The organism is Chryseobacterium nakagawai (genome assembly GCF_900637665.1).
Taxonomy (GTDB): Bacteria; Bacteroidota; Bacteroidia; order Flavobacteriales; family Weeksellaceae; genus Chryseobacterium; species Chryseobacterium nakagawai.
The window spans coordinates 4786285-5247657 of record NZ_LR134386.1 but is presented as its reverse complement, the minus strand read 5'-3'; the positions used below and the strand labels follow the sequence as shown (position 1 = coordinate 5247657).

Genomic DNA, 461373 nt, shown 5'->3' with positions numbered 1-461373 from the left:
TTCAAACCAAAGTTTGTAAGTATCTTCAAGTTCTTTTCTGGAGTATTTACTGCTGTCGAAATATCCTTTATTGTCACATAGTTCCGTTCCAAAATTAAATACTTCCTGCTTAGGCTGAATGGCTGTTACGGTATCAGTTTTTGGAGATGATACCTGAACTGTATCATTTAGAATACTAGAAGTAGACGGGTTATCCTTTTTACAGCTTAAAAATGAAAGCAGAAGGAGGGTCGTAATAGCAATTTTCATGGTTTTACAATACTAATTTTTTAGGCAGATTATGCAGAAGTTCCGTATTAATGATTTCGGCACAGATGCCTGCTTTTTCCCAATGGCCGTTGTGACCGCAGTCTAATATATAAGATTTGATATTCGTTCTGTCCGGAAGATTTTTGATCGTAATATCTGTTTTTACAGCATTATCATGTTTGCCGGCCAAAACCAGAATTTTGGCTTCCAGATTTTGCATAATATGTTTTTTATCCGTTCTTTCTACCATACCTTTTACGCAGGCAAGAGCTCCCATATTGTTTGTGGAAAGTGCTGTTTCCAATGCAATCTCAATTTTACCTTCGAGAATGTCTCTTTCATTGGGGTTGAATAGATTGGGAATTCCAGCTCTTACATAATGGGGAAAAGCATCTTTAATGATTCTATAGCTTTTGATACGCTGTTGTTTCTTCTCTTCATCATCTGCAAAATAAGTAGAGAAGAAAAGAGTTAAGCTCTTCAATGTTTCAGGATATTTTTCTGCAAAAGCCAAAGAGGTATATCCGCCCATAGAATGTCCCAATAGATGCACTTTTTCCAGGTTCTGGTAATCCAAGACTTTTTTTACTTCCTCAGCCATCAATTCCATAGTGTGAATTTCTCCCAGAATCTCAGATTTGCCATGGCCTGGAAGATCAATTTTTAACAATGAGAAATCTTTAGAAAGGTGAGGCTCCATATCACTCCAAATGGATAGATTTTCCATAAAGCCGTGAAGAAGTACTAACGTTTCTTTTCCATTTCCTTTTCTTTCAAAATTCACCATGATTCCAAAATTGTATAGATTAAAATAGTACAGCATTTTGTTGGCTGTAGTTTAGTTTTCCTTTCAAATGTAAACAAAAAAGAGCATTTTAAAAATGCCCTTTCTTTTTTATTGAGTTAATTCTTTGTAAACCTTTGTTTCCCAAGGTTTGATATCTGTTACTCCATAACGTTCTTTTTTAGCAATAGCCAAATTATCCAGCATGTCTACAAAATTTTTGTAGTTGGCTTCATCAGTAGGCTTGATAATTACTGTGAAGTTTTCCTGATTAGGAGCATTTTTGTAGGCTTCAGAAATAATTTTTGAAACATTTACCCCGTTGAAGTTGGTTTCTTTAAGGTTAGTAACATTTAAATCTGTTGCATTACTTTGGTGATAAAATACTCTGTTGTCTTTTCCAAGAATAAATGTGACCTGGTTTTTTTGATTCACTACAGGGCTGGTTGGTGGATTTCCTTTTGCGGGAAGTCCAAGATCCATCACATTCGGTTTTGTGAAGTTTGTGGTAAACATGAAAAACATCAATAGTAAGAAGTTGAGGTCTACCATGGGAGTCATGTCTATTTTTATGAATTTCTTTTTTTGCTTGCCGCCTTGTTTTTCTTGTGCGATTACTTCAGCCATAATTAATATTTTAAAATGTTAAACGGTATTTGATGAAAACGTTGAAAATCCGATCGTGATTTTGAAAAATGGATACAAAGTTCATACCTAAAATTTAAAATATTTAATAATCTTTCATTTTTATTGTTGATTTGGAATTAAGTTTTGTTAAAAACTGTCGTTAATGTTATTGAAGACGAATGGTTTATTGAGGGTTTAGCAATAAAAAAACTCACACTGAAAAGTGTGAGTTGAAAATTGTATATAAATAATTTATTTGCTTTTCTTGAAGTAATTAACTCCGCATTCCAGGAACTTCTTGAAGTCTTCCTTTGGCATATATCCGGAAACAGGAGTGTTGATTACTTTTCCGTCAGGAGTAATTAAAACATAATGAGGCTGAGAGTTGTTGTTGAAGTTAACCTGTTGGAATAGGCTCCATCTGTCCCCAATCGTTTTAACTTTTTTGATTTGTCCGTCCCCAAGATCAATCTTTGTTTTTTGATCTTCAGGAAGCTCTTCTTTATCATCTACATATAAAGAAGCTAAGACAATATCATTTTGAAGGATCGGTAAAATATCCGGCTCGCTCCATACAAATTCTTCCATTTTTCTACAGTTTTCACAACCATATCCCGTGAAATCGATTAAGATAGGCTTGTTTTCCTTTTTAGCAACTTCTATTGCTTTAAAGAAATCGTGTTCAGGATGCATTCCTAGAATACCATCTTTTTCATCGTGGAAATAACTTACATTCAATGGAGGCAGAATCCCACTTAATAATTGAAGTTTTGGACGGTCAGATGGAATTAATCCCTGAATAAGGTAGATCACAAAGCCGAATCCTAATACTCCTAATATTTTTCTAGTGATTGAAATTTTAGGTTTTTTATCATCATGCGGAAACTTGATTAATCCGAATAGATATAAAGCCAATCCTAAAGCAATAATGATCCAGATCGCAATAAAAAGTTCTCTTTTTAAGAAGAATGTTTTAGATACAAGGTCTGCTTTTGATAAGAATTTTAAAGCTAAGGCTAGTTCAACAAAACCTAAAACAACTTTTACAGTATTCATCCATCCTCCTGATTTTGGAAGACTTTGTAATGCCTGTGGGAATAAAGCCAGTAATCCGAAAATAATTGCCCAGGCTAATCCAAATCCAGCTAATGCAAATGTTAATAACATGGGAACATTAGAAGAACCTGTTACGGCACTTCCTAATAAACTTCCCAGAATAGGTCCTGTACAAGAGAAAGAAACAATTACCAGCGTTAATGCCATAAAGAAAATACCGATGATCCCACCAGCTTCCTCAGCTTTTGAAGACTTGTTGGCAATAGAACTAGGCAATGTAATATCATAATACCCGAAGAAACTTCCGGCAAAGAAGATAAATATAATAAAGAAGGCAATATTAAGCCATACACTGGTAGAAATCTCATTGAAGATATTTCCTGCAATCCCGTCGATAATATGGAAAGGAATACTCAATAAAACGAAAATAAGAAGAATGAAAAATCCATAGATCAAAGCATCTCTTTTACCTTTTGCTTTATCCTTATTTCCTTTCGTAAAGAATGAAACTGTTAAAGGAATCATCGGGAATACACATGGTGTTAGTAAAGCAATTAGCCCTCCAATGAATCCTAAGAATAAATAGGTCCAATAGTTCTCATCTACTTTTGTAGCAGCAGTTCCGCAATCTGTTAATGGTTTTTTGAAATCCAGTGTTTCAATTTTTAGCTGCTTAGGATCCAGTGTTGAAGTTTCAGTAATAGTCATCTCCGTTTTAGCTGGATTTTCAGTAACAGTTTCAACAGCTTTTACAGAATCTTTTGAAGGTACCACGGTCTCTTTAGTAACAGCTTCCTCTGTAACTCCTTTTGGTGTTATTTTTTGATTGAATTCTAAAGTGTTTGGAGCAAGGCAAACTCTGTCATCACAAGTCTGATAAGTGATTTCAGAAGTAACATCAGCTGGTTTAGTAGGATCCTTCAGCTTGAATTTTTGCTTAAATCCAGCAGTGTTAGAATAAAAAACAATAGTTCCTCCAAAAGCTTCAGAGAATTCTTCATGTTTTTTACCTACTTCAGTAAACTTGCCGATCAGCTCAATATTCTTTCCCGAAACTTTATATTCTGTAGGAATCCCTGTGTCTTCAGGAAGATCTTTAGAATAAATATGCCAGCCTTTTTCCATGGTAGCATTCAATACCGCTTCATACTGGTTGTTGCCCAGATCGTTAACGGTGAATTTAAATTTTACAGGATTTTTTATCTGCGCATTAATCCCTGTTGCTAAAAACAGTAGAATTAATAAAAACCAATTTCTAAATTTCATTGTTCATTTCATTAAAAATTTTAAGACTTCATTCAGTCTTCTCATTCTTTGTATATCTTCTATCCTGTCTGAAAGGAATGATCCCAAGTATAGAATCATTGCTGTCAGCCATTATCCAGATTTTTTTGCCTCGCTAAAATAGATAATTTTTCGTCCTTAAAAAACTTAGAAACTTTCTTTTTAACCCAAATGGGTAAAATATTCAGTCTTCTAATGGATTTGTAATAGGGGTATTACTTTTCTCTTATTTCTAAATCATTATTAATTTTGTTAATAAATAACTCTATTTCAGTATGAAATACTTGCAAAAAATTAATTTAAGTTTTTTAAAATATCCTCTACAGAAGCCCTTTTCTTATAGTCTGGGTCAAAATGTCTCCATGTAATTTCTTTAGCCTCATTAAGTATAAATGTTGCAGAAACAGGAAGTCTTCCCGAATTATCTGACCTGCTTTTAGTAAAATCATCTTTCAGTTTTGAGTTATAGAAATTCAGAGTTTCACTGTCAGGAGTATAAAGAACGTCAAAGGCCTCTGCAATTTTATAACCTTCATCATATAAAACAGTGTACTCAGTTTTTGTTTTGTTAATTGTTTTTTCTATGAACTCTGGTTTTTCTGGAGATATAATAATGAGTTTGGCGTTTTTGGATTGTAGTTCGGGTGCGATATTCTGTAATGTTTCGATATATTGATTACAAAACGGGCACCATTGCCCTCTGATAAAAACAACAACCATTTTTTTGTTTTCTTTTGATGAAGAAAATGTATTACCCAAATGATCTTTAGCATTGAAATTATCAATCTTATCTCCAATCATTTTTCCTTTTACCTGATCAGGAGTTTTGCTGGAGGAAGGTGTTCTTTTTCTTAAGACAGATGCTCCAACTTCTAAAAACTGTTCTGGATTATAGTAACCAAAATCATATTGAACCAGTTTCCCCTTTGGGTCTAAGAATAAAAAAGAGGGATAGTTTACAACTTTAAACTCTTTTACCAGTTTTACGCCTTCTTTCTCAGCGTCTATAGCAATATTTACAAAGTTTTTGTTGAACATCTCTCCAATTCGGGGATCAGTGAAAGTATTCTTTGCCATAAGTTTACAAGGCCCACACCAGGTAGTATACAAATCAATGAAAATAAGCTTATTTTCTTTGGCTGCGATTTTTTTCGCTGCCTCTAAATCAATTTTTTGAAAATTGATACCCGTGTTTTGCGCATTAAATAAAACTCCTGCTAATATGAGGAGACTCAATACTATTTTTTTGAACATAATGTTTCTTTTTTTATATGTTCCATTAAAAAGGGAAAATCACCCGTTAATTTGATTATTTTGTGTAATGTATTGGTTTTCAGGTTGAAAAAATACTGTTATTTCTTATTTTTTTGATTTGTTCAACACATTTGTATTTTTGGTTCTGGGCATTATGCCTGCTGGAATATTGGTATTTGTTCTGGATTTCCTCAATACTTTTATTTTCAATAAAAATATCATGGATCAGATTCTGACAATGCAGAGAGATAGACTTAACATAACCAACCAGCTTTTCCCAATAATATTTTTCATTTTCGATAGCAGAATTAATTTCCTGATAGTTTTCTGTAAAATAATTTTCACGAGATTCTACATAAAAATTTCTATTTCTTAATCTTTTTAACCACAAATTTTTAGAAATTCCAATGAGATAATTTCCCAAGCAGGTTTGGATTTTGAAATTGTCAGCATGCAATTTTTCATAGAGGATGAGTAATGCATCTTGGAAGATATCTTCTGCATCTTCCAGGTTACCTTTATTTTTAAGAATAAATTTTTTTGTATACCCGAAATACTGTTGGTACAAAACACCAAAAGCTATATTGCTGTCTTTTTTAAAATCATCAACAGCTAATGAATTAGTTGTTCTTCTGTCCATACTACAGTTATCTTTTTTTGAGTATTTCTATCTGTCTGATACCTGCGGTCCTGTCTTAGAGGAATTACTCCCAGAATATGGTTTCTTGAATCACACAATAACCAACTCTTTTCCTTGCTCAGAACAGATAGTTTTTCGTCTCTAAAAAATTTAGAAACTTTCTTTTTACCCGAAAAACCTATTGGATAAAACTCATCTCCATCCTGCTGTTTTCTCAAATAGAGTGGAAAGTGAAGCTTTTCAGCATCAAAATCCCATTCAAATCTTTTATTGATTTCATTAATGTTTTCAATATGATTTACGAGATTGATGAGGACTTGGTTTTCGGAAAAATCAAAATGATGAATCAGTATTATTTCCTCTTCGATTTCCGATACATTATTTTTCTCCGTAAAAATCAGTTCATCACGATTGATGATCAACTGATATTCCTTTGAAAAAAAAGAACGGTTATTTTCTGCTTTAAAAATTTTAGGGATTTCTTCCTCTTGGTTGAAGCCGTATTTTTTTAAAATTTCAAATTTCACGAAATCGCTTTCCTGATCCAGCTTTTCCTTTGATAAGATTTTATGGTCTGGGTTAAATATCGTAAGGCGATTTTCTATTTCCTGAATCTGTTTCTGGACAAAATCTTTGGTTTGATTGAGGTATAAAGAACTTTTTTTGAAGTTTTCCAGAAAGTGATCATTGGTTTCCAGTAATTTCGGAACAATTTCATTTCTGATCTTGTTTCTCAGATAATCACTCTTTTTATTGGAAAGATCTTCCCGGAACTCAATATTGTTTTCTTCTGTAAACTGATAAATTTCCTGCTTTGAAAATGGTAAAAGCGGACGGAGGATATAATTGTCATTGGAGGGAATCCCACTTAGCCCATTGATTCCAGCAGCTTTGGAAAGATTGATGATAAAAGTTTCCAACTGATCGTTGAGGTGATGAGCGGTAACCAGATATTCCAGTTTTTGCTTTTCCTGAATTTTCTTAAAAAAAGCATATCTAAGTTCTCTGGCCCAAAGTTGGATAGAATTATCCGGTTTTTGATCCTTTTCCGAAACTTCATACAGATGGAACCTGATGTGATTTTTCTCACAAAAATCCTGCACTACTTTTTCATCCCTATCCGAATCTTCTCCCCGAAGTTTGTAATTGATATGAGCCACCTGAAATGAATATTCCAAATTCTGCTTTTCATCTCTCAAATCGCGGAATAATGAGACCAGAGCCATAGAGTCAGCCCCTCCGCTTACTGCTAAAAGATAGGAGTGGTTTTCCGGTTGGTGAATAAGGTTTTCTAATTGTTTTCTGAAGCTTGATTTTTTCAACATAGGTGTTGAGAATTTCTTTTATACAAAGATAATCCATATAATTCAATTGAATTTTCCTAACTTTGAGTAGTCTAAAAATGATTACTTATGAAGATTTTAAAAAATTTAGCGGTTTCTGCAATGGCGTTGGGGATGACCTCTTGTGTAAGCAAGAAGCAGTATGATGCCTTAAGCACAAACTATAAGCAATGTATTGAAAATATCGGAGAAAGACAGAGAGAAATTCAAGATTTGAAATCTCAAAACTCTGCATTAACAGGTGAAAATAATTTATTAAAAAGCCAGCATGATGCTTTAAAATCATCATTGGATGCATGTCTTTCCAATACAGGAAAAAGCTCTGCTAATATTGATAAGCTTGTGGGCGAAATCAACGCTTCCAACTCATATATCAAGCAGCTGATTTCAAGTAATGCTAAAAATGATAGCTTAAACCTTGCTTTGTCTAACAAGCTGAAGAGATCTTTAGATAATGTATCAGATGAAGATGTACAGGTGAAAGTGTTAAAGGGTGTGGTGATGATCTCCCTTTCAGATAAAATGCTATACAAAACAGGAGATTACACGATCTTACCGGCAGCTCAGGAAGTGCTAGGTAAAGTAGCTAAGGTAATCAATGATTATGATAAATATTCAGTATTGATTGAAGGTAATACAGATAATGCTCCACTAAATTCAGTAAACTTACCAAGAGACAACTGGGATCTTTCTGCATTAAGAGGTACTTCTGTTGCTAAGGTTCTTCAGACTCAGTTTGGAGTAGACCCTGCAAGAATTACAGCAGGAGGTCGTTCCGAATACAACCCGAAAGCAACCAATATGAGTGTTTCGGGAAGAGCAGAAAACAGAAGAACAGAAATCATCATTATGCCTAAGTTGGATGAGTTCATGAAACTGATGGATATTGCTCCAAAGAAATAATGAAACTATAATAAAAAATAAATCCCGAAGAAATTCGGGATTTATTTTTTTAATCAAATTAATTCTTCTTTTTTCAAAAGGGAAATAATTCTTCGTAAAAAATGATTGGATATTTCAGTCTTGTCTTTTTTTGCAGAAGACTGTGTACTTCCTTTTGGAGGTACTTTTTTTTGATTCTCATGGTTAGTTTGTGGTTGATCTTCTGCAATCATTTTGTTTTCTAGTGTTTTTACCCCTTCGTTCTCTTTGCAAACTTATCATTAATACTACAGAAAAAACATCCGTATTTTCACGGTATTTTGTATGGGATTTTTCCCAAAAGTTTCATTGCTGAATTCTCTAAGATATTTTAATTTAAATATAATTATTTGATTAATAAAAGAATGTGTATATTTAAATCTCCATAAAAGGAAATAAAAATAGAGGTATCCGAAAATCTTAAAGAGTAGGAAATTAATACTAAACAAAATAATTATGAAAAATTCAAAAAAACTTTCAAGAGGAGAAATGAAAACTGTAAAAGGTGCTATTACAGGGTGCAATCCACAGATATTTTGTAGCAGTCCACAGACAAAGTGTTGCCCAGGATGGGTATGTGCTGGTATAAGACAATATTGTATCGCTATATAATGATTTTTTACATAAAAGCTAGATACACTTAAGAAAAAAGAGAGGAATTAATTCCTCTCTTTTTTGTATCTTATACTGAACAGAGATGGTTTGTTTAAAAAGAAGTTTAAAATCCTTAAATTTGTTTAAATTAAAATGGTATGAGTTTTTTTGAAGAAAAGAATCCTGAAATGGATAGATATTTGGAAGCACATGCTTCCTCAGAATCCGAAATTCTGAAAAAACTGAGAAGAGAAACTTATCAGAAAACCACACAGCCTCATATGATTTCGGGTTATCAGCAGGGAAGATTACTTACGATAATATCCCAAATGCTACGGCCTACAAACATTCTTGAAATCGGGACATTTACCGGATATGCCACACTGTGCCTGGCTTCAGGATTAGCAAAAGAGGGTAAAATTACTACGTTGGATGTGAATGAGGATCTTGCTTATCTTCCGAAAAAATATTTTGAATCCAGCGAATATGCTACTCAGATTGATTTCAAACTTCAGGATGCGAAAGAATTCCTAAAAGAAACAGATGAGTTTTTTGATTTAATTTTTGTAGATGCCGATAAAGAAAATTATGCAGACTATTTCAGACTGATAAAACCTCATACAAAGTCAGGATCAGTAGTGATGTTTGATAACGTTCTATGGTATGGAAAAGTACTGGAAGAAAATCCGAAACTGAAGTCTACACAGTCTATTCAGGAATTGAATGATTTAGCAGCAAAAGATGAAGATTTTGAAAATCTTATTTTACCTTTGCGTGATGGAGTCAACTTCCTTCGCAGGAAGTAATTAAATGAAAAGAGTAAGAGATTTGGATGATGTAATTTCTAACTCTCTTAACTTCCTAATTTCTAAAAGAATAAAATGAATAAAGGAATTTGTATTGTAACAGTAGCACCCGTGAGAGCAGAAGGTTCTGACAAGGCAGAAATAGTTACGGAAATATTGTTTGGGGAAAGTGTGGATATTTTAGAAGTGAATAAAAACTGGACTAAAATAAAAATGCATTATGATAACTATGAAGGATGGATGGATACCAAACAGTTAAAAACAGTAACGGATGAAGACCTGGCGAATAGAAAAGTGACTGTAGTTACGGAAGATTTTTCCTCTGTTATAATGAATGATGGTAAAACTTTGTTATCAATGGGCTCTGAAGTAGAATTTCCTGTGGTAGCGTCAAGAAGAAGCCATGATGTAAGAGAAAGTGTTGCTCTTACTGCTAAAGAATTCCTTAATGTACCATATTTATGGGGAGGTAAAAGCTTTTTTGCAGTAGATTGTTCCGGATTTACTCAATTGGTATATAAAGTTCACGGTATTAAGATTCCAAGAGATGCTTCGCAGCAGGCAGAAATAGGAGAAGATCTAACTTTTGTAGAAGAAACGAAGCCCGGAGATTTAGCTTTCTTTGAAAATGCCGAAGGAAAGATTATCCACGTAGGTATTATGCTGGAGAACCAGAAGATTATTCATGCTTCAGGGAAAGTGAGAATTGATACCCTGGATTCTACAGGAATCTTTAATAAAGAAATGAATAAGCATACTCATAAATTGAGAGTACTTAAAAGCATTATTTAAAACATGAAAGCTTCCAGCATATTATTAATTGTGAATACTCTTTTACTGGTTGTAATCTGGGTTTTTACAGGAGTTAAATATGCTGATTTGCCTGATGTAATTCCTACACATTTTGATTTTCAGGGGAATGTTGATGGAGAATCTGGGAAGGTAACAATTTGGGCGTTACCATGTATTGCTACTTTTATTCATCTTCTTTTTATTGGAATAAAAGATCCAAACTCACGGCTTTTAAATATTCCTAAAAGTTTTCGTAATGAAAGAACGCTGAAACTGTACCTGTTTTCTCTGGAACTTCCTGTAATGGTTTTGTTTTTGGACATTATTGTTGAAAGTATTCGTGTTGCGGAAGGAAAGCAGACAGTGCTTAGCGATGCTGTTTTCTTTATTTTAGGAGGAATATTAGCAGTAGTGGGAGTAGGACTTATAAAATCATTTCGGGAAGGTAAAACAAAGTCTAACGACTAGATCTATTAAAATTGAATTTACTTTATAACATATTTATCAACATTCTCATTTTTGGAATGAAAGTTTTCTCATTATTTGATGATAAAACTAAAAAAGGAGTTGAAGGAAGGAGTCAATCTTTAGATAGGGTGAAGTCTGCTTTTTCAAAAACAGATAAGGTAATCTGGATGCATGCTGCCAGTTTAGGAGAATATGAGCAGGGTTTACCTGTGCTGGAAAGGCTTAAAGATCAATTCCCAAATTATAAGATTTTGGTAACATTCTTTTCTCCGTCAGGATATGAAAATGTAATTAAAAAGCAACATATTGCAGATGTAATCTGCTATCTTCCATTTGATAAAAAAAGTACTGTAAAAGAATTTATAGCACAATTTGATGCTGAACTATTTTTTACGGTGAAGTATGATTATTGGTATAATTTGCTTGAAGCACTGAAAGATAAAAATACAAAGATCTATGTGATTTCTGCCTTGTTCTACGAGACGCAATCTTTCTTTACCTCCTATGGAAAATGGTTTGTCAAGCAGCTTAAACAAAATGTAGACTGGTTCTTTCATCAGACCCAGTTCTCATTGGCTTTAGCTAAAAGTGTAGGACTGATGAAGTCGTCTGTAACAGGAGATACAAGATTTGATAGGGTAAAACAACTTCGAAACCGTGATAATCAGGTTGAATATATTGCAGACTTTATAGCTGGTCAAAAAGCTGTTGTTTTTGGGAGTTCGTGGCAGGCAGAGGAGAAAATGACAGAAATGATTTCCCGTAAAAATAACACGATTAAAATACTCATTGCACCTCATGATCTGAAGCGGGTAGGACACCTGAAAAATATCTTTCCAGATGCTTTATTGTATAGTGAAATCAAGGATTCTAAGACCTTAATTTTTAATTCTCAAATCTTAATTATAGACTGTATAGGTCTTCTATCAAAGCTTTATTCCTATGCTGATATAGCTGTGGTGGGCGGAGGTTTTCATGATGCAGGACTTCATAATATTCTGGAGGCTGCCACATTTGGTGTTCCGGTTATTTTCGGAAATCATTATAAAAAGAATCCTGAAGCAGATGAACTTATTTCTAAGAATGGAGGAAAGTCTTTTGCAGACGAATCCACAGCTGCAGAATTCGTTTTATTTCTTGCTAATGAGGGTCATGAAGAAGAACTTGCAAGTATGGCTGAAAATGCAAAGAATTTCGTTGATGAAAAGCCCAATTCTACAGAAATGATTCTACAAAAGATTCTATCTTAAGAATCCCTGGCCCTTTATGTCCTTCATGATTTGATCAATATTGTCAGGAATACGGTCACACTCAAACCAGTTGAAATCAAGACCATTGTTAATGCATAGTTTTTGGAGATAATGATTTTCAGATATTTTTTGCTGTATGGGTCTTAAAATTTCATCAAATTCCATCCAATAATCTTCATCCAGTTTTTTAATTATAGTGAGAGACTTGAATACTTTATTGATGATATAAATGTAAAGTTTGTAAACATTATCAAACCGTTGTCTACTCAGATCATTATTGTGATCTAATATTTTATCAATCATCAGAAGGTTCAGGGATACTTCCCCGAATTTATCTGTTGTTATTTTGATGTGTTCAGTAATTTCGGCACTGATTTTTCTGATGATAGTCAGGAAATATTTAGTGTTACCAATATATTTTGACGCCAAAATAATTTTTTCCTCTACATTTTGTTCCATAGCATTTCTCTTATCGTCGGTAGTTTCCGGATCAATAAGTTCGAAATATAGCTTTTTAGATAATAATTTATCCTTTCTCAGAAGCCTGAAAATAAGTTTATCCTTCTCTGTACTTGAAAAAGCACTCAATGCCGCTTTAAACTCTTTTGAATACTCCATTAGTTGAATATTTTTGAATATTTCATGAATCCGTTTACTGCCCAGTTTGCGGTATAATACAATGATTTTAAAGTGGAGAATCCCATAAAGTCCTTATATACTAGATACTGGTCTTTAATGATATTTTTTTTATTTCTGGAAACACTATTCTCACGCATTCTGTATTTTGCCATTGTTTTATTGATAGGCATTCCTTCCGGAATTACTTTCAGCAGATTTAACCACATAACATGATCTTCACGCTTACTTTTTACAGGAAATAGAAACTTTCCGACTCGTTTAGTATCATACATCGTAGAAACTGGAGCTAGCCTGCAAGTTTTCAATAGATTGGAGAAATTGACAATTTTATCCGCAAGAAAATCTTTTAATATGGGTTGAAGCTGCTCATCACATCTTGAATAATTACAGTAGACAAGTTCTGCATTGTGCTCCTGCATGTAATCCGTCATGGTCTCAAGATACTCAGGATACCAGAAGTCATCAGAATCCAGAAAGGCAATATATCGGCCCTCAGCTCTCTCAAGGCTGTTGTTTCTTGCATTCCCTGCACCGCCGTTTTTTTCCAGAACCTGAAGTTTGATTCTTGGATCATTGTATTTTCTGATTATTTCAACCGTGTTATCTTTAGAAAGGTCATCAGTAATCAGCCATTCCCAGTTTTCATAGGTTTGGTTAAGAACAGACTGTATCGTTTCTTCTATAAAATCAGCAGCATTGTAACTGGGAGTGATAATGGAGACCAGGTCTTTCATTCGTGTTGTAAATATCGGTAAAATTATAAAAATCTTTTTTCATAAAGGTGCCATGAAGCGATTCCTATTCCAATAACTACAAACATACATAGAATACTCATGAGATATGGGTTGTAATTAGCAAAAAGTCCTAAAGTAGCAAATACCCTGATGATAGGGAAGTGGAAGATATAGATTCCGTATGTAAAATCCCCGTATTTTCCAAAATTATTTAGGAACTTAAAAGAATAAGCAATGTACAGAACAATAATACTAATCATCATAGGCGAGAATAGTTTTATTTTAAAAATAAGATCAATCCAAACCGTAAGGATAGCAACAATGAATAGGGTATTTTTATGCTGAATAAACTTATCAAAATGAAAATACAGAAGCATTCCGCCAATAAAATAGCATAATGAACCTGGAAGCTGTCTTGAAAGCGCTGCTTTTCCAGCCATTTCAAAATAATTGAGGTAAACCAGAGATAGGAAATATAGAACAATCAGACTGGTGGTGCGGTATTTATTATTTTTTCCAAAAAGTAAAAACATCAGGGGAACGGCTATGTAAAAACACATTTCTATCTTAAGTGTCCACAAAGCCCCGTTTACGGCCTGATTTCCAAATACACCTGGAAGCCATGGAGCTTTAAAGTTGAGGAATATTGAATTCCAGAACAGATATTTGTACACCTGTGTATTGCTGAAATATTCAGAGAAAGGTAAAGTACTTACCAGACTTAGCAATATAGCGCAAAGGAATACAACAAGTAAATAAGCGGGGACAATCCTGTTGAATCTCTTTTTAGCGTAGCTTTTTAGGCTGGAAGACCTTTCGTAGCTTCTTGCAATTAAGAAACCACTCACAATGAAAAACGAAAAAACGGCAACTTCAACAGGGCTGTGTGTTAAAAATAAAAGCTTTTCAGAGGCGCTAAGCGCACCCAAATGTCCAACAAAGACAATGAAAGCGAGGAGAACACGGATGAAGTCAAAATTGTTTTTCGTTATAGCCTGCATTTTTTTTCTTTCCTACAAAAATAACTTTTTTAATAAAACGGAGATGTTTTCGTATGTTCAAAATTTGTTAAATAAAGGCAATATGGCCTCTTACTGTTTTAAAATATGTATAAATAAAAGCCGATGAAATAATTTTTCACAAAAAATAGTAATATAAATCAAAAAAATTATAATTTTAGCGCTTGAAAAAATTGATCTATGAAGAAATTAGCACTACTATTTTTTGGTTTATCATTATTGGTAACTACCGGCTGTAATAATAGCAATGATATTGTTATAGATGAACCTGTTATTGGACTCTGGCAACCGCTAAAAGAGGTGGTTACTACCGTTGAGGTAGGGGAGCAGCCAATTTCAGATGTGATTACATATACCGACTGTCAGAAACAATCCAGATGGTGGTTCAGTACGGAAATAACCGGGAAAAGAATAGATGTGGAGGATCCTACTACAGGAACAGCCTGTAATATTTTACCTGATAAAAACTTTACATACTCATATGATAAAAGCGGTAAAACCCTTCAGATCAAATATCAGGGAGTGGTAGCACCTGTGAATACGAAAGTTATGACACTGGATGCAACAACGCTCAATTTATCAATAAGAGAAGAAACCGAAGATCCTACGATATACAAAACAAGAACTATTACTTTTAAAAGAGTGAACCCTCAATCTTAATAGTGTCCTTCAAGATATAATAAAGGTCTCATCTTCGGGTGAGACCTTCTGTTTTACAGGGAATGGTAATTCATCATAAATTAAATTTCTATTTCCTTTAAAATCATTATTTTTGTGAATCTTGTTTTGCAAGAAAAACAATTCGATATTAAAGTCTAACATATAAACATCTATATAAAGTGTTTTACGATCATCAGCAGATAGAAAAAAAGTGGCAGAAATACTGGGAGGATAATCAAACGTATAAAACTTCCAACAATACCGATAAACCTAAATTTTATGTACTCGATATGTTTCCGTACCCATCCGGAGCAGGACTTCACGTAGGACATCCGCTAGGATATATTGCGTCAGATATCTATGCGAGATATAAAAGACACCAGGGGTTTAACGTTCTCCACCCGGTAGGTTATGATAGCTTCGGGCTTCCTGCTGAGCAGTATGCAATCCAGACAGGACAGCATCCGGCTATTACTACAGAACAAAATATTAACAGATACGAAGAACAGTTAAAAAAGATCGGATTCTCATTTGATTGGAGCAGAGAAGTAAGAACATCTGATGCCTCTTATTATAAATGGACCCAGTGGATCTTTATTGAGCTGTATCACTCTTGGTATAATAAAAATACAGATAAGGCAGAATCTATTGAGACCTTAATCAAACATTTTCAGGAAAAAGGAACAGAAGGATTAATTGCCAATCAAAATGATGAATTGAATTTCACCGCAGAAGAATGGGCAAATGCTTCCGATATAGATAAAGAAGATATCTTATTAAACTATCGTCTTGCTTACAGAGCAGAGACGACGGTAAACTGGTGCCCTGCTTTGGGAACTGTTTTAGCAAATGATGAGATAAAAGACGGAAAATCCGAAAGAGGAGGATTTCCTGTATTCCAAAAGAAAATGATGCAGTGGAGTATGAGAATCTCTGCTTATTCTGAAAGACTGTTACAAGGTCTTTCTACATTAGACTGGCCACAGCCGTTGAAAGATGCTCAGGAATACTGGATCGGGAAATCTCAGGGAGCACAGGTTCAGTTTCAGGTAGAAGGTCATAATGAAATTGTAGAGGTTTTCACTACAAGGCCTGATACCATCTTTGGAGCAACCTTTATGGTGTTGGCTCCGGAAAATCCTTTAGTGGATACTATTACTACAGAGGCTCAAAAAGCAGAAGTAGATACTTATATAGAAGAAACTTCCAAGAAAACCGAAAGAGACAGAATGTCTGACGTGAAAAACGTGAGCGGAGCTTTCACGGGAAGTTATGCAATCAATCCGTTCAGCGGAGAAAAAATGCCAATCTATATTTCAGATTATGTATTGATGGGATATGGAACAGGAGCTGTAATGGCAGTTCCTGCCCATGACGAACGCGACCACAGATTTGCAAAGAAATTTAATTTAGAAATTAAAAAAGTAGTTGAAACAGAAGAAGATGTTCAGGAAAATTCTTTTGACTCTAAAGACTCTGTTTGTGTAAACTCAGATTTCTTAAACGGATTACATTATGCTGATGCCAAGTCCAAAATAATTTCTGAAATTGAAACGAAAGGTATCGGTCACGGAACGACGAACTACAGACAACGTGATGCTATTTTCTCCAGACAACGGTATTGGGGAGAACCGGTTCCTATATATTATAAGGATGGAATGCCATACACATTACCCGTTTCTGCATTACCATTAGAACTTCCTGAAGTTGAAAAATATTTACCAACCGAAGATGGAGATCCACCACTAGGAAATGCTAAAACATTTGCATGGGATGAGGTGAATAAGAAAGTCGTTTCTACAGATTTAATTGATGACCAAACAATATTCCCATTAGAATTATCTACTATGCCAGGTTGGGCTGGAAGCTCTTGGTATTTCCTTAGATATATGGATCCGCAAAATGATGGAGAATTCAGTGCAAAGAACCTTTCAGATTATTGGGGACAGGTAGACTTATATATAGGAGGTAGTGAGCACGCAACGGGTCACTTATTGTATTCCCGTTTCTGGAATATGTTCTTAAAAGACAGAGGATATATCAATCATGATGAACCTTTTCAGAAATTAATCAATCAGGGGATGATCCTTGGGATGAGTGCATTCGTATATAGAATTGACGGTACTAATCAATATGTGTCTAAAAATTTAGCAAACCAATATCAGACTCAGCAGATCCATGTTGATGTAGCTTTATTAAAAGGAACATCTGATGAATTGGATACTGAAGCATTCAAAGCATGGAGACCAGACTATGCTCATGCAGAATTTATTTTGGAAGATGGAAAATACATCACAGACCGCGAAGTAGAAAAAATGTCCAAGTCAAAATACAATGTAGTAAACCCTGATGATATCTGTGAAGAATATGGAGCAGACGGGTTAAGATTATATGAAATGTTCTTAGGACCATTAGAGCAATCCAAGCCTTGGAATACACAAGGACTAAGCGGAGTATATGGTTTCCTTAAAAAATTCTGGAATCTTTATTTCAATGGAGATGTATTTGAAGTTTCTGATGAAGAGCCTACAAAAGCTGAGTATAAAGTTTTACATACCTTAATAAAGAAAGTTGTTTATGATATTGAAAACTTCTCATTCAATACCTCAGTATCATCATTTATGATTGCTGTAAATGAACTTCAGAAATTAAAATGTAACAAACGCAATATTTTAGAGCCGTTAGCCGTTATCATCTCTCCATATGCACCCCACATCTGTGAAGAATTGTGGAGTTTATTGGGACATGGTACCTCTATCGAATTCGAGAAGTTTCCGGCATTAAACGAAGATTATCTAATCGAGGATGAAATTGAGTATCCGGTAAGTGTAAATGGTAAAATGAAGTTCAAAATTTCTCTTTCAGCTCAATTATCTGCTAAGGAGGTAGAAGATTTGGTGATTTCAAATGAGAAAATGCAACAGATTTTGGAGGGCAAAACCCCTAAAAAAATCATTGTAGTCCCTCACCGTATTGTGAATATCGTAATTTAAAAAAAAATTAACATTGGGAAATTAAAAAAAATGGGTGTCTTATTTTTTTGATTTTTTAATCCAAATGTTAATTTTAAGAAAAATAAATAAAATTTTTACGAATAATTATAATATCAAAATCGTATTAAAATTTCTTTATGAAAAAAAAGCAAAATGTTTAATTAAGACTCTTGCATTTTAATTAATTTTGCCTTTAATTTACACCCTGTAAAATTTTAAAACAATATAATTTAGTTAAATATGGAAATGAATGTTTCAAAAAATGATGAGCAAGTAGTTGCTAGAAAGGCGGGAGGTTTAAATCCGGCTATTATTATTCCTATCCTATTAGTTATAGGGATTTGTATTTGGTTATTCGTTTTAGGTAATCCAGGTAATTTTAAAGCTGATCCAAGATTAGCAGGAGCATCAGTTGCTTTTTCTGATGTAGAAGGTAAAGAGATGCACCCAGAAGGATTCTTAGGGATGATCTATATGGGAGGTATTATTGTACCATTACTTGTAACATTCATGATTACTGTAATTGTTTTCTCATTTGAAAGATACTTTGTATTAAACAAAGCTTCAGGTACAGGTAGCGTAGACAACTTTGTAGTAAAAGTAAGAAGCTTACTAAACGGAAACAAGATTGACGAAGCTTTAGAAGAATGCGACAGACAACAAGGTTCTGTAGGAAATGTTGTAAAAGAAGGTCTTACGACTTACAAAGCACTTGCTCACGATACTACTTTAAATAAAGAGCAGAAGATGGTAGCACTTAACAAAGCTATCGAAGAAGCTACAACTCTTGAGATGCCAATGCTTGAGAAAAACATGATGATCCTTTCCACTTTAGGTACTGTTGCAACGTTAGTAGCACTACTAGGAACGGTAATCGGGATGATTAGAGCATTCTTCGCATTAGGTGCTGGAGGAGGTACTCCAGATGCAGCAGCTCTATCAATCGGTATCTCTGAAGCCTTGATCAACACGGCATTAGGTATTGGTACTTCTGCAGTAGCAATTATTCTTTATAACTTCTTTACTTCTAAAATTGACGGATTAACTTATAAGATCGACGAGATCGCTATGAGCATCCAACAGTCTTTTGCTGAATTCCACTAAGATGGAACTGTGTTTTGCACAATAAAAGAAGTTTAAAAAATAATTATATAAAAAATAATGGCGAGAATTAAACCAAAAAGACATGGAGTAGTTACGGACATGACCGCGATGTGCGACGTTACGTTCCTATTACTTACATTCTTTATTATGACCACGCAGTTTAAAAAACCTGATGTGGAGCAGATCAAACCGCCATCTTCAATTTCGGAAAAATTACTTCCTGATGCTAGTTTAATGACTATCAATGCTACACCGGACGGGAAATTTTATTTCCAGCCAGTAGAAAATGCATCAGAAAGACTTGCACTTTTAGATAAAATGGGTCAGAAGTATGGCGTTACTTTTGATAATAATCAAAAAGCAGCTTTCCAGAAAGTTCAGGCTATTGGAGTTCCAATGAACCAATTAAAAGGGTATTTGGATTTGCCTGAAGATGAGCAGAAAAATTACAAGAGTCCTTCAGGGATTCCTATGGATAGTACAAATAAGCAATTAATTGATTGGGTAAAAGAAAGTTTAAGCGTTAACCCTGACTACAAGTTAGCCATTAAAGGTGACGTTACAACAAAGTACCCTAAAGTTAAAAGCCTATTTGAGGGTTTAAGAGATATTGATTTTCTTAAATTTTGGTTGATTACATCACAAGAAGGTAAACCTAATGAATAATTAATAAGAAATGGCAGAAGTACAAGTACAGGATAAGAGTGCCAAGGGTGGCAAGGTTCGATCCAAGAAAAACAACCCCAGAGTCGATATGACTCCGATGGTTGACCTTAATTTCTTACTATTGATGTTCTTTATGTTTACGTCAACGTTTAGTAAACCGAATGTGATGGATTTGGGTCTTCCGGCTAAGCCGAAAGATGATAAACAAAAACCACCTCCAACAGAAATTAAACTTTCAAATTCAATTTCTATATTACTAGGAAAAGACAATAAAGTATTTTGGCACCAGCAGGATCAAACTTCCTTGAATGACCAAACTCTTATGGAAACTAGTTTTGACAGAGAAGGAATTAGAAAAGTAATTGAGCAGGCAAAATCTAGAGCTGCAGATCAAAGTAAATTTACGGTGATCATTAAGCCAACTGACGATGCTGTATATAAGAACTTTGTTGATATTCTTGATGAAATGGCAATTACCAAAAGTGAGCAGTACGGTGTTACTGATATCAAGCCTTGGGAAAAAGCTGTTTATGAGAAGAAAGTAGGTGGTGCTGCTGCACCGGCTGCTACAAAGTAATTTAACCATAAAATTGTTATTTTATCTATGGCAGATGAAAATGTATACAATCAGAATCTTACTTTAGACGAGATTGTATTTGAAAATAGAAACAAGGAATATGGTGCCTATGATCTTAGACATCAGTATCCTAGACTTCTGACAAAATCTTTTATTGTCGGAACATCTATATTCCTTTTGGTAGCTTTGTCTCCGTTCATCTATCTTACAATTAAGAATCTTACAGCTCCGCCTAAGACAGAAGTTAAGGCAGATCTTTTGAATATTGAGGAAGAGGACCCGATTATTGAGCAACCTAAAGAAGAAGAACCACCTCCACCACCTCCACCTCCAAAAGAGGAACCAAAAATTGAGGTAATCCAGAACGTGGTTCCTGAGCCTGTAAAAGCTCCGAAAATTGAAACTCCACCTCCACCAATTTCTAAGCAGTTGGAAACTACAACTGGTTTGAATAATCAGGAGGGAGTAAAAGCTCCGGCTTATACACCACCACCACCACCACCATCTACAGGAACAAAAACTGCTACTGTAGAAGTGAAATCGAATAACCCTAATGAAATCTACAAAGATGTAGACCAGTCTGCAGAATATCCTGGAGGTATGGGTGCATTAAGAAAGTTCTTAGGAGAAAACTTCGATACTTCATTAATGGAAGGAGGTGAAGGTACACTTAAAGCTAAGCTTAAGTTCGTTGTAGAAAAAGATGGAACTGTTTCTGCAGTTACTATTGAAGAGAAATCTCCAAATAGCGACTTCAACAATGAAGCAATTCGTGTAGTTAAGAAACTTAAAAAATGGACTCCTGCGAAAAGAAACGGGGAGAGCGTTAGATCTTACTATAGCGTACCATTTACTATGAACTTTGAATAATTAAACTTATTCATTCAGAATATAAATAAAAAGAGAGGCTTATGCTTCTCTTTTTATTTTTTTTGTATTTTTGTTACATGATGTTCAAATGGTTATCCCTCATCGCGGGATTGTTTTATATTGTTTTAGGAATTGTAGTCATGATCTACAGATTCTTTTTTACTATTTTAGACCCTATTGTTGCCTATGCTTTAGGTGGGGTATTCGCACTTTACGGTGTATTCAGAATCTATAGAGCCGTTTCACAAATCAAAAAATCCAGAGATGAAGAATAGTTTTTTTAAAACTGCAGCGGTTGTTGCTTTAAGTTTGATGATCGCTGGCTGCAAAAAAAAAGACGATAATGCTCCTTCTTATAATAAAGGTAATCTAACAATTTTTACGGACGGTTCTTTTCAAAGTGTTACAGAAGCATTGGCTGATGGTTATATGATCAGCTATCCTGAAACAAAGATTAAGGTCGAAACAAAAAAAGAAGATTTAGGTTTTATTGACTTATTAAATGATAAGGCAAAGATTATTGTAATGTCTCGAAACCTTAATGCAGAAGAGATCAAAACTTACGAAGAAAGAACTCAATTAAAATTTACTCCTGCAAAATTTGCAGCAGATGCAGTAGTTTTTGTGGTTCCAAAAGATTCTCCAAAAGAAAGTATCTCTATGGATGAGATCAGTAACGGGATGCTTTCAGAAAAGAAAGACTTTATTTTTGACGGAACGAATTCCAGTAATCTGAACTTTGTTGCTGAGAAACTAAAAAAACAACCTAAAGACCTTAAATTTTCCATTATTCCAGGAAATCAGAAGGTCATAGAGGAATTAGGAAAATATCCTGATAAAATAGGCGTTATAGGACTTAACACATTCAGCCGTCCTTACGATAATACCTCAGAGAAACTGAGAGAAATGGTTAAAGTTCTTCCGGTAGTAGATAAGGGCGTGATATATAATGCTGATCCTGAAGGGATTCGTTCGATGAAATATCCATTCACAAGAGTTCTTTATTTCATTAATAACGAAAGTGGATTCAATATTGCCAATGGATTTATAAGGTTTTCATGTACCCATTTGGGACAAAAAATTGTTCAAAAAGAAGGCTTACAGCCTTATAACCTCTACAAAAGAGAGGTACAGATGCGTTAAAAAATATAATTTCACAATTTAGCTACAATAAACAAAGTATTTTGGTCTGAAAATTGTGTAGAATATAACTCAATTATTAGAAAATATAAAATGAAAGATATAATGAATATGAATGTAAAGAAGATTGCTTTTGGAGCAGCCGTGGTATTTTTTACCGGTTTTGCCTCTGCACAGACATTGCAGGATGGTATTAACAGTATAGATAGTGATAAATTTGCTCAGGCAAAAACAAATTTCACTGATATGATCGCTAAAGAACCTACTGCTGAAAACTACTTCTATTTAGGAAATACTTTCTTAAAGCAAGGAGAGCCAGATTATGCAAAGGCTACTGAAAACTTTAATAAAGGATTAGCTGCAGATGCTAAAAGCTTTGTTAACAAAATCGGTTTAGCTACCGTAAAATTAGGAAAAGGCGATAAGAGTGCTGTTGCTGAAATTCAGAAAATAGTAACTGATTCTAAAGAAAAGGATGCTGAAGTATTATTTAGAGCTGCAGAAGCTTTAACTTTATTTGAAAAGAACAGTTCTCCGGATCTTGCGATCCAATACCTGACTAAGGCAATTGAAAAAGCTGAGAAAAAAGGAGTTCCTGCACATTACTATTATACATTAGGAGATGCTTACAGATTAAAAAGAGCTCCAGGTGAAGCAATGTCTGCTTATGACAAAGCATTGCCATTAGCTAAAAACAAGGCTTCCGTTTATACAAGAATGGCAACTTTATGGATGGCTGCACAAATATGGCAAAAAGCAAAAGAAAGTGTGGATAAAGCAATCGCTGTAGATCCTACCTATGCTCCTGCATATAAAGCATTAGCTGGATATGATATCAGATACCAGCAAAATGCAAAGGCTACACAAGACCTTATCAACTATACAAAATATGCTGACGAAGATCCATATACTCTGTTAGAGATTTCAAAACTTTATTTTACTAATGAAGATTATGCGAACTCTAAAAGTGTATTAGATAAAATTTTTGATAAAATCGAAGATCCTATCAAGTTCAAATTAAGAGCTTATCAGGATTATGCAGATAAGAACTACGAAGGTGCTAAGCAAAATATGGATACTTTCGTTTCTCAAGCAGAGAAAACCAGAGTATTGCCTGCTGACCAAGGTCTACAAGGACTTATCGCTGCAGGATTAGCAAAAGATGAAAAAGATGCTGCTAAGAAATCTGCTTTGACTACAGAATCTCAGCAGAAGATTGCTATTGCTAAAGCGGCAAAAGATGAGACGATGAAGTGGGATTTAGAATTGGCAAACATCGCTGGAGGTGGTGGTGCTTCTCAGGCTGAAGCTGATAAAGGACCTACAAACCCTGCCATTGAAGCGTTGAAGAAGCAAGTAGCTGCTAACAGCCAGGATTCTGATGCTTTATTTAAATTAGCAACCGCTTACCAGGATGTTAAAAACTGGAACGGAGCTATCCTTACATGGCAGAAAATGTCAGCGCTTCTTCCTGATTGGGCTCCGGCTTACTACAGCCAGGGGTATTCTTACCAACAGGCAGGAAACAACGATGCTGCTAAAATTGCTTACGAAAAGTTCATCAGTACTGTAAAACCTGCTGATCAGGAAGCTAATAAGCAGACGCTTGCATATGCTTACTTTGCGGTAGCTTATATGAGCAAAGATTCTGATATAGCAAAAGCAAAAGATTATGTTGCTAAATCTTTACAGTTAGATCCTACTTATCAGGATGCTGTAAAACTAAATGCAGAGATCAACAAGTAATTTAAAATTTAAATTATAGATATTAAAACTTCCCATTCGTAATGTTTGGGAAGTTTTTATTTTAAACCTTATCTTTGATCATATGAAAATCGATATACTTGCTTTTGGAGCACACCCTGATGATGTAGAATTAGGATGTGGGGGTACTATTGCCAAAATGGTTTCTGAAGGAAAAAAATGTGTTGTAGTAGATTTGACCAGAGGAGAACTCGGGACAAGAGGTACAGATGAAACAAGAAAGGCAGAAGCTGCAGATGCAGCAAAAATTCTTGGACTCTCCGCAAGAGAAAATCTAGGAATGAAAGATGGCTTTTTGGTGAATTCCGAAGAATACCAAATGAGGATTGTAAAAATGATCCGCAAATACAGACCGGAAATCGTCTTAGCGAATGCAATTGATGATAGACATCCAGATCATGCAAAAGGAGCGAAATTAGTGTCTGATGCGTGCTTTTTGTCTGGACTAAGAAAAATTGAGACCGTATTAGATGGAGAAGCTCAGGAAGTCTGGAGGCCTAAACATGTTTTTCATTATATCCAGTGGAAAGACATCAAGCCGGAGTTCGTTATTGACATTTCAGAATTCCTGGATAAAAAGATTGCATCATGTATGGCATATAAAACTCAGTTTTATGATCCAACCTCTAAAGAACCTGAGACTCCAATTACCACCAAAGACTTTTTTGAGAGCTTAACATACCGAGCACAGGATTTAGGCCGATTATCGGGAGTTACTTATGCTGAGGGTTTTACGTCGGAAAGATTAATTTCTTTGAAAAATTTTGATGGAATTGTTTGGTAGTTGAGGAAATTGTCCTATATTTGCACTCAGAAAACGGTGATTGTAGCTCAGTTGGTTAGAGCGTCGGATTGTGGTTCCGAAGGTCGGGGGTTCGAGACCCCTCATTCACCCAAAGAAAGTACACTTTTTGAAAGTGTACTTTTTTATTTTGCACCTATTTTGATGGTGAAATAATTCTTATTTTTTATCTTTTTCCTATAAGCTTTTCCCCACTATCTATTCATACTCCTCACGTCAGTACCTAAAAATGGCATTACTTGTTAGGTGCAATCGTTTTTTATCGGAGCTAAATTCATGAGTAATGACAATAAATAATGAGTTATAAGCATTAGCCTTTCTTTTTATCTGTATTTACAATTCATCTTTTATTTCCTTTTTCTTGATATTCGTCATGAAATCTCAAATTGATCCAATAGCGCTGAAAAATTTCATTATCTTTAGTCCACACTAAGTTCAAATATGGATATAAAAGTCACTGTAAAGCAGTTGGGCAGGAAGCATCCTGTTCTTTCGGAACAAAAAATTGAAATCGATTACGAAGATTCAGTTATCTCCTTAGAAAATTTATTAAAGCTCGTCGTTCATCAACAGGTAGTAGAGTTTAATGCTCAGTCATTTGAGCTTGAAGATGAAGATTATACCAAAATTCCAACGGACAATTATCTGAATATCCTTACAGATACCGGTAAGGTAGGTTTTGGAAGTATTTATAATCTTAAAAAAGCAGATGTGCAAAAAGCTCAGGATAATGCCATTCAGGCATTTGAAGACGGTATGTTTGCTGTTTTTTATAATGATGAACAACTTGAAAACCTTGACCAATCTATAGATCTAAGTCTACGACATCCATTTACCTTTATCAGGCTTGCATTTCTGGCAGGGAGTTATTGGTAAGCAAACTATACTAACAAACAAAATACATGGAAATCACAAAAAAATTAGAATCGAAAAAACTAATTAAAAACTTTTATGAAAAGCAGCGAAAAGACCTATTGGAACATTCGGAACAAGGGACTGCTTCTTCTCTTTTTCCAGACAGGCCGATTCTTACAAAAGAAGTAGGGGAACTAGGCAAATTGCTGAAAGGTAAACCTAATTATTTCGAGAGAGTAAATTTAGGTTCAAAAGAATTTGAAAAGCTTAAAGAATTTGTCAAACCTGATATCTGGGAAGACCAGGAGTATTATAACCTATTGATTTATCTTTTTGGAGACAATGCAAACCTGGTAAAATATGCATGGAATAAAATGCCTTACAAAATGTATCAGAGCAGTTATTTCAGACGTTCGTTCAGGGCTCCCCATAGTGAACATTATGTATTGCTTAATCAGATCAATTTAATCCGGGAACTGATGATATTCCCTTGTGTTTATTCTTATAATGGTGATGAAAATTTTAATTTGTCTTTAGAAGAACAAATTATTTACGATAATGAATTCGTTCATAATTCAAGCCGCTTTTATGTTTGGTCTGCCGCAATAGATACTGGAAATACAGCCATCTATCAACTGATTGAGGATATTATTTTCAATAAACATTCTGAAGGAAAAATCTCCCAGAATATTATTAAGGCTTTACTCAATAGCGAGCAGAAGAAGTGCTGGGAATTGGTAGAAAAACTTTTGCTGGCTGCTCAAAGACAAGAAGGTCTGCGTCAGACGATTCTGGAAGCTTTGGATGAAACAAGCATCGGGGCTTTGGAATATATGACGAATGTAATTATTGAGCAAAAACTTACCCGATTTTCATCTGTTGTAAGAGCTATAGATACCTGGACCGGTTTAGGCTGGGAAGCAGAAAAAGAATCTGTAATAAAGAATATTCTGTCATTGGCAGATTATTATTTTAAAAACCCGACAGAAATTTCATCAGCGGTAAAAAGTAAGAATAATAACGAAGTCTATATGGCCCTTTGGGTACAGGCAGTATGGGATGTTGAAAAAACAGTTCCTTATCTGCATGAACTATTTGATAAAGGTGATACGGAAAAGAAATGCCTGGCGGTTAAATTTGCTACAGAAACAGCTGATCCTTACATTCAGATGCCATTGTATTATAAAGCGGTATTGGATGGCAACTTAGAAGTATTGGCTTTTGCCGGTGATCCTATGTCCACATTACTGGGCGCTAATACAGAGACAAAATTTTTTATCAATAATGGAGATTATCCGGACTTCTTTGAAAAACTCCATGAACTGACGCAAAAGATTGAGGTAAAGGAAAAGAAGTTTGAAGGAAAGATATTTTCGTGGCTGAATGCTACTTTCAAAAAAAGTGATCTGTATGCTTCTATGTTTTATTTGGTAGGAGAGGATACCAATAAGCTGGATTTGCTACTTTCTTATTTCGAGCAATTTGACCTTTCATTACGTGAATTATTGGCCCGCAATATATTACGCGAGTTTTACTGTTATTCCCTGTCATATGCAACAGGAAAAAAGAAGCTGAAAGTAACGGCTTCCCAAAAAGAATTTGCTTTTAAAATTTTAAAAGACAGAGGAGAAGCACTGGTGGCCTCCGGAATTAATGTATTGTTGCAGGACCCTTTAAATAAGGAAGAAATCATGGTTTTCTTTGATTTGTTTAAAAGAAAAGGTGGAGTACTTCGTAAAAAGCTTATAGAATTAGTCCTTCAGCAGGAAGATGGTGTTATTACTCCATTGGTTGAGGAATTGTTGAACAAAGGAGACCTAGAACAACGTGCAGCTTCATTGGATATTATGCTTCAGCTTCAAAAGGAAAAAAGAGTATCCACCCAGATTACCAACTGGACTCAACAATATGTTGAAAGGTCAAAAGTAACAGAAAGAGAGCAAGGTTTATTGGATCAGATTAATCCATCCGGAGATCACACGGTTCTTTCTGAAGATAATGGATATGGTTTTTATGATCCTAATATAGTCTCAACGTTTGCGTTGCCAAAGGTAGAGTCAAATTCGGTATATGCACTGGCTACTGAAAAAGATAAATATGGGTTTACAAAATCTTTGGATGATATAAAAGCAGCAATAAAGCAGCTTAATGATTTATTCCTTCAACATAAAGACCATGAATATGAAGCTGATGAATGGGATGGCTCTGTAACAACTTTATTGATGGGGAATACTTTCCGTCAAATCAAACGAAATACAGATGGTTTTACTTCTGAACAATTGGCAGAAAATTATCCTCTGCATGAGATTTGGGAGCAATGGTATCTGGATTCAGGTTTACGGCCGAGAGATTTATTTTTATTGACATTGGCTGAGAGTTGTGACAGAAAAATTTTCAGGGATTTTATGGAGAATTATGTATTCTACTACAAGGATGTTTTAATAAATCCTCTGAAAGGAAGATATGCATGGGAAAATCCAATCATCATGATTCTGCAGTCGTTAAAGGATAAATTCGTATTCGAAGAGCGCGTAGATTTTGCATTAGATGCTGCCAGTACTGTTTTTGCTAATCTTCCTGAAAGCATTATCAACTATAAAGGAAAAGATAGTAATGATTATTACTATCAGGATCAGGGAAATGGTTGGCAGAAGCTTGATTTTTTCATGCCTTTCTTATGGGCTGTTCCACAGATGAACCTTACTGATGAACAGCACATCAAGCAATGGAATTTATACCGATGGATGCAGTATAACGGTTTGAAAGAAAATATTAAAAAATCTGTGCCTAATTTCTATTTCTTCTGTAAAGCATATGAATTAAAACTCATCACAAAGGAAGAACTGTATGAAGGGATTCTGACGGCTGATTCAGCAATAAGAGAACTTACAACGGTGAAAATTAATCATTATAACAAAGAAAAATATCTTGAGCGATTTCCTTTCCTGAAGCCTATGATTGCAGAAATTCAGGAAAAATTCCTTGATATTGAACTTATCCGTGGGGATGCGAATACAGCTGTATCTCACTTTGTACAGGATTTTCAGACGATATATGGTGCTCAGCGTTTTGCTCAGATTCTGAAAGGGCTTGGTAAATCAGGATTATATGCTAATTATATATACAGTTATGGTCATGAAAGTATGACCAAGCAAAAGCTCTTCTCTAAATTAATTTCGAATTCTTATCCTTTAGAAACTGACACTCAGAAGGCTTTTGATGAAGTCATGAAGAAAGAGAAAATTTCCGAGCTTCGTTTGATTCAGGCAGCGGTTTATGCGCCGCAATGGCAATCGCTAGTCAGTAATTATTTAGGATGGAAAGGCTTGGATTCTGCGATTTGGTGGATGCATGCTCATACCAAAACCGGAGCTTATGAAGAACAGAATGCAAAACTGGAAAGTGAGGTGGCTAAATATTCATCTGTAGATATTCAGGAGTTCAAAGATGGAGCTGTGGACAAAGATTGGTTTACAAAAGCCTATAAAGAATTAGGAAAAGCCCGGTGGGAAATGTTGTATGAATCTGCAAAATATATATCAGACGGAAACGGACACCGAAGAGCAAGGCTGTATTCCGATACTTTGTCCGGAAGTTTAAAAATCAAAGAAGTTACGGCTAAAGTTAAAGATAAACGTGACCAGGATTATCTTCGCGTATATGGTTTGGTCCCATTAAGCAAAACAAATCCGGAAAAAGATGTATTGGGCAGATATGAATATATTCAACAGTTCAAGAAAGAGAGTAGGGAGTTTGGTTCAATGAAGCAGGCTAGTGAAGGTTTGGCAATTCGTGTAGCTTTAGAGAATTTGGCTAGAAATGCCGGCTATCCTGACCCAATAAGATTGACGTGGGCTATGGAAACCAAACAAATTCAATCACTTCTCTCAAAAGAAACTCAAGTGACCATTGATGGAGTGACCGTAGGTTTAATCATAGAAGATAATGGAAAAGCAGAACTGGTGGTATTCAAGGATGATAAACAGCTGAAATCTATTCCTCCGAAAATTAAGAAAGATAAAACCATTGTAGAATTAACCAATAACCGTAAGATCATGCGTGAGCAATGGACCCGTTCCAGAAAAGGATTGGAAGAAGCGATGATAAGAGGGGATGAATTCTTCTTAAAAGAAATTAAAACCCTTTTTGAACATCCGGTTATTGTAAAGCACTTAGAAAAGCTTATATTCATTTCCAATGACCATAAAATAGGTTTTTATCATGATGGAAGTCTTGTTAATGCTCATGGTGAGATTCAGGAGTTAAATGAAGAAAACACTTTACGTATTGCCCATTGTGTAGATCTGCATGAACATTCAGTTTGGAGTGATTACCAACATTATTGTTTTAAAGAAAAACTAATTCAGCCATTCAAACAGATTTTCAGAGAGCTATATGTTCCTACCCCTGATGAATTGAAAGAGAAATCTATTTCCCGTAGATATGCAGGACATCAGATTCAGCCTAAACAGACTTTGGCATTGCTTAAAACAAGAGGATGGAAGGTAGATTATGAGGAAGGACTACAGAAAGTATATCACAAAGAAGGCTTCCAGGTGAAATTATATGCTATGGCAGACTGGTTCTCACCAGCAGATATAGAAAGCCCAACTCTGGAAACCATAGAATTTCATTCATTAAAGGATTATAAGAATATTCCTTTTGAAAAAATTAATCCAAGACTATTTTCTGAAGTAATGAGGGATGTGGATTTGGTAGTATCAGTGGCACATGTAGGAGGTGTAGATCCGGAAGCCAGTCATTCATCCATCGAAATGAGAGCGGTATTGATGAAAGAAACAGCACGTCTATTTAAATTAGATAATGTGAGAATTGAAGGATCGCATGTATTGGTAAAAGGTCAGATGGCTGAATATAGTGTACATTTAGGAAGTGCGGTTGTTCATCAGACTCCAGGCAGATATTTATCTATTCTTCCGGTACATTCTCAGCATAGAGGAAGATTATTTCTGCCTTTTGCAGATGATGACCCAAAATCTGCTGAAGTATTGTCTAAAGTTTTATTATTAGCCAAGGACAATGAAATACAGGATCCAACCATATTATCACAGATCAAGCAAGAGTATGTATAAATGAAAACAAAAAGGTATGCTTTTTAAAGTGTACCTTTTTTTGCCATAAACCAATTTCAGGGCATAAAAAAAGCATCTTTTTCAGATGCTTGTGTTTTTAGATATTCTTTTTTTAAACTTCGTCGTCAGAATCTATTGTGAATGATCTGCTTTTGAAATCTTTGTCATGTTTTTCTGAAATTACATCCTCACCCTTTTCATTAATGATGAAATCTGTGGACTCATTAAACATCTCCTGAAAACTCTTAAAATCTTCCTTATAAAGGTAAATTTTATGCTTCTCGAATGTAGCTTCCCCATTCTCTCCGAAATTTTTCTTACTCTCAGTGATTGTAAGATAATAATCTCCTGCTTTCGTCTCGCGCACATCAAAGAAATAAGTTCTTCTCCCTGCTTTTAACACCTTAGTGAAAATCTCATTTTCATGGCGTTCCTTGTATTCACTCATTGTTAGATATTTTTTAATCTTGTTAAGAACAAATATAAAAGAATTCTTTTAATCACAAAATTTTTTTTATGATTTATTTAACAATTAGGAATGAAACCGCTATGCGGTTACAGAATTAGCAATTTCGGTAAGGTTGATAATCTGGTGGGCTTTTTGAGCGCTAGACTCTCTGTGTGTGATAATTATGGAGGTCGCATTACTGATTTTTCGATCAATATTTTCAAGAATATTCTGCTCTGTTTCGGTGTCTAAAGCAGACAGAGAATCATCAAAAATAATGATATTTGGGTCTTTAATTAAGGCTCTGGCAATACAAATTCTTTGCTTTTGCCCCCCTGAAAGCATTACCCCGCGTTCACCCACAAGTGTTTTATATTGCTCCTTAAACTCAACAATATTTTTGTGAACATCTGCAATCTGAGCATACTCAATTACCTTTTCATGTGATGGATGATCAATAGCAAATCCGATATTATTTTCAATAGAATCAGAGAATAAGTAGCTCTCCTGCGGAATATATCCGATGAAGTTTCTGTAATTCTCGAGATTATGTTCTTTCAGATTTTTACCGTCAATCAGGATTTCCCCTTCAGTAGGATCAATTAATCTGCATAAAAGCAAGGCAATAGTAGACTTTCCGCTTCCGGTTTTTCCCATAATAGCAAGGGATTCTCCGGCTTTAATTTTAAAGCTCAAATTCTCCAATGCTTTAATACCAGTGTTAGGATACACATAAGATACATTTCTGAATTCTATATCTCCATTAATAGGATAAGTCTCAAAGTTGGTGTTAATGATCTCAGATTTTTTATCCATGAATTCATTGATCCTTTGCATAGAAGCCTCAGCTCTCTGATTTACGGATGTTACCCATCCTACCATAGAGAATGGAAAGATCAAAGTGTTAATATACATGAAGAAATCAGCAATTTTACCAATACTTAATTCTCCCGCAATGTATTTTGTTCCTCCAATCCAGATAACAGCAACATTTAATAAACCGATGACAAATAGAATAATGGTAAAGAAATAAGCTTCTGTTTTAGCAAGATCAAGTGCCTTATTTTGGTAATCGGTGACTTTTATTCCATAGTTTTTTTGAATATATTTTTCTCGTGCGAAAAACTTCACCACTCGGATCCCTGAAAAACTGTCCTGTACAAAAGTTGAAATGGCAGATTGGCTTTTCTGCATGATCTTCGACTTTTTATTGATGATCGAACTTACTTTATAAATAGCAAAAGATAAAATAGGAAGCGGAAGCAAGGTCCATAAAGTCATGGAAGCATCCGTTTTTACCATATAGATTGCCGTAATCAGGACGAGGACAATAAGGTTGGCTACGTACATTACACCTGGTCCAAGGTACATTCTTACTGCCACTACATCTTCACTTAATCTGTTCATTAAATCTCCGATGGTAGTCTGTTTATAATCCGTTAAAGATAAATCCTGATAATGTCTGTAGATTTTATTCTTCAGTTCATATTCAATTCTTCTGGAGGCAACAATGATGGTTTGTCGCATCATAAAAGTAAAGAATCCAGTTAAAAATGAACATCCTACAATGATTCCCACATAAATAAGTACCTGTTGATTGAAACCAAGATTTCCACTTTTGGTAAGTTCATCAACAGATTTTCCTACAAACTGAACTTTATATATATTGAAAAAATTACTGGCAATGATAAATAGTACCCCCCAAAACAAAAGTATTTTGTGTTTCCAAAAATAGGGGTTTAAGGTTTTTAGCGCTTTCATATAGTTTCACAAAATTACAAAAATGTCGTCAGACTACGAATTCAATCAATTTTAAATTTTGTATCTTTGCAGTCATTAAAAAGCTCTTTGAATGTTAGGAAGACGACAAATTCGTGAAAAAGTAGTACAGGCGGTGTATTCATACTATCAGAACCCTGTAAAATTTGATGTTTTAGAGAAAAACATGTTCGCTGGAATAGAGAAAATCTATTATCTCTATATCTATCAGCTTAATTTTTTAGTAGGTCTAAAAGAATTAGCTGAGCATCAAATTGAAATCGGTAAGAACAAATACCTTAAAACCGATGCTGATATTAATCCTAACCAAAAATTCATCAATAACCAGATATTGCTTAAACTGGAAGAAAATCCAGAAAGATTATTCTTCACAGGTCAGCACAAGCAGCTGAAGTGGGATATGCATGATGATTTATTGGTAAAGACTTTCCAAAGAATTACTGCTGGAAAACGTTATCAGGATTTCATGAAAGAAGAAGGATTTTCTTTTGAAGAAGATCAGAAGTTTATCGGGAAATTATTTTTAAGATACATTGCTGAAAATGATGATTTCCATGATTACTTGGGAGATAAGGAACTTTCATGGTATGACGATATCCATATTGCCAATTCAATGGTTCAAAAAACAATCGGATTCCTAAGAGAAGATGAAGAGAGCAGAACTTTAATCAAGATGATTAAAGATGAAGACGACAAGAGCTTCGCGGCTAAATTATTGAAAGACACTCTGAATAACTGGGAAAACAATGAAAAAAAGCTAGAAGAAAGATTGGAAAACTGGGATCTTGAAAGAGTATCCCTGATGGACAAAGTGATCTTGTCAACGGCTATTTCAGAGCTTGACAATTTCGCCTTAACGCCTTCAAGAGTTATTATTAATGAATATATCGAAATTGCTAAAGTATTTGCTACAGACCGTTCGAATATCTTCATTAATGGTATTTTAGATAAATATTGTAAAGATCAAAATAGAATATAAAATGAAAAAGACGTTATCAATTATCGCCTTGTCAATTATAGGCTTTGGATTAGTTTCTTGTAAAAAAGAAAACAAAGAAACTCAAAGCCCTGAAGCTGTAGCTACTGATTCTACAGCTGCAGGAACTCCGGTAACAGCTGACTCTGCTACATCTGTAACAGGAGAAGCTCCTGCTGCTGCAGTTTCTAATGCTCCTTCTACTTCTGTAGCTTTATCTGAAAGCGCTTTCGATTTTGGAAAGATCAAAAAAGGAGACAAAGTAGAGCACGTATATGAAATTACCAATACAGGAAAAAATCCATTGATTATTTCCGAAGTAAAGCCTGGATGCGGATGTACTGTTCCTGATTTTACAAAAGAGCCTATCATGCCAGGTAAAAAAGGAAAAATTACATTGCACTTTGATTCTTCAAGCTTTGATGGAAACGTTCAGAAATCTGCTGATGTTTTTGCTAACGTAGAAAAGTCCCCAATTCAATTAACGTTCACTGCGAACATTCAACCATAATTTTTAAAATATGTTGACATTATTTTTACAGGCACAGCCACAAGGTTCTTCATCTATGATGCTGATTATGATGGGTGTGATGTTTGTAGGGTTTTATTTCCTGATGATCAGACCTCAGATGAAAAAGCAAAAACAGGAAAAAAACTTTCAGGAAGAACTTAAAGTAGGAACTAGAGTAGTACTTACATCTGGTCTTCACGGAAGAATTGCTCAAGTTCAGGATGACGGTTTCATTATTGAAACATTATCCGGAAAGCTAAAGTTTGAAAAAGCTGCAGTTTCCAGAGAAATGACACAAAGCCGTTTCGGAGATAAGGCAAAAACTGCTGAAAAATCTGCAGACAACAAAGAAACAGTAACTGAAGAAAAGAAATAATTTAATTCAGTCTGAAAATATTTAGCTGCGGCGGGTGAACGAAGTTCATCCGCCGCAATTTTTTATATAATGTTATTTCATATATAATATTGTATGTTCTCATTCGTAGGAGAAGATAAGGATCTATTATTCAATAGTAATATTGTCATTCTGAACGAAGCAAAGCGTAGTGAAAAATCTCATACAATATATTCCTTTTCTCACAGTTTAAAATACTTGTGTTCATTTGTAAAAACATTACCAGAATTAGTGTTCAATAAAAAATTATCTTTGCTCCATGAATCACAACACCAGCAAGACTGTTCTCATTTTAGGAGCTAATTCAGACGTAGCAAAGCAATGCATCATTCAATACCTTAAAAAAGGATTTTCAGTAATAGCAGCCTCCAGAAATACAAAATCGTTGGAAGATTTCATCACTGCCAATGCTTTGGATCAGACTAAAGTTATGGTGTTGTATTTTGATGCTGCAGACTTCGATTCTCATCAACAATTTTACCATGAACTTCCTGTAAAACCTCATATTGCAGTATATTCCGCAGGTTTTCTTGTGGATAACCAAAAGGCTTTGAGAGATTTTAAAGGAACAAAACAAATGATGGAAGTCAACTATATGGGTGGAGTTTCCATTCTGAACGTTATTGCTATGGATAAAAGCAATAAAAACCTGGAAAGAATCATTGGATTGTCTTCATTATCGGGAGTAAGAGGAAGAAAAAGTAATTTTGTTTACGGAAGTACGAAAGCTGCATTTACTCAATATCTGGCTGGATTAAGACAGGAATTAGCTTCCAGAAAAATAACAGTAAATGTTTTAGTGATAGGGTATATTAGGACAAAAATCAATGAAGGATTAGAATTGAATGAGTCCTTAATCATGGAGCCTGATTATGTAGCGAAATTTATTGTGAATGCCGGAAATACTTTTACTATTGTTCCCAATTTTAAATGGAAAATTATTTATCATATCCTGCGACTTTTACCAGAAAGCCTGGCTGCAAAATTACCATAACCTGTTAGTTTTTACTGGGCAAAATTTATTTTATATAAAGATTTTCTCCCCGAAAAGGCAGTTCGGTATTTTTTTTGTAATGATAGCCTCGAATTATTTATTCTTCCAGGCAAGATTCAAATTATAAAATAATCATTGAGTAAGCAGAGAAAATCTGTTCTGCTGTCAACCCGTTGCAATGCATATAATCATTGATTTTAACTTCCAAAGAGTTAAAGGCAGTTTCTGATTTCTATTTGTTTTAAGATCTTGCTGTTATAGGAATGAATATCTGTAATGACATATAAAAATAAGTAGTATAAAAATGGACGATTTACAATTGAATAACATTCAAAAACATTGGGATACCTTAATATCTTCAGCCATTTCATGGGCACCGAGAATCTTTACTGCAATTATTTCTGCATTATTGATTTATCTGATCGGATCATGGATGATAAGAATGATTAAGAAGCTTGTTGCGAAAGGTTTCAAGAAACGTAATATGGAAGCCTCTTTGCAGCACTTCCTACTTAATATTATCAATTGGGGACTTAATATTCTTCTCTTTATTGTAGTGGTTACTCAATTAGGAGTGCAAACTTCTGCCTTTGTAGCCATGATTGGTGCTGCAGGTTTAGCCGTAGGTTTGGCTTTGCAGGGATCTTTAACGAACTTTGCTGGTGGAATCCTTATTCTGCTGTTAAAACCATTTAAAATAGGAGACTTTATTTCTACCAATTCCGGGGTTTCCGGGACGGTAGATGCCATTGATATTTTTCATACAAAACTGATTACCCCACAAAATCAATTAATCATTATTCCTAATGGAGTTGTTTCTAATAACAGTATTACAAATTTTACCCAGCTTGGAACAAGAAGAACATCTCTGGATATCGGAGTTGCTTATGATGCAGATCTTAGACAGACAAAGAGGGTATTAATGGAAATGATCGTAAAGAATCAATATGCTCTTGCAGAGCCTGCACCACAGGTAGTTGTAACAACACTAGGTGATAGTGCAATCAACTTATCGATCAGAGTGAGTGCTTCTACCGAAAACTTTTGGAAAATGAATGAAGAACTTATTATTGATTGTAAAGAAGCTCTGGACAGGGCAGAAATCGGAATTCCTTTTCCACAAAGAGACGTACACGTTTATAATAAGTAATCAGATAATATTATTTACAACAATCATAAAAAATCCTGCGTTATTGAATGCAGGATTTTTTATGTAAGAAGTTATTGTTTTGGTAAAAACAAAATTAAGATGATTAAGAATATTTAGAATCAGGTATTTGGATAGTTTTTGCAGGTAAAAATATATAAATTATTCAATATTCTGCAGTAACTCTAATGCCTTCATCATATCAATACCTTTTCCCAGAACAGGTTTAAATAAATCCCCTTTATTTAGAATTCTTTCCAAAGCATTTTCGATGGTATAATCTGTGGGTAATAATCCAGGTTTCAGCTCATCCCAATCCAAAGGCATAGAAACAGAAGCACCTTGTTTAGGTCGAAGACTATAAGCACTTGCTAAAGTCTGACCTGTTCGGTTCTGTAAATAATCCAAATATATTTTTTTACGATCTCTTTTTTGAAGGCTTCTTTCTAATGTTGTAATTTCAGGAAGTTTTTCATGAACCTGTTTCATCAGGATATGGGCAAAGTCTTTTACCTGTTCGAAATCATATTGTGCACCCATCGGAATATAAATATGAATACCTGTACTTCCGGAAGTCTTACAATACCCTTTAATTTTGATTGATTGTAAAATTTCATTGACTTGAAGAGCTGTTTCAATAACCTCATCAAAGCTGTTTTTCTTTGACGGATCAAGATCCAAAACCAAATAATCAGGATGTTCAAGATCAGGAAGTGAACTGTTCCAAGGATTGAAATCAATACATCCGAGGTTATTCAGATACGCTAAGGTTGCCTTGTCATTACAGTAGATGTAATCAATGTATTTGTCATTAGATTCTGAGTAAACCTGAGTTGTTTTTATCCAGTCAGGGATGTGATCTCCCGCATCTTTCTGATAAAAACCCTGTTCTTCTATGCCATTAGGAAAACGATTGAGGGATAAAGGACGGTTTTTTAAATGAGGCAGGATATATTTTGCTACAGACTGATAATAATCTATGACATCACCTTTGCTAATTCCATCCTTTGGAAAATATATTTTATCCTGATTCGTGAGCTTCACAATGTGTTTGTTTAAGGTGATGTCTTTTTCCTTTTCCGAAGGTTCTGTTTTTTTTGATGATGCTTTAGCTTTCATAGTTTTTGACTTTTTAGGGTGAATTGTGTAATCAGTTGAACCTTTTACTTCTTCTGGCTCCTTATCTTCCCGAATCCCCATAAAAACAGGATGGCGGAAAATACCATCTTTGGTAATTTCTGAATATTTGATTTCGCAGACCAATTCGGGTTGTACCCATGTTACAGGCATATTTGTTTTGGGGATGGATTCAAATGGAGAAGATTTTATAATGATCTTTTCAAGTCTTTGATGAAGCTCTTTTAGGGAAATATGATTAAATCCAGTTCCCGTATGCCCACAATAGACCAGCTCATTATTTACATATTTTCCAAGAATTAAAGCTCCGAAATTTTCCCGAGAGCCTCTGGGTTCTGTAAATCCACAGATAATAGCTTCTTCAGTATTTGAAAATTTAATCTTAAGCCAGTCTGTGGTTCGGGAACTTTCTACATATTGACTGCCTGCCCGTTTAGCAATCATACCTTCAAGCTTCATTTTTTTCATCTGTTCAAAAAATGCAACCCCTTTTTCAGGAAAATGATCACAGTATTTAAGAGTATCAGTTTCAATTAATGCATCTTTTAAAAGTTCTTTCCGTTGTACGAGTGGAAGTTCTTCCGTAGAATGACCATTCAGCCATAGAAGGTCAAAGACCTGATAAACCAAAGCAAGATTGGGATGATCATCGATTTGCTGTAAAAGCTGAAAACTTGGTTTTCCCTGATTATCGTATGCAACAATTTCACCATCCAGGATCATTTTATATTTCTGCTGATCAAAATCCTGGGCTATTTTATCAAATTTTGATAAAAATGAAATTCCGTTTCTGGAATAAAAAAGGGGGGCATCATGACTAAGATCAGCGATAGCCCTATAGCCATCCCATTTTATTTCAAAAAGCCAGTCTTTATCATCAAATGCCTTATCAAAAGATTTGGCAAGCATGGGTTTTATAAAAGACTTAAGCTTTTTTTCGGCGGCTAAAGAATTAAAACTTCGGAATCTGTTTTCCGAAGTTATGATTTCTTTTTTTCGTTTGTTTTTAGGCTTTTTTTTTCCTCAAGGAATTTGGTGACTAAAGATTTTGGAGAGATATTTTCTTCAGCATTATAAGGGCTTTCTGCAAATTCATCTTTATGCTTAATAAGCAACCATGCGTTGTCTTCAGAATTTTTCATTTTAACCAAAGCAAATTCACCCTTCAATTTTTTTCCATGTAAGGTAAATTTTAAGGAGCCAGCATGCAGTTCTTTCAACAATTCTTTTTCATCAGAAACATTGCTGTTTTCTTCCAAAGGTTCGTAAATTCCACTATCCCACACTTCCACTTGTCCTGCTCCGTAATTTCCTTCAGGAATATTCCCTTCAAAATCCTTGTAATCATAAGGATGATCTTCCACCATCATAGCCAGGCGTTTATCCTGAGGGTCTAAAGAGGGCCCTTTTGGAACAGCCCAACTCTTTAAGACACCTTCCATTTCCAGACGGAAATCATAGTGAAGTCGGGTAGCAGCATGTCTTTGAACAACGAAGATCAGTTTGTTTTCACTCTTTTTCGTTTTTCCTTTAGGTTCACTTGTTTCATTGAACTTACGCTTTTGTTGATAATCTTTGAGTGCCATTACGATGCTGATTTAGATTTAGAGGTATTTAAACTGGCTTTTAACTGGGCCATAAGATCAATCACTTTACCTTCTTTTGCAGCCGGTGCTTTTTGGACTTTACTATTTTTACCTTTTGCTTTCTGCTTGATGATTTTCATTAGATCATCAGAATAGGTATCTTTATACATTGCCGGATCAAAATCCTGAGAAAGCTGCTTGATAAGACTTACTGCCATTTTCAATTCTGCTGGTTTTGGGGCCTTGCGGGCCGGGATTTTTAGATCAGCATACTCTCTTATTTCCTGATTAAATCTTAGCTTATTCAAGATCAGTATATGATCATTGTAAGGGCGTATCATTCCTATAGCTTCACTGTCACGGAGTACAAACGTTCCGATTCCTACCATTTTGGTTTCTTCAAGAGCTTTTAGCAAAAGCCTGTATGCATTTTCACCATTTTTCTGAGGTTCCAGATAATAGGGCGTTTCAAAATAAATACTGTCTACTTCTTCCTCTTTGACAAACTGATCAATGGATAGAATCTTTGTTTTTTCAGGGCTTGCAGCTTCGTAATCCTGCTCATCAAGAACGATATATTTATCATCCATGAGATAGCCTTTAACGATATTTTCCCATTTTACTTCTTTTCCTGTATTTTCATTGACTCTCTTAAACCGGATATTGGAAAAATCGGATTTATCGAGCATATCAAGGTCGAGTTTGCTGGTCTCCGTTGCTGAGTAAATTTTAATAGGAATATTTACTAAACCGAAGCCAATGGCGCCATTCCAGATTGCTTTCATTGTCTTACGTTTTTAAAAATCAAGCAATTAGCGTGCCGTCAGAAGGGTGCGTGGTATGTATTATAAAGCTTTTTGCCAAATGACAATTGTTTTTAGCTTCTACTTTTATACCTTTATCTTTCCGCAATCTGTGGATAAATAACATGGAAGAACTTTTTAACTATATCAAAAAATTTGGATTACTGAATACGCAGGATGAGCTTCTGATTACGGAAGGAATCCAGGAGATTTCCGTGAAGAAAGGAGAAATTTTCGTAGAGGCAGGGAAAGTAAGTCAAAAGATTGCTTTTGTAAAGGAAGGGGTATTCCGATCTTTGTATTATAACAAAGAAGGAGATGATTTTACCCGTTATTTTATTTATGAAGGCCGTTTTATTGGAGACTTTCAGGGATTTACCGATCAGCTTCCTGCCCATGAATACATAGAAGCGATTACAGATGCTGTTTTACTTGTAATTGACCTCAATCATTTTAAAATATTAGAAGAGAAAATTGCAATATGGCCAGTTTTATTTGCCCGGATTCATGGTTTTGTTGCCGAAAATAAGCTTAAAGTAGCAAGCATTATGCTCAATCAGGATGCAAAATCAAGATATATTCATTTTCTCAATCATTATCCTGGGCTGGCGAATAGAGTTCCACAGTCTATGTTGGCTTCTTATCTTGGGGTGACGCCTTCGTCGCTGAGCAGGATTAGGAGAACTATCAATGAGTAATGTGGTCTCTTCATTGTAAAATATAAATGTAAAGGTCAAAATATAATGTCTATCGATCTTATTATTTATAAATTAAACATACGAATTGTCAATATTCAATAGGAACGGGCTAAAGCCCGTTCTATCATTTTATAAAAATTCCATTGGCTTTAGCCAAAACCTATAACAAGAACACTGTTACAAAAATAAATATGAAGTTAAATCCCGACTTCGGATTCATAAATATTCATACCCTGTATTGATAAAAATACGTTTTTGTCAAATGGCAATGGTCTCCCTTTCAAACTGCCATAGCTTTGCACCATAAAAATAATTATATGGATATTGTATTAGGACTTCAGTGGGGAGATGAAGGTAAAGGAAAGTTTATTGACCTTATCAGTGAAAATTATGATATTGCAGCCCGCTTTAATGGGGGCTCAAATGCTGGACATAGCATTGAAAGAAATGGGAAAAGAATTACGCTTAAAATGATTCCTTCAGGAATTTTTATGCAAGGGGTACAGAATGTTATTGGGACTGGAACTGTTCTTGATCCTGTAAGCTTTAAAAATGAAATTCTGAATTTAAAAAAGTTTGATGAAACGCTTCATCCGGAGAAAAATTTGATTATTTCTAAAAAGGCTCATTTTGTATTGCCTACGTATAAGCTGATGGATGTTTTCATGGAAGAAAGCCCAGCCTATACAACAATAGGAACAACAAAGAATGGAATTGCCCAGGCGTATTCCAATAAAATTTTAAGACAGAATGTAAGAATCGGGGATATGTATGCTCCGGATTTTAAAGAGAGAGTAGAACGTATTTTAGAGAGAGATTATCAATTTCTTGCTGATGGAGGAATGGAATTGCCCGATTTTGAATCAGTAAGCAAAGAATTTTTTGAAGCCGTAGAATTTTTAAAACAATTCAATTGTACAGAAACTGAATTATTTCTCAATAAAGCTTTAACTGAAGGAAAAACTGTCTTGGGTGAAGGGTCTCAGGCAACATTGTTAGATATTGACCATGGTACTTACCCTTACGTAACTTCTTCTTCTACTATTGCATCAGGAGCTTGCAGCGGATTGGGTATTTCTCCTAAAAAGATCGGTGAGATTTACGGTATTGCCAAAGCATATTGTACAAGAGTAGGAAATGGAATATTTCCAACGGAGCTTTTTGACGAAATGGGTGAAGAAATAAGAATAAAAGGAAATGAGTTTGGTTCCAATACAGGACGTCCGAGAAGAACAGGCTGGCTGGATCTTCCTGCGTTACGATATGCAGTAATGATTAATGGAGTTACTCAATTGGTTCTGACAAAAGCAGACGTTTTAAGTGGATTAAAATCTGTTGCAGTTTGTACTCATTATGAGTTGGAAGACGGAACTATTGAAACCACTGCCGGAACCCTCCCTGAAAATGCTAAACCAGTATTCAAATGGCTGGATGGCTGGAATGCGGATTTCTCAGTAATTAAAAATTCTTCTGCTCTTCCGCAGGAATTGATGAACTTCCTTTCTTTCTTGGAGGAAGAAGTGGGAGTTCCGGTAACGTATCTTTCTATAGGGCCGGGAAGAGAAGAGATGTTGAAAATGAAATAATTTTCCCGACAACTATTGTTGATCTGTAAAAGGAATTTTATTTTTTATATAATTGAATTTCGAAGTCGTTATGATTCCAATCGTAGTTGATACATACATAATTAAAGAAAGGAGCTGAATAAGGGTTTTCATAGTATAAAAAAGCGGGGCATTTGCCCCGCTTTAAATTTATGCTTTTAAATCTAATTTTAACTCTAATTCATCGAGCTGTGCATCAGCAATAGAAGCTGGCGCATCAATCATCACGTCACGCCCAGAATTGTTCTTAGGGAATGCAATATAATCTCTGATTACCTCGTTTCCATCCAGAATAGCTACTAAACGGTCAAATCCGAATGCCAGACCACCGTGTGGTGGTGCTCCGTATTTAAATGCATTCATTAAGAATCCAAACTGAGCTTCTGCTTCTTCTTTTGAGAATCCTAACAGGTCAAACATTTTAGATTGAAGATCTCTGTCGAAAATTCTGATAGATCCACCTCCGATTTCGTTACCGTTAAGTACCATATCGTAAGCGTTGGCTCTTGCTTTTCCGGGATCAGTTTCCAATAAGTGAATATCTTCAGGTTTTGGAGAGGTGAAAGGGTGGTGCATGGCATGGAATCTTTCAGTATCCTCATCCCATTCCAATAGAGGGAAGTCAACCACCCAAAGTGGTGCAAATACATTTCCTTTTCTTAATCCTAAGCGGTTTCCAAGCTCCATTCTCAAAGCAGAAAGCTGAGCTCTTACTTTGTTTTCGTTTCCGGAAAGAATCAACATTAAGTCACCTTCTTTCGCTCCGAATTTCTCAATGATTTTTGCTAAGTCCTCTTCGTTGTAGAATTTGTTTACTGATGAGGTTTTTACTCCATCATGCTGGAATTTTGCCCAAACCATTCCTGAAGCTCCAACCTGTGGACGCTTCACCCAATCTACAAGTTCATCAATCTGCTTTCTTGTATAGTCTGCACATCCTTCTACATTGATTCCGACAACCAATTCAGCTTCATCAAATATCTTAAAGTCTTTTCCTTTTACAAGTTCGTTAAGCTCTACGAATTCCATTCCGAAACGGATGTCCGGTTTGTCATTTCCATATTTCTGCATCGCTTCTGCGAATGTCATTCTTGGGAAATCACCGAATTCCTGACCTGTAATGTCTTTGATAAGCGTTTTGGTCATTCCTTCGAAAACATTCATTACATCTTCCTGTTCTACAAAAGCCATCTCGCAGTCGATCTGTGTAAATTCCGGCTGTCTGTCTGCTCTTAAATCCTCATCACGGAAACATTTTACAATCTGGAAGTATTTATCCATTCCACCTACCATCAAAAGCTGTTTGAAAGTCTGTGGAGACTGTGGCAATGCATAAAACTGTCCCGGGTTCATTCTGCTTGGAACAACGAAGTCTCTTGCTCCTTCCGGAGTAGATTTAATCAAAACAGGAGTTTCCACTTCGATGAAACCTTCATCAGATAAATAATTTCTTACTTTCTGAGCCATCTTGTGACGGAAGATCAATTTATCTTTTACCGGATTTCTTCTGATATCCAGATAACGGTATTTCATTCTTAATTCCTCTCCACCGTCAGTTTCATCTTCAATAGTGAAAGGAGGAAGCTGAGAATCGTTCAGAATCGTTAGTTTTTCAACTAAAATTTCAATTTCCCCTGTAGGAATATTAGGATTTTTACTTACTCTCTCAATTACTTTTCCGGTAGCCTGAATAACGAATTCACGGCCTAATTTTTTAGCTTCTTCCATCAATTGTGCAGAAGAACGCTCCTGGTCAAATACCAGCTGGGTAATTCCGTAACGATCTCGAAGATCTACCCAAATCATAAATCCTTTATCACGGATAGTCTGTACCCATCCTGATAGTGTAACTTCTTCATTCAGATTTTTCAGAGATAGCTCTCCGTTGGTGTGTGATCGAAACATAATTATTTGTTTAAAGTTCAATGTTTAGAGACCGTCTCAAAAGTTGTTGAAATTGATTTTTGTTATTCTGAGCTTGCTGAATAATCTCTAAGAATCAAATGCTTAAGATTCTTTACTGTATTTCATTTCGTTCAGAATGAAACTTTTGATATAACCTCTTTTTTTTCGTTGGCAAAGATAAGATTTTTGCAGGTTTTATAAATAAAAAAACTTCTTATTAATTTTTATTGTCAATTGCTAAGACTTACTCCGATACAGATTTGTATTTTTGAGGATAATAAAATTATAACCAAAGAAATGACCAGATATATTGACTTTTTCAAGAAAGCCTTTAGAGGAGAAGAAACCGATTTTACGAAGGTAAACATCAGGAGTGCCGTTTTGCTTCTGGCTATACCGATGATGCTAGAAATGGCGATGGAGTCAGTATTTGCACTGGTTGACCTCTATTTTGTGGGACATTTGAAAGAGAGTGGCTTTGCGATTCAGACCGTAGGACTTACGGAGTCTGTGCTTTCCATTATGTACTCTATTGCCATTGGAATGAGTATGGCGGCAACGGCAATGGTAGCGAGAAGAATTGGTGAGAAAAATCCGGAACAAGCTTCCCGGAGTGCCGCACAGGTATTGTTGGTCTCATTCGTAATAACTCTTGTTTTAAGTATTTTAGGTGTTGTGTACGCCGAAGAAATTCTGATCCTGATGGGATCAAGACCGGAGGCAGCTGCCTATGGAAAAGATTTTACGAGAATTATGATGGGAAGCAGTACCATTATTATGCTTTTATTCCTTATCAATGGGATTTTTAGAGGAGCAGGTAATGCCATGATAGCAATGAAAAGCTTATGGATTGCTAATATTGCCAACATCATTCTTTGCCCTATTTTGATTAAAGGCTTTGGACCTATTCCTGCTATGGGCCTTACAGGAGCTGCGTTGGCAACGACTATTGGAAGAAGTATTGGAGTACTCTATCAATTGTATCATCTTTTAGTAGCAGATACACAAATCCGGATTAAGCTTCCTTATTTTAAAGCAGATTATGGGTTAATTAAATCGATCATAAAAATAGCCACTCCGGGAATCTTCCAATTTGTGATTGCATCATGCAGCTGGATCTTCCTTGCAGAGCTGGTAGCCACTACAGGAGGTGAAAATGCCTCTGCAGGTTATCAGACTGCCTTACGATTAATGATGTTCTTTATGCTTCCGGCCTGGGGGCTTAGTAATGCGGCATCCACGTTAGTGGGACAGAATATGGGGGCGAATGAAATGTTGAGGGCAGAACAGTCTGTGATGAAAACGGTAAAATATAATGTGATTTTCATGGTGATCGTAAGTTTAATATTTGTTCTTTTCGGTAATTTCTTAGTGAGCTTTTTTACCCAGGATGTTGAGATTAAGAATTTTGCTAAAAATGCACTTCATATCATGAGTATAGGTTTTATATTCTACGGAATTGGAATGGTGATGATTAATGCCTTCAATGGAGCAGGAGATACATGGACGCCAACATGGGTGAATCTTTTCGGGTTTTGGCTGTTTCAGATTCCCTTAGCTTATTTTCTTTCCAAGTATCTGGAAATGGGACCGAAAGGAGTATTTATTTCAATTCCTGCAGCAGAGGCTCTGATTACGGTTGTCGCTTTTATCTTGTTTAGAAAAGGAAAATGGAAGACAATCAAGGTGTAATTTATGAAAGTTAAATATCGATAAACACAGTCTTTATGGTAATAAATTTATCGTTGTAATGTGGAATTAACGACTGGCAGAACTTCCATCTTACAGTCTCAATATTGCCTTCTTATAAAAACTTTAACAGCTTTTATAATTGGATATTAATCAGGTATTTCCTAAATTCGTAATAACAACAAATATTTATTACTATGGGAAAAGGAGACAAAAAATCAAGACGAGGTAAGATCAATTCTGGAAACTATGGAAAAAGAAGGCCTAGAAAAGCTTCAAAATCTTTTGTAGCCTCTGAAGAGAAATCTAAAAAGTAATGATACAAAAAGGGCGGAGAAATTTTTCTCCGCCCTTTTTTATTAAAAATTAAATTAATTATTTTCCGAAAATATTTCCAAGGATGCTTCCTAATCCGCCGCCGCCTTGCTGTTGCTGATTTCCACCACCAAGTACGCTTCCTAAGATATCATTCAATGGATTTCCTGATGACTGAGCTTGTCCATTATTCCCCAAAACACTTCCAAGAATGTCATTTAATGGGTTAGATTGTTGAGCTTGTGCCTGATTAGAAGCGCTTCCTAAGATTCCGCCCAAAAGGTCTCCTAAACCTCCTGCTCCAACGTTGCTTTGTTGTTTTTGTTGACCAATATATCCCATTACAACAGGTGCCAACATGGCAAGAATAGGCCCTATCTTATCTATTGAAATTCCTGTATTTTGTGATAGCTGGTTTTCTACTGTACTCTTTTGTCCACCGAAGATGTGGTCAAGGATAGATCCACCCTCAGCCTGTCTGGCTTCAATTTGTGAAGGATCATTTAAGATACTTCCATTGTGGTCTTTGTCTAAAGCACTGTTTAATGCTTCCGCTTCTTTAGCATCCTGAGATTTATTTCTTAAATAAGAAATGATGAGAGGAGTAGCTACTGCCAATAAAGCAATTACCTGGTTTCTATTGATTCCGAATTTGTTTTCAGCCTGTTCAGCAACCTGGTTGCTAGTGTTCCCTGTAAGTAGGTCTAATAAGCTCATTGTTTGTGTTTGTTAAAGTATTAATTGACTCAAAGTTATCAAAAAATGTGCCTGATAAAATACTCCGGATTCATAATTATTGTTAAAGTTTTTCTGATCTCCCATTTGAAATAGTCTATGGATTTTTCTCGAAAAGATAAACCCTCAGCAAAACAAAATAGAAGAGAGGAAATTTATAACAATAAAGTATAAAATTTCTGTCTGAGTCTTAGTTCTTTATGATAGGAACATTAGAGCACGCTTCTCCAAACATCAGAGATTTTACAATAGGTTTCAGCTGCTCTACCAACTCAATATAAGCGTTTTCAGGAATTTCTTTATCTGAACATCCTTTTACCAGAACCCTTTTGCCTCTCATGTCTTCAAAATCATAGGTCTGGATCGCATTATGCATCAAAATAACTTCCAAATCTTCACGGTTTCCAAATACGATTTTTTTGGATACATCCGTAAGCTTAGCCGTTAATACAAAATAAGCCCAAAGCGGAATAATAGTATCTACAGAATTATATATATAAAGGTAGCAGTCTCTATATTCTTCAACGTTGATGGCCTCCACTTTTTCACGGAAATCTTTTTCCTTCAAAATCATTTCCTGGAAAAGAAAATCTTTAAGGTCAATACCCTTTCTTTCCCCCTTTGGAAGCAAAGTGGTAAGGTCAAAATTCACAAGGCCGCTTTCAGCAACTTTATTTCGGATTTCAAATTCTTCTGACATTTTTATCATTATCTTTGAACAAATTTACGAATTAAGATCAATATACATTTTAATTTGTTCTCTATTCTTACCATAGAAACTGCCCATGATTTAAAGTAAATGGTTGTTTTTATTGGTTGTTAAAACAATTAAAGATTTCGGAAGAAATGAAATATTACATTATTGCAGGAGAGGCTTCCGGTGATCTTCATGGAAGTAATTTGATGAAAGCTCTTAAACAAAAGGATTCAAATGCGGAGTTCAGATTTTGGGGCGGCGATCTGATGAAAGATCAAGGCGGAACATTGGTAAAACATTATCGTGATCTTGCATTCATGGGATTTTTGGAAGTAGTCATGAACCTGAGAACGATTTTAAATAATATTAAATTCTGTAAAGAAGATATTCAGAACAACAGACCTGATGTCTTAATTCTGGTGGATTATCCGGGGTTTAATCTTAGGATTGCCAGGTTTGCCAAAGAATTGGGTATTAAGGTGGTTTATTATATTTCACCACAACTTTGGGCCTGGAAAGAAGGTAGAGTAGAGACTGTTAAAAAATATGTGGATGAAATGATGGTAATTCTTCCGTTTGAGGAAGAATTTTACAGAAAACATGGTGTACATTCACACTTTGTTGGGCACCCTTTGCTGGATGCAATCTCTGATTTAGAGGAAATCAATATTGATGGTTTTAAGAAAGAAAATGGATTGAACGAAAAAGAAATCATAGCACTTTTACCAGGCTCCAGAAAACAGGAGGTTGAAAAAATGCTTGAAATCATGCTTTCTGTAAGGCCACATTTTAAAAACTATCAGTTTGTTATTGCCGGAGCTCCTAGTCTTCCTAAAGAATTTTATGAGAAATATGTGGATGATAATGTACACTTTGTTTCAAATAGAACGTATGATCTGCTGAGATGCTCAAAGGCCGCTCTCGTAACTTCCGGAACAGCCACATTAGAAACGGCTTTGCTGAATATTCCTGAAGTGGTTTGTTATCGCGGAAGTGCCGTTTCCTATGCTATTGCCAAAAGATTGGTTAAAAATATCAACTATATTTCATTAGTGAACCTTATCATGGATCGGGAAGTAGTGAAAGAGCTTATTCAAAGTGATCTTAATACAAAAAATCTGGTAGCAGAACTCAACAAAATTTTAGAAGGAGGAAAAAGAGAGCAGGTTCTGAACGACTATAGCCTTTTGAGAGAAAAGCTTGGGGGGAGCGGAGCCAGTGATCATGCAGCTGAGGTCATTTTAAAAGTCTGAGAATAAGCTACGAAAATATAATTCCTCTATTACAATGAAACATGTAAAGAATTTTCTATTATTAATTGCCTGTGTAATTTTTTCAATAAGTTTTGCTCAAAAAGAAGCTTCATCTAAAGATAAAGTGCAGATTTTCTATTATGGCTGGTATGGAAACCAAAAAACTGATGGCAGTCTTCAGCATTGGAATCATGAAATTATTCCGCACTGGAGCAATCCTAAATGGAATAATCTTGAGAATCACAAAGGTGGGGATGATATTGGTGCCAACTTTTATCCGGCATTAGGTAATTATAGCTCCAATGATAAAGCAATCATAGAGAAGCACATGAAGATGATTAAAGATTCTGGTGTAGGGGTTGTGGTGGTGAGTTGGTTGGGAAAAGATTCTTTTACTGATAAAAGCTTGATGAAGTATCTGGACATTGCAGACCGTTTTAATTTGAAAATAGCATTTCATATAGAGCCTTTCTATAAATCAATTACAGAGTTTAGAGAGCAGCTTTCTTATCTTGTTAAAACATATGGCCATCATCATGCTTTTTATAAAAAAAACGGAAAACCTCTGTATTACGTGTATGACAGTTATAAAATAGCTCCGGAAGAATGGTCAAAGTTGCTTTCTGAAAATGGAGAGAAGACGGTACGCAATACGGAACTGGATGCATTATATATTGGATTATGGGTAGAAGAAAAAGATTCTGCATTTTTCAATACAACCGGATTTGATGGTTTTTACACTTATTTTGCCAGTGAAGGTTTTGTGTATGGAAGCACAACTTCCAATTGGAATTTTATGGCTCAATATGCAAAAGATCATCATCTTATTTTTATTCCATGTGTTGGTCCTGGCTATTCAGATACAAGAATCAGACCTTGGAATGAAGCTAATTTTAAAAGTAGGGATAATGGTAAGTATTATGAAAGAATGTTTGATGCTGCCATTAAAGTTAATCCTGAATTTATAGCAATTACATCATTTAATGAATGGCACGAAGGAACCCAAATAGAACCTGCAATTCCTAAAAAGATAGGAGACTTCATCTACGAAGATTATGGAAAAGATCCATGGATGTACATTAAAGAAACAAAACGTTTGACAGACAAGTTTTTGAAAGGAAAGTAAAACTTTTAGTGTAAACGTAATTTCATAGCAAAAAAATAAGCGCCCTGTTAATCTCTCTGAAGGTTACAGGGTGTTTTATTTAGTAATTGCAGTGGTAGCAATTCAATATTAAATCTCCTATATTGGTGATATAATTGATTGGATTTGAATAAGGAACCTCTAGTGATCTTAGTTATATGCTTTATTCTTGGAATTTTTTTTCAGGATAAGTTTTTATTGGGGAAAGGATGGATTTATGGTGCCGCTATTATTAATATTGGGATTTTAATTTCGCTGTTTTTCAATACTTATTTTCTGCATAAAGTCAAAAGTATTCTGCTTGGGATATTGTTCTTCGGAATAGGTATGGTTTTTCATTCCTTTAATTCTTTGTCTCAAAAGGTGAAAATTCCTGTGAATAAAAGTGAGACCATTATTTTTAAAATTTCCCAGAAATTAAATTCGACAGAAAAGTATAAAAAATATGAAGGGATTGCCCAATTAGGAGAAGAGAGTTTTAATTCGATGATTTACATTGCGAAAAAACATGAAGAATTAGATTATCAACACTATTACAAAGCTGAAGCTTACATTGCCGAAGCTCAACAGCCTCAATATGATTTTCAGTTTAACTATGCCCAATATCTGAAACGAAAGAACATTGATTATCAAACTTATATTTCAACAGATCTTTCTTCTATAGAGCGAAATGATTTGAGTTTTATAGAGCAGATTAAACAATACAGAGCCTATGTTCTAAAGAAAATTGGCAAAACGGAAATGTCTGGGAATACCAAAGAATTTTTAAAAGGAATTATCCTGGCAGACCGGACAGAAATGGATGTGGTTACTGTACAGGATTTTAATAAATCTGGCCTGGTTCACCTATTAGCTATTTCAGGAACTCATATCGTAATTATTTTTGGACTCTTTTATTTTTTGATGGCTCGTTGTATACCTTTAAAACTCAGAAAATATTCGATTATTTTCAGTTTAGTTTTTATTTGGCTATTTGCTTTGTTTATCGGATTTGGAAACTCAGTGCTGAGGTCCTGTATCATGTTGAGTGTGTATTTTATGTTTGTTTTATTACAGAGAAAGCCTGATCTCTTGCACTCATTGGCGTTGTCGGCATTTATTATTCTGATGTTGGATACTCAGCAGCTTTTTGACGTAGGGTTTCAGCTTAGTTTTGTGGCGGTATTAGGGATCTTTTGGTTGAATCAACCCCTTTTGAAATATTTTCCGAGAGCTGATAACTATTTTAAAAAATTGATCTTTAATACGATTACAATATCCTTATCCGCACAGTTGGCCACAATTCCGTTGGTACTGTATTACTTCCATCAATTTTCATTTATCTCAATTATAGCCAACTTTATCATTGTTCCTTTTTCTGAAGTGATTATTGTATTTTCATTTATGATGACGCTTCTTATTGCCTTTGGTCTTGATCTTGGCTTTGTTGATAAAGTTTATGATATTGTTATACAGGTGCTTCTGAAGATTATTCACGGGTTTGCCGGAGCAGATATGGTATTGATTAAAAACATTTCCATGAACCTGATTGAAGTGTTGTCCATATCATTAGCGGTATATTTGCTAAGAGGATTGATTTTAAAATTAAACTTTAAAAACACCATGAACTTTATCATTGCTGTTTTAACATTTTTTATGATAAGGACTGGAAGTAATATTATTGAAAATCAGAGAGAAGAAGTGCTTATTCATTCCATTAGCAAAAATGAAGTTCTTTCAGTAAAGAAAGGAAATAAAGTATGTTTTTGGATTTCGGATAAGGCAAACAGAGAAAAGGTTTTACAATTTATCATCGAACCTTATTGTTCTTCCAGAAGAATAGAATATTTTGAAATGAAACAGATTCCTTCCTCAACTAAAAAAATAGTTTTTGGCGATTATGTTTATGATATAAAATCAAAAAAATAGTTTTTTTTGATTTATAACGTACAAGGCTCTTATTTAGAAAGATTACAAACTGTCTAATTGTGAGATTTCTCACTTTTCGATCTTGTTAACATTTCTTAATTTTGTGGGAAATTCAAATTTAAACTTATATGGCAGGTTTAACGAGTTCTACGATAGGTAGAAAATACGCTATGGCATTATCAGCTATGTTTTTGCTGATTTTTCTTATACTGCATTTGACAACCAATTTGTTATCAGTTCTAAACAGGGATGCATTCAATACAGCATCTGAGTTTATGGGCTATAATCCTTTTGTGCAGTTCTTAATGCAGCCTATTCTTGGTTTTGCAGTAATTTTCCATTTTGCGATGGGATTTGTATTGGAGATCAAGAATAATAAAGCGCGTCCAGTAAAGTATGCATCAAACGATGCTGCTGTAAATTCTTCATGGATGTCCAGAAATATGATTATTTCAGGGGCAGTTGTGTTGGCTTTCCTGGCGCTTCACTTATATGATTTCTGGCTACATGAAATCAATTATAAGTATGTAGAGGGAATAGCTCCTGATTCAGAACGTTTCTGGCCAGAGCTTCATGAGAAGTTTGCTGACCTTTGGAGAGTTGCTTTATACGTGATCTCTTTTGTACTATTGGGCTTACACTTAGCTCACGGATTCCAGTCTTCATTCCAATCTATTGGAGCAAGACATCCAAAATATACGCCCGTGATTAAGGCTTTCGGAACATGGTACTCTATCCTTATTCCGGCAGGATTTATCATTGTGGCAGTTTATCATTTTATAACTCAATAATATCAGTATACTAGTATGAGTAAATTAGATTCAAGAATTCCAGCGGGTCCTCTTAAAGACAAGTGGAAAAATCATAAAGATCATATGAACCTTGTTGCACCAAACAACAGAGATAAGATTGATATTATTGTTGTAGGGACAGGTTTAGCAGGAGGTTCTGCGGCAGCTACTTTAGCTGAGCAAGGATACAATGTGAAAGCATTCTGCTACCAGGATTCTCCAAGAAGGGCTCACTCTATTGCAGCTCAGGGAGGGATCAATGCAGCTAAGAATTACCAGGGAGATGGTGACTCTACCTACAGATTATTCTATGATACCATTAAAGGGGGTGACTATAGAGCAAGAGAAGCTAACGTTTACAGATTAGCAGAAGTTTCTGCAAATATTATTGACCAATGTGTTTCCCAAGGGGTTCCTTTTGGTAGAGATTACGGTGGCCAGTTAGATAACCGTTCATTTGGTGGGGTTCAGGTAAAAAGAACATTCTACGCAAAAGGACAAACAGGACAGCAGTTATTATTAGGAGCATATTCTTCAATGAGCCGTCAAATCGGTAAAGGAAGAATCAAGATGTACAACCGTCATGAAATGCTTGACCTGGTAATTGTTGATGGAAAAGCAAGAGGAATTATTGCAAGAAACCTCGTAACAGGTGAAATCGAAAGACACTCTGCTCACGCAGTAGTAATTGCTTCAGGAGGATACGGAAATGTATATTTCCTTTCTACCAACGCAATGGGATCTAACGTTTCCGCAGCTTGGAAGATCCACAAAAAAGGAGCTTACTTCGCAAACCCTTGTTACGTACAGATTCACCCGACTTGTATTCCGGTTCACGGGACTCAGCAGTCTAAATTAACTTTGATGTCTGAATCATTAAGAAACTCAGGAAGAATCTGGGTTCCTAAAAAGATTGAAGACTCTGTAGCCATCAGAGAGGGTAAATTAAGACCTGAAAATATTAAAGAAGAAGATAGAGATTATTATTTAGAAAGAAGATATCCTGCATTCGGTAACCTTGTACCTAGAGACGTTGCGTCAAGAGCTGCTAAGGAAAGATGTGATGCTGGATTCGGAATCGAAAATAATGATACTCAAGAAGGTGTTTACCTTGATTTCTCTACAGAGATCATGAAAAAAGGTAAAGAAGCTGCTATCGAAAAACATATTCATAATCCTACAGATCAGCAGATCTATGATCTTGGTAAGAGTTGGGTTGAGGAGAAATATGGTAACTTATTCGTAATGTACGAAAAAATTACTGCTGATGATCCTTACAAAACGCCAATGAAAATCTATCCTGCAGTTCACTATACAATGGGAGGTGTATGGGTTGATTATAACCTTCAGTCTACCATCCCAGGATGTTTCGTAATTGGTGAAGCCAACTTCTCAGATCACGGAGCTAACAGATTGGGAGCATCAGCATTGATGCAAGGTCTTGCAGACGGATATTTCGTACTTCCTTACACAATCGCAGATTACCTTTCTGCAGACATCAGAACAGGAGCTATTCCTACTAATTCAGCAGCGTTTGACGAAGCTGAGAAAGGAATTAAAGATAAAGTTGATTTCTTCATTAATAATAAGGGAACTCACTCAGTAGATCATTTCCACAAGAAACTAGGACACATTATGTGGAATAAAGTGGGAATGGGTAGAACTCCTGAAGGATTAAAAGAAGCAATCAAAGAAATTGAAGAAGTAAGAAACGACTTCTGGAAGAACGTAAAAGTACCTGGAGAAGGTGATGGGATGAACACTGAGCTTGAAAAAGCATTCAGAGTGGCAGACTTCCTTGAACTAGGACAGCTAATGGCTATCGATGCGTTAAACAGAGAAGAATCTTGTGGTGGTCATTTCCGTTGGGATCACGCTACTCCGGATGGAGAAGCGGAAAGAGACGACGTAAATTTCAAATACGTCGGAGCTTGGGAATATCAGGGAGAAAATATCAATGCGGAAGTATTGCATAAAGAAGAACTGATATATGACAACATCGAGGTTAAAACAAGAAGTTATAAATAATCTCCAACCTATAAATATAACATTATGAGTGCAAAAAAAGGCTTACATCTTACGCTGAAAATTTGGAGACAAAAAAATAGTAAAACTAAAGGTCAGTTTGAGACCTATAAAATATCAGATGTATCTACAGATTCTTCATTCCTGGAGATGTTGGATATTCTGAACGAAAATTTAATTAACGAAGGTAAAGAACCTATCGCTTTTGATCACGACTGTCGTGAAGGTATTTGCGGTATGTGTTCTCTTTATATCAATGGTAGAGCTCATGGTCCTGATACAGGTATTACTACTTGTCAGCTTCACATGAGAATGTTCAAAGATGGTGAGACAATCGTTATTGAACCTTGGAGAAGTGCAGCTTTCCCTGTTATCAAAGACTTAATGGTAGACAGAAGCGCATTCGATAGAGTAATGGCTGCAGGTGGTTTTATTTCGGTAAATACTTCAGGTAATACACTGGATGCTAACGCTATTCCTGTTCCTAAAGAAGATGCAGATAAAGCAATGGATGCAGCAGCTTGTATCGGATGTGGAGCTTGTGTAGCAACATGTAAGAACGGATCAGCAATGCTATTCGTTGGAGCTAAAGTTTCTCAGTATGCATTACTTCCTCAAGGTAGAGTAGAAGCTAAGAGAAGAGTTCTGAACATGGTGAAAGCTATGGATGAAGAAGGATTCGGAAACTGTTCAAATACGGGTGCTTGTGAAGTTGAATGCCCTAAAGGTATTTCTCTTGAGAATATCGCAAGAATGAACAGAGAATACATGTCTGCTCTTGTAGATCAAGGATAGAATTGATTCAAAATATTTAAAAATCGCTCTCGTTTCGGGGGCGATTTTTTTTTAATAGATGTTTTAGCTGTTAAAGTTTGTTAACTTATCAGTAAAATATAGGTTTACTTTGCTGAATAAGTATATATTTGGAGGGCAGTTAGATGATGAAAAAACACATCATTTTCATTGTTTTTTACCGGTAAAAAATTGATAGATAGCATAATTCAAATGTCCTTTTTTATTGGTAATAATAAAATTTTTAAAAAAAATTATCAGTGTTAATTAACATGCCCTAAAAAGCGTATTTTTGTGTAATATTAAAAATTGAAATGAAAAAATATCTTTTATTGTTTATCATCGCGATTTTCGTGATGTCTTGTTCAAAAAAAGTAGAAGTAAAAGGAAAAATTACAGGAAGTTCACCATTAGAAAGAATCGAATTTGTAGAAGCTTCCGGAGTAGGAACATTGCCTTTAATTAATATCGGTCTGGATAAAGATGGTAACTTTTCTGGAAGCTTTGAAGCACCTAAAGACGGAATGTATGTTATCAATTATGCCAACAAACAAAACCTGATCTACCTTGAAGGAGGACAAAAAGTAAATATTTCAGGAAATGCAATGACATTCCCGAATGAATATGTGATTACCGGTGATGCTAAGAAGAATAATGATTTTCTTACAGCAAGCCAGAAGTTCTTAGGCGACTATGGAAATAAAATTGATTTAAGACAATTAATGGCCGGTGATGAAGCAGCATTCGTTAAAGGCATGCAAAAAGTAGAAGCAGATATCAATAAAAATGTTGATGATCTTGCGGCTAAAAATAATCCTAGTAAAGCTCTTTTGAATTGGAAGAAAAACGATGTTAAAGTAACCATTCTTAACCTTCTTGCCAATTATGAAATGTCTCATGGAACAATGGCTGGAAACCCATCTTATAAAGCTTCTAAGGCTTTAACAGATTATGAGGCCAAATTAGATAATGATAAAGAGGCAATGGTAAAAACTATTCCACTTTACAGACAATATCTTCTTGTAAAAATGACTCCTGATTTCCAAAAATATGCAGAGGCAAACAGTAAAAACAAAACGGGAATTACCACTTCAGAAATGTTTGCTAAATATTTGGGAACTAAAAAAGATATCTCTCAAACAGCAAAAGATTATCTTTTAGCATTTGTAATGGCTCAGGCTGATATTCATCCAACAACAACTACTGCTAATATTGATAAAATCAAAAAACTTATTGATACAGATATCAAAGATGCTACCATTAAAAGTGACCTGTTGAAAATGCAAATGGCAATTACAGGACTTAAGATTGGAGAAGCAGCTCCGGAAGCAGCATTAGTAAAACAGGATGGAAAAGCATACAAACTTTCTGAAAACAAAGGAAAACCTTATATGTTGTTTTTCTACGCTTCATGGAATCCATATATTGGTGAGGCTACAGTACCGGTTTTAAAAGAAGTTGTTAATTTCTACAAATCTAAAATGAACTTTGTTTTTGTGAATGTAGATGATACAAAAGATCAGTTTATCAAAACAAGCAATTCATTATTAAAAGGTATTCCGGGAGTAAATGTTTACGGAGAAAAAGGAATGGAGTCTGAGATTGCTAAAAAATATGGAGTATACGGATTTAAATTGCCTTGCTTTGTAATCGTTGATAAAGACGGGAAAATTGCCAGCAGATCATTTGTAAACCTTGGTGAACAGGAATTTGTAACCATTCTAGATAAACTAACAGGGCTTGCCGCTCCAAAAGTAGATCCGAATGCACAAATGCAGCAACAGTTACAGATTGACCCTACTGCACCACAGTCTGCAAATCCACAACCAGTACCTACAAAATAATAAACTTTAATATAGATCAGAACCTTATCCTCGGATAAGGTTTTTTTTATTGTATTTTTGCAAAATGAAACTTTTAAAGTTTCAATTAGGAAAATAGAAAATTTTAGAATGAGCAGAAAGAATAAGAAAAATTTAGTTCTTGAAAATATAAAGCTGTTAACTGCCGGAGCAAAAGGAGTGGCTATCGGAAAAACAGAAGACGGAAAAACAGTATTGGTTTCAGGAGCAATTCCGGGAGATATTGTGAATGTAAGAGTGAAAAAAGCCAAATCCAAATATTATGAAGGAGAAGCAGTAGATGTTTTGGAAAAATCTCCTTTCAGAACAGAACCAAAATGTGTTCACTTTGGAACTTGCGGTGGGTGTAAGTGGCAAAATATGAGCTATGAAAAACAACTTGATTTTAAACAGGAAGAAGTATATAACAATATCAAAAGAATTGGAGGGATCGAAGATTTCGAAACTGTATCCATTCTAGGTTCACAAGAACAGTATTTTTATAGAAATAAAATGGAGTTTTCTTTCTCCAATGCAAGATGGCTTACTCAGTATGAGATCAGTTCTGAAGAGAATTTCGGAAGTAAAGACGCTTTAGGATTCCATATTCCGGGAATGTGGAGTAAGATTTTAGACCTAAAAGAATGTTTCCTGCAGGAAGATCCATCCAATGCAATAAGATTGGCTGTAAAAGGATATGCTGTTGAAAACGGACTAGATTTCTTTGATGTAAGAAACCATGAAGGATTCCTTAGAACCTTAATGATGAGACAAAACTCTAAAGGAGAATGGATGGTATTATTCCAGCTATTTAGAGAAGAAAAAGAAAACAGAGAGAAACTTTTCGCCTTCATTCTGGAGAAGTTTCCACAGATCAAAACATTAGTATATGCTATTAATCCAAAAGCCAATGACTCAATCTATGATCTGGATATTAATGTATATTTTGGTGAGGGATATTTAATGGAAGAAATGGACGGGCTGAAGTTTAAAATCGGACCAAAATCATTCTTCCAGACCAACTATAAGCAGGCTTTGGAGTTATACAGAAAAACCCTTGAGTTTGCAGATCTAAAAGGAGATGAAGTGGTATATGACTTATATACCGGAACAGGAACCATTGCTCAGTATGTGGCAAGAAATGCAAAACAGGTAATTGGGATAGAATCTGTTCAGGAAGCCATTAATGCAGCCATTGAGCATGCTGAATTAAATGGTCTTACCAATACAACTTTCTATTGTGGAGATATGAAAAATGTCTTTAACGACGAATTTATGGAGAATCATCCTAAAGCAGATGTCCTGATTACGGATCCTCCAAGAGATGGAATGCACCAAAAAGTAGTAGAGCAAATCTTGAAATTAGCTCCGGAGAAAGTAGTGTATGTAAGTTGTAATTCAGCAACTCAGGCGAGAGATCTGGCATTGATGAAAGAACACTATACTGTAGTAAAGATATTACCGGTTGATATGTTCCCACAAACGCATCATGTGGAAAATATAGCATTGCTGATTAAAAAATAAATTAATTAAATTTGAGTTCAAATCTTTAGTATGAAGTATTTTAAATTTCTCATAATGCTTTGCTTGGTTGGAATGTTCTTTTCATGTGGCAGCGATGATGACATCTGTGAAAGCGGTGAAGGTACACCAAGAATGAAGGTTGCTTTTAAAACAGCAGATTCGGGAAAGGAGAGAACGCTGGATTCATTATCTGTGGCTGTAGATTATGGCTCAGGGAAGGTAGATCTGGGATGGCTGAAAAATATTGATTCAAGGCTTATTCCTTTGAGAGTGGATGATTCTCCTTATACGGATATTTATTTTAAAACATCTACTAAAAGTAAAGAATCAAAAGTAAGAGTAACATACACTACAAAGGCTACCTATGTCTCTCCCGGATGTGGTGCTAAAAAAACATATGAGAATGTAAGCTCAGCATTAATAACTGCTGATCCGGTTCAAAATGTGGAAAATGGACAAAATCAAATATTGAATGAAGACAAGACTAATCTTTACCTTATTTTTTAGCCTGTTAGGAATCTTAATCTGTGCGCAGGAGGAAAAGAAAGAAGAAATAAAAAAGCCTCATTGGAAGTATGAACCGAATTTTATGGTTGGGTTTGATGTTTTGAATGCAGGTGTTGGATTTTTTTCAGACAGAAAACTGTATCAGGGATTTATTTCCTCAAAAATTAATGGAAATGTTCACGCTATTGCAGAAGCTGGTTTCGAGAAAAATATATATCAGAAAAATGGCTATGATGCTAAAGTAAATGGCCCGTTTGTTAAACTTGGAGCATTTTATATGCTGGCTACGGATAAAGAAAATGAATTCAATGGGTTCTATGCAGGTGGAAAAGTAGGCGGATCATTTTATAACCAGGAATATATGGCTATCCCTGTTAGAGGATATGGAGGAAGTAACTCTTCTGTGGCTTTTCCTGCGTCATCACAATCTTCTTTCTGGCTGGAAGGTACTTTAGGAGGAAGAGTACAACTATTCGACTCTAATTTTTATATAGATGTAAATCTGCAACCTCGTTATTTAGTTTACACTTCCAAACAGGACGATATCTCTCCAATGATTATTCCAGGATTTGGAAAAAGCTCTTCAAAATTTAATATGGGTTTCGCATGGAATATTGCCTATAAATTCTAATCAACATTCATTAAATAAATTGTTTATCATATCAATAAGCCTTGGGAATTTCCCAAGGCTTATTTGTTTTTATGAGGATTACCATTAAGGAAAAGGTACTGGTTAGAAAACATTTTTAAATTAACATTTGGAGTTTCACCATGAAGTAAAGTCATAAAAGATCGCAATCTCAGAATTTATTTTAATCTCATAAACGGTATCGTAAATATTGTAAAGTTTTATCGTGAAAAATGTTTGTAATATATGATGTGGTAGATTAAATCGTAAAAATAATGGATTAGTAATAATAATATAAATGAGTATTAAACGTTAAAATTAAAACGAACTATTGCTATAAAAAATAATAATATTTTAGAAGATATAAAATTCATTAAAGATTAATAATGATGCTAAATGATGGTGAATATGTGTTATTTTGATTTATTTTTTATTTTCAATTATATAGGATAATGTTGCTTAACTTTTTCAAAAAAACATTTTAATAGATATATTATAATGAAAAAATCATTAGATTTGTGTAAATAATAAAATATTAGCTTATGAGATAAAATTATTCTTTTTACTACAGATTTTCTGTAAATAATGAGGTTTCAGAATTGTGAATCAACCTCATAAAATGCGAAATACTATAATTCTTAATTATCGTTATCATTATTAAATTTAAAAAATATGAGTGGACTTTTACTCTGTAAAATGAGCCGACCTTTTAAGGTGCTCATTGCATTGCTCTGTATGGTCATCGGATTGTCCATACAGGCTCAAACCATTACAATTGGTACCGGAACGTCTACCCAAAAGTATCCTTTAGGAGCTACTTGGGGGTTTGAACGTTCTGCATCTATTTACACGGCAGCTGAAATTGGAACTACAGGAAGTATTCTATCCCTGGGATGGAATTCTACCGGAGTTTCCAATATTGGAATGCCGGTAAAGGTTTATATAAAACCGGTAGGAACTACAACCACTATGACAGCGCAAAGCTGGAATACTTTAACTACCGGAGCTACATTGTTATATAGTGGAAGTGTAGGCCTTATACCTATAGGATGGTATACTGTTCCGTTACAGCTTCCTTATACTTATAATGGAATAGACAACCTAATGGTACTTGTTGAAACCAATTATGGTGGTTCTGGATCATTTAGTACAGGAGCAAAGATTGCTTACTCTAGTGTTACATCAGGACACATGTATATTGAGCAGGATAGTACGCCTCCTACGACTAAAACCGGAACAGTTACCAGTAACAGACCAAATATTCAGATGACTTTCGGTACACCACCCGCATGTTTACCTATGCCTCCGGGAGGATCAATAAGTACAGGAGCGGTTACCGCAACAAATGCTGTAATCAATTGGACTGCGTACGTACCTGCTCCGGCAGCGGGATATGACGTATTTTATAATACAACGAATGTACCGCCAGTAGCAGGATCAACACCTAATTTAACTGTTCCACCAGGTGCGCCAACTGCGACTATCGGACCATTAACTCCATTGACAACCTATTATGTTTGGGTAAGAGCGAAATGTAGTGCAACAGAACAAAGTGAATGGTCTACACCATTATCATTTGCTACACCGGCAACATGCCCGGCGATGCCTACTTCTGGAACAATCACAACGGGAACGATTACACCAACAACTGGGGTGATTAACTGGACTTCATTTGGTTATACCCCGGCGGAAGGATATGATATTTATTACAATACCACAGGTGCTGCACCTAATGGTACTACTTTGCCATCGCAAAATGTTCCAACAGGAACAACGGCAACATTAAGTCCTTTACTTCCTGATACAACTTATTATGTATGGGTAAGAGCAAGATGTAGTGCAACAGATCAAAGTACTTGGAATATTATTCCAAAATCTTTTGCAACACCACCTACATGTCTGCCAGTTCCTCTTGCAGCAGGTGCAACAACAGCCGGTTCAATAATGTCAATGACATCTAACAGTGCCGTTGTTACCTGGCCAGCATCACCTTCTGCCCCTGCAGGAGGATATGAAGTGTATTACAATACCACTGGTATAGCTCCTACAAATAATCCTACTACACAAGGTGCTATTACTTCAGGAACCTCTATACCGTTATCTCCACTAGTTGCGGGAACTACTTATTATTGGTGGGTAAGAGCGGTTTGTACTTCTACAGATAGAAGTGCTTGGACTCCAGGACCTCAATTTCAATTAGGGCAAATAGGATCTGGTAGTGGTAAGAGTACTCAACTTCCAGTAAATTCAAACTGGGGATATAATTATTCTCAGCAAATTTATAAAGCTTCCGAAGTGTCAGCAGCTGTTGGGCAAAATAAATTCATTACTGAACTTAAATTCTATGTAGATAATCCTGCTCCTGATCAGAGTAAATACAATGAGTGGGTAGTTTATATGGGGAATACTACACAGAATAATTTTGCAACAACCTCAAGCTGGGTACCAATCTCTTCATTGAAACCGGTTTGGTCAGGAATTTTACCTACAATGACGGCAGGGACTTGGGTAACTATACCATTAACAACTCCTTTGCTTTGGGACGGAACAAGTAATATTGTAGTGGCGGTAGATGAAAATGCACCAGCCTATTCTTCAACTCCATATGCTAATTGGGGAGCTTTTGCCGGAGGAACGCCTGAAAGAGGATTACAATATATTAGTGATGGTACTAATCCTGATCCTGCTTCTCCGCCATCGGGTACTAAGCAGGCCAACATTCCACAGATTGTTCTGAAAGGTATAGAATTAGTAGCCTGTACAACTGCACCTCCTACTAATATTAAAGTAAATAGTATTACAGCAAGTACAGCTATCGTTTCATGGACGCCTGCAATAGGAGCTACTTATAAATTACAATACAGACCAGCAGCAGGTGGAGCTTGGAAAGTAATTGATATTACAGCTCCATTAACAAGCAGTTGGCCATTATATAATTTGATAGATGGAACTCTGTATGAAGTTCAGATTGCAACAATCTGTAGCGGTACTCAGGGAGCATATTCTACAAGTACTCAGTTTACAACGTTAGCTCTGACTTACTGTCCTAACGTACCTCCTACAGGTACGCCAAGTGGATATATTGGTAAAGTGACTGTTACTCCTACAAATGGACCTTTAATGGTAAGTAGTTCAGGATATGATGGATATAAAGATTATTCTACTGATCCTACAAGATTAGTTACTCTGATTAGAGGTACATCAGGTAATAAAATTAGTATTACAAAATTCTGGCCTGGAAGTACATCTAGTTATGGAGTGGGAGTATGGATTGACCTAAATAGAAATGGAATTTTTGAACCAACTGAAAGAGTAGTGAACGCTACTAGCAGTACTACAAACCCTGTGGGAACTGTAGCAGCTGGTTTCAAAATAGAACTTCCACCTAATATTGCTACTTATGATGGTACTCTTCTTACTCGTATGCGCGTCGTAATGATGGATGGTACTGTTAATGCTCCATGTTCATCATTTGGAACATATAATGTAGGGGAAGTAGAAGACTATGCTGTAAGACTAATTGACGAGCCAGTATGTACAACGAATCCGCCAACAAACATAACGGTTTCAAATATTACAGATACGAGTGCTACGTTCTCATGGTTAGCTTCTACAGGTGCTACATATCAATTAAGATATAGAGAGGTTGGAACTCCTACTTGGACAACCGTTGCTGCTGTTCCTGCACCAGGGAATATATACACTACACCTGCAACTCCTCCTTTGAAAGAGCAAACCAAATATGAAGTACAGGTATCAACGAAATGTACTACTACTTTTGGAGCTTTCTCAAGCTCAGTACAATTTACGACATTACCACTGCAATATTGTCCTGTAACAGGTAGTGGAGATAACGATCATATTTCAAATGTTACCGTTACATCTGCTAATTCAGGAGTGCCGCCTATGAGCAATACTACTGTTCAGAATTCATATACAAGCTATACAACCCCGGCAACTCTTATTACTTTAGATGCAGGGTCTATCGACAATAAAATTCTTGTTGCAAAAGGATGGACAGGATCAACAGGTAATGACGCAGTGGCCGTTTGGATTGACTTTGACAGAAACGGACAGTTTGATACTTCTGAAAGAATTCTTGCTTCTGCAGCTAGTACTACTACACCGGTTACCAGCCTGTTTAATGTTCCTAATGCACCTCCTGCTTATATAGGACCGTATACAACTACGATGAGAGTCGTATTGAAACGTTCAACAGGTACAACTATTCCTACAGCATGTGCCAATGCTATTGATGGGGAAGTTGAAGATTATGCAGTAAGAATCAGACCGTGTAGTAATGCGATGCCAAATGCACCGACCTTTACTATGATAACCCATACAACAGCTATTGTTAATTTAGCTGGTGGTGCTAATACGGTAACTTACCTTGTAAGATACAGAGTAGCAGGAACTGGTACATGGACGCAAGTATATGCTTCTGCAGTATTAGGTAACGTTCCACTTACACTTACTGGATTAAGCCCGGCAACAACTTATGAAGTGGAAGTGGCTGCTGTTTGTGGAGGTACTACAGGTACAGCTACTGCAATTAAGACATTCTCAACGAGATGTGATCCTACACCTCCAACAGTAACCGTAAGCAATATTACTCCAACAAGTGCTTTGATTACTTGGAATCCAGTAGTAATAAGTGCAACATATAAAATGAGATGGAGAAAAGTAGGGGCCACAGCTTGGGAACCAGAAATTCCTCTTTCAAGTTCACCTAATACATATGTGTTAAATAATCTTGATTCGTTTGTTACTTACGAGGTTCAGATTGCTAATCAGTGTGCTGGTGAAACCACTTGGAATAATTTCTCAAATTCTAAAGTGTTTACAACGGTGAGAATATGTGAAATTCCACCTCCAGGATTGACAATTACTCAACTATTACCTACTACTGCAGAAATTACATGGGATGCATATCCAGGAGCAACATATCTTCTTAGATACAGAAAAGTAGGAATTCCAAGTTGGACAGAAGTTCCTACAGCGGTTAACACGGTTATATTGAATGGCCTTGTAGAAATGACGAAGTATGAAATGCAGGTAGTCAATATTTGTAGTGGTAAACCAGGAAATTATACTCCTCCTTACTATTTTACAACACCTACAGTAATTTACTGTAAGATGAAGTCAGAAAGCTCAACTGGAGAATATATTTCCAAGGTAACTGTTATTCCAAATGGAAAAGATAAAATGGAGAATGAGTCAAAAGGATCAACCTATACAGATTATACAGGAGTTCCTAAAGCGTTTATCGAGTTAATTCAGGGATCGACAGATAATGAAATTATCATCGAGAAAAAATGGTTAGGAAAAACTTATAATGAAGGAATTGCAGTTTGGATCGACTTCGATAGAAATGGTGAATTTGATATTTATGAAAAAATATTCACTTCATCTCCAAACACAACAACTCCTGTATCAGGTAAATTTAATGTACCGGCAGATGCTTTTGTAAGTACAACAGATTACAAATATGTTGTGATGAGAGTGGCAATGGAAAGAGATGGTGTTCCTGTAAGCTGTATGAATGTTAAGAATGGAGAAGTTGAGGACTATACGGTAAGAATTTCTAAACCGGGAGTAGCTAATCCAATTAACCAGAAAGATATCTTGATCTATCCTAACCCAGTAAGTTCAATATTGTATGTGAAGAATATTAGCAAAAGAGCTAAATATAAAATTTACAATGCTGCAGGGCAGATCATAGTAGAAGGTATTCTATTAAATAACGAAATTAATGTAACGAAATTGATTAATGGAGTGTACGTAATAGATATTGATGACAATGGTAATACTGCTCAAAAGAAATTTATTAAAGAATAAATAATTTAAATTTCAAATAGAATAAGCCTTCAGAAATGAAGGCTTATTTTTTTTGTTCAGTGATCCACTTTACAATATTTGGATTTGTTATTTATCCATTGTAAGATGATATATAATGGATATTGAAAAAGCCCTCAGAAATGAGGGCTTTTTATATTTAAAAAGGAGTAAAAGTTCTAAGCGTTTTTTATTCAATAGCAAAGATGACTTTTTCAGTCTGTTCTTTTAATTCTTCCAGATTGGTATTATTATAAATGATGCAATCTGCCATTTTAATTTTATCCCTTTCAGGCATTTGCTTTTCCATAACTGCCTCCACTTCACGATAGGTTTTGTTATCTCTGTCCATTACTCTTTTAATTCGGATATTATCCTCTGCTGTTACCAAAAGAGACTTATAACATTGTCTGTTAAGCCTTAGCTCAAATAATAACGCTGTTTCTTTAAAAACCAGATATTTGGTCTGCTGCTTTACCCATTGCTCAAAATCAATACGTACTGCAGGATGAATAATCTCATTTAGGTGCTGAAGAAGGTCTTTATTATTGAAAACCTTATCTGCTACAAACTTTCTGTCATATAACCCATTTTCATCATAAGATTCTTCGCCTAGAAGTTCCTTGATTTTAATTTTCAGCTCTTCACTGTCATTGACAATATCTTTTGCCCGGTCATCAGAATAATAAACCGGAAAACCAAATTCTTCAATAAACTTAGCAACTGTAGTTTTTCCTGAACCAATTCCCCCGGTTAAACCAATGATCTTGGGTGCGGGTGGCTCGGCCTGTTGGCCCTCTGAATGTAATTCTTCCATAATTAAAAATTAATACCCAAAAACATCATTAAAGCTGAACGTTTCACCAAGTCTTACGCCTTTTTCAGTCATTGTAAGACTAGCCAGCTCATTGTGAGCATCATGTTCAAAGAATAATAAATACTCATTATCAACACATTGTTTAAGGAATTTTCCTTTTTCCTCAAGTGTTAAAAGAGGTCTGGTATCATATCCCATTACATATACCTGATTAATGTGCCCAGCAGTAGGGATAAGATCAGCAGCAAAAACAATCGTTTTTTCCTGATATTGAATGACTGGAAGCATTTGTTTTTCCGTATGTCCGTCTACAAAGATAACATCCATTTTCAAGTCTGGTGCAAACCCATAATTTCCTGTAGTAGGGAGAGGTAAAAAGTTCAGCTGCCCGCTTTCCTGCATAGGCATGATATTTTCCTTCAGAAAGCTTGCTTTTTCCCTTGCGTTAGGCTCAGTTGCCCATTGCCAGTGGTTTTCATTCGTCCAGAAGTGTGCATTTTTAAAAGCAGGTCTGTATCCTGTTTTGTCATCATTCCACTCTATAGCGCCACCACAGTGGTCAAAGTGAAGGTGGGTAAGGAATACATCTGTAATATCTTCCTTTACAAAACCATATTTTTTTAAATTTTTATCCAAAGTATCATCTCCCCAAAGAGAATAGTGTCCAAAAAATTTATCATCCTGTTTATTGCCTAGGCCACAGTCTACAAGGATTAGTTTTTTTCCATCTTCTATAAGCAGGGAGCGGGTTCCCAGTTCAATTAAGTTTTTTTCGTCTGCTGGGTTAGTTTTTTCCCACAGACTCTTTGGGACGACACCAAACATAGCACCGCCGTCCAATTTAAATTTTCCACATTGTATTGGATATAACTTCATATATATTTTGATTTATTTCTTTATTAATTTCATTTTCTCAGCAATTTTCCGGGCATCTTTATCCGATTGTTCCAGATGCGAAATGATCGTGTTAAAATCATTCTCTTTTCTGTTCTGAGATAGTTTTTGTTTGATAAATATTTCTGTTGGAATTACTTTAATTCCAAAAGCTCCCTTCATTTCCTTTTCTACAAATTCTCTTCCCATATCTTTTACCATCATAGGACATTGCTGAAACTGCTCATATTTTGAGGTTAATTTATCCAAATGTATATACAGTTCATCCGGATTCATTAATGCCACTTTTCCATAGATCTGTACCGCTTCATAGTTCCAGGTGGAAACGTTGGTATGGTCATACCAGCTGCTGGAAATATAAGTATGAGCCCCTAAGAAATCACACAACACGTCATCGCCGTTTTTCAGGATTTTTGCCTGCGGATTAGCTCTGGAAATATGAGTTTCAATATAAGAATTTTCCGGATCATTTTCATTCAGCATCATCATGGAATGTGTTGCACGGATCTTATCAACAGAAGAGATGAGTAACGCAAAGGAATTTTCTTTGATAATTTCTTTCATCACATCCATATCTTCACTTCTGTACAATTTAGGAACAAACATAAATTAGCAATTATTCTTTTAAATTTTAAACAAAAACGTTGAACTTTAAACTAAAAAAGCTCTCCCGGATTTTTAGGTCTTGAAATGCTTAAATGCTGATACGCTTTATCAGTAACCTCTCTACCTCTGGGTGTTCTGATGATAAAACCTTCCTGAATTAAAAATGGTTCATAAACCTCTTCCAAGGTTTCAGGATTTTCTCCAATAGAGGTTGCTAAAGCAGAAATTCCCACAGGTTTTCCCTTAAAGTTTTCAATCATGACACGCATGATTTTATTATCCATTTCATCCAATCCAAACTCATCTACATTTAAAGAATTTAGAGCATATTTGGTAATGTTGATCTCGATTTCACCGTTTCCTTTAATTTCAGCAAAATCACGAACTCTTCTTAATAATGCGTTCGCAATTCTTGGAGTTCCACGGCTTCTTCTGGCAATTTCAATAGCGGCGTCTTCATAGATCACTACACCCAACACTCTTGCACTTCTCTGAATAATCATAGATAAAAGTTCAATAGAGTAGTATTCCAACCTGCTTTGAATACCAAATCTAGCAAGCATAGGTTTAGTCAGCATTCCGCTTCTGGTGGTTGCTCCCACAAGAGTAAAAGGATTCAGCCCGATTTGTACACTTCTTGCGTTGGGGCCAGTTTCCAACATGATATCAATTTTGTAATCCTCCATTGCAGAATATAAGTATTCTTCTACAACAGGAGAAAGACGGTGAATTTCATCAATGAAAAGAACATCATTTTCTTCTAGATTAGTCAGTAATCCGGCTAAACTTCCCGGTTTATCCAATACAGGACCGGAAGTAATCTTACAGTTTACCCCAAGTTCATTAGCAATAATATTAGCTAAAGTTGTTTTTCCCAACCCTGGCGGACCATGCAAAAGCACATGATCTAGTGCACCGCCACGTCTCTTGGCAGCAGTCACAAAAACCTCAAGATTTTCCAGCGTTTTTCTCTGTCCCGCAAAATCTTTAAAGCTTTGGGGGCGAATTTGTTCTTCCTGCATTAACTCCTCTCGTGAGTAGTTTTCCTTATCTGGATGTAAAAAATCTGGCATTAATTCATTTCATTTACCTCAAAGATAACAAATTTAGACTAAGATTGAAATGAAGATTGAGAAAAGGTGAATTTGAAACTGAGATTGAGATTAAGGCTGAGGTTTAGACAAAGACTAAGAACAGAATTGATATATTTTAAGTATTTTTGAGAGGAAAATTAAAATTTGATTGATTTTATTGGACATGTAGTTTGCGCAGATAAAGATCATTCATTTTCTAACCTTTAACCTAAATAAATGAAATTAATAGGCCCATTTAAGCAGGTTGTAACACTTGCCAATCTTCCATTAAGAGGAAAACTTACTGACGAACAATTAGAAATTATTGTGAATGGAGGAATAATCGTTGAAAATGAGACCATTCAGAGAATTGGTGATTTTGAGACGTTAAAAAATGAAAATCCAACAATAGAAATAGAAATCATTGAAGGAGAACAGGTGGTTCTTCCAGCCTTTGTAGATTCGCATACTCATATCTGCTTCGGAGGAAACCGTGCCAATGACTTTGCCATGCGTAACGCGGGAAAAACTTACCTGGAGATCGCGGAAAGTGGTGGCGGAATCTGGAGCTCCGTACAGCATACAAGAAATGCTTCAGAAGAAGAATTACTAAAAACATTATTAGAAAGAATCAAGTTCCTTGTTGATCTTGGAATTACAACCATTGAGATTAAAAGCGGTTATGGATTGGATGTAGCCAACGAGCTGAAGATGCTTCGAATGATTAAAAAGGCACAGGAATCTACAAAAGCAACATTGGTTCCTACCTGTCTTTCGGCTCATTTAAAGCCAAGGGATTTCGAAGGAAGCAATCCGGAATATCTGGACTATATCCTTACTGAGATTCTTCCAAAAGTAAAAGAAGAGAATTTGGCAAATCGTGTTGATATCTTTATTGAAAAATCAGCGTTCCAGCCTGAAGAAAGTAAAGAATTTTTACTTAAAACTAAAGATTTAGGTTTTGAAATTACGGTTCATGCCGACCAGTTTACACCAGGAAGTTCAAGAATTGCAGTAGAAGTGGGAGCAAAATCAGCAGATCATTTGGAGGCAACCATTGATGAAGATATAGACTTCCTTGCACAATCTGATACTGTTGCAACAGCCCTTCCGGGAGCAAGCTTAGGCTTGGGGGAAAAATTCACACCGGCAAGAAAATTATTGGATGCAGGAGCCATAGTAGCGATCGCAAGTGACTGGAATCCGGGATCAGCCCCAATGGGGAACTTAATCACGCAAGCATCTATTTTAGCGACTTTCCAAAAGCTGACAACAGCTGAGGTATTAGCCGGAATGACTTATCGGGCTGCTTATGCCCTTAATTTGGAAGATAGAGGAAAACTTGAAACAGGTAAAAAAGCCGATTTTGTGACTTTTAAAACCAATAATTTCCAGAATGTTCTTTATAATCAGGGAAGCCTGAGCGCTGAACACGTTTATATTGATGGAGAGCTAGTTGACTAGAATATAAAAGATTAATTCAAATGGAAGAAAAGCAATTGGAAAAAGAGCTTAATTATAAAGGCTTTTGGGATTGGTTTTTAACAAAAGAAAAAGACTTTTATGAAGTCGTTAAAAGCCATAGTCGGGAAACTATTGAAAAAGATTTTTTTGACCTTATTGCTCCCATGCTCAGTCAAATCAATGAAGGATATTATTTTCTGACCGGAATGAGTGATGATTCTACGGCAGAATTAGTTCTTACAGCAGATGGAGAGATCATGAATATTGTTTTTATTGAAGAACTTATTAATGCTGCCCCTCAGCTCAATCATTGGAAGTTTACTGCTTTAAAACCGGCAATGGATATAAAGAGTGTAAATGTCACAATGGGAGATTACAAATTTACAAAGGATAATATTTTTTTCTATTCCAATGAACAGGAAGAATATCCTGATGAGATTGATCTTGTCTTTATTTACGATGGGAATGTTGAAAACAAAGAGGCTATCACAACAGGAGTCTGTATTTTTTTAGATAATTTTTTAGGGGAATTAAATTTTGCCACACAGATTGATACATTTACTGTTGTAGGAAAAGATAAGGCCACAAAAGAACTTGTTCCTATAGAAAAATTGAAAGATTTTTTGTCGTGGAGAGAAAGAGAATTTACAGAAAAGTATAAGAGCGTAAAGAGAGCTGATATGGAGGAAGAATTTTCTGTTCTCAGAGCTGCTTTAGACAATGAGAAACCTCTTATCGCCTGTATGAATCTTCCTTTACTGAATTATGATGCAAAAGCTTCCTATCCATGGATTTCAGTTCTTAAATTTTATTATAACGGAGAGAATAATGATGGGCTTCCTGAAAAAGGAGATTTTGAAAAATTAAGTGATATTGAAGATAAAACCATTCAAGATCTAAAAGAAAAAGGATACTTGTATATAGGAAGAGAAACAGCGGATAATAATAAGGAAAGCTTTTTTGCCGGTAAAGATTTTAGAGAAATTTCTAAAGTTTTTAAAACCATAAAAGATACCAACCCCGAATATAAAATCTCATTCAGAATCTTTAAAGATAAATATTGGCAGTATTTTAAATACTATAATAATGCTGTTTAAAATTAGAATGTGGAAGAATTTTTTTTTCCACATTTTTTATGGATAAAATTATCTCTCCCCTTCCTTAAAATCATAGAACCCTAAGTTAAAAACTATGTGTTTTAAAAGCATGGTAGTCTAATGTTTACAATGATCTGTGTAACCTGTGAAACCTGCGGGAAATCATATACTTTTTAAATACATAACAAAGTGAAGTTCTTTTGGTCAACGACCTTAAAAAGCAATATGATTAAATCATAAAATCTTCTATATTTTTCATATTTTCTATAAGTTTTCTTATCTTGCACTGCAATTAGCGTTGATTTTTAGATAAATAACGCTTTTTTTCTATAGTTCTTAAGTGCACCGGAAAAACTGGATATTTTATTATTTCTCAGTACTTTTTTACCAGCTATATCCCGTACAAGGAAAACTTGTCAATATTATAAACGAACATAAAAATGATGAATTTTAAAAATATTAGATCTACTTTTAACAAAGGGGTTACTATTCCGAGTTTGATATTTATTATAGGAACCTGTTTTCTTTCAGCGGTGTATCCAAAACCGACTGAAAGCATCCTGAATGAGATTAAACAATTTATATTTGTCAACTTAAACTGGGTGTATGTATGGTCTGTAACGTTATTCGTTATTTTTCTGGTATACCTGTTATTCAGTAAATATGCCAATATAAAGCTTGGGGCTAATGACAGTAAACCGGAATATTCTTTCTTTTCCTGGATTTCCATGTTGTTTGCAGCTGGAATGGGGATCGGATTGATTTATTTCAGTGTGGCAGAACCTATGCAGCACTATTCCTCAGAAGTTTTCGCAGACAATCATTATGTAAGCCGGGCTAAGCAGGCGCAGCTCTATACTTTTTTCCATTGGGGAATTCATGCATGGGCAATTTATGGAGTAGTAGGACTTTCTTTGTCTTATTTTGCATACCGTTACAGATTACCTCTTTCATTAAGAAGCTGTTTTTATCCACTGTTAAAAGATAAAATTAACGGAAAATGGGGAAATGCCATTGACGTTTTTGCTTTATGTTGTACTTTCTTCGGAATTACAACAACCTTAGGTTTTGGAGTAGTACAGATTAGTTCAGGATTAAATATTCTTCACGTTACTCCGGAGAATAGTTTTACGTATCAGATTATCATTGTAGTTACTCTTGTCACTCTTTCCGTTATATCCGCCATTTCAGGAGTAGGGAAGGGGGTGAAAATTTTAAGTAATATCAATGTAGTCAGTGTAATTGGTCTTTTACTTTTTGTTTTAATATTAGGTCCTACGGTTTATCTGATTGGTAGCTTTACTGAAGGGCTGGGAAATTATATCAATAACTTCTTCAACCTTACCTTTAATACCCATGTTTATGAGAAAAATGCATTACCATGGTTTTATGACTGGACTATTTTATACTGGGCATGGTGGATTTCATGGTCCCCTTACGTAGGTTTATTTATTGCAAGAATTTCTAAAGGAAGAACTATCAAAGAGTTTATTCTGGCAGTTTTAATACTTCCTACATTATTCAATTTTATATGGATGTCCGTATTTGGAAACAGTGCTATTTGGTTCGATTTAAATGTTGCCAATGGGCAATTAAGCCAATTTGCAACAGATCCGGATGCCTTAATGTTCCGTTTCCTGGATTATTTACCCTTATCAGAGTTTACAGGATTCTTCGTCATCCTTATCATTCTTATCTTTTTTGTAACATCAGCAGATTCTGGGATATTTGTGATGAACAGTATTGCCACTAAAAATGCTAGTAAATCTCCAAAATGGCAAATCGTTTTCTGGGGTGTATTGCTTGCTGTTCTTTCTCTCTTATTGTTGAATGTTGGGGGCTTGAAAGCACTTCAAAGTATGACCTTAATTACCGCATTGCCGTTTTCTATCGTTGTGATTTTATTCATTGTGAGCTTGATGAAAGGGTTAGCGATTGACCAGAAATATTATGATACAAATTTTTCAGCCTCCACAGTACCATGGTCTGGTGAATTCTGGAAGGAACGTTTAAAAAATATTGTTTCCTTTAAAGATAATGCTTCTGTAGACCGCTTTATTAATGTGAAAGTGAAAGAAGCTTTTATTGATCTTCAACAGGAATTTGCAGCTAATGGAATTGAAGCTAAAATAAATCATCATGAAAGCCCTGTCAGAATAGAGATCGAAATCCATCAGGGTGTTGTTAATAACTTCGTGTATGGTGTGGAAAATAAAATAAAAACAGTTTCTGAATATATCATGAATGAAGAGAACCTTCCAGATCTTGACGATAATAAAACACATTATCCAAGATCCTATTTTGGAGATGGTAGAGAAGGTTATGATGTTCAGTATTTTACCAAAAATGAACTGATTTCTGATGTACTGAAGCATTACGAACGGTTTTTAGAAATTATTTCAGAAGAACGAAATGAAATGTTTATCAGCAGCAATGCCAATCAGAATAAAGATTAAAAAATAAGCTATTTATCTTACAATAAATTCTTTAGGTAATATATGAAAGGCGTTTTTATATGTAAACAATATTAATTAGCTTTACTGAATAGAATGATGTGACTAAAATTGAATTTTAAAGGATTATGCTTCAAAATATTTGGCAGGGTAGATTAGATGGGGAAGAGCTTCTTTTCCACAGACTATTTCAGAGAGTAAAGGAAGAACAGAATTACGACAATATTGTAACGAATGATTTTGCATTGCATGGTTTTGCCGTGGATGAAGGAGTCAGGAGGAATAAAGGCCGTCAGGGTGCTAAAGATGCTCCCAACGTGATCCGAAAAAATATGTCTAATTTTCCGGTGATTCTTCCCAATTTCTCTATGCTGGATTTTGGAAACGTTACCTGTGAAGACGGTAATCTGGAGAGTGCTCAGAATAATTTGGCTAAAAATGTTTCAAAAGTACTTTTAAAAGGAGGAAAATCGCTTGTTCTGGGTGGTGGACATGAAGTGACCTATGCTCATTATTTAGGGATTAAAACAGCCTTTCCGGAGCAAAAAATAGGAATTATCAATATTGATGCCCACTTTGATAACAGACAGCCGGAAAAAGAAGTAGGGCCAAGCTCAGGAACAGGATTCTGGCAAATTGCTCAGGAAGGCCCTATCAATTCTCTTCACATTGGGATTCAAAGAAACTCAAACACCTTGAAACTCTTTGATACCGCACATCAATATGGAATGAAGTATATTCTTTCCGATGAAGTGTTCTTTGAAAACCTTCCTTCTATTTATCAACGCATCGATGATGTACTGGAGAACGTGGATTATGCCTATCTCACCATTTGTATGGATGTTTTTAACGCATCTATCGCTCCGGGGGTTTCAGCTTCAGCATATAATGGTATCTTTGCAGATGCAACCTTTATGCATTTTTACAGGCATATCTTAAAAAACAAAAAACTGGTTGCACTGGACGTGGCAGAGGTCAATCCGTCGTTCGATATTCAGGACAGGACGGCAAGGCTGGCAGCTTGTCTGGTGAATGAATGGCTAATGATTTAAGATAAAGCTATATTCTTCCGATAGAGAAAATCATTCTTTTATTGACCCTTAAGGAATAGAATTTGCTGACTTTATCGTGCTTTTAAAATAAAAGCACTCATAAATTCATTAGCTGAATTTAAAACAGAAATTATATTATGGAACAATTTATTGAAAACAAGCTTATTAAAGCAGATGACGTGTTTTCAGTGTGGCGCAAAGTGCCGTTTGAAGAAAAGCAGAAGCTAATTGCAAAAGCGGCAGAAATACTAAAAAATAATTCAGAGAAATTTGGAAGGATCATTACTACTGAAATGAATAAACCTATTTCGGAATCCATTGCTGAGGTAGAAAAATGTGCTTTAATGATGCATTATTATGCTGATGCAGAAAACATTTTGAAACCTGAAAAAATAGAATCCGAATTTACCTATTCTGAAGTTCATTATGCTCCGAAAGGAGTTATCCTGGGAGTAATGCCTTGGAATTTTCCGTTCTGGCAAGTGTTGAGGTTTGCGATCCCTGCAATCTTAGCAGGAAATACAGTGGTTCTAAAACATGCTTCAATTTGTTTCGGAAGTGGAAATGCAATAGAAGAAGTTCTTTTAGAAGCAGGTTTTCCGGAAGGTGTATTCCAAAATCTTGAAGTAGGTCACAAAGCGGTAAAAGAAATCCTTGAGCATGATGCCGTAAAAGGAGTAAGTCTTACCGGTAGTGGTAAAGCTGGAGGTGAAGTAGCCTCTATTGCAGGTTTAAACATCAAAAAATCTTTACTTGAATTAGGAGGAAGTGATGCATTCATCATTTTTGAAGATGGAGATCTTGAGTCAGCGTCAAAAGCTGGTGCAAAATCAAGACTGCAGAACTGTGGACAAACCTGTACTGCAGCTAAAAGATTTATTATTGATGAAAAGATTGAAGATCAGTTTCTACCCATTTTCATTGAGGAATATAAGAAGTATGAAATTGGAGATCCTTTGAATAAAGAAACAAAATTAGCTGGGATGGCAAGACCTGACTTAGCTGATGAGTTGGAAGCTCAATTTAACAGAGCATTGGAAAATGGCGCAGAAATTATCCTTCCTCTGGAAAGAGTTTCTGATAATGAATTTAAACCTGGTTTAATCAGAGTTCAGGAAGGAAATCCAATCTTAAAAGAAGAACTTTTTGGGCCTCTTGGGATGGTGATGATTGCTAAAAACGCTGATGAAGCTTTACAAATTGCTAACGATATTCCTTTCGGACTTTCCAATTCGGTTTGGACCAAAGATAAAGACCGCCAGTTATTCTTTATTGAAAACCTTGAGTCAGGAACGGTTAATATCAACAGAATGACCAGTTCTGACCCGCGTTTCCCTTTTGGTGGGTCAAAGGCTTCAGGATACGGAACAGAGCTTTCTTTACATGCTTTAAAAGAGTTTGTAACAGCGAAGACTATTGTAGGTAATAATTGATATATGAAGAAATCACTCTTATTATCTTTTCTGTTTGGATTTATTTTAAGCTTTGCCCAAAAGCAGCTTACTATAGATAGATTGGGAGTGGTTACAGATTCTGTGGAGATTAAATATCTAAAGAAAGAATATAAAATTATAGGCGTATTTCACGAGGTCTCTCCAAAGTCTGAAGTGAAATATGCTCGTATTTTAAAAGAAGATGGCAGTGGGATTCCTTATTGGGGGTATATTAATCTAAAGAAGGAAGAAATAATCCCACCAAAATATATATCTGTTTCACCTTTTGAGAACGGATATATATTAGTCAAAGATAACGTTGAAATCAGTACAGAATACAAATGCGGCAGCCAGAAACCTTGTGTTAGACAGGAGAGAAAAGCATATTATTACTTTGTTGACAGTCAAAATAAAAAAGTTTCTGATTATTTTGATGAGGTGAAAAAAGATAAAAGTGGTGATTTTTATGACTGTCGTATAAATAACATTCAAAAGATACTTGATGCGTCTTCTTTAAAGGTTGTAGCAGATTCAAAAGGAGAATATAGAATATTGATTTTAAATAGAGGGAATGATTATCGATTAAAGGCTTATACAAATAATAGAGAGGACTTTTTAGATAAGGAAGGCAAGCCTTTAACCGGTTTTAAATACAAATCAATAGATTCTCGTAATGGATTCCTTTTTGTGGGATTATATATTAACAGTGAAGTAACAAAGTATAGCCTCCTTAACCCTTATACCAAAATCCCTTTTAATAATAATCTTTTAATAGATTATATTTCTGAGAGTATTAAAGGTAGTAATACCGTTATTGTAAGAAATGAAGAAAAATACTTTCTGATTAATAATAATGGTTTTGTAAAGTCTAAACAATATGACTATCTTAAACAATATGGCAGTTCAATTTTATTTTTGGATAAAGAAAATATTGGATTATTAAATTTGAAGGGGAAAGAGGTTTTAAAATCTCCGAATATTTACATTGAAAGTCATGCATTAAGAGATACTGTTGATTCTCCGGTTTATGTTTTTGAAAAAAAAGATGGAACCTTGAATTTTATTGATATAAAAAAGGTGAAATTTAAAAAAACCGATGCTATATACTTAAATAATTTGTCAGAAACAGTTTCTTTTACTGATAAAAAGTCAATTCTGGAAAATAAATATTTTGTAGCAATAGGTAAGAATAAGAAGAAAGGCATTCTTGATTTTAATGGAAAATTATTAGTTCCTTATATTTATGAGGATATTAATCCTGTTGATAATACAGGTTACTTTCTCGCTACTAATTTAGGTCTTAAGACAGGTCTGATTAGTACTAATAATACAACTATTCTTCCTTTTACCAACGAATATTCTGCTTCAAGGGATATCTATTACATTAAAGATACGACTCAGATTAATAATATAAAATCTTATTTTTTTATTTGGAAAATAAATGATAAAGTGGGGACTATTGATTATACTAATAAGACAATAGATCCTTTTGAATTTGATTTTCAGGAGCCTTATGAGAATTTTATTGCCTACGGTAAGAATTCTAAAATGGGGATTATGACAAAGAATGGGAAAGTAATTCCTGCAGAATATAATAAAAGTTATGCTTTGCTTGAAAACGGTATTTATTATTTGTTTAAAGATAAAAACCTTGTTGGTATTGATGAAAATAATAATATGGTTTTTAAAACAGATTTTATTCTTAGCTATCCGAAATTTGCAGAACCAATTGTTCTTGATGAGCGGTTAATATATTTAAGAGATCAGGATACTTCTTATATATTGAATCTTAATGGAAGCCAATTCTTGAAGTTTTACAATAAAGTTTGGTCTTATTCTAACGGAATAGGAATTTCTACTGATGGGATTTTATTTGATCTCTACAAAAACAACTATGAATATTATTACAAAGATAGATTTATCAGTAATGATTTTAAGTAAAAAACTCCCGGAAATTAATTTCCGGGAGTTTTTTGTATGCTTTGGCAAAAAGTAACTTTGCTTATTGCTTTTAAACTGTCGTTAATCTCAACGTATTCGTTTTTCCACCTTCATATGATGGAGTTGCATTGATGTTGATAACGAAGTCACCAGTTTCAATATAACCGTAGTTATGGGTTAACATATTTACCTGGATAATCGTTTCGTCAGTAGACTTTTTCATATCATAGTAATAAGCATGAACACCCCAAAGAAGGTTGAGCATAGCAATTACTCTTCTGTTACCACTGTACACAATGATATGAGAGTTTGGTCTGTGTGCTGCCAGTTGGAAAGCAGTATAACCAGAATGTGTAAGCGTTACGATTGCAGAAACATTCGTTGTTTTAGCAATTCTTACTGCTGCAAGACATACTCTGTTGGTAATGAATCTCTCATCGATACAGTTATAGTCTTTTTCAATCGGTTCATTCTTGTGTTGGTAGAAGTGAGTGGTTTCAATGTTTTTCACAATTTTAGCCATATTTTCTACCACCTGTACCGGATATCTTCCTACAGAAGTTTCTCCTGAAAGCATTACTGCATCAGCACCATCTAGCACAGAGTTCGCAACGTCATTTACTTCCGCTCTGGTTGGCGTTAAGCTGTTGATCATTGTTTCCATCATCTGTGTTGCGATGATTACCGGCTTAGAGTAGAATCTTGCCTTCTCTACCAGGTTTTTCTGAATGGCAGGAACCTCTTCCATTGGAACTTCAACTCCTAAGTCACCACGGGCAACCATTAATCCGTCACATTCCAATAAGATTTCTTCAATATTTTTAACCCCTTCAGGCTTTTCAATCTTCGCAATAATCGGAGTTTTGAATTTACCGTTTGGATGTTTTGCAATTAATTCTTTCAAGTCGATGATATCCTGCGCATGACGTACAAAAGATAGAGCGATCCAATCTACCTCCATGTCAAGCATGAAATTAGCATCCTGAATATCCTTCTCTGTTAATGCAGGAAGAGATACCAATGTATTAGGAAGATTAACTCCTTTTTTAGAGCTTAAAGGTCCCCCTTGAATCGTTTTAGCCTTTACAGTATCTACTTCGTTAGTTTCAGTAACCTCTAATACGAGTTTACCATCATCAATTAAGATTCGTTCGCCTACTTTCACATCCTGTGGAAACTGTTGGTAAGTCATGTATACCTTAGTAGAATCCCCCTCGATCTTTTCATTAGTGAAGGTAAGAATATCCCCAGGATTCAAGTAAGACCCTTCCTTTACGACACCTACTCTTAGCTTAGGTCCTTGAAGGTCTCCTAAGATTCCCACGGAATACCCGTATTCGCTATTTAGTTCTCTAATTATTTCAATATTGTTTCGAACTAAGTCGTAATCTGCATGGGAAAAATTTATTCTGAAAATATCAACACCCGCTTTCATCAGATCTAACATTACCTCCTTCGATGAAGAAGCAGGGCCTAGTGTTGCGATAATTTTTGTCTTCTTTAAATACTTATTCATAATACTGGATAATTTGATAAAGTTCCTCATCAGAACTCAGTGTATAGTCTTGAATTGGAAACACAAGATTTTCAGGGAGCAAAATTACGGAAAAATCAGGAAACTGATCCGAACTATGCAGAATATATTCCACATCTACCTGATTATTTAATAAAAATTTAATGTTTTCTTCTTCTGTAAAGAGCTCGGTTTGAACTTTTTTTTGTTTACTTTCAGAAGATTTATTTGAAATAAAGGTGAAACAGGTCTTAGAAAACTTGTGGTAGGCCTCAAACCTAGGAAAAAGATAATCATAATAACCCCCATGAAAGACAAGATCTTTTTTTCTTGAAAAACTGAGATTGTTAAGTTGATTTATTTTGTAGAAAAACTCATGAGCGGGTATATCTTTTGCTAATCTTACCAATCCTATGGCAATATCTTCAAATTCTATATCATCAAGATCATAAAGTTTTTGAATTTCCAAGTATGTTTTCTTTTTTATTTAAAATATAAAAAGCCCTCTGTGCTGCCTTTTCCTCAGCCTTTTTCTTGGAGGTATCTGTAGCATTAGCAATCTTTTCATCTCCCAGCCATACATGACAACGGAACATGACTGCCTTATTAGCCTGTATTTCCTCGCAAGTTTCGTACTTTATATTTACCTTCTTTTTCTGGCTCCATTCGAGAAGGAGACCTTTGTAGCTGACAATTTTATTTTCAAGTTTGTTAATCTCGGAAGGCGTCAGAAGTTTTTCCATTATAATCTTTCTGCAAAAATCATAATGGAAATCCAAATAAATGGCCCCTATTAAAGCTTCAAATAAATTCCCGGAGATATTTTCACCTAAAGCCGCAGAGTTATTCTGCTTCTGCAGAAGATCTGTAAGCCTAAGGTCTTCCCCTAATTTATTAAGATTTTTCCTATTAACAATCTTAGATTTCATTTGTGTCAGATATCCTTCGTTAGCCTGAGGATAGGTCTGGAACAAATGACAAGAAATAATTGTACCCAAAACAGAATCTCCCAAAAATTCAAGCCTTTCGTAGTTGATGTCTTGATTTTTAGAAGAATTTTTTAAAGAAAAAGCTTCGCGGTAAAGAGCAATATTTTGTACCTCTGCACCCAAAACTTTTTTAAGTTCAGTGCTGAGAAAATAATCTCTTTCCGTTAACTGTCTTTTTCTTTTTTTGAGAAGGAATTTAGAAAAGTATTTCTGTAACTCCATTCATTGAATTTAGATTTTCTTAAATAGAACGCAAGCGTTATGCCCGCCAAATCCAAAAGTATTGCTCATGGCTACTTTTACATCTTTCTTAACGGCAGTATTAAACGTAAAGTTTAATCTGCTGTCAATCTTTTCATCATCAGTGAAATGGTTGATGGTAGGAGGAACAATACCATGAATAATCGTTCCTAACGCAGCGATAGCCTCAATAACACCGGCTGCCCCCAAAAGGTGACCTGTCATTGACTTTGTAGAATTGATCTGAATGTCAAAAGCATGCTCGCCTAATAACTTCGAAATTGCGTTGGATTCTGCGATGTCTCCTAATGGAGTAGAGGTACCATGCATGTTGATATGATCTACTTCATCAGCAGTTAAACCTGCATCTTCCAAACAGTTTTTCATTACTAGATAAGCACCAAGGCCTTCAGGATGAGGAGCCGTCATATGATATGCATCAGCACTCATACCACCTCCTAATAATTCTGCATAAATTGTAGCACCACGTTTTACCGCGTGCTCGTATTCTTCAAGAATAATACATCCAGCACCTTCACCTAATACAAATCCATCTCTGTCTTTGTCAAAAGGTCTTGAAGCTGTTGTAGGATCATCATTTCTTGTAGAAAGTGCCATCATTGCATTAAATCCACCGACACCACTTGCTGTAACGGCTGCTTCAGAGCCTCCGCACACAATCACGTCTGCTTTTCCTAATTGGATAAGCATTTTGGAATCAATTATAGCATTTGCTGAAGATGCACATGCAGATACCGTTGTATAATTTGGTCCGTGGAAACCATATTCAATTGAGATCTGACCAGGAGTCATATCAGCAATCATTTTAGGAATAAAGAATGGATTAAATCTAGGAATTTCGGTATTAGCCCATCCTAAAACTTCCGTTTCAAATGTTTCCAGACCTCCGATTCCGGAGCCCCAAATTACACCAACTCTGTTTTTATCTACATTATCTTCAATAATACCAGAATGTTCTACTGCTTCTTTAGCAGCAACAAGTCCCAATTGAGTATTTCGGTCCATTTTTTTAGACTCTTTCTTATCGAAATGCTGTAATGGATCGAAATTTTTTACCTCGCAAGCAAACTTAGTTTTAAAGTTTGTGGCATCAAAAAGAGTAATCGGAGCGGCTCCGCTCTCACCTTTCACAAGATTTTCCCAGTATTCTTTTGCATTATTTCCGATTGGTGTTATTGCTCCAAAACCTGTTACAACTACTCTTTTTAATTCCATAAACTTTGTTTAATTTCTTTTTTGTTGAAGAATATTATTTATTTACTACTTCTTCGATGTAAGCGATAGCGTGCCCTACAGTAGTAATTTTTTCAGCTTGGTCATCAGGGATCTGAATATTAAATTCTTTTTCGAATTCCATGATTAACTCAACTGTATCTAGTGAATCTGCTCCTAAATCGTTAGTGAAGCTAGCTTCAGGAGTTACTTCTGTTTCTTCAACGTCAAGCTTATCAGCGATGATAGCTTTTACTCTTGATGCAATGTCTGACATAGTAAATTATTTTTTTAATTGTTAGATGCTGCAAATATATAAAATTCTTTACGATAAAACATTTTTTTAGTCTTTTTTGTGGACAGAGACTTTTCATTTTAGATATGCTAGGTTTAGTGTTTTAGTTTTCAGCTATTTATATTTAGCTGTAGTAGAAGTGTTTAATTTTTATTTTCAAATGAATCGAAAAATTTTCTAAACAAAAAGGTTGAAAAAGGTCAAATTTTGACTTTTTCGGAATAAAAAAGAATGAAAAGTCTATGCTTTTTTACCTATATTTGTGTGTTATGAAATTAACACATTAGCTTTTTTGAATTAACAAATTCGTTTTCCATAAAGAATGGCTTATAGCTGTTCTCTTTCCTCTATTGTTATATTTAAAAAGCTAAAAAATGAAAAATTTCTTTGAAAGTCCTTTTAAAGGCAAAATCATAAAAGACCATATTCAAAACCCCAATATTATTGCCGGTAAATATTCCTATTACTCCGGATATTACCATGGGCACTCTTTTGATGACTGTGCTCGATATCTGCTTCCTGACAGAAATGATGTAGATAAATTAATTATTGGTTCCTATTGTTCTATTGGAAGTGGTGCCAGTTTTATCATGTGTGGAAATCAAGGACACCGTTATGATTGGATTTCAAGTTTCCCTTTCTATTATATGTCAGAAGTAGAGTGTTTCCAAAATAGTAAGAATGCTTTCGAATTGGCAGGGGATACTGTTATTGGAAATGATGTTTGGATTGGTACGGAGGCTATGGTAATGGCTGGAATTAAAATCGGAGATGGGGCTGTTATTGGCAGCCGTGCATTGGTGACAAAAGATGTAGAACCTTATACTATCGTAGGAGGAAATCCTGCAAAGCCTATCAGAAAAAGATTCAGTGAACAACATATCGTGCTACTTCTTGAAATGAAATGGTGGGATTGGGATGAAAATGTTCTTGAAAAAGCTGTTCCAATACTTTGCTCAGCAGATATTGGTGCTCTCTACGAATTTTATAAAAAAATGAAATAATTTTAAGGTTCCATTTGGGATCTTTTATTAACGGTATACTTCATATCATTTAATGTTTCGCATTGTTTTTGCTATTTCAATAATGTCAATCACCTAAATTTTATCATATGAATACAGTAATCGGACTTATAGCAGGAAGTTTGCGCAAAGAGTCTTTCTCTAAAAAGATAGCGAAGGCATTACTTCCTATGACTCCTCAGGGTTTTGAATTTAAAATTATTTCAATTGACAATTTACCTATATACAATCAGGATTTTGATGATTATAATAATGTCCCGGAATCCTATGCGAAATTTAGACATGAAATAAAAAATATTGGCGGAGTTATTTTTATTACTCCGGAATATAACAGATCAGTTCCTGCGGTATTGAAAAATGCTATTGATGTTGGTTCTAGGCCGGCAGGTAAAAATGGTTGGGATGGAAAACCAGGGGCAGTATTTAGTAATTCGCCAGGGAATCTCTCTGCTTTCGGGGCTAATCATCACTTAAGACAGAGTTTGGTGTTTCTTAATATTCCGGCGATGCAGCAACCTGAAGTTTATCTTCCTCATATTGATAAAGCATGGGATGAGAACGGAAACTTAAATGATGATATGAAAGGTTTTCTTCAGAAGGCTGTAGATGCTTATATTGAATGGTTTAAGAAGAATAGTAGCTCGTAATATGTAGAGTTTAAAATAGAAAAACCACTGAATCAATCAGTGGTTTTTTTATATTTCTGTGGAGTTGGAGGGATTCGGCACACGTTAAAAAACGTCTGTTTTATCATGTTTAGAGCCATATTTTATGATAAAATTTATCAAATCCTTTACTCTTTTTTTACTCTTTTTACTCAAGCATTCTGATTAATATTTCCTTTATTCTTCAGGGTTTGACTCAGTATTTAAGCGCATTGGGCCTTCGCCAGTTATTAACCAATGTGCAGAAAATCCATAATGTATTACTAATATAGATAGATGCTGAGGATTAAATTTCATTGTTGGAGTTTTTATGATGCGGCTGAGGTTGCCTGTGTCTAGCCCGTGCTTCTCACAAAAAGTTCTGAAGCCGTGCATGCGCTCCACAGCGATTACAAAAAAAACACCTATGTAAAATCTTTTCAGTACTCCGAATTCATCCGGAATATTTTCTACGTCTATTTCTCTTTGTGTCTTTTTCTTTTCGTAGGCCATTTTATTTTATAAAATTTTAAAAATTTTTTAAAGGATTATCTGATGAAATTTTAACAGAAAAAGAATTTCTAAAAAGAGAAAAACTATAATATAACATATCTTTTTTATAGCATATTTCAGTTAATACATCGTTAGAAATGCCAATTTCTCTGACCTTCTTAATCAATTCATTATAATTAATTGTTTTGTCAAAGAAAGAGTCTTTTTCATTTTTAATAAAAGCTTTTACAAAAAAGTAATTATGATTTGAATTTGTTTCCTTAATATTCTGATACCAAATTTCACTGTTGTTTTTTGAACTAATAGGTGTCAAATTAATTTCACCAATCAGATTATTATCTTCAATTTCAGAAATAATGATTGCAAAGCTTTTATATTTATAAACCTTACTATCAATTCCAAATTCAGTTCCACTTTCTGATGCAGAAAGTTTATAATCATTTTGAATTGAATTAAAGTCTTTTCCTATATATTTAGAAAATTCCTCAATATCAGAAAAATTCTGACAATACAAAAAAGTGCTTGAAGTAATCAGAAATAAAAAGAGTAGATTTTTCATGTTACCAATCATTATTAGTTTCGTGTTTTTTATTCATTAATTCATTTAATGATTTTATTAGATCTTCCATGTGTTTATTAACCACTTCTTTAACTTCTCTCCAACCCTTATTTGATTCAGTTTTATGTTCTTTATCTGAAGTTAGAAGACCAAAGGAAACGAGTCCTCCTCCGCCTGGACATCTTGTGCCTTCATGTATGAAAGTATGGAAATTATATTTATAACGACCTTCCTTTATATAAATATTTATCTTATACATTATCCATCCTCTTGCACACATAGAACCAAAATAAAATGTTTTTGGTTCAAATCTTATAGCTCCATTTCCTGAAATTTCCCCAAGATCTTTATCTGTAATACTCATTACATCTTTTTCACTTTTATAAGTATCAGCAAACCAGCTACGAGCTCGGTTATAAAGTTCTTCTTTTGTTGTTAACGAATCAACTTTAACAACTCCTTCATATTGGAGCTCCTGACCATAAAAAAATGTACTTAAAACGAAGAGTAAAAATATTAATATTTGTTTCATTTTACCAATTAGAATTAGATTGATTTACTTTAATCAAAGTTTCATTTAAACTTTTGACTAATGAATTAATAAGTTCTGAAGTTTTTTCTTTTACATCATACCAAGCATAATCATCTGCAATCATTTTCCCTTTTAAAGGAGCATGATCAGAGACTGTTAATGGCCCATAATCAACACGTCCGCATCCTGGACCTCTAGAACCGTTATGTACAAATGAATAAAAGGAATATTTGTACTTTCCGTCTTTAAAAAATAAACTAAACTTATAACTTATCGGACCTTCTACGCAAGATGAACCCATGTATTTCTTAGAAGCTCTATAGTCATAATTTCCAATTCCACTGATTTCTCCAAGTTCTGGATCTTCTGTTGTAACTTTATTATTAGTATTGAAGTTTTGAGATGCCCAAGTTCTTGCAATATTATAAAGAGAAGTTTTTGTTATAGTAGAGTCTACATTAACAAAAACTTCATATTGGAGTTCTTGAGAATAGCAAAGAAGACAAGAAATTGTAAATAATAATATGTATAATTGTTTCATGAATCTATTTTTATTCTATTTCTTCAAAACCTATTGCAAGGTCATTATTAAAGTATATTCTGACTCCTTCTTTTAGATAAATAAAACATTCTGTAGATTTTCCACCAAACAATGACTGTTTTATTTCATTTGGATTGCCTAATGTTTCAAGTAAAAAGTTTTTGTCTAATGTTTTTTTTTCTATAAATTTTTTGATATCTGCTTTTACACCAAAGTGATTGCGGCCAAAGTAATATACATCATCTTCACTTGCCATTTTAATTAACTCTTGAATTCTATCTGAAGAATAATTTTTATCACCATCAATTAAAACAAAAAGAGGGATTTTTGTAAAGGACTTAAATACAACATCAATAAGGTCGTCTGTTACTATCTTAGACCAAACTCTTCCTTTTTTTTCAAAATTAGTTTTGAACTCACCATATGTCATTTTTGAAGTTGCATATTCTCTAGGGCATTTTTCTCCATTTGGAAGATAACAATGGTCTGAAAAAGTTTTAGACTTATTTTGTCCATTTACAATGATTATAACTAGAAAAAAAAACAAAAATATTTGTTTCATTGGTTAATTGTTTTAATCAACAAATATAACTAAAAAATATATTTTAGTGAATTATGGGAAACCGTAATGAATAGTTGTTTTTATACATTATAAAAAACCTTAATGTTAATAAATATTTCATCTTTGTATGAATAAATATTATATATTAGCAAACTGAATATAAGTAATGCGCTGATACATAAGTCTATTAATTTAGTATTTTTACGGACAATTTAAAATTTGTCAAAATGAAAAAACTATTTTTATTAGCAGCTGTTTCTACAGTATTATTACATTCATGTTCAGGTGAAAGAGAAGAAGAAGACATAACTCCAAAACCTGAATCCAAGACCTTGAAAACAGAAATTAATTATAACAGAAACTTAGATGAGTTAAATTCGGAAGTTAATGGTGGTAGCAACCCTATTAATTCCATTGATACTCTTAAAATTAACGGTGATCGTGATGAGTCAGAAATCATTCCTCCAGGAGATGTTAAGCCTCCAAAAGGAAACTAAAGTAAAGTATTCTACAATATCAACACTAGGAAGTGTCTTAGTGTTGATATCAGCAACATTTCCTTTTATAAACAATATTATATCTGTATTTTTTCCGAGTATTAATACGACTTGGGTAACTGCAGCAAATAATAACCTAGCTGCTGTCTTATGGTCATTAGCTATTTGTTTCCAATCCTCAGTTATTATTCTAACAAAAGATATGGAACCATACCTTCTATGTTATGTTCCTGTTCTATTTTCTTCACTTTATTCTTCAGCTTTTTATTTTTTACCACTTTTAAATTATACTCCTAATGAGAATATATGGTTCTTCGGTGCGATAATAGGCATAATTATATTTATGATTGGCACAATGTACTATACAAGACTTTATGTTAAGGTATTGAAATTAAGAGAATCCAGGATTAAAAGATCAATTGAGGAAATTATTAAAGAAAACTAATTACTATATAGTAAAATGAAGAAAGACATTGATATGATTGAGTCTTTAATAAATAGGAATGAATATTTCTATAAGATTGGTAAGATTCAAAAGAATGAATATCTTATTAATAATTTTTTTCTAATAGATAAGTTAGAAGATATTTTGAGTAGGAGTCAAAGAGAAAAAATAATTGAATTCTTAACTGATGAATTTAGTTTGCCTAAATTTAACTTAAGTATATCAATTTTAAAAGCAGTACCAAATTAGGTTACTGCTTTTTTATTTCAAGTTTTTCTTCGATATTTTCAGCCTCACTTATTTCTTTTGGCTTAATGTCAAAATGTGTAATTATGCTACGTAAATAAGTTCTATCAATTATACTAGAGGCTCTTTCTTGATCTGAAAGTTTATCAATTTTTTCAATTATTTGAGTTTTAAGATCAGAAATTAAATTGTTCAAATAATCATGATTAATTTCTACTTCTTTTTCTTCGTTAATTACCACATAATTAATTTCATTTGCCGAAAGTCTTACAAGATAATCAGTTTCTAATAAAATGTGAAGAAGTTTCGCTATCGGGGCTGGAATACTTTCTCCTTTTTCATAACTAATAATACTTCTTCTATCAACACCCACTAACTCAGCAAGTTCTTGTTGAGTCAATTTAGCATTCTTACGTAATTCTTTTAATTTTTTATCGTTCATTTTCAAGTGGTTACAGTAAAATGTGAAAATTATTCACAAAAAACATTGTATGTGAAATATTTTCACATTACATTTGTTGTTAGAAACATGGTGACAAAGATATACAAAAATTAAAAAGTATTGATATATCTCATCAGGTTTAGAATAAAAATTTATTGTTATGACTATATCATCTGAAATTATAGAGTGTATCAAAAAACACACAAGCGAGCTAGACGTAACTGATGTGGCCAGAGCTACAGGAGCGGGGTTTCACACAGTAAGAAGACTTCGATTAGGAGAATTAAAAATCAATAACAATGAAAGAGTTGAATCGACTTTACTATTGATGGAAAAGGCTCTTGAAAACTCTAAAGATTCCCAAAATGAAATATCTCAAGAACAAGCAATTCTTGACCAAACTATAAAAACCTTTAAAAATGAAAAATCCATCGAAAACATTCAGAAACTGCAAGGTGCTCAATAAGAGTCAGGACGCAATAGGAGCAATGTTCTTAAGCACTATGAAAGAAGCTACCTGCATTGAGACAGGAAACGATCTTCTTCTGGCAGCTTACATGCTAAAGTTGAACAACTACTTTGAGATTGAAGACGAGTTTAACAGAAAATTTCCAATCAAATTTATTAAAGAATGAGTGTAGAACTTGATTTTAAAATAGCAAAAGATTATCTGGCAAAGCTTCCGGTAGAAAAAAGAAATGAGTTAATAACCGGAACACTTGGGCAAAAAGTTGATAAAGCGGAAAAAACCAGAATCCGGAAGTTTTGTTCAGATTATATAAAGAATAAAATAAAATCAGGGAAAATATAAAAACCGCCTGTTGGCGCAGACGGTCCTGATTACTTGTAATAATACAAATAACTAAAAAGTATGACAAAAGTACCATTTATTTCTCCAATACAGCAAATCCTGGTTCAGAACCTTGTTGTTGATATTGATACTGAGGAAAAAAAGTTTTGTGAAACTGAGCTTACAATCTGTGAAGACGAGAAAATCAGTTTAGACCTATCACTTGAGATCTCAATCGATTATCACCCTGAGTATGGCAGATCAGCAAAGAAAACGAAGGTTCATTACCTGGGAGGCTATGATAGTCGAGAAAATGAAGAGCTTGATTTAAGCAGGTCTGAGATCAAGTACATCGAAAAATACCTTTCTGAAAACTTAACCATTAATATTTAAATCATGGACCAATCAAATTTTAAAATAGGACAAATAGTGTATCAAGTGGGAGTAAATATACTATCACAGCTTCCAGAAGTACAAGAACATAAAGTACTATGTGTAGGAACAAAATCTATTTACACTACAGGCAAAGACGTTCATTTCCATTATAATAGTGAGTCAACATTCTTCTTTTCATTTATGGATGTGTTTAATCCGGATGAATTGTTAAATGCATTTGCTCACACTGTATGGACAGATGATAGAGAAAAAGCAGAAAAGTATTGTTCAAAAATGCTTGAGATAGTTCAATATAAGAATAACCTTAAAAAAGCAGGATAATGAAAGCATTATATAAATCATTAGCTGCTTTTCAGCAAGAGGTTCCTGTAATACATAAAGACACTCAGGGTTATGGTTATTCATATGCAGATCTTCCTGCAATATTTGAAATAATAAATCCATTATTAAAAATTAACGGTTTAGGTTTTACGCAGCCAATAAATGGAAAAGAAATCAAAACTATAATCTTTCATACGGAGACAGGAGAGTCTATTGAAAGCACAATCGAAATTCCTGAAGGGGTACAGTTAAAGGGGATGAACGATTATCAAGTTTTAGGATCTGCAATAACTTATTTACGAAGATATGCTCTAGCTTCTATACTGGGGTTAGTAACAGATAAAGATACAGATGGAAATGGTGTTGAGAAAAAGCAAAATAATGCAGTACAAAAACCACCTGTAAATCAAAAGCCAGCTGATCCAAAACCTTTGAATATTCTAAAAGTAGGTTCTAAAGCATGGAATAGCTTGACAGAAAAAGTCTCCAAAGGTGAAACAGTCACTAAAGAAGAGTTAAAAAAATACTTCGATATCAAAGAAGTTGAAAAAGATCTTGAAACCTTAAACATATTCTAATCATGAGTTTATCATCACAAATTTTCGAACAGTATCAGCAAGAGTTCATTAATAGATGTCAAGAGGTTGAAGACGGTAATGTTTCTCCACTTGATGCTGCTGTTTCATTTAAGCAAGAAATGGATTATTTAAATCAATTAGCTGAAGAAAGAAAGGTATGGTTAAATGAAAATGTAGATAGTATCACTGATGAAGCTGCAGCATATGGTAAAGAAGGATATAAGGGATTTATCTTTTCAAAAATGTACAAAGAAACCCCTTCTTTTAAGCATATTCCTGCATGGGTAACACTAGAAAACCAGAAGAAAGCATTGGAACAAAAGTCAAAGTTAGCCTTTAAAATGGTTCAGAATGGTGGGTTAAATGTTGATGAAAACGGCGAAGAAATTCCATTGCCTATTGTTAATACCACCTCCTATATAAAAGGTGAAAAGGTAAGAAAATGAAATCCATTGAGATTGACACCAGAATTTCAGAAGGTCAATTCAGAATGAATAAGGACCTCATCAGAAATGCAATATTGCAATTTGAAGGCAAGGAAATCAAAATAGTTTTCAAAAGAAAATACAAGAAAAGGAGTAATAATGAGAACGCTTTTTACTGGGGTGTTTGGATTCCTATCCTTCAAAGAGCAATACTTGATACCTGGGGCGAAATACGAGACGCCAACGATGTCCACGAAATAATTAAGCTTAACTGTAATTACGAAGAAAAAATAAATGAGGATACCGGTTCTTTTATCCGGGTTCCTAAGTCTTCTACTGAGCTTAATACATATGAGTGGGAGTTTGAATTTAAACAAAAGATCCGGCAGTTTGCTTTAGAGTTTTTCAATGTGACCTTACCTGAACCCAACGAACAATTAAAAATTGAATTATGAAAATCGGTGATTCAATGATTCTGAATAAAGATGCTGGCTACGGAAAAGCTTTATGGGCATCAAAAGGTGAAAAAGTAACAATAATCAGTATTAGTGGGAACGCTGTAACCTGTGAAAGATACAACGGTTTGAGATTCCCTTGTAACATTAAAGACTTAGAATAAAATCATGGAAAAACATTTTGAATTAACACAAGAATATAAGATCAATTTTTTAGGAATTAAGCTATTCAGAATTAAAGCTACTAAAAAATCAAAATATGTAAATGAAGGAGAAGTAGGTGGATGGGTTGAAAAAGAAGAGTGTCTGTCCGGTAATGCTTGGGTGTTCGGTGATGCTGAGGTGTTCGGTAATGCTAGGGTGTTCGGTGATGCTGAGGTGTTCGGTGATGCTAGGGTGTTCGGTAATGCTAGGGTGTTCGGTAATGCTTGGGTGTTCGGTAATGCTTGGGTGTTCGGTGATGCTGAGGTGTTCGGTGATGCTAGGGTGTTCGGTAATGCTAGGGTGTCCGGTAATGCTAGGGTGTCCGGTAATGCTTGGGTGTTCGGTGATGCTGAGGCAAAATCAAACAATGATTATTGCTGTTTCCAAAACTTCGGATCTGAAAATAGAACTACTACTTTTTTCAAAGAAAAAGACAATAAAATTAAAGTCAGTTGCGGTTGCTTTTCCGGCTCTATTGAAGAGTTTGAGAAAGAAGTTAGGAAAACACATGGTGAAGGTAAAAATGCGAAGGAATACATTTCAATCATTGAGGTAGTTAAAATAAAATTTGGATTGCAACCATGAAAAAAGATCAATTAAAAACCAACATAGAAAAAGCTGCTGAAGCTCACGCCAAGGAAACCCTGGGAGAAAAGCAGGAAAGCGAATTTAAAACAGCATCTAAAGCCATAAAAGACGACTTCAAAACAGGTGCTATCTGGATGTATAACTTCTTAAAATATAATACAAATCATGGGTAAAGTAATCGAAATCAATTCTGACCAATTAGAAAATATGGCAGTGTTATCTGAATTCGCTGATGAAAAGCAAATCGAAATTAAATCAGCTGCTTTAAAAGATATGTCATGTACTTACACTTATGAGCTATTACATGGTCTTACTAAAGGTGATCAGCTTACACATAAAGGAATGCACATTGTACATGATGATATGTTTGAAGCTTTTAAACAGCTTGATGTTTTCTTAGCCCATATTGATGGGGTATTCCATTGGGCGAATAATCAAACTCATATTGACGATTTAGAAGAACATGAGGATCTTGAAAAGTTCAACGTTTATTCCTTTAAAATTACTGGAACTGATGAAAACAAATCAGTGATTCTTTCCGGTAGTAAAGAATCAAGTATTGGAACAATCACATTCAGTACTCCTAAAGTTAAGATTGGTGACAATGGTACATACTTGTACATACAGGAGCTTAAAGATAGGTTAGATGTAGTAATTGAACAGGTAGAAGCTTATATGAACGGTAAAACCGCTCCACAATATGAACAGCTTTCTATGGACTTTGATGCTTCTGGAAATGATGAAGACTTTGAAAACGCAAAAGTAGAGTAGTATGGCAGTAGCAGAAATCGTAAAAGAAAATGCTCCCAACCTATTTACTATTGACAAACCAAAGTTCACCTTAAGACCTTATCAAAAAGAAGCTGTTGATTCTGGAGTTGACTTTTTTAAAAGCGACTCAAATAAAAATAAAATCTTAATTCTTCCTACCGGAGCAGGTAAATCTGTAGTAATTGCAAACATACTTGCTCCCCTGGAAGGGAAAACAATCATTTTACAGCCTTCAAAGGAAATCCTGGAACAGAACTTTGCAAAGTACATCAGTAGTGGATATCGGGCTTCTATTTACTCAGCATCAGCAGGTCAAAAGAAAGTTGATACAATAACATTCTGTACGATTGGAAGTATTATCAATAAGAAACATTTATTCCAGGGCCTTGAGTATATTATAATTGACGAATGCCATGCAGTTAACCCCAAAGGAGGAATGTATGAGGAATTCATAAGTGCTTTCCCAAAAGCTAAAGTACTTGGATTAACAGCAACGCCTTACAGACTTTCAAATGATAGTTTTGGCGCACAACTTAAGTTCTTGACGAGAACAAGACCTAAAATATTTGATGAGGTACTTTATTACGTCCAGAATTCAGAATTGTTTGATAATGGTTACCTCTCTAAACTTGAGTATTTCGCCTTCAATGTTGTTGATAGATCAATGCTTCAGGTTAATAGTACTGGAACTGACTTTACAGAGCAATCCTTAAGACGGTATTACAAAGTAATAGATATGCCTTCAAAGATAGTTGAATACTCTATGAGGCTTTTAGCAAAAAGAAAAAACTTATTGATTTTCTGCTCTCTCATTGAAGAAGCTGAGACTGTGTCAAAGAGAATTCCCGGATCTGTAGTTCTAACTGGACAAACAAGGAAAGAAGACAGGGAAAAGATTCTAACTCAATTCAAATCTGGAAAGATAAGATGTGTAGTTAATGTGGGGGTGCTCACAACGGGATTCGATTATCCGGAGTTAGAATGCGTTTTAATAGCCAGATCAACTATGTCACTTGCCTTATACTACCAGATTGTTGGAAGAGCAATGAGGATCTCACAAAAAAAAGAAAATGCCTGGATAGTTGACCTTGGAGGGAATATCAACTTTTTCGGCAAAATAGAAACAATGAAAATAGAGCAGACGCCAAACGGATTGTTTTTTATATCCAACAACGGCAGACAGCTTACGAATGTACCATTTCAAAAGTAAAACTAAACATGAGTAAAAAGGATTCATACTATTTCAGTCATGACAGTAACGCTCGTAATGATGAGAAACTTCTCGCCGTGCGAATGAAACTAGGAGCTGAAGGATATGGCATTTACTTTATGATTCTTGAAAGATTACGCGATGAAAGAGATAATATGAGCGTCAAAGATTATAACATTTTAGCCTTTGACTTTCGTGTAAGCTCTGAAAAAGTAAAATCAGTAATCGAAGATTTTGGCCTATTTGAATTTACAGACGATAAGAAATCATTCTTCTCTAAACGTATGGTTGAGAACATGAACTTCAAAAATGAAAAGTCTGAAAAAGCTCGAAAATCGGCAGAAATGAGATGGAATAAAAGCGAAAAAAATGCGAACGCATTGCCAACGCAAAACGAAGGGAATGCTTTAAAGGAAAGGAAAGTAAAGGAAAGTAAAGTAAAGGAAAGTAATACTGTTATAGATATTCCTTTTTCGCCTTCCGGCGATTCAACCCCTGTTAAATCTTTTAAACAATTTTCTAAACAGGAATTCTATGAATCGTTAAAAATCTTTGTCAAAGAATTTGGTAAGGATACCGTAAGAGACTTTTTCGATTATTGGACTGAGCCGTCAGCTTCTGGTAAAATGAGATTTCAACTCGAAAAGACCTGGAGTGCTAAAGGCAGACTAGGAACGTGGAAGAGAAATGAGCCAAAGTTTGGAGGAAGTAATCTGGTAAACAACAAAATTGAACAACAAAATATTCCGGGACCATGGCATTCGTAGACTTGTTAGGACAGACGCAGAGAAAAATGCGTCATATTCGAGAGAACGGAGAATTAATTCCTATTCATTTTGGATTTCACACATGGAATCAGTTTGACAAAGGTAAGTATCTGATGGGATCAAGGAAGTGCACTTTGTTGTTAGGGGGTGAGCCGAACCATGGGAAGTCACAGGTGACAAAAGAGCTTGTAATGCAATTAGTTGAAAAGCATAATCACAAAGTTGCTCTTTTTTGTACTGAAGATGGAGATGTGGAAAAGTTATTTTCAATTTATTGCCACATGTATCAGGGGAAACCGTACACAAAAGTCCGTCCAGATGGGAGTGTAAATCCTTATGCAATGACAGATGCTGAAGCAGATGAAGCAGAACATTACTTACTGGATAAAATATACATTTTCAAGCAAAACCGTAAAGAAACTAGTTATCAGACTTTAGACAACATCTACAAACAACTTGAAAAAGCGGAACTGCATTACGGGATTAAGTTTGACACTCTTGTTGTTGACCCCATCTACGACGTTGATGACTTTGAGCCTAAAGCAGATGAGGTACTGAGGTGCTTAAACCGAATTAACCTGGAAGCAGAAGAGAACAACCGGTTTGATATTATTGTTAACCACGTTGCAGAGACACACAAGACATTTGATCCAAAGACCGGTAAAAGAAAAAAGCATCTTGCTTTAGCTGATGAATTCTACGGAGGAAAGAATAACAACCGTAAAGCAATGCTGCAGATTCTTGTTCACCGTCCAGAGCCGAATGTTGATGAAAATGGAAAATGGCTTGAAGGACATGAGAATGATAGTATTGTAATAAGACCTAATCAGACTAACATTCACATACTTAAGGTAAAACCAGAAGGGATAGCAAAGTGGGGAGTGTATGATATATACTTCGATTTTAAAAGCAGAAGGTATTACGAAGACTATATCGAAAATGAAACGACAAAATTTGCTTTCGCCAGTTGCACAAAATTCTATGATAGAAGCCCAGTAAGTACACCTGTAAACATTAATCAATTCAGATTTACACCAGAAGAAGCATTTGGAAATGAAACAAGATCAACACAACCAATCTCACAGCCCGTATACACCGGAGACGATGACGATGATTTCCCATTTTAAGGGATGGCTTGCAAAATGGGATCGAAATATTGTCACCCAGGATGATGTGGAAACTCAACAAATTGTGACGGAAAAGATCATGAATGCATTTTCCGGAATAGAAGATATTCTACACAAGAGTGACCAAAAAGCAATGATAAAGGCTAGAGGAAATCTTTCACTTGGAACAAATGAGGCCAACGAAAAAGAAGTATTGGCTATGTTTGAAAATCAAAAAAAGTCATGGTACAAAGGTCTTAAGACCATTAGCCGAGACATGACTTACATAAAATCAATCTTAGAGAACATCTATGAAATTAAAAACAGAAGAAGTAGAGAATGTTTCCAGCTACGAGCCGAGAACTCAAAGCTCCGAGCCGAAATTGAGCAACTTAAACAAAGCCGAAGCAATGGGAGCTTTTAAAAGCCTCTACCAACAGAATAGAGAAAATAAATCACGAACATATTTAAAATCAGCTTATAATGAAAATCGCTCTAAAAATATTGGGTATACCCCAACCTAAGCAATCAACACGATTTAAGATTCAAAATTTTGGTAGTAAGCAATTCGCTAAAGCATATCAACCTGATAAGGTGGTTCAGAACGAAAGGAATATAGCTTTTGATGTCAAGTCACAGCTGCCAAATGGATTCGTTCCAATGACGGGAGCAATTCATGTTAAAAGGCTTTTATACGTTTTTCCTCCACTGAGTAGTTTTTCCAAAAAGAAACTCAAAGAAATAGAAGAGGGAAAAATTTTCTACAAAACAACTAAGCCTGACCTTACTGATAACCTCAACAAGCCGCTGTTTGACGCTTTACAAGGAATAGTTTACTTAAACGACTCTCAGGTATGTAAGTTCTCAGAGGTTGACAAAATATACGGCACAGTACCAAGAATTGAAATCGAATTTGAAGAATTATAATCATGGAAAGTAATACACAATTTAATTTTTACCAGTTTTTACTGGATAACGGCTACGAAAAAGAAGTAATCAGAGAAAGATCCGGTAAAACATTTGCTACAGTTTACCAAAAAGAAATTGAGGAAAAGACTTGGAATGCCCTTACAATACACCAAGACAAGAGCTTTACAGCCTCTTCCATATCCGGAAATCTAGAGTTTAAAGAGCAAGAACAGCCGACCTGTATCGAAGCCGCTCAAACAATTTTAGAAATAATAGAAAAAAAAGAATAAAATTAGAGTCAATGTGACTCTAATTTAAAAATTAATTCCTATATTTGTCATGTAAGTCATTGATTGATGAGTGACAAGAGCAGCGTTCTTAAAAAAGTTAAAAAAATAGTCTCAACCGAAGTTGGAATAACAGGGGCGGAATTAGTTTCCCAGTGTAGAAAACAAGAATTTGTTTATGCAAGAATGATATTCACATGTATCTGCAACAAACGATTTGGAATAACACAAAGGGAAATAGCAGCTTATCTGAAGTTAAAGCAACCCATGATAAGCTTGTATCTCTCCAATACTATAAAGGACCTTGAATTCAATGAAAGGTTCATAAAAAAGTACAACTCATGCTATGAGAGATTAAAAAAGCTTGATGAGGTTTACAATAAGCTAGAGACTAGGAATAGAATATTATCAAAATAAAAGCACTTACGAAAGGGAGCATTATTTTTCTTCAATTAATCGTTTTCAAAAGCATTCCCAATCAGCGTAGAAGATCATAAGTGCTTTTATTTTTATTTAAGGCAAACTTTTTTTCATATAAATATTTGGTGCTCCGGTCCTTTCGCCATATTTAGGGACCGGTTTTTAAAGGGAAAGTAGCTCAGCTGGTAGAGCAAGTAACTATTTAGTTGCTGAAGGTCGGTGGTTCAAGTCCATCCTTTTCCACAAACATTGAAAGAGCGTTATTCCCAATTGAAAACAGACTGATCATCTGGAGAATTGTACAAGCTTAGAGATTGGGAATAGCCATAGCGGGGTGGCTCCGGTAGGAAGAGAAATAATAATCTTTATAGGTTCGAATCCTTACCACCCACAAAATCCTGATATGCATGTCCCAAAGGTAGCAACGGCGAAACGGTAATTGCAGAGAGGTGAAAAGGAAAGTAACGCATAAGCAAGGTGGTTCGAAACGCTGTAGTTTATATAGGAGAAAGCCCGTCCTTTTTTTGACATCTTCGTCTAATTGGTTAGGACAGCATTCTTTCAAGATGCTAACACGGGTTCGAATCCCGTAGATGTTACGATTCTCATGTTTAATTTGAGTTTTCATGGTTATTAGTTTTTAGCCCGGCTAGCAAAATGCTGGTCGGGTTTTTTAATAGTCACGAATAGAAAATACGTACACACTGTTTGTTGAAGTCTATCATAACCCTTGTGCCTCAACTCGAAGGCTGGGAAAAACACAGAGAGATTGCCTCCGTTGGCTTCGTAAAAATTGAAGCGGATAAATTTCTCACGAGCGAGTATCAATGCGAGAGTTTGATTTTAAAATACAAAGTATGACGCCAAAAGAATTTCCAGAACAAAATATACTATTCGGAGCTGATCAGCCTGAATACTTGCCATTACCAGCACACAGAAATGAACAAGGTGATGTGATCACATGCTGGGAGCTGTCAGATGAGGAAGTAGAAATGCTAGTTGAAACCAAATGTCTTTTCCTTTCTCTGAAAACATTTAACCAACCATTACAGCCTGTATTCATTACAGCAGATCGATCAGAGTTATTTACAGAATAAAATGCATCACCTATGACTGACAAGGAAAAGAAAGACTACATAATTTCAAAAGGATGGTATACCATGTGGCATGAGAACTACTGGGTTCATAACAGTATAATGGCAGGTGCAAACCTTGATTGGTGTGGCATAGATCTGCACTCAGCATATGCTTGTCAATTAAAACACGATTCTAAAGAATAAATATATGGGAAAAGATTTTAAGATAGCATTGTATGGACGTTTTGCTGCAATAGATATCTGCCCTCCCAATCTTCTTACTAAGAAAGAAGAAGATTGTTTTGAGAAATGTGAAAGCTGTGAAAAAGAAACAGATATTAAAAGCATGTTTCAAGATGACGATTCAAATTGGTTTTGTCCCAAATGCTGGAATGAACTTGAACCTGTTATGAAAGCAGACTTTGAAGAACTCAAAAGAAATGGAGAAATAGATGCAGAAGAAACCCACAAATAAAACCTCAACAACAAAGAAGCCAGCCACTCCGAAAAAAAGAGTGGCTAAAACCGTTAAGCCTCTACCGGAAAAGCCAGAGGAAATTCCAGTTAATAAAATGTTTGGAAATCAATTCTGGAAGATGAGGTCAAAACATGGAAGAGAAAAGCTTTTTGAAACTCCCGAGGAATTGTGGGCTGCTGCATGTGAGTACTTCCAGTGGGTAGAAGATAATCCGCTACAAGAAACGAAGGTATTCCAACACCAAGGTGCAATCGTAACAGAAAAGGTGCCGATCATGCGAGCTATGACGTTAAGAGCCCTTTGTTTTTACCTTAATTGTGATGAGTCTTACTTCCGGAAATTTAAGTCAACTATCACTGAAGATAAGAAAGACTTTTTCACGGTCATTGCCAATATTGAGACTGTAATTTACAATCAGAAGTTCGAAGGTGCTGCTGGAAACCTGCTAAACGCAAACATTATTTCCCGTGACCTTGGCCTTGCCGACAAGAAAGAAGTCAGCGCCTCCGTGTCGTTTTTAGACTATCTAATGCAAAGCTCAGACGATGAAGAAAAAGACGATTAAAATACCTATTTACTTCGGTGATTTCATAATCATTCTTGATCCAGACGAGTGGAAAAACGTAAATGAAATGTATCAGCACCGTTTGGGATGGACCCGTCCAGCGGATAAGAGTGATGAAGCTTTCGTTTTTGAGGATAATCACAATGGGTATTCAAAATAATTGTCTGCTTTAAAAGACACTCTAAAAACAGTGTTATTGCTCATGAATGTGTACACCTTGTTAATAAGTTATTCAAAGACCGTGGTCAGCAATTGGATATCGAAAATGACGAGGCTCAAGCATACATGACGGGCTGGTTCTTTGAGCAAATAGAAAACTTCTTTAAAAATCAAAAATAACATATTCATGACAGTAGAAGAATTAAAAAAGTTATGGGGCAAAGACTTATTTGAAGCTTTCGCAGACCATTTTACAAATGATGGTTGGTTAACAACAGATTGGGGTCAGATTATTGAAAATGAAATTCCTCAGTTTGACAACGATTGGAATGATAATCCAAGATATAAAGATACTTACCAAAGAATGTATCTATTGGATCATGTAGAAAGTGATTGCGGAAAGTTTATCAAACCGATTGACTAAAATAAATAATTATGCAAACAAACGATTTAAACATTCTTTCAACAGCGAATTGGAGCGAGGAAGATTTTGCAAATCCTGAATCTTTATTGAGTAGAATCAGATTGAGTTCTGTTCAAACCTTAGGACGTATTGTGACAGAAGAGGATATACTGTCTTTGAGGGCAGGGCAAATGATCAATGAATCTGAAACGTTCGACTGGGCTGATGTAAAAATACCACCATCTAAGGAAATGCTTGCTGAGGTTAAAAGAACCGTTTCCTACTACGAAACATTAGGCAAGTCCAGAAGATGGATACGTAGATACATTAAAAGGAAATTCAACATTACTGAATACTAAAATTATGGAAAACTTTGATAAACGACTGGAAAATATTGCATTAGGCTTATCTGTGCCTGTAGAGCGTTTAAAGCTTATAGTAGACCAAATTAAAGTAAAAGACAGAATGAATGGTGATGACTTGTGTAAACTAACCGAAACTGGAATTCCTTTCATCAATACTTTTGCTGAATTGACTTTTGAAAATCCTCAAATCGTCAATGATATGGTCAAAGAAGGAAAAATAAACTTCTTTCATCTTAAGATGGTTATTAAATATCTAACAAACAAAGGAGGGATGTTCCACAATCTAAAAGAAAAGCAATCTCAAACTTGGGCTGCTCAGTATGAAAGATTGTTAAAGAAGGCAATCGATGCCCCATTTAATCCAGTCATTATGATATCTGAATCAGGAGCTATTGATTTAAAACACGTTGAAATACCGCTATTATTTAAACGTGTTCTTGTCATGTATTTAAATCAATACTTTCATTATAGAAAAATAAAGCATAAGCTTTGGGATATTATTTCAATTCAAATTGTATCACAATCAGAAATTACAATTGTGCTCAGGAATATTGGTCTATTAATCGGGAAAAACGGCAGTAGAATTAAAGATCTTGAATTGTTCTTGTCTGAAAGATTTAAAAGAGATGTAAAGGTGAATGCGTCCAAGCATTTAGAGTGGTTTGAAAATGACGTAAAACCTATTTCTTAAATGTCAAACACGGCAGTACAACAAAAGGCAATGCTCAAATTCGGTGAGTGGAGGGCGGACTGGAACAAGTTCGCCTATGACGTTTTAAAGGCACGCCTGGACCGGGAACAACAGGCAATCATCGATTCTGTACAGTACAACCCCCGTACTTCTGTAATGTCAGGTACTTCCCGCGGAAAAGACTTTGTTTCCGCTGTTGCTGCCATGTGCTTTATGTATCTGACTCCGAAATGGTCTAAAGGTAACCTCATCCATAATACTAAAGTGGCAATGACTGCTCCCACGGGTAGACAGGTAGAGAACATCATGCAACCAGAGATATCCCGACTTTACAACAACGCCTTAAGTCAAGGGATACAGCTCCCGGGGCGTTTAGTTGGTAATGATATCCGTACAGATTGGGATGAATGGTTTTTGACTGGATTTAAAGCTGATGATAACATGACCGAAGCCTGGACCGGATTCCACGCAGTTAACACCATGTTCATTGTGACTGAGGCTACCGGTATTACAGAGGGCACATTTCACGCTATAGAAGGTAACCTGCAGGGAAATTCTCGGATGCTGATCGTATTCAACCCGAATGTGTCTACTGGATATGCAGCGGAATCGCAACGAGAGAAAAGATGGAAATGTTTTAGCCTGAATTCACTAAATGCTGTCAACGTTGTAGAAAAGAAAATGATCATCCCCGGACAGGTTGACTATGAGTGGATCAATGATAAGTTACAAACGTGGTGTACTGTGATATCCGAGAACGATGTACTTGTTGAAGAGGATGACTTTCAGTTTGAGGGTGTATGGTATCGTCCGAATGACCTTTGTAGAGCTAAAATCCTTGGAAAGTTCCCTAAAGTGTCTGAAGATGCGCTAATACCTCAGCAGTGGATAGAACTTGCCAACAAACGCTGGTTAGACTATCAACAACAGTCAGTAAAACCACACAAGAAGAATCATAACCTGATATTAGGATCTGATATTGCCGGTATGGGGCGTGACAATACCGTTGACTGTCACCGCTATGGAAACTATGTGGATAAGTTCGATATAAAACACTCAGCAGGGAAAGCTAATCACATGGAAGAAGCTGGGAAAATAGCAAATCTCCTGCGCTCAAACCCGAAGGCGGTAGCCTCAATTGATACAATAGGTGAAGGAGCGGGTGTTTACTCCCGTTTGGTTGAGCTTGGTCTTGAGGATCGAGTGATTTCCTGTAAGTATTCAGCAAAACCAGAATTTGAAAGTTATGAGCTTAAAGATAGCACTGAGCAGTATTCATTCGTTAACATGCGTGCATATCTGTTCTGGTGTGTTCGTGAGTGGCTGGATCCTAAAAACGAACATAATGCAATGCTACCGCCTTCACCAACATTTATGAAGGAAGCGACAGCAATAAAATACTTCTTCCAATCGAACGGGAAAATATTAATTGAAAAGAAAGAAGATATAAAGAAACGAATTAAACGCTCTACGGATGAATTTGACGCACTGGCAAACACATTCCATCCATACGAACCACCATTTGTTTCAGGAGCCTTAGAAGGGGTCCTTTGGTAAATAAAATCAGTTTGAAAATGGCAGAAATAAAAGTATACAAAGTAAGCACTGATGATGGGATGGGTGGAGCAAATCACCTGGGTTATGTGTCCGGTAATATCGAAGACATAAAAAAGTTTTTCGAGCCTAAAAAGGTAAATGAGATTTATCTTGATGAAATATCTGTAAAAGAAATTACGTCTGAACTAGCAATTGCTACTGAAAGCCTTAATCAGGAAAAGAAAACGCTTGAAATTCGAATAAAAGAGATCAACGAAATATTGAATAGTTAATATGGAAAAGCCGTCATTGGGAGTAATCCCTGAAAAAATTTGGAAAGAAAAAAGGATTGAAGATTTATCAAATGCTATTCAGTTGAGGGTAAAAATGTGTACTTCACATCCTGTACCTGCTGAATGGATTGAAGAGCTGAATAAACTAAGGCGTGAAATTTATGGACCTCCAACAAAAATTTGTTTTGGAAAGCCTGGTCAAGAAAACGAACTCAATACTTTCTCTATTATTAAAATACAACTATGAACATAGCAGAAATCACACTAAAAACAACACCGGAAGATCAGATAAAAGTACTGATGGTTGATAGGGGAGACAAGCCAAAGCTGGAAGACTTAAAAAAGGATTGGAAAGTATCCGAACACCGAACTATTACTGACACCTCATTTCTTCCGAATAAAGAGATTAAAGATCCTGAGGGCAAAGTCATAAAGACGAAGATGGTTAATCGAATAGCTATGCCAGTGCAAAAGTATATTGTAAATAGTGCCGTGTCTTTTGGTTTTGGTAATCCCGTTACAATTCAGAGCAATGCTGAGGTAGGTTCTCAAGAGGAAACGGTAGAAAAAGCTATCCAGAAGATATTATTACAGAATAAGGCTGATATTAAGAACAGACAAGCCGCTAGGGAATTATACAGGTCTACAGAAATTGCTGAGTATTGGTATTATCAGAAATCAGAACCGCATGAGGATTATGGCTTTCCTTGTAATTTCCGGATTAAGCTAAAGCTATTCATTCCTTGGAAAAATGACACTTTGTATCCAATGTTCAACGAATATGATGATATGGTGGCGTTTTCACGTGGTTTTACGCTTCTAAATGCTGAAAAAAAGGCTATTGAGTACTTTGAAACATTCACGGATACTGAGATTGTGCGTTTCATGAAAGGAGAAAACGGGTGGGAGATTGTTCCAATTGAAGAAGCTGGGAAAAATCCTATAGAGAAAATCCCTGTTGTGTATGGCACTCAGGAGGAAACGGAATATGAAGATGTGAAGTATGATATAGAGCGTTTAGAGCTTCTTTTATCCCGTCATGCTGAAATTAACGACTACCACGCAGCACCGACAACATTCATCAAAGGGAAAGTGACAGGTTTACCGCAAGCCGGTGAGTCCAATAAGGCAATTCAAGGGGGGCCGGAGTCTGATATGAAAGTATTATCATGGGATGCAGCTCCGGAGTCTGTGAAGCTTGAGATTGAAACAAGGCTTGAGAATATCCATAAATTCACCAAAACACCCGATCTTTTCCGTCAGGTCAAAGGATTGAATCAAGTGTCTGGAATCATGCTTAAAATGCTATTCATGGACGCTCACTTGAAGGTGCAAGAGAAAGCGGAGATCTGGGAAGAGTATTTTACTCGCAGATACAACATTTTGAAAGCTTATGTAGGTAAACTTCTCAATACTTCACTTCTGGAAGCTTCCAACAAACTTGAGCTCGAACCAGTAATCAAGCCTTACATGATTCAGGATACGAAAGAGTGGGTAGAAACTCTTATGACAGCCAACGGTAACAAGCCATTGATTTCTCAACAGCTTTCGGCTGAATTGTCTGCTCTCGCACCGGCTGAGGATTGGATTGTACTTCAAGCAGAACAGGAAGCTGAAAAGACAGAAAACGTATTTGGTAATCCAACAGATTTATAACTATGACAAAGAAGAAAGCTAAAGAAAAAGGATTTACTCATATTGGGTACACTTACGGTTGCGTGAAGATTTATGCTAAAGACGTAGATTCTTATATGCCAGAACTTACTGGGGTAAATTGGTTTTATAATGGGCTTCTGGAAATTGCAACCTGGTTAGACGTAAATCTTCAGATAAATGACGGGTTTTACATGGAAGTAGCAGAAATGAAGTAAAATAAAACCCCTGAATTAACAGGGGTATTTTATGCTATCTATTACAATACTCAAAAAGCATTGATAAAGCCCATTTTGGCAATGGTTTGCTTTGCTGGGTTTGATTCTTTACACTATCAGCGGTAATGCCAATAATTTTAGCTATATCATCATTGGTCAAATTCTTTTCTTTTTTATATTTTCGCCAGTCGTCATGGTTGGCCTCTCCCCAACACCACAGAACATCAGGTAAATAACTGAAATATTGAGCTGATGCCAAAACTTTTTTACATTGAGGACATTTAATAATGAAAGTCGCGTCATTTGGCTTTTCAATAACACCTTTTTCTTTTTCTAGTTCTAAAAATTTATGTATCATAATATATTATTTTAAAAAGAATTCTATTCTATCTTTAATGAAATTAATATCATTAGCGTATTTATCTTCATCATCAAAATAAATATAATCTACAGAAATATTTAATTCATCTTCTAACTCAGCTACATTGTTTTGCATTTCTTTTTCAGAAAGATTCGCATTAACATAAACTAAAAGCAATTCTTCAATACCTTCATTATTTTCTTCAATGTTATAGTGTTTTGCGTTATGATCAGCAAATCTTACCAGCTTATTACCTTGACGATGGTAAAAAGACTTACCCAACAAATTAGAAGAGTTACCGAAAGTGTAATTGTAAATGTCGTGAATGAAAGTCATAACTGTTTGTTTTTGTTATACAAATGTAATAATAATATTACACATATACAATACTTAAGTAATAATATTATTACAATTTATTTCAATTCTAAATAAGTTAGAGGAATCTATTGTATTTAATTAGATTATTGTAACTTTGAACTAGAAGTTCTTTAAATCAATATCATGGCAGATCTGCACGACGATAATTTTGACGCTAAACACTTTCAGCGGGGTGAGTACAACGTAAGGAGAATTAACAATCTTTATCGAAAGCTTATTGAGGAGGTTGTGAAGCTTATCACATTAGGTCGTATTGACACTTCTAAACTATTTTCATTCTCTGACTATCCGGACCTAAATAAATCAGCAAACAAGCTTTTTGAACAATTCACAAAGAACGTTATTGCTGAGCTTTACACACAGATTGACAATAGTTGGTCTACTGCTGAGGATAAGCAAGCTAAATTAGTATCGAAAATAGCCCAAAAACTGAATCTTTCAAAAGAGCAGGTTCAAGAATACCTAAATCCGAATAAAGAGGCTTTAAATGCATTTAAAAAGCTTAAAGAAAATGGTGTAGGTTTATCTGATCGTGTGTGGAAGCTTTCAGATCAGTTCCGGAATGAAATAGAATTAGGTTTGGATATCGGAATTGGCGAGGGAAAGTCAGCTGCTAAACTTGCCAGAGAGCTGAGGTCAAACCTGAATGATCCTGACAGGCTTTTCCGTAGAGTACGTGATAAGCATGGGAACCTTGTGCTTTCGAAAGCTGCTAAAGCCTTTAATCCGGGGCAAGGCGTTTACCGATCGTCAGCGAAAAACGCTCAGAGGCTAACAAGGACCATTAATAATATGGCTTATCATCAGGCCAATCATGAGAAGTATCAACAGTTTGATTTCGTAGTAGGTATTCAGATTAAGCTTTCAAATAATCCAAATCATTGCCCATTTTGCGAGGCAATGGCGGGAAATTATCCTAAAGATTTTGTATTTGTCGGTTGGCATCCGCAATGCCGATGCACTACGATTGCAATTCTAAAGACGTGGGAAGAGATGGAAAGAGATAATGATCTTATTTGGCAGGGGAAGGAGCCTAAAGGCAGCGTTAATGAAGTGGATGAGGTTCCAGATGTGTTTGTCAATTGGCTAGTGGATAATAGTAATAAAATAAAGAAATCGAAGTCAAAGCCGTACTTTATCAATAACAATAAGAAGCTTCTGGAACAGTATGTATGATAAACAATACTTATTTTAAATAGGCTTTTTGTTATATTTGTTGAAACCACTCCTGAAATTAGATTCAGGAGTGAGTTTTGAAAATTCTTAGCTTGATTTAAAGATAATTATTCAAAATATCTTTATAGGCTTTATTTAGATCGTTTATCTGTTCTTTTGTAAGGCCACCAGATAGTAAGTTGTTAATAGTAAACTTGGTTGCTAATTGAAATTTTTTCATTAAGCTTTCAGGATTAATTACTCGATTGTTTTTTTTAGTTAAGTTGTTCTTTCTGATAAACAGATCTAAATTTGTTTTGGTTTCTTTTTTCATTTCTTTAAAATTAATTATTGTCAAAATTACCCTATCCAAGTCATGGTCTTTATGGGTATAAATTTATTTATCCAAAATTACTTAGTCGTCTTTGTGGTGTTTATGAATATAAATTTTTTTAACATTAATTGTTTGAGATTTACGTTAATGAGAGTTTAACAATAATTTTTAGTATTTTAGAGAAAGTAACTCAAATGTTACCATAAATTATGAACTTAATTTTTAAAACACTAAATAAACCTGCAACTAATACGCAAGCTAGTAAAGTGGTATATGACGGATATGAGACCGCCTTTCAGAAATCAATAAAAGAAGATCTAAGTAAGGTTAAAGACAAGCTGGAAGGATTAGAAATTACAGTAACCCTTGATTTTGAAAAGGGGATAGGAAGTTTTTCAGGAGATATACCTGATGATAAAATGGAGATTATTAAAGAAGCAACAAAACAAAAATAAAAACGGCCCCTTAATTGGGGCTTTATTGTATAATGGAGAATTCAGTTTTTGGAGCAAAATATTCACGTCCATCATCTGTTTTAATAACCCACGTTACCCACGGAAAAAACTGACGGCTGGGAATTTCTCTCAGATAAGTTCCTGTAACTCCAGAAATATGCTTTAACTTAGTCATATTGTTTTATTTCAAAGATAATTTATTTTTTCTCCAATAAACTTCCTTACATTTTTTACACTTGTATTGTGTGTACTCACTACCTCCAACACCTGAAGGAAATGACCATCCACCACAATTTTTGTGTTTTCTATGTAAAAATAATATTGGAATTACTAAAAGAAGAACAGCGCCTAAAAATACTGTAATAGTTTCAAAAATACTTGCATAATTCATAACAATCAATTATTTCAAAGTTAGCTCTTTTCCTTTAAGTGCGAAGAAAAGGTTTTGCAGTTCGTGGACATATTTAATTAGACCTTTAATTTATTTTAATTTGGCAAAACTATAGTCATTTTTAGAAATTTCAATGATTGTACTTAAGAATTTCTCATTTGTTACCAATCCTTCAACTATTTCATTCTGCGGAACGTAAAATCCAAAAGGGATACCAATTACTTTATGTAGTTGATGAAAGTCATCGTAGTCCATTCTGTCTTTTTTTTCTATTTTCTCAGCTACTGTTAGAATTTCAGATAAATAGACATTGTGTTTAATAGCAATTATTTCTACTGCTTTCAAAAAATCTTTGTTTCTTTCGAAATTAAAATTACTCATAACTTAGTTTTACTTAATAATTCGACTTTTTTAATTACACAATACTTAGTTCGTAGTTCGTCTCCAAGCTTCATTGCGTGTTTATAAATATATTGTTGGGAGTATCCGACCTGTTGAGGTGTGAAAAGCTCATATATAGCCGAAATAGTCCCGAAATAGTAATCCGTCTTATCTTTTATTGGATCAAAGAATCTAACGTGGTATATGGACTTTATTTTCATTTATTTCTTTATGTTATTTTGGAAGAGTAATTCTTCGGGCGTTCAAGGTATTTATGAAAGTGATTTTCTTTTCTTTAACCATTTTAGCAAGCAGTTCATTTCTATCTGAAATTGAAAGCTTAATAATTTCGTCAATCTCATTAATGTCAGAGCCGTTTGCTCCTCCGCAATTTTTATAATCTTCTCTTAATTTTATCAGAATTTTAGCTTCTATTTCTTCCATGTTTTCCATGGAGTAAAGATACTACTTATCATAGTCTCTTCCTATGAGATGTCCGAACATAAAAAAATCAATAGGATTAATGTATTTGCCATCTTTTCTCGTGAATTGAATGCATGAGTCATAGTGTCCACGTTCAATTTTAATATCATGAAGCTTCCTTAAACCTTTGCCTAGAACGCTTGTTTTCAAAGCGTCTATAATAGCCAGGATAATAAAGTTTTGCTGCTTAATCCTCAATCGTTTCATATTTCTAATTTACTTTTGTTGTTTGGTTTTATGTTGTGGGTTTCCGTAATTACTCTTCAATCTCATGTCCTGGACAGCCGCCTCCGAATGGATCAAAGCCAATACATTTATCAGGACTACATGACATTAATTTATGCCCTTTTGCTTGTAATTCAGCAATTATCTTTCGAACTTCTTTATCAGCCATTGTTTTACCGTTTTCATCGTCGAAAATATTTATTTTCTTTCCTTTATAATTTCTGAGTATTCCTTCAAGGTTAATACTCATATGGTGTATTACTTTCATCTTTACACTATTTCAAAAATTATACATTTCTCAGGGTTGAAGGTCCGGGATTCGGATTCTTCGTAATTCCTAGTTCTTTTAGCAATTGTAAACATATCAGTATATTCATTGCATCTGTCCAATTCTTTTTTAAATGGATTCTCTTCCCAATACCATCCATTAGACTCAATGGCGGAAATGAAGGATTGTAAGGCATTATTAGTCCAGCCAAATGTTTTTATATCAACTCCTTTATAATCGTATAATTTAAAAACAACTTGACCAAACATATGAGCTGTCTGTAATTCGCCTTCAACTAATCCCTTCGCGATCTCTTCAGTAAGATCCGAGCCTTTGCAGATAAGTTTGAAATGCCCTTCAATAAGATCTGATACATGGCTATTTTTATCCTTGTAAATTATTCCCTCCTTTCCCAATTTTATTTCGCTGGACTCCACAATAAAGAGTCTTTTATTTAAATTCAATTCTAAACTATTCATGATTGTTCTTTTATTGTTAGTTCTTCCCCACAAAGCGAGTGAAAAAGGTTTTGAAGTTGGTGTACGTGTTTAATTTTGACAGAGGGAGGAGATTCCATGTAATTACAGATAATAAATCTTATCTCATCTTTAGGCATTGATACACTGTAATCACCTAATTTGTAATACTTATGGACTAATTTCTCAAACCCCATTTTCAGCAGCCAGTCTTCTGTTAGCTCTATGGGCTCGTATTGGTCCGGATATTTTTCAATATCCCAAAATGTTTGGTTATCTACATTGACAACAATTCCGTTGCGTAAAACTTTATTTCCTAAACGCAGTTCTTGTAGTGCTATCATGAGTTCTTGTTTTTGTATTTAAAATAATAAAGTGCAAGTGTTAAAGGCTCCCATCCGAATTCTTTTCCAAGGTCAATCCAAATATTTCTATCATAAAGAATCCAACCATCCTTTAAAACTTCTTTATCTTCTTCAGTTCTTGTGTTATCCCAATACTTTATTACCTCCTCAATTCTCTCAATCTGTTTAGGCTGAATACCAAATGTAATTTTGATTTTTTGATATTCCATAATTCTTGTTTTAAAGTGCCACCCTAAGATGGCACGGGGTTAATCAATAAGACCAAGTAAGGCGCCTTTTTTATAAATAACAGGCTCGCCAGAAATATCTTCACCTTCATAAGTACTTACAGGTTCAATTCCTTCACCAGATGGATTGATTTGATCTTCTTCCGCTTCCAAAACTTCCTGAATTGAATGACCTGATATTTCAGCGTTTTCATCATCAATTTTCCAAAAGAATGCACGAACGTTAAGATCTTCATCATTTTTAGTGTTCAGAATTTCTTTTAATTCTTTCCATGTTAATCCTTTCTCGTTACTTTTTAGTGTTTTAAATTTTTCCATTGCTTTATTATTTATTGGTTAAAGTTGCTTTGTTGATAAACTGGTCTTCCGGCAATTGGAAGATATTTAAATGCCATTCTAAGAGCTTTATGATTAAATAGTATGGTAATTCAGTTATGCATGTATTTCCTTCCAATATGCTACTTAACATATGTTCAAAAACACCTCTATTTACGCCAAAATTAGATGCATAATTCATCAGTCTTTCAGTCGGTACAAATGTTTCCCCCTCATGCTCTATCTCCTTGGTTAAATAGGATAGATCGTAGAGAATGGGCTTAACTTCTTCAATCTTAAAACCGTTTCCAATTCCTCCAGACGGTTTTAAGTTTATTTCAGGCTCATATTTGAGCGTTTCTTCATTCCATTCTGTTGATGCCCACAATGGATAATCAGAGACTGTTTTCACGTCTGTTAATAAATGTCGTTCATTATCTTTTGAGGATATGAATTCCAATCCATACGGTATATAAGCCGAGTAAATTTTTAAAAGTTCTTCTTTTGTCATTGTATTGTTTTTTAGTGATTAAAAACCCATTCAATCGGGGTGTTTCTGCATTTAATCGACGGTTTGTCAGTATTGGCTCCTTTCCCTTACCGAATTATGATTAGCCAGGCGTTGAGCTTTGCTACCCGCTGCAGTATTAAGCTACCTTCTTACCTTGTTTTTGAATGGGATTATGGTTATCGTTATTTTTTAATCAATCCATGTAGGAATTTTATTAGTTCTGGGGATTGGTCTTTGAGGTAAGGTTTGGATAGGTCCCATTTTATCATCTCGCTATTTTCATCATAGTATAGTCCATTTAACACATGCGAAAAAACACCATCTGTATACATTGATACTTCATCATTATCAATAAATTCCAGAACATCATTAAGCATTGGGTCTTTGCCTATTACTTTTGAAAAAAGACTCATTTCGTCCTTAAAGTAAGTAACAATTCCTCCTGAATTTTTCCATAGTATGTGCAGAGGATTTCCATCATTAAGTACTGTTCCAGACCAGTTATCCCACTCAACGATACATCCTACTTCTAATTCCATTAGCCTCGGAAGCTTCTCCCGTATATCGGCTGTTAGTTCTTCTAATAGTTTCATAAATTATATTTGAAATAATAAAGCTAATTCAGGATTAAAAGACTCTACATTGCAGTAAATACTATCTAAGTCAGTATTACGAACATCTTTCATAAAAGCTAAATATTCATCATCTGTAAGATTAAGTTCCGATTTTATATTCTCGCCTTTACACATATAACTTACTTCATAATCATTGTAGTTAATATACTCTTCTCTTTCATCAGGTGAGTCAAACTGCCATAGTAAGTATTCAACATTCTTAATTTTGATATGCTCTTGTTTCATTGTATTTTATTTTCAGGATTAGTGATTGAGTCTTCCATTTTTTCAAAGTCACCGACAAAAATGTCGCCAACCTGATCGCTATATGCAAGCGTTTTAAATCTCTCCGCTATTCTCTTCTGCTGTTCGGTTTGTACGAGATCGCAGGCAGCGAAAACAAGGTCTGTTATTTCTCCAATAGCTTTCCTTTTTGAAATTTCTCCGTTTTCAACTTCAAACAATGTGTACATTAAAAACTCTTCAAATTTTTCTTTGTAATTTTCTTTAGAAAACCGATCAAATATCTCTTGTTTCTCTTGGTGACTCATGGTTATATATTTTCTTGTATAAAAATTTGACCATCAATAAAAATTCTTCGTTTTGTTACCTGCCATTGATGATTTTCGGTAAAATGTTCTATTGGCTCGTTAGTTTTACAATCTTTCCAAATACCATCGAAATAAGCTGATTCTTTTAAAACACATCCAATATTTTGCTTCTCCCAAATATTTACTTTTCGTCCTATTGGTGGGAATTCGTTTAGACATGAATAATGCTCCCATTTTGTACTCAATTCTATTAAAGATACTTGTGTAATGGTTTGAAAATCTTTGACTGTTTTAAGATCTGATCCTTCGAAAATATCATCAAGATCCATCCCTGAATCTCGAATACTTCTAAGTTTTTGCGATTCTGACTGAATTATGCCATTTTGTATTCTGTAGAATCTTCCTGTTCGCTTACCACTACTATTAATCACTTCAATAGTATTTCGTCTTACAATCTCACCGAACAGTTCTTCTGTATAAATTTCAGTTATCCATTTGTTTAATTGTGGCTCGACATCCCACTTATCGGTTGCCCATCCAGAATCATCTGTGACAACATTAAATTTGACTAAACTTCCTATTTTATATTCCATTGTGATTATTTTTTAAATTTGACGTAAAGTGTGTGCGTTCGCTGTTTTTTACGAACTGTTTTTTGTCTTTAAAGTGTTGTTGTTTTGCCGGATACTACGGTCCAGGTTTCGTTTATTTTAGCTCTGTGGCTTCTTTTCCTGTTTGATTTAGGAAATTATAATACGCCGAGTATGCCAAATAGCAAGCGTGAATTTGTTTGAATTCTTTAGAATCTCTTTTTGTTGAATATTCTTCTGATCCAGAAAACCAAGTTTTCCACTCTTCAAAGGTTTTTTCCTTACATCCAATTTTCAATTTATTGCCCTTAATAGCTATTCCCCATTTCATGAATATCGGCAAATAAGCTAATTCTTTATTGTTCGCGCCTTCAAGGTTCGCGCCTTCAAGGTTCGCGCTTCTAAGGTTCGCGCTTCTAAGGTCCGCGCTTCTAAGGTTCGCGCCTTCAAGGTTCGCGCTTCTAAGGTCCGCGCTTCTAAGGTTCGCGCCTTCAAGGTCCGCGCTTCTAAGGTTCGCGCTTCTAAGGTTCGCGCCTTCAAGGTTCGCGCCTTCAAGGTCCGCGCCTTCAAGGTTCGCGCTTCTAAGGTCCGCGCAATAAAGGTTCGCGCCTTCAAGGTTCGCGCTTCTAAGGTTCGCGCTTCTAAGGTCCGCGCAATAAAGGTTCGCGCTTCTAAGGTCCGCGCCTTCAAGGTCCGCGCCTTCTTTAATCGCTTGTAGTAAAGTATCCTTTACTGTATTGTTTTCTTTTTCGTATTCAAATAAAATACCGCCAATTATTGACTTGATTTTGATTTTAATTTTCATGATTATTTTTCTTTTAGTATGGTTAGTAATTTTTCTATTTCTTTTCTTGTATCAGTACTTATTTGAGTTTTTTGAGCCTTTTCCAATTCTAATTTCTTCATTCTGACTTCGTGTTCAATTGATTTAAGCTCATTTTGTTTACTTATAATCCGCTTATTCAAATCAACTATTTCAGCTTCAACAAATACTTGGAAGCCTGATTTTGTGTATTTATACATAATATTTTTGATTTTTCGATTTTATAAAACCCCGACCCGAAAGCCGGGGAAACTCAACCATGAGTCCGTTAAAGGTGGACAGCCTTATTTATTTTAGTTTTTAATCCATCTTTTTAAACAACTGCTTTTTTCATAGGCATTAACCACATGCACTAATGTTTCTGACTCTTTTTGTGTGATCAGGATGTATGCAGCCTCATGTTGAGTGATTACTTTGAGATAATAGAAAAGAGCGTTTTTGCCTCCACTACCTTGACAAAGTATTTCAACTTTACAACCTTCTGGGAGATTTTCGTTTTTAAGAAATTTAATACAGATTTCTCGTATTTCAGGACTTGCCGCTTCTAAAATATTTCCACCTTCTTTAACCTGTCCCGTTTTAAAATCTATTTCAATCAGATATTTCGGATCATAATCGAATGTGTCAATTTCTGACGAGCATGATGAAAAAATCAGTGCAATGCTCAATGTGATTAATATTTTCTTCATAGTTATTAATGTTTTTTAGAGTAGAAATTAGCTTTAAATACAGATAAAAAAGAAGTTTATTATTCATTTATCAATCAATCTACTTTGCAAATATAAGTAAAAATTAGAGTCAATGTGACTCTAATTTAAATATTTTTGATAAAAAATTTATGATTAACCCAACTGTAAAAAAGTTTTTCCTTAAGAATGGGCTTTCTGCAAAGGCTTTACAGGCATTATCAGATTCTGTTATGGGTTCTCTAGAAGAAAACGCAACAGAAGAAGAAATTACTGACAAGTGTAAACTGTTTGAACCGTTAGCTAAGACTTTCCAGTCTGAAGCTGATTCTAGAGTTCAAGCAGCTCTTAAAAAGAAAGAACAAGAAGGAAATGACGACGATGAGGAAGAAGGGGCTGGTGATCCAGAACCTAAACCAGGTAAATCTCCAAAAAAAGTGACAACAGATCCATTATTAGCTGCAATTGAAACTTTGACTAAAACAGTACAAGGAATGCAGACCGAACAAGTCGTTAAGACTAACAATCAAAAAGTTATTGAGGGCTTAAAAGAACTCAAAATGTCTGAAAAAGAGATTGAATCTGTAATGTATGGTAGAAGCTTCGAAAAAGAAGAAGATATCGAGGATTTTGTCACAAAACAAGGTGAATACTACTCTGAAATTACACAAGGAAGAGCGGAAGCAGCCGCTGGAGACGGCTATAAGCCTGTTACTTCTGTTGGAAATCAAACTGCCGCTCAAAAGCAAGCTGATATGGAGTCATTCAATAAGGCTTTCTAGAGCATTAATCACTTAACAAAAACAAAATGGGATATTTAGAGCCAACTTCAACTCAGGGATCAAGAACGATTCCTATTTTCCAGAAGGTACTGGAAATGGCTAGAGGTGGATTTTCTCTCGATGCTACCGGATTAACTGTGGGAGAAACAATCCCAGCGGGTACACCGATGGTTTTCGATGAAGCCACCCGAAAAGCTAAAAAAGCAACTTTGACAGGTACTGCTCCGGATCAGACTTCTGATGCAAAAGGTCTTTTGTATACAGATGTTAAGATTGGATCCAATGAACCTGTCGATGTAGTCCTCAGAGGAACTGTATATGCACGTAGAGTAACTCCAGCAATTAATGCGGCTCACAAAAAAGCATTGCCATTAATCTTATTCTCTGAATCTCGATAATCCTTAATACTTAAAAAATGGCAAAAGAAACAACCGTTTTCGGTAGTGTAGCAGACGCTGACACACTACAAATGATGATCGATACGAGGCTCGAGAAATTCAATACTCCTTGGTATACTCAGTATTTTGATTTCGCACTTCCGCAAATCTCTTTAACATATAGCTCAGTTCTTGGTAATTCTGTAATTACTCCTGCTGCATCTTATGTAACTAGAGATAGTGAAACACCTTTGAGAAGTCGTGAGACACTTGAAGCAATGAGTGGTAAAATCCCACCAATCAAGGTAATGAGAGATCTGGATGAAGAACAGTATAGAAATTACAAGGTTCTTCAGGAAATGAAAGGGATTAAAGACCAGGAGAAAAAGAATCAAGCCTTAAAGCTTATTTGGGATGACATGAAATATGTTACCGAAGCTGTAGATAAGAGACTTGATTTAACAGTAGCACAGGCTATTTCAACAGGTAAAATTGCAATAACGGCAGATAATAACCCTGATGGTATTGTTGTCGCAGATATCGACTTAAAAATGCCTTCAGAAAACAAGGTAAATGCTTCTGAAGATTGGAGTGATGCTGTAAACTCAAAGCCACTTACTGATATAGTGAATTTGGTAAACGAGGCTTCAGACAGAGGATTGACTTTCTCAAAAATACTTATCGATGGACGTACTTTACTTCAGTTCATGAAGTCTAAAGAAATTAAAGAGACTGTAGGAACATTCTTCGGACTTTCAGCAGCAGCTAGAAACTCACAAACAGCACCATTAACTATGGATCGTATCAACGAATACATGCTAGCCGCAAAGCTTCCAGTATTCGAGGTTACCGATATCAGAGTTCCTGTTGAAAAAGACGGAACGCCGACAATTATCAGACCTTTCGAAGGAAGTAACCTTGTATTTATTCCTGAAGGAAAATTAGGAGAGATTAAGAACGCTCTTGCAATGGAGGAAATGGAGCCTGTGAAAAATGTGATCTACGCTAAGAAGGGGAGAACATTGATTTCTAAGTGGAATCAAAACGAACCTTTCAAAGAATGGACAAAAGCTGAGCTTAATGCCTTCCCGGTAGTGAATACTATCAAGTATATCTACTTGCTGTCAACTACTAAAGCATTCTAATATATGGCAATAGTAACGAATAAGGATTATTTCAAGAGTAAATTGAACCGTTTGTCCATCACTATGAGTGATGCAGATCTTACCATATTCTTTGCCTCAAAGCAGATCAATGAATTAGAAGCTCTCGATAAACCGGACGAAATGGATGTCATTTTTACAGAAATAGTCCTTGAGTTACTTGCAAAGCCAGATGTATCAGAGGATAGCTATTCAGTAAAGTGGGATAGGAAAGCCTTAGAAAGATGGTACTCCATTGAGTGTAGTAAGTTAGGTATTCCAGACTTGTTGAAAGATTCAGATTTAGGTGTAAAAGACATTAGTTACTTAGCATGACACAATATCCATATTCACTTTATGTGCTTGAAGTTTCAGGTGGTGGGGTAGATCCAGATACGGGATTTCCTACAGAACCAACTGAGCAGTGGAAATATCATTCCAATTGTAGAGATGAGGTTGCAGTTCAGCAGGGTATTGTTACCCTTGAAAGTGGTGAGAATACCAATTATTCTTCAAAAGTATTAATGCCCTTAGGAACTCCGATAATAGAGGCTAATACACAGATTGAAGTAAGAAGTGGCAATCAAATCCGAAGCAAGGGAAAAGTACTACGATTTACTCCAACACAATTACACTGTAGGTTATGGGTATAGAACCAAGATTTAACATGAATCAGATTAATTCTTATCTGCAAGAAAGGATTAATACACTGGATGAACTCATGATCAGGAACCTGAATTATCTGGGTGTAGAATGTGTAAATCTCGCTAAGAACCTAGACACTTATCAGGTCCAAACGGGTAATCTTAAAAACTCTATTGGGTATATCATAGTAAAACATGGCAATATTCTTAACTCTGTTTTTGAAGTTAAAGAAAGAGGTCCAAAATATGACTCAAATGAGACACCAGGTGAAGTAGTAGGGGAAAATTTTGCAAAGGAGATAGCAATAAGATATCCACAAGGGTACTGTTTAATAGTTGTTGCCGGAATGGAGTATGCAAGTTATGTTGAAGATGTACATAAACAACCTGTTTTACAACCATCCCAAGTTTTAGCAAAAACCCGAATCAATCAGATCGCTCAGAGTATAGTTAACACAATGAGAAAAAGAGAATGATAACAACATTTGAATTAAAATCAATCGCTTTTAATATTGTCAAAAACAGCACAATTAAAAGCATCATTAATGGAGAGGTTTGTATAGATCAACGCCCTTTTAATTCAACGAAAAATGATGTTGTCATAGGTTCACTTTCAGTTGCTACTGATCCGCTTCATTCATCAGTTGTCTTAGTAAATATTTATGCACAAGATATTCAGTCTGGCACAAGCTATTTGCCTAATCTCGCACTTTTGAATAACGCTACAAAGCTTTTGATGCCTCTATTCGATGAGGTCTATCTGGAAGATAAAAAAACATACCTCGAGATTGAATATCAACGAGATTATAAAGTAGACGGAAAAAATGAATGGGTTTCCGTCATTCGATTACAAACCCGAACAATCAATTAAACTAAAAATAAATGGCATTTACATTTGGTATAAAAAGACTTCTTTCCGGAGATAAAGCTGCGGATGGAGGCATGGGTACTGCCTTGACTGAGCATGATGAAACGCTTAAAGGGACCGCAGTACTTGAAACTACAGACGAAACGATTAACTGGATTGAAACCGAAGAAAAAGGGAAGAGAATTGCTATCGGTCAAAACGATGCAGAAACTACTTTAACCTTTGAAATTGCTAATCCTTCATTAGAAACTCAAGCTTACTATGCTGGTGGTGAAGTTATCACTTCAGGAACTCCTGCTAAGAAAAGCTATTCCCCTCCTATGGTGAAAGAAGTGATTGAGAAATCATTTACTGTTGAAACAAAAGCTGGGTACGATATTGATATCGTGAACGGAAAAGTTTTGGCAACTCCACTTGGTGGAACAATCGGGACTGAAAACGTCCTTACAATGAAAGTTGTAGTTACTGTTCAAGCACCTACTAAGGTAGGCGTTGAAGCGATGACCTACAGAGAGAAATAATACTTTTTCTAACATTCATATACTTTGGCCACCTGCAGTTGTGGGTGGCTTTTTATCTAAAACATGGAAAGCACAGAAGATCTTTTTGACGATTTCGTCAGCCAAAATATTTCCAAAGAAGAAGCCGAAAAAAACGAAGCAGAATTGCTTATTGAAAAAGGCTTTGTCTTCGATATTGGAAAAAGAAAATTTCAAATTAAACCTCTTGTTTTTGGGACAATTACATATGCTAATAAGCACGCTGTTGATCTCAAAATCAATCTTACATCTGAGGATAATGCTTCTGTCTTCAACGAAGTTGGAAAAAACGTAACACCATTGATGAAATTCATTGCTGTGTGCATCTTACACAAACGTTGGAAAATCCTATTATTCACAAACTTTCTATCCTGGTATCTAAAATGGAAATTGAATCCAGAGAAAGCTCTTAAAATCTCTATGGTCATACTTCAGATGTATGATATCAAAAATTTTATCACCTCTATCAGAATGATCGGACAGCTGACAGTAACAAGTCCAAAAAGTCCAACGGAGACGACTCTGGTAGATGGGAATCAACCGGTCTCCAATCTATCTACGGAACCTTAGGGTTCGCAATGAAAACCTTGAAAATCCCTTACAAAGAATTGATGTGGAGTATTCCATGGCCAATAGTATTAAGAATGCTGTATGACCTGCCTAATCAGAAATACATTGAAAAAGATGATAATAACAGTAACAATTCTAATGATGAGGTGAAAGAGCTTACGCCACAAACTTCCAATGACTTCAAAAAGTATCTGGACAAAATTAATCAGCAAAATAAAAAATGACACAAGGAGCTTTACATTTCGATGCTTTACTTTCAGTAAACAACTTTGACCAAGGGATTACCAGGATTAAAAACGGCATTCGTGAAGCTTCCGGATTAGCTGTAAAAGAAGCACAGGTAATGGATTCTGCATTTAAGAATCTGGGAACAGCTATTGGAGGATATCTTTCTGCTCAAACTTTGATTTCATTTACTAAAGAGATAATCAATGTCCGTGGGGAGTTCCAGAAAACGGAAATTGCTTTTTCTACAATGTTAGGTAATGCTGATAAGGCAAAGATCCTAATGGGGCAAATGGTTGATCTTGCAGCAAAGACTCCTTTCTCCCTTCAAGATGTTTCTGCTGGAGCAAAACAATTACTTGCTTTTCAAGTACCAGCGAATGAAGTTGTAGAAACCCTAACAAGGATGGGGAATATTGCTGCTGGATTAGGTGTGCCACTTGAAAGAATTAACTTGATTTACGGTCAGGTGAAAGCTAAAAATAAGCTGATGGGGCAGGAGCTACTTCAGTTTACGGAGGCTGGTATTCCTATGTTAGCAGAGCTTGCTAAAAAATTCAACAAGACCGAATCAGAAATTAGCGACATGGTTTCTTCCGGAAAAGTTGGATTTAAGGATGTTCAGGATGTTTTATTTAAGATGACCAATGAAGGAGGAATGTTTTTCGAGTTAATGGAAAAGCAATCTGCATCGCTTTCTGGACAGGTAGCCAACCTTGGTGATACTTGGGATCAAATGTTGAACAAAATAGGAGAAGGTAGTGAGGGTGTACTTTACAAAGGTATTGAGGGATTAACTTTCCTTGTAGAAAATTACCAGAAGGTTCTTGATATCATTGAAGGATTAGTTGTTGCTTATGGTGCCTACAAAGCTGCTGTAATAGTTACTTCAACCGCCCAGAATATGGGAAATAGAACAATTCAGTCCGAGATCGCATTGCTTGGTATTTCTGAGAAAATGAAGCTAGGGCGTGCATTGGTAACACAAAGACAAGCAGAAGCGACAGCACGTGAAGCTGCAGCTGAATTAGCGAGTACTAAAGCTAAATACTCATCACTTCAAGCGGATGTGTCAGGTTTGGCTGTTAAAAAACAAGCAGCAATTCAAGCAGGTATAACAGCCGCAGCAAAAGCGCAAGAGGCAAGAGTACAATTGTCTTTGGCTAGAATGGAATTATCTTCTATTCAGGCTGTGGGAACTGCAAGACAAATAGAACTTGCTCAAAAAAGAGTTGAGTCTGCTCAAAATACTGTACTTGCTACCCAGGAATCGGCTTCTATAGCAGGGAAGAGAGCATTGGCGGTTGCTACTGAATTCAATGCTGCAAAGCAATCTCTTGAAAATACCGCAAAAGCTGTTGGAACTGCACAGGGGGCGTTGGCGGTAGCTACCGAAACTGCTCAAACAGCTGCTAAAAATGCGAACTCTATTGCTACTGCTAGGTTGACATTATTAACTTCACTTAGAACTGCAGCAACTAGATTAGCTACTCAGGCTCAGGCATTACTGAATGCTACAATGCTCAATAATCCTATTGTATTATTGATTGCAGGAGCCGTTGCTTTGACTTATGCATATTTAAAATTAAGAGATACTTCGACGGCGGCATCTATAGCAGAAAAACAGCTAAATGATGAGAGACAGAGATCTAGTAAGCTAATAGAAGAACTTAAGAATAAGACACAGGAATTAACCTCTGTGATAAACTCAGATACTTCTACCAAACTTCAACAGCTTGAGGCGTATAAGCAGATGCAAAAAATGTATCCTACACTACTAAACAGTATGGATTTGGAAACATTTAAGAAGATGGGTTCTACTGAGGCTCAGAAGAAGCTTAATGCAGAGATGGATAAGTTTAGTACCCAGAATATCCAAGCTAATATTGAAAAGGCTAAAAAAAGCATTGAGGGGTATACTGCAAAGATTGAAGAGTTAAACAAAATTCTTTCAAAGAGGAATGGGGATAGTGGAATCTATCTTGAACAACTAGAAATTGCAAAAAAGAACCTGGAAGCTCAAAGAATTAATCTTGAAAAATATAATGATGAGTACAGACAAAGATTAGAAAACGAGAAGCTTTCTTCCATGTCTTTATCTGAGCAGAAAAGATACTGGGAAGATCAGGTGAAATTAATCAATAAAGAAATTTCTTCTTTAGAGAAAAGTAACGTTAAAAAGGCTGAGGCACTTGATAAGGTCAATAACATTCACTCTCTTGTTAAGTCTACTTCAATAGGTCTTATTAACTGGAATATTAATCCATTACTATCACAACTTACAAGAGCTCAAACAGAGATAAATAAAATAAATAATGCACAAAATGGGGCTTCTGTAGATAAAAACAAGGCATATTGGGAAGCTCAGAAAAAAGCAGCCGAAGATCTCGTGGCTTCAATGCCAACATCCCAAAAAGGAAGCCCTGCATGGACTGAGGCTGAAAGAAAATATCGTGAAGCAGAGGCGGCATTAAAAAAGTATGATTTATCGGACAAACAGTTGCTTAAAGATCAAAAAGAGCGAGCGCGGGAACGCCTGAAATTAGAAAAAGGAGCCGAAAAAAGCTTTTTAAAAGGTTCTCTGGCTAGAATCAATCAAGAAATTAGCCTTCGTGAAGAAGCATTAGAAAGGTCTTCTGGTGATACTGTTCAAATGAGGTACATTGACAAGTATGGAAAGGAAAGATATAGTAATGAAGTTAAGAGTGTAAAGGCTGTTCAGGATGAACTTTATGAATTAAGGAAAAACCGAGCAGAACGTGAAAAACTCATTGAGGTTAAAAGCTTTCAAGAAAGTATTGATGAAACAAAACGTCAAATTGAAGTTCGAGATAAGCTTCTTCAATTAGGTTACAGTAAGGAAACTGTTGATGGTATGTTTCCAGAAGTTAAGGATAAAGCTTTTCTTCAATATTTAAAAGATACTAATACAACTTTAGAGAAAACATCTGGAAATGAAGCGGCTGAAAATTTAATCAAAATAAAAAAAATAATTTCAGAATACATTGGTGAAGAGACGTTTCTTGAAGTTGTTAATAAGGAAATAGATCAAATTAAGGCAAAATTCGAAGGTAATGAATTAATAGATAAGCTAGAAAAGTTCAAAAAAGTCTATGCCGATGAAATGACTGGTGAGAATAGGAATGTAAAAGATTTAGCTATTGATAAAGCTTTAAAGGATGAAAGACAAAAACAACAAGATTATTACAACTCTTTCCTCAAAGACAAAGAAACTTTCGAGCAAAGAAAACTCATTATTGAAGCTAGATATAATGACATTAGAAAACGTATTCAAGAGTCCAATGTTTCAGATGCAGAAAAAGTTCGTCAAACAGAAGAAGCCAACAAATCAGAATCAAAAGATATTTCTTCCATGTCTTGGGAAATGTTCCAGAAGACAGATGCATATGTTAAAGTGTTTGGAGATCTTGAAAAGATAGGACCACGTACACTGAAAAAAATCCGAGATCAGTTTAAAGCTTTCATTGATTCAGAAGCTGGCAACGCTTTAAATCCGGAAGATCTCAAACTATATAATGATGCTTTAAAAAAACTTGATGACCAACTGTCAAAAAATCCTTTTAAAACAATTACTGTCTCTCTAAAAAAATATTCTGACGAAAAAAAGAAACTCGCTGATATTGAGAGAAAACACGGTAAATCAAGCGAAGAATATAACAGTCAGCTGCAAGCAACAAATTTAGCTTTAACTGGAATATTCGAGACTTCTGGGCAAGCAATTAATGGTGTACTTGGCTTTTCTTCTTCTCTTAGTGGAGCCTTAAGTATGATTTCAGAAGAATCACAACAGACTCTCAAAGACGTAGAGCAATTGGTTGATGGAATTTCCAATGCTGTCGCTGGATATTTCTCAGGGAATTATGGGCAAATGGCTGGAGGTATTGTTCAGATGGTTATGTCAATTTCTAGCTTGGTAAGTGGAGACAATGCAAGGGAAAGAAATATCCGTGAATGGCAGCGAGCTGTAGAAGAGCTTAAAACTTCTTACAGAGAACTTCAAAGAGTTATTGAAAATACAGCAGGAGAAAAAGCATTATCTGATCAAAGAAAGCTTATTACCAATCTTGCAGAACAGCAACAGCGACTTAGATCAATGCGAGAAGAAGAGTCAAACAAGAAAAAATCAGATAAGGATAAAGTTTCTAGTTATGATCAGCAAATAAGGGATATTGACATGCAGATTGCTGATCTAATTGATAATTTCAAAAAGAGTGTAACTACAACAGAATTCAAAGATCTTTCACAGAGAATTGCAGATGCTATTGTTGATGGATTTGCACAGGGAGAAGATGCTGCGAAATCATTTGACAAAGTAGTTGATGATGTAATGCGAAATGCAGTCAAAAATGCTTTGCAAATAAAGATACTTCAACCTGCAATGGAAAAGTTTGTTGATGATTTCTATTCAGCAATGGGTTATGGAAAGACAGATAATAAAGCAAATGAGGCTATCAAGAATCAAATATCAAACCTTCAGAATGAGTTGGGTTCTACAGAGGATAGAATAAAATATATAGCAAATTTAGATTTTAATGAAAGACAATGGTTATTGGGGGAATTAAAAGAACTGAATAATAAGAAGCAGGAATTGTTAATGAAAATAGCTAACCTTCAATCTCAATTTACTTCAGACCCCTTAGGAGGTGCTTTTGACGGGCTTACTCCAGAAGAAATTGCAAAACTAAAAGAAGGGCCTCAATCGGCAATTAAAGAATTCGCTTATGTGTGGAAAGCTTTTCAAGATAGTATTCCTGCATTAAATGAAACTGCAAATGGTCTCAAGGGGGATATAAAAGGTATTACCGAAAAAACAGCCGGAGCTTTGGAAGGGCAGATTAATGCAATGAGAATTAACGTTGCTGAAGGGCTTAAAATACATAAAGCAAGCCAAGAAATTTTCAGAAATCAATTACAGGTTCAAAGTCAAATCGAAAAAAATACCAGACCTATTGAAGCGATGTATAAGGAGATTAAAGAAATGAACTCAAAAATAAAATACGGTGCAGCCGGAATTCCATAATGAATACGAAAGAAATATATAAAATAGCCAAAAAGGTTGGAATGTCACAAATCTGTAAAGAGAAGATGATATCCGATTTGTCAGTTGAAAACTTATGTAATATGTTTTTCAATGAAGATAATTGGTCTATGGAGAATGATTTTCCTTCACTTGAGATTCTTCGGGAATTCAAAGGGCAATCTGAGCAACATGGACTTTTTACAGATTTTACAGGAAAAAATGTAAACGAGTTGCAATCTGCTTATTTCGGATCGTCTGAAGTCCTGCTTGGATACAATATGTTCAATGTGGGAAAAGTGATTTTAAGACACAATACAAAGGCTAAAATCATTGCAAAAGATCACGCAATTGTAATTGTTAATCTCCTGGATAATGCAGATTTAGAAATTGAGTGCTATGATAAGGCTTCTGTGATGGTTTTCTGTTATGATAATCATCAAGTGAAGAGTATAGGAAATGTAAAAGTACAAACATCAACATTTAAGAAATGAATGAGGTAAAGTATGTTTTGAATGGGCATTCATTCAAGGACTTTAATGTCTTTGTTACAGATTCTCCTGGCATAACGGATGGACTGGAAAGAAAACCAGTACAAACTTACGACTGGGCTGAGTATCATGGTACATCTCCGGATCTCAGAAAGCCAAAATATAAAGAGCGAAAGTTTACATTGAAATGTTTTATTGATGCTGATAACTGGGAAAATCTGTTTGAAGTATTTAAGGATTTTATAAGAGAGCAATTTTCTAAGCCTGGAACTCAAAGATTGCATATTACCCCATTTGATGAAGAAACGCTTCCTTATGAAGTGTATGTTCAGGAGGATATCAAATTGGACAAGAAATTCAGACAGGGAAGAATGGTGGGTACTTTTGATTTAGTGCTTATCGAGCCTAATCCAATTAAGAGAGTTCTTAAAACTACTCTTGACACTTTCAAACTTTCATATGAAATTAATTCTGAAACAGAGATATTCTTTGGAGACGGAACTAAACAAACCGGCCGCGGGAATGTAAGCCTTACAAAGGATTATTCAAAACCGTCTTATGAGAATTCTGGGGTATCTATTATAGGCCCAAGTGGTGTAAATGATCAGATTTACGAAGTGTATTCTGTTCCATCAGTCTCGAGTGATTTTCAGTTTTCGGTTGAAATAACCCTGTCCGCTGCTATAGATGTTATTCTATACGTGATTGGAAGAAACCTTGACAATACCTATGAATTAGCTGCAAAAAGCGTAATTCATAATGCTTCAACAGGCAAAAACATTATAACAACTGTTCAGGAACTCAATATGGATGATTATGGAAAATTCATATTTAAAATTCTTGATTCTTCAGGAGATGAGATCCCCGGAAGAATATTGAGTAATCCACGAATAGAAACAGCTGAGGTAGTTGGAGAATGGCAAAACATGTTAGGAAAAGAAAAGATAATAATTATAGCTGGAAACATTGAGGATGTTAATAACATTCAAACTCCGGCAGAAACAATTTGGGAAAAAATATAAAAATGACAGAGCAGATTAATATAACAGTAACAGACTTAATTCCACCAGCAAATATTGCAACAGTGGATAAAAACGCATTGCTAGGAAATGCTTATGATAAGATTCAGACAGATGCAAAAATAAGTACTGTAACGACTGATTATAACGCAAAAATAGCAGAAGTTCGCGAACAAGTTAAAACTGATTTTAAAGGGACTTTAAAGCCGTCAACACCTGCCCCAACAGAAGACGGTGCTTATAGACCTGAAATATCTTCTGAACTTGATAAACCATCTGATCCTAATAGTACAGAAGACTGGGGGACTATTTATCCTAACAATGGAAACCTTCGCGCAAAGACTGGATATGATACTATGTTCTACAAAAAGGGTTCAGTTTGGACGAGAGTAGAAACAAAGATGCCAACCGCGGCTGTTTCGGGGACATTTGACCCATCCAATACAAAAGATCCGGCTGGCCAGAAAGCCACGGTAGATTGGATTTATAGCGTTGATTCAAATGATACATATGGATTCACTACAACTAATTATCCACCATTAGAAAATCCCTTATCATCATATTTGTCTGACAATGTAGAGGTAATGGACTATTGGGGTTCATACGAATTTCACAAGGCTGGAAAAACGGGGATTATTAAGAATATTACCATTAGAGCTAAGGAATTGTCTTCTTGTGACTTTGTTGTTGGAGATTTAACAGATGTTGGATTCAGAGAGGTTCACAGAGTGTCTGTTTTTCTTCAGAAGGATTTTAGTAACATCCCGGTGAACATTCTTATTGAAAAAGACCAATTTTTAGCAATAAGTAACATAAAAGGAAAGATCGATTTTGAACCTTCTTTTTCACAACCAGTATTCAGAAGAAAAGCAAATTCAAATATTGGTAATGCTGTTGGTTTAATAGCTTATTCTTTTGATGTGGAGGATTTTGGTTTATATAATAGAACCAAGGAAAATCTTAAAAACAAGGATATATTCAGATGCAATGAAGAAGCTTTGGTGTTTGACACACACAACACGGTGGTGGTGACTAAAGAACATTTTTCACACATCTCACATTTTAAGAGCGCTGGAAACAACTCTAAGGTAGCAGATCCATTTTCAATAATTGAATTCAACACGAATTCAAATTCATTAATAGTAAAATTATCAACACTATTAAGCCTAAGAAACGAAAACGGAGTAACGATTTATATAAATGAAAAGTTCTATGCAAGACCAAAAACTACCGCTATTGATGAGGTCCAAACATTCACTTATGATCTATCATCTTTTGATGAGGTGAAAAATGTTAAAATAGTTTGCTCAACTTGTCAAAGAGATGAGGGTAGTTGTGTGCCGGTTTCATTAGGATTTCAGGCTGGAAGCTGGGCCACCAAGGCAGCATTTCAAATGAAGAAGAAGACAATGGTCACGATAACTGATAGTATTGGAGTCGGTGTAGAGACTACTTTAGCTGAGCAAAAGGCATATGTGATGATGCTTAGGGACTACTTCAAAGATTGGTCTATTATCCCGTTTGGTTTCGGTGGGGCCGGGCACATAAGTTTCCAACAAAATCAAGGCGTGTATCATACATCAGCTTGCTCCTCGGCCGATTTGGTTACAAGGCTTAATTATGCGTTTAAAAATGCCTCCGAAAAGGTAATATACATTGCGTTAGGTACTAATGATGCTTCAATCAGTGATATTGCAATTAAAATCAAGTCTTTGTATCAGACTATTTTAGCTTCAGTTCCGGATGCTAAGATATATGTTCAGACACCTGTATTTGCTTCTGGGCTTGATTTAACAAGTATCAGAACAACTATTACCAATATTGCAAAATCATTCAATTTGGAAGTGTTTGATGGAATGGAAATTTTTGCAGGAAATGAAAGCCATCTAGATCCAATTGGTCACCCTGACGATATTGGGAACGCTATTTATTTCCGATGGTTTTTGAGTAAAAATATTCTTGGGTAATGAATAATATCACATTATACAGAAACGGATCTCCCTTGTTCAATTTGATTGAGCGAGGGAAACGTTCTGTGGAGTCAGCGACACTTAACAGGGTTATGCTTTCTGACGATTCGGTAACAATTAAGATGAAGTCTCGTGAAAAGCTTGATATTCTGATAAATGATTTTTTCGTGCTATTTGATTCTGTATATCGTATTAACGTTCTTCCAAACTGTAATAAAATAAGTGAAACAGAACACGAATATAATATTATAGCACAGGGGCTAATGTTTGATTTGAAGCGATGTAAGTATTTTAATGCGGATGATACAGGGTTCGGTCCTGATTTAGAATTTCCATTAATTGGTACTATTGAAGTTTTCTTGACAGCGCTTAAGAACAACATGAAACGCTTCACTCCAAACTGGAAAATTGGAAAATTCACAAATGGAGAAACGAAAACAATAACATTTGGAAGTGATACCTGTCTTTCTGCATTACAGAAGATTTGTGATGAGTTTAAAACAGATTTTTGGGTAAAATACGAGGATGGTAATTTTGTTATACATACAGGGGATTTTGGACGAAAAGTGCCTATTAGATTCGAATATGGTAAGGGAAAGGGGTTAACAGGATGGAATCGAAATAACGTTGACGAAAATGATATAGTTAATAGGTTAATTGTTTATGGAGGTACTAACAATATTCCAAATGAATACAGAAAGTTCAGTAAGCGTTTAAAGCTTCCAAATTCAGATTATTTAGAAGACCTAGCACTTATTAATGAATTTGGGCTGAAAGAAGGAGATATTACGTTTGATGATATATATCCACACAGAACCGGAAAGATTACCACTTTAGGTGATACTAAATTTAAGTTTTCAGATTCCAACATGGATTTTGACCTAAACGAAAAAGAAGCCGATGGAGTAACGACAAAATATTTAATTGCAGGAACTTCTGCCAAGATTAGCGTTAAGACAGGTAGTTTGGCAGGGTATGAGTTTGAGATAAAGAAAGGAGGTTACAATCATTCAACAAAAACTTTTGAAATTATCCCTTTCAAAAATGATTCTGGTCAAAGTTTTCCGGATGAAAAATCAGAGGCCTTCCAATTCGCTGTTGGTGACGAATATGTATTGATTGATATTGTAATGCCTAAGACTTACATAGAAAATGCAGAAAATGAACTATTACAAAAGGGATTAGAGCAATTCGAACTCAATAAGAATGCAAAAATATCATATGATTTAAGTATTGATCCTGTGTATATGGAAAAGATAGGGGCTGGAAAGTTTGATATAGGGGATTATATACGATTGTATGATGAGGTATTTGGTATTGATAAGGTTTTAAGAGTTAATCAAATCACGAATGATTTCATTCAAAGTGGAGATTATAATCCTTATAGAGTAAAAATTGTTATTGCGGACTCTTATGAGATTGCATATAGTTCACAGGTGTCACTTCAAATAAAGGAGATAAAGAATGTTCTGTCAATTACCAACCTTGGAAAGATCAACTATTCAAAGTTAGGGGTAAAGACTACCGAAGAACTTAAGAATCTTGTATTTGATACTGACGATTATTTAAATCCGGAGAATATTCGACCGAATTCCATCGAAACGAATATGATTTCAGTAGGGGCCAGATCTCAGCAAATAAGCTGCAGTGTTGTTTTCTATGTTATGTTTGAAAATGATAAGAATAAAATCAAGGTTAATCCTGGTATCATCTATTCGCAAACGTTTGACAAAGAATGGACTATTCCGGAAAACGTGGAAACTATTCCAGATGATCAGTTCAGATATGTTTACGGTAAATGCTCAAAGACAAGTCAATCCGGAGCAATCGTATTCAGTCCGGAACAAATCAAATTCGATTCTGATGCTAATGATTACTATTTCTTAATCGGGATTCTTCATTCTGTTGTCGAAAACGTTCGAGTACTTTCCATAACAGTTGGAACAACGACTATCAATGGAGGACTTATCAGGACCGGCATTATTTCTTCGCTTGACGGACAGATGACAATAAACCTGGATACGCAGGAAATAAAAGGAAAAATTAAGTTTACAGATGGCTCAGACGGCTTCACATCCATTGATAATGGCTTATTAATGACGCAGGTGATAGAGGTCGGAAACGAATCTACAAGAAACGCTTTTATTTCATCTGTTACAGATGCAGGACCGGAAAGTATCAGGTTCGGCGCTGGTGCTGATTATGCGCACAAGAATGATGCAGTTTTCCAAGTATTGCACAATGGAAAAATGATCGCAACTGACGCAAAAATAACCGGAGAAATAACAGCGACATCTGGAACATTTACGGGAAAAATAAATGCGAATTCAGGGACATTTGGAGATTCTACCACTGACAAATATTATACTATTTCTCCTAATGGAATAGAGACGGTCAATGGATGGCTAGTTGCCGGGAAATACACCGGAGCTGTTAACACAAGGAAATTTGTTTCTATACAAGGGGCAACAACTACAGGAGATGCTGCTATTCAAATTGTGAATGACAAGTTGGATTCACTTGTTCATACTGGAATTAGTATTAACATGACAAATAGTTCAACAGGGAATATTGCCCTTGACATTCCAGGTGGAGGTATTCGTGTATTGGGAGCTGTGGGAGTAACAGATAAAGTTTTATATAGTACTGGAAGCACTCAGCGTTACCTAAATTTTGTTAATGGAATATTCACCGGAGTTACATTAAGTTAATAAAAATGAATGGAAAATATAAACTACAATATCAGCGAAATACTCGCAGTAATCTTTTCGGTACTGATTGGATCGGGAGCCTACATTTCCTTTGTTTACATAAAAAACAAGCAAAAAATAAGTGCAGCTTATGTGATAGCGGTTCTGCTCATAAATCTTTGCCTGACCTATGTGGCATCCGAACTGTTGAAGGCCTTCAATTGGAGTCAATGGCGATCGCCTTCACTTCCTATGGTAGCATTTGCAGGGCAATACTTAACGGATTGGTTAGACAAAAGGTATTTCAAAATATTCGATACAGCTGCTAAAAGAGCAGGAATTAAATTAGATGATGATAAACCTAACACTAAAAAATCCGAAGAAAATGAAGATCAATAAAGACCTTTTATCTGCTTTCCTAGTTGTGCTACTGGTATCGGCCTTTGCTTACACAGTAGTGAAGGAAAGTAGCGATCGAGAACTAATGGAGATCCGAAAGATACAGGAAACCCAAAGAGTTGAAAAATACCAATCCGAATTAAGAGAGAAAACCGCAAATCAAAAGCGAGATTCCTTTAAAAATATTTTAGAGCGACAAAATATCGGGATTGGTATTTTGAGTGACAATTTTAAGAATATGAATAATAGTATTCTTAACATGAGGACCGAATACGATAAAAATTTCAATGAACTTAAAAACACGCAAAATGAAAGCGATCATATTAATTCTGCTTCTATTAACGAGCAATTTGATTTTATCTCAAAATACAAATACAAGGAATATACCGGAGTTACAAATCCCTGAATTGTATAAAGGTCTGAAACAAAATGATTACCTAAAAACAAGGCTTCAGAAAACTGAAACTGCCCTTACCAGTGCAAACCAACTGATCAATGAGCAAGATAAAGCACTTGCGGTCAGTAAAAATTTATTGAATGCAAAAGATGAAGCAATGGGAACAATGCTGGAAATTTCAAGACAGGATAAAATAGCAGCAGAAGAACGAGAAAAACAGCTAAATATTGATCTTTCTTATTTACAGACTCAGATGGAAATTGTAAAAAAAGAAGCAGAAAATAAACAGCGCAAAAGGTTTTGGAATGGCGTAAAAATAGGTGGAGTTTCTGTAGCGGTTCTAGGTGTTGCTGGGCTTATTTTGATGAACAATAATTAAAAAGAAACAAATGAAAACATCACAAAAAGGAATAGACTTAATATTGTCATTCGAAGGGTTTAGTGCTAAGCCTTATCTGGACTCAGCCGGAATTCCTACCATAGGGTACGGAAATACTTACTATCCGGGTGGAAAGAAAGTTACCATGAAAGATCCGGCTATCACAAAAGAAAAAGGAATAGAACTATTTTCATCTGTTTTACCAATCTATGAAAAAATAGTAAACAATAAAATAAAAATAGCCCTTACTCAAAACCAATTTGATGCCCTTGTATCACACACTTACAATACAGGCGGATCTGATACTCTGTTTTCCCTGATCAATAAAAGAGCAGGCGAGAACGCAATCAGAACCTGGTTTACCACAAAATACATTACAGCAGGCGGAAAAACTTTGAATGGATTGATTCGAAGAAGAAAAGCAGAGGCGAATATGTTCTTTGCGAAATAAAAATACCCCACCTAAAAGTGGGGATTATTATTTATTCAGTTTTAAATAATTTACCATAATTACTAGCCATCACCCCGTCAATAAAGATCCGGGGATTTTTCTTTTCGTAACTTGGTGTAAAAATCAACCATGGAAATTGAAGGGACAGTTTTGAAAGTAAAGAAACGTTATACAAGAATTCGCCTTGATGATGGAACTAAATTGGACCTTATGTATCGTAAAAGTGACAGCTACATTGTTTCTGAATTAAAGAAGGGCGATTTGCTTAGAGCGGTAGTTCATGTTAAGAGATACAGAATTTGGCGAATGCGAGTTGTCGGGTATTATTTGGGGAAAGTGAAGAATTAACCTAAAATGTATTATTCAGGGAGTTATACTATTTAAAAGAAAAAGGCGTCAGATTTTAGACGCCTCATATATTAATCAAATGTTCCGTAATTATCACGTTGCTTTTCCTGTACAATTTCACTATATCTTGTAGCATAAATCTTTGTCATTTCTATCGTTGAGTGTCGGTTTACTTCTTTAACCTCTTCGATGCTCCAACCTCTTGATAACTTATCGTTGTTATTTTTCTTTTTTAAAGAATACATATCAGAATCTATTTTCAACTTCACTTTGACTTCTTTTCTCCATAAATTATTTCCTGCATTTTTAGAAATTGGAAATGGTGAAGGTTTAAAGATTTTACTTCTATCTCTTGATCTTTGTAATTCAATACCAAATAAAAAATATTCCGGATTGGATAAATCCAATTTTAGTAAATCATTTTTAAGATCATCAGGAATTAAAACAATAGCTTCCTTGTCATTTTTTGTAATTTCACTCGGAAGTCTAAAATACCATTTTTCCTGATCGATCATGCCAACTTTCAAAAGTCGGATTTCTTTTGGTCTTAAATCCAGGTGATAAAGAACTTTTAATTTAGTTATAAATTGTGGACAGATAGTGCGGAAATGTTTTATTATCTTGGTCTGTTCTTCAGATGTTAATAATTTCTTTTCAGGTGTTGAGTAGTCTTTTTCAGATAATCCTTTTACTTTACTTTCCTTGATGATGAATTTATCAACAAGAATTGTATTAAAGGATTTACAAAGATTTAAATGTTTATTGAAATATACATCTGAACATTTTCTTAATTCACACATTTTTTCAATTATCATATTAAAATGATATTGGTCTAATTCTGAAAAAAGATTTTTGTTCCAATTTAGAGTTTCAACAGCTTTAAGGAAGAATTTTTTGTGTGTTTTATATTCACTTTTGGTCTTTTCTTCACGTTTAGTAACAGATAAAAATTTGAAAGCCTTTTCGTATGCTTCGGGAATTGTTAATGTATTTTGATAAGGTTGGGGAAGAGGTTTTGCTTTGGTTTTTACTTTTATAGGAGTCCAGCCGTTTTTAAGTTCAAGTTCTAGAGTCTTTTTAAAACCCTCACAAATTAATTCTCTTTTAAAAAGATCAGGCTCTGTATTTATGCCCTTGTAAGTTTTATGAACTATTTTTTGAGCAGAATTGTCATAAACGTAAACATACCATCTATCTTCACGGTTAGATGGTATGTAAATTTTAACTTCAAAATTTTTCATATATCACAAATTTTTGGTTTGTGAACACTTGGGCAAAATGTTGAAAAATTTTACTCTTTTTTACTCATTTTCGCTACATTAAAAACATTAAGCATTGAAAATAAGCTACTTAAGAAGCTGTGTGGAGTTGGAGGGATTCGAACCCTCGTCCAAACAAGCAATACATAAGCTTTCTACATGCTTATTCTACCATTGATTTTCGACTGAAGGCAGAGGATAGACACCCAACTTCCAGCTTATCTTCTAAGTTTTTCGAATTTCAGCCGAAGCTTCTGAAACCTTATTTCCGCATTCCTATATCCCAGAATCAAACGCCGCAGAACAGAGCATTTGTGGAATATCTTGCTTCCCTACTGAAATCTTCGGGAAAACGCTTGATCTACTATACTTCGATATTAAGCTGCAAGAGCGAACTCTTCGTTGCCAGTTAAAATTTTGTAGCAAGGGATTATAGAGATCGCGCTACGGTTCTCTGCATGCTTACTTACCCATTGGTCTTGCTGTCGAAACCAGTCAACCCCATGAATAAAGTGAATGCAAAGATAGTGCTTTTTGTTTACATTTCATTCATGTAGATTATTTTTGATGATTACTAGTATGTATGAGTATAGGTAGTAGTGTTTGTTTTTTCCTGTGAAATGGATGAAGTTTGAGAAAATTAAATACTTATCTTAAGAATGTATGATCATTGTGGGTAAAATTATTTTTAATTGTAATGCCTTTTAATACTAGGGTTTTTGGAAAAGAAAGAATAAAATAGTGATGGTTTATTGTAATATATTTTGTACTTCAATAAAAAATGTCTAGTTTTGCAATCCAAAATGAGATGTAAAATATGTTAATAATTCCAGTTAAAGATGGTGAATCCATCGACAGAGCTTTAAAAAAATACAAAAGAAAATTTGATAAAACAGGTACAGTTCGTCAATTAAGATCTAGACAAGCGTTTATCAAGCCTTCTGTAACTTTGAGACAATCTAAGTTGAAAGCTGCTTACAAGCAAAGAGCACTTAGCAAGGAAGAGCAGGCTTAAGAATTTTTCTTAAACACATATTAATTCACTTCTTAAATTCTTATATTTGAGGAGTGAATTTTTATTTTATATCCCATGATGCTGGAAAAGTTTTTAGAATACTTACAATTCGAAAAAAGGTACTCTCCTCACACGATTACAAGCTACAAAAAAGATCTTGAAGACTTTTCCTATTTCTATCTCAGAACAGAATCTTCCGATGATATTTCTAAAGCTGATAAAAGGATCATCAGAAATTTTATTGTTGATTTAAGTGAAAACAATATTTCCAAAAGAAGTATCAATAGAAAATTATCCTCTCTCCGTAGTTTTTATCTTTTCCTTCTAAAGATAGGTGAAATTAAGGTTTCTCCTACTGAAGGTGTCTCTTCTCTGAAATTCTATACAGAGAAGCAAATTCCTATGTCTAAAGAAGAAATGGAAGATCTTAATGAGAGAATCCTGGAGCATACACCTGATATCCTGGAAAAATGTATTATGGAAGTGCTTTATCAGACTGGAATGCGGAAAGCTGAGCTTTGTGGCCTAATATTTGAGAATGTTAATATAGACGGAAATGAATTAAAAGTAATAGGGAAGGGAAACAAGCAAAGAGTGATTCCTATTTCTGAAGACTTGTCTGCACTTCTTAAGAATTATTTGGAAATAAGGAAACCGCAGACAGAATATCAGTTCTGTTTTTTTGTCAATAAGAAAGGGAAAAAACTCAATGAAAAATTTGTTTATGTGGTAGTTAATAAGTACCTTAGTCTTATAACAACGAAAGAAAAAAAAAGTCCTCACATCCTTCGTCATAGCTTTGCTACACACGTTTTGGATAATGGGGCGGAGATCTCCAAAGTAAAAAAAATATTAGGGCATTCCAGTCTTGCCAGTACTCAAGTCTATACGAATGCTAATATTGAACAATTGAAAAAAGTGTTTAATCAAGCTCACCCTCGAGCATCTAAAAAAGAAGAATTATGAAGATTTCAGTTCAATCAATTGGTTTAACTCCACACGAACCACTAGAATCACACATCGACAAAAAAGTAAGCAAGCTAGATACATTCTATGATAAAATTCAAGAGTGTAAAGTATTTCTGAAAGTAGAAAATAATGCTGATAAAGTTAACAAAACAGCTGAGCTTATTTTGGCGGTTCCGGGAGATGATATTGTCGTAAAGAAGACATCTGCAAGTTTTGAAGAAAGTTTGGACCTTTGTGTTGATACAGCTAAAAAGCTACTAATCAAGAAAAAAGAAATGGCATAGAAAAAAAAGTTAAAAAAAGTTTATAAAATATTTGAGAATTCAAAAAATCCGTTCTATCTTTGCAATCGCAAAAAAGGAACAGCGATCTTTTGAATTCTTTTTTATATTTGCCTCCATAGCTCAGTTGGCCAGAGCACGTGATTTGTAATCTCGGGGTCGTGGGTTCGAATCCCTCTGGAGGCTCAATTTAATATAAAATATCTGGGGAGATTCCAGAGTGGCTAAATGGGACTGACTGTAACTCAGTTGCTTCGGCTTCGTAGGTTCGAATCCTGCTCTCCCCACTATATTTTTTTTAAAAAAAAGTTTGCAAGATTAAAAAATAATTCTTAGTTTTGCACAGCGTTTACCAATGGTTTTGGAAACAAAATTGCGGAAGTAGCTCAGTTGGTAGAGCGTCAGCCTTCCAAGCTGAATGTCGCGGGTTCGACCCCCGTCTTCCGCTCCAAAAATCAATAATTAAAGTTGATTTTTTTTAACACTGAAACGTGTAGAGTAGAGTCTCTCAATCACTTTCAGTCTAATTATTAAATGCCTCCATAGCTCAGTTGGCCAGAGCACGTGATTTGTAATCTCGGGGTCGTGGGTTCGAATCCCTCTGGAGGCTCAATTTAATATAAAATATCTGGGGAGATTCCAGAGTGGCTAAATGGGACTGACTGTAACTCAGTTGCTTCGGCTTCGTAGGTTCGAATCCTGCTCTCCCCACATTTTATATTAGAAAAAAGTTTGCAGAATTAAAAATTAATTCTTAGTTTTGCAAAGCGTTTACCAATAATTTTGGAAACAAAATTGCGGAAGTAGCTCAGTTGGTAGAGCGTCAGCCTTCCAAGCTGAATGTCGCGGGTTCGACCCCCGTCTTCCGCTCAACAAAAATCACGCTCCTTAGTGTGATTTTTTTAGTTAATGCCGACTTAGCTCAGCGGTAGAGTGCTTCCTTGGTAAGGAAGAGGTCACGGGTTCAAGTCCCGTAGTTGGCTCTCGAATCTCCCGAATTTCTTCGGGAATTTTTTTTGCCCAAATTTTTGTTATTAATCTTAGATCAAGAAAAATCATGAGGCTGATAAAGCAAAATAGTTATACAACTGTTTAAAAAATAACAAAAAGAATTCCTTTCTTAGACACTTAAATATAAGTCAGATTTTTTGTGTTGAAAACTTTACAGTCTTCTATTCTTCTCAACTTTTGTCCCCAATCGGTAATCATCATAAAAATTTTCGTTACATTCGTGTAAAATAATTTTTGATGAATATTCTTTTATTAGAAGATGATCTCATTCTTTCTGCAGAACTTTGCCGATTTTTAGAATCCAATAATTTTACTTGCGATAAAATCTATGACGGAGAAACCTTTCTTCGTCAGATTAAAAATAATTCCTATGATCTGTATTTGCTTGACATCAACGTTCCCAAAATAAATGGGTTGGATGTTTGTCAGACTATTCGTTCTTTTGATAAGAGTACCCCTATCATTATAATCTCTGCTTATGGAGATATTTCAGATAAGAAAGATGCTTTCACCCGATTGGCTGATGATTACCTGGTAAAGCCTTTTCAATTTGAAGAACTCCTTTTAAGAATTAATTCTTTATTGAGAAGAAAAATGCCTTCAGATACTTCCGATCAGGATATTATCAGAGTAGATGACCTTATCATCAACAAAACGGAACAGAAAGTGTATCGTGGTGGAAATGAAATAACCCTTACTTTAAAAGAGTTTCAGTTACTGGTTTATCTGGCAGAAGCGCAGGGTAGGACTGTCTCGAAACAGCAAATTACCGAACATGTGTGGGAGCACAACTTTAATACCAATACCAATACGGTAGAAGTATACATTAATTTTTTAAGAAAAAAAATTGATAAAGATTTTAAAATAAAACTAATCCATACCCGTTCCGGTTTCGGATATTATTTAAGTCCATTATAAATGTCTTTAAAGAGAAAGATAGCTTTAACAATTAGTATCGCCTTTTCATTGCTTTTTGGAATGGTGATGGCGGTAATTTATTTATCTTTCAATGATTTCAGAAGAGATGAGTTTAAGGAAAGATTCAGACAAAGACTGGAATTTACGACCCATTTTATTTCAAAGTCTAAAGATTTTGAAGAAGAGGCTCCCATCTTTTTCAATGAAAATTCAGATAATATTCTTTTGAATGAAAAGATTTTAATTTTCAATGAACAGAAAGAACTCATCTATAGTACTATTAAAGATAGAAATGTTACGTGGGATAGTGCCATGCTTAAGGAGTTAGACAAAAAGAAGATTATTTACACAGAGAAAACCGTTCCGGAGATTTATGCAGCACTTAGAAACATTAATGGAGAGAATTACTATATTCTTACCAGTGCCTTTGATACCAACGGAAAATCAAAGTTGGGTTTTCTAAAATACCTTTTGATTACTGCTTATGCGATGAGCACACTTCTTATCGGCTTTTTCAGTTATTACTTTGTAGAAAAGTTTCTTCGTCCTTTAGAAGACCTGAATAAAGAGATTTCAGAGGTAACAGCACATAAATTAACCACTCAGATTCCCGTTCAGGAATCTAATGATGAAGTAAATGTTCTTGCAAAATCTTTTAATACAATGATTGTACGGCTTAATGATGTATTTCAGTCGCAGAAAGATTTTACAGCAAGTGCTTCTCACGAAATCAGGACCCCTATTACAAGAATGGCATTTCAATTGGAAAACCTGATTAAATTCGAAGAACATTCTCCAAAGACGCTGTCTTCATTACAGCAAATTCAGCGGGATGTTTATCAATTGTCAGATTTAACGAATTCACTACTGCTGTTGACGAAGTTTGATAAAGAAAATATTCAAAGTATTTATGAGGATGTAAGAATAGATGAAGTGATCTTTGAAGCCTTTGAAGGAGTGGAAAAAAGCTATCCTGATCTTAAACTGGATTTTCTCATTGCTGAAGATACTTCCGAAAATGCTTTTCTTATCATTAGCGGTATCCAATCATTATTGGTGATTGTCTTTATCAACTTATTCAAAAATGCCGCTGTTTATTCTGACAATACAGAAGTGAAAGTATTGATAACAGAAACAAACAATAATCTTAGTGTTGATGTTATTTCACATGGTGCTACCATTTCGGAAGAAGAGCAGACGAAGTTATTTGAAGCCTTTACAAGAGGTAATAATGCTCAAAATATTTCCGGTTCCGGCTTAGGGCTGAGAATTGTAAAGAGGATTCTTGAATATCATGATGCAAAAATTATTTATTCTTCTCCTGATGAATACATGAATATGTTCACCGTGATTTTTAAAAAATAAATTTTCAGAACTACTTATTACTTAAAAGCTGTTACCATTTTTGTTAAACTTCAGATTAAATTTTCTAAAAAAAATCAAAGGTTGGAGAAAAATTTTAAGTTTTAGAGTTCCATGATCTTATCCGAAAGCTCCTATTTAAGGCAATTTTAATATTTTTTTAATCCTCATTTAAGTTTCTTTTAATTGTAGCCAAGCAATTTTGTAATTTAAAAAGAAAATAATGAACAGAATTGCAGTGCTGTGCCTGGCCGTTTCCTCATTCATGGCGGCACAACAGCAAATGTCTCTTTTGGATTGCGAAGAAGCTTTCCAGAAGAACAACCTCCAGCTGCTTGCGGAACAATACAACATCAATATGGCTGATGCTGATATTCTGCAGGCTAAAATCTGGGAATTGCCACAATTGAGTGGGCAATTCAATGCTTACAATCCTCAGGATAAAAAGTTTTTTGATGTTGGTCATTCAAAAGGAGCAGGCATTACCCAGTTAATTTATATGGGGGGTAAAAAGAAAAATGAAATTGCTTTTGCAAAATCGAATAAAGAATTGGCTCAGCTTCAGTTTTCTCAACTTCTTGTTGATCTTAGAGCCCAACTCCGTACCACTTATTTTAATCTTTACTACGAAAAATTAAAGCTTGAAAACACCGATAAGCAATTAGGATATATGAATGACCTGTTAAGCGCTTATCGTGTACAGTCTGCAAAAGGAAATGTATCCCTTAAAGATGCAGTGAGACTACAAAGTTTAGTCATTCAGCTGAATCATGATAAGCTTGAAATTAATAAAAATATCCTTGGCTTTGAACAGAATTTAAAAGTTCTTACCGGGATTTCAGAAGATATAGAACCTTTGATGCCTGAAGCTGAAGCTAAAGAAGCACTGGCAACTCAGCCTTTTGGAGATGAAGATGAACTTAAAACTAAGGCACTGGAAAATAATGCAGATTATCGATATAATTTAAAATTAATAGATAACAGTAAGCTGTATGCGCAATGGCAGAAATCCTTGAATGTACCGGATCTTAATGTAGGCGCAGCATGGGATCAGGCAGGAGGGACGTTTAATAATGAAGCCAATCTGACATTAGGAATCCCTTTACCATTATGGAGGGTGAATCAGGGAAATGTGGAAAAAGCGAACTATGCGATTCAGCAGAATCAGAAAAACGCAGATTTTCAGAAACTAACCCTTGAAACAAAGGTCCAGGCAGCTTATAAAACCTGGAAAGCACAATACGAACAGCTTGCAGATATCAAAACAACAGATCTTCAGAATATGGATCTTGTTTATAATGGTATGATGACAAATTTCAGAAAAGGAAATGTGAACCTTATTGAATTCACAGACTTCATGGACAGCTACAGGGAAACTGCCCTTCAGATTTATGATATGAAGAATGAGATCATGCAGGCAGCAGAACAACTTAACCAATTAGTACAAACGAAAATCTTCTATTAAACATGAAAACATATATTATTCCAGTATTAATGATTTTATCATTGATGGCCTGCTCAAAAAAGGAGGAAGAAAAAGCCAATCCGGCTAAAAAAGGCTTCGAACTCAGCAATACCATGCTGAAATCTATTTCCTTGGCAAAGGTTGAACAAAGAAACATAGAAGATGAATATAGTTTTTATGGAAAGATCTCAGCAGATAAGAACAGCTATATAGACGTTTATCCATTGGTAGGAGGAAATGTGATGAGTGTAAATGTAGAGCTTGGGGACTATGTGAGAAAAGGACAGGTATTGGCTACCATCAGAAGTACGGAGCTTGCAGAAATTCAAAAAGATGTGAGTGATGCTAAAACGGACCTTGTAGTGGCCAAAAATAACCTTAGAGTTGCTAAGGAACTCTACGAAGGGAAACTAAATACAGAAAGAGATGTATTGGAGGCAAAAAGCCAGTTACAAAAAGCCGAAGATCAATTACAACGAGCAGCAGCTGTAAGTACTGTTTATAATGTAAAGTCAGGAAATATATACAGTGTTGTAGCACCCATTAACGGATTTATTGTTCAGAAAAGTATCAATAAGGATATGCAGCTGAGAAGTGACCGAAGTGATAATATTTTTGATGTTGCCAATACTACCAATGTATGGGCGATTATGAATGTTAACGAATCAGATATTGAAAAGATAAGTCTTGGAATGAAAGCACAAGTGTCTACACTTTCTTACCCGGACAAGGTTTTTGATGGAAAAATTGATAAAATTTTTAAAATCATTGATCCGCAAACCAATGCCATGCAGGCAAGAGTAGTTCTGGATAATGCCAATGGATTATTAATCCCGGATAGTAAGGCCACTATAAAAGTTTCCAGCCTTGAAAGCAATACAATGCTTACCGTTCCTTCAAAAGCGGTGATTTTTGATGATAACAAAAGTTTTGTGGTGATTTTTAAATCCAGAACTGATGTTAAAATAAGAGAAGTGAAAGTACAGAAACAAGTAGGTGATGTAACTTATATTGCAGACGGCCTTAAAGAAGGAGAAGAAGTCATTACCAACAACCAGCTTCTGATATACCGTTCTCTAAACAGCTGAAAATTGTAGTGATTTAAAATAAATTCTTTCAACGGCTTTTTTAGGTCATCAATGTATCTATCATGAATAAATTCATAAAAAATATAATCGCTTTTTCATTAAAGAATAAAGCATTTACCTTTATCTGGGTGGCTATTTTAGCGATTGCCGGATTTATAAGTTTCAAAAACATGCCTATTGAAGCTTTTCCGGACGTTACCAATACCCAGATTGTAATCATTACTCAATGGAATGGGCGTAGTGCAGAGGAAGTAGAACGCTTTGTTACTACCCCCATAGAATTGGCGATGAGCCCGGTTCAGAAGAAAACCAGTGTGAGAAGTACTACGATGTTTGGACTTTCCATTGTTAAAATTCTGTTTGACGATGGGGTGGATGATACTTTTGCCAGAAATCAGGTCAATAACCAATTAAGAACCATTAGCCTTCCTGATGAGGTAGATCCTGAAGTACAACCACCCTACGGGCCAACCGGTGAAATTTTTAGATATACGCTGGAAAGCAAAACAAAAGATTCCCGTAAACTGCTAACCCTGCAAAACTGGGTGATAGACCGTGCCCTAAGAGGAGTGCCTGGGGTAGCGGATATTAATGTTTTCGGAGGACAGGACAAAGTATTTGAATTAAGTATCGATCCCAGAGCACTGGATAAATATAATCTGACTCCCCTTCAGGTATATGATGCTGTTACCAAGAGCAATCTGAATGTGGGTGGAGATGTGATTGAAAAAAATGGACAGGCTTATGTGGTAAGAGGAATAGGTTTGGTAAAATCTATCGCAGATATCGGAAATATTACCATTCAGAATGACAGCGGAAATCCTGTTCTGGTAAAAAATGTGGCGGAAGTTCATGAAAGCTCTATGCCTAGGGTAGGACAGGCAGCCTTGAATAATCATGATGATACCGTAGAAGGAATTGTAGTGATGAGAAAAGGTGAGAATCCAAGAGAAGTTCTGGTAGGGGTAAAAGCCAAAATTAAAGAGCTGAACGAAAAGATCCTGCCGAAAGATGTAAAAATGGTGACTTTCTATGACAGAGATAACCTGATGGATTTCACTACACACACGGTAATGCATAACTTAATTGAAGGAATTGTATTGGTAACTGTGATCGTTTTGATCTTTATGGCAGACTGGAGAACCACGTTGATTGTTTCTATCATCATTCCTTTATCCTTATTGTTTGCATTTTTATGTTTAAAACTGGCCGGAATGAGTGCCAACCTGCTTTCTCTGGGTGCTGTAGACTTTGGGATTATCATTGATGGAGCCGTCGTCATGGTGGAAGGACTCTTTGTAATGCTGGACCATAAGGCACATAAATATGGAATGGAAAAATTCAATAAACTGGCAAAAGGAGGTTGGATCAAACAGACCGGAACTGGTTTAGGAAAGGCAATTTTCTTCTCAAAGCTGATTATTATTACTTCCCTGATTCCAATTTTCTCATTCCAGAAAGTAGAAGGGAAGATGTTCTCGCCTTTAGCATTTACTTTGGGATTTGCATTGATAGGAGCATTGATATTTACTTTAACATTAGTTCCTGTTCTTTCTCATATTCTTTTAAATAAAAATGTAAGAGAAAAAAATAACCCGTTTGTTAATTTCTGGGATAGAATTGTGCTAAAAGGATTTAATTTAACCTTTAAGCATAAAAAAACAAGTATGATTGTTGCTATTTCGTTTCTTGCAGTAACATTATTTTCAGGAAAATTCCTTGGAACAGAATTCCTACCACAGCTTAATGAAGGTTCACTTTGGATCACTGCAGAAATGCCAATGAGCTCATCATTGAAAGAATCTCTAAAAACAGCAGATCTTTTGAAAAAGGATATTATGAGTTTTTCTGAAGTAACAGATGTTTTGGCCCAGACAGGAAGAAGTAATGATGGTACAGACCCGAATGGATTCGGATTCGTGCAGTTTGCTGTAAATCTAAAACCAAGAGAAGAATGGAAACGAAAAATCACTTATGATGAACTTATCAATGAAATTGATCAAAAGCTAAGAAGTTACCAGGGAATTACCTTCAACTATTCGCAGCCGATTTCAGATAATGTGGCAGAAGCTGTAGCCGGTTTTAAAGCAGAAAATGGGATCAAAATCTACGGAGATAATTTAGAAACCTTAGACAAATTGGCTCATGAGATTTTAGGTAAGATTAAAGATGTTGAAGGAGTAAAAGATCCGGGAATTATTAAAAATATCGGCCAGCCGGAAGTAAGTGTCGTTTTAGACAGAGATAAAATGGCTGCCTATGGGGTAATGCCGGCTGATGCGCAGGCTGTACTGGAAATGGCGTTTGGGGGAAAAACCGCTTCTGAAATGTTTGATGGAGAAAGAAAGTTCCCGATCCGACTTCGTTACTCTCAGGAATACAGGACCAATGAGAATGATATTGCAGCATTGATGGTTCCTACCCAGGACGGCGCAAAAATCCCTTTAAAAGAGATCAGTACTATTGTTAAAGATAATGGAGCTGCATTTATTTACAGAGATAATATTAAAAGATATATTGGAGTGAAATTCTCAATCCGGGATCGTGATTTGGGAAGTACTATTGCAGATGCCCAGAAAAAAGTATCTACTGTTGAACTGCCAGATGGATATTCAGTAGGTTGGACAGGTCAGTTTGAGAACCAACAACGTGCTTCACACAGATTAACTCAGGTGGTTCCGGTAAGTATTCTGATGATCTTTTTCCTTCTGTTTATCTTGTTTGGAAATATGAAGGATTCTCTTTTGGTTTTGGCGAATGTTCCTTTTGCTTTGATTGGAGGTATTATTGCCTTACATGTTACCGGAATTAATTTCGGAATCTCTGCAGGAGTAGGAATGATTGCCCTGTTGGGAATATGTATACAGAACGGAGTTATTTTGATTACAGAATTTCATCAGAATGTTAAAAATGGACTGGATATAGATAATGCGATATTAAGTGGAGTAAAATCCAGAACCAGACCTGTTATTATGACTGCTCTTATGGCATCTATAGGATTGATGCCGGCAGCATTGTCCACAGGGATCGGGTCCGAATCTCAAAAACCTTTAGCCATTGTAATTATTGGTGGACTTATAACAGCCACAGTACTTACGTTGCTTATTTTTCCTATTATTTTCTGGATTTTTAACAGGACTAAAAGGGTATCCAAAGCCTGATTACCTTTCATTTTATATATTAATTGAGCCTGAAATATTCTGTATTTCAGGCTTTTCTGTTAAAGGAGCTGTAAAAGGTATCAGAAAGTTTTTTTGAATCGGGAAAAATATGTAAATTTGCAGTCTCAATGCATCGAAATATAAGGTTTGTCCTTCATTGGATGAGAATATTGAAAGTTTTTTGAATAAAAAGTTTTTGGTATTTAAAAATTCATTATATTTGCACACCGAAAATTTGAAAAACAATAAATAAATAATTTTAAATCATGGCAAAGGAAACGTTTAATCGTAACAAACCACACTTGAACATTGGTACTATTGGTCACGTTGACCATGGTAAAACTACTCTTACAGCTGCTATTTCTGCTGTATTAGCTAGCAAAGGTCTTGCTGAGAAAAAAGACTTCTCTTCAATTGACTCTGCTCCAGAAGAAAAAGAAAGAGGGATCACTATCAATACTGCTCACATCGAGTACGAAACTGTAAAAAGACACTATGCTCACGTTGACTGTCCAGGTCACGCCGACTATGTTAAGAACATGGTAACTGGTGCTGCTCAAATGGATGGAGCTATCGTAGTATGTGCTGCAACTGATGGTCCAATGCCTCAAACTAGAGAACATATCCTACTTTGCCGTCAGGTAAACGTACCTAAGATCGTTGTTTTCATGAACAAAGTTGACATGGTGGATGATCCAGAATTGTTAGAGCTTGTTGAAATGGAACTTAGAGATCTATTAGCTACTTATGACTTTGATGGAGATAACTCTCCAGTAATTCAAGGTTCAGCTCTTGGAGCACTTACTGCAGCTACTAATGGTGACTCAGAAGATAAGTGGTTCAAAACTGTTGAAGCATTAATGGATGCAGTTGATGAGTGGATTGACGAGCCAGTAAGAGATACTGATAAGCCATTCTTGATGCCAATCGAAGACGTATTCTCTATTACAGGTAGAGGTACTGTAGCAACTGGTAGAATTGAAGCTGGTATTATCAACACTGGTGACCCAGTTGATATCGTAGGTATGGGTGATGAAAAATTAACTTCTACAATTACAGGAGTTGAGATGTTCAGAAAAATCCTAGACAGAGGTGAAGCTGGTGATAACGTAGGTCTATTGTTGAGAGGTATTGAAAAAACTGACATCAAGAGAGGTATGGTAATCGCTAAGAAAGATTCTGTGAAGCCACACAAAAAATTCAAAGCATCTGTTTATATCCTTTCTAAAGAAGAAGGTGGACGTCACACTCCATTCCACAACAAATACCGTCCTCAGTTCTACGTAAGAACTACTGACGTTACAGGTGAGATCTTCTTACCAGAAGGTGTAGAAATGGTAATGCCTGGTGATAACTTAGAGATCACTGTAGAATTGTTACAACCAATCGCTCTTAACGAGGGTCTTAGATTCGCGATCAGAGAAGGAGGTAGAACAGTTGGTTCAGGTCAGGTTACTGAAATCTTAGACTAATCATCTTAAAATAAATAAAGCTTCCGAAAGGAAACTCTCGGAAGCTTTTTTAACTACGGGCATCGTCCAATGGTAGGATACCGGTCTCCAAAACCGTTGATCAGGGTTCGAATCCTTGTGCCCGTGCAAATATAAATTATGAGTTCATTTGTCGATTTTTTAAAAGGTTCTTATAACGAATTCAGACATAAAGTTGAATGGCCAAAATGGGCTGACCTTCAGTCGTCTACAATTGTAGTGACTATTGCGACAGTGATCTTGGCTTTATTTACTTTTGGAGTTGATGAATTGTTTTCTAAAGCAATCAGCAACATCATTGGAATGCTAATCAACTTGTTCAACTAATTAAAGTATTTTCCCATAATGAGCGAATTGAAATGGTATGTGCTGAAAGCAATCAGCGGACAGGAAAATAAAGTGAAAAGCTATATTGAGACAGAAATCAAACGTTTAGGGTTTGAACAGTACGTTACTCAAGTGGTTATTCCTATGGAAAAGGTTATTCAAATTAGAAACGGAAAAAAAGTTCCTAAAGAAAAACCTTACTATCCTGGATACTTGATGATTGAAGCTGAACTGATGGGAGAGATTCCTCACGTTATCAAAAATATCCCTGGAGTTATTTCTTTCTTAAGTTTAACCAAAGGAGGAGATCCTGTTCCAATGAGAAAATCAGAGGTGAACAGAATGCTTGGAAGAATGGATGAACTTTCAGAATTCGCAAGCGATGTTGAGATTCCATATGTAGTAGGTGAAAACGTAAAAGTGATCGATGGTCCTTTCAACGGATTCAATGGTACAGTTGAGAAGATTCTTGAAGACAAAAAGAAAATTGAAGTTTCTGTATTAATCTTCGGTAGAAAAACTCCAATGGAACTAAGCTACATGCAAGTAGAAAAAGTATAATATTTACTTATATAAGATATAAAAGACTGCTATTAAGCAGTCTTTTTTTATTGTTAATAATTCAGAAAAATGATAAAGCAATGGAGGTTGGATACTTTCATAATATAAATTATTCTTTTCCATATGGTATCTTATTTCAAAGCAAGGCTTTGTATTCCCTGTTTATCTAGATTTAATATATGCTAACTCAAACTTTAATAGCAATGCTCTAACTCATTGATCAAATAAACCATCCCATTGCTTTAAGCAAAATAAGATACAGGGTATAGGTAATGAATATAAGATATCAGACTTGAATCCTTTTCAGCGGTGCTCATTTCTAAATTTCAATATTGCTAAAAAAGCGCCTGATTTACTCTCTTTTATTTTATTTTTTATAATTTTCAATAGTTTTTTTTATTAAATTATTAATTAGTGTTAATGGCTTCTATGAAGGGATTTGGCAGTGTTTAATACTCACTTTTTTGGGATAAAATTGGTTTTTCCCTTTGTTTAACGGTATTTGAGAAGGTTAATTTATTTTTGATGGCATAATTCTTGTAACTTATCCGGTAATTAACCCACAAAACTTATTGTTTTTTCATTAAGTACACTGTTTACAGATGTACAGCAGATTTAATGTTTTTTAATTAAAACTTTAAATGTGATTAATGAATTGTGGCTAATAAAAATCTTACAAACACATAATCGACAATGACAAAAATTATTTCGATGATCCTTTTAGCAGGTTCAGCAGTATTAATGAATGCGCAGGTTGGAATTAATACTTCAAAGCCTGAAAAGGAACTGACAGTAAACGGAACGATGAAGACATCCGGTATTGTTTTCAAAAAGCCCATGGAGAAATTGGGAGCAGATGAAAATTATACTTTTATTATCAAATCTCCGGCACCGGAAAATAAAATTACGGCATACAATGATTCCTTTGTTCCGAATTCCCCGGCCCCCATCAATATCATTCAGTTTAAAATCACCTGTGATCCCTCAGATAAGGATTGGGTAAAAGAGTTTGATACAAAGATCAATTCTAAAAAATTTTTAGTGGTCATTTCTTCATTTGGGTTTACTCAACCTGTAAGAACGAATACTGCAGACTGGCTGACTCCGGTTCCTCAGATATTTGCCTATTCAACTGGGAGTACCTGGAAATTGAAAGCTGACTATGAAGGATTTTCTCCAACTTCCAATTTGCCTACTGGTGAATGGACCCTTAATTTGTTAGTTTATGATAGATCTTATGCAAAGGAAATCAATTCTACCCAGGACTTAAGATCTTCTACAACTGGTGCTGCTGCAGCTCCTCTAATTCAATAAAAACACTTATATGAAAAAAATTATCTCACTATTCTTTATAGCAGCTGCTTCTCTAGGCTTAAGTGCACAAGTTGGAATTAATACAGCTAATCCAAAAGGAACTCTTGATGTTGAAGGGGAAACTCTGGTAGAATCTTATTTGGTGGATACCGAAAATGCAACCGCAAGAGGAAATTATTTACTGCTTACCCGTTCAAAAGATACTTCTCCTGTAGGAAAAGTGAAACTTCTTGATATCACGCTTCGTAATGTAGCTCCTGTCAATATGTATACTGTAGTTTTAAAAAATGTAAAACAAGATGAAGTTATTAACCTCAATACAGGATTGGATGCAGATAAGTATGTTGTAGCTATTACCGGCGCAATATTCTCAGATGCAGTATCAGCAACTACAACTGCAACTTCAAGATTATACGGAGCGTATTCTACAGAAGTAACTAAAGTGGAAAAAGGAGGAAAAAGCTATCAGGCTATCAATTTAAGTTTTAAAGGAGCTGGAACTGTGTCTTCGCAAAACGGAACCTGGACGCTTACATTAAATGTGTTTGAAAAATCTCTGATCAAAGACTGGGGAACATTTTCCGGTTCAGTATCAGCTGGAGCATCTTTTTCCGGAGTATCAACTAATACGCCTCTTGGGCTTCAATAATACAATATGATAAGAAAAATTTATATTACAATGATGATAGGACTGGGTGTACTTTTGAATGCTCAGACCGGTAAAGTAGGAATTAAAACAGATACACCTACAGAAACACTTGATGTAAACGGAAAAACATATATGAACTCGCTATATCTTAGAAATCCTGGAGAACCTACCATGACAGGGGGAAGTTTTCTGGCAACTTCAGAAAACGCGTTGCAACTATACGATCCGAATTTAGAAAGCAGTGGATTATTCAATTATATTAAACTTACGCTTACCAATGTTTCAGGGGCAGGAATTGCAGATTATGATACTAAAATAGATGTAAATAATTTTCTGGTTGTGCTGCACAATTATTCTTTCAAACTTAATAATGGAAATACTAATGTGATGCTTGATTATGGTGACAATGGAACAAATGATAACAAGCAGGGATCTCCAGATGTAGTTGCATTTAAAAGTAATGGAACCTGGCATATCAGGGCAAGATTTACAGATAGTAGAATTATTGCCAATATCTCAGGAGGTCCATCAAGAACATACAATAATTTTACAGTGGATCTTTATCTAATGGCCTACAAAAGACTTATTACAAAACATAACATCAATGATGTTAATGCCAATCTAGGAGGCACTGATGGTTCTACTCAAACGATTAATAAACCATCCGGTTTTTAATGTAAAATAAAATTGATTTTAAGAAACCAGTCTATTAATAATTAGACTGGTTTTTCATTTTAATAATCTTTATCTTTTTTATAATGTTTGTATATTTTTAGCTTTGGTTATAGATTAATTGTCATTTTCTCAAATGATTTTATAATTTTATATGGAATTATACAGGGAATGAGAGAAAAACTGTCTTTTATATGGCTGCTGCTGTTTTCATTTGTATTGTGCTATGGGCAGAAGGAGGAATATGAACAACATATGAACAATGCCAATGAGCTAAAGTTCAAAGATTGGAAAAAGGCAGAAATTAATATACAACAAGCAAAAAAAAGTGTAAGTGATGATGATTTGGGAGATTTTTATCTTGAAGCAGCGAAAATCTACAGCGATGTAAATTATTTTGATCTGGCATTGGATTATTTAAACAAAGCTTATCATATATTTTGGGGGAAAGATGAAGAAAAAACAGCTAAAATAGATGGGGTTTTCGCTTATATTTATTCGCAGCTCAATGATACCAGGAAAGCTGTTACTTACTATAAAAAGCTTTTGAGCTTTTATCAAAAACAAAAAAGGCAAACAGAAACTATCAAAGCGCTTAATAACTTAGGAAATGCCTATTTGGTTTTGTCGAAATTGGATTCTTCAAGATACTATTTTGAAGAAGGATTGAAATCTTTTGAAACTTATGATAATCCGGTTTTAAAAGCATTTGTATTTTCAAATTTTGGTAAGCTTAACTTTCTTGAAGGGAATGAGATTAAGGCAGAAAATTATCTGCTTGAAGCCAATACTATTTTAAAAAAGAATACTATTGAAGATCATAAATCAAATTATCAGGTTAATTACAATCTAGCTAACTTCTATATAGAAACCCAAAATCCTGAAAAAGCTTTACTCTATGCTCAAAATGTAGGAAAATATATAATTTCTAACGGAGTAAATTTTGATAATACAAATTATTTAAGAACCCTTTATAAAGCCTTTCAGCTGAATAAAGATTATAAACATTCTGTAGAAACTTTTAAAAAATATGATTCTATCCGAGAGCTGTTGAATATAGAAGAAAAAGCAGTGAATGTAGAACGACTGAAAGTACAGCACGAATATGAACTGCAAAATAAGCTGGATAAAATAGAACAGGATAAAAAGAACATGCTGTATGTAGTTCTGTTTATTATTCTCCTGTTGTTTATAGTAATCAGCGTTTTATTGCTGATTAATTTCAGAAACAAAGCAGAAAAGCTCCGTCTTGAAAAAAAACTGATTGAGAACCGAGAAAAACAACTTGAAATAGATAATCAGATGAAAGAAAAAATGCTGGTCTATAAGTCAATGGAGCAATCTAAAATAGAGGAGATCTTTAAATCGTTGCTGGAGCGGATAAATGTTCTGAAGTCTAAACTTAAAGACAGCGAAATCAATGAGGTTTCTAGGATTATCAATGAAATTAAGCTGAATACTAAAAATGATTCATGGGGAGATTTTGAGTACCATTTTCTGAATATCCATGAATCGTTTTACGAAAATCTGGATTGCAAACATCCTGGATTGACTAATTATGACAAACGATTGGCGGCGATGCTGAAACTTAAATTATCTACAAAAGAAATTTCAAACTTACTAAATGTAACGCCAAAAACAATTGAAAATTCAAGAACACGCTTAAGGAAAAAAATGAATCTTACCAATACTAAAGAAGATCTTGCTCAATATTTGAATGAATTTTAATTAATTGTATTATAGTTGTTTACATTTTAGTGTGTGGAGATGATGTGGTGTTTTTTTTCTGTTGTGTGGTAATTGTGTGTGGTATTTTTAATAAGGATGGGTGACATTGTATTCCTTTGTCTCCTATTTAAAACAATATCACAATGAAAAAATTACTTATTCTTTTTATAGGTCTCTCCATAGGTTTTATGGGAAAAGCACAATGGAATCCCGCATTGGATCAAAATCTATTGATAACCAGTGTAGGTGGGAGCTCTTTTGCTGAAACCATGAGTGATGGAAAAACTTATATTGGATTCTGGAAAAGTGTACCGGCCCCGGTTAATTTTGAACTTTGGGTGCAAATTTTGGATCAAAATGGAAATAAACAATTAGGACCAAATGGAATTAAAGTTACAGATCAGATTCCAATGGGAACTTACACCGTTGTAGAAAAAACAGCTGTAGATACATCAGATAACCTTTACATCGGGGTAACTGGAACCGGTGCGGGAACTCCAGGGTATATTTTTAAAATTACTCCTCAAGGTATCTCGGAATGGCCAACCGGAATTAGCTTGGGAGAAGCTTATTTACCAACAATTCTGCCATTGCCTGAAGGGAATATTGTGGTTGGATACTTTCCTCCAAGCCAAAAATATACTAAAGTACAGATGTTTGATGTTAATGGCCAGCCAGTATGGGCAAATCCTGTTCAGGTTGTTTCAAATGATCTTACCAAAAATACAATACCTGCTGATCTCTTTAAACTGAGCGGAGATGAATGTGAGCTTATTTTTCATAAGCAAATATCGTTTGGTACTACCAGTTATTTGTTTGCCCAAAAGATAAATCTGAAAAGTGGTACATTGATTTGGGATATCCCTCAACAGATTACTGCTAAATCTACAGTTTATAATACAAAATATACAGGGGCAGTAGATGGGGATGTGGTGTATTATGGCTATAGTACCGGTGAGAATATGAGATTTGATGGATTTCTTCAAAGAGTCAATCCAGATGGTTCTCTTCCATGGGGTGTTTCCGGAGTGGATTTTGATACCAATCAGACTTATTTTGAAAAAGATATGAAGGTCGCTTTTACACAAGGATCTCCTTACATCTGGTCTATTGCAAATTATAGTTCTTCTTCTCAGGGAGAAAATGGAGAGTTTGTACAGAAATTCGATAAAAATACGGGGACCAGATTGTTTACTGATAATGCCAAGCAAGTATTTCCGGTAGATAACACATCTATGTTCCATTATAGTAATCTACAGCTGGTAAATGATAAACCCTTTTTTGTGGTACAGAAAAAAGAAGGTACTGCACTTAATGTATCTCTGAATGCTGTTCTGTTAAAAGATAGCGGCGATTTTGAATGGGCGCAGCACTATCTTCCAATGGCAACCTTTCCTGCATCTAAAGCTTATACAACCGTTTTAAGGCCAATCAATGGACAAGCAGTAATCGTGTTTAAGGAAACTAAAAATACAGAAGAGGCTCCAACGGGAATTTATGCACAGAATCTAATTTTTCCTGATGGTACGATGGGGACACAAGATGTTTCAGGGAAAAAAGGCAATATTAAGCTTTACCCAAATCCGGCAGTAGATCTTATTCATATAGATGGATTAAAAGATCAGGATTTCAAAATTTATAATACAGCTGGACAACTTGTGAAATCTGGATTTATGAAACAAGGACTTATTGATGTTAGAGATCTTATAAAAGGAACTTATATCTTAAAGATGAAAGAAAAAGAAGAAAGCCTGAAGTTGATCAAAAAATAATTTTCCATAATAGTAATAGTTTAATAAGGAAGAAGGGAGAGCAGGAATCTGTTCTCTTTTCCTTTTAATAGATAATGAAACATATTGACCAGCATGAAATCTGAAATATGAACTTCTGAATATCAATTATTTTTTTAAAACTTTTTAAAAATCAGCAATATCCGTTTGTAGTTTCAAAAATATTTTATACTTTTGCAGTCCAAAAAGCAGGCTTATCATAAGTGAGTGCGATAAGCTGCTGAATAATAAATGCTTCCAAACTCATTAATTATTCAAATTTAAAAAACAAACAATGGCTAAGAAAGTCTTTAAAATGGTAAAGCTTCAGGTGAAAGGTGGCGCAGCTAACCCTTCTCCACCAGTAGGTCCAGCATTGGGTTCTGCAGGTGTGAACATCATGGAGTTTTGTAAGCAATTTAACGGAAGAACCCAAGATAAGCCAGGGCAAGTTTTACCTGTAGTAATTACAGTATACGAAGACAAATCTTTTGAATTCGTTATTAAAACTCCACCTGCAGCAATTCAGTTAATGGATGCGGCTAAGATCAAGGGAGGTTCTGGTGAACCAAACAGAAACAAAGTAGGTTCTGTAACTTGGGAACAAGTAAAGAAAATCGCTGAAGATAAAATGGCGGATCTTAACTGTTTTACAATGGACTCTGCTGTTTCTATGGTTGCAGGTACTGCTAGATCTATGGGATTAAGAGTAACAGGAACTAAACCAACTTTTAACGCTTAAAACTATTAGAAATGGCAAAATTGACTAAAAAGCAAAAGGAAGCTTTAAGCAAAGTAGAAAAAGGAAGAATCTATAACCTTGAAGAAGGTTCAGCTCTTGTAAAAGAAGTGAACACTGCAAAGTTTGATGCTTCTGTAGATATCGCTGTAAGATTAGGTGTAGACCCAAGAAAAGCAAACCAAATGGTAAGAGGTGTTGTATCTCTTCCTCACGGTACTGGTAAAGATGTTAAAGTTTTGGCTTTAGTAACTCCAGATAAAGAAGCAGAAGCTAAAGCTGCTGGTGCTGATTATGTAGGTCTAGACGAATATTTACAAAAAATTAAAGATGGTTGGACAGATGTTGACGTTATCGTTACTATGCCAGCTGTAATGGGTAAATTAGGTCCATTAGGTAGAGTATTAGGTCCAAGAGGTTTAATGCCTAACCCTAAATCAGGAACTGTAACCATGGAAATTGGTAAAGCAGTAACTGAGGTGAAAGCAGGTAAAATTGATTTCAAAGTAGACAAGTATGGTATCATCCACGCTGGTATTGGTAAAGTATCTTTCGATGCTGCTAAGATCAAAGAAAATGCGCAGGAATTGATCTCTACATTGATCAAAATGAAGCCAACTGCTGCTAAAGGAACTTATGTGAAGTCTATCTATTTGTCTTCTACAATGAGCCCAGGTATTGCAATTGATACTAAATCTGTTAACTAATAATAATCCTTAAGACAATGACAAAAGACCAAAAAGTTGTAGCAATACAAGAGATCAAAGATTTGCTTCAGGATGCAAAAGTAGTATACGTAGCAGATTTAGACGGTTTGAACGCTGGTAAATCTTCAGATTTCAGAAGACAGGCTTTCAAGCAAAATATCAAAGTGAAAGTAGTAAAAAATACACTTTTACAAAAAGCAATGGAACAAATTGAAGGAGTAGATTACTCTGAAATGTTCCCATCTTTCAAAGGAAACACAGCATTAATGATTGCTGATACAGCTAATGCTCCTGCGAAACTTATCCAAGGATTCAGAAAGAAAGAAGAAAAGCCAGCTTTAAAGTCTGCTTTTGTTCAAGAAACTTTCTATATTGGTGACAACAACCTAGACATGTTGGCTAACATCAAGTCTAGAGAAGAAATGATCGGTGAAATCATCGGATTACTTCAGTCTCCAATCCAGAGAGTTGTTTCTGCTCTTCAAAACAAACCTGAAACTGTAGAAGCTAAAGCTGAAGAAGCTGCTCCTGCGGTAGAAGAAACTCCTGCTGCTGAAGCTCCAGAAGCTGCTGCAGAAAGCACTGAAGAAACAAGTGCTGAATAATTATACTCAAAAAATTAAATAAATAATCAACAAAAACATTACAACAATGTCAGATTTAAAAAATTTAGCTGAAACGCTAGTAAACCTAACTGTAAAAGACGTAAACGAATTAGCTACTATCCTTAAGGATGAGTACGGAATTGAGCCAGCTGCTGCTGCTGTAGTAGTTGCTGCAGGTGGTGCAGGTGAAGCTGCTGAAGAAAAGACTGAATTCGACGTAATTCTTAAGTCTGCAGGTGCTTCTAAATTAGCTATCGTTAAATTAGTAAAAGATTTAACTGGTGCTGGTCTTAAAGAAGCTAAAGATATCGTAGACGGTGCTCCTTCTGCAATCAAAGAAGGTGTTTCTAAAGACGAAGCTGAAGCTCTTAAGAAGCAATTAGAAGAAGCTGGTGCTGAAGTAGAATTGAAATAATTTTCAATTTTATTATAAATATAAGAAGCCTGAGCAATTAGCTCAGGCTTTTTTGTTGTAAACACTAATTATATTCTACACTTTATTTATAAGTGTATTTGAATATTTTTACAGTGTATTTTATTATATTTTGTTATAGTTGATGATTTACTAATAATTAACATAATATTTTATCTTTGTTTTATGTATTTTACTTTTTTAGTGTATTTTTATTGTTAAAATATTGTTTTATTTGAAAAAGTATTATATTTGTAATAATAAAAAACACAACAACTTGGATAGAAATTATATTCTTTCCTATGGTCAAATAGCATTTCTTCTGCTTCTGCTGACTATAGGAAAATTAAACGCAAGAATCATATCTGCTACAATGGGTATGTCTGAGTTGTTGCATTACACAGATACAAAAGATACTGAACTTTACCCACACTTATATGATACTTTTTCACAGGAGTCTCTGAGTTCTGTGAAATACAGACATCATGAGGTAAAGATCAATGCTCATTCTCAACCTATATTTTTAGAACACTCTTTACAAAGCCATCTCCCTACTGTTAATGACTGGAATTTTTTTCTTTTACCTATGAAGGATTTAAAGTCTATTTCTGTTGGAAATAAATGGAGAATATTTAACGCTGGTGTTCATGCAGATGTTTTTAATATAGTAAAGCAGGTGAAGAGATTTTACGTTAACTCTGTCAAGTTGATTGATGGCTTTCAATTTATCATTAAAATTCCTGATAAATTGAATACGGTCTCTTTTAGATAATATTCCTTTCTTTTTTCGATCCCTGGATGGGTTTGCTTCATTTCATTTATAAATTTAAATGAAATAGCCATTGGATTGCCCTTTCTATAAAACATAAAAAAACAACAAATATCAACTAAAATGAAAAGCAAATTATTCACATTAACATTTTTATCTATCGGCTATCTCACATTAGCACAGGTTGGGATTGGTACAGAACAACCTCAGGCTACTCTTGATGTGGTGGGTTTTCCTTCGGATGCTAATAAACTTGATGGAGCTATTGCTCCAAGACTTACAGGAGTACAGCTGAAAGCTAAAAATTATACAGCTGCTCAAACCGGAGCAATAGTATATGTTACTTCTGCCGAAACAACTCCTACCGGGCAAACAGTAAATGTTATAACACCTGGTTATTATTATTTCGATGGAACAAGATGGGGGAATTTAAATGGAGACTGGCGTATTGTAGGTAACGGTGGTACAGTAGCAACTTCCTCAACGTTAGGAACAGATATTTCTACCGGGAATTATTTGGGAACAAGTGATGGACAGAATCTTGTATTGGGGACTCAAAAAAATGTAAAAGCAATATTGGACGTAAACGGAACATTGCAAGGTGGCAATTCCAACGATGCCACGGGCTCCTATGCCGCTTTTTCCTGGGGTTCAAATAATACAACCAATTCGACCTCTTCTAATGTTGCTATCGGAAGAAATAATACGGCTACTGCAATCAATGCTAATTTTCCAGCTGTAGCTATTGGTGCTAATAACTTGGCAACCAGTGGTGCGAAGATTATTGGGAATTCTAATACAGCATCAGGAGCTAATCATTTTGTGTTTGGAAATTCAAATACAGTGAGTGGTGCGACAGGGCTTACACTTGGAAATTTGCATAATAACAAAGGTGGAATTGCCATAGGTAGCGGAAATACAGTGGATACCAATAGTATTGCCATGGGCTCTGCAAGTTCGGCTGTTGGGGGAAAAGCATTTGTAATAGGATTTTCCGGAACTGCTAATTCAGGACAAACCGTATTTACAAACGGAACGCAGGTCTTTTTTAATGAGAATAACGCTGCAACTACTAATGTAGGAATCAATATGATTCCCAGTTCAGTAAACTTTGCAGATCTGGAAGTAAGTAAAGCAATACAAATTAAAGCGAATGCAAGACCAACGTGTGATGCTTCTAATGCAGGAACTATTATATATGAAGTATCATTATCTGTAGGGAGTTTTGTGGGTTGTAAGCAAACCGGTACCAGTGCTTTTGCATGGCAGACCCTTTAATAGAAAATACAAACTTTATAAAACAATAAAAAATGACCAAAAAATTATTAGAGAAACTGGCTGCAATGCTTATGACATTGATGATGTCTGCAGTGGTATTTGCGCAGCAAGGGTATGAACCTATCCGTGGAATGGGGGTGGAGGCAAAACCGGTAAACAATTCCGGGATTTGCTTGGCGTGTTATAACGGAAGTATGAATCCAGTGGTGGATGCCAGTCTGGATAACAGTGTGAATATGGGAAACTTCGCTTCTTTAGTAAGTGGAAATGGAATTTCTGTAAAGAATAACAATACTACTTATCCGGCAGGATATATTACCGGATTTAATGTGGATCTTGGAACAAGTTTTATTACGATTGATCTTTTAAGCTCTTTAAGAATCAGTACGTATAAAAATGGCGTTCTTCAGGAAACGACTACCAGCAGTACACTTTTATCAGTACCAGCATTCGGGGGTAGTAAAAACAGAATATTCTTACATTTTAAGACCACTAAGGAGTTTAATGAAGTTAGATTGTACCAAACCAATGTTCTTTCTGTATTCAGTGCCATGAATGTGTACTATGCATTTGCATTTGATCCTTCCAGGGTACCGGTAGATAACAATGGAATTTGTGATGATATCATTGCAGGAAGTGGTGTGGATGGTAACGTGTCCGGAAGCAGTAGTCTCCTTGCTCCGCTTTCTTATGTTCAGAATAAAGAAAATATTGGAGACGGAAATAAAAACTCTTTTGGGAAAATAGTTCTTCCTATAGGATTATTAGGATCCTATTCAGTAGGAGTTTTAGATAAAAATCAGGTCTATCCGTCAGGAAACAGAACCGGATTTGTAATTGAACCAGATGACCAAGGTAAACTGTTAAGTGCTGAATTTTTAAAGAATATTACAATTGAAACTTATCTATTCGGGCAGCTCCAGGACTCTAAACAGCTTTCCGATGGTGGCGGATTAATTAATATTAAAGTTCTTGGATATGGTTCAGGGAAACAAAAAATAACTTTAACAACCACTAAACCCTTCAATGAAGTAAGATTGAAGATTACGCAGACGGTAGGATTTAATCTGGGAGCACTTAAAGTGTATTATGCTTTTGAAGAGCCGGTATCTTGTGAATGTGATGATAAAATTCAGACCAGCGGTTCAGCAGTACCTGGAAATTTAGTAACAGGATCAAGCTGGACATCAGGGCCTGGATTCCTTGGTCTTATTTTAGCTAAAATGACAAATCCGGAAGCAATTGTAGATAACAATCCGTCCAATTATGCAACGGCAACGGTTCCGGCTGCCTCTATTTTCAGTATTTTCTCCGCATTTGCTACCGTAAGCAGTAATAGTATGCTTCCTGCTAATACGATGGCCGGGTTTACTGTGGAAAAAGCAGGAAATATTCTTGGGGTAAGCGTTCTTGAAAATATTAGCGTAACATTGTATAATGGAAACTCTGTAACAGACACTTTTACCAGCTCAGGAAGTCTTATCAGCGGAAATTTCTTTACAACAAACTCCAATAAATTTTATGTAGGTGGGAAGGCTACGAAACCTTTTAACAGAATGAAGATTACCTTCAATAGTGGTACTGCTGTTCGTATTCCTCAGAACTATTATATTTATAATGCATTTGCTAGTAAAGATGATGATAATGATGGGGTTCCGAATTGTTTTGATCGCTGCCCTGGGGGAGATGACAGTATTGATGATAATGGTAACGGTATTCCGGATTGTGCAGAAGGATGTACAGTGGTGAATGATAAATCGCCAACACTGGACACGGATGGAGACGGAATTGTAGATGCGTGTGATTTTGATTCTGATAATGATGGTATTCCAGATTCTATGGAAGACTTTGATAAAAACGGAAAATTTGAAGACGATGACTTGGAGGGAGATATCTTAATTACTCCTATATTGGGAGATGCTATTCCAAATTACCGTGATCTGGATTCAGATAACGATGGAATTCTAGATCTTTTTGAATCAGGGATTCCAACCTCAGTAATTAACCAGATTGATACAGATCATAATGGTATTATTGATAGTGGTGTGGCTGTAGGGAAAAATGGGTTAGCAGATATCTTGGAAACTTATCCTGATTCCGGAGTTTTAAAATATCCAATTAAAAATACGGATGGAGATAATTTGCCTGATTTCCTTGATATTACATCTAACGGTTCAGACTTTGATCTGTATCAGATAGGAAAAGGTAATTTTGATACATTGGGTGGAGGATTTATCTCTACAATTAATGATAGTGATAAAGATGGTATTCAGGCTGTAGTAGATACAGATCTGGTAAAAAGAGGAGCACCAAATTCTCCACTTTCACCGTATGCTTCATTGTTGAAAAATGCGTTGACAACTTCGGCAAAAATGAAAGGAACTTCTGAAATATCACAAGTAGCTAATGATGTGAAGATCTATCCTAACCCTGTGAAAGCTGGAGAAAGCCTTATAATTACTGCTACAGAAGAAGGAGTTTACACTTTGTTCTCTGCAGAAGGGAAAATGGTGAAGTCTGATAAATTTTCTGTACGTTCAGGTATTGATACCTCTGCGTTGCCTACAGGAATTTATATCATTAACATAGAAACTAAATCAACGGTAAAATCTTATAAAGTGATTGTAAAATAGCTATAAGAAAACTTAGTGTTAAAGAAGGGTTGCTCAGAGATGGGCAACCTTTTGTTTTTTAATGACCTCAAAATGAGATAGATTATTTGTAATTGTGGATAACTTTTTGTATCTTTGCCCCTCTTTTGGCGCGAAAAATTGTTTGTAAATTTATAAAATACTGAAAATCAACTCTTTCATTGTGTGAAGCATGAAAGGGATTTCGTGTTTATAGATATTGCGGTAATGCTGCCTCAAAAGTAAGAAAAATATTTTGCATTACGCTGTGAAAAGATATACCAGTGTTGCAGTTAGGATTAGATTTTAAGAATAAAGAACAAAGAATAAAGACGATTTCTAATAGCGCCAAACATTTGAAGTCTTTTATCTTTTCTCTCTTTTCTTCTTTCTACCCTGATATTTTTAAATGAATCAAAATATTTTTTAACCCTTTCTTAAAAGTTTTATGAGTAAAACAAAATCAACAACTCAAGGAAATCCGAGAATTAATTTCTCATCAGCGAAAGGAAAAATTGTTACTCCAGACTTCTTGGACATCCAAATCGAGTCTTTCAGAGAATTTTTCCAGCTTGATACACTTCCTGAAGCCAGAAAGACAGAAGCTCTTTACAAGACTTTCCAAGAGAATTTCCCAATTACGGATTCAAGAAACCAATTCGTATTAGAATTCTTAGACTATCTGGTAGATTCTCCACGTTATTCAATCGATGAGTGTGTGGAAAGAGGACTTACTTATTCAGTTCCTCTAAAAGCAAGACTTAAATTGTACTGTACTGACCCGGAACACGAAGATTTCCAAACAGTGGTTCAGGATGTATATTTAGGTCCGGTTCCTTATATGACGCCTAGTGGATCTTTCATCATCAATGGTGCAGAAAGAGTTATCGTTACGCAGCTTCACCGTTCACCTGGTGTATTCTTCGGACAAACTTACCACGCGAATGGAACCAAACTTTACTATTCAAGAATTATCCCTTTCAAAGGATCTTGGATGGAATTTACAACAGATATAAACAGTGTAATGTACGCTTATATCGACCGTAAGAAAAAGTTACCATTAACAACTTTATTAAGAGCTATCGGTTACGAGTCTGATAAGGATATCCTTCAGATTTTCGATCTTGCTGAAGAAGTGAAAGTTTCTAAGGCTGCCCTTAAAAAAGTGGAAGGGAGAACATTGGCTGCGAGAGTATTGAACACTTGGTTCGAAGACTTCGTAGACGAAGATACAGGTGAGGTGGTTTCTATCGAAAGAAACGAAATCATCTTAGATAGAGAGACAATCCTTGAAAAAGAACACTTAGATCTTATCTTGGATGCTGGTGTGAAATCAATCTTGATTCACAAAGAAAACAGCAATGAATTCTCTATCATTCAGAATACATTACAAAAAGACCCTACGAACTCTGAAAAAGAAGCAGTAGAATATATCTATCGTCAGTTAAGAAACGCAGATCCACCAGATGAGGAAACTGCAAGAGGAATCATTGAAAAATTATTCTTCTCTGAGCAGAGATACTCTTTAGGTGAAGTAGGACGTTACAGATTGAATAAAAAATTAAGTCTAAACATCCCAACTACCACTGAAGTTCTTACAAAAGAAGATATCATTGCCATTGTAAGACACTTAATTGAGCTAGTAAACTCAAAAACTGATGTTGATGATATTGACCACTTATCCAACAGAAGAATTAAAACTGTTGGTGAGCAATTAGCAGGACAGTTCGGAGTAGGTCTTTCAAGAATTGCTAGAACAATCAAGGAGAGAATGAACGTTAGAGATAACGAGATCTTTACTCCACTTGATCTTGTTAATGCTAAGACGTTAACATCTGTAATTAACTCGTTCTTCGGTACCAACCAGCTATCTCAGTTCATGGACCAAACCAACCCTCTATCAGAGATCACTCACAAGAGAAGATTATCTGCACTAGGGCCTGGTGGTTTATCAAGAGAAAGAGCAGGTTTCGAGGTTCGTGACGTTCACCATACTCACTACGGAAGAATTTGTCCGATTGAAACTCCGGAAGGACCAAACATCGGTTTGATTTCATCTTTAGGTATTTATGCGAAAATCAACAGACTAGGTTTCATCGAAACTCCGTATAGAAAAGTAGAAGGTGGTAAGATTGAGCTTAATGCAGATCCTATCTATCTAAATGCAGAAGATGAAGAAGATAAAGTAATTGCTCAGGCAAACGTTGAATTGAGTGATAATGGAGACTTCTTAACAGATAGAATTATTGCAAGATTAGATGGTGACTACCCGGTAGTTGAACCTGCTCAGGTTAATCTTATTGATGTTGCACCAAACCAGATTTCTGGTATTTCCGCTTCACTTATTCCATTCTTGGAGCATGATGATGCGAACCGTGCATTGATGGGATCTAACATGATGCGTCAGGCCGTTCCTCTATTGAAGCCACAGGCTCCAGTTGTTGGTACAGGGCTTGAGCAACAAGTTGCAAGAGATTCAAGAATCTTAATTAACGCTGAAGGTACTGGTACTGTAGAGTATGTAGATGCTGACAGAATCGTTATTAAATATGACAGAAGCGAAGATGAAGATTTAGTACAATTCGAGTCTGCTACTAAAACATATAAGCTTACTAAGTTTAGAAAAACTAACCAGAGTACAACAATTACCCTAAGACCAAACGTAAGAGTAGGTGATGTAGTGGAAAAAGGACAAGTACTTTGCGATGGTTATGCTACTGAAAAAGGAGAATTAGCTCTTGGTAGAAACTTAGTAGTAGCGTTCATGCCTTGGAAAGGGTACAACTTCGAGGATGCAATTGTAATCAACGAGAAAGTGGTTCGTGAAGACTGGTTTACTTCAATCCATGTGGATGAATATTCACTGGAAGTTCGTGATACTAAATTAGGTATGGAAGAGCTTACAGCAGATATTCCAAACGTATCTGAAGAAGCTACTAAAGATCTTGACGAGAACGGTATGATCAGAATCGGTGCTGAGGTGAAGCCTGGAGATATCATGATTGGTAAAATTACTCCAAAAGGTGAATCTGACCCGACTCCTGAAGAAAAACTTCTTAGAGCGATCTTTGGTGATAAAGCTGGTGATGTAAAAGATGCATCATTAAAAGCTGACTCTTCATTAAGAGGAGTGGTTATCAACAAGAAATTGTTCTCTAGAAACATTAAAGACAAAAAGAAAAGAACTGAAGAAAAACTTAAACTTGAAGAGATTGAAAACACTTACAAGGCTAAGTTTGACGAGTTGAGAAACACTTTAATTGAAAAATTAAATACACTGGTAAGCGGTAAAACTTCTCAAGGGGTACAAAATGACCTTGATGAAGAGATCATCGGTAAAGGGGTGAAGTTTACTCATAAGTTATTAACTTCAGTTGAAGATTATGTAAACGTTAGCGGTTCAGATTGGACAGTAGACGCTGATAAGAATGAATTGATCAAACAGTTGATTCACAATTACAAAATCAAATATAACGACATCCAGGGAGTTAAAAACCGTGAGAAATTTGCAATTTCAATCGGAGATGAGCTTCCAGCAGGTATCATGAAGTTGGCTAAAGTTTACATCGCTAAGAAACGTAAACTGAATGTAGGGGATAAGATGGCAGGACGTCACGGTAACAAAGGTATCGTATCAAGAATCGTTCGTGAAGAAGATATGCCATTCCTAGAAGACGGAACACCGGTAGATATCGTATTGAATCCACTAGGGGTACCTTCTCGTATGAACATCGGACAAATTTATGAAACAGTTCTTGGATGGGCTGGTCAGAAATTGGGTATGAAGTTCGCTACACCAATCTTCGATGGAGCAACTCTTGAGCAGATTACTGAGTATACTGAAAAAGCAGGTCTTCCTAAATTCGGACACACTCACCTTTATGATGGAGGTACCGGAGAAAGGTTTACACAGGCAGCTACAGTGGGTGTTATCTACATGCTGAAACTAGGACACATGGTTGATGATAAGATGCACGCACGTTCTATTGGTCCTTACTCATTGATTACTCAGCAGCCGTTAGGAGGTAAAGCTCAGTTCGGTGGTCAGAGATTTGGAGAGATGGAGGTTTGGGCACTTGAAGCATTCGGTGCATCTAACATCTTGAGAGAGATCTTGACAGTGAAGTCGGATGACGTGATTGGTAGAGCAAAAACTTATGAAGCAATTGCTAAGGGTGAATCTATGCCTGAACCAGGTATTCCAGAATCATTCAACGTATTACTTCACGAGTTACAAGGTCTTGGATTAGACGTAAGATTAGAGGAGTAAGATATCAGATGTCAGACACAAGATGTCAGACTATGACACTCTAAGAATTTTATAATCCTTGAATTTGGAATGATGATTTCGTCTGAAATCTGAAATCTGAAATCTAAAATCTAAAAAAAATTATGTCAAATAAAAATAAATCAAGTAGATTTAATAAAATAACCATCGGTTTAGCTTCACCGGAGTCTATTTTACAAGACTCAAGAGGGGAGGTTTTAAAGCCGGAAACTATTAACTACAGAACTCACAAACCAGAAAGAGACGGGCTATTCTGTGAGAAAATCTTTGGTCCTGTAAAGGATTACGAATGTGCTTGTGGTAAATACAAGAGAATTCGTTACAAAGGGATCGTTTGCGACCGTTGTGGTGTAGAAGTTACCGAGAAAAAAGTAAGAAGAGAAAGAATCGGACACATTGGTTTGGTTGTTCCTATTGCTCACATCTGGTACTTCCGTTCATTACCTAATAAAATCGGATACCTTTTAGGAATTCCTTCTAAGAAATTAGACATGATCATCTACTACGAAAGATATGTAGTGATTCAACAAGGTATTGCTAAGAAATTAGACGGTTCTGATTTTGAAAATATGGAGTTCTTAACAGAAGAAGAGTACCTTGATATCATGGAAACTCTTCCTGTAGAAAACCAGTATCTTGATGATTCTGATCCAAACAAATTCATCGCTAAAATGGGTGCTGAAGCTGTTGAGGAATTATTAAAAAGAATCGATCTTGATGCATTATCTTTCGACTTGAGACATAAAGCTCACAATGAAGGTTCTAAGCAAAGAAGAACTGAAGCTCTGAAAAGATTGAACGTTGTAGAAGCATTAAGAGGTGCTAATACAAGAATGATCAACAGACCGGAGTGGATGATTATGCGTGTACTTCCTGTTATTCCACCAGAATTAAGACCATTAGTTCCATTGGATGGAGGACGTTTTGCAACTTCTGACTTAAATGACCTTTATAGAAGAGTTATCATCAGAAATAACCGTTTAAAGAGATTATTGGAGATCAAAGCTCCTGAAGTAATCTTGAGAAACGAGAAGCGTATGCTTCAGGAATCAGTAGATTCATTATTTGATAATACAAGAAAATCTTCTGCAGTAAAATCTGAATCAAACAGACCATTGAAATCACTTTCTGATTCATTGAAAGGTAAGCAAGGTCGTTTCCGTCAGAACTTACTAGGGAAAAGGGTTGACTACTCTGCGCGTTCTGTAATTGTTGTAGGTCCAAACTTACAGCTTCATGAATGTGGTATTCCTAAAGATATGGCAGCTGAGCTTTACAAACCGTTTATCATTAGAAAACTAATTGAGAGAGGGATTGTAAAAACAGTAAAATCTGCAAAGAGAATTATTGATAGAAAAGAACCAGTAGTTTATGATATCCTTGAAAACGTGATGAAAGGTCACCCTGTTTTATTGAACAGAGCACCTACTCTTCACAGACTGGGTATTCAGGCTTTCCAACCTAAGATGATCGAAGGTAAGGCAATCCAACTACACCCGTTAGTAACAACAGCATTCAACGCCGATTTCGATGGTGACCAGATGGCGGTACACTTACCGTTAGGACCAGAAGCAATCCTTGAAGCTCAGTTATTGATGTTAGGTTCTCAAAACATTTTGAACCCTGCAAACGGTTCTCCAATTACAGTACCATCTCAGGACATGGTTCTTGGTCTTTATTTCATGACTAAAGAATTAAGCTCTACAGAAGATATGAAAGTAAAAGGAGAGGGTCTTGCATTCTATTCTCCTGAAGAAGCAGAAATTGCTTATGCAGAAGGTAGAGTTTCATTAAATGCTAAAGTAAGATGTAAACTACCAGTTAAAGAAAACGGTGAAATCGTTATAAGATTAATCGAAACTTCTGTAGGTAGAATCTTATTTAACCAGATTGTCCCTAAACAAGTAGGATATATCAATGAACTTCTTACTAAGAAATCATTAAGAAACGTTATCGGTAAGATCCTTGCAGATACGGATTTCCCTACAACAGTGAAATTCTTGGATGCAATGAAAGACTTAGGGTATTCAAACGCATTCAAAGGAGGTCTTTCGTTCTCACTTGGAGATATTGTAGTTCCTGTTGAGAAAAAGCAGATGATTGCTACTTCAATTGAAACGGTAGACGAAATTAGAGCCAACTATAACATGGGTCTAATTACAGATACAGAACGTTATAACCAGGTAATTGACGTTTGGACAAATACCAACGCTGGATTAACTGAAATGATCATGAGCAGAATGAAAGTTGACCAAGGTGGATTCAATTCTGTATACATGATGCTTGACTCTGGAGCGAGGGGTTCTAAAGAACAGATTCGTCAGTTATCAGGGATGAGAGGTTTGATGGCAAAACCGCAAAAAGCCGGTTCTACCGGAGCGGAGATCATCGAAAACCCGATCCTTGCTAACTTTAAGGAAGGTCTTTCGATTCTAGAGTACTTTATCTCTACCCACGGTGCTCGTAAGGGTCTTGCGGATACCGCACTTAAGACAGCCGATGCTGGTTACCTAACGAGAAGATTAGTAGACGTTGCTCAGGACGTTATCGTTACAGAAGACGACTGTGGAACACTAAGAGGTACAGAAGTTACTGCACTTAAGAAAAATGATGAGATCGTTGAAAGAATCTCTGAAAGAATCTTAGGTAGAGTATCTCTTCATAATATTTATGACCCTGAATCTGATGAACTTATTGCAAGTGCAGACCAGGTGATCATCGAAGAATTGGCGAAGAAAATCGAAGAGGCTGGATTAGAAGCTGTTGAGGTTCGTTCACCATTAACTTGTGAAGCTAAGAAAGGAATCTGTGCAAAATGCTACGGTAGAAACTTAGCAACAGGTAAAGTAATCCACATGGGTGAAGCGGTAGGTGTAATTGCAGCACAGTCAATTGGGGAACCAGGTACTCAGCTTACGTTGAGAACTTTCCACCAAGGGGGTACTGCAGGAAACGTATCAGAAAACCCATCTATTGTTGCAAGAAGAGATGGTATCGTAGAAATGGATGAAGTAAGAACAATTACTTCTGAAGATGAAAACGGTAATACAGCTGAGGTTGTAGTTTCTCGTTCAACAGAATTCAGATTAGTTGCTGATAATGAGTCAAAAACTCCATTAATGGTAGCTAACGTACCTTACGGATCTATATTATCTGTTAAACCAGGTGATAAAGTGAAGAAAGGTGATATGATCTGTAGATGGGATCCGTATAACGCGGTTATCATTGCTGAAACTTCAGGTAAGGTAGAATACGAGGATATTATCCAAGGTATTTCATTCCAACTTGAAATTGATGAACAAACAGGATTTGAAGAGAAAGTAATCTCTGAATCAAGAAATAAGAAAGCCGTACCTACCTTGAAGGTGGTAGACTCTAAAGGAGTTGAGCAAAAAGCATACAACTTACCGGTAGGAGCCCACTTGATGGTAAACGATGGTGAAAAGATTAAGGCTGGTAAAGTCTTAATTAAGATCCCAAGAAAATCTGCGAAAGCGGGGGATATCACCGGAGGTCTTCCGAGAGTTACCGAATTATTCGAAGCAAGAAACCCTTCAAACCCAGCGGTTGTTACTGAAATTGACGGGGTAGTTTCTTACGGAAAAATTAAGAGAGGTAACCGTGAATTGATCGTTGAGGCTAAAACTGGAGAAAGAAAAATTTACTTAGTTAAATTATCTAACCAGATCTTAGTACAGGAGAATGACTTCGTTAGAGCTGGTTCGCCACTTTCTGATGGTTCAATTACTCCAGACGATATCTTAAGAATTAAAGGCCCAACAGCTGTTCAAGAATACTTAGTAAATGAGATTCAGGAAGTTTACCGTCTACAAGGGGTAAAAATCGACGACAAGCACTTCGAAATCATCGTAAGACAGATGATGACAAAAGTATCTATCGTGGATGGAGGTGATACTCAATTCCTAGAAGGAGCTCTTGAGCACAAGTATGACTTCTTGGAAGAAAATAACAGAGTATTCGGTCTTAAAGTAGTCGTTGATGCTGGTGATTCTAAAGAATTCAAGCCAGGTCAGATGATTACTGCAAGAGAATTAAGAGACGAGAACTCTAAGTTGAGACGTGAAGATCAAAGTTTGGTAGAAGTAAGAGAAGCTCTTCCTGCTACAGCAACTCCTGTATTACAAGGTATTACAAGAGCAGCTCTTCAGACTAAGTCATTCATGTCTGCAGCATCATTCCAGGAAACAACTAAAGTTCTTAACGAGGCAGCAGTTGCTGGTAAAGTTGACGCTCTTGGTGGTCTTAAAGAAAATGTAATTGTAGGACACAGAATTCCTGCAGGTACAGGTCTTAAAGAGTATCAGAATGTTATCGTAGGTTCTAAGAAAGAATTCGAAGACCTTAACTAAAATTAATGATTTGAAATTTGGGGTTTGAAATTATTTTTATATTTTCACAATCTCAAATTTCGAATTTTAAAAACATAATTTATAACAATGGACAACAATCAAAATCCACAAGACGGAAACATCAACATCGAATTAAACGAAATGGTAGCTGCTGGTATCTATGCTAACTTAGCTTTAGTAAACCACTCTCCATCTGAATTTGTAGTAGACTTTATTCAGTTGATGCCAGGTGTTCAGCAAGCTAAAGTAAGATCAAGAGTAATTCTTGCTCCACTTCACGCTAAAAGAGTATTAAGCGCTCTTCAACAGAACATCGCTAACTACGAGCAGCAGTTTGGAGAAATCAAAGAAGTTGAGCCTTTCGTATTAGGAGGAAACAACGTACAAGCTTAAGATTTTTCTTACAATAAAATAAGAATGCCCTGGTTTTATCAGGGCATTTTTTATGGGCGAAACTCTGCAATAAATAAATGAAGATTAAATTTGTTTAATTGTTAATTTTATTTAATAAAATAAAAATATATGATAACGATATTGCATTTTTATATCTTTGTTTTAGAAAAAGCAGAAAATATAAGATATGATTGATAACTCATTCGCTGTAAGCAAATTTGGGTTTTTAGGTGCGGATTTTTTATCTGAACTACAAAAGCATGCTGTTATAATGGATATAAAAGCAAAAACTGAAATCATAAGAGAAGGGCAAAAAAATAAATTTGTACCTTTTTTAATAAAAGGCTCTATCAGAGTTTTTACCCTTAATGATGGAAGAGAATTAATCTATTATTATATTAAACCAAAAGATAGCTGTCTTATGACCTTTTCTTCCATTCTGACAGATTATATCAGCAGAGTGTATGCCGTTGCAGAAGAAGACTCAGAAGCTGTTTTGATTCCCGTTTCCATCATGCATGAATGGCTGATCAAATTTCCGGAAATCAATAAATTGTTTTATCATGAATATGACCGAAGATTTTCAGAAGTTATGAATATGGTTAACGATGCTGTTTTTCATAGACTGGATAAAAGAGTTCTGAATTATATCAAACAACAAATTTCATCCACAGGAAACAATCCTATTAAGATCACACATCGTGAAATTGCAAACAGCTTAGGAACTTCCAGAGAAGTGGTGAGCAGAGTTTTGAAAAAAATTGAAAGCGAAGGTGAAATTGTTCAGACTAAAGAGGGGATAAAAGTGTCTGTAAATGAAAGTGTTAGATTTGACTAATATTTATTGTTTGGAAAGTTTACCTTCATAATTGATAAAAACAATTTCTTTGGTGACTTTTATCACCTATTTTTGAATTGAGAACTCAATAAGTTTGTCATAGCAATAATTAATCAAAATTGTATATGACAAAAACTCTCTTATTTTTGTCCGTATTTGCTTCAGGTCTTGTCTTTGCACAAGAAGATCTGCTGAAAGATATTGACACGGTAAAAACCAACACAGAAACCTCACAACCTGCCTTTAAAGCCCTTCAGATTGTTACAGGACAATCTACAAAACTGGCTGCCAAAAAAGAATGGTACATCATCGTAGCCCATAGATTTGGAGATATAAGTGCAGGATTTAAAGATTTTTTCGGTCTGGATCATGCCTCAACCAAATTAGGGGTTATCTATGGTATTTCAGATGCTGTATCTATAAGCCTTTCCAGAGAAACGAATTTGAAAACGTTTGAAGGAGCAGTGAAATACAGACTGGTAAAACAAAATGAGAACTTTCCTGTAGATATTGTGGGCTACAATGTAATGGCTGCCAATACAGAGCTAAATAAAGATACTTATCCGCACCTTAGATTCAGCGATAGGCTTTCTTATCTTACTCAGGCACTTATCTCAAGAAGATTCAGTGATAAGCTTTCCTTACAGCTTACCCCTTCCTTTGTACATAAAAACTTGTATGAACCTACCATTGAAAATAAAAACCAGTTTTTGACAGGTTTGGGAGGACGTTATAAAATTTCAAAAAGAGTTTCTCTGAATGCAGAATACTTTGTGAATTTTGATGATCACAGCTTTTATAAAAATCCTTTATCATTAGGGGTAGATATAGAAACAGGAGGACATATTTTCCAGCTTTTACTGACAAATTCCCAGATAAATTCAGATATCGGATATCTTACCAATGCTACAGGAGCATGGGGAAAAGGACATATTTTCTTCGGGTTTAATCTTTATAGAGTTTTTTAATATGAAAAAGCTAACATCCTTATTGATATTATTATCTGTAATCATACTTACGGCTTGTGACAGCAGAACTTATGAAGAGATTTCTGATAATACACCAATCACTGCACCAGTAAAATATATAGCAGATGTAAAACCCATTGTAGATAACAGCTGTGTAAGTTGCCACTCTGCAGGAAGTTTCAAACCTCTCGTTACCTATGATCAGGTAAAAAATAACATAAACGGAATTCTGGACCGTATCCAAAGACCTAACGGTGATCCTGGGAAAATGCCACAAGGAGGATCATTATCTGCAGCCCAGATCAATATTTTCATCAAGTGGAAAGCTGACGGATTAAATGAAAATTAAAAAAAATGATATGAAAAAACTAACACTATTGAGCATTTTCCTGCTTTTTGCTGGATATGTTTCAGCCCAGAAATACAGCTCCAAAACTGGTAAACTAACATTTGAAGCATCAGTGCCTCTTTTTGATGATATCTATGCCCAGGATGATACTAATATGATTATTCTTAATGCTGATACCGGAGAAATGGCATCTGTTTCTGTCGTTAAAAATTTCCATTTTAAAACAAAATTAATGGAAGAACATTTTAATGAGAGTTATGCTGAGTCTGCCAAATATCCTAAAACAACATTTAAAGGAAAAATCGTAGGCTTTGACAAGTCAAAGTTAACAACCAGCCCACAGAAATATACCGTTCAGGGAACCTTAAATTTCCATGGAGTAGATAAAGCCATAACCTCTGCCGCTTCAATGTATACAAAGGATGGTAAAATTTATATGCAAGGAAGCTTTGTGGCAAAACCAGCAGATTATAAAGTAACCATACCTAAGATGGTTACTAAAAAAATTGCTGAAAATGTAAATGTTGAATATACCTATACACTGATAAAATGAGAAGCCTGATTATAACAATAAGTCTATTTCTGGGATCTTTATTGTTGGCCCAGGAAAAGGCAAAATCAATATTTGATATTGCCAGAAGCGGAACCGTAGCGGAAGTAAAAGACCTAATGAAACAGAATCCTGATGTCATCAATCAAACCAATGAAAATGGTTTTTCCCCTCTTATTCTGGCTTGCTACAGAGGAAATGTAGAAGTGGCTGAATTTTTAATACACCATGTAAAGGATGTAAACTATAAAAGCAAAGAGGGAACAGCCCTGGCAGGTCTTTCCGTAAAATACAATAGAAAGCTGACTGAAGATTTACTGAAGAAAAATGCTGATCCTAATATTGCAGATGATACAGGTTCCACACCTTTATTTTGGGCTGTAAAATTTGGAAATAAAGAATTAATTGAACTGTTACTTAAATATAAGGCTGATAAATCAATAAAAGATTCAATGGGAATGACTCCTTTTGAATATGCCTTACAAACGCATAAAGAAGAAATTATTAACATCTTAAAAAAATGACGCATGAAAAAAACTTTACTTACACTAGGATTGCTCATAGCGAATTTTACATGGGCACAGTTTTCGTCAGGAACGGTAACCCTTCCGGTTACGGCTATGACGGTGAAATTAGATACAAGCCCCACGGAGGTAACCCTTACGTTAACCGGGGATAGTAATTCCATGCTTGGAATCGGGTTTGGAACTGTAGGGATGGCTTCAGGATCTGATGGATTTATCTATAATGCTTCTGCTAACAGAGATTATACATTTATAGGGAAGACGACACCTAACGCAGATTCCAGTCAGGATTGGACGGAAACCTCAAATACAGTTTCCGGAAGTACAAGAACTATTGTAGCAACAAGAAGTCTTTCCGGGGGAGCCGGTGATTTTGCCATTGCGAATGCGGCAGGAACAATCAATATCTTTTATGCACGTAAAACCGGTAATACTTTAGGATATCATGATGTAGGAAGAGACTATGCGACTTTAACAATGATTTCCAGTACCTTATCAACAAATGAAATTGCTGCTGCTGAAAAAAATAAAGCTTTTATTTATCCCAATCCAGCCAAGACAACTGTGAATTTCAGAAATGTTGACACGATAAGCTCTCTTGAGATCTATGATACAACAGGGAGAAAAGTGAAATCTGTAAAACCAGATGGAGAAAATATAAGCGTTGAAGATCTTAAACCGGGAATTTATTATTTTGAAATCAAACTGAAAGACGGAACCCTGTCCTACGAAAAGTTAATCAAAGAATAAAAAAACACATCCAAATATTTTTAATAATACCTCTGATTTTTCGGAGGTATTGTTTTTTATTATTGGAGTGGACTTGTTGGCTTTATCCAGAGGTTTCTTGCTTGATTTTTTATATATTTGTGTAGTAAGGCCTCTTCATGAAAGTTACTTTTGAAAAATACAACCCATTCTGGAAAAATCAGTTTAAATCCATTAAAAACGAATTGGAAGAAAGTATAGGCTTTTTAAATCCAGAAATAGAACACATCGGGAGTACCTCTGTAGAGGGGTTATCAGCAAAACCCATTATAGACATTATGATTGGAGTGAAGGACGAATTAGAACTTGATAAGGTTCCGCCATCATTGCAAGGGAAAGATTACGTCTATTATCAAAAGTACAACGAAGATATGCCTTATCGCCGATTTTTTATTAAGCTGACAGATAAACCTCAGAACTTAGGATTTCCGGAAATTATTTATTTAGAAGATGAAATTCCCGAAGAACTTCATAATCATAACTTGCGGATAGCTCATATCCATACCATCCCTATTTCATCAGAACATTGGCTTCGTCATATTGCATTTCGTGATTATCTTCGTACCCATCCCGAAGTAAGAGAGGAATATCAGCAATTAAAAGGGCAACTCAGCACAATGGATTGGTTTGATGGTAATGATTATAATAAAGGAAAAGATCCGTTTATCAAAAGAGAAGAGAAAAATGCTGTTCAATGGTATTTAAATAATCAGAAACTTTAATACTTTACCCAATGAGAAAAGACTTAAAGGAGATAGCCAGCCAGTTTGCAAAATCAAAAATGCTGAATGATTTTATAGAATATGGTGGGGTTGCTGCTGCTATAGAAACCACAGATGGAAATGTATATACTGGAATCAGTATTGATACCGCATGTTCTATGGGGTTTTGTGCTGAACATAGTGCTGTAGCGGAAATGTTGAAGAATGGAGAATATCATATCAAAGCAGTAGTAGCAGTGGGAAATGATGGCAATGCTGTTCCTCCTTGTGGACGTTGCAGAGAGTTGATGAGTCAGTTGTCCAAAGAAAATCTCAATGCTGTAATAGAAGTTAAAAATGGAGTTTTTGTAACCTTGAAAGAATTAATGCCGTACGACTGGAAGGAAGATCTTGGCCGAGAATGGTAAGATAAATAAATTAAAAAATAAAGATGTATGGAGTTTAAAACGTTAGCCCATGTAAATGTAGAAGAGATTTTAGCCGTATTTAATCATTCTTTTTCTGATTATATTGTTCCCTTTTATCTTACGAAAGAAATGCTTATCTCAAAAATAGCTGCTGAAAAATTAAATTTGAATATTTCCGTAGGTGCTTTTGAAGATGGAAAATTAATAAGCTTCATTCTTCAGTCTGAAAAATTGGAAGAGGGACAGAAAATTATTTATAATGGTGGGACAGGAGTTGTTCCAGAAAGTAGAGGAAAAGGGCTGGTAAGAAAAATGTATGATTTTATCATTCCTGTTTTAAAAGAAAGACAAGCTAATGTATTGCTGCTTGAAGTGATTGAAGGAAATACAGGCGCGATTAGAGCTTATGAAAATCTAGGTTTTACAGTAGTTAGAAAATTGCTTTGTTTTAAAGGAAATATCAACTCTGGGATTGGAAATTCTAAGATATCAATAAAAGAGATGAGCACCTTTTCGTGGGAAAACCTCTGTTCCTTCTGGGATATTGAACCTTCCTGGCAGGGATCTGTTTATGTATTGAATCCTATGCCAAATACTTATAAAGCTTTGGGAGCCTATTCAGGTGAAAATCTGGTAGGGTACATCATTTACAATCCTGCCGCAAGAAGAGTGCTTCAGGTGGCGGTGCATAAAAATTATAGAAAACAAGGGATAGGTTCCAGGCTTTTTACAGCTATTGCTGATGGACAGCCAATCGCGATCAATAATGTAGAGGATACCTCCAAAGAAGCAGAAGCATTCCTTGATCAAAAAATAGGCCTTCAAAACTGGTTATCACAATTTGAAATGAAACGGAGTATTTAACCAACGTTTCCATTGACATTAAAAATAAAAGGTTTTAATATACTTTTAACCTCTTAAACTTTTCAGGGAGCAGTAGAGAGTGTAACTTTGCCGAAAATTTTAAAATAATGAAGCGAGGAATACATTTTTTACTGCTGTTTTTTTCCTTAACTGTTTTTGCCCAACAGGGAGTTATTGATACAGCACAGGTAGTGATACCAGGTCGTCAGAATAGTATTGAAGCCCAGTCAAAACCATATGTTATCATGATCTCTACAGATGGTTTCCGATATGATTATGCGAAAAAATACAATGCTGAAAACCTCCTGAAACTTTCTGAAAATGGAGTGAAAGCAAAAGCTATGATTCCTAGTTACCCAAGTATCACTTTTCCTAATCATTGGAGCCTTATCACCGGACTCTATCCTTCTCATCACGGTTTGATTGATAACTTTTTCTATGATTACAAGAGAAAGGAGCCTTATGCAATGAGTAATAAAAAAAATGCAGAAGATGGAAGCTGGTACGGAGGTACTCCTCTTTGGGGATTAGCCGAAAAACAGAGAATGGTATCAGCATCCTTAATGTGGGTAGGATCTGCCAGTGATGCCGGAGGAATAAGACCTACTTATTACTATCCTTACCATGAAAAATTTACTCCATCAGAAAAAGTAGAAAAAGTGGTGAACTGGCTAAAGCTGCCGGAAGATAAAAGACCCCATTTCATTTCATTATATTTCCCGGAAGTGGATGGAAGCGGGCATCACTTTGGTCCGGATACTAAAGAAACAGAAACAGCTGTTCATCTGATTGATAAAGCGATTGGAGATCTTGTTCAGAAAGTCAGTGATTTAGGGTTGAAAGATGTCAATTTTATTTTTGTTTCCGACCATGGTATGATTAAGGTTGATGGTGGAGCTCCATTGGAAATTCCGGCTCTTCTTTTTGATAAAGACAGATTTGATTTTTACAATTCTCAGACGCTTTTAAGAGTATATGTTAAAAATCCGGATGAGGTGAAATCTGTTTATAAAGAATTAAAGGCTCAAAAAACAGATGACTATGAAGTATATTTGGATAAAAAACTACCAAAATATCTGCACTTCGCGACAAGAGATGATCAATACAACAGAATAGGACAGATTCTTCTCCTTCCAAAAGCACCAAAAATATTTCTGGAAAAAGGAAAGAAAACTTCCGTAGGGAAACATGGATACAATCCAAGAACAGTTCCTGAAATGAAGGCAACCTTCTACGCATGGGGACCGGAATTCAAAAATAATCTGGAAATCGGTGAATTTGCTAATATCAATGTTTATCCTTTGGTTGCTGAAGTTTTAGGATTGAAAGTGAATCAGCCGATCGATGGAAAACTGAAGGTTTTAGGAAAAATATTAAAAGAAAAAAAGTAAATTAAGTTTAATAGAATTGCAATACAAAAGTGTATTGCAATTTTTTTATGAATTTTTAAAACAATATCGGCGCACCTTTGGTGCGCCGATACTCGTTAATTTTATTTCAGCTTTAAAAGAAGAAGTTTAAAAAACAAAATTATTGTTAGAATTTACTAGCAAATTCCTTTGCAAAATCCTCCAACTTAATATTTCCTGTAATGGGAGACCCATGATCTATAAAATCTTTCTGTACAACACCTGTTCTTATCCCTCTTCCCATTTCAACATATAAATTAGCCATATCTTGCGGAAGCCCGGCTTGCAGCATTCCGTTTAAAGAATCGTCATCAGTAAATTCTACCCATGGAAGTTCAGGCTTACTGATAGATGCTCCCAAAACATTAGCGAAATCAGATGCTTTTCTTACGTCACTTACAATATATCTAATCTTGTTAGAATGATCGTCTTTTACTAATTCTTCGGCAGCTGCCTGGGCAATATCATTAGGATGTACAACCGGTATTTCAATATTGGCTGGGTAATTTCCTCCTATGATTCCTGCATTTTGAATTAAAGGAATATCATTGGAAAAATTATTATAAAAATACCCGGCTCTTAAAAAAGTAAAAGAGATATTCTCTACTTCATTATATAATTTTTCAATATTGTGAAGACCTGCAATGGGACCGTTTTCTACTGGAGATTCGGCGCCTACACTACTTAGCATTACCGCTCTTTTTATATTGGCGTTTTTTAAGGCTTCAGCATAATTTTTTCCCACATTGGTTGTGTTTTCTACAATCTTATCTGGGCTGATAGCGGGAGGTGTCATTACAAAAACGGCATCCGCTCCTTCGAATGTTTGAGTTAAAAATTGAACGTTTGTAATAGACCCTATGGCTGGCGTTGCTCCCAGAGATTCAATTTCCTGTTTTCTAGCGTCACTACTACTTACTATTGTAATATTGTGCCCTTCAGCAATTAATTGTTGTGCTAATGGTTTTGCTACATTTCCTAATGATCCTGTGATTATAATTTTCATATGTAAATATTTTTTTATTTCCTGAGACAAAGTTATATTTGTACTTACTTTTATACAAGTACTTACCCTAAAGTATGTAACTATGACAGCAATCAAAGAAAGTTCAACGATCCAGGAGAACAAAAAAACAGTGCAGGATTGTCCTGTAATGTATGTCATGGAAAGAATTGGTGGATTTTGGAAACCCATTATCCTTTTTAATCTTTCTACAGGAGAAAAAAGATACAGTGAATTAAAAAAAGCAATTCCTGCAGTAACAGAAAAAATGCTGATTCAGCATCTGAAACAACTGGAAGCAGATGGCCTTATTATAAGAACGGCTAAACCTGTAGTACCTCCTCATGTAACCTATAAATTGAGTGATGCCGGCAATGAATTGGCTCCTGTTATAGATGCAATGGCAGCATGGGCTTTTCAGGATATGGAAAGAAATGATAACAAATGTACTGAAGCAAATAGGTATATGATTGATAAAAATCAGAATGACTTTAGTAAAAACCTGAAAAAATAATAAAAGAGGTTCTTCAATCCGAAGAACCTCTTTTATTATATTCTATAGAAGAAATTATAAAGATTGCATATCAATAACGAAACGATATCTCACATCACTTTTCAGCATTCTTTCATACGCTTCATTAATCTCCTGCATTTTAATCATTTCAATTTCTGAAACAATATTGTGTTCTCCACAGAAATCCAGTAATTCCTGGGTTTCGGCAATACCACCGATCACTGATCCTGCTACTGATTTTCTTCCCAGGATCATAGGAACAGTATTCAAAATAGGTTCCAGACCTCCTAAATACCCTACAAGAACATGAGTTCCGCTGATATTTAAAGTGGTCACATAAGGATTTACATCATGTACATAAGGAACGGTGTCAATAATCACATCAAATTTTCCTTTCACTGACTTCATTTGCTCTTCATCTGTAGAAATGATAACATGATCGGCTCCTAATTGCTTAGCATCTTCAGTTTTTCCAGGAGTTCTTGAGAATAAAGTCACTTCAGCGCCTAGGCCTTTCGCAAGTTTAATGGCCATATGTCCCAATCCGCCTAAACCTACAACGGCTACTTTAGAATTCGGACCTACATTCCAGTGTCTTAAAGGTGACCATGTTGTAATTCCTGCGCAAAGAAGTGGAGCTACAGCAGCAGGATCAAGATTTTCAGGCACTTTCAGTACGTGATGAGAATCTACTACTACCTTTTGAGAATATCCACCAAAAGTATGGCCTCCCGAATGTTTATCCTTTCCATTGTACGTTCCGGTAAATCCATTCTCACAATATTGTTCAAGATCATGCTGACAGCTATTACAATGTCCACAAGAGTCTACAATACATCCTACCCCTGCAAGATCGCCTACTTTAAATTTGGAAACCTCACTTCCTACTTTTGTAATTCTTCCCACTATTTCATGCCCGGGAACCGCAGGGTAGATGGTACCACCCCAATCGTTTCTTGCTGTATGAAGATCAGAATGACATACTCCACAATATAGAATTTCAATTTCTACATCTTTGGAAGTAATTTCTCTTCTTTCAATATTCATTTCTTTCAGATCTGCTGTGGTAGACTCTGCCCCAAAAGCTTTTACTGTAAATGTGCTCATTTGATTATTTATTTTATTTGGATTAATACGTTGATGTTATAAATTATTATACTCCTCATCCGTTACAGGGTTCAGCCACTTCACGATACCGTCCTGAGTGTTGGTATTGACGGCGATGTGAGTGAATTCACTGTCCGGAGTTGCTCCATGCCAGTGAATCACATTCGGAAGAATATTTACAATATCTCCGGGATGTAATACCTGTGCAGATTTTCCCTTCTCCTGATAAAACCCCGTTCCTGAAGTTACAATTAAAATTTGTCCACCTCCATGAGAATGCCAGTTATTTCTGCATCCGGGTTCAAAAATTACATTTCCGATCTGACAGTTCAGCTGATCTTCGTTAGGTTTCAGAATTTGAACCCAGGCAGTTCCTCCTGAAAAGTAATCCGACGGAGCTTTTTCTCCCTTCGGAAAGATGGTTGTATTGAAAGTTTCCATAACGGTACAAAAGTCGAAACTTTCAGAGAAATATTACTTATACGGATTACCGAATTACTTACCAATTTTACAGACATCCTATCTGTTATGTCAGAAATTGGTAATTTTGAATGGTAAAAAATATATTTCATGGAAAATCAGGAGGTTGAAATCTATAATACGGTCTCAGAATACAATAAAATGGCCCATCACGAAACATTGCATCCGTTGGTGAGCGTGATTGATTTTTCCAAATCAGATCCCATCTGTCAATACAGAAGGAAATTTGGTTTTTTTACTGTTTTCCTGAAAGATGTAATGTGTGGAGATATGCAATATGGAAAACATAGTTATGATTATCAGGAAGGGACATTAGTTTTCATTGCACCAGGCCAGACGTATGGGATTTATAATAAAGATAAATCTGTTCAACCGGCAGGTTTTGCGTTGATTTTCCATCCCGATCTTTTAAAAGGAACTCATCTTGGAAAAAATATAAAAGATTATAATTTCTTTTCCTATGACGTACATGAAGCGTTACATCTTTCTGAAAAAGAAAGAGAGATTATCCTGGATTGTTTTAAAAATATAAAACATGAACTTGAACAATCCATTGATAAACACAGCAAGTCATTAATTGTAAATAATATTGAATTGTTTTTAAATTACTGTATGCGTTTCTATGACCGCCAGTTTATTACCAGAGATCATATTAATCAAGGAGTCATTGGAAAGTTTGAGAATCTTGTTGATGATTATTTAAAATCTGATAATCCTAAAAATATAGGTTTTCCCATGGTGAATTACTTTGCAGAAAAGTTGAATCTTTCCGCTAATTACTTTGGAGACCTTATCAAAAAAGAATTGGGAATTTCCCCACAGGAATTAATCCACAATAAACTGATAGATATTGCTAAAGAGCAAATTTTGGATCAGGGAAAATCAATCAGTGAAATTTCCTATGATCTAGGCTTTAAATATCCACAGCATTTTACAAGGTTATTCAAAGCAAAGGTTGGGATTTCCCCAAGTGAATATAAAATCCTAAATTGAGTTTAAGCACAATTATCACAAGTCTTTTTTCGTGCTTAATTAATCATATAAATTTTCTTTTTTCGAAAAACAAAGTTATCTTTAAAGGTAGAAGTTTTACCAATCACCATGAAATCACAGCATCAAGAAACTCATGTGTTCAATACCCGCTTTGGGATTATTACAGGATTGAAGAAAGATGGAATAATAAAAGCTAAAAGTATTCGTTACGCCTATTCCAAAAGGTTTCAAAAACCTGTTCCTCTTAAACATTTTATCTATGATAACAGGCTTGAGGATAAAATTCCGGTTTGTCCACAAAAATTGAGTCCCCTTGTAGAAAAAATGATTGGCAGGACCCCTGTTGAAGAATTTGTGCCTGAAGAATCTACTCAATATCTTTCTGTAAACCGTCCCGGAAATATCTTGGAAAATGAAAAACTTCCTGTAGTTGTTTGGATTCACGGGGGCTCTCACGAGATTGGTTGTGGTGATCTGCCCACTGCTGATCCTGCAGAATGGGTAAAAGAACAACATATCATTGTGGTTACGGTCTCTTATCGATTGGGACTCTTTGGTTTTTTAGGGGGTGATGAAAAAAGACCACCTAATTTAGGCTTGTTAGATATGATCGAAGCATTGAAATGGATCAAAATTAATATTACAGATTTTGGAGGAGATCCGGAAAATGTTACCCTGCTTGGTCAGTCTTCAGGAGGAGATGCCATTGCTCATCTGATGATATCAAAAGGAGCTGCTCATTTGTTTCATAGGGTAATTATTCAGAGTGCACCTTTAGGGTTACGTCATAATAGAAAGAAAATGTCTGCTGAATTTTTGAAGAAAACAGAAGATATTAAAGATGAAGTGGATGTGTATAAGATGATGGATGATTATGGGAAATTAGTTCCGTCTATTATGAAATATGGATTGAAAGCTGCTATGCCTTTTGGAGTCCAATATGGATTTCCTCCTTTATGTAATGAAGAAGAATCTATTGAACAATGGAGTGAAAATGCTAAAAGATATGATGTACTTATTGGCTTCAATAATGATGAAACTGCATTTTATCTCAAAACTTCAGAAGCTTTAAATAAATACTTTGGAAAAGGGTTGGGGCTAAAAATTATGGATAAAACTGTTGAAAAAACAACAGACATTATCTATGGAGCTCCAGCCAGGCAATTTGCAGAAAACTATGCAAAAGGAGGAGGTAATATTTATTTTTTTAAGATCCATTCCAACCTAAAAGAGAATGTTATTGGAGCCCCCCATTGTATTGACCTTCCTCTAATTTTCGGTAACGAATCTGCCTGGAAATCCTCTGAACTGCTAAAAGATATTCCCTGGGAACGTATTCAAAAGCACGGAAGAAAATTAAGAGCGCTGTGGGCTGAATTTGCAAGAAACGGAACAATATCAGACTCATCAGAACGTCCAGAAATTTTAGAACTCAGAAAAATTCAGGTTCTGCAGAATGATACAAACTAAAATTTCAATAATTTTAGTTTGTACATTATTATTTAATAATTAGGTAGATGAAATTGTGATGTTGGTAGATTTTATTTAAAAATAATTGTAATATATTGTTTATATTTGAGTTACAAATTCAAAAAATAATAATTATGAAAATCAAAAAAACTTCCAATGCACGAAAAATTGACCGTCAGGAACTAAAAAATGTAAATGGTGGAATCATCATCAGAGACAGAACTTGTTGCTTTTATAACGAAGACAATATCTGTTGTGAGTGGGCTCCTGATCTATGGAGTTGTAGAGGTATCAAATGTTAATACAACCATATGAAAAAAGAAAGCGTACTTATTATTGGGTACGCTTTTTTATTTATTCCGGAATCCAGACACTTACATTGCCGGCAGGTACAGGAAAATTTCCCCAACCATTTTCATCGATGGGGATCTTATTTTTAAACCTTTTTAATAGGTCCTTACACTTTTTTCCGGCATATCGCTTTCCTATTTCCATCGGCTTATTGTAAGCATCTTTATTGCTAAGAACTACAGCACAGCCTGTATGAGTTTCATCACCTTCGCGTATCCATCCAACACAGTTGGCATCCTCGAAATAATCTCGCTGTTCTCCATAAGCATGATCTTTTCTGGCTTTCAGAAGCTCTTCAATACCATCTATTTTAGGCATAAATATTTCCTGATCATTTCCTTCTTTATCTTTGTCAGTATAATGGGCACCATACAAATCCGGATAAAAAACACATGGATACCCATCCTTTCGCAATAGAATCAAAGCATAGGCAATAGGTTTGAACCAAGGTTCAACAGGAGCTTCCAAATCCTGCAACGGCTGCGTATCATGATTAGCAACTATACTCACTGAATGTAAAGGATCAGCTTGGGTGAGGGTTTCATCAAAAATTCTTCTGAGATCATAGGAAGCCCCTTCTTTAGATGCATTATGAAAATTGTTTTGCAGTGAGCTGTCAAAAAGACTCATACAGCCCTCGGTTACTTCAATATACTTTTGAAGCAGATGAAGATATCCGGGAGCCCAGTATTCTCCTACAGCAAAAATGTTTTTTCCGGTATTGGAGCGGAGCAGCGTGAGCCATTCCTTATAAAAGTCAAAGGAAATATGCTTTAAAGCATCCAGTCGAACACCATCAAAATTTGTTTCGTCAAAATACCACTTGGCCCAGGTATTAAGCTCTTCGCGAACAAAAGGATTTCTATGCTCAATGTCATTATACATCAAGTAATCATAATTTCCTTTTTCATCGTGGATCATTTCCTCCCAATCATTGCCATATTCAGACTGTATCTTATAAATATGAGACTCCATACCTTCCGCATAATCTACACCACTGAAGCAAGTGAAATTCCATTCAAAATCAGAATGTTTTTTTCCTCTTCCCGGAAAAGTAAACTTGGTATAGGATTCTATTTCCATAACATCGGAAATCACTTTTTCTCTGTTGTTTTCATCCACTTTTACCACATTGAACTTCTCCAGTTCATCACCCCCGGCTTTATGGCCCAAAACAATATCTACAATAACCTCTATATTTTGTTTTTTTAAAGCGTTGATTGCTTTTACATAGTCTTTTTTAGTTCCATATTTGGTTGGCAGGGTTCCTTTCTGGTCAAATTCTCCGAGATCATAAAGATCGTAGGTATCATATCCTACCGAGTATCCACCATTTGCCCCTTTATAAGCAGGAGGAAACCATACAGAAGTTATTCCCAGTTTCGCCAGGTATTTGGACTGTTTTTCGGCTGCTTTCCATAGCTTTCCATCACCTTCAGAATACCAGTGGAAAAACTGAATCATTGTTGGGTTCATATAATTTGCTGATTTGTGGAATACAAGTTAGCGAAAAAATATGACCTGTTAATTTTCAAATTCTTTAAACGGGATTTTTAGTTGAACGGAAACCAGCTTTTTTTCTTCCGTGTTCAAATGAGAAAGTGATAGCCCAAGCAAGCGAACAGCTTTATCAAATGGGCGTAGCTCCCAAAGTTTTTTTCCTGTATTGAAATATTCTTCCGGAGACGTAAAGTACTCCTCTCTGGTTACACTTCTTGTAAAAAGCGAGAAATCCTTATACTTAATTTTTAAGGTTAAAGTTCTTCCGAGAATATTATTTTTCTGTAAACGTTGATGAAGTTCCTGGCTCAGGCTCTCCAGTTTTTCATTGATTTGCTGTTCATCAAAAAGATCCTCAAAAAAAGTTCTTTCCACAGCCACGCTTTTCTGAATCCGATGAGGTTTTACTTCAGAAGTATGAATACCGCGAACGACATTATAATAATGCTTTCCTGATTTTCCAAAGATTCTTACCAGATCTTCCAAGGTTCTTTTCTTTAAATCTTTTCCTTTGTAAATGCCTAAACTAAACATTTTGTTAGCAGTAACCTTTCCTACACCATAAAATTTTTCCACAGGTAATTCTTCTAAGAAGTTTTCCACTTTGTCAGGATGGATGGTTTTCTGACCATTAGGTTTATTAATGTCGGAAGCTACTTTGGCTAAAAATTTATTCACAGAAATTCCTGCAGATGCAGTTAAACCCGTTTGTTCAAATATTTTCTGACGAATCTCCCTTGCAATCTGGTTGGCAGATTCTATTTCTTTTTTATTTTCGGTAACATCAAGATAGGCTTCATCTAATGAGAGCGGCTCTACAAGATCTGTGTATTCATAGAAAATGTCACGGATCATTTTTGAGATTTCTTTATAGCGTGCAAAACGGGGCGGAACAAAGATAAGATCTGGACATTTCTCTTTGGCTGTTTTACTAGGCATAGCAGAACGAACCCCATATTTTCGAGCCTCATAACTTGCAGCAGCTACTACACCTCGGTGTTGACCACCTACAGCAATAGGTTTTCCTCTAAGTGCAGGATTATCATATTGCTCTACAGAAGCATAAAATGCGTCCATATCTACGTGAATAATTTTACGAAGCGGCAAAGAAAAATCCATATGACAAAGATATGGATTCCTGTATTTATGGTAAATTTTTTATATCAGGAAGCTTGAAGTTTAGAGAGGAAATTGACAATCATAGTATCAAATTACTTCCTGCTTCCATCTTCCCGCCCTTTCACGGCTTTAGTCGCATGGTAAGAAGATGAGGTTCAAAACCTGCTTTTTCATAAGCTTTTATAGCAGATTCATTTTCAGCATACACATCCAGTCTTATTTCTGAAACTCCTCTGGATGTTGCCCAGTTGATAAGCGCATCAGTAATTATTTTATTGACACCTTTTCCCCTGTGTTCAGGTTTTACATACATAAAACCCAGATAAGCATAGCTCTTAAATTTATTATAATCTTTCTCTGAATTTTTGATAAGAGCATAACCGGATGCGATAATTTCATTATTGTCTTCTACAACAACTAAAGTTGCCTCCGGTGATTGTATGAATTCATTCAGATCATAATAATGGATTTCGCCATCAATCAATGTACTGTTAAAAGGCCTTTCTGCAGAAACAATTCCCTGCTCAAAGGTTAAAAGGATTTCTAAATCCTGTTCTGTGGCTTCTCTTGTGATCATGGTATAAGAAATAGATGAAGTTTAAACATTCCGCTTTTATGGAGTGTTTAAACTTCAAGGTTTTGATGTTTTAAAAATTATTTTAAAAGTTTGTCTATGGTCTGCTGAATCTCAGGATCTTCCGGAGAAATAGCGTAATATTTTGCAATAGCAGATTTCTGATCGATAATCATATATCTTGGAATCCAGTTAAGATCCACATAATTGTTGAAATCATTTTTCCAGCCTGATGCAAACCAGTAATTATCTTTTTCTTTCATGTTGAATCTTACAAGACTCTTATCAAATCCTTCTTTAGATCTTTCCAGTGATAAGAAAACAAAGTCAACATTAGGGTTGTTTTTTTCTAATATTTCAGCTTTTGGGAGTGCCTGAAGACAGTCTCTACACCATCCGGCCCAGAAATCGATCACCAAAACTTTTCCTTTATGCTGATTTAATATTTCCTGGATGGTAATTGCTTTTCCATCCTCATCTTCCAGTTTTTGTTTTAAGGCTTCTTTGGAAAACCCTGTTTTAAGAGCAGTAGGAATTTTTTGTGCATAGCTTAAGCCAAACACACCCATCATAAAAATTAATAACAACTTTCTCATTCTACAATTTCATTTACACAAAACTAAGCAATGAATACCAATTCAAGATTATTTTTTTATGAATTGGGAAAAATTTATATTATTGACAATTTCTATGAAATTATACAAATAGTTGAGGAAAAAAACATCTGCCAAACCCTTAATTTGAAAAACCTCCAGAGGGGTGGAATATCACGTCTTCGATTGAATAACTGTAAAACTTTTTATTGATAGTTTTTAATCAAGCCTTTTACTATGGTAATTACATTCGGCATTGCTTTATTGGCAGCATTCAAAACTTCTTCATGAGAAACAGCAAAGGCAATGTCTGGTCCTCCAAGATCAGTAATTACAGACATACAAAATGCATTCATACCCATGTGTCTGGCAACGATCACTTCAGGAACGGTACTCATTCCTACCATATCACCGCCAATAGCTTTAATCATTCCGTATTCGGCAGGAGTTTCAAAAGTAGGGCCTTGCAGGGCAACGTAGATTCCCTGATGGATTTTAATATTGTTTTCTGCAGCAGCCTGTTCCGCTACAGCAATCATTTTTTTGTTGTAAGGTTCGCTCATATCCACAAATCGTGGTCCGAGCTCATCAATATTTTTGCCTCGAAGCGGATGTTCAGGCATCATATTGATGTGATCTTTTAGAATAACGATATCTGCAATACTATAGGCAGGATTTACACCACCACAAGCATTGGAAAGAATAAGGTTTTTAATTCCCAATGAATGAAAAATTCTGATAGGGAAAGTCACAGTTTCCATAGAATGTCCTTCATAATAATGAAAACGGCCACTCATCATCAGTACTTTTTTCCCTTCCAATATTCCGTAGATAAGTTTTCCGGTATGTCCTACCACTGTAGTTTGTGGAAAATTGGGAATATCTTTGTAGTCTAAAACTTGGATCGGTTCTACTTCATTCTGCAGCTTCCCAAGTCCGGATCCTAAAACAACAGCAAAATCAGGAGTGTCCTGAATGATATTCTTGATAAACTTTGCTGTCTCTTTAATTTTTTCTAACATAATCTAAGATGATTTGATTGAATTCTTCCTTTTTATCAATAATTACATTGATAGGCCAGTAGTAAACAATTTCTCTAAGATAATCAAAAGTTTTCAGACGAACATAATCTTTCTCTGTGGTTAATATCAGCTTATATTCTCCTAATTTTTTATATTCCGCAAGGATTTTTTTAATATCATCATCTGTGAAATTATGATGATCTCTGAATTTCAGATGGGTAACCCTTTTTGAGAATTTTGCCAGATGCTCCAACAGTGGTTTTGGATTGGCAATCCCTGTAATCAGTAGAATATCATAATAGTTCAGATTGTTATCCGGAAGCATTTTATCCTTTCCATATACATTTTCGTCATAACCGATAGATGAAAAGAATACTTTTTGGTTATGAGAAGGTCTGATTCTTGAAATATAATACCTTTTGGTTTCCTCTGTAAGCTCATCAGGACATTTGCTGACCATAATGATATCTGCTCTTCTTGAGCCCGCTCTGGATTCTCTAAGATCTCCGGCAGGAAGAAGATAGTCTTTAAAAAACGGATCATTAAAATCAGTCATCAGAATATTGAATCCCGCTTTAATAGCGCGGTGTTGCATAGCATCATCCAAAATCAGTACTCCAAGATCCATGTCTTCAATCACTTTTTTGGCACCAGGAACACGTTCTTCTGAAACAGCAATCACAAAACGGTTTTTAAAACGTTCAAAAAGCTGCATGGCTTCATCCCCTACAACCTTGTAGTTGCTCTCATAATTCGTTACTTCATAGCCTTTAGTAAGCCTTCCGTAACCTCGTGAAAGGACTCCGGTTCTGTAATGTTTGGATAAATATTGAGCGAGATACATCACCATAGGCGATTTTCCGCTTCCGCCCACAGAGAGGTTACCGACATTAATTATCGGTGTCTTGAATTTTGTCGACTTAAAAATCCCCAGATCATACATTGTGTTTCGGATACCCGTTACCATATGATAAGCAAGGGAAAAAGGATAAAGGTACCATCTTTTCATACGAATGCAAAAATAGGAATTTTCATAAGCATTGGAGTAATATTCTCAAAGACTTTTCAACAAATATTTCGTTAAATTAAAGTATTTTTGTGGAGTTATACCATTACATTGAGATACTTTATAGAATTTTCTTACAACGGAAAGAATTATTTTGGCTATCAAATACAGCCGGATGCTATTTCTGTGCAGGAAGAACTGGAAAAAGCACTTTCCACCATTTTAAGAGAAGAGATTAAAACTACCGGTGCCGGAAGAACGGATACTGGTGTTCATGCTAAAAAAATATTTGCACATTTTGATACGGAGCAAGAGCTGAGCGATCAGCTTCCACGAAGACTGAACAGTTTTCTGCCACCTGATATTTCAATTGATAGAATTTTTAAGGTAAAAGATGATTTTCATGCCCGTTTCGACGCAACCTATAGAACCTACGAATATTATATTTCGTTGGAGAAAAATCCGTTTACCCAAGAATCTGCCTGGCAGCATTGGAAGAGATCTTTGGATCTCAATAAAATGAACGAAGCCTGTAAAATTCTTTTTGAATATGAAGATTTTACAAGTTTTGCCAAATTAAAAACCGATAATAAAACGAACATCTGCAAAATGTATATCGCAAAATGGGAACAGAATGGGGCAGATCTGAAATTTACCGTTTCTGCCAACCGCTTCCTGAGGAATATGGTTCGCGCTATTGTAGGAACAATGGTGGAGATTGGTACAGGAAAATTAAAACCGGAAGATCTTCGGAGGGTCATTGAAGATAAAAACCGTAATGCTGCTGGAACCTCTGCTCCTGCCCATGGATTATATCTCGTAGATGTAGGCTATGAATTTTAAATAAAACCTAAAAAACTATAATCATGTTATCAATTCTTATTCTTATTGGAGCGTATCGATATTATGCCCGGTTAGCAGAAAAATTCGGAAAAGTAAAATGGCAGCTGGGGCTTTTAGCTGTAGGGGTTTACCTGGGTACTCAGATTATTTTAGGAATGTCTTATGGTGTTTATTTAGCTTCTACTGATCCAGAGGCAGTAAATAATCTAAATTATACAGGCTTTTCTGCCGCTAATCTTGTTGGTTGGTTACTTTCTCTTCTTGCGGTATGGGGTGTTTATCTGCTTCTTGAAAGAAGATATAAGAATGAAAATCTGCAAAAGCCCTCCATAGAAATTCAACAGATCGGGAAGATTTCGGAAGATTCAAAGAATTGAAAAATAAAGCTTTCAAAAGTATCCGTAAAAATAAGCTTATCTGTGAAAGATATTCATTCTGTAAATGATAGGTATCTTACATTTTCTATGATGATTTGCAAAAGTTGTACAGGCTGACAATTTATAAAGTCTTATTTTTGCATAGAATTTTAATTCTTTTCTTCGATTCGTATAATGAAAAAACAAGATACCTGGGGAATTGTAAAAAGGCTGTTCTTTATTGGAATGAAGTTTCGTTCTTGGTTCATCCTTACTTTAATAATTTCCGTAATACTCTCTATAGTTTCTACTTACAGACCATATCTGACCATGGAAGTGGTGGATAATGACATCACAAAGCTGCAGGATAAAGCTTTGATGATGAAACATATCTATATCCTTGTGGGATTGGTGTTTGCAGAAACCATTTTAAATTTTTTCCTGGTTTATTTTTCAAACTTTATCTCACAGAATGTAATCCGGGATATCAGAGAGCGTTTATATTCTAAACTGATTTATTTCAAAACATCATTCTTTGATAAAACACCGATTGGTCAATTAGTAACCCGTGCGGTAGGAGATGTAGAAACTATAGCAACAGTGTATACAGACGGATTTCTGATGGTTTTCGGAGATATTCTGAGAATTGTATTTGTGTTGGTGATGATGTTCAGTACAAACGTTCATCTGAGTTATATTACGCTTGCTATTCTGCCTTTAATGGTGATGATCACAAGGTTTTTCCAGAAAAGGCTTAAAAAAGCTTTTGGGGACGAAAGAAACTGGACGTCTACACAAAACTCTTTTGTACAGGAAAGGTTGGCAGGAATGTCTATCATTCAGGTATTCAACAGGCAAGAGTCAGAATTTAAAAAATTTGATGATATCAATATTACGCTGAAAGGAGCATTGTTGAGAACTGTTTTCATCTTCTCATTGTTCTTTCCTGTGGTAGAACTTATTTCTTCATTATTTATTGGATTTATCTTGTTTTATGGTGGATATATTACGATCAGTGCCGGGGTAGTGATTGCTTTTATTCAGTATATCTCAATGTTGATTCGTCCTTTAAGACAGATTGCAGACCGATTCAATAATATCCAACGAGGAATTGTAGGGGCAGAAAGAGTACTGGGGTTAATGGATGAAGATAATTCGATGACCAATACAGGGATAGTGAAAAAAGATCACTTTGCCGGTAAAATTGAATTCCAGAAAGTGCACTTTGCCTATGATGAAAAACAGGAAGTACTGAAAGGTATTGATTTTAAGGTGAATCCTGGGGAAACCGTTGCCATTGTAGGCGCAACCGGAGCGGGTAAATCCACCATTATCAGTTTGATTACAAGACTTTATGATATCAATTCAGGAAATATTCTTATCGATGATGTGGATTTAAAAGACTATGAGCTTTATAATCTGAGAAGTCATATCGGAGTAGTATTGCAGGATGTATTTCTTTTTCATGGAAGTATTTTTGAAAACCTTGCGTTTGGAGACGATAGTATCACCCTTGAAAAGATAAAGGCCGGAGCTAAAGAAATTGAAGTAGATCAGTTCATTGAACAGCTTCCGGGCGGCTATGATTATGTTGTAAGTGAAAGAGGGTCATCTATTTCCTTAGGTCAAAGACAATTACTGTCTTTCCTGAGAGCTTATTTATCAGATCCAAAGATCCTGATTCTGGATGAAGCCACTTCTTCCATTGACCATGAAAGTGAAAAACTGATTCAGAGAGCCACGGAAAAAATTACCAGAAACAGAACGTCCATTATTATTGCCCATAGACTTTCCACTATTGAAAAAGCAGATAAAATTATTGTGATGGAGCATGGTAAAATTGTAGAAGAGGGAAGGCATTTGGAACTTTTGGATAAAAACGGATACTACGCTACTTTATACAAGGCACAACTTCGACATGAAGTGGAATTGGAAGAAGAAAAGGAAGCAAAATAAAAACGTATTTGAATCTATAAAAAAAGAGAGCAAATGCTCTCTTTTTTGTTATTGAAAGGATCTAGAATTTTAATTTTTTAGTCAGTACCTTTCCATCTTTTAGAACAACATTCACTATGATGATTGTGCTCCTTTGATTGACAGGAAATCTAAATTCAGAAGCATTGATGTCTGTTCTGTTTACCAATAGCTTTCCTGATGCATCATAGATATGAAATGAAGCAATTTTTGATTCCCCTTTTACATATACTGAATTTTCATCCTTGGTGATGAATGAACTATTTTTTGAAGTTATATCATTTACAGATAATGAAGCCTGCGGTACTATGGTTACGGAATAATCTTCCACTTGCCCATATTCTGGAGTATAGCATGACGTAATGGTAATACCTGCCAAATCACCGATAACCCTCATTCTTAAAGGAGTATTTAATACAGCATCTGATGGAGGGGTGACAGAAGCAGTCGCAAATGAACCACTGGTTACTCCCGTTTGATTTAAAATCGCTTCTGTAATTTCATTAAACTGACCATCATTGTTGTAATCAATATATGCTTTTATTCTGTGACTGTTATTTAGTCCCGGAGCAACCTGGATGGTAGTGGCTGTATTGCTGGGAATTGTCGTTTTGCTGATTCCCATACAGTAGTTGCCGGTAAAGTTTTCATAGAAGTTATTAATTGCCTGTTTGTAGCTGTTGGAAGAGTTATTGATGCTCCCAAACTTTACTGAAGTAATTCCAATGTTATAATTTCCAGGAGCATTTATTGTTGTTGGAGTACATGCGCCAGTAAGAGATACACTGTTATTAGGAGTTATACTTGCAGCAACCGGAGAGTTGATTAATGATTGTCTGTACTTCAGAAGTTGTGCTGTTGCACGATCTGTTTGTCCCTGAGTAAATAAATCTCTGAAGCAAAAGGTATAAGCCATTACATTTCTTTCCCCACCAGCATAAAGCTGGCTGGTACATGGGTTGATTTGTCCGGTCTGGCAATTTCTAGGAACAGAGGTATGATAAAGACTTTTCATAGGTTCAGTATCACATACCAAATCACCATTCAGGGTACAATCTGTATTGGCAGGGCAATCTCCTGTAGTAGCATTATATCCTTCGTGGGTATGTCTTAGGCCTAAAGCATGGCCAAACTCGTGAGCAAGGGTTTGTGCATTGACTGCCGAGGCGCTGGTGGCCATAAAGGAATAATCGTTGCTTCCTCCCGGATAATAAGCATATCCATTTAATGCTCCTGCGTTGGATGTTAGTTTTTTCACAACATAGATATTGTAGTATTTGCTAGTGTCCCATTGCCCCATTGCCGTAATTTGTGTTGCAGGTACAGCATTGGTGGTATTGTCATCATTTACTCCGCCACTTACGTATTTTGGAAGGCTGGAAGCATCAATTCTATTAATACCATTGGTAGGATTGCAATTAGGGTCTACCTTCGCAAAAACAAATTTTACAGGTAAAGGAGAGCTTGTAGCGGCCATTCCACTGGATGCATTTCCTGCAAAAACACCATTGGTATAGTTTACCCAGGCAATGATATCAGCATCGGATTTGTTATTAATGCTTCCTATTGGGCTTCCATCTCCTACAACATGTATAACAATTGGGATTTCATAGATCTGGTTTTGACCATTCTTCGCCGCTAATTTGCCGCTCTTGACCATTTTTGATAATTCCAGATTGAAGGTATCATCCTGAACCTTTTCATTGGGGAACTTTGCGTAATGTTTTCTCATTAATTCGTCAGTTCCACATTCTAAAAATTCTACATTCTGTGAATAAAAATTTGAAGATAAAGTTGTTGTAATAAGCAGAAATAATAGTTTTTTCAAAGTTATTTATTTAAGTGTTGTTTTTTCTACACCAAAAATAAATAAAAAAACAATAAGGGTCAGTGCTTTTTAAAACTGCAGAAAACAAAGTTTTGAGTGGTTTCGAAAGGAGTCGTATGATCTTCCATAATACATTGGAGCTTATCGAAACTTTCTATAAATTTTTCAGAAAGAGAAGCCTCATCATATTGCTGAATATCCAGTCCGCTGCATTGAGTTGGTCCATGTTTGGAAAAGGTTCCTAGAACTAAAAATTTATTTATATTTTTCTCTGCAATATCAATATATGCTGAAATCTGCTCCGGAGTTGTTAAGAAATGGAAGGCCGCTCTGTCATGCCAGATATCATAAGTTTCAGCAGGTTCAAATGCTGTAATGTCTGTAGTAATCCATTTTACCTTCTTTGCCTGGTCTCCGAGCCTCTCTTTTGCTTTTTCCAAAGCCTTGGCAGAAATATCCAATACAGTAATATTTTCATAACCTTCTTCAAGCAGAAAATCAACCAGAGTACTATCTCCACCACCAATGTCAATGATTTTAGCTTCTTTTCCCAATCCGAAAGAATGAATAAAATCAAGGGATGTTTGAGGTTTTTCCTGTGTCCAGCTTACCTGGTCAGGATTTTTAGTTTCATACACATTTTCCCAGTGGTTTTTATTGGTGGAAGAATTCATGAGTCCTTTAATTGATTATTTATTTGTTCAAATTTATTAATTAATTCGTCAACTTTTCCTTGTTGTTTCTTTATAGTTTTAGGTCTGATATAAAACCAATTGAAACCTATCCATATCAAAGTTATGGTATATACTAAAATGGCAGAAACGGATGACATTTTTAGAGCATATTCATACATATACAGGCATATTCCAAGGAACAGCATAATGAAATACAGATTAAGCATAGTGGTTTGCATAAACTTCTGTTTATTCTTAACCAGATATAGATTCTGGAGATATTCACTGTTAGATTGGGTATTGTCAATTTTATAAAAAATCATAAACATTCTGTTGTAAGCCAGCAAAAAAATAACCATAGCCAGAATGACAAGCACAATCCCGATTTTTGTACTGGTAAACTGGGGCTGATAACGATACCATATAAAAGCAATGCATAAACTGGTTGCAATCAATAGGAGATTGGTAAGGATCAGTTTGCGAAGGTTTTCATTTTTAAACTTTTTCAGTCTGTTAAGGAGTTCTTCTATATTAGGTTTTGGAGAAGCCTGCTGCTTCCAGATATTTTTAAAATCAATATTAGTATCCATTGTGCTTAAATTTTTGTGTTAATTTTTCTTTGATCCTATGAATTTTTACCCGGATATTGGATTCTGAAAGTCCTACAATATGTGCTATTTCAGCTTGCTTTACTTCTTCCAGTTCCAGAGAGATAATGATTCTGTCCGTTTCCGGAAGCTCGGAAATAAACTGATACAGCATTTGTATCTGAGGCTCCATAGATTCCTGTTTTTTTTCTTCCAGATTGATGGGGAGGTCTGTTTTGGAAAATCTTTTTTCCTTTTCAATCTGTCGGAGACAATTATTGGAAGCGATTCTGAAGATCCATGTTCCGATGCTGGATTCATTTCTAAATTTCGGGAGCTGCTGCCATACGATGATGAAGGTTTCCTGAGCTAGATCCTGAGCTAGATCGGTATCATTGACATATCCCATACACAAACGGAATATCTTTTGCCAGTAGAGTTCGTAAATATCCTCAAATACCATTATTTCGAAGATAAAAAGTTATTGAGCTGATTAAAATACCATTCTTTATCATCATACATAATGAAATGAAGTCCTTTTGTGGAATATTGAAAATTGGCGTTTTTAAGATTTGTATACTGTGCTTCAATTGATGGTTTCATAAATACAAAATAAGATTCCAGAAGAATAAGAGAAGGACATTGTATATTTTTGATGGTTTCCCTGAGATCAGTATTATAGAAATCGCAGTACATTTTGGCAAATGTTTTTCTGTCAGATTTCATGCTCCAGTCAATGACGGTACTCTGCATAGAAGTATCTGCAAGAAGGCGAGGGATAGACTGAGTCTGCATTTTACGGAAGTCTTCATCGGTCATTGTTGTAAATTTAGTAATGGTTGATGAGCAATCGTTGTTTTCTTTGGACGTAAAATTAGGATTAGAGATTGCAGCCAGGCAGGGTAAAGTATCTACAATAACAATTTTGCCTACCAGCTCCGGATAATCCGCTGCGATGGCCAGCGCAAGACCGCCTCCCATACTGTGTCCAATGATAACAGGTTTTTCAATTTTATAAGCCTTTATATAAGCTGCAATTCCCTTTTCCCAATCCTTGAAGCTGGCATCAGCATCAGGTTTTGCTCCTGCAAATCCCGCCATGGTTAACGTATAGCAGGTAAAATCTTTTTCAAACTTTGCAGTTGTTTCATTCCATACATCTCCTGAAGAAGCAAATCCGGGAATAAGAATTAAAGACTGTTTTCCCTTTCCGGTTTTCTTTACCTCAAACGGGTATGTTTTTTCCTGACCAAATATATTACATACTGCTGCAAAAAATAACATGATGATAAGGAGGAATGTAAATTTTTTCATGATTTCTAAAGTTTTAAGGTTTATTTGTCTTTTAGAGACCTGCCTTTTTAAAATGTTACACTGTTTTTTTATTTTTTTTGAAAAAATATTATCTCTTCTGTGCAATCCGTTATGATAAGGGAAAAATACCATTTGAAATTTTATAATTATTCTTTCTCTACGGTTAGATTTTTAGAGACAGATATGATAAAAATCATGATTCATGCGATGTTTAGGTCTGTTTATCTGTATTTCCTCTCTGGTATGTGATTAATGTGGTTGTGAAATAAATTAAATTTTTACATTTTGGGTGTTTAAAATTAAAAAATAATGAGTTAATAGTATTTATATTGGTAAAAATTATTAAATTTATTGAAAGTTTAAGTCGCTGCCCCGGGAAGTGATGGGGTAGGTAGACAAAAATGGAATTTTTAACTAAAAACTAAAAAATATAAATGAGTAATAATATTCAAGATGAATTTAAAGTTTTTAAGGACGAACTAAAAAAACTTAATATCGAAGTACAGAAAGTAGTAAAAGTAGGAAATGGAAGTATGGATTTTCATGAAGTTTTCTACAAATCACCGCGATATGAAGAGGTGAAGACTGTGTATGTTCAGCGTCATAATCTGGACAATATGATAGAAAAATTCAAACAAGCTTATCACTAAAATATAACCGGCGCCACAGATTTTCTGCGGCGCCGGTTTTCTTATAAAGTGTATAGTTAAATATCTGCGAATAGGTCAGGTTCTATTAAGACAGTAGGATAAACGAAAACAGTCATTAATCTTTATCCAGTGTTGAAGTATGCTTAGTATCCTTCATTCCAATATATACTACGAGGGAGAATAAGATACAACCTGTAATATACCAGTAAAAATATTCTTCAGAACCAATCTTTTTAAACCAAAGTGCAATATATTCTGCAGTTCCTCCAAAAACAGCTACTGTTATAGCATAGGGCAAGCCTACACCCAGAGCTCTGATCTCAGACGGGAAAAGTTCTGCTTTTACAACCGCATTAATAGAGGTATATCCACTTACAATGATCAATGCGGCCATGATCAGGAAAAATGCACCCCACATCGAAGTTGTGGTGCTTAATGCGGTGAGAAGCGGAACAGTACAAACCGTTCCCAATATTCCGAATCCCAGAAGTAAAGGACGTCTTCCGATCCTGTCAGAGAGCCCTCCGAATACAGGTTGGAGGCATGCGAATATAAATAGAGAAATAAAAGAAATTAAGGTGGATTGTTCCTTGCTGAGATGAACCGTGTTCACCAGGAATTTCTGCATATAAGTTGTATAGGTATAGAACGCAAGTGTTCCTCCCAAAGTAAGACCTACCACAGTCAGTAAAGCCTTAGGATGGTTGAGAAGCTCTTTAATGGTTCCTTTTTTCTTTTCGTTGAGCTCTTTTTTATTTTCAAAAGCTTCTGTTTCATGGAGATTAGCACGCAGGTATAATGCTATAATAGAAAGCATAGCTCCGATGACGAAAGGAATTCTCCAACCCCAATCTTCCAGTTGAGCTTCTGTTAATAATAATTTCTGTAAAATCAGCTGAATTCCCAATGCGATAAGTTGCCCACCTATCAGTGTCACATATTGAAAACTCGAATAGAAACCTCTTCTGTCTTCCGTTGCCATCTCGCTGAGATAAGTGGCTGAAACACCATATTCTCCACCCACACTTAATCCCTGTAATAACCTTGCAATTAAAAGCATGATGGGAGCCATGATCCCTATGGTTTCATAGGTTGGGGTAAGTGCGATAAGTAAGGATCCAAATGACATAAGCAGTACAGAAAGAGTCATTGCTCTTTTTCTACCGATTTTGTCAGCGATACTTCCAAATAGCCATCCTCCGATAGGACGCATAAGGAAGCCCACAGCAAATATTCCGGCAGTATTCATCAATTGGGCATTGAGGTCAGAATCCGGAAAAAAGGAATTGGAAAAATAGATGGCAAAGGCAGCATAAGCATACCAGTCATACCATTCAACAAGATTTCCTATAGATCCGCCAACAATGGCTTTTATTCTCTGAGCAGTATTAATTGGAGTCGTATTCATAATGAGTAAGATATTAAATTTTTTAAAGTACAATTTGCAGTGACAGAAGAAATTCACCTTTTCTGTCAAAAATAGTTTTGGATGCGATATCATATAATGGCCTGCTGCTATATTGAGCAACAATTCTTGCATTCTGACCATATAAATAAAAATTGGCGCCTATATCATAATAGCTTCCGCTTTGGTTGAGAGCCTCCATATTTTTAAGAGCGTAATTAAAGAAAGACTGAATTTTTAGCACTTTACTGAATTTCGGAATAACAAAACCTGCCTGTGAAAACCAGATGTTTCCCGTTCCCATCAACACTCTGTTATTTCCGGCTCCTTCCATTGCTCGTTGCCCTGTAAATAAAGGATCTGGAGTGCCGGGATTAAGAAGTCCACTCATTCTTAAATAATTGGGACCATAATTGTAATTATAATATACCGAATAGAGTGTAAGTCCCATTTCCTTGCTTTTATTGCCTAAGGGTATTTCCGAATAGACGTCAGCTCCAAAAATATTGGCGGGATGAGATTTAAAAACATTTTCTGAAGGCTGGCTTTGTGTAGCATCTTTACTTGTATAGAACCCGGCTCCGATATTCAGAACTTTTTTCGCTGCGAGGTTATTTCCGGCTAAAAAAGAAGTGACAGTTGTTTCTTTAGTAAAGAACTGATAAAAGGCATATCCGGAGTAAGATAATTTTCCACTTTGATTATTGTCTACTGAAGGTCCTTCAACCACAGGTTTCAAGTTGGTAGCAAAAGGTTTATTGACGCTGAATCTGTAGTTAAGCCTGTTGAGCTCTCCGTGGATAAATACTCCCAGTTGTCTGGAAAACTGATCCGCAATTTCAATGGAAGGAAAATTAAAAATTGGAATATCACCTGCAAGCATTTTGGTAGTACTGGCACTGGTAAGGCGGCTAACCCCATTCCATGAATGCAAACCTGCTCCCAGATAAAGAGTATTCTTATTGGGTTTTCCTGTGTGAAAATTATTTCTTGGGATAATAGCCAGCTCATTATAGGCATCATGGAAAAAGAATGGTGCTTTTTTTCCAGCCCCATTATTACCAGTTCCGGTTCCCCCGCCTGAAATAAAACTCTGATTATTAATCCCCATTTGCAGGAAGACAGAATAATAGGGAGTCAATTGACTTTGAATTGTTAACCTCATTCTCCGGATTCCAGCATCATAAGTTTGTTCCTGGGATACCCCATTGACACTGGTGCCCGGATTATTTTCAATACTTCGAAGCCAGATCTGGCTGGAAATACCAAATTTAATCCATTGATCGCCTTTAGAGTTGAGCTTTACTTTTAGCTCTCCAATGTCCAGAGGAGTTTTCTCTAAAGAATTTTCCTCGGTAGTTTTTTTGATACTGATCGTATCCTGGCAATAGCTGTATTGCATGACGAGTACACATAAAATAATGAGTCGTTTTTTCATAAGTGCTTTTGTTTGCACCTAAACAAGATATAAATTCTGAAGAAATTCTGAAGTTTATACGGAATTTGAGATTTTATTATTATCTTTTTGTTAATCAGTGGTTTGTTTTGGGAGATTTACTTTTATTGTATGTAGATTATTCTCAAAATGATAATAGATTTCTGTGTTGTAAATCTCCAAAATCTTCTTCACAAGTGCCAAACCTATCCCAATAGAGTTTTGATTAGGGTTTCCGCGCTTGAATCTTTTAAACAATTCCTCCGTAGGAATACTAGGTGGATTTCCGGTATTTGAAATCTGTAAGGATGCTTCTGTAAGAATTATAGAGATTTTTCCATCATGTACATTGTGTCTTTTAGAATTATTGATGAGGTTATTGATGACAATGGTTGCCAGGTTCTTATCAAAATCAAGAAATACCTCTTCCTTGATATCTTTTGTCACTGTCAGGTTTTGAATTTCAAACAGATCTTCAAAATAGCAGAGCCTTTCCTTTAATAATGTGGAAAAATTGAGAAGATGTACATCTTTTTTTTCAAAATGATCCAATTTTGCTAAAAGGATAAGAGACTGATTGATTGATGATAGCCTGTCCAGTTCATCATTCATTGATGAAAGCGTGATGAGTTGGTTTTCCGAAAGTTCACTATCCATTAAGAGTTCTATTTTTCCTTTGATAGAGGCTAAAGGAGTCTGTAATTCATGAGAAGTATTTTCTGATAATTCTTCCAATAAATGATAATCTTTTTTAGAGCTTTCAGACATTTTTTTGAGAAATGTATTCAGCGATTTAAATTCTTCTGTTTGAGTCTCCATTAAATTCATGGAGCGGCTGTCTCTCAAACTGAACTTTTTGATCTCGTCCATCGCATGATAAAAAGGCTCAAGAATTTTTTTGGAAACTAAAACACTGACAATAATGGTGAGAATAATAAGAAATACCATAATCCATGCGACAACCATGATGATACTAACCAAAAAATTGTTTTCAATAATTGTAATGTACCGTACACTTGTTATGGCGTATTTTTTTTGATGAATTACAGGATAAGTAACCACTGTAATTTTGTTGATATATGACTGAATACTTTTATTCCAGATGTATTTTTCTGTAATGATTTTTTCTTTTGTATAATGGGAAGTAGAAGGAAGAATTTTTACCTGGGTTTGTCTGTGAGCTGTAAGATAGTCATAATCAGGATCGTATTTAAGTTTGTTAGCCACATACGCATTCAAATCTTCGAGTTTAAGAATGGCTGATCGCATGGTTGCTCTTTCGAAAGCAAAATAAAGAATAGCAAATCCCGTAATAAGGACAAAAAATACAAGAATGGTAAATGCTCTGGCAAAACGAAAACTTAAATTCATTTGTCAATCCATTTATAGCCTAATCCGTATACGGTATGAAGATAGTCCTGTCCTCCTACATCAAGAATTTTTTTGCGTAAGTTTTTTAAATGCTGGTAGACAAAGTCTATATTATCAACACTATAGGTATAATCTCCCCATAGGTGGCTTGCAATAGCCTGCTTAGAAAGCATTCTATTCTGATTGTTGATAAAATAGATGAGAAGATGTAATTCTTTCTTAGTAAAATTAACTAGCTGCCCATTAATTTTACATCCTTTGGATTCCAGATCTATTGTAATTTCATTGAACGTGAGAAGATGATTCATTTCAGGAGTTTTTCGCCTCAGAACAGCTTTGATTCTTGAATGAAGCTCAGGAAGGGAAAAAGGTTTAGTAATATAATCATCTGCTCCATCGTCTAATCCTGTTAATTTTGTATCCAACGAATTTTTTGCTGAAACTATAATGACACTTGCCTGTGGCATATCATTTTTGATATGCCTTAAAATTTCCAGCCCATTACCATCAGGCAGCATAAGATCCAGAAGAATACAATCATATTCAAAGAGTTCAATTTTTTCTAAGGCCTCTTTTGTGGTAGAAGCTATTTCACAGATATAATCTTCTTTCTTGAGATAATCTATCGTATTTGCTGCAAGTTCTTTATGGTCTTCTATGATTAGGATTTTCATACCGGTATTAATCCAAAATAAGCAATTATTTGGTTTAAAGATAGAAAAAACCGTTCACAAAAGAATAATTTGTGATGATTTTGGATTTTTATTACGATTCTTAAAATCTATATCCCAGAGAAAGTCCGCTTCTGAAACCAGCCCATGGCCCGTCTACTTTTATTTTTGCTCCGGTAGCATTGGTTTCTACAGTGTATTTTACAAACGGAATATCCAGATTTTCTATTTCTTTTTTTAATTGTACCTGCATATCAGGAGTAAGAACATAATCTGAACTCATTGTAAAATCACCTTTTCCGCTTCCATAATGAGCGCCCGCAATCCAGAAATCAAGGACAAGGTTCTGGCTTCGGGTAAGGAAAAACTGTACGCCAACCATAAGCCCACCACTATTTCCTTTGGTATTTCCCTGGCCTTTTAATGGAATTTGATAGGTGACTCCATTTGGTCCGTTATAATCATAGTAGAAATCAAAAGTATTGGAAGAAACATCAGAATACCGGTAATAAGGAGCAAAATAAAATCCTTTTCCATACCCTTTTCCAATATAGAATCTGGGTTCAATGGTGAAATTGGTAGCTTTTACCCTTAAGTTTTCAAATCTTTTTTCATCTTTATCTTTCAGAAATGCATTGATAAAAGGAACTTTTCCTTCCGGCATGGTTCCGAATCCGATATTTAGGGAAAACCATTGATTGATAGCCCGCTCGTAAGACAGGTTGATATTTCTGAATGCATAAGCAGTAACATTCGTCTTGATGATATTCATCTTTTCATTCGAAACGTTCTGATTTTCCTGTGCCTGAAATACCGAGAACAGGAAAAATGGTGTGCATAGGATTACTTTTTTCATAATCTTATATTTTGTGGTGTAAACAAATAACAGCAAAAAACGGGCTGAATTTAACATAATAATTTGAATTTGTAGAAGAAAATATTAAAATTCTTAATGATAATGGTGTTTTTTTATTTTGAAATTAAAATCAATGTAATGGATTGTACCAATAGATTGTTCTAAAAGTATAACCATTCTGACATGAAAAAAACGATATATACCATTTGCTTTATTTCCGGAATTATGGCTTTTTCACAGGAAGCAAAAAATGATACCTTAAGTTATTCCGGGACAAAAGAACTGCAGGAAATCATTGTAAAGGCACAACGTAAGAAACAGTTTGCTGATAAAGCGGTATATACTTTTGATAAAGAAGCGCTGGAAAAAGCAAGGTATGCAAAGGATTTACTGGGTACACTTCCGGAACTGCATCTGGATCCGGTTTCTAATACTATTATGAGTACAAAAGGAGGTACTACTTTATTCCTGATTAACGGAGTTGAAGCTACAGATATGCAGATCAGGAGTGTAGCTCCAAGTGAAGTGGTCAAAGTGGAGTATTATGATATTCCGCCGGCACGATGGGCGACAAGAGCAGATACTGTTGTTAATATTCTGACAAGATCTACTGAAACGGGATATGTTTTTGGTGCTGAGGGCACTTCAGCATTGAATACCGGATTTGTGAATGCATCTGCTTACGCAAATTATACAAAAGGCAAGAATGATATAGGACTGGAATATTCAATTTATTTAAGAGATTACACAGACAGAAGGGTAAACAGTATCTATGATTATCAGTTGGAGGATCAGCATTACCGCTCTAATGAGGATAGAAAAGATCATTTTGGGTATACTTTTCAGACGGTGGCATTGCGTTATACCCGTCTGGTTCCTGATGACTATGCTTTTCAGGCAAAGTTGAACATGAATATTTTCAGCAGGTTTTCAAAAGGAACGGGCCAAAGTATTTTTACAGTAGATAATGCTACAGAAGAGCATGCTATGTTTAAAAATAATGGCTCAGATTATGTGATTCCAAAGCTGGATCTTTATTATTCTAAAAAGATCGGAACAAAGGATGAGATAAGTATTAATGTTGTAGGTTCTGATTATACTACCTATACTTCAGAAACGGCTAAAGAATGGGTAACAGGGACTGGCCTTTCCGTATATGATAATGATATGGTTTTAAAAGCAAAACAAACAAGTTTTGTAGGTGAACTGGCGCATACACACGATTTTGTGGCAGGTAAACTTTCATCGGGATATCGTATTTCAAACTCTTCAATATCCAATGATCTGAATAATCTTTCAGGATATTCTCGGTATAAAGTAAATTATTTGGAGCAATATCTATATAGTGAATTTGCAGGGAAAATAGATAAGTTCAGTTATCGTATTGGAGTAGGGCTGACGAATATTCATAATAAAAGTGCTGAAAATACTTTTGATGAATGGTCTTTTACTCCCAAAGTAGTATTGGCTTATCAGCTTAAAAACAATCAAAGTCTCCGTTTTACAAGCAGTTATAAACCGATAAGCCCAATGAGTGGCGCACTCAGTAGTAATGTTGTACAGCTGGCGCCCAATATTGTACAGAAAGGAAATCCCTTTCTTAAATCTCAGCAGAAATGGACCAATAGCTTAATGTATTCATTGAATAATAAGTATTTTGATTTTAATTTGAATGTATCTTATTCTTATACGAATCGGGTGATTAATCAGTATTATGTTTTGGGTGATACTTTTGGAGGGTATGCATTGACTTATGAAAATGGACAATATTCTCAGCAGGTTGGAGCTTTTATTTCAGGCTCGTATAAACCTTTCGGAAATAATCTTTTGATAATAAAAGCTAATTTAGCTCCTACTTATGAAATGATAAAGACCAGCACCGGAGCTGTGATTAAAAATGATTATCTCGCCAATTATTTTGTGCTGTCTTCGGAATATAAGAATTTCTCAGCCCAATATCAATTCAATATCCCGACGTATAGCCTTAGCGGAGCTTTCCTGAATACTAATGAAAACCAGAATAATATTTTTATTAGCTATAAACATAAAAGTCTTACCTTTTCTACAGGAATGTATTGGATAGGAATGCCTTCGGAGTATAAAACAAAAAGTTTACCTGAGAGTCTGGTGGATTATAAGATTCATACCCAGATTATGAACAATAAATCAATGTTTGTACTGGGATTAAGTTATGATTTTTCTAAAGGAAAGAAAACTGAAATTCAGAAGAAACTGAATAATGATACAGCTCCGGCTGCTACTTTTTAGAAAGTCAGGAAGCTGGGAGTGGGAAGTAGTAAGCTATTTAAAGGCGTAAAAAGAGATATCGATATTCCTTGGGAACTTCTTTTAGACCAAAAGGATAAAAAAACTCGTTCAACAGCTGTGAGCGAGTTTTTTTGTATTATTTTTTGATGAATTTTATATTCTTCTTAGTTTCAGGATTTTTTCCACTTACTTCAATAAAATAGGACGCTGGTGGAAGTTCCGAGATCTGTATGTTTCCGGAATTGAGATCAGTTGTTTTGAGAAGTTTTCCATCCAAGCTGTAAATATTCGCTTTTGAATACTGATCTGTATTTCCTTTAACTCTGATAAAATCCTGTGCAGGATTAGGGTATATGCTAAAGTTTTCTTTTTTAATTATAGTATTTACTCCTAGTGTAGCAATATTCAATGCAGCTGCACTTGAAGTCGTCTGATTGATCCCTAATCCAGGTACTGATAAATTGACGGTAGTAGCGCTAAGCAATGGATATCTGTGGGTGGCATCATAATACGAATAGGCGGTATTGGTAACAGAGCCTAAAGGATTAGTAAATGTTATGTCGATAGGTAAGTGTAAATTAAAATTTTGTACAAATTTTACCCTAAGGACATTGTTGTAAGTCTGGCCATTCAAAATCAATGTGCCATAAGCATCAGCCTGTGTAGATAAGGTGCCTACGCATATTCCGCTGGCTAAAGAGGCAGTGAAAGTTCCTTTGGCAGTATCATTCTGTGCGGGCCCGAAGGTGGTGGGATAATTGATATAAGTTCCGTTATCCATACTTAAATTTAAAGTGACTTGTGGATTTATAACTCCTGTAATTTCTAGCTTTGTAGGAGAAGCTTTATAAAATATAGTATTGGTTCCGTCAGACATTTTAATAGTAGACCCAGGAAAAGTGCTAATCTCAGTACCGGTTGGTGCTGTATAATTCATAGGTAAAGCAGTTCCCAAGGTAAGACTGCCGTTTGAAAAGACGACATTGGCTCCGATTGCAGAGTTATCCACAGTTCCGGTAACAAGTTTATTATCAACAATATCATTGAGAATAGGATCATGGGATGCTTTTGTAAGCGTGATCTGAGCTGAAAACATTGCAGAAGTTCCCAACAGAAAAAGGATAGATTTTTTCATGGTCAAATTTTTTATTAAAGTTAGTTAAAAAGATGAAATAATTTTTATATTAAGTTGTTTCTAATGAAATAATTAAATAAAAAAAACCGCCCAACAGTGTTGGGCGGTTATTCTGTGTATTAAATAAGGCTAAGTCTAGTTACTCATAATCATTGTACGGTAGGCGTGGATGTCTTCAATGGTTACCACACTCATCCCTTTTTTGATTGCAAAGTCTACGATTTCCGGAAGTCTTGCCATGGAACCGTCTTCATTGGTCAGTTCACAAAGTACGGCATCATCACCAAGATTAGCCATCTTTACAAGATCTACACTTCCTTCTGTATGTCCACGTCTTTCAAATACTCCATCTTTTTTAGCGATCAGAGGAAATACGTGTCCCGGACTTGCAATATGCTCAGCGATAGCATCTGTTGCAACAGCTGTTCTGATGGTTGTTACACGGTCTTTCGCTGAAACTCCGGATTCTACACCCTCTCTGGCTTCAATAGAAATGGTAAATGCTGTTTGATTTTTTGAATTGTTGTTTTCCACCATCGGACGAAGGTTCAGGTGCTTGCTTTTTTCCTCGGAAATGCATAGGCAAACGATCCCGCTGCATTCGCGGATCAAAAGTGCCATATCCTGTTCTGTAATAGTGGAAGCGGGAAAGATGATGTCACCTTCGTTTTCACGGTTTTCATCGTCTACTAAAAGAATACCTTTTCCCTGTTGTAATGTTGAAAGTGCTTTTTCTACACGTTCTTTGGAGGTTGCTCCGAATTGTTCTAATAATTTTTCCATGTTATTTTACTTTTAAAAGTTAAAATAGTCTTCGGTACATGGAAATGAAATACAATACCGCAAGAGCCCATGAAGGATCTTACCGTATGTCTCATTTTCTTCTCCCATCCAGACTTTAACTGTCGGTTTTGGAATTTCACCAAATCAGTCCCTTCAAATGAAAGGAGTCGCGGACTGTAACCGCCGGTAGGGAATTACACCCTGCCCCGAAGAAAACTTATACTAAGTTTTACTGTATGTTTTGATTTAAATTTTTATATCATTAAAAATATTTAATACACAAGCCGCTAATTTCGGAAAGTTTTCTGAAATGAGAAAGGGTTTTTCGATAGGAATTTTCAATGGCTGATTGGTTTTTTAAATAAAAATCCACTCCCATAACAGGAGCGGATTTTGTATGCGTTTTTTTCTAATATGAATAGATTTTACTTGATCTGTTTTAGCTGTTCATCGTATAATCCTATGAGCAGACTATTTCCGTCTTTGTCTGTTTTTATTCCTCCATAGGCGGCTTTATTATATTTTTCTGCCTGTCCTTCCTGGAAAAAGAAAGATTCTGCTCCAATATTAATTCTCCAATCGTCGGGTGAAGAATATTTGATGAGGTATTCGCCTGCTTTCAATGGAGTGGCATCTTTTTGAAAACGAACCCGCTGAGCAACGCCTTGCGGATCAAGTTTTACAACACAGTAACCGCGTTTTGGAATCTTTTCAGCATTAACAGTATTGGAAATATCATATCGTAAGGTCATATAATCGCCCTGCATCAGTGAACGGGGATCTACAGGTGCTAATTTTAATAAGATAGGCTGTCCGTTCTTTAATAAAGTCTCTTTTTCCATGACTGAATAATTGAAATAGACTAATAAAAGAACAAGGTTGAAAATAATGATAAGCCATTTATATTTTTTCATGAGCTGTCAGTTTTTTGTGAGCGAAGAAATACATTGCCAAAAAGAAAATCCCGGATCCAAACAGAAGTATGGATTTGGTCAACAATGTAAATTGAAGGTCATAATAAAATCTTCCGATAAAGCAGATCAAGGCAATGATGGATAAAACAAATCCGGTTTTGTAATGGGTATAAAAACTTAACAGCATTATGAGAATAGCTCCCGCAATGGTTGGTGTTAATAAGGTGGGTGATAAAACCAGAACCGTTAATGCATAAATAGCGATTTTATAGAGTGTATTAGTCACCTGTAATGTTTTGAACAGGAGAGATATCACGTAAAGTATTGTTATGACAATCATAACAGACGTTATCCAGTCATAATAATATTCTGTAACACGGAAAAAAGATCCAAATCCCAAAAATGCAAGGGTCAATATAAATGAAAAAATCATTCCTGTACGAATCGGATCATACAATTTAGATAGAACTTTGCTCTTAGTTATTATTTTTGGTTCCTGAAGAAACAGATAAGTAGTGAAGATCGTCTGAAGTATAATAATTGCAGAGGTTAAATGATAAATATGGTTGACCTGAGCCAATGCAAATATGCTTCCGTTGATAATTAATATGGAAATGAAGGAAAGAATATAGCTTTGTACCAAAAATAAAGTGCATAATGCAAGCGCTATGAATACAGGATAAATAGTATCCCCTTCCGTAGAGAGGGCAAGACCCAGCAGTGAAAATCCGGTAATGAAAAAAGAGACACTCAGGGTATCTATGATGGTTTTTCCTGATATTCTACTGATCAAAGAAGATCCGGCAATACAGATAACTCCCAATATTCCTGCTCCTATTTGTGAATCGAAAATCTGCATCATGAAAACAAAACCTAAAAAAGCAAGACAGGCCATTATTCCTCCAAAAATGGATAATATTTTGATAGATAATGATTGATGATTAGTATCTTTTTCCTGATAATCAGCTATCATTGCTTCTTCATCAAAATGAATCTCTTTGTTGCTTACTGTACGAAGATGATTCATGAGTTCTATGATATTTTCTTTATTTCTCATTTTTCCATTTTTTTTGAAGATTCATCAGATTTTTAATAATGAACGTGATACTCACGATGACAAAGAAGAAAACCAATAAGAATATGGCTTCATTATCTCCTGTTTTGAATAGCAAGGAGCAGATAATAATGACAATACTCAACGGAATAATGGCAAAATAAAAACTGTTTTTTGTTTTGAAACCGTACCAGATTCCTAAAGTGTAAGTAACAATGCTAAGTGGAATTAAAAAAGATAATAATGTTCTGTGGCTATCAACAAAATCAAGACAAAGTCCAAAGGTGGATACACTCACAACGGCCAGAGATAGAATGTTGGTAAACCAATTAGGAATGCTGAGTTTTTTATAATGAGAAAGCAGGATCGAGCCTATCAAAATAGCTGCATTAAGAACAAAAAGTAAAAGAATAATAATACTGTCATCCCAGTCTTTGGCCACTTGATTTGAATATAAAATAAGAGTGGTATTGATTAAAACCACATACAGTAGCCATAAAGGAGCAAAATCTGATATAATGACCCAAAGTGTTATAAAAATAGTCCATGCCAGAAAGAAATCGTAGGCATCTGCGCCGGTTTGATAAATCTGACCGAATACAGCAAATAAAACTCCTATAAGGGCTGAGGCTCCAGTGAGAATAATATTTCTGGTATTGTTATTAATTTTAGGCAATAATGCGAAGACGGTAGCTGCAATAACCAGTACTTCCGTAAGTACTATTTTAGCAAATTTTGGCAGCTCTGCCCAATTATAAGCAAAGAAGAAAATAATCCCGGATACGGTAAACCCGATTCCCAGGCTGATAAGAAATAATTTAAGAAATTTTAGCCATGCTTCTTCGTTGCTGTAGATATGGTCTTTAAGAAGAGTGTTAATTTCTTTTTCGTTGAGGTTGCTATGCCTGCTAAGGATCTGAATGTCTTCTCTTTGTAGGTTTTTCATTGAGGTGTTTAAGTGTGTTTTTTTTAATAATTGCAAACTGCTTATGTTGATTTTTATATGTTGCTATCACGTATGCAATTATTTCTGTCTTTTGTTTTTAGTTGTGATTATTACAGGTTAGCTAAAATTATTCCCTTAATATTTTTTCCATCTTTTTTCCTTTGGCCAGTTCATCAATCAACTTATCCAGATAGCGGATATTTCTCATCAGCTCATCTTCTATTTCCTCTATACGATATCCGCAAATAACACCTTTGATTAATGACACATTAGGATTCATCTGAGGAGCTTGTTCAAAAAAAGTCCTAAAGTCATTTTTATTATCTAATTGTTCCTGAAGTCCTTGTTCATTATAGCCTGTCAGCCAGTGAATAATTTCATGAACTTCAGATTTTGTCCGTCCCTTTTTTTCTGCTTTTTGAATATAATGTGGATAAACGCTGGCAAAAGCTGTGGTGAAGATTCTTGTATTCTGCATGGCTTTTGTATCGGATGTTTAGATTAACTTTTTTAATACTTCATCAAGAATCGTATTGAATTCTCCTGGTTTTTCGAGCATAGGATAGTGGCCCACTCCTGTAATCGTTACATAATGGTAATCCTTTAAATACTTACGATTATTTTCGAGACTAGTAGGAGATGTATCAGAATTAATGGCTATTACAGGAACCTGAACCTGCTTTGCAATATTTCTGAAATCTGTTACGTATAAAGGTTTGAGTACATTGATCGCTTTTTCAGGTTCATTCTGAAGGAACTCTTCTTGTAATCTTTCCTTTACAACTTGCGGTGTCTGCTCTGCAAAAAGATATTGAGGAAGAATGTTTTCTACAGCATATTTAAAATCGGAACGATACATGGATAGTATTTCTTCTACCTGTTCTTCAGTATAAGATTCATCTAGGTTTTTCAGAGTGTCTATCAAAACCAAAGCCTTTACTTTTGGAATCTTTAAAGAAGCTTCAAGAACATAAGCACCACTCATTGAATGACCAACGAGGATAATTTCCTGAGCCTCTATTGCATCGGCTACAGCTTTTATATCATCAGCGTATCGGGAACTATTCCAGTCATTTCTGGCAGAATCAGATTTTCCGTGTCCAGCGAGATCCATTTGTATAATATGATAATTGGGAGCCAAAAATTTCTGTTGGTCATCCCACCATTCAGTATTTCCAAGCCAGCCATGAATTAGAATTATGGCTGTATTTCCGTTTCCGGATTCCTTGTAATGAATTTTTTGGCTATCTGAAGAAACTGCATATTTTTCCATAGAAATTTTATTTTATGTTGGTGTGCGAATGATTATGAAACTAAGGTACAAAAAGCCTGTAAAAAGGAAGACTATTTCTTTTTTAGAGTCTGTTTATATCTTTTTTTATTGAATTTTGAATAAGGTGATGGTATAGTCAAGTAATTTATGATTTCCATATTCACCATGGCCCGGAACGACAATTTTTACATTGGGATATTCCTTTTTTACTTTTTCAACAGTGGCAGACCATGTGGAAACATTGGCATCACCCAGATATCCTTTGCTGGCTTCCAGTTCTTTTAGCAGACAGCCGCCAAAAAGAATATTTTCACTGGGAAAATAACCTACCGTATTATCTTTTGTGTGTCCTTCTCCGAAGAATTTAGTAATCGTTTTTTCATTCCCAACTTTTAATATCAAGGAATCACTAAAACTGTTTTGAGGAATCACAAAATTATTTTGTTGGGCTAATTCAATGGTTTTAGAATACGAATAAGAAGGAATATGATGATTGTGAAATGCCTGTAAGCCACCTAAACTGTCATCGTGAAAATGGGTGGGAATAACAGCATTGATTTTAGCATGAAGTGTTTTATTGATCCATTGGATCAGTTCTTCGGAACTTTTGTCGTTTGTAGGAGTATCAAAAATAATGGTCTCTGTGCCGTTTTTTACAATAAGCCCATTGCAGGGGACGTTCCCGAAGTCATTAGTTTGTTTAAAGGAGGTATGGATAAAAGCATTTTCTGAAATCTGCGTAATGATGAGGTTTTCAGATTTATAAATTTCTTTTGCTGTAAAGTTGTTGGCGTGTTGAGAACCACACCTTAAGATGATAAAAGAAAATAAGATGATGAATAAACTTTTAATGATCCTCATTGTTTTATTTTTTACAGGGTCTTTTTGATTGATATTATGTAGTTTAAATTACAAAATATTAAGTGATGAAAATGAGTCAGGATTTATTTTTTTTAACCCAATCCATAAATTCACTGAAGACGCTCATCCACATATCTTGTGGTTCTTCATCAGGATTAGAAGGGACCGTTTCGAATCCATGGTCGTAATCCGGATATATTCTGTAGGTCAAATTTTTCTTGTGCTTCCTGATAAATTCGGATTTGATGATTAATGAAGACTCAATAGGAACTGCCTGGTCTTGGGTTCCAATGGCGACAAATACTGGAATATTTATTTTTAGGAGATTTTCAACAGCGGGTTCTGAAAACTTATGCCATCTTTTATAGGTATTATTCATCCAGAATTTATTGATATCATTCGGATGAGCTTCTATATCAGTTAGTTTTTCATAAAGACTATCCAGTTTCATAGCTGCCAATTTTTCATCAATTTTCTTTTCGCTTGCATCCTTTCTGATCATCAGTGCAAAATCATTGTATTGGCTGTTTCCGCTTCCGGACCAGAATCCGACATGTGTTAGTTTTTTATTAACAGTTCCCAGTTTCGCTACTACATCACTGCCTTCTGAATGTCCAATGGCAATTATATTTTTAGGATTTTTTATTTTTTTATTAAGGTCGTTAATTACCTGATCATACTGCCAAACTCTATAATCCAGGGATTCATTTTCATAAAAGCATTTTGAAGGATGGTATTCTTGATTAATGGTAACGAAAGGGACACATTTTTTAGCCACCACGATAAAAGCATAATCTTTTGGAAGCTTTTCCAGCTCAAAAGGAATCGTGGAAACTACTGATGTTGTTTTTTTGTCTTTGGTAACGTTAAACATCGGGAAAGCTCCTGATCCATGTATGAATAATAAAATTCCTGTTGTGCTGTTGATCTCTTCTTGGGAATAAACATAATAATTGATGGTATCATTCTTTTTGAAGATCGAATGATGCTTAAAATGTTTATAAGACGGAGTGTTTTGTGAAAAGCCCCATTGAAAGAAGAAAAGTAAAATTCCAAATACTATTTTTCTCATAGTCTTTTGATGATAGATATTAGTGTGTGATGTAAAAATATACATTTTGTATAGAACACATCATAAAAAACATGAAAAGTCTAGTGTTTTTTGGGCTTTGAAAATAAGCAGTTTTTGCACAAGATAAAGGGGCAATAATAGATCTATAAAAAAGTTATCCACATAAATTTATTCACATTTATTGTTGGATGTGGAAAATTTTGTGTGGATATTTATTTGTTTTAAATTGTTGATTATTAAATATTTATTTAGTGTTTAAGAGAGGTTTAAAAAAGTTATCCACATTTTTTAATAAACATTAATTGATTAAGATAAAGTTATCCACATGTTTTATTCTTGGTCTGACAAACCATAGATTTTTGTATTCTTATAATGAAAGGAATAACGACACGATTGGTGAGTTCTGTTTATTATAATCCTTCTATGTATTTTTCGTAACCGCTTTTTTCCAAAAGATCTTTAGCACTTAAATGATAGACATCCTTCCAAGAATCCGGACCGTTTTTGTCAACATATTTTTCGATGATCCGGAATCCCAGCCAATAGTTCATAGATTTTGGAGCATCCGGAAATAGTTTAAGCTTATCATTTCTTAATAATGGATTATTTCCGGAGGTATCAGAGAAATAAGGCTTTAATTTTGTAAATATTTCTTTTTCGTTGTTGAGGTACCAGTTCCAGTTCTCCTTTGTCATGTTTTCCACTGCCTCATATTTTTCTATTTTATGGGTAAAGAAAACGTAGGTGAAGTAGCAGGCAAAGCCCTCATCTATGGTTTGGCTCAATGCAGATCCTCCATTGTTATCAGCGTTTCTGAAATGTTCATAAACTAGATGATTTAATTCATGGGGAAGCCCTTTTTCAAGCGTGTAGGGTATATCTACATTTTTATTATTAAGTTCTAATGCAAATTGTTCTGCATTGCATCCCCCAAATGAAATTCCTGTGATGGGTGTGAAGATTAAACTGATTGTAGCTTTAGGCTGATAAGGAACCAGTTTGTTGAATCTGATAAGGGTTTCCTGAAAATGTTTTTGGAGATCAATACTCAAAATAATACTGGCCTTCTCTTCAAATTCCTGCTTATTTTTTTCATATAAAGTTTTGTTCCAGGCAATCATGCCTTTAGGGTTGTTGAAAAACTGGGCATTTTCATCTCCGAAAATAACACCATAGCAGCTGTCCCATAATTTTTTATGAGGTAAATAAACATTTTTTACAATCCTTGCAGAGTCGTATTGTTGGTTTTTATGGGCAAGAAGCTGATGTTTAAATAAGTTTTTAATGACAATATTTTCAACTTTCACACTATCGGAAACTTTTTCTAATCTGCTATAATCAAATTTTTTATTAACAATAGAGGATGAATTTCTTGTAGAACAAGAAATTATGGTAAGCATTGATAAAAATAGAATATTTTTTTTCATGGAAAAGGTCTCTGATTATTGTATAGGCGTTAAAGCTTTGGAATTCCTTGTTATTACAACATATTGGAAATAATCAAGTGTATGAGTATTTTGTTGTGGAGTGAAGCTTTCTCCAAACATTCTGGATTTTATGGAGATTAATTGATCAGCCTGTTGGTAAGGAGAATTCTTAGCATTGAGCTTGAATAGTGTTACAGAATTAGATGGAGAGAAGTCTTTAAAATCATTAATTCCTTTTACCAGCATGAATGGGCCGTCTGCATTGATCCAGTCTATTTTCTCATCTTCTGGAGTAGGGAACTGTGGATTTTTTGGAAGATACATCTCACTGTCCAGAGGGAAGCTTACAATGCTTGAGGTTTTAAAACCTGAGTTTTTAAGTCTTTCTGCGAAAGGTTTCTCATTCTTTTTTACTCCATGCTGTAAAACATGATAAAATCCGAAAAGTCCATAGAATTTCTCATGCTCAATGTTCAGTTTTTTTACGGCGTTTTTAAAATTTATAATCATGGCAGAATCCCTGGAGATTTTGCGGGAATTGTCATTGAAATCTGTATCAATTCCAATGACGGATATCTTTAAAGAATCTTTTAGGGTTTGGTTATAATCATAGATGGCATTCCATTTTTCCATCAATTCTTTACTGGATTGCTGTGGAATTCTCTTTTTTACGGCTAGTACCACTTCCTTAAGCAAATTTTGGTCTTTTGAACTTCCATGAAGGAACAGATTCAGCTTATGTGAATAAGTGCTGTCCATTTCAGCAATATAATATTTAACACCTGTTTTTTGGTTTAAAAATTTTAAAAAATCCAGATCCAGTTTTTGATTGTCTGCATATCCATGAATTTCACCCAAAAGGATAACCTGTGAATTATAAAAAGGAGCATCAAATAATTTACCGTCTATTTTATCATGAAGTGAAGTATGGTTATTTTTCAGATAGTCTGTCAATTCAGAATCTTTTCCGCCAATAAAGATTTTATTACTGATAAATACGTACAAAATAGAAATTAAAATGATGGCAAATACAGAGAATAAAAAGTATTTGAAGAATTTGAAAACTTTTTTCATGGGTTATTTTTAGACGAATATATTATAAAAAAGAGAATGAGAAGATATTTTATAGACCGAATGGTTGAATTTTATTTCTGAATGGTCATCTTGAAAAAAGCTTTGAAAAAGTTATCCACAATATCAGATTGTGAATTAGCCATGTTCTTAAATTTTCTCTTTTTTAAAGGTCAAAGATTCATACTTTATCTTTATAAATATTCCAGAAGTTAAAGTCTGTCATAGGAGCATCTGTAATTCCTACATTACGGCCCATTGTCACGATTTGTCCTCTGTGGTAAGTTCCGTGAAGAACTACATGTTGGATATATTCATATTTTGAAAAGTCACATTGAAACCATTGAGACTCTATCTTTACATTTTTAGATAAATCCTCTTCGGATAAGCTTTCCACATAATCTACCAGCTTTTGAGAGTTATTTTTTATGTTGTTGAAAACTTCTTCTTTACTGGTCTCAGCGGCTGTTTTGGCAAAATCGAAATCGTTGTTTTCAGAAATATGACTCCACCAATATTCCTGAGTCTGCCAGATATGATGCAGGGTTTTTAGAATCGTTGGAAAGCTGGAAATTACTTCTTGATTGAGTTGTTCATCAGATTTTGTGGATAACCAGTCAATGTATTTATTGACTACCCAATTGTTGTACTGAACGGTTTTGTTGATTAAAGTTTTTAAGCTCATCATATTAATATTTGGTGGTTTACAAATGAGAATCAAAGCCCAAAATGTCGATCATGGTTCTTGTTTTCAGGATTAATCAGGGCTTTATTACTGTAAGTTGCTGCTTCAAATTCACAGATACTCACAGACAGAAATGAAATGTCAGGAAGTAATTCCGTAAGCTGGGTACTTATTTGCTTTGAGAGATTAGTTTTTTGCTCAGTACTGCGCCCCTGCATAATGTATCCGAAGACATGCAGAAAGTTATTTTTATGTTCTCCCAGCCGATAGTATTGATAAGGCTGAAGCCTTACTTTAATGTCATTTATTGCAAATAAACCCGCTGATTCAGCTACACTGTATACAGCATCCATGATCTCATCCGGCGCTTTTTGTTGGAGAATATCCTGCGAGCATTCTATAATGAAATGAGGCATACGGAATATGTCGTGATATGATTTTTGTCATGTAAAAATAAGAAAAATTTGAATTGAATTTCAAATAAAAAACCGCTCAAAATAGAACGGTTTTTATACTATTAATTTTTACAAAGCAGATTTTTTAATACTGTATTGCGGTTTTATAGGATCAGACATATCCAATACAATATCATACTGGCCGTCTTCTGCTATCGGGAAATCATAGGCATTAAGGGCTATGGTTTTGCCATCGTTGTTGAGGCCAAGATTATATCCCCAATCATTATCAACTCTGAATTTTAAATTCCCTTTTTTCAAATGAAAGTTTTTAAGGAAATAAAGATTCGGATGATGAGAATCTACCTGTAATGGGGTATCTTTTCCATCCCATCCGCCTGGAGTTGCATTTCCGATGATTCCCCATAAATAATTGGCGTTCTTTTTTGTTCCTGTTTTTATAGTTCCATCACGAAACTTAACCACAAGAGCATTCATTTTTCCTGTTTGATCCGGTTTAAAGGTAAAAGTGAAATTTTCATCCAATTGAAATGATGTATTGCTGATAGGGAATAATGAACAGGTTGGATATCCCTTTTCCCTGAAAAGAACTTGTCCGTCCACAACTTTTACATAAAAATCAGTAGCCCCTGTAGAATAAATTCCTTCCAGTTTTTTGAGTTGTTTTGGATTAGTTTTTGCGACTGTAGGGATCTTATAAGGTTTATTGTATAATATGTTTTCAATCTTTGGAACAATATCATCTGTATGTGATAAATCAGAATTTGAGAATACAATAATACAAATGTCATCTTCCAGAACTCTGTAATATCTGCTTCGGTAGCCTGGTCCGCCACCATCATGTCCAATTCTTTTTTTTCCGTCAACGGTTAAGACAGTACTGCCCAATCCATAATGATCATTAAGATACGTGGTAAACATTTTTCCAATAGTTTCTTTTTTAAGGATAGTGTTGCTTTTAAAAGACTCATTGAATTTGAATAGATCCTCAACGGTAGAGTACATGGCCCCGGCAGCAAAAGGATGATCGGTTTTAAAACGTAAGGCTTCGTTGGAAGTATTATCTGATAAAAACTCATATCCGAAAGCTTTGTTTTCATCAGTGACATTGTTAAAATGAAAACCTGTGTGATTCATTTGCAAAGGCTTCAGGATGTAACTTTCGATAGCTTTATCATAATCCACTCCGGTCACTTTCTTGATGATATATCCTAGGATATAATAGCCAGAGTTTGAATAATCCCATTTTTTTCCTGGTGAAAAGTCTAATGGTTTTGTAGAAATGAATTTCATGAATGTTTCTTCATCCACTGTATTTTCTGATGCCGTATCATTGGGAATTCCGGAAGTATGGGAAAGAAGATTGGCTATCGTAATGCTATCTCCTTTCGGAAATTTTGGGTAATATTTTGAAAGCTTATCATTGAGAGATAGTTTTCCTTCTTCTTCCAGTTTCAGAATAACTGTTGCAGTAAACATTTTTGTGGTAGAGAAAATCCGATAGAGACTGTTATTAGTAGTTTTCTCTTTTTTGGGAGCATTTCTATAACCATAACTTTTTTCAAAAATAATTTTTCCTTTTTCAGCAACCAATAGAGTGCCACTGAATTGACCAGCCTGATCGTAAGCCGCTAATAATTGTTCCAGCTGTTTCGTTTTTTGTGAAAAAAGAGGATTCACTGCCAATAGTACCATAAGGCAGGTTAAAATAGTTCTCATGTAATTTTTATTATAAGACAATTGTTACTGAAGAGTTATTACATCTGGCAGTAAGAAATAAATAATTATTTTATTGTTGTTTGGGCTAATAATTCAAAGCACAGATGATCAACAGATTCATTGATTGAAGAAACATTGGAAAGAATAATGACGGCTGTTTGATTCTTCATATTAAGAGTCAATGAAGATGAATATCCACCCGTTCCACCGTTGTGAAAAAGGATTTCCTCATTGTTTTTGGTGGTAATAATATGCCAGCCTAAACCAATTTTAGTTTTATCATTCACTGTAAAGGTTGGCTTTCTGGTTAAAGCCAATTCTTTATTTTTAGGGTTAAATTGGGCACCTATAAATTTTACAAGGTCTTCGGTTGTGGATAAAATACCTCCGGCCCCGAAAAGCACATCCCAATCCCAGTTGGATACAAGATCTCCATTGATATTACGTCCTTTGATAAGTATATCATCTAAATGTTGAGAAGAGGTGAAAGATTGAGTCATTCCATATTGGTCAAAAATCGTTTTTTGCAGTAAGTTTTGAAATGTAGTTTTTTGTGACAATCCCAGCGTATATCCTAATAATCCTACGCCCAGATTAGAGTAAGAAAAACTTTTACCATCCTTATATTCAATGATCATTAAGCTTTTAAGATAATCCTCAAGGTCTTTTGTGTGATATGCCAAATAAGGATTCTTTACATCTGATAAATCCAGGTTTTGAGGTAAACGAGGAAGTCCGGAGGTATGATTGGCCAGATCTTCAAAGCTGATCTTTTTATTGCCTTTAAAGGGGAATGAATAATATGAATTGATATTATCCGTTAGTTTTATCTTGTGAGATTCTACCAGGGAAGCAAGAACGCTAGATGTAAATACTTTTGAAATGGAGCCGATTTCGAAAACCTTATTTTGATTTTCAACTGGCTTTATTGAGTCATGGTCTTTTATAACACCATAATAATCTGTTTTTCCATTTTGAATAACCGCAATAGAAAGTTGAGTTTTTTCAGGAAATTTGACTGCTGTGGAATAAATAGTTTCTGCTATTTCTTTTGGATAAGAGTTTAGGGCATTGATTATTTTAGCTGGATCTTCATAAGGCTTAATCAATAAACCATTGATTTTATTTTGAGAATTCAATGAAATATTAACCACCAGAATTCCTTTTTCAAATTGCGTTTTATAAACTGCATACGTTGATTGTTCATACCCTATGAATTCCGTACTTTTAACATTTCCGACCTGAGTTTTTAAGTCAGAGAAAAATTGTTTGTTTTTATCAATGGGTAATGATTGTTTCATTTCGGGGGAAAAGCTGTTGAAAATCTCATCATATTTTCCGGTATTGAAGTTCTTCCGAAACTGGTCGATGCTATGGCTGTAGTTTTCAGTCTGGGCGGTTAGGCTACTGCTCAATATGATTAAAATTAAGATGTAAAATAACTTTTTCATGGTAATCATTTTAGATTTCTAATATAAATTGATGTACAAAATAAATTATTATTAGATTCAATATTGATATAAGGTTTTTTGATTCAGGAAATTTAAATCCGAGCGAAGGACTTTATTAATAAGTGATTATTTTTGATCTCCTTTCTCTTTAATTTTGAATGTAACTGTTTTTCTGTAGGAAACGATATCATTAATTTCTAAAGCTTTTTTAGGATAAGCAAACCCATTTTTAATTTTGAAATAAGGAGAAGGATAATACATCTTCTGACATATTTTACCACAACTTCCCAATGCTATTTTTATTATACCATCTTTGTTGATATCGAATGTCTTCAATTGTTTATGGCCATTGAGGGAGGTTAATAAACCTACCCACTTGCCATCAATTTTATAAACCGGATCATAGATGTATTTCTGATGGAAAAAATCACCGTTTTTATTTTTAGAAATGTACAGGATTACATTTTCATATTCTTCAAAACCTGGGCGACCATAGTGATCATAGGCATTAAACTCAACAGTTTCTTTCGGAAGTTGGTTAATTAAATTTTTCAGCACAGAATATTTGCAATGAAATGCATTGTCCATTACATATGAGTGGTGTATAACAGTTAGCGTATCTGCTGTTTCCGAATCTACTTCCTTTGTTCTTTTTTCTCCTTGTTTTGTATTGGGATTAAATTCTTCAACGCTAATTTTTTTACCAATGAAAATATATAAATTTTCACTTTCCTTTATTTCCTGGGAAAAACTGAAAGTTGATATCATAATAAAAGCAGATAAAAGGATTTTAGTAGACATATGAAGAATATTTATATAGATTTTATCATTTTTTTTCTGATGAAAAGAATAGTAAATAATCCGATCATCCACCATATCGGAAACTTAAGATATACATATAAAACATTGAATGCTTCTACAAATTCAAATTTATTGTGAACGTTATTGAGTTCAATCTGACAGGACAGAACAGGAATTATGAGGAATAACAATATTCCCAAAATTACTTTAGTCATTGCATTCCATCTAAGTATTCTCTTTTCGAGTATCCAATAGATAATAAGGAACATTATGCTCAGAATTAGAAAATCAAAATAACTGAATAAAGAAAAAGGTTCTGCTGGCTGTCTAAAAATATTTTTCATGGCTTCATATTTTTTAATACCATACTTTTTTTATTTTATCAATGATCTCATCTGCTTTTTCTCTAGTGATCCAATCTACAATTCTTTTTTCACCATCCTTATTTACCAGTACAACAGAGTAGGTAGAGCCTGTCCATGAAAAATGATAACGAGTACCATTTTTATATTCTTCGATGGTAAGATCTTTTGTCTGGATATCTTTAATTTCCTGTTTTAGAAATGTTTTTGGACGTGTAAATAATTTGTTTTTATATTTTACTGTAATGAAATCTGTTTCAATACTAAGAATGGTCTTTCCGAAGGTATTCCAGAGCCAGAAATATAACAAAAGGGTAAAAAATCCTGCAAAAGGAATGACTTTAGTGATATAGCTGAATATAGATAAGAAATAACTTTCTTCAGCTGAAATCAAAGGAACTATAATTAAAATAATAAAAAGACATACTATTAATGCTAACCCCATAATAAAGGCTATCAACCAATTCGTTCTATTTTTTATTTTAATAATCTTTGACATTCTTTAATTTTTTTTCAAAATTGATGGAAATAAAAAAATAATACTGCTAAAAAGTTGTTACATTTTCTCAAAATATTTTCCCTTAAACTGATACCTGATCTTTTTATTGGTAACTTTAGAATCTGCCTGTATTAAAGGAATACTGATAATTTTATTTTTAGAATCATATTCAATCTCATAATCTCTGCCTTGATAGTTTCTGTTGGCTGAAGCTGTAAGATCTACTTCATAGCTTAGCTGATTTTTTATTCCGCTTTGAGTCTTGATGAGCTGAGCTTTATCATTCAGCTGCTGTTTATCAATAGAAAAGACTTTGATAACATGGTAGCTCATTGCGGAGCTTAGTATTGCTTTACTTTGAGTAAGATAATATTTTTTGTTCTCTGAAATAATATCATTGATCTGATAATAATAACATCCCGGATCACCTTCTCCCTGACTTTCTACAGCTTTAGAATATATTTTTTTATCAATGGTTTCGTATTGAAAGACATTCTTAAAGAAATGCATCGTTCCTCCTGTCCATGTATCCCATGAATATATCCGGAATTTGCCATCTTCTGAGGTCTTCACAATGAGCCCGTTTTTCTCCAGAGATTTAAAATCATGACTGATCGTCTGAGGTTGAGAAGAGGTATATCGTACTAATAATTTTTCAAACTTTGTGTTGGCAACAGCTAAAGAATCATAAGAATCTTTATGATCTCTGCCATCGGAAGACCAATAATTAATTTTTTGGAAGGCTTCATTCAGTTGTTTTTCAATAACGGACATATTTTGGCCGAACAAGAAATGAGTAGTGATACACAACACAAACCCCAATATTTTCTTTATTTTCATGGAATTAAATTTAGTTTGTTAAGAAGTAGTTTGATTTTCCATCAACTTAAATGCTAAAAAATAAAGTTGAAAAATTTTAATCCAATTTATTATTTTTTGCATTTTAGCTGAAATACATTTCCTTCAGGATCTATGCCATCACACAACCAAAAATCATAGTTTTCAAAAGTTTTAATGGCTCTCATTTCTATTCTTTTTGAGACCAATTCATTTCTTGCTGATTCAATATCTGTATCTACTTCAAAAACAAGTTTGGTATTGTTATCAAATTGGTAACCGGGTTCTATTTTTTCCAGATACTGATCGCCAATTTTATGAAGACCAATATTTACTGTCCCTGCGTTCATCAAAACCCAGCTGGAATCTTCTTCAATCATTTTTAAGTTAAAGTTTTCAACATAAAATTTTTTGAGTAAACTGATATTTTGTACATACAGGATGATGGAATCTAATTTTATATTCATAGCTAAAGAGCATGCTTTATTTGATAATTACAGGAGATGGATGATAAATAAGCTGTACCACACCGGATTTAAATATATTGGTCTTAACGAGCTTTAAATTTAATCTTTCTTTTAAATCTTCAAAAAGGGGTTTTCCACTTCCTAAAGCAACCGGATGTACAGAAATTCGGTAAACATCAATGAGATTATTTTGAATGAAAGTTTTGATAAGACTTGCTCCGCCATACAACCAGATATCTTTTCCGTCCTGTTTTTTTATCTCTGAAACTTTTTCCACAAGATCGGAGTGAATAAATGTTGCCTTTTCATCTTCACGGTTTTGACTTGAAAATACAAACTTCTTCTTTGCATGAATGGTTTTCCAGAATTCCAGTTCTTCCGGAGCTGCATTTTCATCAGGTCGGTAATTTCCCCATGCATCATAGCTTACTCTTCCATAGAAAATGGTGTCAATTCCAGATATAAAGCCATCAAAATTCATATCATCATCCATAATGCACCAGTCGATTTCTCCGTTGGGGCCTTCAATAAATCCGTCTAAGGTTGTTGCTAAATCAAGAATAATGCTTTTCATAATAATCGTCAGTAAGAAGTGTTGGGTGATTTTTCTGATACCAACGAAAGATAACATATTTTTACTTTTTAGAGAAACTGATTAATAGGTATTTTTATTGGGGTTCTGTAATTCCTATCATTACTCCAAAGTCTCCATCAACTTGCAGCCAGTTTTTCTCAGGAAGATACGCTCTGGAAACATAACCGTCGAGATATAATGCCTTTTTGCAGCCCATTTCCTTAAAAAATTGGGCAAGGGTATAGAAATTAATTTCTTTTTTAGACATGGCAAAAATAATTTCTCCGTTTTCCAGTATTCCAACGCCGTTTCTGATGTTCAGATTCTTAGAATCTTTTTGAAAGATGGGATTTGTTTTTCCATTAATCAACAATATCGGTCCGGATTGAGTGGCATATTTAATGGTGGGATTTTGTTTATATTTTTTAGTATCAACAATTCCCGGCTCATTGTTTTGGGTTATATAAAATATTCCATTAGGCTGAAGATAAAAGTTTCCGGAGCCTTGCAATGGGTCAATAGGTTTTAGAATTTTGAAATTCTCTATATAAAGTCCTTTTGGTGAATTATCAGGTTCAAACATTCCGCCATTCATGGCGAAAATTAATTTTTCATTGTTAGATTCCGCTTCATTTTTGAGATTGCCGATGCTTTTCAGTATTTCATTTTTACTGTTTTTCCAATACAATTTTACCGTTTGCTTTTTAGGATTCACCTGATACATGATAAAGTTGTTTTTATCCTGTATCTTTTCGCTACAGGAGATGATGAGAAAGAGTAGGAGGGCGAGCAGATAATTATATTGTTTTGGCATCGGATAATGAAGATACAACAGTTTTCTAATAGTTTGTAATGACAAAATCAGGGTTCGAAACTACAAAAAGATAGTTGTCAATATAGTCTTCATTGGGTGGAAGCTCATATTTCTTTTTCAGCTGAGCAATCTCCTTTTTTGACATTCCACGGGTATTTTTTCTTGATAGATCCCATTCTTTACTTGTATTCCAGTCTTCATAATAGTTTTTTACTTCAGTTTTATATTCTTCAGTTTTTTTGAAATCCATAAATTGTCTGACTTTAAAGTCCATAAAACCATCTTTATCCAATTCTTTTTCTTTTATAATATTATCATTCTGAATCGTTATAAGATGATATTTATCATATAGTGAAGCATATCCAAAATTAGCAGCCTCAAGCATTTTGCCTATTGGAATGATTAATATTCCGGTATAATTAAGGACTATTTTCCTATCACCAAATGTTTTTTTAAAAACAGAAATATATTCATATTCATCAGAGGTCGGATTTTGAATCTTAATATCAACAAGACTTAAAAGATTGTTTTCAATTTTAAATGTCGCAATGTAACCACGATGGTTGGATGTTGAACCAATAAAAATCGTTTCTTCTTTACCCTCTTTTTTAATGGTGTTTTTAGATCCATAAATAGGATGGTGCTCAGGATGGTCTGTAAAATATTTCTCTAGTGGGTTATTGAGTAATTTATATTCTTTATTGTTGATGATGATCCTGTCCGGTTCCTGACCTGTAGCTAGAATTTTTATGACTGAAAAAGTAAAAAATAAGATAAATAATTTGAACTTCATTTTAGATTATTGAATGGAATTAGGATTTTTGAGTGTAGCCATATTGTATGGCAGCTTTAAGAGCCTCAATGTTGATATTTTTCAATGTTTTAAACTTAATACAATATCCGGTTATGATGACTTTTCCTATTCCTTCTCCAAAGGTTCTGGCTAAATAAGTTTTATCATCTATTCCCATAATATAAACAGATATTCCGGTGGTATTGGCGCTCATTCCGATCTGGTAAAATTCTTTGCTTTTTCCATCGGCATATTGCATGATCTGAGACCCGTAGCCTATATTGGGGTTAGCAACCGTTTTACCTTCATCGTTTTTACCGTCCAGAAACCATAATTTACGATTCGGCATAAGTTCGAGCATGATGTGGTGAAGTTCCCACATCTCGGAACGTTTGGGTTCAGATTGTGCCGCAATATATTTTTTGATCTGTTCCTGGATGTTCATGTCTTATTTTATTTGGAATTGGCAAAAAAAGTTTCAATAGGTGATTGCTGTTGGTTAATGATCAAAAGCTGGCTTTTGTCATCCAAAAGAATCTTGTACTGAAATTCTTTGTCAGGATTAAAGCTCCACTGGTTCAATTCTTTGAATTGGCTTTTAACGAGGTTAAGTTTTTCGTTATGGTTTTGGGAGATAATAATGATTTTTGTTAGAGGAGTTTTCTTCATTTTTTCAAGACTGAGCATGGTAATTTGTGTTTCAGATTCCTCACTTGAACGCATAGGATACATTTGACCTATCTTATTAAAATCTTTTTTATTCTCAGACAGGATATATCTGTATGTCATAATATGGTCAAGTTCGTTGATCCATCCAGGAAAGTTTTCCTCATAAATCCTGATATAAGTATTAATAAAATTTTTATCAATAGGTTTTTTCTGAGCGATATATTCCTTTACTGTCGGATATATTTTCTTTGCCATCAGATTAACGTATTGGCTGTAATACCAGTCATTGGTGTCTGTTTTCCCATTAAGGCTTTCATAGACGTATCCATTTCCCATAGCGGTTGCCAGTGCTTCATTCATTAATTGATAGGCATAGTTGCTGTATTTCGATGGATTGTCCTTAAAGTTTTTTGCAATCTCTTTTTTCACAGCAAGAGACTGTTCATCATTAAGGATGTGGTAGGTTTCATGCAGCATAACACTGAAAAAGCCTGTGTAATCTTTTAAATTGGTTTGAACGGCACTTATAAAGTTATTGTAAAAAGCCTGGGCTGTAAACCCCATTGAATTGGGCAAAGGATACATTGCGATTTCAAAAGGGATCGAAACATCCCAGGTTGAGTTATAGAACAATAAACCTGTCTGAAAATAATATTCCATGTTTTTCTCCCTGGAGTACATGCTGATTTTCTTTAGTTGTGGTTCAAACTGATCTTTATTAGGAATATAAATAAGCTCATTGTAAATTGGGGTAAATGCTGAAATAATTTCAGAGATACTCTGCAAAGTTACATTAGGCAGGATTCCGATAGAACGAAGCTTAAAATCATTTAAATTATTTGTTTCAATCAGATTCTTTTTCAGAATGTCTCTGGACTGCATGGGTATTTTTGAACCATAAGGATATTCATCAAATGAATAACTGTAATCGATTGGCAGTCGCTCGAACTTTACAATAAGATCCTTGTACTTTTGAGTATTATACTTTGATTGAGTGAATGCGGTCTTAAATACATTTTCCGGATAATGATCGGAAAGGTTCTGTATAAAAACAAAGACGGCCAACTGCTCAGAATACTTAATATTGAAGCTGATTTTCTGCCCGAATGCCCAAAAGGACAACAAAAAAAATAATGCGAAAAAACTTTGTTTCATAGTGTTGTTATCGTTTATGTTTCAGCTTCTATTTTAAGGGTAAAAAATAACAGCTGCTAATCCAATAAATTATTTTCGTGTAAGCTGTCAAAAATTATTTGATCTACTTCTGATATTTTATCTTTGTCTGAATAATGAAGCCATTTCATTTCTTCAATTTCAGAGTTGGTTTTTAGCTCCCCGGAATATTCTCCGGAATAACAGGTCATTTTTACAAGGATACCTTCAGCATGTCCATGGGCCTGAGCCTCAAAAGTTCCGATATAGTGAAGTGTTTTAGGATCAATGGTAACGCTTAATTCTTCACTTATTTCACGAATCAGAGCCTGTTCATCTGTTTCTCCGGATTCTCTTTTTCCACCAGGAATATAATATTTGTCTTTTCCGTAGCTTTTTGTGGACAAAATGGATTTGTTTTTTAATTCGATCCAGGCTAGTTTGTCAATGATTTTGTGTTCCATTGTTATTTTTTAGAGTATTATATTTTTTATTTTTTTAAAATTACTGTAATCGCATCAGAAATTTCAAATAGTTTTCCGTTGTAATTATTGCCCAGTAAGATAATGGTTAGTTTTTCATTCAGATCAGAAACCAAAAGGGCTTCATAGTTTCCGGCTCTTCCATCATGAGAGTGAGTAACTAATTTTTTGTTTTTAAATTTGGCTTCGCCCAAAGAGGACTGAGTATCCGGTAAATCAAACTGCTGTCCCAATTCAAACAATGAATTTTCATTAATGACTTTATTGGAATAGAGGCAATCTGACCATTTTAGCAAATCAGTGGTAGGTAAGAAAGTTCCACCCACCAAAAAATCAGGTTTATCTTCTGTTAATTTGTTATTAAATCCTTTTGCAATCAATTTTTCATCAACAATAGGCGTAATTTCAGACGAATTCATTTTACATGGCTGGAAAATATTTTTACTTACATACTTTTTGTAAGGCATTCCGGTAATTTTTTCAACTATAAACTGTCTTAGAAAAACATTGTTCATGTTGTAATCGTATTGAGTTCCCGGCACAAAATCAAGTTTGTCGATTAATTTTAAATCATCGAAAATATCTTTATTACTTTTAATTTTTTTCCAATTTACATTGGGCAGTCCGCTTGTGTATTGTAATAAATCCTTTATAGTGACTTCATTGGCCCATTTGGGTAATTCCGGAATGTGTTGGGAGATATGATCTTCTATTTTCAATTTGCCCTTTTCCTGTAACTGTAATAATGCAACACCGCTGAATTCTTTGGTAATAGAACCGATATTAAACCTGTAATCAGTGGTTAGTTTCTTTGTTTTTGCAGCATCTGTAAAGCCAAAGGAAGCGTTGTAAATGATCTTATTATTCTTTGAAACCAAAACATTTCCGTTAAAAGTCCCATTTTGACTGAACTGCTTCATTAAAGAATCAATTTGAGCTGCCTTTTTTGTCTGGGCAAATGCAGAGCAACTTAGGAGCAGGAGTGTGGTGAAAAATAAAAAGAATTGTTTATGGTAATGCATGGTTATTGTATGTCAGAGAAATTAAAATAAAGGTTCTCCGTTAAGATCCGTTGTCAGCACTTCACTCATATAATCAAAAAAGGGACGCATAGCCAGGAGGGTCAACACTACTTCTTTTTGAAAATTATCAGATAAAACTTCTTTATCGGTAAATTTTCGCATAACGATGTATTGTTTTTTTCTGATAAGGTCTATAGCCGGATGATTTTTATCAAAGCCTCGTGGAGCTGTTTTTACAGCATCCCCTTTGAGTTCTCCAAAATATTTTACAAACGTTTCATCAGCGGTAATCTTTTCGATTTCCCTAGTACTGATTTCAAATTCTTTGCGGATACGAAGTAAATCCTTGGCATCAGGTCCCCAAAAACCACCGCCTACAAAACTGTTACCGGGTTCCAACTGAATATAATATCCGCCTCTTAGCATGGGCTTTGAACGGGAAAATCCAACTCCAAAATTGTTTTTGTAAGGAGTCTGATCTTTAGAAAAACGAACATCTCTGTAAATCCTGAAAATATGAATGCCTTTTAAATTATCATATTCCTGAAGTTCAGTATATACCTGATTGAAAAAAACTTTGTTTTCTTTTACGATCAAATCATATTCAGATTTGTGCTGTGCAAACCATTCCCGGTTGTTGTTTTTTTCTAATTGTTTAAGAAATTCAAATGCTTTTTTCATATAGATGTTTGAAGTTATTGATCTGTAGAATAAATGTAAATCAATATAAATGTATGTTTGTTCTGACTCGGGATTGATATTTGAACGCTTGTGATTATATCATCACCCTGATCTTCTGCAAAACCCCCTTCTCATTTTTATAAGTAAAAATGTAAGTCCCCCGTTGTACTTTTGTTAAGTCTATATTTCTATTATAATAGGCAAACCCTTTCCCGATTTGCTTTCCGTTCATTGTAAAAATGGTATATTCAAATTGATTGCTATTGTTTTTATTACTGATGACAAAGCCGTCTCTATGAACATTGGTAAACACCCTTGTTTTAGTTTCATAATCTTCAGTGATTACGTTTGAAGAGATTGCACTTTCATTAATATCTGCAACCTGGGTGCTTTTAATAGATGAGTTGGCAACAGAAGTGGTGCTTCCACCCATGATGTATAATTTATTATTATATACCTCCACCGTTGAGTGCCTTCTGGGAATCATATTGGAAGATAACTCATGCAATTCATTGGTCGTAGTATCAAAATAGGCTAAAAAAGTTTGATTATCATAACCACCTACCACAAAAATCTTATTATCGGATACAGCTAATGAATGCCCGGATACACCGGCTGGCATAGTATATTGATCGGTCCAAAGATTAGTTTTAAGGTCGTAAACATTGATCAGGTTAGAGGAAGTTCCGTTAAAACCACCAATGACATAGAGTTTATCATTAACAATTTTGCCTTTTGTTTCTTTAGCTGTAGGCATGTCCGGTAATGAATTCCATGTATTTGAAGCAATATCATAATACTGAAAATGATTAGAAAATACAGTGTTTGCAGCTCCGTTTAATCCACTGCCTCCAAACACATAGATTTTACCATTGTATATTGCAGAACCAGAATTTCCTGCATAAAAAGGATTAACTGCTCCATGTGTTGTAGTGTTGGTGCTAAGATCTAAAATTTCAAGTTGACTATTTCCTACGCCGTTAAAAATATAAATTTTATTGTTGTACGTTTCTGAATTGGCAAATCTTTTGGGAACCAGAGTAGCATTGAGAATACTCCATTTATTATCTATAATATTATATTTCTCAATATAATTAGTATTTCCTTCGATGGTATAGCCATTGGTCACATACATGTTGTCATTTACGATTACACTTGTTATGGCGCCTCTGCCTGCAGACATATCTGCCAGCTTTTGAAAGTGAAGGTTTTGGGCATGGGCTAAGAATGAACCCAAAAGAGAAAGGAAAAATAATTTTGTTTTCAATGGTGTTAAGATTTAGTGTTTGGTTTTGATAGATGTTATAGAAGCGATTCGGGGATTGTTTTTTAATGCCGAATTGTAATAAAACATCGTTTTTCAAAGATAGGGAAAAGTTTAATATTTTTTCGTTTTGCCTTGAGTGAGATTAAATAATAATGTGATTAAATTCAAAAAATAAAAACCGCTCTGAGAACAGAACGGCTATGTATGAAAGCTATTTTTCAGCCATTATTTTATCTTTTTCCTTTTGGAATTCTTCTTCAGACAGGACGCCGGACTCTTTCAATTCTTTAATTTTCTTCAGTCTGTCATATTTCGTTTCCGAATTCGGACGCTGAGATTTTTCTTTAGGTAAAAAATCATCCGGAACAATCAGCTCACCTGATCTGATGGCGTTTTCAAGATCTATTTCATAATTCATAAGACCGCTCCCGATTTTAGCATAATACACAAAACCATTTTTTTTGTTCCCTCTCGACATTATTTTTTTAACCTTGAATGACAGCCCGGAGTTGCTTCTTTTAAAAGAATTTGCCTGATTGGCCAGTCCCTGATATCCTGTAGTTGAAGAATAATTGAATAGGGAAGAGGCATTGGTCCTGATAAATTTAAAATCGCCATCATTCATAGAGCCTGTCCCGATTTTCAGGTCTAAACCTTCATACACCTTAAAACCTGTTGAGGTAGTAAGGGTATCATTTTCAAATGTTGGAGTGTTTTGCGAGTAAGAACTTCCAAAAATAAGCATGGTAAAGAATAAGACTAGTCTTTTCATTGTTTTATTTTTAATAATCAAAATTGAAAGTCAAAAATAAAACATGGGGCAGAGCTTACCTTACGGGAATCCTTATCTATAAGCGATTTACCTCAATACAAAATATCTGCATCCGCATGGATAAGAGCTATAGTATCAGAAAAAGTATCTGCTATCCATTCATGTGTTTCACCACTATTTTTAAATACTCCATCTTTTCCTTTCACAAAACCGATCTGAATGGCATTGATCAGATAGTCTGCAAATACAATGAAACTTTTATCACTTTCGTTGTCGTATTCCTCCAGAGTTCTTGCTAGTGGCCAGACGGAAAACATGTTCTTTGTCCAATCCCAATCTATGAAGCCGTCATGTTTTAGATAAAATTCTTTAAAATCATCAGGAAACTGAAAGCCTATAATCTCTTCGTTTGTTTTAATTGAGTGTATTGTTGCTGGAGGACTGAGCCTGATATTTTCGCTTGCCCAATTTTTTATAATGGTTTCGGTCAGATTTGTTATCATTTTATAGGAATTATGATAAAATATAATGATATTTCAAGATTTTGGGAGGGTATTTTAAAAAAAATGAAGGGATTGAAAATAAAGCAATTAGAATAAGCCTTTTCATAGATTAGTTTTTTTTAAATATAACAAACCCTTTCAAATACGTCATTGTTTTGTTTACTCATTCTCAAAAACAAAACCACTTTCCTTGTCCATCTGCTCCCGCTCTTCCTTTGATATTCTTTTCCTTAACACTCTGGTAGTATACGCTCCTTTTACTATGCTTTTATCAATATACATCCAATCCGTGATATTCTGAGGATTAATTTCAATAATGTCTCCCAGTTTAACCTCTGTTGTTGAAATGGGGTCTCCATCCACGATTCCATAGAACTTATGGTCAGAATATTGCACTTCGCTTATCCAGATATGTTCATAACTGGAATCTGCTGCGGCAAATCTTTCTTTTAATGCGAAATTATAATAATCCGGATTGTGGCTTTCTATTGCTTGTTTGAATTGATATAAAGAGTTTTGAGCCTTTTCTATTGCAATATTCATGTCATTGTCTTCTCCCGGTAAAATATGTACATCAGGCTCGTTATCTCTTTTTACAATTTTATTTTTTTTCTGACAGCTTAATAGGACAAGACATAAAAGTAGATAGATTGGAAACTTAAAATGCATAATTTAATCTAATAATATTAATTTGATTTTCTAAATGGTTATCCATTGTTCATATTTGTGCTCTTTATTATTATATTTTTAATTCGTAATGGGTAATGAGTTGGTTGGCATTCTTTAAAATGATTCCACGAGTATGCTTTTCAGCTCCAAGTTTTTTCTCAATATAATTTTTAAGTTTTGTTTGATCGGAGCGAATAAGTTTCCAGTCTAATTGATGAGCTTCTTGTTCATGATCCGGGTGTATAGAATCTTTTGCTATAGCTCCTTTTTCGTTAAATCCCATAAACTGGGATGCATTGAGAAAACCATTTTGGATTCCGCCAAAATATAATCTTTGGATTCCCCAGCCTTCACTTGTGTATCGAAATGTATGTCCGTTACAATATTTAGGATCTAATGTCACTTTTCGAACGATATTTTTGGTTTTATCTAGCGGATTCCAAAGCCCAAATGTAACGGCATTTTGTTTGCCGTTTTCTAAATCAAATTTTTCCAGAATTTCGCTGGTTGAAAAATACTGTTTTAATTCTTCTCCAAATTCAGAATAATGATCAAAAACGAGATAATTAGTTTCTGAAAATATAAAATCCAATATTAATTTTTTATCCTCCACTGTTCCGAAAAAATCTGTTTGCATGGTATTGTATGGTTATTACTATTCAAATTTATCCATTGTTTTACTATTATTTATGTACCACTACATTACCATTATATTATTTTTGCTATCTGAATTTTTCTATTTTTGGGAGTATGCCTTGTAATTTTTATTCAAAGTCGGGAGACTTTGCGCAGTGAGTACACTTTCGCTGATATCTGCCACTTGTATGCTTTTAATAGCTGAACTGGTAACAGACGTTGTACTTCCGCCGATGATGTATAGTTTATTGTTATATATTTCTGCTGTGGTATGCCTTCTGGGAATCATATTGGATGATAATTGGTGTAACTTATTGGTTGTCGTATCAAAATAGGCCAGAAAAGATTGATTATTAACACCCCCTGCAATAAAAATCTTATTACCGGATACCGCTAATGAGTGTCCGGATATTCCGGCAGGCATCGTATATTGCTTGATCCAGAGATTAGTGTTGAGGTCGTAAACATTGATCAGACGGGAGGGAGTACCGTTAAAACCACCAATGACATAAAGCTTGTCATTCACAATTTTGCCCTTTGTTTCTCTGGCTGTGGGCATATCGGGTAATGAATGCCATGTATTGGTAGCAATATCATAATATTGGAATCTATTAGAAAATACAGTGGTTGCCGCTCCATTGAGTCCGCTGCCACCAAACACATATATTTTGCCGTTATAGAGGGCAGAACCTGCATTTCCTGTATAGGAACGATTAACAGCTCCCTTCGTTATGGTATTGGTTGCTAAGTCCAGAATTTCAAGATGACTATTTCCCCAACCGTTAAAAATATAAATTTTATTATGGTAAGTCTCCGAATTAGCCAATTTTTTGGGAAGTAGAGTAGCATTGAGAACATTCCATTTATTATCTGTAATATTATATTTCTCAATATAATTGGCATTACCTCCCTTTTCCTGATATCCATTGCTTACATAGATATTATCATCCACGATTACACTGGCTGTAGCACCTCTGCCTACAGACAGATTGGCAAGATTTTTAAAAGCAAGGGTTTGAGCTTGGGTGAACAGTGTACCTAAAAAAGAAAGGAATACTAATTTTGTTTTCAATGGAAGGCGTTTTAGTGTTTGGTTCTATTTGATTTTCTTTCAATGATTCAGGTTTATTTTTTATACCGGATTCTTTAAGAGAATAATCGTATTTCAAAGATAAGGAAAAGTTGATGAGCTTCTTTCTGTTCCTCTTTAGGAAGATTAAAAGAAGAATATTTTTTTCATCCAGAATATATCCAAGACTGTATTCACCTTTTTGGCTCGGTGTTATTCAGTCTTCTTTGCTTAGATGCAGTTGAATAAAACCGTTTTTAAGGTTATATTCTTTATGTTTAAATTTTGAGTTCAGTTCACTGCTGTTTCCTAAAACACCGCCAGCTCCTGTGATGAGTGGATGAAGATTAAAATAAATGTCCGTTACCAAATCTTTGTCTATAAAGGCATTAAAAGCACCTGTTCCACCGCCAACTGCCATTTCGTGCCAACCTTTTTCTGACATATATTCAATAGCTTCTTCAGGACTTTTTACAGTCTTGTAGTCTTTTGATGGGTAAGGCTTTTCAGAGAGTATTACGATTTCTATTCCGCTGAAATGGTCTTTGACTTCCAGTGGGAAGGTTAAAAAATTTTCAAAGGTTTTAAAACCTATGACAAGATTTCCAACTTTTTTCGCGAATGCTAAATAAAACTCCATCGCTTCTGCTGGCAGCTGATGATGTGGATTGTCGGATAATAATACTTTACCATTAGCTGAAATGTTGGCAATTACTGTTACTTTCATTTTTAATTTTTTTGCAGTGTAAAATTATCTGAAAGAAACTTTACCTTTACTATCCGTTACCTTTTGGAAAGTAGCTATTGTGTGTATGAGTACTAAAAAAAATGACATCAGTAAAGAACAAATATTGGCCCTTAAAGATGCCATTGAATTGTTGGGTGGCAAATGGAAATTCTGCATTCTGCATAATTTGTATCATCACGAAACAATGCGGTTTAAAGATCTTCAGGAAACAGCTCAGGGAATAAGTCCAAAAGTTTTATCCAAAGTGCTGCAGGAACTGGAAAATAATTTACTGATCACCCGAACGGTTAATAATACCAAACCTGTTACCGTTTCGTATGCACTTACTACACACGCTGAAGAAACTGAAGAGGTTGTCAATGCTTTAATTAATTTTGGTTTGAAGCATAGAAAGAAAATAAAGGAGAAATGATTCTTAGATCATTAAGAAGCTGAGTTTATACCAAATCATTTTTTTGATTTTGATGGCTCTATTTTTTCTTATTTTTACGATTAATTTTTAACCAAAAATGGTCAATCTATTTTGGATTATGACACAAAAATAGAAATGAAAATAAAAAAAATATTATTTAGCATATTAACCGCTCTTGTTTTAATGATATCAATATTCCTTTATATGAATAGGGATAAATTTGTCTATGTAGGTTCAGTAGATATTATTGAAGTCGATTGCAGCAAAAAAAATCAAATCTTGAGCGAAGTTTTTGAAAGTGACCAAAGGATTAGAAAATCAAATGAACTCATCAAATACGCTAAAGAAGATCACAGGAATCAGGAATTAGTGATTAGCATTATTGAAAAGTGTGGTATGCCGACATTAAAGGAGGTGGATCAAAAACACATGGATGCAATCTGGTTGGGTCTGCAACATAGTACTAAAGAAATCAGAAAAAAGTATTTTCCACAAATAGAGAAAGCGGTAAAAAATGGAGACTTATCTAAACAGCAATATGCATTGATGAAAGATAGGATGTTAATGGACGAAGGAAAACCCCAAATATATGGTTCACAAATAGAAAATGGTAAATTGTATAAATTAGAAAATCCTGAAACTGTAAACGAAAGAAGAAAAGAAATGGGATTGGACCCAATAGAGGATTATTTAATAAAGTATTTTAATATTCAGTTCAATACGAATTAACAACACAACATGTAATCACGTAGACGACTTTGCGTAGCTGGTTGTGCATATTTAGTGTGGTTACAAAAAAAATATAGGCAAAGTTGGGGGAGTGGAAGAAGGTATTTTAGATGAAATAATATTATAGATAATCCTAAATCGGAAAATTTAGGATTACTTAGTTTATTAGTGCAAAGCCGGGAGATTGTGTATGGCGGAGCAAGACTATCTTTATTCTTTCCTTCTCCTTTCAATAATAAGATATGCTGCATCCAGCATTTTAATCAGATGAATGTACGGGTTTACCATATTCCTTTCCGGTAGCTTGTCATAGATTCCCATTGAGAAATAGACCATGCCTGAAATAAAATAATCAAATTCCTTAACGCTGTATTCTTTAAATGCTTTTTTAAAGACCAGCAGAGGATTTTGGTATTCTTTCTCCGAAAGCAGACCAAGAACCAATGGCGAGACCTCTTCCAACTGAGTATTGATTGTATATTTCTTTTCTTTCAGCATGATGAAGTAACCTGCACGGATGAATGACCGCATTGCCTGGTGAAAATGATAAATGACAGAAGGTTCTTCCTTTATCCAGCTATTTCTTTTAAGGGCATAGCTCATAATGGTGTTTAAAAGTTCTTTGGTGGCTACCAAGTCATTGAGCTGAAAAAATGTTTCCATCTGCTGTAACTCGTAATGATTCTTCCAGCCTTTCCCAAGCTGGGATTGAAAGTTTGTTCTGTTTTTTTTCATGAGTGTGTATTTTTTGTTGTACGATTCTGCGGGCAGTAAAGAAGTAAGCCGTGCAATGTCTGAACTTCCTGTCTATACAAGCCGAATGAATAGGATAGAATTTGTGTTTTTCTAAAAGCCCGAAAGCCGCAATGGATTGTACACCCCATTGTACCGTATCATGATACTGTATGTGGTAAAGCAGGCTTAGAAAAAGATAATTGTAGAAAAGCAGAACAGCATGAAAATAAAAACGGCATGAGACTCTACAATATCCGTAATAGAGGTACTGGTATACCCACACACAGGATAAGAGAGCCCACGCCTAGGTCGTGAGCCTTTTACTTATCGTCTCGTGTGTTAAAAATTACCAGTTTTCTATTACAAGATTCTAAGCAATAGCTTCTATATTTCTTTGAAGTATCGCAAAATTACTCTAATGAGTAATCTTTTCCAAATATAATAATATTTTTAATATACAGGACTATAGTCCTTAGTTTTTTATTTTGTTTTTGGCTCACTTTGTCATTATGCATGATTCTTTAGACGAAATAGAACGATATATCATTTCAAGAGTGAAAGAAATAAGAGAACAGAGAGGTATTAGTCAAACCTCACTTTCTTTAGCTATTGGTAAGAGTACAAGTTATATTTCAGATATTGAAGCCCATTCCAAAACAGCGAAATATAATATTAAAAGCTTAAACTTAATATCAAAAGCTTTGGGATGCTCTCCAAAGGATTTCTGGCCAGAACAGCCAATTTTGGAAGAGAAATATGAATTTGTAAAAGAAATAGAAATAAAGAAAAAATCCTAGCGAGAGCTGTTTTTTTATTGTCTCAAAGTCAGAAGACTTTGCGTAGCGGAAATTTATATTTTCTAGAAAATATTGTTTTTTCCAAATTCAGTAGAATACTTTTATTCTGCTTTGAAAATCTAAATATTAATTTGTTTAATAATGATTTATTATTAAAATCATTATTTTTGTCAAAATGTGAATAATTTATAACTAATGATTGATGAAAATTTAAAGAAAGCTATTAGAGATAATAAGCTTGTTCTATTTATAGGTGCAGGAGCTTCGATATCTTTGAACCACCCTTCATGGAAAAGTTTGGTTTCTGGAATTTTGGATGATTTAAATTCAGATTTTTCAGAGACTTCCGATTTAAATTTCAATAATCTAAAAAGTTATTTGAGTAATGGTACAAGAAGTCCATTGGATATTTTAAATAAACTTGAAAATGATTCTAACAACGGTAATGAATATAAGGTTAAAGCTAAAGTATATACCCACAAAATTTTCAATGAATTTAATACTAATAATTCTTTAAATTCTAATATTCATAAACTACTTTGGAAACTATCAACAAAAATTATTACAACTAATTATGATCATATTCTAGAACATAATAAACCTGAGGATCGTGATATTGATATTTTTGGGAATGAAAATTCATTTATGACTTTAAAAGCCCAAAAAGATGATTCTAAATTTTTATATAAAATTCATGGAGACTTTAAGAATCCAGAAACTATAATTCTATTTGATAGTGATTACAAATTAATCTATTCTGATAATAATGCTAATCAAGATGCCTTAGGTGATTTTTTTAAAAATAAAACTTTTCTTTTTTTAGGATTTAGTCTTTCAGATCCATTTGTAAATGAATTATTTAGTAAAATAAAACGTTTATATAATAACTATCCTATAGGAAATCATTTTATTTTTTCAACTAGTGTTAGCAATGATTTTTCACAATTTGATGTTAAACAAATAAAAATTGATGATTGGAAAGATTCACTAGAAACGTATTTAAATGAGCTTATTAAAATAAAAAGTGAGATTATAGAAAATAAAAAAGAAAATTATCTTGAAGATAGTATATTAGAGGAAGATAGTAGTAATCTTCTGTTAACAATTAAGAATAAAACAACAGAGCTTAAAAAGGCGCCAGGAAATAAAATTTTAGCATCTGAACTACATGATCTAAAATCAAAAGTTTATCAGCTTTTATATAAAGATCTAGATGATCTAATAAAGATAGATGGATATAAAAATACACATATAGAGGTTTTATTTGAATCAATTTATGGGAATGAAAATTTGGCAAATGAAACTATAATTGAAATTAATAGAATACGAAATGATATAAAGGAATATCAATGGTATGAAAGAAGTCAATTAGTCAGTGCTATAGCATGTAGTTTGATTATTTTCGATAAAGCGGATAGTACTAAAATATCTTTATTGATAGATTTTATAAATGATAGTGAAGAAAAGGTTTGGCAAAAAGCTTTAACGTATCTAGTTATTGTACTTAATCATTTAGGCTACAAATGGGTGAAATATCCTGTTATTAGAACTAAAGTTAAATCGTTAACTCTGAATAGCAAGGTCCAAGAAGGCTGCCAAAAAATTTTAGAATATTTGTTAATTTTCGGTATTGAAATATTTACATTTTCTGAAAAAGTCTTTGATAAAGAATATTTTCAAAAACCTTCTAATTATTTTCTTCCGTTTTTTAAAGATGAAAATCCATTATTTGATAGTATATATGAGAATTATGCGGGTGAGAATATTGATGAATTTATTAATCTATTAGAAAAAGCACCATTTCCAGATTGTTTAAAATACATTTATTGTAATACGAAAATAAACAGGTCTAAAGAAAAAAAAGAATTAGACGAAACAGAAAAGGATTTTGTTCTTAATCATTCGATAGTAAATGGAAGTTTTTATCCATATGCAGGCATTATGCAGGAGTTTGTAAGCTTTATTAGAGAATTTCCTGCAATTCAACATAAAAAACTTTTAGATACTCAAATTAAACTTACTACTACACCTTTAAAAGATTATATTTTAAATGAGAAGGAGAAATATCGTGCTTTAGGGATTCATTTTTTTAAAGATAAACAATGGGGACAAGCAATTATAAATTTTAATAATTATCTTGATTTTGAACCTGAAGATCTCATGATTCTAAGTAATTTAGAAATCTGCTACCTTAACAATAAAGAAACGGAAAATGCTGATAATGTTGCATTTAGAATTAGAGATATTTATCCTGAAAATATTGATAACTTAATTAATTTGATAAAAATATATATTGGCAGAGAGGATTATGAAGAGGCGATTAAAATTTCTGATGAATGCCTTAGAATTGATCTGAAAAACCCTAATGTTTATTATTTAAGAGCATGGATATTATATTATAAAGAAGAATATCAAAATGCATTAGAAGAATTGGAAAATTGTTCAAAATTCAATTATGAAAATAAAGTTGAGCTGAATGATATGTATTGCACTATTTATCGTAGGCTCGAAAACAATAATTTAGCATTAGAATACATAAATAAAGCAATTAAATTACATGAGGCCTCAAAAGAATCCAAAGATTCAGAATTATATCATACTAGATCTCAAGTATATGAAAATTTAGATATTTATAATGAAGCAATTAATAATATTGATATAGCTTTAAGTATAAAAAAAGATCCCTTATATATGATAGATAAGGTTTATATATTGTTGAAAATGAATAATTTAACTGAAGCTAAAATCCTTCTTGATAAAATGAATTCTTCACAAAAGAATAACTCAGAGTATTATAATGCTAAGGCAAATTATTATAGATTGGAAGGAAACTTTGATCTGGCTCTAAATATGATAGAGAAAGCGATTAAATTATCAAATAGTGATACAAGTATTCCGGTTAATCATTATATTGGAACTAAAGCTGCCATTTATGGAACAATGGGTGATGATGAGAAATTTTATGAACTTCTTGATAATATTTTATTATTAGGACAAAATGTGAAGAGATTTTTTCCAGATATTAAAAATAAATATAAAAAGGATAAGAGTTTTCTTGAAATCTTAGAGAAATATAATCAGTCTTTATAAAAAACATTCTGCTTTTGCGGAATGTTTTTTCATGAGTTTCCATAATTTTAAAACCGCCCTACAAAAAGCAGAACGGTTTATATATTAAATTTGTTTTAGCGACTTGCTACTACATCATTCCTGGCATTCCACCACCCATTGGCATAGCTGGTTCAGCGCTCTTAATTTCAGTGATAACACATTCAGTTGTAGAAGCATTCCGAAAACAGAAGCTACGTTTTCAAAAAAGTGGAAGGATTTTCAATTCCAGACTCTAACTGTATCTTGCCAATACAATGTTGGAAGAAATTTTTTTAGCATGTTTTATTATCACATTTAGCGATAATACTTTTAAACAAGCTTGAGATTTTTGAAGGAAATCCGTGATTTTTTTTACAACTTTCACAGTAGTAAATTTCAATATTATTTGGATAATCAGAACTTATTCTTGGAAAAACTCTATATATAAATTGATGCATTGTCAAAAGATATAACGTTTCTTTATCGTATACATTTGATTTTAGAATTTTATCTAACAAAGTATCACATATCTGTAAAATACTTATAACTTCTGTAATCTTTGGATTTGTTTTTAAGTCATCTTCATTTAAGTGTGAGTCACAATAAAAGTCTTGGAAAAGTTTATAGAATGCTTCTGAGCCTATTAGCTTAATATTATCTAGATTTGCAAATTCCCAAGTATCTAATGTTGTATAACTAAAATTATCAATGCTACTTTTTAAGTTTTCATATAATTTATTTAACTGCAAACTTTCATTTTCAATTTTTTTATCTTGTTCTTGACTTTCTATTTGTTTTTGAACAAGTATATTAGCTTGAATTTGCGCTTTTAATGCAAGAAATACTAAAATAGCACCAATTAAACCTATTATCGGTGCAGTTATTCCACCGATTGTGTCACCAATAGTTCCTGTTTCAGTAAAATCTAAGATACCAAAACTCCTTGTAAAAAGAAAAGGAGCTATTAGAACTAATGGAATTCCAATCCATAATAATGAGCTTCCGTTTTTTAATGGCTTTAAAATTTCCTTAAACTTATCTTCTGGTGTAATGTTAGTCATAAAATTTATGTTAAATGTTCAAATACTATATATACAATTTGCGCTAATATTGCTTTTATTAGGGCTATCTATTTGTTAATCAATAAAAATAAAATATAAATATAGTATTTCCTTACGGAAAACCAGAATAAAAAAACCGCTCCACAAAAGCAGAACGGTTTATATATTAAATTTGTCTTAGCGACTTGCTATTACATCATTCCCGGCATTCCACCACCCATTGGCATAGCTGGTTCAGCGCTCTTCACTTCAGTGATTACACATTCAGTTGTTAAAAGCATTCCAGATACAGAAGCTGCATTTTCAAGGGCAACTCTTGTTACTTTCGTTGGGTCAATGATTCCTGCTTCAAGCATGTGAACATACTCGTCAGTTTTAGCATTGTATCCGAAGTCTCCTGAACCTTCTGCTACTTTAGCAACGATTACAGAACCTTCACCTCCTGCGTTAGCAACGATTTGTCTTAATGGCTCCTCGATCGCTCTTTTTACGATTTTGATCCCTGTCGTTTCGTCAGAATTGATTCCGGTAAGGTTATCTAAAGCTGAGATTGCTCTTACTAAAGCAACACCACCACCTGCAACAATACCTTCTTCAACAGCTGCTCTTGTAGCGTGAAGGGCATCATCAACTCTGTCTTTTTTCTCTTTCATTTCAACTTCAGAAGCAGCACCTACGTAAAGTACAGCAACACCACCAGCTAACTTAGCTAGTCTTTCCTGAAGCTTCTCTCTGTCGTAGTCAGAAGTTGTAGTTTCCATCTGAGCTTTGATCTGAGCTACTCTTCCTTTGATTTTCGCTTCGTCACCACCACCGTTTACAACCGTTGTGTTGTCTTTGTCGATCGTTACTTTCTCAGCAGTTCCAAGCATATCTAAAGAGATGTTTTCCATAGTGAAACCTTGCTCTTCAGAAATTACCTGTCCACCTGTAAGGATTGCGATATCTTCTAACATTGCTTTTCTTCTGTCTCCGAATCCTGGAGCTTTTACAGCAGCAATTTTAAGAGAACCTCTTAGTTTGTTAACCACCAAAGTAGCTAAAGCTTCCCCTTCCACTTCTTCAGAGATAATTAATAGAGACTTACCACCTTGTGCAATTGGCTCAAGAACCGGAAGTAATTCTTTCATTGAAGAGATTTTCTTTTCTACTAAAAGGATATATGGGTTTTCAAGTTCAGCTAACATTTTCTCAGGGTTAGTCACAAAGTAAGGTGACTGGTATCCTCTGTCAAACTGCATACCTTCTACAACGTCAACTGTTGTATCGATACCTTTAGCTTCTTCTACAGTGATTACTCCTTCTTTACCTACTTTTCCGAAAGCTTCAGCGATTAAAGCACCGATCGTTTCATCATTGTTAGCAGATACAGAAGCAACTTGTTTTACCATTTCTGTAGAATCTCCAACTGTTTTAGATTGAGATTTAAGGTTTTCAACAACTGCAGTTACTGCTTTGTCAATTCCTCTTTTAAGATCCATTGGGTTAGCACCGGCAGCTACATTCTTAAGACCTTCTCTTACGATAGCTTGTGCTAAAACAGTAGCGGTAGTAGTACCGTCTCCTGCGATATCATTAGTTTTGGACGCAACTTCTTTTACCATTTGCGCTCCCATATTTTCTACTCTGTCTTCAAGTTCGATTTCTTTTGCAACAGACACCCCGTCCTTAGTTACGTGTGGAGCACCGAAAGATTTTTCGATCACCACATTTCTTCCCTTAGGACCTAAAGTTACTTTTACTGCATTAGCCAATGCATCTACACCTCTTTTTAAAGCGTCTCTTGATTCAATATCGAATTTTATTTCTTTTGCCATAATTTTTTATTGTATTAATGTACTTTGTACAATGTATGAATGATGTATCCTGAAAATATCATTTTACATGAATACATTTTACTTTTTACAAATTAACCGATGATCCCTAATAAGTCAGCTTCCTTTACAATTAAGTAATCTTTACCTTCTAACTTCAATTCAGAACCAGAATATTTTCCATAAAGAACTTTGTCACCTACCTGAACCGTTGTAGGTTCATCTTTTTTACCAGGTCCTACTGCCACTACAGTACCTTCTTGCGGCTTTTCCTTTGCAGTATCCGGGATGATAATACCTGAAGCTGTTTTAGTTTCTGCTGCGATTGGCTCAACCAGAACTCTGTCTGCCAATGGTTTAAAGTTTACTGACATAATATATTTATTTTTTAATTATTTCTGTGTTGTAATTCTCTAAATGTATGCCATGAGACGGTGACGGCTGAAATGGCAGACTTTTATGACGGAATGTGAAAATTTGGCAGAAAAATAAAAAACAGAAAGCCGGAAAATTCCGGCTTTTATTTTAGGTGTTTAATTTTTATGGACCCTGTTTTTATGGACAATATTGTCCCGGGCCGATCCATAAGATACATTGTCCTTTGTAATTGTACTCACAGCAAAAGCGTCCTGCCGCACCGCCGTTGATTGATTTCTGAGCATCCCTGCTTAGTAATTTGGCATTTTTCATAGTTAATAATATTTAATTTGTATACTTCCTGAGCGTTTAAAGTCAATCAGGATTTTGACATTTGGTGTTAAAAGATAGATCAAAGATAAGTTTTTTTTCCATTATGTGTGATATATTTTAATTGTTTTTTAAAAATTAATTGATTGGTTATCAGTTGTTACCTGTTTTTTTATGTGGTAAAAAAATGAACGATAAAACTTATTGAGATAAAATCGTTACAAGAAAGGAGAATATAAAAAAAGAAGCCGGAAAAATCTCCGGCTTCTATATCATCTTTTTTATTAGGATTTATGGACAAAATTGCCCCGGTCCGATCCAGCGGATACATTTCATACGGTCATCATAATCACAACAAACAAGTTTTGCTGTAGATAACCCTCCAAGAATGGATTTCTGTGTGTCTCTGTTTAGTAACTTTGCATTTTTCATAGATAATACCTTTGTTTTTTAAATCCTGAACATTTAGTGTCAATCAGGTTTTTTTGACAGCTTGTGTTTTTATTGTTGATTCAAAGGTAAATGTTTTTAATACAGGTTGTTAAATCGTTTGTAGACAGAGGGCTGCTATTGATATTTTAATATCTGTCTTTTTATGAGGTCATCTCCAGAAACATTTTTCTTCCATTCATATCCATTTCCTGTTTCACAATTTTTCTTGTTACAGGATCAATATAGTAGGTGGTGGTAGTGGTTTTGTTACTGATATCGTCATTTGTTTTCACAACCCAGACCGGTTTTCCTTTATATTCTGACTTTTGGGTATCCAGAATATAAGCTTTCATCATTCCTTTTTTCTCGGATTTTGGGTTGTAGTCGAAAATAGAAATTTCGGCAGAATAGTGTTCTTTCCATGGAAGAAATCTTATCAGCATTGCATAACTGCTGCTGTCAAAATATTGGGTTGCAGGAATATCAATATCATCTTTTTTCTGTGTCTTTTTATCCAGATAATATCCGGTCACTTTATCTTTACTCGACTTTAGAACCATGTCCCGCATGGAATTAAAAGAAGAATGATATTCCGGGGTGAAATTTGAGGTTTTTACAATAGTAGAATCTGTCCATTGAGCATCAGGAGCTTGTTTTATTTTTACTATTGTTTTGATAAGAAGATCTGTTTTGTTCAGCTTTTTGATTTCTGTAATTATACTTCCGATTTCTATTTTTGTACCGGCATTTTCAGCATACCATACAGATTCTGATGTTTCATCTTTGATCAATTGGGAATTGATCTTTATATTTTCTGGGATAAGAAGCTGCTGTGAAAAGAGATTCGCGCTGCTTACTAATAAAAGGAATAAGAATGTTCTCATGGTCTTTTTATTAGTTAGTTGTATTGAAATTCAAAAAGTTACAGGATTGAATACATTTTAATAACAATTTTTTAAATAATATTAAACAGAAATCTTTTTACTTTTCTGTTGTTGATTGATCTTTGAAATAATAGCTCCGGAAACGGCAATTCCTATAAAGTTGGTTACCGATCTGGCCTCATTCATAAAACGATCCACACTGTAAAGAAGGGCAATATCCGTCAACGGAATTTTCCCGAATCTGTTCAAAGTGAAAATAAGAGCCAGAAATCCTGAACCAGGTACACCGGAAGCTGTTTTTGAGGTAATAGAAACGATGATAAAAAGCCATAAATAATCATTGAGGCTTAACGAAATCGTATAAAACTGAACCAGGAAACAACAAGTCACGGAAAGATAGATACAGGCTCCGGCAAGATTAAAATTATATCCTAAAGGAATAATAAACCTTAAAATTTTCCTGCTGTATCCTTCAGATTCCATTTTTTCAAAAATGAGAGGGAAGGCTGCTTTAGAAGATGAGGTACTGACTACCAGGATAATTTCTTCTTTGATGTTCAGTAAAAATTTCCAAAGATTGAACTTGAAGAGATAAGAAACAGCCCCCAGAATTCCAAAAATAAATACAATATCCGCTATATATACAGTGGCAACTACTTTACTCAGGGGAAGAAGGGTATTGAGACCATATACAGAAACACCATAGGCGATATTACAGAAAATAATGAGGGGAAGAATGATATAAAGGTATTTAATGACTGTATAAAAAATATTCACACCCTGATCCAATATATTCAGGAATTTTTCTTTTTTTGAAGAAAAATTCATAGCAATTCCGATCGCAATAGAGAGGAATAGAAAAATACCATGCCTGTTGAGATAGATAAGGTTGGGCACATTATCATTTTTAATTTCAAATGTTTTGGGTAACGCCGTATTGATTTTGGTGACATCTATTCCTGTATCAGAACCGGGCTGCATCATTAATCCAAAAGCGAAACCTACGATAATAGCTATGGAAGTGATTACCAAAAAATATAAAATCGTCTGCCATACAATATTTCGGGCATTTTTGAGATCAGACAACTGGCTGATTCCATATACCACTGCCATAAATATAACAGGAAGGATCAGTGTTTCCAGAATCATGAAAAAATACCGGCTCACCACTCCCAGCCTTATACTTTCCTGAGGAACATAATGACCAGCCAATACGCCTCCTATCATTGCTGTAAACACATACAATGTAAGATTTTTAAGATATTTTCCGGTAAATGTTTTTTGAGATTGTAAGGATTTCATCTGAAAAATAAGCTGTTTTTACAAAACAATTTTTAAGCTGTATTATTATTTCTGAGATTGAAGATACTCATTATTCATTACATTCTTATCATATGGTTCCAAGAACTAATGCACCTAAAAGCATGATAATCGATGATCCAATTGCCCATTTTAAAGTATACTTCAGATGGTCAGAATATTCTACACCTGCTAAGGATACCAATAGATAAGTGGAAGGAACCAACGGACTTAATAAGTGGGAAGCCTGACCAACAAGACTTGCTCTTCCCAATATTTCAGGGGCAATATCCAGCTGACGTCCTGTAGCCTCAATAATAGGTAATATCCCAAAATAGTACGCATCATTCGTAAGAAAGAAAGTAAGAGGAACACTGAAAATTGCTGTAATAATATTCAGATAACTGCCCCAACTTTTGGGAACAATATCTATCATACTATTTCCCATAGCCTGCATGATGCCGGTTCCATTAAGAATCCCCGTAAAGATTCCTGCTCCAAAGATCATTCCTGCTACAGACAAAGCATTTCCGGCATGTTTTGAAATAATTTTCTGCTGGTCTTTCAACTTGGGATAATTGATGACAGAGGCAATACAAAAGGCAATCATAAAAGCAATCCCGAGAGGAACAATGTCTAATATCATTACCGTTAATAGAACAAGAGTCAATATTAAATTCACCCAGATTAGTTTTGGACGGAGAAGTTGAGGGTCAGATTCTCCGGCAATGTCTCCCGTACTGTATTTCGTATACTTCCCATATTTTGCGATGCGCTTCTTTTCTTTTTTTCCCAGAATGTAGGCTACAAAGATTACCCAGATAATACCTAAAGCCATAATAGGGATCATAGGCACAAAAATTTCGGTGTGTCCCAGTTTCAGGGAGCTCATCACTCTTGCTGTAGGACCTCCCCAAGGTAAAATATTCATAATTCCGCCAGCCAGCATGATGATGCAGGTCAGCGTTAATGGATTCATTCCTTGTTTTTTATATAAAGGAAGCATGGCTGCTACAACAATAATATAAGTGGAAGAACCATCACCATCTAGAGAAACCAATGTGGTGAGGATAGCTGTTCCAATCGTTGTTTTGACAGGGTTGTCTCCAACTGCTTTTAAAATAAGATTGACTAATGGCTCAAAAAGCCCGGTGTCTATCATTAAACTGAAATAAAGAATGGCAAAGATGAGCATAACCCCTGTAAGGGCTATTTCCTTGACTCCATTTTTCATCATTTCTCCCAACTGAGGTCCAAAACCTGCTAAAAATGCAATGGCAACCGGGATAATAACTAAGGCAGTAAGAGGAGTCATCTTTTTATTCATGATAAGCACCATAAAAATGATGATCATCAAAAATCCAAGGAATGTAAGCATAGATGGTTTGTATTTGAGGTTATTTATTTTTATTTTTTCTCCAGTCAAAATTGTTTCGATAGCCGATATAGGCATAGTTACTGGTAGATCCGGTTTCCAGCTGGTTGATAAAAGCAACTTCTATGGCTGAGTTTTTTCCTGTTTTTATTCCTATCCCGGCGGTTAAACGGTTGCTGTCGAATGTTTCTTCTTTGCTGGCATTCATTCGGATTTCATTTTTCAGGATCCCATAAAATCTTTCTTTCTCCCCGGTTTTATTGAATGGGATTCTTAATGAAATAAGATAGCGAAGCCTTACAATGAACTCATCCGGATTGCTTATGAAACGTTCTTCCACGCGAAACCGGTGAGAAATAGAAGTTCTTCCGATATTGCCTCCCAGGCTCACTTGTTGGAAAGGTCTTTTTTCATACCTCTCTTTTTTGGTATTATCAGACTTGTAAGAGTCCAGAATAAGAAACATGGCTCCTACAGCAGGTCTTACCTCATTAGCAACTTCATAATCTACGTAAGCAGAAACCAAAAAAAGTCTGGTGTCATAGGCCAGGTCAAAAGACCGGTATTGGGAAAGGGCTGTCAAGGTACTTTTATCTGTAAGTTTTGCAGACATAAGGTATTGGAACCACATATTATAACTGTCCCGGCTTTGAGCGATCACAAATTGACTTGCACCTAGTAGAAAAAAGGTGATTAATGATAATTTAACTTTCATGTAAAATTGAATTAATATCCTGCTTTCTCAAATATATTTATAAGAAGGAGCCGGGAATTTATTTTTCAATCAATAGCAGTTTTTATCAGTAAACTGCAATCCGGGGAGAAAAAGGTCTTATATTTGAAAGATTGAAAATTGGATATTTTAGATGTTTTTTATTATAAATATTGTATTTATATTATTGATTTTTAGGGTTTTACTTAGTGGTAGAATTTTAAAGAGACTGATGGAATATCATTGGGGACTTTTGCTGAAGTTTCAGCATATTTTCTTCTTTTTCTTCTTCTTTATCATCACTTTTTTCACCGAAAACTACTTTTTGGATGTTCCGGAGCTCATTTGGTCCGTATTATTTGTGATTATTTTCAATGTTGGGATTTACTATCTGGTCTATTTTTATCTGGTACCCAGGTTTTATCTTTCCAATAAGTATCCGGAGTTTATTCTGTATGCATTTATCTGTTTTTTGGTATCAAGCCTGTTTAGAATTTTGCTGGAACCTGCCGTGTTTAATATGAAATTTGATGAAACACTATCCAACACAAAATTCCTTTACAATGTGTATACTGCTCAGGGTATTGTTATATTGGTAGCCTCATTTCTGGGAATTACTAAGGATAAATTTCTGATTGAACAGGATTTTAAAAACTTAGGGGAAGAAAAAGACCAACTGTATCTTGACCTTTTAAAATCAAAATTAAACCCTCATTTTTTACTGAATACCCTTAATAATATTTATTCGAAAAGCTTTAATCCATCCGAGAAAACATCGGAATCTATCTTGCAGTTAAGCCGCTTGTTGCAGTATGTTATTTATGATACCAATAAGGAAAAGATTACGCTTATGCAGGAGTTTTCAACGATTAAATCATTGATTGGGCTTTACCAGTTAAAGTATAATAACCTATTGGATATCAGGTTTGAAATAAAAGATGAAGAAACATTGGAGCTTATTGAAGTACCTCCATCAGTTTGTCTTACCTTATTTGAAAATGCTCTGAAACATTCAGCAGTGGGGATTGAAGGAAATAGTTTTATCAGTGTATTTTATAAAATACAGGATCAGGAACTATCATTTGAAATTAAAAATTCTATGGCAAAGAACCGGAATCTTGTGAATAACGTTAATGATAATGGATTGGGAAATGAAGCAGTCATCAGCATTCTGGAAAAATACTACCCTGAAAGATTTACTTTTATATCAGAAGCGGCTATGAATAATACATACGAAACTACTTTAAAAATTAAACTATAATGGCTAACCTCACTATCGTAGGAGTGGATGATGAATATCCCGCGTTAGAACTTATCCGGCACTATTGTGATGGGATAGAAGATATCGATTTGCTGGAGATATTTCAGAACCCGGAAGAGGCGCTACAATATTTGCAGAAGAATAGAGTAGATCTGGTTATTCTGGATATTAATATGCCTTATATTAATGGGATTGATCTTTTACTTAAACTTCCCTATAAACCATTATGCATATTTCTTACATTGGAAACTCAATATGCCGTTAAAGCATTTGAATTGGATGTTGTGCATTATCTGGTGAAACCTGTAGACTTTGAAACATTTAAAAGAGCAGTTTATAAAGCAAAGGATTTTTTACAGTTTAAACAATCTGCGGAAGATAAAAAACAGGAAGATTTCATTATGTTCAAGTCTAATTATATCATGAATAAAGTTCTTCTTCAAGATATAAAATGGGTTCAGGGATTTGGCGAATATATTATTTTAATCACCCATTTGAAAAAATATATGATCTTGGAACGGATGTCTAATTTTGAAGAAAATTTTCAAAATTTAGGGTTTATCAGGATTCATAAATCCTATATTGTCCTTTCTTCTCATATCAGTTCATATGATTCGAATACAATTTATCTGAAAGGAGGAGAGCAGCTCCCATTAGGAAGAACTTACAAAAAACACCTGAAAGAATATTTGGGGTAAAAAGAATAGGCTAAACTTTTATAAACATTTCTAATGTAAAAAGAAAAAGCTCACTGATTCAGTGAGCTTTTCAATTATATTTTAATAGCAATGATTGCCAATAATTATGCTATTTAGCTTTTTCCGGCTGCCTGCATAGGATTTACTTTTCCATTGGAGCTCCCTCTTGCAGGACCTCCTTCCTGTTTCTGTTTAAAGAGCTGGAATTTTGATGTTTCACCACCGGAAGCATTGCTGCTCCAGAAGTTATTGGTGGTGTCAATATCAGCAGTTTCTCTCATTGGATCTAACTGAATTGATTTCAATTTCTTGTCAAAATAATACGTCTTAGAAACTTTTTGTTCATTCAGCCTCCAGATCTGTGCTGAAGATTTGTCATATAATTTTGAGCCATCTTCAAAGGTAAATTCAAGAATGACTGGCATTACCAGGCCACCTTTGTTCAGGAAATCGATCTGATACGCTGTAATATTTTTAAACTTCTCTTTATCCTTAGCATCTAAAGGAAGAGTAGCCTCTACTTTTGTAGTGTATTCTTTAGTGCTTACTTTTTCTTGCCCTCTGTCATATCGATAGTAGAAATCCTGAGCTTCTTTATCTTTATCAACATAGAACGTAATGTTCTTGTCTTCTCTGTTTCTGATTTTTGACAGGTCTTCAAAACTATTCACTAAAGGCTTATCAACCTGATATTTTATTTCCTCAGCTGCTTTTGGATTAGTTTCAAGGTTAGGAGTAGCTACGGTTACTTTATCAATCGCAATATCTACAGGGTCTGTTCCATAGAACCATCCTCTCCAGAACCAGTCAAGGTCTTCACCACTGGCATCTTCCATGGTACGGAAAAGATCTGCCGGTTCAGGGTGTTTGAAGGCCCATCTTTTTGCATACGTTTTGAAAGCTTTATCAAAAAGCTCCCTTCCCATAATGGTTTCACGAAGAATATTCAATCCTGTAGCAGGTTTTGAATAGGCATTCGGGCCATACTGAACAATATTTTCAGAGTTGCTCATGATTGGCTCAAGCTGATCTTTGGGAAGTTTCATATAATCTACGATCGTCCATGCCGGACCTCTTTTAGACGGAAACTTATTATCCCATTTCTCTTCTGTAAGATACTCTGTGAAAGTATTCAGCCCTTCATCCATCCATGCCCATTGTCTTTCATCTGAATTGATAATCATAGGAAAGAAGTTGTGGCCTACTTCATGGATAATTACTCCGATCATTCCGTTTTTAGTTCCTTCAGAATAAGTTCCATCTTTTTCCGTTCTTCCGAAGTTGAAACAGATCATTGGATATTCCATTCCGTTGGCTGCTTCTACAGATTGAGCTACAGGATATGGATAAGGAATGGTGAATTCCGAATACGTTTTAATGGTATGAGCTACTGCCTTTGTGGAAAATTTTCTGTAAAGTCCGTAAGATTCTTTAGGATAGAAACTCATAGCCATTACCTTATTGTTATTTTCAGGAATGGTAACGCGCATGCCGTCCCAAACAAACTTTCTGGAAGAAGTCCAGGCAAAATCCCTTACGTCATTGGCTTCAAAGACCCATGTCTTTCTTTGCTTTGAATGATTCTTTTCCGCTTTTTTAGCTTCATCTAAGGTGACAATTTCTATAGGTTCAGAAGCATTTTCTGCTTTTCTGTATCTTGAAAGCTGATCAGAAGTTAATACCTGATCATAATTTTTACATTCTCCTGTTCCGCCTACAATGTGATCGGCAGGGACATTCATAGACACTTTAAAATTTCCGAAAACCAAGGCAAATTCTCCTCTTCCGGTAAACTGATGATTTTGCCAGCCCTGGAAATCACTGTATACACACATTCTTGGATACCATTGTGCCATGGTGTACAAGTCGTTGCCATCTTCCGGGAAATTTTCATAACCTCCGCGGCCACCCATTTTGATCCTGTTTCCAATATTGTAATTCCAGTCTACTTTGAAAATAAATTTTTCTCCTTTTTTCAAAGCTTTTGGAAGGTCAATACGCATCATGGTTTTATTGACGGTATATTTTAAAGGACTTCCTGAAGCATCCGTTACTTTTTCAAGGGTCACTCCATAGCCATTATCCTTTACAGGGAGTTCTGTTACCTTAAGCTGTTGATCCGTTGTTGATGGACGCAGAATAGAAGAGTTATCATATCCTGCATTTCTGATACTGGAATGTTCATTTTCATCCAACTGCAGCCAGATGTAATCCAGTTCATCAGGAGAATTATTATAATAAGTAACCGTTTCCGAACCTTTCAGATTTCTTTTATCCTCATCAAGATAAGCGGTAATGTTGTAATCGGCTCTGTTTTGCCAGTATCCATGTCCTGGAGCACCAGAGGCAGTTCTATAAATGTTGGGTGTTCGCAGAATACTTCCCAGTTGCTCAAATTTATTTCCATGGTTGCTACCCGGGTTATTCTGAATATTTTGTGCGGTGAAACCTGTATAGGCAAATACAGAAAGTGAAAGTATAATAACTTTTAGTTTCATAACCGAAATGATTTAATAATTATCAAAGATAGTAATAAGCAGTTGAAATGATAAAAATATTTCACGTTTAGAAAGGAATTCTTTCTAATGTCATTTTTAAGGATAAAGCAAAGACCCCTGATGAGACAAAAAGGATCCAGTCTTTTTTATTGACTTTAAAAAGAGTAAGCAGAATAAATAAGAATATCAAAATGGCACCTACAATAACAATCTGCCCCAGTTCCAATCCAATGTTAAATCCTAATAGTGGAATGGCAATACCTTGGCTTTTGGCGATCATCACTCTTGCCGTATTGGCAAAACCCATTCCGTGAACCAATCCAAAGATTAAAGCAAGATAGTAGTTAGCCCGCATTAGCGTCTGCTTCTGGTTTTTCATAATAATATTATCCAGAGATGTCAGCACAATGGTGAGAGGGATTAAAAACTCTACCCAATCAGAAGGAACTCTGAAGACATCAAGAATACTTAGAGCTAGCGTAATTGAATGTCCAATAGTGAATGCTGTTACAAGGATCAGTATTTTTTTCCAGTCACTAAAAGAGTAAACGGCAATCAGAGCCAAGACAAAAAGCTGATGGTCTAAAGCATCAAGAGAAATAATGTGTTCCCATCCAAGGTTTAAATAAAATAGAAAATCCTGCATTTTGATAATAGATTATTGGTTTTTGAATATTGTGTTAAAACGAGTGTATTGTAGTGTTTTTGTTTATTTTTTATTTGTATTGATTATTAATAATTTTGCTTATTATTATTCTAGATAAAAATTGTATAATTGTATTTAAAAAAAAGACAATGGATATTAGAAAACTATTTTTTACAAAAGTAAACATTTCGTATGGAGGAACGAAGCTTCTTAGAAATGCTACAGTTGCTTTCTTGGGGTTGTACTCGTACGGATTTTATGGTCAGGTACAAAAGCTCGATTCCCGATTTAATTATTTATTGAAGAATAAGGAGAGCCTGAATAGAGAAAACGTTTTAAAAGATTTGGAACGTGAAGATATGAAATTGGATAAACATTTAGTAGTTACCTCTAAGGGGGCGCAAACAATGTATTCATGTATTATTTATACCAAGAATCCTGAAAAACTTAAATCAGATGGATTTATAATCCAGAGCCAGCTGCCTACTTTTTCAACGGCACTAGTGAGCCTTGAAGATATTGAAAGGTTGATGGAACTTCCTTATGTAACCTCTGTGATGGGGCCTACATTTGATGAGCTTCATAACGATGTAAGTAGAGCACAGTCTGGAGCAAGCCTTTTGCAAGATGGCGTTTTTAATAATACAGCTTATAACGGAACAGGAATTCTTGTGGGGATTTTTGATACAGGGATAGACTGGAAACATCCAGATTTCAGACAAGTTAACGATCAGACTAAAAGTAGAATTGTTTCAATTTGGGATCAGACTTTAACTCCTCAGGGAGCTGAAACGTCTCCTACAGGATTTACCACTGGTGTAGAATATACAAGAGCACAGATTGAAGATGAGTTGGATGGAAGTCCTACTAATTTTGTCCGTGAAAATGATATTAATGGTCATGGAACCCATGTGGCAGGAACTGTTGCAGGAAACGGAGCTGGTTTTGCAAACAAAAGACATAAAGGATTTTCTTCGGAGGCAGACATCGTTTTTGTAAAAGGAGGAAACGGATCTTTTCCAACAACGAATACAATCAACGCATTGACTTATTTTAAAAATGTAGCAACAGCCTTAAACAAGCCGATCGTCGTAAATATGAGTATTGGTGGACAGGGAAGTGCTCATGATGGTACATCCTCTCATGAAGTAGCTGTTGATAATTTTACATCGTCAGGACCTGGAAGAGTAGTCGTTATTTCTGCAGGTAATGATTATGGTGCCAATCTCCATAGAAAAGTAGATATAGAGGCCGGTGGAACACAATCTTATACTTTTAATGTGGCAAGTAATACCTCTGCTGCATCTGTATTTGGTTTTCTGATGTATGCTAACGATAATACAGCCGTTACAGCAAAATTAACAGCTCCCGATGGTCAGCAATATATACAGAATGTAAGTACCGATACAACTCATAATATATTAGGAGGTGGTTTCACTGCTACTATGTATAATTATTGGGGGAATGATAATAATAAACGATATGTTCAGCTACTTGTAAATAGAGTAGCGGGATCTACGGCCAATTGCCAGGGAACATATACACTGGAAATTACCAATAACGGAACGCAGACAATTAATACGCATGGCTGGCTGTATGGTCAGGGAGTAGCAACTACCCTGCTAAATGGGGATAATGAATATATTGTTGGATCTCCAGGTAACGCAACAAGTGCTATTACAGTAGCTTCCTATTTGGGTAGAGTAAGCTGGATGGCTCCGGCAGGAGGATATGGCTATAGTAATACTCCGCAGGAAACGATCTCTTCATTTAGTGCACAGGGGCCTAGAGTTGATAATTTCCAAAAACCGGATATCACAGGTTCAGGTCAGGCTGTAATCTCTGCAAGATCTAGTAGTTCTGCGCCAGCAGCTTCGAATATTATTGAAAATACTAACTATTATGTGATGAATCAGGGAACCAGTATGTCATCTCCGGGAGTTGCCGGAGCTGTAGGATTATTGCTTCAGGCAAATCCGACATTGACCGCTGCACAGGTTAAATCACGTCTTACTTCCACTGCAAGAAAAGATGCAGCAACAGGAAATGTTCCTAATACAAGATGGGGATATGGAAGATTAGATATTTATAAAGCAGTGACTAAAGAAGTAGGATGTGTAGAGTCTAATTTTGAGTCTATTACTTATGATGAACCTTATATCACTATTAATGCAGAAGCTAATACGACTTTTACCAATGCGGCATTGGCAGTTCGTTATACTCCAACCCTAACTGGTAAATTGGGAAGTATTTCATTCACAACAGGTTCGGGTGTAATTCCTGCCAACCAAGCAGTGGATATTCAAGTAAGAAAGGTGAATGCTAACGGAGATCCTGGAGACATTATTGCTACAAAAAATATTGCATCATGGGATACCAATATACAAAGATTTACATGGAACTATGTGGATTTATCCAGCTTAAATGTTCAGGCAGTAACAGGGAAGGATTTCTATATTGTTATCAATGGTTTAGGGGGAACTGTAACTATGAAAAATGAAGCTACTGCAGTAAGTGGACGTAGTAAAACATCAACAGATGGTACAAGCTGGACAACAAGAACTTTCGATCTTAAAATGAGAGCGAATGTTTACGAAAATGTAGCTGAAGTGAAAAGCCTAGCAACTTCCAACCAGACAAAAGCTAGTGCTGTTGCTGCTGGTTATAATTATTTTACAAATGCTTGTCAGTTGATTTCAAGAGTAGAAAAAGAAACGGCAAGTACTGTGACTGGAAATGTAACTTCAAAAGTATGGGTTGATAATGTACAGCCTGGTTATGTTTCAAGAAGATATGAAATGAATCCTGCTACAGATGCAACTATTGCTACAGGAAAAGTAACATTATACTTCAAACAGGCTGATTTTGATGCTTATAATTTAACAAGTGGTATTAAACTTCCTACCTCTCCTACTGATGAGGCTAATAAATTCAACCTGGTTGTTGAAAAATATGCGGGAACAAGTGCTGGAAATGTGGGAACTGTAGCTTCTTTTGGAGGTACACCAACTGCTATTACTCCTAATGTTGCAGATATTGTTTGGAATAATACTTATCAATATTGGGAAGTAAGTTTCCAGACTACAGGCTTTGGTGGATATTTTGTTAAAACAAATGCTACTTTAGGTACAGGTGAGGTAACAAAACTGAATGCTGGAGTGAATATTACTCCAAATCCAGCTAAAGATGTTGTAAATATCTCATTGGGAGGGTATTCTAAAGGTACACTTACTATTTATGATGCTTCAGGAAAGTTGATTAAGACAGAATCTATGAATTCCAACTTAAACAGAATGGATGTTTCATCATTGGTAAAAGGAGTATACATGTTTACAATTAAGCTAAACGATACTACAATTACTAAGAAAGTAGTTAAGGAATAATTTTAATTGCTTACCATATACATTTATAGAAAGCAGCAGTTTTATAACTGCTGCTTTTTTTATATTTGTCATTAGAAAAGATCTCATGTTGCGTAAATTTTTTTTAATATTCTTTTTATCATTAACAGTCATTCTTCAAAGCTTTACAAAAGCAAATAAGGAGAATGTACATCCTTATCATGTAGGATCCGTAGAAATCAATTATAACTCTAAGTCTAAAACTTTTGAAGTAACAGGTCGATTTTTCCTCGATGATCTGGAAAATGGACTTGCGAAAAAGTATGGTGGAACTTTTCATTTTAATGATGAAAAATACAAGACAAAACTGAATGAAGCATTACTTAAATATTGTCAGGAATATTTTAAATTGAAAACAGACAATAAATTTCTTAAAGTAAATTATATAGGATATGAGGAAGACCAGGAATCTGTAAATGTCTATCTCGAATCAGAACCTGTTGTCAATCCTAAAAAAGTAGAAACAGCTGTAAGTTTCCTGTACAACCTTTTCGATGACCAGATAAATATTGTTCATATCATTGTGAATGGAGATAGAAAGAGTGAAAAATTAACGTATCCTAACCGTTATTTGTATAAACAGTTTTAACTTTCCAGTTGAATAAAGGCGTTGATTCCTTTTGCATGAGCGAGTAAGTCAGGAAAAAAATCATCATAACATTCCTGAAGAAACTCTTTATGAGTTAGAAAAGCTTCAAAAACAGGAATATCTTTATCCAGATACTTTGCTTTGTTCAAAACATTTTGGATGCTGAATTTAATACCCCAGTCTTCACGGTAATTGTAGAGCCAGTCGTCCTGTTCCATTTTAACCAGCATTTTTTTGAAATTATCCGGTAACCATTCATTATGAGCATTCAAAACGCTGTAGACATGTAAAGAATGGGCTTTCCATTCCGCAAGGGAATGCAAAGAAAGATCATTGGCTACAAAATAATCCATAGAAACATCTACAAATGCTCCAGCATAGAGTCTTACCAAAGGGGCAAAAGCTTTTTTAGCCTCATGAATGGCAGGGTGGGAGTCTGTGAAGGTATCAATAGCTCTATGTAAAGTAATTCCATCCTGAATATCCTTTGGGAAAGAAAAACGATCCCTGTTTCGGATAAAGTCTTCCAAAAACTGACCAACAATTTGTCCGTCAGTGAAAGTGAGAAAAGAATGAGCCAGATAATTCATAAACGAATATAAAAATTTTTAAACAAAGTTTGGTTATTCCTTACCGTTTCTACCCAAATTCCTTTTTCGATTTCAAGATATTTAAACTCAATTTTGTTTAAGGTTATTTCTTCTGATGAAATCAAACTGAGGTGAAGCTCATCATCATTAATAATACATTTAAACTGTACAGGAAACGGAAATGAATTCTGAATCTGCAGGTCTTTGTACCCATAAACAACCGTACAATCTGAACCTAAAGGAGTAAAACGTTCTTTTTCTTTATAAATATCCATAGAATGTGGATATCTTTCCAAAATCTTTAACCCGGATTGAAGGGCCAGATGATATAGAATAGAGGAGAATTGGCAGATTCCACCACCAAAGTCACTGGAAATAGTATTGTTGATGAGGTTTCGTCCTTCTTTGAAATTGTTTTTTTTATTCGGTCTTCCGATCATTTTCCAGAAAGAAAATACCTCACCAGGATGAATGACCAAATCATTGATCTTATTATTTACAACTCTTAAATTGTGAATTTTATTATGATGAAAAACTCCACTTTTGATAGGTTGCCGGAGTTTAACAGAATGGATTCCAATATTTTCTGAACGGTATTCCTTGGGATAAACATAATTGTTTTTTTGTTCATCAAAATATCGCTGCAAAAGTTTCAAATTCAGTTTCCATGAATGGGGAATCCAATTTTTCAGTTGCTGTTTCATCTCTTTTCCAAAACAGTAATGTGATAAGATGCCCAATTTTTCAGGAACGTGTGGCAAAGAAAAGTATCCAGAGGCAGAAAGAGTTTTCTTATTGCTTTTGGTAATCTATGAATCGGAAAAAATAATATTCCGGTTGTATTTTTAACTTTCCATTGATCTTTTGAAAGTTCTGCAATATCTGAAATTGAAAAGCTGTTGCCGGCATGCCAGCCTTCCTGTGGAGAAACAGATTTTTTTCTGCTCTTTACAGGATAATCAAAAATCAGCATTCCTTTTTTACCTAATTTTTGGTAGCATTCGTTTAAAAAGCTGCTTGTTTCTTTCCGGTTCTGATGCATGATGACATGAAAGCAAAAAATACAGTCAAATTCTTCATGAAAAGGGATTTCTGAAATTTCACCTACAGCCAATATTTTTTCAGGATATTTTTGTAGGGCAACGTTCAGCATATTGTCACTAAAGTCTGTTCCATGAGTTGCAAAATTCAATAGCCGGCCTGTTCCACAGCCTAGATCAAGAACTTTTGTATATTTTTTATCTTTGAAAAAAGAGCTTAAAAATGTTCTTTCCTGCTGGTCAATATATTGGCCGTAAGAATTTCCGAATCTGTTTTCATCGTAAGATTCCGCAAGGTTGCTGTAATATTCCAGAATGCTTGTTTTCATCATTTGAAAAATCTTCTGTTAGGATTATTAATTTTATTGATTCCTACAATTTTTATTCCGATTTATTGAACCTTTAATGAGTCCAGATTAGCTGGATTGTTCTTTCTTGAATTCGGAAGGGGTCATGCCGGTCATTTTTTTAAATATGGTGTTGAAGGCAGTTTTTGAATTAAAGCCTGACTCAAATGCAATTCCTAGTATGGAAAGTTTGTGAAAAGAACCTTCTGTAAGCATTTTTTTAGCATGTTCTACTCTGTACTTATTTACAAAATAGAAGAAGTTCTCCTGAAAACCGGTATTAAGAAGATAAGAAAGCTGATGCGCATTGATTTGAATAAGATCAGATAATTTTAATAGATTCAGGTCTCCATCCAAATAAGGTTTTTGGGTTTCCATGATGATTATTAATTGTTGTCTTAAAGACTCAAATTCATCATCGGAAATCAATTTTTTTCTTGATGTTTCCTCCACTTCACTTTCCACCTCAATAGAAAGAAGTTCTTCACGTTGATTTTTATTTACAGGATAGATCTCTTTTTGTCTGAGTACATAATAGAGTGTACTGTAAACAATAAATAAAAATAACAGATCCATGACCAAATGCTGATGCATTTTATACACGAAAGTATTGAATAGTTCATAACCAACAGTAATAACAATGGTTACGAAAAGAAGGAAGCTTAATCTGATCAACCATTGGAGGTCTATATTCTCTGTATTGGATGAGATGGTTTCAATCCTTTTCTGATGTTTTCTGATTTTAAAATAAATAAGAGCAATGTAGGGCAGATTATGAGCGATATCAATGAGCATTACGGTACTTCGGATGATTGGATTATTTTCCATATTGAAAAGTAATATCCAATAAATTACCGGAGTAATAAGGCAAATAAGATCTTTTTTTTGGAACCTGTAATTAGGATTGATAAAAAAGATAACGCTGAAAAACAGAAAAATCGGAGTAAAGATTTGGGCAGCATACAACGTAAGGATAAACCATAAATTGGGTACAATTCCACAAAAATGTAAAATATCGAGGAGCCAGTAGCTGGACCAGAGTAATATAAACACTCCAAAATAAAAGTTAGCCTTTTTATTAACCTGCATAGGATTAATTAATACTGTGAATGAAAGCAAAGTCAAGCCGCCATAAAGCAGTACCAAGACAAACTGTTGGATGTTTTCGAGTTGCATTATTTACATTTTTTAAAAAAGCCTTTCGTGGAAATCTTCAATCTTGCTTACCTCTTCAATCTTGATTCCAAATTTTCTTTTCGGAATTTTATTAAGATTGGAAACGAATATCTTCTCATAACCTAGCTTTTCAGCTTCAGTGATTCTTTGTTCGACTTGTGCAATGGGACGTATTTCTCCACTTAATCCGATTTCTCCGGCAAAACAGTAATGTTCTGAAATGGCGATGTCCTCATTGGATGAAAGAACAGAAGCTATGACTGCCAGATCCAGAGCTGGGTCATCTGTTTTTATTCCTCCTGTGATATTAAGGAAGACGTCTTTTGCCCCTAATTGGAATCCTGCTCTTTTTTCAAGCACTGCCAGAAGCATATTCAGTCTTTTTGAATCAAACCCTGTACAGCTTCTTTGAGGAGTTCCATACACTGCTGTACTTACTAATGCCTGAATTTCCAAAAGCATCGGCCTATTTCCCTCCAGTGTTACAGCAACAGAATTTCCGGAAAGTTCTTCAAATTTCTTGGTGATAAGTATTTCCGAAGGATTTTTAATTTCCTTCAATCCCTGAGAAATCATTTCGTAAATTCCGATTTCAGAAGTAGATCCAAAACGGTTTTTATTGGCTCTCAATAATCTGAAAAGGTGGTTTCGGTCTCCATCAAAATTTAAAACAACATCTACCATGTGTTCCAATACCTTTGGACCGGCAATCTGACCGTCTTTGGTAATATGGCCTACCAAAAATACAGGAATACTGTTTTCTTTAGCGTATTTAATGATCTCGTTGGAGCATTCTCTGATTTGAGAAACCGTTCCGGGAGAACTTTCGATCAGTTGGGATTGAAGCGTTTGGATAGAATCAATAATCATGAAATCCGGTTCCAGTTTTTTGGCTTCATGAAGAATTTTTTCCAGGGAGGTTTCTGTAAAAAGAAAACAATTCGGATTTTGAATGTCTGTTAGTCTATCGGCTCTCATTTTAATCTGAGAAGCGCTTTCTTCCCCGGAAACATAGAAGATTTTTTTCTTCATTTTTAAGGCAAGCTGAAGCAATAGGGTAGATTTTCCGATTCCCGGTTCTCCACCAATCAGGGTGACGGAACCTAAGACAATTCCGCCTCCCAGAACGCGGTTCAGTTCTTCGGAAGGTGTTTTTAATCTCGGTTCTTCACTGGTTTCTACCTCAATAATGTTGATAACATGTTGCTTGGTTTTTGAGAAGGGCACCGACTTGCTGTTGGGCTTCTCTATCACTTCTTCCACCAGGGTATTCCATTGTCCACAGTTTTTACATTGTCCCATCCATTGGGAATATTGGGTTCCGCAATTTTGACAGAAATATGCCGTTTTCAGTTTTGCCATACTGCGAAGTTATAAAAAAAGCATTTTTTTTCCGAGACTTAAATGGATTTAAATATGAAATACTATCATAGGTCAATGATAGAAATATCTTTATATCTTAGCTTTGCTGAAATAAAATATTAATTTAAAATATAATTATAATGAAAAAACTATTTTTATCCTTCGTATTTGCGCTTCTAAGTACTTTTTCTTTTGCACAGAATACTTGGGACATAGATCAGATGCACTCTTCAGTAAATTTTACCATTGAGCACATGGGAATCAGCTTTGTTCAGGGTAGATTTGATAAATTTGGTGGAGACCTTACCACAAAAGGAAATAGTCTTGATAATGCTGCATTTAATATCAGTATTGATGTTGAAGGTATTAATACAGGAGTAGAAATGAGAGACAAACATCTTAAAAGCAAAGATTTTTTTGATGCAGGAGAGTATTCAAATATTAAATTTACCGGAACTTCTGTTTCCAAAGAGAAAGATGGAACCTATATATTTAAGGGTAAACTTACTATTAAAGATGTTACAAAAGAATTTAGTGTACCTGTAACCTTAGGAGGAATTACAAAAAATAAGGAAAGTAAAGAGATTATGGGACTTCGTGCGAAATTTACGATTAATCGTTTCGATTATAATGTGAACTATGATCCTACAGCAGCAGGTATTGCTAAGTGGGTAGAGATGAATACTTATTTTGAATTGATTAAAAGATAATTGACAGACAATAGCTAAATAAAAGGCTTCCGATAAAGCGGAAGCTTTTTTTATGGAAAATATTTTTTTTCTGAAAGAAAATACGTCATAGTTTGGCGCTGTGGATAGATATTTTTGTTCCAGATTCTTCTAAGAATTGATTAACCATTTAACAACAAAAATATGATTTACACAGAAGCTTTTTTTGCACAAGGAAGTACTTTCCCTAATGATGATGAGGTAAACTTGATAGACAGTTACACCTTTGAACCTGTTATTTATAAAAAGACAAATGTAGGAGTGCCTGCTGCCGGAGACGGAGATGGTGCGGTTTTCCGTAAAAAAGGAAATGACTTTTATAAAAGACAATGGACCGGATATGTCAATGTCTTATGGTGGGGTATTCAAGGGCTTTCAGATCAGTTAAGAACAGACCGCCTCAACACAATTTTGCAGCTGGGCTATGATACCTTCTTTGGAAAAATGAACATTGGAATTTCCGGGGTACTCTTTCTTCAGAATAATCAAAGGGTATTATCTGACCAATGTAGAATAAAACAGAATAAAAAGAACACCGAGATTTTTAATTGTGAAGAAAAAAAGAATATATCAATAAAAGGATTTTTCCTGGAAGGGTTTAAAGAGGATTATGATTATGCTCAGGCGTCCAGTTCTAAAGCCGTGGGAATTTATTGTTATGGAACTCAGAACATCAACATCGAAAAAAACCTGTTTAAAAACTTTACCTATGCCGGAGTTTCAGGTTTAAGAAATATGGTTAACCTTACATTTAAACAGAACCGTGTTGAAAATGAATTTACAGAAGACTGGGCGAAAATTGGGACCGGAAAAAAAGACAACGCCGGAATTGCCGTTGGCGGAAAAAATATAAGCGTTGTTCAGAACTATTTTGAAAATTCATCACAAGGAATGATCATTGCTGAAAATTCAAAATTTGTGATGATTTCTGATAATGATATCGAAAATACCATCCTGGAACACGGAATGTACCTGGATGCCGGAATTTCAAATATGACGGTATTGGGGAACAGAGTCCGCAATACAAAAGGAATCGGAATCAAAGTTCAGAATTATGATCAGAAGAAATACCCGGATTATGTCTGCCATAATATTGTGATTTCAAATAATATCGTAGACAATGCAGGAACAATAATTGATGAGGCGCTCGTTGCAACACTTGATCCTCTAAAAGATTATATTCCGGCAGGGGGAGACGGTATCCTTATTAACAATACCAATGAAGTAGCGCCTTATAAACTTATTGCCAGCAATGTGGTAGTCACTGGAAATGTAGTGAGAAATGCAAAGCAGCACGGAATTAATATCAGGCATGTTGAAGGTGGGGTGATTTCCAATAATGTAATCAATGATATCGGGAATGTAGGACTCTACGTTTCTCATGCCAAAGGGGTGGATGTTTCCCATAACAATATTCAGACCTCCAGAGAAAATGGTATTCTGATTGAATCCAATAATAATCTTTTGAACGTATCCTTTAACATTGTTGAAAATCCAGGTATTAAGAACCAAGGAAATGAAGGCAGATTAGCAGGGATAAAGCTGGTGGAAGGAAATAATTATGAAATTGCCATCAGACACAACAAGATCAGAGGAAACGGAATGATGACATGGGGTATCTTCTCAGAAGGGGGAGTTGGGCAGTCTACTCATGAGATTGAGAATAATGTGGTCCTGAATTCGAAATATATTGACTACAGGTTTGTTAATGGAACAACGAAATTGAGAATGTTAAGAGATAATTATAAATGTATCCTGAATTCACCGGGAGACACGTGGTTAGATCCTTGCTTATAATTAATACTACAAGAGAGTGTTTCCGTTGAAAAATGCTCTCTTTTTATATGAATTTATTAAGGTGGCTTTTAATGAAAAAAAATAAAATTTATCCAGGTTTTATAGATGTTTAATGCCTGTTTTCTTATTTTCAAAATCTAAAAGATTGCTTTGTATTTCTTTTTCCCATAACTTTGCACAAACCTAATCTAATGAGTAAAAAGAATACAAAGTACATCTTTGTGACAGGAGGTGTAACTTCATCTTTGGGAAAAGGAATCGTGTCTGCTTCTCTGGGACTATTGCTAAAATCACGCGGTTTTAACGTAACGATCCAAAAACTTGATCCTTATATCAATATCGACCCGGGAACTTTGAATCCTTATGAACACGGAGAGTGTTATGTGACTGAAGATGGTGCAGAGACGGATCTGGATTTAGGCCATTATGAGCGTTATCTTGATGCTCCCACATCCCAAAACAACAACGTTACTACAGGAAAAATCTACCAGACTGTAATTGAAAAAGAAAGAAAAGGAGATTTCCTTGGAAAAACAGTTCAGGTAATTCCTCATATCACTAACGAAATTAAACGTAGAATTAAAATCCTGTCCAAGCAGAACTACGATATCATCATTACTGAGATCGGAGGAACAGTGGGGGATATTGAATCTTTACCTTACATTGAAACTGTTCGCCAGTTGAAGTGGGAACTGGGAGAGAAAAATTCTATGGTGATTCACCTTACCCTATTGCCTTATCTGGCTTCCAGTGGAGAATTAAAAACAAAACCATCTCAGCATTCCGTTCGTCAGTTAATGGAAAGCGGAATTATGGCTGATGTATTGGTTTGCAGAACGGAACATAAAATTCCAAAAGACCAGAGAGCAAAACTGGCTCAGTTCTGTAATGTTCCATTAGAAAACGTTATTGAATGTAAAGACATGGAAACTATTTATGAGGTTCCTATGTATCTTCAGAAACAAAATTTTGATGATGTAGTCTTGAAAGAACTGGATCTGAAAAGTGATAAAGATGCTGATCTGAAAGACTGGAAAACTTTTGTGAAAAAATTTCAGAATCCTAAGAAAACAGTTGAAATTGCATTAGTAGGAAAATATGTATCCCTTCAGGATTCTTATATTTCTATTGCTGAAGCATTCAAACATGCAGGAGCTGACCTTGAAACTGAAGTGAAAGTAAGATGGGTATACAGTGGAGATATTACAGAAGAGAACATCAAAGAGACCCTTAAAGGGGTAAATGGTATCCTTGTAGCTCCAGGTTTTGGAGACAGAGGTATCGAAGGAAAAGTTCTTACTGCAAAATATGCAAGAGAAAACAAAATTCCAATGCTGGGAATCTGTTTAGGAATGCAGATCATGACGGTAGAATTTGCAAGAAATGTTTTAGGACATACGAAAGCAAATTCTGTGGAATTTGATACAGCAACTCCGGATCCTGTAATTTCATTAATGGAAGAGCAGAAAAACGTAATTGATAAAGGTGGTACGATGCGTCTTGGAGCTTGGAAATGTGCTTTGAAAAACGGATCTAAGCTATATGATATCTACGGAAGCAAGAACATTTCTGAAAGACACCGTCACCGTTATGAATTCAACAGTGATTATCTTCAGGAATTTGAAAAGAATGGTTTCTTAGCTACAGGAACAAATCCGGAAACAGGATTGGTAGAAGCATTGGAATTACCAGGACATCCATTCTATGTTGGGGTACAATATCACCCGGAATACAAGAGTACGGTAGCTACACCACACCCTTTATTCAGAGCTTTCATTAAAGCTTGTGAAACTTCTAAGTAAGATATTTTAGGTTGGGAAGAGTCTGAGATTCACCCAAACTAAAACAAATAAGGTAATTTTATACCATAAACGTCTATAGATAAACTCAGGTTGATTTTTCTCAGCCTGAGTTTATTATATACTAATGCATTATAGTATAGAGTTTTGATAAAAAAACAGTATTTTTGTCAGCTCAAATTGACCATAGATGAATAAGCTTTTTATATGCTTATGAGGTCCAATAAATAGGAAATTTTAATTATAACAAAAATAAAATGCAACAAAACAACGGAATCGATAAGAAGCAGATGATTAGTTTCGCGGTTTTATGCCTGATTCTCTTCGGTGCAATGTTCTACTTCCAGAACAAGCAGATGAAAGAAGAAGAGTTAAAAGCTCAGCAGCAGAAAACGGAACAGGTAAAAAATGCCGTAAAACAAACTCAGGTAACCAATATCAATCCAAATGTAACTCCAAATGCGATTCAGACAGCTAATTTGTCTAACAAAGAATTGAACATTGAATTCTCAAGCTTAGGAGGACAGGTTTCTAAAGTTCAGCTTTCAGAATATAAAGCATACAATAATAAAACGGATCAGGCTGACCTTCCCCTTTATCTTATTAATAAAAATAATTCAAACTACGGTTTCCAATTTAAAGATAAAACAGGAAAGGTTATCAATACTAAAGATTTAGTTTTCTCACCTACTGTTAATGGAAATGCTGTAACAATGACAGCAAACTATAATGGAGCTGTAATCCAGTTTATTTATACTTTACTTCCTAAATATACTCTTGATTTTAAAGTAAGAACCCAAGGTCTTTCTGCAGTTACTTCTGATAACAAAGCAGACTTTATCTGGGATTATAGCGTAAGAAACCTTGAAAAAGGTAGAGCTCAGGAGCAATCTCACTCAGAATTCTCTTATGCTTTCAATAATTATAAAGATTATGATTATGATGGAAGAACCACAATGGAGGAAGAAAAAGAAACCCTTAACTGGATCGGAGTGAAACAGCAGTTCTTTACTTCTGTCATCGAAGCTAAGAACGGATTTACTCAAAGTAAAGGGAATCAGGAGAATGTAGAAGAAGGAGAATATCTGAAGAAATTAAACTACGAAGGTTTTGTTCAGATGACCGGAAGTGAGTTGAATCAGGATTTTACATGGTATTTTATGCCATTGGATCTGCCATTATTGAAGTCTTACGATAAAAACTTTGATGAAATTCTTCCTTTAGGATGGTCTTTCATTGGAGCAATGAACCGTTATTTCTTCATGTGGTTATACGCTATTATTGCTGGTTGGGGATTATCAGCTGGTTGGGTAATCTTTGCAATGACGATTATCGTAAAATTGATTCTATCACCTATTATGTACAAGCAGCACAAGCTGAGTGCTATGATGAAGGTGATTCGTCCGGAAATTGATGAAGCAAATGCTAAGTTTAAGGATGCGGACCCAATGAAGAAACAACAGGCTACAATGGAAATTTACAGAAAAGCTGGTGTGAATCAGATGGCAGGATGTTTACCGGCATTGGTACAGATTCCGATCTTCTACGCGTTATTCCGTTTCTTCCCGAACTTTATTGATCTGAGAGGACAAGGATTCTGGTTTGCAAAAGACTTAACTGCCTATGATGATTTGATTAAATTACCATTTAAAGTTCCATTCCTTGGAGATCACTTAAGTATCTTTGCATTGGCTTGTACAGTAGTTATCTTAATCTATACTGTAATGACATCTGGAAACATGCAGCAGCCACAACAAGAAGGAATGCCAAATATGAAAGTATTAATGTATATCTTCCCGATTACATTCTTATTCTTTCTTAATACTTCAGCGTCTGGTCTTTCATGGTACTATTTTGTATCGAATGCGATCAACATCCTGATTATTCTTGTGATTAAATATGTAATTCTGGATGAGAAGAAAATTCATGCCCAGATTCAGGCTAACAAGGAAAAACCGAAAACAGAAGGTAAATTCCAGAAGAAGATGAGAGAAATGATGGAGCAGGCTCAACAGCAGCAGCAAACTCAGGAAAAAAATAAAAAGAAATAATTGATTAAGTCAATATATCAAAAAAGAGAAGCAAACTGCTTCTCTTTTTTTGTTTTTATAGTTGTCAAAAGATTTTTATTAATCATATTTCAGTCTGAACGACTGTCTGTGATGGATTGTAGGTCCATGCTTGATAAGCGCTTCCTGATGCTTTTTGGTAGCGTATCCGAAATTAGTATTCCAACCATATTCCGGGTATTCCTCGTGGAGTTCAATCATTAATTTGTCCCTATAATTTTTTGCAAGAATAGAGGCTGCAGCAATGGATAATACTTTTGAATCTCCTTTAATGATGCACTGATGGGGAATATAATTATAAGGATGAAATTTATTTCCGTCTACCAAAATAAGTTCCGGTGTTATGGTGAGTTGATCTAACGCACGGTGCATGGCATGAATACTTGCATTAAGAATATTATGCTCATCAATAAATACAGGTGGAAGTTCTGCAATGGCGTAATTTTTTACATTATCTTTAATATAGCTATCCAAGTCCATTCTGGTCTTAAACGTCAGTTTTTTTGAATCATTAACCAGATTTTGTTTGAAATCATCATCCAAAATGACAGCAGCGGCAACTACGGGCCCGCTCAAACAACCTCTTCCTACTTCATCACACCCTGCTTCGATGTAATTGCTTGTCCATTTTTGTAATAATTCCATTTTTTATGTGATATATGAGGTGTAAAATTAAAAAAAACGAATGTATTGGCTTTATATTTTGGCAGTTTTTATGAAAACATTCACAGAGAAAAAATATTGACTGTAAATTGTGAATTAAAAAGCTGAATTTTGCAGTGAATATAGAAGAAATCAAAGATATTAGAAAATATAAATCTATTTCTTTGAAAGGATTTTATTTCTGCTTTTGTTATATTAATTTATTCATATTTTTTATTGAAATAGTAGACTGTTTTTCGTTGCTCGCTCGACGTTTTTGGTCTTTTTTTGGAGTGGAAAAAAAATATGCACAGCATTGCATGTACGTAAAGAATGTGAAATTTATTCTAACAAAAGTGATTTACATTATTGTAAACCAAAGTGTTAATGTGGTATTTGGACGATGTATATATAGAATTTATCAATAATTGATAGCATTGATGTATTCAAAAAGAAATATCGATTAATTTTTTTTGTTTTTGTTAAAAAGCGTTTTTTTAACTTAATTTAATAGTTTATTGACTGTTTTAATTTGTGATTATTGAATAATTGATATTTTTTTTAAAAAATTCTTTGTGTTGTTAGGAAAGTTTTACAAATTTGTAGGGTACAAAATTAATTTGATATGAAGAAACTAACAACAGGTCTTCTTGTTTTAGTATTGACCTCTTCTATTGCAGTAGCAAATGCGCAGCAAACGAAGGACACTATTAAGACAAAAGAAATCGAGGGCGTAGTAGTAACCGCTCTTGGTATTAAAAGAGAAAAAAAATCGCTGGGATATGCTTCAGAAGAAGTAAAAGCAGCAGAATTAACCGGCGGAACTACTAACACAGGAAACGTAGCATCTCTTCTATCAGGGAAGGTAGCCGGGCTACAGGTAAATACAAACAATAACTTTGGTGGATCATCTAACCTGTTGATCAGAGGGTATAAATCCTTATCAGGAGGATCTCCACTTATTGTAATTGACGGTTCGCCTGTTAATAACACATCCCTTTCAACAGGAGCACCATTTGATTATGGTAACTTCCTGTCAGATATCAATCAGGAAGATATTGAATCCATCAACGTTTTGAAAGGTGCTGCAGCTTCCGCCCTGTATGGAGAAAGAGGTAGTGATGGGGTTATTTTGATCGTTACTAAAAATGGTAGAGGAACTGACGATGGTAGCTGGGGAGTTACTTTAACTTCCGGAATTACAGCAGGCTTTATTGATAAATCTACTTTTCCTAAATATCAGACAAAATATGGAGCTGGATATGGTGGAGAAGATTGGAACTTCCCTTTAAGTAAGGATGGATATCATTATGCAAACTTCCAGGATGATGCTTCTTATGGACCTAAATTTGATCCTAGCTTATTGGTTTATCAGTGGGATTCATATGACCCGTCTTCACCTAATTATGGAAAGGCAAGACCTTGGGTTGCTGCTAAAAATGGGCCTATTTCATTCTTTGAGACACCGGTTACTTATGTTAATACAATAACTATTGAAAAGGGAAATAAAACTTCAAATCTTTCCTTATCATATTCCAATATGCTTTCCAATGGTTTGATGCCGAATTCAGAGTTAAGAAAAAATACAATATCAGCTAAATTTAATCACGACTTTACGGATAAATTACATGCTTCAGTTTTTACAACTTTAACGTTGCAAGATACAAAAGGGCGTAATGAAACAGGTTATTCTGATAATGTTGTTTCTGGATTCAGACAATGGTGGCAGACCAACGTAGACTTGGTAGCATTAAGAAGTGCCTATGCAAATAATGGAAATAGTAATTTTTCATGGAATAGAACATCACCAGAAGAGGCAACTCCTCAATTCTGGAATAATCCTTATTTCCAGAGATATCAAAACTATCAGTCAGATAACAGAACGAGGGTATTTAGTTATGCTCAGTTAAAGTATGATATTTCTAAAAATTTCGGAATTACAGGTAAGCTATCTTACGATGATTTACAGATGGTTGTAGAAGAAAGATTAATGAATGGATCAATTCCTCAGGTATTCGGTGCTTCGGGATTGAATGTTTCTTCAGGATATGCTAGAACCAATTTGAAAAACTCTGAATTAAACTTCGATGTATTCTTAAATTATAAATTTAATATTACGGAAGACTTAAATTTGAGTGGTATTGCAGGAGGAAATGTTAGAAGAAATTTGATTGATAATGTATATATGAGTACTGAAGGAGGATTATCGAAGCCTGGGTTGTTTGCCATCTCCAATTCAGTAAGAACAATACTTCCTCCAGATGAAAATTATTCAAAATGGCTTACTTCAAGTTATTATGCAACAGCCTCGTTAGGATATAAAAATTTCTTGTTCGTAGATGCTACTTATCGTCGTGATCAATCTTCAAACTTACCAAAAGGAAATAATAGCTATGGATACCCTTCTGTAACTGGAGCTGTTATCTTATCTGAATTTGTAAAGCAGTCATGGTTGAGTTTCTGGAAAGTTAGAGCTAACTATGCAGAGGTTGGATCTTCTACAGTAAACTATAGATTGGTCAATACATTTAAGGCGAGAGGAGAAGGACTATTTGATCAGCCTTACTTCCTTGCTAATCCAAACCTGAAACCTCAAAGATCTAAAGAAACAGAATTTGGTATGGAGGCTCAGTTTTTCAAAAACAGATTAGGATTTGATGTTGCGATTTACAAGACAAAAACATTTGATCAGATTATTAATCTACCGGTTTCACCAGCTACAGGATATAGAACATTTTTGGTGAATGCAGGACAGATTGATAATAAAGGAGTTGAAGTACAATTAAATGGTACACCGTTTAAAACAGATAATTTTACTTGGGATATTAATGTGAACTGGTCTAAGAATGAAAATAAGGTAATTGAACTGAATGGGAATTCTCAAAACTATTTGTTAGCAAGATATCAGAACAACGTATCTCTTAATGCACGTGTAGGGGAGGCTTTCGGAGCCTTAGTAGGATCAGATTATCAATATGATGCCAACGGAAATAAGATTGTAGACCCTACATCAGGAAATTATCTGAGAAACAATAACCAAGTTATAGGGAATGTTACTCCGGATTGGGTTGGGGGGATCAGAAACAGTTTCCGTTATAAAGATTTTTCACTTAGTTTTCTTATTGATGTGAAGCAAGGAGGAGATGTATTCTCTCCAGATATGGGGTATGGATTGGCAACCGGACTTTACGTAGAAACTGCTGATTACAGAGAAAGTGGAGTTGTAAATCCAGGAGTAAATCCAAATGGAGCTCCGAACACTACAGTTGCAGGAGATCCAAATGGAGCTGGAAGTATAGACGGATATGGTGTGATGCCAAATAAAAGATTTATATATGACGCTTCTTATGTAAAGTTAAGAGAAGCAAGTATCGGATATAGTTTACCAAAGTCAATTTTAGCCAATACAGGTATCAGAGATGCTAAAGTTTCTATTGTAGGTAGAAATCTTTGGATTATTCACAAAAACTTACCTTATGCAGATCCTGAAACAGGAACAGGTAATGGTTTAGCAGCTAAAGGCCAGTCGATTGGATCTCTGCCTACAACTCGTGATATTGGTATTGATGTAACTTTAAAATTCTAGAAAAATGAAAAAAATATTTTTAATGATAGGTTTGGCTTCATTGACGTTAACATTTACCTCTTGTGAAAGAGATATTACTTCCCTGAATGAAGACCCAAAACACCCAACAGAAGTTCCTTCGGGGGTACTTTTTGCAAGTGCTGAACAAGCCCTTCTTGACCAATTATTAACTCCTAACGTTAACCGTAATATTACTCGTTTCTTTACTCAACAATGGTCAGAAACAACATATATTGACGAAACAAGATATGATATGGTAGCAAGACCAATTCCTACCAATCATTACAATCGTATGATGGCTTCTTCATCAGCTACGGTAAATTCTCCGGGAGTTTTGTCCGCATTGAGAGATGCAAGAAGATTTCTTGATGCAGAAGATGTAAGTCCTGCTCAGAAAAAGAATAATATAGCCATGATAGAATTAGTAAACGTGTATGCGTGGGCTAATTTAGTAGATACATTTGGAGATATTCCTTATTTTGGAGCATTAAAAGCGACAGCTGAGAATCCTGGTAATGCAGAAATTCCTTATGATGATGCTAAAACAATCTATCTGGATCTTATCAAAAGAATTGATGCTGCTCTTGCTATGATGGACACTTCTGTAAGAGGATACGATAAAGATCTGATTTATAAAGGAGATATGACTAAATGGAAAAAAATGGCTAATTCTTTGAAATTTAGAATGGCTGTTACATTGTCAGACGTAGAGCCAGCTCTTGCTAAAACTTATGCTGAAGCAGCTTATAGCGGTGGGTTATTCGCTGATAAGAGTGATAACTTCGGACTTCAGACTTTCCCTTCAGGATTGTTATCTAACCCTGTTTATCAGGATGTAATCCAGTCTGGTAGAAATGACTTTTTACCTTCAGATGTTTTAGTTAACTATATGAACTCAACGAGCGATCCAAGAAGAGCGGTTTGGTTTACACTATATGAAGGAAATTATGTTGGAGGAAAATATGCTAAAACTAATACTTTTGGTTTATTTTCGCACTTTACAGATGCGATTACCAATGAAAATGCACAGGGGTTCTTACTGGACTATACAGAAATTATGTTTTTAAAAACAGAGGCTGCTGCCAGAAATTTTAATGTAGGAGACACTGCGGCTAATTTGTATAAGATGGCCATTCAGGCTTCAGTAACAGAATATGGAATGGATATTACTACTGCAGATGCAATTATTGCGGCAACTCCGTATGACGCGACTAATTGGAAGAAGTCTGTAGGATTCCAATCATGGGTTGCTATGTTTAATAAGGGATTCCAAGCATGGAATTTTGCAAGAAGATTAGATTTCCCAGTATTTGTAAATCCATCAAATTCAAGAGTAGAAGCAGTTCCAATCAGAATGAAATATTCTCAGGATGAATATCTTGTGAATGCTAAGTATGTGAATGCGGCAGCTGCGAAAATTGGAGGAGATAAAGTTTCAACAAAACTCTTCTGGGATAAATACTAAACTAATTATTATTCAAGTTATTGGCATTTGTCATTAATGTGGATATAGATATACTTAATTATGAAAAATTTTATTGGACTTCTTTTATTGGTCGGGATGGTCTCATGTTCAAGTAATGATGATACTCCTACAGTAATGGATAATACAAATATAACTGGGGCCTGGAAACCTTCTAATTATGAATTTAGAGGAAAGACTATTGCTCTAAATGACTGTGAAGGGAAAGGGCAGTTAGTAATTAATGCGGATTATTCTGGAAATTATGGGAGATATGAAATGGCTAGTGATAATTGTAATTTAGTAGATTCTTATAGCGGAAAATGGAGTTATGACAAATTGTATAATGTTCTGATTCTTACTTATACAGAAGGAACTGAAACTAAAACTTTGAGAAAAGAAGTGGAATCATATTCTGAAACTGAACTTAGAATTCGAGATAATAATAAAAATTTAGATGGAGTACCAGGCAATGATACCGGAACTTTAGTTTTTAGAAAAGGATAAAAATCTTATAATAATTAAAAAACCGCCCTCGGGCGGTTTTTATTTTTTGTATTACTACAAAAAAAGAGGTCTTTATGACCTCTTTTTTATCCACCGCAATTTACAGATTTAGGCACACAAGCTCCCCATTCCTGGCATTGTTTGTAACCATCAGGACATCTTCCCCATGGTTCGCAGCATGGTGCATTTCCGGCAGTAATTTTTTTAAGGTCAGTTTTAATGAATTTTTTTAGATTTTTCATGTTAAAGTTTTGTTTGATGACTATAATAAATATATGGAAAATATAGATAATATTTTGATTTTCAGAATAATTGTTCAAAAAAATCATCAAATAATTAAATGTAGGTCTTTGCATTATAGACTTGTCTTTTTAATTTCACTAAATTTGTACTTTAAATTTTGAGATGAATATTAAAGATATTATAGAACAAAAACTTTCAGAGGTCATTTTAAATGTATTTCAATTAAAAGACATCAATCTGGAAATTCAGGAAAATAAAACGGAATTTGAAGGTGACTTTACAATCGTTACTTTTCCGTTGGTAAAACAATTGAAGAAAAACCCAGAAAGTATCGGGGTTGAATTAGGAGAAGCTTTAACAGAGCAAACGGATCTTTTCGAAAGCTTTAATGTGGTTAAAGGATTCCTTAATGTTAAAGTTAAAAACCAACTGTTTGTGGATAACTTTAGATCTGTTCACAATGGTTTTTCGACAATAGATAAGAAAAATGCCACCGTAATGGTGGAATATTCTTCCCCAAATACTAACAAACCACTGCATTTAGGGCATATCAGAAATAACCTGTTAGGGTTTTCCGTGGCTCAGATCTTAAAAGAGGCGGGTTATGATGTTATCAAGACTCAGATCATTAATGACAGAGGGATTCATATCTGTAAATCAATGTTGGCCTGGGAGAAATTTGGAAATGGAGCAACGCCTGAGACAACCAATACTAAAGGAGATAAATTTGTCGGAAACTACTATGTAGAATTTGACAAAAACTATAAGAAAGAGATTGCTGAACTTGTAAGCCAGGGAATAACCGAAGAACAGGCTAAAAAAGATGCTCCGGTAATGAAAGAAGCTCAAAAAATGCTTCTGGATTGGGAAAATGGAGATGAAGTAGTAAGAAAACTTTGGGCAGAAATGAATTCCTGGGTATACAAAGGATTCAATGATACTTATAAGAGATTGGGGGTTGACTTTGATCAGGTTCAGTATGAAAGTAATACCTATATTTTAGGAAAAGACCTTATCCATGCTGGATTAGATAAAGGAGTTCTATACCAGAAAGAAGATGGTTCTGTTTGGTGTGATCTTACCGATGAAGGGCTTGATCAAAAACTATTGTTACGTTCTGATGGTACCTCAGTATATATGACTCAGGATTTAGGAACGGCTGTGGAACGTTTTAAGCAGAACGATATCCAAAAGCTTATCTACACCGTAGGTAATGAACAGGATTATCACTTCCAGGTTTTATTTAAGATCCTGAAAAAGTTAGGATATGAATGGGCGGATCAGTTATTCCACCTTTCTTACGGAATGGTTGAATTACCGGAAGGTAAGATGAAATCCCGTGAAGGAACTGTAGTAGATGCTGATGACTTAATGCAGGAAATGTATGAAACCGCAAAATCTAAAGCTCAGGAACTAGGAAAACTTGAAAGCCTTTCTGAAGAAGATAAAGAAGCATCTTATGAAACCGTAGGATTGGGAGCATTAAAATACTTTATGCTGAAAGTGGATCCTAAGAAGAAAATGCTTTTCAATCCTGCTGAAAGTATTGATTTTAATGGAAATACAGGGCCGTTTATTCAGTACACCTATGCTCGTATTCAGTCGTTGTTGACAAAGGCTGAGTTTGCATACGCAGAAACTGCTGATGTAACTTTGAATCAGTTTGAAAAAGAATTGATTATGCAATTGGCTAACTTTAAAACAGTAGTGGCTAAGTCTGCAGAAACATTGAGCCCTGCTTTAGTGGCGAACTATGTGTATGACCTTGTAAAATCTTATAACTCATTCTATCAGAATAATCCTATTTTGAATCAGGATGATAAAAATATTAAACAATTCCGTCTGAATTTATCAGACCTTACAGCAAAGACGATCAAAAAATCGTTAGAATTACTGGGAATTGGAACAGTAAACAGAATGTAAAAAAAGCCTCCTGATTTTAGGAGGCTTTTTTGTATTTTAATGATAGCTGCACAATAATCATTCACTTTTCTCACCATGCATCTGCTTCAAACTATCTGCATAGAGTTTTGCAGGAGTCCATCTTGCATGCTTAGAGAGAATGACCTTGTACCCTTTTCTATAGGTGTATACTTTAGTGAACTTCGCACCAAAAAATATGAGCATACAAGAATAGTTGATCCACATCATAATCAGAATAACAGTTCCGGCAGCTCCAAATGCTGAAGTAGGTTTAAACTGATTGAAATAAAGACTCAGTAAAAATTTCCCCAGCGTAAATAAGGCTGTTGTTAAAAAAGCACCTCGCCAAACAGATTTCCAGGTGATTTGTACATCCGGAAGCACTTTAAACATTAGGGCAAATAAAAGCATGACAAGGCCAAATCCGATGGAAAAATTGACGACCTCAACAAGTAGATACGTTTCAAATCCAAAATATTGGGTGATGATTGTATTAAAAAGGCTGATTAATGAAGAAAGGACCATGGTAATCATAAGGAGGAATCCAAGAATCAGGATCATTCCTAAGGAGTTAGCTCTATCCAGTAAAAACTTGAGTAAGGCCTTTTTGGGAGCAGACTCTACATCCCAAAGCGAATTCAAGGTATGTTGAAGTTGGAAGAATAGAGTAGTAGAACCAAAAACCAAGGCTCCTACTCCTACAGCTTTCATGAAGATATTTTTTTTGTCAATTAAGGCTCCGGCAAGCATTCCTTCGATACTTTTGGCTACATCAGGTCCCATAATCCCACTGATCTGAGTGCTGATTTGTCCACGGATAGCCTCTTCTCCAAAGAAGTTACCCAATACCCAGATAATAATAATTAATAATCCCGGGATAGAAAAAATGGCGTAATAAGCCAGGCTTGCTGAATCTTTGGATGCAGAAGAACTGTTCCACTCAGTAAAGGTTTCTTTTAAAACTTCCCAGAAAAATTTAGCATTATTAATCATATTAAAAAGGATATCCGATGGCAATATTTAAAACAAGGTTATCTTTTCTCCAGCTTGAATCTCCGAAATTGATTTTATCGAAAGCCCATCTGTCTCCCTTCTCATAGTAAGGTACTCTCAATGGCATAGCCAGGTCTAATCTTAAGATCAGGATAGAGAAATCAAGTCTTAGACCAACTCCGGCTCCTACAGCAATTTCATTCAAAAAGTCTTTTGAAAACTTAGCTCCCGGTCTGTCTGGATCACTATTCAATAACCAGATATTTCCAGCATCCACAAAGACTGCTGCGTTTAAAAATTTATATAAGTTGGCGCGATATTCGGCATTTAATTCCAATTTAATATCCCCGGATTGATCAAAATAAGCACCCTGTTGTATTGTTCTCGGATCAAAACTTCCCGGTCCTAATGTTCTTGCACGGAAGGCCCTGATGCTGTTACTTCCTCCAGAGAAAAATTGTTTGGAAAAAGGAACAAATTCTGAATTTCCGTATGGATAAGCAATTCCTGCAATAACTCTTGTTGCCAATGACGATTTTTCCGTGAATTTATGGTAGAATCTGAAGTCATTTTCAATCTTAGCGTACTGGCTGAAAGGAACTCCAAAAATCTTTTTTTGCTTATCTTCTTTTACATTAGCCCCTGTCACCAAGCCAGTGATATTTCCTGCCAGATCTAGAGTTCCTTTATAATAAAAGGTATTCTTTTTCGGAAACATAGTATTGGTATAAGTATACGAATAAGTAGGACCAAAAATAAGCTGTTTTTCAACAATTCGCCTCATTGCAGGATTAGTCGCTGCAATGGCTTCATATTCTGCAGTAACCTTTTGTGGTGAAACAAGAGTGATATCAATTACTTTCAGGTCATGTTCCTTTCTGGCATTTTCCTTCCACACATATCCAAATGATCCGGTGAAATTATTAAGCGTATAATATTGGGTTCTGTTCTGGAATTCATATCCTAATGTAATATTTGTTCTGGGAACAAATTCACTGGAAGAATGAAAGCGGAATGGAGCTACAATTCTTGGTATGGAAAGTTGAACATTAGTTCCGGCGCGGAAAATATTATTTGCATTCTGAGCACCTCCCATCTGGAAGTCAAAAGCTCCAAAAATGGCAGCTTTAAATTGTTCTGCCCCTTTAAAGAAATTTCTATGCGTCCAGTTCAGGTTAAGTTCACTACCGGCATAGTTGGCGGAGTTGGTTCTTCCTAATGCTTCAAGACGTAAAGACTGAATTTGTCTTGGAGTTAATAAATAATAAGCGTCAAATTTATGATTCAAAGAATCCGAAGTTACAAATTCATTCTTCACAAACTTAAATACTCCCAAACTAATCAACCTGTTTAAGGTAAGATTATGATTGGAACGGTTGTAAAGATCTCCTTTTTTAAAGTATAAAGCTCTGTCGAAAATTTTCGGTTTGAATTTATGCTGCGGATCAATGACGTAAATATCATCAAATGCATATTTGCTCAAAGAATCTGTGTTCATAGGAACGCTGTATTTCCCGGCTTTTACATCCTGAATATTATAATTCGGAAATACAATAACTTTATCAATGCTGAATTGTTGAGTTGCCAGATCAGGAGTATTTTCCTTAAGCTTTACATTCAACTCTACCTTATGGTTTTTGTTGACGGTACTATCTGCCTGTACAATGATATTATCCGGATGAAAATAATAAAATCCTCTTTCTTTTAGCCTGTTATCAATTCTTTCTCTTTCTGTTTTAATAACATCCAGGTCAAATGGCCTTCCATTTTTAAGAAGTGTTTTTCCGGCTACATTCTGAATTTCCTGATTAACAAGACTAGAGTCTTTTTGAAATTTTACACCATCAATCAGGTACCTTGCACCTGGCTTTAAAGTATAAATAACCTTTGCTTTTTTATTTTTTGAAACAGTATCATAGGTGGCTCGGGCATTGAAATAACCTTTGTTTTCAGAATAGTTTTCAATGATGTCTTTATTAAACTCACGGTCTACATCTCCCAATAATACAGGTTTTTCACCCATCTTATATTTAAGCCAGTAATTAAACCCTTTGTCTTTTTTAGGTTCTTTCGCAATATTGTAGAAATAAAGCTTGGGACGCATTCCTAAAAATGTAGAATTTGGTTTAGGAGTAAGGTTCGCTTCTAAAGCAGCCTGAAGATCCTTTTTTTCTTTTTTGGAAATAGTGTCACTATCAATCTTTACCTCAGCGCCTGTATACAGCATCTGGTTTTCTTTCAGAAACCTTGTGTTGCTGCAGGAAACTACTACCGAAGCTAATCCGGAAATCAACAGATATTTACAGTATGTTGGAAATATAGTACTCATTATTTAAATTCTACCACTTGGTTGTTTTGATTCTTTTTAGGCTTCTTCTCTTTGGATTTTTGGAAAATCTCACGGAATTTGTCATAATCTAAAGTAATGATAAATCCAACTCCGGTTTCTATGATTTGCCCTTGAAGAGCTACCTGATATTCATCTTTACGATAAGCTCGTAACATATATCTTCCATCTTTGGACAGACTATAATCTACAGAGACATTTCCTGCAATATTCGTCATATTCTCATTCTGACGGGCCTGTCCTTCTAATCCAAAATTACTTCCGACGGTTACTTTCAGTCTGTCATTCAATAATTTTTTACTGATATCAACATTCAGGTCGGTTCTGGTATTTTTTTGTCCTGTGGAATAATCCTCCGAAGAATCCAATCCAAAATTAAGATCTACTCCTTTAATAAGTCCAGATGCCAGATTATTTAATTGCTGAGAAAGAATTTTACTCACACTCTGTCTTGCCATAGTTTCCGCAGACATTCCGGCACCACTTTCAAACGGATTCTCGCCGATGAAACGGTTTAGGAGCAGTAAAGCAAACACCTGTTTATTCAATTCAGATTCCTGAGTTCTAAGTTGAGTCAGTTTCTGATCAATAACATCTTTAACATTGGAGGATACCGCATTGTTTTTCTCTTCCGTGGTAATATCGAAAGTCAGTTGCGGCTTCAGCAGCTCTCCCTTCATTTTTAATAGGGTATTGAAAGGTATTCTCTGCTTATATTGATTCATTGTGGAAGCACTCTCACCACTGATCTGTTGTTCTACGAGATCAATTGGAGCAGCTTCAGTTTTATATACCGCTGTAATATCCATGATAGCGGTTGTGGGCTCTCCTGTCCAGGTGATGGTACTTCCTTTCTGGATATCAAATTTCCGTTTCAGGAAACTTACCGAAAGATCATAACTTCCTTTGTTGACTTCATAGACTCCTACCAATGTTGTTTTTCCTGATGGATCAATACCTCCGGTTAATTCCGCTTCTCCCTGAAGCTGTACAAAGTCACCATTGGCTTTATCAATGATGATGGATAGTTTTGCTTCTTTACTTACTTCGATATTGACGCTTACGTCCATTCCTTTAATACGGCTTTGGGCATCCAGGGAATCTGTTTTAATTGTTTTGTTTAAAACCACCTGATCCTGATCCACAAATTCTACAATTCCATCTCTTTCCTGTAATGAAGGGTTAGATTGAGGAAGAACAAAAGTGAAATCTGTATTATCTGCAACACTCAGTCTTCCATCTACTTTTGGTAAGTCCAGGTTTCCACGGATACGGAGACCTGCGTCAATCGCAAGAACTCCATACATCATAGCGTCGTTTGATTTCTGTGAATTCACTACCTTGAAATCCTTGGCATTGACGTTCATATTAAATGCGAAATCTCTGTAAGTTTGAGTGAGAACCTGCCCATCTACAACCAGAGCATTTCCATCCTTATCTTTGATCTTGAAATTATTAAATTCAATACCTCGGTTGGTAAAATCAATTTCATCATTCAGGTTTCTGAAGTCACTTCCTATTTTTGCAATTTCCAATCCTGCATCATTAAACTTTACTTTTCCAAGAATATTCGGCTGACTTGTTGTTCCCGTGATTTTCAGGTTTCCGGAAAGATAACCTTCTGTATTGGTAATGGCATTCATAGAGAATCCTTGGATACTCTTCATCTGAAGTTGATTGATCGCCATATTCAGGTCAAAAGAGCTGGAAGCAGTATTGTAATCACCCAGAATTCTTACATCGTTATTGTTTCCGGAAAGGGCGATGTCAGCATTTAAAAGTTTCGGTGAAGAATTGTTTACTTTTACAGCCAGATTTCCAACAGGACTTCCATAAACAATAAGGTTGGAAACATTTAAATCAGAGGTGAAAGTCATATTTTTCATCACATCCCGAAGTTGGGCTGTTCCGTTGATGGTTCCTCTAGCCAGAACCGTATCTTTTTTGATAAGTTCTGTAATCGTTTCGATTTTAAAATCTTTCAGAGCGATGTTCAAAGGGCTACTTGGGCTATTGCTTTCTGACTGAATAGAAATTTCACTTGCACCATTGCTCAACGTGAAATTATCTGCCAAAATTCCTTTGCTGCTGATCTGGATTTTATTGTTTTCAGCAACATTCCAATCGCTGTAGTTTAGTTTTAAACCGTTTGGATTCAGGGAAACTTCTGTAATGTCGTTAAGCGATTTTGCATGTCCAGCAATCAGGAATTGAGTAGCATCTTTATCATCTTTAGTTGTGATATTATAATTGATGGTATTATCAGCAACATCCCCGTCAATGTTAATTTTTTTCAGCGAAAAACTTGAACTTTTTAAAGCCGCAACGTTCAGGTTATATTGTAATGCCTGATTTTCATTAGTTACTTTTAAAGCTCCTTTTTCAATCGTATTTTCACCATATAATAATTGAGGAATCTGACCATCAATTTCAATTTTTTGAGAATCGGCATCATAGTTTCCTGCCAGATTAATGGTTTCAAAACTTTTCAGATCCGGTACAAATTTTCTGATCAGATCATCATTTTTAATCTTTGCCGTAAAGGTAAAATGTTGTCCCGGAGTAATTTTTTGCGTTTTATCCGGTTTTTGGAACTGATAATACTGATTAATGGTCTGCGTTAAAGCTCCGAAGATCTGTGTAAGTTTATATTTACCCTTCAATTCAACATCTGCAATCTGAGAGTTGAAAATAATCTGTGTAGAATCTGTATTAGAAGAGGCTTTCAGGTTGACTTCCTGTACAGGATAGACTTCTTTGGTATCAGAAAAAGCAAAATCTTTAAGGTTTAAATAACCATTCAGATTATTCGGATCAAGACTTGTAAAGTCTCCATCTATTTTTCCGGCCAGGATCATTGGTTTTTCGTAGAAGCCAAGCTTGTTGACATCTAATTTGATCACCTCCCCATTGACTTTTACGGTAGGATTTTTTTCATCATAAATTCCCGATGCTGTCAAAAGTAAATTAGCATTCGGGTCTTTTGAATTTAAAATAACATCATAAGCTCCTTTATTGATCTTACCTGTTAAATTCATATTTTGATATCGATACCCTTTGTACACGGCGGAAGCAACATGTCCATTCAAGTTAGCCCTGGCATTTTTGAAATCAAAGCTTTCTCCTTTAGCTGAAATCTGAGCTATGATAGGGCCAATGTCTTTATTTTGAATGATTTTCCCAACCTGTATTCCCTGAAGGTTAGCTTTTACATCATATAACTCATGATTTTTTCTACGCATATCCACATTGGCAATAATAGCTGCATTTCCAAGGGTAGAGTAGAGATTAAGGTCTGTATTGACCATTTTTGTAGTTCCCTTTGCATTTCCTTTGACACTGAAATTTGAAGGAAGAGAAATATTAGAAGGAATCGTATTCTTTGGAACTAAATTGAAAATCGTTTTAGCGTTGGAAGAAAATTCTCCGATTCTCAGATCGTAATACAACTGATCAGGATTCATTGCATTTTTAACTCTTCCGGATGCGTTCACTCTCAATTGATCCAGTCCTGAAACTTTTAAGTCTTGAATGAAAAGGTCATTAACACTTCCTTTCACATTGGCATTAACATTCAGGATGGCGTTTGGATATTTATTGAATGGTACTGTATTTTTTAAAGTAGGAACCAGATTTAAAATATCAGAAAATCCGATTTTTGAATCTTTGATATTGGCAGAAATTTTTACTGCTCCTAAATTTGAAGTTAGCTGATCGATGGAATTATAATTTAAAATAACCTCATCGCGTAATAACGTCTTTGGAGTCTGTAGGTAAAGATCTTTCAGATAAGCTTCTTTTTCTGCATACACAAAATCCGTATTGAATTTTTGAATATCCAGTCCTCTTGCTTCCTGAATTTCTGCTGAATTAACTGTTCCCGCAAAAGTATTATTCTCCATTTTAAAACTTCTCACCTCAGCATTCATTTTGGAGAAGTTCAGGTGATTGAAATCTATTCCCTGCTTAGTAGGAGCAATCGCGGTATTATTGTAAGCAACTTTTACATCGTTGAAAACTAACTTTCCTAACAAGAGACTCATGGCTTTATCCTGATCTGATGCTTTTGATGGTTCAGGTTCTTTTTTATTTTTTGGATTAGCATTCTGAGCAGGAAGATAAAGGTTAGCATTAATATCTGCTCCTGAAAGGAATACATTTCCAACGTTGAAAGCGTTATTTTCAAGATCAAGTTTGTTGACCTTTGTACTTAATTCTTTGAATAAAACTTTAGCATAGGTCTTGGTGTTTTCATCACCATAATCAATATCGAAGTGAGTCAGTTTGATTCCTCTCAATCCAATATTCATTGGTTTTTTTTGATTCAGGGAATCTACTTTTTTCTCCACCTTCTTAGAAACTTCTTCTACAATTCCCTGTTTCAGTTTTAATTTTAACCCATCAAGATTAATATCATTAACAGCGTAGGTATTTTTATTAAGGTCGAATTTTTTGACCCTGGTATCAAAAGATTTAAAATAGAGATTAATATCATTTTTTGACTGTTGGTCATTGAAGGTAACCCCAATATCTTTTAAATTGATTTTATCCAGAGAAATAATGAAAGGTTTGGAAGAACTTTCTTCTTTATCACTGCTCGCAAAGGCATCAATAATATAATCAAAATTGAATTTTCCATCTGGTTTTCTGACTACATTGGCGCGGGCTCCTTCCATATCTACAGAGGTAATATCTGCCGTAGAGTTGATAAGCTTAAGCATGTGTAGCCCCACATCCAGCTTTTTTACGGCTAAAAGAGTATCTACATCCTGGCCTTTGAGGTAGAGATTTTCCATCACAAGACTGTTAGGAAATCCAATGTAGACTCTCTCCAGACTTACTTTGGTCTTGATTTTTTTCTCCAGGTAAACAATCAATCGATCTTTGATGAAGTTTTGAACGGCTGGAAGTCTTAGGCTTAGGATCAACAGGGTAAGAAGAACCAATATTGAAATAAAGGTTATTGCAATACGCCTTAAAAGTTTGCTAGTGTTGATTTTCAGTTTCAAAAGTGAGAAGGTTTCTAACAAAGATAATAATACTATTTTATTCTGTCTTTGTTGTGGTATCCCTTATGAATGCAAAAATCCTGCCTTGGCTGCCTTATTATGGAATTTTTAGTTGTGTAGTTGTCAAGTGAATAGTTGAGTAAGACGAGCCAAGGTGTGGATTGTATTTAAAAAAAGCCCCCTTTTAAATCATTTTTAAATGTTGAAAAGGTTAGTTAGCAAAAATGAAAATTCAAATGTTAGTGTAATTGTAAAGGGGGCTTGGCATGGTTTGTATTAATCAGATAATAAATCTTCTAGTTGTTTCCGTTTTCCCATTTCACTTCCTCTCCCTGGGGTGCGGCACCCCCTTGAGCTTGTGTAATAGGAGCAGTTTCCTGGTTGATGTGATAAATATAGGCTGCTATTTTTTCTGCATCTCTTCCGGTAATGGTTCCTTCTTTGATGAAAGGTCTCATGGTAGGATTATTTGGAGAACCATTTTCAAGCATCCAGAAAACATTTTTAAATAAACTTTTTTCTTTAATGTTGATCCAATGAGTATCCGTAAGATTAGGACCAATACCTCCTTTTCCTCCGTCTCCATGACAGGTTACACAGTTAGTTTTGAATAATTCCTGTCCTTCTGCGATATTATCTGCACTATATTTTGCGCTTTCCAGATTGATTTGCGGAGCTGTTTTTTCATACTCTGCGATGGATGCCAGCATGGTTTTGGCTTCTTTCGTGTATTCAGCTTCCGGATGGGCATAATCTGTGAATGAAAAGGCCATTAGATATACCACACAAAAGATACATCCGAACCAGAACAGGCCTATCCACCATTTTGGAAGAGAGTTGTCAAGCTCCGTAATTCCATCGAAGCCATGGTCGATCAGAATATCTTTTTCTTCCGTAGCAGATTGCTTTTTGAAAGCAGAATTCCAAAGTTTTTGATAATAAGGAACGCTTTTTTCTTGAAGGTATTGTTTTTTCTCTTCCTCCGAGAGTCTGCTGAAGCTTTCATTTTCAATCATGTCTCCAATAGAGTTCATAATCATCAGAAGGATAATCGCAATCAATATCAGTGCCCAGAAAAATGGGGAGGAAAAATATCCTGAATCACTGGCGAACATTTCAAAGGCCATGATTGTTAAGCCGATGGTTGTTGCGATATATATTGAAATTGGGGTTCTCGTTTTCATTACATCAATTTTTAATGATTACTCTGCACTTGCGGTTTGGATCTGTGTCGTTTTAATGTCTGTGCCTAATCTTTGCAGGTAAGCGATCATCGCTACGATTTCTCTTTGTTCAAGCGGGATATATGCTCCTCCTTTTGTAGTTCTTTCTTTAGCCATCTGATCTTTTACATCGGTAGCTTCAGAATAAATTCTCTGTACAATAGCTTTTGACTGGTTGTCTGCCCATTGGTTAGCAGAGTCGATCTGCGCTTTTGTATAGGGAACATCAAATGAGTTTTTCATTAATTTCATTTTATCCACCATTTGAGTACGGTCTAGTTTATTGGTAATTAACCAAGGGAAACGTGGCATAATAGAACCTGCAGAGGTAATTCTTGGATTGTACATGTGCTTAAAGTGCCATGAATCCGGGTTTCTGCCCCCTTCTCTGTGAAGATCCGGTCCTGTTCTCTTAGAGCCCCAAAGGAAGGGTCTGTCATAGATGAATTCTCCAGCTTTAGAGTACTGTCCGTTCTTTCCTTCAAATCTTACTACTTCATCACGGAAAGGTCGGATCATCTGAGAGTGACAGGAGTTACATCCTTCACGGATATATAAATCTCTTCCTTCAAGCTCTAAGGGGGTGTATGGTTTCACTGCAGTGATCGTAGGAACACTTTGCTTCAGTGATAAGGTGGGAACAATTTCTACAAGTCCACCAATCGCTATGGTGATGAAAGCCAGGATAGAAAGTAGGGTAGGTGTTCTTTCTAACCAAAGGTGTACGCCTTCGCCTTCTTTTCTTGATCCCCCGATATTGGCTAATGCAGGCGCTTCCGCAGGAACATTTTTCTGGAATGAACCTACTTTAATAGTCTTGATAACATTGATAACCATTAAGATGGCTCCTGACAGATATAAGATACCTCCTAAGAATCTCATTTTAAAGTAAGGAATGATCGCTGTAACAGTATCTAACCAGTTTTTCCACAAGAGGGTTCCGTCCGGGTTGAACTGTTTCCACATTAAACCTTGTGTGAATCCTGAAATATACATTGGTACTGCATAGAAAATGATTCCTAATGTTCCTAACCAGAAATGCCAGTTCGCAAGTTTTACAGACCAAAGTTTTGTTTTCCACATAATGGGTACCAGGTAATATACCACCCCGAATGCCATGAAACCATTCCATCCAAGAGCTCCTAAGTGTACGTGACCAATAACCCAGTCAGTATAGTGTCCAATTTTATTTAAAGATTTTGTTGCCAGTAATGGTCCTTCGAAAGTGGCCATCCCATAACAGGTAACTGCTACCACGAAGAATTTAAGGATCGGATTTTCTCTTACTTTATCCCAGGCTCCTCTTAAGGTAAGAAGCCCGTTTAGCATCCCTCCCCAAGATGGTGCGATCAGCATGATAGAGAAACCGGTCCCCACTGCTTGTGCCCATGCTGGTAATGCTGTATATTGCAGGTGGTGAGGCCCAGCCCAAAGGTATACAAAGATCAGCGACCAGAAGTGAATAATGGATAATTTGTATGAGAATACCGGTCGCTGAGCTGCTTTTGGCATAAAATAATACATAAGACCTAGTACAGGGGTCGTTAATACGAATGCTACCGCATTGTGACCATACCACCATTGTACTAATGCATCTTTTACACCTGCATATACTGAATAAGATTTCCAGCTTGTGAAAGATAACGGAACTTCAAGATTATTGAAGATGTGAAGCATTGCTACGGCAATCCATGTGGCTAAGTAGAACCAGATCGCTACATATAAATGTCTTACTCTTCTTTTCGCAATTGTTCCGAACATATTGATACCGAATACGATCCATGAGAAGGCAATTAATATATCAATAGGCCATTCATGTTCAGCATATTCTTTAGAAGTATTGATTCCCATTAAGAAGGTAATCACTACGGTAACGATCATAAACTGCCATGACCAGAAGTGAATCCATGAAAGTGTATCACTATACATTCTTGTTTTCAGTAATCGCTGCATGCTATAGTAAGCACCACAGAAGAATGAATTACAAACGAAGGCAAAAATTACAGCACTGGTGTGAAGCATTCTGATTCTTCCGAAGCCCATCGCTCCCTGAGTATTGATTAATCCCTGAATATTGCCCGAAGCTAAACTTTTAATAGTTGTATCATCTGTACCGAATAAAAATTCAGGTAATTCAGGATAAAAAAGCATCAATGCGGCAGTAAGTCCCAGCAGAAATCCGACAAGTCCGAATGCGATTGTTGCATAGAGGAATGCTCTGACAATATTATTGTCATAATTAAATTTTTGCGTCTCCATAAATTCCAATAGTGTTTACCGAGGTGATATTTGCTCTGAAAAAGGTTTATTTTTTGCCGTTTTCTATGTTAAAAGTAAATATCATGTAACGTGTATAATGTTTTGCCAAAGGTATTTATTAACTTTGTTGGAGGCTAATAGATAATCTTCTAAAATATACCGAAAACTACTAAAACAGAAATGATGAAAATATGTGGACAAAATATCAGGAAAATCCGTAGGGGCAAAGATCTTACCCAGGAATATATGGCTTTTGAAATGGGGATTTCCCAAAAAGCGTATTCCGATATTGAGAATTCCAAGGTGAAGATCAATCTGGAAATCCTGACTAAAATCTCAGATATTTTAGAGATTAAGCCTTCCGATATTTGCAGCATCTCCCATAAATGTGGAACTGATGATGGATATGAAGATAAATATCAAGGACTTCTGGAGTATATGAAAAAGAATAATATTTCAGTTCCGAAAGAATATTTATAGGATACTTTGGGAAATATATACCATAGAAATTAATACAATAAATTATTATACAAGCCTTAACAATATGTTAGGGCTATTTTTTATAACAGTTTCCTGATAACCTCTCCAATAGAAAGGGGAGTCTATTTATTTTTCATGTTTCGCTTTACCTGAATTCTCAATTTACCCCATGGAATGTGAATTTCTCTGAAAAGTTTTTATATATTTAGCGACCGAATAATTCATTCAATGAGCAACGAAAATAAAACAGGACAAAACGAGACTTTAGTTAGAGGATTAACAAATCGACATATACAATTAATTGCCCTTGGAGGTGCCATAGGAACCGGATTATTTCTGGGAATCGGGCCGGCAGCGGTATTGGCTGGACCTTCAGTGATTTTAGGGTATGCCTTAGCAGGTATCATTGCCTTTTTTATCATGCGTCAGCTTGGTGAAATGGTAGTTCAGGAACCTGTATCGGGAAGTTTTAGTCACTTTGCCTATAAATATTGGGGAAATTTTCCAGGTTTTGCCTCAGGCTGGAACTACTGGATTCTTTATATTCTTGTAAGTATGGCCGAGCTTACTGCCATTGGTCATTATATTCACTTTTGGTGGCCGGAAATACCACTCTGGGTGTCCAGTTTATTCTTTTTTATAGTCATCACTGCACTTAACCTTGCTTCTGTAAAGGTGTATGGAGAAACTGAATTCTGGTTTTCCATTATTAAAGTGATTGCAATCATTGCAATGATTGTTTTCGGGGTTTATCTGTTGATTAGCGGAACCGGAGGAGAAAAAGCTACCGTTTCAAATTTATGGAATGACGGTGGATTTTTTCCGAAAGGACTATTTAATAAAACTGAAACCGGATTTTCCGGATTATTTGCGGCAATGGCCATGATTATGTTCTCTTTCGGAGGATTGGAGCTCATCGGGATTACTGCTGCTGAAGCTAAGAACCCTGAAAAGACAATTCCACAGGCTACCAATCAGGTAATCTACAGAATTCTGATTTTCTATGTAGGAGCCTTAGTAATTCTTTTCTCATTAAGCCCTTGGAGAGAGATTACAGAAGGTTCAAGCCCGTTTGTAATGGTATTTCAGAATCTAAATGGATTAGAATTCAGTCTTTTCGGTAAAGTGATTCAATTCAATACTTTGATTGCGAATGTTCTTAATCTTATTGTATTAACTGCCGCTTTATCTGTATATAACAGCAGTGTTTACAGCAATAGCCGTATGCTTTTCGGATTGGCTCAACAAGGAAATGCTCCTAAGTTTCTGAAGAAATTGAATAACAACTCAGTTCCTATTAACGCGATCATTGTTTCATCATGTTTTGCAGGAATCTGTATTATCATTAATAAACTGGTGCCGGAAAAAGCGTTTCAGTATTTGATGGCTCTTGTGGTGTCTACATTAATTATCAATTGGCTGATGATATGCTATACCCATTTGAAATTTAAAAAATCAATCACTAAAGAAGGAATTCAATCAAAGTTTCCATCGATATTTTACCCAATATCCAATTACATTTGTATTGCGTTTTTAGTATTGATTTTAGGGTTAATGAGCATTACAGGAATGGAAATCCAGGTGATCCTGATTCCAATTTGGATAGGATTTCTATTCGCCATGTATAAATTATATAAACCAAATTAACAGGTTTAAATTACAATAAAAGATATGGTTTTTGGAAACTTTTTAAGTAGTACAGAAACCATATTTTATTTTAAAAGTACCCTAGATGAAACGTTTATTCTGTCTGCTGCTCACTTGCCTGTTTTCAGTTTTGGCTGTTGCTCAGAAGCATGATTTTAATACTTATATTGAGACTTCCGATATCCGGAATTTCTGGACAGCCTATGATGAGGTTGAGAAGTTTAATAATCCGGAAGAAAAGATATTCACATTTCAAAAGTTATATGTTGATAAAGCAACTCCCGGTTTAAAAGATTTTGTTCAATCAAGGAACTTTACTTCTGAGCAATGGATTGAATCTTTTGAATCAAAGCCAAAATTCTGGAAATCTATCAGAAGTAAAACAGAGCAAATTCAAAAAGATTTTAAAAATATAGAAAGCCTTTATCAAAATTTCAGTTGGTTATATGCTGATTTTTCACCACCTAAGATTTATTTTACGATGGGAAACCTTAAAGGTGGCGGAACAGTAATCAACGGGAATCTTATCATAGGTTCTGAACTGGCTGCTTCAGATAAGACAGTGGACTATTCTGAGCTGTCCAAAAACTATCAGGACAGGATGAAGATCAATTCAGGAATTATTTTTCTTACTGCCCATGAACTGGTCCATACTCAACAAAATTTAAGAGGAACAAAAACCAATTTATTAGGGCTTTGCTTGAAAGAGGGATCTGCAGATTTTATAGCAGAGCTATTAACCGGGAAAAAAGTTGAAGCTCCTTATATAGATTATGGAATGCATCATCAAGATTCTCTGTGGAATGATTTTCAAAAAGAAATGAAAGCTGATAATTTTCAAAACTGGTTATCCAATACTGCTGTCATCAAAGACAGACCTGCGGATCTGGGATATTTTATGGGATATATCATCACCAAAAGATTTTATGAAAGATCTGGAAATAAAAAATTGGCGATCAATACTATCATGAATCTGGATTTAAGTAATACAACTGAAACAGAGAAATTTTTAGATAAGTCAGGATATAAAACTGAAGCAAAGTAAAATACCAAACACCTCTTTTTCTTACCTTAGTAAAAGAATAATATGATCTGTTTGTTATTTCTATAGTAATACTTGTATGAATAGCCTCATAGAGATTAAAACAGTTTCATAGCGAAAATTTATGGTATGCAGGTTAATTTTAATGAGATACAAAAAATTATCGACCATATTGAAGCCAATTTTGATAGGGAAGTAACTGCTCATGAGATAGAATCAATGTCTCATTATTCTTACCGTAATTTTCAACGCATTTTTTTTAAACTTTTTAATGAAACGATTTCCGGGTTTCAAAAACGTCTGCGTTTGGAGAACGCCTATAAAAAACTGATCTATACAGAAGATAGTCTTTCTGAAATAGCATGGCAGGTGGGATATTTTAATATTCAATCCTTTTCAAAGGCATTTAAAAAACAATATTCTATTTCTCCGGCAGAAGCAAGGAAACAGAAACAGGATGTCTTCAAAGAATTTATAGAGAACCATGATACAGATCTGAAAATTGAGATCAAATATAAAGATACAGTATCCGTTTATTGTAAATTTATAAAAGCTAAAAATTATAATAATCAGGAAATTGATGCATTATGGAAAGAAATTGAACCGGATGCTGAGATATTTGAAGCCGCTTATGGAATCATCCGTGACCAACCTCTGATAACCAGTCATTCACACTGTAGATATGGTGCGGCAGTAATCACAGATGAAGAGATTAAAGGATTGGTAAAAAGCGAAATTTTTGGTGGGAAATATGCAAAGTTCACCCACCATGGCCTTTATGGAAATATTTTGGAGACTTATCGTTCATTCTATCAATCATGGCTTTCCGGGAAGCAGTTTTTGTTGGATAATTCCGATGTTATTGAAGAGTATGAAAACGCAGAGGTTACTCATATTTATTTTCCATTGTATGAGTAAGATGTCCTTTTAGGACAAGAATTGATTTTTTGAGTTTTTAATTTTGCATCAGTAAATGACGGTAACGGGAGTTTATCAAGCAAAATTAAAAAAAACAATGAAAAAATATGTATTTCTCCTCATCTTGCTGATTCCTTTCGGTTGCAAATCGCAGATTTCTGTCCAGGCATATGCCGGCAATAAAGAAACTGAGATATTGGGGATCTATGATAAAGACTTCGGAAATAAATGGAATTATTTTGCATCGGGAACTATAGGTTATGACTATACTCTGAAAAAAGTAAATCCTGAACTCTATCAAAATATTAATTATGGAATTGGGAAGAATCTGGGGATTTCTGCGGGTATCCATATTTCTGATAAAGATATTATGCCCTCTGTTGGGTTGGCGTACGGAAAAGCAAATGATGTTTTTGGAATAAGTGTATTTCCAGCATTAACGTATTCTACGGATGCAAAAGAACTTGGATTAGGTTTATATACTTTAATGGAATACACGCCAAAGATTAATGAAAGGCTAAATTTTTACAGCATGTTGATTGTAGAGTCTGATTTCAGTTTTAAAGAACATCAAGCCAGCAGCCAGGTTATTCGTCTGGGATTAGAGAATAAAAAGAAAATGCAGTTCGGAATAGGAAGTAACATTTCCCAGACAGGAAACAGTTATGAGACTGATGTCAACTTCGGAGTATTTATTGGAAAGAAATTTTAACGATATGAACAAATTATTCACACTTACTTTTATATTAGGTTTTATGTATACTATGGGACAAACCTATCATTTTCCTGAAGAATCTTCACTGCACGAAGGAACCTGGCTTCAATGGCCTCATCATTACCAGCATGGTAATACGTACCGTGAAAGAGTAGAAAAGACCTGGGTTGATATGACAAAAGCATTACAGTCAGGGGAAAAGGTCCATATTATTGCTTATAATGAGGATGAGAAAAAAAGGATCATCAAGATTTTAGAAGAAAATAAGATTCCGATGAAGAATGTGGATTTTAGAATTTATCCTACTGATGATGTATGGATCAGGGATAACGGACCGATCTTCGTAAATGATAATAAAGGAAATGTATTGATTGAAGATTGGGGATTCAATGGCTGGGGCGAAAAGTTTGACTTTGAAAATTGTGATGAAATTCCACAACGCATAGGGACAGATCTCGGAGTAAAGGTTATTAATTTGAATGAAGAAATGGTTAACGAAGGCGGATCAGTAGAAACAGATGGAAACGGAGTTCTGATGGCTTGTAAAAGTTCAGTAATCAGCCAGAAGAAAGGAGCTACTAGAAATAAAGGGATTACACAGGAAGAAGCTGAAGAAATGTTTGAAACCTATTATGGAGTATCTAAAGTGATATGGCTGGATGGTGTTACCGGATTAGATGTTACAGATATGCATATTGATGGTTTCATGAAGTTTGTCAACGCATCTACGATGATAACCATGAATGAGGATGACCTTTTAGAACTTGGACTTTCCGATAAAGATATTAATACACTTTATACTGCTTCTAATACTGAAGGGAAAGAGTACAAGAAAGTATATTTGCCCGCTACTAAAAATAAAGTAAAGACAGCTTATGGTAAACAGCTGGATGAAAAAGGGTCTTACGTTAATTATTATGTTGCCAACACCGTAGTTTTAGTTCCTAATTATGGAGATCCTAATGACCAGGTAGCTAATCAGATTATTCAGAAGCAATATCCTGGCAGAAAAGTAATAGGGATAGATGTAAGAAACTTATATGAAAATGGTGGTATGGTACACTGTGTTACTCAACAGCAGCCTGCAGGAAAGTTGATGAAGTAAGATAAGGTCTTCATTAGAGCATTATGATACTTTCCATAATATTAGGAATTTGGGTGTATCATAATGTTTTTTTTGTTAATTTTTTTATGTAAAATATATATTTACCTATTTCATTTTCTTTATTTGTAGAAAATGTTAGTAAAAAGATATGGAAATTAGTTGTTAAGTAGGTTGTATGATTAAGATATAATGTCAGTTATTCAATGATTTACATAATGTTTTATGATTTGGTCTGTTATTTTTTTGTAAATTAGTAATGAAAGGTTATTCAAATTCAAGTGAAAATTATAATCCTTTTTTTCAATTCCGGCGGACAAGCCGAACACCGCATCACAAAGTAGGCAGACCCAAAAAATACTCCTATGGCTAATCTATTTCAGACACTTACCAACACCGTTAAACATTGGTATATTCCATTGATCTTTGGAATTCTTTTTTTGATCTGTGGTTTTTATGTATTCAGTGTACCGCTTGCAACGTATGTAACACTTTCTATCTTTTTCAGTGTTTCATTCCTATTCTCGGGGATTACGGAAATATTCTTTTCCATACAAAACAGCAAATCTCTTCAGGGATGGGGCTGGTTTCTTGTAAGTGGACTTTTGACTACAGCAATTGGTATTTATCTGATCGCTTATCCACAGATTTCAATGTCTATTCTTCCGTTTGTAGTAGGATTTACCCTTTTATTCCGTTCTTTTCAGCTACTGGGATTCGCTTTTGATCTGAAAAGTATGAAAATAATGAGCTGGGGAAATGTTGCTTTGGCAAGTGTAGGAGGAATAATTTTTTCTTTATTGTTGATATTCAATCCTGTGTTTACAGGAATTTCTTTGGTAACCTTAACTGGTGTTTCGTTTATTTTTATGGGAATTGCTTCTATTATGTTAGCTTTAGATCTTAGAAAAGTTAAAAAGATTCCTGGAAAAGTAAGTCAGGAACTTAGAGATAAAATAAAATCTATTCAGGATGAAATTGATGACCTTAAAAAATAACTGATTAGCAAATAATAACAAAGATCTCCAAGGGAGGTCTTTGTTGTTTTTAATGAGAATAAAATTTGATTTTGAACTCGATAGCCTTGACAAGACTATTGAGTCTTTCCTAGTGAATCTTCACTATACTTAAAATATTTTTTCAAGGGCAATTTGCCAGAATTTTTAATTCTTATTTTCCAGGCTTTTCTTTCCCTTGTTTTTTATTAAATTAGCTTTAGTCTGAAATAGCTAATTATTTGATGATAGTGTTAGAAATGAATTACTTTTAAATACTCCATAGAAATATGAAAAAAATAGTACTAATAACCTGTACGGCTATATCTACAATAGCATTTTCTCAAAAAAACTCAAGTAAAGGAGAAACTAAACTGGTCAACAAATATGAAACAAGACAACCTCAGGATTTCTCTGTTCCCCCGCCACCGGTTAATCCTTTTCCAGCTCAGTTTCCTGATGGAAATAAAGCATTTATAAAAAAGATTGAGCAAAACTTAAATAAGGATGCTTTGATCTCCTTGTCGAAAGCCCTTACCACAGAACTGATTGTAAAAGTAGATGGTGAGGGTAATGTTATCAATATTTCAACTTATGGGAAAAATGAGATATTTAATAATGAAGTAAAAATAGCTGCTACAAAATCTACAGAGAAAATAAAATGGGTTGCAGGAAAGAATAGTAAAGGAGAGAAAGTGGTAGATATTGTGAGAATTCCGTTTCGTTATAAAAATTAATAATTACAGGATAAACTATCTGATCTATCAAAGTATCTTCTCACCGCAGATCTGAAAATAAAAAATCAGTCTCATTTTGAAGTAATTTTTTATGATAATAGTTGATAAGGTAAACGCAGATGAAATATAAAATACAAAGAGCTATAGAAGAATATAATATAGATGATGGATATATCCATAAAGATTATCCACTAACTATTACAGCAGAGGAAATTATACACGTTTTAGATGATTTTGTACTCAATGAAGATGATGATGAAAATGAAATTTATGATCAATATGAGTTAACAATGGAGCAGCTTGAGAAATTAAAACCTTTTCTTGAAAATAATCTCAATGAAGATTTTGATCGATATTTATATCAATTAGCTTGTTATGACCAATCAGATAGTGATGAAAGTGAGTGATCCTATTTATAAATGATAAGGCTTTATAAGTTGTTTAAAAAAGAATACATTTATGGAAAACAATAATCCGGTTTTGAAAGTTTCAGATATCAAAAATCTTATCAGGTATCTTTCAGATGAATTGAATAAACTGGATGATGCAGATGGGGTAGAATTACATGATGATTTATATTGGAATATTCTGGATAATGAATTATATAATCCTTACCATGAACCTGCAAAACTTACAATAGGAAGTCTTACTGAAGATTGGGAATTCTTACAAAAATTTCGAAGCGGAGGACGGGAGATGATTGATTATGATTTGTATAAATTAGCTTCAATATTAAAGTTTCTGGGAAAGAATAATATTATGAAGAAAAAGTAGTATCTTATTTTTTGTAAAATTACCCATTATCAAAAACAACAAGAATAAAAAATAGTGATTAAATACAATGGCATTGATAACATTATTGATAGGTTTAGTTCTTATTTATTTTAAATTAAGCTCTAAAGAAAATGTCTTTAACGTGAAAAGATATGATGATTCTATGTATGATGAAATGCTTTATTATAGAGGATGGGTTGTTGCTGTTTTATTAATCGTGGTTTCTTTGGCAGCTCTTTTTAAGAATGCTATAGATTTCATTGCATAAAAGTACTTATCATTAATACTGTCTTCCGTGAACAATCAATAAAAATCCGACTCTAAAAACGAGCCGGATTTATTTTTGTTATGGGTTTCCGTATTTTTTTATTTAAACCTTACTCTAGTTTTGTTGAAATTTAAAAGCTAGAAACATGAAAAAAGTTTTATTATTGCTGGTATTGATATCAACTACTATCGTTTATTCTTGTGAAGGAAGTAACGAGGAATCAGAATCTACAGGATATTGTACCTATAATGGGCATACACTTTATACGGGTGAAAAAGGAGGGTGTTATTATCTATCTTCCGGAGGAAATAAGGAATATGTTGATAAGAGTTATTGTAGAAAATGTAACTAAAAATTTGAAGGAGAACCAAAACAGATGCTTGTAGTATCTGTTTTTTATTTGTTTCTCAGATTACATACATAAAAGCAAAAACCACTCTTTAAAAGAGTGGTTTTGTAGACCCACAGGGATTCGAACCCCGACTGACGGTACCAAAAACCGGAGTGCTACCGTTACACTATAGGTCTGCTTTATTTTGGTTTTGCAAATTTATATATTTTTTTCTTATTTACAAATTTCTTTCTTGAAAATTCTGATTTTTTATTTAAAATAGGATCTAATTTTTATAGAAAAATTAGATATATAACGTAAAAAAAAACCATCCTTAAAAAGGATGGTTTGTAGACCCACAGGGATTCGAACCCCGAATGACGGTACCAAAAACCGGAGTGTTACCGTTACACTATAGGTCTGTTTTATTTTGGTGGTGCAAATTTACAGCTTTTTTCTTTAGATGCAAGAACTTTTTGATTTTTTTTTTAAATTTACTGAGGATTTTATTTACGGAAAATATGCTGATAGACTTCAATAATCTCAATATTAATCAATTATCCTTTCATTCGGAATTTGAAAAAAAAGTTGAAAATTTTTTAGAAGAATGGGCTTCTGAAGGAGAAACTGTAAAAGTACAGACTTCAGGCTCTACAGGAGTTCCTAAAATTTTTGGGATCGAAAAAAGAAAAATGATGAATTCTGCAGTCATGACCTGCAATTTTTTAGGTTTAAAAGACGGGAATGTAGCATTATTATGCCTGCCTGTAGAATATATTTCAGGTAAAATGATGGTGGTGCGTTCTATGGAAAGGAAATTACAGTTAATAGTCAGAGAACCATCGTTACGTCCTGTGGAAAACCTGAACCAGGAAGTAGATTTTTGTGCTATGACTCCGCTTCAGGTAGAAAACTCATTGGATAAACTACATCTGATCAAAAATTTGATTATCGGTGGAGCAGCCGTTTCCGAGAGTTTAAAAAATAAAATTCTTCAGATGAATCTGGACCGTTCAAACCGGATTTTTGAAACCTATGGAATGTCTGAAACACTTTCACATATTGGTTTAAAACAGTTGATGCCTGAACCGGAAGAATATTTCACCGTTTTTGAAAATGTTTCCATTTCTTTAGATGAAAGAGGCTGTTTGACTATCTTTGCTCCTGATGTGAATGCAGAAGTATTGGTAACTAATGATTTAGTTGAAATTAAAAATAGTAGACAGTTTAAATTTTTGGGAAGAATAGATAATGTAATTAATTCAGGTGGAGCGAAAATTTTTCCGGAAGCTTTGGAGGCATTAATCAAAAAAGAAATTCCAAACGAAGCCATCTTTATAGGATTACCTGATGAAAGTTTAGGCCAGAAATTGGTCTTAATCATTGAAGGAAATCAGTCTGATGCGATTATTCAGAAAATTTCTACAGTTCCTTTTGATAAGAATTTTCACAAGCCCAAAGAAATTATTTTTGTAGATAAGATTCCAAGAACGCCTAATGGAAAGGTAAGCAGGCTGGAATTGTATAAACTTATTATAGAAGATATTTAAGAATGTTTGTTTCCCGATTTATGATCTTCGGGATCTAAATGATCAAAATTTTAAACAATGAAAGAATTTTCAAAAGAACTCAGTTTCAAAACTTCCCGAAGCAGTGGAGCGGGCGGGCAGAATGTCAATAAAGTAGAGACATCCGTGACTGTACTTTGGAAAGTCACAGCTTCTGAATTGTTTAATGAAGATGAAAAAGCATTGATTCAGGAAAAACTTAAAAATAGAATCAACGCTGAAGGTTTTTTATTCCTGACTGTTTCTGAAAGCAGAACTCAATTAATGAATAAAAACAAAGCTATTGAGAAAATAATGGAGATCGTAAATAAAGCCCTTATTGTTCCTAAAAAAAGAACCGCTACAAAGCCGTCCAGAGCTCAAAAACAAAAGCGGTTGGACAGCAAAAAGAAGCTTTCTGATAAAAAAGAAAATAGAAGATTTAAATTTTGAGTTGCCTGTTTCACGGAAAGCCCTATTTTTGCCGGAAATTTTTTTAAAAAATGATAAAAAAACTAATGCTACTGGGAGCTATTTCGACTTCTTTACTTTCTTACGCCCAAAAATTTTCATTTATCCCCTCTGTAGGATATGGTTGGAGAGTTGCTGAAACACCTTCGGGACTTTCAAAACAGGAAAAAGATTACATCAAAGGATTAAAAAGCGGACTTCATTTTGATCTTTCTGCTTATTATCACGTGAACAACGTTGGAATCGGGGTGAAATTTTCTAATTATAGCGCATCAAGCAATGGAATGATCACTGTAAATAATTCTCAAAGAGGTACCATCTCCGTGCCGGTAAGTACAACAGATAATATTACGTTTATAGGGACTTCTATCATGTATTCCAATTATAACGAGCCAACAAAACATAAACTGTTTGTCGATGGATCATTAGGGATTATTTCCTATACCACAAAAACCGGCAATGTAAAAGGAACCGGATCTAACATAGGATTGGATGCAGGTTTTGGGTATCAATATGCTCTGTCTAAAAATATTTTTATAGGACCGAAATTAAGTGTGACAGCAGGAACATTAACCAAAATGAAAATTAATGGAACAACAATGGAACTGGGTGATGCAAAAGAAGGATTAACCCGAGTTTCTTTAAGTGGAGTGGCTACATTCCATTTTTAAGTTCTATCTTTGTTAGAATTAAAATAACAAAATAATGACAGCAACAATCTTTTTATCAGCAGAGCGCCGAGGAGCAGGATTGCTGCTGTCATTACTGTATTTACATACTGATTCTTTTCTGAAAAGTTCCAAGGACTTTATCAATTAAGCCCTGTCAGGATCCAAGACAGGGAAAATATTCTGAAATTTTATTTATTGTTTTTTTTGCGGTTTTCTATAGAAGAAGGCAGGTTTTTGTCTGGATTCTACATTGGATCGTTCGTGAAATACTGCATTTTTAATCTTAAAAATTGAAAAAATGTCCGATCATATTACAGTAACTACAGGAATTTATGATGCTATAAAAGATACACTCAGAAGAAAAAGAGTAAGCATCGATGAAGAGAAAAGATTAACTAATGAATTGAGAAAAGCCAAACAGGTACTGAGAAGAGATCTACCTGCAGATATTGTTACAGTTAACAAAAAAGTGACTTTAAAAGATCATACTCTGGATTTTGAACACGAATATATTTTTGTGCCTTCTACCCGAGAGAAACTTAAAAAGAATAAACATTCCATTCTTTCGAATATTGCTTTAGCTGTAGTTGGATACAAAGTGGGAGATATCATCGACTGGCCTTTTAAAGAAGGTGAAAGAAAAATTGAAATTGTAAAAGTGGAAGCCTGGGAAGGATAACACTTTGTCATATAGGGTTGAATTTACGAAGAAAACGTAGTCCATTTTGGGCTGCGTTTTCTGTTTTTAGAATGAATACCTTTGAATATTTTGGCCATAATTTTATACTATATAAATAAATTTTTATTTTCTTATTAATTACATTAAATAATTATTTAGTCAAGATCTATATTTCACAGTTTAAAAGTTCAAAATTTGGTAAATTAAAGATGTTTTTAACTCTATTTGTAGTGATTTATTAAGAAAATTAATAAATGTTTTATATTTTAATTCACCCTCAATTTTTTTTATGAAATAAATAGAATTCAAAAAGCTCCTATTGATCGAGAGTATACTGTTTTTTTTGTCTATTTAAATCTCAATTTTATGAAAAATAATATATCTCTTTAAAGGGAGTTTATTTTTTCTAATGTTTTTTTTCTCTGTATGTATTATATTTGCTATAAAGTTAGTCAATTTGCATGTTTGTAAATAAATTTTTTATACACTTTTAAGTGAATAAATGTTGGAAAATTTATTTTTAATTATGAATGAGTCTATACTTTTTCTAGGGATGCTTTTCCTGATTATTTTAGCAATGATAAGTTTTATTATTGTTTCTAAAAGGACAGGAAAGTAAAAAGTGATTGCGAATAATAGTACACAATCACTTCATTGAGTTTTTAATTTAAATAGTCCGCTTTGCAGAGCGGATTATTTTTTAGTATACAAATATATACTTTCTTTTTGAAAAAAAATAATTTATCACTTTTTTGGGATAAAAAACATTTTTTATTATTTTATATCTCTATTTACTGTATTCTATTAGACTTTTTATCATTCATAATATTATAAAACAACTTTAAAATATTTAACAAATGATAAAAAATCACTCCTCTATGAGACTTTCTTCAAGTGCTTGGGCTGCATTCCGTTTTTAAGTTTTATCTTTGCAAAAATTAAAAAAATGAGCAAACCGATAACTGAATTCATAGAAAAGTATTACCTGCACTTCAACGCAGCTGCATTGGTGGATGCTTCTAAAGGATATGTTGCACATCTTAAAGATGGCGGAAAAATGATGATTACTTTGGCAGGAGCAATGTCTACTGCTGAGCTAGGAAAGATTCTTGCTGAAATGATCCGTCAGGGGAAAGTAGATTTTATCTCTTGTACAGGTGCCAATCTTGAAGAGGATCTAATGAACCTTGTAGCACACTCTCACTATGAAAGAGTTCCTCATTACAGAGATTTGACTGCTCAGGACGAGTGGGATCTTTTAGAGAGAGGTCTAAACAGAGTTACAGATACTTGTATTCCTGAAGAAGAAGCTTTCAGAAGATTACAAAAGCACATCGTAGAAATCTGGAAAGATGCCGAAGCTAAAGGAGAAAGATATTTCCCACACGAATTCATGTATAAAATGATTCTTTCAGGAGTATTGGAGCAGTATTATGAAATTCCTAGAGAAAATTCTTGGATGATTGCTGCAGCAGAAGCTAATTTACCAATCGTAGTTCCTGGATGGGAAGATTCTACAATGGGTAACATCTTCGCTTCTTACTGTATCAAAGGAGAGCTTAAGGCTACGACAATGAAATCAGGTATCGAATATATGACTTACCTTGCTGATTGGTATACTAAAAATTCAGCTGGAAAAGGAGTTGGGTTCTTCCAGATTGGTGGAGGTATCGCAGGAGATTTCCCTATCTGTGTAGTACCAATGTTGTATCAGGATATGGAAATGCATGACATTCCATTCTGGTCTTATTTCTGCCAGATCTCTGACTCTACTACATCTTACGGTTCTTATTCAGGAGCAGTTCCAAATGAAAAAATCACTTGGGGTAAATTAGATATCACTACACCGAAATTTATCGTTGAAAGTGATGCGACCATCTGTGCACCATTGATGTTCTCTTATATTCTAGAGAATGCTTAAGAAATAAACTCTTTACGAGAGTACAATAGGGCGCTTCCATTTTTGGGAGCGCTTTTTATTTTTAGGCTTCATTTTTTTTAATCTCACAGAATCTGCGTAATCATCAAAATCTGCGAGCCAATATTTAAGCATCATTGGAATCTGTGAAAATCTGTGTTATTCGCGGGAAAATAAAAGTTAATCCAACGAATTAACCAGTACAAAATATCGGTACGCCAGAATTCCCTTTTCAACTTTTGTCAGTGTGTTTGGGTCCTTATTACTCAGCTTCGGAAGAACCTTTTTATTAATTACATTCAGTAAACGGAAAAGTGATTTTTTCATATCTTTATCTTTTAATGAAACATCATTAATGCTATAAGCGTTCAAAAATGATGCAAAAGCTCAACTTATTTTTCATAAGACTTTAGATATGGACGAAATTTTCAAACAACAGGTATACGAAGTAGCCAGACTTATCCCAAAAGGAAAAGTTTCTACCTATGGAGCTATAGCAAAAGCTGTAGGTTATCCCAATCATTCCCGCCATGTAGGAAAAGCGATGGGAGGTTGTCCTGAAGATGTTCCAGCTCACCGCGTCATTTCCAGCTCAGGAACATTATCTGTTCCGGAGTTCCAGAAGAAGTTGGAAGCGGAAGGAATTACTGTAGAAAACTTAAGAATAAAAGGTTTCAAGAAATTATTTTGGGACCCAATGAACGAACTATAAAGCTGCTTAAACTTTTTATAAAGCAATAAAAGGCACAAAAGATTTTAAACACTTTAGTCTATTTTAGTGACAAACTAAATGTTGAGAAGAGCACTTAAGTTAAAAAATCAAAGATTTTTTGTCTGAGTATTGATCGGCGGGTAAAAAATTATTCTCAATCATCTGTGTATATCTGTGGAATCTGTGGTTAAGTTTAATCAGGTTTTATAATAAGTTTTTCATAACACTATCAGATACAAAATAGATTTGTGCATTCGTGGTCAAAAATAAGTGCCTATTATAATGCAAAGTTTCTATTTTCAAGCTGCCATATTTTGAGAAAGCAAAGATTGAATCAATGGAATTGATTCTTATTAAGCGAACGCATAATTATAAAGCTTAATCAGTAACAAAGTTGAACTCTCTTAGTCTTCTAAAATAAAACTTTCGAATCGCTAATTCTTTGCGTGAAAAAATAAGTAAAAAAAATCACTCATATCATTGATATGAGTGACACAAATATTTTTACAGCTTAAAACTGCATTATTTCTTAGCTCTTGTAGGAGCTTGAGAATTCTTTAGTTCCTCTTTAAGCCTTTCGTTTTCTTCTTTTAATATAGTAATATATCCTTGCAGACTTTCAATAACAGCCCCTGGAATATTATCATAGTTATTCTGGTTAGTGATGGCCCCTGCAGAAATAGATTTATCATTAAAAACAGGATGGTCATAATTAACAACTACTGTAGCTTCCTCATCTTCATAAATATCTTCAACAGGTACTTCTAAGAAACGGGCAAGTTTGTCCCATTCATCCTGGACGATTCTTACATCACCACTTTCTTTTCTGCTATAATTAGATACATCTGTAGCGATGTAGTCAGCTACCTGCTGCTGAGTATAGCCTTTTTGCTTTCTGATGATACGTAATTTTTCTTTTTGCATGACCTACATTTTATACAAAAATGGCAAAAAAGCACAATGTATACAATAGAAAACTGAAAAAATACTGATGAAGTTTCACTATTGTGGGATGATAAACCACAATAGTCACAAAAGTTTTATGATGAAACACATCTTTAAAAAAAATTACATTTATTTTTTTGCTACGAACACTCGAATTTTTTATTAAAGCTCATATATGAAACACTATATTCTATGTACCTATTTGGTTTCAAATTTTTTACCACATAGATACATAGGTTATAAGTGCAATTAAAATTATTCGTGCATTCGTGGCATTTTTAAGCATTATACAATTTTATAGTAGATAAAATCTTTGCGCCTTAAAGTATCCTGTATGAAAAAAACTTGCGCCTTAGCGTTTTCCAACATTTAATACAAAAAAAAGACTGCTTCATTCGAAACAGTCTTAAGTAAATTATTTTTCAAGTTGCTTATAGCTTCTCTGTATAAAATCAGTCAGGTCTTTTCCTTTCAGTAGGTTTTGAGAAAGTTTAGCAAGATCTAAAGCGTATTTGATTAAGCTTTGTTTCTCTTCAGTATTCTCGGTTTTTAAAATCTGATTAGAAAGTTCACTGTTGGAATTTACAACTAAGTTGTACATTTCCGGGAATCCACCCATTCCGAACATGCCACCACCACCGGTTGCCTGCATTTCTTTCATTCTTCTCATGAATTCGGGTTGAGTAATGGTAAATGGAGCATCATTGCTGTCAAGGTCTTCAAGCTGAACCGTGAATTTAGAATCCTGAATGGCTTCTTCTACATTCTTTTTCAAAGATTCTTTTTCAGTTTCATTCAGTTTTGAAATAACGGGCTCATCTTTCTTGATCAGATTGTTGATATGATCTGCATCCACTCTTGCGAATGAAATATTTTCCTTTGTTGTTTCCAGTTTCTGGATAACGTGGGAAATGATTGGAGAATCTAATAACAGGACTTCATATCCTTTATCCTTTGCAGACTGAATATAGCTGTGCTGTTCATCCGCATTGGTTGCGTAAAGAATTACAAGCTTGTTGTCTTTATCAGTTTGAGTAGGCGTGATTTTATCAACTAACTCATTCCAAAGGAAATATTTTCCGTCTGTTGTTGGATATAATGTGAATTTATCAGCTTTTTCAGCAAATTTCTCTTCTGTAACCACTCCGTATTCGATGACAACTTTAATATCATTCCATTTTTGTTCGTAGTCTTCACGGTTTTCATTGATTAAAGAAGCCATTTTATCAGCTACTTTTTTAGTAATGTAAGAAGAGATTTTCTTTACTGCACCATCTGCCTGAAGATAAGAACGGGATACGTTCAACGGAATATCCGGAGAATCAATTACCCCTCTTAGAAGCATTAAGAAATCCGGAACGATCCCTTTTACTTCATCCGTTACGAATACCTGATTTTGGTATAACTGGATTTTATCCTTATCAATATTTAAGTTGTTGCTTAATTTAGGGAAGAATAAAACTCCTGTAAGGTTAAATGGATAATCAACATTCAGGTGAATATGGAATAGAGGTTCTTCAAACTGCATTGGATACAATTCATGGTAGAACTTCATATAATCTTCGTTGGTCAGATCACTTGGAGCGATAGTCCATGCCGGAGTAGGGTTGTTGATGATATTATCTACTTCTTCAGTTTCAGCAACCGCATCTTCCGGTGCGTCTTCCGGTAAAGGAAGTGTATGTGTTTTTGTTCCGAATTTAATAGGAACAGGCATGAATTTGTTATACTTTAATAACAATTCACGGATTTTTGCTTCTTCTAAAAACTCTATAGAATCTTCTGCAATGTGAAGAATGATTTCTGTTCCTCTATCAGTTTTATCAGTTGTTTCTTCAAGGGTGAATTCCGGGCTTCCGTCGCAGATCCATCTTACTGCGGGTTCGTCTTTATAAGATTTGGTAAGGATTTCTACTTTTTCAGCTACCATGAAAGCAGAGTAGAACCCAAGTCCGAAGTGTCCGATAATTCCTGAATCCTTTGCGGTATCTTTATATTTTTCCAAAAACTCTTCAGCTCCTGAGAATGCAACCTGGTTGATGTATTTTTCAACCTCTTCACCGGTCATACCAATACCCTGATCGATGATACGTAACGTTTTCTGTTCTTTATCAATTTTAACTTCAAGCTTAGGATTTCCATATTCTACCTTTGCTTCACCAATACTTGTTAAATGTTTTAGTTTTAAAGTAGCATCCGTAGCATTAGAAATCAGCTCTCTTAAGAATATTTCGTGGTCACTGTAAAGAAACTTTTTAATAAGTGGGAAAATATTTTCCACCGATACATTAATATTTCCTTTCGTCATAATATTTTAGATTTTTTTATTTTCAAATCTTTCTCAAAAAAAATACCATTGGGAAGAAAGTGACAGAATGACATTTTTTCGATAGATAGAACTGAAGAATCGTATGGATTTGTCAAAGAAATACCCTATTTTTAATCCTTTAAAAAAAATTAAAAATGAAGTTGAAATGTACAATTTTTATTCTGTTCATCATGGCTTGCAGTCTGTATGGGCAGAAGAAGCCTTTGGACCATTCTGTCTATGACAATTGGCAAAATATAGGTGCGAGAAAAATCTCAGATGATGGAAAATGGATTGCCTATTCTGTAGATGTTCAGGAGGGAAATCCTAACCTTTTTTTATATTCAATTAAAAATAAAATTTCAAAGAAATTTGAGAGAGGGACAAAAGTTGATTTTACAGGTGATTCCAGATTTGCTGTTTTTCAGATCCGCCCATTGTATAAAGATATAAAAGCGGTAAAAGATAAAAAGCTTAAAAAGAATAAACTCACAAAAGACAGTCTTGCAATAATGGATGTTTTGAATGGTCAGACGGAGAAAATTCCTAATGTAAAAACATTTAAAATTCCTGAAAAAACGGGTTCTTATGTGGCCTATCTTCTGGAAGATACAAAAGATAAGTCTTCAGATAAAGAAGATGGTGATGAAAATAAAGAAGAAGATAAAAATGCAAAACCTTTGCAATTGGTCGTGCGAAATCTTTTGGATGGGAAAAGTACGACATATGATAATGTAATCCGCTATGAGTTCAGTAAAAATGGTAAGCAACTCGCTTTTGTGACCAAGAAACCAGAGGAGAAAAAGGATAAAAAAGAGGAAAAGGATTCAACGGATGGAAAATCTGAAGATAAAAAAGATAAAGATACTGATAAATCAAAACCAAAGAAATACACTCTTGAAACCGTACAGATAGTAGATTTGCAAAAAGGAACGATAACTAAAGTTTCGGAAATGGAAGGTGATTTTTCACAATTATCTTTTGATGAGATAGGAAGCCAATTGGCATTCGTAGGAACTTCTTCTGCGCAAAATGATTTAGTGAAGCTATACAATTTGTATTACTTTAATTTTAAAGGAAATAAGCAGGAATTAATCACCAATCAAAATACCCAAATGAAAAAAGACTGGGTAATTTCTGAAAATCGTGCACCTTTATTCAGTAAAAATGGAAAGCAACTGTATTTCGGTGTTGCTCCAAGACCTATTGCAAAAGATACCGCAATGATTGCGAATGACCATGCTGTGGTGGATATCTGGAATTACAGAGATGATTATCTACAAACGGTACAGCTTAAAGAATTGAAAAATGATTTGAAAAAATCTTACGCTGCAGTAATGCAAACAGAGAAACCTGATTTCTTTAGGAATATTGATGGGGCAGATCTGGATACTTTACGATTGGTAAACGAAGGAAATGCTGATTTTGCATTGGGAGTTACCAGCTTGAATAATCGTATTTCTTCGCAATGGGAAGGTTCAACAAAGAAAACCTATTTTGTGATTGATAACAAAACAGGAGAAAGAACAGAAATCGTTAAAAACTTAGATGGTTCGGTTGCTGTCTCTCCATTGGGGAAATTCGTTGTAATTTTTGATAGTGAAAAAGGAAAATGGTTGAGCTATAATGTTAAGACAAAACAAACGTTGCCTCTTACTAGTGGATTGCCGGTTTCTTTTGTGGATGAAGAGTTTGATATGCCGGATTTTCCAAACCCTTACGGAATTGCTTCCTGGACGGATAATGATGAGTCTGTCATTATCAGAGACCGCTATGACCTTTGGGAATTTTTCCTGAACGGCTCAAAGAAACCAAGAAATATTACGAATGGATTTGGACGTAAAAATAAAGTAACATTTGATACTTACGATTTAGATAAAGATATTAAGAGTCTAAACCGAAAGTCTTCTATCTATTTGTCTGCATTTGATAATACAACTAAAGCAAACGGGATTTTTAAAACTTCTATCCAGTCAAATACAGATCCTGTAAAAATTCAAATGGAAGAGGTATGGGGATATCGTAGTCTTCAAAAAGCAAAAAATGCAGAAGAATATATTGTAGTAAAAGAATCCTATACAGATTCGCCGAATATTTTTACAACATCAGATTTCTCAAAACAACAAAAAATAAGCGACACCAATCCGCAACAAAACCTTTATAATTGGGGAACGGACGAATTGGTACATTGGGCAACACCAAAAGGAAACACGTCTACAGGAGTTTTATACAAGCCGGAAGATTTCAATCCGAACAAAAAATATCCTATGATTGTCTATTTTTATGAAAAACTTTCTGATAATCTGAACCGTTATGTGGCTCCTTCACCAACCCCTTCAAGATTAAATATTTCTTATTTTGTGAGCAACGGATATTTGGTTTTCACACCTGATATTTCTTACACAGACGGACTTCCCGGTGAATCAGCAATGGAATATATTAATTCCGGAGTTGAAAAACTGAAGCAAAACACTTGGGTAGATGGTACTAAAATAGGAATTCAGGGACAAAGCTGGGGTGGTTATCAGGTAGCTTATCTTATTGCACATACTGATATGTATGCCGCTGCCTGGAGCGGTGCTCCTGTAGTCAATATGACTTCTGCCTATGGAGGGATCCGATGGGGTTCAGGAATGAACAGACAGTTTCAATATGAAAAATCGCAAAGCAGACTTGGAAAGAATCTATGGGAAGCACCGGATCTTTATATTAAAAATTCACCGCTTTTTGCTATTGATAAAGTAAAAACTCCGGTAGCTATTATGAGTAACGATCAGGATGGTGCAGTGCCATGGTATCAGGGAATCGAAATGTTTACAGCATTACGCCGTCTCGGAAAACCGGCATGGCTTCTGAATTATAATGGTGACGATCATAACCTTATCAAACGCCAGAACAGAAAAGATATTCAAATTCGAGAACAGCAGTTTTTTGATTATTATCTTAAAGGAGCTAAAGCTCCGGTCTGGATGACTAAAGGAATTCCGGCCACCCAAAAAGGAAAAGATTGGGGGTTTGAGTTAACAGATGATAAACCTAATTAAAATAAACTCGGCGGAGCCAAAGGCTCCGCCGAGTTTTTGTTTAAACTATTTTGATAACATTATAACAAATAATAAACTGACACAATGGCATTTTTTTTATGATGGGCCTATTGCGAGCTTTTATTATATTTACCGCCAATTTTAACAACAATATGGGAATCTTTGATTTTTTTAAGAAGAAAGACAACAGACAGGAAAATGTCAGTGCTCCGGTTCAGCAGCAAGAAATGCCAGAGGAGAAAATAGTAGAAGAGAAAATAGAGGAAGTGGTAGAGGTAATACAGGATCCAGTATTGGAAACGCCAGTACCACCACAACCTATGGAAGAGAAAAAGGTGAATGAATTATATGAAAAGATCAAGATTTATAGTGATTATATCGTGTATTCTATTGCCCTTCAATTAAGAGGAGATTTTGCTCCTATTTCAGCGTTTGAAAAAGAAGATGGTCAAGTAGAAGGATTTGCTTATATGATTACAGATCCTACCTATGGGCTTTCACCACAAGTCGTGCTTAGCAACATGAAAGAAAAGTTTGAAAACGAGTTGAAAGAAGGGAAAATCAAGTCGTATGCTATTCTTTATCATTCTCAGTTCAATAATGATGGTAACCATGCATTGGCAGTAAACCCGGAAGATCTTAAAGCGATTACAGTTTCTTATCATTTTAATGATGGTGAGCAAAATAATATTGCATTGCCTTATGCTTTCGAGAATGAAAATGTTACTTTCAAAGGCTTTGCTGAATTCTCTCATGAAGAAAACAATGAGATCATGAATAACCAGCTGGTAGACGGTAAAGATTATTTTACAAACAGAGAAGAGATCAAAAGCCCGGAAAGTACAAATGAAGCTGGAATTATCATGAAGAAATCAAATGTTCATTCTCTTGCGAATATGTGGGGTGGGATTTTTGGTTTTCAAAATTTCCAGACTCAGGAAAAATATTCTCAATATTTGATGGAAACAATGGCTTTGTGCAGAGTAGATGAAATACTTGCGGAAGAAAAGACTAAGCATACAGAATTTGCAGATATAAGATTCAAAACGATTATCTCTGAAGATTTTAATACCATTTATCCGGAAGTAAAAACCAACTTCTCTCTTGATTTCGAGACTAAAGAAATTCGTGAATGGGAAAATGTGGATAATAATGAAGCTATCGTAGGAGGTCTTGGAAGAGATACTTTCGGACTTTGGTTTTTCCCTACAGATTATGCAGAAAACAAAACTCAATATCAGACACAGAATAAGCTAAATATTAATTTGAGTGGAATTATTTTCGTGTTAGATCTTCATCAAAGTTTTGATTTACCGGATGGTACGAAGACTGATGAAGAATTTACCGCTTATAAACCAAGCCAGGATCTTCCTGATTATGGATGTATTGACTTTATTGGTAAGGTACTGGATATTAAAGAGAGTGAATTGTTGCCGGATGGAAGTGTAAAAGGATTTATTCTGAAACTAAGACTGATTACCAATACAGAAGTGGAAGACTTCTTCATAGTAGATGCTTTTGTAAGTAAAGAAAATATGAGATTTGCTGCCCTTAGCCTAGGAATGCAGGTTGCAGGAGCCATGCAGTTACAGGGTAAGATTGCAGAATAAAATAAGATAATATCTATATAAAATAAAAACGGTCTGAATGTTCAGACCGTTTTTTAGTTGTAGTTCATTTATTGATAAATTATAAAAAGGCTATACACTTAGCATAAGACTATAAATAGTTGGTCAGTTTATTCATTTCTGTAATATCAAAAATATTTTAATATTTTTAAACAAAAAACTAAAATGTATCTCCTTACCGGAAATGAAATACGATTCAAGTCAAACGATTTAATTACTCTATATTTTCAAAATGATAAATGTGAGGATTATACTACTCAAATAGATAATTTGCTAGATGAGTCTATTGAAAATACGGATATTACAGATTACTCCTTTTATTCCGGAATAGCAGGTTTAGGATGGCTGATTGAATTTTGTAAAGAAAAAAAAATCATTCAAATTAATACAGAATCGTCTCTCGCAGATTTTGATGATCAGATCTATAAATTTACCATTCACTATTTAAGTGAAGATAATACAGATTATGGGGTACTTTTTGATTTATTTAATTATTACTATGCCCGTATCCGGAGTAAAAATGAAAATAGTGATATCAACAGGACCTTTTCATTGTTTATTTGTGCCAATTTAATTTTAAGAAAAATTAAAGTACATAGAATTGAACCGTTACTGACTGATAAAAGAAGGCTGGAGCCGGAAGAATTGCTTTTTGTTTCAGCATTCACATTGAAGCTTACGTATATTTCGGAACTTTCCGGTTTTGCTTCAGATATTTTGTTATTTGAAATATTTGAAAATATTTTCAACTACTTTGAACAAGAATACTCTGCAGTAGATGAAGATTATCTTCTGAGTATTTTACTTTTATTGATTGCAGCTAAACAGGCTAAAAATAAAGTGTGGGAGGAGAAAACATCAGTGCTTTACCAAACGGTGAAAAGTATGCTCTCCAACTCTAAAGAATCCAGTGATGCCCTCTTATTAGGGGAAATAATGGATATTCATTTTAATCATGAAAATCCACAAATCCTTTTGAATAACAAGAAATATTCTAAATTTCTTTGCTTTTATTTGCTTAATTTCAGTAATTAAATCTATATTTGTTGAAATACTTATTATAAACAAATATTACAGATGAAAGATTTAAACAAAAAATTGAAAGTTGCTTCTTTTGAAAGCAACTACGGTAAACTTACTAAAAAAAGTATGTTAAGTGTATTTGGAGGAGGTTCTTGCGGGGCTACAGGAAGTAGCTCTGGATGTGATGCAACTGCTGTTTGCGGTTGCGTAACGCAAACTATTAGAATTCCTAGACCAAAAGGGTTTGAAGATGGAATGGAATAATAACTTACCAGTAAGTTTTACACATAATTATAAGGAACGGTTCTCCGTTCCTTATTCATTTACACTATATCAATTATCTTTAATATGTTTAGATTTTCATTAAAAAATACGGCAGTTCCTCATCATGTAACTCCCGATTTTTATTATTGTAATTATGATATCAATAGTTATGTTGAATCATCTTTAGCTTGCTTAATTTCTCAATACAACCTAGATTATTCCTCTGAAATTCTAGACAGTATTTCATCTCAGATCATCTTAAGCTTAAAAAATGGGTTGTTGTCATTAACAATGGTTCATGAATTCGAAATAGCGAATAGAGCTGAACTGCTTAATGAAGATTCATTGCTGGAAGATTTTATTATTCTTACCAACACCTTTGAATGGAAGGAATATTTTTTAGAAAAATATCCTGATATTGAAGATAAGATTACAGCAATTATTGATAAGAGATTAGAATATTGCGTATTTTTCCTTCATAAGCTTAAAGAGGATTATTTGGAGATTAATGATTCATTTCAAATTAATATCACTCCAGATATGATGATAGGACTGGAACTCTTTAAAGGAGATATCCATCGTGGTGGGAAATTTGTGATTTCTGTAACCTTTGAGGAAGGAAGTATTTTATATTTTAAACCCAGAGATTCTTATAATGAGCTTTTTTTTAGTCATGTATTGTCATTAATTCGCGAGAAAGGAGAAGAACTTAATATTGAAATTCCATCCATTATAACAAGAGATGACTATTCCTGGATGTCACATCTTGAATACGGAAACAATTTTGAAACAAAGGCTGAAGTCGAAAAATTCTATGAGAGCTTAGGGAAGACGCTATGCGTTTTCCATGCATTAGGAACCTCAGATATAATCCCAGATAATTTAATCATAACCAATAATAGAATTGGTTTTTTTGATCTTGAATGTATCATATCAAAGCCTTTGCTTAAAAATTATGATACAGTTACAGGTATTTTTAAGGAAAGTGTTATTAAAACAGATGCGCTCACAGGTCTGCTCATGATAGATGGTGAGTATAATTCTTATCTGGTGAGTTCAATATTTTTTAGATTGAGTAATCAGGAAACTACCTTTTCCAATTGGGATAAAGAATCACTAACATTTGAAAAGAAAGAAGGAAGAGCCTTTACCGGAACAGATACTCATGTTCCCCGGATTAATAATGAATATGTAGATTTTAATGACACTTATTATGAGTGTGTTAAAAAAGGATTTCAAGAGATGTATTTGTTCTTTGTTGACAACAAAGACTATTTTATAGAAAAATTGGGAGAACTTCCAAAGAAACTTAGGGTTATTCTTCATGCTACCTCTGTATATACCCAATTACTAAGAGAATCTATTGTTCCTGAAAATTTGATTGATAACACAGAGTTTTTAGAGATTCTTGATAGTTTTATACAAATTACCTATGTTGATGGAATGCTGGTAGCTCCCCATACCTTAAAAGCATCTATAGCAAGACAATTTGATACTAATGATATTCCTTTCTTTTATTTTAATACTGAAAATGGAGGATTATATGATGGAAATGATGATGTTTTATGTGAAGACTGGCAGTTTGATATTGTAAATTATAACAAGAATCGTTTTGCTTCCCTTAATGAGGATAAACTTAAAATCCAGTTGGAAATTCTTGATCTTACAACCAATTATGCCTTTGATTTATTAGGTAAAGAATGTGATATAAGGAAAAAACAAATTCTTCAGAAGGAAATTCCTTTTGAAATTTCTGTAGATGGGATAAAGAAAACTAATGAAGTTCATACTAAAGCACGAGCTGCAGCCATTAAAATTGCAGATGAAATTTTGGAAAGAAAAATTTTGCATCATGGTAAAATAAACTGGATCAGTAAAGTTCGGGAAAATAATAACAAGTATAATATCAGTTTGTTGAACTATGACTTGTATGACGGAGTATCAGGAATGTGCTTTGTTTATTTACATCTTTATGATATTACGAGTGAGGCAAAATATAAATGGGCAGCTGAAAGTATTTTTGACGAACTATCAGATATTTTATTGAGAAGGCATCATGATAAATATTATCCTAATCTTTCGCCTGAAATCTTAGAAAATACTCCTGTATCTCCTTATTATTACCCAGCATCACTTCTATATCTTCTATTTCAGAACTCTGTGCTCCATACTGAAAAAAATATAGGCCTTATTCCGATTATGCTTAGCGAATTGAGTTTTATTCTAGGCTCAACCAGACAAAATGACTTTTTGCTCGGAACATTGGGACTCTTATCAATGCTTCTTGATCTGAAGAAAGATTTTCCTGTTCAGTACGAAGAGCAGTTGAAATCTCTTATCGATAAATGCATTGAAAAATTAGAAAGAGAGGCAAAAAGAACAGAAAATAAGCTTTTATGGGAATCTATTGATAATGATGTTGTTAAAGATTTTGGAGGTTTTGCCCATGGATCATCGTCTGCAGCTTTGGTCATCAGTAAGGTGAAAGCTTTACATAAAGATATTGATATTGAGGTTGATGAAATACTGAATCATGACCGTTCCTTTTATGATAAAGAAATTGAAGGATGGATTGATAATAGGGAAGATATACTTTCTTCCAGAGACTCTGCTGCATGGTGTCATGGCTCAGCAGGAATTGGATTGGGAAGATTATTGTTATCCGAATATTATAGAGATGAGATCATTGAAAATGAAATCGCTATTGCCAGAGAAAATATCATTAAACATGGGATAGGATACAATCAATGTATATGTCATGGAGACTTAGGAAATCTTGAGGTGCTGTATGCTATGGCTTTACAGGCAAAGGATGAAATACAGCAGGCTAAAATACTTGCCTATATAGATAAAGTTGCCGAGAAGATTTTAGAAGGATCCATCTTGAGAGAAGGAAATGAAGGAACAACTGAGGTATTAGGTTTATTTACAGGAGTTATAGGGCAGGTATTTCAGCTATTGCGCTTTTCAGAATGGGACAAAGTACCTAGTATATTATGTCTGGAGTTACCAAATAATCTAAATAAAATATTACATGAATAAGGTTTTCATCATTTTTTTTACAGCTTTTTTTGCCTCGTTCTACGCGCAGGTTAGTGTGCAAAAAAATCCTTATGAGGGTATGTATACTGATGATCAGAAGGCTATTAATGAGGTATGGAATAAATATTTAAATTCTTTTCAGGAGGGTAATGAAGGAGATTGTTCATTATGGAAAAAAGATAAATATCTAACAGAAGGGAGGTGTAATGCATTATCTTCACAAGGATATTATAATCCATCATTATTTAAGTTGTCTTTCAAAAACCAGGTGATTTCAATTGAATCGGTTAATTCTGAGCAATATAAGATTGTTTCACAGTTTTATACTATTAATGATGGGGCACTTCAGCCATTTGCTATTACCAATGTGATGGCGGAGAAAAATAATAATATGTTTTTACTTTCAGATTACCTTACCTATGCAACAAAGGATTGGAAAAGCCATAAAATAGGACGGATTAACTATCATTATCGAACAGGTTATATTTTAAATGAAGAAAAGGCAAAACAAGCTAATGTTACAATTGAAAATTTAGATAAATTGTTTAAGCTTACGATTCCAAATGATATACAATATTTTCTTGCTGACAATTGTCGTCAGGTTTATACCATTTCAGGATTTGATTTTGCTCCATCTATGAATAATGTAGCTGATTGTGCTTTTTTTGATTCAAAAAATAATATCATCTATACTACTGTCAGGAATGGTGAGAATCATAAACATGAGTTAATTCATAGAATCAATATCCAATATCCCTATGCTCATTATTTACTTTTATCAGGATTGAGTATCTATAGCAGTCAGAAAAATACACATATTGGATATTCTTATTCTGAGCTATTTACAAAATTCAATAATTATTATAACGAACATAAGAATATAAAACCAGCTTTGATTGATACCCCATCATTTGATAAGAATATCAGTATAGACTATTTGATGGGAGCAATCGTTATAGATGCCATATTAGAAAAAGGAGGCATCGACCTTCTTATAAAATCTTTGGACGCCATAGAAACTGATGAGGATATCTATAACTTTCTGGAAAAAAATTATAAAGTTAAAAAAGAACAGATAGGGGATTGGATTCTGTTACGTGCCCAAAAGATGTCTGGCAAAGATTTTAAATTTAAGATTAACATGTAAAAAGAAATCATATTATGATCTACTTATCGGCTCAACCTGATGAGAAATATTTTTTGTGGCAACTTGAAATTCAGCTTTTAAATTTTAGAAAACTGAGTATTTCCCGTGAGCATATTCATGTAATTATCGGATATGACCCAGATAAGGGCATTAGTAAAGATGCTTTATTGTTTAAGGAAAATGAAGAAGAAAATGCATTAATTTTCTTTTATCCTGATACCAGAAAAGAAAAGAAATACCTCTCGTCTATCAGACCAAATATTTTAAAACAACATTGGCTGGAGTTCGGGTATTTAAGTGAATCCTGTGTGTTTTATCATGATTCAGATATTATTTTCAGTAAAAAAATTGACAACTTAGATTACCTGGCTCAAACTGAAATATGTTATGTTTCCGATACGAGAGATTATACGGGAGCTCATACGATTATTGAGAACGCTGGCATAGAAGCCTTAAAGACTATGGCTCATGTGGTGGGAATTAATGTAGAATTGATTATTGAGAATGATAAAGAGGTAGGAGGTGCTCAGTATATGTTAAAGTTGGTTGATGCGGGTTTTTGGGATAAGCTTGAGTCTGATTCCGAAAAATTATATTCTGTTATTCAGCAAATCAATCATGATAAATGGGAAAGAGAATATGAGACTCATAAAGTTTCAAGACTGAATGTTAAAATAATAGATCCCTGGTTATCCGATATGTGGGGACTGCTATGGAATCTTTGGCTGATAGGTAAAAAAGTGGAGGTCCGTGAAGAACTTCATTTTTCGTGGATAAACAGTACGCTGGAAGAATGGGAAAAGAACGCAATATTACATTATACAGGTTCCCCAGAGAATAACACAACTAAAATATTTCAGAAAGGAAAATATATCACGTATGCTCCATGGTATGATGATTTTTCCACCATTTCAAAAGAGAACTGCAGTTTTCCAGTGGTGAATTTAATTATAGAGAAAAGAAAGGAGCTTGATAAAAAAAGAATAGATTTTTCATCTGTTGAGGTGCTGCTTTCCTGTGATGAAATAAATGATTACATTCTTAAATTATACAGTGTTCAGACAAAATATTTATCAAAGTTTTTTAAGTTTGATTCTATTCTGTTATTTTCAAAATCCGAAAATAAGCTTATGAAATTGACAAAGAATGGCATTGAAGTTCCGATTGCAGAATATTCCCGTACTTTAGAAAAGATTAGGCTGGAATTTCCTATTCAGTATATTTTAAAGAAAGAAGATCTATTTTCTTTGTTGAATGATGCCCAATTTCATAATCAAAGTTTATGCTTTGAAGAAATTTATGCTGTTGATCTCATTTTTATGGAGCAATTTCTCAAAGTTATGGATGATCATTTATTCAATATAAATGTCGATAAATTTTACAGATATGAAGAAGAAGGAGAAAGCCATATCTCTGTGATTAATGATTCTTTTGTACAGGATGAATCTGTAAAATCATTTTTTTTTCCATTACAGGCGTATTACGTTCCTATGGAAACATTATAGGCTTTCAGCATTTTAAAGTCATTAATAAAAAAAGACAGCCTGAAGGCTGTCTTTTTTTATTAATGACTTTAAAAAATTATTTGTTTTTCAACTCCTCTTTGATCTTGTTTTCCAATTCCTCGGCAAGTTCAGGATTATCTTTTAAAACATCTTTTACAGCATCACGCCCTTGGCCTAATTTAGACTCTTCGTAGCTGAACCAAGAACCGCTTTTCTTCACAATTCCCATATCAACCGCTGTATCAAGAATTTCTCCTACTTTAGAAACTCCTTCTCCATACATAATGTCGAATTCTGCCTGTTTGAAAGGTGGAGCAACTTTGTTTTTCACAATCTTAACTTTCACACGGCTTCCGATGGCTTCATCACCTTGCTTGATTGGTGCACTTGCTTTTCTGATGTCAATTCTTACAGAAGCATAGAATTTAAGAGCATTACCACCGGTAGTTGTTTCAGGGTTACCGAACATTACACCGATTTTTTCTCTTAACTGGTTGATGAAAATTACAGTACACTTCGTTCTTGAAATGGTAGCCGTTAATTTTCTTAATGCCTGAGACATCAATCTTGCATGAAGACCCATTTTAGAATCTCCCATTTCCCCTTCAATCTCCGCTTTTGGAGTAAGCGCAGCAACAGAGTCAATAACAACAATATCAATTGCTCCTGAACGGATCAGATTATCAGCAATTTCTAAAGCCTGTTCTCCGTTATCTGGCTGAGAAATGATAAGGTTTTCTAAATCAATTCCTAATTTCGCAGCATAAGTTCTGTCGAAAGCATGCTCAGCATCAATAAATGCGGCAATACCACCAGCTTTTTGAGCTTCAGCAATAGCGTGAAGTGTTAATGTTGTTTTACCTGAAGATTCAGGTCCATATATTTCAATGATTCTTCCTTTTGGATATCCTCCTATACCTAATGCGATATCTAATCCTAAAGATCCGGAAGGAATTACTTCTATGGTATTGTCTATAGAATCATCACCTAAAGTCATTACCGTTCCCTTTCCGTATGTTTTATCTAGCTTGTCAAGCACCAATGCGAGTGCTTTTTTCTTATCATCAATGTTACTCATCTCTATTAAAATAATTTCTCAAAAATACATAATTTATAGATCAAAAACTAATATTATTTATCCCTGAAACCGGTTTTTAGAGTTAAAAAATGATAAAATTTTAAGACTGATGTTATTCATAACGAAGGAGATGCAAAATGTGGTATGGAGATATTGAAAAAATAAAGAAAGTTAGGGCTGGAAGCAGGAAACAGGAGGCTGGAAATTAATATTGACCGGATAATTTCTAAGAGTTATAGTCTTTACAACCTATTGAGTTAGCCTGTTTTTTAATGATTATACTACTTTTTATATTGATGGGTTCAACCAGAAATTCATCCATCTGATATAAAAAATGCTTATCTTAAAACATTATTTTTTAAGATCATTCTTATGGACAGAAAATTAAAATTATTCCTGATTAAATCTTTTGCTGTATTAGCTGTCATCCACCTGGCTTACTTTATTTACGGATATGTAAAATTTGAGGGTCTTAAGGGAATTTATATTTATACAGAATTTTACAGGTTCAAATTTTATGATGACGTTTCCATTTCTCACGTTTTCGTATCTGGTCTTTTTCTGTTTTTCTTTGTTATTTTTCTCCTTAGGAATCATTCCCAAAAGAAATATGATCTATCAAAAAAATTGGGAATAGGTATTGTGCTTTTATTGATATCCTTTTTGTCCCTGACTTTTTTCATCAGTTATAGTTTCGGATTAAATGCAAAACTACGAACTGAATTGCCTGAAAAGGACCTTAATAAAGATAAAACGCTGCTGAATGTCTTACAGCCTTTTCTATATAACTATACTTCCTACAGTTCAGAGAAACTGTTTAACCCCGAAAATATTTTATATCCCAAACCTTATCCTGTGATAGAACAGAGAGATACCCTGTATTATTATCCGGACAATAAGGATTATTATTCAATAGAATCGACTTATTACAGTATTGATACATTAACTGTGCTAAGTACCGATCACAAAAAAATAAGCAATAAAGCAAGATCAGTACTCGACATTCTTGGACTTGATACCAGTGAGATGGAAAAAAGGATTATTTCTAAAAAGAATATAGGGGATAGTACTCAAATTATATTTAAAGGAACAGTAGTACATCCCGATTACGATGATAAAATGTGTATTTTTCTTAAAAATAATATTTTGTTCTCTTCATTGCATAACATTCCTGAACAGAAACAAAAGTATCAAAATGCGACAAAAAGGTACAATTTGCTTTACAAATATAGCCAGGATTCACTGCTTGCCTCATTTCAGAAACTGGATGTCCTTTTAAAAAAATATAATATAGAAACGAAGATCGTTCCGAAAGATCTGACTAAAGATGTTTTTTATTACAGAGATCATCAGCAGGAGCCTCTTAATGCAATACGAAATACTTACGAAAGAGGCCAGTTAAAAGAAAAATTTGCAATCCTTGATCGTCTGTTTTACAAACCGAACTATCTACACCCTTCTATCGTAGGATTTTTCATTAGTGCAGTCTTTGGTGTCTGGTTTATGTTGTTTTTATTGTACCTGATCTGGAATTTCAGAAACAGAAAACTTTCTTCGGATAGTGCTAAGGAAGATGAACAAATGTAATTTTCCCCTTTTCGTTTCCTTAAAAGGCTGAATTTAATGAAAATTTGAGTTCTTAGTAATGTTCAGATAATCTTTCAATACCTTCATCTGATCTTTATTTCCTCTTTTTATCCTTGAATCTCTGCTCACAAGGCGATCATAAATTCTGTTGAAAAGTATTTTTGATTTTGGAAACAACATTCTGTTGGAAACTTCAGGGATTTGTAGTCTTTTGCAGACTTCATCATCCAGCAGAAACCAGGTGCAACAGACGTGAAGGTATCTCAGATTTTTTCTTTGGAATTCAAATTTTAAAATCGGATTTTCCAACGATTCATCTAATAGAGAATGAGCCAAGAGAACAGAATCTTTATCTGACGGTGGCTGCACAGAAGTCCATAAATGAAAATATTCTGTAGCCTGTTTTTTATCATCAGGAAGAAGCTGCTCCGGGATTCCAAGAAGATATCCTACATATTTCCACAGGTGAAAAATGCCCTGCTCTTCTTCAATGGAAAATGTATTTCCTAATTTTTGAAGACTGTGAAGAAAAACTAAACTGAAACCAATATAGGTTGCCATCATATCCCAGGAATTGATGGGTTCACCCCAGTTTTCAGTATCCCATGCTTTATAATGTTTTTTGATAGAAAGTCTGGCATAGGAATGGATCAAGCGGGTTTTGATAGCAAATTCATAGCCTTTGGCGTGAATTTCCAATGCATGATAACGGGTAACGTTCACCCAGAAATCTAAGGTTTCAGAAAGACGTTTTACCGCTCCTTTTTTTAATGCTTCTGTAACAATAAGCGGTTTGTTGAGGTAAGCGTAATCATAGCCTCCTATCAGGCAATAGTCTCTTAAAGAAATCAATGAATCGAGGTTGCTGCGCATGCAGAGCTCAGCACCGCTTTTTAGTAAATTATAATCCAGCCAATCTGGAATACTTTGGGTTTGAGCGAACAATTTTTTTACACTTTCGGTCACAGGATCATGTTCAGAAATTCCATTTCGGATATACCCTTCAATTTCTTTGGATGCTTCGTGGAACTTTTTAGTAAAATAAACCTCTTTTACCACATCATCTCCGGTTTCATCTACATGATAAAAGAAAGGAGCGTATTTTTCAAAATTTTTAAAGCTTACTTCAGCACCGGAAAACTCAATAAGCTGTTTTCCATTACCTTTTTCCCAAAAATTTCTAAAATGTGGAGCATCTTTAAACCGCGGTTGTATCATTGTTCATTCCTTAGGTATATAAAAGTACAAGTTTTACACCGAAATGGTATCGTGAGATTTATCAGGCTGGGGAGTAGATTCTATAAATATCCCCATTCAAAGGCCATTTTAATGAGCTCAGAACAGTTTTTGCAATTTGCTTTCCTTAAAATATTTTTTCGGTGGGTTCTTACAGTTTCTTCGGAAATGTTCAATCGTCCAGAGATTTTTCCGGCAGAATAGCCTTGTGCGATATAGGTAATAATTTCAACCTCTCTTTTGGTAAAGTTGACAAGGAGAGGTTCGGTTATTTTATCATTTTTTTGCCATTGCATTTGATGAAAATCTTCACTACCGTTGATGCCGGAGATTAAAACGGTGTAAGAATTCTGATGGGTGATATGCTCAATATTGGTATGGATATTAATAGCCTGCAAAATTCTGCCACTTTCATCCCTATAAGCATGTAAAGACTGATGATGGAAAAGTTCGTAATTTCCTTTGAAGGTCTTCATCCGAAAGCAATAGCTGAATTTCAGTTCTGAAAGTCGGTCGGAAGCATTTATTTCTATCATTTTCGCCATGCACATTCTTTCAGCTTCCATGACAAACTCCAGATCATCAGGGTGGATGAGGTCTATGATTTCCTTAAGATGTATGGGATATTTACTCAATCCATGTATTTTCAGAATGTCTTCATGATGGTTGTAGATCGTGCTGTCTGCAAAGTTGATGATGTAATGATAAAATCTTCCGGGAGCAAAGATTTCTCCGATAAGACGTTCAATGGAAGGGATCGTCATCATTGTGCTTTCGTTATGAAAGAGCTCCGGATAATTGTTCCAGACCCTGGTCAGAAGATGTGGCTTTTTAGCCTGGGGTATAAATTTTTTATCCATGGTTGATGTTTTCATAAAATTAATAAAATTTTGATAAAAAAATCCCCCTTTTGTGGTATTTCATGTAGCCTCAAAGTATTGTAGCTTTATGTGAAACTAATGACCATGGAAGCTCAATTTCTAAAGCCTCTTGTTTTACGGTTGAAGCTTTCTATTCATCTTCTTTATTTCCAATCAAAAAAACTTTAACCTGAAAAAACTAATCATCATGAAAATAATTTCGTTTATTATCCTGACCGTTTGTATGTTAAGTTGTGGTTGTTTTATGAATAATAGAGCCAGAGGAAGTGCTGGAATTGTGAGGATCCCACAATATGTAGAAAATGATTCTATAAATGTAGAAATAGGAAAATCTAAAAAGAATGATAAAAATACTATCAAGAAAGATAACGGAACTTTCCTTTGGTCTTATTATGATGCTACCAAAAGAGGTTCAGTGATGTATGTAAAAGATGGCAAAATCAGAGTGCTTGCAGAGAATTCTCCTGATGCTGCAATACAGTCTATAACTGCGATTACGGCAAAAGCAAATATAAAAGGACAGATAGATGCCGAGTTTGCTTTAAACACACAACGAACTATTGCACAGTTAGGAAAAAGAACAGCTGCTGTGAACATGTTAAGGGATGCTTTATATCGGTTGAATGAATTGTACTATGCTTCGATAGATCAAGAAGATGATATTAATAGCTTATTTATTAATAAGAAAATAGATGCGGCTCAATTTGAAGCACTTAATAGTACTATAAGAGTAGAAAAAACATTAAGTGACTCGCAATTGCAAACACTTTTTACAACAATTATTGATAATACAAAGTTGATTTCAATAGCAGAGGCTGAGGCAGAGAGCACGATTAGTAAAGCAGAAAGTGATGCTAATATTGAGAAGGCAAAAACCGAAGCCAAAAAATATGAGGCAATTCTGAGTGTTATTCAAAAAATGGATGAAAAATTAAGTAAAGAAAAAGCTGAGGAATACTTAAAAGAGCTTTTAAAAAAAGATAAGTGACTAGTACATTTTTTAAAAAATATAATGTATCAAAAAAAGCCTTCCCATTGGGAAGGCTTTATATTACTTATTGCTGATTACTCATTACTTATTATAAAGAAGCAGCGTGTACAAGCATATCTACTAACTTGTTAGAGTAACCCATTTCGTTGTCATACCAAGAAACAAGTTTTACGAAGTTAGGAGAAAGCATGATACCAGCATCTTTATCGAAGATTGAAGTTCTCTTATCTCCTACGAAATCCTGAGATACTACTGCATCTTCAGTATATCCAAGGATACCTTTCAATTCACCTTCAGAAGCAGCTTTGATTACTGAACAGATTTCTTCATAAGAAGCAGCTTTTTCAATTCTCACTGTTAAATCTACTACAGAAACGTCAACAGTTGGTACTCTGAAAGACATACCTGTTAATTTTCCGTTCAATGAAGGGATTACTTTTCCTACCGCTTTAGCAGCACCTGTAGAAGAAGGGATAATGTTGTTCAAAGCAGCTCTACCACCTCTCCAGTCTTTCATTGAAGGACCGTCAACAGTTTTCTGAGTAGCTGTTGTAGCGTGTACAGTGGTCATTAAACCTTCTACGATTCCGAAGTTATCGTGGATTACTTTAGCTAAAGGAGCTAAACAGTTGGTCGTACAAGAAGCGTTTGATAAAATTTTGATATCATCAGTAAGTTCCTTGTGGTTTACTCCCATTACGAACATTGGCGTATCATCTTTAGAAGGAGCAGAAAGGATTACTTTCTTAGCACCAGCGTTGATGTGAGCCTGAGCAGAATCTTTAGATAAGAAAAGACCTGTAGATTCTACGATATAATCAGCACCAATTTCGTCCCACTTAAGGTTGTTAGGATCTTTTTCTGCAGTTACTCTGATTTTTTTTCCGTTTACTACAAGATCGTTTCCTTCTACAGAAACTTCACCTGGGAAAATACCGTGTACAGAGTCATATTTTAACATGTAAGCCATGTATTCTGCATTGATTAGGTCATTGATTCCTACAACTTCAATGTTGTCTCTTTCAGTCATTGCTCTGAAAACAAGACGTCCAATTCTACCAAAACCGTTGATACCTACTTTAATTGTTGACATAATAGTTTGTTTTTATTAGATTTATAAAAATAATTAGATTGCTAAAATTTCTGAAATCAACATTAAATCTTTATTGATTTCATTATGTTTTTTAATAGCTTCCTCAATAGGGGTATACACCACATCGTTGGAACGCATTCCTGCCATTACATTCGTTTGCCCATCCATTAATCCTACTACTGCACCATACCCAAGTCTGCTGGCTAATACTCTGTCTGCACAACTAGGAGATCCTCCTCTTTGCATATGCCCCAACACTGCTACACGAATGTCATAATCAGGGAATATTTTCTTTGTTTTTTCTGCCAGTTCATAAACGTTGGCTAGTTTTTCTCCTTCTGCTACTACTACAATGCTGGATGCCTTTCCTGTTTTCTCTGCTTTTCTAAACTTTTCAAAAAGATCATCCGTGCTGTCTTTTTTCTCAGGAATTAAAATATCCAAAGCACCTGTTGCTAATCCACTGTTTAAAGCGATAAATCCTGCATCACGACCCATTACTTCCACAAAGAAAACTCTATTGTGAGAAGTGGCCGTATCACGGATTTTGTCAATCGCGTCCATGGCGGTATTCAACGCAGTATCATATCCGATGGTATTATCTGTTCCGAAGATATCATTATCGATCGTTCCCGGAATACCAATCACTCGGATTCCAAATTCTTCACTGAAGATCTTGGCACCCGTAAAAGTTCCGTCTCCACCAATACATACCAAACCATCAATACCTAGCTTTACGCAATTATCATAAGCCTTCTGACGGCCTTCTTTGGTTCTGAATTCAGCGGATCTGGCAGACTTTAGAATCGTTCCACCCTGGTTGATTATATTTTTTACGGAACGGGCTCCCATTTTTAGGAAATCATTGCAGATAAGGCCATTGTAGCCTTCCCTTACTCCATAGCATTCAATATTATAGTAATTGGCGGTTCTTACTACCGCTCTTAATGCTGCATTCATACCTGGAGAGTCTCCTCCTGAAGTAAGAACTGCAATCTTTTTTACAGCACTCTCTTTCATCTAGTAAAAAATTTCGAACACAAATTTACAAAAACAAGTTCAGATTATCGTAGTAACTTTCCATTAGTTTTGAATATATAGAATTAAAAACTTCTGAAATTTGTTGGTTTGAAAATATATCGCGCTGTTTTGGTCTCAGGAGTATTCACATCAAGATCATACCAGGGCGAATTTTTTTTCTGAAAAGGATTGGATAACAGATGTATAGATTGAGCGGGCGTGAATCCTTCTCCCAGTAAAAATAATTTTTTCCCTTCTTTGTTTTTACAAACTCCGGCAATAAAAACTACATGGCCCGGGCTTCCAGGGGTGATCAGAATGTCTCCGGTTTTTAAATCTGAGCTTTTTGTCACCGGTTGAGTTTCTTTATTGAGTGAAATAGTACCTGCGTAATTAAAGATGAGGTCCAGATAATTCCTGAAACCCTGATAAGAATCATCAAAACCAGTCGTTTTTCTAAAGGTGACGGAATTACCATTCACAAAAGCTCTTGTTCCATTTTTATAATCATTCCAGCTAAGAAGATGTCCACTCGTAAAATGAAACTTAATCTCATCCGTCTTTTTTATTTTGTATAGATATTCAGCTCTCAGACGAATCACTGCATCTGCACATTGCTGAAGATCTTTATTTCCTGTATCAATATCAAAAACGGCTTCATGAAGATGTTGTGTGGAAATAGGAGAGTTGTCATATCTTAAAATCTGGCTTCCATAAGGTTTCAGTTTAAAATTTTCAATGAAATAGCCGAAGGAATCCGGATTTTCCTCTATCCATTCATAATCTTTCGGAGAAGTGAATCTTTCCTTGATCGTATTTTTATCTTTATTGATTTTTAAAGCATTCTCTGTGATGAGATGTTCATCCTTATCCGGTTCTTCTAAAAGTCTGTCACCGGATTTTTCTTTGCCACAGCTTATGGCCAGTAAGATAATGATAAGACTCAATGTGATTTTCTTCATGGTGTTTTTTTGATTAGGCTACAAATATGAGAATTTTTGTGAGATATTGAAACTGTGAGTTGACCTACCTCTGGTATTGTAGGAAAACGCTAAGAAACAAATAGATTTACAAGTGTTTTTTAGCCACGAATTTATTTTTATTAATATTTATAAGATAACTCTAAAATCTATGGGTCTATCCAGTAAAAAAATGAATCATAATAGGAACATAGATGATAAGTGTAAATTAAAGTATTCGTGCATTTTTGATGATTTTTTTTTGCAGTATACAATTTTATCGAAGATAAAATCCTTCCACCTTAAAGCACTGTTTATTCAGAATAGTTTTGCGTCTTTGAATGTTCCAATAGATACTCATCTGCATTTTCCTCTTCAGGGATCAACAGTTTTCCCCAATCATTCAGCTGCCAAAGAATCGTTACCAGCTTTTTACCAAGCTCAGTCAGGGTATATTCAACTCTAGGGGGAAGCTCATTAAAAGACTGTTTTGTCAAAATGCCATCGTCAACCATTTCTGTAAGCTGTTGATTAAGAACTCTGCGATCTACTTTTGCGATTCCACGCAAAAATTCACTTGGACGTTTTTTTCCGTCATTAATTTGCCAAACAATTGGAATTTTCCATTTTCCACTGATGGTATTGACGGCAACTTCCAACGGACAAATTTTATTTTCTTCAGCTCTTCCCTTTATTTCCATAAAATTGACTTTTTTATCCCTATGGGTGAAAAATATGCGTTATTGCTTATTTATAGAGGCTTTTAGACCTTTGTAAAAATAATAAAAATTAAAAAGAATGAGTACACTGGCAAAACAGATCGAACAGTTGAATCAGGAATTATCTTCGCAGCTTCCGAAGGAGGTATTGGAAGCATTTGGAAAATCTATTCAGGATTTAAAAACAATGAAGATTGAAGAAAATAGCATTCAGGTAGGAGATCAGATGCCAGAATTTCTATTGTCCAATGCTTTGGGCAAAATAATAAGTTCCAAAGAATTTCTTAACAATGGGAAAATAATTTTGGCTTTTTACAGAGGAAGCTGGTGTCCTTATTGTAACCTGGAACTAAAATTTTTACAGGACAATCTTTCCAGAATAAAAGAAAAAGGAGCTGCTTTAATTGCTATTTCTCCGCAAAATCCAGATCATTCTCTAAGTATGGTTCAGAAAAATGACCTTGAGTTTGAAGTATTAACAGATACTGATAATCATTTTGCTGAACAATTAGGTATAACTTTTAAATTGCAGGATTTTGTACTTCCTTATTATCATAAACTTGGAATTAATCTTTCTGATTTCAATAAAAATAATGGTAATATTTTACCGGTTCCTGCTGTTTTGGTCGTGGATGAAAATAGAGTAGTCACATATAAATTTTTAGATGTAAATTACATGAATAGATTAGATGTGGAAGAGTTAATAAAAGTATTATGACAGAAAAAAGAAAAGGAGCCCGTTCTATAAAAGATATTCCTGCCGATATTTTAATACAATTGAATAGAGGTGAAATTGAAACAGCTAATCTTACAGAATGGTTGGCCGTTGATCAAAGACTGTTGCTGGAAAATCTATTAATACAGAATAATCGGTCAGAATATTTCCAGCCTATCCTGAAAAATCTAGACCAATTGAAAAAACAAACGGTCAACACCATCAATGAAGCAATTGGACTGGGAATTCTTGATTTGACACTCAAAAACCGGGATGAAGAATTTCTTTCAAAATTATCCACACATCCTGCTGACTTGATTCGCTGTTGGGTGGCGTATACCATTGGAAGAAATGATGCTTTTAATACAGAAGAAAAACTAAAAAAGATTCAGTCTTTTGCTGCAGACTCTCATTTTGGGGTAAGAGAAATTTGTTGGATGACTGTACGTCCGGATATTTCGAAAAATTTTAAAGAATGTATAGCTATTTTATCAGAATGGACGAAGCACGACAATGAAAATATCAGACGTTTTGCGAGTGAATCAACAAGACCGAGAGGAGTATGGTGTGAGCATATTGAAGCATTAAAACAAAATCCAGGATTAGGACTGGAAATTTTAGAACCATTAAGATCAGACTCATCAAGATATGTACAGGATAGTGTCGGCAATTGGCTGAATGATGCCAGTAAATCCCAGCCGGAATTTGTAGTGGAAATCTGTGATGAATGGCTACGGGAAAGTAACACAAAGGAAACTCAATATATTGCCAAGAAAGCCTTGCGTACCATTCGTAAGTAAAAGTTATCCACAATATGAGATTGTATAATAAATAGTGTTATATCTTACATAAATTTAATAGGTTATGAAATATGCCTGTGGAAAAGGTTTTTCGAAAATAAGTCTAATTTACAGTAAGAAAAAGTTATCCACAATGTCAGAATATGAATTAAGAATTCTATCAATATTTCCCAGATCAAAATATCAGTTTAAAAGGAAAAATTATCTGTGTAAATCTGTGCAATCTGTGGTTGAAAAAGTTATCCACAATATGAGATTGTATAATAAATACTGTTATATCTAACACATATTTAATAGGTTATGAAATATGCCTGTGGAAAAGGTTTTTCGAAAATAAGTCTAATTTACAGTAAGAAAAAGTTATCCACAATATCAGAATATGAATTAAGAATTCTATCAATATTTCCCAGATCAAAATATCAGTTTAAAAGAAAAAATCATCTGTGTAAATCTGTGCAATCTGTGGTTGAAAAAGTTATCCATAATATGAGATTGTATAATAAATACTGCTATATCTAACACATATTTAATAGGTTATGAAATATGCCTGTGGAAAAGGTTTTTCGAAAATAAGTCTAATTTACAGTAAGAAAAAGTTATCCACAATATCAGAATATGAATTAAGAATTCTATCAATATTTCCCAGATCAAAATATCAGTTTAAAAGAAAAAATCATCTGTGTAAATCTGTGCAATCTGTGGTTGAAAAAGTTATCCACAATATGAGATTGTATAATAAATACTGTTATATCTAACACATATTTAATAGGTTACGAAATATGCCTGTGGAAAAGGTTTTTCGAAAATAAGTCTAATTTACAGTAAGAAAAAGTTATCCACAATGTCGGAATATGAATTAAGAATTCAATCAATATTTCCCAGATCAAAATATCAGTTTAAAAGAAAAATTATCTGTGTAAATCTGTGCAATATGTGGTTGAAAAAGTTATCCACAATATGATTTTTTATTTGATTTTCAAGGGCTTGTGGATGAATAATCGAATAATCAGTGAAATTTAATAAAAAAGCATCGCGCAATTAAATTCACCACTTTTCAGTCAAATACTTCCAATACCTTTTAGGAACATGTTGTACATGCAGTTTAATATTTTTTCTTTCAACAATATTGGTTTTGGTAAAATACCGTTGCCAAAGCGTTTGATAATTCTTTTCCTCAGTATGAAACTTCTCTTGATAATTTTTAATTTCCAGTTTTTCATCGGGATAAAAGAAATCAGAGGTTTCCAGGTTATAAAGAATTCCATAATTTCTTCGTAAATCATAAATCATCCATTTCTGATCCTGGTAGCGGTCACTAAAGTGCTTTCTTATTAAAGGGAGCACATTGAAGTCAGGATCTATTTTTGAAAAGAATAGATCATCCTGCATTTTCTCGAAACGGACAAAAGCAGTCATTCGGTGACTTTCTCTGTCTACGGATTTACAAATTTTGGAGATTTTCATGATGTCAGCATCTGCATAATTTTCCAGGATATTTTTTTCAGGATTCTTTACAGATTGTTTTACAGCTGAAAATATGACTTTCTCCAATTCGGGATCTTCAGATAAAAAAACTTTTAAAAATTTATAGACTCCTTGTTTGCCAAGATTTTCTTCTATTTTTTTTAAAACGCGCTCAGATTTATCAGTTTGGGTTATGACTTCATGTATTTCCGCAAAAATGTTTTCCTGATGAAACTTTTCTTTGTTTGCAATTTCTACATCTAGATAACGATATTCAAAAACTTCAAATATCGCAGTGAAAAGACCATCAAAACTTCCATCGTAAAGCAGGGTTGTTATCATTTAGAGATAGAATTTTGTTTTTATATTAAAATAAGCTCAGTTGCTGTGAAAATTGATTGTGGAATTTAGAAGAACTTCCCCCAACCAATAGTTTTCTAAAATTTTTATCTGTCAAATATTTCAAATAGCTATTCCCGGCATTGAAGTCAATAAAATATTTTGCTCTGTTGACCGCTGCTCCTAATTGTTTCAAGTGATCTAGTGTTAACATCTGAAAACGTCTTGCACTCACAATTTTCTGAGCAGATTTGACTCCAATTCCCGGAATTCTTAAAATCATCTGGTAATCGGCAGTCTGGATGTTTACTGGAAACTGGTGTAGATTTCGGAGTGCCCAGCTCAGTTTTGGGTCCATTTCCAAATCAAGGAAAGGAACATTTGGATCTAAGATTTCTTCCGCTTTAAAACCATAAAATCTCATCAGCCAGTCAGACTGATAAAGTCTGTTTTCCCGAAGCATGGGAACTTCGGTAGTTAAAGAAGGAAGCCTGTTATCTTCTAAAACCGGAACATATCCGGAGTAGTAGACCCTTTTTAGGTTGAAATTTTTGTAAAAGTGATCTGCAACTTTGATAATTTGCAGGTCATTTTCATTGGTTGCTCCTACAATCATCTGAGTAGATTGGCCTGCCGGAGCAAATTTAGGAACCTTCTTTAAAATCTTTTTCTCATCTTGATATTGTATAATCCCTTTCTGGATATATCTCATAGGGTTAATCATATCCTCCCTGTTCTTTTCAGGGGCCAATAGTTTTAGTCCGCTTTCTGTTGGAATTTCAAGATTTACCGAAAGCCTGTCCGCATATAATGCAGCCTCTTGCATGAGTCCATCACTAGCTCCAGGAATGGATTTTAAATGAATATAGCCATTGAAATTCTCTTCCAGGCGTAGCTTTTTAGCAACCCTTACAAGCCGCTCCATTGTTGTATCTGCATTTTTGAAAATTCCAGAACTTAGAAATAAGCCTTCAATATAATTTCTACGGTAAAAATTAATGGTTAAGTCTACCACTTCTTCTACGGAAAATGCAGCTCTTTTTATATCATTTGAGCTTCTGGATACACAATAAGCACAATCATAGATACAATGATTAGTCAATAAAATTTTGAGTAAAGAAACACATCTACCATCTTCGGTATAAGTATGGCAGATTCCGCTTACGGAACTATCTCCCAAAGCACCCTTTTTATTCTTTCTCGTTCCTCCGCTTGATGAGCATGAAACATCATACTTCGCCGCATCAGCAAGGATTTCAAGTTTTTCTTTAAGGCGGTCAAAATTCATAAGGCAAAGAGATTGATATGATTTGTATCTAAAGTATATTTTAATTGTGTTCAAATTTAGTTCCAAAATTGATAAATGTCAACCTTTTTTCATAGAAGTTATCAACAAAAAACAGTCTCAAAATCATTATATTTACGCCTCATTAAAGTTTATATCATGAATCATAAACCGATCGAAGGTTTTTCCAAGCTCCCAAAGCAGGGTAAAATCGACTGGCTTGTAAACGAATATCTTGAAGGTAATCAAGAATATCAAAATATATTAAAACAATATTGGAATGACGATGCAGACCTTCAGAAGCTTCACGAAGAATTTTCTGAAAATACGATTTCCAATTTCTATATGCCTTACGGAATTGCGCCTAACTTTTTAATTGATGGAAAATTATTGGCACTCCCAATGGCTGTTGAAGAAAGTTCAGTAGTAGCTGCCGCTTCCAAAGCCGCAAAATTCTGGATTGATAAAGGAGGGTTTAAAACTACCATCATCAATACAGAAAAGCTGGGACATACTCACTTTATCTTCGATGTGGAACCTCACAAATTATTACATTTCTTTAATTTCAGTTTAAAGAAAAAATTACTAGAATCTACAGAAGACATCACGGCTAACATGAGAAGACGTGGTGGGGGTATTTTGAATATCAGCCTTGTGGATAAAACCACAGAAATGCCTAATTACTACCAGTTAAAAGCAAGTTTTGATACGGTAGACTCAATGGGAGCTAATTTTATCAATTCATGCCTTGAACAGTTTGGAAAAACATTGAGACAGGAAGTTGCAACCAGTGAAGATTTTACTCAGGAAGAAAAGAATTCATTGCAAATTGTAATGAATATTCTGTCCAATTTTACCCCTGATTGTATCGTAAGAGCTGAGGTGTCTTGTAAAATGGAAGATTTAAGAGATGACAGCGGAATTTCTCCTGAAGAATTTGCTGCTAAATTTAAACAGGCTGTTACCATTGCTGAAATTGAACCTTACCGAGCAACGACTCACAATAAAGGAGTGATGAACGGAGTGGATGCCGTTGTAATTGCAACAGGAAACGACTTTAGAGCAACAGAAGCTTGTGCCCATGCATACGCTGCAAGAGATGGACAATACAGATCTTTGACACACTGTACCACCGATAATGGAGTTTTCAGATTTTGGATTGACCTTCCTATTTCCGTAGGAGTAGTAGGCGGTCTAACAAATCTTCACCCATTGGTAAAATTCTCTTTGGCTTTACTTGGAAAACCGTCCGCTCAGGAATTGATGAGTATTTTGGCTGTTTCAGGATTGGCTCAAAACTTTGGAGCATTGCGCTCTTTAGTAACTACAGGAATTCAGAAAGGTCATATGAAAATGCACTTACTGAACATACTGAACCAATTAGGTGCTACAGAAGAAGAAAAACAACATTTTGTTACCTACTTCAAAGATAAGACAGTTAGCCACCACGAGGTGATCAATGAGTTTAACCGAATGAGAGGAAACTAATGTTACAGATTATCCTGCCCATCCTATTTCTAGCCTTTGGATTCTTTTTGAAGAAAACAACATCACCAGGGTTTAAAAGCTCTAAGAAATTTGCCAATATGTTTATTATACTTGGGATTTCTACTTTGGTAGCCAAGTTTATTTTAATGTATTTAAATTCTAAATAGTGAAGAAAAGTGTCTTATTTTTTATGCTGATTTCCGGTTTAAGTTTTTCACAGAAAAATTTAAAGATATCGGATTTACAGCCTAAGACTCAAGACTCCACTTTTCCATTGATTTCTTATTCAGAGAATCCTTTAGTGGAAAGGAAAATAAATACATTTCTGCAGGTCAATGAATTGGAGTATGTTCCGAATTCAGGTCCTAATCCTTTTAAATTGGTTTCTTCCGGAACGACTTCTTATGCTAACTATGTTTATTTCTATAGTTGGGAAAAGTTAGAAACTCCTAAAAATATTCTGACTATCGGAATGGAAGGTGAAGCTTCAGGAGCTTATCCGGAAGGATTCTCAGACTGGAAAAATTTTGATTTGAGAACCGGAAACTTTATTAATGCTCAGGATTTATTTCAACCTAATTCAATTAAAACTGTAGAGCGTTTGATTGAACAAAAAGTTAAGAAAAGAATTAATAATTATCTCGCTGACTTAGACGGTAAAACCAAAAGTAAAAGCCTTAACAATAGAAAGAGCTTAATTTTATAGAATCAGATGTTCATTAAATGTTAATTTTGAAAAGCAAATCCTATTAACAATGTTAATTACAAGGGAGTTTATAGTATTAATATTTTAATTAAAACTAAAGTGGATGACCTCTAAAAGTAACTTTATGAATATATCGGATTGTAAACTTATCAATATTAAATTCTCTGTAGTTAGGAGATATACATACTAAAAGAGTGGAATCTGTAGGATGGTCCATTAGCCTCTTTATCATTCTTTGATCGTGAGTAATTATTAAGTATATACAATCTGGATCTAAATTTTCCCATCTATCTATGAAATTTATACCAATTATATCTCCTGCCTTTATATAAGGTTCAAATGAAGCTCCAGTAATAGGAAAAAACGCATCACAATTTACTCCAGGCATGTTTATGTATCCTGTTGGCCTTTCCTGCAAATCAATTAACTCATGTAATTTACCAGCACTTACTGGTAATTCGTAGTAAGGTGCTCCACTATCATTTGAAATATTAATTTCTTCAGCAAATTTTATTTTACTCATCACCTTATTATACTCTGATCCGGATTCTATATTAGGTTGTGTTTCCGGACTTGATGATAACCTATTTTCAACTTTTGGAATATTATCATTTTGGTTATCATTTTGGTTATCATTTTCAATGATAACCAAATTTTCATTTTTGGTTTCTCCAATTAAATACCCTACTGTCACCTCCAATACTGTTGCGATTTTCTGCAATTTACTAATTTGAATATCACTTTTACCATTCTCATAATCTACATAAGAGCGCTTAGGTATACCTGTTCGGGCAACCATTTCGTCTTGGGTAATGTTTTTTTTCTCTCTTATCTCTTTGATTTTCAGCATAGTTATAATTCCACATACGGTAAACCGTAAATTAATTGCAAATTTTTGCAATATAATTTGCGATATTTCGCAACAATGTTATATATTTGTACTTGTAAAACGGTACAAATCTAATAAAAAATGGAGACGTTAGCCCAAAAAATAAAAAATAAATCTGTTACAGTATATCAAACTATTGCAAAGAAGCATAATACAGATGCAGAATATGTTGGTAAAATAGCCAGAGGTGAACGTATACCTACAAGAGGTAAAGGTCTAAAGATACTTAAAGAACTAAAAGATTTAACTAGATAATAAATATTATGAAAAAGATACTACTATCAATTTACAGCTTTAAGCAAATACAAGTTGTTGATCCTATAACTCACTGTAAAGAAATGGCTCGATATCATCTGATATTTGGTGTTAACTTCTTAATTACCTACAAAACAATACAATAATAATCTCAAACGGTTTTATGGAGTGGTTCGATTCCGCTCTGAGAACAAATTTTTTTAAATGGAATTTAAATCTACAGACATATTAGTAAGACAATCAGGGAGCAATGAAAGCATTTGGCTTTCGGAGCGTCTGATTATTTCGGTTTGTGGATTAGAAGACACTTATTTAAAAGTTGCAAGAATTCGCTATAAAAAAACAGTGCGTGCTTGTGACCTTGCGAAAGCAAAAGACTTCATGCCTGACTCTGGAAAGTCTTGGCGTTGGGGAAAACAGTCTGGACAGTTCTATTATTGCATAAACAACATTCCGAACAAAGCTCCAAAAAATTATAGAAATCATTTTGGTGATTCAGAAGCTCTTAAAGATGCTTACAAAGTATCATGTAAATCTAAAGAAGATACAAATCTTGAAACAAGATTTAAAAAGCATTTAAGCCTTGTCTCAAGGCAATATGCAGAATTCTACAAGGAAGCCAATGAAATCCAAAGGATAGCGCTTTCTAAGGCATGTTCAGTTTTAGATTTTATTCTGGATGAAAAGGATGATTATCCAGGAACAGCTAATAAAATTTATAAAGACTTAAGTCCGATTATTTCAGACCTTGATTTACAATACATACCACACCATTATTTGAAGTTAAAAGAAAAAATAACACTTCTTGAAACAACAGATAAGGCGATAGTTGATATTATTCATTTGCCTAGAACCGGTAATAATAATGCTGAGATCTACAATGATCCTGAAGTGTTCAGTTGGGTTATGCAGCTGAGATCAATGCCTCAAAACTTCTCTAATGAGCATATTATTAGAAAAGTGTCTGATCTATGTGAAATGACTACTAAAAAAACACCTTCAAGGCGTTGGTTCGGGCAAACTATTTTAGAACTACCTAAAACTCAATTTTTGACAGGTTTAAAACGTTTTGGAGCATCAAGCAGCAAATCACATATTCATAAATCATATATTCCTTTCCAAACGGCATTATTTGCTGGTGACTGTTGGGAAATGGATGCAACTCGTGTCAATATGATATCTCACGAAGGAAAAGTGACATATATTGATAAGAATGGCGATGAAAAAACTAAAAAAGTTGAAAAATACATAATTGTTGTTGCAGTAAGGGATGTACATTCTGGTGATATTTTGGGCTATTCATTTGACTATGATGAAAACCATGTAGTTTATTTAGAAGCGATGAAAATGGCCGTCCAAAATGCAGGATATTTACCTCACGAATGGGTAACTGACCGTTTCCCTGGTCACAATACTCCACAGATGACTAATTTTTTTGAAAGAATTGAATCACTTGGAGTTACTATGACATTTTCTTCTCATGCTAATAAAAAAGCAGGTATTGAAAGATGGTTTAGAACCCTTCAATCTGTTTTCCTTATGGACTCAGCTTATTTCTATGGTGAAGGGATAAAATCACGAACTGTTTATGCTCACAGATCCGCAGAATATTTGAAGAGAATTAAGAAAGAGGCAAAAAAGACAGGATGGGATCTACAGGCAAATATTGATGAAGCCAGTGTACATATTGAAAAATATAGAAATACGTCTTTTTCAAAGTATTCAAGAAAGCATTCTACTGTACATTCAAGTCCTGCACAGCTACACGAATATAGCGAGAAACCGCATGTTAACTTTATTCCAGAATCAACAATTTCAATGTTGTTCGGACTTAGAAAAGAAATAACACTCAAAAGTAATGGTCAATTTATGACAGAGTTTGTCGGAGTAGAGTTTGATTATATGGTGAGCCCATCTTATTATGATATTATTTCAAACTATTTCAATAAAAAAGTTGTAATCACTTATGATCTTAATGACCTATCTGTTGTATTCCTTTGGGAAAAGAACGGGAATCTATTAATATCATTATGTGAGGCTGAATTCTTTGAAAAGGTTCAGAATAAAGGTAAGAATCCACAACTTGACAAAATCAGTCAGGCCAAAGCAAGGGCCAATGCTATTGCTGAAATGAAAGAAAATGAACTTGCTTCAATGATTGGTGAAGATGCATCAATGATGGGCATGTATACTGATAAAAAAGCGATTACTGCTTTTGAAGACAGCTTCAATGATGATAGCTATAGTGTGCCTCTTAAAAAAGCTTCAGGAGATGACTACTCTCCTGAAGATATTGAGGACATAATCCTAAGAAATACGTCTCAAAATTATTAAGATATGACAAACTTACAAAAATCTGCAATAGTTATTGCAATTAATACAGAAAAAGAACGGCTTGGTAGCTACGGACAAGTAGCTACAAAAGCCGATGTTTCAACTGCTACTATCTCCCAGATGGTTAACGGGAAATGGGAACTCATTAAACCTGAATTATGGCTAAAAGTTGGCAAAGCTTGTGGTTGGGATGATTCAGAATGGCAAATTGCTGAAACTATCAACTATAAAAAAGTTTCAAAAATTTGTAGTGATGCTAAAGCTTATAATCTTTTTATGATTATCAGTGATAAAGCTGGAATAGGAAAATCAGCACCCTTAAAATCATTCTCTCAAAGTAATGCAGATAGTGGTGTGTTCTATATCCGTTGTCGTGAATGGGCTAAACGTGAATTCTTAACAGAATTATGTTTAATGCTTGGTATAGATACTGGAAAATCTTATATGCACATTGATAAATTAGGAATGAAAGTCTGTGAATTCTTCAGAAAAAGAACAAGCGTTAAGCCTCTTTTAATAGTAGATGAAGCTGATAAATTGAAAGACTCAGCCCTAAGATGGTTTATCCATTTGTACAATGAAAATGAGGATGAAATGGGGCTTATTATTGCCGGAACTCCACACCTGGAACAAAGAATTTCACGAGGTGTAAAACTGAAAAAACTAGGATTTGATGAGATTGAGAGCCGTTTTGGCCGTGCTTATATCAATCTGATTGGTGCAACTTCCAATTGCGTGCAAAAAATATGTATAGCGAATGGCGTGAGTGATCCTGCAATACATAAGATGATATTCAATGAATTGAGTCCGGTTTTTAAAGAAATACAAATCAGCAAGGATGAAGTTCAGAATGTAAAAGTAGTTGAAGATTTAAGACGGCTAAAAAGGACGGTAATAAGAGAAAAAATAAAATTTCAAAACACTTAAAAATGATAATTAAAGAATTTATACAAAATGGAATTTGCTTCACAATAATACAAAGCAATTCCTTTCTAACCAAGGCTAAGATAATGCATAACCAAGAATATGAGATTCTTGCATTGGAAATTGATTGTAAGAAATTACAAAGAAGATTTACTACCAATAATGGATTTTACATCCCTGAAAATCAAAAAAATCCAGAAGGCATTGTTTCAAGAACTCTCAATCTTGATGAGATTATTGAATTTAATAAACTAAAAGATGAATTTTTCATTAAGGTTTTCGATAATGTAAACGGCCGAGTATGGGAATTAAGAGACAAGTCTTTCAAAGAACACTATAAAAACTACAAGGATGGCAATATTAGACAAGTTTCCTGATATATCAAAAGCATTAAAGGAATTAGAAAGGAGAAAAGAAATGGCTATATGGCAGCTAAGTATTGCAATAGATAAGGATATAGTACAGAAAAAGCAGTACAGGATAAAAGAATTAGATCATCAAATAAAAGAACTTCAAAATACTAAAGCAAAATGAACACATTAGACATTAATAAACTAACATTAGAGGATAGGCTTGCGCTTCTACAGAGTGTTTCGCCGGAAGAGTTAAAAGCAGCTGCTAAAGTTGCAGAAGCAAGCAAAGCAGAAGCAAGAATGGCTTATAAAGAAACAGTAAAGGATTCGATTCCTACTTTTATTAGCACACTACTAAATATCTCTACAATGCTTTCTAATGCGAAGCTAGAGGTTTTCCAAGGCTTAAGCATTCTTTTGGAAATGAAATCAGAGGTGTTTGACATTAAACAAGGGCAACAGGGACATTCTTTTAGTGATGATAAAGGGAACGGCATCACTTATGGATTCCGTGTTGTTGATGGTTGGGATGATACTGTAAATGCCGGAATAGATAAGATAAAGGAGGTTATTGATAGCATGGCCAAGGATGATAACAGTGCAAAACTTGTTAGTACCATTAATAAACTGCTAAAAAAGGATGCCAAAGGGAATTTAAAATCATCGAGGGTCCTTGAGTTGCGTCAATTGGCTGAAGAGTTTAATGACGACAAGTTTACAGATGCAGTTGATATTATACAAGCCGCATATAAGCCTGTACGGTCTGCGTTTTTCATTGAAGCATATACAACTAACCCCCAGGGAAAAAAGATCTTTATTCCCTTGTCAATTACAGCAGTTGACTTTCCAGAAGGAACAGATATCAAGGAAATTTTTCCCCTTGAAAATCCAAAGTAATCCCAAACGGTTTTAAGGGGCGGTTCGATTCCGCTCCTGGGAACAAAATAAAATCATTAGAAAATATGGCAAAATTCAAGAGAAAATTAAATATTGAAAATGCAGAGCTCTTTAAGCTTGAGTATTATGAAGGTGGCTCTGAATTAAAGTCTAAAGAATTTAAAACGTACAAAGCAATGGAACAATTCCATAACCGCCAAACCGATTTTATGTATTTAGACTGCAATAGATATGCTTATATAAATGACGAATGGAACCTATTTATAAAACTTCGGTCTCCTATTGTATTTCAGCAAGATTTAGATTTTATCAATAAAACTTTTAATGAAGTTGTTGAAGCTGAAAATCTTCAAAACATAAAAAATGAAGAATTAAATCATCAATAATATATAAATATATAGTCTATGAGAGAAAGTGGAAAAACAGAAGAAATAGAAACCTTAAAAAAGTATATGAAGGGTGAGCCAAGAGGTATTATTAAGCCTTTTATCAGTTCCGACAAAGGAAAATTTGTCCTCTCTGGTCTAATCCAGGGTAGTATGGAGATGAAAATAGGAAAACTAGTACAGGTACGCCGCAAGATGGGAGCATTCGGAACCGATGTAGTTTTGATTAGAGAAGCTGATGGAACTTTAAGCAGTCATCACAATCAATGTTTTTGGATTATTCCTGACCAGTATCATGGAAAACTAAATTCAATGTTTAAAGATGTCTATAATGATGATGCAGATCTACATGAATATAGCATTGACGGTAAAGAAAAAACAAAAGGATTTATAGTATAAGTCCAGCGATCCCAAACGGTTTTAAGGGGCGGTTCGATTCCGCTCTTGGGAACAAAATTAAAACAATGTTAAATGATCCTTTAACGCCTGAAGAAATTGAAGAAAGGTGGAATTGTTTAAAAAAAAAGAATCTTCGTGTTTTCTATGGGGTTTCGAAGATCAATAAGATCCTAAAGAAAAGAGCATTAACAGTGATGTTTGAAAATGATACTTGTGGATTGCCTGAAGATAACGAGAGAAAAGCATCAAGATGGATGTTTATAGTGTACACCAGGTATCAGACACTCGAAGAAAAAGAAGATGCTATATATAGACATAAAATGTTCACGACCTATCAGAGTTTTATTGATGAAAAACCTTGGAAAGGAAATTGGAATGCTGTTTTACATAATAATTATTTAGCAGATCAAAACCATGTTAATGAAAAGGAAAGGCTAATAATTAAAGAAAAATTAGGTAAGGCTTTCAGAAAATATTATGATTTAGAAGTGCCTTATCAAAGTTCTTTAGAATTTTAAAAAAATATCCCAAACGGTTTTATGGAGCGGTTCGATTCCGCTCCTGGGAACAAATTTTTAAACAATGATTGAAATATTAAAAATGTTTGCACTTGTAGTGCTTCAGAATGCCAGCTTTACGTTGGTTAGTAGAGCTAGGAATAGCAATAGTTTGACTTTTCATGCAATTTCAAGTGTCTTGAGTAATGGGATTTGGCTTCTTGTAATAAGAAACGTGGTTCAAAACTTTGATAATACAATTATGATGTTTGTTTATTTAGCAGGGTCAGTAATAGGCAGCCTATTAATGCATCATATTTCCATGAAATATTTTGAAAAAAAGAAGAATTAAAAGCTATTTAAACCCCATTTAAACACAAAAATATGATAACAAATGCAATTATGAGAGAGCAACTCATTAAAAAATTTAAACCTGAAGCACTTCAAAGCTCGATTTGGATGCATACAAATTACAGAACTGGAAATATTCATGAGCTTACTCCTGAAGAACTTGAAAGCCTTTATTATTCATTTTTTCCAAAGCAATCAACAGTATATGAAGAATTGAATAATCAGTATGCAGAACAGCACTTAAAAAGCCTTAGATCTGTGATTTTAAAAGATGCTCAGTATATTGGATTATATGATCCGGATGATTGGGGCCCATTTAACCGTTTTATGTTGGAATTAAGCCCTTCAAAGAAAGCTTTGAAAGATTATACAGCGTCAGAGTTTCCGCCACTGATTAAACAGTTTAAAAGCTTGAGAACTAAATATAATAATTCAGCTAAAAGACCAGGAACTAAAGAATGGTATCATAAAAATAAGCTTCCATTCCCTTCTGAAAATTAAAAAAGCCCATAGCCATAAAGACCACGAGCTTGCAAGTTGACAATTGCAAATATACTCATTATTCTGTATGGCTTATAATAAAACTAATTACTACAAGAAAATTGTAAAGATTCAGGAAATCACACTGGAGCATAAATCTAGTGGTCGATTTACTTATAAAGAGATTTTCCATAAATACATTGAGCCAAACTATCATATTTCTATAAGAACCTATGGTACTTACTTAGGAATACCCGCTAAACGGGAGCTGAAAAAATTACAGGAGAAAGAGGGCTGCAATGGAAATCAATTAACCTTTAATTTTTAAATATTATGGACAAAGTAACACAGGAAAGAATTTCTAAACTACACCCAAGTGTAAAAGACGAAGTAACAAAGATTATCAATGAATGCAATGCCAGTTTAACAGGTCGTGCTCAGGTAAGAATTTCACAAGGTTTACGAACCTTTGCAGAACAGGATGAACTTTATGCAATAGGTCGAGTAAAAGCAGGAAAAAAGGTAACTAATGCCAAAGCGGGTCAGAGTATCCATAACTATGGATTGGCCGTCGATATCGTTTTAATTATTGATGGAAAGACTGCCAGTTGGGATACGGCAAAAGATTGGGACAATGATGGCGTTGCAGATTGGTATGAATGCGTTAAAATCTTCGCAAAAAACGGCTGGGATTGGGGCGGAAATTGGAAAACATTTAAGGATCTTCCACATTTTGAGAAAAAAGGCTTTAACTGGAGAACTCTTTCCACAAAAAAGAGAGATAAAAACAACTATGTTATATTATGAATGTAACGATCAATATTGACAACAATCATTTGTCTGTAATTAATAGTGTAATGGCAGAACTTGATACTATTGAATTCACAGGGTTAAAAAGAAATCTTAAGACAATCGTTTCGATATGTATAGAACTTCGGGAAAAGCTTTTAAAAAAAGCCATATCTAACAGAACCAGCAAAAAAGCTTTTAAATTAAAGTTAAAATTCTACATGGCTGAAGCTTTACTTAATTACCTGGTTGAATTTGATATCTATTTTGATGCTTCACCTGGAAGTTACTCAGGAAATACACTGACAATAGTCAAAAATCAGTTATACCAACAATTACAATAACAACAATGTAAACGGCTACGGAAAACCGTAGCCATTTTTATTAACTAAAAAATACCTTTATACCATGCAAAAATTTACCATTAACGGCCAGAAGCATATTATTGTCAATGTTATTGACGCTTTAGAAAATAACATGATGGGAATGTCTGTTGCAAGAAGTTGGAACTATGAGTTAATCTCTGAAACCACAATTGAATTCACATTGAAAGAGGGTGAAACTGTAAAGCCCTCAGATTTGTTTTGGTTTGGCTACTTCACAGCAATTGACTAATTTTGAAATCAAAATACCATCATAATATGAAAAAATTATTATTCTTGTTACTACCCATTTTTGCATTTTCGCAAACTAATTTTCGCAAATTAGATTCATTAGAATTTAAAAAAACGGTTGAACAATTGATTACAGATACAGGTCGGAATTATCAGCTTGTTACTGATCGTTCAGACGATGATGTTAATAATTTAAAGTATGAAAATACTCAAGATAAATCAGATGTTCTATTAATAAAGTATGGCAGCTACATGGATGGTGAAAATAAAGATCTTGAGAAAAGAGGTGTTAAAAAATGGGCTATATCTGCTGTTTATGGAAAGTATTTAGCGGTTTTTCCGATATGGAAAAAATATGCAGATCCAAAAGCAGATATTGATATTTTAAGCAAAAAAGGATTTAAAATGTTAGCTAACTTTAATATTACAAGATATGATGACCAGGGTTTTTGGCGTTTATCTTTTTAGAAAAAACTCCATTTTTATTTTGGTTTTTTGTTGGTTTGGAGTGTCGGCACAGATCAATCCATCAAGAAGCAATGGGGAAGTTTTCAAGCATCGTCCGGACAATCCTTATGAAAATGTAGATTATTCCGGATTAGTTGTTGTAAAAAAAGCAATGTACGGATTGACTTTTGAAGATAAAGAGCTTTCATCTGAAGTAAAAAAGCGAGTTGAAAGATTCTTTAAACGTCGTTTAAACGGATATACAGAATTAAAAACGTACCAACTCCGGATTAATAAAAAACGCGGTAAATGGTACGTTGATAATGTCGAAATTTAATCAAATATCTTTGTGTACAAGCCACTTTTAACAGTGATATCCTTATACTCACCCTTGGAATCAGGGGTGATTTTTTTATTTTTATAGCTACAATTGTAAACAAGAATATACTGATCTGTTACAATGGGTTCTATATTTAGCTCTTCAGTAGCAGGCTCCAGTTTCCCGGTATCTGGACTTTCAAATTTTCGGAGTATTCTATCCGTCATTTCAATATAATCAAGGAATTTCAGAGCTTCTTCTGTATTTCTTCCTAAACTACTGGTATCTCTGTATTGTTCAAAACAAAGCCTAAAGGTCACTGTTACCAATGATGGATTTTGGCGGTGATCTATACTCCAGGTAACAAATATGGCCGGATATGGATATATATCAAAGCTTTCCGGACCTAGATCTTGTCCACCATATAAATCAATAAACTTTGGATAATCAAGTCCATTTGAACTATATTCATTCTTTATTTCATCCTTTTCAAAGGTTTCTACTAATTTACTATAAAATGCTTTCATTAGCTGTTTCTACTTATTTCATTGTCTAATTCGCGTGATAAAAATCTTTCGATTCTTCTGTTTAACAGTGCCGATTCACCAAGAAATTGACGTTTTGGCATTGTAAAATTCATTCTCCTGGTGTGTGCTCTTACATTTTGGGTTGATCCTCCTCCTTCATTTCTTTGATATCTTCCACGACTATCTCTTGTTCTTCTTGGTGAAGTTCGTCTGGTATGCGCCTTAATTCTAACTGTTTTATTAATGTTTCCACCTTCATTGTGAATTTGAGCGTAAGGAACATCTGTTCCAATAAAAACATAATAGCTGCCTTGTGCTATTTTTCGGATACTTCTTTTTAATCTGGCAGATCTAACAAGGATAGACCCGCGAGCCCTGCGCTTCCTTGGAGCCCAGGCTTCCCGATTTCGGTCCGCCCAATTTTTCTGTACAAATCTTTCTTTGGAAAAGTTGACGGCTATAACGCCAACTTGCCCAATACATCTATTAAGAAAAGCTGCTTTATTTACTCTTCTTAATTTTTCTAAAAATTCACCTTGAAATTCTACACTCATACTAAGAAGTTTCTACGTTACGTAATACTCTCATCATAGACTCATTAAACCAATTTTCTACATCTGCTTTTGTCATTCCTCTGAATTCATCATTTTTAACATTAATTCCACCATTGTTTAAAGAACCTATCGTTATTGTAATATTTCTGACTTGTCTAGCTTCTCCTGTAGCTTTATTTACCCCTTCTTTAAGCTTTTTCTTTTTAGCTTCAGTATCTTTTCCTGGTTCTGCAAATTCTCCTCCTTCTGTTCCATACAATGATTTAGGATCAAATTTGTTTTTAGGCTCAAGCAATTTTTCAGAATGTGCTTTCATTGCCTCAAGATATTCAGGTCTTTTCTTTTTCAATGCTTCTTCAGGTGTATCAACAAGATCCATGTCTTCACGAAATTTCCTAACGGTTCCTTGCATATCCTTAGCCGCTCTTCCCAAGCTTCCTGGCAAATGTGACATCATGCTGAGCATTTGCTCAATAGGCTGGACAATGACATCCAATAAAACTATTCCAATTCTTTCCAGCGCACCAATTATTCCGCCATCATTAAAAGCTTTTTTAATAGAATCCCAATGGTCATATATCCCTTTAAGAGCAGAAATAATACGGCCTATTGGACCCATAAATAAAAGTAATGTTGCGCCCCATTCATCATATTTTGCAATAGCCAGTACTATAATTGCTATTAACGCAGAAATCCCAAGAATTATCCATGTGACAGGATTGGCTAATAATGCAGAATTCCACGCCCAGGTTGCCACGGTAAGAATTCCAAGTGTGGTAATAAAAGCACCAAAAACAGGAATTAAAGTATCTACATTACGATACATCCATTGAAATAATGGTGCAGCTTTCTGAAGTCCCGCAGTAAGATAAGGTAGTGCCGCCTGTCCTAGTTTTATCATTGAAGCTTTAATATTATTCTGAATAACCTGATATTGCTCCATTGGTGTCAATGAATCAATGTAAGCCTGGTCAAGTGATCCTTGTGCAGATGAAGTTGCAAGAGTAGCCTTTTTTAGCCCCTCTACATCTTGAGCAAGAGTATTGAAACCTAAAGCAGTTGATTGGTCAAAGCCAAGCGCACTTAATTTCTTAATCCTATTAGCATCCGTTAGCCCGTCCATTTGTTTATTAATTTCCATAACAATGTCGATCAACGGTCTGATTTTTCCTGCTGAATCAAAAATATTAATTCCTAAAGAACGGAAGCCACTAATGTATTTTCCGGTTTTCTTGTCTGTTTTACCAAATGCAACATCAGCGTTAGATAAAGTTCTCATAATCCCTTCCAGAGCAGTTGTAGACTGTTCGGCACTTAGCTTAGTAGTTAACGAAGCATAGGCACCGGCAGTTGACTCCAGCTCATAACCAACACTACGTGCTAGTGGAATTACTTTTGGAAGATATCTTGCTATGTCTTTGAATTCTGCGTTACCTTCCTTTACTGTTTCAAAAAGGACATCATAAACCGTATTGATGTCTTTGCCTGAAGACATCATCGTGGCAACTCCAGCACCTGCAACCGTTTCAACATCAGTAAATCCTGCTTTTGCTGCTCTCATGGTTGGTTCCAATGCCGTCAATGATTGATTTACATCTAATCCAGCACTGATAATCCTTGAAAACGCCTTTGGGACTTCATCTAAATTGGATGAGTTCCGAGATCCGATATCAAGGAGTTGATCTGACAACCCCCGAAGCTCTTTTTTTGAGAGTCCGGCGGTTACGTTAATCTCAGCCATCTTTACTTCCCAATCATTGGCCATTTTTGTTGCCTGGCTTAAAAAACCAAAGGCTGCCATAAATGCAGCACCAAAAACCACCGATGGGTTTTTAAGTTTATCAAGGGCTCCATCAAGTCCGGGAACCATATCAATCAAGGATTGATATTTAGCCTTCATTCGATCCACGCCCTGACTCCATCTGCTTTGTAACCTCTGCAATCCGTTATTAAATAACTTAGCCGATAGGTCTACAAGCATCATTAATTTTGTAGTAGCCATATAATTATTTTATTTTGATGCCTGTTCTTTGCTTAGCATCATCATTGTTCAAATTGTACCAGTCTAGGACTTCAAGTCCCTCCATCTTATCATTAATATTGACCTTGACAATAACAGCGCGATCATTGTAATGTTTAACATAGTTAGATGCAAAAGTGTTTTTTTCATACTCGTTTAACCATACTTCATCCGGAGTAGTTAGAATATCTCTTATATGGGGAAATAGTTTGTGTTTGTCTTCTTTGAGGGCTTTGCCTGAAGTATTACTGTTGAATGTTTTTTCAGGTAAAACCATTTTTCTACCCAGGTAATCAGTGTAGCCCATGTAGTCGGATTTCTTCTCCTTTTTGAACAATTCTCCAACATTGTTTGCATTGATAGTTTTATCTAATTGGATAGGCTTCAAGTTCGCTTTTAAATCGTTCCACTTTTTTAAACCATATTCATTGTATGTCATTTTATTTAAATCAGCAGAAAGGCCCTTATTAACACTGTAGAATTGTTTTTGTGTAAACACTTTCTTAAGATCACCTCTGTTTATCTCAAACTGAGATCCTTTGTAATTTCCATCTCTGGAATAGATAAGCTCTGTTGCAGATCTCCCTGATATCGCTTTTCCTGATCCAATGTATTGGAGCATTTCACACCTGCATCCAAATCCATTGGGCGGCCAAAGTTTCATTGCCTCCGGATCATTTAGTGAAAATATTTTCCCGTTTAAAACCTGGTGAGCTTCCCGGACATTTTCATCACCTACTGTTTGGTATTGTACAAGGTCTGTTACTGTGTCTTTTTCAGCCATAAAACGGACATAGGCTGCCGAATTTTGACCAACTGCGACTGAAAGGTTATATTCTGTCTGAAGATACCTGGTATTAAGATCGTCTGTTTTTTCAAGACACAATTTTTCAAATTCATTATAATCACGAATTCCTGAATCTCCATCTGTCATTAATTCCATCATTGAAGCGTAACGTGCTTCTGTTTTACTTGCGGAAAATTCAAACACATTGTATTCCATCATTTGTAATACAAGTAAATCCGGCCCTGTGTAGGGATTAAATGTTTTGAAATTATTCCTAAGCCCTTTCACCATTAGTAATGCTTCAGATGCAATCAGTTCTCCTTTTGCCCCTTCAATATTCTTTTTGTCAAAAACTGCTTTTACAAGCTTCTTTACAAGCTTTTTAATATTATCCCCTGAAATACTGTCAATAGGTGAGTTATGTTTACCACATGTACAAGTAAAATCATAACGATCTTGTTTAAGGGTTGCAACTGGCTTTGTAGGAAAATAACCAGCTGCAATATTAGCTGAAGGTTCCAGCGTCAGAGTTTTTTTTTTGCCTTCAATTGGTATGTTGAAGGTTTGGGACATCCATTCCGGTTGGACTTCATAGCCGTTATTTAATAATCCTGATGTAATAGTCCATAACTCTGTTAAGGACGTTTCCTGCTCGGCTGTTTTCCACTCGAAAATATCGTCTTCAGTGATATTGTATCCCTGTAGTCTTAATAATGGGAACAATTGGTCATTAACTAGGAATTGGATTTTTCTTTTATCAGCCTGAGCAATTCTATTGTCTAGTGATCTTTCATGTACTTCCGTTTGTGATCTGTTGGTTCCTTGGTCACTTAACATTGTAGATCCAACTAAAACTTTTGATATTTCATTTGTATTAGCCAGCATGAATTGATGATAAACCTGATAGGCATCTTGCCTGTTGGCTTCTTGAAACTTAATATCTGTACCTACGGGAAAAGTTCCTACAGAAGCTTGTCCAAGATTTAAAAGCATTTCATGAACTGCATCAACAACTTTTGAATCAGCAGTATTAGTTGTTGCTGTGATTAGAGGCATTCCAAATTTCTCACAGAATTCAGACCATGCCTGCATAACATTTCTTTTCCAGATTAGATTTGGAATAATATTATTAATAATACCAAGGTTAAAGTTTTCTCCAATCTGAAGTAACCAGGGATCAAAGGCTGGATTATTATAATCAATAAACTGAGGCTTCGTAATATCTGGAAAAATCTTCTTTCTTGTGGGGACTATATTACGACGTGGTAAAAAGTTCATTACAATTTTTTCGTCCTGAAAGGAGATAAATTCAGCTAAATTAGTACCTCTTATAGTTTCATCAATACAGCCGTCTAAAAACCTGTAAAACCATTGTTGTTGTAAGATAAATGTAATGTCTTCATTTACCTTTTTTGTTTTCCTGTTGATTACTTGGTAATCTGTATTAAGAGTTGATGACTTTCTCATCTCTACCTGAGACTGTAGGTGGCCATCTGTCATAAGGTCGTCAACAAGATCATGATATAGAGTAAACTTTGGGTCTTCAGGATTATTTGCTGCGGTCATTGCTTGTCTCCATTTTTGGATATCCTTTCGACTGCTATCTTTGAATGATTCTACAACCTGTGTTATTTTGGGGTTTCTCCTTCCTGTTGTTTTTTTTTCAGGAACGGCAGAAACGGGGCTTTTTTGGCGTGAAAAATCAAAACCGAATATTCTCATTAGAATTGTTTTTAAGTGTGTTTATTTTGAGTTTAAACATTGTTTAAACATTTATTTTACCATCTGTTGTTTTCGGGAGTATATTTTGAGCTTATTTTTATCCCAATCATATTATTACCACTGCCATCAGTTATGGGTGGAAGATCTGCTGTGTTTTCTCCTTTAGCTGCTAACTTTAGCCAGTCAATAGCATCCTGATATCTTTGTGCTCTTATTTCTGGCATCTTTCGAGGGAAAGGTGTGTAGAGATGGTATAGCGCACAGTCAAGTGTTATCATTACTATATGACTGTTTCTTTCTTCTCCTGTTTTAGTAAAGATTTTATGAACGTCATATTTTCCGGATAGATAATTTTTCACCTGGTGAATTGCCATTTGTTCAGCAGTTACAAGCTTCGTATTTCGTTGATTGATTCCGCTTTCGCTGATTTCTTCTGCCTTAAAATAATCCTCAAGAAGAATGTCCTTTATTTCTTTGCGTACTAAAACGCTGTAATCGTCATCTGTTATAAACATAATTTAATATCTATTAGGGTTACGGTCTTGGAGTTCTTTTCGGCTTGTTGTCCTGGGGGGTATTTTATTTTGAGCAGCAGCAACATTTAATTTACTAAGGGCTGACTGAAAAGCATCAGGACCATCATCGTGGGCTCCACTGCCTCTTGAAAAGGCTAATAATTGATTTACCAATTCATAATTGTCTGTAGATCCTTTATTTTTTTCATTGAACCAAATGTTACCACGTTGAAAATATCCTTGCATGGATTCAATACGGTCAAATTTTCCTGCCTTGCTTTTTTCATCTGCAACCACTGGGATATACCAGCCAAGCTCATCACCAACGGCATCAAAATCGCTCACAAATTCATCCTGGGCAAAAAGACCTTCAATGTAGTATGAGATATTGTAGCTTAACAGATTATTATCCTTCACATATTCATAAAGCCAAAGAGCGGTGTTATATCTTGAGGTCTGCCGAACAAAAGAGTTTAGAATGTGAAATTCCCTTCCAATTTTTCCAGCAAAAATCATTGCCTTAAAATCTCCTTCATCTTTATAGGAAAGGTCACCATAAAACACTAAAGCATCATAAGCCCGGAACTGTAAACGCTGTTTGTATTGAATCCATTCATTTTTAAAGATTTTACCCTCTACAATATGCACATGCATATACTCACGCATGAATGATCTGTATGGGGTAGATAAATATTTTAGCTTCCAGTATTCAGCAGAAGTCTTTTCTGGCCAGTTTGGTTCAAATGTGGTAAGGTCCTTAACTGCAGGAACCGTTAGAGTGAAGAAAGTGGATTTAAGCCCGGCTTCCTTCAGTTTCTTGGTAATGACCTTAAATTCTTCCTTAAGTTGGTTAATCAATGTGTTTTTATGGAAGTTGTTGTTTGCCACAACAAATCTACGATACGGTGAACCCTCATCAAATGTACCTTTGGCATCTTCCCAGGCGAAGTCAAATAGCTTAGTAGAAAGATCATCATTGTTAACACGCTGTCTTGTATCAACATCATCAAATACAATATAATCCGGACGTGATGAACCCTCACGAAGTCCTCTTGGTGATTGCCCTGGTGTTGAAGTCATGAACTTGGCCCCGTCAGTGGTGGTAAAGTCCCCATCTGACCAGTCCCCATATTTGAACTTCTTACCATAATAGTGAACGAATTTTTGATTATAACAGAATTCTCCCTGGATATCAGAAATAAGCTTTTTAGCTTTCTTATCTGTTTGTCCAAAAAGAAGCATAAATTTAAGCTGTCCGGTTACGTACAGATATAATGGAATACCCAAGTCGATATGAACGGACTTGGCTCCGGAACGGTAAATTTCAGCCAATACATCACAAACAGGATTCTTAATGATTAAATCTGCCAGTTTCTTATGATACCAGGCACATTTAACTTTTGCATAATGCGGGAAAAATTCTTCAAACCATGTGATATAATCCTTTTCCCATTCTAATCTTTGTTTTCTCCTTTCTGTAGGTGTTTCGTTTGGATTAAGTCCTGAGCCAGTAGATTGTTTAATACCTTTGCAATGCTCATCATAATCCTGGAGCATTTTTTCAAAGGCTTTTGTTAATTTAAAATCTGTTGTACTCATTATTGTTCCTGTTGTGCTTTGTATAGGAGAAATATTTTATGCCACTCAAGAAATGATATAGCGGCTTCCGGATCTTGAATGGCCATCCAAGAGTCAAATTCTTTAAAAACAGCCATTACAATCTGAGCAGAAACTTTGTCAGATAGTAATTCAATTGCCTTGGTTACGGCTGAAATTGCTTTCACATCAATTCGTGATTCTTTTCCCTCAGCAAGATCACTGAGTTCAGTCATTAAGACATTCTTAATGTTATTTGGAGCTGATAAATGTCTTTGTCTTTTTTCGTCCCAGGAGATATCACCCTGTATTCCTTTACGCCAACGCCCTATAGTCTGTTCCGTTACATCTGTTGCAGCTGCAATAGCCTTGGCGGTCATTCCTTCTTCAACAAACAATTTTTCAGCATACGCGCGCATTGGCTCATTGTTAACTCTTTTTGCCATTGTACACTTTTGGCCAAACTTCCAAAAATTAGAGACCCTTTTTTAAAAAAGTGGCAACCCTTGCGGAGTATTTATTAAGCCGTGTTTTAGTGTTTTAAGTTTGCTGAAAATCAATCGAACACATGATATTCGGAATTAAAGACAATACGCTCACGATGTACGGAACCATATGGGAATATGATGGTCAGGACTTCGTATATTATTTAAATATGCTTGAAAGCAAGTATTCTGAAATTACAATCAGAATGCATACTTATGGCGGGAGTGTTTTCGCTGGAAATCTCATGTGTAATGCCATTGAAAGATCTAATGCAGACATTACTATTATTATAGATGGATTAGCCGCCTCGATGGGTGCTGTTATCATACTATCCTCCAAAAAAGTGAAAATAGTTAATAATGGATACGTGATGATTCACGCACCCTCAAGTGGCTCCTATGGAAATGCAAAGGATCATGAGTCAAGCGCTAAGCTTTTGCGATTAATGGAAGATAACTTTGAACATAAATTAATCTTAAGAACTGGAAAATCTAAAGAAGAAGTCAGAACATGGCTTGAAGCTGACACCTGGTTAAGTGCTCAGGAAGCTCTTGATCTTGGTTTGGTTTCAGAAGTTATTCCCGCTTCAGTTGATACTGTTTATCCTTCTTTCGTTCCTGAAGATGTTGGAGAAACGGAAGTATACAATATGTATGCTGCCTTACTTACATCTGTTCCTTCGCCCGCAGTAAGTGCATTTATGGGTTTTCCACAACTGCAACCACAATCACAACAACCACAAGAAAATTTTAACGATAACAATATGAAACAGTTATTAATTGCTGCATTCGCTCTGAAGGGCGTAAATGCTCAAAGTTCTGATACAGCAGTATTGGAATCATTACAAAATGAATTCACGGCGGTGAATAATGCTAAAACAACCGCTGAAACCGCCAAAACAACCGCTGAAACTAAACTCAAAGAGTATGAAAGTGGAAGAATTAAAGCCATTATTGATGGTGCTGCTGCTGGTCTTGGTAAAACTTTCACAGATGATGAAAGGAAAACTTATGAATCCATTGGTGCAACTTCCGGAGTTGAAGCTCTCGAAATGGTTTTCGGAAATGTAGTAAAGCCAGTGGCTCCCAATATTTCGGCACATATTCAAAATGCTGATAAGAATCAAGTAGCATCAGGGCGTGATAATTGGGATTTCGCTCAATGGCAAAAAGAAGATCCTAAGGGCTTAGAGAAATTAGCCACGCAGGATCCGGAAAAATTCCAAACATTGTTTAACGCTAAATATCAATCATAAAAATGGCAGAATTTGAATCAGGCCTGTGGACAAGAACCTATGTAGATCCACAGCTTTTAGAAGACTTTAGAAACTACAACGACAATTTTATTGCAGTCTTGAAAAGACCAAATATAGCTGCAATTGATACTGATGGTATCAAAATGCAAAAACTTACAAATAATGTAGGGTTCGTAGTCAATGCAACTGAAGATTTTGAAGCTTTAGAAATGACTGGGGAAAGAAATTTTATTCCTTGGGATAAATTGGATACAACTCCAACAAAATATACGGATAAGGAACTTAGAGCAATGGCATTTGATAGAAAGTCTTCAATCAGAGTGGAGCATACAAATTCCTTTAAGTATGGAGTACGTGACTATGCTTTGAATAAAATGGCACCAAAACAGAATAAAGCTGGAAAAATGCCTGTAATCAGAACTACAGGAGAAGCTTTTGAAGGTAGAAAAAGGATGACATATAATGATCTTAACAGGTTTTTATTCACAGAGATTAGAAAGCTTGGATTGAAGGAAAAAGATCAATTTTATTTTGTCCTTAATGATGATCATAAAGCTGATTTAGTGTATGACAGAGCAAATACAAATAATTACAGAGATCTGGAAATTGACAAAAATACAGGGGAATTGAAAAGATTCTTTAACCTGAATATTTTTGAAAATACAGCAGCACCATCTTATAATGCAGCAGGTGTATTAAAATCATTGGGGGCGCAATACGCAGCCGGAGATCAGCTGGCTTCAACATTCTTCTATGCTCCAAGTACACTGTACCATATTGAAGATGTTATTACACTTTCAAAGCCAATGGAACAAGACACAAGATCCAAAGATCCAACATCTGAATTGAGACTTCACTGTTATGGACTTTGTGATAAACGCCAGGAGCATGGTTTTGGGGCTATTGTTTCTGATAATGTTGCACCTTAAAAATTATAGTCATGAATAAAGTACAGAAAGAATATTCTGAAAAGTTCTTTAAAGAGAATCCCTCTGTTAAGGAACTTTATTTAAACCCTGACGGTGAATGGTTCACCAATCTTAATTGGGCCAACTATAGCCTTCCAAAAGTAAAAGAAGGGGAAAAAGAGGGAAAAATTGAAACCATCAAAAGAGGTCAAAAAATCGCTTCAGATGATGAACCTAAATAAATTTCATTATGTCAAATATCAACGGTGTAAATTTTAAAAAGGGTAAAGTTGGTACTAACAGGCTTGGTAGTGATGATTCCATCAGTGGAATGGTCCTAACCGGGCCAAAGCCAACGAACCTAACATTTAGCACTCCAAAGGCTGTTTACAACATTGAAGATGTTGAAAGCCTTGGAATTACAAAAGAGTATGACAGTACTAACAATGTTCATGTTTATGAGCATCTATCTGAGTTCTTCCGTTTTGCACCTATAGGAACAGAATGTTACTTAATCCTGGAAGAACAGACAAAAAAACTTGTGGATCTATGTGATGAGTCTGCCAAAAAATTACTGCTTTTTGCAGAAGGAAAAATAAAGCAGATTGCAATCGGTCTTAATCTCCCTGAAGCTGCAACGGTAACAATGCTTAACGGTTTGCCGGATGATGTATATAATTCAATTGCAAAAGCGAAGGTATTGGAAGAATGGTCCGAATTAAATTTCATGCCTGTTTCAGTATTTCTTGAAGGATACGCTTATGGAGGTTCTGCTGCCAGTTCTGCGGATTTACGAGATATCGAAAATCTATCGGCTGAGGGTGTTACATTAGTAATTGGACAGGATTATGATGTTGCTTCAAAGAAGACCGGACATGCTCAGAAATATGCTAACATTGGAACTGTTTTAGGTGTTTGTGCTTCATGTTCTGTTAATCAGAATATTGGGGAAAATGAAACGAAAAACCTTACAAACGGACCTAAAAAACTGCTTGTTAATCCAGGGCTATCAAATCATAAGCTGACAAAGGAACAGTATTCTGATCTTCAAACACTTGAAAACAAAGGTTATGTGTTTGGGCTTACTTATACCGGACTAGCTGGTGTAAGATTTAATAATGACCACGTTTGTGCACCAATTATTTTGGATGATGAAAACAACATAAACGAGCATACAGTGGCGTATGGAAGGACAGCTAAAAAGGTTAGAAGACTTTTAAGAACTATATACCTGCCAAAAGTTAAAACAGATCCGGCAGTGAATCCTGAGACAGGGAAATTACTTCCAGGTGTAGTTGTAGCTCTTGAAGCTTTAGGCGATAGCGTCTTTGCTGATATGCAAAGGGCTGGGGAAATTTCCGGCGGAAAAACATACGTAGATCCTAACAGTGATGTTATTGTGGCTAAGGTTCTTACTATTGGCTTCAAGGTGGTTCCAAAAGGAAATGTAGGTGAAATTAACGGAACGGTTAACCTTAAAACACAATTATAATCATGAGTGATATCATCAGAAATGGCAAAGCCTATGACAGTGTTGATGTCAAGGTACAAATCAACGCAGTTCCGATCAATGTTAAATCCATTACCTATGGAAATGAGCAGGAGCATCAATTAAATCATACTTTAGGAGTTAACGCCACATCCTGGTCTTGGGGTAAAAAAACACCATCTGCATCAATGACTGTTATGATGGCGGATTTGGTTCCATTGGAACGCGCTGCGGGTGGTGATCTGTTAAAGATCAAACCTTTTATTATCACGGTTGAATACGTTAATGAATTTAATGTAATCGTTGTAGATAGAATCCTGGCTAAATTCCAAAGTAACGGACGTGATGTCACTGGGGACATGGGCCTAGAAAAGCAGTTTGATCTATTTGCCTTAAAAGTAGATCTTGATGTTTTCCCATAAATTCAAACTATTAATTAATATTTAAACAATCTTTAAAAATGTTACAAAACGTATCTCAAGAAACAAAAGACGCTCTAAAAAAAGAGCATGGTGATAAACTAAAATCCTTAATTCTTCCGATGAATGACGAATCTACAGAAGAAATTGAAGTGTTGGCCTTAGTCCCTTCCAGGTCTGTAGTAGGTCAATCCATGAAGTTTATGTCAACTGATCCGAAAAAAGGACAGGAGATCCTGGTTAAAAACTGTATTCTGACAAGTAAAGAGGAAGTTCTTGGTGATGATGGACTGTTTTATGCAGCAGCCGGACTTTTAACAGAGCTTATTCCTATTAGGACGGGAAAGTTTGGGACTGTTTAGAAGCTTGTTCCGGACTAAACTATAAGGAGGACGGGGATTTGTTTTTAAAGGCTGATGCTATGATCAGTCATTTTCTGCACATCCCTTTCCCTGAGGAACTGGATGACGATACCTGGGCAATGAAATGGGCTCAAATTGGTTGGCTTGCAGACATGGGAATATTAAGCGCTAAAAAACTTCAATAATGACAAACGGTGAATCAATTGTGATCAATTTGGCAGCAAGATATGCAGCTGCTTTTGGAATAATGGCTATTAGCAATAAAATTAATCAAGCTGTAGTTACTCAGGAAGACAACAAGTATAATGTTGAGGTATATGAAGATTTTGATCCAGCCTTTGAGGAAGTAACTATGTCATTTGGTACAGATAGTAATAGAATAGAGCTTTCTTTTGCAAAAATGCTTGAGGGTACTGATGATAATAATATCTACGCTCCACCACTAATGATGAACTTCAGCAGGGAAAAAAGTCTTATTGAAACTCAAGTTTCCGGAGGTGATGCAATAGTTATAGAAAGGTGGGGAACCAAGCCCTGGAACATTGAGATAAGAGGTGTACTGATTGACGTTGAAAATAGGAATTATCCTTCAAAAAAAATAGATCAGCTATGTAGATTATTTGATCATAATAATGTAATTGAGGTTGAAGGTGTTCAGTTTATTGAAAAGAATATTAAAAATATTTATCTGAAGGATGTTTCAATAACTCCGGTTGAAGGCTTCCAGGACACAATGCAATTTACCTTGAACGCTTCCAGTATTAATGAAGTTGGTTTTACTTTAATAAATCCGGACTAATGCCAATTCATTATTATAATATTGATATTAGAATTACCATTGCAGAACGTGTTCAGTTCTACGTGGCTAAGTCAATTAAAATAGAAAGTACTATTGAGAAATTTGCAGATATAGCTTCCATTGAACTTCCAAGGGAGTTTAAAAATGCAATAGAAAATAATAATCGGCTTTCTATAGAACGGAAAAACCTATTAGAGTTCATTAAAGTAGGTGATTCGATAGTTATTGAGTTTGGATATGATGGCGATATTGTCACTGAATTCACTGGATATATTTCAGAACTCGGTGCAGAAATTCCCATTGTAATTGAGTGTGAAGATGAAATGTACAAACTAAAGAAAATGCCTTTAATCAACCACACTTTCAAATCTGCCAACCTCAAGGAAGTTTTACAATTTATCGCCCCCGGATATCAGATCAATGCTTTGGATATGCCTGTAGGAAAATACATGATTGAACGTGCCACCCCTTACAAGGTGATTGAGGACTTGAAAGATAAATTTGGAGTAAGATGCTTTTTTAAAGGTAAAGTATTATATGCAGGCCTTACAGTAGACTTTAAACCACAAACTAAACATAAATTCATTTTTGGTAAAAACATCCGTGAAAGCAGTGATCTAAGGTACAAAGTAAAAACAAGCCGTAAAAGATATGTTAAGGCTGTTTCAATGCAGAAAGGATCTGCGAACAAAAAAGTCACGTATGAATTCGGGGATGTTGGAGAATCTGAAATATCCTTACATGCTCCTCTTAACCTTAACCAGGAACAATTAAAAGTATGGGCTGAAAAGTACTACAATTCAATAGTTTTTGATGGCTATGAAGGAAGTATTGATTCCTGGTTTTATCCTCGTACTGAAGTCGGAGACAGTGGTGAAATTATTGATCCAAATTATCCTGATGGTTATCGTGACGGACAGTATTTTATTGACGGTGTAACAACAACCGTTGATGAGTCCGGCGGAATCCAACGCCAAAACAAAATATCATTTAAAATCAAAAGTAATGAAGAATACAATCGCCCTAATTATGGTTACATCACTGTTACTCCAAGGGTGCAACATAAGAAACAAACAACCGGAACCGCTTCCACCAAGAATAGAAAAGGATAGCATTGTAAGCAATAAAACAATAACTATCACTGAAAGGGATACTGTTTTAGTTTCTGTTTCTGATAGTTTATATTATGATGCTTACATTGAGTGCTTAGGAAATAAGCCAGTGCTTAGAGATCCTACACAAAAGAAAACAGATGGAGTAAAATCTGAAGTGATTCTAAAGGATGGTAAACTCACCGTTTTAGTTAATACGGAAGCACAAAAATTGTTCATGAAATGGAAGGAAAAATATACTGAAGAAAATAAAGAACGCATCAAAACGGTACAGGTTTCGTACCCCGTTGAAATTAAAGTACCGGTTGAGGTTCCTATAAAGCTTTCTTTTTTTCAAAAGCTTTACCTGTGGCTCGGTAAGATTACATTTTTAGCTTTGATTGGTTTCATTTTATATAAAATACCGTGGAGAAGTTTGTTGAAGCTATTAGGGCTATAAGCGGAAACGCTCTACCAGTAACCAGATATACATCCATTGGAACAGTTGCTGAGATAACCGGAATGACATGTACTGTAGAAAGGCAGGATCTGCCACCTCTTTATGATGTTCGACTCAATGCAATTGATAAAAGCTTTAATGATTGTATTGTTATTTACCCAAAGATCGGATCTGAAGTTCTTTGTTTAGTTGTAGAGAATGAACAAGCAGAAACAACCCTGGTTAAATACACAGAAATTGATAAGGTTCTAATAACCATAGGAGGTGCACACTTTGAAATGTCTGGGGGAAAATTTGAATTCAAGAATGAATCCAGTGACTTAAAGAAAATTTTAACTAATGGTTTCGAGAATCTAAAGAATGCAATAATTACTACTCCTTCAGGGCCTGGGCAATTTTCTGATGTTGACAAACTGAAATTTGAAAAGCTTAAAAGCACAACTGAAAATCTATTTACATAATGGCATTAAACGACGCTCAATTCATACAGCAAGCTGTAGATCTTCAGACAAAGATGGAAGCTAAAACGGACAGAGATGCCGCTAAGCAAGATTATGCCGTCCAACTTTTAAAGTTGGTTAAAGACTATTTAAAAAGTGCTTCTATTGAGATAACAGGAACATCAAATCAAGGTCCTTTTACTGGGACTGCAAAAATAACATAATAATGAGACAAGATTTAACAGTAGACGAGAATTATGAGTTAAAAGTAGAAAATGGTGATTTTGTTATTGGTGAATCTGATCGACAACATGTAATTGATATCACATTTGCTCATCCTGGTGAATACAAGGCTTATCCCAATATTGGTTTTGCTGCTGTACTTCAGTTAAAGAAAAATCCTAATATAAACCAGTTTAAACGTGATTTAAACATTCAATTGGAGTCTGATGGCTACCATAACCCAGACATTGATTTATCAAAGGGTTTTGAAAACTTAACTATTAACGTATGAAAGAATTACTCATTTATAAAAAACATATAATAGCAGTATTAACTGCAATTAAGAAACCAGCAATTATTTTACCAACAATAGGATTTGTAACATTTTCAGACAATCTTATGGGGATTATACTTCTTATTGGATTGATGGCAGCTGATTTTATTACTGGAGTACTTGCTTCATGGAATATGTGGAAAAATTCAAAGATAGAATCAAATTTTTGGAAGTATGGATTTTCGAGTTCCCGAATTCGCTTATCTATTGTTAAAAGTGTTACATATTTTCTTTTTATTCTTTGCACCTATGGTATAGAAGTCATATTCAGAGTGAAAAGTTTTGGTAAGAATGGATATACTGACCATGAACTCACTCTGTCTTTGTTTGCTGTAGCAATTGCTTGTTCGATAGAATTTTACTCCATATTTTTTGAAAATTTACCTAAAGCTGGTTTTGATATTTGGAGTTACTTCAAAAAAATAACGGCAAAGATAAAATCTGGAATAAAAACAGTAAAAGAGATCACCGATGACAACAATAACACTACTACATAATCAGTCAATTATTGATATCGCAATTCAATATACAGGTAAGGCAGAAAACTGTTTTGAAATAGCATTGGTCAATAATATTTCAGTTTCTCAATTTTTGGAGCCAGGAACTGCAATTAAAATTCCTTTCACTTCTGAAGTAAATACCGATATAGATAATGATGTAGTGCAATATTATGTTTTTAAGCAGTTGCAGCCAGCTTCTGAAATTACTGAAGAACTAATTATTAAAATTAATCCATTATCCGGAATCAATTATTGGGGAATTGAAGAAAACTTTATAGTACAATGAGAACACTAGACGAAATACATGCATCATTATTAGAAAACAAAGTTACATATCCTGCATTGGATGGATTAACATCATCTTCAAAATCAGCTGTATGGAGGTTGATTTTATGGGTTTTTGCCTTTGGAATCTATATGCATGAAAGAATTTTTGAAGAATGCAAAAAAGAAATCTCTCTTATGATACAAGAAGAAAAGGCCCATTCTCAAAGATGGTATAGAAATATGGCTTTGAGGTTTCAATATGGTTTCCTTTTACTCCCGGATGATGATGAATTCAATAATACCGGATACACACAGGAACAAATTGAAGAATCTAAAATAATTAAGTATTCAGCAGTTACTGAGAGTGTAGATCAAAGTAGGTTGATTATTAAAATAGCAACAGAATCAGGTGGATTATTAAAACCAATAACTAGTGACCAAAAAGAAGCATTTGAAAGCTATATCGCTGAAATTAAAGATGCAGGGGTTCAGACAACGGTAATAAACTTTTTACCTGACAAATTACAGTTAAATTTTAAAATAAAACGAGATCCAAATGTCATTGACTCTAATGGAGTTTCTATTCTTAACGGAAATGAGCCAATAAAAGATGCACTACAAAAATTTTTAAAGGAATTACCATTTAATGGTGAACTTGTATTAAATCATCTTGTTGATAGATTACAAGTGATTGATGGAGTAATTAACCCTCATTTGATAGGAGCAAAAACTTCTTGGATTGATGCTCAATTAAATGACTATGGTTATTATGAGCCTGTTGAAATTTCTAAAATTCCTGTAAGCGGATACTTTGAAATTGATTATAACAAAACAATAATTGAATATGTGGTATAATCTTAATGCACAGACTTTGGCTATGAGATTGTTGCCCACCTTTCTTAGAAAAGAAAGGTTGACAGCACTGCTTACATTAGCAACTTCTGAAATTATTGACCTTAATAATTCACTTGTAATATATCGCAGTACTTCAATAGTAAAAGTAAAGCACAATGGACAGGTTTGTAAACTTCGCAAAATCTTAAATGACACCTTTGATTATCAGCGAAGAATTAGAATAGTTGATGGGTTATTAAAAAAACCTGTTTATATCTATACTGATGGAGAGCACAAACCGAAATGGATTGGAAAAATGTTCATTTATACAGATGAAGAAACAGATAGAACAAAAATAGATTTTACTGTTGTTATACCAGCGGAGCTTAAAAACTATAAGATAGAAATAAAAGCTTTAGTTGATTTTTATAAACTAGCGAGCAAGCGCTATAAAATTATAATTGATGAAAACATTTAATTTTAACGAAACTGAGGGCTTTGATTTTGGAACTAAGGTTCTCCAAGAAATGCAGGATGCATATTCTATTATTGAAGGGGTAAGCAAAATGGCAGGTGAAAAAGCGATAATATCAGGCTGTGAAGATTTAGGATTAACGATTTCTGATGGAGTTGTTTTTCTTAACGGAGAATTACTTTTTTTTAAGGGTGCAGTAAAACAAGCAACCGTAATAATTAAAGAGGAAAAAACAAATAGAGCATTCGAAAATGGTTCTTTAAAACCATTTTCAACTTATCGCTATGCAACATTTGGATTTTCTCCAGATGCTTACAATTGGAATGATCTTAAAAGAGTCACCCCACTTAATAAGCTGGAAGAAAGAATATCAAAGTTAGAAATGGCAGCTGCTCCAATAATAAAAGGTGGTGGTAGGGTATTGTTTCTTCGACCAGCTAATGAGATTCCTGAAGGTTGGGAAGAAGATAAAACTTTTTCGGGACGAATGCCTGTAGGTCTTGATTCTTCAGATATTGATTTTAATGAAGTAGGAAAAACAGGTGGTGAAAAGAACCATAAACTTACTATGCCTCAGCTTCCAAAACATAGTTTTAAGATATTTGGCGGTTCCGGTATTAACTCCGCAAAAATTTCAAATAATCCAGACGGAACTGCTGCTTCTCAGGGTGACAGTCCATCAGCTAATGAGGATTGGAATTACGAAATTACATCAACATCCGGAGAAGCATTTGCTGGAAAAACTAACGTATTAGGAAATGATGAGGAACATAATAATATGTCTCCTTTTAGAATTGTAATATATATAAAATTTGTAGGATAATGCCAAAAATCTCAAAAATCAATCTAAGGCAATTATTTGCTAAAGGGATGAAACCCACTCAAGAAGCTTTTTACAATTTATTTGATTCGTTTTGGCATAAAGATGACCAAATAGATATTTCAGCTGTAAAAGATTTACAGTTTTCTCTTGACAATAAACTTGACAATGCAGCTAAAGATTCATTATTAGGTGCATTTAATGATGCATTAACCGATATTCATAAGATCGTAGAATCTGACTTTAAAGGAGTGTTATCTCCCACTGATCCGACGCCTACAGAACCAGGTAATTATAAACCTGCTATTTCTTCAGGAGATGATAAACCATCTGATCCTAATAGTACAGCAGATTGGGGTAAGAAGTACCCTAATGCAAATAATTTAAGAGCGAAAGAAGGTTTTGATACGATGTTTTATTTTAATGGAGTATCTTGGAGTAAATCAGAAACAAGAATATTAAATTCTATTAGTGATATAAACAACTCTAAAACTGTTTTAAAATCTTTCGTTGAACCAAAGTATACACTTGATTATACTTTTGATATTTCAAAAACAAATCAATATACAATTTATGGTGTTGCTTATTGGTTTGGTCGTCAATTAAAATCAGATAATTCTGCAGCCGCAAAAACAGGAAGTGGTCAGTATTATAATATTTGGAGGAATATTCCTACAAAACAAGGTAACAAAAAAATTGGTAAACTTATTTTAAAAGTTACACCATATACTAATTTGTCAAGTGATGTTGTTAAAAACACAACGCTTTTAGGGGTTAAAAATGGTGTAGTAACTCCTTTGGTTGTGGGAACTAGCGAAACAGTATCTCCAACGCTACAAATATTCGAAATTGATGTTGAGGAATATGATTTTATAAGTATTGGATTATATGCCTTTGATGCCAATCCTGTGACAAGCACCCAAACAATAGAATTTTATACTGTGGATCGTACAATAGTTGAAGATGGAGTGCGAAAATTTATAGAAGAAAAGTTGGGCGGATCAGGTGGATCAAGACCAGGGTATATTGACTTAATTGATTATGGTTGTGCGGGGGATGGTGTAACCGATGATACAGAAAAGATTAATGCTGCAATTATAGAGTTAATAAATTATGGTGGTGGAATCATTTATGGTAGAGATAGAAAATTCAAAGTGAGTTCTATTAATATTCCTAATGTTCTAAAATGGTGTAGAATCGGCATCATGGGAAGTATTGCTCCTGCACCAAGATTTGGAACAGTAGAGAATTTTGATGTAAAGGCGTACAATGGAATGGAGATAATCTCTGATTTACACGATCTTTCAAGGGGAATAATAAATGTTAATGCTGGGTCGGGATTTGCGGGATTCAATTTGGTTACATTGGATGTTCAAAAAGTTACTGTGAGAGCGTACAATAATCCGCAATGTCATGGTATAAATGCTACTAATGCTGCACAACTTAATGTTGAAGATGTTATTGTAGACACAGGTGTCTACAATGTTCAAGCTTCGTTACCAACGGCCATTACAGCAGGAATTCTAACGCCTAAGCTTTCTAATGGAGCTTGGACAACGCTGAAGAATATTGTAGTCAGTGGATACTACTCAGGAATTTATGTTTATGAGCATACCAAGGGAGATTATATAGTGCTTGCTTCTAACAAAATTGGATTACGGCTTTATAAAGCAAATCACTCATCTTTGTTTATTAGACCGGGCTTTTATAGGAATCAAAAAGATATTGTAGTTGAAGGTTTTCATCGTTTTGAAATCCAACAAATGGCAGTAGAGCTAGTGGGAGAGACACAATATAATGAAAACAACAAATGGCAATTGTCGCTTTTTAATTTGGAGGATTTAAATAATAGTGGATCTGGGAAAATTAGTTATGATGTTTGTCTAGGAGGATTTGGTCCAGTGGATACATTTACCAAAAATGGAGGGACAGGTGTCATCTGCACTAAATTGTAATTTAAATCTTAATGAGTTTGTAATTGAGGACTAAAAACAGACTTAAATTTTTTCATTTGTTTTTCAACCAAATGCCATGAAAAATAAGACAATATATAAGTAACAATAGTTGATAAAGTAAATAATAAAACGGGAGACAGGTTTAAAAAGGTCATAAAAAGTTGCTGAATAAAAAAGGCATAAATATAGACCCCATATGATATGTCTCCTAGTTTTTTTGGAAGCTGGAATACTTTAAAGTAAGCTTCACCCAATGGAATAACTAATAAAGGAAATAGAAATGGAGAAGTAATTTCGAATACTTTATAATAGAAACTGATCGCTATGGAGGCCAATAGAATGGAAAATAAAAAAGGATTCCACTTAATCTTTTTTAATTTTTTTAAATTCATTAAAGCTCCTCCAAAAAATAAGGAAGAAAGTTTCCAGAAAAGAATAGGTTCAAGATTAATTAAATTAAAAAATTCTTTCAGAAAATCAGGATTTAAAGCAGTAAAGCAGATACTTGTAAGAAAACCAAATATTAACAAGAATTTTCTAATTGTTTCTAAGTTAATAAAAAACAAAAAGCTTACGACAATATACATGCTAAACTCATAAGCGAGAGACCATAGGCTGCCATTAATAGCATTAGGGTATGGATTGTTTGCAAATATACCTGGAACATTATATTGAACTCTATATAAGCTTAAATTATTTGGAAGATAAAACCAAAAGTCTTTATAAAAAAGCACTTTATAGTTTATAAAAATCATAATAAGCATTGAGAAACAAAGCATTACAAAAAGACCAGGAAAAAGCCTTAAAACTCTTTTCCAGAAGTAGTCAAAAAGGGACTTTGAATTTTCGAGACTTTGAAAAATAAGATAACCGCTTAAAACAAAGAAAAAAGCTACAGCAATTGCTCCGAATGAAGTTGTTTTAGTAATAGTAAAAAGAAAATCTTCACCTCCGGTAAGATCAAAAGAATGGGAAAATATTACCAATGTAGAGAACAGTAAGCGAAGCCAATTAAAGTTATTCTTCATGAATCATTTGAGTGCATTTAATTTTAGTAAAAATAAGAAAAATTGTTTAATTTATAGTCTGGGTTTTATTTGAATTCAACTTTCTGATTTAACTCTATAGGTGAGTTTTTTTCTTTTAATTGCTTTTGAAGATTGCCCGTAAGATCCTTAAAGCTCATATCAAGGGTGTTACCTTTATCATCTCCTATTTTCATTTTATATCCTTGAGCTTTTATTGCAGAAAAAGGATCAGAATAATAGTCTTCTTGTAGTTTTTTGTATGTTTCCCAATTGATTTCTTTTCCTTTTCGTATATTGAATTGATTATTTTTACTTGACCTCTTTATTCTAATAAGATTAAAATCAAAATCTTTATCAACATCTGTTAACTTCACAATGAACCCTGGAAGACCATGAAAAATATACGGGCCTTCCTGTAAGGGATTATTTACATCAAACCAAGCGATCCATGTTTTCCCTCCATATTTAGTAGTCGCTTTTTGACACTCAAATTCTCCAATCTTTTGTTTTTCTTGATGAACATTCCAATCTAAATTTTCATCTATATTAATATAATATAGATCATACAGAGCAGGATGTGTAACACTTTTATATATCTTTTTACTTATTAAATTTTTAAAGGAATATAAATGCTCAAATGTTGGTTTTTTAGATGCGTAATAGCCATTAATTAATGCAAGAGAATCTGCTTTTCTTGCACTTTCAGAACGAAAAACTGATTGTTTGCCTAACACATCCAAGTAGTAATATTCAGTTTGAGTATTAGGCTTATTAAGTTCATATATAAATGTTATGTTTTGTGCTGAAGTAATACTTGATAAAATAGTAAGTATTAAAATAAATAACTTCATATTCTTCATTTTTCATAAAGGTATTAAAAAAGGAGATATATAAATATACCTCCTTAACAAACATTCATTACATACAAGCCATGTGAGATTCAATGTATTGTCCTCCAGTGTAAGAGAACCACATTCCACACTCTAAGCCATATTGGCCACAAATGTCACCTGCTCCAGGCTTACAAAAATCACCACCACCTTTAATGGTTTTCAAATCCTTCTTAGAAAGTTTTTTTAATTTTTTCATAATAAAAATATTTTAATTCGTAGTAAATGTATAGTTAGCTTTTTAATCCCCATTACGGGAATCCGTATCTGTATGATGTTTTTTTCATTATATTAAGATGCTGTAGATAAAAAAAGAATAGCCCCAATTTGGGGCTATTCTTTAACACTCATTCTACATCACATATTTAAGGAACAATAACCATGAAACATTCCCATATATATGATATTGCATATTTATGACGATAAATTTTATTATCTTTACGGGAAACAGTAACGATTATAATTTTTTATGTTTTTATACTGTTTTAATTACGTTTAAATGGTCTTTAAAATGTAAATAGAATTTTCCATTTTTTCAATCTGAACTTGGCCTGCATATTTCATTTTTTTTATACTTTTGGTTTTGCCGATTATGCTGAATTAAAGTCTGAGAAAAATCCGTCGGCAGAAACACAAGACCAGATTGGAATGTATGAAGGTTGTTTTACAGAAGAATCACTGGCTGATATCAGATATTTTTTTGGAAAAGATAAACTGACATTTGTAGCCGGAAGATGTTCCAATCATGCAATGAGAGCATTGGATGATCTTGGAAGTCATGAACTTAAATTTACCTATAAAGAGCTTGATAAATATTGGAGTCTTTATGCAAGAAATCTATTGAAAGGTTCAGATACAATAGAGAAAACAAGTTTCAGAAATAAGCTGTATAAAGGAAAAATAGATGAGAAATATCCCATTACAGTTCTTGTATCAAGTACTTATCCTAATAGCGATAGCTCTGGAATAAGTTCTTTTCATGCTGAATATTGGTATGATAAAAGCAAAAAACTGATTCAATGGGACGGCCAGCTAAAAGGGAATCACATCTCTATCACTGAAAACGACCGGTATGATGATGTCATAAGCCAATGGATTCCGAGAGCATTTGTAGAGGCAGAAATGAAAGGAAATAAGATTACTGGAACCTGGCAGGACTATAAGACAAAAAAATATTTAAGTATAGAATTAGAAGAGTTATAAAATGAAAACAATTACTTTAGTTTTTGGAGCGGTTTACGGAATGGTGTCTGTAATCCTAGGGGCATTCGGAGCACACGCTTTAAAGAAAATATTAGCTGTGGAAAGACTGGAAAGTTTTGAAACAGGAGTAAGATATCAGATGTATGCAGCCTTTTTCCTGCTGATTATCGGGTATATCTTGAAATTTGAAACTTCTGCTGAAAGATGGACCTCAATTTTAATGATTGCAGGTACCCTTTTATTCTCAGTGAGTATCTATTTCCTGAGCATGCAGGATTATCTGGGAATGAATCTTAAATTTTTAGGACCTATCACTCCGCTTGGAGGCTTGATGATGATCTTAAGCTGGGGAATGTTGATTCTTTATTTTGTTAAAAACAAAATCTAAGAATGAAAATCAATAGAAGAAGACGGCTTATAAGAACGTTCAATCTTTTGGATCAGCCCATCAGGTTTAATCCGTTTGTGTTCAGCCGTACTTTTTTCATGTGGGCTTTTACAGGACTTGTAGGAGGCATTATTGCCGGTGGATATTGGATTGTACTGGAGCATTTTACTGAATTTTTAGCCCATTTTCAAGGCTGGCAGGTAATTCCTACGATGGCAATTTGTGGACTGCTGGCAGGATTGGTGATCCATTTTATTGGAGATCCCGGAGAAATCCATCTAATTGTCAATAACATTAGATTCAATAAAGGAAAACTGGAACCAAAAAATAATCCATCCATGATTCTTTCCTCACTTTTTTGTGTGGCATCAGGAGGAAGTTTAGGTCCGGAAGCTCCTTTGGTACAGGTTACCGGGTCTACAGGAACATGGTTAGGGAAAATTTTTAGATTAAAAGGTGAAGAATTACGTTCACTAAGTATTGCAGGGATGGCTTCAGGCTTTACGGCTCTTTTTGGTGCTCCGCTTGGAGGAAGTCTTTTTTCACTGGAAATTCTGCATCATAAACATGCAGTTGAATATTATAAAGCCATTATTCCGGCTTTGGTAGCAAGTTGTTTCAGTTATCTGATGTTTGCTTTGATTATCCATTTGGGAATTGGAGCAACCTGGGATTTGAAAGCCTATCATTACACCGGAGTATATGATTTTTTATATGCTACCTTATTTGGAATTGTAGGAACTCTTTTTGGTTGGATTTTCATCTTCGTAGTGAAGTTTTTCAAAAAGATTTTTGAATATAAAAAATTTCCAATCTATATCAAAACATTAGTAGGAGGGATTCTTTTAGGGATTATTGCTTACAATTTTCCGATTACAAGATATTTTGGACACAACGAGATCAATCAGTTGATCGGAGGGAATTTCGGACTGAACTTTCTGATTCTGGTTTTGGTCTTTAAAATATTAGCTATTGCCATTACAGTAACTTCAGGGTGGAGGGGTGGTTTTATTATCCCGCTGTTCTTTGTGGGAACTACATTAGGATTAATTATTCATAATTTATTTCCGGGTGTAGATACTACCTTAGCCATTGTAAGCTGCATGGCTGCGATCAATGCCTGTGTGACAAGAACTCCGATGAGTACTACCATTATTCTGGGAACACTAACGGGGTTTACTTATTTTGTTCCGATTTTGTTCGCAAGTCTTACAGGATATTTCCTGGCTCCTAGGATTCCGTTTATTGGTTCTCAGTCTGAAAAGCTAGTAGAAGAATAATATCTTATATAAATAAATGCTGATCTATTTTTAAGATCAGAAGGTATCAAAAAAGTTCAGGTAGTTCCTGAGCTTTTTTGATTTTTATAAAGAGAAACTTTCTTTCATCCACTTAAGCTTAGTGAAGCTTTTCAGAAACTTTGCCTGTAGAGAAATATATTTTTCCTGAGCATCAATCATCTTATTTTCCCTCGAATTAATGAGGAAAAGAGAGCTTTCACCATTCGTGTACCTTATTTCTTCAGCAGTAAGTAATTTCTGATAATTCACAAGATTGTTTTTAGAAAGATTAATTTGTGCATGATAATTGACAAGCTCGTTTTTATAGGTTTCAATCTTGGTATGGAGTTCTCTCTTTTTAACCTGGGTATCAAGCTGATTTTGCTGTATTTTGATTTTAGCAATCTGATAATTCGCTCTGGCTTCTCTTTGGAATACCGGAATTTCAAGCTTTAAACCATATTGAAAATTGTTGTCAAAAAGAGGAAGATAATCTGCCTGATAATTTTCTTTGTTGAAGAAATTATAGGTGAAATCGAGTTTAGGAAGAAAACTTTGCCACTTCAGTTTACGTTCGCTTTCTAAAATTTGGTGTTTCTGATCATAATAAAGAACAGACCAATGAGTATCAATTTCCTTTGTGCTAAGTTCCTGAAGAAGAAATTCAAAATCCGAATAAGCAGGATGATCCGAAAGATGATTGGAAGGATATATAATATTGGAGATTTCATAAATCTCTTGCTTATCTTTCCATAAAAATAACTGCAGCTTCTGTGTGTTTCTGACAAAGTTTAGATAGGCTTCTTTCTGCTGAAGTTCAAAACTCTGCAGTTGTGAGCTGGCTTCAACTGTATCTATCGCTGCTCTTTCCCCATATTCGAAGGTTTTTTGGGTGAGGTTTAAACGGTTTTTATTGATTTCTACCGCTTTAGCCTGTAGTTGATAAATCTCAAAACTTTGTACCCATTCCCAATACGTATTTTCAGCTTCAAGAAGAAGTTCGTTGGTCAGAATAGTCTGTTCTGCTTCAGTCATTTTTACGGCAAATTTTGCCTGATCCAAGATGGCTCTACGTTTATCATACAAAAGGTTTTTGGCTAAAGGTACAGTAACTCCCATGCTGTACAAACCACCTTTAGTATCACTGGAATTTAGTTTTTCACCATTCAGATTTTGATATCCTGCGGTAAGATCAATTCCGTACCAGGTAGGAATGCCCAGTTCCAGGTTTTTCTGCCTGTAATATTGAGTTCCATCAATGTTTTTTTCTCCGATTTTTCCACCCAAAACAGGGTCGAAAGCTCCTCTGGCTTTAGTAATTTTAGATTGGGCAATTTTATTCTGCAGCTGATATTTCAATGCGAGTGGATGATAATTTTTGACCACCGATATAAATTCCTGAGCCGAAATAGTAAGAGAGTCCTGAGCCAGACCATAGTGGAAAAAAGATAGAATCAGGATAAAAAGAATTTTACTTTGATTTTTCATATTTTCCGGATTGGTCGTTTTTCACTTCATAATAGTCTGGAGGGAAACCATTGATATTTCTCCAGAGTTCATACCAGATCGGGACATCGTTTAGAATGGCAATTCCCTGTACTCCGGCTCCCATCTTAATTTTTGGCGGCCATCTTTTTTCATCTTTATCCTCAATGACCAGAGCTTTAAAAAGTCCGTTAGCACTGATATTGCTTTCTACGGCAACTATTTCTCCGGCAAATGTTCCGTAGCTGGAGTTGGGCCATCCCGAAAATACAATAGCAGGAAAACCATCGAAAATACACATGATACGCTGTTTTTCCTTGATAAGAGGAAGGTCTACCGGTTTTACATAAATTTCCACTGCATAATCTACCGTAGTAGGAACAATAGTTCCTATGTTTTCTCCGTCTTTTAAAACCTCCCCAATACCTGCTTTGTTGAGTTGTATGACCTGCCCGTTTTGGGAAGCGATGATGAAATATAAATCCTGTCTTGCTTTATAATTGGCAACCTGATTTTCAAGTTTTGCAATATCTCCATCACTGCCTTCAATTTGTCCCATATTTTGAAACCGTTCTCCCTCTATTTTACTTAGTTTTTCTGTATAATCCTGGATTACTGAATTCTGCTCAATACCAGTATTGATAATTTCCTGGCGGGTTTGAGCAACTTTATTCTCCGAAGCTGTTTTTTTAGCAATGGCATTTTGATAAGAAATACTTCTTTGTTGAAATTGAGTCAGAGAAACCAGACCTTCTTCATACATTTTTTTCTGTCGGGTAAACTGATCCTCAGAAAGTCTTACTTCATTGGTAGCAGCGGCCAGTTCTGCCTCTTCCCCTGAAAGCTTGCTATTAAGCTGACTGATCTTTCCCTTTAATTGATTAAGCTTTAAGTCTCTTGCCGAATGTAAAGCCTGAAGCTGACTTTTAACCGTTCCTACTTTCGCTTCATAAAAATCCCGGACCCCTTTTTTAGCATTCACCTGTTCCTGAGTTCTTTGTACCAAAAGTGGATCCAAATAATCTTCTTTGATTTCCGAAAGCTGCATCAGGGTATCTCCCTTTTTTACATAATCTCCGTTTTTTACATACCACTTGATAATTTTTCCCGGAATAGGAGAATGGAGTTGCTGGGGACGCTGTTCCTGATAAAGAGAAGTTACATTTCCTTTCACTTTAATGTTCTGTGTCCAGGGAAGAAATAAAGTGATAATACCTCCAATAAAAATGAAGAGAAACCATCTTTTCACTCTTGATTTCTTATGAATATGATATATTTTGTCAAATGACTGTAGTTCCATTTTACTGATTTTTATGAGATGTTCTTAAAGTTCCCCCTTCCAGATGAATATGCTGATCCGCATGCTGCAAAAGTTCTGCATCCTGTGAAACAATGATGATCGTTGTTTTTTCTTTGATCTTCAAAAGGTACTGTATCATTCTATCCTGATATTCTTCACGGATTCCTGCAAAAGGGTTTTCCAGAATGATAAGTCTCTTTTCACCCAAAAGTGCCCGCAGAAGTAGAATTTTCTTTTTTGAGCTGAAGGTGATTTCAGGATCGGTTTCACTGACTTCGGTGAAAAATCCACTGCTGAACATACTGGAAATATTTTCTATTCCGATATTTTCAGAAAGCTCCAGAATGTCTTCCGTATGGCTTTCACTATTCCCTAATATGATATTTTCTTTCACTGTTCCCTGAATGATCTTCATATTTTCAAGATAAAGACCTATGTCGTTTCTCAGCAGTTGTTTCTCAATGTTTTTTAATGGAATTCTGTCAAATAAAATGGTTCCTGAGCTAGGGTCAAAAAAACCTGTGATCATATTGAGGAGAAGTGTTTTTCCGGCTCCTAACTTTCCTGTTAAAACATTAATGGTATTTTCCCGAATTTTAAAATTTACATCCGAAAGGATGGGGCTATGCTCGTTGAAGGAAAAACTTACATTTTTAAATTCAATCTCTGCTCCTTTTTCTTTCTGTGATAATATGATTTCACCATTTTGTTCCTCTTTAAGCTCTGTAATTTTAGAAAGTTTGGCAAAAGAAGCGATAAGATCATAATAACTTTCAAGGCTTACAATCAGTTTTTCTACAGCAGACATAATGCTCAGAACAACAATTTCTGTAGCAATAAAAGCCCCAATATTCAGTTTTTGATTAATCAGAAGATAAGTTCCAATAGCAAGCATCGCTAAGGTAATAATTACTTTAAAGGCAATAATCGTTTTGTACTGAAAAACAAGAACTTTAAAATGGGATGTCCTATGTTTAAGATATTCTACGACGCGTTCATCGGTTCCTTTTAGATGAGCATCATTTTCAGAATGCATTTTAAAGGTTTTTACCGATCCGGCAATATCTTCGATCCATGCCGCCGTATCATATTTTTTGTTACTTTCTTCAATACTGGATTTAATCCCGCTTTCCATCGTATATCTGAAAATAATAATTACAGAAATAACCACCAGCCCTCCAAATGCCAGAAACCAGGGATGATAAAAAGAAAGTAAAAGAATTCCAAAAACAATCTGAATCAATGCGGTGGGAATTTCCAGCAAAATCTTTGAAATTCCTTTTTGTAAATTTTGGATATCAAAAAAACGGTTAACAAGCTCCGGGAGATAATACTTTCTGGTATAAGAAAGATCGACCTTTGGAATCTTATCAGCGATGGCAATGGAAAACTCTACATATATTTTCTGCTGGATTTTTTCAATGATCTGTATCACCTTTAACCTGAAATATCCGGCAAGCCATGTTCCGATGACTACAAAGAAGATGAGGAGGTAAATGGAAGTTGTCATGGTAGCTCCCATTACAAAACTTACTATAGACTGTATTCCCAACGGAACACTCAATAAAACAAGACCGTTGAGGACGGCATAAAAATAAATATTAGTGACATCTTTTTTCTCTTTTGTAATGTACCGGATCAGTCTTTTGCCCTGTTCATTTGCGCTTATTTCCATTTTTCTTTTTTGCTGAGGTTACAGATTCTCCCATCTTTAGATTTTCCCATGAATACCGGCTTGGTTTTGGAAAAGATAGACTGGATGCTCTTCTTTTTTAGAATACTTATACAGGATCGATGAAATTATTTTTTGAAAGTGCCTGTTGATAAAAGTAATAAATACACTTTTTGAATTCAGATTTAATGATTCATCTTGTATTTTTTTACCCATTCTTCGAAGCCTTACTCTTTTCTGAATTGTAGAAACAAAGCCTTTTTCGATTCTGTATTTCATCTGAAAAATTATATAATGTATATCTCTTATTTTGGGGTTTCAAAGATAAAAGATGAAATTTGTTAATATTCTTATCTACATTAGAATGAGATTAAAATGTCATTAGAATATGATGGTTGGATTTGTTTTTTTTATGATCGTTATCATATTATTTATAGATTCACCGCTTCGAATCTGAAAAGATCAGCAGGAAACTTAAAGAATGAATTAAAAGTTCAACAAATTTCTTTTTAACCTTGTTCATTTTTAGTAAATTTGTCAACCTTTAAATATTAAAATAAAATAATAAAAATAATATGAATCTTCACGAGTATCAATCAAAAGAGATTTTATCAAAGTATGGAGTAGCTATCCAACGTGGTTTCGTTGCAAACAACGTAGACGAAGCTGTAGCAGCTGCTGAAAAATTGACTGCTGAAACTGGAGCTCAGGCTTGGGTTGTAAAAGCACAAATTCACGCAGGTGGTCGTGGTAAAGGTGGAGGTGTTAAGTTTTCTCCAAACATGGACAAGCTTAAAGAAAATGCTCAGAATATCATCGGAATGCAGTTGGTAACTCCACAAACTTCTGCTGAAGGTAAAAAAGTACACTCTGTTTTGGTTGCAGAAGATGTTTATTATCCTGGAGAATCTGAAACTAAAGAATTTTATGTTTCTATTCTTTTAGATAGAGCTGAAGGGAAAAATACAATCGTGTATTCTACTGAAGGAGGGATGGATATTGAGCACGTTGCAGAAGTAACTCCTCATTTAATTCATAACGAACTTATTGATCCAGCTATCGGTCTTCAAGGATTCCAGGCTAGAAAAATTGCTTTCAACCTAGGTCTTGAAGGAAATGCATTCAAAGAATTTGTGAAATTTATTTCTTCTCTTTACAATGCTTATACAGGTATTGATGCTTCTCTTTTCGAAATCAACCCAGTGTTGAAAACTTCTGATAACAAAATTATCGCTGTAGATGCTAAAGTAACTTTAGACGATAACTCATTGTTCCGTCACAAAGACTTAGCTGAATTAAGAGATACAAGAGAAGAAGACCCAATGGATGTTGAAGCTGGCGAAGCTGGTCTTAACTTCGTAAAACTAGACGGTAACGTTGCTTGTATGGTAAACGGTGCGGGTCTTGCAATGGCAACTATGGATATCATCAAATTATCTGGTGGTAACCCTGCTAACTTCCTTGACGTAGGAGGTACTGCTGATGCTCAGAGAGTACAGACTGCTTTTGGAATCATCTTAAGAGATCCAAACGTAAAAGCAATCTTAATCAACATCTTCGGAGGTATTGTAAGATGTGACAGAGTTGCTCAAGGTGTTGTAGACGCTTACAAAGCTATGGGTAGCCTTCCAGTTCCATTGATCGTAAGATTACAAGGAACTAACGCTGTAGAAGCTAAGAAATTGATCGATGAGTCTGGTCTTCCGGTTCATTCTGCAATTACTTTAGAAGAAGCTGCAAACAAAGTAAAAGAAGTTTTAGCGTAATCTAAAATTTTCGAAATAAATAGAACCGTTTCATTTTTGGAACGGTTTTTTTGTGCTTAAAAACTAATTTTTGTTGTAAATAATGAAGTTGCAATAAAATCATCGCGCCTTAAAAACACTTATATTTTAAAATCTTTGCATTACTAAAAAGCTACTTCAAAATCGAAGCAGCTTAGTATTAATTTATTCACAAACATCTGTGAGTTCTGTGGGAAATAAAAATGAATTATTTATCCTGGCTTTCAGGTGGATTACTTTCCCCACTTGTAATACTGATACTTGTAGGCGTTACCAGCAGGATTTTATCCATATCAAATCGCTCCTTAATATTTAAGTAGGCCTTACTTCTTACCTGTGCCAGATTGGCTCCAATTTTGATCCAGAATTTTACCTGAAGATTAAACGATCCTTGTTTCAAATCTGTAAAAATAACTTCTGCAGTATCCAACTTATCAACATTGTCAAGATTTTTTACCACATCCAGGATTCCTTTCTGGGCTTTACTAATGTCTTCATCGGCAGGAATTTCAAAATTTAAGATAATTCTGCGCTGAGGGGATGCTGTAATATTATAAAACGGAGCATTAAAAACCACTTGATTGGGGATATAGGCTTTCTTTCCATCGTCTGTAAGGATTTTAGTTGTTAAAAATCCAATCTCCTGTACAGTCCCTGAATGATTCCCTATGGTAATATAATCACCCACTTTAAAAGCCTTGTCAATACCAATAAGCATTCCTGAAAAGATACTGGAAACAAGGTCTTTTAAAGCAACCCCGGCAATAACCCCGGCTACTCCCAAACTTCCGATAAATTTCCATAGAAAGCCACTGAAGCCCATAATTTCAAGGGAAATAAATGTTCCCATCAGCATAATCAGAAATCTGAATACACTGATTAAAGTAACCAATGAGCTCTCTTTCTGACTTTTGGGAAAGAATTTGTGAAATAGTTTTACCGCAATCTGGCTCAAGTATTTACTGGTAATAAGAAAAAATGTAAATACTAAAATACCAACAATCAGTTTAGGAGTAAGCTTTGCAAACGTTACATACCAACTTTCCAATACCTTATACACCAAGTCTATGTAGGTGAGGCCGGTTTTCTCCATGAATAAAATTTTACATTAAATATATAAAATTTCAACAAAAATTTTGCCAGTATTAAAAAGTCTACTAAATTTGTAGACTAACAAACACGAAATATTATGTCAATCAAACTAGGAGATACAGCACCGGACTTTCATGCAGAATCATCTGTAGGTGATATTAGATTTTATAATTATCTGGGAGATTCCTGGGGGATTTTATTTTCACACCCGGCAGATTATACTCCGGTATGTACTACAGAGCTGGGGTTTACTTCTAAATTGCAATCTGAATTTGCTCAAAGAAATACAAAAGTGATTGCATTAAGTGTGGATGGGGTAGAAGATCATCAGAATTGGGTAAAAGACATTAATGAAACTCAGCATACTGATGTACAGTTTCCGATCATAGCAGACAAAGAAAAAAAAGTTTCTGAGCTTTACGATTTTATCCATCCGAATGCTTCAGCTACGGCAACGGTGCGCTCCTTATTGATTATTGATCCTGCTAAGAAAGTGAGGCTTATTATTACTTATCCTGCCTCTACAGGAAGAAATTTTAATGAAATCCTGAGGGTATTGGATTCTTTACAGTTGGTAGACCGTTATCAGGTAGCTACTCCGGTAAATTGGGAAAACGGAGATGATGTTATTGTTCCACCCACAGTTTCTACAGAAGATGCCATCAAAAAATTCCCAAAAGGGGTGACTGAGATAAAGCCGTATTTAAGATATACGCCCCAACCTAATACATGATTTATTTGATTTTTTATAGTTTAGTTTTAATTTGTACGAAAAGCGCCCCGAAATTCTATTTCGGGGCGCTTTCAATTTTTTATAAGTATTTCAGTAATTACTTAACGTCGTTGATGATTTGTTTTCCTTTAGAAGTAGGAAGATAAATCTGGAATCCTAAACCAAAAGTAATTTTGTTAGTATATCCACCGTTTCCGAATCCAGCATTCGCATCATATTTAACTAAACCTTCTAAACCAATATTTGGTGTAATGAAGTAAGAATAACCAGGACCGAATCCAAAATTAAGACCGTTAGAAGAAGAACCTCCTTTAGAGATTGATGTTCCTCCAACACCTAAATTACCTTCCAAGAACCATCTTCCGTGGTGTAATAGGTTGTTAACTCCCTGCTCTCCCGGGTTAAGATAGTAACGTCCTAATGCTCCTACATTATAAGTGAATGTAGTTGGCGCATCTTTAGCTCCTTTGAAGCCTAAATCCACATATCCTCCCAATGCAATGTTATCTTCAATAAAGTAAGCTCCTTTAGGCTGGATGTTGAAATCATAACCACCTCCTTTGTTTAATCCAAAGTTGGCGCCTGCAAGGTTACCCCCTACCATCCAATTACCTTTCTGAATCTGAGCGTTTGCAGTTGCTGTTAAACCTGCTACAGCTAATATCCCTGTTAAAATAAGTTTTTTCATAATTTATTATTTTAATAATTAAATGTTTATTATTCACGAATTATAGAAAAAACAATAAATGTGCCAGAGTCTTAATTTTAGACAATTTTTCTAAATTAATGTTAATAATATCAATAAGATAGGATATGTGTATATAACTTTATTATTGAATATTTCATAATTAAATAATATAAAAGTTTAAGGGATGGAGGAAAAATTGCTAAAGTCTCAAAGAATTATTATTTCTGTTTTTATTACTCAGACAGAAAAAGTAGGGATGTTATTAATAATTTTATAAAATCTGCAGTTTTTTATTTTCATCTTTCTCTATTAATTAAATAAGTAAAAGAAGAATGGAGATAACAAGTCCTGCAATTGTAAACTTGATCCCACGTTTGAAAGCTTTTGTCTTCGGATTAAACATCCAGAAACTTGAGATCACAAAGAAGAAAAGGGCAACTCCGAAAAATACACTGAGTGGAGCTATGGCATCTTTAGATTGTGATTTGTGAAGAGAAACCATTTTATCCAACACAAAAGGCAGTTCCATTTTAGAATACTTAGCGATTCCTGTAGAAGAATCATAGGTTCCCTTTTTAAAATGAAGAACGGTACCTTCAGTCTTTTCTACTTCAAGGCCTTTCATCTTTAATTCCTTTTTCAGTTCTTTTTCAGATAGATTAGCAGATAAAGTCTTTTCATACTTTTTTTCGCTCTTTAGAAAATCTGTGTCTCTGTAGACCAGAATAATTCCACTTACAGCATACACAGCCATAATACCAGCCAGGAAATATCCCAGATAGCGGTGTGTAATTCTCATGAAACTTCTGGTGTCTTTAATCTTATCCATATCGTTTTTTTTGTTTTGTTTTTAAATTTCAAAAGTGGAAACTGCAAAAATGCAGCTTCCACTTTTAATAAAGAAGCAATTATATAGTTAATTCTACAGTTTGTATGTCAATGTAAAATAATAATTTCTTGGAGTAATCGGATTTACTGAATAATTCTCGTGAACATTATAGTTTACAACATCAAATAGGTTACCCACTCTTCCTTGGATTGAGAATTTTTGCCATTCATAACCAACTGATACAGAAACAGTAGTATAGTCCTTTAGATCAAACATTCTACTTACATTGTTTCTACTTGTATTTGTTGATTTTGAATCATTCCATCCAGCGATTCTGTCTCCGATATAATAGATTCCAGCTCCAACTTTTAACCCTTTTACATAGTTTGTGAATTTATAGAAAATGGAAGCATTCGCTGTTGTAGCAGGGGTTCGTACTAATCTTTGCTTTTCAACATATCCTTTTTCAGGAGTGTCAAGGTATACGGAATTGTTATAAGAAAAACCTCCGATGATAGATAAGTTTTCAGTAGGGTTTCCTGTAATATCTAATTCCACACCACGGCTTCTCATATTTCCTGCAAATTCTTTAAGATTGGTATCTGTTGAATTTACTGGTGCTCCATTTGTAGCAGAAGCGAACCAATATGTTTGATAATAATTATTGTACATAATCTGGTAAGCCGTCAAATTAACCGCTAAAGCATTATTCCAGAAATTCTTTTTAACACCAATTTCGTATTGATCAACGGTTGATGGTTTTATGCTTTGTCTTGATAAAGTAGTTAATTGATTTTGAACATCTTTATCAGGTTTATTGGTATTTACTGTACCAAATTGATCTGAAGTATATCCTGCATTGGAAGCAAAAGAATTCGTATAGGTTGCAAATACTGAAAGGTTTTCATTTGGAGCATAAACCAATCCTACTTTTGGAGAAAATGCATTGTCAGACGTTGAAGAATTGGCTACTTCAAATTTCTCGTTTGATCCAAAACGAGTAGTTAACGTTGGCATATTTTCTATATAAGACCATCTTAATCCGGCAATTACTTTTAGTTGCTTTGTTAAGCTGATAAAATCTTGTGCATAGATACCGATTCTTCTTGTATTGATTCTGGTTTTTGTACTAAGAGTAGAATTTGGCATACTCACATTTCCCCATGTTGAAGGATCGTCCAGATATAAAAGATTTGTTGGACCTGTAATATTATAAGCATAAGCATCTGCCTGGCTATAATCTGCATCTGCACCAATTAATACTTTATGGTTGATTTTTCCTGTATTGAATTCTCCATTGATGTTTACCTGGGCAGAAGTATAATTTTGTTCGTTGTAAGTCTTACCAAAAGGTCTTTTCCAGGATAATCTGTTGGGATCTACGTTTTTATCTTTCGTGTCATAGATCCATTGTACTCTTTCAGAAGAAAAATAATCTTTAGTGTAATTTTGGTAAGAAGCTGTAGCGTTTAAAGACCATCTTTCATTAAGCTGATGATTAAAAGTTACATTCGTAGAAGCTTGCTGTACATTTTGATACTGCCAGTCAGTTCCGAAGAAAACGTTTCTGGAAATACCGTCATTCAATCTATAACTTTGATCTTTTTCAGTAATAGATCCAAGCCCGAAATCCGGGGTGAAATTATTTTTAAGATAATCTGCCTCAACGATTAATTGGGATTTTTCACTTAAATTAAATAAAAATGAAGGATTGAAATAATATTTTTCAGATTGTACAATATCTCTGAAACTTTCAGCATACTCGTAAGTTCCGTTTACTCTGAAAGCAATATTTTTAGATAAAGGTCCGTAAACATCAACTGTTGGTTTATAAGAATTCCAGCTTCCTGCATTCATTCCTATGTTTCCTCCAAAATTGAATTTAGGCTTTTTAGTAATCATGTTGATAATACCTCCGGCAGCCGTATTTCCATAAAGCATAGCATTGGCTCCCTTTAGAACTTCTACTCTTTCCAGACCGCTTACTTCAGGGAAAACTCCGCTATTTATTCTTGACCCATTTTTGAAAATATTATCATTTCCTAAAATAAAACCACGTCCGCCAAAGCTGTCTTGAGAATTTCCTCTGGATGAAGTGATATACATCCCGTTTACATTCTGAAGAACATCACTCAATTGTTTTGCCTGCTGCTGTTCAATGATTTCGTGAGTCACGATTGCAATCGGCTGAGGGGTCTCCATTATCGTCAGGTTAGACTTTGTAGAAAGTGGCCTTGCCTGGTTTGGATTTCCTGTTTTATGAAGATTAATATCTTCGATTGTTTGAGTTCTGATGGTGTCTGCTTCAACGTTTTTAAGCTGTGAACTTGCTGAAATAGCGATAAATAGAAGACCTAAAGAAAGTAGTTGTCTTTTCATTTTATTTTTATGTAGAACAGTTTTAAATAAGGCGCAAATGTAAGTATTTGTTTAGAATGAATAAAAATTAATTTGTGATTTTCGTCATGTCTTTTAAAGGTGAAATATATGGATTGTTTCTATGCTTATTGTGGACTCATAATCCGAAGTTTTTTATGAATATATTTGTTAAAAAATTAAAATATGCAACTGGTAAAAGCTGGGCTTTGTGCCTTTGGAATGAGTGGGAAAGTATTTCACGCTCCTTTTTTAAAAGAACATCCGGGATTCTTCATTTCTGCTGTAGTAGAACGAAGCAAGGAAGAATCCAAAGAAAAGTATCCTGAAGCTACTATCTATAAGTCGGTGGAAGAAATGCTTCAAGATGCAGAGATCGAATTGGTAATTATTAATACTCCGGTTCAGACACATTATGAATATGCTAAAAAAGCTTTGGAAGCTGGAAAAAACATTGTTGTTGAAAAACCATTTACAGTAGATGTAGCAGAAGCAGAAGAGCTGGCAAAGCTGGCAGAAGAGAAAGGACTATTTTTAAGTGTATACCAAAACAGAAGATTTGATCGTGACTTCCAGCAGGTACAAAAAGTTTTAAATGAAGGAAAATTAGGAAACATTAAAGAAGCAGAGATCCGTTTTGACAGATTCCGTACTACACCTAGTGGAAAGCAGCATAAGGAAAATCCGGACCAGGTAGGTTCAGGTTCATTGCATGATCTCGGATCACATCTTGTAGATCAGGCAGTACAGTATTTCGGGTATCCTGAAAAACTTTTTGCTGATGTATTTTCTATGAAAGGGCCAGAGTTTGCAAACGATTATTTTGAAATTCTGTTATTCTATAAAAATGATCTGAGAGTACGGCTAAAATCTTCGGTTTTCACTAAAGAAGATCATTATGCTTATAAAATACATGGCGACAGAGGAAGTTTTCTGCAGGAAAGAACCGATAATCAAGAAACCGAATTGGTTGCAGGAGCCATTCCTGTCTATGGAAAAGAATGGATGCAGCCTCTGAAAGAAACAGACGGGATTGTAAACTATCTGAATGAAAACTCTGAAACAGAACGAATATTGACTTCAAGCGAAGCAGGAAATTATATGGATTATTACCAGCAAATCTATGAACATATTGTTTTCGGATATCCATTACCTTCACCCGGAAAAGAAGTAATTCAGAATATGAATATCATAGAGGCATCATTGAGAAGTGCACAAGAAGGAAAGGTAATTATGTTATAAACTATAGATGAGTGATGAATGAATTCAAAGCGTTTGAGAATAAAAGAATAGATAAGTACTCGTTCTGACTACTATTAATTTTGAACTTTAAATCTTAAATTTTGAACTCATTCATCCCTTATATTTTTACATGACTTCCTGAAGCTCAAGCCATCTCATTTCATGGTTTTCCAGTTTTTCAGAAATGGCTTCCAGTTCAGAAGAAAGTTTGGCAATCTTTTCATAATCAGTTTCGTTATTGAGTTGATCTAAAATTTTTGCACGCTGTTCTTCAAGTTCAGGCATTTCTTTTTCAATGGTTTCCAATTCTCTTTGTTCTTTAAAAGTTAATTTCCTTTTCGGAGTATTGGAGGATGACGTTTTTTCTATAGCTTCAACTGTTTCTTTTACCGGCTCAGGTTTTACAGCAGTATTTTTTTCTAAAGCTTCTTCACGGCTTCTCGCTTCACGGTATTCTGAGAAATTTCCTACAAAATCCCTGATTTTCCCATCTCCTTCAAAAGCAAGAACGTGATCTACGATTCTATCCATGAAATATCTGTCATGGGAAACGATGATTAAAGATCCCTGAAATTGTTGCAGGAAGTTTTCAAGAACGGTTAATGTAGGAAGATCCAGGTCATTCGTAGGTTCATCAAAAATCAAAAAGTTAGGATTCTGATATAAAATATACATCAGGTGAAGTCTTCTCTTTTCACCTCCTGATAATTTTGAAATAGGAGAGTATTGTGTTTGATCGTCAAATAAAAATAGCCTCAGGAACTGAGATGCAGAAAGACTTTTTCCATTGGCTAAAGGATAGAATTCAGCAATTTCCTTAATGAAGTCAATCACACGTTCATCCTCTTTGTAAGTAAGACCTTTCTGGGCAAAATATCCAAAAGAAATAGTTTCTCCCGTTTCAATTTCTCCTTTGTCAGCTTTTTCCAATCCCTGGATAATATTCAATAGTGTAGATTTTCCAGCTCCGTTTTTTCCAATGATCCCTACTTTCTCACCCCGTTGGAATTGGTAGTTGAAATCTTTTAATAGAACTTTATTTCCAAAGCTTTTATCAATATGCTTCAGTTCAAGAATTTTATTTCCTAAACGCTTCATTTCAAAATCCAGCTCCAAACCTTGTTTTCTGGTATCGGTTTTGGCAACTTTTTCGGTTTCGTAGAAAGAATCAATTCTGCTTTTAGATTTTGTAGTTCTTGCTTTAGGTTGTCTTCGCATCCATTCCAATTCCTTTCTGTAAAGATTATTGGCTTTATCAATGGTAGCGTTAAGATTATCCTCACGAATCATTTTATTTTCAAGATACGTTGCATATGAACCATTATGGAAATAAAGATTTTTGTCTTCCATTTCCCAGATAATATCACAAACGCTGTCCAGGAAATACCGGTCGTGAGTAACAAGCAACAACGTAATTTTTGCTTTGTTCAGATAATTTTCCAGCCATTCCACCATATCTACATCCAGGTGGTTGGTAGGTTCATCCATAATCAGGAGTGTATGTTTGTGTTCAGCCCTGGTTTCTGTCAATAGCTTAGCCAATGCAACACGTTTAATTTGTCCTCCGGAAAGAGTCCCCATTTTAGCATCAAGATCAGTGATCTTAAGCTGGGAAAGGATTTGCTTCATCTCGTTTTCAAGATCCCAGGCTTTATGGGCTTCCATATCACCCAGTGCCTTTTCAATAAAGTCATGATCTGTAGAATGTAGAGATTTGTGATAATTTTTCAAGGCAAGAATAGGCTCTGAGTCTAATGCCATCATGAATTCTTCAATGCTTAGATTGGAATCAAAATCAATTTCCTGGTCGAATAAAACAACCTGGATATCTTTATTAATAATCGCAGTACCACTGTCTGCAATTTCTTTACCCATTAAAATTTTCAGAAGGGTAGATTTTCCACTTCCATTTTTGGCAACAATGGCAATTTTGTCTCCTTCATTGATGTGAAAGGAAATGTTTTCAAACAAAACTTTGATGCCGTAAGATTTGGTAAGATTTTCTGCAGAAACGTAATTCATTGGGAATTAATAGTTTGATTTTAATTTTGAACTGAGCCGCAAAAATACGAAAATGTAATCATAAAACTTTCTGCAAGCCTCTTTATAAAAATGAATATTTATAATTTATTAATAAACTGTGTCCGTTGTCTCAGAAAATGATTTGGTAAATTTGATGAGAGTTGATACAATTTAAACTTTAAACCAATTATAAAAATAATTAAAGTCAAATGAAAAAAGTGATTGTTGACATGGATGGGGTGATGGCAGATGTATATCATCAGCTGATTCAATTTGAAAAAAGAGATACAGGGAGAGAAGTTGAACTTAATGGAATAGCAGGAAAACCTGAACTGGAAGCTTTTCCTAATGGAAAGCAACATGTAAATGAAGTAGGGTTTTTCAGAACATTGCCTGTAATGAAAGGAAGTAGGGAAGCAGTAGAATACCTGAATAACAAATATGAATTGTACATTGTTTCTGCAGGAATGGAATTTCCCAATAGCCTAAGAGAAAAATATGACTGGCTGGCTGAGCATTTTCCGTTCATTACATGGGAGCAGATTGTTCTGTGTGGCAGCAAAAAAGTAGTATCGGGAGATGTAATGATTGATGATTATCCAAAGAATTTAGATCACTTTTCAGGACAGCGACTGATCTTTACCCAACCTCATAATGAACTGATCGAAAATGAAACCTATAAAAGGGTGAATTCATGGGAAGAAATTATGGAGATTTTGTAAGGAGAAAGTAACAATTAGAAGTTTTTTAGAATTAATGCGCTAAAACATAAAATAATTAGAATAAATTTAACTAAAAGCGTATTAAATTTAATAATGCCTTATGAATATCGATGGTTGTAAAATAGATAAGTTTGCATCAAACTTTTAACATGAAAAAACTTAGCGTTTTATCCTTTATTCTAGCGGTTTCAGCCTTCAACGCACAGGTGATTTCCGGAACCATTATATCCAAAAATGAAAACCAGCCTGTTCCTTATGTGAAAATCGGGGTTGAAAAAAAGACTACTGGAACCATTTCAGATGGAAGAGGAAATTTTTCAATAGATCTTACGGGATTAGATCCGCAGCAAAAGGTGAAAATAGAAGTGCCGGGGTATGAGCTGTATGAGGAATCCGTGCAGAATTTTAAAACACATGATCTCCAGAAAATATTTCTAAATGAGAAAACCAAAACGATCAAAGAGATCGCCATTAAGCCTAAAAAACTAGTAGACAAAAACTGGGGGGTCACTACGAAAACCAAAAATGTTTTATATTTTGTTAATCCAGCGGGGAATAAAGCGGGCTTCCTGGGAGAAACTGCTTTGCAATTTAATACAAAGAAAAGATCTAAGATCAAGAATATTAATCTGAATATTGCTAAATATTCTTCCACAGAACCTGTTTTGATGCGTTATAGTATTTATAGTGAAAAAGATGGTTTCCCGGATAAAAATATTTTGGACGAAGAAATAACAGTGCAGCTTACTGAGGATATGATTAAAGACGGAACGTATACACTCGATGTGAATGACCATAATATTTGGGTGAAAGGCAAGTTCTTTGTAGGGATTAATTTTTTAAAAGAATTTAGCGGATACATTAAAATAAGTGCTGCATTGTTTAAGACAGGGTTCATCAGGGAGTTTTATGGAGATTGGAAAAAAATGACAATTGCTGCACCCGCCATTAATATTGATGTAAAAATGGATAAAAACGGAAAAGATACTAAAGATGATGATGGTGGTTATGCAGATGATGATGACGTCTCTCAGAGTTGGATGATTGATAATTCAAAAAATATAGAGGAAGCCAATCAGTCTATCTATGGTAAAAATGATCCTGCTGGAAAATACCTGAAACTGAAAGATACCGATCTTTATTATGAAGTGTATGGAGAAGGTGAACCTTTAGTATTGCTTCACGGAAACTCAGGGAGTATCAAAGATTTTTATCAGCAAATTCCTGTTCTGTCTAAACAATATAAAGTGATTGGAGTAGATACAAGAGGGCAGGGAAAAAGTAAAGATACCTCCAAAAGAGATTTTACCTATAAAGTGTTTGCCGATGATGTAAAAGCGTTGGCAGATGAGCTAAAACTAGATAAGATAAATATAGTTGGCTGGAGTGATGGTGGAAATACAGGACTTGAATTTGCCTTGAAATATCCAGAACGTCTTAATAAACTTGTAACCATCGGAGCTAATGCTTTTCCTGAAGGAGTGGAAGATAAACTTATCGAACGATTTACCAATCAGATGAAACAGTTGAATGAGATGGTACCTGAAGAAGCATTTGGAGAACGCAGGCTTTTAAAGATCATGCTTACGCAGCCTAATATCGGTAAAAATGATTTAAATAAAATAAAAAGCCCGGTATTGGTTATTGCCGGAGACAGAGATGTAATTAAACCAGAACATACTGTATTCATTTCTAAACAGATTCCTAATGCTGAGATGAAAATCTATAAAGAGACTACCCATATGGTTCCTTATGAAAAGCCGGATCAGCTTAATGCAGACATTCTGAGTTTTCTTGGGAAAAATAAATAGGAGGGAAGCGGGATGAGAGAGGCTGGAAGTTAATATAATGATACTTAATGTTATTTTTCAGAGGTCAAAAACTTCTATCTTCCTGCATCCATCTTCCTTACTCATCAATCCAATGTCAGTCTTTTCAGTGACCATGAATTACCATTGTAAATATCAAGATCTACCTTCGTATTAATTCCGTGGACAATTCCGTTTTCTGTAAATTGCCAGAAATCCCACTGATCATCAGGAGATGGAGTAGGAACATCATTGTAATTGGCTAGCCATAAGGGGTAATCTTTAAATTCGCCCTTCAGAAAATCTTTATAATAATGGTAGTAAGTGTAAATGATAGGCTTCTCACCATAGGTTTCTTCTATAATTTTACACCATACTTTCAGATCTTCCACTAATTTTTTATTCGTTTTCCGTTTCGGAATTTTTTCAATATCCAGAATAGGAGGAAGATCTCCACTTTCCAGTTTTACATTCGCTAAAAAATTATTCGCCTGAATCACCGGGTCTTCATCAGCCCTGTAAAAATGATAAGCACCCCGGATCAGGTTATGCTTTTTAGCCATTTCCCAAAACTCATCAAAATGTTTATCCGCACTTTTATTTCCCATAGTAGCACGCATTACCACAAATTCCAGAGGAATGGTTTTGTTACCGATGCTGAGGCTGTCCCATTTGATGTCTTCTTTGTTTTGATAATGGGAAACATCAAAACCGTAAGTTTTATCAAGATTATTGGCTAATATTCTTTGGATTCTTGAGCTTTCTCTTTCGCTGTTGTGAAGTTTTTTATGGATAAACTTATTAAAGTACAAGGCATAATAGTAGCTTACGGATTGCTTAAGGTAAAACCCGGTACCAATTAAAGCTATAATTAAGATGGCTAATATCACCCTTCGACGGAAAAAATAGCTGTTCCGTCTGTTCTTATGAATCTGTTTGGCAGTTTTTTTGGTGTACTTCTTTGGTGTCATAAAGTTTTGCAAAACTAACTTTTTTCACTGCTAAATGCTAAATAAAATCAGTAAATTTGTGTATTATGGAAACACGCGAAAAAATCATCATTATAGGAGGAGGATTTGCGGGGCTGCAGCTTGCAAAAACATTGAATAACAAGAACAAAAAGGTTATAGTTCTGGATCGGATGAACCATCATATGTTTCAGCCGCTTTTTTATCAGGTAGCCTCAGGAAGGATAGAACCTTCCAACATCTCTTTCCCTTTCAGAAAGATTTTTCAGCAATCCAGAAACACTCAGTTCCGGATGACGGATGTGAAGGAAATTGATACTGCCAACAATAAGGTCATTACAGATGAGGCAGAATTTACTTATGATAAACTTATCATTGCAACGGGATGTAAAACTAATTTTTTCGGTAATAAAGAACTTGAAGGAAAAGCTTTCGGAATGAAGAATACTCAGGAAGCAATCAGTATCAGGAATCACGTTCTGATGACCTTTGAAAAACTGATCATTGAAAAAAGTCGAAGCGATGATGGAAACTGGAATATCGTTATTGTAGGAAGCGGACCAACCGGTGTAGAGCTGGCAGGTGCTTTTGCGGAAATGAAAAAAGATATTCTTCCAAGAGATTACCCTTATATGAATTTCGATCATCTGAAGATCATTCTTGTAAGTTCTACAGAAAAACCACTTGCTGTAATGAGTAGTGAAGCGCAGGAGAAATCTGAAAAATATCTTAAAGACCTGGGAGTAACCTTTATGAGTGGAGAAGTGGTTACAGATTATGATGGGGATAAAGTACATTTGAAAAGTGGAAAAGAAATACCATCCAATAATGTAATCTGGGCTGCAGGAGTTACAGGAAATGTAATTGACGGTTTCCCTGAAGAAAACTTAGTAAGAAACAGATATATCGTTGACCGATACAACAAAATAAAAGGGTATGATAATGTGTATGCAATTGGTGATATTGCCTATATGGAAACTCCTAAATATCCACAGGGACATCCGCAGGTAGCCAACGTAGCTATTAATCAGGCCAAAAATTTAGGGAAAAACCTATTGAAGAAAAATGCAGAGGAATGGAAAGAATATGAATACGATGACAAAGGTTCTTTGGCAACCATAGGGAAGCATAGAGCTGTTGTTGACCTTCCTTTCATCAAATTTCAGGGATTTTTAGCGTGGTATTTCTGGATGTTTCTCCATTTAATGCTAATTTTGAGCGTTCGAAATAAGCTGGCCATATTTTTCAACTGGATGTGGAGCTACATCAACAAGGATTCTTCCTTAAGATTAATTATTATACCTACAAAGAAAAACGGAACATTACAATGAGAATTGATATCATAAGCGTACTTCCAGAATTGATGGAAAGTCCATTTAAAACCTCTATTTTAAAAAGAGCAATGGATAAAGGATTGGCAGAAGTACATTTTCATCATCTGAGAGACTGGGCAATCAATAAGCACAAACAAATTGATGATGAGCCTTACGGAGGTGGAGCAGGAATGGTCATGTTGGTAGAGCCGTTGGATAAATGTATCTCAGAACTTAAGTCTCAAAGAGAATATGATGAGGTAATTTATCTTACACCGGATGGAGTAACTCTAAACCAAAAAATAGCCAATTCTCTTTCTATAAAAGATAACCTGATCTTTCTTTGCGGACACTATAAAGGGATAGACCAAAGAGTGAGAGATCTACATGTTACCAAAGAAATATCGATTGGTGATTATGTCCTTACAGGAGGTGAACTTGCGGCATGTGTACTGGCTGATTCTATTATAAGATTACTGCCTGGAGTTTTAAATGATGAACAAAGTGCTTTAACAGATAGTTTTCAGGATGATCTTCTGTCACCACCAATCTACACTCGACCAGAAAGCTATAAAGGACTGGATGTTCCTAAGATTTTGTTAAGCGGGAATTTTAAAAAAATTGAAGAATGGCGTCATGATGAAGCAGTAAGGATTACCAAAGAAAAACGTCCTGATCTTCTTTAATATAGTGGTACAGGTCATTTAAACCCTGTTTTTTTTCATTTATTCTATTTTTCTATAGATTAAATGGAATAATATTTGTTATTATTGTAGAGGAAAAGAAAAATATTATCAACTTTAGTTTTTTGATTGAATTTTTGTTTTCATTATTTTAAATTTTATTTATTATTTTAATTCCGATATATTGAATGGAATAGTGGATTAATTGAAAATTTAATTCACTGTAAATAGTTTTATTGATTTTTTTTATTATATTTGAAATATTTCTTATAATAAATTGATTTACCAATGTTGTGGGTAGATCAATATAATTTGAAAAAAATAATAAATTTACGTTTAGAAAAAAAGAACATATTAATTAAAGTATAGAAATTCGTGTTGATGGAACTGTTCTCTTTTTATAATGTTGAAAATTTATTCTTACCAGATCCGAAACCTGTTCATAAATTAGATCCTACCATGTCAGGTTTAAGAAACTGGGATGAGAGAAGATATAAAAATAAACTTTTTAAAATCTCTCATGTATTTCAATTGATGAAGGAGGAAAATGGAGTACTGCCATTTATCATAGGATTATCAGAAGTTTCCGGAAGGAAAGTTTTAGAAGATCTTGTAGAAATGGAACCCTTTAATTCTGAATATGGAATTGTACACTACAATTCTATGGATGAAAGAAAAGTGGATGTGGCCATGTTATACAATAAAAATAAAGTAGAGGTTATAGATTCTGAAACCATTACTTTCTTTTTTGAAATAACTTATAAAAACACTGGAAATTACGACACAACCAGAGATGTACTTTTTTCAAAAATTAAATATAAAGGGGAAATTATTAATGTCTTTATCGCCCATCTTCCCTCTAAGCGCGAAAAAGATGTCAATAAGCCAAAAAGAGCTTTTATATTAAATGAGGTCCGGCAGCGGATTTTGAAAATTATTGATACTGATAAGGAACATGTCATATTGTGTGGTGATTTTAACGAAAACCCGGATGATGAAAATTTAGTGCAAATTCTCTATAACAATGAGCATGAGAAGGTTTTGATGAATCCTTTTCAGGAATTGTTTTCTACAAGAAATTATTCTACTTTTCATTATAAGTCTGGATTGTTGTACGATCAGATTATGATGTCGAGATCACTTCTCGACAATAAAACGCTGGCTTTTCAGGAAGCTCATGTGTTCAATTCTGAGAAAATTAGCAGCAGAACCAGAAATTTTGAAGGACGACCTTTCCGAACTTATGCCGGTACCCGGTATTTAGGCGGATACAGCGATCACTTCCCGGTTTTTGTAAAGTTTAAAAGCTTATCATAAAAAACATAAATAATAAAAAAGTAGAAAATGAAAAATTCGAGCAACACAAGTTATCATTTAGATTCCATCGACAAGGAAATTATTTACATGTTGATGGACAATGCTAAAACTTCTTTAGCGCACATTTCAAAGAACGTTGGGATCTCTACAACAGCGGTACATCAAAGAATTAAAAAGCTGGAACATGCAGGAGTTATTGAAAATTCAATTTCATTCCTTAATCCTAAAAAAATCGGATACAAGGTGATTTCTTATATCGGAGTGTTTTTGGATCAGCCAAGTCATTATCCTGAAGTGGTAAAATCTTTGCACGATATCAACGAAGTAGTAGAAGCTCACTATACAACCGGAAATTATACAATATTTCTGAAAGTTCTTTGTAAAGATAATGACCATTTGATGCAAATCCTTAGCAAACTCCAAAAATTAAAAGGAGTAACAAGAACAGAAACTTTTATATCTTTGGAACAAGGTATTTACAGACAATTGAAAGTATAACGATATGAACATAGCCCAATATTTGGATTCAACTTACTTGAAGACCCCGGAACAATCAGGTATTTCACATGAAGGAACCCTTCAGATTGATCAACAACTTGCTCAGGAAGCCATTGATAATGGTATTTTTGCAGTAATGATTCGTCCGGATTATGTAGCAGAGATTAAAAAATATATTCAGGAGAGAAATTCAAATGTTGCAGTAGGAACTGTAATAGGATTCCATGAAGGAACCTATTCGGTAGAAGAAAAGCTTGCAGAAGGGTTAAAAGCTATTGAAGATGGAGCTGATGAATTGGATTTTGTCATTAATTACGATGCCTATCTTCAGGGAAATATAGAGTTGGTAAAAGAAGAATTTGTGAAATGTACAAAGCTGGCTTTAGAACACCATAAAATTGTAAAATGGATCATTGAAATTGCCGCTTTAACTGATTTACAAATTGCAGATCTTACCAAAAATATTTCGAACTGGGCAGAAGAGAATTTCTTAGCTAGCGATTTACCTCATATTTTTGTTAAATCATCAACTGGGTTTTATCAAACTACAGATGGAAAGCCAAATGGAGCAACATTTGAAGGAATAAAAATTATGTTGGATAACGCTGGGAAACTTCCTGTAAAAGCAGCGGGTGGAGTAAGAACTCCTGAAGATGCTGAAAAAATGATTACTATGGGAGTGAAAAGAATTGGAACTTCATCAGCATTAGCATTAATTAAAAATGAAACTTCATCAGGCGGATACTAAGATGATATTCAATAACAATAAAAAACCATCAATTTAATTGATGGTTTTTATTTTTATACCTGAGCCTGATATTCTTCGTAGAATTGTTGGGTCTCTTTAATTAGAGCATTCATTTCTTCTAAGGTGAAAACTTCAAGGAATTTTTTTCTGAAGTCCTTAAAGTGAGGAATACCTCTGAAATAGTTACTATAATGTTGTCTCATTTCCACCAGTCCTAATCTTTCCCCCTTCCATTCTGCACTCCATTCAGCATGCTGGCGAACTGCTAATAATCGGTCTGAAATAGTAGGAGCAGGCAAACGCTCACCTGTTTTAAAGAAATGCTTGATCTCATTAAATATCCAAGGATATCCAATGGCTGCACGTCCGATCATGATTCCGTCGCAGGCATACTTCTGTTTGTATTCCAGCGCTTTTTCCGGGGAATCTATATCACCATTTCCAAAAATTGGAATTTCAATATTAGGATTTTGTTTGATTCTTGAAATATGTTCCCAATCTGCTTCCCCTTTGTACATTTGAGCACGGGTTCTTGCATGTATTGTAAGAGCTTTTATTCCTGTTTCCTGTAGACGTTCTGCTACTTCATCAATATTGATGCATGTGCTGTCCCATCCCAGACGGGTTTTAACCGTTACAGGAAGATGAGTGGAACTCACTACAGCTTTGGTAAGGCGAACCATAAGGTCAATATCTTTCAAAACTCCAGCTCCGGCACCTTTGCAAACTACTTTTTTTACCGGGCAACCAAAATTAATGTCTACCAAATCCGGATTCACTGTTTCAACAATTCTCGCAGACATGGCCATTGCTTCCTCGTCACCACCGAATATTTGTATCCCTACTGGTCTTTCATAATCGAAAATATCCAGTTTTTTACGGCTCTTGATCGCATCACGAATTAATCCTTCGGAAGAAATAAATTCCGAATACATTAAATCCGCACCGTGCATTTTACACAAACGTCTGAACGGAGGATCACTTACGTCTTCCATCGGAGCCAGTAAAAGTGGAAATTCCGGCAGTTCTATGTTGCCTATTTTTATCATGATGCAAATTTACGAAATTCTAAAAAAATGATTTTTATCTATTTAGAATGTTTTTACTGTTTTATCGTTTTTACAGTTTTTTATGCGTATTTATGAATTTGCGTTTAATATTTTGTTGTTTTATTTGATTGATTTTCAGTTAATTTTGTTTTTTGATGAAAATATTTTTATATATTTATTAATAAAATTAATAATATGAGAAAAATTTTACTTTGTTTACTAACAAGCATTGCAGCATCACATATTGATGCACAGATTAGTTTGTCTGCTACTTCAGGGACAGCAACAGGAACCTATACTACATTATTGAACGCATTTGAAGCGATTAATGCAGGAACACACCAAGGAGCAATAACAATTAATATTACAGCAAATGTAACAGAAACCGCAACTGCTGTTTTGAATGTAAGTGGAGGAGTATCCAATTATACTTCTGTTTTAATAAAACCAGCAGCTGGAGTTGATGCAACAATTTCAGGCTCAAATGCGACTGGAATTATTAAGATAAATGGAGGAGATAATGTAACAATTGACGGAAGTAATAACGGAACTTCTTCCAGAAACCTTACCATTACCAATACTTATACAGCCGTTACTGGAACTTCTCCTACTGTTATTATGGTTACCAGTACTACTACAGATGGAAGTGATAATTTTACTATTAAAAATACAAATGTAGCGGGGTCGTCCCCTTCTGGAACGGTTGGAGCTATTATTGTGGCAGGATCTACGTTAGCTGCTGCAGAGGTTCCAAATAATAATTTTACAGCGATTAATAACTCTTTTATAAGAGCTCAGAATGGTATTTTTATTATAGGCAATAATACTACAACAGATACAGGGCATGTTGTTAAGAACAATGTTTTCGGATCTACGGTAGTTGCTGATAAGATGTTGTTTAGAGGAATTGCAATACAGAATTCTCAAAATTTTGAAATCAGTGGAAATACTATTACAGGAGTAGTATTAGGGACAACCTCTAGTAGTCTTGCCACAGGTATTTTGATTGGTGCCAATATTATGAATGGTAAGGTATTCAACAATAAAATTTCAGATGTTAGAAGTACAAATACACTGGGCTATGGAGCTGCTGGTATTTATGTGAACTCAGCAAATGCTGCTTCCAATATTTTAATATATAATAATAGTATAAGTGGAGTAGCGGGATATGGTTATAATAGTGGAGGGGCAGCTGTTGATAATGGAAATGGTATTGCTATTAATAATGGCGGTGGTTTTAAGATTTACTACAATACTGTGGTAATGAATACAAGCCAAAATGTAGCAGGAAGGCCTGCCGCATTTAATGTTTCGTCTACAGTAACTGCGCCCGGTGCTATAGATTTGAGAAATAATATCTTTGTAAATTCACAAACACAGACAGGTGAGAAATATGTAATCTATTCTAATGCGGCTAATACTGTATTCTCTAATATTAATAATAACAATTATTATTCTTCAGGAAGTAATTTAGGATATATTGGAGGGGCAGCAAAAGCTACTCTGGCAGATATTCAAACTGGTTTTGGATCAAACACAAATTCTCTGAACCTCCTTCCTGTATTTGTATCTGGTACAGATTTCCATCTGTCTAATACTGGAAACAATGCCCTAGACAATAAAGGAACACCGGTTGCTGAAGTAACATTAGATGCTGATGGTAATACAAGAAATGCCACCACCCCTGATTTGGGAGCATTCGAATTTACAGCACAAATACTGGCGGTAAATGAGATAACTAAAAAGAAAATAAACTTTTATCCAAATCCTGTTGTTGATTATCTTACGATTAACAATGATGGAAAGATAAATGATGTTGAAATATACAATATTTCAGGGCAAAGGCTGATTGCCGAAGAAGTAAATACTGAAAAAGCATCAGTAGATATGAGAAAAGTGCCAGCTGGGGCTTATATCTTAAAAGTAAATACAGAAAAAGGATCAGAATCTATCAAGATTATCAAAAAATAGAATTAATATCTATATACAATAACCCCGACTTGTATCGGGGTTATTTTTTTATCAAATTTAGTATCATTTAGAAACTTGCTTTTACCTGCATACTTCCAATGTGAATTGTTCTTTCCCCAGAGTTTCTTCCTTCATAATTTAAGTTCAATTGGATAAATGAGTTGAGGGCTTGTTGAATGAATACACTCCATACCTGATTTTTTCCAGGTTTCAGACCATCAAGCATCTGATTTCCTACAATACTAAAGTTATTACCAGTAAAATTGTTATTGATGAAAGAGAAATTCCCACGGATGGAAGTTTTTCTGTATTCCCATTGAATGGTTCCTGTCATATCAAAGGCTTTTAATAATTCTTCACCATCAATTCTTTTCTTCTGACGGTATGCAGAAGAAAGCTCTGCCTGGAGAGCATCTGTAAATTTATAAGTAGCCTTTGGTTTGGTCTCGAAATTATTTAAACGATAATCTCTTGTTGCAAATAACTGTGAAGAGTTTTTGAGATCGTGAACAGAATTTTCCCAGTCTACCCTGAATTCTTTATTAAACCAGTATCCAATATTCAGAAAATGGGAAGTCTGTTGGCGTTCTTCGTTACTAAAATTAGCATTGATCAGGTTGTCATTTGTAATAAATCGATAGTTTCCGTTCCATCCGGATTTATCAGTCGGATTAAATTGTACAGAGGTTAAAAGGTTTTGATTTTTAAGAATCTGATCACTGTTTTTTTCAAAAGGATTCAATACCAAAACTTTATCTTTTTTATAGAATGAGTTTTGAGAATTTAATGAAATATTGAAGTTCCAACGCTTTAAGAAGGCATTTTCAGAGTTAAAGATAATAGCCGGATTTACAAATAAAGCCAATTGCAATTTGTTTTTATTGGATGGAATATATCGTACAGAATTAGTATACACCCTGATGTATTGGGCTAAGTCGGAATATTCAGCAATTTCAAATTCGTCAAGCTGCTGGATGCCATCACCGTTGTAGTCGGTCCATTTATAAACTCCCTGTCCATCTGTTACCTTAATATATTGAAACTCTCTTTGTGCTTCCTGTCCATTTCCTAATTCATAGAATGCCTGTAAACGCATCCCGTTTCTGAAAAGCTGTTGATTATAGAGTATATTACCCACTACAAAATCGTTGTTTCGGGATATATCTCCTTCTGCTCCTGAATAAAAGAATTTTCTATAATGAATTAAAGCATTCAGTGTGGTCCTTTCGGTTTTAATGATCTGACTTTCTGCCATGAAACCAAGAATATTGTTCATATTCTGAAGTCTGTTATCACGTACAGAGTCATTTTTTCTCATATATACTTTTGTCAATAATTTTGTCCGAGTACTGTCTCCGATTTTCTTTTGAACAAAGATTTCTTTCCAGCTAAAACTCGTGACATCCATAAGCTGAGTATCATTGTATTTCTTCTCATTATGCTCCATGCTTCCTCCTATGGCCCAGCTTCCTTTCTTTCCAGTAAATTCTGTTGATACTCCGCCACGGATAAATTTGGTATCCTGAAGCGTAGCATTGGTGGTCAGATAAGATAAATTCCCTTTGGTGAAGAAGCGTCCGGTGATCCATCCGAAATCTAGATCATTTTTAATCCCTTTATATGAGTCCTGCTCATTTAAATAATTGATACGATAATTTAAAGTAGATTTATTATTCCATTTGTTTAAAAAGCTGAAGATAAAACGATTCTGTGTCTTTTTATTAAATTCCTGTGCTAAGTTGAAGTCTCTGGAGAATTCAACGTCATTAATACGATCCAGGATATGGAATTGTTTATCTATATATTGATACTCAAAACTTGGAGTTCCTTTCCATGAGCTTTTTGTAAAGGTTTTATTCCCAAAAATACGGTATGCATACCCCATGTTCTGATCGGAATCTTTAGATGAAAATAGATTGACATCATAATTACTCAGAGAGATATCTGCGCCTATTTTTCCTTCGTTCAGTAAATATTCAGAATTAAGAGAGAAAACCTGAGATTTTTGTGGAGAAGGTAGCTTTCTTACTGCCCTGTAATCTCCTGCATTAGGGCCTACATATTCAAAAACACGTCCGTTATTAGTTGTTTTTGCTGTTTTATAATCTCCCTGGTTGGCTCCGAAATAGGTAAATGATACCTGGTAAAGGGTCTCATTGGGATCTGCAGAAAGTTCATAGAAGTTTCCGGCAGGATTTAAACGGTATAAAATTTTATTAACGTCATATTCAGTAACAACTCCCGATGGGGCATACATCAGATTAGGATCATTTCCTGCATTAGCTAAAATTTGTTCATCTTCTTTTGACAAACTTAGGGCAAGCGGAGCGTTTTTGTTATCATTTTCCATGAACCAGTTCAGTCCAACTTTGAATTTTTCTCTTTGATGCTCTAGCTTTCCAGTAAATAAATATCTTGAATAATTCCTGTTGGCGTAGTTATAAGAAATGGTGATGAAGTTCTGCTGGAAAATAGGACGGAAACTGGTAAAGGTAACCTCACCTGTATTATAGTTGATAACATAATCCTGATTTTCTCCACGTTTCATTAGGATACCATCAATAAATACCTGCTCAGAACCTGAGATCAAAGTAATGAACTGCTCTCCATTTTTCCCAGTCAAACGGTAAGGACCCTGGTTTCCTTCAACTCCCTGAAAACGGATTCTGTGAAATTCACTTCGCGCTACACCGGCAGAAATATCAACAAATGTTTTGTTTTCTTTCCCAAATTCCGTCTGAAACTGAATTCCCATGCTTCGTCTCTGATATTTGGCAAAATAATTTTTAGATTCTGCAAGATCAAGATGCCCGGCTCTCAAAATAGATTTATCCTTAATATTAAGCTGCATGTAGATTTTGTCAAACTCTTCTAAAGTTTGAGTGTATCCATCTGCTTGAATAGGTAAATTATGATCGGAGATACTGGCTAAAATGGTGACATCTTTAGAAAGCCGTCCGGAAATCTGAAGATCCATAGAACTTTGTACAGATTGTCCCTGATTATTACCAAATGTAATCCCCCGTATGATAGAACCCTTGGAATTAAGCTCACCTAAAAATCTTTTTTTATCATTTTTAGCCAATACAGCTTCATCCACAACAATCCTGTTATGAGTTCGTATAAAGTCTAAAGTGTCTTTCGCAAAAATATCCTGTTCCAGCTTCGCAGCAAGGATGCTATCCTTTTTAATGCTGTCTTCAGGAACGTTGGGATTTTTCCATGAAAATACCTGCGCATTTCCTGAAAATATGCCAAAGAAAAATACAACGAATAGGATAAAAGTATTCCGCAACTCTTGAAAAATAATTCGTAAAAATAATTAAAAAATGTTAATAGCAGAGGATCAACTATTATTAACAGAAAATTAATCCAAATATTGTTAAGTCCTTAAAATTAAGGGTAATTTAGTTATCGAAATTATAGATAATATAAAATTATAATCATGAAAAAACTTTATTCGTTATTGGCAACAGCAATGCTTGCCATTACTGCTTTTGGACAGACCACTCTTTTGTCAGAATCTTTTGGAACTACAGCAATATTACCAACTGGCTGGTCAAGTACTAATACAATCAATGGCTGGAAATCAAATAGCTCTAGTGCGTCAACAACTAAATATCCCGGAGCTTCAGGAGGAATGAATGTTGTATTCGTTGGCCAGGGGCCCAATAATATTACTCATACCTTAACATATTCTAATTTAGCAACAATTGGCTATACTAATATTTCCATCATATGGGGTGGGCTGGGAGCTGCTGCCTTTAATCAGGATATTGTTTTTCAATGGAGTACAGATGGGACTACATGGAATGATGTCGCTTATAGTTATAATAAAAAAGCTACTACCTGGTCTCTTATAAATAATGGAGTGCCTATTCAACTTCCCGCTGGAGCAGGAAATGCTGCCACTTTAAGTCTTAGATGGTTTTCAGTAACAAGCAATTCAGGAAACTATAGAATAGATGATATAAAAGTAGAAGGTATTTCGGGTTCACTAGCTACTTCAGAAATAATAAAGTCTAAAAATATATTTGTTAAAAATACTTTTGTAGAAAATGAAATTTACTTTGGAACAAAATCTGAGATTAAGATTTTTAATATAAGCGGAGAACTGGTAAAAACAGCCTCCGTTTTTGAAAATGAATCTGTGAATGTAGAAAATCTACAGAGTGGGATTTATCTTGTAACAGGAAATAGTAATGGTAAAGCCATTTCTGAGAAGATTATGAAAAAGTAATTTTAATTAATTGTTAAATATATACCGCTGTTTCAAATGAATAGGTGTTTTTTAGTATTTTTACCACATAAATTTTTAAAAAAAATTATTTTATGAAAAAGATCTTTACAATTTGTGGAATTGCTGTTGTTGCTTTTATGGCAAATGCTCAGCAAACAGTGGTTTTAACTGAGAATTTTGCTTCTTACACAGCAGGTGGAAATACAACTTCAACGGGTACTAATGCCCCTGATGCAACAGATGTTTACAGCGCATCAGGAACACCTGTAGCAAACTTTCCTACTGGAGCTAAAGTATACAGTGCAGGAGGTATGGCGAAATTAGGAACAAGTTCTGTTATCGGAACTATGACTTCAAAAACTCTGGATTTGTCAACTGATGGAGGAAATGTAGTAGTCACTTTTGATGTTAAGGGTTGGACAGGTACTCCAAGTACTATTGTTGTAAAAGTAACAAATTTGGCAAACCAAACCGTATCTTATGCTGCTGTAATGAGTGGTACTCCGGAATCAAAGACAGTAACGTTTACTGGTGGTCAGGCAAACTCAACAGTTACATTTGAAACTCCAACTACTTCTCTTAGAGCTTATTTAGATAATATCGTTATCAAAACAGTTGCTACAGGATCTCTAGCTGTTTCAGATACTAACAAAACGAAGACTGCAAGTTTCGTAAAAAATACTTTCGTAAAAAATAACGAAATTACTTTCGGAGCAGATGTGAAAGATGTGAAAGTTTACAATATGTTTGGGCAGATCGTAAAAGAAGCTTCTGTAAAAGAAAACGGAACTGTAAATGTTGCTGAGTTAACAAAAGGTAACTATATCGTAACGGGTACAGTAAATAAGGAAGCAGTATCTCAAAAAATCCTAAAAGACTAATTTATAGTTTTAGATTAAAAATAGAATCCGGCCATTTCGAAGAAATGGCCGGATTTTTTTATGCATATTTATTTAAAATTTGTTAGTAAGAATACAATAGATTTATGATAGAATTTTTGTAAATTTCCAATTAAATGGTGTTGTTTTTGATATTTTTATGATAACTCTATTCCTAAAATTATTGTAATGAAAAAAATCTTTACTATTGCTAGTCTAACTTTGATGACTGCTTTTATGAACGCCCAGATTGTGATCAATGAGATTTATGGAGGGAATGGTAATTCAGGAGCGGTTTTCAAAAATAACTATATCGTCCTGAAAAATATAGGAACTACACTGGCTTCTTTAACGGGGGCCAGCATTCAATACGCACCCGCAATTGGGGCTTTTACAGAATATCATACATTGCCAGATTTTACTTTGGGACCAGAAGAAACCTATCTGATCCAGGAAGCAGCAGTAGATGGAGGAGTAGAAGCGTTGCCAACACCTGATTTTATTGCGACAACCGTTACGAATTTTGATGGTACACCCAATAAATCTGTTGGGATAAGAATTTCAGGAGCATCCGGAAAGTTAGTATTGGCAGGAAATATTGTACAGGTGATGAGCCCGGTTTCTTCCAATGTTTTAGATTTTGTAGGGTATGGTGCCAATGCAGACCAGTTTAAAGGTGATGGGCCGGCTCCTTCTCCTACAGCTTCAACTTCAATCAGAAGGACTTTAGAGAGTAACAACGATAATATGGCAGATTTTTCTGCGGAAGGAGCGGCAAGAGCAGGCTTTGTTCAGAATCCATTTGTTAAGGATGGTAATGTGCTTTTCGGAATGCAGATCAAAGATGTAAAGGTATACGATACCTTCAGACAGGTTGTAAAAAAATCTCCAACGAAATTTGCTCAGAATATAGACATTACAGAACTTCCTAAAGGAACTTATTTTATAACAGGAACAGTGAACAACGCTCCCGTTTCACAAAAAATTATAAAAGATTAGTTTTTCAATATTTTTTGATAGGAACAGCTTAGTGATAAGCTGTTTCTTTTTTAATACCAACCTCTTCTTGCTGCATTAATGACAGCTCCCAGATTAAGAACTAGCGTATATCTTATACGTTTAGCATAATCTTTAAATCCGGGTTCAAATCCCAATGAAGATTGTATCGGAAAGTAAATTTCCAGGAAATCCGGAATGATTCTTACCTTAACTCCACTGTCCCAGATAAACTTTGTAGGGAAATTTTTGTTTTTATATATTCCGGCATCGGCATACACATGGAATATTTTCCATATACTTGAATCTATATTCACAGAAGTGATCCACTGATTAACTGTTCCCGGAAGAAATGATTTAAATCCGCCATCAGCAAGGATAAACTGTTGTGAAAGAAGACCGCTGCTCGCACTCTCTCCTAAAAGATTGTAAGAGAAGGTATAGTTTGATACTCTTGAAATTCCATAGTTGAATAAATCATTACGCGTGTCATTTCTGAGGAAATATCCGGCAAATAAACGGACACTCAGCTTTTGTCTTGGAGCAAATTCCCATCTGTAGAATCCTTCAGCAGTAATCTTATTGAAATCTTCCATACCTTGTGCACTTAGACTGAAGCTTTTCTCATGGATCATCTGGCTATCACTGTAGCTATATCCTAATCCCCAAAGGTTATATTTTTTATAATCGTCATTGGCAATCATAGCAGGACTAAGATCTCTTTCAAAATAATTATAAGAAGCCCCAACACTTCTGCTTACTGTACTTCTTGGGTTTTTTCTAAAGTTGAGCGTTGAAAATACGGACCCCTTTGTGTATGCTAAGTTATAATCATAATGGAAATAAGATCCCGAAGCTCCAAATGTAATACTTCTAAACATGCTTTCAGCTGGCAGGAAGGAGTAAGATATTCCTCCTGAACCGGTTAGTTTTCCTGTTCCGGTACTGTATGTTGGAGTAAATGAATAGAGAAATTTCTGGTCAAAAAATGACTGGTTTTTAAAGTTAGCCCCTAACAAAAATTTATCATAAGTATTATTGAATCGAACTCTCGGACTTACATAGATTTCGTTATATTCAGGATTCGGGATATCCTTTATGAGTTTAAACTTAATCTTTTTTGTATTTAAAAACAATCCTTTGGCATATAGAAAATTATCCCGATAGCTGGCCTCTGGGAAAATGTAATCATTATTTAAGGTGACTTTATAAATATTATCTGATGCAGGAAGAGAAATCTCTTTTAATCTCTCATTTTCTTCTGTTTCTATCCAATAAGATTTTCTTTCGCCAGCCTTGGTTTCGGTTTCAAGCTTTACAGGAATAGATGCATCTGTATTTTTTGCAATTTTAATATGTAAAGAATCATTCTCTTTTTTAATATGTTTCAGCTTAAAGTTAACCCTGTTCTTCTGTTTAAAGAAACTTTCAAGGTAATGGGCCGATTTTTCTTTATCTGATAGCTCTTTCAGAAAATCATCCGGATTAATCTTATTTCCTGAATTTTTTGAAAGATAATCTTTTACAAGAGCATTGAAAGTCTCATCACCCATTTTATCAGCAGAATAATTGAACAGGCTTCCTGTCTCAAAACTACTAATAGCCATATCATTAAAGTTACTTAGACTTGTAAAATCCTCATCAATTTTCTGATCCAGATTCTGGAGCATGATATATTGGTAAGACAATCCATAACGGTCCAGAAGTTTTACCTTAGATGCATGGAATAATTTTAGAGGTTTGATACCAAAAATTTTGGCTTCTGGTAGCATCCCTAAAAGCTTGGTATCTTTATAGAATTTTTTCAGATACTGGATTTCAAGATAGGATTTTAGACCATTTTTGAACCAATGGTCTTCTTGTTTATCAGCAATGACCTTTTCATCTAGAACTTTTTTGGTAATGATTCCAAAGTAATCAAGATCAGTTTTTTCAGCATCTGTAAATAAAGGGAATCTGAACTTCCAGAAAGTAATATCATTATTCCCAAAGAAATCTTCTTTTGCTCTGAACTTATCTGAAATAAATATGCTTTTTGGGAGAGACCCTATTTTTTCCTTGAGAAATTTTAAATGAAGGGGCAAGTAAAACTCCAGATTTTGTTTCTCATCAGGTTTGATATTATAGCCAAATTTTATTTCGGTATCTGTACCATCAATATTGGTTTTTATGATAGGGTATATATTGGGAGAAACTAAAAATTCAGGATCTGAATTCAGGTATCCCTGAAAAGAATTCATTTGAATCTGTGGCAGATTACTTTCTATGAAACTGTTCACAGGAATATCAAAATTGACGGTCCAGAAAGTATTGAAACTTACCGGTTCTTCAATATCATGATATTTTCTTTCAGAAATATTGTCCGGATCAAAATGATCCGGAACAATAAAGAAATATTTTAAGGCAGTATTCTGACCGGATGTTCCATATTCCGTAAACTTCTTATCGGGAAGCTGCAAACGGTAGTGTAACTGCAAGGTGATATGTTCACCTGGTTTTAATGCCTGTTTAAGAGGAAGAAAAAGATTTTCATCTGAAATTGTATTGACGGGTATTTCTTGGTTTCCTGAATCTTTAATATTAAGTTCAAGAAGTTTTCCCAGTTCATGGTCTTTTGCAAAATGCAAATCGTTATTTCGGTCTTCCAGTTTTCTGTAGACTAAGGATGTTCCGCGTTTGTTATAAGCAGAAATCCAGTTCAGAAGTTTTATAGTCTGCAGGTCTTTTTCAGAATGATTGTAATAAACAATCTCCTGATTCACCTCAAGGGTTTTCCTGTCAGGAGAAAGTTTTGCTCCAATGTATATACTGTCTTTTTGTGCAGAAACGTGTATAACTCCACAAAACAAAATAAGGCAAATGCTGATCTTTTTCAAATATCCGTGATAAAGCTCAAATATAGCTTATTTTGTATATACTTTATAGGATTTTAGTTCTGAATTGCTTTTTTTTCCAAAGAATTAATATAGGCATTCCAACCTTCATTTTTATAAGTAACTGCTGCTGCTTCCGGGTCTTCAGATTTATAGATTCCTCTTCCTACAATAATGAAATCTGTGTGCAGGGTTTTGAAAACATGTTCCGGAGTATTGTACTGTTGGCCTTTTCCATCTCCAGAATCTGCAAGATTTACACCTGGAGTGAATAGCAATAGGTCTTCAGGGATTTTATTCTGAGAAACTCCTCCAATTACATTAGGATGAGATAACGCTACTTTTAATGCTTCTTCACGATAGCTAGTTGTTGTTAAAGCTCCTTTTGAAGACATTCCAACGATGGCTACCACTCCTACATTTTTAAAGCAGTCTAAAGATTCAAAACCACCAATAACCTGGGATGTTACAAAATCTGCCCAATCTGTAATTTTGAAAACTCCGCTTGTAAATTGTAATTCTTGTGTATTTCCAATGTCTGCAAATTTTCTGTCTTCCATCAATAAGAACTGATGTTTTGAAGCGATTGCTTTTAAAGGAGTGATCGTTTTTTCATATTCAAAATCAGAAATAATATCGATGTGTGTCTTTAAAGCAATAATATGAGGTCCAACTTTTTCTGCAAAATCTAATAACTCCTGAGTGGTTGTAACATCTGCAGAAGCAATTAGGTTAGACTTTTTTGTCAATGCTGTTTCCAATAATTTTTTTGAAACAGAATGTTGGGTACTGCTTAGTTTTTGTTCATAAGAAGTTCTGGTTTCTTCTTCAAACTGAATGTGGTTACCCTGTAAAAAGTCCTGAATTCTCTTCACTTCTTCGTCAGATAATTCCCCAGTCTCCTGAAGAATCTCGCACACTTCAGAAATATTGAAAAGAGTATGTACCCTGTATCCTTTACTTTCTAACAGTTGTTTTCCCCCTTGCTCTCTGTCGAGTACCACTACAATGTCAGCAACTTTAAGGTCTTCCTGTTCCACTTCAGCAATAGTTTCTACCAAAGATTTTCCGGAAGTAATGACATCTTCTACTAAAAGACAGTTCTGTCCTTTCTGATAAATTCCTTCGATCAGTTTCTTAGTACCGTAGCTTTTTGCTTCTTTTCTTTTAATGATTAATGGAATATAGCTTTCCAGTGACATAGCTGTAGCCATAGGAAGAGCAGCATATGGAACTCCACAAATTAAATCGAAATTATCTAATGGAAGCATTTCCAATAAATAATTAGCAAGATTTTTTAAGATTTTAGGATCCGAAGCTAAAGGTCTTAAGTCTACATAAAAAGGGCTTTCGATACCACTTTTCAAGGTAAATCTTCCAAATTTAATGATGCCTAGCTTGTAGCACTCCAAAAAGAATTCTTTTTTACTTTCCATTATTTTTTATTAGATGTTGCAAATTTAAGGATTTGAAATAAGGCTTAAAAATTTATCGCCAATTGATTAATAAAAAACCATTCTGCAAAAACAGAATGGTTTTAAAAATATAAATAAACTATTATTTTACGATCTCGGCATCAATCATTTGAGTGCCATTATATTTTTGTTCAGCTTCCCAAAGTAAAAATTTGTCAACTTCTTTAATGAGTTTGGGGATGGTAAGTGACAACACTGCCAAATCGTCCATAACCCCAAGCACTGGGATAGCAAATTCAGGAAGGAGGTCAATAGGAGAGATGACATATAAAATTCCCAATAGAGGAAGAATAATGTCAATGGATTTCATAGGATAGCTTCCTTTTCTCCACATTTTTACCATTCTGAAAATATCAGGGATCTTTTTTACAAAGCCCTTGTGATTGATAGCTTCTTTTGCAAGATTTAATTTTGAATATTTCATTTTGTGTTTGGATTTAAACAAATTTTTCAATGGTATAAATTTCACAAATCCTGTACCAACAAATTATAAAATTTAGTTAAAAAATTATTTGATGATATTATCAATAAACTGATGCACAGTTTCTGAGTCCCAGTCTTTTGTGGCATCTTCCTTAATAAGAATTCTGCCGGTTTTATCCAGAAGAAAAGTTGTAGGAAAAACTTTAGGAAGGATCTTTTCAGATATCGGGCTTTGTGCAATATACACAGGTACCGTATAATTATTTTCCTTTAGAAATTTTCTAACATCTTCTTCTTTATCATTCATGGCGATAAGTACAAAATCTACATTATCTTTTCTTGTATCATATAATTTCTGAATAGATGGCCATTCTTTTCTGCACGGTGGGCACCATGTTCCCCAGAAGTTAAGGAAAACAGCTTTGTTCTTAAAATTTTTAAGGTTAGTGCTGGGTGCATTGATCCCTTTAAGATCTACGTCATAATCTTCTTCATTGATGTGTACTGCATTTTCAATGGTAGCGATAGGGAAGAACTGATTTTTCAGAAAATCCTTCACTCCCGGTACAAATGCTATAATACCAATGATGATAATTATGACAATAAAAATAATCCCTTTTTTCATATTCTGTTTTTTTACAAGAGATCTAAGATTTCCTGAACAGCATCTTTACCTCTGTTTTTTGCATAATAGACTTGAAGGTCGTTATAGAAAGTATCCTTTGGATAGCCCTCCGGATCAGCTTTATATTTCATCAATAGCTCATATCCATATTTTGGACGGGGGCCCCATGAATTTTTCACATTGAAATCTTTATCAAGAATTAATACCTTAGGGATAGACTCTGTGCCATTGGTTAAAAACTGGTTGATTAAATTCTTATCACTGTCTCTTAAAAAAACTCTGATCTCATTATGACCTTCAAAGAATTTAAAAAGTGCCGGAACTGTTGCACTGGCATCGCCACACCAAGCTTCAGAAATGATTAAAATCTTTCCGTCAAAATTCTTAGACTCTAATTCTTTTCTTTGATCTTCATCCGGAACATACTTTTTAATTGTTCTGTCCATTCTCTGAAGCCCAAGCTCATAGTATTGTTTATATTCAATTTCCTGTTGATTGGCAGGCTTGTCTAATCTTTGTTGTGCAATTTGAAGGTATTCTTCAAAAGAAATTCCCTGGTCCCAGTAATTTTTCATTACCAAAAATATTTATATTAAAAATTATTGATGTTTCTCGTTTTATTAATCAAAAATAAGTCTGCCAAAATAAATGCAGCAAGGCCTTCCACTACAGGAACAGCTCTAGGTACAACACATGGGTCGTGGCGTCCTTTTCCTTCTACAATCACAGGATTTCCTTCCTTATCAATACTATCCTGAGGTCTTAAAATAGTAGCTACAGGTTTGAATGCCACACGGAAATAAATGTCCATTCCATTGGAAATTCCTCCCTGGATTCCTCCTGACAGATTAGATTTTGTAGTAAAATCAGTATTGAATTGATCATTGTGCTCTTTTCCAGTCATTTTTGCCCCACAGAAACCACTCCCATATTCAAAACCCTTGCAGGCATTGATATTCAGCATTGCTTTTGCCAGTTCAGCCTGGAGTTTTGAAAATATAGGTTCACCAATTCCTACAGGAACATTTTTGATCACGCAGGTAATGGTTCCTCCAATTGTATTTCCTTCTTTTTTAATTTCTTTGATTCTGGCAATCATCTTTTCTGCCGTTTCAGCGTCCGGACAACGTACATCATTGCTTTCCGTTTGAGAAAAGTCAAGAGCCTGGTATGGTTTTTCGCAGAAAATATCGCCTACAGAAGAAACATAAGCATTGATCTCAATCTCTGGCAAAAGTTGCTTGGCCAAAGCTCCTGCAACTACCCAGTTCATGGTTTCTCTGGCAGAAGATTTTCCACCACCACGGTGATCCCTGAAACCAAATTTTTGATCGTATGTAAAATCTGCATGACTCGGACGATATGCTCCAGCAATATGGTCATAATCCTTTGATTTCTGATTTTCGTTTTCAATGATAAAACCGATGGGTGTACCTGTTGTTTTTCCATCAAAGATCCCAGAAAGAAATTTAACGGTGTCACTTTCCTTTCTTTGGGTAACAATAGCAGACTGGCCTGGCTTTCTTCGGTTCAGTTCATATTGAACTTTATCGAGATCTACCGCTAAACCTGCCGGAAAATTATTGATGATACCGCCATAAGCCACTCCGTGACTTTCTCCAAATGTTGTAAGACTAAGAAGATTACCTAATGTGTTGAACATAATACAAAATTACCTTTTTTTCTTCAGATAATAAAGTTTCAGCATTTGTTCTATTTATAAATATTTTCGATAGTATTAATAACTGCTTTTGCTTCTTTTTCCTCTTTGTAACTCATTCTTTTCCAGATGAATCCTTTACCTATGTTATTTTCATCAATAGGCTGAGGGAAAATTCCTGCTTTTACATCGTCAAAAATAAAACTCTCGGAGATAGAGGGAAGAGGGGTTTCAAAGTTGTAAGGATAGCTTTTGGAAACATTAAACTTTAAGTTCCCAACCTTAAAACGATTGAATTGATGATATTCATAAACTGATGGCTGAAAAAGCTGTTTCTTATGAAATCCAACCATGAAATTCCCCAGTTGAAAACTTGGAATATAATGTTGAATAATACTGGGAAAAGATAATAATGAAATAAAAAATAAACTGAGCATAGAAAAAGTAGCAATGGATTTTCTTTTATTTACATATTCATGAAATAAAATAAAAAATAAAACAAAAAATACATCCATGAAAAATCTGTATTGGGCTGAAAAGACTAGTATAAGTGCGCTTTTTATCAACACGGAAATAAAGATCAAGGTGATGAGTTTCTTTTTCTTTACCCAAGCAAATACCAAAAAAATAAATAAGCTTAATATAAAAAGAATATTGATTTTTGATTTGATACCCTTCAGGAAGAACCAGTTTTTTATATGATCTAATGTGGAAAACTTTTGGATTTCTTCATACGAATACTGCATGTCATAAGTTTTCAGAATCGCATATTGTGAAGAGGTTTTCAATATCTCAGGATTGGGTTTCCAAATGAAACCAAAATCTCCTATAGATACCGGGAATACAGGATATCCAAATGTCCAGATATTTTTAATAAAGAATAACAATAAAATGAGACCTCCGAATAACAGCTTTTTTAAATCTGATTTAAAAATAAAAATATTATAAAGAAGAACCAGTATTGGCAGCCAAATCATGGTTGGCTTTATAGCAAAAACAAAGACAGAAAAGGCAAAAAGAAGACTGGTATTTCTATTTCCGGATATAACTTCATTTAAAATAATTAAAGAAAAGACAATAACAGGAAGGTCAGGGCTGGGTGACTGTGAAAAGAGTAATAATATAGGAATGAAACATAGCTGAATCCAGTTTTTTCTTTCAAATATATAAATGGTATAAATTACCAGTAAAATCGAATTAATTCTCAGAAAAGGATCTGAAAAATTTGAGAAACCGGCCTGAAAAATATGCCAGATTGACATTTGTCCTAAAGTAAGATCCAGATTGGAAATTCCCTTGATAAGCCCATATTCTGTCAACCATTTAATAGAGGGAATATAATATCCGAAATGATCTAATATATAAGGGTAGTAGGCTCCGGTAAATATTATAATAAAGGAAATGAATGTTATTAAAAAGAGATCTTTTTTTAGAAATATATAAAATTCCTGATAAAGTCTTTCTTTAAAAAAGTAGAGTAGACCTAATAAGACCGTAAACATTTCTACATAAATATTTAAGGGAACAAAAAAAGAAATGAAAGTCCAAACAAGACTTATCCCCATGATTCCCGAAAGTATTTTTCCGGAGATTCCCTGAAATAAAATTCCAAAGAATTTTTCCATTATTTTTCCAAGTCCCGATAAGACCGGAACGAGAAAAATAGTGGAAAACAGAATCAATATCATAAAAAAAGATTGCCTAAAAATAAGCAATCTTTATATGTTATGATGAAAAAAATTATCTTCTTGGTTGTACTCTTCCGTCTTTTCTGTCTTGCGATCTACCGATAGTATATCCGGTAGCCCCACCTACCACACCTCCGATTACAGCACCAAGACCTCTGTTTTTCTTAGCAATGATTGCTCCTGCAGCTGCACCACCTACAGTACCAATAATAGTACCTTTAGCAGCTTTACTCATTCCTTTTTTCTGAGTAGTTCCCTGTGAAGCATTGTTTCCATTGTCCGCATATCCACCGTTATTTCCGCCCCCTGAATTAGAATTTCTGTCACGGTATACTGTTCTGGTTTCTCTTATAACTTTAGGCTTTGAATTATTTTCAGCAATAGCTTTCGCTTTTTTGGTTTCAGAGATACTGTCTGCTTTTTTCTGAGCTTCATATACCAGCTTTTCTTTTTCAATAGCTAGTTTTTGTCGTTCTATTTCAAGCTGCCTTGACTGGAATTCAAGCTTCTGTTCTTCCAGTGATTTATCAGCAGTTCTGTCATCTTTCTTGCAGGCCGTTAGTAAGAAAACGGATAAAAAACCTGCTAATACTATCTTTTTCATAACTCAAATTTTAATAAGCTTAAGCCTAAACGGCTCTAATTTTAGTTTTATTTTCAATTATGAAGCCAAAATTCAGTTAAAGAATGTTAAAGTTGATATTGAAAGGATTAAACTAATTCTATATCCTATTAAATTTTACAGTCATAAAGCAGATTTTAGAAACATAAGCATGATGTTTGTGAATAAAATGACAGTTTTTCAAAATTTGAAAATTAATGTTCTAAACGAGATTCATCATAGTTTCCTGCTCAACGGGGAATCTTTATTGGAAGAAATTTGTAAGATATAGTTAATCCATAATTTTTGTTGAATTAATTTATGATGCCTATTTTTGAGAAACTAAATTACTTTCAATATGAAAAAATCAATTTTTACAGTAACAGCTGTAGTAGGATTGCTAGCTGTTGCTACTTCGTTTTCTTCCACTGATGTTGTGGAAGTACCATCTAAAGTTTGTACAGAAGTATCTGTTAAGGATGCTAAGACAAAGACATATCCGGTTCGTTATGGATTGATATCTCAAAGCGGGACAAAAATGCTTTCAGGTTCAGGATTTGATTTGGGAGGTTTCGTTGCTAAAAATACAGCTACAGGAGATGAGTATTTCACTGGTCAGTACAATAATCGTGCGCTTCCACAGTATTCCGAGGAAGATCTTCCGGAAGGAACTTATGAATTCTCGGGCATCCAGGGCCAAGGAGGCTGGGTAGGTTATGGAACGGTAATTGCAACGGTATCGGATGAAAATATAGATGATGACGGATACATTACAATATATGTTCCGATCACATGGGAAGAATAACTTTGTGAAAGACAAAATATTTATCTACATTTACCAAATCCTCGAATGAGGATTTTTTAATCAATATGTATTAATTAATACTGTTGAATATATGAGAACTCCTTAATGGGAGGAATATATAAACAGTTTACACGATATTCTGTTTGGATTTTTCTGAATAGATTTTTTTCATCATTTGTGTTTTTTAGGCCTCCGCATGGAGGCCTTTTCTTTTTTGAAGTGTTTATGATTGAACTCATGTATTTTTAGAGATAGATGAAATATCTTTGAGAAAACTTCTTTTATTCCATAGTAACTAAGTTGCTTGTTCGGAAAACATTTAAATGTAGCATAGAGAAGCGGAAATTATGCTATATCTGTAAAAGAATAATTAGTTTAAAAGTTTTATGACTGTACTCATAAAACGGATAAAAAGTAAAATCTATTTTTGAATAAGAATTAAAAAAAATAATTTTTATTTCTGATATAAAATTTTTTTTTCATCATTTGTGTTTTTTGAAGCCTCCGTTTGGAGGCTTTTTTTGATAACGAGAGTTTATATATGCTTCTTTGTTTATTAAAGGATGATCCCATACGATAAATGTATGATCATTGAACCTTTTAACAGAGTTTGTATTATTTTATATTCTCTTATTTCAATCTTGCTTAACACTGTCTGATATTGTTTTCATTGTTTTTGTGAAATGATATTAAATTTGAATGTTATGCTAAATAAGAGAATAAATTGTGACAAGTTGTAGTTTTTTGTGCCCTCTTTACCGACATATTGTATTTCTGAAAATTTTCTTCTTTACTTAATTTTTTATTTTAAAGTTTTTTTTAATTATTGATTTGTTAATCATTTTTGAGTTTGAGGGTGATTTGTTATGTTTAGTGGAGTTATTATTTGTATATATTTATATTTCAATATGTTTTGGATGTTTATTTTTTAATTTAATTTTCTCTGTTTATGAATAAAATTTTATTTTTTTTTCAAAAAAAGTAATTCTTGGCACGATTTTTCAATATACCAATGCAACTCATGTTTAATTTGAGTTTTCATGGTTATTAGTTTTTATCCTCGGAATTTCCGAGGATTTTTTTTGTATATGCATTACTCGTAAAGATAGGGTTGATGTTGGATTATCTTTGAGAAAATAATTTTCTATCCATCATTCTTTTTTTGTGTTGTAAAATAAGCTCCTCCTATGTGGAAGAGTTTGTTTTATTTTGAAGACTTTGAAATTTTTACTGTAATTTTTAAAACTTAATTCATTTAGTAAACAAGAGTGGAATCACCAAGTTGGTTCTTTCTAATTTTATAGATAAAACTGCATAAAAAAACCTCTAAATTTTATTTAGAGGTTTTAAAGAGGTACCTAGCGGATTCGAACCGCTGTAGATGGTGTTGCAGACCACTGCCTAGCCGCTCGGCCAAAGTACCATGTTTTACCATTTTTGAGGTGTGCAAATATAGCTAAATTTCTATATAAACCAAAGTTTTTATGCAATTTCTTTCTCTCCTAGACTGTCAATTTCGCTTTTGGCTTGAATTTCAGACATATAATTTTTCAGATTAATTACTCGTGTATCACTCCAGCTGTCGTGCCATCCATTTATCCCAAGAAATGATAGTCCATCAAAAGGAACAATCCTGGAAAGAGTTCTGTACGTAATTTGTTGGGTAGTTGGTTTTGTACCATCTGTACTGATTACTTTGGTTCCTGTAATATACTTTGAGACGGTTTTCCCATCAAAGTAGTTTTCCATCAGAAAATAATAAAGACAATAGTTGAAATTTCCAATAAAGAAACTCCATAAAATGCTTCCATTACTATAGAAGTAGAAAAACTCAATTGAAGTTATTTTATAAAGAAAATTGCAGATAATAGAGAGGAGGTAATTGATAATATATATGATGATAACATCTATGAAATTATTGGCAAGCCTAATCCATAATGAGGCCTTATTGTATTCAACAATATTTAAAATTCTTTTCATGGTCGGTTATTAGTTTTTTTTGAGATGAATTTTATCTTTTAAAATCCGTTTACAAGTAGTTTTAAGGTAGCATTAGTATCAATAACAGCTGTAATTCCTGTACTGTTGAGAAGGATTTTGCTTGGTTTCAGGTTAAATACCTTTCCGGTCATCTTTAATCCTTTATAATATTCTTTGTTGAAAGCATCTTCAATACTTTTTCTGGATGTCTCTTCTAATTCCTGAGTTGGTATGCCGTATTCTTCTTCAATCATTTTCACAATTTTCCCCTGAAAGAGAAGAGAAGCCGTTTTTTGAAGTATATTCATTGTTTTAAGCTTGAACTTCGTATCAGATAAAACAATTTTTCTTTTAGTTTCATCATATACAGGAATTCCTGAAACTATAGCAGTTCCTTTGATATAGCCATCTGTCTGTGCTTCAATAACAATTCTGTTATCAACACCGTAAACTCTGATGTCTGTCACTTTTACTTTGGAATCTCTGATGTCAAATTCTTTATTTAAAAATGTTTTTCTGGCCATATTACTGGCTTCCGTAAAAGGAATATTGGCTGTAGTCTGTAACACGAATTTATCTGCAACAGTTGGAGCAAAATTAAAATTACTTGCTGAAGTTACAGGAGGTGAGGCTGCAGGTTTATTTCCGGTAAAAGTTTCCGAAAAAATATCAATTCCAAGGGTTGCATTGATCTGATTTCCATAAAATTTTAAAGGAGTGATAGTAACGCCCACCGGGCTTACCTTCAGCCAGGTATTGTATTCTTCTGAAATATTGAATGGCTGAGCAAACGTATTCCAGGCCATAACAGCATATTGCTGGAAATTTAGTTGAGTAGCCATCTGCTGGTCAATGGTTTTACAGAATTTTTCCTGTTGTTCTCTTAGGCTTTTCTCGACAATAGGGGTGATCGGAATTTGTATTCTTCCATAATCCAGTACAGGTTTCGTTACCCATCGGAAGCCGTTGGGCTGAGTATTGGTGGTAATTGTCCAGTTGTTTTTAAATGTAACGGTTGTATTAAAGGACATTACGGTTTCAAAAGTAGTATTCTGATAAGAATAAACGCCCAGAGTTCCAATCCCTTTCTCGGCCCATATTTTTAAAGGAACTTCAATGAGAAGATTTTGGCTGGTTCCTCCAACTAGACGAATAGGTCTGGTTTTCCAAACTTTTACTTTAAATTGGTCGTTATTGTTGTCTGTATAAGAATCATCCTGGTAAATGAGATCTTTTACAGAGGCGTTTACCATATTGCTAAGCTCTGAAAGTGGGATTGTCACCGGCATGGTAATGCTGGATTTAATCTTTGGAAAGTTATAACTGGCCAATTGATTATCAACACCTGTCTGGCCGAAAGCATTGATGAATGCTGCTAGAAATAATATTTTAATAAATTTCAATTTTGTATTTTTTTAATGAAATAAAAATAAGGATTTTAATTTTCCGGTTTAAAACTTTTTTCCAGTTCAATACTTGCACCTTTCATTTCACCCTTCATGGGTGGTGCTGTTTTGGTAAGTTTAAGCTTGATATAGTCGATTTGTGGAAAACGGTCATGTATTTTTATAATAATTCTTCCTGCAACATTTTCCAGCAGCTTAGATTTAATTTTCATTTCCTGATGAAGAATATCATTGATATCTGCATAGCTTATGGTATCATTCAGGTCATCAGATTCTGCTGCCTTCCACAAATCGGTATGAAGTTCTGCATTTAAAATATAATAGGTGCCAATAATATTTTCCTCAGGTAATACCCCGTGGTAGGCATATATTTTTACATCTTCAAGATATATCTTACTCATTGCTTAATTTTTATTAAGCAAAAATCGCTTTAATTCTTCAAAATCTGAATTTATTTCTACAGTTTTTTTCTCCTTTTTCATTAAGTCATTTAAGCTTTGAGGAATTTGAATTTTTGTGTGAATAGCATTTTCTACTGCATCAGGAAATTTCACTGGATGTGCTGTTCCTAGAATGAATCCCTTTTTACCTGGATTTTCATTAATATATTCATCGAGAGAAGCAAATGCCACTGCACTGTGAGGATCGAGAATATAATGATACCTGTTGTAAACTTCCCTAATCGTTTGTATAGTCACTTTATCGTCCACGGAATACCCGGAAATCTTATTTTTCAAAAGATCAAATTCATTATTGAAAAGTTCGAGAATTCTAATAAAATTGCTGGGATCTCCTACATCCATAGCATTGGATAAAGTAGCTACAGCTTTTTTAGGATTGTAATTTTTAGTTTTTAAATATTCAGGAATTATATCATTAGCATTGCAGGCTGCAATAAAATGTTCTGCAGGGAGTCCTCGAAGATGGGCTAAAATTCCAGCACATAAATTACCGAAATTTCCACTTGGAACACAGATGACCGGAGCTTCTTTACTTTCTTTCGATTGCCATTGCTTTAGAGCCAACAGATAATAGATCTGCTGTGGAAGCCATCTGGCAACATTGATAGAATTGGCAGATGTAAGAAATAATTGATTATTGATTTCTTTATTGGAGAAGGCTTGCTTTACCAAACTTTGGCAATCATCAAAGCTGCCATCAACTTCTAATGCGTAAATATTTTTTCCTAATGCAGTAAGTTGCTTTTCCTGAACTGGGCTTACTCTGTTTTTTGGATAAAGAATAACAACATCAATACCTGGAAGATCATAGAATCCATGGGCAACAGCTCCACCAGTATCTCCGGAAGTAGCTACTAAAACAGTAACTTTTTTCTGTTGATTTTCTAAAAAATAAGAGAGACATCTGCTCATAAATCCGGCCCCAATATCTTTAAATGCGAGAGTAGGGCCATGAAAAAGTTCCAGAATCGAAATCTCATCACTTATTTTTTTCAAAGGAATTTCAAAACTAATAGTTTCAGCAACAATTTTCTTAAGAATTTCTGAAGGAATTTCCTCTCCAATAAAATCTTTCATACATTGATAAGCGATCTCCTCATCAGAATATTGGTGAAGATTTTGAATGAATTCTTCTTCGAAGTAAGGAATGTTTTCGGGAAAGAATAATCCTTTATCTTTTCCCTGTCCTTTTATGGTTGCAGTTCTGAAATCAACATTTTCTTCCCTGCCTTTTAAATTATAATACTTCATCTGCTTTTAATCTAATTTTTGTTCTTCAATAATTTCTATTCCCATTGGGTTAATTTTTGAGACATAGACGAAATTATCTATATTGATCTCATCATATATGGTTTTCATCATGTCAGCAATATTTTCAGCTGTTTGTCTATTTTCTGCCAGCATGAAAATAGAAGGTCCTGATCCTGAAATTCCGCCTCCCAGAGCCCCAAGCTCAAGACTTTTTGATTTAATTTCATCAAATTTTGGAATTAAAATGCTTCGTACAGGTTCTATAATGACATCGTTGAGGCTTCTTCCAATCAGTGCAAAATCATTTTTCTGAATACCGGCAACAAGCCCTGCAATATTCGCCCATTGTTCAACGGCACTTTTTAAAGTGATATTTTTCTTTAAAATCTGTCTTGAATCAGATGTTTTGACTTCAACCTGAGGATGTACAGCCGTAACAAATAAATCGGGCGTATTTAATGGAATAATATCAATAGGATCTGTAGATTTCACCAAAGTAATTCCTCCATAGATGCAGGGAGCAATATTGTCTGCATGCCGCACACCGGAAGCGAGTTCTTCTCCGAACATAGCAAAATGTATCATTTCGTCCTTTGATAGAATGTTTCCTAATACGATATTAGCTCCCATAGCAGCTCCGGCAGCACTAGCTGCACTGGAACCTAGGCCGCTTCCCGGTTTTATATGTTTATGAATAATAACTTCAAAGCCATTCTTTAAGTTGAAGTGCTCCTGAATTTTTAAAAGTACAACTCCGGCAACATTTTTATCTGGCTTTTCAGGGAGTCCAAAAGAATCTTTGTGTTTGATGATAATTTCTGGAGTTTCCAATAAGCGGATTTCCATTTCATCATAAGGTTCATTAACAGCCATTCCCAGTATATCAAATCCACATACCAGATTGGCAACAGTAGCAGGAATTTTTAAATTTACTTTTTTCATATTTTTTGTTTTTAAACTGAACGGATGATGTCTGCGAAAATACCACTGGCAGTGACCTCAGCTCCTGCACCGGCTCCTTTGATGACCAATGGCTGTTCGGAGTATCTTAAGGTTTTAAAGATGACAATATTATCCTTTCCATAAAGATGAAACAGATCGCTTCCCGGAGCCACATGCTGTAATCCTACCTTAGCTTTCCCCTCTTTAAATTCTGCAGTATACTTCAATATTTTTCCTTCTTTTTGAGCATCGTCAAATAGAGATTTAAAATGACTTTCATATTCTGTAAGTTTTTCATAAAAATGATCTACACTGCCTTCCATACAAGCTGCAGGTAGAAATCCTATATTTTCAATTTCGTCAAACTGAAGTGGATATCCGGCTTCTCTGGCAAGGATCAAAATCTTTCTTGCCACATCTGTTCCGGAAAGGTCCAGCCTTGGATCTGGTTCTGTATAACCTTCTTTTTGTGCCTGAGCGACTACTTCGGAAAATGTTCTTTTTCCGTCATAGTTATTGAATACAAAGTTTAATGTTCCGCTGAGTACAGCTTCAATAGAAGTTATTTTATCACCACTTTTAATAAGATCATTAATGGTTCCTATTACTGGAAGTCCGGCTCCTACATTGGTTTCAAAGTGAAAGTTACAGTTGTGGTTTCTTGCGGTATTCTTTAAGGTTACATATGTTTTAAAAGCTGATGAAGCAGCAATTTTATTACAGGCTACAATATTGATACTCCTTTTCAAGAGGTCTTCATATACTTCGGGAATTTCAGAACTTGCAGTGATATCAACAAAGACAGAGTTTCTTACATTACGGGCTATGATTTCTTCGGCAAATTTTTGAGCTGATGCTTCAATACCTGATTCATTCCAGTTGATATATTCTTCCTCGGAAAGACCTTTGTCTGCAAAGATCATTTTTCGGCTGTTAGATAAACCTGCAATTCTTAAATTGATAAAGTGGTTTTCTCTCAGATATTGATTTTGGTTATAGATCTGCTGGATAAGCTTGGTCCCTACATTTCCTGTTCCGCAGATATAAAGATGGATTTGTTTTATTGCTGATTCGAAAAATTCTTCATGAAGAACATTTACTGCTTTTCTGGTATCTTTTTCAGCAATAACAACGCTGATGTTTCTTTCTGATGAGCCTTGGGCAATGGTTCTGATATTGATTCCATTATTGCCAAGACATCCAAACATTTTAGCACTTACACCACTTCTGCTTTTCATGTTTTCTCCTACCAATGCTACTATGGAAAGGCCAGTTTCAATAGTAACAGGAGTAACTCTTTTTAAATTGATATCATCTGCAAAAGATGCATTAATTGTATTTTCAGCGGTTAACCTATCCTTTTCGTGAATAGCTATGGTAATGGAATGTTCCGAAGATCCCTGTGTAATTAGTATAACATTTATTTTTTCCTGACTCAGACACTGAAAAAGTTTTGCAGAAATTCCTGGAATTCCTATCATTCCGCTGCCTTCCAACGTTAGAAGGGCAATATGACTCAGATTTGAGATTCCTACTGCTACCTCATGTTTCTCATTTTCCGAAATTTCCAGATTATGGGATACTAATGTTCCCTGCGCTTCCGGATCAAAGGTGTTTTTAATTTTAAGCGTAATATTTTTTACCATCACAGGTTGAATAGATGGTGGATAAATAACTTTTGCTCCAAAATGAGAAAGCTCCATAGCTTCATGATAGGAGATTTCTGCGATGGGTTTTGCATAAGAAGCCAAGCGAGGGTCTGCAGTCATCATACCGCTTACATCTGTCCATATCTGAAGTTCCTCGGCCTGAATAGCAGCAGCAATTATAGCAGCCGTATAATCTGAACCACCACGTCCTAATGTTGTTGTATGGCCTTTTTCGTCACTGGCTATAAAACCAGGACCTATCAGGATACGATTCTGATGCTTGTTGATATAATTTTTGATATTGCTTTCACTGGCGCTGAAATTTACTTTCGCATGAGTGAAAGTGCTATCGGTTTTGATAAGTTCTGAAACATTCATCCATAAACAATCCAGTTCCTGATGCTGAAGCCTTGCCGCAATAATACTGGATGACAGGAATTCTCCATAGGAGGCAATTTTATCCTTGATTCTTGGAGTAAGCTCTCCAAGAACAAAAATTCCGGCGTATAGATCTTCCAGATCGTTGAAGTGTTTTTTAACAAAGCTTAGTAAAGAACTTTGCTCTAAAACAGGAATAAGTTCCTTGACTAGGGTCATATGTTTTTCTTCCGCATTTTTAAGCAGTTGCAAATAATCTTCATTTTTAACAGCTGCATATTCTGCGGCGTTAATAAGAAGATCTGTTACCCCATGAAGTGCTGATACAATGACTACAATATTGTCTTTTGAAGATTCCTTTTTGATAATGTTTTCCACTAACAGGATATTCTGAGAATTGGCGACTGATGTTCCGCCGAATTTTAAGATTTTCATCTATTATTTATTTAAGATTAGAAAAGTGAGAGGGCTACTCTTTGAAAAAAGAGTACAGGTACCGGAAATAATATGTGAAAATTTACCCCTTTATGGGGTAGTTGTTGTAGTTGTGAATGTAGAAACAGTAGATACTCCTGAAATAGGTGACTTCAGGATAGAAATATCAGATATGTTTCTTGAAAAATTCATTATAACTAAACAAATGTACAAATTATTTTGGAACGGCAAAGTTTTAACATAATATATTTTAAATCCTTTTATGGAGAAATATTTGGTGCAATTAATTAAAAATCTTACATTTATCTAATTAACTATAATGGAAATCCAATGAAAAATTCAAAAAAAATTAAAAGAGAACATTTAAAATCAATTAATGGTGGTGGAATAGGGAATTGTTATGAAAATTGTCCTGAAGGACCTTATGGTCCTAATGAAGCTAAATCATGCGGAGACTTTTATGGGCTGCCGGAGTGCTGTAAAAAAAGAGTACTGGTAAGTATGGACTGTTTTGACCGTTATTAATATTTTTCAAAATATAAGAGCATTGTTGTATAACAGTGCTCTTTATCTATAATCTTAAAATTAAAATACTATGAAAACTTTGAAAAAATTAACAAGAGAACAAAAGAAAGGGATCAGCGGCGGTGCAACGCAAATCCAAATTGAAGCATGCGGTAGTGAGCAACTTGTATGTTTTATGGGAGGAGGCAGATGGGGATGTTGGCTGAAGCCCGGTGGAAAATGTTATGCTCCAATGCTGTAGTTTGAATCAAATTGAAACCATTCAAAATCTTTATTGGATGAACAAGCTTTCAAGACAACATCTTAAGACTATTAAAGGTGCGAATGCATCTATTTGTAATGGATGCCCTAGCCATATTATGTATGGACCGGGCTCAGAACATGGTGGAACATGTGAGAATTATTTTGCGTTACCTGATTATTGCAAAAGCAAGAATTGTGTAGGAGTAAGTATTTACTGTTTTGAGGAAGGGTCGTATAAATAATTATTAATAAGAGATAAGAATATTAATTAATAACAAATTTAAACATGCGAAAATTACCACGAACAAAGCTTAAGGATATTAACGGTAAAGGAAGAAGTTGTGACTTCTGTCCTACCTCCGGAAATTATGGAGATGGTCCTGAGTATACTAATGGCTGTATGGCTTTTTGGGCATTATCTCCTACTTGTAGAAATTGCGTTGATGTAAGTGCCGATTGCTATGGACCAGATTATTCTGATTATTACGGCCACTAAATAATCATTCTATTTAATAACATCAAAAATTAAGATTACTATGAAAAATTTTAAAAAATTAAACAGAAAAGAATTAGGAGGTGTAAATGGTGCCATTGGATCAAACTGCAACAGATGTCCACAGCATACAACGTATGGAACAGGGCCAAATGATGCTCCATGCAGTGCTTATCAGGCACTTCCTACTTATTGCAAAGCCTGCGTAATTGTAAGTATGGAGTGTATGGATGGAGGGGTGTCTTAATAAATAGGACTCATCAAAAATAAAAAAGCACTGTGAAAACAGTGCTTTTTATATTTACTTTATGCTTTTCGAAAGATCAAGCATCGCCTCAATGGGCTTCAATGCTTTTAATCTTAATTCTTCGTCAATAAGAATCTCAGGAAGTTCATATTTCATACATAAATACAATTTTTCCATGGTGTTACGTTTCATGTAGAAACATTCTGAACAGTTACAGCTTTCATCAAAAACCAATGCCGGAATCAATTCCTTGTGTGGTGCACGTTTTCTCATTTCGTGAAGGATTCCTTCTTCTGTTGCGATGATGAATTTCTGACAATCGTCTTTTTCTACAAAGTTCAATAGGGCAGAAGTGGAGCCAATGAAGTGCGCTAATTTTAAAACAGCTTCTTCACTTTCCGGGTGTGCAATCATTTTTGCATCAGGATTGTCTGCAAGTTGTTTTGCAATTCTTTCCATTGAAAATGCTTCATGTACTATGCAGCTTCCATCCCAAAGAATCATATCACGACCTGTCTTTTTAGATAGGTATCTTCCTAGGTTTTTGTCCGGTGCAAAAATAATAGGTCTGTCTTTTGGAAGTGCTTCAATAACGGTTTCAGCATTTGAACTTGTTACGATAATATCACTTTCAGCCTTAGTTTCTGCATTACAGTTAATGTATGTTGCAATTAAAGCATCTGGATGCTGTTCACGCATTTTTCTTAATCCTTCTCCTGAACATCCGTCTGCTAATGAGCATCCAGCCATCGTATCCGGAAGAACTACTTTTTTAGTTGGATTAAGGATTTTTGCAGCTTCAGCCATGAAATGTACTCCGCAGAATACAATCATATCAGCGTTGGTTTCTTTTGCCTGTCTTGCCAATTGCAGAGAATCTCCAAGGAAATCAGCAATATCCTGAATTTCTCCCGGTTGGTAATAATGGGCAAGAATTACAGCATTTTTTTCTTCCTTAAGTTTCAGAATAGCTTTTACCAGTTCTTCTCCCTGAGGAATCGCTATATCTTTTATATCCAGGAATCCTTTTACGGGAATCGCAGACTTAGCTTTTTCTAATGTTTCGGTACTCATATCAACCTCAATGTTTTTTATTATCAGAAGTTAGAGGTTAGAAATTAGAAGTTAGATTTTGATGAAAGTAGATTACTTTCATCTTCTGACCTCCATCTTCCAGCCATTAATTATTGATAAAACTTTTTATTAAACTTTCTATTTCTTTTTTAGCTTCATCAAGATCGGAATTAATAACAATCCTGTCAAATTCGTTGGCATAGGACATTTCTTCTTCAGCCTTTTCCACACGTGTTTTGATGGTTTCTGCATCATCCGTATTTCTTGAAATCAATCTTCGTTCCAGTTCTTCAATGGATGGGGGTTCTATAAAGATAGACAACGCCTTTTCTCCAAAATATTTTTTCAGGGAAATTCCTCCTTTTACGTCTACATCAAAAATAACAACTTTTCCCAGATTCCAGATCTTTTCTACTTCAGATTTTAAAGTTCCGTAATATTTATCAGTGTATACTTCTTCATATTCTACAAAGGCATCTTCTGAAATTTTTTGTCTGAATTCGTCAGGTGACAAAAAATGATAGTCTACCGCATGTACTTCACTTCCTCTTGGTTGTCTTGTAGTGCATGAGATTGAAAATTCCAATTCAGGGAACATTTCAAGGGAGTGCTTTACCAATGTAGTTTTTCCGCTACCAGATGGTGCTGAAAATATAATTACTTTATCCATATTTTTGAGTTTCGAGCTCCGGGGCTAAAGTTTTGGGTCACTTATCTTTCAATAATAATTGTGACCGCATATCTTACAACCTCGTTACTACAATACGTTTAACGTTTGCTCTTTAATTTTCTCCAAATCATCTTTCATCATCACTACTAATTTCTGGATTTCGGCATGATTGGCTTTGGAACCTAAAGTATTGATTTCTCTTCCGATTTCCTGAGAAATAAAGCCCAGTTTTTTACCGTTGAAAGATTCATTGTCCATTACTTCTTTATAATATTTCAAATGTTGGGTAAGTCTTACCTTTTCTTCTGAAATATCCAATTTTTCTGTGAAATAAGCCATTTCTTGGTAGAAACGGGTTTCATCCACATTTTCGAATTCTTTCAGCGTCTTTTGGTAACGTTCTTTTACACTCACAATTCTTTCTTCTTCAAAAGGAATCACTTCGCCCAGATACTTTTCAATATTTTGAATATTTCTGTTAAGCTCTTCATGTAAAATGCTGCCTTCCGTTTTTCTGAATTCTTCAAATCGGTCGACGGCAGCATTTACGATTTTTGATAATGCTTCCCATTCACCTTCTGTAAGTTCATCAGGTCTTGAAGTGATAGCATCCGGAAGTCTTACTGCCATTTTCAGGTATTCAAAATTAGGACCATCAGATGCAATATTTTTAAGTTCATTGATGTAAGAATCAATTAAACCTTTATTAATTTTTACATCATTAGATTCTTCAAGATTTTCAAGATTGACATAGCAGTCAACTTTTCCACGGATAATTCTATCGTTAAGAATTTTTCTGATCTCAAATTCTTTTTCTTTGTAACGTAAAGGAATTTTGATATTTAAATCAAAGCTCTTGCTGTTCAGTGATTTAATATCTATTGTTATTTTTTTTCCTTCAAAAACACCTTCGGCTCTACCGAAGCCAGTCATTGATAAAATCATAGTTTTTTATTGTTCTACAAAGATAAACATTTAAATTAGCACAGTGAAATCTGTAAAAGATTCTATTTTACAGATAAAATAATGAATGTGCACTGATGAAAAATCTGATTTCTGTAGTAGGACCCACCGGAATAGGGAAGACAAAACTGGCAATTGATCTGGCAAAACATTTCAATACCGAAATTGTTTCTTGTGATTCCCGGCAGTTTTTCAAGGAAATGAAAATAGGAACAGCAGCACCATCTGAAGAAGAATTGGCTGAAGCCCCTCATCATTTTATCGGCAATCTTTCCGTTGAAGAATACTATTCAATTGGTCAATACGAAGAAGATGCCCTGAAAAAACTCACTGAACTTTTTCAAAAACATAACACCGTCATTCTTGTAGGGGGAAGTATGATGTATGAAAAAGCTGTGATTGAAGGGTTGAATGATCTGCCTGAAGCCAATGTTGAAAATCAGGAAAAGCTTCAGAAACTTATGGAAGAGGAAGGTGTTGAAAAACTTCAGGAAATTTTAAAAGAATTAGATTCCGAATATTTTGAAGTAGTCGATATTCACAATCACCGAAGACTTTTACGTGCTATTGATGTGATTTGGCAAACCGGTAAAAAATATTCTGAACAGATTGCTGTTTCTCAGGATTCCAGAGATTTTAACGTTATCAGAATTGGAATTGAAGCGCCAAGAGAAGAATTGTATGATAGAATCAACCGTAGAGTGGATATTATGATGGAAAAGGGTCTTTTGGATGAGGTAAAAGGTTTGGAGAAATTCAAAGGACTGACTGCTTTGAATACGGTTGGTTATACTGAATTATTCAAATATTTAGATGAAGAATGGGATCTTGAATTTGCCGTTTCTGAAATTAAAAAGAATAGCCGCAGATATGCCAAGCGCCAATTGACATGGTATAGAAAGGCTGATGATATTCATTATTTGCAGTTGGGATATTCTCAGCGGGATTATGAGGATTTGATTCTTTGGATTACTGAGCAGTTTCAGAAATAAATTTTTGAACTATTAATATTATAAGAGGGTAGAGGAGCTTGGCTTTAAGGAATACTGTTCTTAAAATCTATTGATTCGCATTGATGAAATTTAATTTCTTTAGTCATTTAAAAATTGAAATAGACATTGAGATTCCTCGGAATGACAAAGACTATATGTATTGTTTGTCATTCTGACGAAGGAAGAATCTTGTATATTGTTTCAGAGATTCCTCACTCCACGTTGTTCCGTTCAGAATGACAGTGTATAATTAGATGTCCTGGGGATCATTTAAAGCATAGAGTTTATGTTGATTTACTATAATTTAACAATAAAAAAATGCGGTCCATAAAAAACCGCATCTCAAACAATATAATTTAATTTACTACTTCCAACCGCCGCCTAGTGCTCTGTATAAATCTACAATGCTGCTTAATCTTTGTCTTTTAATGGAAGCCAGATTCAACTCTGCCTGAAGAGAATTTCCCTGTGCGGTAATCACTTCAAGATAATTGGTTGAACCTCCTCTGTAAAGAAGTTGTGCACTTTTAATTCCATCTTTCAGTGTGGTAGATTGTTCAGCTGCTTTTTGTTCCTGAATTTTTAAATTCTCATTAGAAACCAAAGCGTCAGAAACTTCACCCACTGCATTTAATACGGATTGGCGGAATGCCAATACATTTTTCTCTCTTTGAATTTTAGCGACTTCAAAATCAGTTTTCAATTGTCTTTTTTGGAAAATAGGCTGTGTAATTCCCCCTAAAACAGATCCAAATAATGAGGCCGGAATTTGAAACCAATTATCAAATTTAAATGAATTGACTCCTCCGTTAGCAGTAATCTTTAATGCAGGATACATATTGGCCTGAGCAATTCCCACCATAGCATTAGACTCTAATAAAACCAATTCCTGCTGACGCACATCCGGTCTACGGCTTACCATAGCTGCTGGAAGTCCTGCCATGATATTTTGAGGCAGTGAAGTGTCAGACATTTCAATCGTTCTGTTGACTTTATTAGGTGTTTCACCTACCAGAATGCTTAATGCATTTTCCTGAATGGCAATATTCTGTTCCAATTGGGAAATTAAAAGTTCAATGGCTTGTTTCTGAGCTGTAGCTTGCTGAACTCCTAAAGAGGTTGTATCACCACTTTCCCACATTTTTTGTGTAATTAATAGAGTATTACTGGTTAACTCCAGATTGGATTTGGCAATTGCCAGCTGTTTATCCAGCATCAGAAGATTGTAATATCCCTGGGCAATAGCGGCTACCACTTGAGTTTGAATAGCCTTTGAACCTTCATACGTCTGCAGATATTGCATTCTGGAAACTTCCTGTTGGTTTTTGATTTTCCCCCAGATATCAGCTTCCCATGAAAGATTGAATGCTGCATTATAATCTTCAACATGATTTTGCCCTAAAAATAAATTCAAGCTCTGTCCGTTCATGCTGTTCTTGGATGGCTTTGAAATTTGTGCAGCCACCCCAAATCCAACATCCGGATATTGCATGTATTTTGCCTGTTTCAGTTTTTCCTGTGAAGAAGCTACTTGTTTTAGGGCAATTTGAAGGTCATAATTATTTTTAATTCCTTTTTCAATCAGACCTTGTAAAATAGGGTCATTGAAAAATTGTTTCCATTCCAGATTGGCAATACTTGCTGTATCAGCAGTGGCTGTGTACTGGAATTTTTCCGGTAGCGGAAGGTCCGGCTCCGTGTATGCCAGTTTTGACACACACGAAACAGATCCTAAAGCTATGGCGAATGTTATTATAATATTTTTTAGTCTTTTCATAGTTTTTGTTTAATAGACTTAATAGAGTACAAAACTTTGAGATAGTTTATTTCCCACAGATTGCACAGATTTACACTCATGTTTGTAGATAAGAAAATCGAAGATTTTCTAAACTTATGTGTACTTCTAACATTCAAGATTTTAATTTTAAAATATCTTAAGAGTTTGAAATATTTTGTGACTTTTGTGGTTTATAAATTCAATTTTTTGTTACTATTTAATTAATGAGGAGTTGCCAGAAGTTCTTCTTCCATTTGCTTTTTCAGAAGTCTCTTCTTCTTTCTGCTTGGCATTTTTTCATGCAGATATTGGAAGACAACATACATCACAGGAATAATGAAAATTCCGAATACTACTCCTGTAAGCATTCCACCTACGGTACTATACCCAATAGAATGGTTTCCTTTTGCAGAAGCTCCCTGCGTCCAAACTAATGGAAGCATTCCCACGATGAAAGCAAAAGAAGTCATCAGGATGGGTCTTAAACGTAATCTTGAAGCCTGAAGTGCCGATTCAATCAATGATCTTCCAGCTTTTCTTCTCTGAACGGCAAATTCCACGATAAGGATGGCATTTTTTGCTAATAATCCTACCAACATGATTAATCCTACCTGTACATAAATATTATTATCAATTCCTGCCAGTCCTGTGAAGGCAAATACTCCGAATATTCCGGTTGGAATAGTTAAAATAATGGCAAACGGAAGAATATAACTTTCGTATTGAGCAGCTAACAGGAAATACACAAATAAAATACTTAGTAAGAAGATAAAAGTTGTTTGTCCTCCTGTTTTGATCTCCTCACGCGTAATTCCTGTCCATTCATACCCATAGCCTCTCGGAAGTGATTTTTGAGCCACTTCTTCTACAGCTTTAATGGCATCTCCGGTACTATATCCCGGTTTTGGAGTACCATTAATAGTTACCGCATTGAAAAGGTTATTTCTTGTCACAGTTTCCGGCCCGAAGGTTCTTTTTAAGGTAACCAATGTTTTAGCGGGTACCATTTCTCCTGATTTATTTTTCACATAAATTCCCTCCAAAGAATTAATATCCGTACGGTAAGGAATATCTGCCTGAGCCATTACTCTGTAATATTTTCCGAATCTATTGAAATCCGAAACGAAGCTGCTTCCGTAATAAATCTGCATAGTTTGCATTAATTCGGTTATAGAAACTCCTAGCTGATTGGCTTTATCAGTATCTACATCAATAGTATATTGTGGATTTCCGGCGGCATACGTTGTAAAGGCAAAGGCAATTTCAGGGCGCTTCATTAATTCACCAATGAATTGTTGAGTAGTGGTTCCCAATTGCTCAAAAGATCCGTTGGTTTTATCCTGTAACATAAATTCAAAACCTGAAACGTTACCAAATCCCTGAATCGTAGGAAAGTTGAAAAAGAAGGCATTGGCATCTTTTACCTGGCTTACTTTTCCTGTTAATGCCGCAGCAATCTGATCCGGATCTTTCATTTCTCCTCGTTGATCATAATCTTTCAGTTTAATGAAACCTGCAGAATAAGGAGAAGCATTCGCATTACTGATGAAGTTCATTCCATCGGCTACCCAAAGGTGATTGGTGGCTTTTTCTCCATTAATAATTTTGTCAATCTGTTCAGTCGCTCTGTGTGTTCTTTCCAATGAGCTTCCCGGTGGAGTATTCACTGCATAAAGAACAAATCCCTGGTCTTCTGTTGGAATAAATCCTGATGGTGCTTTTTTAATCATGAAAATACTTGCAGCAGTAATAACAACTAGACCTCCGATCGCCACCCATTTATTCTTGATTAAAAATTTGAGGCTGTAAATGTACTTTTTGGTCATGTTATTGAAGCTGGCATTAAATGCATTGAAGAATCTTGCACCAAAGCCTTTTTTATGACCATGCTCCCCATGTTCTCCCTGAGGATCGCTCAAGAAAATAGCACATAATGCAGGGCTTAATGTTAAAGCATTCACCGCCGAAATCATAATGGCAATGGCTAATGTAAAGGCGAACTGTCTGTAGAAAACTCCTGCAGGACCTTGCATAAAACCAACCGGAATAAATACTGCACACATTACCAATGTAATGGAAATAATGGCTCCGGAAATCTCGCTCATAGAGTTCATAGTAGCATGTTCTACAGGCATTCCTGTTTGTTCCATTTTGGAATGAACGGCTTCTACCACTACAATAGCATCATCTACCACAATACCAATGGCCAGAACCAATGCAAATAAAGTAAGCATGTTGATACTGAAACCAAATAACTGAAGGAAGAAGAACGTACCAATAATAGCGACAGGTACGGCAATGGCTGGGATTAAAGTAGATCTGAAATCCTGAAGGAAAATAAATACCACAATAAATACCAGAATAAATGCAATCACCAATGTTTCCACTACCTGATGAATAGAAGCATCAAGGAAATCCTTGGAATTATACATGATAATTGGTTTCACTCCTTTAGGCAAGGTAGTACTGAACTGATCTACTTGTTTTTCAATCTCAGTCAGGATTTCATTGGCATTAGAGCCAGCAGTTTGTAAAATGGCAAACCCAGCAACGGGTTTCCCGTCTACTCTGTTTGTTGCTGTATAGGTATAAGAACCAAATTCTACTCTTGCAACATCTTTTAGTCTTAAGAATGAACCATCACTATTCGCTTTAATGGCAATACTTTCGTAATCTTCGCCTTTGTTTAGCTTTCCTTTATATTTAAGGATATATTCATAAGTTTCTTTACTGCCCTGCCCAAGACGTCCTGGAGCTGCTTCAAGGTTATGGTCTTTGATGGCATTCAGAACTTCCTGTGGAGAAAGATTGTTGGCAGCCAGGCGATCTGGTTTTAGCCAAATTCTCATGGAATAATCTCTTGTTCCGAAAACCTGAGCCTGAGCAACCCCTGGGATACGCTGAATTTGTGGTATTACGTTGATCTTAAGGTAATTTTGTAAGAAAAGTTCATCATATTGCTTTGGATCATCACTGGATAATCCCATAAACATAATCATACTATTCTGAACTTTCTGCGTTGAAATTCCGGCTTGTACCACTTCCTGAGGAAGCTGGCTCATCGCTTTTGAGACCCGGTTTTGTACGTTTACGGCAGCATTATCGGGATCAGATCCTTGCTTAAAGAAAACGCTTAAAGTCATGGTACCGTCATTACTTGAGTTTGAAGTCATGTACGTCATGTTCTCCACTCCGTTTACAGCTTCCTCAATAGGGGTTGCTACAGAACGTGCCACTACTTCAGCATTAGCTCCCGGATAAAAAGCCGTTACCTGGACACTCGGTGGAGCAATATCCGGAAAGAGGGCGATAGGCAGATTAAAGAGAGACAAGGCTCCCAATAATAAGAGTATTATGGAGATGACCGTGGAAAGGACCGGTCTTTCTATAAATTGTTTTAACATAAGAAGTTTATTTTTTTAAGTTGCTTACACTTTCTTTTGACACTTAAGTTTTAAAGATTTTCAAATACTTATATGTACTTGTCATCATAATCAATTCAACTTTATATACTTATTTAAAAGCTTTTGTGACTTTTGTGGTAAAAAAAGTTTAAACAGTTACAACGGCTTTGCTCTTAATAAGCTATCCGAAGAAATAACTTTGGGGTTGATGGAAGCTCCGTCTTTCAGGTTTCCGATTCCGGTGTAGACAATCTTTTCTCCTGGTGAAAGTCCCTCAGAGATAAAGTAATAACTGTCTGTTTTTCCTGAAATTTTAATAAGTTTTCCGGTTACCTTTTTATCTTTGCCCATTACATAGACATACGTTTTATCCTGAATTTCGAAAGTAGATTCCTGTGGAATAATCACTGCATTTGAAATCAGTTGTGGCATACGTATTCTTCCTGTATTTCCGGTTCTCAGTGTTCCGTTGGTATTAGGAAAAACGGCACGTACGCTGATGGCTCCTGTTGTTTTGTCAAACTGTCCGTCTACAATGCTTAATCTTCCTTTTTCAGGATAAGTACTGTTGTCTGCAATAACCAAGTCTACCATAGGCATATTTTTTAACTTTTCTTCTAAAGTTGCGCCGGGATATTTATTCTGAAAAGCAATAAAATCAAGTTCACTTAAAGAGAAATAGGCATAAATTTCACTGATGTCTGATAGTAAAGTCAATGGATTAGGATCAGTTCTTGAGATCAGGCTTCCCTTTTTAAAAGGAATTCGCCCGATATATCCGCTTACGGGTGCTGTAATCGTAGTAAATCCTACATTGATTTTAGCACTGCCAACAGATGCTCTGGCCTGTGATGCGGCAGCTATAGCGGCTTCATAGTTGGCTTTTGCTGTTTTAAGCTGAACATCAGATACAACTTTTGCAGCAACTAAAGGCTGAAGTCTGTCCACTTCTACTTTTGCCTTTTGTATATTGGCGTTGGCAACCTGAAGATTAGCATTTGCCATATTCATCTGCTCGCCATAGCTTCTTGAATCTATTTTAAATAAAGGCTGTCCGGCTCTTACATACGCGCCTTCCTCTACATAAATTCTGTCCAGATATCCATCAACCTGAGATCTGATTTCCACATTGTTTTTCCCTTCTAAAGCAGTTGGGAATTCCTGATAGGTGGTAGCAGGAGAAGATATAACGGTATAAACCGGAAGTTCAGGAGCTGGAGGTGCAGTATTGGATCCTTCCGCAGCCTTGGTGCAGCTCTGTAAAAGAATTATACTTGATATAAGTACAATAAACCTTGTTTTTCCAGGTATGTTCATTGTTAATTTAATTTTTTAAATAAAGTGTTAGATTGAAGTAATGTTTCTTTTTAATAAATGCTGTTTTTTTTCCTAACAGTGTTAATGAATTGTTAAAAAAAAATTACAGATTTTTAATGTCCGATCAAGTCGATTGTTTCCATAATTGAAAATTGTTTTTAATGTTTAAGTATATGAAGATGTGAGGTGTAAATCATGTTAATTTTGCTAACGGTGTTAATTTAAAAAGAAAAAATAAGTACCTTTAACAATCGAATCGTGTAGAGTTTTACATAGATGTTTTTTTATTTTTAATAAGGTTTTAACAAATATTTTACATTAATCAAGTGTTAAATTTCCTAACGGCGTTAACTTTAGTTCAAAAAAATATTATAAAGACTTAATAAATGATGAAACAGTCTCATCCAAAGTCGATTTATTCATAGTAGATGGAATATCTCCTGTACGCATCATCATAATGGAAATCATCCCATGAACCGCTGAAAATAGGGCGTGAGACATATGACATGCATTATCTGTATTCGATCCGTTTTTTTCAATGATGTTATAGGTACATTCATAAATCAATTCCTGGAACGAAGAAAATTCTTTTTTCATCTGTCCTTTCCCACAACATTGCATTCCCAGCCCAAACATGAGTTGGTAATATTCCTTATTATTAAAAGCAAAGTTCCAATAAGCATCTACAAGAGCTATAAGCTGCTCTTCCGGAGTATCATATTGCTGTTGTGCTTTTAATAATTCTATGTGTAATTTGTGAAAGCCATCTAATGAAATTTCAAATAGAATAGCATCCTTGTTTTCGAAATAATCATACACCACCGGTGCGCTGTATTCAATAGCGTCTGCTATTTTACGCATAGATAGTGATGCCCAGCCTTCAGATTTCGCCAAAGTGAATGCCGCCTGCAAGATACTTGCACGTATGGATTCTTTTTCTCTTTGACGACGTTCATGTAAGCCCATGATATTCTTTTCTAACAGTGTTAGCAAAACTACTAACTTTTGAAGATATCTTCCAAATGTTATTTTGATTTTTATGAAAAAAGAAGGTATAGGAAATTGATTGGAAAATGGTAGATGCGGTGGTGGAAGTGGTTTAAGTATATAGTTTTGAAATCATTGTAAAAATTAATAAGGTAAATAGCCTGAGTCAATAAGTAGATTGGAGGATGTTTTTTTTAAGAATTCAATAAGTTCCATCTTCCAGCCTCCATCTTCCTTACCATTTAACCAAAGAAATTTTTATCTTTGTGAAACTAAAGAAAAAGGATATGAATACTCCCTCCAATATGTTGGCATTAGGTACAAAAGCTCCGTTTTTTGAGCTTCCGAACCCGTCAAAAACGAATGAACTTCAGTCTTTAGAAGAACTGAAAGGAGAAAAAGGAACGCTGGTTATCTTCATGTGCAACCACTGTCCGTTTGTTCTTCATGTAATTGATAAAATCAATGAATTGTATGAAGACTATAATGAAAAAGGAATTGAATTCATTGCGATCAATGCTAATGATATTGAAAAATATCCGGATGACTCTCCTGAAAAAATGATTGAGTTCCAAATCGAAAGAAATTTTGATTTCCCTTATTTATTTGATGAGAGCCAGGCTATTGCAAAAGCTTATGATGCAGCATGTACTCCTGATTTTTATTTCTTTGATGATAAATTAGACCTTGTATACAGAGGCCAGATGGATGATTCAAGACCTGGAAATAACAAAGATGTTACCGGAGAAGATTTGATTATTGCTTTTGAAAATCTTTTAGCTGGAGAATCTCAGGAAGAAATTCAGAGACCTAGTATGGGATGTAATATTAAATGGAAGTAATTTCCGGTTACGGTTCTTACTTGTTATAATATATGGCTGTTCTTTTTAGGACAGCTTTTTTGTTTCCGATAGATTGATTAGTAATCTCGCAGATTTAGGAGATCATGCAAATTTTTTCCTGGAGATAATCAATACTATAATATTCCTAACCGCAAGCATCTGTGCAAATCTGCGCAATCTGTGGGAAATAAAATTTTACAAATAAGATTACCACAAAAGTTACAAAAGATTTGAAATACTTAAATGATTTTAAGCTAAAAGTATATAGCATAAGAAGTACACATAAGTTTAGAAAATCTTTAATATCCTTATCCGCAAGCATCTGTGCAAATCTGCGCAATCTGTGGGAAATAAAATTTTACAAATAAGATTACCACAAAAGTCACAAAAGATTTGAAATACTTAAATGATTTTAAGCTAAAAGTATATAGCATAAGAAGTACACATAAGTTTAGAAAATCTTTAATATCCTTATCCGCAAGCATCTGTGCAAATCTGCACAATCTGTGGGAAATAAAATTTTACAAATAAGATTACCACAAAAGTTACAAAAGATTTGAAATACTTAAATGATTTTAAGCTAAAAGTATATAGCATAAGAAGTACATATAAGTTTAGAAAATCTTTAATATCCTTATCCGCAAGCATCTGTGTAAATCTGCGCAATCTGTGGGAAATAAAATTTTACAAATAAGATTACCACAAAAGTTACAAAAGATTTGAAATACTTAAATGATTTTAAGCTAAAAGTATATAGCATAAGAAGTACACATAAGTTTAGAAAATCTTTAATATCCTTATCCGCAAGCATCTGTGCAAATCTGTGCAATCTGTGGGAAATAAAATTTTACAAATAAGATTAACACAAAAGTCATAATCATCTGCAAAATTTGCGTGATCTGCGAGAAACTCAGACACTCACCTTATTATGAGCATAATCTTTAATGAACTCTGAAGGTGTTTTTCCTGTATACTTTTTAAACATCCTGTTGAAATAGGTTACATTATTGAAGCCACAACTATAACTGCATTCTGAAATTGATTTATCCTGAGCCATCAGCAGACAAGCTTTATTGATGCGATATCGGTTTACAAATTCTGTAAAGGTGATCTGGGTTGCTTTTTTAAAGAAATTACAAAAGGCCGGTAAAGTCAGGTTTGCCAGTTTTGCGACATCTTCAATATTGATTTCCTTGTCGTAATGGTGTTCTACATAAGTGAAAATATTTTCAAGACGCGTTTTATTCTTTGAAATAATGGTGTAAGGCATAATTTCCTTATTCAAAAGGTCATAGTCTGTACACTTTGACAGTTCAAAAAGAATTTCCAACAGCAATAAATATCTTTTATAACCTTCTGATTCCAACATCAATTTTAATTTCGGAAGGAGAGCTTTCTTTACTTTATGATGAAAGTGGATGCCATATTTTGAAAGTTCAAGCAGATTTTTGATGGATCTGGCTTCCACTTCTTGTTGGGGAAACTGGAGAATTTCTTCTTTAAACTGAAGGACTATTTCTTCATGCGGATCAATAGAATTCAATCCAAATCCTGAATGGGGAATATTAGAACCGATCAGAACGAGATCTCCATGTGTATAATTGCTTTTATGATAGCCAACGTGACGGGTTCCGCTCCCGGAAATGACACATACCAGCTCAATTTCGGGATGATAATGGTACTCCCATTTGAATTCTGAAATAGGAGAGTTATTATGAATGGTACGAAAGGAGCTTTTCTCATTGGGAATTACTCTTTCAAAAGTAACTTTCATTTAATTAATCATATTTAATCACTAAAAATACTAATTATATTAATATTGTTCAAATATTGATTTATTGTGTTAAATTATTGTGAACAGAAATGCTTCTATCTTAGCCGCAAAGAAATAACCTGAATGAAAAACTTCAACATCAAGGCGGTTTTATTTTTGAACTATTTTGTTTTCGCAATTCTTCTGAATTCTGTGGGAACAGTAATTTTGCAGGTACAGCAGAACTTCGGGATTTCAAAATCATCTGCGAGTGTGCTGGAAGGCTTTAAAGATCTTCCGATTGCGATCTGTTCATTTATTCTCGCTTCGTTTCTTCCTAAAATTGGGATTAAGAATTCAATGCTGATTGCACTATTTCTGGTGAGCGGAATGTGCTTTGTGATGCCGTTTACCAATGATTTCTGGATCTTCAAAGTATTATTTGCCATTGTAGGAGTTTCTTTTGCGCTTATTAAAATTTCTGTTTTTACCTCCATTGGTTTGGTAACAGAAACGGATAAAGAGCACTCAAGCTTTATGGGATTTCTGGAAGGATTTTTTATGATCGGAGTTTTGGCAGGAAATGTTTTATTCAGTTTATATATTGACGATCACAATCCGAAATCTACCCATTGGCTTAATGTTTATTGGATCTTAGGAATTCTCTCGGCTTTGTCTTTCCTGTTTTTATTGTTTTCAAAACTGAATGAAAAAGAAGCGAAGAGTGAGAAAACCGATTTATTAGGCGATTTAAAAAATAGCGTAAGTTTATTTAGCTATAAAAAAGTATTGTTCTTTTTACTGTGTGCATTCCTTTTCGTATTGGTGGAGCAGAGTTTCCAGACATGGACTCCCACTTTTTATAAAGAAATTTTAAAAGTTCCAACCTCCATGAGTATTCAAGCGGGTGCTGTTTTAGCAGGAGCTTTTGCATTGGGGAGATTCTTATCAGGTTTCTTTTCCAGAAAAATAAGCTGGATCTATGTTGTATCATTCTGTGTCATTGGTTTTGCTGTAAGTTTACTTTTGGTGCTTCCGCTAACTCATAATATTCATATTGATGCCGGTACAAATTGGCTGAATGCACCACTTGTAGTGTATTTATTTCCATTAATGGGAGGTTTACTGGCCCCGATTTATCCGAGTATCAACTCAGTGATCCTTGCTTCCATCCCTAAGTACTTACATAGTGCGATGTCTGGATTGATCGTAGTTTTCTCTGCCATCGGGGGAACAATAGGTTCAATCATTACAGGTTTTGTGTTTCAGGAATTCAGCGGGCAGCAGGCATTTTACCTGTCTCTGATTCCCCTTTCATTGTTGATAACTTCAGCAATTTTCATGAATAAATTAAAAATTAACCCTAAGAAATAATTATGAGTAATCAGCTTTATATAAAAGAAATCCAGGTACTTTTTGATGCTGTACAAAAGTCGAAGATTTTTGAAGATCAGAAAATGATGACGGATGCCGTTCCTTTATTTCCGATTGCGGAGATTAATGCAACATACGAACAGGAAAAAAATGCTGCCGGTTTCGACCTGAAAAATTTTGTGATGACTTATTTTGATTTTCTAGGGGCTAAAGTTTCTATCCGTAGAGAAGATCATCTTCCAATCGGGCAGCATATAGAAAAGCTTTGGGATGAATTGACACGCACAGCTTACGAAGAAAAAGGCACTCTTTTAAAATTACCAAAACCTTATATCGTTCCGGGTGGACGTTTCAATGAGTTTTTTTATTGGGATAGCTATTTTATTATGCTTGGGCTACAGGTTTCAGGTAGAGTAGAAATGATGGAGAATATTGTAGAAAACTGTTCTTACCTGATTCAAAATGTTGGATTTGTTCCCAATGCCAGCAGGACTCATTTCTTAAGCCGCTCACAGCCTCCCTATTTTTCGCTGATGCTTGATCTTCTTGCTGAGACTAAAAATGATGAAACTGTTTATACTCAATATTATGATACTTTAGAAAAAGAATATGCTTTCTGGATGGACGGGGAAGAGGAAGCAAAAATTGGGACAGGGTTGAAAAGAGTAGTAAAAACTAAGGATGGATATGTCCTGAACAGATATTATGACACAGAAAACGAACCTCGTCCTGAAAGTTATCTGATTGATATTGAAGACCAGGAAAATGCATTAGGAGAAGAATTTTACAGAAATATAAGAAGCGCCTGCGAATCCGGCTGGGATTTTTCCAGCAGATGGTTTGCAGATGGAGAACATATACAGACGATTGAAACGCTGAACCTTGCTCAGGTAGATTTAAACTGTCTTTTATGGCATTTAGAAACAACACTTGCAAAATCGTCAGCGCTGCAGCATCTGAAAGACAAAGAAAATTATTTTACTGAAAGAGCAGCAAGCCGAAGACATATGATTAATAAATACTTCTGGGATGAAAAGACGAAGATTTACAAAGATTATCATATCCAAAAAAACACAAAAACAACGTCTGAACATATTGCTGCTCTTTACCCTTTATTTCTGGGAATTGCAGATCAGAAACAGGCCAAAGCAGTGGCTGAAACCATTTTTGAAAAATTTTTATATCCGGGAGGGTTGGTTACTACGACTAAAAAAACAGGTCAACAATGGGATTTACCCAATGCATGGGCTCCTTATCAATGGCTTGGCTTTAAAGCCATGAAAAATTATGGTTTTGATGATGAGGCGGAACTTATTAAAAACAACTGGTGTTCAAATGTGGAAAGAGTGTATAAGAACACTGGGAAATTGATGGAAAAATACAATGCATTAGATACGGAAACAATTGCAGGAGGCGGGGAATATCCCAATCAGGACGGATTCGGTTGGACGAATGGAGTGTATTTAAAACTACAACAAAACTGAAACTAACAATAAAAAATAGGGCTATGAAAAAAAAATCAATCTTTTTAATTGCCGCAACTGCTGTATTATATTTCAATAAAGCATATGCACAGGAAACTCCACAAGATTCTGTGAAGGTTTCTTCTATCGATCAGGTTGTCATTACAGGGAATTCCAATCCCAAGAAAAAAATAGAATCCAGTACTGCTATTTCCACATTCAGTGCCAAGGAAATTCAAAAGCAGAATCCCATCAGTGCAGCAGCTTTGCTACAGAGAGTTCCGGGATTTGCTGTGGAAACTTCAGGAGGAGAGGTTGGAAATAACCTTTTTGCAAGAGGAATTCCGTCTGCAGGAGCATACGAATTTGTGCAGGTTCAGGAAGATGGTCTTCCGGTTTTTGAAGATGGAGCACTTCAGTTTGCCAATGCAGATAATTTTTTCCGTGTAGATAATTCTGTAAGCCGTCTGGAAGCTTTAAGAGGAGGGTCAGGGTCTATTTATGCCAATAATTCTCCGGGAGGGCTTATCAACTTTATTACCAAAGAAGGAACTAATGACTTTAAAGGAACTGCCAAGCTTGAAACCAGTACTTATGGATTAATGCGTACAGATCTTAATGTGGGGGGTGCTTTGGTGAAAGATAAATTATTCTTCAATATAGGTGGTTTCTATAGATCAGATGACGGAATCAGAAAAACAGGATTCAAAGCTAATAATGGTGGGCAGATCAGAATGAATCTGAAGTATGTCTTTGATAAAGGCTACGTTAAAGTGTATTATAAAAAACTGGATGACAGAAATACCTTCTTCCTTCCGATTCCATTGACGCAAGATGGAGATAAATTAAAAGGATTCAACGGTTTTGATCCTAATTATGGAACGTACAGTTACAGAGCCATCAGTCAGTTAAACATTCCACAGGCCGGAGGCGGTTTTTTCAGCAGAAACCTGGAAGATGGAATTCATCCGAAAGTAGATGTATTGGGAGCAGAATTTAAATATGACTTGGGTGGAAACTTCAGCGTTTTAAATAAAACCCGGTACACCAATATAGATATGAACTATACGGGAATTTTCCCGGCAGGAGCGCCTCAAACCGGAGCAGATTTTGCGAAAGGTATGGGAATGACCAATTACCAATACTCTATGGTAAGCAGTGGAGCATTGGTGGATCCTCAATTTGTTCAAAAACTAGGGTTCTGGGCGATTGATAAGCAGATGAATAATTTTGTGAATGATTTACAGTTCAATTATAAATTCGACAAGGGAAATGTAACGGCCGGATTTTATAAATCAAACTGGAAATCCCATCAATACTGGAACTGGAGTAATATCCTGACTACTGCTACAGACAGGCCCGAGCTGCTAAACCTGGTAGATCCATCTCTTAGTCCAAGCAGTGTAGGATATTCTAAAACGTATAACGGAGTGACGGATATGTCTACTTTGCTTAGAGATTCACAGATCCAGGGAAGTCTGAATGATCTTTATTTAAATCTGGATTACAATGTGACGGATGCATTAAGCTTTAATGGAGGAATCCGCTACAGCCGCGATTTCTACAGAGGATACAAAGTTAATACGACTACAGCCAATCTTAATAATTCAGGGTTAACCGTTGATGGAACTCATGGTTTTGATACCACGACTGCTGATGACCATATGAATGTACTCGGAAATCAGTTTACCTATTGGTATTACGATATTAATAAAATCTCTTATACATTGGCATCTAATTATAAGATCAATCGTGAAAATGCAATATATGCCCGTTTTTCTCACGGATTCAGATCTCCAAATGAAGAAGCGTATTACAATAATATAGGAAATTTAAGTGTTGTAAAACCTGTATTAACCAACCAGTTGGAAGTAGGGTATAAGTATTATTCCCGTACTTTCGATATTGCAGTGATTCCTTTCTATTCGGCACTTAAAAACCTTTCATTTACAGATGTTTACTCAGACGGAACTTCGGAAAATAAATTTGCCAATACTACCAATTTTGGGGTAGAAATTGAAGGATATGCGAGATTATTCAATAATGTCTTTGAAGTTACTTTCAACGGAACCATTCAGAATCCGAAATATAAAGATTTTAACGGACGAAATGCTGATGGTACTACCTTCGATTATAGTGGAAATATTGTAAGAAGAATTCCTAAGTTCTATTTCAATATTGCACCTGCGGTGAATATTACCAAAGAATGGAGAGCGTATGTGAGCATGAATTATTATGGAAAACGTTTCCAGAATGAAGGAAATACAGATGATAATATTCTGCCTTCATTTACTGAATTTGGAGCCGGAATGTCTTATCAGTTAGGAAAAATTCGCTTTGCAGTAGATGGAACCAATATCTTTAATACGATCGGAATTACAGAAGGAGATCCAAGGTCTCAGACTGTAGCCGGAAATATAAGAATGGCAAGACCTATTATGGGAGCAGCTGCCAGAGCATCTATTACTTTAGATTTCTAAACTCTATTTCTTTATAACATGAAACCGCCAGGGCCTAGTCCTGACGGTTTTGTTATTTCGCTCGCAGACGATGTAGATTAAACCGTTTTAATTATAAATAGAAATCTGCGTAATCTGTGGGAGATTAAATATCTTATTTCACAGCAATCCTTATTGTTTTAAATACAATACTTAGATTCTTCCAGCATGATAAAGATGTGTGTAGCACCTATATCCTCAAACTTTCCGACTCTAAAACCCGATTCCTGCCTATTTAAAAAACGGATTATACTGCTTTTCAAAACCAATCGAAGTAGGGTTTCCATGACCGGAGAAAACCTGTGTGTCAGGGTCCAGTACGAAAAGTTTTGTTTTGATACCATCAATTAATTGGTCATAATTTCCTTTGTAAAGATCTGTTCTGCCGATACTACCTTCAAAAAGTACATCACCGGAGATCATGAATTTCTGATTTTCGTTGTGATAAACAACACTTCCCGGAGAATGTCCAGGAACATGATAAATTTTGAATTTCTCTCCATCCAGCTCAAGTTCTTCTCCTTCGTTAATGTATTCGATATCTACTTTTACAGGATCAACAGGGAATCCGAATCTCATTCCACTCGCCTGAAGCATATTAAGAACTTCCTGATCTTCCTGATGCATATTCACAGGAACTTTAAATGTATCAAATGCCCACTGAAGCCCCAAAACATGGTCAATATGTGCATGAGTTAAAAGAATTTTCTGAATGTTCAGTTCTTTTTCTTTGATAAAATTATCAATGGCTTGGGTTTCCTGCTCATTCATATTTCCTGGATCTATTAACCAGGCATTTTTATTTTCATTATAAAGAATATAGGTATTCTCACTCGCGAAGTTGCATACGAAACCTTGAATCTGAAGCATAATCTGAATATTTTTATTCAAAAATACGATATTATTAAGAAAATGGCTATTTTTCGTTATCTTCGTCATAATGAAAACTTTGCGAATACTTTTACTTTCCCTGGGTGGACTGGTTTATGGACAAAATATCCAAAGTATCCAGCTATTCAACCCACAGACGAATGATGAAACGCCGGTCATCAAATTCGGTGAACAATTGGTGCTAAGCTTTGATGATCTTACCAATGGTAGTGAGATCTACAGATATACCATCAAACATTATGACAGAAACTGGAATGATGATAATTTGTTCTTTACGGAATTTGCCACTGGTACTATGAATGCGCTTTTAGACAAGTTTCAATATTCATTCAACACTTTACAGGCATATACTCATTATAAGCTGACTTTTCCTAATGATAAAATTCAACCGAAAATATCAGGAAATTATGAACTGATTGTTTACAAAGATTCTGTAGATAAACCGCTTTTTAAAAGAAGATTTTATCTGGTGGAAGATATGGCGACTTTAGGCGTGAATGTTTCAAGAATAGCAGATGCCAAAAATCCTAATATCAATCAGAGAGTAGAAATACAGGCTTTACCGAAAGCTGGTGATCTTTCTTCCAATGTAAACTCTATGAGTTTGAATGTGATGCAGAATAACAATCCCAATATGACGGTTTCCAATTTGAAACCAAGTTCTGTTTTGGGGAACCAGCTGCTTTTCCAGCAAATGAATCTTGCTTTCCCCGGAGATAATGAATTTTATTATTTCGATAATAAAAACATGACGACTCCTGCGGATATGGTTCGTGCCGTAGAAGTTAAAGATGATGTCAATCATACGTATTTATATCCGGTTTGGGCATTTCCTTTAAATTATCAGTACCAACCCGATGTAAACGGAGCCTGGTACTATAGAAGAAATGACCTGGGAAGAGAAAGGGATGCTGAAAGAGAAGCAGATTATTCCTGGGTATATTTTTATCTGGAATCAGATCCGGTAGATAAAGACATTTATATTCTTGGAGGATTCAATAATTTTAAACCTGGCAAAGAAAATCAGATGCAATATGATGCTGCAACGAAACAATATGTTGCTAAATTATTTCTGAAGCAAGGGTTTTATAACTATATTCTTGCCACAAAACAAGGGGATGCACCTTTAGATTTTGGTGAGGTGAATGGTAATTTCTGGCAGACTGAAAACCTTTACCAGGCTTTTCTTTACTTTGCCCCTTTTGGGCGTAATTATGATGGATTGATGGGGTATGGAGAATTCAGGACTCCGGTTAGAAAATAAAAATGTAAAATCAATATTAAATGATAATAAAGGTTATTTCGAAAGAGATAACCTTATTTTTTTATCCAAAATATCAAATAAGGATAATTTTATCCAATAAAATGCGACGCATAATGAAAATAATAATTCACAAAAGGATGATTTTTGTGAAATTAATTCATGAAAACTATTTATAATAATAAAATTATGTTTAATTATTTCTCTTTGTTTTAAAATCGTTATTGTGGTTTGTTTAATGATTTATATTTTCAATTGAATTTTAAATAACATATATATCATTTTGTTGTGAAAAGTTTATACCTTCGTTTCACACTTAACAAATATTATTTATGAAAACAAAATTTATTTTAGCAGTCAGCGTTGCAGCCTGCTCCTTCGTTTTTGGACAAAACACTCCATCAAAAGTAATTTCCGGTAAAAATGGATTACACGCAGAATTTCTAAGATTTGATAAAAACGGGCCTGCTTTTCAGGGAAGTCCTGTTTTATTTGATGAAAGATCTGAAAGACTTTCACCGGGGCAATCTCGTAAATTGGGTGCTGAAACAGACCAGCTAGGGTTTGAAACTCACAGATTCCAGCAAACAGTGAATGGTATTCCTGTAGAATATGGAATGATGGCTGTACAAACTAAAAACGGTAAAATAGTAGGACAGACAGGAAAATGGATTCTTGATGTTCCTCAAAGCGTTGAGAAACAGGCAAACCTTTCTGAAAGTATAGCGCTGCAAAATGCCTTATCATTTGTAGGGGCAGAATCTTATAAATGGCAGAATAAAGATGAAGAAGATTTTATTAAAAGAGAAACAAATGATAAAAATGCCAGTTTTGCACCCAAGGGTGAGCTGGTTTACTATTCAGAACCTACTGACGAAAAGCTAAATGATCTTACCTTAGCCTATAAATTTGATATTTATGCAGAAAAGCCATTAAGCAGGCAATATGTTTTTGTAGATGCAAAAAATGGAAAGATATTAGGAACTGACGCATTGATTCATGATATTAATACACCGGGAACAGCTACAACAGGTTATAGCGGAAACAGAAATATTGTTGCAGACTCTTATAATGGAAGTTACAGACTAAGAGAGACCGGAAGAAACGGTGGAACAGCTGTTGAAACTTATGACTTAAAAAAAGGAACAAATTACTCAACGGCAGTAGATTTTACAGACTCTGACAATGTTTGGAATAATGTAAATACCAATAAAGACCAGTATGCAACAGATGCGCACTGGGGAGCAGAAATGACGGTAGATTACTTGTATACAAAATTTGGCAGAAAGAGTATTGATAACAATCATTTTGCTATAAAATCATATGTTCATTATTCCACCAATTATTTCAATGCATTTTGGGATGGCTCAAGAATGACCTATGGTGACGGAAGTTCTACCACAAACGGAGGAAAGCCTCTGACAGCCATTGATGTTTGTGGACATGAAATTACACATGGAATGACCTCTAAAACTGCGAATTTGGTATATCAAAGAGAACCGGGAGCTCTGAATGAAGGGTTTTCAGATATTTTTGGTAATACAATAGAAAAATGGGCCAGACCAAGTCAGGCGAGTTGGACATTGGGCGAAGATTTCAGTTATGTGATCAGAAATATGGCAAACCCTAATGCTTACAGCCAGCCGGATACTTATATGGGAACCTACTGGAAAACTACCACTACCTCAGGTTGTGTAACTCCTAGCCAGTCCAATGATTATTGTGGAGTTCATACCAACTCGGGAGTTCTTAACTTTTGGTATTATTTATTGGTAACAGGAGGTACAGGAACTAATGATAAAGGTTTTGCCTATAATGTTTCAGGAATAGGATTCGATAAAGCAGCTGCAATTGCTTATAGAACACTGACTAATTACCTTACTTCTAGTTCCAATTATGCGAATACAAGAACATATTCTTTACAAGCTGCTACAGATTTGTATGGGGCAGGAAGTAATGAAGTAACACAGGTGACTAATGCCTGGAATGCAGTAGGTGTTGGAGGCGGTACCTCTCCGGCAGGACTTATTGCATCAGCAGCTAATGAGTCTCCTTATACGATCAGTCCAAATCCGGCAACAGACAGGTTTACTGTATTGTTTAATGGAAAAGAAGGTAAAGGAACTGTAGAAGTGGTTAATTTAACAGGAAGAAAAGAACTTTCTGAAAAAGTTAATCTTACGGATGGGACAAATAAACTGGAAATAAAGCTGCCATCCAATATGCTTCCTGGTGTTTATGTTGTAACCGTGAACGGACAGAAAGCTGGAAACTTAATTAAAAAATAATCTTTTATATATCTTAAATAAAGAATCTGTCCTCAATAGAGGCAGATTCTTTTGTTTTTACAGGTTTGACATCAAATGATAAACCTGTGAAATCCTTTATCTTAAAGCTATTTTTGGTTTTTTATGTATTGTTCTCTATAAATTTAATTTGAAAGCTAGACAAATTTCGGGTGTATTATTCACTTAATAATGATATTTCTCATTTATTTAATTTTTGATTTATGAAGTCACTTCTTGTTGAAATATATTTTTTTAAATTCGCTGACCCCATTTATTAATGGGGATTCTAATAAAAAAATATAAAAAAATGAAGCGGATTATTTTATTTTGCTGCGCAGTTTCTCTGTGCCTTATTTCCTGTGTAAGGGATAATAACAATGAAGAATTTCTACATTCTGATCAATCTCAAAAAATGGGTCGTTTCGACACTCAGCCTTTTAGTTGGGATGTCTCTACTATTGATAAAGATCACATCTTTGTTGGAGATAACAGTACAAAAGCGGGAGCTTCAGGAGTTAACCCGGCTACAGGGAAAAATATCAGTGTTAACAGTTCAACAATATATCCGGGAGCGGTATATCCTTTAAACAGAATTGAAAATTTTACATTTGATTCAGAAGTTAATTATGATAAGAATCCATATGATTTGATTTTCTCATTTTCTAATCCTTATGTTATTGAAGGAATAGATAGTCCAAAAGGATTTACTACCTATAATAATATGCTGTCTCAGGCAGTTACATCTAAAAATTTCAATGATTACATCAATTCAGGGGTGAAAAAAAGTGTTGATTATTCAGCAACAGAATGTTATAGCTATTCAGATGTTCAGAAGGCACTTTCTTTTAATGTTGGTTTAGGAACCATTTTTACTACAAAAATGTCTCAAAATACACATACTACAAAATATAAGAGTATCTATTTTGCAAGACTTGTAGCAACTTCATTCGATGTAATATTCGAACCTAGCAAAAATGGATTTTTTAAATCACCGGAGTACAATAACGATGCTAAAACCATTCAGCAGACAGGTGTTCCTTCTCAATATTTTACCAGCAAACCTTACTTTACTAAGCAGGTAACTTATGGAAAATATGCTTATTTAGCGATTGAAAGTGAATATTCTTACGAAAAAGTAAAATCTGCTATTGAGGCTACCTTTAATATCTGGAAAGTATCAGGTGGTGGTGGATATAACCAGGAAACAACGGAAATTTTATCAAAATCTGTAGTAACGGTTATGACTACAGGAGATAAGAGTACAGAGCCTTTCTGGGGAAATTCCTTGGATAACCTGTATTCTATGTTCAATGTGAAATTTGATTCTAATTTCTATGGTTACCCTATTTTTACTCAAATGAGAAGTGTAGCTACTGATGAAACTCTTGAATTGGACAATCCTACAAGTGTTGATAGAGCTAAACTTGTAACTTATGTTTATAAAGGAGATAAACGTTGGACAGGATTTGGAGGGGTAAAAGTGCTAAACCTGAAAGCGAATTCTAACAATACCAACGAATTCTCAAGAATGGATATTGATGTTTCATTCAGAAGTAATAGTTCAGGGGCCTATATAACAAGATCGTATACGAAGTATTTTACTCCAACTTCTACATCCATTCATGTTCCGGAGCAAATGTTCAAAGAAGGATTTAAGCTGGATCATAACTGGGTAGGAAGAACCTGGGATGGAGAATCTGAAACAATGACCAGAATAACCCTGTATGATAAAGCTGGAAACAAAGTTTCTGTTCCGCATACTACAGAGTTTGCATGGTTTGGTTCGTATGATAATTTTTAATTATAAAGAATATCCCATAAAAATAAAAAGGGCTGCCTTAAGATGAGGCAGCCCTTTTATATTGTGATAAATGATTATACTAAATAAAAATCATTCAGTTTTTCTTCGCAAAGTGTTTTTACCACTTCTATCCATCGGTCTTCATCATTCAGACAGGGAATGTAGTGGAAGTTTTCCCCACCACCATGCATGAACTGCTCTTTTCCTTCTACAGAAATTTCTTCCAGTGTTTCAAGACAGTCTGATACGAACGCAGGACAAACCACAGCTAGATTTTTAACACCTTTTTGAGGAATGGTTTCCAGGGTTTCATCTGTATAAGGCTCAATCCATTTGTCTTTTCCTAATCTTGACTGGAAAGAAACAATTGTTTTTTCCTTTGGAAGTCCCATCTTGGCAATTACTGCCTCAGTGGTTTTATAACATTGATGTCTGTAACAGTAAGCATTATGAGTATCTACCTGACTGTTGATACAATTGGCATCATCAATTTTACAGGTGTTGGAAGGATCTGTTTTATACAGATGTCTTTCCGGAACTCCGTGATAAGAAAACTGAAGAGCATCAAAATTCTCAGGAAGTTTTTCCTTGATACTTTCAGCAAGACAGTTGATGTAGATATCTCTGTTGTAAAAAGGTTGAATATAATTGATCTTTACGGTTGGAAATTTCTTTTTTCTTACCTCTTCTGCTTTTTCAATAACAGTTTCTGTAGTACTCATTGCATATTGAGGGTAAAGCGGGAAAAGAACGATTTCAGAAATTCCCTGATCCACCAGTTTTTGAATTCCGGTTTCAATACTGGGTTCAGCATATCTCATCCCGATTTCCACAGGTACGTCTACCAGTTTTTGAAGCTTTTTCTGAATCTTTTCAGTAATGGCGATCAAGGGTGAACCTTCATCCGTCCATACCGTTTTATAGGCTTCGGCAGATTTAGCAGGTCTTGTTTTCAGGATAATCCCCTGAACAAGCAACGCCCGAAAGATCCAACGGTAATCAATTACCCTTTCATCCATCAAAAATTCATCAAGATATTCCTTTACATCATTTACAGCCGTAGATCTTGGTGATCCAAGGTTGACCAGTAAAATTCCTTTTTTATTCAATTTTTTTATTTTAATGATGAAACAGACTTTTCAAAATCTGTTACCAATTCTAATACTTTAGCAAAGGTATTGTTTTCAACTGAGCCATCAGGCTCAAACTTACCCTTTATCGCTTTGATTAAAAGCTGATGTTTATCATCAATGACAGCACCAAGGGTTTTTAAAATCAATAATAATTCTTCATGACCTTTCTCTCCATGGGCAGAACCTGTAATGATGGCAACAGGCTTATCCAGAAAAACATTCGTGGAAACACACCATTCCAAGAGGTTTTTTACCCTGCTCGGAATACTGAAAATATATTCCGGAGTAGAAATAATAACACCTGCTGAATCTTCAATATCTTCTCTGATCTTCATAATTTCCTCAGGCGTATCAACATCCGTTAATGCCGTATCAAAATGAGGAAGAACAGAAAGATCATCATACATCTGGAATGTAATATTGGGATTCTTATCCAATACCTGTTCTATCAGTTTCTGATTACTGGAATTGTTGGTAGCGCTTCCAATAATGATGAGGATCTTTTTTGAAGGGATCATGAACTCCTGATTATCCGTTTACTGCTTCCACTCTTTCTACAAGGTCCGGAACGAATTGTTTTAAAATATTTTCAATTCCGTTCTTTAGAGTAGCCGTAGAACTTGGACATCCTGAACACGCTCCCTGTAAAAGCATTTTAGCTGTTTTGGTAGATTCATCATATTCCATAAGGGAAATTTTTCCACCATCATTTTCTACAGCCGGAGCCACATATTCATTTAAGATATCAGAAATCTTCTGCTCATCATCAGTATAGTCTCTGTTGATGATCTTTTCTACAGGGTTTTCGTGTTTCTGCGGTTCAATGTTTGAAATTTCACCACCATTTTGAAGATACTCAGCAATAAGAGCACGCACGGTCATCATTACTTCATGCCATTCCACAGAGTTATCTCTGGTAACTGCTACAAAGTTATCTGAAATGAAAACCTCAGTTGCAAAATTAAATTCCTTAAAGATAGCTGCCGCTAAAGGAACCTCAGCTGCTGCTTCTCTTGATTTTACTTCTATAAAGCCTTCCATAAGCAGTTTGCTGGAAACAAACTTCATTACATTCGGGTTAGGCGTCATCTCAGAATAGATCTGATACATTTCTTTTTTCTTCTGAAGATAAATTCTTGGATTGGCCAATAATTCGTCTTCAATCACATTTTTCAGGCTTTCAGCTACATGTTCCCATTCGATAGTATCCTGTTTTGCTACTGCTACAAAATTAGCTGTGATGAAAATTCTTTCTACAAACGGATAATTGAAAAGTTCCTGTGCCAAAGGAATTTCTGAAATATCTGAATTTCTGTCCAACTCCAAAGACCCTGGAATCAAGTTGTAATCTGCTACAAATTTCATCACTTTTGGGTTTTCAGTTGGTTCTATAAGTACGGTACGCATTTTTTCGTTAAATTTGAGATACAAAAATACGCATTAGAAGTTAGAAGCTGTAAATTGGGAGTTAGATTTTTGCTATCACTGTAATTTAGAAGTTAGATACTAAAAAGCAGAAGGTAAAAATCATGACTTTCAAACAGGCTTATTTTCAAATTTTCAAATTAAAACTATGGCACTTATAAAAGAACTTTTAGGAAAAATACCACAGATCGGAGAAAATACTTTTTTAGCTGAAACAGCTACCATTATTGGAGATGTTACGATGGGAAAAGACTGCAGCGTTTGGTATAATGCAGTGATCAGAGGTGATGTTCACTATATTAAGATGGGTGATAAAGTAAATGTTCAGGACAATGCAATGCTGCACTGTACCTATCAGAAACATCCACTGAATATTGGAAATAATGTTTCCATTGGTCACAATGCTATTGTTCATGGATGTACAATCAAAGATAATGTACTGATCGGAATGGGAGCGATTGTGATGGATGACTGTCTGGTTGAAGAAAATTCAATTGTAGGAGCTGGTTCTGTAGTAACTCAGGGAACACATATTAAATCCGGAGAAGTCTGGGGTGGAGTTCCTGCCAAAAAGATCAAGGATATCAACGCTCAGCTATTGGAAGGCGAAGTAAACAGAATTGCAGATAACTATGTGAAATACTCATCATGGTATAAAGAGAATGTGAAAAATTACGAATTGTAAAGAATAGGATACGAGATGTATGGTTTGAGTTTCGGATGCAAGATTTTTGATTGAACAGCAAGTCTTGATATGAAACTTCCAGGTCTCTGGTTTGAATCTAATACATAAAAAAACAAAAGCTCTGTCTTCCGACGGAGCTTTGTATATCAAGCCTTTTGTGTTGATTTGATATAGAACCTTTGCTTTATTTTTATTTTGAGTCTGGGGTAATTAATCTTGCTTCTCCATCAATACACTTGATATATGACGGAGGCGTAATCATCACACAGTCAGACATAATATTATATTTTTCGTTAAAAATCCTTACTTTATCCGTATACTCATTAATTCTTGGTAAAATTGAGGACTCAATTTTTTTAGGATAAGCGATATATTGCTGAGGTCCACCACAGGACTTTATGCCCATGGGAGCAAAGGTCCAGTCGCTGGCATTTGTACAATTTTCCCCTTTAGCTTCAGATTCAATGGAAGCTTTTAATTTATCCAGCTGTGCCTGATCATACTTTTGACTGTCTTCATCAGCAGGTCTGTTGCTAATATCTATGGGAAGATTAGTATCAAGATTTTTTGTTGAATTACAGGAAACCAGAGTTAATGTAGTACATAATACTATTGCAGGGATATGCAGGAAAATTTTTTTCACAATTGACTTTTTTCTTTTTAAGATTTTTCAAAACTTATGCCAAGGTAAGAAAATCAAATTCATTTCCGTATTTTTGACAACGATGAACAATCATTTTTTTGACTTAATAGAGTATACCAACAGAAGTGTTTTTCTGACTGGAAAAGCAGGAACAGGTAAAACAACGTTTCTTAACGATTTTGTAAGACGAACAAAGAAAAAACATGTAGTGATTGCTCCTACTGGGATTGCAGCAATTAATGCAGGTGGAGTGACCATCCATTCCATGTTTGGATTACCACTGAGAACTTTTTTACCTACCACAGAAAGAATAGATACCAGTTTGGCAAATAATATTGCTGATCTGATGCCTCATTTTAAATACCGTAAAGATAAACTTAAGCTTCTAAGAGAAGTTGAGATTATTATTATTGATGAGGTTTCCATGTTGAGAGCTGATGTACTGGACATGATGGATTTTTCTTTACGATTTATCAGGAGAAATAATCAAAGGTTTGGTGGAGTACAGATGTTGTTCATTGGGGATTTATTTCAGCTTCCGCCAGTGGTAAGAGATGAACACATCCTAAAAATGTATTATGATTCTCCTTTCTTTTTTGACAGTCATGCCATTAAAGACATTCCGATTGTTACCATTGAGCTTACAAAAGTCTACAGACAGTCTGATCAGGAATTCTTAGAAATATTGAACGCTATTCGTGATGGTGATGTAGATAATATAGATTTCAACCATCTGAATAAAAGATACGATCCTGATTTTGATATGGGGAAAGAATCTTACGTTTATCTGTGTTCTCACAATAAAATGGCAGATGAAATCAACCAGGAAAAACTGAAGGAGATAAAAATAGATCCTAAAACCTATGAGGCCAAGCTTGTTGGAGATTTTAAAGAAAATCAATTTCCCAATGACCAGTTCTTGGAACTTAAAATAGGCGCCCAGATTATGTTCATCAGGAATGATATTTCCGGAGAGAAGAAATATTTTAACGGAAAGCTTGGAGAAATTATTGGGTTGGATGATGATGAAATTCGTGTTGTTCTGGATGAAAGCGAAAGAGAAATTACCGTAAAAAAAGAAACCTGGGAACAGAAAAAATATTTTCTGGATACAGATAAAACGATCAAGGAAGAAGTTTTAGGAAGTTTTGAACAATTTCCTATCAAATTAGCCTGGGCTGTTACCATTCATAAAAGCCAGGGGCTTACCTTTGATAAAGTAATTATTGATGCCGGAAAAAGTTTTACTGCCGGTCAGGTCTATGTAGCCTTATCACGTTGCCGAACATTGGAAGGAATTGTTTTAAAATCAAAAATCACTCCTGAAGTTATTTTTAAAGACAACAGAATCCTGCAATTCCATAGCAATACGGTTGCCAACGATCATATAGATGCTATTTTGAACCAGGAGAAATACGATTATAGTATTAGAAAAGTACTTCGTACTGTGAATTGTCAATGGTTTTTAAATGAAGTAGAAGAGTGGAACAAGCTTTCTCTTACCACTAAAAATATAGACCGTGCTAAAGCTAATCAGCTGTATCTTCAGTTGAAACATGAAGCTACCAATCTTGGGAAAATCTTTGAAAAACTGGAACGTGTAATCTTTCAAAAGGTGAATAATTTCATTGAGCAGAAAGAAGAGTGGTCCGAAATTGAAAGCAAGTCAAAAGGTGCGGTTAATTTCTTCTTTACCGAAACCCGAAATAAAATTTTCGATCCATTGAAAGAGTTTTATGCTGAAATTAAAGGAGCAAAAGGTCTGAAACAATACAATGAAGAAGTGAAAAGCTGGCTGGAAGATATTGAAGAATACCTAAATAGTTTAAAGGATATTCACCTTCTTGAAGTAAAGCTTCTTGATGAAAAGAATGATAAAGAAGTCAGCATGAAAATTGCTAAAGTTCCTTCACAGGTTCTAACTTTTCAACTTTTTGAACAAGGAAAAACAATTGGTGAAATTGCATTGGAAAGAGGATTGGTGAAAGAAACCGTCATTGGCCATCTTGCCAAGTTTGCAGAACAGGGATTGCTAGATATTGCAAGAGTGATTACTTCAGATAAAATCAAAGCATTTGAAGATGAATTTTATAAAAATCCACATGAGACGTTAACAGAGTGGAAGAATGCTTTACCCAACCATTTTGAATTTAATGAAATCAGAATTTTAATCAATCATTACAATTATAAAAAAGAAAAGAATTCCTAGGGAATTCTTTTCTTGCTTGAATGATATTAAATTAATAGGAGTTTGAGATTTATGGGTACATTGTATTAATGGTATTGATATCTCCGGTTGTAAATCCTGTTCTGTTGTAGGTGAAATTAGTGTTGTCTGCTCTTTTAATGGTAGGTAAACCATTTTTAGAATAAGAATTTGGCCAGTACATCATTACAGAATTGATATTAAAAGGACCTATATCTGTTCCGGAAGTATATTTATTAAAATTATAAGCCTGTCCGTCCTGAATATTATTCCACTGAATGCTTACATACTGATCTCTGTCTTTACGGGCATGTTCGTGATAAAGCCCTACCGTATGACCCATTTCATGAATCACCGATCCTACCGAAATATATTGATCCAAAGAAACAGTCTGTTTTCCGCCTTGGTATCCTATATGAGCCCATCCATCTGATCCGTTTGAACTTCCGAAGATAAACTCAACATAATTAGATTGATTGGTACGTGGAATCCACTGAGTATTGGTTTTGCTATTATATTCACTTACAGCAGTATTGATTTTATTAACATTGATAGAGCCCATATTGCTGGCAATTGTGTAATATATTTTACCACTTGGCCATTTGTATAAACTGGCGCCTCCTTTATTGGCTGTGCCACCTTCTGATAATTGTTGATCGGAAAGAACGATGTCTCCCTGGAAAAAATTTAGTCCATTTTTTATTTCATAAGTAATTTCCTGACCTCCCAATTGCCCTTTTTTAAGATGGGCAGCATTTACTGCATTGGCTTGGGTTTCGGTTGTAATTTCGTCATTGTTTTTACTGCAAGAAGTTAAAGTTGCAGCCATCACAACGCTCATTATGAAAGTTTTTTTTGTGAATACTTTCTGAGAAAACAAGTCATTAATTTTTTTGTTCATGATAAATATTTTTCGAATTGGTTATGCGAATATAATAAATATGTCTCTTTATTTTGAATTATTTTCAATTATTTATAAATATATAAAGGAAAGTGATAAATGGATTACTTGAGATTATTTTAAAAGAGCGAGAGTAACCTGAGAAATGAGTATAAAAATAACACAAAAGGGGTATGGTATACGATGGCATTAGTTTATAGCTTTATGATAAACTAATGCCCATGAAAACAATATTAATCTCAGTGTGTTCTTTTGCGTGCGGATTATACCATGCTCAGGAGAAATCTTCGGATAATTTTCAGTTTGGAGCGACGCTGAAAGCCAGTATTAATTTTACAAGTAAAGAGAATAAGAACAGATTAAAAAATGAACCGGTTTTATTTTTTAAGATATCCACTTCATTTGGAGTTGCAAATACTTGGCTGAGTAAAAGTTTTTACCCCTCTCTGAATACTGAAATTCACCTTTATAATGGTGGTTTAGGAAGTGATAATGTAAGGAAATCTGCTGCTAATCGTATGATTTTAGATGCCATCTTTGCTTTAACACTTACTTCAGGCTTTGATTACAATACAGATACTCATAATCCCTTAAAATATTTTGGAGATTTTACGATTCCAGCATTAAATAATCCTTATTCTGTTTCAGGATCGCTAGGAACCAACTTTATTTTCACAACAGATAAAAAGAGAGAAACTCAAAGAGTGGGCTTTGCCGGTCTCAATGTTAAAGGAGTTCAGGCATTCACCTATAACGATGGGAGCTTTTTTGCTAAAATGTTTTTGGGCGACGGGGAAGACCGTTATTATACAGGAGGAGGAGGGTTGTCCTATACAGCAAGTTGGAGAAAAGCTGAAGATATACGAGATGCCTCATTGGAGTTGTCTTATCATAAATTTACAGGATATACAGATGAGACATTTCAGCTAAGTTATGATATTGGGGCTTCTATGGTTACCTATAAAGATGAAGATCAATATAAATATAATAAGAGCTTATGGAAGCTTAGCGCCAGATATACAGAAAATAATGTTGGATATGGAGTCAATATTAACCAGTATAATTCTGCAAAATGGGATGCTCAACATTTGATTCATTGGCTCACCTACTGTCCGTATCATTTTGTTCCCTACAATAAATTTTATTCTGTTGAACCATTTCTTTATATAAAAAAACAATAATCCGATGAAAACTAAAATAATACTAAGCTTTATGGTGATGTTTTCACTGATGAGCTGTAAATATTATGTCATGTATAAAGAAACTGCCGAACCTGGGTTTCTATGTGACAAAGGAGACGATCAACTGATAACAGTGTATGATAAGAACCAGAAAGAAGAATATGAAGTATATATAAGATACAACCAGTTTAAATATTTATATTTTAACAACACTCAGAGAACAAATCATCCAGATTATAATTCAAAAAAATATAGGACAGAAATTCAGTATATCATTGTAAATACAAAGGATAATAATGTATTTTATGTTTCAACTACTCCTTCCAGGTATATTATGAATAAAGATGATAAAGAGAGCAATTATCTGATCGGAAATAAAGGAAACAGTTATTTTTTCAATAGTTATTTTATTGGTAAAATAAATGATTCAATGATGGTGTTTAAAAATGACAGAGAGAAGATGACCTGGAAATTTAAAAGGGAAAATGATACTTTGAATATTAATACGGTTATTTCTCATAAAATTAGGAGCAATAAAGAAATTCATTCTTCCACTCGTTTAATATCAGAAATTTTAGGCAATGATTTTAAATTTGTAAAGATGAAAGGCTTTGAAGGCTTTACCTATGTGGAACCAAGAATATTTAATAAAGAAGACTCTGTAAAAACAATAAAAGCTGGCAATGAGATCTCTTTAGACAGAATAAGGTATGTTGCTTGTGGAAATCAGGTTGTAAAAGTGTTACTCAATTATAATAACGCAATAGATGTTAACAAGGAGTTTAAAAATATTTTCTATAAAAAAGGACGTATCCGGTTTATTAATGATCTTAAATAATTGATCAGTGTTTATTTTAAAGCACAGAAATATTAGACAAATGAAATTTTCCAATAGTTTTTCCCTGAACTCACCAATAGATCCTATTAATTACAAAAAGTAACTAATGCAATTCAGATTTTTTAAATTTGTATGATTTTTAAAATCTAAAAATTAACATCTCAATATGAAAAATTTTGAAATTTCTGTTTTAGACCTTGCACCGGTAAAGCAAGGGAAAAGCATTCATGATACTTTTCAGGACAGTTTGTCCTTAGCCAATCATGCAGAAGGCTTAGACTATAAAAGATTCTGGCTGGCGGAACATCATAATATGGAAAGCATTGCCAGCTCAGCCACTTCCGTATTAATAGGTTTTATCGCCAATGGAACAAAAAAAATCAGAGTAGGATCAGGAGGAATTATGCTTCCCAACCACAGTTCTCTGATTATTGCAGAACAATTTGGAACATTGGAATCCCTTTTCCCAGGAAGAATTGATCTCGGGCTAGGAAGAGCACCCGGAACCGATGGCTTAACTGCTCAGGCTTTAGGAAGAAACCCTGCAATCATTAACGAGCAGTTTCCAAGACAGATTCTGGAACTTCAACGATATTTTTCCAAGGAAAATGCTGATGCAATGGTTCGCGCTATTCCAGGAGAAGGATTGGATATTCCATTGTACATTTTAGGATCCAGTACAGATAGTGCTTGGCTGGCTGCAGAACTTGGTCTGCCCTACGCTTTTGCAGGACATTTTGCTCCCGAACAGATGGAAATGGCTTTTAAAATTTACAGAGAACATTTTCAACCTTCAGTCTATTCAGAGAAACCTTATATCATTGCCTGTGTGAATGGAGTAGCAGCAGAAACTTCTGAGGAAGCTCATAAAATTTCTACAACTTTATTTCAGGCGTTCATCAATATTATAAGAAACGACAGAAAACCTTTTGCCCCACCGGTAGATGATATGGATGAAATATGGTCACCTATGGAGAAATCAATGGTTTTGCAGAAGCTGAGATATACGTTTATCGGAAATCAGGATGAAATTAAGACAAAGCTTAAAGATTTTCAGGAAAAGTTTAATGTAGATGAACTGATGATTAATTCACATATTTACGATCATCAGAAAAGAGTAAGATCTTACGAGATTATCAGAGAAGCGGTGAACTCCTTATCCGAAGCGTAATAAACCATTCATATAAATTGGCAGATGCTTATTTTTATGAGTATCTTTGCACACAAATAAAAAGTAAAAATGTCTGAGATTAAATTAAATACTATTCCGGAGGCTATTGAAGACCTTAGAAATGGGAAAATAATCATAGTAGTAGATGATGAGGACAGAGAGAATGAAGGAGATTTTCTTTGCGCAGCAGAACTCACAACACCAAAAATTATCAACTTTATGGCGCTTCATGGAAGAGGGCTTATCTGTATGCCACTCCCTGAAAAAAGATGTGATGAACTTGGACTAGAAGTAATGGTAAGCAGAAGCAGTGATCCTAAAGAAACTGCTTTTACCGTATCTGTTGACCTTTTAGGAAACGGAACCTCTACAGGGATTTCTGCAGGAGACAGAGCGAAAACGATTTTAGCTTTGATGGATGAAAAATCCAAACCTACAGACTTCATGAGACCAGGACATATTTTCCCGCTTCGTGCCAGAAAAGGAGGAGTATTGAAAAGAGCAGGACATACTGAAGCTGCCATTGATCTTACTCATTTAGCAGGTTTGAAGGAAGGTGGAGTAATCTGTGAAATCATGAACGAAGACGGAACAATGTCGCGTTTACCTGAACTTCACACATTTGCTCAAAAGCACGATATGAAAATCGTTTC

Annotated in this window: 460 protein-coding genes, 14 tRNA genes, 1 other RNA gene, 1 pseudogene and 1 riboswitch (2 of these 477 cut by a window edge); of the genes and pseudogenes, 276 read left to right on the top strand and 200 right to left on the bottom strand. The window is 34.9% G+C overall.

The window, feature by feature from the left end; translation table 11 throughout:
- The 8 genes and pseudogenes from EL260_RS23805 to tilS form a co-directional block, all read right to left on the bottom strand.
- Window positions 1-249 carry the 5' end (the start) of a hypothetical protein gene (locus EL260_RS23805; protein WP_123857954.1) on the bottom strand. Its footprint begins 561 nt before the window's first position, so 249 of the gene's 810 nt are visible here — the first part of the coding sequence; the start codon lies at window positions 247-249; its stop codon lies beyond the left edge, outside the window.
- Window positions 250-253: 4 nt separating this feature from the next.
- Window positions 254-1036: an alpha/beta fold hydrolase gene (locus EL260_RS23800; RefSeq protein ID WP_123857953.1), complete on the bottom strand. Its 783-nt coding sequence runs from the start codon at window positions 1034-1036 to the stop codon at window positions 254-256.
- 108 nt (window positions 1037-1144) lie between these two features.
- Window positions 1145-1660: an ExbD/TolR family protein gene (locus EL260_RS23795; RefSeq protein WP_123857952.1), complete on the bottom strand. Its 516-nt coding sequence runs from the start codon at window positions 1658-1660 to the stop codon at window positions 1145-1147.
- 252 nt (window positions 1661-1912) lie between these two features.
- A complete protein-coding gene (locus tag EL260_RS23790) occupies window positions 1913-3982 on the bottom strand; it encodes a protein-disulfide reductase DsbD family protein (RefSeq protein ID WP_123857951.1) in 2070 nt (689 codons plus the stop codon).
- A gap of 28 nt (window positions 3983-4010) precedes the next feature.
- Window positions 4011-4164 (bottom strand): annotated as a pseudogene (locus EL260_RS26235) (tRNA lysidine(34) synthetase TilS); the annotation flags it as partial.
- A gap of 130 nt (window positions 4165-4294) precedes the next feature.
- Entirely contained in the window at window positions 4295-5254 is a 960-nt protein-coding gene (locus EL260_RS23780) for a redoxin domain-containing protein (RefSeq protein ID WP_123857950.1), read from the bottom strand.
- 79 nt (window positions 5255-5333) lie between these two features.
- The gene (locus EL260_RS23775; RefSeq protein ID WP_123857949.1) at window positions 5334-5894 is read right to left on the bottom strand and encodes an RNA polymerase sigma factor; all 561 of its coding nucleotides are present in this window, start codon (window positions 5892-5894) and stop codon (window positions 5334-5336) included.
- On the bottom strand, window positions 5867-7219 hold the full coding sequence (tilS, locus tag EL260_RS23770) for a tRNA lysidine(34) synthetase TilS (protein ID WP_123857948.1): 1353 nt from the start codon (window positions 7217-7219) through the stop codon (window positions 5867-5869). The genes EL260_RS23775 and tilS overlap by 28 nt, the downstream gene beginning before the upstream one ends.
- Before the next feature lie 87 nt (window positions 7220-7306).
- Here tilS and EL260_RS23765 point away from each other — a divergent pair, with 87 nt between their 5' ends.
- A complete protein-coding gene (locus EL260_RS23765; protein ID WP_123857947.1) occupies window positions 7307-8140 on the top strand; it encodes an OmpA family protein in 834 nt (277 codons plus the stop codon).
- Window positions 8141-8193: 53 nt separating this feature from the next.
- On the opposite strand, the gene EL260_RS25765 is transcribed toward EL260_RS23765, so the two are convergent.
- Entirely contained in the window at window positions 8194-8352 is a 159-nt protein-coding gene (locus EL260_RS25765) for a hypothetical protein (RefSeq protein ID WP_164466571.1), read from the bottom strand.
- 262 nt (window positions 8353-8614) lie between these two features.
- On the opposite strand from EL260_RS25765, the gene EL260_RS26290 reads away from it, so the two are divergent.
- The 5 genes from EL260_RS26290 (at window position 8615) to EL260_RS23745 (ending at window position 12068) form a co-directional block, all read left to right on the top strand.
- A complete protein-coding gene (locus EL260_RS26290; RefSeq protein WP_449506068.1) occupies window positions 8615-8770 on the top strand; it encodes a CCPGW family putative bacteriocin in 156 nt (51 codons plus the stop codon).
- A gap of 140 nt (window positions 8771-8910) precedes the next feature.
- Window positions 8911-9558 (top strand): O-methyltransferase, encoded by a 648-nt coding sequence (locus EL260_RS23760; RefSeq protein WP_123857946.1) that lies wholly within the window; start codon window positions 8911-8913, stop codon window positions 9556-9558.
- A gap of 75 nt (window positions 9559-9633) precedes the next feature.
- On the top strand, window positions 9634-10350 hold the full coding sequence (locus EL260_RS23755; protein WP_123857945.1) for a C40 family peptidase: 717 nt from the start codon (window positions 9634-9636) through the stop codon (window positions 10348-10350).
- Between the two features lie 3 nt (window positions 10351-10353).
- Window positions 10354-10818 (top strand): DUF1648 domain-containing protein, encoded by a 465-nt coding sequence (locus EL260_RS23750; protein WP_123857944.1) that lies wholly within the window; start codon window positions 10354-10356, stop codon window positions 10816-10818.
- Between the two features lie 11 nt (window positions 10819-10829).
- On the top strand, window positions 10830-12068 hold the full coding sequence (locus EL260_RS23745) for a 3-deoxy-D-manno-octulosonic acid transferase (protein WP_123857943.1): 1239 nt from the start codon (window positions 10830-10832) through the stop codon (window positions 12066-12068).
- On the opposite strand, the gene EL260_RS23740 is transcribed toward EL260_RS23745, so the two are convergent.
- The 3 genes from EL260_RS23740 to EL260_RS23730 are packed head-to-tail and all read right to left on the bottom strand — an operon-like array spanning window position 12060 to window position 14442.
- A complete protein-coding gene (locus EL260_RS23740; RefSeq protein ID WP_123857942.1) occupies window positions 12060-12686 on the bottom strand; it encodes a deoxyuridine 5'-triphosphate nucleotidohydrolase in 627 nt (208 codons plus the stop codon). The two genes, EL260_RS23745 and EL260_RS23740, sit on opposite strands and share 9 nt — an antisense overlap.
- Window positions 12686-13441, bottom strand: a complete 756-nt coding sequence (locus tag EL260_RS23735) for a glycosyltransferase family 2 protein (RefSeq protein WP_123857941.1) — start codon at window positions 13439-13441, stop codon at window positions 12686-12688. Before EL260_RS23735 ends, EL260_RS23740 begins: the two co-directional genes overlap by 1 nt.
- Before the next feature lie 23 nt (window positions 13442-13464).
- Window positions 13465-14442 (bottom strand): acyltransferase family protein, encoded by a 978-nt coding sequence (locus EL260_RS23730; protein WP_123857940.1) that lies wholly within the window; start codon window positions 14440-14442, stop codon window positions 13465-13467.
- Window positions 14443-14640: 198 nt separating this feature from the next.
- On the opposite strand from EL260_RS23730, the gene EL260_RS23725 reads away from it, so the two are divergent.
- The 13 genes from EL260_RS23725 (at window position 14641) to EL260_RS23665 (ending at window position 30984) form a co-directional block, all read left to right on the top strand.
- Window positions 14641-15120, top strand: coding sequence for a lipocalin family protein (locus tag EL260_RS23725; protein WP_123857939.1), 480 nt, complete (start codon window positions 14641-14643; stop codon window positions 15118-15120).
- A gap of 179 nt (window positions 15121-15299) precedes the next feature.
- Window positions 15300-18113: a leucine--tRNA ligase gene (leuS, locus tag EL260_RS23720; RefSeq protein WP_123857938.1), complete on the top strand. Its 2814-nt coding sequence runs from the start codon at window positions 15300-15302 to the stop codon at window positions 18111-18113.
- Between the two features lie 240 nt (window positions 18114-18353).
- The gene (locus tag EL260_RS23715; RefSeq protein WP_123857937.1) at window positions 18354-19217 is read left to right on the top strand and encodes a MotA/TolQ/ExbB proton channel family protein; all 864 of its coding nucleotides are present in this window, start codon (window positions 18354-18356) and stop codon (window positions 19215-19217) included.
- A gap of 57 nt (window positions 19218-19274) precedes the next feature.
- Window positions 19275-19883 (top strand): ExbD/TolR family protein, encoded by a 609-nt coding sequence (locus EL260_RS23710; protein WP_123857936.1) that lies wholly within the window; start codon window positions 19275-19277, stop codon window positions 19881-19883.
- Window positions 19884-19893: 10 nt separating this feature from the next.
- A complete protein-coding gene (locus EL260_RS23705) occupies window positions 19894-20460 on the top strand; it encodes an ExbD/TolR family protein (protein ID WP_123857935.1) in 567 nt (188 codons plus the stop codon).
- A gap of 27 nt (window positions 20461-20487) precedes the next feature.
- On the top strand, window positions 20488-21330 hold the full coding sequence (locus EL260_RS23700) for an energy transducer TonB (protein ID WP_123857934.1): 843 nt from the start codon (window positions 20488-20490) through the stop codon (window positions 21328-21330).
- A gap of 77 nt (window positions 21331-21407) precedes the next feature.
- Complete coding sequence (locus EL260_RS23695) at window positions 21408-21605, top strand: C4-dicarboxylate ABC transporter (RefSeq protein ID WP_185145928.1); 198 nt, start codon at window positions 21408-21410, stop codon at window positions 21603-21605.
- Window positions 21595-22473, top strand: a complete 879-nt coding sequence (locus tag EL260_RS23690; protein WP_123857933.1) for a PstS family phosphate ABC transporter substrate-binding protein — start codon at window positions 21595-21597, stop codon at window positions 22471-22473. The genes EL260_RS23695 and EL260_RS23690 overlap by 11 nt, the downstream gene beginning before the upstream one ends.
- Before the next feature lie 90 nt (window positions 22474-22563).
- Window positions 22564-24216, top strand: coding sequence for a tetratricopeptide repeat protein (locus tag EL260_RS23685; RefSeq protein ID WP_123857932.1), 1653 nt, complete (start codon window positions 22564-22566; stop codon window positions 24214-24216).
- 82 nt (window positions 24217-24298) lie between these two features.
- Complete coding sequence (bshB1, locus tag EL260_RS23680) at window positions 24299-25018, top strand: bacillithiol biosynthesis deacetylase BshB1 (RefSeq protein ID WP_123857931.1); 720 nt, start codon at window positions 24299-24301, stop codon at window positions 25016-25018.
- A gap of 35 nt (window positions 25019-25053) precedes the next feature.
- Window positions 25054-25129, top strand: a tRNA-His gene (locus tag EL260_RS23675).
- 348 nt (window positions 25130-25477) lie between these two features.
- The gene (locus tag EL260_RS23670; protein WP_123857930.1) at window positions 25478-25912 is read left to right on the top strand and encodes a hypothetical protein; all 435 of its coding nucleotides are present in this window, start codon (window positions 25478-25480) and stop codon (window positions 25910-25912) included.
- A 26-nt stretch (window positions 25913-25938) separates the two neighbouring features.
- Window positions 25939-30984 carry a DUF4132 domain-containing protein gene (locus tag EL260_RS23665; RefSeq protein ID WP_123857929.1) on the top strand — a complete coding sequence of 1682 codons (5046 nt, stop codon included), beginning with the start codon at window positions 25939-25941 and terminating at the stop codon, window positions 30982-30984.
- 112 nt (window positions 30985-31096) lie between these two features.
- Here the strand turns inward: EL260_RS23665 and EL260_RS23660 are convergent, their stop codons facing one another.
- Both EL260_RS23660 and EL260_RS23655 read right to left on the bottom strand, forming a co-directional pair.
- Window positions 31097-31432 carry a DUF3276 family protein gene (locus tag EL260_RS23660; RefSeq protein ID WP_027375472.1) on the bottom strand — a complete coding sequence of 112 codons (336 nt, stop codon included), beginning with the start codon at window positions 31430-31432 and terminating at the stop codon, window positions 31097-31099.
- 99 nt (window positions 31433-31531) lie between these two features.
- Window positions 31532-33193, bottom strand: coding sequence for an ABC transporter ATP-binding protein (locus EL260_RS23655; RefSeq protein WP_123857928.1), 1662 nt, complete (start codon window positions 33191-33193; stop codon window positions 31532-31534).
- A gap of 91 nt (window positions 33194-33284) precedes the next feature.
- On the opposite strand from EL260_RS23655, the gene EL260_RS23650 reads away from it, so the two are divergent.
- The 5 genes from EL260_RS23650 to EL260_RS23630 all read left to right on the top strand — a co-directional run bounded on the left by EL260_RS23650 (window position 33285) and on the right by EL260_RS23630 (window position 37236).
- Complete coding sequence (locus EL260_RS23650) at window positions 33285-34190, top strand: transcription antitermination protein NusB (RefSeq protein WP_123857927.1); 906 nt, start codon at window positions 33285-33287, stop codon at window positions 34188-34190.
- Window position 34191: 1 nt separating this feature from the next.
- Complete coding sequence (locus EL260_RS23645) at window positions 34192-34698, top strand: DUF1573 domain-containing protein (protein ID WP_123857926.1); 507 nt, start codon at window positions 34192-34194, stop codon at window positions 34696-34698.
- 10 nt (window positions 34699-34708) lie between these two features.
- A complete protein-coding gene (yajC, locus tag EL260_RS23640) occupies window positions 34709-35074 on the top strand; it encodes a preprotein translocase subunit YajC (protein ID WP_123857925.1) in 366 nt (121 codons plus the stop codon).
- A 277-nt stretch (window positions 35075-35351) separates the two neighbouring features.
- Window positions 35352-36086 carry an SDR family NAD(P)-dependent oxidoreductase gene (locus tag EL260_RS23635; protein ID WP_123857924.1) on the top strand — a complete coding sequence of 245 codons (735 nt, stop codon included), beginning with the start codon at window positions 35352-35354 and terminating at the stop codon, window positions 36084-36086.
- Between the two features lie 304 nt (window positions 36087-36390).
- Window positions 36391-37236, top strand: coding sequence for a mechanosensitive ion channel family protein (locus EL260_RS23630; protein ID WP_123857923.1), 846 nt, complete (start codon window positions 36391-36393; stop codon window positions 37234-37236).
- Window positions 37237-37395: 159 nt separating this feature from the next.
- Here EL260_RS23630 and ligD read toward each other — a convergent pair whose 3' ends face one another.
- The 3 genes from ligD to ku all read right to left on the bottom strand — a co-directional run bounded on the left by ligD (window position 37396) and on the right by ku (window position 40741).
- A complete protein-coding gene (ligD, locus tag EL260_RS23625) occupies window positions 37396-39279 on the bottom strand; it encodes a DNA ligase D (protein WP_123857922.1) in 1884 nt (627 codons plus the stop codon).
- A gap of 71 nt (window positions 39280-39350) precedes the next feature.
- Window positions 39351-39956 carry a DNA polymerase ligase N-terminal domain-containing protein gene (locus tag EL260_RS23620; protein ID WP_123857921.1) on the bottom strand — a complete coding sequence of 202 codons (606 nt, stop codon included), beginning with the start codon at window positions 39954-39956 and terminating at the stop codon, window positions 39351-39353.
- Entirely contained in the window at window positions 39956-40741 is a 786-nt protein-coding gene (gene ku, locus EL260_RS23615; protein WP_123857920.1) for a non-homologous end joining protein Ku, read from the bottom strand. Before ku ends, EL260_RS23620 begins: the two co-directional genes overlap by 1 nt.
- 143 nt (window positions 40742-40884) lie before the next feature.
- Between ku and EL260_RS23610 the strand changes: the two genes are divergently transcribed.
- Entirely contained in the window at window positions 40885-41457 is a 573-nt protein-coding gene (locus tag EL260_RS23610) for a Crp/Fnr family transcriptional regulator (protein ID WP_123857919.1), read from the top strand.
- Between the two features lie 317 nt (window positions 41458-41774).
- The gene (locus tag EL260_RS23605) at window positions 41775-43043 is read left to right on the top strand and encodes an adenylosuccinate synthase (RefSeq protein WP_123857918.1); all 1269 of its coding nucleotides are present in this window, start codon (window positions 41775-41777) and stop codon (window positions 43041-43043) included.
- Window positions 43044-43211: 168 nt separating this feature from the next.
- Here EL260_RS23605 and aspS read toward each other — a convergent pair whose 3' ends face one another.
- Entirely contained in the window at window positions 43212-44966 is a 1755-nt protein-coding gene (gene aspS, locus EL260_RS23600) for an aspartate--tRNA ligase (RefSeq protein ID WP_123857917.1), read from the bottom strand.
- 297 nt (window positions 44967-45263) lie between these two features.
- On the opposite strand from aspS, the gene EL260_RS23595 reads away from it, so the two are divergent.
- Window positions 45264-46658, top strand: coding sequence for an MATE family efflux transporter (locus EL260_RS23595; protein ID WP_123857916.1), 1395 nt, complete (start codon window positions 45264-45266; stop codon window positions 46656-46658).
- A 194-nt stretch (window positions 46659-46852) separates the two neighbouring features.
- Window positions 46853-46972 carry a 30S ribosomal protein THX gene (locus EL260_RS23590; RefSeq protein WP_123857915.1) on the top strand — a complete coding sequence of 40 codons (120 nt, stop codon included), beginning with the start codon at window positions 46853-46855 and terminating at the stop codon, window positions 46970-46972.
- Window positions 46973-47030: 58 nt separating this feature from the next.
- Here the strand turns inward: EL260_RS23590 and EL260_RS23585 are convergent, their stop codons facing one another.
- Together EL260_RS23585 and EL260_RS23580 are read right to left on the bottom strand one after the other, a co-directional pair.
- The gene (locus EL260_RS23585) at window positions 47031-47687 is read right to left on the bottom strand and encodes a DUF937 domain-containing protein (RefSeq protein WP_123857914.1); all 657 of its coding nucleotides are present in this window, start codon (window positions 47685-47687) and stop codon (window positions 47031-47033) included.
- Between the two features lie 208 nt (window positions 47688-47895).
- Window positions 47896-48405 (bottom strand): DUF2480 family protein, encoded by a 510-nt coding sequence (locus tag EL260_RS23580; protein ID WP_123857913.1) that lies wholly within the window; start codon window positions 48403-48405, stop codon window positions 47896-47898.
- 146 nt (window positions 48406-48551) lie between these two features.
- Here EL260_RS23580 and lpxB point away from each other — a divergent pair, with 146 nt between their 5' ends.
- From lpxB to EL260_RS23525, 11 genes are all read left to right on the top strand, one after another.
- Window positions 48552-49655, top strand: a complete 1104-nt coding sequence (gene lpxB, locus EL260_RS23575) for a lipid-A-disaccharide synthase (protein ID WP_123857912.1) — start codon at window positions 48552-48554, stop codon at window positions 49653-49655.
- A 34-nt stretch (window positions 49656-49689) separates the two neighbouring features.
- A complete protein-coding gene (locus tag EL260_RS23570) occupies window positions 49690-50781 on the top strand; it encodes a glycoside hydrolase family 99 protein (protein ID WP_123857911.1) in 1092 nt (363 codons plus the stop codon).
- Window positions 50782-50925: 144 nt separating this feature from the next.
- Complete coding sequence (locus tag EL260_RS23565) at window positions 50926-52707, top strand: ComEC/Rec2 family competence protein (RefSeq protein ID WP_228445586.1); 1782 nt, start codon at window positions 50926-50928, stop codon at window positions 52705-52707.
- Between the two features lie 128 nt (window positions 52708-52835).
- Window positions 52836-53498, top strand: a complete 663-nt coding sequence (locus EL260_RS23560; RefSeq protein ID WP_123857909.1) for a succinate dehydrogenase cytochrome b subunit — start codon at window positions 52836-52838, stop codon at window positions 53496-53498.
- A gap of 15 nt (window positions 53499-53513) precedes the next feature.
- Window positions 53514-55526, top strand: coding sequence for a fumarate reductase/succinate dehydrogenase flavoprotein subunit (locus tag EL260_RS23555; protein ID WP_123857908.1), 2013 nt, complete (start codon window positions 53514-53516; stop codon window positions 55524-55526).
- A gap of 24 nt (window positions 55527-55550) precedes the next feature.
- Window positions 55551-56318, top strand: a complete 768-nt coding sequence (locus EL260_RS23550) for a succinate dehydrogenase/fumarate reductase iron-sulfur subunit (protein WP_068944803.1) — start codon at window positions 55551-55553, stop codon at window positions 56316-56318.
- A gap of 311 nt (window positions 56319-56629) precedes the next feature.
- Window positions 56630-58159 (top strand): TlpA family protein disulfide reductase, encoded by a 1530-nt coding sequence (locus EL260_RS23545; protein ID WP_123857907.1) that lies wholly within the window; start codon window positions 56630-56632, stop codon window positions 58157-58159.
- A 108-nt stretch (window positions 58160-58267) separates the two neighbouring features.
- Window positions 58268-59680 (top strand): 23S rRNA (uracil(1939)-C(5))-methyltransferase RlmD, encoded by a 1413-nt coding sequence (gene rlmD, locus EL260_RS23540; protein WP_123857906.1) that lies wholly within the window; start codon window positions 58268-58270, stop codon window positions 59678-59680.
- A gap of 54 nt (window positions 59681-59734) precedes the next feature.
- Window positions 59735-60187: a DUF6452 family protein gene (locus EL260_RS23535; RefSeq protein ID WP_228445584.1), complete on the top strand. Its 453-nt coding sequence runs from the start codon at window positions 59735-59737 to the stop codon at window positions 60185-60187.
- Window positions 60153-60818: a DUF6048 family protein gene (locus EL260_RS23530; protein ID WP_123857904.1), complete on the top strand. Its 666-nt coding sequence runs from the start codon at window positions 60153-60155 to the stop codon at window positions 60816-60818. Before EL260_RS23535 ends, EL260_RS23530 begins: the two co-directional genes overlap by 35 nt.
- A gap of 669 nt (window positions 60819-61487) precedes the next feature.
- Window positions 61488-66653, top strand: coding sequence for a fibronectin type III domain-containing protein (locus EL260_RS23525; RefSeq protein WP_123857903.1), 5166 nt, complete (start codon window positions 61488-61490; stop codon window positions 66651-66653).
- Between the two features lie 187 nt (window positions 66654-66840).
- Here the strand turns inward: EL260_RS23525 and coaE are convergent, their stop codons facing one another.
- The 4 genes from coaE to ruvB are packed head-to-tail and all read right to left on the bottom strand — an operon-like array spanning window position 66841 to window position 70040.
- Window positions 66841-67467: a dephospho-CoA kinase gene (gene coaE, locus EL260_RS23520; protein WP_123857902.1), complete on the bottom strand. Its 627-nt coding sequence runs from the start codon at window positions 67465-67467 to the stop codon at window positions 66841-66843.
- Between the two features lie 9 nt (window positions 67468-67476).
- A complete protein-coding gene (locus EL260_RS23515; RefSeq protein WP_123857901.1) occupies window positions 67477-68343 on the bottom strand; it encodes an MBL fold metallo-hydrolase in 867 nt (288 codons plus the stop codon).
- 12 nt (window positions 68344-68355) lie between these two features.
- Window positions 68356-68967 carry an FMN-binding negative transcriptional regulator gene (locus EL260_RS23510; RefSeq protein WP_123857900.1) on the bottom strand — a complete coding sequence of 204 codons (612 nt, stop codon included), beginning with the start codon at window positions 68965-68967 and terminating at the stop codon, window positions 68356-68358.
- 50 nt (window positions 68968-69017) lie between these two features.
- Window positions 69018-70040 (bottom strand): Holliday junction branch migration DNA helicase RuvB, encoded by a 1023-nt coding sequence (gene ruvB / locus EL260_RS23505; protein ID WP_115970451.1) that lies wholly within the window; start codon window positions 70038-70040, stop codon window positions 69018-69020.
- 237 nt (window positions 70041-70277) lie between these two features.
- On the opposite strand from ruvB, the gene hutI reads away from it, so the two are divergent.
- The 6 genes from hutI to EL260_RS23475 all read left to right on the top strand — a co-directional run bounded on the left by hutI (window position 70278) and on the right by EL260_RS23475 (window position 79480).
- Entirely contained in the window at window positions 70278-71504 is a 1227-nt protein-coding gene (gene hutI, locus EL260_RS23500; protein ID WP_123857899.1) for an imidazolonepropionase, read from the top strand.
- A gap of 20 nt (window positions 71505-71524) precedes the next feature.
- Window positions 71525-72601, top strand: coding sequence for a DUF695 domain-containing protein (locus tag EL260_RS23495; protein ID WP_123857898.1), 1077 nt, complete (start codon window positions 71525-71527; stop codon window positions 72599-72601).
- Window positions 72602-73041: 440 nt separating this feature from the next.
- Complete coding sequence (locus EL260_RS23490) at window positions 73042-75057, top strand: BCCT family transporter (protein ID WP_123857897.1); 2016 nt, start codon at window positions 73042-73044, stop codon at window positions 75055-75057.
- A gap of 125 nt (window positions 75058-75182) precedes the next feature.
- A complete protein-coding gene (gene hutG / locus EL260_RS23485) occupies window positions 75183-76106 on the top strand; it encodes a formimidoylglutamase (RefSeq protein WP_123857896.1) in 924 nt (307 codons plus the stop codon).
- 137 nt (window positions 76107-76243) lie between these two features.
- Window positions 76244-77539 carry an aldehyde dehydrogenase family protein gene (locus EL260_RS23480; RefSeq protein ID WP_123857895.1) on the top strand — a complete coding sequence of 432 codons (1296 nt, stop codon included), beginning with the start codon at window positions 76244-76246 and terminating at the stop codon, window positions 77537-77539.
- A 3-nt stretch (window positions 77540-77542) separates the two neighbouring features.
- Complete coding sequence (locus EL260_RS23475) at window positions 77543-79480, top strand: WG repeat-containing protein (protein ID WP_123857894.1); 1938 nt, start codon at window positions 77543-77545, stop codon at window positions 79478-79480.
- A 70-nt stretch (window positions 79481-79550) separates the two neighbouring features.
- On the opposite strand, the gene pyk is transcribed toward EL260_RS23475, so the two are convergent.
- Genes pyk through EL260_RS23450 form a run of 5 tightly spaced genes read right to left on the bottom strand, consistent with a single transcriptional unit; the run spans window position 79551 to window position 83732 of the window.
- Window positions 79551-80996, bottom strand: coding sequence for a pyruvate kinase (gene pyk / locus EL260_RS23470; protein ID WP_123857893.1), 1446 nt, complete (start codon window positions 80994-80996; stop codon window positions 79551-79553).
- Complete coding sequence (locus EL260_RS23465) at window positions 80989-81462, bottom strand: IPExxxVDY family protein (protein ID WP_123857892.1); 474 nt, start codon at window positions 81460-81462, stop codon at window positions 80989-80991. The genes pyk and EL260_RS23465 overlap by 8 nt, the downstream gene beginning before the upstream one ends.
- Window positions 81440-82204, bottom strand: coding sequence for a ribonuclease III (gene rnc, locus EL260_RS23460; RefSeq protein WP_123857891.1), 765 nt, complete (start codon window positions 82202-82204; stop codon window positions 81440-81442). Before rnc ends, EL260_RS23465 begins: the two co-directional genes overlap by 23 nt.
- 9 nt (window positions 82205-82213) lie before the next feature.
- Entirely contained in the window at window positions 82214-83458 is a 1245-nt protein-coding gene (gene fabF / locus EL260_RS23455) for a beta-ketoacyl-ACP synthase II (RefSeq protein ID WP_123857890.1), read from the bottom strand.
- Window positions 83459-83492: 34 nt separating this feature from the next.
- A complete protein-coding gene (locus EL260_RS23450) occupies window positions 83493-83732 on the bottom strand; it encodes an acyl carrier protein (RefSeq protein ID WP_002976354.1) in 240 nt (79 codons plus the stop codon).
- 392 nt (window positions 83733-84124) lie between these two features.
- Between EL260_RS23450 and catB the strand changes: the two genes are divergently transcribed.
- Both catB and EL260_RS23440 read left to right on the top strand, forming a co-directional pair.
- Window positions 84125-84754 (top strand): type B chloramphenicol O-acetyltransferase, encoded by a 630-nt coding sequence (gene catB, locus EL260_RS23445; protein WP_123857889.1) that lies wholly within the window; start codon window positions 84125-84127, stop codon window positions 84752-84754.
- 107 nt (window positions 84755-84861) lie between these two features.
- Complete coding sequence (locus EL260_RS23440; protein ID WP_123857888.1) at window positions 84862-85419, top strand: NADPH-dependent FMN reductase; 558 nt, start codon at window positions 84862-84864, stop codon at window positions 85417-85419.
- A 195-nt stretch (window positions 85420-85614) separates the two neighbouring features.
- Here EL260_RS23440 and EL260_RS23435 read toward each other — a convergent pair whose 3' ends face one another.
- Genes EL260_RS23435 through EL260_RS23415 form a run of 5 tightly spaced genes read right to left on the bottom strand, consistent with a single transcriptional unit; the run spans window position 85615 to window position 88123 of the window.
- Window positions 85615-85929, bottom strand: a complete 315-nt coding sequence (locus tag EL260_RS23435; RefSeq protein WP_123857887.1) for a hypothetical protein — start codon at window positions 85927-85929, stop codon at window positions 85615-85617.
- A gap of 16 nt (window positions 85930-85945) precedes the next feature.
- Entirely contained in the window at window positions 85946-86488 is a 543-nt protein-coding gene (locus EL260_RS23430; RefSeq protein WP_123857886.1) for a hypothetical protein, read from the bottom strand.
- Between the two features lies 1 nt (window position 86489).
- Window positions 86490-87020, bottom strand: a complete 531-nt coding sequence (locus tag EL260_RS23425) for a DUF4468 domain-containing protein (RefSeq protein WP_123857885.1) — start codon at window positions 87018-87020, stop codon at window positions 86490-86492.
- A gap of 1 nt (window position 87021) precedes the next feature.
- Window positions 87022-87561, bottom strand: coding sequence for a DUF4468 domain-containing protein (locus tag EL260_RS23420; protein WP_123857884.1), 540 nt, complete (start codon window positions 87559-87561; stop codon window positions 87022-87024).
- 10 nt (window positions 87562-87571) lie between these two features.
- A complete protein-coding gene (locus EL260_RS23415) occupies window positions 87572-88123 on the bottom strand; it encodes a hypothetical protein (RefSeq protein WP_123857883.1) in 552 nt (183 codons plus the stop codon).
- Window positions 88124-88350: 227 nt separating this feature from the next.
- Between EL260_RS23415 and EL260_RS23410 the strand changes: the two genes are divergently transcribed.
- Both EL260_RS23410 and EL260_RS23405 read left to right on the top strand, forming a co-directional pair.
- Window positions 88351-88620 carry a hypothetical protein gene (locus tag EL260_RS23410; RefSeq protein WP_123857882.1) on the top strand — a complete coding sequence of 90 codons (270 nt, stop codon included), beginning with the start codon at window positions 88351-88353 and terminating at the stop codon, window positions 88618-88620.
- 460 nt (window positions 88621-89080) lie between these two features.
- Window positions 89081-89314 carry a hypothetical protein gene (locus EL260_RS23405; RefSeq protein WP_123857881.1) on the top strand — a complete coding sequence of 78 codons (234 nt, stop codon included), beginning with the start codon at window positions 89081-89083 and terminating at the stop codon, window positions 89312-89314.
- A 1-nt stretch (window position 89315) separates the two neighbouring features.
- Here EL260_RS23405 and EL260_RS23400 read toward each other — a convergent pair whose 3' ends face one another.
- Window positions 89316-89753: a helix-turn-helix transcriptional regulator gene (locus tag EL260_RS23400; protein WP_123857880.1), complete on the bottom strand. Its 438-nt coding sequence runs from the start codon at window positions 89751-89753 to the stop codon at window positions 89316-89318.
- Window positions 89754-89913: 160 nt separating this feature from the next.
- On the opposite strand from EL260_RS23400, the gene EL260_RS23395 reads away from it, so the two are divergent.
- The 34 genes from EL260_RS23395 (at window position 89914) to EL260_RS23245 (ending at window position 106417) form a co-directional block, all read left to right on the top strand.
- The gene (locus EL260_RS23395) at window positions 89914-90219 is read left to right on the top strand and encodes a hypothetical protein (protein WP_123857879.1); all 306 of its coding nucleotides are present in this window, start codon (window positions 89914-89916) and stop codon (window positions 90217-90219) included.
- Window positions 90173-90388: a hypothetical protein gene (locus tag EL260_RS23390; RefSeq protein WP_123857878.1), complete on the top strand. Its 216-nt coding sequence runs from the start codon at window positions 90173-90175 to the stop codon at window positions 90386-90388. Before EL260_RS23395 ends, EL260_RS23390 begins: the two co-directional genes overlap by 47 nt.
- Window positions 90385-90564, top strand: coding sequence for a hypothetical protein (locus tag EL260_RS23385; protein ID WP_123857877.1), 180 nt, complete (start codon window positions 90385-90387; stop codon window positions 90562-90564). The genes EL260_RS23390 and EL260_RS23385 overlap by 4 nt, the downstream gene beginning before the upstream one ends.
- Before the next feature lie 60 nt (window positions 90565-90624).
- Window positions 90625-90936, top strand: coding sequence for a hypothetical protein (locus EL260_RS23380; RefSeq protein WP_123857876.1), 312 nt, complete (start codon window positions 90625-90627; stop codon window positions 90934-90936).
- Between the two features lie 3 nt (window positions 90937-90939).
- Window positions 90940-91260 (top strand): hypothetical protein, encoded by a 321-nt coding sequence (locus EL260_RS23375; protein ID WP_123857875.1) that lies wholly within the window; start codon window positions 90940-90942, stop codon window positions 91258-91260.
- Window positions 91260-91838, top strand: coding sequence for an ERF family protein (locus tag EL260_RS23370; protein WP_123857874.1), 579 nt, complete (start codon window positions 91260-91262; stop codon window positions 91836-91838). Before EL260_RS23375 ends, EL260_RS23370 begins: the two co-directional genes overlap by 1 nt.
- A gap of 2 nt (window positions 91839-91840) precedes the next feature.
- On the top strand, window positions 91841-92284 hold the full coding sequence (locus EL260_RS23365) for a hypothetical protein (RefSeq protein ID WP_123857873.1): 444 nt from the start codon (window positions 91841-91843) through the stop codon (window positions 92282-92284).
- The gene (locus EL260_RS23360) at window positions 92281-92718 is read left to right on the top strand and encodes a hypothetical protein (protein WP_123857872.1); all 438 of its coding nucleotides are present in this window, start codon (window positions 92281-92283) and stop codon (window positions 92716-92718) included. Before EL260_RS23365 ends, EL260_RS23360 begins: the two co-directional genes overlap by 4 nt.
- On the top strand, window positions 92715-92882 hold the full coding sequence (locus EL260_RS25760; protein ID WP_164466570.1) for a hypothetical protein: 168 nt from the start codon (window positions 92715-92717) through the stop codon (window positions 92880-92882). Before EL260_RS23360 ends, EL260_RS25760 begins: the two co-directional genes overlap by 4 nt.
- A gap of 4 nt (window positions 92883-92886) precedes the next feature.
- Window positions 92887-93507: a hypothetical protein gene (locus tag EL260_RS23355; protein ID WP_123857871.1), complete on the top strand. Its 621-nt coding sequence runs from the start codon at window positions 92887-92889 to the stop codon at window positions 93505-93507.
- The gene (locus EL260_RS23350) at window positions 93504-93683 is read left to right on the top strand and encodes a hypothetical protein (protein ID WP_077417950.1); all 180 of its coding nucleotides are present in this window, start codon (window positions 93504-93506) and stop codon (window positions 93681-93683) included. The genes EL260_RS23355 and EL260_RS23350 overlap by 4 nt, the downstream gene beginning before the upstream one ends.
- Entirely contained in the window at window positions 93676-94281 is a 606-nt protein-coding gene (locus tag EL260_RS23345; RefSeq protein WP_123857870.1) for a hypothetical protein, read from the top strand. The genes EL260_RS23350 and EL260_RS23345 overlap by 8 nt, the downstream gene beginning before the upstream one ends.
- A gap of 1 nt (window position 94282) precedes the next feature.
- On the top strand, window positions 94283-95491 hold the full coding sequence (locus EL260_RS23340; RefSeq protein WP_123857869.1) for a DEAD/DEAH box helicase: 1209 nt from the start codon (window positions 94283-94285) through the stop codon (window positions 95489-95491).
- A gap of 8 nt (window positions 95492-95499) precedes the next feature.
- A complete protein-coding gene (locus EL260_RS23335) occupies window positions 95500-96258 on the top strand; it encodes a Lin1244/Lin1753 domain-containing protein (protein ID WP_123857868.1) in 759 nt (252 codons plus the stop codon).
- Window positions 96246-97385 carry a P-loop NTPase family protein gene (locus EL260_RS23330; RefSeq protein WP_228445582.1) on the top strand — a complete coding sequence of 380 codons (1140 nt, stop codon included), beginning with the start codon at window positions 96246-96248 and terminating at the stop codon, window positions 97383-97385. Before EL260_RS23335 ends, EL260_RS23330 begins: the two co-directional genes overlap by 13 nt.
- Window positions 97312-97788 carry a hypothetical protein gene (locus EL260_RS23325; RefSeq protein WP_123857867.1) on the top strand — a complete coding sequence of 159 codons (477 nt, stop codon included), beginning with the start codon at window positions 97312-97314 and terminating at the stop codon, window positions 97786-97788. The genes EL260_RS23330 and EL260_RS23325 overlap by 74 nt, the downstream gene beginning before the upstream one ends.
- A 59-nt stretch (window positions 97789-97847) precedes the next feature.
- On the top strand, window positions 97848-98291 hold the full coding sequence (locus EL260_RS23320; RefSeq protein ID WP_123857866.1) for a RusA family crossover junction endodeoxyribonuclease: 444 nt from the start codon (window positions 97848-97850) through the stop codon (window positions 98289-98291).
- A gap of 2 nt (window positions 98292-98293) precedes the next feature.
- A complete protein-coding gene (locus EL260_RS23315; protein WP_123857865.1) occupies window positions 98294-98563 on the top strand; it encodes a hypothetical protein in 270 nt (89 codons plus the stop codon).
- 66 nt (window positions 98564-98629) lie between these two features.
- On the top strand, window positions 98630-98977 hold the full coding sequence (locus EL260_RS23310) for a helix-turn-helix domain-containing protein (RefSeq protein ID WP_123857864.1): 348 nt from the start codon (window positions 98630-98632) through the stop codon (window positions 98975-98977).
- Between the two features lie 170 nt (window positions 98978-99147).
- Window positions 99148-99223: transfer RNA gene (locus tag EL260_RS23305), tRNA-OTHER, on the top strand.
- A gap of 283 nt (window positions 99224-99506) precedes the next feature.
- A tRNA-Glu gene (locus EL260_RS25380) sits at window positions 99507-99579 on the top strand.
- Window positions 99580-99837: 258 nt separating this feature from the next.
- Entirely contained in the window at window positions 99838-100077 is a 240-nt protein-coding gene (locus EL260_RS23300; RefSeq protein WP_123857863.1) for a hypothetical protein, read from the top strand.
- Window positions 100078-100089: 12 nt separating this feature from the next.
- The gene (locus EL260_RS25755; protein WP_164466569.1) at window positions 100090-100260 is read left to right on the top strand and encodes a hypothetical protein; all 171 of its coding nucleotides are present in this window, start codon (window positions 100090-100092) and stop codon (window positions 100258-100260) included.
- Window positions 100261-100264: 4 nt separating this feature from the next.
- Window positions 100265-100531: a hypothetical protein gene (locus EL260_RS23295; protein WP_123857862.1), complete on the top strand. Its 267-nt coding sequence runs from the start codon at window positions 100265-100267 to the stop codon at window positions 100529-100531.
- Entirely contained in the window at window positions 100509-101099 is a 591-nt protein-coding gene (locus tag EL260_RS23290; protein WP_123857861.1) for a DNA-packaging protein, read from the top strand. Before EL260_RS23295 ends, EL260_RS23290 begins: the two co-directional genes overlap by 23 nt.
- A complete protein-coding gene (locus tag EL260_RS23285; RefSeq protein ID WP_123857860.1) occupies window positions 101080-101259 on the top strand; it encodes a hypothetical protein in 180 nt (59 codons plus the stop codon). The genes EL260_RS23290 and EL260_RS23285 overlap by 20 nt, the downstream gene beginning before the upstream one ends.
- Window positions 101260-101445: 186 nt before the next feature.
- Window positions 101446-101682 carry a hypothetical protein gene (locus EL260_RS23280; protein ID WP_123857859.1) on the top strand — a complete coding sequence of 79 codons (237 nt, stop codon included), beginning with the start codon at window positions 101446-101448 and terminating at the stop codon, window positions 101680-101682.
- Between the two features lie 11 nt (window positions 101683-101693).
- A complete protein-coding gene (locus tag EL260_RS23275; RefSeq protein ID WP_123857858.1) occupies window positions 101694-102020 on the top strand; it encodes a hypothetical protein in 327 nt (108 codons plus the stop codon).
- A gap of 4 nt (window positions 102021-102024) precedes the next feature.
- A complete protein-coding gene (locus EL260_RS23270) occupies window positions 102025-102717 on the top strand; it encodes a hypothetical protein (RefSeq protein ID WP_123857857.1) in 693 nt (230 codons plus the stop codon).
- Window positions 102718-104274 (top strand): hypothetical protein, encoded by a 1557-nt coding sequence (locus tag EL260_RS23265; RefSeq protein ID WP_198418055.1) that lies wholly within the window; start codon window positions 102718-102720, stop codon window positions 104272-104274.
- Between the two features lie 17 nt (window positions 104275-104291).
- Window positions 104292-104546: a hypothetical protein gene (locus tag EL260_RS23260; protein WP_123857856.1), complete on the top strand. Its 255-nt coding sequence runs from the start codon at window positions 104292-104294 to the stop codon at window positions 104544-104546.
- Window position 104547: 1 nt separating this feature from the next.
- The gene (locus EL260_RS23255) at window positions 104548-104793 is read left to right on the top strand and encodes a hypothetical protein (RefSeq protein ID WP_123857855.1); all 246 of its coding nucleotides are present in this window, start codon (window positions 104548-104550) and stop codon (window positions 104791-104793) included.
- Window positions 104790-106202, top strand: a complete 1413-nt coding sequence (locus tag EL260_RS23250) for a phage portal protein (protein WP_123857854.1) — start codon at window positions 104790-104792, stop codon at window positions 106200-106202. The genes EL260_RS23255 and EL260_RS23250 overlap by 4 nt, the downstream gene beginning before the upstream one ends.
- 2 nt (window positions 106203-106204) lie before the next feature.
- A complete protein-coding gene (locus tag EL260_RS23245; protein ID WP_123857853.1) occupies window positions 106205-106417 on the top strand; it encodes a hypothetical protein in 213 nt (70 codons plus the stop codon).
- A gap of 34 nt (window positions 106418-106451) precedes the next feature.
- On the opposite strand, the gene EL260_RS23240 is transcribed toward EL260_RS23245, so the two are convergent.
- Window positions 106452-106775: a hypothetical protein gene (locus tag EL260_RS23240; RefSeq protein WP_123857852.1), complete on the bottom strand. Its 324-nt coding sequence runs from the start codon at window positions 106773-106775 to the stop codon at window positions 106452-106454.
- Between the two features lie 6 nt (window positions 106776-106781).
- Window positions 106782-107114 carry a hypothetical protein gene (locus EL260_RS23235; protein ID WP_123857851.1) on the bottom strand — a complete coding sequence of 111 codons (333 nt, stop codon included), beginning with the start codon at window positions 107112-107114 and terminating at the stop codon, window positions 106782-106784.
- A gap of 165 nt (window positions 107115-107279) precedes the next feature.
- Here EL260_RS23235 and EL260_RS23230 point away from each other — a divergent pair, with 165 nt between their 5' ends.
- Window positions 107280-108332: a structural protein gene (locus EL260_RS23230; protein WP_123857850.1), complete on the top strand. Its 1053-nt coding sequence runs from the start codon at window positions 107280-107282 to the stop codon at window positions 108330-108332.
- Between the two features lie 97 nt (window positions 108333-108429).
- Here EL260_RS23230 and EL260_RS23225 read toward each other — a convergent pair whose 3' ends face one another.
- The gene (locus EL260_RS23225) at window positions 108430-108645 is read right to left on the bottom strand and encodes a hypothetical protein (protein ID WP_123857849.1); all 216 of its coding nucleotides are present in this window, start codon (window positions 108643-108645) and stop codon (window positions 108430-108432) included.
- A gap of 209 nt (window positions 108646-108854) precedes the next feature.
- On the opposite strand from EL260_RS23225, the gene EL260_RS23220 reads away from it, so the two are divergent.
- Complete coding sequence (locus EL260_RS23220) at window positions 108855-109100, top strand: hypothetical protein (RefSeq protein WP_123857848.1); 246 nt, start codon at window positions 108855-108857, stop codon at window positions 109098-109100.
- A 22-nt stretch (window positions 109101-109122) separates the two neighbouring features.
- Here EL260_RS23220 and EL260_RS25750 read toward each other — a convergent pair whose 3' ends face one another.
- The 18 genes from EL260_RS25750 to EL260_RS23135 all read right to left on the bottom strand — a co-directional run bounded on the left by EL260_RS25750 (window position 109123) and on the right by EL260_RS23135 (window position 116009).
- The gene (locus EL260_RS25750) at window positions 109123-109275 is read right to left on the bottom strand and encodes a hypothetical protein (RefSeq protein WP_164466568.1); all 153 of its coding nucleotides are present in this window, start codon (window positions 109273-109275) and stop codon (window positions 109123-109125) included.
- A gap of 6 nt (window positions 109276-109281) precedes the next feature.
- On the bottom strand, window positions 109282-109491 hold the full coding sequence (locus EL260_RS23215; RefSeq protein ID WP_123857847.1) for a hypothetical protein: 210 nt from the start codon (window positions 109489-109491) through the stop codon (window positions 109282-109284).
- A gap of 90 nt (window positions 109492-109581) precedes the next feature.
- On the bottom strand, window positions 109582-109872 hold the full coding sequence (locus tag EL260_RS23210) for a hypothetical protein (protein ID WP_123857846.1): 291 nt from the start codon (window positions 109870-109872) through the stop codon (window positions 109582-109584).
- 234 nt (window positions 109873-110106) lie between these two features.
- On the bottom strand, window positions 110107-110316 hold the full coding sequence (locus EL260_RS23205; protein WP_123857845.1) for a hypothetical protein: 210 nt from the start codon (window positions 110314-110316) through the stop codon (window positions 110107-110109).
- Window positions 110317-110337: 21 nt separating this feature from the next.
- Entirely contained in the window at window positions 110338-110562 is a 225-nt protein-coding gene (locus EL260_RS23200) for a hypothetical protein (RefSeq protein ID WP_123857844.1), read from the bottom strand.
- Between the two features lie 49 nt (window positions 110563-110611).
- Window positions 110612-110848: a hypothetical protein gene (locus EL260_RS23195; RefSeq protein ID WP_123857843.1), complete on the bottom strand. Its 237-nt coding sequence runs from the start codon at window positions 110846-110848 to the stop codon at window positions 110612-110614.
- A gap of 2 nt (window positions 110849-110850) precedes the next feature.
- Window positions 110851-111327 carry a hypothetical protein gene (locus tag EL260_RS23190; protein ID WP_123857842.1) on the bottom strand — a complete coding sequence of 159 codons (477 nt, stop codon included), beginning with the start codon at window positions 111325-111327 and terminating at the stop codon, window positions 110851-110853.
- Window positions 111324-111668 (bottom strand): hypothetical protein, encoded by a 345-nt coding sequence (locus EL260_RS23185; RefSeq protein WP_123857841.1) that lies wholly within the window; start codon window positions 111666-111668, stop codon window positions 111324-111326. The genes EL260_RS23190 and EL260_RS23185 overlap by 4 nt, the downstream gene beginning before the upstream one ends.
- Window positions 111665-111898, bottom strand: a complete 234-nt coding sequence (locus tag EL260_RS23180) for a hypothetical protein (RefSeq protein WP_123857840.1) — start codon at window positions 111896-111898, stop codon at window positions 111665-111667. The genes EL260_RS23185 and EL260_RS23180 overlap by 4 nt, the downstream gene beginning before the upstream one ends.
- A 39-nt stretch (window positions 111899-111937) precedes the next feature.
- Window positions 111938-112234, bottom strand: coding sequence for a hypothetical protein (locus EL260_RS23175; RefSeq protein ID WP_123857839.1), 297 nt, complete (start codon window positions 112232-112234; stop codon window positions 111938-111940).
- Window positions 112235-112241: 7 nt separating this feature from the next.
- Window positions 112242-112742, bottom strand: coding sequence for a hypothetical protein (locus tag EL260_RS23170; protein WP_123857838.1), 501 nt, complete (start codon window positions 112740-112742; stop codon window positions 112242-112244).
- Between the two features lie 182 nt (window positions 112743-112924).
- Complete coding sequence (locus EL260_RS23165; protein ID WP_123857837.1) at window positions 112925-113335, bottom strand: hypothetical protein; 411 nt, start codon at window positions 113333-113335, stop codon at window positions 112925-112927.
- A gap of 3 nt (window positions 113336-113338) precedes the next feature.
- A complete protein-coding gene (locus EL260_RS23160) occupies window positions 113339-113602 on the bottom strand; it encodes a hypothetical protein (protein WP_123857836.1) in 264 nt (87 codons plus the stop codon).
- Window positions 113599-113907, bottom strand: a complete 309-nt coding sequence (locus tag EL260_RS23155; protein ID WP_123857835.1) for a hypothetical protein — start codon at window positions 113905-113907, stop codon at window positions 113599-113601. The genes EL260_RS23160 and EL260_RS23155 overlap by 4 nt, the downstream gene beginning before the upstream one ends.
- A 2-nt stretch (window positions 113908-113909) precedes the next feature.
- Window positions 113910-114500, bottom strand: a complete 591-nt coding sequence (locus EL260_RS23150) for a hypothetical protein (protein WP_123857834.1) — start codon at window positions 114498-114500, stop codon at window positions 113910-113912.
- 112 nt (window positions 114501-114612) lie between these two features.
- A complete protein-coding gene (locus tag EL260_RS23145) occupies window positions 114613-115302 on the bottom strand; it encodes a pentapeptide repeat-containing protein (protein ID WP_123857833.1) in 690 nt (229 codons plus the stop codon).
- A gap of 2 nt (window positions 115303-115304) precedes the next feature.
- Window positions 115305-115520 (bottom strand): hypothetical protein, encoded by a 216-nt coding sequence (locus EL260_RS23140; protein WP_123857832.1) that lies wholly within the window; start codon window positions 115518-115520, stop codon window positions 115305-115307.
- A 93-nt stretch (window positions 115521-115613) separates the two neighbouring features.
- Window positions 115614-116009 carry a hypothetical protein gene (locus tag EL260_RS23135; RefSeq protein ID WP_123857831.1) on the bottom strand — a complete coding sequence of 132 codons (396 nt, stop codon included), beginning with the start codon at window positions 116007-116009 and terminating at the stop codon, window positions 115614-115616.
- Between the two features lie 149 nt (window positions 116010-116158).
- On the opposite strand from EL260_RS23135, the gene EL260_RS23130 reads away from it, so the two are divergent.
- From EL260_RS23130 to EL260_RS23040, 19 genes are all read left to right on the top strand, one after another.
- Window positions 116159-116788 (top strand): hypothetical protein, encoded by a 630-nt coding sequence (locus EL260_RS23130; RefSeq protein WP_123857830.1) that lies wholly within the window; start codon window positions 116159-116161, stop codon window positions 116786-116788.
- Between the two features lie 26 nt (window positions 116789-116814).
- Entirely contained in the window at window positions 116815-117186 is a 372-nt protein-coding gene (locus EL260_RS23125; protein WP_123857829.1) for a hypothetical protein, read from the top strand.
- A 17-nt stretch (window positions 117187-117203) separates the two neighbouring features.
- Window positions 117204-118310: a major capsid protein gene (locus tag EL260_RS23120; RefSeq protein ID WP_123857828.1), complete on the top strand. Its 1107-nt coding sequence runs from the start codon at window positions 117204-117206 to the stop codon at window positions 118308-118310.
- Between the two features lie 3 nt (window positions 118311-118313).
- On the top strand, window positions 118314-118643 hold the full coding sequence (locus EL260_RS23115; protein WP_123857827.1) for a DUF6706 family protein: 330 nt from the start codon (window positions 118314-118316) through the stop codon (window positions 118641-118643).
- On the top strand, window positions 118640-118960 hold the full coding sequence (locus EL260_RS23110) for a hypothetical protein (protein ID WP_123857826.1): 321 nt from the start codon (window positions 118640-118642) through the stop codon (window positions 118958-118960). Before EL260_RS23115 ends, EL260_RS23110 begins: the two co-directional genes overlap by 4 nt.
- A gap of 14 nt (window positions 118961-118974) precedes the next feature.
- Window positions 118975-119427: a hypothetical protein gene (locus tag EL260_RS23105; protein ID WP_123857825.1), complete on the top strand. Its 453-nt coding sequence runs from the start codon at window positions 118975-118977 to the stop codon at window positions 119425-119427.
- Window positions 119424-119822 carry a hypothetical protein gene (locus EL260_RS23100; protein ID WP_123857824.1) on the top strand — a complete coding sequence of 133 codons (399 nt, stop codon included), beginning with the start codon at window positions 119424-119426 and terminating at the stop codon, window positions 119820-119822. The genes EL260_RS23105 and EL260_RS23100 overlap by 4 nt, the downstream gene beginning before the upstream one ends.
- An 11-nt stretch (window positions 119823-119833) precedes the next feature.
- The gene (locus EL260_RS23095) at window positions 119834-120340 is read left to right on the top strand and encodes a hypothetical protein (RefSeq protein WP_123857823.1); all 507 of its coding nucleotides are present in this window, start codon (window positions 119834-119836) and stop codon (window positions 120338-120340) included.
- A gap of 63 nt (window positions 120341-120403) precedes the next feature.
- The gene (locus tag EL260_RS23090) at window positions 120404-120928 is read left to right on the top strand and encodes a hypothetical protein (RefSeq protein WP_123857822.1); all 525 of its coding nucleotides are present in this window, start codon (window positions 120404-120406) and stop codon (window positions 120926-120928) included.
- Between the two features lie 8 nt (window positions 120929-120936).
- Window positions 120937-121152, top strand: coding sequence for a hypothetical protein (locus tag EL260_RS23085; RefSeq protein ID WP_123857821.1), 216 nt, complete (start codon window positions 120937-120939; stop codon window positions 121150-121152).
- Window positions 121149-126194, top strand: a complete 5046-nt coding sequence (locus EL260_RS23080; RefSeq protein ID WP_123857820.1) for a tape measure protein — start codon at window positions 121149-121151, stop codon at window positions 126192-126194. The genes EL260_RS23085 and EL260_RS23080 overlap by 4 nt, the downstream gene beginning before the upstream one ends.
- Before the next feature lie 41 nt (window positions 126195-126235).
- Window positions 126236-126685 (top strand): hypothetical protein, encoded by a 450-nt coding sequence (locus tag EL260_RS23075; protein ID WP_123857819.1) that lies wholly within the window; start codon window positions 126236-126238, stop codon window positions 126683-126685.
- Complete coding sequence (locus tag EL260_RS23070; RefSeq protein WP_123857818.1) at window positions 126682-127704, top strand: hypothetical protein; 1023 nt, start codon at window positions 126682-126684, stop codon at window positions 127702-127704. The genes EL260_RS23075 and EL260_RS23070 overlap by 4 nt, the downstream gene beginning before the upstream one ends.
- Window positions 127705-127706: 2 nt before the next feature.
- A complete protein-coding gene (locus tag EL260_RS23065; protein ID WP_123857817.1) occupies window positions 127707-129668 on the top strand; it encodes an SGNH/GDSL hydrolase family protein in 1962 nt (653 codons plus the stop codon).
- Window positions 129668-132382 carry a hypothetical protein gene (locus EL260_RS23060; RefSeq protein WP_123857816.1) on the top strand — a complete coding sequence of 905 codons (2715 nt, stop codon included), beginning with the start codon at window positions 129668-129670 and terminating at the stop codon, window positions 132380-132382. Before EL260_RS23065 ends, EL260_RS23060 begins: the two co-directional genes overlap by 1 nt.
- 9 nt (window positions 132383-132391) lie before the next feature.
- On the top strand, window positions 132392-132760 hold the full coding sequence (locus EL260_RS23055; RefSeq protein WP_123857815.1) for a hypothetical protein: 369 nt from the start codon (window positions 132392-132394) through the stop codon (window positions 132758-132760).
- Complete coding sequence (locus tag EL260_RS23050; protein WP_123857814.1) at window positions 132747-133166, top strand: hypothetical protein; 420 nt, start codon at window positions 132747-132749, stop codon at window positions 133164-133166. Before EL260_RS23055 ends, EL260_RS23050 begins: the two co-directional genes overlap by 14 nt.
- 1 nt (window position 133167) lies before the next feature.
- Complete coding sequence (locus EL260_RS23045) at window positions 133168-133536, top strand: hypothetical protein (protein ID WP_123857813.1); 369 nt, start codon at window positions 133168-133170, stop codon at window positions 133534-133536.
- A 10-nt stretch (window positions 133537-133546) separates the two neighbouring features.
- Window positions 133547-133987, top strand: coding sequence for a lysozyme (locus EL260_RS23040; protein WP_123857812.1), 441 nt, complete (start codon window positions 133547-133549; stop codon window positions 133985-133987).
- A 419-nt stretch (window positions 133988-134406) separates the two neighbouring features.
- Here EL260_RS23040 and EL260_RS23035 read toward each other — a convergent pair whose 3' ends face one another.
- Window positions 134407-135576 carry a site-specific integrase gene (locus EL260_RS23035; protein ID WP_123857811.1) on the bottom strand — a complete coding sequence of 390 codons (1170 nt, stop codon included), beginning with the start codon at window positions 135574-135576 and terminating at the stop codon, window positions 134407-134409.
- 119 nt (window positions 135577-135695) lie between these two features.
- Window positions 135696-136097, bottom strand: a transfer-messenger RNA (tmRNA) gene (gene ssrA, locus EL260_RS23030).
- Window positions 136098-136411: 314 nt separating this feature from the next.
- On the opposite strand from ssrA, the gene rpsU reads away from it, so the two are divergent.
- From rpsU to EL260_RS22810, 44 genes are all read left to right on the top strand, one after another.
- On the top strand, window positions 136412-136609 hold the full coding sequence (gene rpsU, locus EL260_RS23025; RefSeq protein ID WP_045501128.1) for a 30S ribosomal protein S21: 198 nt from the start codon (window positions 136412-136414) through the stop codon (window positions 136607-136609).
- 78 nt (window positions 136610-136687) lie between these two features.
- On the top strand, window positions 136688-137575 hold the full coding sequence (locus EL260_RS23020; RefSeq protein ID WP_123860609.1) for a tyrosine-type recombinase/integrase: 888 nt from the start codon (window positions 136688-136690) through the stop codon (window positions 137573-137575).
- On the top strand, window positions 137572-137862 hold the full coding sequence (locus EL260_RS23015) for an HPF/RaiA family ribosome-associated protein (protein WP_047379265.1): 291 nt from the start codon (window positions 137572-137574) through the stop codon (window positions 137860-137862). The genes EL260_RS23020 and EL260_RS23015 overlap by 4 nt, the downstream gene beginning before the upstream one ends.
- Window positions 137863-137971: 109 nt before the next feature.
- Window positions 137972-138045, top strand: a tRNA-Thr gene (locus EL260_RS23010).
- A gap of 20 nt (window positions 138046-138065) precedes the next feature.
- A tRNA-Tyr gene (locus tag EL260_RS23005) sits at window positions 138066-138146 on the top strand.
- An 88-nt stretch (window positions 138147-138234) separates the two neighbouring features.
- Window positions 138235-138310, top strand: a tRNA-Gly gene (locus tag EL260_RS23000).
- 85 nt (window positions 138311-138395) lie between these two features.
- Window positions 138396-138469, top strand: a tRNA-Thr gene (locus EL260_RS22995).
- 20 nt (window positions 138470-138489) lie between these two features.
- Window positions 138490-138570, top strand: a tRNA-Tyr gene (locus EL260_RS22990).
- 86 nt (window positions 138571-138656) lie between these two features.
- Window positions 138657-138729 (top strand) — tRNA-Gly (locus tag EL260_RS22985).
- Window positions 138730-138770: 41 nt separating this feature from the next.
- Window positions 138771-138842, top strand: a tRNA-Thr gene (locus EL260_RS22980).
- 265 nt (window positions 138843-139107) lie between these two features.
- Window positions 139108-139788 (top strand): response regulator transcription factor, encoded by a 681-nt coding sequence (locus EL260_RS22975; RefSeq protein ID WP_066697964.1) that lies wholly within the window; start codon window positions 139108-139110, stop codon window positions 139786-139788.
- Window positions 139789-141153 (top strand): sensor histidine kinase, encoded by a 1365-nt coding sequence (locus tag EL260_RS22970; RefSeq protein WP_123857810.1) that lies wholly within the window; start codon window positions 139789-139791, stop codon window positions 141151-141153.
- 220 nt (window positions 141154-141373) lie between these two features.
- Window positions 141374-142615, top strand: coding sequence for a TolC family protein (locus tag EL260_RS22965; protein WP_123857809.1), 1242 nt, complete (start codon window positions 141374-141376; stop codon window positions 142613-142615).
- 2 nt (window positions 142616-142617) lie between these two features.
- Complete coding sequence (locus EL260_RS22960; protein WP_123857808.1) at window positions 142618-143703, top strand: efflux RND transporter periplasmic adaptor subunit; 1086 nt, start codon at window positions 142618-142620, stop codon at window positions 143701-143703.
- A 62-nt stretch (window positions 143704-143765) separates the two neighbouring features.
- Window positions 143766-146864, top strand: a complete 3099-nt coding sequence (locus EL260_RS22955) for an efflux RND transporter permease subunit (RefSeq protein WP_123857807.1) — start codon at window positions 143766-143768, stop codon at window positions 146862-146864.
- Between the two features lie 266 nt (window positions 146865-147130).
- Window positions 147131-148336 (top strand): elongation factor Tu, encoded by a 1206-nt coding sequence (tuf, locus tag EL260_RS22950; RefSeq protein ID WP_123857806.1) that lies wholly within the window; start codon window positions 147131-147133, stop codon window positions 148334-148336.
- Window positions 148337-148391: 55 nt separating this feature from the next.
- Window positions 148392-148462, top strand: a tRNA-Trp gene (locus EL260_RS22945).
- Between the two features lie 12 nt (window positions 148463-148474).
- A complete protein-coding gene (gene secE / locus EL260_RS22940; protein ID WP_002976410.1) occupies window positions 148475-148681 on the top strand; it encodes a preprotein translocase subunit SecE in 207 nt (68 codons plus the stop codon).
- 18 nt (window positions 148682-148699) lie between these two features.
- Window positions 148700-149242: a transcription termination/antitermination protein NusG gene (nusG, locus tag EL260_RS22935; protein WP_123857805.1), complete on the top strand. Its 543-nt coding sequence runs from the start codon at window positions 148700-148702 to the stop codon at window positions 149240-149242.
- 693 nt (window positions 149243-149935) lie between these two features.
- Complete coding sequence (locus EL260_RS22930; RefSeq protein ID WP_123857804.1) at window positions 149936-150556, top strand: hypothetical protein; 621 nt, start codon at window positions 149936-149938, stop codon at window positions 150554-150556.
- 10 nt (window positions 150557-150566) lie between these two features.
- The gene (locus tag EL260_RS22925; RefSeq protein ID WP_123857803.1) at window positions 150567-151205 is read left to right on the top strand and encodes a hypothetical protein; all 639 of its coding nucleotides are present in this window, start codon (window positions 150567-150569) and stop codon (window positions 151203-151205) included.
- 30 nt (window positions 151206-151235) lie between these two features.
- Window positions 151236-151880 carry a hypothetical protein gene (locus EL260_RS22920; RefSeq protein WP_232534819.1) on the top strand — a complete coding sequence of 215 codons (645 nt, stop codon included), beginning with the start codon at window positions 151236-151238 and terminating at the stop codon, window positions 151878-151880.
- Between the two features lie 168 nt (window positions 151881-152048).
- Window positions 152049-153605, top strand: coding sequence for a tetratricopeptide repeat protein (locus EL260_RS22915; protein ID WP_123857801.1), 1557 nt, complete (start codon window positions 152049-152051; stop codon window positions 153603-153605).
- Window positions 153606-153748: 143 nt separating this feature from the next.
- Window positions 153749-155377 (top strand): T9SS type A sorting domain-containing protein, encoded by a 1629-nt coding sequence (locus EL260_RS22910; RefSeq protein WP_123857800.1) that lies wholly within the window; start codon window positions 153749-153751, stop codon window positions 155375-155377.
- Between the two features lie 292 nt (window positions 155378-155669).
- Window positions 155670-156116: a 50S ribosomal protein L11 gene (gene rplK, locus EL260_RS22905; RefSeq protein ID WP_047099700.1), complete on the top strand. Its 447-nt coding sequence runs from the start codon at window positions 155670-155672 to the stop codon at window positions 156114-156116.
- Window positions 156117-156127: 11 nt separating this feature from the next.
- Window positions 156128-156820, top strand: a complete 693-nt coding sequence (gene rplA, locus EL260_RS22900) for a 50S ribosomal protein L1 (RefSeq protein ID WP_045501112.1) — start codon at window positions 156128-156130, stop codon at window positions 156818-156820.
- A gap of 17 nt (window positions 156821-156837) precedes the next feature.
- Window positions 156838-157425: a 50S ribosomal protein L10 gene (gene rplJ, locus EL260_RS22895; RefSeq protein WP_123857799.1), complete on the top strand. Its 588-nt coding sequence runs from the start codon at window positions 156838-156840 to the stop codon at window positions 157423-157425.
- A 46-nt stretch (window positions 157426-157471) separates the two neighbouring features.
- Entirely contained in the window at window positions 157472-157840 is a 369-nt protein-coding gene (gene rplL, locus EL260_RS22890) for a 50S ribosomal protein L7/L12 (RefSeq protein ID WP_045501110.1), read from the top strand.
- Window positions 157841-158114: 274 nt separating this feature from the next.
- Window positions 158115-158609 carry a hypothetical protein gene (locus EL260_RS22885; RefSeq protein ID WP_123857798.1) on the top strand — a complete coding sequence of 165 codons (495 nt, stop codon included), beginning with the start codon at window positions 158115-158117 and terminating at the stop codon, window positions 158607-158609.
- 120 nt (window positions 158610-158729) lie between these two features.
- On the top strand, window positions 158730-159884 hold the full coding sequence (locus tag EL260_RS22880; protein WP_123857797.1) for a hypothetical protein: 1155 nt from the start codon (window positions 158730-158732) through the stop codon (window positions 159882-159884).
- 32 nt (window positions 159885-159916) lie between these two features.
- A complete protein-coding gene (locus tag EL260_RS22875; RefSeq protein ID WP_123857796.1) occupies window positions 159917-162517 on the top strand; it encodes a T9SS type A sorting domain-containing protein in 2601 nt (866 codons plus the stop codon).
- Between the two features lie 445 nt (window positions 162518-162962).
- Window positions 162963-166784 carry a DNA-directed RNA polymerase subunit beta gene (gene rpoB, locus EL260_RS22870; RefSeq protein ID WP_123857795.1) on the top strand — a complete coding sequence of 1274 codons (3822 nt, stop codon included), beginning with the start codon at window positions 162963-162965 and terminating at the stop codon, window positions 166782-166784.
- A gap of 122 nt (window positions 166785-166906) precedes the next feature.
- Window positions 166907-171172, top strand: a complete 4266-nt coding sequence (gene rpoC, locus EL260_RS22865; protein ID WP_123857794.1) for a DNA-directed RNA polymerase subunit beta' — start codon at window positions 166907-166909, stop codon at window positions 171170-171172.
- A gap of 87 nt (window positions 171173-171259) precedes the next feature.
- On the top strand, window positions 171260-171565 hold the full coding sequence (locus tag EL260_RS22860; protein ID WP_027375539.1) for a DUF3467 domain-containing protein: 306 nt from the start codon (window positions 171260-171262) through the stop codon (window positions 171563-171565).
- Between the two features lie 187 nt (window positions 171566-171752).
- On the top strand, window positions 171753-172403 hold the full coding sequence (locus EL260_RS22855; RefSeq protein WP_123857793.1) for a Crp/Fnr family transcriptional regulator: 651 nt from the start codon (window positions 171753-171755) through the stop codon (window positions 172401-172403).
- Between the two features lie 125 nt (window positions 172404-172528).
- On the top strand, window positions 172529-173371 hold the full coding sequence (locus tag EL260_RS22850; RefSeq protein ID WP_123857792.1) for a DUF5777 family beta-barrel protein: 843 nt from the start codon (window positions 172529-172531) through the stop codon (window positions 173369-173371).
- A gap of 1 nt (window position 173372) precedes the next feature.
- Window positions 173373-173720: a hypothetical protein gene (locus EL260_RS22845; RefSeq protein WP_123857791.1), complete on the top strand. Its 348-nt coding sequence runs from the start codon at window positions 173373-173375 to the stop codon at window positions 173718-173720.
- Window positions 173721-173730: 10 nt separating this feature from the next.
- Window positions 173731-174273 carry a YceI family protein gene (locus EL260_RS22840; RefSeq protein ID WP_123857790.1) on the top strand — a complete coding sequence of 181 codons (543 nt, stop codon included), beginning with the start codon at window positions 173731-173733 and terminating at the stop codon, window positions 174271-174273.
- Window positions 174270-174794, top strand: a complete 525-nt coding sequence (locus EL260_RS22835) for an ankyrin repeat domain-containing protein (protein WP_123857789.1) — start codon at window positions 174270-174272, stop codon at window positions 174792-174794. The genes EL260_RS22840 and EL260_RS22835 overlap by 4 nt, the downstream gene beginning before the upstream one ends.
- 3 nt (window positions 174795-174797) lie before the next feature.
- Window positions 174798-175544 (top strand): T9SS type A sorting domain-containing protein, encoded by a 747-nt coding sequence (locus EL260_RS22830; protein ID WP_123857788.1) that lies wholly within the window; start codon window positions 174798-174800, stop codon window positions 175542-175544.
- Window positions 175545-175681: 137 nt separating this feature from the next.
- Window positions 175682-176284 carry a GrpB family protein gene (locus EL260_RS22825; RefSeq protein ID WP_123857787.1) on the top strand — a complete coding sequence of 201 codons (603 nt, stop codon included), beginning with the start codon at window positions 175682-175684 and terminating at the stop codon, window positions 176282-176284.
- Window positions 176285-176295: 11 nt separating this feature from the next.
- Window positions 176296-176691, top strand: coding sequence for a cytidine deaminase family protein (locus tag EL260_RS22820; RefSeq protein ID WP_123857786.1), 396 nt, complete (start codon window positions 176296-176298; stop codon window positions 176689-176691).
- A gap of 27 nt (window positions 176692-176718) precedes the next feature.
- Window positions 176719-177555 (top strand): GNAT family N-acetyltransferase, encoded by an 837-nt coding sequence (locus EL260_RS22815; protein ID WP_123857785.1) that lies wholly within the window; start codon window positions 176719-176721, stop codon window positions 177553-177555.
- A gap of 107 nt (window positions 177556-177662) precedes the next feature.
- Window positions 177663-178946, top strand: a complete 1284-nt coding sequence (locus EL260_RS22810) for an alkaline phosphatase family protein (RefSeq protein WP_123857784.1) — start codon at window positions 177663-177665, stop codon at window positions 178944-178946.
- 145 nt (window positions 178947-179091) lie between these two features.
- Here the strand turns inward: EL260_RS22810 and EL260_RS22805 are convergent, their stop codons facing one another.
- On the bottom strand, window positions 179092-179970 hold the full coding sequence (locus EL260_RS22805; protein ID WP_123857783.1) for an NAD(P)H-binding protein: 879 nt from the start codon (window positions 179968-179970) through the stop codon (window positions 179092-179094).
- A gap of 82 nt (window positions 179971-180052) precedes the next feature.
- Here EL260_RS22805 and EL260_RS22800 point away from each other — a divergent pair, with 82 nt between their 5' ends.
- Complete coding sequence (locus EL260_RS22800; protein ID WP_123857782.1) at window positions 180053-180481, top strand: winged helix-turn-helix transcriptional regulator; 429 nt, start codon at window positions 180053-180055, stop codon at window positions 180479-180481.
- A 54-nt stretch (window positions 180482-180535) separates the two neighbouring features.
- On the opposite strand, the gene EL260_RS22795 is transcribed toward EL260_RS22800, so the two are convergent.
- Both EL260_RS22795 and EL260_RS22790 read right to left on the bottom strand, forming a co-directional pair.
- A complete protein-coding gene (locus EL260_RS22795) occupies window positions 180536-181588 on the bottom strand; it encodes an NAD(P)-dependent alcohol dehydrogenase (protein ID WP_123857781.1) in 1053 nt (350 codons plus the stop codon).
- Window positions 181589-181624: 36 nt separating this feature from the next.
- Window positions 181625-182029, bottom strand: a complete 405-nt coding sequence (locus EL260_RS22790; RefSeq protein ID WP_123857780.1) for a cupin domain-containing protein — start codon at window positions 182027-182029, stop codon at window positions 181625-181627.
- 129 nt (window positions 182030-182158) lie between these two features.
- On the opposite strand from EL260_RS22790, the gene EL260_RS22785 reads away from it, so the two are divergent.
- From EL260_RS22785 to EL260_RS25745, 3 genes are all read left to right on the top strand, one after another.
- On the top strand, window positions 182159-183061 hold the full coding sequence (locus EL260_RS22785; RefSeq protein ID WP_123857779.1) for a helix-turn-helix domain-containing protein: 903 nt from the start codon (window positions 182159-182161) through the stop codon (window positions 183059-183061).
- Between the two features lie 108 nt (window positions 183062-183169).
- On the top strand, window positions 183170-184531 hold the full coding sequence (locus tag EL260_RS22780) for a carboxylesterase family protein (RefSeq protein WP_123857778.1): 1362 nt from the start codon (window positions 183170-183172) through the stop codon (window positions 184529-184531).
- Between the two features lie 134 nt (window positions 184532-184665).
- Complete coding sequence (locus EL260_RS25745; protein ID WP_164466567.1) at window positions 184666-184833, top strand: hypothetical protein; 168 nt, start codon at window positions 184666-184668, stop codon at window positions 184831-184833.
- Between the two features lie 52 nt (window positions 184834-184885).
- On the opposite strand, the gene EL260_RS22775 is transcribed toward EL260_RS25745, so the two are convergent.
- From EL260_RS22775 to lpxK, 6 genes are all read right to left on the bottom strand, one after another.
- Window positions 184886-186358, bottom strand: a complete 1473-nt coding sequence (locus EL260_RS22775; RefSeq protein ID WP_123857777.1) for an alpha-amylase — start codon at window positions 186356-186358, stop codon at window positions 184886-184888.
- Between the two features lie 48 nt (window positions 186359-186406).
- A complete protein-coding gene (gene dinB / locus EL260_RS22770; protein ID WP_123857776.1) occupies window positions 186407-187501 on the bottom strand; it encodes a DNA polymerase IV in 1095 nt (364 codons plus the stop codon).
- Window positions 187502-187622: 121 nt separating this feature from the next.
- Entirely contained in the window at window positions 187623-188078 is a 456-nt protein-coding gene (locus EL260_RS22765) for a GNAT family N-acetyltransferase (protein WP_123857775.1), read from the bottom strand.
- A 77-nt stretch (window positions 188079-188155) separates the two neighbouring features.
- Window positions 188156-188671 (bottom strand): TlpA family protein disulfide reductase, encoded by a 516-nt coding sequence (locus EL260_RS22760; protein ID WP_123857774.1) that lies wholly within the window; start codon window positions 188669-188671, stop codon window positions 188156-188158.
- Window positions 188672-188874: 203 nt separating this feature from the next.
- Complete coding sequence (locus EL260_RS22755; protein ID WP_123857773.1) at window positions 188875-189690, bottom strand: purine-nucleoside phosphorylase; 816 nt, start codon at window positions 189688-189690, stop codon at window positions 188875-188877.
- A complete protein-coding gene (gene lpxK, locus EL260_RS22750) occupies window positions 189674-190699 on the bottom strand; it encodes a tetraacyldisaccharide 4'-kinase (protein ID WP_123857772.1) in 1026 nt (341 codons plus the stop codon). Before lpxK ends, EL260_RS22755 begins: the two co-directional genes overlap by 17 nt.
- 108 nt (window positions 190700-190807) lie before the next feature.
- Between lpxK and truA the strand changes: the two genes are divergently transcribed.
- The 3 genes from truA to EL260_RS22735 all read left to right on the top strand — a co-directional run bounded on the left by truA (window position 190808) and on the right by EL260_RS22735 (window position 193851).
- On the top strand, window positions 190808-191539 hold the full coding sequence (gene truA, locus EL260_RS22745; protein ID WP_123860608.1) for a tRNA pseudouridine(38-40) synthase TruA: 732 nt from the start codon (window positions 190808-190810) through the stop codon (window positions 191537-191539).
- Between the two features lie 23 nt (window positions 191540-191562).
- Window positions 191563-191916, top strand: coding sequence for a hypothetical protein (locus EL260_RS22740; protein ID WP_123857771.1), 354 nt, complete (start codon window positions 191563-191565; stop codon window positions 191914-191916).
- Window positions 191917-192090: 174 nt separating this feature from the next.
- Window positions 192091-193851, top strand: coding sequence for an ABC transporter ATP-binding protein (locus tag EL260_RS22735; protein ID WP_123857770.1), 1761 nt, complete (start codon window positions 192091-192093; stop codon window positions 193849-193851).
- A 61-nt stretch (window positions 193852-193912) separates the two neighbouring features.
- Here EL260_RS22735 and EL260_RS22730 read toward each other — a convergent pair whose 3' ends face one another.
- From EL260_RS22730 to EL260_RS22710, 5 genes are read right to left on the bottom strand one after another with little or no spacing between them, the layout of a single operon-like run.
- Window positions 193913-195697 carry a M43 family zinc metalloprotease gene (locus EL260_RS22730; protein ID WP_123857769.1) on the bottom strand — a complete coding sequence of 595 codons (1785 nt, stop codon included), beginning with the start codon at window positions 195695-195697 and terminating at the stop codon, window positions 193913-193915.
- Between the two features lie 59 nt (window positions 195698-195756).
- Entirely contained in the window at window positions 195757-196371 is a 615-nt protein-coding gene (locus EL260_RS22725) for a class I SAM-dependent methyltransferase (RefSeq protein ID WP_123857768.1), read from the bottom strand.
- A complete protein-coding gene (locus EL260_RS22720) occupies window positions 196368-196961 on the bottom strand; it encodes a hypothetical protein (protein WP_123857767.1) in 594 nt (197 codons plus the stop codon). Before EL260_RS22720 ends, EL260_RS22725 begins: the two co-directional genes overlap by 4 nt.
- Entirely contained in the window at window positions 196951-197421 is a 471-nt protein-coding gene (locus tag EL260_RS22715; RefSeq protein ID WP_123857766.1) for an RNA polymerase sigma factor, read from the bottom strand. The genes EL260_RS22720 and EL260_RS22715 overlap by 11 nt, the downstream gene beginning before the upstream one ends.
- Window positions 197421-198272: an alpha/beta fold hydrolase gene (locus tag EL260_RS22710; RefSeq protein WP_123857765.1), complete on the bottom strand. Its 852-nt coding sequence runs from the start codon at window positions 198270-198272 to the stop codon at window positions 197421-197423. The genes EL260_RS22715 and EL260_RS22710 overlap by 1 nt, the downstream gene beginning before the upstream one ends.
- A 434-nt stretch (window positions 198273-198706) precedes the next feature.
- Here EL260_RS22710 and EL260_RS22705 point away from each other — a divergent pair, with 434 nt between their 5' ends.
- Entirely contained in the window at window positions 198707-198922 is a 216-nt protein-coding gene (locus EL260_RS22705) for a hypothetical protein (RefSeq protein WP_123857764.1), read from the top strand.
- Window positions 198923-199037: 115 nt separating this feature from the next.
- On the opposite strand, the gene EL260_RS22700 is transcribed toward EL260_RS22705, so the two are convergent.
- The 5 genes from EL260_RS22700 to EL260_RS22680 form a co-directional block, all read right to left on the bottom strand.
- Window positions 199038-200330: an MFS transporter gene (locus EL260_RS22700; RefSeq protein ID WP_123857763.1), complete on the bottom strand. Its 1293-nt coding sequence runs from the start codon at window positions 200328-200330 to the stop codon at window positions 199038-199040.
- 22 nt (window positions 200331-200352) lie between these two features.
- Window positions 200353-201765, bottom strand: coding sequence for a porin (locus EL260_RS22695; protein WP_123857762.1), 1413 nt, complete (start codon window positions 201763-201765; stop codon window positions 200353-200355).
- Between the two features lie 90 nt (window positions 201766-201855).
- Window positions 201856-203133 carry a sensor histidine kinase gene (locus EL260_RS22690; RefSeq protein ID WP_123857761.1) on the bottom strand — a complete coding sequence of 426 codons (1278 nt, stop codon included), beginning with the start codon at window positions 203131-203133 and terminating at the stop codon, window positions 201856-201858.
- The gene (locus EL260_RS22685; protein WP_123857760.1) at window positions 203130-203807 is read right to left on the bottom strand and encodes a response regulator transcription factor; all 678 of its coding nucleotides are present in this window, start codon (window positions 203805-203807) and stop codon (window positions 203130-203132) included. The genes EL260_RS22690 and EL260_RS22685 overlap by 4 nt, the downstream gene beginning before the upstream one ends.
- A 100-nt stretch (window positions 203808-203907) precedes the next feature.
- Window positions 203908-204660 carry a DUF3575 domain-containing protein gene (locus EL260_RS22680; protein WP_228445580.1) on the bottom strand — a complete coding sequence of 251 codons (753 nt, stop codon included), beginning with the start codon at window positions 204658-204660 and terminating at the stop codon, window positions 203908-203910.
- A gap of 183 nt (window positions 204661-204843) precedes the next feature.
- Here EL260_RS22680 and EL260_RS22675 point away from each other — a divergent pair, with 183 nt between their 5' ends.
- Entirely contained in the window at window positions 204844-206928 is a 2085-nt protein-coding gene (locus EL260_RS22675; protein ID WP_123857758.1) for an outer membrane beta-barrel protein, read from the top strand.
- 136 nt (window positions 206929-207064) lie between these two features.
- On the opposite strand, the gene EL260_RS22670 is transcribed toward EL260_RS22675, so the two are convergent.
- The 35 genes from EL260_RS22670 to EL260_RS22500 all read right to left on the bottom strand — a co-directional run bounded on the left by EL260_RS22670 (window position 207065) and on the right by EL260_RS22500 (window position 236531).
- On the bottom strand, window positions 207065-208063 hold the full coding sequence (locus EL260_RS22670; RefSeq protein WP_123857757.1) for a T9SS type A sorting domain-containing protein: 999 nt from the start codon (window positions 208061-208063) through the stop codon (window positions 207065-207067).
- A 135-nt stretch (window positions 208064-208198) separates the two neighbouring features.
- Window positions 208199-208846, bottom strand: coding sequence for a 3,4-dihydroxy-2-butanone-4-phosphate synthase (gene ribB, locus EL260_RS22665; RefSeq protein WP_123857756.1), 648 nt, complete (start codon window positions 208844-208846; stop codon window positions 208199-208201).
- Window positions 208847-208938: 92 nt separating this feature from the next.
- Window positions 208939-209064: riboswitch (FMN riboswitch) on the bottom strand.
- A gap of 207 nt (window positions 209065-209271) precedes the next feature.
- Window positions 209272-209760 carry a GDYXXLXY domain-containing protein gene (locus EL260_RS22660; RefSeq protein WP_123857755.1) on the bottom strand — a complete coding sequence of 163 codons (489 nt, stop codon included), beginning with the start codon at window positions 209758-209760 and terminating at the stop codon, window positions 209272-209274.
- Window positions 209747-210817 carry a DUF4401 domain-containing protein gene (locus tag EL260_RS22655; RefSeq protein WP_123857754.1) on the bottom strand — a complete coding sequence of 357 codons (1071 nt, stop codon included), beginning with the start codon at window positions 210815-210817 and terminating at the stop codon, window positions 209747-209749. Before EL260_RS22655 ends, EL260_RS22660 begins: the two co-directional genes overlap by 14 nt.
- Entirely contained in the window at window positions 210807-211760 is a 954-nt protein-coding gene (locus EL260_RS22650) for a DUF2157 domain-containing protein (RefSeq protein ID WP_123857753.1), read from the bottom strand. Before EL260_RS22650 ends, EL260_RS22655 begins: the two co-directional genes overlap by 11 nt.
- A gap of 127 nt (window positions 211761-211887) precedes the next feature.
- Window positions 211888-212238: a DUF2200 domain-containing protein gene (locus tag EL260_RS22645; protein WP_123857752.1), complete on the bottom strand. Its 351-nt coding sequence runs from the start codon at window positions 212236-212238 to the stop codon at window positions 211888-211890.
- A gap of 18 nt (window positions 212239-212256) precedes the next feature.
- On the bottom strand, window positions 212257-213033 hold the full coding sequence (locus EL260_RS22640; protein WP_123857751.1) for an alpha/beta fold hydrolase: 777 nt from the start codon (window positions 213031-213033) through the stop codon (window positions 212257-212259).
- Window positions 213034-213138: 105 nt separating this feature from the next.
- Window positions 213139-213894, bottom strand: coding sequence for a CHM family subclass B1 metallo-beta-lactamase (gene blaCHM / locus EL260_RS22635; RefSeq protein WP_123857750.1), 756 nt, complete (start codon window positions 213892-213894; stop codon window positions 213139-213141).
- Between the two features lie 76 nt (window positions 213895-213970).
- Window positions 213971-214966, bottom strand: a complete 996-nt coding sequence (locus EL260_RS22630) for a prolyl oligopeptidase family serine peptidase (protein WP_164466566.1) — start codon at window positions 214964-214966, stop codon at window positions 213971-213973.
- A 410-nt stretch (window positions 214967-215376) separates the two neighbouring features.
- On the bottom strand, window positions 215377-216393 hold the full coding sequence (locus tag EL260_RS22625) for a DUF2268 domain-containing putative Zn-dependent protease (protein WP_228445578.1): 1017 nt from the start codon (window positions 216391-216393) through the stop codon (window positions 215377-215379).
- 15 nt (window positions 216394-216408) lie between these two features.
- Complete coding sequence (locus EL260_RS22620; RefSeq protein ID WP_123857748.1) at window positions 216409-217467, bottom strand: alkaline phosphatase family protein; 1059 nt, start codon at window positions 217465-217467, stop codon at window positions 216409-216411.
- A gap of 178 nt (window positions 217468-217645) precedes the next feature.
- Window positions 217646-218149: a DinB family protein gene (locus tag EL260_RS22615; protein WP_123860606.1), complete on the bottom strand. Its 504-nt coding sequence runs from the start codon at window positions 218147-218149 to the stop codon at window positions 217646-217648.
- A 32-nt stretch (window positions 218150-218181) separates the two neighbouring features.
- Window positions 218182-218565, bottom strand: coding sequence for a 5-carboxymethyl-2-hydroxymuconate Delta-isomerase (locus tag EL260_RS22610; protein WP_123857747.1), 384 nt, complete (start codon window positions 218563-218565; stop codon window positions 218182-218184).
- A 108-nt stretch (window positions 218566-218673) separates the two neighbouring features.
- The gene (locus tag EL260_RS22605; protein WP_123857746.1) at window positions 218674-220284 is read right to left on the bottom strand and encodes a serine hydrolase; all 1611 of its coding nucleotides are present in this window, start codon (window positions 220282-220284) and stop codon (window positions 218674-218676) included.
- Window positions 220285-220349: 65 nt separating this feature from the next.
- Window positions 220350-221735 (bottom strand): serine hydrolase, encoded by a 1386-nt coding sequence (locus tag EL260_RS22600; RefSeq protein WP_123857745.1) that lies wholly within the window; start codon window positions 221733-221735, stop codon window positions 220350-220352.
- Window positions 221736-221861: 126 nt separating this feature from the next.
- Window positions 221862-222536 (bottom strand): hypothetical protein, encoded by a 675-nt coding sequence (locus EL260_RS22595; RefSeq protein WP_123857744.1) that lies wholly within the window; start codon window positions 222534-222536, stop codon window positions 221862-221864.
- 11 nt (window positions 222537-222547) lie between these two features.
- Window positions 222548-222880: a hypothetical protein gene (locus EL260_RS22590; protein WP_123857743.1), complete on the bottom strand. Its 333-nt coding sequence runs from the start codon at window positions 222878-222880 to the stop codon at window positions 222548-222550.
- Between the two features lie 13 nt (window positions 222881-222893).
- The gene (locus EL260_RS22585) at window positions 222894-223397 is read right to left on the bottom strand and encodes a hypothetical protein (protein WP_123857742.1); all 504 of its coding nucleotides are present in this window, start codon (window positions 223395-223397) and stop codon (window positions 222894-222896) included.
- A gap of 57 nt (window positions 223398-223454) precedes the next feature.
- A complete protein-coding gene (locus tag EL260_RS22580; protein WP_123857741.1) occupies window positions 223455-224237 on the bottom strand; it encodes a helix-turn-helix domain-containing protein in 783 nt (260 codons plus the stop codon).
- 89 nt (window positions 224238-224326) lie between these two features.
- On the bottom strand, window positions 224327-224701 hold the full coding sequence (locus tag EL260_RS22575) for a VOC family protein (RefSeq protein ID WP_123857740.1): 375 nt from the start codon (window positions 224699-224701) through the stop codon (window positions 224327-224329).
- 16 nt (window positions 224702-224717) lie between these two features.
- Entirely contained in the window at window positions 224718-225332 is a 615-nt protein-coding gene (locus EL260_RS22570) for a dihydrofolate reductase family protein (protein ID WP_228445576.1), read from the bottom strand.
- A 37-nt stretch (window positions 225333-225369) separates the two neighbouring features.
- Entirely contained in the window at window positions 225370-226134 is a 765-nt protein-coding gene (locus EL260_RS22565; RefSeq protein ID WP_228445574.1) for a phosphodiester glycosidase family protein, read from the bottom strand.
- Window positions 226115-226882, bottom strand: coding sequence for a hypothetical protein (locus EL260_RS22560; RefSeq protein WP_123857739.1), 768 nt, complete (start codon window positions 226880-226882; stop codon window positions 226115-226117). Before EL260_RS22560 ends, EL260_RS22565 begins: the two co-directional genes overlap by 20 nt.
- 19 nt (window positions 226883-226901) lie before the next feature.
- Entirely contained in the window at window positions 226902-227327 is a 426-nt protein-coding gene (locus tag EL260_RS22555; RefSeq protein WP_123857738.1) for a DUF1801 domain-containing protein, read from the bottom strand.
- 8 nt (window positions 227328-227335) lie between these two features.
- Window positions 227336-228706 (bottom strand): hypothetical protein, encoded by a 1371-nt coding sequence (locus EL260_RS22550; RefSeq protein WP_123857737.1) that lies wholly within the window; start codon window positions 228704-228706, stop codon window positions 227336-227338.
- A gap of 56 nt (window positions 228707-228762) precedes the next feature.
- The gene (locus tag EL260_RS22545) at window positions 228763-229167 is read right to left on the bottom strand and encodes an NUDIX hydrolase (protein WP_123857736.1); all 405 of its coding nucleotides are present in this window, start codon (window positions 229165-229167) and stop codon (window positions 228763-228765) included.
- 26 nt (window positions 229168-229193) lie between these two features.
- A complete protein-coding gene (locus EL260_RS22540) occupies window positions 229194-230105 on the bottom strand; it encodes a serine hydrolase domain-containing protein (RefSeq protein ID WP_228445572.1) in 912 nt (303 codons plus the stop codon).
- A gap of 123 nt (window positions 230106-230228) precedes the next feature.
- Complete coding sequence (locus tag EL260_RS22535) at window positions 230229-230888, bottom strand: DUF2461 domain-containing protein (protein WP_123857734.1); 660 nt, start codon at window positions 230886-230888, stop codon at window positions 230229-230231.
- 94 nt (window positions 230889-230982) lie between these two features.
- Window positions 230983-232155, bottom strand: coding sequence for a T9SS C-terminal target domain-containing protein (locus tag EL260_RS22530; protein ID WP_123857733.1), 1173 nt, complete (start codon window positions 232153-232155; stop codon window positions 230983-230985).
- Between the two features lie 211 nt (window positions 232156-232366).
- Window positions 232367-232927 carry an SHOCT domain-containing protein gene (locus tag EL260_RS22525; RefSeq protein ID WP_123857732.1) on the bottom strand — a complete coding sequence of 187 codons (561 nt, stop codon included), beginning with the start codon at window positions 232925-232927 and terminating at the stop codon, window positions 232367-232369.
- A 92-nt stretch (window positions 232928-233019) separates the two neighbouring features.
- Entirely contained in the window at window positions 233020-233430 is a 411-nt protein-coding gene (locus EL260_RS22520) for an SMI1/KNR4 family protein (RefSeq protein ID WP_123857731.1), read from the bottom strand.
- A gap of 159 nt (window positions 233431-233589) precedes the next feature.
- Window positions 233590-234099, bottom strand: a complete 510-nt coding sequence (locus EL260_RS22515; protein ID WP_123857730.1) for a DUF2314 domain-containing protein — start codon at window positions 234097-234099, stop codon at window positions 233590-233592.
- 70 nt (window positions 234100-234169) lie between these two features.
- Window positions 234170-234736, bottom strand: coding sequence for a hypothetical protein (locus tag EL260_RS22510; RefSeq protein WP_123857729.1), 567 nt, complete (start codon window positions 234734-234736; stop codon window positions 234170-234172).
- A gap of 99 nt (window positions 234737-234835) precedes the next feature.
- On the bottom strand, window positions 234836-235807 hold the full coding sequence (locus tag EL260_RS22505; protein ID WP_123857728.1) for a Kelch repeat-containing protein: 972 nt from the start codon (window positions 235805-235807) through the stop codon (window positions 234836-234838).
- 214 nt (window positions 235808-236021) lie between these two features.
- On the bottom strand, window positions 236022-236531 hold the full coding sequence (locus tag EL260_RS22500) for a dihydrofolate reductase family protein (RefSeq protein WP_123857727.1): 510 nt from the start codon (window positions 236529-236531) through the stop codon (window positions 236022-236024).
- Window positions 236532-236616: 85 nt separating this feature from the next.
- Here EL260_RS22500 and EL260_RS22495 point away from each other — a divergent pair, with 85 nt between their 5' ends.
- Together EL260_RS22495 and EL260_RS22490 are read left to right on the top strand one after the other, a co-directional pair.
- Window positions 236617-236964: a winged helix-turn-helix transcriptional regulator gene (locus EL260_RS22495; protein ID WP_123857726.1), complete on the top strand. Its 348-nt coding sequence runs from the start codon at window positions 236617-236619 to the stop codon at window positions 236962-236964.
- A gap of 135 nt (window positions 236965-237099) precedes the next feature.
- Window positions 237100-237693 (top strand): DUF6624 domain-containing protein, encoded by a 594-nt coding sequence (locus EL260_RS22490; protein ID WP_123857725.1) that lies wholly within the window; start codon window positions 237100-237102, stop codon window positions 237691-237693.
- 210 nt (window positions 237694-237903) lie between these two features.
- Here the strand turns inward: EL260_RS22490 and EL260_RS22485 are convergent, their stop codons facing one another.
- A complete protein-coding gene (locus EL260_RS22485) occupies window positions 237904-238428 on the bottom strand; it encodes a hypothetical protein (RefSeq protein ID WP_123857724.1) in 525 nt (174 codons plus the stop codon).
- A 509-nt stretch (window positions 238429-238937) separates the two neighbouring features.
- On the opposite strand from EL260_RS22485, the gene EL260_RS22480 reads away from it, so the two are divergent.
- Window positions 238938-239225 carry a helix-turn-helix domain-containing protein gene (locus EL260_RS22480; RefSeq protein ID WP_123857723.1) on the top strand — a complete coding sequence of 96 codons (288 nt, stop codon included), beginning with the start codon at window positions 238938-238940 and terminating at the stop codon, window positions 239223-239225.
- A gap of 195 nt (window positions 239226-239420) precedes the next feature.
- Window positions 239421-242315, top strand: coding sequence for an SIR2 family protein (locus EL260_RS22475; RefSeq protein WP_123857722.1), 2895 nt, complete (start codon window positions 239421-239423; stop codon window positions 242313-242315).
- Window positions 242316-242608: 293 nt separating this feature from the next.
- Here the strand turns inward: EL260_RS22475 and EL260_RS22470 are convergent, their stop codons facing one another.
- The 7 genes from EL260_RS22470 to EL260_RS22440 all read right to left on the bottom strand — a co-directional run bounded on the left by EL260_RS22470 (window position 242609) and on the right by EL260_RS22440 (window position 250582).
- Entirely contained in the window at window positions 242609-243376 is a 768-nt protein-coding gene (locus EL260_RS22470; RefSeq protein ID WP_123857721.1) for a DNA translocase FtsK 4TM domain-containing protein, read from the bottom strand.
- A 191-nt stretch (window positions 243377-243567) separates the two neighbouring features.
- Entirely contained in the window at window positions 243568-245193 is a 1626-nt protein-coding gene (gene groL, locus EL260_RS22465; RefSeq protein WP_115970371.1) for a chaperonin GroEL, read from the bottom strand.
- A gap of 92 nt (window positions 245194-245285) precedes the next feature.
- Window positions 245286-245564, bottom strand: a complete 279-nt coding sequence (locus EL260_RS22460) for a co-chaperone GroES (protein WP_045500963.1) — start codon at window positions 245562-245564, stop codon at window positions 245286-245288.
- A gap of 906 nt (window positions 245565-246470) precedes the next feature.
- Entirely contained in the window at window positions 246471-247193 is a 723-nt protein-coding gene (locus EL260_RS22455) for a DUF3108 domain-containing protein (RefSeq protein WP_123857720.1), read from the bottom strand.
- 81 nt (window positions 247194-247274) lie between these two features.
- On the bottom strand, window positions 247275-248495 hold the full coding sequence (locus EL260_RS22450; RefSeq protein ID WP_123857719.1) for a dicarboxylate/amino acid:cation symporter: 1221 nt from the start codon (window positions 248493-248495) through the stop codon (window positions 247275-247277).
- A gap of 88 nt (window positions 248496-248583) precedes the next feature.
- Entirely contained in the window at window positions 248584-249870 is a 1287-nt protein-coding gene (locus EL260_RS22445) for a CitMHS family transporter (protein WP_123857718.1), read from the bottom strand.
- 19 nt (window positions 249871-249889) lie between these two features.
- Window positions 249890-250582, bottom strand: coding sequence for a DUF2490 domain-containing protein (locus tag EL260_RS22440; protein ID WP_123857717.1), 693 nt, complete (start codon window positions 250580-250582; stop codon window positions 249890-249892).
- Between the two features lie 229 nt (window positions 250583-250811).
- Here EL260_RS22440 and EL260_RS22435 point away from each other — a divergent pair, with 229 nt between their 5' ends.
- A complete protein-coding gene (locus EL260_RS22435; RefSeq protein ID WP_123857716.1) occupies window positions 250812-251840 on the top strand; it encodes a sensor histidine kinase in 1029 nt (342 codons plus the stop codon).
- Window positions 251840-252538: a LytR/AlgR family response regulator transcription factor gene (locus EL260_RS22430; RefSeq protein WP_123857715.1), complete on the top strand. Its 699-nt coding sequence runs from the start codon at window positions 251840-251842 to the stop codon at window positions 252536-252538. The genes EL260_RS22435 and EL260_RS22430 overlap by 1 nt, the downstream gene beginning before the upstream one ends.
- A gap of 113 nt (window positions 252539-252651) precedes the next feature.
- On the opposite strand, the gene EL260_RS22425 is transcribed toward EL260_RS22430, so the two are convergent.
- Together EL260_RS22425 and EL260_RS22420 are read right to left on the bottom strand one after the other, a co-directional pair.
- Window positions 252652-255036 (bottom strand): M1 family metallopeptidase, encoded by a 2385-nt coding sequence (locus EL260_RS22425; protein WP_123857714.1) that lies wholly within the window; start codon window positions 255034-255036, stop codon window positions 252652-252654.
- Window positions 255037-255103: 67 nt separating this feature from the next.
- Entirely contained in the window at window positions 255104-255682 is a 579-nt protein-coding gene (locus tag EL260_RS22420) for a HupE/UreJ family protein (RefSeq protein ID WP_123857713.1), read from the bottom strand.
- A 149-nt stretch (window positions 255683-255831) separates the two neighbouring features.
- Between EL260_RS22420 and EL260_RS22415 the strand changes: the two genes are divergently transcribed.
- Together EL260_RS22415 and EL260_RS22410 are read left to right on the top strand one after the other, a co-directional pair.
- Window positions 255832-259065: a S8/S53 family peptidase gene (locus EL260_RS22415; RefSeq protein WP_123857712.1), complete on the top strand. Its 3234-nt coding sequence runs from the start codon at window positions 255832-255834 to the stop codon at window positions 259063-259065.
- A gap of 85 nt (window positions 259066-259150) precedes the next feature.
- Window positions 259151-259672, top strand: coding sequence for a DUF6702 family protein (locus EL260_RS22410; RefSeq protein WP_123857711.1), 522 nt, complete (start codon window positions 259151-259153; stop codon window positions 259670-259672).
- Here EL260_RS22410 and EL260_RS22405 read toward each other — a convergent pair.
- From EL260_RS22405 to radA, 5 genes are all read right to left on the bottom strand, one after another.
- On the bottom strand, window positions 259669-260262 hold the full coding sequence (locus EL260_RS22405; RefSeq protein WP_123857710.1) for an acyl carrier protein phosphodiesterase: 594 nt from the start codon (window positions 260260-260262) through the stop codon (window positions 259669-259671). The two genes, EL260_RS22410 and EL260_RS22405, sit on opposite strands and share 4 nt — an antisense overlap.
- A complete protein-coding gene (locus EL260_RS22400) occupies window positions 260259-260966 on the bottom strand; it encodes a VanW family protein (protein WP_123857709.1) in 708 nt (235 codons plus the stop codon). Before EL260_RS22400 ends, EL260_RS22405 begins: the two co-directional genes overlap by 4 nt.
- Entirely contained in the window at window positions 260963-261634 is a 672-nt protein-coding gene (locus EL260_RS22395) for a class I SAM-dependent methyltransferase (protein WP_123857708.1), read from the bottom strand. The genes EL260_RS22400 and EL260_RS22395 overlap by 4 nt, the downstream gene beginning before the upstream one ends.
- Before the next feature lie 84 nt (window positions 261635-261718).
- Window positions 261719-262825 (bottom strand): AraC family transcriptional regulator, encoded by a 1107-nt coding sequence (locus tag EL260_RS22390; RefSeq protein ID WP_123857707.1) that lies wholly within the window; start codon window positions 262823-262825, stop codon window positions 261719-261721.
- Window positions 262826-262837: 12 nt separating this feature from the next.
- Entirely contained in the window at window positions 262838-264187 is a 1350-nt protein-coding gene (gene radA, locus EL260_RS22385) for a DNA repair protein RadA (protein ID WP_123857706.1), read from the bottom strand.
- 140 nt (window positions 264188-264327) lie between these two features.
- Here radA and EL260_RS22380 point away from each other — a divergent pair, with 140 nt between their 5' ends.
- The 4 genes from EL260_RS22380 (at window position 264328) to yidC (ending at window position 270562) form a co-directional block, all read left to right on the top strand.
- Entirely contained in the window at window positions 264328-264897 is a 570-nt protein-coding gene (locus tag EL260_RS22380; protein WP_123857705.1) for a YceI family protein, read from the top strand.
- Between the two features lie 162 nt (window positions 264898-265059).
- A complete protein-coding gene (locus EL260_RS22375; RefSeq protein ID WP_123857704.1) occupies window positions 265060-266712 on the top strand; it encodes a right-handed parallel beta-helix repeat-containing protein in 1653 nt (550 codons plus the stop codon).
- Between the two features lie 191 nt (window positions 266713-266903).
- Window positions 266904-268514 carry a CTP synthase gene (locus EL260_RS22370; RefSeq protein ID WP_123857703.1) on the top strand — a complete coding sequence of 537 codons (1611 nt, stop codon included), beginning with the start codon at window positions 266904-266906 and terminating at the stop codon, window positions 268512-268514.
- Window positions 268515-268768: 254 nt separating this feature from the next.
- Window positions 268769-270562: a membrane protein insertase YidC gene (gene yidC, locus EL260_RS22365; RefSeq protein WP_123857702.1), complete on the top strand. Its 1794-nt coding sequence runs from the start codon at window positions 268769-268771 to the stop codon at window positions 270560-270562.
- A gap of 78 nt (window positions 270563-270640) precedes the next feature.
- Here the strand turns inward: yidC and EL260_RS22360 are convergent, their stop codons facing one another.
- On the bottom strand, window positions 270641-271225 hold the full coding sequence (locus tag EL260_RS22360; RefSeq protein ID WP_123857701.1) for a ribonuclease HII: 585 nt from the start codon (window positions 271223-271225) through the stop codon (window positions 270641-270643).
- Window positions 271226-271847: 622 nt separating this feature from the next.
- Here EL260_RS22360 and EL260_RS22355 point away from each other — a divergent pair.
- The 3 genes from EL260_RS22355 to EL260_RS22345 are packed head-to-tail and all read left to right on the top strand — an operon-like array spanning window position 271848 to window position 276777.
- Window positions 271848-274808, top strand: a complete 2961-nt coding sequence (locus tag EL260_RS22355; protein ID WP_123857700.1) for a SusC/RagA family TonB-linked outer membrane protein — start codon at window positions 271848-271850, stop codon at window positions 274806-274808.
- A 4-nt stretch (window positions 274809-274812) separates the two neighbouring features.
- Window positions 274813-276273 (top strand): SusD/RagB family nutrient-binding outer membrane lipoprotein, encoded by a 1461-nt coding sequence (locus EL260_RS22350; protein ID WP_123857699.1) that lies wholly within the window; start codon window positions 274813-274815, stop codon window positions 276271-276273.
- Between the two features lie 60 nt (window positions 276274-276333).
- Window positions 276334-276777: a lipocalin-like domain-containing protein gene (locus EL260_RS22345; RefSeq protein WP_123857698.1), complete on the top strand. Its 444-nt coding sequence runs from the start codon at window positions 276334-276336 to the stop codon at window positions 276775-276777.
- An 86-nt stretch (window positions 276778-276863) separates the two neighbouring features.
- Here EL260_RS22345 and EL260_RS25740 read toward each other — a convergent pair whose 3' ends face one another.
- Window positions 276864-277019, bottom strand: coding sequence for a hypothetical protein (locus EL260_RS25740; RefSeq protein WP_164466565.1), 156 nt, complete (start codon window positions 277017-277019; stop codon window positions 276864-276866).
- 163 nt (window positions 277020-277182) lie between these two features.
- Here EL260_RS25740 and argS point away from each other — a divergent pair, with 163 nt between their 5' ends.
- Entirely contained in the window at window positions 277183-278943 is a 1761-nt protein-coding gene (argS, locus tag EL260_RS22340; protein ID WP_123857697.1) for an arginine--tRNA ligase, read from the top strand.
- A 57-nt stretch (window positions 278944-279000) separates the two neighbouring features.
- On the opposite strand, the gene EL260_RS22335 is transcribed toward argS, so the two are convergent.
- From EL260_RS22335 to ccoN, 5 genes are all read right to left on the bottom strand, one after another.
- Window positions 279001-279936 (bottom strand): YihY/virulence factor BrkB family protein, encoded by a 936-nt coding sequence (locus EL260_RS22335; protein ID WP_123857696.1) that lies wholly within the window; start codon window positions 279934-279936, stop codon window positions 279001-279003.
- A 1-nt stretch (window position 279937) separates the two neighbouring features.
- Window positions 279938-282265, bottom strand: coding sequence for a translocation and assembly module lipoprotein TamL (tamL, locus tag EL260_RS22330; RefSeq protein ID WP_123857695.1), 2328 nt, complete (start codon window positions 282263-282265; stop codon window positions 279938-279940).
- On the bottom strand, window positions 282265-287292 hold the full coding sequence (locus EL260_RS22325) for a translocation/assembly module TamB domain-containing protein (RefSeq protein ID WP_123857694.1): 5028 nt from the start codon (window positions 287290-287292) through the stop codon (window positions 282265-282267). The genes tamL and EL260_RS22325 overlap by 1 nt, the downstream gene beginning before the upstream one ends.
- A 296-nt stretch (window positions 287293-287588) precedes the next feature.
- On the bottom strand, window positions 287589-288476 hold the full coding sequence (locus EL260_RS22320; RefSeq protein ID WP_123857693.1) for a cbb3-type cytochrome c oxidase N-terminal domain-containing protein: 888 nt from the start codon (window positions 288474-288476) through the stop codon (window positions 287589-287591).
- A gap of 18 nt (window positions 288477-288494) precedes the next feature.
- Window positions 288495-290774, bottom strand: a complete 2280-nt coding sequence (gene ccoN / locus EL260_RS22315) for a cytochrome-c oxidase, cbb3-type subunit I (protein WP_123857692.1) — start codon at window positions 290772-290774, stop codon at window positions 288495-288497.
- Between the two features lie 180 nt (window positions 290775-290954).
- Between ccoN and EL260_RS22310 the strand changes: the two genes are divergently transcribed.
- From EL260_RS22310 to EL260_RS22255, 12 genes are all read left to right on the top strand, one after another.
- Window positions 290955-291254 (top strand): helix-turn-helix domain-containing protein, encoded by a 300-nt coding sequence (locus tag EL260_RS22310; RefSeq protein WP_228412743.1) that lies wholly within the window; start codon window positions 290955-290957, stop codon window positions 291252-291254.
- Between the two features lie 228 nt (window positions 291255-291482).
- Window positions 291483-292901: an amino acid permease gene (locus EL260_RS22305; RefSeq protein WP_123857691.1), complete on the top strand. Its 1419-nt coding sequence runs from the start codon at window positions 291483-291485 to the stop codon at window positions 292899-292901.
- An 85-nt stretch (window positions 292902-292986) separates the two neighbouring features.
- A complete protein-coding gene (locus EL260_RS22300; protein WP_123857690.1) occupies window positions 292987-293946 on the top strand; it encodes a gliding motility protein GldB-related protein in 960 nt (319 codons plus the stop codon).
- Window positions 293947-294072: 126 nt separating this feature from the next.
- A complete protein-coding gene (locus EL260_RS22295) occupies window positions 294073-294861 on the top strand; it encodes an AraC family transcriptional regulator (protein ID WP_123857689.1) in 789 nt (262 codons plus the stop codon).
- Window positions 294862-294958: 97 nt separating this feature from the next.
- The gene (locus EL260_RS22290) at window positions 294959-295573 is read left to right on the top strand and encodes a hypothetical protein (protein WP_123857688.1); all 615 of its coding nucleotides are present in this window, start codon (window positions 294959-294961) and stop codon (window positions 295571-295573) included.
- Window positions 295574-295577: 4 nt separating this feature from the next.
- Window positions 295578-296681 carry an agmatine deiminase family protein gene (locus EL260_RS22285; protein WP_123857687.1) on the top strand — a complete coding sequence of 368 codons (1104 nt, stop codon included), beginning with the start codon at window positions 295578-295580 and terminating at the stop codon, window positions 296679-296681.
- A gap of 362 nt (window positions 296682-297043) precedes the next feature.
- A complete protein-coding gene (locus EL260_RS22280; protein WP_123857686.1) occupies window positions 297044-297676 on the top strand; it encodes an HdeD family acid-resistance protein in 633 nt (210 codons plus the stop codon).
- Window positions 297677-297963: 287 nt separating this feature from the next.
- Entirely contained in the window at window positions 297964-298410 is a 447-nt protein-coding gene (locus tag EL260_RS22275) for a hypothetical protein (RefSeq protein WP_164466564.1), read from the top strand.
- A 119-nt stretch (window positions 298411-298529) separates the two neighbouring features.
- Window positions 298530-298817: a DUF7683 domain-containing protein gene (locus EL260_RS22270; RefSeq protein ID WP_123857685.1), complete on the top strand. Its 288-nt coding sequence runs from the start codon at window positions 298530-298532 to the stop codon at window positions 298815-298817.
- A gap of 52 nt (window positions 298818-298869) precedes the next feature.
- Window positions 298870-299184 (top strand): hypothetical protein, encoded by a 315-nt coding sequence (locus EL260_RS22265; protein WP_123857684.1) that lies wholly within the window; start codon window positions 298870-298872, stop codon window positions 299182-299184.
- A gap of 67 nt (window positions 299185-299251) precedes the next feature.
- Complete coding sequence (locus EL260_RS22260; RefSeq protein ID WP_123857683.1) at window positions 299252-299452, top strand: hypothetical protein; 201 nt, start codon at window positions 299252-299254, stop codon at window positions 299450-299452.
- A gap of 145 nt (window positions 299453-299597) precedes the next feature.
- On the top strand, window positions 299598-299804 hold the full coding sequence (locus EL260_RS22255) for a hypothetical protein (protein WP_123857682.1): 207 nt from the start codon (window positions 299598-299600) through the stop codon (window positions 299802-299804).
- 105 nt (window positions 299805-299909) lie between these two features.
- On the opposite strand, the gene EL260_RS22250 is transcribed toward EL260_RS22255, so the two are convergent.
- Together EL260_RS22250 and EL260_RS22245 are read right to left on the bottom strand one after the other, a co-directional pair.
- A tRNA-Gln gene (locus EL260_RS22250) sits at window positions 299910-299980 on the bottom strand.
- Window positions 299981-300134: 154 nt separating this feature from the next.
- Window positions 300135-300205: transfer RNA gene (locus EL260_RS22245), tRNA-Gln, on the bottom strand.
- 99 nt (window positions 300206-300304) lie between these two features.
- On the opposite strand from EL260_RS22245, the gene EL260_RS22240 reads away from it, so the two are divergent.
- The 5 genes from EL260_RS22240 (at window position 300305) to EL260_RS22220 (ending at window position 305072) form a co-directional block, all read left to right on the top strand.
- Window positions 300305-301333, top strand: a complete 1029-nt coding sequence (locus EL260_RS22240) for an AMP-binding protein (RefSeq protein WP_123857681.1) — start codon at window positions 300305-300307, stop codon at window positions 301331-301333.
- A gap of 57 nt (window positions 301334-301390) precedes the next feature.
- The gene (arfB, locus tag EL260_RS22235) at window positions 301391-301783 is read left to right on the top strand and encodes an alternative ribosome rescue aminoacyl-tRNA hydrolase ArfB (RefSeq protein ID WP_123857680.1); all 393 of its coding nucleotides are present in this window, start codon (window positions 301391-301393) and stop codon (window positions 301781-301783) included.
- A gap of 50 nt (window positions 301784-301833) precedes the next feature.
- On the top strand, window positions 301834-302472 hold the full coding sequence (locus EL260_RS22230) for a porin family protein (protein WP_123857679.1): 639 nt from the start codon (window positions 301834-301836) through the stop codon (window positions 302470-302472).
- A gap of 298 nt (window positions 302473-302770) precedes the next feature.
- Window positions 302771-303151 carry a GreA/GreB family elongation factor gene (locus EL260_RS22225; protein WP_123857678.1) on the top strand — a complete coding sequence of 127 codons (381 nt, stop codon included), beginning with the start codon at window positions 302771-302773 and terminating at the stop codon, window positions 303149-303151.
- A 946-nt stretch (window positions 303152-304097) separates the two neighbouring features.
- On the top strand, window positions 304098-305072 hold the full coding sequence (locus tag EL260_RS22220) for a deoxyhypusine synthase family protein (protein ID WP_045500886.1): 975 nt from the start codon (window positions 304098-304100) through the stop codon (window positions 305070-305072).
- 177 nt (window positions 305073-305249) lie between these two features.
- Here EL260_RS22220 and EL260_RS25735 read toward each other — a convergent pair whose 3' ends face one another.
- Complete coding sequence (locus EL260_RS25735; protein ID WP_164464444.1) at window positions 305250-305396, bottom strand: hypothetical protein; 147 nt, start codon at window positions 305394-305396, stop codon at window positions 305250-305252.
- Window positions 305397-305484: 88 nt separating this feature from the next.
- Between EL260_RS25735 and EL260_RS22215 the strand changes: the two genes are divergently transcribed.
- Window positions 305485-305781, top strand: coding sequence for an MGMT family protein (locus EL260_RS22215; protein ID WP_123857677.1), 297 nt, complete (start codon window positions 305485-305487; stop codon window positions 305779-305781).
- 522 nt (window positions 305782-306303) lie between these two features.
- Here EL260_RS22215 and EL260_RS22210 read toward each other — a convergent pair.
- Window positions 306304-306705: a helix-turn-helix transcriptional regulator gene (locus EL260_RS22210; protein ID WP_123857676.1), complete on the bottom strand. Its 402-nt coding sequence runs from the start codon at window positions 306703-306705 to the stop codon at window positions 306304-306306.
- Between the two features lie 436 nt (window positions 306706-307141).
- Window positions 307142-309034: a molecular chaperone HtpG gene (gene htpG / locus EL260_RS22205; RefSeq protein WP_123857675.1), complete on the bottom strand. Its 1893-nt coding sequence runs from the start codon at window positions 309032-309034 to the stop codon at window positions 307142-307144.
- Between the two features lie 155 nt (window positions 309035-309189).
- Between htpG and EL260_RS22200 the strand changes: the two genes are divergently transcribed.
- The 7 genes from EL260_RS22200 (at window position 309190) to EL260_RS22170 (ending at window position 320687) form a co-directional block, all read left to right on the top strand.
- Complete coding sequence (locus EL260_RS22200) at window positions 309190-312078, top strand: alpha/beta hydrolase family protein (protein ID WP_123857674.1); 2889 nt, start codon at window positions 309190-309192, stop codon at window positions 312076-312078.
- 98 nt (window positions 312079-312176) lie between these two features.
- Window positions 312177-313688 (top strand): hypothetical protein, encoded by a 1512-nt coding sequence (locus EL260_RS22195; protein WP_123857673.1) that lies wholly within the window; start codon window positions 312177-312179, stop codon window positions 313686-313688.
- Between the two features lie 183 nt (window positions 313689-313871).
- Window positions 313872-314741, top strand: coding sequence for a glycoside hydrolase family protein (locus EL260_RS22190; protein WP_123857672.1), 870 nt, complete (start codon window positions 313872-313874; stop codon window positions 314739-314741).
- Window positions 314742-314783: 42 nt separating this feature from the next.
- On the top strand, window positions 314784-314993 hold the full coding sequence (locus EL260_RS22185; protein ID WP_123857671.1) for a hypothetical protein: 210 nt from the start codon (window positions 314784-314786) through the stop codon (window positions 314991-314993).
- 84 nt (window positions 314994-315077) lie between these two features.
- Window positions 315078-318035, top strand: coding sequence for a type 2 lanthipeptide synthetase LanM (gene lanM, locus EL260_RS22180; protein WP_123857670.1), 2958 nt, complete (start codon window positions 315078-315080; stop codon window positions 318033-318035).
- Window positions 318028-319182, top strand: coding sequence for a hypothetical protein (locus tag EL260_RS22175; RefSeq protein ID WP_123857669.1), 1155 nt, complete (start codon window positions 318028-318030; stop codon window positions 319180-319182). Before lanM ends, EL260_RS22175 begins: the two co-directional genes overlap by 8 nt.
- 14 nt (window positions 319183-319196) lie before the next feature.
- Window positions 319197-320687, top strand: a complete 1491-nt coding sequence (locus EL260_RS22170; protein ID WP_123857668.1) for a hypothetical protein — start codon at window positions 319197-319199, stop codon at window positions 320685-320687.
- A 76-nt stretch (window positions 320688-320763) separates the two neighbouring features.
- Here EL260_RS22170 and recA read toward each other — a convergent pair whose 3' ends face one another.
- Window positions 320764-321765 carry a recombinase RecA gene (recA, locus tag EL260_RS22165; RefSeq protein WP_123857667.1) on the bottom strand — a complete coding sequence of 334 codons (1002 nt, stop codon included), beginning with the start codon at window positions 321763-321765 and terminating at the stop codon, window positions 320764-320766.
- A 372-nt stretch (window positions 321766-322137) separates the two neighbouring features.
- Here recA and EL260_RS22160 point away from each other — a divergent pair, with 372 nt between their 5' ends.
- Entirely contained in the window at window positions 322138-323352 is a 1215-nt protein-coding gene (locus EL260_RS22160; protein WP_123857666.1) for a hypothetical protein, read from the top strand.
- A 33-nt stretch (window positions 323353-323385) separates the two neighbouring features.
- Here EL260_RS22160 and EL260_RS22155 read toward each other — a convergent pair whose 3' ends face one another.
- On the bottom strand, window positions 323386-324570 hold the full coding sequence (locus tag EL260_RS22155) for an oxygenase MpaB family protein (protein WP_123857665.1): 1185 nt from the start codon (window positions 324568-324570) through the stop codon (window positions 323386-323388).
- 80 nt (window positions 324571-324650) lie between these two features.
- On the bottom strand, window positions 324651-325463 hold the full coding sequence (locus EL260_RS22150; RefSeq protein ID WP_228445570.1) for a response regulator transcription factor: 813 nt from the start codon (window positions 325461-325463) through the stop codon (window positions 324651-324653).
- 193 nt (window positions 325464-325656) lie between these two features.
- On the opposite strand from EL260_RS22150, the gene EL260_RS22145 reads away from it, so the two are divergent.
- A complete protein-coding gene (locus EL260_RS22145; RefSeq protein WP_123857664.1) occupies window positions 325657-326457 on the top strand; it encodes a hypothetical protein in 801 nt (266 codons plus the stop codon).
- 91 nt (window positions 326458-326548) lie between these two features.
- On the opposite strand, the gene gap is transcribed toward EL260_RS22145, so the two are convergent.
- The 4 genes from gap to EL260_RS22125 all read right to left on the bottom strand — a co-directional run bounded on the left by gap (window position 326549) and on the right by EL260_RS22125 (window position 330233).
- The gene (gap, locus tag EL260_RS22140; protein WP_123857663.1) at window positions 326549-327553 is read right to left on the bottom strand and encodes a type I glyceraldehyde-3-phosphate dehydrogenase; all 1005 of its coding nucleotides are present in this window, start codon (window positions 327551-327553) and stop codon (window positions 326549-326551) included.
- 33 nt (window positions 327554-327586) lie between these two features.
- A complete protein-coding gene (gene pfkA / locus EL260_RS22135) occupies window positions 327587-328573 on the bottom strand; it encodes a 6-phosphofructokinase (protein ID WP_123857662.1) in 987 nt (328 codons plus the stop codon).
- An 83-nt stretch (window positions 328574-328656) separates the two neighbouring features.
- Complete coding sequence (locus EL260_RS22130) at window positions 328657-329535, bottom strand: DUF4846 domain-containing protein (protein WP_123857661.1); 879 nt, start codon at window positions 329533-329535, stop codon at window positions 328657-328659.
- A gap of 311 nt (window positions 329536-329846) precedes the next feature.
- Complete coding sequence (locus EL260_RS22125; protein ID WP_123857660.1) at window positions 329847-330233, bottom strand: winged helix-turn-helix transcriptional regulator; 387 nt, start codon at window positions 330231-330233, stop codon at window positions 329847-329849.
- Between the two features lie 97 nt (window positions 330234-330330).
- On the opposite strand from EL260_RS22125, the gene EL260_RS22120 reads away from it, so the two are divergent.
- Together EL260_RS22120 and EL260_RS22115 are read left to right on the top strand one after the other, a co-directional pair.
- Window positions 330331-330969: a peroxiredoxin-like family protein gene (locus EL260_RS22120; protein ID WP_123857659.1), complete on the top strand. Its 639-nt coding sequence runs from the start codon at window positions 330331-330333 to the stop codon at window positions 330967-330969.
- Window positions 330966-331766, top strand: coding sequence for a DNA alkylation repair protein (locus tag EL260_RS22115; RefSeq protein WP_123857658.1), 801 nt, complete (start codon window positions 330966-330968; stop codon window positions 331764-331766). Before EL260_RS22120 ends, EL260_RS22115 begins: the two co-directional genes overlap by 4 nt.
- A gap of 1044 nt (window positions 331767-332810) precedes the next feature.
- Here the strand turns inward: EL260_RS22115 and EL260_RS22110 are convergent.
- Together EL260_RS22110 and EL260_RS22105 are read right to left on the bottom strand one after the other, a co-directional pair.
- Window positions 332811-333572 carry a TIGR03915 family putative DNA repair protein gene (locus tag EL260_RS22110; protein ID WP_317126514.1) on the bottom strand — a complete coding sequence of 254 codons (762 nt, stop codon included), beginning with the start codon at window positions 333570-333572 and terminating at the stop codon, window positions 332811-332813.
- Window positions 333573-333597: 25 nt separating this feature from the next.
- Window positions 333598-334857 (bottom strand): putative DNA modification/repair radical SAM protein, encoded by a 1260-nt coding sequence (locus tag EL260_RS22105; RefSeq protein ID WP_123857657.1) that lies wholly within the window; start codon window positions 334855-334857, stop codon window positions 333598-333600.
- 156 nt (window positions 334858-335013) lie between these two features.
- Between EL260_RS22105 and EL260_RS22100 the strand changes: the two genes are divergently transcribed.
- Together EL260_RS22100 and EL260_RS22095 are read left to right on the top strand one after the other, a co-directional pair.
- Window positions 335014-336342, top strand: a complete 1329-nt coding sequence (locus tag EL260_RS22100) for a hydroxymethylglutaryl-CoA reductase, degradative (RefSeq protein WP_123857656.1) — start codon at window positions 335014-335016, stop codon at window positions 336340-336342.
- A 166-nt stretch (window positions 336343-336508) separates the two neighbouring features.
- Complete coding sequence (locus tag EL260_RS22095; protein ID WP_185145927.1) at window positions 336509-337048, top strand: hypothetical protein; 540 nt, start codon at window positions 336509-336511, stop codon at window positions 337046-337048.
- A 94-nt stretch (window positions 337049-337142) separates the two neighbouring features.
- Here EL260_RS22095 and EL260_RS22090 read toward each other — a convergent pair whose 3' ends face one another.
- Window positions 337143-337898, bottom strand: coding sequence for an XRE family transcriptional regulator (locus EL260_RS22090; RefSeq protein WP_123857655.1), 756 nt, complete (start codon window positions 337896-337898; stop codon window positions 337143-337145).
- Between the two features lie 120 nt (window positions 337899-338018).
- On the opposite strand from EL260_RS22090, the gene EL260_RS22085 reads away from it, so the two are divergent.
- The 17 genes from EL260_RS22085 (at window position 338019) to EL260_RS22005 (ending at window position 347000) form a co-directional block, all read left to right on the top strand.
- On the top strand, window positions 338019-338192 hold the full coding sequence (locus EL260_RS22085; protein ID WP_123857654.1) for an XRE family transcriptional regulator: 174 nt from the start codon (window positions 338019-338021) through the stop codon (window positions 338190-338192).
- A gap of 204 nt (window positions 338193-338396) precedes the next feature.
- Window positions 338397-340526, top strand: a complete 2130-nt coding sequence (locus tag EL260_RS22080) for a DDE-type integrase/transposase/recombinase (RefSeq protein ID WP_123857653.1) — start codon at window positions 338397-338399, stop codon at window positions 340524-340526.
- A gap of 3 nt (window positions 340527-340529) precedes the next feature.
- Entirely contained in the window at window positions 340530-341453 is a 924-nt protein-coding gene (locus EL260_RS22075; RefSeq protein WP_123857652.1) for an AAA family ATPase, read from the top strand.
- Window positions 341454-341455: 2 nt separating this feature from the next.
- Window positions 341456-341827 (top strand): hypothetical protein, encoded by a 372-nt coding sequence (locus EL260_RS22070; protein WP_123857651.1) that lies wholly within the window; start codon window positions 341456-341458, stop codon window positions 341825-341827.
- Window positions 341802-341984 carry a hypothetical protein gene (locus tag EL260_RS22065; RefSeq protein ID WP_123857650.1) on the top strand — a complete coding sequence of 61 codons (183 nt, stop codon included), beginning with the start codon at window positions 341802-341804 and terminating at the stop codon, window positions 341982-341984. The genes EL260_RS22070 and EL260_RS22065 overlap by 26 nt, the downstream gene beginning before the upstream one ends.
- Complete coding sequence (locus tag EL260_RS22060; protein WP_164466563.1) at window positions 341981-342700, top strand: DUF3164 family protein; 720 nt, start codon at window positions 341981-341983, stop codon at window positions 342698-342700. The genes EL260_RS22065 and EL260_RS22060 overlap by 4 nt, the downstream gene beginning before the upstream one ends.
- A 65-nt stretch (window positions 342701-342765) precedes the next feature.
- Window positions 342766-343086, top strand: a complete 321-nt coding sequence (locus tag EL260_RS22055; protein ID WP_123857649.1) for a hypothetical protein — start codon at window positions 342766-342768, stop codon at window positions 343084-343086.
- 18 nt (window positions 343087-343104) lie between these two features.
- Window positions 343105-343485, top strand: a complete 381-nt coding sequence (locus tag EL260_RS22050) for a hypothetical protein (protein WP_123857648.1) — start codon at window positions 343105-343107, stop codon at window positions 343483-343485.
- 65 nt (window positions 343486-343550) lie between these two features.
- Window positions 343551-344003, top strand: coding sequence for a hypothetical protein (locus EL260_RS22045; protein WP_123857647.1), 453 nt, complete (start codon window positions 343551-343553; stop codon window positions 344001-344003).
- 64 nt (window positions 344004-344067) lie between these two features.
- Window positions 344068-344334, top strand: a complete 267-nt coding sequence (locus EL260_RS22040; RefSeq protein ID WP_123857646.1) for a DUF1145 domain-containing protein — start codon at window positions 344068-344070, stop codon at window positions 344332-344334.
- Window positions 344335-344366: 32 nt separating this feature from the next.
- Window positions 344367-344834, top strand: a complete 468-nt coding sequence (locus EL260_RS22035; protein WP_123857645.1) for a hypothetical protein — start codon at window positions 344367-344369, stop codon at window positions 344832-344834.
- Between the two features lie 67 nt (window positions 344835-344901).
- The gene (locus EL260_RS22030; protein WP_123857644.1) at window positions 344902-345141 is read left to right on the top strand and encodes a hypothetical protein; all 240 of its coding nucleotides are present in this window, start codon (window positions 344902-344904) and stop codon (window positions 345139-345141) included.
- Window positions 345142-345146: 5 nt separating this feature from the next.
- On the top strand, window positions 345147-345620 hold the full coding sequence (locus EL260_RS22025; RefSeq protein WP_123857643.1) for a M15 family metallopeptidase: 474 nt from the start codon (window positions 345147-345149) through the stop codon (window positions 345618-345620).
- Window positions 345617-345946, top strand: coding sequence for a hypothetical protein (locus EL260_RS22020; RefSeq protein WP_123857642.1), 330 nt, complete (start codon window positions 345617-345619; stop codon window positions 345944-345946). The genes EL260_RS22025 and EL260_RS22020 overlap by 4 nt, the downstream gene beginning before the upstream one ends.
- 64 nt (window positions 345947-346010) lie before the next feature.
- The gene (locus EL260_RS22015) at window positions 346011-346217 is read left to right on the top strand and encodes a hypothetical protein (protein ID WP_123857641.1); all 207 of its coding nucleotides are present in this window, start codon (window positions 346011-346013) and stop codon (window positions 346215-346217) included.
- A gap of 26 nt (window positions 346218-346243) precedes the next feature.
- Window positions 346244-346684: a hypothetical protein gene (locus EL260_RS22010; RefSeq protein WP_123857640.1), complete on the top strand. Its 441-nt coding sequence runs from the start codon at window positions 346244-346246 to the stop codon at window positions 346682-346684.
- Complete coding sequence (locus EL260_RS22005; protein WP_123857639.1) at window positions 346650-347000, top strand: hypothetical protein; 351 nt, start codon at window positions 346650-346652, stop codon at window positions 346998-347000. The genes EL260_RS22010 and EL260_RS22005 overlap by 35 nt, the downstream gene beginning before the upstream one ends.
- Here the strand turns inward: EL260_RS22005 and EL260_RS22000 are convergent.
- The 7 genes from EL260_RS22000 to EL260_RS21970 are packed head-to-tail and all read right to left on the bottom strand — an operon-like array spanning window position 346997 to window position 355149.
- Window positions 346997-347509, bottom strand: coding sequence for a hypothetical protein (locus EL260_RS22000; RefSeq protein ID WP_123857638.1), 513 nt, complete (start codon window positions 347507-347509; stop codon window positions 346997-346999). The two genes, EL260_RS22005 and EL260_RS22000, sit on opposite strands and share 4 nt — an antisense overlap.
- Entirely contained in the window at window positions 347509-348063 is a 555-nt protein-coding gene (locus tag EL260_RS21995) for a phage virion morphogenesis protein (RefSeq protein ID WP_123857637.1), read from the bottom strand. The genes EL260_RS22000 and EL260_RS21995 overlap by 1 nt, the downstream gene beginning before the upstream one ends.
- A gap of 1 nt (window position 348064) precedes the next feature.
- Window positions 348065-350065: a phage tail tape measure protein gene (locus tag EL260_RS21990; RefSeq protein ID WP_123857636.1), complete on the bottom strand. Its 2001-nt coding sequence runs from the start codon at window positions 350063-350065 to the stop codon at window positions 348065-348067.
- Between the two features lie 4 nt (window positions 350066-350069).
- Window positions 350070-352592, bottom strand: a complete 2523-nt coding sequence (locus tag EL260_RS21985; protein ID WP_123857635.1) for a phage portal protein family protein — start codon at window positions 352590-352592, stop codon at window positions 350070-350072.
- A gap of 56 nt (window positions 352593-352648) precedes the next feature.
- Entirely contained in the window at window positions 352649-353107 is a 459-nt protein-coding gene (locus tag EL260_RS21980) for a phage protein Gp36 family protein (protein WP_123857634.1), read from the bottom strand.
- Between the two features lie 3 nt (window positions 353108-353110).
- Entirely contained in the window at window positions 353111-354706 is a 1596-nt protein-coding gene (locus EL260_RS21975) for a hypothetical protein (protein WP_123857633.1), read from the bottom strand.
- Window positions 354706-355149 carry a helix-turn-helix domain-containing protein gene (locus tag EL260_RS21970; RefSeq protein ID WP_123857632.1) on the bottom strand — a complete coding sequence of 148 codons (444 nt, stop codon included), beginning with the start codon at window positions 355147-355149 and terminating at the stop codon, window positions 354706-354708. The genes EL260_RS21975 and EL260_RS21970 overlap by 1 nt, the downstream gene beginning before the upstream one ends.
- A gap of 122 nt (window positions 355150-355271) precedes the next feature.
- Here EL260_RS21970 and EL260_RS21965 point away from each other — a divergent pair, with 122 nt between their 5' ends.
- Genes EL260_RS21965 through EL260_RS21880 form a run of 19 tightly spaced genes read left to right on the top strand, consistent with a single transcriptional unit; the run spans window position 355272 to window position 367819 of the window.
- Entirely contained in the window at window positions 355272-356444 is a 1173-nt protein-coding gene (locus EL260_RS21965; protein ID WP_123857631.1) for a head maturation protease, ClpP-related, read from the top strand.
- A 2-nt stretch (window positions 356445-356446) separates the two neighbouring features.
- Window positions 356447-357373: a hypothetical protein gene (locus EL260_RS21960; RefSeq protein WP_123857630.1), complete on the top strand. Its 927-nt coding sequence runs from the start codon at window positions 356447-356449 to the stop codon at window positions 357371-357373.
- Window positions 357374-357384: 11 nt separating this feature from the next.
- Entirely contained in the window at window positions 357385-357594 is a 210-nt protein-coding gene (locus EL260_RS21955) for a hypothetical protein (protein ID WP_123857629.1), read from the top strand.
- An 8-nt stretch (window positions 357595-357602) separates the two neighbouring features.
- The gene (locus EL260_RS21950) at window positions 357603-358844 is read left to right on the top strand and encodes a DUF2586 family protein (RefSeq protein WP_123857628.1); all 1242 of its coding nucleotides are present in this window, start codon (window positions 357603-357605) and stop codon (window positions 358842-358844) included.
- Between the two features lie 2 nt (window positions 358845-358846).
- On the top strand, window positions 358847-359263 hold the full coding sequence (locus EL260_RS21945) for a hypothetical protein (protein ID WP_123857627.1): 417 nt from the start codon (window positions 358847-358849) through the stop codon (window positions 359261-359263).
- A gap of 38 nt (window positions 359264-359301) precedes the next feature.
- The gene (locus EL260_RS21940) at window positions 359302-359622 is read left to right on the top strand and encodes a hypothetical protein (protein WP_123857626.1); all 321 of its coding nucleotides are present in this window, start codon (window positions 359302-359304) and stop codon (window positions 359620-359622) included.
- Window positions 359623-359681: 59 nt separating this feature from the next.
- A complete protein-coding gene (locus EL260_RS26135; protein WP_262697024.1) occupies window positions 359682-359807 on the top strand; it encodes a hypothetical protein in 126 nt (41 codons plus the stop codon).
- Window positions 359807-360421 carry a DUF6046 domain-containing protein gene (locus EL260_RS21935; RefSeq protein ID WP_123857625.1) on the top strand — a complete coding sequence of 205 codons (615 nt, stop codon included), beginning with the start codon at window positions 359807-359809 and terminating at the stop codon, window positions 360419-360421. Before EL260_RS26135 ends, EL260_RS21935 begins: the two co-directional genes overlap by 1 nt.
- Window positions 360421-361533, top strand: a complete 1113-nt coding sequence (locus tag EL260_RS21930; RefSeq protein ID WP_123857624.1) for a hypothetical protein — start codon at window positions 360421-360423, stop codon at window positions 361531-361533. The genes EL260_RS21935 and EL260_RS21930 overlap by 1 nt, the downstream gene beginning before the upstream one ends.
- Window positions 361451-361972 carry a hypothetical protein gene (locus EL260_RS21925; protein ID WP_164466562.1) on the top strand — a complete coding sequence of 174 codons (522 nt, stop codon included), beginning with the start codon at window positions 361451-361453 and terminating at the stop codon, window positions 361970-361972. Before EL260_RS21930 ends, EL260_RS21925 begins: the two co-directional genes overlap by 83 nt.
- Complete coding sequence (locus EL260_RS21920; protein ID WP_123857622.1) at window positions 361939-362433, top strand: hypothetical protein; 495 nt, start codon at window positions 361939-361941, stop codon at window positions 362431-362433. Before EL260_RS21925 ends, EL260_RS21920 begins: the two co-directional genes overlap by 34 nt.
- A complete protein-coding gene (locus EL260_RS21915) occupies window positions 362433-362636 on the top strand; it encodes a hypothetical protein (protein ID WP_123857621.1) in 204 nt (67 codons plus the stop codon). The genes EL260_RS21920 and EL260_RS21915 overlap by 1 nt, the downstream gene beginning before the upstream one ends.
- Before the next feature lie 2 nt (window positions 362637-362638).
- Entirely contained in the window at window positions 362639-362926 is a 288-nt protein-coding gene (locus tag EL260_RS21910; protein ID WP_123857620.1) for an oxidase, read from the top strand.
- The gene (locus tag EL260_RS21905; protein ID WP_123857619.1) at window positions 362923-363465 is read left to right on the top strand and encodes a phage holin family protein; all 543 of its coding nucleotides are present in this window, start codon (window positions 362923-362925) and stop codon (window positions 363463-363465) included. The genes EL260_RS21910 and EL260_RS21905 overlap by 4 nt, the downstream gene beginning before the upstream one ends.
- A complete protein-coding gene (locus EL260_RS21900) occupies window positions 363440-363754 on the top strand; it encodes a hypothetical protein (RefSeq protein WP_123857618.1) in 315 nt (104 codons plus the stop codon). The genes EL260_RS21905 and EL260_RS21900 overlap by 26 nt, the downstream gene beginning before the upstream one ends.
- Window positions 363751-364590: a nucleotidyltransferase gene (locus EL260_RS21895; protein WP_123857617.1), complete on the top strand. Its 840-nt coding sequence runs from the start codon at window positions 363751-363753 to the stop codon at window positions 364588-364590. The genes EL260_RS21900 and EL260_RS21895 overlap by 4 nt, the downstream gene beginning before the upstream one ends.
- Window positions 364580-365047: a hypothetical protein gene (locus tag EL260_RS21890; RefSeq protein WP_123857616.1), complete on the top strand. Its 468-nt coding sequence runs from the start codon at window positions 364580-364582 to the stop codon at window positions 365045-365047. Before EL260_RS21895 ends, EL260_RS21890 begins: the two co-directional genes overlap by 11 nt.
- A complete protein-coding gene (locus EL260_RS21885; RefSeq protein ID WP_123857615.1) occupies window positions 365034-365867 on the top strand; it encodes a hypothetical protein in 834 nt (277 codons plus the stop codon). Before EL260_RS21890 ends, EL260_RS21885 begins: the two co-directional genes overlap by 14 nt.
- A complete protein-coding gene (locus EL260_RS21880) occupies window positions 365867-367819 on the top strand; it encodes a hypothetical protein (protein WP_123857614.1) in 1953 nt (650 codons plus the stop codon). Before EL260_RS21885 ends, EL260_RS21880 begins: the two co-directional genes overlap by 1 nt.
- 8 nt (window positions 367820-367827) lie before the next feature.
- Here the strand turns inward: EL260_RS21880 and EL260_RS21875 are convergent, their stop codons facing one another.
- The 3 genes from EL260_RS21875 to EL260_RS21865 form a co-directional block, all read right to left on the bottom strand.
- Window positions 367828-368847 (bottom strand): acyltransferase family protein, encoded by a 1020-nt coding sequence (locus EL260_RS21875; protein WP_123857613.1) that lies wholly within the window; start codon window positions 368845-368847, stop codon window positions 367828-367830.
- 65 nt (window positions 368848-368912) lie between these two features.
- Window positions 368913-369698 (bottom strand): GLPGLI family protein, encoded by a 786-nt coding sequence (locus EL260_RS21870; protein WP_164466561.1) that lies wholly within the window; start codon window positions 369696-369698, stop codon window positions 368913-368915.
- Between the two features lie 67 nt (window positions 369699-369765).
- Window positions 369766-369936 (bottom strand): bacteriocin-like protein, encoded by a 171-nt coding sequence (locus tag EL260_RS21865; protein WP_123857611.1) that lies wholly within the window; start codon window positions 369934-369936, stop codon window positions 369766-369768.
- 347 nt (window positions 369937-370283) lie between these two features.
- Here EL260_RS21865 and EL260_RS21860 point away from each other — a divergent pair, with 347 nt between their 5' ends.
- From EL260_RS21860 to EL260_RS21850, 3 genes are read left to right on the top strand one after another with little or no spacing between them, the layout of a single operon-like run.
- Window positions 370284-370940 carry a hypothetical protein gene (locus EL260_RS21860; RefSeq protein WP_123857610.1) on the top strand — a complete coding sequence of 219 codons (657 nt, stop codon included), beginning with the start codon at window positions 370284-370286 and terminating at the stop codon, window positions 370938-370940.
- A 1-nt stretch (window position 370941) separates the two neighbouring features.
- A complete protein-coding gene (locus EL260_RS21855) occupies window positions 370942-371328 on the top strand; it encodes a DUF423 domain-containing protein (protein WP_123857609.1) in 387 nt (128 codons plus the stop codon).
- A gap of 2 nt (window positions 371329-371330) precedes the next feature.
- Window positions 371331-372608 carry a chloride channel protein gene (locus EL260_RS21850; RefSeq protein WP_123857608.1) on the top strand — a complete coding sequence of 426 codons (1278 nt, stop codon included), beginning with the start codon at window positions 371331-371333 and terminating at the stop codon, window positions 372606-372608.
- Between the two features lie 84 nt (window positions 372609-372692).
- On the opposite strand, the gene EL260_RS21845 is transcribed toward EL260_RS21850, so the two are convergent.
- From EL260_RS21845 to EL260_RS21830, 4 genes are read right to left on the bottom strand one after another with little or no spacing between them, the layout of a single operon-like run.
- Window positions 372693-374096 (bottom strand): TolC family protein, encoded by a 1404-nt coding sequence (locus EL260_RS21845; protein ID WP_123857607.1) that lies wholly within the window; start codon window positions 374094-374096, stop codon window positions 372693-372695.
- On the bottom strand, window positions 374080-375393 hold the full coding sequence (locus EL260_RS21840; RefSeq protein WP_123857606.1) for an HlyD family secretion protein: 1314 nt from the start codon (window positions 375391-375393) through the stop codon (window positions 374080-374082). The genes EL260_RS21845 and EL260_RS21840 overlap by 17 nt, the downstream gene beginning before the upstream one ends.
- A 1-nt stretch (window position 375394) precedes the next feature.
- The gene (locus EL260_RS21835) at window positions 375395-377068 is read right to left on the bottom strand and encodes a peptidase domain-containing ABC transporter (RefSeq protein WP_123857605.1); all 1674 of its coding nucleotides are present in this window, start codon (window positions 377066-377068) and stop codon (window positions 375395-375397) included.
- Between the two features lie 36 nt (window positions 377069-377104).
- A complete protein-coding gene (locus EL260_RS21830; RefSeq protein WP_123857604.1) occupies window positions 377105-377344 on the bottom strand; it encodes a hypothetical protein in 240 nt (79 codons plus the stop codon).
- A 296-nt stretch (window positions 377345-377640) separates the two neighbouring features.
- Here EL260_RS21830 and sucC point away from each other — a divergent pair, with 296 nt between their 5' ends.
- Window positions 377641-378831, top strand: coding sequence for an ADP-forming succinate--CoA ligase subunit beta (sucC, locus tag EL260_RS21825; RefSeq protein ID WP_034694875.1), 1191 nt, complete (start codon window positions 377641-377643; stop codon window positions 378829-378831).
- 226 nt (window positions 378832-379057) lie between these two features.
- On the opposite strand, the gene EL260_RS21820 is transcribed toward sucC, so the two are convergent.
- Window positions 379058-379942, bottom strand: a complete 885-nt coding sequence (locus EL260_RS21820) for a mechanosensitive ion channel family protein (RefSeq protein WP_123857603.1) — start codon at window positions 379940-379942, stop codon at window positions 379058-379060.
- 96 nt (window positions 379943-380038) lie between these two features.
- On the opposite strand from EL260_RS21820, the gene EL260_RS21815 reads away from it, so the two are divergent.
- A complete protein-coding gene (locus tag EL260_RS21815) occupies window positions 380039-380674 on the top strand; it encodes a peroxiredoxin (RefSeq protein ID WP_123857602.1) in 636 nt (211 codons plus the stop codon).
- Between the two features lie 97 nt (window positions 380675-380771).
- On the opposite strand, the gene EL260_RS21810 is transcribed toward EL260_RS21815, so the two are convergent.
- The 3 genes from EL260_RS21810 to EL260_RS21800 all read right to left on the bottom strand — a co-directional run bounded on the left by EL260_RS21810 (window position 380772) and on the right by EL260_RS21800 (window position 384570).
- Window positions 380772-381362 carry an outer membrane beta-barrel protein gene (locus EL260_RS21810; protein ID WP_123857601.1) on the bottom strand — a complete coding sequence of 197 codons (591 nt, stop codon included), beginning with the start codon at window positions 381360-381362 and terminating at the stop codon, window positions 380772-380774.
- Between the two features lie 313 nt (window positions 381363-381675).
- Window positions 381676-382191, bottom strand: coding sequence for a hypothetical protein (locus tag EL260_RS21805; RefSeq protein ID WP_123857600.1), 516 nt, complete (start codon window positions 382189-382191; stop codon window positions 381676-381678).
- 93 nt (window positions 382192-382284) lie between these two features.
- Entirely contained in the window at window positions 382285-384570 is a 2286-nt protein-coding gene (locus EL260_RS21800) for a TonB-dependent siderophore receptor (RefSeq protein WP_123857599.1), read from the bottom strand.
- 183 nt (window positions 384571-384753) lie between these two features.
- On the opposite strand from EL260_RS21800, the gene EL260_RS21795 reads away from it, so the two are divergent.
- On the top strand, window positions 384754-385809 hold the full coding sequence (locus tag EL260_RS21795; protein WP_123857598.1) for a Gfo/Idh/MocA family oxidoreductase: 1056 nt from the start codon (window positions 384754-384756) through the stop codon (window positions 385807-385809).
- Window positions 385810-385935: 126 nt separating this feature from the next.
- On the opposite strand, the gene EL260_RS21790 is transcribed toward EL260_RS21795, so the two are convergent.
- Entirely contained in the window at window positions 385936-387831 is a 1896-nt protein-coding gene (locus tag EL260_RS21790) for an ABC-F family ATP-binding cassette domain-containing protein (RefSeq protein ID WP_123857597.1), read from the bottom strand.
- 209 nt (window positions 387832-388040) lie between these two features.
- Between EL260_RS21790 and EL260_RS21785 the strand changes: the two genes are divergently transcribed.
- Both EL260_RS21785 and EL260_RS21780 read left to right on the top strand, forming a co-directional pair.
- On the top strand, window positions 388041-388553 hold the full coding sequence (locus EL260_RS21785) for a 5' nucleotidase, NT5C type (RefSeq protein ID WP_123857596.1): 513 nt from the start codon (window positions 388041-388043) through the stop codon (window positions 388551-388553).
- Between the two features lie 149 nt (window positions 388554-388702).
- Complete coding sequence (locus tag EL260_RS21780) at window positions 388703-390364, top strand: alpha/beta fold hydrolase (RefSeq protein ID WP_123857595.1); 1662 nt, start codon at window positions 388703-388705, stop codon at window positions 390362-390364.
- A gap of 104 nt (window positions 390365-390468) precedes the next feature.
- On the opposite strand, the gene EL260_RS21775 is transcribed toward EL260_RS21780, so the two are convergent.
- Window positions 390469-391332 (bottom strand): glycoside hydrolase family 25 protein, encoded by an 864-nt coding sequence (locus EL260_RS21775; protein WP_123857594.1) that lies wholly within the window; start codon window positions 391330-391332, stop codon window positions 390469-390471.
- A gap of 65 nt (window positions 391333-391397) precedes the next feature.
- Between EL260_RS21775 and EL260_RS21770 the strand changes: the two genes are divergently transcribed.
- The 5 genes from EL260_RS21770 to deoC all read left to right on the top strand — a co-directional run bounded on the left by EL260_RS21770 (window position 391398) and on the right by deoC (window position 395888).
- Complete coding sequence (locus EL260_RS21770; RefSeq protein ID WP_123857593.1) at window positions 391398-392660, top strand: NAD(P)/FAD-dependent oxidoreductase; 1263 nt, start codon at window positions 391398-391400, stop codon at window positions 392658-392660.
- Window positions 392657-393328: a tRNA (guanosine(37)-N1)-methyltransferase TrmD gene (gene trmD, locus EL260_RS21765; RefSeq protein WP_123857592.1), complete on the top strand. Its 672-nt coding sequence runs from the start codon at window positions 392657-392659 to the stop codon at window positions 393326-393328. Before EL260_RS21770 ends, trmD begins: the two co-directional genes overlap by 4 nt.
- 378 nt (window positions 393329-393706) lie before the next feature.
- Window positions 393707-394642 carry an endonuclease/exonuclease/phosphatase family protein gene (locus tag EL260_RS21760; RefSeq protein ID WP_123857591.1) on the top strand — a complete coding sequence of 312 codons (936 nt, stop codon included), beginning with the start codon at window positions 393707-393709 and terminating at the stop codon, window positions 394640-394642.
- A 27-nt stretch (window positions 394643-394669) separates the two neighbouring features.
- Window positions 394670-395140: an Lrp/AsnC ligand binding domain-containing protein gene (locus EL260_RS21755; protein WP_002976659.1), complete on the top strand. Its 471-nt coding sequence runs from the start codon at window positions 394670-394672 to the stop codon at window positions 395138-395140.
- Window positions 395141-395144: 4 nt separating this feature from the next.
- Complete coding sequence (gene deoC, locus EL260_RS21750) at window positions 395145-395888, top strand: deoxyribose-phosphate aldolase (RefSeq protein WP_123857590.1); 744 nt, start codon at window positions 395145-395147, stop codon at window positions 395886-395888.
- A 53-nt stretch (window positions 395889-395941) separates the two neighbouring features.
- On the opposite strand, the gene dusB is transcribed toward deoC, so the two are convergent.
- Entirely contained in the window at window positions 395942-396937 is a 996-nt protein-coding gene (gene dusB / locus EL260_RS21745) for a tRNA dihydrouridine synthase DusB (protein WP_123857589.1), read from the bottom strand.
- A 195-nt stretch (window positions 396938-397132) separates the two neighbouring features.
- Between dusB and EL260_RS21740 the strand changes: the two genes are divergently transcribed.
- Window positions 397133-398908, top strand: coding sequence for a T9SS type A sorting domain-containing protein (locus EL260_RS21740; protein ID WP_123857588.1), 1776 nt, complete (start codon window positions 397133-397135; stop codon window positions 398906-398908).
- Window positions 398909-398975: 67 nt separating this feature from the next.
- On the opposite strand, the gene EL260_RS21735 is transcribed toward EL260_RS21740, so the two are convergent.
- Window positions 398976-402203 carry a hypothetical protein gene (locus tag EL260_RS21735; protein ID WP_123857587.1) on the bottom strand — a complete coding sequence of 1076 codons (3228 nt, stop codon included), beginning with the start codon at window positions 402201-402203 and terminating at the stop codon, window positions 398976-398978.
- Window positions 402204-402353: 150 nt separating this feature from the next.
- On the opposite strand from EL260_RS21735, the gene EL260_RS21730 reads away from it, so the two are divergent.
- From EL260_RS21730 to EL260_RS21720, 3 genes are all read left to right on the top strand, one after another.
- Window positions 402354-403148, top strand: a complete 795-nt coding sequence (locus tag EL260_RS21730; RefSeq protein WP_123857586.1) for a T9SS type A sorting domain-containing protein — start codon at window positions 402354-402356, stop codon at window positions 403146-403148.
- Between the two features lie 92 nt (window positions 403149-403240).
- Entirely contained in the window at window positions 403241-404029 is a 789-nt protein-coding gene (locus tag EL260_RS21725) for a T9SS type A sorting domain-containing protein (protein WP_123857585.1), read from the top strand.
- 186 nt (window positions 404030-404215) lie between these two features.
- Window positions 404216-405025, top strand: coding sequence for a T9SS type A sorting domain-containing protein (locus tag EL260_RS21720; RefSeq protein WP_123857584.1), 810 nt, complete (start codon window positions 404216-404218; stop codon window positions 405023-405025).
- A gap of 50 nt (window positions 405026-405075) precedes the next feature.
- On the opposite strand, the gene EL260_RS21715 is transcribed toward EL260_RS21720, so the two are convergent.
- The 8 genes from EL260_RS21715 to EL260_RS21680 all read right to left on the bottom strand — a co-directional run bounded on the left by EL260_RS21715 (window position 405076) and on the right by EL260_RS21680 (window position 414370).
- Entirely contained in the window at window positions 405076-407898 is a 2823-nt protein-coding gene (locus tag EL260_RS21715) for a gluzincin family metallopeptidase (RefSeq protein WP_228445568.1), read from the bottom strand.
- A 53-nt stretch (window positions 407899-407951) separates the two neighbouring features.
- Entirely contained in the window at window positions 407952-409331 is a 1380-nt protein-coding gene (gene pyrF / locus EL260_RS21710; RefSeq protein ID WP_123857583.1) for an orotidine-5'-phosphate decarboxylase, read from the bottom strand.
- A gap of 121 nt (window positions 409332-409452) precedes the next feature.
- Window positions 409453-409794: a YkvA family protein gene (locus tag EL260_RS21705; RefSeq protein WP_123857582.1), complete on the bottom strand. Its 342-nt coding sequence runs from the start codon at window positions 409792-409794 to the stop codon at window positions 409453-409455.
- A gap of 84 nt (window positions 409795-409878) precedes the next feature.
- On the bottom strand, window positions 409879-410418 hold the full coding sequence (locus EL260_RS21700) for a TlpA family protein disulfide reductase (protein ID WP_123857581.1): 540 nt from the start codon (window positions 410416-410418) through the stop codon (window positions 409879-409881).
- Window positions 410419-410429: 11 nt separating this feature from the next.
- On the bottom strand, window positions 410430-410993 hold the full coding sequence (locus tag EL260_RS21695) for a thioredoxin family protein (RefSeq protein ID WP_123857580.1): 564 nt from the start codon (window positions 410991-410993) through the stop codon (window positions 410430-410432).
- 17 nt (window positions 410994-411010) lie between these two features.
- Entirely contained in the window at window positions 411011-412081 is a 1071-nt protein-coding gene (gene aroC / locus EL260_RS21690; RefSeq protein ID WP_123857579.1) for a chorismate synthase, read from the bottom strand.
- 50 nt (window positions 412082-412131) lie between these two features.
- Window positions 412132-413703: an LIC_10190 family membrane protein gene (locus tag EL260_RS21685; RefSeq protein WP_228445566.1), complete on the bottom strand. Its 1572-nt coding sequence runs from the start codon at window positions 413701-413703 to the stop codon at window positions 412132-412134.
- 115 nt (window positions 413704-413818) lie between these two features.
- Entirely contained in the window at window positions 413819-414370 is a 552-nt protein-coding gene (locus EL260_RS21680) for a YMGG-like glycine zipper-containing protein (protein ID WP_123857577.1), read from the bottom strand.
- A 355-nt stretch (window positions 414371-414725) separates the two neighbouring features.
- Between EL260_RS21680 and EL260_RS21675 the strand changes: the two genes are divergently transcribed.
- On the top strand, window positions 414726-415172 hold the full coding sequence (locus EL260_RS21675; protein WP_123857576.1) for a hypothetical protein: 447 nt from the start codon (window positions 414726-414728) through the stop codon (window positions 415170-415172).
- Window positions 415173-416524: 1352 nt separating this feature from the next.
- Here the strand turns inward: EL260_RS21675 and EL260_RS21670 are convergent.
- From EL260_RS21670 to thrA, 7 genes are all read right to left on the bottom strand, one after another.
- Window positions 416525-416595 (bottom strand) — tRNA-Cys (locus EL260_RS21670).
- 59 nt (window positions 416596-416654) lie between these two features.
- Window positions 416655-417152, bottom strand: a complete 498-nt coding sequence (locus EL260_RS21665) for an RDD family protein (protein WP_123857575.1) — start codon at window positions 417150-417152, stop codon at window positions 416655-416657.
- Window positions 417153-417190: 38 nt separating this feature from the next.
- A complete protein-coding gene (locus tag EL260_RS21660; RefSeq protein ID WP_123857574.1) occupies window positions 417191-418555 on the bottom strand; it encodes a DUF4403 family protein in 1365 nt (454 codons plus the stop codon).
- A 35-nt stretch (window positions 418556-418590) separates the two neighbouring features.
- The gene (gene folB / locus EL260_RS21655) at window positions 418591-418959 is read right to left on the bottom strand and encodes a dihydroneopterin aldolase (RefSeq protein WP_123857573.1); all 369 of its coding nucleotides are present in this window, start codon (window positions 418957-418959) and stop codon (window positions 418591-418593) included.
- A gap of 3 nt (window positions 418960-418962) precedes the next feature.
- Window positions 418963-420270 (bottom strand): threonine synthase, encoded by a 1308-nt coding sequence (gene thrC, locus EL260_RS21650; RefSeq protein WP_123857572.1) that lies wholly within the window; start codon window positions 420268-420270, stop codon window positions 418963-418965.
- 6 nt (window positions 420271-420276) lie between these two features.
- On the bottom strand, window positions 420277-421212 hold the full coding sequence (locus EL260_RS21645; protein ID WP_123857571.1) for a homoserine kinase: 936 nt from the start codon (window positions 421210-421212) through the stop codon (window positions 420277-420279).
- 11 nt (window positions 421213-421223) lie between these two features.
- Window positions 421224-423674, bottom strand: a complete 2451-nt coding sequence (gene thrA / locus EL260_RS21640; protein WP_123857570.1) for a bifunctional aspartate kinase/homoserine dehydrogenase I — start codon at window positions 423672-423674, stop codon at window positions 421224-421226.
- 330 nt (window positions 423675-424004) lie between these two features.
- Here thrA and EL260_RS21635 point away from each other — a divergent pair, with 330 nt between their 5' ends.
- The 4 genes from EL260_RS21635 to EL260_RS21625 all read left to right on the top strand — a co-directional run bounded on the left by EL260_RS21635 (window position 424005) and on the right by EL260_RS21625 (window position 425182).
- Window positions 424005-424199, top strand: coding sequence for a bacteriocin-like protein (locus EL260_RS21635; RefSeq protein ID WP_123857569.1), 195 nt, complete (start codon window positions 424005-424007; stop codon window positions 424197-424199).
- 70 nt (window positions 424200-424269) lie between these two features.
- Entirely contained in the window at window positions 424270-424440 is a 171-nt protein-coding gene (locus tag EL260_RS25730) for a hypothetical protein (protein WP_164466560.1), read from the top strand.
- A 288-nt stretch (window positions 424441-424728) separates the two neighbouring features.
- Complete coding sequence (locus EL260_RS21630; protein WP_123857568.1) at window positions 424729-424938, top strand: hypothetical protein; 210 nt, start codon at window positions 424729-424731, stop codon at window positions 424936-424938.
- 40 nt (window positions 424939-424978) lie between these two features.
- The gene (locus EL260_RS21625; protein WP_123857567.1) at window positions 424979-425182 is read left to right on the top strand and encodes a bacteriocin-like protein; all 204 of its coding nucleotides are present in this window, start codon (window positions 424979-424981) and stop codon (window positions 425180-425182) included.
- A gap of 54 nt (window positions 425183-425236) precedes the next feature.
- Here the strand turns inward: EL260_RS21625 and nadA are convergent, their stop codons facing one another.
- The 3 genes from nadA to EL260_RS21610 form a co-directional block, all read right to left on the bottom strand.
- Window positions 425237-426256, bottom strand: a complete 1020-nt coding sequence (gene nadA, locus EL260_RS21620; protein WP_068944588.1) for a quinolinate synthase NadA — start codon at window positions 426254-426256, stop codon at window positions 425237-425239.
- Window positions 426257-426362: 106 nt separating this feature from the next.
- Entirely contained in the window at window positions 426363-426926 is a 564-nt protein-coding gene (gene gmk, locus EL260_RS21615) for a guanylate kinase (protein WP_123857566.1), read from the bottom strand.
- Window positions 426927-427013: 87 nt separating this feature from the next.
- On the bottom strand, window positions 427014-427871 hold the full coding sequence (locus tag EL260_RS21610; RefSeq protein WP_123857565.1) for a YicC family protein: 858 nt from the start codon (window positions 427869-427871) through the stop codon (window positions 427014-427016).
- Between the two features lie 95 nt (window positions 427872-427966).
- Between EL260_RS21610 and miaA the strand changes: the two genes are divergently transcribed.
- Window positions 427967-428881, top strand: coding sequence for a tRNA (adenosine(37)-N6)-dimethylallyltransferase MiaA (gene miaA, locus EL260_RS21605; protein ID WP_123857564.1), 915 nt, complete (start codon window positions 427967-427969; stop codon window positions 428879-428881).
- 364 nt (window positions 428882-429245) lie between these two features.
- Here the strand turns inward: miaA and EL260_RS21600 are convergent, their stop codons facing one another.
- From EL260_RS21600 to EL260_RS21585, 4 genes are all read right to left on the bottom strand, one after another.
- Window positions 429246-430658, bottom strand: a complete 1413-nt coding sequence (locus EL260_RS21600) for an efflux transporter outer membrane subunit (protein ID WP_123857563.1) — start codon at window positions 430656-430658, stop codon at window positions 429246-429248.
- A 221-nt stretch (window positions 430659-430879) separates the two neighbouring features.
- Entirely contained in the window at window positions 430880-434062 is a 3183-nt protein-coding gene (locus tag EL260_RS21595; protein ID WP_123857562.1) for an efflux RND transporter permease subunit, read from the bottom strand.
- A 156-nt stretch (window positions 434063-434218) separates the two neighbouring features.
- A complete protein-coding gene (locus EL260_RS21590) occupies window positions 434219-435379 on the bottom strand; it encodes an efflux RND transporter periplasmic adaptor subunit (RefSeq protein WP_123857561.1) in 1161 nt (386 codons plus the stop codon).
- A gap of 369 nt (window positions 435380-435748) precedes the next feature.
- Window positions 435749-436345 carry a TetR/AcrR family transcriptional regulator gene (locus EL260_RS21585; protein WP_123857560.1) on the bottom strand — a complete coding sequence of 199 codons (597 nt, stop codon included), beginning with the start codon at window positions 436343-436345 and terminating at the stop codon, window positions 435749-435751.
- A 308-nt stretch (window positions 436346-436653) separates the two neighbouring features.
- Here EL260_RS21585 and EL260_RS21580 point away from each other — a divergent pair, with 308 nt between their 5' ends.
- A complete protein-coding gene (locus tag EL260_RS21580) occupies window positions 436654-437208 on the top strand; it encodes a thioredoxin family protein (RefSeq protein WP_123860598.1) in 555 nt (184 codons plus the stop codon).
- A 910-nt stretch (window positions 437209-438118) separates the two neighbouring features.
- Here EL260_RS21580 and EL260_RS21575 read toward each other — a convergent pair.
- Complete coding sequence (locus EL260_RS21575) at window positions 438119-438982, bottom strand: AraC family transcriptional regulator (RefSeq protein WP_123857559.1); 864 nt, start codon at window positions 438980-438982, stop codon at window positions 438119-438121.
- Window positions 438983-439105: 123 nt separating this feature from the next.
- Between EL260_RS21575 and EL260_RS21570 the strand changes: the two genes are divergently transcribed.
- The 3 genes from EL260_RS21570 to EL260_RS21560 are packed head-to-tail and all read left to right on the top strand — an operon-like array spanning window position 439106 to window position 444278.
- Window positions 439106-440335 carry an MFS transporter gene (locus tag EL260_RS21570; protein WP_123857558.1) on the top strand — a complete coding sequence of 410 codons (1230 nt, stop codon included), beginning with the start codon at window positions 439106-439108 and terminating at the stop codon, window positions 440333-440335.
- A 2-nt stretch (window positions 440336-440337) separates the two neighbouring features.
- Entirely contained in the window at window positions 440338-441819 is a 1482-nt protein-coding gene (locus EL260_RS21565; protein WP_123857557.1) for a trehalase family glycosidase, read from the top strand.
- A gap of 23 nt (window positions 441820-441842) precedes the next feature.
- On the top strand, window positions 441843-444278 hold the full coding sequence (locus tag EL260_RS21560; RefSeq protein ID WP_123857556.1) for a TonB-dependent receptor: 2436 nt from the start codon (window positions 441843-441845) through the stop codon (window positions 444276-444278).
- Window positions 444279-444527: 249 nt separating this feature from the next.
- On the opposite strand, the gene EL260_RS21555 is transcribed toward EL260_RS21560, so the two are convergent.
- Window positions 444528-445166 (bottom strand): MBL fold metallo-hydrolase, encoded by a 639-nt coding sequence (locus tag EL260_RS21555; protein ID WP_123860597.1) that lies wholly within the window; start codon window positions 445164-445166, stop codon window positions 444528-444530.
- Between the two features lie 70 nt (window positions 445167-445236).
- Between EL260_RS21555 and EL260_RS21550 the strand changes: the two genes are divergently transcribed.
- The 3 genes from EL260_RS21550 to EL260_RS25810 all read left to right on the top strand — a co-directional run bounded on the left by EL260_RS21550 (window position 445237) and on the right by EL260_RS25810 (window position 450537).
- Complete coding sequence (locus tag EL260_RS21550) at window positions 445237-446451, top strand: type IX secretion system plug protein (RefSeq protein WP_123857555.1); 1215 nt, start codon at window positions 445237-445239, stop codon at window positions 446449-446451.
- 329 nt (window positions 446452-446780) lie between these two features.
- Window positions 446781-448736 (top strand): M4 family metallopeptidase, encoded by a 1956-nt coding sequence (locus EL260_RS21545; protein WP_123857554.1) that lies wholly within the window; start codon window positions 446781-446783, stop codon window positions 448734-448736.
- A 307-nt stretch (window positions 448737-449043) separates the two neighbouring features.
- Window positions 449044-450537, top strand: a complete 1494-nt coding sequence (locus tag EL260_RS25810; RefSeq protein WP_185145926.1) for a hemolysin — start codon at window positions 449044-449046, stop codon at window positions 450535-450537.
- A 74-nt stretch (window positions 450538-450611) separates the two neighbouring features.
- Here EL260_RS25810 and hemH read toward each other — a convergent pair whose 3' ends face one another.
- The 3 genes from hemH to EL260_RS21525 are packed head-to-tail and all read right to left on the bottom strand — an operon-like array spanning window position 450612 to window position 453077.
- Window positions 450612-451646: a ferrochelatase gene (gene hemH, locus EL260_RS21535; RefSeq protein WP_123857553.1), complete on the bottom strand. Its 1035-nt coding sequence runs from the start codon at window positions 451644-451646 to the stop codon at window positions 450612-450614.
- A gap of 5 nt (window positions 451647-451651) precedes the next feature.
- Window positions 451652-452188, bottom strand: a complete 537-nt coding sequence (locus EL260_RS21530) for an NADPH-dependent FMN reductase (RefSeq protein ID WP_123857552.1) — start codon at window positions 452186-452188, stop codon at window positions 451652-451654.
- A 10-nt stretch (window positions 452189-452198) separates the two neighbouring features.
- Window positions 452199-453077 carry a NifU family protein gene (locus EL260_RS21525; RefSeq protein WP_123857551.1) on the bottom strand — a complete coding sequence of 293 codons (879 nt, stop codon included), beginning with the start codon at window positions 453075-453077 and terminating at the stop codon, window positions 452199-452201.
- A gap of 166 nt (window positions 453078-453243) precedes the next feature.
- On the opposite strand from EL260_RS21525, the gene EL260_RS21520 reads away from it, so the two are divergent.
- Window positions 453244-453780: a gamma carbonic anhydrase family protein gene (locus EL260_RS21520; protein ID WP_123857550.1), complete on the top strand. Its 537-nt coding sequence runs from the start codon at window positions 453244-453246 to the stop codon at window positions 453778-453780.
- A 190-nt stretch (window positions 453781-453970) separates the two neighbouring features.
- Here EL260_RS21520 and EL260_RS21515 read toward each other — a convergent pair whose 3' ends face one another.
- On the bottom strand, window positions 453971-454423 hold the full coding sequence (locus tag EL260_RS21515; RefSeq protein WP_123857549.1) for a hypothetical protein: 453 nt from the start codon (window positions 454421-454423) through the stop codon (window positions 453971-453973).
- 82 nt (window positions 454424-454505) lie between these two features.
- Here EL260_RS21515 and EL260_RS21510 point away from each other — a divergent pair, with 82 nt between their 5' ends.
- A complete protein-coding gene (locus EL260_RS21510; RefSeq protein WP_123857548.1) occupies window positions 454506-456632 on the top strand; it encodes a helix-turn-helix domain-containing protein in 2127 nt (708 codons plus the stop codon).
- A 49-nt stretch (window positions 456633-456681) separates the two neighbouring features.
- On the opposite strand, the gene EL260_RS21505 is transcribed toward EL260_RS21510, so the two are convergent.
- Window positions 456682-457530, bottom strand: a complete 849-nt coding sequence (locus EL260_RS21505) for a M12 family metallopeptidase (RefSeq protein WP_123857547.1) — start codon at window positions 457528-457530, stop codon at window positions 456682-456684.
- A gap of 221 nt (window positions 457531-457751) precedes the next feature.
- On the opposite strand from EL260_RS21505, the gene EL260_RS21500 reads away from it, so the two are divergent.
- The 4 genes from EL260_RS21500 to ribB (EL260_RS21485) form a co-directional block, all read left to right on the top strand.
- A complete protein-coding gene (locus EL260_RS21500) occupies window positions 457752-458711 on the top strand; it encodes a hypothetical protein (RefSeq protein ID WP_123857546.1) in 960 nt (319 codons plus the stop codon).
- 4 nt (window positions 458712-458715) lie between these two features.
- Window positions 458716-459549, top strand: a complete 834-nt coding sequence (locus EL260_RS21495; RefSeq protein ID WP_123857545.1) for a hypothetical protein — start codon at window positions 458716-458718, stop codon at window positions 459547-459549.
- Between the two features lie 166 nt (window positions 459550-459715).
- Complete coding sequence (locus tag EL260_RS21490) at window positions 459716-460720, top strand: LLM class flavin-dependent oxidoreductase (RefSeq protein WP_123857544.1); 1005 nt, start codon at window positions 459716-459718, stop codon at window positions 460718-460720.
- Window positions 460721-460789: 69 nt separating this feature from the next.
- Window positions 460790-461373, top strand: partial view of a 3,4-dihydroxy-2-butanone-4-phosphate synthase gene (ribB, locus tag EL260_RS21485; protein WP_123857543.1) — the 5' portion only. It continues 538 nt past the right edge of the window; only the first 584 of its 1122 coding nucleotides appear in the window; its start codon is at window positions 460790-460792; the stop codon falls past the right edge of the window.

Coding starts and splice junctions, on each gene's coding strand:
- EL260_RS22610 (WP_123857747.1), bottom strand. CDS start 218,565: ATGCCTCATTTCATTATAGAATGCTCGCAGGATATTCTCCAACAAAAA.
- EL260_RS23115 (WP_123857827.1), top strand. CDS start 118,314: ATGGCAATAGTAACGAATAAGGATTATTTCAAGAGTAAATTGAACCGT.
- EL260_RS21850 (WP_123857608.1), top strand. CDS start 371,331: ATGAAAATCAATAGAAGAAGACGGCTTATAAGAACGTTCAATCTTTTG.
- yidC (WP_123857702.1), top strand. CDS start 268,769: ATGCAACAAAACAACGGAATCGATAAGAAGCAGATGATTAGTTTCGCG.
- EL260_RS23700 (WP_123857934.1), top strand. CDS start 20,488: ATGGCAGATGAAAATGTATACAATCAGAATCTTACTTTAGACGAGATT.
- bshB1 (WP_123857931.1), top strand. CDS start 24,299: ATGAAAATCGATATACTTGCTTTTGGAGCACACCCTGATGATGTAGAA.
- EL260_RS22120 (WP_123857659.1), top strand. CDS start 330,331: ATGAGTACACTGGCAAAACAGATCGAACAGTTGAATCAGGAATTATCT.
- tilS (WP_123857948.1), bottom strand. CDS start 7,219: ATGTTGAAAAAATCAAGCTTCAGAAAACAATTAGAAAACCTTATTCAC.
- EL260_RS23530 (WP_123857904.1), top strand. CDS start 60,153: ATGAAGACAAGACTAATCTTTACCTTATTTTTTAGCCTGTTAGGAATC.
- EL260_RS23595 (WP_123857916.1), top strand. CDS start 45,264: ATGACCAGATATATTGACTTTTTCAAGAAAGCCTTTAGAGGAGAAGAA.
- EL260_RS22645 (WP_123857752.1), bottom strand. CDS start 212,238: ATGCAGAATACAAGAATCTTCACCACAGCTTTTGCCAGCGTTTATCCA.
- EL260_RS23090 (WP_123857822.1), top strand. CDS start 120,404: ATGGAAAGCACAGAAGATCTTTTTGACGATTTCGTCAGCCAAAATATT.
- EL260_RS22720 (WP_123857767.1), bottom strand. CDS start 196,961: ATGGATACTAATATTGATTTTAAAAATATCTGGAAGCAGCAGGCTTCT.
- EL260_RS22875 (WP_123857796.1), top strand. CDS start 159,917: ATGACCAAAAAATTATTAGAGAAACTGGCTGCAATGCTTATGACATTG.
- EL260_RS22540 (WP_228445572.1), bottom strand. CDS start 230,105: ATGAAGCAGTTCAGTCAAAATGGGACTTTTAACGGAAATGTTTTGGTT.
- EL260_RS22560 (WP_123857739.1), bottom strand. CDS start 226,882: ATGAAGTTCAAATTATTTATCTTATTTTTTACTTTTTCAGTCATAAAA.
- EL260_RS21785 (WP_123857596.1), top strand. CDS start 388,041: ATGAAAAAAGTGATTGTTGACATGGATGGGGTGATGGCAGATGTATAT.
- EL260_RS21680 (WP_123857577.1), bottom strand. CDS start 414,370: ATGAAAAAGATAGTATTAGCAGGTTTTTTATCCGTTTTCTTACTAACG.
- EL260_RS22705 (WP_123857764.1), top strand. CDS start 198,707: ATGAGTAATAATATTCAAGATGAATTTAAAGTTTTTAAGGACGAACTA.
- EL260_RS22335 (WP_123857696.1), bottom strand. CDS start 279,936: ATGATTAATAATGCTAAATTTTTCTGGGAAGTTTTAAAAGAAACCTTT.
- EL260_RS21635 (WP_123857569.1), top strand. CDS start 424,005: ATGAAAAATTCAAAAAAAATTAAAAGAGAACATTTAAAATCAATTAAT.
- EL260_RS21880 (WP_123857614.1), top strand. CDS start 365,867: ATGCCAAAAATCTCAAAAATCAATCTAAGGCAATTATTTGCTAAAGGG.
- EL260_RS22735 (WP_123857770.1), top strand. CDS start 192,091: ATGAAAAAACAAGATACCTGGGGAATTGTAAAAAGGCTGTTCTTTATT.
- EL260_RS22170 (WP_123857668.1), top strand. CDS start 319,197: ATGATCTACTTATCGGCTCAACCTGATGAGAAATATTTTTTGTGGCAA.
- EL260_RS21815 (WP_123857602.1), top strand. CDS start 380,039: ATGTCAATCAAACTAGGAGATACAGCACCGGACTTTCATGCAGAATCA.
- EL260_RS23765 (WP_123857947.1), top strand. CDS start 7,307: ATGAAGATTTTAAAAAATTTAGCGGTTTCTGCAATGGCGTTGGGGATG.
- EL260_RS22040 (WP_123857646.1), top strand. CDS start 344,068: ATGATTGAAATATTAAAAATGTTTGCACTTGTAGTGCTTCAGAATGCC.
- EL260_RS22780 (WP_123857778.1), top strand. CDS start 183,170: ATGAAATCACAGCATCAAGAAACTCATGTGTTCAATACCCGCTTTGGG.
- radA (WP_123857706.1), bottom strand. CDS start 264,187: ATGGCAAAACTGAAAACGGCATATTTCTGTCAAAATTGCGGAACCCAA.
- EL260_RS22200 (WP_123857674.1), top strand. CDS start 309,190: ATGAAGTTGAAATGTACAATTTTTATTCTGTTCATCATGGCTTGCAGT.
- EL260_RS22355 (WP_123857700.1), top strand. CDS start 271,848: ATGAAGAAACTAACAACAGGTCTTCTTGTTTTAGTATTGACCTCTTCT.
- EL260_RS22840 (WP_123857790.1), top strand. CDS start 173,731: ATGAAAAAACTAACACTATTGAGCATTTTCCTGCTTTTTGCTGGATAT.
- EL260_RS22835 (WP_123857789.1), top strand. CDS start 174,270: ATGAGAAGCCTGATTATAACAATAAGTCTATTTCTGGGATCTTTATTG.
- EL260_RS22105 (WP_123857657.1), bottom strand. CDS start 334,857: ATGAATTTTGACCGCCTTAAAGAAAAACTTGAAATCCTTGCTGATGCG.
- EL260_RS22650 (WP_123857753.1), bottom strand. CDS start 211,760: ATGAAAAACCTACAAAGAGAAGACATTCAGATCCTTAGCAGGCATAGC.
- EL260_RS21780 (WP_123857595.1), top strand. CDS start 388,703: ATGAAAAAACTTAGCGTTTTATCCTTTATTCTAGCGGTTTCAGCCTTC.
- EL260_RS23750 (WP_123857944.1), top strand. CDS start 10,354: ATGAAAGCTTCCAGCATATTATTAATTGTGAATACTCTTTTACTGGTT.
- EL260_RS22755 (WP_123857773.1), bottom strand. CDS start 189,690: ATGTTAGAAAAAATTAAAGAGACAGCAAAGTTTATCAAGAATATCATT.
- EL260_RS23315 (WP_123857865.1), top strand. CDS start 98,294: ATGGAAAGTAATACACAATTTAATTTTTACCAGTTTTTACTGGATAAC.
- EL260_RS22575 (WP_123857740.1), bottom strand. CDS start 224,701: ATGAATATAAAATTAGATTCCATCATCCTGTATGTACAAAATATCAGT.
- EL260_RS22440 (WP_123857717.1), bottom strand. CDS start 250,582: ATGAAAGTTAAATTATCATTAATCACCTTTTTTCTACTAGGTGCAAGT.
- EL260_RS23275 (WP_123857858.1), top strand. CDS start 101,694: ATGCAAACAAACGATTTAAACATTCTTTCAACAGCGAATTGGAGCGAG.
- EL260_RS22740 (WP_123857771.1), top strand. CDS start 191,563: ATGTTATCAATTCTTATTCTTATTGGAGCGTATCGATATTATGCCCGG.
- dusB (WP_123857589.1), bottom strand. CDS start 396,937: ATGATAAAAATAGGCAACATAGAACTGCCGGAATTTCCACTTTTACTG.
- EL260_RS25730 (WP_164466560.1), top strand. CDS start 424,270: ATGAAAACTTTGAAAAAATTAACAAGAGAACAAAAGAAAGGGATCAGC.
- EL260_RS23335 (WP_123857868.1), top strand. CDS start 95,500: ATGAGTAAAAAGGATTCATACTATTTCAGTCATGACAGTAACGCTCGT.
- EL260_RS22625 (WP_228445578.1), bottom strand. CDS start 216,393: ATGAAAAAAAATATTCTATTTTTATCAATGCTTACCATAATTTCTTGT.
- EL260_RS22795 (WP_123857781.1), bottom strand. CDS start 181,588: ATGAGCACATTTACAGTAAAAGCTTTTGGGGCAGAGTCTACCACAGCA.
- EL260_RS22605 (WP_123857746.1), bottom strand. CDS start 220,284: ATGAGAACTATTTTAACCTGCCTTATGGTACTATTGGCAGTGAATCCT.
- EL260_RS21800 (WP_123857599.1), bottom strand. CDS start 384,570: ATGAAAAGACAACTACTTTCTTTAGGTCTTCTATTTATCGCTATTTCA.
- EL260_RS21915 (WP_123857621.1), top strand. CDS start 362,433: ATGGCATTAAACGACGCTCAATTCATACAGCAAGCTGTAGATCTTCAG.
- EL260_RS23350 (WP_077417950.1), top strand. CDS start 93,504: ATGAAAAAAGATCAATTAAAAACCAACATAGAAAAAGCTGCTGAAGCT.
- EL260_RS23185 (WP_123857841.1), bottom strand. CDS start 111,668: ATGATAGCACTACAAGAACTGCGTTTAGGAAATAAAGTTTTACGCAAC.
- EL260_RS21810 (WP_123857601.1), bottom strand. CDS start 381,362: ATGAAAAAACTTATTTTAACAGGGATATTAGCTGTAGCAGGTTTAACA.
- EL260_RS22920 (WP_232534819.1), top strand. CDS start 151,236: ATGATGATAGGACTGGGTGTACTTTTGAATGCTCAGACCGGTAAAGTA.
- EL260_RS23245 (WP_123857853.1), top strand. CDS start 106,205: ATGACAAAGAAGAAAGCTAAAGAAAAAGGATTTACTCATATTGGGTAC.
- EL260_RS23380 (WP_123857876.1), top strand. CDS start 90,625: ATGACAAAAGTACCATTTATTTCTCCAATACAGCAAATCCTGGTTCAG.
- EL260_RS23580 (WP_123857913.1), bottom strand. CDS start 48,405: ATGTCAGAAGAATTTGAAATCCGAAATAAAGTTGCTGAAAGCGGCCTT.
- EL260_RS22785 (WP_123857779.1), top strand. CDS start 182,159: ATGGAAAATCAGGAGGTTGAAATCTATAATACGGTCTCAGAATACAAT.
- EL260_RS22265 (WP_123857684.1), top strand. CDS start 298,870: ATGGAAAACAATAATCCGGTTTTGAAAGTTTCAGATATCAAAAATCTT.
- EL260_RS23605 (WP_123857918.1), top strand. CDS start 41,775: ATGGATATTGTATTAGGACTTCAGTGGGGAGATGAAGGTAAAGGAAAG.
- EL260_RS22880 (WP_123857797.1), top strand. CDS start 158,730: ATGAAAAGCAAATTATTCACATTAACATTTTTATCTATCGGCTATCTC.
- EL260_RS22460 (WP_045500963.1), bottom strand. CDS start 245,564: ATGTCAGTAAACTTTAAACCATTGGCAGACAGAGTTCTGGTTGAGCCA.
- EL260_RS23110 (WP_123857826.1), top strand. CDS start 118,640: ATGACACAATATCCATATTCACTTTATGTGCTTGAAGTTTCAGGTGGT.
- EL260_RS23240 (WP_123857852.1), bottom strand. CDS start 106,775: ATGATACATAAATTTTTAGAACTAGAAAAAGAAAAAGGTGTTATTGAA.
- EL260_RS22415 (WP_123857712.1), top strand. CDS start 255,832: ATGGATATTAGAAAACTATTTTTTACAAAAGTAAACATTTCGTATGGA.
- EL260_RS22320 (WP_123857693.1), bottom strand. CDS start 288,476: ATGAAAACGAGAACCCCAATTTCAATATATATCGCAACAACCATCGGC.
- EL260_RS23435 (WP_123857887.1), bottom strand. CDS start 85,929: ATGGCCTACGAAAAGAAAAAGACACAAAGAGAAATAGACGTAGAAAAT.
- EL260_RS23225 (WP_123857849.1), bottom strand. CDS start 108,645: ATGAAAAAAGAAACCAAAACAAATTTAGATCTGTTTATCAGAAAGAAC.
- recA (WP_123857667.1), bottom strand. CDS start 321,765: ATGAGTAACATTGATGATAAGAAAAAAGCACTCGCATTGGTGCTTGAC.
- EL260_RS23120 (WP_123857828.1), top strand. CDS start 117,204: ATGGCAAAAGAAACAACCGTTTTCGGTAGTGTAGCAGACGCTGACACA.
- gap (WP_123857663.1), bottom strand. CDS start 327,553: ATGTCAACAATTAAAGTAGGTATCAACGGTTTTGGTAGAATTGGACGT.
- EL260_RS22655 (WP_123857754.1), bottom strand. CDS start 210,817: ATGAGAAATAAAGAAAATATCATAGAACTCATGAATCATCTTCGTACA.
- EL260_RS21870 (WP_164466561.1), bottom strand. CDS start 369,698: ATGAAGTTATTTATTTTAATACTTACTATTTTATCAAGTATTACTTCA.
- EL260_RS22285 (WP_123857687.1), top strand. CDS start 295,578: ATGAACAAATTATTCACACTTACTTTTATATTAGGTTTTATGTATACT.
- EL260_RS22485 (WP_123857724.1), bottom strand. CDS start 238,428: ATGAAAAAAAACAGAACAAACTTTCAATCCCAGCTTGGGAAAGGCTGG.
- EL260_RS22110 (WP_317126514.1), bottom strand. CDS start 333,572: ATGATAACAACCCTGCTTTACGATGGAAGTTTTGATGGTCTTTTCACT.
- EL260_RS22015 (WP_123857641.1), top strand. CDS start 346,011: ATGCAAAAATTTACCATTAACGGCCAGAAGCATATTATTGTCAATGTT.
- EL260_RS22855 (WP_123857793.1), top strand. CDS start 171,753: ATGATTGATAACTCATTCGCTGTAAGCAAATTTGGGTTTTTAGGTGCG.
- EL260_RS22060 (WP_164466563.1), top strand. CDS start 341,981: ATGAACACATTAGACATTAATAAACTAACATTAGAGGATAGGCTTGCG.
- EL260_RS23230 (WP_123857850.1), top strand. CDS start 107,280: ATGGCAGATCTGCACGACGATAATTTTGACGCTAAACACTTTCAGCGG.
- EL260_RS21555 (WP_123860597.1), bottom strand. CDS start 445,166: ATGCTTCAGATTCAAGGTTTCGTATGCAACTTCGCGAGTGAGAATACC.
- EL260_RS23165 (WP_123857837.1), bottom strand. CDS start 113,335: ATGAAACTATTAGAAGAACTAACAGCCGATATACGGGAGAAGCTTCCG.
- EL260_RS22600 (WP_123857745.1), bottom strand. CDS start 221,735: ATGAAAAAGTTATTTTACATCTTAATTTTAATCATATTGAGCAGTAGC.
- EL260_RS22525 (WP_123857732.1), bottom strand. CDS start 232,927: ATGAAAAGACTAGTCTTATTCTTTACCATGCTTATTTTTGGAAGTTCT.
- EL260_RS23560 (WP_123857909.1), top strand. CDS start 52,836: ATGGCAGGTTTAACGAGTTCTACGATAGGTAGAAAATACGCTATGGCA.
- EL260_RS23065 (WP_123857817.1), top strand. CDS start 127,707: ATGACAGAGCAGATTAATATAACAGTAACAGACTTAATTCCACCAGCA.
- EL260_RS21585 (WP_123857560.1), bottom strand. CDS start 436,345: ATGGGCTTACATGAACGTCGTCAAAGAGAAAAAGAATCCATACGTGCA.
- EL260_RS22050 (WP_123857648.1), top strand. CDS start 343,105: ATGAGAGAAAGTGGAAAAACAGAAGAAATAGAAACCTTAAAAAAGTAT.
- EL260_RS21900 (WP_123857618.1), top strand. CDS start 363,440: ATGACAACAATAACACTACTACATAATCAGTCAATTATTGATATCGCA.
- EL260_RS22220 (WP_045500886.1), top strand. CDS start 304,098: ATGAGCAAACCGATAACTGAATTCATAGAAAAGTATTACCTGCACTTC.
- EL260_RS25745 (WP_164466567.1), top strand. CDS start 184,666: ATGAAAATCAAAAAAACTTCCAATGCACGAAAAATTGACCGTCAGGAA.
- EL260_RS23655 (WP_123857928.1), bottom strand. CDS start 33,193: ATGAAAGCGCTAAAAACCTTAAACCCCTATTTTTGGAAACACAAAATA.
- htpG (WP_123857675.1), bottom strand. CDS start 309,034: ATGACGAAAGGAAATATTAATGTATCGGTGGAAAATATTTTCCCACTT.
- EL260_RS22230 (WP_123857679.1), top strand. CDS start 301,834: ATGATAAAAAAACTAATGCTACTGGGAGCTATTTCGACTTCTTTACTT.
- EL260_RS23415 (WP_123857883.1), bottom strand. CDS start 88,123: ATGAAACAAATATTTTTGTTTTTTTTTCTAGTTATAATCATTGTAAAT.
- EL260_RS23055 (WP_123857815.1), top strand. CDS start 132,392: ATGGAAAATATAAACTACAATATCAGCGAAATACTCGCAGTAATCTTT.
- EL260_RS23140 (WP_123857832.1), bottom strand. CDS start 115,520: ATGTATAAATACACAAAATCAGGCTTCCAAGTATTTGTTGAAGCTGAA.
- EL260_RS22310 (WP_228412743.1), top strand. CDS start 290,955: ATGATGAAAATATGTGGACAAAATATCAGGAAAATCCGTAGGGGCAAA.
- EL260_RS21500 (WP_123857546.1), top strand. CDS start 457,752: ATGAAAACAATATTAATCTCAGTGTGTTCTTTTGCGTGCGGATTATAC.
- EL260_RS22395 (WP_123857708.1), bottom strand. CDS start 261,634: ATGATGAAAACAAGCATTCTGGAATATTACAGCAACCTTGCGGAATCT.
- EL260_RS22860 (WP_027375539.1), top strand. CDS start 171,260: ATGGACAACAATCAAAATCCACAAGACGGAAACATCAACATCGAATTA.
- EL260_RS23035 (WP_123857811.1), bottom strand. CDS start 135,576: ATGAAAAATTTTGAAGTTAAAATTTACATACCATCTAACCGTGAAGAT.
- lpxB (WP_123857912.1), top strand. CDS start 48,552: ATGAAATATTACATTATTGCAGGAGAGGCTTCCGGTGATCTTCATGGA.
- EL260_RS22080 (WP_123857653.1), top strand. CDS start 338,397: ATGGAATTTAAATCTACAGACATATTAGTAAGACAATCAGGGAGCAAT.
- pfkA (WP_123857662.1), bottom strand. CDS start 328,573: ATGAAAGAGAGTGCTGTAAAAAAGATTGCAGTTCTTACTTCAGGAGGA.
- EL260_RS23475 (WP_123857894.1), top strand. CDS start 77,543: ATGAAGAAATCACTCTTATTATCTTTTCTGTTTGGATTTATTTTAAGC.
- EL260_RS23630 (WP_123857923.1), top strand. CDS start 36,391: ATGGACGATTTACAATTGAATAACATTCAAAAACATTGGGATACCTTA.
- EL260_RS21790 (WP_123857597.1), bottom strand. CDS start 387,831: ATGAATTACGTTTCTGCAGAAAATCTTACCAAATCTTACGGCATCAAA.
- EL260_RS23255 (WP_123857855.1), top strand. CDS start 104,548: ATGGAAAAGCCGTCATTGGGAGTAATCCCTGAAAAAATTTGGAAAGAA.
- EL260_RS23330 (WP_228445582.1), top strand. CDS start 96,246: ATGGCATTCGTAGACTTGTTAGGACAGACGCAGAGAAAAATGCGTCAT.
- EL260_RS23570 (WP_123857911.1), top strand. CDS start 49,690: ATGAAACATGTAAAGAATTTTCTATTATTAATTGCCTGTGTAATTTTT.
- EL260_RS22150 (WP_228445570.1), bottom strand. CDS start 325,463: ATGAAAACATCAACCATGGATAAAAAATTTATACCCCAGGCTAAAAAG.
- EL260_RS21665 (WP_123857575.1), bottom strand. CDS start 417,152: ATGAAAAGAATTTTAAATATTGTTGAATACAATAAGGCCTCATTATGG.
- EL260_RS23170 (WP_123857838.1), bottom strand. CDS start 112,742: ATGACAAAAGAAGAACTTTTAAAAATTTACTCGGCTTATATACCGTAT.
- EL260_RS23020 (WP_123860609.1), top strand. CDS start 136,688: ATGCTGGAAAAGTTTTTAGAATACTTACAATTCGAAAAAAGGTACTCT.
- EL260_RS21545 (WP_123857554.1), top strand. CDS start 446,781: ATGAAAACAAAATTTATTTTAGCAGTCAGCGTTGCAGCCTGCTCCTTC.
- EL260_RS23695 (WP_185145928.1), top strand. CDS start 21,408: ATGATGTTCAAATGGTTATCCCTCATCGCGGGATTGTTTTATATTGTT.
- hutI (WP_123857899.1), top strand. CDS start 70,278: ATGAAATTAATAGGCCCATTTAAGCAGGTTGTAACACTTGCCAATCTT.
- EL260_RS21575 (WP_123857559.1), bottom strand. CDS start 438,982: ATGAAAGTTACTTTTGAAAGAGTAATTCCCAATGAGAAAAGCTCCTTT.
- rplA (WP_045501112.1), top strand. CDS start 156,128: ATGGCAAAATTGACTAAAAAGCAAAAGGAAGCTTTAAGCAAAGTAGAA.
- EL260_RS22215 (WP_123857677.1), top strand. CDS start 305,485: ATGGACGAAATTTTCAAACAACAGGTATACGAAGTAGCCAGACTTATC.
- EL260_RS21995 (WP_123857637.1), bottom strand. CDS start 348,063: ATGAGTGTAGAATTTCAAGGTGAATTTTTAGAAAAATTAAGAAGAGTA.
- EL260_RS21510 (WP_123857548.1), top strand. CDS start 454,506: ATGAACAATCATTTTTTTGACTTAATAGAGTATACCAACAGAAGTGTT.
- EL260_RS21720 (WP_123857584.1), top strand. CDS start 404,216: ATGAAAAAAATCTTTACTATTGCTAGTCTAACTTTGATGACTGCTTTT.
- EL260_RS23610 (WP_123857919.1), top strand. CDS start 40,885: ATGGAAGAACTTTTTAACTATATCAAAAAATTTGGATTACTGAATACG.
- EL260_RS21625 (WP_123857567.1), top strand. CDS start 424,979: ATGAAAAATTTTAAAAAATTAAACAGAAAAGAATTAGGAGGTGTAAAT.
- EL260_RS22590 (WP_123857743.1), bottom strand. CDS start 222,880: ATGAAAAATATTTTTAGACAGCCAGCAGAACCTTTTTCTTTATTCAGT.
- EL260_RS22850 (WP_123857792.1), top strand. CDS start 172,529: ATGACAAAAACTCTCTTATTTTTGTCCGTATTTGCTTCAGGTCTTGTC.
- EL260_RS21950 (WP_123857628.1), top strand. CDS start 357,603: ATGTCAAATATCAACGGTGTAAATTTTAAAAAGGGTAAAGTTGGTACT.
- EL260_RS21700 (WP_123857581.1), bottom strand. CDS start 410,418: ATGAAAAAAGGGATTATTTTTATTGTCATAATTATCATCATTGGTATT.
- EL260_RS22595 (WP_123857744.1), bottom strand. CDS start 222,536: ATGTCTACTAAAATCCTTTTATCTGCTTTTATTATGATATCAACTTTC.
- EL260_RS22345 (WP_123857698.1), top strand. CDS start 276,334: ATGAAAAATTTTATTGGACTTCTTTTATTGGTCGGGATGGTCTCATGT.
- EL260_RS23175 (WP_123857839.1), bottom strand. CDS start 112,234: ATGGAAAAATTTAAAACACTAAAAAGTAACGAGAAAGGATTAACATGG.
- EL260_RS22410 (WP_123857711.1), top strand. CDS start 259,151: ATGTTGCGTAAATTTTTTTTAATATTCTTTTTATCATTAACAGTCATT.
- EL260_RS23085 (WP_123857821.1), top strand. CDS start 120,937: ATGAAAACCTTGAAAATCCCTTACAAAGAATTGATGTGGAGTATTCCA.
- EL260_RS23160 (WP_123857836.1), bottom strand. CDS start 113,602: ATGAAACAAGAGCATATCAAAATTAAGAATGTTGAATACTTACTATGG.
- EL260_RS23070 (WP_123857818.1), top strand. CDS start 126,682: ATGAATGAGGTAAAGTATGTTTTGAATGGGCATTCATTCAAGGACTTT.
- nadA (WP_068944588.1), bottom strand. CDS start 426,256: ATGAGTACCGAAACATTAGAAAAAGCTAAGTCTGCGATTCCCGTAAAA.
- EL260_RS21905 (WP_123857619.1), top strand. CDS start 362,923: ATGAAAGAATTACTCATTTATAAAAAACATATAATAGCAGTATTAACT.
- EL260_RS23495 (WP_123857898.1), top strand. CDS start 71,525: ATGGAAGAAAAGCAATTGGAAAAAGAGCTTAATTATAAAGGCTTTTGG.
- EL260_RS21740 (WP_123857588.1), top strand. CDS start 397,133: ATGAGAAAAATTTTACTTTGTTTACTAACAAGCATTGCAGCATCACAT.
- EL260_RS21600 (WP_123857563.1), bottom strand. CDS start 430,658: ATGAAAAGACTAAAAAATATTATAATAACATTCGCCATAGCTTTAGGA.
- EL260_RS23265 (WP_198418055.1), top strand. CDS start 102,718: ATGTCAAACACGGCAGTACAACAAAAGGCAATGCTCAAATTCGGTGAG.
- EL260_RS21935 (WP_123857625.1), top strand. CDS start 359,807: ATGACAAACGGTGAATCAATTGTGATCAATTTGGCAGCAAGATATGCA.
- EL260_RS21560 (WP_123857556.1), top strand. CDS start 441,843: ATGAAAAAAAAATCAATCTTTTTAATTGCCGCAACTGCTGTATTATAT.
- EL260_RS22070 (WP_123857651.1), top strand. CDS start 341,456: ATGATAATTAAAGAATTTATACAAAATGGAATTTGCTTCACAATAATA.
- EL260_RS22035 (WP_123857645.1), top strand. CDS start 344,367: ATGATAACAAATGCAATTATGAGAGAGCAACTCATTAAAAAATTTAAA.
- EL260_RS23400 (WP_123857880.1), bottom strand. CDS start 89,753: ATGAACGATAAAAAATTAAAAGAATTACGTAAGAATGCTAAATTGACT.
- EL260_RS22955 (WP_123857807.1), top strand. CDS start 143,766: ATGAATAAATTCATAAAAAATATAATCGCTTTTTCATTAAAGAATAAA.
- EL260_RS22620 (WP_123857748.1), bottom strand. CDS start 217,467: ATGAAAAAAGTTTTCAAATTCTTCAAATACTTTTTATTCTCTGTATTT.
- EL260_RS23270 (WP_123857857.1), top strand. CDS start 102,025: ATGGAAAACTTTGATAAACGACTGGAAAATATTGCATTAGGCTTATCT.
- EL260_RS22420 (WP_123857713.1), bottom strand. CDS start 255,682: ATGCAGGATTTTCTATTTTATTTAAACCTTGGATGGGAACACATTATT.
- EL260_RS22805 (WP_123857783.1), bottom strand. CDS start 179,970: ATGAAAATTATAATCACAGGATCATTAGGAAATGTAGCAAAACCATTA.
- EL260_RS22030 (WP_123857644.1), top strand. CDS start 344,902: ATGGCTTATAATAAAACTAATTACTACAAGAAAATTGTAAAGATTCAG.
- EL260_RS21910 (WP_123857620.1), top strand. CDS start 362,639: ATGAGACAAGATTTAACAGTAGACGAGAATTATGAGTTAAAAGTAGAA.
- EL260_RS25735 (WP_164464444.1), bottom strand. CDS start 305,396: ATGAAAAAATCACTTTTCCGTTTACTGAATGTAATTAATAAAAAGGTT.
- EL260_RS23490 (WP_123857897.1), top strand. CDS start 73,042: ATGATGAATTTTAAAAATATTAGATCTACTTTTAACAAAGGGGTTACT.
- EL260_RS21865 (WP_123857611.1), bottom strand. CDS start 369,936: ATGAAAAAATTAAAAAAACTTTCTAAGAAGGATTTGAAAACCATTAAA.
- EL260_RS23480 (WP_123857895.1), top strand. CDS start 76,244: ATGGAACAATTTATTGAAAACAAGCTTATTAAAGCAGATGACGTGTTT.
- yajC (WP_123857925.1), top strand. CDS start 34,709: ATGTTGACATTATTTTTACAGGCACAGCCACAAGGTTCTTCATCTATG.
- EL260_RS22195 (WP_123857673.1), top strand. CDS start 312,177: ATGATGGGCCTATTGCGAGCTTTTATTATATTTACCGCCAATTTTAAC.
- EL260_RS23105 (WP_123857825.1), top strand. CDS start 118,975: ATGAATCAGATTAATTCTTATCTGCAAGAAAGGATTAATACACTGGAT.
- EL260_RS23060 (WP_123857816.1), top strand. CDS start 129,668: ATGAATAATATCACATTATACAGAAACGGATCTCCCTTGTTCAATTTG.
- EL260_RS22295 (WP_123857689.1), top strand. CDS start 294,073: ATGCAGGTTAATTTTAATGAGATACAAAAAATTATCGACCATATTGAA.
- miaA (WP_123857564.1), top strand. CDS start 427,967: ATGAAAAATCTGATTTCTGTAGTAGGACCCACCGGAATAGGGAAGACA.
- EL260_RS23100 (WP_123857824.1), top strand. CDS start 119,424: ATGATAACAACATTTGAATTAAAATCAATCGCTTTTAATATTGTCAAA.
- EL260_RS21590 (WP_123857561.1), bottom strand. CDS start 435,379: ATGAACATACCTGGAAAAACAAGGTTTATTGTACTTATATCAAGTATA.
- EL260_RS22020 (WP_123857642.1), top strand. CDS start 345,617: ATGAATGTAACGATCAATATTGACAACAATCATTTGTCTGTAATTAAT.
- EL260_RS22960 (WP_123857808.1), top strand. CDS start 142,618: ATGAAAACATATATTATTCCAGTATTAATGATTTTATCATTGATGGCC.
- EL260_RS23535 (WP_228445584.1), top strand. CDS start 59,735: ATGCTTTGCTTGGTTGGAATGTTCTTTTCATGTGGCAGCGATGATGAC.
- EL260_RS22585 (WP_123857742.1), bottom strand. CDS start 223,397: ATGTCAAAGATTATTAAAATAAAAAATAGAACGAATTGGTTGATAGCC.
- EL260_RS22760 (WP_123857774.1), bottom strand. CDS start 188,671: ATGAGAAAGTTGTTATTAATTTTTATGATGGGTGTGTTTGGCTTAAGC.
- EL260_RS21755 (WP_002976659.1), top strand. CDS start 394,670: ATGAAAAATTCGAGCAACACAAGTTATCATTTAGATTCCATCGACAAG.
- EL260_RS22710 (WP_123857765.1), bottom strand. CDS start 198,272: ATGAAAAAATTTACATTCCTCCTTATCATCATGTTATTTTTTGCAGCA.
- EL260_RS22255 (WP_123857682.1), top strand. CDS start 299,598: ATGAAAAAAGTTTTATTATTGCTGGTATTGATATCAACTACTATCGTT.
- lanM (WP_123857670.1), top strand. CDS start 315,078: ATGTTTAGATTTTCATTAAAAAATACGGCAGTTCCTCATCATGTAACT.
- aroC (WP_123857579.1), bottom strand. CDS start 412,081: ATGTTCAACACATTAGGTAATCTTCTTAGTCTTACAACATTTGGAGAA.
- EL260_RS23450 (WP_002976354.1), bottom strand. CDS start 83,732: ATGTCAGACATTGCATCAAGAGTAAAAGCTATCATCGCTGATAAGCTT.
- groL (WP_115970371.1), bottom strand. CDS start 245,193: ATGGCAAAAGAAATAAAATTCGATATTGAATCAAGAGACGCTTTAAAA.
- ribB (WP_123857756.1), bottom strand. CDS start 208,846: ATGGAAAAATTATTAGAACAATTCGGAGCAACCTCCAAAGAACGTGTA.
- EL260_RS21580 (WP_123860598.1), top strand. CDS start 436,654: ATGAATACTCCCTCCAATATGTTGGCATTAGGTACAAAAGCTCCGTTT.
- EL260_RS21685 (WP_228445566.1), bottom strand. CDS start 413,703: ATGGAAAAATTCTTTGGAATTTTATTTCAGGGAATCTCCGGAAAAATA.
- lpxK (WP_123857772.1), bottom strand. CDS start 190,699: ATGAAAAGATGGTACCTTTATCCTTTTTCCCTTGCTTATCATATGGTA.
- EL260_RS21835 (WP_123857605.1), bottom strand. CDS start 377,068: ATGGAAATAAGCGCAAATGAACAGGGCAAAAGACTGATCCGGTACATT.
- EL260_RS21990 (WP_123857636.1), bottom strand. CDS start 350,065: ATGGCTACTACAAAATTAATGATGCTTGTAGACCTATCGGCTAAGTTA.
- EL260_RS22240 (WP_123857681.1), top strand. CDS start 300,305: ATGCTGATAGACTTCAATAATCTCAATATTAATCAATTATCCTTTCAT.
- EL260_RS22675 (WP_123857758.1), top strand. CDS start 204,844: ATGAAAAAAACGATATATACCATTTGCTTTATTTCCGGAATTATGGCT.
- EL260_RS23715 (WP_123857937.1), top strand. CDS start 18,354: ATGGAAATGAATGTTTCAAAAAATGATGAGCAAGTAGTTGCTAGAAAG.
- EL260_RS23325 (WP_123857867.1), top strand. CDS start 97,312: ATGAAACAAGATCAACACAACCAATCTCACAGCCCGTATACACCGGAG.
- EL260_RS21975 (WP_123857633.1), bottom strand. CDS start 354,706: ATGAGTACAACAGATTTTAAATTAACAAAAGCCTTTGAAAAAATGCTC.
- rplL (WP_045501110.1), top strand. CDS start 157,472: ATGTCAGATTTAAAAAATTTAGCTGAAACGCTAGTAAACCTAACTGTA.
- EL260_RS21840 (WP_123857606.1), bottom strand. CDS start 375,393: ATGGAACTACAGTCATTTGACAAAATATATCATATTCATAAGAAATCA.
- EL260_RS23525 (WP_123857903.1), top strand. CDS start 61,488: ATGAGTGGACTTTTACTCTGTAAAATGAGCCGACCTTTTAAGGTGCTC.
- EL260_RS22000 (WP_123857638.1), bottom strand. CDS start 347,509: ATGAAAGCATTTTATAGTAAATTAGTAGAAACCTTTGAAAAGGATGAA.
- EL260_RS22660 (WP_123857755.1), bottom strand. CDS start 209,760: ATGAAAAAATATAAATGGCTTATCATTATTTTCAACCTTGTTCTTTTA.
- EL260_RS21630 (WP_123857568.1), top strand. CDS start 424,729: ATGCGAAAATTACCACGAACAAAGCTTAAGGATATTAACGGTAAAGGA.
- EL260_RS22175 (WP_123857669.1), top strand. CDS start 318,028: ATGAATAAGGTTTTCATCATTTTTTTTACAGCTTTTTTTGCCTCGTTC.
- EL260_RS22435 (WP_123857716.1), top strand. CDS start 250,812: ATGGAATATCATTGGGGACTTTTGCTGAAGTTTCAGCATATTTTCTTC.
- EL260_RS22975 (WP_066697964.1), top strand. CDS start 139,108: ATGAATATTCTTTTATTAGAAGATGATCTCATTCTTTCTGCAGAACTT.
- EL260_RS23510 (WP_123857900.1), bottom strand. CDS start 68,967: ATGTTTGTTCCTAAATTGTACAGAAGTGAAGATATGGATGTGATGAAA.
- sucC (WP_034694875.1), top strand. CDS start 377,641: ATGAATCTTCACGAGTATCAATCAAAAGAGATTTTATCAAAGTATGGA.
- EL260_RS23710 (WP_123857936.1), top strand. CDS start 19,275: ATGGCGAGAATTAAACCAAAAAGACATGGAGTAGTTACGGACATGACC.
- EL260_RS21775 (WP_123857594.1), bottom strand. CDS start 391,332: ATGACACCAAAGAAGTACACCAAAAAAACTGCCAAACAGATTCATAAG.
- nusG (WP_123857805.1), top strand. CDS start 148,700: ATGAGCGAATTGAAATGGTATGTGCTGAAAGCAATCAGCGGACAGGAA.
- EL260_RS23800 (WP_123857953.1), bottom strand. CDS start 1,036: ATGGTGAATTTTGAAAGAAAAGGAAATGGAAAAGAAACGTTAGTACTT.
- EL260_RS22815 (WP_123857785.1), top strand. CDS start 176,719: ATGGAGTTTAAAACGTTAGCCCATGTAAATGTAGAAGAGATTTTAGCC.
- EL260_RS21890 (WP_123857616.1), top strand. CDS start 364,580: ATGTGGTATAATCTTAATGCACAGACTTTGGCTATGAGATTGTTGCCC.
- EL260_RS23190 (WP_123857842.1), bottom strand. CDS start 111,327: ATGAATAGTTTAGAATTGAATTTAAATAAAAGACTCTTTATTGTGGAG.
- EL260_RS22065 (WP_123857650.1), top strand. CDS start 341,802: ATGGCAATATTAGACAAGTTTCCTGATATATCAAAAGCATTAAAGGAA.
- EL260_RS22725 (WP_123857768.1), bottom strand. CDS start 196,371: ATGAATTCTTCCACCAATAAAAACCACTGGGAAAATGTGTATGAAACT.
- EL260_RS21960 (WP_123857630.1), top strand. CDS start 356,447: ATGGCAGAATTTGAATCAGGCCTGTGGACAAGAACCTATGTAGATCCA.
- EL260_RS22470 (WP_123857721.1), bottom strand. CDS start 243,376: ATGACTAACATTACACCAGAAGATAAGTTTAAGGAAATTTTAAAGCCA.
- EL260_RS25810 (WP_185145926.1), top strand. CDS start 449,044: ATGAAGCGGATTATTTTATTTTGCTGCGCAGTTTCTCTGTGCCTTATT.
- EL260_RS23795 (WP_123857952.1), bottom strand. CDS start 1,660: ATGGCTGAAGTAATCGCACAAGAAAAACAAGGCGGCAAGCAAAAAAAG.
- EL260_RS22680 (WP_228445580.1), bottom strand. CDS start 204,660: ATGAAAAAAGTAATCCTATGCACACCATTTTTCCTGTTCTCGGTATTT.
- EL260_RS22930 (WP_123857804.1), top strand. CDS start 149,936: ATGACAAAAATTATTTCGATGATCCTTTTAGCAGGTTCAGCAGTATTA.
- EL260_RS22570 (WP_228445576.1), bottom strand. CDS start 225,332: ATGTTATCTTTCGTTGGTATCAGAAAAATCACCCAACACTTCTTACTG.
- EL260_RS23665 (WP_123857929.1), top strand. CDS start 25,939: ATGGAAATCACAAAAAAATTAGAATCGAAAAAACTAATTAAAAACTTT.
- EL260_RS21495 (WP_123857545.1), top strand. CDS start 458,716: ATGAAAACTAAAATAATACTAAGCTTTATGGTGATGTTTTCACTGATG.
- EL260_RS26290 (WP_449506068.1), top strand. CDS start 8,615: ATGAAAAATTCAAAAAAACTTTCAAGAGGAGAAATGAAAACTGTAAAA.
- EL260_RS22085 (WP_123857654.1), top strand. CDS start 338,019: ATGGAGACGTTAGCCCAAAAAATAAAAAATAAATCTGTTACAGTATAT.
- EL260_RS21695 (WP_123857580.1), bottom strand. CDS start 410,993: ATGAAAAATTACTGGGACCAGGGAATTTCTTTTGAAGAATACCTTCAA.
- EL260_RS23080 (WP_123857820.1), top strand. CDS start 121,149: ATGACACAAGGAGCTTTACATTTCGATGCTTTACTTTCAGTAAACAAC.
- EL260_RS21940 (WP_123857626.1), top strand. CDS start 359,302: ATGTTACAAAACGTATCTCAAGAAACAAAAGACGCTCTAAAAAAAGAG.
- EL260_RS22400 (WP_123857709.1), bottom strand. CDS start 260,966: ATGAAACAGCAACTGAAAAATTGGATTCCCCATTCATGGAAACTGAAT.
- EL260_RS23545 (WP_123857907.1), top strand. CDS start 56,630: ATGAAAAAATATCTTTTATTGTTTATCATCGCGATTTTCGTGATGTCT.
- EL260_RS22965 (WP_123857809.1), top strand. CDS start 141,374: ATGAACAGAATTGCAGTGCTGTGCCTGGCCGTTTCCTCATTCATGGCG.
- EL260_RS22370 (WP_123857703.1), top strand. CDS start 266,904: ATGAGTAAAAAGAATACAAAGTACATCTTTGTGACAGGAGGTGTAACT.
- rpoB (WP_123857795.1), top strand. CDS start 162,963: ATGAGTAAAACAAAATCAACAACTCAAGGAAATCCGAGAATTAATTTC.
- EL260_RS22190 (WP_123857672.1), top strand. CDS start 313,872: ATGTATCTCCTTACCGGAAATGAAATACGATTCAAGTCAAACGATTTA.
- EL260_RS23420 (WP_123857884.1), bottom strand. CDS start 87,561: ATGAAACAATTATACATATTATTATTTACAATTTCTTGTCTTCTTTGC.
- EL260_RS23345 (WP_123857870.1), top strand. CDS start 93,676: ATGGGTAAAGTAATCGAAATCAATTCTGACCAATTAGAAAATATGGCA.
- EL260_RS22545 (WP_123857736.1), bottom strand. CDS start 229,167: ATGGAACACAAAATCATTGACAAACTAGCCTGGATCGAATTAAAAAAC.
- EL260_RS22270 (WP_123857685.1), top strand. CDS start 298,530: ATGAAATATAAAATACAAAGAGCTATAGAAGAATATAATATAGATGAT.
- EL260_RS23780 (WP_123857950.1), bottom strand. CDS start 5,254: ATGTTCAAAAAAATAGTATTGAGTCTCCTCATATTAGCAGGAGTTTTA.
- EL260_RS22375 (WP_123857704.1), top strand. CDS start 265,060: ATGATTTACACAGAAGCTTTTTTTGCACAAGGAAGTACTTTCCCTAAT.
- EL260_RS23390 (WP_123857878.1), top strand. CDS start 90,173: ATGAAAAATCCATCGAAAACATTCAGAAACTGCAAGGTGCTCAATAAG.
- pyrF (WP_123857583.1), bottom strand. CDS start 409,331: ATGGAAAGTAAAAAAGAATTCTTTTTGGAGTGCTACAAGCTAGGCATC.
- EL260_RS21795 (WP_123857598.1), top strand. CDS start 384,754: ATGCAACTGGTAAAAGCTGGGCTTTGTGCCTTTGGAATGAGTGGGAAA.
- ccoN (WP_123857692.1), bottom strand. CDS start 290,774: ATGGAGACGCAAAAATTTAATTATGACAATAATATTGTCAGAGCATTC.
- EL260_RS22630 (WP_164466566.1), bottom strand. CDS start 214,966: ATGAGAAAAATAGTATTTGGAATTTTACTTTTCTTCTTTCAATGGGGC.
- EL260_RS23340 (WP_123857869.1), top strand. CDS start 94,283: ATGGCAGTAGCAGAAATCGTAAAAGAAAATGCTCCCAACCTATTTACT.
- EL260_RS25750 (WP_164466568.1), bottom strand. CDS start 109,275: ATGACTAAGTTAAAGCATATTTCTGGAGTTACAGGAACTTATCTGAGA.
- EL260_RS23635 (WP_123857924.1), top strand. CDS start 35,352: ATGAATCACAACACCAGCAAGACTGTTCTCATTTTAGGAGCTAATTCA.
- EL260_RS21760 (WP_123857591.1), top strand. CDS start 393,707: ATGGAACTGTTCTCTTTTTATAATGTTGAAAATTTATTCTTACCAGAT.
- EL260_RS22090 (WP_123857655.1), bottom strand. CDS start 337,898: ATGCTGAAAATCAAAGAGATAAGAGAGAAAAAAAACATTACCCAAGAC.
- EL260_RS22305 (WP_123857691.1), top strand. CDS start 291,483: ATGAGCAACGAAAATAAAACAGGACAAAACGAGACTTTAGTTAGAGGA.
- EL260_RS22125 (WP_123857660.1), bottom strand. CDS start 330,233: ATGGAAATAAAGGGAAGAGCTGAAGAAAATAAAATTTGTCCGTTGGAA.
- EL260_RS23760 (WP_123857946.1), top strand. CDS start 8,911: ATGAGTTTTTTTGAAGAAAAGAATCCTGAAATGGATAGATATTTGGAA.
- EL260_RS22025 (WP_123857643.1), top strand. CDS start 345,147: ATGGACAAAGTAACACAGGAAAGAATTTCTAAACTACACCCAAGTGTA.
- EL260_RS22825 (WP_123857787.1), top strand. CDS start 175,682: ATGAAAGTTACTTTTGAAAAATACAACCCATTCTGGAAAAATCAGTTT.
- EL260_RS23320 (WP_123857866.1), top strand. CDS start 97,848: ATGAAAATCGCTCTAAAAATATTGGGTATACCCCAACCTAAGCAATCA.
- EL260_RS22970 (WP_123857810.1), top strand. CDS start 139,789: ATGTCTTTAAAGAGAAAGATAGCTTTAACAATTAGTATCGCCTTTTCA.
- EL260_RS22820 (WP_123857786.1), top strand. CDS start 176,296: ATGAGAAAAGACTTAAAGGAGATAGCCAGCCAGTTTGCAAAATCAAAA.
- EL260_RS23740 (WP_123857942.1), bottom strand. CDS start 12,686: ATGGAGTATTCAAAAGAGTTTAAAGCGGCATTGAGTGCTTTTTCAAGT.
- EL260_RS21675 (WP_123857576.1), top strand. CDS start 414,726: ATGAAAAAATCAATTTTTACAGTAACAGCTGTAGTAGGATTGCTAGCT.
- EL260_RS23250 (WP_123857854.1), top strand. CDS start 104,790: ATGAACATAGCAGAAATCACACTAAAAACAACACCGGAAGATCAGATA.
- EL260_RS22005 (WP_123857639.1), top strand. CDS start 346,650: ATGATGACCAGGGTTTTTGGCGTTTATCTTTTTAGAAAAAACTCCATT.
- EL260_RS22790 (WP_123857780.1), bottom strand. CDS start 182,029: ATGGAAACTTTCAATACAACCATCTTTCCGAAGGGAGAAAAAGCTCCG.
- EL260_RS23755 (WP_123857945.1), top strand. CDS start 9,634: ATGAATAAAGGAATTTGTATTGTAACAGTAGCACCCGTGAGAGCAGAA.
- EL260_RS22100 (WP_123857656.1), top strand. CDS start 335,014: ATGAATCATAAACCGATCGAAGGTTTTTCCAAGCTCCCAAAGCAGGGT.
- EL260_RS23050 (WP_123857814.1), top strand. CDS start 132,747: ATGAAGATCAATAAAGACCTTTTATCTGCTTTCCTAGTTGTGCTACTG.
- EL260_RS23775 (WP_123857949.1), bottom strand. CDS start 5,894: ATGGACAGAAGAACAACTAATTCATTAGCTGTTGATGATTTTAAAAAA.
- pyk (WP_123857893.1), bottom strand. CDS start 80,996: ATGAATAAGTATTTAAAGAAGACAAAAATTATCGCAACACTAGGCCCT.
- EL260_RS21945 (WP_123857627.1), top strand. CDS start 358,847: ATGAGTGATATCATCAGAAATGGCAAAGCCTATGACAGTGTTGATGTC.
- EL260_RS22925 (WP_123857803.1), top strand. CDS start 150,567: ATGAAAAAAATTATCTCACTATTCTTTATAGCAGCTGCTTCTCTAGGC.
- EL260_RS23310 (WP_123857864.1), top strand. CDS start 98,630: ATGAGTGACAAGAGCAGCGTTCTTAAAAAAGTTAAAAAAATAGTCTCA.
- EL260_RS21610 (WP_123857565.1), bottom strand. CDS start 427,871: ATGATTTTATCAATGACTGGCTTCGGTAGAGCCGAAGGTGTTTTTGAA.
- EL260_RS22455 (WP_123857720.1), bottom strand. CDS start 247,193: ATGAGAACATTCTTATTCCTTTTATTAGTAAGCAGCGCGAATCTCTTT.
- thrC (WP_123857572.1), bottom strand. CDS start 420,270: ATGAAGTATTATAATTTAAAAGGCAGGGAAGAAAATGTTGATTTCAGA.
- EL260_RS23440 (WP_123857888.1), top strand. CDS start 84,862: ATGAATACAGTAATCGGACTTATAGCAGGAAGTTTGCGCAAAGAGTCT.
- aspS (WP_123857917.1), bottom strand. CDS start 44,966: ATGTTTCGATCACACACCAACGGAGAGCTATCTCTGAAAAATCTGAAT.
- EL260_RS23365 (WP_123857873.1), top strand. CDS start 91,841: ATGAGTTTATCATCACAAATTTTCGAACAGTATCAGCAAGAGTTCATT.
- EL260_RS22405 (WP_123857710.1), bottom strand. CDS start 260,262: ATGAATTATCTGGCTCATTCTTTTCTCACTTTCACTGACGGACAAATT.
- EL260_RS22425 (WP_123857714.1), bottom strand. CDS start 255,036: ATGAAACTAAAAGTTATTATACTTTCACTTTCTGTATTTGCCTATACA.
- EL260_RS22360 (WP_123857701.1), bottom strand. CDS start 271,225: ATGGAATTATTACAAAAATGGACAAGCAATTACATCGAAGCAGGGTGT.
- EL260_RS22260 (WP_123857683.1), top strand. CDS start 299,252: ATGGCATTGATAACATTATTGATAGGTTTAGTTCTTATTTATTTTAAA.
- EL260_RS21530 (WP_123857552.1), bottom strand. CDS start 452,188: ATGATCCCTTCAAAAAAGATCCTCATCATTATTGGAAGCGCTACCAAC.
- EL260_RS23220 (WP_123857848.1), top strand. CDS start 108,855: ATGAACTTAATTTTTAAAACACTAAATAAACCTGCAACTAATACGCAA.
- EL260_RS23180 (WP_123857840.1), bottom strand. CDS start 111,898: ATGGAATATCAAAAAATCAAAATTACATTTGGTATTCAGCCTAAACAG.
- gmk (WP_123857566.1), bottom strand. CDS start 426,926: ATGGATAAAGTAATTATATTTTCAGCACCATCTGGTAGCGGAAAAACT.
- EL260_RS21570 (WP_123857558.1), top strand. CDS start 439,106: ATGAAAAACTTCAACATCAAGGCGGTTTTATTTTTGAACTATTTTGTT.
- catB (WP_123857889.1), top strand. CDS start 84,125: ATGAAAAATTTCTTTGAAAGTCCTTTTAAAGGCAAAATCATAAAAGAC.
- EL260_RS22580 (WP_123857741.1), bottom strand. CDS start 224,237: ATGAAAATAAAGAAAATATTGGGGTTTGTGTTGTGTATCACTACTCAT.
- dinB (WP_123857776.1), bottom strand. CDS start 187,501: ATGGATTTTTCTTTGCCGCTTCGTAAAATTATTCACGTAGATATGGAC.
- EL260_RS22550 (WP_123857737.1), bottom strand. CDS start 228,706: ATGAAACAAAGTTTTTTCGCATTATTTTTTTTGTTGTCCTTTTGGGCA.
- EL260_RS22390 (WP_123857707.1), bottom strand. CDS start 262,825: ATGCAACTCGAAAACATCCAACAGTTTGTCTTGGTACTGCTTTATGGC.
- EL260_RS22155 (WP_123857665.1), bottom strand. CDS start 324,570: ATGATACAACCGCGGTTTAAAGATGCTCCACATTTTAGAAATTTTTGG.
- EL260_RS23790 (WP_123857951.1), bottom strand. CDS start 3,982: ATGAAATTTAGAAATTGGTTTTTATTAATTCTACTGTTTTTAGCAACA.
- EL260_RS21725 (WP_123857585.1), top strand. CDS start 403,241: ATGAAAAAGATCTTTACAATTTGTGGAATTGCTGTTGTTGCTTTTATG.
- rpsU (WP_045501128.1), top strand. CDS start 136,412: ATGTTAATAATTCCAGTTAAAGATGGTGAATCCATCGACAGAGCTTTA.
- EL260_RS23015 (WP_047379265.1), top strand. CDS start 137,572: ATGAAGATTTCAGTTCAATCAATTGGTTTAACTCCACACGAACCACTA.
- EL260_RS21985 (WP_123857635.1), bottom strand. CDS start 352,592: ATGAGAATATTCGGTTTTGATTTTTCACGCCAAAAAAGCCCCGTTTCT.
- rplJ (WP_123857799.1), top strand. CDS start 156,838: ATGACAAAAGACCAAAAAGTTGTAGCAATACAAGAGATCAAAGATTTG.
- EL260_RS21955 (WP_123857629.1), top strand. CDS start 357,385: ATGAATAAAGTACAGAAAGAATATTCTGAAAAGTTCTTTAAAGAGAAT.
- EL260_RS22290 (WP_123857688.1), top strand. CDS start 294,959: ATGAAAAAATATGTATTTCTCCTCATCTTGCTGATTCCTTTCGGTTGC.
- EL260_RS23145 (WP_123857833.1), bottom strand. CDS start 115,302: ATGAAAATTAAAATCAAAATCAAGTCAATAATTGGCGGTATTTTATTT.
- EL260_RS21820 (WP_123857603.1), bottom strand. CDS start 379,942: ATGGAGAAAACCGGCCTCACCTACATAGACTTGGTGTATAAGGTATTG.
- EL260_RS22765 (WP_123857775.1), bottom strand. CDS start 188,078: ATGATCACAAGAGAAGCCACAGAACAGGATTTAGAAATCCTTTTAACC.
- EL260_RS21705 (WP_123857582.1), bottom strand. CDS start 409,794: ATGAAATATTCAAAATTAAATCTTGCAAAAGAAGCTATCAATCACAAG.
- EL260_RS22515 (WP_123857730.1), bottom strand. CDS start 234,099: ATGCATTTTAAGTTTCCAATCTATCTACTTTTATGTCTTGTCCTATTA.
- tuf (WP_123857806.1), top strand. CDS start 147,131: ATGGCAAAGGAAACGTTTAATCGTAACAAACCACACTTGAACATTGGT.
- EL260_RS21925 (WP_164466562.1), top strand. CDS start 361,451: ATGGTTACATCACTGTTACTCCAAGGGTGCAACATAAGAAACAAACAA.
- EL260_RS22520 (WP_123857731.1), bottom strand. CDS start 233,430: ATGATAACAAATCTGACCGAAACCATTATAAAAAATTGGGCAAGCGAA.
- EL260_RS23705 (WP_123857935.1), top strand. CDS start 19,894: ATGGCAGAAGTACAAGTACAGGATAAGAGTGCCAAGGGTGGCAAGGTT.
- EL260_RS23515 (WP_123857901.1), bottom strand. CDS start 68,343: ATGAAGTTATATCCAATACAATGTGGAAAATTTAAATTGGACGGCGGT.
- EL260_RS23200 (WP_123857844.1), bottom strand. CDS start 110,562: ATGAAACGATTGAGGATTAAGCAGCAAAACTTTATTATCCTGGCTATT.
- EL260_RS22670 (WP_123857757.1), bottom strand. CDS start 208,063: ATGAAAAAATCTATCCTTTTTCTGTTGGGAACTTCTGCAATGTTTTCA.
- EL260_RS21770 (WP_123857593.1), top strand. CDS start 391,398: ATGGAAACACGCGAAAAAATCATCATTATAGGAGGAGGATTTGCGGGG.
- EL260_RS21875 (WP_123857613.1), bottom strand. CDS start 368,847: ATGAAGAATAACTTTAATTGGCTTCGCTTACTGTTCTCTACATTGGTA.
- EL260_RS22210 (WP_123857676.1), bottom strand. CDS start 306,705: ATGCAAAAAGAAAAATTACGTATCATCAGAAAGCAAAAAGGCTATACT.
- EL260_RS23300 (WP_123857863.1), top strand. CDS start 99,838: ATGACGCCAAAAGAATTTCCAGAACAAAATATACTATTCGGAGCTGAT.
- EL260_RS22225 (WP_123857678.1), top strand. CDS start 302,771: ATGTCCGATCATATTACAGTAACTACAGGAATTTATGATGCTATAAAA.
- EL260_RS22690 (WP_123857761.1), bottom strand. CDS start 203,133: ATGAATTTAAGTTTTCGTTTTGCCAGAGCATTTACCATTCTTGTATTT.
- EL260_RS22075 (WP_123857652.1), top strand. CDS start 340,530: ATGACAAACTTACAAAAATCTGCAATAGTTATTGCAATTAATACAGAA.
- EL260_RS23235 (WP_123857851.1), bottom strand. CDS start 107,114: ATGACTTTCATTCACGACATTTACAATTACACTTTCGGTAACTCTTCT.
- EL260_RS22145 (WP_123857664.1), top strand. CDS start 325,657: ATGAAAATAATTTCGTTTATTATCCTGACCGTTTGTATGTTAAGTTGT.
- EL260_RS22185 (WP_123857671.1), top strand. CDS start 314,784: ATGAAAGATTTAAACAAAAAATTGAAAGTTGCTTCTTTTGAAAGCAAC.
- EL260_RS23260 (WP_123857856.1), top strand. CDS start 104,292: ATGGCAGAAATAAAAGTATACAAAGTAAGCACTGATGATGGGATGGGT.
- EL260_RS23280 (WP_123857859.1), top strand. CDS start 101,446: ATGACAGTAGAAGAATTAAAAAAGTTATGGGGCAAAGACTTATTTGAA.
- EL260_RS21970 (WP_123857632.1), bottom strand. CDS start 355,149: ATGGCAAAAAGAGTTAACAATGAGCCAATGCGCGCGTATGCTGAAAAA.
- secE (WP_002976410.1), top strand. CDS start 148,475: ATGAGTTCATTTGTCGATTTTTTAAAAGGTTCTTATAACGAATTCAGA.
- EL260_RS23410 (WP_123857882.1), top strand. CDS start 88,351: ATGAAAAAACTATTTTTATTAGCAGCTGTTTCTACAGTATTATTACAT.
- EL260_RS23095 (WP_123857823.1), top strand. CDS start 119,834: ATGGCATTTACATTTGGTATAAAAAGACTTCTTTCCGGAGATAAAGCT.
- rplK (WP_047099700.1), top strand. CDS start 155,670: ATGGCTAAGAAAGTCTTTAAAATGGTAAAGCTTCAGGTGAAAGGTGGC.
- EL260_RS23285 (WP_123857860.1), top strand. CDS start 101,080: ATGAAGAAAAAGACGATTAAAATACCTATTTACTTCGGTGATTTCATA.
- EL260_RS22350 (WP_123857699.1), top strand. CDS start 274,813: ATGAAAAAAATATTTTTAATGATAGGTTTGGCTTCATTGACGTTAACA.
- EL260_RS23555 (WP_123857908.1), top strand. CDS start 53,514: ATGAGTAAATTAGATTCAAGAATTCCAGCGGGTCCTCTTAAAGACAAG.
- EL260_RS21830 (WP_123857604.1), bottom strand. CDS start 377,344: ATGAAATACAGAATCGAAAAAGGCTTTGTTTCTACAATTCAGAAAAGA.
- EL260_RS23195 (WP_123857843.1), bottom strand. CDS start 110,848: ATGAAAGTAATACACCATATGAGTATTAACCTTGAAGGAATACTCAGA.
- EL260_RS22010 (WP_123857640.1), top strand. CDS start 346,244: ATGAAAAAATTATTATTCTTGTTACTACCCATTTTTGCATTTTCGCAA.
- EL260_RS23370 (WP_123857874.1), top strand. CDS start 91,260: ATGAAAGCATTATATAAATCATTAGCTGCTTTTCAGCAAGAGGTTCCT.
- EL260_RS23360 (WP_123857872.1), top strand. CDS start 92,281: ATGAAATCCATTGAGATTGACACCAGAATTTCAGAAGGTCAATTCAGA.
- EL260_RS23585 (WP_123857914.1), bottom strand. CDS start 47,687: ATGAGCTTATTAGACCTACTTACAGGGAACACTAGCAACCAGGTTGCT.
- EL260_RS21595 (WP_123857562.1), bottom strand. CDS start 434,062: ATGTTAAAACAATTTATAGAAAGACCGGTCCTTTCCACGGTCATCTCC.
- tamL (WP_123857695.1), bottom strand. CDS start 282,265: ATGAGTACTATATTTCCAACATACTGTAAATATCTGTTGATTTCCGGA.
- folB (WP_123857573.1), bottom strand. CDS start 418,959: ATGAGTAAGATATATCTTGAAGATGTAAAAATATATGCCTACCACGGG.
- EL260_RS22275 (WP_164466564.1), top strand. CDS start 297,964: ATGAAAAAAATAGTACTAATAACCTGTACGGCTATATCTACAATAGCA.
- EL260_RS23670 (WP_123857930.1), top strand. CDS start 25,478: ATGGATATAAAAGTCACTGTAAAGCAGTTGGGCAGGAAGCATCCTGTT.
- EL260_RS23375 (WP_123857875.1), top strand. CDS start 90,940: ATGGACCAATCAAATTTTAAAATAGGACAAATAGTGTATCAAGTGGGA.
- EL260_RS26135 (WP_262697024.1), top strand. CDS start 359,682: ATGATCAGTCATTTTCTGCACATCCCTTTCCCTGAGGAACTGGATGAC.
- EL260_RS21730 (WP_123857586.1), top strand. CDS start 402,354: ATGAAAAAACTTTATTCGTTATTGGCAACAGCAATGCTTGCCATTACT.
- EL260_RS25740 (WP_164466565.1), bottom strand. CDS start 277,019: ATGAAAAATCTAAAAAAATTCATTAAAACTGACCTTAAAAAAATTACT.
- EL260_RS22280 (WP_123857686.1), top strand. CDS start 297,044: ATGGCTAATCTATTTCAGACACTTACCAACACCGTTAAACATTGGTAT.
- EL260_RS21520 (WP_123857550.1), top strand. CDS start 453,244: ATGGCACTTATAAAAGAACTTTTAGGAAAAATACCACAGATCGGAGAA.
- EL260_RS23735 (WP_123857941.1), bottom strand. CDS start 13,441: ATGAAAGACCTGGTCTCCATTATCACTCCCAGTTACAATGCTGCTGAT.
- EL260_RS23125 (WP_123857829.1), top strand. CDS start 116,815: ATGGGATATTTAGAGCCAACTTCAACTCAGGGATCAAGAACGATTCCT.
- rpoC (WP_123857794.1), top strand. CDS start 166,907: ATGTCAAATAAAAATAAATCAAGTAGATTTAATAAAATAACCATCGGT.
- EL260_RS21805 (WP_123857600.1), bottom strand. CDS start 382,191: ATGGATAAGATTAAAGACACCAGAAGTTTCATGAGAATTACACACCGC.
- EL260_RS23205 (WP_123857845.1), bottom strand. CDS start 110,316: ATGGAAGAAATAGAAGCTAAAATTCTGATAAAATTAAGAGAAGATTAT.
- EL260_RS21525 (WP_123857551.1), bottom strand. CDS start 453,077: ATGCGTACCGTACTTATAGAACCAACTGAAAACCCAAAAGTGATGAAA.
- EL260_RS23730 (WP_123857940.1), bottom strand. CDS start 14,442: ATGCAGGCTATAACGAAAAACAATTTTGACTTCATCCGTGTTCTCCTC.
- thrA (WP_123857570.1), bottom strand. CDS start 423,674: ATGAAAATCTTAAAATTCGGCGGAACATCAGTCGCCAATTCTCAGAAT.
- EL260_RS22055 (WP_123857649.1), top strand. CDS start 342,766: ATGGCAAAATTCAAGAGAAAATTAAATATTGAAAATGCAGAGCTCTTT.
- EL260_RS23405 (WP_123857881.1), top strand. CDS start 89,081: ATGAAGAAAGACATTGATATGATTGAGTCTTTAATAAATAGGAATGAA.
- EL260_RS23395 (WP_123857879.1), top strand. CDS start 89,914: ATGACTATATCATCTGAAATTATAGAGTGTATCAAAAAACACACAAGC.
- EL260_RS22845 (WP_123857791.1), top strand. CDS start 173,373: ATGAAAAAGCTAACATCCTTATTGATATTATTATCTGTAATCATACTT.
- EL260_RS23660 (WP_027375472.1), bottom strand. CDS start 31,432: ATGAGTGAATACAAGGAACGCCATGAAAATGAGATTTTCACTAAGGTG.
- EL260_RS23215 (WP_123857847.1), bottom strand. CDS start 109,491: ATGAATTATGCAAGTATTTTTGAAACTATTACAGTATTTTTAGGCGCT.
- EL260_RS21930 (WP_123857624.1), top strand. CDS start 360,421: ATGCCAATTCATTATTATAATATTGATATTAGAATTACCATTGCAGAA.
- EL260_RS22640 (WP_123857751.1), bottom strand. CDS start 213,033: ATGGAAAAATATGCAGTTTCTTCAGATAGCCAAAAAATTCATTACAAG.
- EL260_RS23590 (WP_123857915.1), top strand. CDS start 46,853: ATGGGAAAAGGAGACAAAAAATCAAGACGAGGTAAGATCAATTCTGGA.
- EL260_RS23425 (WP_123857885.1), bottom strand. CDS start 87,020: ATGAAACAAATATTAATATTTTTACTCTTCGTTTTAAGTACATTTTTT.
- EL260_RS21965 (WP_123857631.1), top strand. CDS start 355,272: ATGATATTCGGAATTAAAGACAATACGCTCACGATGTACGGAACCATA.
- EL260_RS22555 (WP_123857738.1), bottom strand. CDS start 227,327: ATGAACATCCAGGAACAGATCAAAAAATATATTGCGGCACAATCTGAA.
- EL260_RS23685 (WP_123857932.1), top strand. CDS start 22,564: ATGAAAGATATAATGAATATGAATGTAAAGAAGATTGCTTTTGGAGCA.
- EL260_RS21565 (WP_123857557.1), top strand. CDS start 440,338: ATGAGTAATCAGCTTTATATAAAAGAAATCCAGGTACTTTTTGATGCT.
- ruvB (WP_115970451.1), bottom strand. CDS start 70,040: ATGCCAGATTTTTTACATCCAGATAAGGAAAACTACTCACGAGAGGAG.
- EL260_RS21845 (WP_123857607.1), bottom strand. CDS start 374,096: ATGAAAAATCAAAGTAAAATTCTTTTTATCCTGATTCTATCTTTTTTC.
- rlmD (WP_123857906.1), top strand. CDS start 58,268: ATGAGCAGAAAGAATAAGAAAAATTTAGTTCTTGAAAATATAAAGCTG.
- arfB (WP_123857680.1), top strand. CDS start 301,391: ATGAAAGAATTTTCAAAAGAACTCAGTTTCAAAACTTCCCGAAGCAGT.
- ku (WP_123857920.1), bottom strand. CDS start 40,741: ATGAAAGCAATCTGGAATGGCGCCATTGGCTTCGGTTTAGTAAATATT.
- EL260_RS22475 (WP_123857722.1), top strand. CDS start 239,421: ATGATTGATGAAAATTTAAAGAAAGCTATTAGAGATAATAAGCTTGTT.
- EL260_RS22115 (WP_123857658.1), top strand. CDS start 330,966: ATGACAGAAAAAAGAAAAGGAGCCCGTTCTATAAAAGATATTCCTGCC.
- EL260_RS22915 (WP_123857801.1), top strand. CDS start 152,049: ATGAGAGAAAAACTGTCTTTTATATGGCTGCTGCTGTTTTCATTTGTA.
- EL260_RS21505 (WP_123857547.1), bottom strand. CDS start 457,530: ATGAACAAAAAAATTAATGACTTGTTTTCTCAGAAAGTATTCACAAAA.
- EL260_RS22715 (WP_123857766.1), bottom strand. CDS start 197,421: ATGGTATTTGAGGATATTTACGAACTCTACTGGCAAAAGATATTCCGT.
- EL260_RS22775 (WP_123857777.1), bottom strand. CDS start 186,358: ATGAACCCAACAATGATTCAGTTTTTCCACTGGTATTCTGAAGGTGAT.
- EL260_RS23725 (WP_123857939.1), top strand. CDS start 14,641: ATGAAGAAATTAGCACTACTATTTTTTGGTTTATCATTATTGGTAACT.
- EL260_RS23430 (WP_123857886.1), bottom strand. CDS start 86,488: ATGAAAAATCTACTCTTTTTATTTCTGATTACTTCAAGCACTTTTTTG.
- EL260_RS21885 (WP_123857615.1), top strand. CDS start 365,034: ATGAAAACATTTAATTTTAACGAAACTGAGGGCTTTGATTTTGGAACT.
- EL260_RS22700 (WP_123857763.1), bottom strand. CDS start 200,330: ATGAATACGACTCCAATTAATACTGCTCAGAGAATAAAAGCCATTGTT.
- EL260_RS23210 (WP_123857846.1), bottom strand. CDS start 109,872: ATGAGTAATTTTAATTTCGAAAGAAACAAAGATTTTTTGAAAGCAGTA.
- argS (WP_123857697.1), top strand. CDS start 277,183: ATGAATATTAAAGATATTATAGAACAAAAACTTTCAGAGGTCATTTTA.
- coaE (WP_123857902.1), bottom strand. CDS start 67,467: ATGGAAGAATTACATTCAGAGGGCCAACAGGCCGAGCCACCCGCACCC.
- rnc (WP_123857891.1), bottom strand. CDS start 82,204: ATGGAGTTACAGAAATACTTTTCTAAATTCCTTCTCAAAAAAAGAAAA.
- EL260_RS21855 (WP_123857609.1), top strand. CDS start 370,942: ATGAAAACAATTACTTTAGTTTTTGGAGCGGTTTACGGAATGGTGTCT.
- EL260_RS22490 (WP_123857725.1), top strand. CDS start 237,100: ATGAAAATAAAAAAAATATTATTTAGCATATTAACCGCTCTTGTTTTA.
- deoC (WP_123857590.1), top strand. CDS start 395,145: ATGAACATAGCCCAATATTTGGATTCAACTTACTTGAAGACCCCGGAA.
- EL260_RS21645 (WP_123857571.1), bottom strand. CDS start 421,212: ATGAAAAAAGTAAATTTAAAAATTCCTGCTACTGTTGCCAATCTGGTA.
- EL260_RS23135 (WP_123857831.1), bottom strand. CDS start 116,009: ATGAAGAAAATATTAATCACATTGAGCATTGCACTGATTTTTTCATCA.
- EL260_RS25765 (WP_164466571.1), bottom strand. CDS start 8,352: ATGATTGCAGAAGATCAACCACAAACTAACCATGAGAATCAAAAAAAA.
- EL260_RS22510 (WP_123857729.1), bottom strand. CDS start 234,736: ATGCAAACAGATTTTTTCGGAACAGTGGAGGATAAAAAATTAATATTG.
- EL260_RS22450 (WP_123857719.1), bottom strand. CDS start 248,495: ATGAAATCCTTACAATCTCAAAAAACATTTACCGGAAAATATCTTAAA.
- EL260_RS22430 (WP_123857715.1), top strand. CDS start 251,840: ATGGCTAACCTCACTATCGTAGGAGTGGATGATGAATATCCCGCGTTA.
- EL260_RS22800 (WP_123857782.1), top strand. CDS start 180,053: ATGACAGCAATCAAAGAAAGTTCAACGATCCAGGAGAACAAAAAAACA.
- EL260_RS23130 (WP_123857830.1), top strand. CDS start 116,159: ATGATTAACCCAACTGTAAAAAAGTTTTTCCTTAAGAATGGGCTTTCT.
- EL260_RS22445 (WP_123857718.1), bottom strand. CDS start 249,870: ATGCTTACATTCCTTGGATTTTTGATGATCATCATTTTTATGGTGCTT.
- ligD (WP_123857922.1), bottom strand. CDS start 39,279: ATGCTTGCCAAATCTTTTGATAAGGCATTTGATGATAAAGACTGGCTT.
- EL260_RS23355 (WP_123857871.1), top strand. CDS start 92,887: ATGGAAAAACATTTTGAATTAACACAAGAATATAAGATCAATTTTTTA.
- EL260_RS23290 (WP_123857861.1), top strand. CDS start 100,509: ATGCAGAAGAAACCCACAAATAAAACCTCAACAACAAAGAAGCCAGCC.
- EL260_RS23295 (WP_123857862.1), top strand. CDS start 100,265: ATGGGAAAAGATTTTAAGATAGCATTGTATGGACGTTTTGCTGCAATA.
- EL260_RS23385 (WP_123857877.1), top strand. CDS start 90,385: ATGAGTGTAGAACTTGATTTTAAAATAGCAAAAGATTATCTGGCAAAG.
- EL260_RS22480 (WP_123857723.1), top strand. CDS start 238,938: ATGCATGATTCTTTAGACGAAATAGAACGATATATCATTTCAAGAGTG.
- EL260_RS21550 (WP_123857555.1), top strand. CDS start 445,237: ATGAAAACTTTGCGAATACTTTTACTTTCCCTGGGTGGACTGGTTTAT.
- EL260_RS23075 (WP_123857819.1), top strand. CDS start 126,236: ATGTCACAAATCTGTAAAGAGAAGATGATATCCGATTTGTCAGTTGAA.
- EL260_RS23690 (WP_123857933.1), top strand. CDS start 21,595: ATGAAGAATAGTTTTTTTAAAACTGCAGCGGTTGTTGCTTTAAGTTTG.
- EL260_RS22495 (WP_123857726.1), top strand. CDS start 236,617: ATGAGTACTAAAAAAAATGACATCAGTAAAGAACAAATATTGGCCCTT.
- EL260_RS21980 (WP_123857634.1), bottom strand. CDS start 353,107: ATGTTTATAACAGATGACGATTACAGCGTTTTAGTACGCAAAGAAATA.
- blaCHM (WP_123857750.1), bottom strand. CDS start 213,894: ATGAGGATCATTAAAAGTTTATTCATCATCTTATTTTCTTTTATCATC.
- EL260_RS23550 (WP_068944803.1), top strand. CDS start 55,551: ATGAGTGCAAAAAAAGGCTTACATCTTACGCTGAAAATTTGGAGACAA.
- EL260_RS25755 (WP_164466569.1), top strand. CDS start 100,090: ATGACTGACAAGGAAAAGAAAGACTACATAATTTCAAAAGGATGGTAT.
- EL260_RS22045 (WP_123857647.1), top strand. CDS start 343,551: ATGTTAAATGATCCTTTAACGCCTGAAGAAATTGAAGAAAGGTGGAAT.
- EL260_RS23620 (WP_123857921.1), bottom strand. CDS start 39,956: ATGGCACTCAAAGATTATCAACAAAAGCGTAAGTTCAATGAAACAAGT.
- EL260_RS22685 (WP_123857760.1), bottom strand. CDS start 203,807: ATGAAAATCCTAATCATAGAAGACCATAAAGAACTTGCAGCAAATACG.
- EL260_RS23150 (WP_123857834.1), bottom strand. CDS start 114,500: ATGGAATATAAAATAGGAAGTTTAGTCAAATTTAATGTTGTCACAGAT.
- EL260_RS22160 (WP_123857666.1), top strand. CDS start 322,138: ATGGACAGAAAATTAAAATTATTCCTGATTAAATCTTTTGCTGTATTA.
- EL260_RS23650 (WP_123857927.1), top strand. CDS start 33,285: ATGTTAGGAAGACGACAAATTCGTGAAAAAGTAGTACAGGCGGTGTAT.
- EL260_RS22300 (WP_123857690.1), top strand. CDS start 292,987: ATGAAACGTTTATTCTGTCTGCTGCTCACTTGCCTGTTTTCAGTTTTG.
- EL260_RS23040 (WP_123857812.1), top strand. CDS start 133,547: ATGAAAACATCACAAAAAGGAATAGACTTAATATTGTCATTCGAAGGG.
- EL260_RS22830 (WP_123857788.1), top strand. CDS start 174,798: ATGAAAAAAACTTTACTTACACTAGGATTGCTCATAGCGAATTTTACA.
- EL260_RS21895 (WP_123857617.1), top strand. CDS start 363,751: ATGAGAACACTAGACGAAATACATGCATCATTATTAGAAAACAAAGTT.
- EL260_RS23155 (WP_123857835.1), bottom strand. CDS start 113,907: ATGAGTCACCAAGAGAAACAAGAGATATTTGATCGGTTTTCTAAAGAA.
- EL260_RS21490 (WP_123857544.1), top strand. CDS start 459,716: ATGAAAAATTTTGAAATTTCTGTTTTAGACCTTGCACCGGTAAAGCAA.
- hutG (WP_123857896.1), top strand. CDS start 75,183: ATGCTTCAAAATATTTGGCAGGGTAGATTAGATGGGGAAGAGCTTCTT.
- trmD (WP_123857592.1), top strand. CDS start 392,657: ATGAGAATTGATATCATAAGCGTACTTCCAGAATTGATGGAAAGTCCA.
- EL260_RS22910 (WP_123857800.1), top strand. CDS start 153,749: ATGAAAAAATTACTTATTCTTTTTATAGGTCTCTCCATAGGTTTTATG.
- EL260_RS22535 (WP_123857734.1), bottom strand. CDS start 230,888: ATGAAAAAAGCATTTGAATTTCTTAAACAATTAGAAAAAAACAACAAC.
- fabF (WP_123857890.1), bottom strand. CDS start 83,458: ATGGAATTAAAAAGAGTAGTTGTAACAGGTTTTGGAGCAATAACACCA.
- EL260_RS22500 (WP_123857727.1), bottom strand. CDS start 236,531: ATGAAAGTAACAGTAATTGCCAACATTTCAGCTAATGGTAAAGTATTA.
- EL260_RS25760 (WP_164466570.1), top strand. CDS start 92,715: ATGAAAATCGGTGATTCAATGATTCTGAATAAAGATGCTGGCTACGGA.
- EL260_RS22380 (WP_123857705.1), top strand. CDS start 264,328: ATGAAAAAACTATTTTTATCCTTCGTATTTGCGCTTCTAAGTACTTTT.
- EL260_RS23645 (WP_123857926.1), top strand. CDS start 34,192: ATGAAAAAGACGTTATCAATTATCGCCTTGTCAATTATAGGCTTTGGA.
- EL260_RS22810 (WP_123857784.1), top strand. CDS start 177,663: ATGAAGCGAGGAATACATTTTTTACTGCTGTTTTTTTCCTTAACTGTT.
- EL260_RS22130 (WP_123857661.1), bottom strand. CDS start 329,535: ATGAAGAAAATCACATTGAGTCTTATCATTATCTTACTGGCCATAAGC.
- EL260_RS22695 (WP_123857762.1), bottom strand. CDS start 201,765: ATGAAAAAACGACTCATTATTTTATGTGTACTCGTCATGCAATACAGC.
- EL260_RS22615 (WP_123860606.1), bottom strand. CDS start 218,149: ATGAGCTTAAAAACTTTAATCAACAAAACCGTTCAGTACAACAATTGG.